The 417,607-nt window shown below is 63.5% G+C and carries 406 protein-coding genes, 1 tRNA gene, 1 other RNA gene, 2 pseudogenes, 2 CRISPR repeat arrays, 1 riboswitch and 1 other annotated feature (1 of these 414 only partly in view); of the genes and pseudogenes, 163 read left to right on the plus strand and 247 right to left on the minus strand.

Annotation, left to right across the window (positions count from 1 at the left end; all coding sequences use genetic code 11):
- On the minus strand, positions 1-555 hold the 5' portion of the coding sequence (locus KYK29_RS04545; RefSeq protein WP_254689646.1) for a phosphoserine transaminase. Its footprint begins 627 nt before the window's first position; only the first 555 of its 1,182 coding nucleotides appear in the window; the start codon lies at positions 553-555; the stop codon falls past the left edge of the window.
- Positions 556-760: 205 nt separating this feature from the next.
- Here KYK29_RS04545 and KYK29_RS04550 point away from each other — a divergent pair, with 205 nt between their 5' ends.
- On the plus strand, positions 761-1,111 hold the full coding sequence (locus KYK29_RS04550; RefSeq protein WP_254689647.1) for a hypothetical protein: 351 nt from the start codon (positions 761-763) through the stop codon (positions 1,109-1,111).
- A 30-nt stretch (positions 1,112-1,141) separates the two neighbouring features.
- Here KYK29_RS04550 and KYK29_RS04555 read toward each other — a convergent pair whose 3' ends face one another.
- The 16 genes from KYK29_RS04555 to ruvC all read right to left on the minus strand — a co-directional run bounded on the left by KYK29_RS04555 (position 1,142) and on the right by ruvC (position 17,504).
- Entirely contained in the window at positions 1,142-1,981 is an 840-nt protein-coding gene (locus KYK29_RS04555; RefSeq protein WP_254689648.1) for an outer membrane protein, read from the minus strand.
- Positions 1,982-2,280: 299 nt separating this feature from the next.
- Positions 2,281-3,111, minus strand: coding sequence for an outer membrane protein (locus KYK29_RS04560; protein WP_254689649.1), 831 nt, complete (start codon positions 3,109-3,111; stop codon positions 2,281-2,283).
- A 262-nt stretch (positions 3,112-3,373) separates the two neighbouring features.
- Entirely contained in the window at positions 3,374-4,726 is a 1,353-nt protein-coding gene (gene glmM, locus KYK29_RS04565; protein WP_254689650.1) for a phosphoglucosamine mutase, read from the minus strand.
- A 298-nt stretch (positions 4,727-5,024) separates the two neighbouring features.
- On the minus strand, positions 5,025-6,947 hold the full coding sequence (ftsH, locus tag KYK29_RS04570; protein WP_254689651.1) for an ATP-dependent zinc metalloprotease FtsH: 1,923 nt from the start codon (positions 6,945-6,947) through the stop codon (positions 5,025-5,027).
- Between the two features lie 176 nt (positions 6,948-7,123).
- Positions 7,124-8,401: a tRNA lysidine(34) synthetase TilS gene (gene tilS, locus KYK29_RS04575; protein ID WP_254689652.1), complete on the minus strand. Its 1,278-nt coding sequence runs from the start codon at positions 8,399-8,401 to the stop codon at positions 7,124-7,126.
- Positions 8,402-8,420: 19 nt separating this feature from the next.
- Complete coding sequence (gene ybgF, locus KYK29_RS04580) at positions 8,421-9,413, minus strand: tol-pal system protein YbgF (protein ID WP_254689653.1); 993 nt, start codon at positions 9,411-9,413, stop codon at positions 8,421-8,423.
- A gap of 150 nt (positions 9,414-9,563) precedes the next feature.
- Positions 9,564-10,097, minus strand: a complete 534-nt coding sequence (gene pal, locus KYK29_RS04585) for a peptidoglycan-associated lipoprotein Pal (RefSeq protein WP_254689654.1) — start codon at positions 10,095-10,097, stop codon at positions 9,564-9,566.
- Positions 10,098-10,314: 217 nt separating this feature from the next.
- A complete protein-coding gene (gene tolB / locus KYK29_RS04590) occupies positions 10,315-11,619 on the minus strand; it encodes a Tol-Pal system beta propeller repeat protein TolB (RefSeq protein WP_254689655.1) in 1,305 nt (434 codons plus the stop codon).
- A 21-nt stretch (positions 11,620-11,640) separates the two neighbouring features.
- Positions 11,641-12,705, minus strand: a complete 1,065-nt coding sequence (gene tolA, locus KYK29_RS04595) for a cell envelope integrity protein TolA (protein WP_254689656.1) — start codon at positions 12,703-12,705, stop codon at positions 11,641-11,643.
- Between the two features lie 9 nt (positions 12,706-12,714).
- Positions 12,715-13,164, minus strand: coding sequence for a protein TolR (gene tolR / locus KYK29_RS04600; RefSeq protein WP_254689657.1), 450 nt, complete (start codon positions 13,162-13,164; stop codon positions 12,715-12,717).
- Positions 13,165-13,195: 31 nt separating this feature from the next.
- Positions 13,196-13,912 carry a protein TolQ gene (tolQ, locus tag KYK29_RS04605; RefSeq protein ID WP_254689658.1) on the minus strand — a complete coding sequence of 239 codons (717 nt, stop codon included), beginning with the start codon at positions 13,910-13,912 and terminating at the stop codon, positions 13,196-13,198.
- Positions 13,913-14,233: 321 nt separating this feature from the next.
- Positions 14,234-14,689: a tol-pal system-associated acyl-CoA thioesterase gene (gene ybgC, locus KYK29_RS04610; RefSeq protein WP_254689659.1), complete on the minus strand. Its 456-nt coding sequence runs from the start codon at positions 14,687-14,689 to the stop codon at positions 14,234-14,236.
- Between the two features lie 32 nt (positions 14,690-14,721).
- Positions 14,722-15,219, minus strand: a complete 498-nt coding sequence (locus tag KYK29_RS04615; protein ID WP_254689660.1) for an NUDIX hydrolase — start codon at positions 15,217-15,219, stop codon at positions 14,722-14,724.
- The gene (gene ruvB / locus KYK29_RS04620; protein WP_254689661.1) at positions 15,212-16,252 is read right to left on the minus strand and encodes a Holliday junction branch migration DNA helicase RuvB; all 1,041 of its coding nucleotides are present in this window, start codon (positions 16,250-16,252) and stop codon (positions 15,212-15,214) included. Before ruvB ends, KYK29_RS04615 begins: the two co-directional genes overlap by 8 nt.
- 40 nt (positions 16,253-16,292) lie before the next feature.
- On the minus strand, positions 16,293-16,910 hold the full coding sequence (ruvA, locus tag KYK29_RS04625; RefSeq protein WP_254689662.1) for a Holliday junction branch migration protein RuvA: 618 nt from the start codon (positions 16,908-16,910) through the stop codon (positions 16,293-16,295).
- An 81-nt stretch (positions 16,911-16,991) separates the two neighbouring features.
- Entirely contained in the window at positions 16,992-17,504 is a 513-nt protein-coding gene (ruvC, locus tag KYK29_RS04630; protein WP_254689663.1) for a crossover junction endodeoxyribonuclease RuvC, read from the minus strand.
- A gap of 258 nt (positions 17,505-17,762) precedes the next feature.
- Here ruvC and KYK29_RS04635 point away from each other — a divergent pair, with 258 nt between their 5' ends.
- The gene (locus KYK29_RS04635) at positions 17,763-18,764 is read left to right on the plus strand and encodes an LLM class flavin-dependent oxidoreductase (RefSeq protein ID WP_254689664.1); all 1,002 of its coding nucleotides are present in this window, start codon (positions 17,763-17,765) and stop codon (positions 18,762-18,764) included.
- Between the two features lie 36 nt (positions 18,765-18,800).
- Here the strand turns inward: KYK29_RS04635 and KYK29_RS04640 are convergent, their stop codons facing one another.
- From KYK29_RS04640 to KYK29_RS04655, 4 genes are all read right to left on the minus strand, one after another.
- Positions 18,801-19,547 (minus strand): YebC/PmpR family DNA-binding transcriptional regulator, encoded by a 747-nt coding sequence (locus KYK29_RS04640; protein ID WP_254689665.1) that lies wholly within the window; start codon positions 19,545-19,547, stop codon positions 18,801-18,803.
- A 163-nt stretch (positions 19,548-19,710) separates the two neighbouring features.
- Entirely contained in the window at positions 19,711-20,535 is an 825-nt protein-coding gene (locus tag KYK29_RS04645) for a TIGR00282 family metallophosphoesterase (RefSeq protein WP_254689666.1), read from the minus strand.
- 9 nt (positions 20,536-20,544) lie between these two features.
- Entirely contained in the window at positions 20,545-21,129 is a 585-nt protein-coding gene (locus KYK29_RS04650) for a 5-formyltetrahydrofolate cyclo-ligase (RefSeq protein ID WP_254689667.1), read from the minus strand.
- A 108-nt stretch (positions 21,130-21,237) separates the two neighbouring features.
- Positions 21,238-22,224 (minus strand): sugar-binding transcriptional regulator, encoded by a 987-nt coding sequence (locus KYK29_RS04655; RefSeq protein ID WP_254689668.1) that lies wholly within the window; start codon positions 22,222-22,224, stop codon positions 21,238-21,240.
- 290 nt (positions 22,225-22,514) lie between these two features.
- On the opposite strand from KYK29_RS04655, the gene tal reads away from it, so the two are divergent.
- Positions 22,515-23,477 (plus strand): transaldolase, encoded by a 963-nt coding sequence (gene tal / locus KYK29_RS04660; RefSeq protein WP_254689669.1) that lies wholly within the window; start codon positions 22,515-22,517, stop codon positions 23,475-23,477.
- A gap of 102 nt (positions 23,478-23,579) precedes the next feature.
- Here tal and ssrS read toward each other — a convergent pair.
- The 3 genes from ssrS to KYK29_RS04675 all read right to left on the minus strand — a co-directional run bounded on the left by ssrS (position 23,580) and on the right by KYK29_RS04675 (position 24,608).
- A non-coding RNA gene (gene ssrS, locus KYK29_RS04665) (6S RNA) lies at positions 23,580-23,736 on the minus strand.
- 92 nt (positions 23,737-23,828) lie between these two features.
- The gene (locus KYK29_RS04670) at positions 23,829-24,200 is read right to left on the minus strand and encodes a cell division protein ZapA (protein ID WP_254689670.1); all 372 of its coding nucleotides are present in this window, start codon (positions 24,198-24,200) and stop codon (positions 23,829-23,831) included.
- A gap of 135 nt (positions 24,201-24,335) precedes the next feature.
- Positions 24,336-24,608: a DUF4164 domain-containing protein gene (locus KYK29_RS04675; protein ID WP_254689671.1), complete on the minus strand. Its 273-nt coding sequence runs from the start codon at positions 24,606-24,608 to the stop codon at positions 24,336-24,338.
- A 319-nt stretch (positions 24,609-24,927) separates the two neighbouring features.
- On the opposite strand from KYK29_RS04675, the gene tkt reads away from it, so the two are divergent.
- From tkt to KYK29_RS04690, 3 genes are all read left to right on the plus strand, one after another.
- Positions 24,928-26,910: a transketolase gene (gene tkt / locus KYK29_RS04680; protein ID WP_254689672.1), complete on the plus strand. Its 1,983-nt coding sequence runs from the start codon at positions 24,928-24,930 to the stop codon at positions 26,908-26,910.
- A 73-nt stretch (positions 26,911-26,983) separates the two neighbouring features.
- Positions 26,984-27,985, plus strand: coding sequence for a type I glyceraldehyde-3-phosphate dehydrogenase (gene gap / locus KYK29_RS04685; RefSeq protein ID WP_254689673.1), 1,002 nt, complete (start codon positions 26,984-26,986; stop codon positions 27,983-27,985).
- Positions 27,986-28,062: 77 nt separating this feature from the next.
- Positions 28,063-29,262: a phosphoglycerate kinase gene (locus tag KYK29_RS04690; protein WP_254689674.1), complete on the plus strand. Its 1,200-nt coding sequence runs from the start codon at positions 28,063-28,065 to the stop codon at positions 29,260-29,262.
- Between the two features lie 231 nt (positions 29,263-29,493).
- Here KYK29_RS04690 and KYK29_RS04695 read toward each other — a convergent pair whose 3' ends face one another.
- On the minus strand, positions 29,494-29,649 hold the full coding sequence (locus tag KYK29_RS04695; RefSeq protein WP_254689675.1) for a hypothetical protein: 156 nt from the start codon (positions 29,647-29,649) through the stop codon (positions 29,494-29,496).
- Positions 29,650-29,801: 152 nt separating this feature from the next.
- On the opposite strand from KYK29_RS04695, the gene KYK29_RS04700 reads away from it, so the two are divergent.
- From KYK29_RS04700 to rcdA, 3 genes are all read left to right on the plus strand, one after another.
- A complete protein-coding gene (locus tag KYK29_RS04700) occupies positions 29,802-31,079 on the plus strand; it encodes an MFS transporter (RefSeq protein WP_254689676.1) in 1,278 nt (425 codons plus the stop codon).
- Complete coding sequence (locus KYK29_RS04705) at positions 31,076-31,264, plus strand: DUF1192 domain-containing protein (protein WP_254689677.1); 189 nt, start codon at positions 31,076-31,078, stop codon at positions 31,262-31,264. Before KYK29_RS04700 ends, KYK29_RS04705 begins: the two co-directional genes overlap by 4 nt.
- Before the next feature lie 382 nt (positions 31,265-31,646).
- A complete protein-coding gene (gene rcdA, locus KYK29_RS04710) occupies positions 31,647-32,165 on the plus strand; it encodes a protease adaptor protein RcdA (protein WP_254689678.1) in 519 nt (172 codons plus the stop codon).
- 182 nt (positions 32,166-32,347) lie between these two features.
- On the opposite strand, the gene rpmE is transcribed toward rcdA, so the two are convergent.
- Entirely contained in the window at positions 32,348-32,569 is a 222-nt protein-coding gene (gene rpmE / locus KYK29_RS04715; RefSeq protein WP_119256699.1) for a 50S ribosomal protein L31, read from the minus strand.
- A 189-nt stretch (positions 32,570-32,758) separates the two neighbouring features.
- On the opposite strand from rpmE, the gene KYK29_RS04720 reads away from it, so the two are divergent.
- Positions 32,759-34,588, plus strand: a complete 1,830-nt coding sequence (locus tag KYK29_RS04720; RefSeq protein WP_254689679.1) for an ABC transporter transmembrane domain-containing protein — start codon at positions 32,759-32,761, stop codon at positions 34,586-34,588.
- 61 nt (positions 34,589-34,649) lie between these two features.
- On the opposite strand, the gene KYK29_RS04725 is transcribed toward KYK29_RS04720, so the two are convergent.
- From KYK29_RS04725 to KYK29_RS04745, 5 genes are all read right to left on the minus strand, one after another.
- On the minus strand, positions 34,650-35,681 hold the full coding sequence (locus tag KYK29_RS04725) for a peptidoglycan -binding protein (RefSeq protein ID WP_254689680.1): 1,032 nt from the start codon (positions 35,679-35,681) through the stop codon (positions 34,650-34,652).
- A 2-nt stretch (positions 35,682-35,683) separates the two neighbouring features.
- A complete protein-coding gene (locus tag KYK29_RS04730) occupies positions 35,684-36,739 on the minus strand; it encodes a flagellar motor protein MotA (RefSeq protein ID WP_254689681.1) in 1,056 nt (351 codons plus the stop codon).
- Between the two features lie 118 nt (positions 36,740-36,857).
- Positions 36,858-37,658 carry an inositol monophosphatase family protein gene (locus KYK29_RS04735; protein ID WP_254689682.1) on the minus strand — a complete coding sequence of 267 codons (801 nt, stop codon included), beginning with the start codon at positions 37,656-37,658 and terminating at the stop codon, positions 36,858-36,860.
- A 146-nt stretch (positions 37,659-37,804) separates the two neighbouring features.
- Positions 37,805-38,971 carry a tetratricopeptide repeat protein gene (locus KYK29_RS04740; RefSeq protein WP_437437231.1) on the minus strand — a complete coding sequence of 389 codons (1,167 nt, stop codon included), beginning with the start codon at positions 38,969-38,971 and terminating at the stop codon, positions 37,805-37,807.
- Positions 38,972-38,983: 12 nt separating this feature from the next.
- Entirely contained in the window at positions 38,984-39,637 is a 654-nt protein-coding gene (locus KYK29_RS04745; protein ID WP_254689684.1) for a thiamine phosphate synthase, read from the minus strand.
- Positions 39,638-39,744: 107 nt separating this feature from the next.
- Between KYK29_RS04745 and KYK29_RS04750 the strand changes: the two genes are divergently transcribed.
- On the plus strand, positions 39,745-40,515 hold the full coding sequence (locus KYK29_RS04750) for a sulfite exporter TauE/SafE family protein (RefSeq protein ID WP_254689685.1): 771 nt from the start codon (positions 39,745-39,747) through the stop codon (positions 40,513-40,515).
- 209 nt (positions 40,516-40,724) lie between these two features.
- On the opposite strand, the gene KYK29_RS04755 is transcribed toward KYK29_RS04750, so the two are convergent.
- Complete coding sequence (locus KYK29_RS04755) at positions 40,725-40,898, minus strand: YdcH family protein (RefSeq protein ID WP_254689686.1); 174 nt, start codon at positions 40,896-40,898, stop codon at positions 40,725-40,727.
- 216 nt (positions 40,899-41,114) lie between these two features.
- On the opposite strand from KYK29_RS04755, the gene KYK29_RS04760 reads away from it, so the two are divergent.
- From KYK29_RS04760 to KYK29_RS04780, 5 genes are all read left to right on the plus strand, one after another.
- Positions 41,115-41,318 carry a YdcH family protein gene (locus tag KYK29_RS04760; RefSeq protein ID WP_254689687.1) on the plus strand — a complete coding sequence of 68 codons (204 nt, stop codon included), beginning with the start codon at positions 41,115-41,117 and terminating at the stop codon, positions 41,316-41,318.
- A 51-nt stretch (positions 41,319-41,369) separates the two neighbouring features.
- The gene (purE, locus tag KYK29_RS04765; protein WP_254690083.1) at positions 41,370-41,837 is read left to right on the plus strand and encodes a 5-(carboxyamino)imidazole ribonucleotide mutase; all 468 of its coding nucleotides are present in this window, start codon (positions 41,370-41,372) and stop codon (positions 41,835-41,837) included.
- Positions 41,834-42,892 carry a 5-(carboxyamino)imidazole ribonucleotide synthase gene (locus KYK29_RS04770; protein ID WP_254689688.1) on the plus strand — a complete coding sequence of 353 codons (1,059 nt, stop codon included), beginning with the start codon at positions 41,834-41,836 and terminating at the stop codon, positions 42,890-42,892. Before purE ends, KYK29_RS04770 begins: the two co-directional genes overlap by 4 nt.
- Positions 42,893-43,072: 180 nt before the next feature.
- The gene (gene ykgO, locus KYK29_RS04775) at positions 43,073-43,198 is read left to right on the plus strand and encodes a type B 50S ribosomal protein L36 (RefSeq protein WP_025424787.1); all 126 of its coding nucleotides are present in this window, start codon (positions 43,073-43,075) and stop codon (positions 43,196-43,198) included.
- Between the two features lie 67 nt (positions 43,199-43,265).
- The gene (locus KYK29_RS04780; RefSeq protein ID WP_254689689.1) at positions 43,266-43,874 is read left to right on the plus strand and encodes a tetratricopeptide repeat protein; all 609 of its coding nucleotides are present in this window, start codon (positions 43,266-43,268) and stop codon (positions 43,872-43,874) included.
- Positions 43,875-43,937: 63 nt separating this feature from the next.
- Here KYK29_RS04780 and pyk read toward each other — a convergent pair whose 3' ends face one another.
- Positions 43,938-45,377: a pyruvate kinase gene (gene pyk, locus KYK29_RS04785; RefSeq protein ID WP_254689690.1), complete on the minus strand. Its 1,440-nt coding sequence runs from the start codon at positions 45,375-45,377 to the stop codon at positions 43,938-43,940.
- The gene (locus KYK29_RS04790; protein WP_254689691.1) at positions 45,377-45,805 is read right to left on the minus strand and encodes a DUF1036 domain-containing protein; all 429 of its coding nucleotides are present in this window, start codon (positions 45,803-45,805) and stop codon (positions 45,377-45,379) included. Before KYK29_RS04790 ends, pyk begins: the two co-directional genes overlap by 1 nt.
- 212 nt (positions 45,806-46,017) lie before the next feature.
- On the opposite strand from KYK29_RS04790, the gene KYK29_RS04795 reads away from it, so the two are divergent.
- From KYK29_RS04795 to KYK29_RS04805, 3 genes are all read left to right on the plus strand, one after another.
- Positions 46,018-46,806 (plus strand): N-formylglutamate amidohydrolase, encoded by a 789-nt coding sequence (locus KYK29_RS04795; RefSeq protein WP_254689692.1) that lies wholly within the window; start codon positions 46,018-46,020, stop codon positions 46,804-46,806.
- Between the two features lie 16 nt (positions 46,807-46,822).
- On the plus strand, positions 46,823-47,128 hold the full coding sequence (locus tag KYK29_RS04800; RefSeq protein ID WP_254689693.1) for a DUF1244 domain-containing protein: 306 nt from the start codon (positions 46,823-46,825) through the stop codon (positions 47,126-47,128).
- A gap of 205 nt (positions 47,129-47,333) precedes the next feature.
- Positions 47,334-47,603, plus strand: a complete 270-nt coding sequence (locus tag KYK29_RS04805; RefSeq protein ID WP_254689694.1) for a DUF2312 domain-containing protein — start codon at positions 47,334-47,336, stop codon at positions 47,601-47,603.
- A 158-nt stretch (positions 47,604-47,761) separates the two neighbouring features.
- Here the strand turns inward: KYK29_RS04805 and mepK are convergent, their stop codons facing one another.
- Together mepK and KYK29_RS04815 are read right to left on the minus strand one after the other, a co-directional pair.
- Positions 47,762-49,507 (minus strand): peptidoglycan L,D-endopeptidase MepK, encoded by a 1,746-nt coding sequence (gene mepK, locus KYK29_RS04810; RefSeq protein WP_254689695.1) that lies wholly within the window; start codon positions 49,505-49,507, stop codon positions 47,762-47,764.
- Positions 49,508-49,737: 230 nt separating this feature from the next.
- Entirely contained in the window at positions 49,738-51,288 is a 1,551-nt protein-coding gene (locus KYK29_RS04815; RefSeq protein ID WP_254689696.1) for a sigma-54-dependent transcriptional regulator, read from the minus strand.
- A gap of 174 nt (positions 51,289-51,462) precedes the next feature.
- Here KYK29_RS04815 and KYK29_RS04820 point away from each other — a divergent pair, with 174 nt between their 5' ends.
- The 8 genes from KYK29_RS04820 (at position 51,463) to KYK29_RS04855 (ending at position 59,240) form a co-directional block, all read left to right on the plus strand.
- Entirely contained in the window at positions 51,463-53,319 is a 1,857-nt protein-coding gene (locus tag KYK29_RS04820) for a M3 family oligoendopeptidase (protein WP_254689697.1), read from the plus strand.
- A 21-nt stretch (positions 53,320-53,340) separates the two neighbouring features.
- Positions 53,341-54,498, plus strand: a complete 1,158-nt coding sequence (locus KYK29_RS04825) for an aminodeoxychorismate synthase component I (protein ID WP_254689698.1) — start codon at positions 53,341-53,343, stop codon at positions 54,496-54,498.
- A complete protein-coding gene (locus tag KYK29_RS04830; protein WP_254689699.1) occupies positions 54,483-55,097 on the plus strand; it encodes an aminotransferase class IV family protein in 615 nt (204 codons plus the stop codon). Before KYK29_RS04825 ends, KYK29_RS04830 begins: the two co-directional genes overlap by 16 nt.
- On the plus strand, positions 55,094-55,993 hold the full coding sequence (locus tag KYK29_RS04835; RefSeq protein WP_254689700.1) for a heme-dependent oxidative N-demethylase family protein: 900 nt from the start codon (positions 55,094-55,096) through the stop codon (positions 55,991-55,993). The genes KYK29_RS04830 and KYK29_RS04835 overlap by 4 nt, the downstream gene beginning before the upstream one ends.
- A gap of 103 nt (positions 55,994-56,096) precedes the next feature.
- Positions 56,097-56,468, plus strand: a complete 372-nt coding sequence (gene omp10 / locus KYK29_RS04840; RefSeq protein ID WP_254689701.1) for an outer membrane lipoprotein Omp10 — start codon at positions 56,097-56,099, stop codon at positions 56,466-56,468.
- Positions 56,469-56,622: 154 nt separating this feature from the next.
- Positions 56,623-57,654, plus strand: coding sequence for a ferrochelatase (gene hemH, locus KYK29_RS04845; protein WP_254689702.1), 1,032 nt, complete (start codon positions 56,623-56,625; stop codon positions 57,652-57,654).
- Between the two features lie 92 nt (positions 57,655-57,746).
- Positions 57,747-58,778: an SPFH domain-containing protein gene (locus tag KYK29_RS04850; RefSeq protein ID WP_254689703.1), complete on the plus strand. Its 1,032-nt coding sequence runs from the start codon at positions 57,747-57,749 to the stop codon at positions 58,776-58,778.
- Between the two features lie 3 nt (positions 58,779-58,781).
- Positions 58,782-59,240, plus strand: coding sequence for an NfeD family protein (locus KYK29_RS04855; RefSeq protein ID WP_254689704.1), 459 nt, complete (start codon positions 58,782-58,784; stop codon positions 59,238-59,240).
- A 27-nt stretch (positions 59,241-59,267) separates the two neighbouring features.
- Here KYK29_RS04855 and KYK29_RS04860 read toward each other — a convergent pair whose 3' ends face one another.
- Complete coding sequence (locus tag KYK29_RS04860) at positions 59,268-60,263, minus strand: KpsF/GutQ family sugar-phosphate isomerase (protein ID WP_254689705.1); 996 nt, start codon at positions 60,261-60,263, stop codon at positions 59,268-59,270.
- A 157-nt stretch (positions 60,264-60,420) separates the two neighbouring features.
- On the opposite strand from KYK29_RS04860, the gene KYK29_RS04865 reads away from it, so the two are divergent.
- Positions 60,421-61,911, plus strand: coding sequence for an outer membrane beta-barrel protein (locus tag KYK29_RS04865; protein WP_254689706.1), 1,491 nt, complete (start codon positions 60,421-60,423; stop codon positions 61,909-61,911).
- Positions 61,912-61,946: 35 nt separating this feature from the next.
- Here the strand turns inward: KYK29_RS04865 and galU are convergent, their stop codons facing one another.
- A complete protein-coding gene (galU, locus tag KYK29_RS04870; protein WP_254689707.1) occupies positions 61,947-62,834 on the minus strand; it encodes a UTP--glucose-1-phosphate uridylyltransferase GalU in 888 nt (295 codons plus the stop codon).
- A gap of 204 nt (positions 62,835-63,038) precedes the next feature.
- On the opposite strand from galU, the gene KYK29_RS04875 reads away from it, so the two are divergent.
- Both KYK29_RS04875 and KYK29_RS04880 read left to right on the plus strand, forming a co-directional pair.
- A complete protein-coding gene (locus tag KYK29_RS04875) occupies positions 63,039-64,259 on the plus strand; it encodes a lytic murein transglycosylase (protein WP_254689708.1) in 1,221 nt (406 codons plus the stop codon).
- A 238-nt stretch (positions 64,260-64,497) separates the two neighbouring features.
- Positions 64,498-65,649, plus strand: a complete 1,152-nt coding sequence (locus KYK29_RS04880; RefSeq protein ID WP_254689709.1) for an SGNH/GDSL hydrolase family protein — start codon at positions 64,498-64,500, stop codon at positions 65,647-65,649.
- A gap of 27 nt (positions 65,650-65,676) precedes the next feature.
- On the opposite strand, the gene KYK29_RS04885 is transcribed toward KYK29_RS04880, so the two are convergent.
- On the minus strand, positions 65,677-67,134 hold the full coding sequence (locus KYK29_RS04885) for a glutamate synthase subunit beta (RefSeq protein WP_254689710.1): 1,458 nt from the start codon (positions 67,132-67,134) through the stop codon (positions 65,677-65,679).
- A gap of 98 nt (positions 67,135-67,232) precedes the next feature.
- A pseudogene (gene gltB / locus KYK29_RS04890) lies at positions 67,233-71,858 on the minus strand (glutamate synthase large subunit); the annotation flags it as partial.
- Between the two features lie 566 nt (positions 71,859-72,424).
- Here gltB and KYK29_RS04895 point away from each other — a divergent pair.
- Positions 72,425-73,471: a threonine aldolase family protein gene (locus KYK29_RS04895; RefSeq protein ID WP_254689712.1), complete on the plus strand. Its 1,047-nt coding sequence runs from the start codon at positions 72,425-72,427 to the stop codon at positions 73,469-73,471.
- A gap of 67 nt (positions 73,472-73,538) precedes the next feature.
- Here the strand turns inward: KYK29_RS04895 and KYK29_RS04900 are convergent, their stop codons facing one another.
- Positions 73,539-74,000 carry an Hsp20 family protein gene (locus KYK29_RS04900; protein WP_254689713.1) on the minus strand — a complete coding sequence of 154 codons (462 nt, stop codon included), beginning with the start codon at positions 73,998-74,000 and terminating at the stop codon, positions 73,539-73,541.
- Between the two features lie 659 nt (positions 74,001-74,659).
- Between KYK29_RS04900 and KYK29_RS04905 the strand changes: the two genes are divergently transcribed.
- The gene (locus KYK29_RS04905; protein WP_254689714.1) at positions 74,660-75,622 is read left to right on the plus strand and encodes an alpha/beta fold hydrolase; all 963 of its coding nucleotides are present in this window, start codon (positions 74,660-74,662) and stop codon (positions 75,620-75,622) included.
- 40 nt (positions 75,623-75,662) lie between these two features.
- On the opposite strand, the gene hisN is transcribed toward KYK29_RS04905, so the two are convergent.
- Both hisN and KYK29_RS04915 read right to left on the minus strand, forming a co-directional pair.
- A complete protein-coding gene (gene hisN / locus KYK29_RS04910) occupies positions 75,663-76,436 on the minus strand; it encodes a histidinol-phosphatase (protein ID WP_254689715.1) in 774 nt (257 codons plus the stop codon).
- Between the two features lie 99 nt (positions 76,437-76,535).
- Complete coding sequence (locus KYK29_RS04915) at positions 76,536-77,420, minus strand: N-formylglutamate amidohydrolase (protein WP_254689716.1); 885 nt, start codon at positions 77,418-77,420, stop codon at positions 76,536-76,538.
- A gap of 186 nt (positions 77,421-77,606) precedes the next feature.
- Between KYK29_RS04915 and cpdR1 the strand changes: the two genes are divergently transcribed.
- Entirely contained in the window at positions 77,607-77,969 is a 363-nt protein-coding gene (cpdR1, locus tag KYK29_RS04920; protein ID WP_254689717.1) for a response regulator CpdR1, read from the plus strand.
- A gap of 94 nt (positions 77,970-78,063) precedes the next feature.
- Positions 78,064-78,138, plus strand: a tRNA-Val gene (locus tag KYK29_RS04925).
- A gap of 24 nt (positions 78,139-78,162) precedes the next feature.
- Here KYK29_RS04925 and KYK29_RS04930 read toward each other — a convergent pair.
- The 5 genes from KYK29_RS04930 to KYK29_RS04945 form a co-directional block, all read right to left on the minus strand.
- A complete protein-coding gene (locus KYK29_RS04930; protein ID WP_254689718.1) occupies positions 78,163-79,449 on the minus strand; it encodes a site-specific integrase in 1,287 nt (428 codons plus the stop codon).
- 199 nt (positions 79,450-79,648) lie between these two features.
- Positions 79,649-79,903: a hypothetical protein gene (locus KYK29_RS04935; protein ID WP_254689719.1), complete on the minus strand. Its 255-nt coding sequence runs from the start codon at positions 79,901-79,903 to the stop codon at positions 79,649-79,651.
- The gene (locus KYK29_RS22450; protein ID WP_302795387.1) at positions 79,900-80,025 is read right to left on the minus strand and encodes a hypothetical protein; all 126 of its coding nucleotides are present in this window, start codon (positions 80,023-80,025) and stop codon (positions 79,900-79,902) included. Before KYK29_RS22450 ends, KYK29_RS04935 begins: the two co-directional genes overlap by 4 nt.
- Positions 80,026-80,214: 189 nt before the next feature.
- Positions 80,215-80,571: a hypothetical protein gene (locus tag KYK29_RS04940; protein ID WP_254689720.1), complete on the minus strand. Its 357-nt coding sequence runs from the start codon at positions 80,569-80,571 to the stop codon at positions 80,215-80,217.
- On the minus strand, positions 80,568-80,930 hold the full coding sequence (locus tag KYK29_RS04945) for a hypothetical protein (RefSeq protein ID WP_254689721.1): 363 nt from the start codon (positions 80,928-80,930) through the stop codon (positions 80,568-80,570). Before KYK29_RS04945 ends, KYK29_RS04940 begins: the two co-directional genes overlap by 4 nt.
- Positions 80,931-81,300: 370 nt before the next feature.
- Here KYK29_RS04945 and KYK29_RS04950 point away from each other — a divergent pair, with 370 nt between their 5' ends.
- Positions 81,301-81,537: a hypothetical protein gene (locus KYK29_RS04950; RefSeq protein WP_254689722.1), complete on the plus strand. Its 237-nt coding sequence runs from the start codon at positions 81,301-81,303 to the stop codon at positions 81,535-81,537.
- On the plus strand, positions 81,527-81,835 hold the full coding sequence (locus tag KYK29_RS04955) for a hypothetical protein (RefSeq protein WP_254689723.1): 309 nt from the start codon (positions 81,527-81,529) through the stop codon (positions 81,833-81,835). Before KYK29_RS04950 ends, KYK29_RS04955 begins: the two co-directional genes overlap by 11 nt.
- Before the next feature lie 112 nt (positions 81,836-81,947).
- Here the strand turns inward: KYK29_RS04955 and KYK29_RS04960 are convergent, their stop codons facing one another.
- The 3 genes from KYK29_RS04960 to KYK29_RS04970 all read right to left on the minus strand — a co-directional run bounded on the left by KYK29_RS04960 (position 81,948) and on the right by KYK29_RS04970 (position 84,684).
- Complete coding sequence (locus KYK29_RS04960) at positions 81,948-83,384, minus strand: ATP-dependent nuclease (RefSeq protein WP_254689724.1); 1,437 nt, start codon at positions 83,382-83,384, stop codon at positions 81,948-81,950.
- A gap of 141 nt (positions 83,385-83,525) precedes the next feature.
- The gene (locus tag KYK29_RS04965; protein WP_254689725.1) at positions 83,526-83,837 is read right to left on the minus strand and encodes a hypothetical protein; all 312 of its coding nucleotides are present in this window, start codon (positions 83,835-83,837) and stop codon (positions 83,526-83,528) included.
- 112 nt (positions 83,838-83,949) lie between these two features.
- Positions 83,950-84,684, minus strand: a complete 735-nt coding sequence (locus tag KYK29_RS04970; protein ID WP_254689726.1) for a LexA family protein — start codon at positions 84,682-84,684, stop codon at positions 83,950-83,952.
- Positions 84,685-84,999: 315 nt separating this feature from the next.
- On the opposite strand from KYK29_RS04970, the gene KYK29_RS04975 reads away from it, so the two are divergent.
- The 6 genes from KYK29_RS04975 to KYK29_RS05000 all read left to right on the plus strand — a co-directional run bounded on the left by KYK29_RS04975 (position 85,000) and on the right by KYK29_RS05000 (position 89,432).
- Complete coding sequence (locus tag KYK29_RS04975; RefSeq protein ID WP_254689727.1) at positions 85,000-85,185, plus strand: hypothetical protein; 186 nt, start codon at positions 85,000-85,002, stop codon at positions 85,183-85,185.
- Between the two features lie 229 nt (positions 85,186-85,414).
- A complete protein-coding gene (locus KYK29_RS04980; RefSeq protein ID WP_254689728.1) occupies positions 85,415-86,173 on the plus strand; it encodes a YdaU family protein in 759 nt (252 codons plus the stop codon).
- Between the two features lies 1 nt (position 86,174).
- On the plus strand, positions 86,175-87,914 hold the full coding sequence (locus tag KYK29_RS04985; protein ID WP_254689729.1) for a toprim domain-containing protein: 1,740 nt from the start codon (positions 86,175-86,177) through the stop codon (positions 87,912-87,914).
- The gene (locus KYK29_RS04990) at positions 87,911-88,171 is read left to right on the plus strand and encodes a hypothetical protein (RefSeq protein WP_254689730.1); all 261 of its coding nucleotides are present in this window, start codon (positions 87,911-87,913) and stop codon (positions 88,169-88,171) included. Before KYK29_RS04985 ends, KYK29_RS04990 begins: the two co-directional genes overlap by 4 nt.
- Positions 88,168-88,398, plus strand: coding sequence for a hypothetical protein (locus KYK29_RS04995; RefSeq protein WP_254689731.1), 231 nt, complete (start codon positions 88,168-88,170; stop codon positions 88,396-88,398). Before KYK29_RS04990 ends, KYK29_RS04995 begins: the two co-directional genes overlap by 4 nt.
- A complete protein-coding gene (locus KYK29_RS05000) occupies positions 88,395-89,432 on the plus strand; it encodes a DUF6551 family protein (RefSeq protein ID WP_254689732.1) in 1,038 nt (345 codons plus the stop codon). The genes KYK29_RS04995 and KYK29_RS05000 overlap by 4 nt, the downstream gene beginning before the upstream one ends.
- Positions 89,433-89,533: 101 nt before the next feature.
- Here KYK29_RS05000 and KYK29_RS05005 read toward each other — a convergent pair whose 3' ends face one another.
- Positions 89,534-89,836, minus strand: a complete 303-nt coding sequence (locus KYK29_RS05005; protein WP_254689733.1) for a DUF982 domain-containing protein — start codon at positions 89,834-89,836, stop codon at positions 89,534-89,536.
- 137 nt (positions 89,837-89,973) lie between these two features.
- On the opposite strand from KYK29_RS05005, the gene KYK29_RS05010 reads away from it, so the two are divergent.
- The 3 genes from KYK29_RS05010 to KYK29_RS05020 all read left to right on the plus strand — a co-directional run bounded on the left by KYK29_RS05010 (position 89,974) and on the right by KYK29_RS05020 (position 91,125).
- A complete protein-coding gene (locus KYK29_RS05010; protein WP_254689734.1) occupies positions 89,974-90,159 on the plus strand; it encodes a hypothetical protein in 186 nt (61 codons plus the stop codon).
- 136 nt (positions 90,160-90,295) lie between these two features.
- Positions 90,296-90,583, plus strand: coding sequence for a hypothetical protein (locus tag KYK29_RS05015; protein ID WP_254689735.1), 288 nt, complete (start codon positions 90,296-90,298; stop codon positions 90,581-90,583).
- The gene (locus KYK29_RS05020; protein ID WP_254689736.1) at positions 90,580-91,125 is read left to right on the plus strand and encodes a hypothetical protein; all 546 of its coding nucleotides are present in this window, start codon (positions 90,580-90,582) and stop codon (positions 91,123-91,125) included. Before KYK29_RS05015 ends, KYK29_RS05020 begins: the two co-directional genes overlap by 4 nt.
- 107 nt (positions 91,126-91,232) lie before the next feature.
- Here the strand turns inward: KYK29_RS05020 and KYK29_RS05025 are convergent, their stop codons facing one another.
- The gene (locus KYK29_RS05025) at positions 91,233-91,607 is read right to left on the minus strand and encodes a pyrimidine dimer DNA glycosylase/endonuclease V (RefSeq protein WP_254689737.1); all 375 of its coding nucleotides are present in this window, start codon (positions 91,605-91,607) and stop codon (positions 91,233-91,235) included.
- A 115-nt stretch (positions 91,608-91,722) separates the two neighbouring features.
- On the minus strand, positions 91,723-92,166 hold the full coding sequence (locus KYK29_RS05030; RefSeq protein WP_254689738.1) for a universal stress protein: 444 nt from the start codon (positions 92,164-92,166) through the stop codon (positions 91,723-91,725).
- Between the two features lie 307 nt (positions 92,167-92,473).
- Here KYK29_RS05030 and KYK29_RS05035 point away from each other — a divergent pair, with 307 nt between their 5' ends.
- The gene (locus tag KYK29_RS05035; protein WP_254689739.1) at positions 92,474-92,854 is read left to right on the plus strand and encodes an HNH endonuclease; all 381 of its coding nucleotides are present in this window, start codon (positions 92,474-92,476) and stop codon (positions 92,852-92,854) included.
- 5 nt (positions 92,855-92,859) lie between these two features.
- Entirely contained in the window at positions 92,860-93,030 is a 171-nt protein-coding gene (locus KYK29_RS05040) for a hypothetical protein (RefSeq protein WP_254689740.1), read from the plus strand.
- A gap of 157 nt (positions 93,031-93,187) precedes the next feature.
- Here KYK29_RS05040 and KYK29_RS05045 read toward each other — a convergent pair whose 3' ends face one another.
- A complete protein-coding gene (locus tag KYK29_RS05045; protein WP_254689741.1) occupies positions 93,188-93,475 on the minus strand; it encodes a hypothetical protein in 288 nt (95 codons plus the stop codon).
- Between the two features lie 501 nt (positions 93,476-93,976).
- Here KYK29_RS05045 and KYK29_RS05050 point away from each other — a divergent pair.
- The 13 genes from KYK29_RS05050 to KYK29_RS05110 all read left to right on the plus strand — a co-directional run bounded on the left by KYK29_RS05050 (position 93,977) and on the right by KYK29_RS05110 (position 103,199).
- Entirely contained in the window at positions 93,977-94,411 is a 435-nt protein-coding gene (locus tag KYK29_RS05050) for a P27 family phage terminase small subunit (protein ID WP_254689742.1), read from the plus strand.
- Positions 94,311-96,209 (plus strand): terminase large subunit, encoded by a 1,899-nt coding sequence (locus KYK29_RS05055; protein WP_254689743.1) that lies wholly within the window; start codon positions 94,311-94,313, stop codon positions 96,207-96,209. Before KYK29_RS05050 ends, KYK29_RS05055 begins: the two co-directional genes overlap by 101 nt.
- Positions 96,210-96,318: 109 nt before the next feature.
- Positions 96,319-97,482 (plus strand): phage portal protein, encoded by a 1,164-nt coding sequence (locus KYK29_RS05060; protein ID WP_254689744.1) that lies wholly within the window; start codon positions 96,319-96,321, stop codon positions 97,480-97,482.
- Positions 97,479-98,333 (plus strand): head maturation protease, ClpP-related, encoded by an 855-nt coding sequence (locus KYK29_RS05065; RefSeq protein WP_254689745.1) that lies wholly within the window; start codon positions 97,479-97,481, stop codon positions 98,331-98,333. The genes KYK29_RS05060 and KYK29_RS05065 overlap by 4 nt, the downstream gene beginning before the upstream one ends.
- Before the next feature lie 9 nt (positions 98,334-98,342).
- Positions 98,343-99,659: a phage major capsid protein gene (locus tag KYK29_RS05070; protein ID WP_254689746.1), complete on the plus strand. Its 1,317-nt coding sequence runs from the start codon at positions 98,343-98,345 to the stop codon at positions 99,657-99,659.
- Between the two features lie 54 nt (positions 99,660-99,713).
- Positions 99,714-100,046, plus strand: coding sequence for a hypothetical protein (locus KYK29_RS05075; protein ID WP_254689747.1), 333 nt, complete (start codon positions 99,714-99,716; stop codon positions 100,044-100,046).
- On the plus strand, positions 100,046-100,654 hold the full coding sequence (locus tag KYK29_RS05080; RefSeq protein ID WP_254689748.1) for a head-tail connector protein: 609 nt from the start codon (positions 100,046-100,048) through the stop codon (positions 100,652-100,654). Before KYK29_RS05075 ends, KYK29_RS05080 begins: the two co-directional genes overlap by 1 nt.
- Positions 100,655-100,656: 2 nt before the next feature.
- The gene (locus KYK29_RS05085; RefSeq protein ID WP_254689749.1) at positions 100,657-100,863 is read left to right on the plus strand and encodes a hypothetical protein; all 207 of its coding nucleotides are present in this window, start codon (positions 100,657-100,659) and stop codon (positions 100,861-100,863) included.
- Positions 100,847-101,212: a phage head completion protein gene (locus KYK29_RS05090; RefSeq protein WP_254689750.1), complete on the plus strand. Its 366-nt coding sequence runs from the start codon at positions 100,847-100,849 to the stop codon at positions 101,210-101,212. The genes KYK29_RS05085 and KYK29_RS05090 overlap by 17 nt, the downstream gene beginning before the upstream one ends.
- Positions 101,212-101,688, plus strand: a complete 477-nt coding sequence (locus KYK29_RS05095) for an HK97-gp10 family putative phage morphogenesis protein (protein WP_254689751.1) — start codon at positions 101,212-101,214, stop codon at positions 101,686-101,688. Before KYK29_RS05090 ends, KYK29_RS05095 begins: the two co-directional genes overlap by 1 nt.
- A complete protein-coding gene (locus KYK29_RS05100) occupies positions 101,685-102,113 on the plus strand; it encodes a DUF3168 domain-containing protein (protein ID WP_254689752.1) in 429 nt (142 codons plus the stop codon). The genes KYK29_RS05095 and KYK29_RS05100 overlap by 4 nt, the downstream gene beginning before the upstream one ends.
- 274 nt (positions 102,114-102,387) lie before the next feature.
- The gene (locus tag KYK29_RS05105; protein WP_254689753.1) at positions 102,388-102,840 is read left to right on the plus strand and encodes a phage tail tube protein; all 453 of its coding nucleotides are present in this window, start codon (positions 102,388-102,390) and stop codon (positions 102,838-102,840) included.
- A complete protein-coding gene (locus KYK29_RS05110) occupies positions 102,837-103,199 on the plus strand; it encodes a gene transfer agent family protein (RefSeq protein WP_254689754.1) in 363 nt (120 codons plus the stop codon). The genes KYK29_RS05105 and KYK29_RS05110 overlap by 4 nt, the downstream gene beginning before the upstream one ends.
- 208 nt (positions 103,200-103,407) lie before the next feature.
- Here the strand turns inward: KYK29_RS05110 and KYK29_RS05115 are convergent, their stop codons facing one another.
- Positions 103,408-103,674 (minus strand): hypothetical protein, encoded by a 267-nt coding sequence (locus tag KYK29_RS05115; RefSeq protein WP_254689755.1) that lies wholly within the window; start codon positions 103,672-103,674, stop codon positions 103,408-103,410.
- Positions 103,675-103,713: 39 nt separating this feature from the next.
- Between KYK29_RS05115 and KYK29_RS05120 the strand changes: the two genes are divergently transcribed.
- The 13 genes from KYK29_RS05120 to KYK29_RS05180 all read left to right on the plus strand — a co-directional run bounded on the left by KYK29_RS05120 (position 103,714) and on the right by KYK29_RS05180 (position 118,226).
- Positions 103,714-106,503: a tape measure protein gene (locus tag KYK29_RS05120; RefSeq protein WP_254689756.1), complete on the plus strand. Its 2,790-nt coding sequence runs from the start codon at positions 103,714-103,716 to the stop codon at positions 106,501-106,503.
- A complete protein-coding gene (locus KYK29_RS05125; protein WP_254689757.1) occupies positions 106,503-107,141 on the plus strand; it encodes a hypothetical protein in 639 nt (212 codons plus the stop codon). The genes KYK29_RS05120 and KYK29_RS05125 overlap by 1 nt, the downstream gene beginning before the upstream one ends.
- A 1-nt stretch (position 107,142) precedes the next feature.
- Positions 107,143-107,790 (plus strand): hypothetical protein, encoded by a 648-nt coding sequence (locus KYK29_RS05130; protein ID WP_254689758.1) that lies wholly within the window; start codon positions 107,143-107,145, stop codon positions 107,788-107,790.
- The gene (locus KYK29_RS05135; RefSeq protein WP_254689759.1) at positions 107,787-108,218 is read left to right on the plus strand and encodes a GNAT family N-acetyltransferase; all 432 of its coding nucleotides are present in this window, start codon (positions 107,787-107,789) and stop codon (positions 108,216-108,218) included. Before KYK29_RS05130 ends, KYK29_RS05135 begins: the two co-directional genes overlap by 4 nt.
- Before the next feature lie 12 nt (positions 108,219-108,230).
- Positions 108,231-113,237 carry a phage tail protein gene (locus KYK29_RS05140; RefSeq protein WP_254689760.1) on the plus strand — a complete coding sequence of 1,669 codons (5,007 nt, stop codon included), beginning with the start codon at positions 108,231-108,233 and terminating at the stop codon, positions 113,235-113,237.
- Positions 113,238-113,267: 30 nt separating this feature from the next.
- Positions 113,268-113,954, plus strand: a complete 687-nt coding sequence (locus tag KYK29_RS05145; protein ID WP_254689761.1) for a hypothetical protein — start codon at positions 113,268-113,270, stop codon at positions 113,952-113,954.
- A gap of 123 nt (positions 113,955-114,077) precedes the next feature.
- Entirely contained in the window at positions 114,078-114,914 is an 837-nt protein-coding gene (locus tag KYK29_RS05150) for a lysozyme family protein (protein WP_254689762.1), read from the plus strand.
- Positions 114,911-115,192 (plus strand): hypothetical protein, encoded by a 282-nt coding sequence (locus tag KYK29_RS05155; protein WP_254689763.1) that lies wholly within the window; start codon positions 114,911-114,913, stop codon positions 115,190-115,192. The genes KYK29_RS05150 and KYK29_RS05155 overlap by 4 nt, the downstream gene beginning before the upstream one ends.
- A gap of 93 nt (positions 115,193-115,285) precedes the next feature.
- A complete protein-coding gene (locus KYK29_RS05160) occupies positions 115,286-115,600 on the plus strand; it encodes a hypothetical protein (RefSeq protein WP_254689764.1) in 315 nt (104 codons plus the stop codon).
- A 187-nt stretch (positions 115,601-115,787) separates the two neighbouring features.
- Entirely contained in the window at positions 115,788-116,288 is a 501-nt protein-coding gene (locus tag KYK29_RS05165) for a Panacea domain-containing protein (protein ID WP_254689765.1), read from the plus strand.
- An 80-nt stretch (positions 116,289-116,368) separates the two neighbouring features.
- Positions 116,369-116,638, plus strand: a complete 270-nt coding sequence (locus KYK29_RS05170) for a hypothetical protein (protein WP_254689766.1) — start codon at positions 116,369-116,371, stop codon at positions 116,636-116,638.
- 292 nt (positions 116,639-116,930) lie between these two features.
- Positions 116,931-117,161, plus strand: coding sequence for a hypothetical protein (locus KYK29_RS05175; protein ID WP_254689767.1), 231 nt, complete (start codon positions 116,931-116,933; stop codon positions 117,159-117,161).
- Positions 117,162-118,034: 873 nt separating this feature from the next.
- Positions 118,035-118,226: a KGG domain-containing protein gene (locus KYK29_RS05180; RefSeq protein WP_254689768.1), complete on the plus strand. Its 192-nt coding sequence runs from the start codon at positions 118,035-118,037 to the stop codon at positions 118,224-118,226.
- A 482-nt stretch (positions 118,227-118,708) separates the two neighbouring features.
- On the opposite strand, the gene KYK29_RS05185 is transcribed toward KYK29_RS05180, so the two are convergent.
- The 7 genes and pseudogenes from KYK29_RS05185 to KYK29_RS05210 all read right to left on the minus strand — a co-directional run bounded on the left by KYK29_RS05185 (position 118,709) and on the right by KYK29_RS05210 (position 121,906).
- The gene (locus KYK29_RS05185) at positions 118,709-119,080 is read right to left on the minus strand and encodes a DUF6481 family protein (protein WP_254689769.1); all 372 of its coding nucleotides are present in this window, start codon (positions 119,078-119,080) and stop codon (positions 118,709-118,711) included.
- Positions 119,081-119,108: 28 nt separating this feature from the next.
- Positions 119,109-119,333 (minus strand): hypothetical protein, encoded by a 225-nt coding sequence (locus KYK29_RS05190; protein ID WP_254689770.1) that lies wholly within the window; start codon positions 119,331-119,333, stop codon positions 119,109-119,111.
- A gap of 136 nt (positions 119,334-119,469) precedes the next feature.
- On the minus strand, positions 119,470-119,679 hold the full coding sequence (locus KYK29_RS05195; RefSeq protein ID WP_045016315.1) for a cold-shock protein: 210 nt from the start codon (positions 119,677-119,679) through the stop codon (positions 119,470-119,472).
- 410 nt (positions 119,680-120,089) lie between these two features.
- A complete protein-coding gene (locus KYK29_RS05200; protein WP_254689771.1) occupies positions 120,090-121,289 on the minus strand; it encodes a tyrosine-type recombinase/integrase in 1,200 nt (399 codons plus the stop codon).
- A gap of 23 nt (positions 121,290-121,312) precedes the next feature.
- A pseudogene (locus tag KYK29_RS22535) lies at positions 121,313-121,522 on the minus strand (helix-turn-helix domain-containing protein); the annotation flags it as partial.
- Positions 121,515-121,754: a hypothetical protein gene (locus KYK29_RS05205; protein WP_254689772.1), complete on the minus strand. Its 240-nt coding sequence runs from the start codon at positions 121,752-121,754 to the stop codon at positions 121,515-121,517. The gene KYK29_RS05205 and the pseudogene KYK29_RS22535, both read right to left, overlap by 8 nt.
- Positions 121,754-121,906, minus strand: coding sequence for an Arc family DNA-binding protein (locus KYK29_RS05210; protein ID WP_254689773.1), 153 nt, complete (start codon positions 121,904-121,906; stop codon positions 121,754-121,756). The genes KYK29_RS05205 and KYK29_RS05210 overlap by 1 nt, the downstream gene beginning before the upstream one ends.
- A gap of 90 nt (positions 121,907-121,996) precedes the next feature.
- Here KYK29_RS05210 and KYK29_RS22540 point away from each other — a divergent pair, with 90 nt between their 5' ends.
- Positions 121,997-122,296: an Arc family DNA-binding protein gene (locus KYK29_RS22540; protein ID WP_367880966.1), complete on the plus strand. Its 300-nt coding sequence runs from the start codon at positions 121,997-121,999 to the stop codon at positions 122,294-122,296.
- 10 nt (positions 122,297-122,306) lie between these two features.
- Here KYK29_RS22540 and KYK29_RS05215 read toward each other — a convergent pair whose 3' ends face one another.
- The 24 genes from KYK29_RS05215 to KYK29_RS05330 all read right to left on the minus strand — a co-directional run bounded on the left by KYK29_RS05215 (position 122,307) and on the right by KYK29_RS05330 (position 140,545).
- Entirely contained in the window at positions 122,307-123,233 is a 927-nt protein-coding gene (locus KYK29_RS05215; protein ID WP_254689774.1) for a hypothetical protein, read from the minus strand.
- A gap of 77 nt (positions 123,234-123,310) precedes the next feature.
- Positions 123,311-126,958 carry a tape measure protein gene (locus KYK29_RS05220; RefSeq protein WP_254689775.1) on the minus strand — a complete coding sequence of 1,216 codons (3,648 nt, stop codon included), beginning with the start codon at positions 126,956-126,958 and terminating at the stop codon, positions 123,311-123,313.
- A gap of 9 nt (positions 126,959-126,967) precedes the next feature.
- On the minus strand, positions 126,968-128,566 hold the full coding sequence (locus KYK29_RS05225; protein ID WP_254690084.1) for a terminase large subunit: 1,599 nt from the start codon (positions 128,564-128,566) through the stop codon (positions 126,968-126,970).
- Positions 128,567-128,635: 69 nt separating this feature from the next.
- Positions 128,636-128,962, minus strand: a complete 327-nt coding sequence (locus tag KYK29_RS05230) for a phage head closure protein (protein ID WP_254689776.1) — start codon at positions 128,960-128,962, stop codon at positions 128,636-128,638.
- A complete protein-coding gene (locus KYK29_RS05235; RefSeq protein WP_254689777.1) occupies positions 128,959-129,369 on the minus strand; it encodes a DUF3168 domain-containing protein in 411 nt (136 codons plus the stop codon). The genes KYK29_RS05230 and KYK29_RS05235 overlap by 4 nt, the downstream gene beginning before the upstream one ends.
- Positions 129,366-129,770, minus strand: coding sequence for an HK97-gp10 family putative phage morphogenesis protein (locus tag KYK29_RS05240; protein ID WP_254689778.1), 405 nt, complete (start codon positions 129,768-129,770; stop codon positions 129,366-129,368). The genes KYK29_RS05235 and KYK29_RS05240 overlap by 4 nt, the downstream gene beginning before the upstream one ends.
- A gap of 2 nt (positions 129,771-129,772) precedes the next feature.
- The gene (locus KYK29_RS05245; RefSeq protein WP_254689779.1) at positions 129,773-130,075 is read right to left on the minus strand and encodes a head-tail connector protein; all 303 of its coding nucleotides are present in this window, start codon (positions 130,073-130,075) and stop codon (positions 129,773-129,775) included.
- On the minus strand, positions 130,072-130,737 hold the full coding sequence (locus tag KYK29_RS05250; RefSeq protein WP_254689780.1) for a hypothetical protein: 666 nt from the start codon (positions 130,735-130,737) through the stop codon (positions 130,072-130,074). The genes KYK29_RS05245 and KYK29_RS05250 overlap by 4 nt, the downstream gene beginning before the upstream one ends.
- The gene (locus KYK29_RS05255) at positions 130,734-131,297 is read right to left on the minus strand and encodes a hypothetical protein (RefSeq protein ID WP_254689781.1); all 564 of its coding nucleotides are present in this window, start codon (positions 131,295-131,297) and stop codon (positions 130,734-130,736) included. Before KYK29_RS05255 ends, KYK29_RS05250 begins: the two co-directional genes overlap by 4 nt.
- A complete protein-coding gene (locus tag KYK29_RS05260) occupies positions 131,294-131,632 on the minus strand; it encodes an HNH endonuclease signature motif containing protein (RefSeq protein ID WP_254689782.1) in 339 nt (112 codons plus the stop codon). The genes KYK29_RS05255 and KYK29_RS05260 overlap by 4 nt, the downstream gene beginning before the upstream one ends.
- On the minus strand, positions 131,632-131,850 hold the full coding sequence (locus tag KYK29_RS05265) for a helix-turn-helix domain-containing protein (protein ID WP_254689783.1): 219 nt from the start codon (positions 131,848-131,850) through the stop codon (positions 131,632-131,634). Before KYK29_RS05265 ends, KYK29_RS05260 begins: the two co-directional genes overlap by 1 nt.
- 1 nt (position 131,851) lies before the next feature.
- Positions 131,852-132,436 carry a hypothetical protein gene (locus tag KYK29_RS05270; RefSeq protein ID WP_254689784.1) on the minus strand — a complete coding sequence of 195 codons (585 nt, stop codon included), beginning with the start codon at positions 132,434-132,436 and terminating at the stop codon, positions 131,852-131,854.
- The gene (locus tag KYK29_RS05275) at positions 132,433-133,170 is read right to left on the minus strand and encodes an Ig domain-containing protein (RefSeq protein WP_254689785.1); all 738 of its coding nucleotides are present in this window, start codon (positions 133,168-133,170) and stop codon (positions 132,433-132,435) included. The genes KYK29_RS05270 and KYK29_RS05275 overlap by 4 nt, the downstream gene beginning before the upstream one ends.
- A 30-nt stretch (positions 133,171-133,200) precedes the next feature.
- On the minus strand, positions 133,201-133,587 hold the full coding sequence (locus tag KYK29_RS05280; protein ID WP_254689786.1) for a hypothetical protein: 387 nt from the start codon (positions 133,585-133,587) through the stop codon (positions 133,201-133,203).
- Positions 133,588-133,617: 30 nt separating this feature from the next.
- Positions 133,618-134,778 carry a phage major capsid protein gene (locus tag KYK29_RS05285; protein ID WP_254689787.1) on the minus strand — a complete coding sequence of 387 codons (1,161 nt, stop codon included), beginning with the start codon at positions 134,776-134,778 and terminating at the stop codon, positions 133,618-133,620.
- Entirely contained in the window at positions 134,775-135,308 is a 534-nt protein-coding gene (locus tag KYK29_RS05290; protein ID WP_254689788.1) for an HK97 family phage prohead protease, read from the minus strand. The genes KYK29_RS05285 and KYK29_RS05290 overlap by 4 nt, the downstream gene beginning before the upstream one ends.
- Positions 135,305-135,634 carry a gene transfer agent family protein gene (locus KYK29_RS05295; protein WP_254689789.1) on the minus strand — a complete coding sequence of 110 codons (330 nt, stop codon included), beginning with the start codon at positions 135,632-135,634 and terminating at the stop codon, positions 135,305-135,307. Before KYK29_RS05295 ends, KYK29_RS05290 begins: the two co-directional genes overlap by 4 nt.
- On the minus strand, positions 135,627-136,847 hold the full coding sequence (locus KYK29_RS05300) for a phage portal protein (protein ID WP_254689790.1): 1,221 nt from the start codon (positions 136,845-136,847) through the stop codon (positions 135,627-135,629). Before KYK29_RS05300 ends, KYK29_RS05295 begins: the two co-directional genes overlap by 8 nt.
- Positions 136,848-136,944: 97 nt before the next feature.
- On the minus strand, positions 136,945-137,871 hold the full coding sequence (locus KYK29_RS05305; RefSeq protein WP_254689791.1) for a hypothetical protein: 927 nt from the start codon (positions 137,869-137,871) through the stop codon (positions 136,945-136,947).
- Between the two features lie 356 nt (positions 137,872-138,227).
- A protein-coding gene (locus KYK29_RS05310) for an IS5 family transposase (RefSeq protein WP_254690085.1) occupies positions 138,228-138,991 on the minus strand; the annotation gives its coding sequence in 2 pieces (ribosomal slippage) (positions 138,228-138,658 and positions 138,658-138,991; 765 coding nt in all).
- 125 nt (positions 138,992-139,116) lie between these two features.
- Complete coding sequence (locus KYK29_RS05315) at positions 139,117-139,605, minus strand: M15 family metallopeptidase (protein WP_254689792.1); 489 nt, start codon at positions 139,603-139,605, stop codon at positions 139,117-139,119.
- A complete protein-coding gene (locus tag KYK29_RS05320) occupies positions 139,587-139,886 on the minus strand; it encodes a ParB N-terminal domain-containing protein (protein ID WP_254689793.1) in 300 nt (99 codons plus the stop codon). The genes KYK29_RS05315 and KYK29_RS05320 overlap by 19 nt, the downstream gene beginning before the upstream one ends.
- The gene (locus KYK29_RS05325) at positions 139,828-140,373 is read right to left on the minus strand and encodes a glycosyl hydrolase 108 family protein (RefSeq protein ID WP_254689794.1); all 546 of its coding nucleotides are present in this window, start codon (positions 140,371-140,373) and stop codon (positions 139,828-139,830) included. Before KYK29_RS05325 ends, KYK29_RS05320 begins: the two co-directional genes overlap by 59 nt.
- A gap of 16 nt (positions 140,374-140,389) precedes the next feature.
- Positions 140,390-140,545 carry a glycosyl hydrolase 108 family protein gene (locus KYK29_RS05330; protein WP_254689795.1) on the minus strand — a complete coding sequence of 52 codons (156 nt, stop codon included), beginning with the start codon at positions 140,543-140,545 and terminating at the stop codon, positions 140,390-140,392.
- Between the two features lie 159 nt (positions 140,546-140,704).
- Between KYK29_RS05330 and KYK29_RS05335 the strand changes: the two genes are divergently transcribed.
- From KYK29_RS05335 to KYK29_RS05345, 3 genes are all read left to right on the plus strand, one after another.
- Entirely contained in the window at positions 140,705-141,523 is an 819-nt protein-coding gene (locus KYK29_RS05335; RefSeq protein ID WP_254689796.1) for a class I SAM-dependent methyltransferase, read from the plus strand.
- Between the two features lie 713 nt (positions 141,524-142,236).
- The gene (locus KYK29_RS05340; RefSeq protein WP_254689797.1) at positions 142,237-143,088 is read left to right on the plus strand and encodes a tyrosine-type recombinase/integrase; all 852 of its coding nucleotides are present in this window, start codon (positions 142,237-142,239) and stop codon (positions 143,086-143,088) included.
- Positions 143,089-143,403: 315 nt separating this feature from the next.
- Entirely contained in the window at positions 143,404-143,616 is a 213-nt protein-coding gene (locus KYK29_RS05345) for a hypothetical protein (protein WP_254689798.1), read from the plus strand.
- Between the two features lie 216 nt (positions 143,617-143,832).
- On the opposite strand, the gene KYK29_RS05350 is transcribed toward KYK29_RS05345, so the two are convergent.
- From KYK29_RS05350 to KYK29_RS05380, 8 genes are all read right to left on the minus strand, one after another.
- On the minus strand, positions 143,833-144,297 hold the full coding sequence (locus KYK29_RS05350) for a hypothetical protein (protein ID WP_254689799.1): 465 nt from the start codon (positions 144,295-144,297) through the stop codon (positions 143,833-143,835).
- 235 nt (positions 144,298-144,532) lie between these two features.
- On the minus strand, positions 144,533-144,667 hold the full coding sequence (locus KYK29_RS22455) for a hypothetical protein (protein ID WP_302795389.1): 135 nt from the start codon (positions 144,665-144,667) through the stop codon (positions 144,533-144,535).
- 319 nt (positions 144,668-144,986) lie between these two features.
- Positions 144,987-145,214: a hypothetical protein gene (locus tag KYK29_RS05355; RefSeq protein WP_254689800.1), complete on the minus strand. Its 228-nt coding sequence runs from the start codon at positions 145,212-145,214 to the stop codon at positions 144,987-144,989.
- Between the two features lie 154 nt (positions 145,215-145,368).
- Entirely contained in the window at positions 145,369-146,553 is a 1,185-nt protein-coding gene (locus KYK29_RS05360) for a Gfo/Idh/MocA family protein (RefSeq protein ID WP_254689801.1), read from the minus strand.
- A gap of 122 nt (positions 146,554-146,675) precedes the next feature.
- Positions 146,676-147,728: a sugar phosphate isomerase/epimerase family protein gene (locus KYK29_RS05365; protein WP_254689802.1), complete on the minus strand. Its 1,053-nt coding sequence runs from the start codon at positions 147,726-147,728 to the stop codon at positions 146,676-146,678.
- A gap of 132 nt (positions 147,729-147,860) precedes the next feature.
- On the minus strand, positions 147,861-149,318 hold the full coding sequence (gene xylB, locus KYK29_RS05370; RefSeq protein ID WP_254689803.1) for a xylulokinase: 1,458 nt from the start codon (positions 149,316-149,318) through the stop codon (positions 147,861-147,863).
- Positions 149,319-149,505: 187 nt separating this feature from the next.
- Complete coding sequence (locus KYK29_RS05375) at positions 149,506-151,095, minus strand: DHA2 family efflux MFS transporter permease subunit (RefSeq protein WP_437437217.1); 1,590 nt, start codon at positions 151,093-151,095, stop codon at positions 149,506-149,508.
- A 28-nt stretch (positions 151,096-151,123) separates the two neighbouring features.
- A complete protein-coding gene (locus tag KYK29_RS05380; RefSeq protein ID WP_254689804.1) occupies positions 151,124-152,329 on the minus strand; it encodes an HlyD family secretion protein in 1,206 nt (401 codons plus the stop codon).
- Between the two features lie 154 nt (positions 152,330-152,483).
- Here KYK29_RS05380 and KYK29_RS05385 point away from each other — a divergent pair, with 154 nt between their 5' ends.
- The 5 genes from KYK29_RS05385 to lysS all read left to right on the plus strand — a co-directional run bounded on the left by KYK29_RS05385 (position 152,484) and on the right by lysS (position 159,236).
- Positions 152,484-153,188 carry a TetR/AcrR family transcriptional regulator gene (locus KYK29_RS05385; protein WP_254689805.1) on the plus strand — a complete coding sequence of 235 codons (705 nt, stop codon included), beginning with the start codon at positions 152,484-152,486 and terminating at the stop codon, positions 153,186-153,188.
- A 75-nt stretch (positions 153,189-153,263) separates the two neighbouring features.
- Positions 153,264-154,013, plus strand: coding sequence for a TerC family protein (locus KYK29_RS05390; protein WP_254689806.1), 750 nt, complete (start codon positions 153,264-153,266; stop codon positions 154,011-154,013).
- A gap of 299 nt (positions 154,014-154,312) precedes the next feature.
- Positions 154,313-156,085, plus strand: a complete 1,773-nt coding sequence (locus KYK29_RS05395; protein ID WP_254689807.1) for an SLC13 family permease — start codon at positions 154,313-154,315, stop codon at positions 156,083-156,085.
- 175 nt (positions 156,086-156,260) lie between these two features.
- Positions 156,261-157,730, plus strand: a complete 1,470-nt coding sequence (gltX, locus tag KYK29_RS05400) for a glutamate--tRNA ligase (RefSeq protein ID WP_254689808.1) — start codon at positions 156,261-156,263, stop codon at positions 157,728-157,730.
- A gap of 12 nt (positions 157,731-157,742) precedes the next feature.
- Positions 157,743-159,236, plus strand: a complete 1,494-nt coding sequence (lysS, locus tag KYK29_RS05405) for a lysine--tRNA ligase (protein ID WP_254689809.1) — start codon at positions 157,743-157,745, stop codon at positions 159,234-159,236.
- Positions 159,237-159,330: 94 nt separating this feature from the next.
- On the opposite strand, the gene KYK29_RS05410 is transcribed toward lysS, so the two are convergent.
- Positions 159,331-159,960, minus strand: a complete 630-nt coding sequence (locus tag KYK29_RS05410) for a hypothetical protein (RefSeq protein ID WP_254689810.1) — start codon at positions 159,958-159,960, stop codon at positions 159,331-159,333.
- Between the two features lie 256 nt (positions 159,961-160,216).
- On the opposite strand from KYK29_RS05410, the gene KYK29_RS05415 reads away from it, so the two are divergent.
- From KYK29_RS05415 to KYK29_RS05435, 5 genes are all read left to right on the plus strand, one after another.
- Complete coding sequence (locus KYK29_RS05415) at positions 160,217-161,065, plus strand: metal ABC transporter substrate-binding protein (protein ID WP_254690087.1); 849 nt, start codon at positions 160,217-160,219, stop codon at positions 161,063-161,065.
- Positions 161,062-161,931, plus strand: a complete 870-nt coding sequence (locus KYK29_RS05420; protein ID WP_254689811.1) for a manganese/iron ABC transporter ATP-binding protein — start codon at positions 161,062-161,064, stop codon at positions 161,929-161,931. The genes KYK29_RS05415 and KYK29_RS05420 overlap by 4 nt, the downstream gene beginning before the upstream one ends.
- Complete coding sequence (locus KYK29_RS05425) at positions 161,928-162,800, plus strand: metal ABC transporter permease (RefSeq protein ID WP_367880967.1); 873 nt, start codon at positions 161,928-161,930, stop codon at positions 162,798-162,800. The genes KYK29_RS05420 and KYK29_RS05425 overlap by 4 nt, the downstream gene beginning before the upstream one ends.
- Positions 162,797-163,639 (plus strand): metal ABC transporter permease, encoded by an 843-nt coding sequence (locus KYK29_RS05430; RefSeq protein WP_254689812.1) that lies wholly within the window; start codon positions 162,797-162,799, stop codon positions 163,637-163,639. The genes KYK29_RS05425 and KYK29_RS05430 overlap by 4 nt, the downstream gene beginning before the upstream one ends.
- 79 nt (positions 163,640-163,718) lie before the next feature.
- Positions 163,719-164,960, plus strand: a complete 1,242-nt coding sequence (locus KYK29_RS05435; RefSeq protein WP_254689813.1) for an NAD(P)/FAD-dependent oxidoreductase — start codon at positions 163,719-163,721, stop codon at positions 164,958-164,960.
- A 5-nt stretch (positions 164,961-164,965) separates the two neighbouring features.
- On the opposite strand, the gene ung is transcribed toward KYK29_RS05435, so the two are convergent.
- A complete protein-coding gene (gene ung, locus KYK29_RS05440) occupies positions 164,966-165,655 on the minus strand; it encodes a uracil-DNA glycosylase (protein WP_254689814.1) in 690 nt (229 codons plus the stop codon).
- Positions 165,656-165,821: 166 nt separating this feature from the next.
- On the minus strand, positions 165,822-166,988 hold the full coding sequence (locus KYK29_RS05445) for a dihydrodipicolinate synthase family protein (protein ID WP_254689815.1): 1,167 nt from the start codon (positions 166,986-166,988) through the stop codon (positions 165,822-165,824).
- A gap of 360 nt (positions 166,989-167,348) precedes the next feature.
- On the opposite strand from KYK29_RS05445, the gene KYK29_RS05450 reads away from it, so the two are divergent.
- The 5 genes from KYK29_RS05450 to KYK29_RS05470 are packed head-to-tail and all read left to right on the plus strand — an operon-like array spanning position 167,349 to position 173,288.
- Positions 167,349-168,395 carry a LacI family DNA-binding transcriptional regulator gene (locus KYK29_RS05450; RefSeq protein WP_254689816.1) on the plus strand — a complete coding sequence of 349 codons (1,047 nt, stop codon included), beginning with the start codon at positions 167,349-167,351 and terminating at the stop codon, positions 168,393-168,395.
- Complete coding sequence (locus KYK29_RS05455) at positions 168,392-169,393, plus strand: Gfo/Idh/MocA family protein (RefSeq protein ID WP_254689817.1); 1,002 nt, start codon at positions 168,392-168,394, stop codon at positions 169,391-169,393. The genes KYK29_RS05450 and KYK29_RS05455 overlap by 4 nt, the downstream gene beginning before the upstream one ends.
- 7 nt (positions 169,394-169,400) lie before the next feature.
- Positions 169,401-171,014, plus strand: coding sequence for an acyl CoA:acetate/3-ketoacid CoA transferase (locus KYK29_RS05460; protein WP_254689818.1), 1,614 nt, complete (start codon positions 169,401-169,403; stop codon positions 171,012-171,014).
- Positions 171,007-171,786 (plus strand): enoyl-CoA hydratase/isomerase family protein, encoded by a 780-nt coding sequence (locus tag KYK29_RS05465; RefSeq protein ID WP_254689819.1) that lies wholly within the window; start codon positions 171,007-171,009, stop codon positions 171,784-171,786. The genes KYK29_RS05460 and KYK29_RS05465 overlap by 8 nt, the downstream gene beginning before the upstream one ends.
- Positions 171,786-173,288, plus strand: coding sequence for an aldehyde dehydrogenase family protein (locus tag KYK29_RS05470; RefSeq protein WP_254689820.1), 1,503 nt, complete (start codon positions 171,786-171,788; stop codon positions 173,286-173,288). Before KYK29_RS05465 ends, KYK29_RS05470 begins: the two co-directional genes overlap by 1 nt.
- 20 nt (positions 173,289-173,308) lie before the next feature.
- Here the strand turns inward: KYK29_RS05470 and KYK29_RS05475 are convergent, their stop codons facing one another.
- The gene (locus KYK29_RS05475) at positions 173,309-174,364 is read right to left on the minus strand and encodes a LacI family transcriptional regulator (protein ID WP_437437218.1); all 1,056 of its coding nucleotides are present in this window, start codon (positions 174,362-174,364) and stop codon (positions 173,309-173,311) included.
- Between the two features lie 296 nt (positions 174,365-174,660).
- Between KYK29_RS05475 and KYK29_RS05480 the strand changes: the two genes are divergently transcribed.
- The 9 genes from KYK29_RS05480 to KYK29_RS05520 all read left to right on the plus strand — a co-directional run bounded on the left by KYK29_RS05480 (position 174,661) and on the right by KYK29_RS05520 (position 186,109).
- On the plus strand, positions 174,661-175,911 hold the full coding sequence (locus tag KYK29_RS05480; protein WP_254689822.1) for an ABC transporter substrate-binding protein: 1,251 nt from the start codon (positions 174,661-174,663) through the stop codon (positions 175,909-175,911).
- A gap of 153 nt (positions 175,912-176,064) precedes the next feature.
- The gene (locus tag KYK29_RS05485; protein ID WP_254689823.1) at positions 176,065-176,946 is read left to right on the plus strand and encodes a carbohydrate ABC transporter permease; all 882 of its coding nucleotides are present in this window, start codon (positions 176,065-176,067) and stop codon (positions 176,944-176,946) included.
- The gene (locus KYK29_RS05490) at positions 176,943-177,824 is read left to right on the plus strand and encodes a carbohydrate ABC transporter permease (RefSeq protein ID WP_254689824.1); all 882 of its coding nucleotides are present in this window, start codon (positions 176,943-176,945) and stop codon (positions 177,822-177,824) included. Before KYK29_RS05485 ends, KYK29_RS05490 begins: the two co-directional genes overlap by 4 nt.
- A 6-nt stretch (positions 177,825-177,830) precedes the next feature.
- On the plus strand, positions 177,831-178,976 hold the full coding sequence (locus KYK29_RS05495; protein ID WP_254689825.1) for an ABC transporter ATP-binding protein: 1,146 nt from the start codon (positions 177,831-177,833) through the stop codon (positions 178,974-178,976).
- 7 nt (positions 178,977-178,983) lie between these two features.
- The gene (locus KYK29_RS05500) at positions 178,984-180,492 is read left to right on the plus strand and encodes a GMC oxidoreductase (protein WP_254689826.1); all 1,509 of its coding nucleotides are present in this window, start codon (positions 178,984-178,986) and stop codon (positions 180,490-180,492) included.
- On the plus strand, positions 180,489-181,268 hold the full coding sequence (locus tag KYK29_RS05505; protein ID WP_254689827.1) for a 3-ketoacyl-ACP reductase: 780 nt from the start codon (positions 180,489-180,491) through the stop codon (positions 181,266-181,268). The genes KYK29_RS05500 and KYK29_RS05505 overlap by 4 nt, the downstream gene beginning before the upstream one ends.
- Before the next feature lie 36 nt (positions 181,269-181,304).
- Positions 181,305-182,960 (plus strand): GMC family oxidoreductase, encoded by a 1,656-nt coding sequence (locus KYK29_RS05510; RefSeq protein WP_254689828.1) that lies wholly within the window; start codon positions 181,305-181,307, stop codon positions 182,958-182,960.
- A gap of 9 nt (positions 182,961-182,969) precedes the next feature.
- Positions 182,970-183,296 carry a Dabb family protein gene (locus KYK29_RS05515; RefSeq protein WP_254689829.1) on the plus strand — a complete coding sequence of 109 codons (327 nt, stop codon included), beginning with the start codon at positions 182,970-182,972 and terminating at the stop codon, positions 183,294-183,296.
- Between the two features lie 131 nt (positions 183,297-183,427).
- Positions 183,428-186,109 (plus strand): bifunctional diguanylate cyclase/phosphodiesterase, encoded by a 2,682-nt coding sequence (locus KYK29_RS05520; protein WP_254689830.1) that lies wholly within the window; start codon positions 183,428-183,430, stop codon positions 186,107-186,109.
- Here the strand turns inward: KYK29_RS05520 and KYK29_RS05525 are convergent.
- Positions 186,087-187,229 (minus strand): gluconeogenesis factor YvcK family protein, encoded by a 1,143-nt coding sequence (locus KYK29_RS05525; RefSeq protein WP_254689831.1) that lies wholly within the window; start codon positions 187,227-187,229, stop codon positions 186,087-186,089. The genes KYK29_RS05520 and KYK29_RS05525 overlap by 23 nt on opposite strands.
- A 248-nt stretch (positions 187,230-187,477) precedes the next feature.
- On the opposite strand from KYK29_RS05525, the gene KYK29_RS05530 reads away from it, so the two are divergent.
- The 7 genes from KYK29_RS05530 to KYK29_RS05560 all read left to right on the plus strand — a co-directional run bounded on the left by KYK29_RS05530 (position 187,478) and on the right by KYK29_RS05560 (position 192,743).
- Positions 187,478-188,251: an amino acid ABC transporter substrate-binding protein gene (locus KYK29_RS05530; protein ID WP_254689832.1), complete on the plus strand. Its 774-nt coding sequence runs from the start codon at positions 187,478-187,480 to the stop codon at positions 188,249-188,251.
- A gap of 104 nt (positions 188,252-188,355) precedes the next feature.
- Positions 188,356-189,036, plus strand: coding sequence for an amino acid ABC transporter permease (locus tag KYK29_RS05535; RefSeq protein WP_254689833.1), 681 nt, complete (start codon positions 188,356-188,358; stop codon positions 189,034-189,036).
- On the plus strand, positions 189,033-189,830 hold the full coding sequence (locus KYK29_RS05540) for an amino acid ABC transporter ATP-binding protein (protein WP_254689834.1): 798 nt from the start codon (positions 189,033-189,035) through the stop codon (positions 189,828-189,830). The genes KYK29_RS05535 and KYK29_RS05540 overlap by 4 nt, the downstream gene beginning before the upstream one ends.
- A 105-nt stretch (positions 189,831-189,935) precedes the next feature.
- Complete coding sequence (locus KYK29_RS05545) at positions 189,936-190,385, plus strand: helix-turn-helix domain-containing protein (RefSeq protein ID WP_254689835.1); 450 nt, start codon at positions 189,936-189,938, stop codon at positions 190,383-190,385.
- 8 nt (positions 190,386-190,393) lie between these two features.
- Positions 190,394-192,208, plus strand: a complete 1,815-nt coding sequence (locus KYK29_RS05550; protein ID WP_254689836.1) for an AfsR/SARP family transcriptional regulator — start codon at positions 190,394-190,396, stop codon at positions 192,206-192,208.
- 30 nt (positions 192,209-192,238) lie between these two features.
- Positions 192,239-192,514, plus strand: a complete 276-nt coding sequence (locus tag KYK29_RS05555) for a hypothetical protein (protein ID WP_254689837.1) — start codon at positions 192,239-192,241, stop codon at positions 192,512-192,514.
- A 4-nt stretch (positions 192,515-192,518) separates the two neighbouring features.
- Positions 192,519-192,743: a hypothetical protein gene (locus KYK29_RS05560; protein WP_254689838.1), complete on the plus strand. Its 225-nt coding sequence runs from the start codon at positions 192,519-192,521 to the stop codon at positions 192,741-192,743.
- Positions 192,744-192,789: 46 nt separating this feature from the next.
- Here the strand turns inward: KYK29_RS05560 and KYK29_RS05565 are convergent, their stop codons facing one another.
- From KYK29_RS05565 to KYK29_RS05580, 4 genes are all read right to left on the minus strand, one after another.
- Positions 192,790-194,034, minus strand: coding sequence for an LVIVD repeat-containing protein (locus KYK29_RS05565; protein WP_254689839.1), 1,245 nt, complete (start codon positions 194,032-194,034; stop codon positions 192,790-192,792).
- A gap of 70 nt (positions 194,035-194,104) precedes the next feature.
- Positions 194,105-195,145, minus strand: coding sequence for a substrate-binding domain-containing protein (locus tag KYK29_RS05570; RefSeq protein WP_254689840.1), 1,041 nt, complete (start codon positions 195,143-195,145; stop codon positions 194,105-194,107).
- Positions 195,146-195,171: 26 nt separating this feature from the next.
- Complete coding sequence (locus KYK29_RS05575; protein WP_254690089.1) at positions 195,172-196,146, minus strand: ABC transporter permease; 975 nt, start codon at positions 196,144-196,146, stop codon at positions 195,172-195,174.
- A gap of 59 nt (positions 196,147-196,205) precedes the next feature.
- Positions 196,206-197,687, minus strand: a complete 1,482-nt coding sequence (locus KYK29_RS05580; RefSeq protein WP_254689841.1) for a sugar ABC transporter ATP-binding protein — start codon at positions 197,685-197,687, stop codon at positions 196,206-196,208.
- Between the two features lie 419 nt (positions 197,688-198,106).
- Here KYK29_RS05580 and KYK29_RS05585 point away from each other — a divergent pair, with 419 nt between their 5' ends.
- On the plus strand, positions 198,107-198,574 hold the full coding sequence (locus KYK29_RS05585) for an RrF2 family transcriptional regulator (protein ID WP_254689842.1): 468 nt from the start codon (positions 198,107-198,109) through the stop codon (positions 198,572-198,574).
- A gap of 126 nt (positions 198,575-198,700) precedes the next feature.
- On the opposite strand, the gene gdhA is transcribed toward KYK29_RS05585, so the two are convergent.
- Positions 198,701-200,056, minus strand: coding sequence for an NADP-specific glutamate dehydrogenase (gene gdhA / locus KYK29_RS05590; protein ID WP_254689843.1), 1,356 nt, complete (start codon positions 200,054-200,056; stop codon positions 198,701-198,703).
- An 85-nt stretch (positions 200,057-200,141) separates the two neighbouring features.
- Positions 200,142-201,293, minus strand: a complete 1,152-nt coding sequence (locus KYK29_RS05595; RefSeq protein WP_254689844.1) for an HPP family protein — start codon at positions 201,291-201,293, stop codon at positions 200,142-200,144.
- Between the two features lie 268 nt (positions 201,294-201,561).
- On the opposite strand from KYK29_RS05595, the gene KYK29_RS05600 reads away from it, so the two are divergent.
- On the plus strand, positions 201,562-202,005 hold the full coding sequence (locus KYK29_RS05600) for a pseudoazurin (protein ID WP_254689845.1): 444 nt from the start codon (positions 201,562-201,564) through the stop codon (positions 202,003-202,005).
- Between the two features lie 63 nt (positions 202,006-202,068).
- Here the strand turns inward: KYK29_RS05600 and KYK29_RS05605 are convergent, their stop codons facing one another.
- On the minus strand, positions 202,069-202,569 hold the full coding sequence (locus KYK29_RS05605) for a YciE/YciF ferroxidase family protein (protein ID WP_254689846.1): 501 nt from the start codon (positions 202,567-202,569) through the stop codon (positions 202,069-202,071).
- Positions 202,570-202,845: 276 nt separating this feature from the next.
- Here KYK29_RS05605 and glgX point away from each other — a divergent pair, with 276 nt between their 5' ends.
- Complete coding sequence (gene glgX, locus KYK29_RS05610) at positions 202,846-204,930, plus strand: glycogen debranching protein GlgX (RefSeq protein ID WP_254689847.1); 2,085 nt, start codon at positions 202,846-202,848, stop codon at positions 204,928-204,930.
- A gap of 19 nt (positions 204,931-204,949) precedes the next feature.
- On the opposite strand, the gene KYK29_RS05615 is transcribed toward glgX, so the two are convergent.
- From KYK29_RS05615 to KYK29_RS05645, 7 genes are all read right to left on the minus strand, one after another.
- Entirely contained in the window at positions 204,950-205,201 is a 252-nt protein-coding gene (locus tag KYK29_RS05615; protein ID WP_254689848.1) for a DUF2934 domain-containing protein, read from the minus strand.
- Between the two features lie 221 nt (positions 205,202-205,422).
- A complete protein-coding gene (locus KYK29_RS05620; protein WP_437437232.1) occupies positions 205,423-206,202 on the minus strand; it encodes an ABC transporter permease in 780 nt (259 codons plus the stop codon).
- Between the two features lie 6 nt (positions 206,203-206,208).
- On the minus strand, positions 206,209-207,387 hold the full coding sequence (locus tag KYK29_RS05625; RefSeq protein ID WP_254689850.1) for an ABC transporter permease: 1,179 nt from the start codon (positions 207,385-207,387) through the stop codon (positions 206,209-206,211).
- Positions 207,384-208,451 carry an ABC transporter ATP-binding protein gene (locus tag KYK29_RS05630; RefSeq protein ID WP_254689851.1) on the minus strand — a complete coding sequence of 356 codons (1,068 nt, stop codon included), beginning with the start codon at positions 208,449-208,451 and terminating at the stop codon, positions 207,384-207,386. The genes KYK29_RS05625 and KYK29_RS05630 overlap by 4 nt, the downstream gene beginning before the upstream one ends.
- Before the next feature lie 120 nt (positions 208,452-208,571).
- Entirely contained in the window at positions 208,572-209,621 is a 1,050-nt protein-coding gene (locus KYK29_RS05635; RefSeq protein ID WP_254689852.1) for an ABC transporter substrate-binding protein, read from the minus strand.
- 228 nt (positions 209,622-209,849) lie between these two features.
- Complete coding sequence (locus tag KYK29_RS05640) at positions 209,850-210,590, minus strand: SDR family NAD(P)-dependent oxidoreductase (RefSeq protein WP_254689853.1); 741 nt, start codon at positions 210,588-210,590, stop codon at positions 209,850-209,852.
- Positions 210,591-210,680: 90 nt separating this feature from the next.
- Positions 210,681-211,361: a GntR family transcriptional regulator gene (locus tag KYK29_RS05645; protein WP_254689854.1), complete on the minus strand. Its 681-nt coding sequence runs from the start codon at positions 211,359-211,361 to the stop codon at positions 210,681-210,683.
- A 159-nt stretch (positions 211,362-211,520) separates the two neighbouring features.
- Between KYK29_RS05645 and KYK29_RS05650 the strand changes: the two genes are divergently transcribed.
- Both KYK29_RS05650 and KYK29_RS05655 read left to right on the plus strand, forming a co-directional pair.
- On the plus strand, positions 211,521-212,570 hold the full coding sequence (locus tag KYK29_RS05650) for a phosphotransferase (RefSeq protein WP_254689855.1): 1,050 nt from the start codon (positions 211,521-211,523) through the stop codon (positions 212,568-212,570).
- Between the two features lie 3 nt (positions 212,571-212,573).
- A complete protein-coding gene (locus KYK29_RS05655; RefSeq protein ID WP_254689856.1) occupies positions 212,574-213,896 on the plus strand; it encodes an aspartate aminotransferase family protein in 1,323 nt (440 codons plus the stop codon).
- Between the two features lie 76 nt (positions 213,897-213,972).
- Here KYK29_RS05655 and KYK29_RS05660 read toward each other — a convergent pair whose 3' ends face one another.
- From KYK29_RS05660 to KYK29_RS05675, 4 genes are read right to left on the minus strand one after another with little or no spacing between them, the layout of a single operon-like run.
- Positions 213,973-214,437, minus strand: coding sequence for a pseudoazurin (locus tag KYK29_RS05660; RefSeq protein ID WP_254689857.1), 465 nt, complete (start codon positions 214,435-214,437; stop codon positions 213,973-213,975).
- The gene (locus tag KYK29_RS05665; protein ID WP_254689858.1) at positions 214,434-215,234 is read right to left on the minus strand and encodes an ABC transporter ATP-binding protein; all 801 of its coding nucleotides are present in this window, start codon (positions 215,232-215,234) and stop codon (positions 214,434-214,436) included. Before KYK29_RS05665 ends, KYK29_RS05660 begins: the two co-directional genes overlap by 4 nt.
- Positions 215,231-216,259 (minus strand): FecCD family ABC transporter permease, encoded by a 1,029-nt coding sequence (locus KYK29_RS05670; RefSeq protein ID WP_254689859.1) that lies wholly within the window; start codon positions 216,257-216,259, stop codon positions 215,231-215,233. Before KYK29_RS05670 ends, KYK29_RS05665 begins: the two co-directional genes overlap by 4 nt.
- Entirely contained in the window at positions 216,256-217,260 is a 1,005-nt protein-coding gene (locus KYK29_RS05675) for an ABC transporter substrate-binding protein (RefSeq protein WP_254690090.1), read from the minus strand. The genes KYK29_RS05670 and KYK29_RS05675 overlap by 4 nt, the downstream gene beginning before the upstream one ends.
- Positions 217,261-217,443: 183 nt before the next feature.
- Positions 217,444-217,681: riboswitch (cobalamin riboswitch) on the minus strand.
- Positions 217,682-217,848: 167 nt separating this feature from the next.
- On the opposite strand from KYK29_RS05675, the gene KYK29_RS05680 reads away from it, so the two are divergent.
- Together KYK29_RS05680 and KYK29_RS05685 are read left to right on the plus strand one after the other, a co-directional pair.
- Positions 217,849-218,754 carry a DnaJ C-terminal domain-containing protein gene (locus tag KYK29_RS05680; RefSeq protein ID WP_254689860.1) on the plus strand — a complete coding sequence of 302 codons (906 nt, stop codon included), beginning with the start codon at positions 217,849-217,851 and terminating at the stop codon, positions 218,752-218,754.
- 2 nt (positions 218,755-218,756) lie between these two features.
- Entirely contained in the window at positions 218,757-219,038 is a 282-nt protein-coding gene (locus KYK29_RS05685) for a chaperone modulator CbpM (protein ID WP_254689861.1), read from the plus strand.
- 47 nt (positions 219,039-219,085) lie between these two features.
- Here the strand turns inward: KYK29_RS05685 and KYK29_RS05690 are convergent, their stop codons facing one another.
- A complete protein-coding gene (locus KYK29_RS05690; RefSeq protein WP_254689862.1) occupies positions 219,086-219,598 on the minus strand; it encodes a thioredoxin domain-containing protein in 513 nt (170 codons plus the stop codon).
- A 119-nt stretch (positions 219,599-219,717) separates the two neighbouring features.
- Positions 219,718-221,316, minus strand: a complete 1,599-nt coding sequence (gene ctaD / locus KYK29_RS05695; RefSeq protein ID WP_254689863.1) for a cytochrome c oxidase subunit I — start codon at positions 221,314-221,316, stop codon at positions 219,718-219,720.
- 662 nt (positions 221,317-221,978) lie between these two features.
- Between ctaD and KYK29_RS05700 the strand changes: the two genes are divergently transcribed.
- The 3 genes from KYK29_RS05700 (at position 221,979) to KYK29_RS05710 (ending at position 223,732) form a co-directional block, all read left to right on the plus strand.
- Positions 221,979-222,845, plus strand: coding sequence for a sulfurtransferase (locus KYK29_RS05700; RefSeq protein WP_254689864.1), 867 nt, complete (start codon positions 221,979-221,981; stop codon positions 222,843-222,845).
- 140 nt (positions 222,846-222,985) lie between these two features.
- The gene (locus KYK29_RS05705) at positions 222,986-223,210 is read left to right on the plus strand and encodes a hypothetical protein (protein WP_254689865.1); all 225 of its coding nucleotides are present in this window, start codon (positions 222,986-222,988) and stop codon (positions 223,208-223,210) included.
- A gap of 42 nt (positions 223,211-223,252) precedes the next feature.
- On the plus strand, positions 223,253-223,732 hold the full coding sequence (locus KYK29_RS05710; protein ID WP_254690091.1) for an RrF2 family transcriptional regulator: 480 nt from the start codon (positions 223,253-223,255) through the stop codon (positions 223,730-223,732).
- Between the two features lie 19 nt (positions 223,733-223,751).
- On the opposite strand, the gene KYK29_RS05715 is transcribed toward KYK29_RS05710, so the two are convergent.
- The 4 genes from KYK29_RS05715 to KYK29_RS05730 all read right to left on the minus strand — a co-directional run bounded on the left by KYK29_RS05715 (position 223,752) and on the right by KYK29_RS05730 (position 226,314).
- Positions 223,752-224,051 (minus strand): metal-sulfur cluster assembly factor, encoded by a 300-nt coding sequence (locus tag KYK29_RS05715; RefSeq protein WP_254689866.1) that lies wholly within the window; start codon positions 224,049-224,051, stop codon positions 223,752-223,754.
- Positions 224,052-224,056: 5 nt separating this feature from the next.
- Positions 224,057-224,590 (minus strand): DUF2249 domain-containing protein, encoded by a 534-nt coding sequence (locus tag KYK29_RS05720; RefSeq protein WP_254689867.1) that lies wholly within the window; start codon positions 224,588-224,590, stop codon positions 224,057-224,059.
- A gap of 5 nt (positions 224,591-224,595) precedes the next feature.
- Positions 224,596-225,948 carry a hypothetical protein gene (locus tag KYK29_RS05725; RefSeq protein ID WP_254689868.1) on the minus strand — a complete coding sequence of 451 codons (1,353 nt, stop codon included), beginning with the start codon at positions 225,946-225,948 and terminating at the stop codon, positions 224,596-224,598.
- 90 nt (positions 225,949-226,038) lie between these two features.
- Entirely contained in the window at positions 226,039-226,314 is a 276-nt protein-coding gene (locus tag KYK29_RS05730; RefSeq protein ID WP_254689869.1) for a DUF2249 domain-containing protein, read from the minus strand.
- Positions 226,315-226,548: 234 nt separating this feature from the next.
- Here KYK29_RS05730 and nirK point away from each other — a divergent pair, with 234 nt between their 5' ends.
- From nirK to KYK29_RS05745, 3 genes are all read left to right on the plus strand, one after another.
- Positions 226,549-228,093: a copper-containing nitrite reductase gene (gene nirK / locus KYK29_RS05735; RefSeq protein WP_254689870.1), complete on the plus strand. Its 1,545-nt coding sequence runs from the start codon at positions 226,549-226,551 to the stop codon at positions 228,091-228,093.
- 150 nt (positions 228,094-228,243) lie between these two features.
- Complete coding sequence (locus tag KYK29_RS05740; RefSeq protein ID WP_254689871.1) at positions 228,244-229,641, plus strand: DUF2793 domain-containing protein; 1,398 nt, start codon at positions 228,244-228,246, stop codon at positions 229,639-229,641.
- 196 nt (positions 229,642-229,837) lie between these two features.
- Positions 229,838-231,349, plus strand: a complete 1,512-nt coding sequence (locus KYK29_RS05745) for a catalase (RefSeq protein WP_254689872.1) — start codon at positions 229,838-229,840, stop codon at positions 231,347-231,349.
- Between the two features lie 92 nt (positions 231,350-231,441).
- Here the strand turns inward: KYK29_RS05745 and KYK29_RS05750 are convergent, their stop codons facing one another.
- The 6 genes from KYK29_RS05750 to KYK29_RS05775 form a co-directional block, all read right to left on the minus strand.
- Positions 231,442-232,449: an ATP-binding cassette domain-containing protein gene (locus KYK29_RS05750; RefSeq protein ID WP_254689873.1), complete on the minus strand. Its 1,008-nt coding sequence runs from the start codon at positions 232,447-232,449 to the stop codon at positions 231,442-231,444.
- On the minus strand, positions 232,446-233,354 hold the full coding sequence (locus KYK29_RS05755; protein WP_254689874.1) for an ABC transporter ATP-binding protein: 909 nt from the start codon (positions 233,352-233,354) through the stop codon (positions 232,446-232,448). Before KYK29_RS05755 ends, KYK29_RS05750 begins: the two co-directional genes overlap by 4 nt.
- Positions 233,351-234,172, minus strand: a complete 822-nt coding sequence (locus KYK29_RS05760) for an ABC transporter permease (RefSeq protein WP_254689875.1) — start codon at positions 234,170-234,172, stop codon at positions 233,351-233,353. Before KYK29_RS05760 ends, KYK29_RS05755 begins: the two co-directional genes overlap by 4 nt.
- Positions 234,173-234,176: 4 nt before the next feature.
- Positions 234,177-235,112 (minus strand): ABC transporter permease, encoded by a 936-nt coding sequence (locus KYK29_RS05765; protein WP_254689876.1) that lies wholly within the window; start codon positions 235,110-235,112, stop codon positions 234,177-234,179.
- 97 nt (positions 235,113-235,209) lie between these two features.
- Positions 235,210-236,802: an ABC transporter substrate-binding protein gene (locus KYK29_RS05770; RefSeq protein WP_254689877.1), complete on the minus strand. Its 1,593-nt coding sequence runs from the start codon at positions 236,800-236,802 to the stop codon at positions 235,210-235,212.
- 57 nt (positions 236,803-236,859) lie between these two features.
- Positions 236,860-238,488, minus strand: coding sequence for an amidohydrolase (locus KYK29_RS05775; protein ID WP_254689878.1), 1,629 nt, complete (start codon positions 238,486-238,488; stop codon positions 236,860-236,862).
- Positions 238,489-238,794: 306 nt separating this feature from the next.
- Between KYK29_RS05775 and KYK29_RS05780 the strand changes: the two genes are divergently transcribed.
- Complete coding sequence (locus KYK29_RS05780) at positions 238,795-239,742, plus strand: LysR family transcriptional regulator (RefSeq protein WP_254689879.1); 948 nt, start codon at positions 238,795-238,797, stop codon at positions 239,740-239,742.
- 36 nt (positions 239,743-239,778) lie between these two features.
- On the opposite strand, the gene KYK29_RS05785 is transcribed toward KYK29_RS05780, so the two are convergent.
- The 5 genes from KYK29_RS05785 to ilvD form a co-directional block, all read right to left on the minus strand.
- A complete protein-coding gene (locus KYK29_RS05785) occupies positions 239,779-240,579 on the minus strand; it encodes a M55 family metallopeptidase (RefSeq protein WP_254689880.1) in 801 nt (266 codons plus the stop codon).
- A complete protein-coding gene (locus tag KYK29_RS05790) occupies positions 240,576-241,565 on the minus strand; it encodes a DmpA family aminopeptidase (RefSeq protein ID WP_254690092.1) in 990 nt (329 codons plus the stop codon). The genes KYK29_RS05785 and KYK29_RS05790 overlap by 4 nt, the downstream gene beginning before the upstream one ends.
- Before the next feature lie 65 nt (positions 241,566-241,630).
- Positions 241,631-242,494: a D-amino-acid transaminase gene (locus tag KYK29_RS05795; RefSeq protein ID WP_254689881.1), complete on the minus strand. Its 864-nt coding sequence runs from the start codon at positions 242,492-242,494 to the stop codon at positions 241,631-241,633.
- A 148-nt stretch (positions 242,495-242,642) separates the two neighbouring features.
- Positions 242,643-243,083 carry a CopD family copper resistance protein gene (locus KYK29_RS05800; protein WP_254689882.1) on the minus strand — a complete coding sequence of 147 codons (441 nt, stop codon included), beginning with the start codon at positions 243,081-243,083 and terminating at the stop codon, positions 242,643-242,645.
- A 99-nt stretch (positions 243,084-243,182) separates the two neighbouring features.
- Positions 243,183-244,856 (minus strand): dihydroxy-acid dehydratase, encoded by a 1,674-nt coding sequence (ilvD, locus tag KYK29_RS05805; RefSeq protein ID WP_254689883.1) that lies wholly within the window; start codon positions 244,854-244,856, stop codon positions 243,183-243,185.
- 227 nt (positions 244,857-245,083) lie between these two features.
- On the opposite strand from ilvD, the gene KYK29_RS05810 reads away from it, so the two are divergent.
- Entirely contained in the window at positions 245,084-245,293 is a 210-nt protein-coding gene (locus KYK29_RS05810; protein ID WP_254689884.1) for a TOBE domain-containing protein, read from the plus strand.
- A gap of 12 nt (positions 245,294-245,305) precedes the next feature.
- On the opposite strand, the gene KYK29_RS05815 is transcribed toward KYK29_RS05810, so the two are convergent.
- The 12 genes from KYK29_RS05815 to KYK29_RS05870 all read right to left on the minus strand — a co-directional run bounded on the left by KYK29_RS05815 (position 245,306) and on the right by KYK29_RS05870 (position 257,910).
- Positions 245,306-245,797, minus strand: coding sequence for a GAF domain-containing protein (locus tag KYK29_RS05815; protein WP_254689885.1), 492 nt, complete (start codon positions 245,795-245,797; stop codon positions 245,306-245,308).
- A gap of 85 nt (positions 245,798-245,882) precedes the next feature.
- A complete protein-coding gene (locus KYK29_RS05820; protein WP_254690093.1) occupies positions 245,883-246,377 on the minus strand; it encodes a DUF2478 domain-containing protein in 495 nt (164 codons plus the stop codon).
- Positions 246,378-246,460: 83 nt separating this feature from the next.
- Entirely contained in the window at positions 246,461-247,756 is a 1,296-nt protein-coding gene (locus KYK29_RS05825; protein ID WP_254689886.1) for a phosphotransferase, read from the minus strand.
- A gap of 204 nt (positions 247,757-247,960) precedes the next feature.
- Complete coding sequence (locus KYK29_RS05830) at positions 247,961-248,974, minus strand: zinc-dependent alcohol dehydrogenase (protein WP_254689887.1); 1,014 nt, start codon at positions 248,972-248,974, stop codon at positions 247,961-247,963.
- A 4-nt stretch (positions 248,975-248,978) separates the two neighbouring features.
- The gene (hisD, locus tag KYK29_RS05835; protein WP_254689888.1) at positions 248,979-250,307 is read right to left on the minus strand and encodes a histidinol dehydrogenase; all 1,329 of its coding nucleotides are present in this window, start codon (positions 250,305-250,307) and stop codon (positions 248,979-248,981) included.
- Positions 250,308-250,340: 33 nt separating this feature from the next.
- Positions 250,341-251,141, minus strand: a complete 801-nt coding sequence (locus tag KYK29_RS05840; RefSeq protein ID WP_254689889.1) for an ABC transporter permease — start codon at positions 251,139-251,141, stop codon at positions 250,341-250,343.
- Positions 251,138-252,082: an ABC transporter permease gene (locus KYK29_RS05845; protein WP_254689890.1), complete on the minus strand. Its 945-nt coding sequence runs from the start codon at positions 252,080-252,082 to the stop codon at positions 251,138-251,140. Before KYK29_RS05845 ends, KYK29_RS05840 begins: the two co-directional genes overlap by 4 nt.
- A 192-nt stretch (positions 252,083-252,274) precedes the next feature.
- Positions 252,275-253,390, minus strand: a complete 1,116-nt coding sequence (locus KYK29_RS05850; RefSeq protein WP_254689891.1) for an ABC transporter substrate-binding protein — start codon at positions 253,388-253,390, stop codon at positions 252,275-252,277.
- A 29-nt stretch (positions 253,391-253,419) separates the two neighbouring features.
- A complete protein-coding gene (locus KYK29_RS05855; protein WP_254689892.1) occupies positions 253,420-254,553 on the minus strand; it encodes an ABC transporter ATP-binding protein in 1,134 nt (377 codons plus the stop codon).
- Between the two features lie 235 nt (positions 254,554-254,788).
- The gene (locus KYK29_RS05860; RefSeq protein ID WP_254689893.1) at positions 254,789-255,559 is read right to left on the minus strand and encodes an SDR family NAD(P)-dependent oxidoreductase; all 771 of its coding nucleotides are present in this window, start codon (positions 255,557-255,559) and stop codon (positions 254,789-254,791) included.
- 208 nt (positions 255,560-255,767) lie between these two features.
- Positions 255,768-256,499: a histidine utilization transcriptional repressor HutC gene (gene hutC, locus KYK29_RS05865; protein WP_254689894.1), complete on the minus strand. Its 732-nt coding sequence runs from the start codon at positions 256,497-256,499 to the stop codon at positions 255,768-255,770.
- 58 nt (positions 256,500-256,557) lie between these two features.
- On the minus strand, positions 256,558-257,910 hold the full coding sequence (locus KYK29_RS05870; RefSeq protein WP_254689895.1) for a formimidoylglutamate deiminase: 1,353 nt from the start codon (positions 257,908-257,910) through the stop codon (positions 256,558-256,560).
- A gap of 121 nt (positions 257,911-258,031) precedes the next feature.
- Between KYK29_RS05870 and hutI the strand changes: the two genes are divergently transcribed.
- From hutI to hutU, 4 genes are read left to right on the plus strand one after another with little or no spacing between them, the layout of a single operon-like run.
- On the plus strand, positions 258,032-259,261 hold the full coding sequence (gene hutI / locus KYK29_RS05875; RefSeq protein WP_254689896.1) for an imidazolonepropionase: 1,230 nt from the start codon (positions 258,032-258,034) through the stop codon (positions 259,259-259,261).
- The gene (gene hutH / locus KYK29_RS05880; protein WP_254689897.1) at positions 259,258-260,793 is read left to right on the plus strand and encodes a histidine ammonia-lyase; all 1,536 of its coding nucleotides are present in this window, start codon (positions 259,258-259,260) and stop codon (positions 260,791-260,793) included. Before hutI ends, hutH begins: the two co-directional genes overlap by 4 nt.
- Before the next feature lies 1 nt (position 260,794).
- Positions 260,795-261,622 carry an N-formylglutamate deformylase gene (gene hutG, locus KYK29_RS05885; RefSeq protein WP_254689898.1) on the plus strand — a complete coding sequence of 276 codons (828 nt, stop codon included), beginning with the start codon at positions 260,795-260,797 and terminating at the stop codon, positions 261,620-261,622.
- Positions 261,619-263,295: a urocanate hydratase gene (hutU, locus tag KYK29_RS05890; RefSeq protein ID WP_254689899.1), complete on the plus strand. Its 1,677-nt coding sequence runs from the start codon at positions 261,619-261,621 to the stop codon at positions 263,293-263,295. The genes hutG and hutU overlap by 4 nt, the downstream gene beginning before the upstream one ends.
- 52 nt (positions 263,296-263,347) lie before the next feature.
- On the opposite strand, the gene KYK29_RS05895 is transcribed toward hutU, so the two are convergent.
- The 7 genes from KYK29_RS05895 to KYK29_RS05925 all read right to left on the minus strand — a co-directional run bounded on the left by KYK29_RS05895 (position 263,348) and on the right by KYK29_RS05925 (position 270,483).
- Positions 263,348-264,094, minus strand: coding sequence for an SDR family NAD(P)-dependent oxidoreductase (locus tag KYK29_RS05895; protein ID WP_254689900.1), 747 nt, complete (start codon positions 264,092-264,094; stop codon positions 263,348-263,350).
- Between the two features lie 33 nt (positions 264,095-264,127).
- Positions 264,128-265,030, minus strand: coding sequence for a carbohydrate ABC transporter permease (locus KYK29_RS05900; protein ID WP_254689901.1), 903 nt, complete (start codon positions 265,028-265,030; stop codon positions 264,128-264,130).
- A gap of 19 nt (positions 265,031-265,049) precedes the next feature.
- On the minus strand, positions 265,050-265,985 hold the full coding sequence (locus KYK29_RS05905; RefSeq protein ID WP_254689902.1) for a carbohydrate ABC transporter permease: 936 nt from the start codon (positions 265,983-265,985) through the stop codon (positions 265,050-265,052).
- A gap of 74 nt (positions 265,986-266,059) precedes the next feature.
- Positions 266,060-267,376 (minus strand): ABC transporter substrate-binding protein, encoded by a 1,317-nt coding sequence (locus tag KYK29_RS05910; protein ID WP_254689903.1) that lies wholly within the window; start codon positions 267,374-267,376, stop codon positions 266,060-266,062.
- A 143-nt stretch (positions 267,377-267,519) separates the two neighbouring features.
- Positions 267,520-268,587: an ABC transporter ATP-binding protein gene (locus KYK29_RS05915; protein WP_254689904.1), complete on the minus strand. Its 1,068-nt coding sequence runs from the start codon at positions 268,585-268,587 to the stop codon at positions 267,520-267,522.
- 94 nt (positions 268,588-268,681) lie between these two features.
- On the minus strand, positions 268,682-269,674 hold the full coding sequence (denD, locus tag KYK29_RS05920; RefSeq protein WP_254689905.1) for a D-erythronate dehydrogenase: 993 nt from the start codon (positions 269,672-269,674) through the stop codon (positions 268,682-268,684).
- A gap of 56 nt (positions 269,675-269,730) precedes the next feature.
- Complete coding sequence (locus tag KYK29_RS05925; RefSeq protein ID WP_254689906.1) at positions 269,731-270,483, minus strand: FadR/GntR family transcriptional regulator; 753 nt, start codon at positions 270,481-270,483, stop codon at positions 269,731-269,733.
- 219 nt (positions 270,484-270,702) lie between these two features.
- On the opposite strand from KYK29_RS05925, the gene pncB reads away from it, so the two are divergent.
- Both pncB and KYK29_RS05935 read left to right on the plus strand, forming a co-directional pair.
- A complete protein-coding gene (pncB, locus tag KYK29_RS05930) occupies positions 270,703-272,007 on the plus strand; it encodes a nicotinate phosphoribosyltransferase (RefSeq protein WP_254689907.1) in 1,305 nt (434 codons plus the stop codon).
- Between the two features lie 85 nt (positions 272,008-272,092).
- Positions 272,093-273,442: an amidase gene (locus KYK29_RS05935; RefSeq protein ID WP_254689908.1), complete on the plus strand. Its 1,350-nt coding sequence runs from the start codon at positions 272,093-272,095 to the stop codon at positions 273,440-273,442.
- 170 nt (positions 273,443-273,612) lie between these two features.
- On the opposite strand, the gene KYK29_RS05940 is transcribed toward KYK29_RS05935, so the two are convergent.
- Genes KYK29_RS05940 through KYK29_RS05950 form a run of 3 tightly spaced genes read right to left on the minus strand, consistent with a single transcriptional unit; the run spans position 273,613 to position 276,503 of the window.
- The gene (locus tag KYK29_RS05940) at positions 273,613-273,933 is read right to left on the minus strand and encodes an antibiotic biosynthesis monooxygenase (RefSeq protein ID WP_254689909.1); all 321 of its coding nucleotides are present in this window, start codon (positions 273,931-273,933) and stop codon (positions 273,613-273,615) included.
- Positions 273,934-273,987: 54 nt separating this feature from the next.
- Positions 273,988-275,550 carry an autoinducer-2 kinase gene (gene lsrK / locus KYK29_RS05945; protein WP_254689910.1) on the minus strand — a complete coding sequence of 521 codons (1,563 nt, stop codon included), beginning with the start codon at positions 275,548-275,550 and terminating at the stop codon, positions 273,988-273,990.
- A gap of 5 nt (positions 275,551-275,555) precedes the next feature.
- Positions 275,556-276,503, minus strand: a complete 948-nt coding sequence (locus KYK29_RS05950) for a sugar-binding transcriptional regulator (RefSeq protein WP_254689911.1) — start codon at positions 276,501-276,503, stop codon at positions 275,556-275,558.
- A gap of 239 nt (positions 276,504-276,742) precedes the next feature.
- On the opposite strand from KYK29_RS05950, the gene lsrA reads away from it, so the two are divergent.
- The 5 genes from lsrA to KYK29_RS05975 all read left to right on the plus strand — a co-directional run bounded on the left by lsrA (position 276,743) and on the right by KYK29_RS05975 (position 282,638).
- The gene (lsrA, locus tag KYK29_RS05955) at positions 276,743-278,245 is read left to right on the plus strand and encodes an autoinducer 2 ABC transporter ATP-binding protein LsrA (RefSeq protein WP_254689912.1); all 1,503 of its coding nucleotides are present in this window, start codon (positions 276,743-276,745) and stop codon (positions 278,243-278,245) included.
- Positions 278,238-279,269, plus strand: a complete 1,032-nt coding sequence (lsrC, locus tag KYK29_RS05960; protein WP_254689913.1) for an autoinducer 2 ABC transporter permease LsrC — start codon at positions 278,238-278,240, stop codon at positions 279,267-279,269. Before lsrA ends, lsrC begins: the two co-directional genes overlap by 8 nt.
- The gene (locus tag KYK29_RS05965) at positions 279,266-280,279 is read left to right on the plus strand and encodes an ABC transporter permease subunit (RefSeq protein ID WP_254689914.1); all 1,014 of its coding nucleotides are present in this window, start codon (positions 279,266-279,268) and stop codon (positions 280,277-280,279) included. Before lsrC ends, KYK29_RS05965 begins: the two co-directional genes overlap by 4 nt.
- A gap of 2 nt (positions 280,280-280,281) precedes the next feature.
- Positions 280,282-281,313 (plus strand): autoinducer 2 ABC transporter substrate-binding protein LsrB, encoded by a 1,032-nt coding sequence (lsrB, locus tag KYK29_RS05970; protein ID WP_254689915.1) that lies wholly within the window; start codon positions 280,282-280,284, stop codon positions 281,311-281,313.
- 71 nt (positions 281,314-281,384) lie between these two features.
- The gene (locus tag KYK29_RS05975) at positions 281,385-282,638 is read left to right on the plus strand and encodes a class II aldolase (RefSeq protein ID WP_254690094.1); all 1,254 of its coding nucleotides are present in this window, start codon (positions 281,385-281,387) and stop codon (positions 282,636-282,638) included.
- Between the two features lie 122 nt (positions 282,639-282,760).
- On the opposite strand, the gene KYK29_RS05980 is transcribed toward KYK29_RS05975, so the two are convergent.
- The 10 genes from KYK29_RS05980 to KYK29_RS06025 all read right to left on the minus strand — a co-directional run bounded on the left by KYK29_RS05980 (position 282,761) and on the right by KYK29_RS06025 (position 291,776).
- Positions 282,761-283,852 (minus strand): ABC transporter ATP-binding protein, encoded by a 1,092-nt coding sequence (locus tag KYK29_RS05980; protein ID WP_254689916.1) that lies wholly within the window; start codon positions 283,850-283,852, stop codon positions 282,761-282,763.
- On the minus strand, positions 283,849-284,649 hold the full coding sequence (locus KYK29_RS05985) for an ABC transporter permease (protein WP_254689917.1): 801 nt from the start codon (positions 284,647-284,649) through the stop codon (positions 283,849-283,851). Before KYK29_RS05985 ends, KYK29_RS05980 begins: the two co-directional genes overlap by 4 nt.
- Before the next feature lie 3 nt (positions 284,650-284,652).
- Entirely contained in the window at positions 284,653-285,507 is an 855-nt protein-coding gene (locus KYK29_RS05990; RefSeq protein WP_367880968.1) for an ABC transporter permease, read from the minus strand.
- A gap of 74 nt (positions 285,508-285,581) precedes the next feature.
- Positions 285,582-286,592 (minus strand): ABC transporter substrate-binding protein, encoded by a 1,011-nt coding sequence (locus tag KYK29_RS05995; protein WP_254689918.1) that lies wholly within the window; start codon positions 286,590-286,592, stop codon positions 285,582-285,584.
- Between the two features lie 39 nt (positions 286,593-286,631).
- Positions 286,632-286,961 (minus strand): NIPSNAP family protein, encoded by a 330-nt coding sequence (locus tag KYK29_RS06000; RefSeq protein ID WP_254689919.1) that lies wholly within the window; start codon positions 286,959-286,961, stop codon positions 286,632-286,634.
- Between the two features lie 5 nt (positions 286,962-286,966).
- Entirely contained in the window at positions 286,967-288,430 is a 1,464-nt protein-coding gene (locus KYK29_RS06005) for an aldehyde dehydrogenase (protein ID WP_254689920.1), read from the minus strand.
- Positions 288,431-288,437: 7 nt separating this feature from the next.
- Positions 288,438-289,475, minus strand: a complete 1,038-nt coding sequence (locus KYK29_RS06010) for an LLM class flavin-dependent oxidoreductase (protein WP_254689921.1) — start codon at positions 289,473-289,475, stop codon at positions 288,438-288,440.
- 4 nt (positions 289,476-289,479) lie between these two features.
- Entirely contained in the window at positions 289,480-290,403 is a 924-nt protein-coding gene (locus tag KYK29_RS06015; RefSeq protein ID WP_254689922.1) for a flavin reductase, read from the minus strand.
- Positions 290,393-291,199: an alpha/beta fold hydrolase gene (locus tag KYK29_RS06020; protein WP_254689923.1), complete on the minus strand. Its 807-nt coding sequence runs from the start codon at positions 291,197-291,199 to the stop codon at positions 290,393-290,395. The genes KYK29_RS06015 and KYK29_RS06020 overlap by 11 nt, the downstream gene beginning before the upstream one ends.
- Positions 291,174-291,776: an amino acid synthesis family protein gene (locus KYK29_RS06025; RefSeq protein WP_254689924.1), complete on the minus strand. Its 603-nt coding sequence runs from the start codon at positions 291,774-291,776 to the stop codon at positions 291,174-291,176. Before KYK29_RS06025 ends, KYK29_RS06020 begins: the two co-directional genes overlap by 26 nt.
- Positions 291,777-291,873: 97 nt before the next feature.
- On the opposite strand from KYK29_RS06025, the gene KYK29_RS06030 reads away from it, so the two are divergent.
- A complete protein-coding gene (locus tag KYK29_RS06030) occupies positions 291,874-292,563 on the plus strand; it encodes a GntR family transcriptional regulator (protein ID WP_254689925.1) in 690 nt (229 codons plus the stop codon).
- Positions 292,564-292,586: 23 nt separating this feature from the next.
- Here the strand turns inward: KYK29_RS06030 and KYK29_RS06035 are convergent, their stop codons facing one another.
- Complete coding sequence (locus tag KYK29_RS06035) at positions 292,587-293,804, minus strand: glycosyltransferase family 2 protein (RefSeq protein ID WP_254689926.1); 1,218 nt, start codon at positions 293,802-293,804, stop codon at positions 292,587-292,589.
- A 351-nt stretch (positions 293,805-294,155) separates the two neighbouring features.
- A complete protein-coding gene (locus KYK29_RS06040; protein WP_254689927.1) occupies positions 294,156-296,414 on the minus strand; it encodes a capsular polysaccharide export protein, LipB/KpsS family in 2,259 nt (752 codons plus the stop codon).
- Positions 296,415-297,104: 690 nt separating this feature from the next.
- Between KYK29_RS06040 and glf the strand changes: the two genes are divergently transcribed.
- Entirely contained in the window at positions 297,105-298,250 is a 1,146-nt protein-coding gene (glf, locus tag KYK29_RS06045; protein WP_254689928.1) for a UDP-galactopyranose mutase, read from the plus strand.
- Positions 298,251-298,299: 49 nt separating this feature from the next.
- Here glf and KYK29_RS06050 read toward each other — a convergent pair whose 3' ends face one another.
- The 11 genes from KYK29_RS06050 to KYK29_RS06100 form a co-directional block, all read right to left on the minus strand.
- Positions 298,300-298,632: a hypothetical protein gene (locus KYK29_RS06050; RefSeq protein ID WP_254689929.1), complete on the minus strand. Its 333-nt coding sequence runs from the start codon at positions 298,630-298,632 to the stop codon at positions 298,300-298,302.
- Positions 298,629-299,516 (minus strand): NAD(P)-dependent oxidoreductase, encoded by an 888-nt coding sequence (locus tag KYK29_RS06055; protein ID WP_254689930.1) that lies wholly within the window; start codon positions 299,514-299,516, stop codon positions 298,629-298,631. The genes KYK29_RS06050 and KYK29_RS06055 overlap by 4 nt, the downstream gene beginning before the upstream one ends.
- Positions 299,513-300,031: a gluconokinase gene (locus tag KYK29_RS06060; protein ID WP_254689931.1), complete on the minus strand. Its 519-nt coding sequence runs from the start codon at positions 300,029-300,031 to the stop codon at positions 299,513-299,515. Before KYK29_RS06060 ends, KYK29_RS06055 begins: the two co-directional genes overlap by 4 nt.
- Position 300,032: 1 nt before the next feature.
- A complete protein-coding gene (locus KYK29_RS06065) occupies positions 300,033-300,788 on the minus strand; it encodes an SDR family oxidoreductase (protein ID WP_254689932.1) in 756 nt (251 codons plus the stop codon).
- Between the two features lie 10 nt (positions 300,789-300,798).
- Positions 300,799-301,830: an L-idonate 5-dehydrogenase gene (locus tag KYK29_RS06070; RefSeq protein ID WP_254689933.1), complete on the minus strand. Its 1,032-nt coding sequence runs from the start codon at positions 301,828-301,830 to the stop codon at positions 300,799-300,801.
- Between the two features lie 9 nt (positions 301,831-301,839).
- The gene (locus tag KYK29_RS06075) at positions 301,840-302,790 is read right to left on the minus strand and encodes a 2-hydroxyacid dehydrogenase (protein WP_254689934.1); all 951 of its coding nucleotides are present in this window, start codon (positions 302,788-302,790) and stop codon (positions 301,840-301,842) included.
- 65 nt (positions 302,791-302,855) lie between these two features.
- The gene (locus KYK29_RS06080; protein WP_254689935.1) at positions 302,856-303,587 is read right to left on the minus strand and encodes an amino acid ABC transporter ATP-binding protein; all 732 of its coding nucleotides are present in this window, start codon (positions 303,585-303,587) and stop codon (positions 302,856-302,858) included.
- 52 nt (positions 303,588-303,639) lie between these two features.
- Positions 303,640-304,431 (minus strand): transporter substrate-binding domain-containing protein, encoded by a 792-nt coding sequence (locus KYK29_RS06085; RefSeq protein WP_254689936.1) that lies wholly within the window; start codon positions 304,429-304,431, stop codon positions 303,640-303,642.
- A gap of 80 nt (positions 304,432-304,511) precedes the next feature.
- A complete protein-coding gene (locus tag KYK29_RS06090) occupies positions 304,512-305,168 on the minus strand; it encodes an amino acid ABC transporter permease (protein WP_254689937.1) in 657 nt (218 codons plus the stop codon).
- 1 nt (position 305,169) lies between these two features.
- Entirely contained in the window at positions 305,170-305,856 is a 687-nt protein-coding gene (locus KYK29_RS06095; RefSeq protein ID WP_254689938.1) for an amino acid ABC transporter permease, read from the minus strand.
- Between the two features lie 42 nt (positions 305,857-305,898).
- A complete protein-coding gene (locus KYK29_RS06100; protein WP_254689939.1) occupies positions 305,899-306,531 on the minus strand; it encodes an HD domain-containing protein in 633 nt (210 codons plus the stop codon).
- A gap of 103 nt (positions 306,532-306,634) precedes the next feature.
- Between KYK29_RS06100 and KYK29_RS06105 the strand changes: the two genes are divergently transcribed.
- On the plus strand, positions 306,635-307,534 hold the full coding sequence (locus KYK29_RS06105; RefSeq protein WP_254689940.1) for a LysR family transcriptional regulator: 900 nt from the start codon (positions 306,635-306,637) through the stop codon (positions 307,532-307,534).
- A gap of 70 nt (positions 307,535-307,604) precedes the next feature.
- On the opposite strand, the gene KYK29_RS06110 is transcribed toward KYK29_RS06105, so the two are convergent.
- From KYK29_RS06110 to KYK29_RS06150, 9 genes are read right to left on the minus strand one after another with little or no spacing between them, the layout of a single operon-like run.
- Complete coding sequence (locus KYK29_RS06110) at positions 307,605-308,408, minus strand: amino acid ABC transporter ATP-binding protein (RefSeq protein WP_302795392.1); 804 nt, start codon at positions 308,406-308,408, stop codon at positions 307,605-307,607.
- 10 nt (positions 308,409-308,418) lie between these two features.
- Complete coding sequence (locus KYK29_RS06115; RefSeq protein ID WP_254689941.1) at positions 308,419-309,066, minus strand: amino acid ABC transporter permease; 648 nt, start codon at positions 309,064-309,066, stop codon at positions 308,419-308,421.
- Positions 309,066-309,725 carry an amino acid ABC transporter permease gene (locus KYK29_RS06120; protein ID WP_254689942.1) on the minus strand — a complete coding sequence of 220 codons (660 nt, stop codon included), beginning with the start codon at positions 309,723-309,725 and terminating at the stop codon, positions 309,066-309,068. Before KYK29_RS06120 ends, KYK29_RS06115 begins: the two co-directional genes overlap by 1 nt.
- A 38-nt stretch (positions 309,726-309,763) precedes the next feature.
- Positions 309,764-310,612, minus strand: coding sequence for a transporter substrate-binding domain-containing protein (locus KYK29_RS06125; protein WP_254689943.1), 849 nt, complete (start codon positions 310,610-310,612; stop codon positions 309,764-309,766).
- Between the two features lie 35 nt (positions 310,613-310,647).
- Complete coding sequence (locus KYK29_RS06130; protein ID WP_254689944.1) at positions 310,648-311,658, minus strand: glutamate cyclase domain-containing protein; 1,011 nt, start codon at positions 311,656-311,658, stop codon at positions 310,648-310,650.
- Positions 311,655-312,947, minus strand: a complete 1,293-nt coding sequence (locus KYK29_RS06135) for a PLP-dependent aminotransferase family protein (protein ID WP_254689945.1) — start codon at positions 312,945-312,947, stop codon at positions 311,655-311,657. Before KYK29_RS06135 ends, KYK29_RS06130 begins: the two co-directional genes overlap by 4 nt.
- Entirely contained in the window at positions 312,944-314,074 is a 1,131-nt protein-coding gene (locus tag KYK29_RS06140) for a glutamate cyclase domain-containing protein (RefSeq protein ID WP_254689946.1), read from the minus strand. Before KYK29_RS06140 ends, KYK29_RS06135 begins: the two co-directional genes overlap by 4 nt.
- Positions 314,075-314,115: 41 nt before the next feature.
- On the minus strand, positions 314,116-315,621 hold the full coding sequence (locus KYK29_RS06145; protein WP_254689947.1) for an aldehyde dehydrogenase family protein: 1,506 nt from the start codon (positions 315,619-315,621) through the stop codon (positions 314,116-314,118).
- A 27-nt stretch (positions 315,622-315,648) separates the two neighbouring features.
- Entirely contained in the window at positions 315,649-316,542 is an 894-nt protein-coding gene (locus KYK29_RS06150) for an NAD(P)-dependent oxidoreductase (RefSeq protein WP_254689948.1), read from the minus strand.
- Positions 316,543-316,743: 201 nt separating this feature from the next.
- On the opposite strand from KYK29_RS06150, the gene KYK29_RS06155 reads away from it, so the two are divergent.
- On the plus strand, positions 316,744-317,661 hold the full coding sequence (locus KYK29_RS06155) for a LysR family transcriptional regulator (protein ID WP_254689949.1): 918 nt from the start codon (positions 316,744-316,746) through the stop codon (positions 317,659-317,661).
- Between the two features lie 33 nt (positions 317,662-317,694).
- On the opposite strand, the gene doeB is transcribed toward KYK29_RS06155, so the two are convergent.
- From doeB to ehuR, 10 genes are all read right to left on the minus strand, one after another.
- A complete protein-coding gene (doeB, locus tag KYK29_RS06160) occupies positions 317,695-318,702 on the minus strand; it encodes a N(2)-acetyl-L-2,4-diaminobutanoate deacetylase DoeB (protein ID WP_254689950.1) in 1,008 nt (335 codons plus the stop codon).
- A gap of 3 nt (positions 318,703-318,705) precedes the next feature.
- Positions 318,706-319,887, minus strand: coding sequence for an ectoine hydrolase DoeA (gene doeA / locus KYK29_RS06165; protein WP_254689951.1), 1,182 nt, complete (start codon positions 319,885-319,887; stop codon positions 318,706-318,708).
- Between the two features lie 44 nt (positions 319,888-319,931).
- Positions 319,932-320,924, minus strand: a complete 993-nt coding sequence (gene eutC, locus KYK29_RS06170; RefSeq protein WP_254689952.1) for an ectoine utilization protein EutC — start codon at positions 320,922-320,924, stop codon at positions 319,932-319,934.
- A complete protein-coding gene (eutB, locus tag KYK29_RS06175) occupies positions 320,921-321,928 on the minus strand; it encodes a hydroxyectoine utilization dehydratase EutB (RefSeq protein WP_254689953.1) in 1,008 nt (335 codons plus the stop codon). Before eutB ends, eutC begins: the two co-directional genes overlap by 4 nt.
- Before the next feature lie 3 nt (positions 321,929-321,931).
- A complete protein-coding gene (eutA, locus tag KYK29_RS06180) occupies positions 321,932-322,708 on the minus strand; it encodes an ectoine utilization protein EutA (protein ID WP_254689954.1) in 777 nt (258 codons plus the stop codon).
- Positions 322,708-323,370 (minus strand): ectoine/hydroxyectoine ABC transporter permease subunit EhuD, encoded by a 663-nt coding sequence (gene ehuD / locus KYK29_RS06185; protein ID WP_254689955.1) that lies wholly within the window; start codon positions 323,368-323,370, stop codon positions 322,708-322,710. The genes eutA and ehuD overlap by 1 nt, the downstream gene beginning before the upstream one ends.
- Positions 323,371-323,372: 2 nt before the next feature.
- Entirely contained in the window at positions 323,373-324,032 is a 660-nt protein-coding gene (gene ehuC, locus KYK29_RS06190) for an ectoine/hydroxyectoine ABC transporter permease subunit EhuC (RefSeq protein WP_254689956.1), read from the minus strand.
- Positions 324,033-324,126: 94 nt separating this feature from the next.
- Positions 324,127-324,978: an ectoine/hydroxyectoine ABC transporter substrate-binding protein EhuB gene (gene ehuB / locus KYK29_RS06195; RefSeq protein ID WP_437437219.1), complete on the minus strand. Its 852-nt coding sequence runs from the start codon at positions 324,976-324,978 to the stop codon at positions 324,127-324,129.
- A 58-nt stretch (positions 324,979-325,036) separates the two neighbouring features.
- Positions 325,037-325,822 (minus strand): ectoine/hydroxyectoine ABC transporter ATP-binding protein EhuA, encoded by a 786-nt coding sequence (gene ehuA / locus KYK29_RS06200; RefSeq protein WP_254689957.1) that lies wholly within the window; start codon positions 325,820-325,822, stop codon positions 325,037-325,039.
- Between the two features lie 123 nt (positions 325,823-325,945).
- Entirely contained in the window at positions 325,946-327,331 is a 1,386-nt protein-coding gene (gene ehuR / locus KYK29_RS06205; protein ID WP_496543701.1) for a MocR-like ectoine utilization transcription factor EhuR, read from the minus strand.
- Between the two features lie 101 nt (positions 327,332-327,432).
- Here ehuR and KYK29_RS06210 point away from each other — a divergent pair, with 101 nt between their 5' ends.
- From KYK29_RS06210 to KYK29_RS06220, 3 genes are all read left to right on the plus strand, one after another.
- Positions 327,433-327,915 carry an Lrp/AsnC family transcriptional regulator gene (locus KYK29_RS06210; protein WP_254689958.1) on the plus strand — a complete coding sequence of 161 codons (483 nt, stop codon included), beginning with the start codon at positions 327,433-327,435 and terminating at the stop codon, positions 327,913-327,915.
- Between the two features lie 126 nt (positions 327,916-328,041).
- Positions 328,042-329,538 carry an NAD-dependent succinate-semialdehyde dehydrogenase gene (locus tag KYK29_RS06215; protein WP_254689959.1) on the plus strand — a complete coding sequence of 499 codons (1,497 nt, stop codon included), beginning with the start codon at positions 328,042-328,044 and terminating at the stop codon, positions 329,536-329,538.
- 30 nt (positions 329,539-329,568) lie between these two features.
- Positions 329,569-330,942: an aspartate aminotransferase family protein gene (locus tag KYK29_RS06220; protein WP_254689960.1), complete on the plus strand. Its 1,374-nt coding sequence runs from the start codon at positions 329,569-329,571 to the stop codon at positions 330,940-330,942.
- 101 nt (positions 330,943-331,043) lie between these two features.
- On the opposite strand, the gene KYK29_RS06225 is transcribed toward KYK29_RS06220, so the two are convergent.
- A complete protein-coding gene (locus KYK29_RS06225; protein WP_254689961.1) occupies positions 331,044-332,570 on the minus strand; it encodes a SulP family inorganic anion transporter in 1,527 nt (508 codons plus the stop codon).
- A 74-nt stretch (positions 332,571-332,644) separates the two neighbouring features.
- Positions 332,645-332,700: a sequence feature (sul1 is cis-regulatory element that is thought to sense ions involved in sulfur or methionine metabolism; They are found in Alphaproteobacteria), on the minus strand.
- A gap of 174 nt (positions 332,701-332,874) precedes the next feature.
- Between KYK29_RS06225 and KYK29_RS06230 the strand changes: the two genes are divergently transcribed.
- Positions 332,875-333,768 carry a helix-turn-helix domain-containing protein gene (locus KYK29_RS06230; RefSeq protein WP_254689962.1) on the plus strand — a complete coding sequence of 298 codons (894 nt, stop codon included), beginning with the start codon at positions 332,875-332,877 and terminating at the stop codon, positions 333,766-333,768.
- Positions 333,769-333,821: 53 nt separating this feature from the next.
- On the opposite strand, the gene KYK29_RS06235 is transcribed toward KYK29_RS06230, so the two are convergent.
- Positions 333,822-335,954: a TonB-dependent siderophore receptor gene (locus tag KYK29_RS06235; RefSeq protein WP_254689963.1), complete on the minus strand. Its 2,133-nt coding sequence runs from the start codon at positions 335,952-335,954 to the stop codon at positions 333,822-333,824.
- Positions 335,955-336,284: 330 nt separating this feature from the next.
- Between KYK29_RS06235 and KYK29_RS06240 the strand changes: the two genes are divergently transcribed.
- Genes KYK29_RS06240 through KYK29_RS06260 form a run of 5 tightly spaced genes read left to right on the plus strand, consistent with a single transcriptional unit; the run spans position 336,285 to position 341,269 of the window.
- A complete protein-coding gene (locus KYK29_RS06240) occupies positions 336,285-337,283 on the plus strand; it encodes an iron-siderophore ABC transporter substrate-binding protein (RefSeq protein WP_254689964.1) in 999 nt (332 codons plus the stop codon).
- Entirely contained in the window at positions 337,280-338,317 is a 1,038-nt protein-coding gene (locus tag KYK29_RS06245) for a FecCD family ABC transporter permease (protein WP_254689965.1), read from the plus strand. The genes KYK29_RS06240 and KYK29_RS06245 overlap by 4 nt, the downstream gene beginning before the upstream one ends.
- Complete coding sequence (locus tag KYK29_RS06250) at positions 338,314-339,354, plus strand: FecCD family ABC transporter permease (protein WP_254689966.1); 1,041 nt, start codon at positions 338,314-338,316, stop codon at positions 339,352-339,354. Before KYK29_RS06245 ends, KYK29_RS06250 begins: the two co-directional genes overlap by 4 nt.
- Entirely contained in the window at positions 339,351-340,196 is an 846-nt protein-coding gene (locus KYK29_RS06255; protein WP_254689967.1) for an ABC transporter ATP-binding protein, read from the plus strand. Before KYK29_RS06250 ends, KYK29_RS06255 begins: the two co-directional genes overlap by 4 nt.
- Complete coding sequence (locus KYK29_RS06260) at positions 340,193-341,269, plus strand: DUF2218 domain-containing protein (RefSeq protein WP_437437220.1); 1,077 nt, start codon at positions 340,193-340,195, stop codon at positions 341,267-341,269. Before KYK29_RS06255 ends, KYK29_RS06260 begins: the two co-directional genes overlap by 4 nt.
- A 44-nt stretch (positions 341,270-341,313) precedes the next feature.
- On the opposite strand, the gene KYK29_RS06265 is transcribed toward KYK29_RS06260, so the two are convergent.
- The 3 genes from KYK29_RS06265 to KYK29_RS06275 are packed head-to-tail and all read right to left on the minus strand — an operon-like array spanning position 341,314 to position 344,883.
- Positions 341,314-342,708, minus strand: a complete 1,395-nt coding sequence (locus KYK29_RS06265) for a c-type cytochrome (protein ID WP_254689968.1) — start codon at positions 342,706-342,708, stop codon at positions 341,314-341,316.
- Complete coding sequence (locus tag KYK29_RS06270; RefSeq protein WP_254689969.1) at positions 342,705-344,342, minus strand: GMC family oxidoreductase; 1,638 nt, start codon at positions 344,340-344,342, stop codon at positions 342,705-342,707. The genes KYK29_RS06265 and KYK29_RS06270 overlap by 4 nt, the downstream gene beginning before the upstream one ends.
- 10 nt (positions 344,343-344,352) lie before the next feature.
- Positions 344,353-344,883, minus strand: a complete 531-nt coding sequence (locus tag KYK29_RS06275; protein WP_254689970.1) for a sugar dehydrogenase complex small subunit — start codon at positions 344,881-344,883, stop codon at positions 344,353-344,355.
- Positions 344,884-345,185: 302 nt separating this feature from the next.
- Between KYK29_RS06275 and KYK29_RS06280 the strand changes: the two genes are divergently transcribed.
- The gene (locus KYK29_RS06280; RefSeq protein ID WP_254689971.1) at positions 345,186-346,211 is read left to right on the plus strand and encodes a D-alanyl-D-alanine carboxypeptidase family protein; all 1,026 of its coding nucleotides are present in this window, start codon (positions 345,186-345,188) and stop codon (positions 346,209-346,211) included.
- Positions 346,212-346,253: 42 nt separating this feature from the next.
- Here the strand turns inward: KYK29_RS06280 and KYK29_RS06285 are convergent, their stop codons facing one another.
- From KYK29_RS06285 to KYK29_RS06340, 12 genes are all read right to left on the minus strand, one after another.
- Positions 346,254-346,676, minus strand: a complete 423-nt coding sequence (locus tag KYK29_RS06285; RefSeq protein WP_254689972.1) for a GlcG/HbpS family heme-binding protein — start codon at positions 346,674-346,676, stop codon at positions 346,254-346,256.
- 124 nt (positions 346,677-346,800) lie between these two features.
- Positions 346,801-350,280: direct repeats of the CRISPR family, unit length 32 nt; unit sequence GTTTCGATCCACGCCTCCGTGTGGGAGGCGAC.
- Between the two features lie 216 nt (positions 350,281-350,496).
- Positions 350,497-350,787 (minus strand): CRISPR-associated endonuclease Cas2, encoded by a 291-nt coding sequence (cas2, locus tag KYK29_RS06290; RefSeq protein ID WP_254689973.1) that lies wholly within the window; start codon positions 350,785-350,787, stop codon positions 350,497-350,499.
- Between the two features lie 9 nt (positions 350,788-350,796).
- Positions 350,797-351,831, minus strand: coding sequence for a type I-C CRISPR-associated endonuclease Cas1c (gene cas1c / locus KYK29_RS06295; protein WP_254689974.1), 1,035 nt, complete (start codon positions 351,829-351,831; stop codon positions 350,797-350,799).
- Positions 351,828-352,499, minus strand: coding sequence for a CRISPR-associated protein Cas4 (gene cas4 / locus KYK29_RS06300; protein WP_254689975.1), 672 nt, complete (start codon positions 352,497-352,499; stop codon positions 351,828-351,830). Before cas4 ends, cas1c begins: the two co-directional genes overlap by 4 nt.
- 3 nt (positions 352,500-352,502) lie before the next feature.
- On the minus strand, positions 352,503-353,453 hold the full coding sequence (gene cas7c / locus KYK29_RS06305; protein WP_254689976.1) for a type I-C CRISPR-associated protein Cas7/Csd2: 951 nt from the start codon (positions 353,451-353,453) through the stop codon (positions 352,503-352,505).
- Entirely contained in the window at positions 353,450-355,198 is a 1,749-nt protein-coding gene (cas8c, locus tag KYK29_RS06310; RefSeq protein WP_254689977.1) for a type I-C CRISPR-associated protein Cas8c/Csd1, read from the minus strand. Before cas8c ends, cas7c begins: the two co-directional genes overlap by 4 nt.
- The gene (gene cas5c / locus KYK29_RS06315; RefSeq protein WP_254689978.1) at positions 355,195-355,863 is read right to left on the minus strand and encodes a type I-C CRISPR-associated protein Cas5c; all 669 of its coding nucleotides are present in this window, start codon (positions 355,861-355,863) and stop codon (positions 355,195-355,197) included. Before cas5c ends, cas8c begins: the two co-directional genes overlap by 4 nt.
- 368 nt (positions 355,864-356,231) lie before the next feature.
- Positions 356,232-358,472 (minus strand): CRISPR-associated helicase Cas3', encoded by a 2,241-nt coding sequence (gene cas3 / locus KYK29_RS06320; RefSeq protein WP_254689979.1) that lies wholly within the window; start codon positions 358,470-358,472, stop codon positions 356,232-356,234.
- Between the two features lie 87 nt (positions 358,473-358,559).
- Positions 358,560-359,447, minus strand: coding sequence for a branched-chain amino acid ABC transporter permease (locus KYK29_RS06325; RefSeq protein ID WP_367880969.1), 888 nt, complete (start codon positions 359,445-359,447; stop codon positions 358,560-358,562).
- A gap of 21 nt (positions 359,448-359,468) precedes the next feature.
- Positions 359,469-360,206, minus strand: coding sequence for an ABC transporter ATP-binding protein (locus tag KYK29_RS06330; RefSeq protein ID WP_254689980.1), 738 nt, complete (start codon positions 360,204-360,206; stop codon positions 359,469-359,471).
- An 89-nt stretch (positions 360,207-360,295) separates the two neighbouring features.
- The gene (locus KYK29_RS06335; RefSeq protein ID WP_254689981.1) at positions 360,296-361,450 is read right to left on the minus strand and encodes an ABC transporter substrate-binding protein; all 1,155 of its coding nucleotides are present in this window, start codon (positions 361,448-361,450) and stop codon (positions 360,296-360,298) included.
- 19 nt (positions 361,451-361,469) lie between these two features.
- Positions 361,470-363,344: a branched-chain amino acid ABC transporter ATP-binding protein/permease gene (locus tag KYK29_RS06340; protein WP_254689982.1), complete on the minus strand. Its 1,875-nt coding sequence runs from the start codon at positions 363,342-363,344 to the stop codon at positions 361,470-361,472.
- A gap of 167 nt (positions 363,345-363,511) precedes the next feature.
- Between KYK29_RS06340 and KYK29_RS06345 the strand changes: the two genes are divergently transcribed.
- From KYK29_RS06345 to KYK29_RS06360, 4 genes are read left to right on the plus strand one after another with little or no spacing between them, the layout of a single operon-like run.
- Complete coding sequence (locus KYK29_RS06345) at positions 363,512-364,393, plus strand: MurR/RpiR family transcriptional regulator (protein WP_254689983.1); 882 nt, start codon at positions 363,512-363,514, stop codon at positions 364,391-364,393.
- A 29-nt stretch (positions 364,394-364,422) separates the two neighbouring features.
- On the plus strand, positions 364,423-365,085 hold the full coding sequence (locus KYK29_RS06350) for a cysteine hydrolase family protein (RefSeq protein WP_254689984.1): 663 nt from the start codon (positions 364,423-364,425) through the stop codon (positions 365,083-365,085).
- Positions 365,086-365,108: 23 nt separating this feature from the next.
- Entirely contained in the window at positions 365,109-366,455 is a 1,347-nt protein-coding gene (locus KYK29_RS06355) for a glutamine synthetase family protein (RefSeq protein WP_254689985.1), read from the plus strand.
- A gap of 14 nt (positions 366,456-366,469) precedes the next feature.
- Positions 366,470-367,273 carry an N-formylglutamate amidohydrolase gene (locus tag KYK29_RS06360; protein ID WP_254689986.1) on the plus strand — a complete coding sequence of 268 codons (804 nt, stop codon included), beginning with the start codon at positions 366,470-366,472 and terminating at the stop codon, positions 367,271-367,273.
- A 74-nt stretch (positions 367,274-367,347) separates the two neighbouring features.
- Here the strand turns inward: KYK29_RS06360 and KYK29_RS06365 are convergent, their stop codons facing one another.
- Entirely contained in the window at positions 367,348-368,061 is a 714-nt protein-coding gene (locus tag KYK29_RS06365; RefSeq protein ID WP_254689987.1) for a hydroxypyruvate isomerase family protein, read from the minus strand.
- 418 nt (positions 368,062-368,479) lie between these two features.
- On the opposite strand from KYK29_RS06365, the gene KYK29_RS06370 reads away from it, so the two are divergent.
- From KYK29_RS06370 to KYK29_RS06390, 5 genes are all read left to right on the plus strand, one after another.
- A complete protein-coding gene (locus tag KYK29_RS06370; RefSeq protein ID WP_254689988.1) occupies positions 368,480-369,556 on the plus strand; it encodes an isocitrate/isopropylmalate dehydrogenase family protein in 1,077 nt (358 codons plus the stop codon).
- Positions 369,557-369,631: 75 nt separating this feature from the next.
- The gene (locus KYK29_RS06375) at positions 369,632-370,726 is read left to right on the plus strand and encodes an ABC transporter substrate-binding protein (RefSeq protein WP_254689989.1); all 1,095 of its coding nucleotides are present in this window, start codon (positions 369,632-369,634) and stop codon (positions 370,724-370,726) included.
- Positions 370,727-370,748: 22 nt separating this feature from the next.
- Positions 370,749-372,437 (plus strand): ABC transporter permease, encoded by a 1,689-nt coding sequence (locus tag KYK29_RS06380; protein WP_254689990.1) that lies wholly within the window; start codon positions 370,749-370,751, stop codon positions 372,435-372,437.
- Positions 372,430-373,500 carry an ABC transporter ATP-binding protein gene (locus KYK29_RS06385; RefSeq protein ID WP_254689991.1) on the plus strand — a complete coding sequence of 357 codons (1,071 nt, stop codon included), beginning with the start codon at positions 372,430-372,432 and terminating at the stop codon, positions 373,498-373,500. Before KYK29_RS06380 ends, KYK29_RS06385 begins: the two co-directional genes overlap by 8 nt.
- The gene (locus tag KYK29_RS06390) at positions 373,452-373,814 is read left to right on the plus strand and encodes a hypothetical protein (protein WP_254689992.1); all 363 of its coding nucleotides are present in this window, start codon (positions 373,452-373,454) and stop codon (positions 373,812-373,814) included. The genes KYK29_RS06385 and KYK29_RS06390 overlap by 49 nt, the downstream gene beginning before the upstream one ends.
- Here KYK29_RS06390 and KYK29_RS06395 read toward each other — a convergent pair.
- From KYK29_RS06395 to KYK29_RS06505, 23 genes are all read right to left on the minus strand, one after another.
- The gene (locus KYK29_RS06395; RefSeq protein ID WP_254689993.1) at positions 373,811-374,476 is read right to left on the minus strand and encodes a GntR family transcriptional regulator; all 666 of its coding nucleotides are present in this window, start codon (positions 374,474-374,476) and stop codon (positions 373,811-373,813) included. The two genes, KYK29_RS06390 and KYK29_RS06395, sit on opposite strands and share 4 nt — an antisense overlap.
- A 107-nt stretch (positions 374,477-374,583) precedes the next feature.
- Positions 374,584-376,136: direct repeats of the CRISPR family, unit length 36 nt; unit sequence GTTGCGGTTGGCCTGCGATTTCTGAACTGCTAGGCT.
- Between the two features lie 72 nt (positions 376,137-376,208).
- The gene (cas2, locus tag KYK29_RS06400) at positions 376,209-376,583 is read right to left on the minus strand and encodes a CRISPR-associated endonuclease Cas2 (RefSeq protein WP_254689994.1); all 375 of its coding nucleotides are present in this window, start codon (positions 376,581-376,583) and stop codon (positions 376,209-376,211) included.
- Entirely contained in the window at positions 376,580-377,506 is a 927-nt protein-coding gene (cas1, locus tag KYK29_RS06405) for a type II CRISPR-associated endonuclease Cas1 (protein WP_254689995.1), read from the minus strand. Before cas1 ends, cas2 (KYK29_RS06400) begins: the two co-directional genes overlap by 4 nt.
- Positions 377,507-377,559: 53 nt before the next feature.
- Entirely contained in the window at positions 377,560-380,913 is a 3,354-nt protein-coding gene (gene cas9 / locus KYK29_RS06410) for a type II CRISPR RNA-guided endonuclease Cas9 (protein WP_254689996.1), read from the minus strand.
- Positions 380,914-381,509: 596 nt separating this feature from the next.
- The gene (locus KYK29_RS06415; protein ID WP_254689997.1) at positions 381,510-381,974 is read right to left on the minus strand and encodes a riboflavin kinase; all 465 of its coding nucleotides are present in this window, start codon (positions 381,972-381,974) and stop codon (positions 381,510-381,512) included.
- Positions 381,975-381,994: 20 nt separating this feature from the next.
- Entirely contained in the window at positions 381,995-383,221 is a 1,227-nt protein-coding gene (gene ribB, locus KYK29_RS06420) for a 3,4-dihydroxy-2-butanone-4-phosphate synthase (protein WP_254689998.1), read from the minus strand.
- A gap of 218 nt (positions 383,222-383,439) precedes the next feature.
- Positions 383,440-384,318 (minus strand): LysR family transcriptional regulator, encoded by an 879-nt coding sequence (locus KYK29_RS06425; protein ID WP_254689999.1) that lies wholly within the window; start codon positions 384,316-384,318, stop codon positions 383,440-383,442.
- Positions 384,319-384,397: 79 nt separating this feature from the next.
- Positions 384,398-385,858 (minus strand): CoA-acylating methylmalonate-semialdehyde dehydrogenase, encoded by a 1,461-nt coding sequence (locus KYK29_RS06430; RefSeq protein ID WP_254690000.1) that lies wholly within the window; start codon positions 385,856-385,858, stop codon positions 384,398-384,400.
- A gap of 29 nt (positions 385,859-385,887) precedes the next feature.
- Positions 385,888-386,529 carry a class II aldolase/adducin family protein gene (locus KYK29_RS06435; RefSeq protein WP_254690001.1) on the minus strand — a complete coding sequence of 214 codons (642 nt, stop codon included), beginning with the start codon at positions 386,527-386,529 and terminating at the stop codon, positions 385,888-385,890.
- Entirely contained in the window at positions 386,529-387,815 is a 1,287-nt protein-coding gene (gene otnK, locus KYK29_RS06440) for a 3-oxo-tetronate kinase (protein WP_254690002.1), read from the minus strand. The genes KYK29_RS06435 and otnK overlap by 1 nt, the downstream gene beginning before the upstream one ends.
- Positions 387,816-387,829: 14 nt before the next feature.
- Positions 387,830-389,203 (minus strand): LLM class flavin-dependent oxidoreductase, encoded by a 1,374-nt coding sequence (locus KYK29_RS06445; RefSeq protein ID WP_254690003.1) that lies wholly within the window; start codon positions 389,201-389,203, stop codon positions 387,830-387,832.
- 102 nt (positions 389,204-389,305) lie between these two features.
- Positions 389,306-390,562 (minus strand): acyl-CoA dehydrogenase family protein, encoded by a 1,257-nt coding sequence (locus tag KYK29_RS06450; RefSeq protein WP_254690004.1) that lies wholly within the window; start codon positions 390,560-390,562, stop codon positions 389,306-389,308.
- Positions 390,563-391,006: 444 nt separating this feature from the next.
- A complete protein-coding gene (locus KYK29_RS06455) occupies positions 391,007-391,987 on the minus strand; it encodes an ABC transporter permease (RefSeq protein ID WP_254690005.1) in 981 nt (326 codons plus the stop codon).
- On the minus strand, positions 391,987-392,967 hold the full coding sequence (locus KYK29_RS06460; protein ID WP_254690006.1) for an ABC transporter permease: 981 nt from the start codon (positions 392,965-392,967) through the stop codon (positions 391,987-391,989). Before KYK29_RS06460 ends, KYK29_RS06455 begins: the two co-directional genes overlap by 1 nt.
- An 8-nt stretch (positions 392,968-392,975) precedes the next feature.
- Positions 392,976-394,490, minus strand: coding sequence for a sugar ABC transporter ATP-binding protein (locus KYK29_RS06465; protein WP_254690007.1), 1,515 nt, complete (start codon positions 394,488-394,490; stop codon positions 392,976-392,978).
- A gap of 55 nt (positions 394,491-394,545) precedes the next feature.
- Entirely contained in the window at positions 394,546-395,622 is a 1,077-nt protein-coding gene (locus KYK29_RS06470) for a sugar ABC transporter substrate-binding protein (RefSeq protein WP_254690008.1), read from the minus strand.
- A 307-nt stretch (positions 395,623-395,929) separates the two neighbouring features.
- The gene (locus KYK29_RS06475; RefSeq protein WP_254690009.1) at positions 395,930-396,940 is read right to left on the minus strand and encodes an ABC transporter permease; all 1,011 of its coding nucleotides are present in this window, start codon (positions 396,938-396,940) and stop codon (positions 395,930-395,932) included.
- An 18-nt stretch (positions 396,941-396,958) separates the two neighbouring features.
- The gene (locus tag KYK29_RS06480) at positions 396,959-398,434 is read right to left on the minus strand and encodes a sugar ABC transporter ATP-binding protein (protein ID WP_254690010.1); all 1,476 of its coding nucleotides are present in this window, start codon (positions 398,432-398,434) and stop codon (positions 396,959-396,961) included.
- 73 nt (positions 398,435-398,507) lie between these two features.
- Positions 398,508-399,407: a sugar ABC transporter substrate-binding protein gene (locus KYK29_RS06485; RefSeq protein ID WP_254690011.1), complete on the minus strand. Its 900-nt coding sequence runs from the start codon at positions 399,405-399,407 to the stop codon at positions 398,508-398,510.
- A gap of 178 nt (positions 399,408-399,585) precedes the next feature.
- Positions 399,586-400,644 (minus strand): YeiH family protein, encoded by a 1,059-nt coding sequence (locus KYK29_RS06490; protein ID WP_254690012.1) that lies wholly within the window; start codon positions 400,642-400,644, stop codon positions 399,586-399,588.
- Positions 400,645-400,799: 155 nt separating this feature from the next.
- Entirely contained in the window at positions 400,800-401,327 is a 528-nt protein-coding gene (rutF, locus tag KYK29_RS06495; RefSeq protein ID WP_254690013.1) for an NADH-dependent FMN reductase RutF, read from the minus strand.
- 610 nt (positions 401,328-401,937) lie between these two features.
- On the minus strand, positions 401,938-402,879 hold the full coding sequence (gene kce / locus KYK29_RS06500) for a 3,5-dioxohexanoate:acetyl-CoA acetone transferase (protein WP_254690014.1): 942 nt from the start codon (positions 402,877-402,879) through the stop codon (positions 401,938-401,940).
- A gap of 26 nt (positions 402,880-402,905) precedes the next feature.
- A complete protein-coding gene (locus tag KYK29_RS06505; protein WP_254690015.1) occupies positions 402,906-403,700 on the minus strand; it encodes an SDR family oxidoreductase in 795 nt (264 codons plus the stop codon).
- Between the two features lie 191 nt (positions 403,701-403,891).
- Here KYK29_RS06505 and KYK29_RS06510 point away from each other — a divergent pair, with 191 nt between their 5' ends.
- Positions 403,892-404,548, plus strand: coding sequence for a GntR family transcriptional regulator (locus KYK29_RS06510; protein WP_254690016.1), 657 nt, complete (start codon positions 403,892-403,894; stop codon positions 404,546-404,548).
- Here KYK29_RS06510 and KYK29_RS06515 read toward each other — a convergent pair whose 3' ends face one another.
- The 6 genes from KYK29_RS06515 to KYK29_RS06540 all read right to left on the minus strand — a co-directional run bounded on the left by KYK29_RS06515 (position 404,549) and on the right by KYK29_RS06540 (position 412,846).
- Positions 404,549-405,307 carry an SDR family NAD(P)-dependent oxidoreductase gene (locus KYK29_RS06515; RefSeq protein ID WP_254690017.1) on the minus strand — a complete coding sequence of 253 codons (759 nt, stop codon included), beginning with the start codon at positions 405,305-405,307 and terminating at the stop codon, positions 404,549-404,551.
- A 70-nt stretch (positions 405,308-405,377) separates the two neighbouring features.
- On the minus strand, positions 405,378-406,304 hold the full coding sequence (locus KYK29_RS06520; RefSeq protein WP_254690018.1) for an ABC transporter substrate-binding protein: 927 nt from the start codon (positions 406,302-406,304) through the stop codon (positions 405,378-405,380).
- 74 nt (positions 406,305-406,378) lie between these two features.
- Entirely contained in the window at positions 406,379-407,395 is a 1,017-nt protein-coding gene (locus KYK29_RS06525) for an ABC transporter permease subunit (RefSeq protein ID WP_254690019.1), read from the minus strand.
- A gap of 14 nt (positions 407,396-407,409) precedes the next feature.
- Positions 407,410-408,972, minus strand: a complete 1,563-nt coding sequence (locus tag KYK29_RS06530) for a sugar ABC transporter ATP-binding protein (protein WP_254690020.1) — start codon at positions 408,970-408,972, stop codon at positions 407,410-407,412.
- A 17-nt stretch (positions 408,973-408,989) separates the two neighbouring features.
- Positions 408,990-410,765, minus strand: coding sequence for a hydantoinase B/oxoprolinase family protein (locus KYK29_RS06535; protein WP_254690021.1), 1,776 nt, complete (start codon positions 410,763-410,765; stop codon positions 408,990-408,992).
- A gap of 17 nt (positions 410,766-410,782) precedes the next feature.
- Entirely contained in the window at positions 410,783-412,846 is a 2,064-nt protein-coding gene (locus tag KYK29_RS06540) for a hydantoinase/oxoprolinase family protein (RefSeq protein WP_254690022.1), read from the minus strand.
- 219 nt (positions 412,847-413,065) lie between these two features.
- Here KYK29_RS06540 and KYK29_RS06545 point away from each other — a divergent pair, with 219 nt between their 5' ends.
- A complete protein-coding gene (locus tag KYK29_RS06545) occupies positions 413,066-415,021 on the plus strand; it encodes an acetoacetate--CoA ligase (RefSeq protein WP_367880970.1) in 1,956 nt (651 codons plus the stop codon).
- Here KYK29_RS06545 and KYK29_RS06550 read toward each other — a convergent pair.
- On the minus strand, positions 415,018-415,623 hold the full coding sequence (locus KYK29_RS06550) for a hypothetical protein (RefSeq protein WP_254690024.1): 606 nt from the start codon (positions 415,621-415,623) through the stop codon (positions 415,018-415,020). The genes KYK29_RS06545 and KYK29_RS06550 overlap by 4 nt on opposite strands.
- 617 nt (positions 415,624-416,240) lie before the next feature.
- Here KYK29_RS06550 and KYK29_RS06555 point away from each other — a divergent pair.
- The 4 genes from KYK29_RS06555 to KYK29_RS06565 all read left to right on the plus strand — a co-directional run bounded on the left by KYK29_RS06555 (position 416,241) and on the right by KYK29_RS06565 (position 417,326).
- Positions 416,241-416,489: a recombinase family protein gene (locus KYK29_RS06555; RefSeq protein ID WP_254690025.1), complete on the plus strand. Its 249-nt coding sequence runs from the start codon at positions 416,241-416,243 to the stop codon at positions 416,487-416,489.
- The gene (locus KYK29_RS22460; RefSeq protein ID WP_302795394.1) at positions 416,486-416,614 is read left to right on the plus strand and encodes a hypothetical protein; all 129 of its coding nucleotides are present in this window, start codon (positions 416,486-416,488) and stop codon (positions 416,612-416,614) included. The genes KYK29_RS06555 and KYK29_RS22460 overlap by 4 nt, the downstream gene beginning before the upstream one ends.
- The gene (locus tag KYK29_RS06560) at positions 416,586-416,993 is read left to right on the plus strand and encodes a recombinase family protein (RefSeq protein WP_254690026.1); all 408 of its coding nucleotides are present in this window, start codon (positions 416,586-416,588) and stop codon (positions 416,991-416,993) included. Before KYK29_RS22460 ends, KYK29_RS06560 begins: the two co-directional genes overlap by 29 nt.
- Before the next feature lie 66 nt (positions 416,994-417,059).
- Entirely contained in the window at positions 417,060-417,326 is a 267-nt protein-coding gene (locus KYK29_RS06565) for a hypothetical protein (protein WP_254690027.1), read from the plus strand.
- Positions 417,327-417,607 lie beyond the last annotated feature (281 nt).

Below are 417,607 nucleotides of genomic sequence, written 5' to 3' on the forward strand. Positions count from 1 at the left end.
CTTGGAAAAATCGAGCGCCTGCGCGAAGGCCGCCGAGGTGGCGTCGCAGATCGTCAGACCCTGGCGGTCGGCCGGGATGAAATCGGCGTTCGCAACGCGCACGCCCGAGGTCGTGCCATTCCAGGTGAAGACGACGTCGCGGTCGAAGTCGATCGTGGAAAGGTCGGGAAGCAGGCCGTAATCGGCGACGATCTTGCGCGTATCGGGGAGCTTCAGCTCCTTGACGACGTCGGAGACCCAGCCCGAGCCGAAGCTTTCCCAGGCGACCATGTCGACGCCGCGCGGGCCGAGCAGCGACCAGAGCGCCATTTCGACGGCCCCGGTATCGGAAGCCGGAACGATGCCGATGCGGTAATCCGCCGGTACTTCCAGGACGTCGCGGGTAAGATCGATGGCCTCTTTCAGCTTCGCCTTGCCGATACTGGCGCGATGCGAACGGCCGAGCGGAGCATCGGCAAGCGCGTCCAGCGACCAGCCGGGACGCTTCGAGCAGGGGCCTGAAGAAAAATGGGTATTGTTCGGACGGACGTCCGGCGGGGTGACGGTCTTCGTCATGATGGCTATCCTTCCAGATAGAAAGCCCTTCGTTGGGGAAGGGTGTCCCGCCGCCGCGTATAAGGAAATGTCGCTCCCGCCGCAAGAGAAAAAAGCAAGCACGCGTCAAATCGCGCAGCTTTCATGCGCCACCGCGACATCGCGGCGGCCGGAATGGCGTTCCGGCAGGCTTGCCTTCGCCCCGCTGTCGGGCGAACCTCCGGCCATGTATGAGAAAACGTCAGACCGGCTGATCAGCCGTAAACGGTTCGCCCGGCGTCTTGCGAAACACGCGCTTTACGTCCTCGCCATCCTTGCCTGCTCGATTGCCGCGGGCGCCGTCGGCTTCATGATCTTCGAGGGCCATGGACCCGAGCAGGCGATCCTGCATGCCGCCTTCATCCTGAGCGGCTTCGGGCTGGTGCAGATGCCGGAAAGCGCCATCGGCAAGATGTTCGCGGGCCTCTTCGGGCTTTATGCCAACCTGTTCTTCCTCGCCGCCTTCAGCGTGATCTTCGCCCCCATCGTGCACCGGATCCTGCACAGGCTGCATCTGGACGAGGAGGCCGGCTCCTGAGGTCGGCCACGGATCCGGAGGGTTATCCGCCTACCAGGTGGTGACGCGGATACCGGCGCGGATCTCGTGTTTCTGAAAGCCGCTGTCATGACCCTTGGCGCCGCTTGCGCCCCAGCCGCGTTCGGTGGCGCCATAGCCGAACATCTTGCCGCCGTCGACATCGGTGAAGCGATAGCCGAGATCGAATTTGACCCGCTCCGTAATGTCGTAGGACGCGCCGGCCATCAGCGCATAGGTGAAGCGCCAGCTATCGTAGCCCGGCAGCGCGCCGGAGCCGTGGGAAGCGCCCGAGCAGGCGGCCGAACCGTCGATGCAATAGGCCGTCGACTTCAGGTTATTCCAGTCGAGACGCGTGACGCCGACGCCCGCCCCGACATAGGGCGTGAAGCCCATGACCGTCCCAAGGTCGAGATAGCCATTGGCCATGACGTTGAACGCGTTGTAGCCCGCCTTGTGATTGAAACCGCAGCCGGTGCCGACCGCCTCGGAGGCGGAGCAAGGAGCGGCGATATCGGAGCGGCCTTCAAGGCTGCCGTTGAAAAAATCCGTCGTCAGATCGGCACGGAACATGCTGTTGAACTGATAGCCCATGCCGACGCCGTAGGACATCGGCTCGGAGAAGCGCGCGCTGTCGAACCTTTCGCGCGAGAAGACCGTGCCGCCCGGTTCATAGACCGTATAGGCCGGCTTGCCGCCCTTCACCCAGCCGGCATAGCCGAGATCGCCGCGGATATACCATCCCTGCGCGGCCGAGGAACCGGAGACGTCGATCTCCGGAACGTTGATGATATCGAAATCCGCCGCCAGCGCTGCCGGAGCAGCCAGTCCTGCGGCAAGGGCGATCCCTGGCAATAAGGTCGAACGAAGCATGGTCTGGTTCCTTCAATCCAGCAGCGGATGGATCGGCATCCGCGGGCGGAACACAAGCCGCCGACCATCGGACACCACTCGTTAACCATAAATCTTAAGGCGTGAAGAAACGGTTAAACGGCGCGCGGGAGATCCCCGAACGCCAAAAGGCCGCCCGTTGCGGGGCGGCCCTCCATGAGAGCGGTTCCGGTCTTCACCGAATCGGCAGTATCGCTCCATCTCTTTGCTTTAGCCGCATTTCCGGATGCAAAACCGTTTCACACTTTTGCTGGAAATGCGCTGGAAGATCGCTTGTGGTCCTACTTGTAGACCGGCTGGCTGATCGGGATATCGGCCGGCGGGATATAGACCTGTTCCTCGCAGCCGCTGAAGGCATAGCGAAGGCCCGCACGCGCCTCATGGGTATAGAAGCCCTTGTCGTAACCCGGACCACCATTGGCCTTGAAGCCGAACATGTCGCCCTTGGTGATATGGCGGAAGCGATAGCCGACGTCGGCCTTCAGGTTGCAGGTCAGATCGACGGAGGCGCCGGCCATCAGCGCATAGGTGAAGCGCCAGCTCTTCTTGCCGCCGTGCCCGGTGGTGTAGCAACCGGGGTTGGTGGGATCGTCGCAGATCGTATTGTCCAGATTGTTCCATTTCACATAGGTGCCGCCGATACCGCCGCCGACATAGGGCGTGAAAATCCCGTAGGTGCCGATATCGACATAGGCGTTGGCCAGAAGGCTCAGCGCCGTCATGGAGGAACGGTCGCTCGAATGGCAGGCGACACCGCCGCAGAAGCCGGAGGTCGAGCCGCGGAACTTGGACTTGAACATGTAGTCGAGCGTGACGTCCGTGCGCAGATGATCGTCGATCTGGTAGCCGACGCCGCCGCCGATCGAAAAGCCGTTTCCGAGCTTGGCCGTATCGAAGTCATGCATGTTTTTGTTGCTACCCTGGAAGTAGCGGGCGCCGCGCATTTTATTGAGGGAAAATCCCGTGTCGCCACGCAGATACCAGCCGCCCGCCGGCGCCACCACCTGCTCGACCGGAGGAACCTCGATCACTTCCGGCTGATAGAAATCAGCCGCATAGCCGGACGAACCCGTCATCAGGACGGCTGCGGCGGCACTCAAAACTCTTTTCATCGCCTGTCTCCAAATAGGCTTGCCGCTTGGTGCCGATGTATCGGATGCCCAAGCCCCTAGATCGCCTAGGGACAATAAGCTGCAAAGGTTAAGGCGTAATTAACTACAAAGATTTACCGTATTTCTTAACGTATATTAGTAATTCCAGTCAAGAAAGTATAAAATACAAACGTCCGGCGAATATTCGCCGGACGTCCATGTTACTCATCGATCTTTACTGTATTCCGGTGGGCTTGCTGCTGCCTGCCAGCGCAAAAATGCTTCAGGCAGCGCTGCGCGCCGACGCGATGACGCCGACCAGTTCATCGACGATGCGCTCGACCTTGGCGCGGTCGTCGCCTTCCGCCATCACCCGGATCAGGGGTTCCGTGCCGGAGGGACGGATCAGCAGGCGGCCGCCGGCGGCAAGTTCGTTCTCCGCATCGGCGATCGCCTGATGCACCGCGGGATCCTCCAGCGGCTTGCCGGCCTTCACCCGCACGTTCTTGAGGATTTGCGGCACCGGATCGAAACGCTTGCAGACCTCGCTGACCGGACGGCCGCTCCGCTTGATGCAGGCGAGAACCTGTAGCGCGGCGACAAGCCCGTCGCCGGTCGTGCCGAAATCGGACAGCACGATATGGCCCGACTGCTCCCCGCCGACATTGTAGTCGTTCTGGCGCATATGCTCGACGACGTAACGGTCCCCGACCTTGGTGCGCTCGAGGCCCAGCCCCTTGTCCTTCAGGAAGCGCTCCAGCCCGAGATTGGACATCACCGTGGCGACGAGCCCGCCGCCACGCAGCAGCCCGTCGGCCGCCCAGCTCTCGGCGATGACCGCCATCAGCTGGTCGCCGTCGACGATCGTGCCGTTCTCGTCGACGATCTGGACCCGATCGGCGTCGCCGTCGAGCGCGATGCCGATATCGGCGCGCACTTCATGCACCTTGCGTTGCAGCGCCGCAGGGTGGGTCGAACCGCATTCGAGATTGATGTTGAGGCCGTCCGGCTGGTCGCCGATGGTCACGACATCGGCACCAAGCTCCCATAGCGCCGCCGGCGCCACCCGATAGGCGGCGCCGTTGGCACAGTCGATGGCGACCCGCAGGCCCTTCAGGGTGACGTCGCGCGGCAGCGTACGCTTGGCATGTTCGATATAACGGTCATGGACACCGTCGATGCGTTTGGCCCGGCCGATTTCCTCGGCGCGCACCAGTTGCGGCGCGATATCCGTGTCGAGCAGATCCTCGATTTCCGCTTCCAGCGTATCGGAAAGCTTGTAACCGTCCGGTCCGAACAGCTTGATGCCGTTGTCCTGGAACGGATTGTGCGAGGCGGAGATCATCACCCCGATATCCGCGCGCAGCGACCGGGTCAGCATGGCCACAGCCGGCGTCGGGATCGGGCCGAGGACGAAGGCGTCGATCCCGGCCGCCGTGAAACCGGCAACCATCGCATTCTCGAGCATATAGCCGGAAAGACGGGTATCCTTGCCGATCACCACACGGTGGCGATGCGCGCCGCGCCGGAAGATCGTGCCGACCGCGATGCCGACGCGCATGGCCAGATCCGGCGTCATGGGAAAGACATTCGATTGTCCCCGGATACCGTCCGTACCGAAATAACGACGTTTCATATCAACTCCTGAAGATCGCCGGCGGCGCTCGGGCGTTCCCCGCATTGCCCGAATGGCGGACGCCCTGTCGTTCCATATCCGCCGGACCGCCGGACCGCTGCGCATTCCTGCCTGGATCGCCAACGGCATCCAGCCGGTCTCGCACGGCCCGAGCGCGTGGATTTTTATGTCTTTGCCACAAAACCGGATGAAGAACATCCATATTGGCATCAGAATTCATTACAGACCGTTACCGAACGAAAACCGGCCGGAAGTCTTCTTCCGGCCGGTCCAGAATCGGGAAGGGAGAACGCGGGGCCTATTGCGGCTGGGGCTCCAGGCCTCCCTCGGGCTCGCCGCCCTTCTTGTGGCCGGCTTTCGGCACCGCCGAACCCCGCGGCGCCGGCGTGTCGTCGCCGAGATCGCGCGCAGGCTTCTCGCCGCGGATCAGCGCCTTGATCTCGTCGCCCGACAGGGTTTCATATTCAAGCAGGCCTTCGGCGAGCGCCACGAATTCGTGATGCTGGCCGGTGATGATCTGCTTGGCCTCGTTATAGGCGTCGTCGATCAGCCGGCGGATCTCGTTGTCGATCTTCTGGGCGGTCGCTTCCGAAACGTTCTTCTGCTGCGCCACGGAATGGCCGAGGAAAACCTCCTGCTGGTTCTCGCCATAGGCGACCTGTCCGAGCTGGTCGGAAAAGCCCCATTGGGTGACCATCGCGCGGGCGAGCTTGGTCGCCTGCTCGATATCGGAAGACGCCCCCGAGGTGATGTTCTCCTTGCCGAAGGTGACTTCCTCGGCAACCCGGCCCCCCATCATGATGGCGAGGCGCGAAACCATCCACTTGTAGCTCATCGAATAGCGGTCGCCTTCGGGAAGCTGCATGACCATGCCGAGCGCGCGGCCGCGCGGGATGATCGTCGCCTTGTGCAGCGGATCGGCCGCCGGCACGTTGAGCGCGACGATGGCGTGGCCAGCCTCGTGATAGGCCGTAAGCTTCTTTTCCGCCTCGGTCATGGCGGAGGAGCGACGCTCCGCGCCCATCATGATCTTGTCCTTGGCGTCCTCGAATTCCTGCATGGTGACGAGGCGCTTGTTGCGCCGCGCCGCCATCAGCGCCGACTCGTTGACGAGGTTCATGAGGTCGGCGCCGGAAAAACCGGGCGTGCCGCGCGCCAGGATCTTGAGATCGACGTTGGGCGCGAGCGGCACGTTGCGCACATGCACCTTCAGGATGCGCTCGCGGCCGACGATATCCGGGTTCGGCACCACGACCTGCCGGTCGAAACGACCGGGGCGCAGGAGCGCGGGGTCGAGAACGTCGGGGCGGTTGGTGGCGGCGATCAGGATAACGCCCTCGTTCGCCTCGAAGCCGTCCATCTCGACGAGAAGCTGGTTCAGCGTCTGCTCGCGTTCGTCGTTGCCGCCGCCAAGCCCGGCGCCGCGATGCCGGCCGACGGCGTCGATCTCGTCGATGAAGATGATGCAGGGTGCATTCTTCTTGGCCTGTTCGAACATGTCGCGCACACGGCTTGCGCCGACGCCGACGAACATTTCCACGAAGTCCGAACCGGAAATGGTGAAGAAGGGCACATTGGCCTCACCCGCGACGGAGCGCGCCAGCAGCGTCTTGCCGGTGCCGGGCGGGCCGACAAGCAGGACGCCGCGCGGAATGCGGCCGCCGAGGCGCTGGAACTTCTGCGGGTCGCGGAGGAATTCGACGATTTCCTCAAGATCCTGCTTGGCCTCGTCGACACCGGCGACATCGGCGAAGGTCACCCGGCCATGCGCTTCGGTCAGAAGCTTCGCCTTGGATTTGCCGAAACCCATCGCGCCGCGCGAGCCGCCCTGCATCTGGCGCATGAAGAACAGCCAGACGCCGAGAATCAGCAGCATCGGCAGAAGCGTGCCGATATAGCTGAGGAAGCCGGAGGAGCCATCGGTTTCCGGTCGCGCATTGACGATGACATTCTTCGATTCCAGGCGCGGCATCAGCGAGGTGTCGCCGTTCGGCGTATAGGTCTGGAAGGTCGCGCCCGTCTCGACGTAGCTGCCGACCACCTTGTTACCGGTGATCACCACTTCCTTGACCCTGTTCGAATCCACTTCCTTGAGGAACTGCGAATAGGGGATTTCCCGCGAGCCGGTCTGGGCCGGACTCGTCTGGAACATGCTGAAAAGCGCGATCAGCAGGAGGGCGATGATCGCCCAAAGGGCGAAATTTCGGAAGTTGGGATTCATCAGGTTTTCCGGGCACTTTCCCGGCCGGGGGCTCCCGGCCGCTTCTTTGCGTCTAACATAGGGGCGCTGCCGGGCCTTGCCAAGGCAAAGCGCAAGGAACTGGGGGCATTTCTCGCACTATCGCCGCAGCCAGCGGCAAAAATACGGTCGCCCGCCCGGGCCGTCGCCGAGCCGGCCTATTCATTGGGCGGAAGCGGAAAGGGATCGCAGCCGGCAAGCCGGGCGAGCACCTGGGCCAGCGGCAGGTCGAAGCCCGGCAGGAACCGCGCATAGGGCGCAACCAGCGGCGTAAGCGCCGGCCACCCCTCGGAGACCGGCGAACCGTCATCGAAACAGGCGAAGGGCGCGGCTTTGGCAGCGCGGCGCGCCGGACCCGAAAGCCTCGATCCGGCCGGGTCTCCCGGCATCACCACGAGCGGACGATCCCATCGGTTCGCGACGCGGAACCGCCCGTCCCAGACAGCCGTTTCGCCTGCCGGAACCTCGATTGCCGCAAGCCCGCGCCGCTCGCGATAAAGAAAAAGCCCGTCACGTCTCCGGTCGAAGACCACCCGCCCCGCCGTCAGCCGCGACAGGATGCCGCTTCCCACGAACGCCCTCAGCCTTTCGGCCGCCGCCCGTTCCACGGGATGCACCCGTCCGCCGGCGGTGGCCGCGAGCAACAGCAATCCGCGCCACACCGCCGGGTCGCCGATCGCCTCGTCGAGCATCGCCGGCTCCAGCCGGAACAGATGCGGCTGCGGCGCCTGCGCACACCTGTCGAGGAAAGCGGCGGCCCGCACGGACAAGGCAAGCCGGTCGGTCGCCTCCGGGGCCGCGCCACCGTCGCGCTCCATGCGAACCCGCACCCGCTCGAAACGCGGGTTGGCGTTGCTCGGGTCCTCCAGCCAGCCTTCGCCGGCAGACGCCAGGAAAGATCGTATCTCGGCGCGGCGGACACAAAGCAGCGGCCGCACCAGCCAGAAACGGCCGGACAGCAGGACCGCCCCGGCCATCCCGGACAGCCCGACGCCCTCGGACGCGCGCGTGGTGCGCATGGCGATCGTCTCGCGCTGGTCGTCGGCGGTATGTCCGGTCAGCACCGCGTCCGCACCGATCTCTGCCGCAGCGGCGCAAAGCAGGTCGTAGCGGGCCGCGCGGGCCGCCGCCTGCACGCCGGTTGCGGGCTTATCGCCGTCCCAGCGGCGGATGCTGTGCGCGATGCCGTGACGCGCGCATAACGCGCCGACCCAGCGAGCCTCCTCGGCCGATCCGGTGCGCAGCGCATGATCCACCGTGCAGGCGTGAAGGGAAAGACCGGGATGGCGGCCGCTCGAAAGACAGGACTTGAGCGCCAGCAGCAGTCCGAGGGAATCGCTTCCGCCGGAAACGGCGACAAGCAGCGTCGCGGGACGCGGAAAACTGGAAAGAAAGCGGGCAGCAACCTCGAGAAGGGTCTCGCCGGCGCGCCTCATCGCCGCAGATCCGGCACTTTCAGCAGGACAGCCGGCCCGTTTCGGCGGCCACCTTGTTCTTCACCGCCGTGGAGGCGTCGGGATACCGATTGTTGACCTCGCGCAGCGTCGCGCAAGCGGTCTCGCGGTTGTCGAGAGCGGCCAGCGACATGCCGAGCTTCAAGAGCATTTCCGGCGCCTTCTTCGACTTGCCATAGGTCTGATGGGCATTGAGGAAGGTCTTCGCCGCCTCATTGTAGTTGCCTTGCGAATATTGCGCCTCGCCGAGCCAGAAGCTGGCGTCCGACGCCTTGTCGCCGTTCGGGAAGATATCGAGATAATCGCGGAATTCGCGCTCGGCGACCTGATAATCGCCGGACAGGACATGCCCGTAGGCCGCCTGATAGAGATCTTCCGGCCTGTCGAGCGAGGCCGTCCCGGATTGTGCGCCGGCGTCCGCCCCGGAAACGGCATTGTCGCCGACGACATTGCCGCCAAGCGACGCGCTCTGGTTATGAAGGTCGGGGTTGATATCCGTGCCGATCGGCTGGCCGTTCTCGTCGAAGCGGATCGACCCCAGTTCCTGCGGCAAGGCTCCGCCGCTCGATCCAGCCTGGGCGCTGCCTCCGGCGGACGAATCCGCCGGAGGCTCGTTTGCGGCGATCTGCCGGTCCTGCGAACCGTCCCCGACCGGTTTGTCGAGAGCGCCGTGCTCGCCTTTTCCCTTGCCGTTTTCAATTTCCTGGAAACGGTATTCGTTGTCTTCCTGGGATTTGCGGATCACTTCCTGCATTTGCAGCAACTGAAAGCTCATCTCCTCGATACGGCCGTTGAGCGAGCGGATTTCCTCCTCAAGCTGGCCGACGCGCGGGTCCATGGCCTGGGCGAGCACAATGCCGCCCTTTGCTTTTCCGCCGCCCTGCGCCGGCGGGAAACCGGTTGTCATTCCCGACAGCGGCGAGGCGCTGATCGGCCCGACCATGGCTGCTACCGCTGCGAGACTGAAAACGCCTGCCGCGACAAGTTTCTTCATATGTCTTCGTCCTGTTGGTCCAAATTTGACGCCTGAGCGCTGCCGGAGAGTTCGCCAATTGTCTCCAGAAAGCAACGGAGTTCGGCCAAAGTATGATAAAAAAGAAATGGCGGCCGTCGGCCGCCATTTCCAGTTCGACATGCGGGCGGCCTACATGCCCGCGCCGCCCAGCACCGTGACGGCGCGCCGGTTCTGCGACCAGCAGGAGATGTCGTCGCAAACGGCGACCGGACGTTCCTTGCCGTAGGAGATCGTCTTCATGCGATTGGCCGGAACGCCGCGCGAGGCGAGATACTGCCGCGTCGAGGCCGCACGGCGCGCGCCAAGCGCCAGGTTGTATTCCCGCGTACCGCGTTCGTCGGCATGGCCTTCGATGGTGATCGCATAGTTCGGATAGCGTTGCAGCCACTGGGCCTGACGGTCGAGCGTGGCGGCCGCGTCGGCGCGAACCGACGTGGAGTCCGTATCGAAGAAGATGCGGTCGCCGACATTCACCGTGAAATCCTGCTGCGAGCCCGGCGTGGCGGCGCCGGCGCCGTTCAGGCCGAGTTCGCCGGCGCTGTTCGGCAGGTTTTTCTTGGAGGCACAGCCCGCCAGCGCCAGCGTCATGCAAAGGGCAAGCATCACCGGGTTGCGCGCGATGGTCTGGAGGCGGCCTGCGGCCGGAGTTTGAATGCGGCTCATAGGCCGGTCTCCTTGCGTCGTTTGCGTGTCATATCGGCTGAAGCACGGGCTTCAATCAGGGTTGCCAGACTGTAACCTGCGTCGGTTAATCGGCGTTCAACGCTTATGGTTAACAATTCATTGCCGGCCTCGCGCCAACCGCGCGCCGCGCCTCGCCGTTCCGCCTCATATGCAGGACTTTGCGGCGAGAACGCGGCGAAATTGCCATAAATGCGGCCTATTCGAGAAGCGGCGACCAGGCCGGGTCGGAGGCGAAGCCGTTCGTCTTGACCAGTTGCTCGTTGTAGCCCGTCAGGTCGATCGAATAAAGCTGCGGGCCTCCCGCACCCGCCGACTGGCGGAAGAACATCAGCACACGACCGTTCGGCGCCCAGGTCGGGCCCTCGTTATGGAAGCCGGTGGTCAGGATCCGCTCGCCGGAGCCGTCGGTGCGCATCACCCCGATGGAGAACTTTCCGCCGGACTGCTTGGTGAAGGCGATCAGGTCGCCGCGCGGCGACCAGACCGGCGTGGAATAGGACCCGTCGCCGAAGGAAATGCGGCGCTGGTTCGAGCCGTCGGCGCCCATCACGTAAAGCTGCTGGCGTCCGCCGCGGTCGCTTTCGAAGACGATCTGCGTTCCGTCCGGCGAATAGGACGGCGATGTGTCGATCGCCGCCGTCGAGGTCAGCCGCGTCGTCGTGCGCGAGCGCAGGTCCATCGTATAGATATTGGCGTTGCCTTCCTGCTGGAGGCTCATGATGACGCGCTGGCCGTCCGGCGAGAAGCGCGGCGAAAACGTCATTCCGGGAAAGTTTCCGACCACCTCGCGCTGTCCCGTCTCGAGCTGGAGCAGATAGACGCGCGGCTGGTTGCCCTCGAAGGACATATAGGTGATTTCCTGCCGGCTCGGCGAGAAGCGCGGCGTCAGCACCAGTTCGTTAGCATTGGTGAGCGCACGGGCGTTGGCGCCGTCCTGATCCATGATCGCGAGCTGGCGCTTGCGGTCGTTCTTGGGGCCGCTTTCGGCGACATAGACGATCCGGGTGTCGAAATAGCCCTTCTCGCCGGTCAGCCGCTCATAGATGGCATCGGCGATGATGTGGGCGACGCGCCGCCAGTTGTCCGGCTGCGTGAAGAACTGCTGGCCCGTGAGCTGCTGGCCGGCGAACGTGTCCCAGAGACGGAACTCCGCCCGCAGCCGGCCGTCGCCCTCCCGGGTGACGCGGCCGGTGACCAGCGCCTGGGCATTGATGACCTTCCAGTCATCGAAGCGCGGAGCCTGATCCGGATTGCTGATCTTCTCGATGAAGGCCTGCTTATTGACCGGCGCGAAGAGGCCGGAGCGCTTCAGATCGGCCGCGATGACGTCCGTGATGCGCTGGCCGAGGTCTCCTTCCGCCACAAAATCCGTGACGGCGATCGGCAGGGGCTCGACGTTGCCCTTGTTGATATTGATTTCCACAAGCGCCCGGGCCTGCGGCAGAAACGCCATCAGTCCCGCCAGAACGACCAGGAAACGGAGAAGTTTACGTCTCAACATATGTCTGGGCCTTCCTAGTTCTTACATCATATCGCTGGGGTCGAAGTTTACGACGACTTCGCGCCAGGCATCGTATTTTTCAGGCGGCAGCCCCCGGAAGGGGCGTGATTTCATGATGGCGCGCTTGGCGCCGCCGGCAAGCGCGCGGCGCGCCGATTCTGTTCCCCCGGTCGCCACCACGCTCGGTTCGCCGATGATGTCGCCGTTCTGATCGAGCTGCATCGTCACCTTGATGCGCACTTCGGCCGCGTCGGCAAGGCCGGGGATGATCGACCAGTTGTTCTGGATCTGGCCGCGCAGCGCGTCCATCTCGCTCATCGTAAGCTTGCTGCCGCCCGTCGTCTTCTTGCCGCCGAGCGCCGCCTCGTCGCGGGAGCGCTTGGCGCCGCCGCCCGATGCCTTTTCCTTGTTGAGAAGGGCAGCGATCTCGTCGGCGTTGAAGTCGCTCTCATTGAGCGAACTCGCCTTTTCCTGCTTCTTCTTTTCTTCCTTCTTGCGCTCCGGCGTCTTGGCGGTCTGGGCCTGGGCCTGCTCGACCTTCGGCCGCATGGCCGGAACCGGCACCTTGTCGGGAAGCGCTTCGGCCTCCGCCTCTTCCGGCGGCGCCTCTTCGGCGGGCGCCGCATCGGGCTTGGGATCCGGCGCGACGTCCTGCCGGGCCTCGGGAAGGGCGGCGACCTCCGTCGAAGGCTCGCTCGGCGGCTCTTCCTGCTTGACGTCCTCGACGGGCTTGGGGTCCGGGGTCTGGACGACCTTCTCGGCCTTTTCCGGCGCGGCCGCCGTCTCGATGTCGCGGGGGCGCTCTTCCGGCATCGGCAGGTTCTTCAGGTCGACGTCGCTGTCGCCGACATTCTCGGCGTTCTCGACCGGTGTCTCCTTGGCGGTCGGCACCGGCGCCGCCTTGTCCTTCACCGGCGCCTGCTTGTCGCCCTGCTGGATCTGGGTCAGTTCCTCGATGGAGACGATATCGACCGGCAGAGCCTCGACGTCGGCGACATCGAAGCTTTCGGGACTGCCGAGCGAAACCAGCGCCCAGGTGAGAACCAGGGCGTGAAGCGCGGCGGATGTGGCGAGGCTGGCCTTCATGACCTCAGGTCACCTGTCCGGTTTCTGCTCGGTGACGAGGCCGATATTGGTATAGCCGGCCGCCTGGATGCGCGACATCACGTCGGCGATGATGCCATAGGGCGCCGTGCCGTCGCCGCGCACGAAGATGCGTTCGGTATAGCCGGTGGTGGAGACCGCCTGGAGCTTGGCGGCGACCTCGTCGATCGGGATCGCGGTTTCCTGCAGATAGACCTCTCCGTCCGCCTTGACGGAAACGGTGATCGGCTGGGTATCGGCGTTGAGGGCGCTTGCCTGGGTCTTCGGCAGGTCGATCGGCACGCCGACGGTCATCAACGGCGCGGCCACCATGAAGATGATCAGCAGCACGAGCATCACGTCAACGAAAGGCGTGACGTTGATCTCGCTGATCGGCGCCTTCCGGCTGCCTCTGCGGCGGCGACCGCCGCCCTGGTTCTTCGCTCCGGCTGACATGCCCATGGCGTTTCTCCGTCTTGAGCCCGTCGGTTTTCTACTGCGCCGCAGCGCGCGGTTGCAGCTTCTCGTCGATCTGGCGCGACAGGATGGCCGAGAACTCGTCGGCAAAGCCTTCCATGCGCGCCGTCAGCTTTCCGGCGTCGGCAGAGAACTTGTTGTATGCAATAACCGCCGGAATTGCGGCAAGCAGGCCGATCGCCGTCGCCAGCAGCGCCTCGGCGATACCGGGAGCCACGACGGCAAGGCTCGTCTGCTTGGAGCCGGCGATCGCCTGGAAAGAGGTCATGATGCCGACCACCGTGCCGAACAGGCCGATGAAGGGCGCCGACGAACCGATGGTGGCAAGCGAGCCGAGCCGCGCCTCCAGCAGCTCCGATTCCCGCGCAAGCGTCACGTCCATCGCCCGGTCGATGCGCATTTGCAGGCCGATGGGCGCGCGCGCGCCGCGCTCGAAGCTCTTTTTCCATTCCCGCATCGCCGCCACGAAGATGGCGCTCATGCCCGAGGTTTGCCGGTCGGAGAGCGTTCGGTAAAGCTCCTCCAGCGACTGGCCGGACCAGAAGACCTGCTCGAAACTGTCGAGCTGGCGACGGGCCTTGCCGTAGCTCAGCGACTTGTCGACGACGATGGCCCAGGTCCATATGGAAGCGGCGATCAGCCCCAGCATGACCAGTTTCACGACGAATCCGGCCTGCATGAACAGACCCCAAAGGGTCACGCTGCCGACCGCTTCCAAACCCACTTGTTCCATAGACCGATGTCCCCGAATCCAAACACCCGGCCAGGCGCGCGGCCCGAACCGGGTTGACATTCCATCCGGGCGGTCTTCCTGGGAGGAGGAACCGCGCCGGTGCTCAGCAAACACGCTCCGCTCGCACGGTTTATGTCCCGCGCCCGCTTCGCATGCCCGTCAAGAATGTCCGGTTGATGCCGCCGGCGCCATGCCGGTCAAACGCTTACAGCCTGCCTTCTTGCCGTCAATTTTGGTTAAAGGATGACGTGCGCCGCACGGAATCCTCACACGACGAGTAAGACATCATTATGGTTAAGCAACCGTTACCGCTAAAACACGTCAGCCCGCGGCGGCGGCCAGAAACCTTTGCGCCAGCCCCTCGGGCAGCCGGCGCGGTCGCCCGGCGGCATTGACGACGGCGATGATCACCCGCGCGGCGATCAGGAGCTGGCCCTCACGGCGGATTTCCTGCGTGAGAACCATCTTCGCCCCGCCGGCCTTTTCCGTCATGGTCAGGACGGTCAGGATATCGTCCATGCGCGCCGGCACCCGGAAGTCGATCTCCATCCGGTGGACGACGAAGGCCATCCCTTCGCGGTCGCCGGCCACCGCGAGATTGCCCTGCTCCACGCCGAGCAGGCGCAGATAGTCCGTCCGCCCGCGCTCCATGAAATGCAGATAGCGGGCGTGATAGACGACGCCGGAAAAATCCGTGTCCTCATAATAGACCCGTTGCGTCAGCCGGTGACCCGTGTCGGTCAGTTCTCCGGCGATGGAATGCGGCGTTGCGTCCAAACCAGAACCTTTCCTGCCGTTTCAAACGGCCTTTATCCTTCGCGAACGATGACGTGCTCGCTCGACGCCGGCAGCCGCCCGATGCGTTCGCCGATGAATTGCGGCTTCAGCCGATGCTCGACGAGCGCTTCCGGCGTCGCCGGCAGCCAGCGGAACTCCACCTCCACCCCGTCCTCGACCCGGTGGACGATCTCGCTTTCATGGAACGGAAAGGGCTCCGCAAGGCCGATCAGGTAATAGAAGGCGAGTTCATGCGCCGCATAGCCGTCGTAGGCGAAAAAATTCTCGGCCGTCCACAACAGGCGCTCGATGCGCGCCTGCCGATGCAATTCTTCCTGGATCTCGCGCCGGATCGTTTCTTCCGAGCTTTCACCGATCTCCGCCCGCCCGCCGGGAAGCGCCCAGTAATCGTCTCCCACCGCGCGCTGGGCCAGGATATGCCCCCGGAAAAACAATAGCCCGGCCACGCGGAAGCTGAACAGCTGCGGCTTGCGATCGAGGCGGATCATGTGGCGCGCCGGCTCACTCATCCTCGAATCCCATGCGGAACTGTACGGTTTCGATATCCTTCGGCGGCATCAATCCCAGATGTTTCCAGGCGTTGGCCGTCAGCACGCGGCCGCGCGGCGTGCGCTGGATGAAGCCCTGCTGGATCATATAGGGCTCGATGATGTCCTCGATGGCGTCGCGCGGTTCCGAAAGCCCCGCTGCGATCGTCTCGATCCCCACCGGTCCGCCGCCGAAATTATGCGCGATCATCGACAGATAACGCCGGTCGAGCTGGTCGAGGCCCATGGTGTCGACGAGAAGCCGCGTCAGCGCCTCGTCGGCGAGCACCTGCGTCACCGCCTCGGCGCGCGCCACCTCCGCAAAATCGCGCACGCGGCGCAGGAGCCGGCCGGCGATACGCGGCGTGCCCCGGGCGCGCCGGGCGATCTCGCGCGCACCCTCGTCCGTCATGCCGAGGCCCATCAGCCGCGCGCCGCGCCGCACGATCGATTCCAGTTCCTCCACCGTGTAGAAATTGAGCCGCACCGGAATGCCGAACCGATCGCGCAGCGGCGTCGTCAGCAGGCCGAGACGGGTGGTCGCCGCCACGAGGGTGAATTTCGACAGATCGATCTTCACCGAGCGCGCAGCCGGCCCCTCGCCGATGATCAGGTCGAGCTGGAAGTCCTCCATCGCCGGATAGAGAATTTCCTCCACCGCGGGATTGAGACGGTGGATCTCGTCGATGAACAGCACGTCGCGCTCTTCCAGATTGGTCAGAAGCGCCGCCAGATCTCCCGCCTTGGCGATGACCGGACCGGAGGTCGAGCGGAAATTGACGCCGAGTTCCTTCGCCATGATCTGGGCGAGCGTCGTCTTGCCGAGGCCGGGCGGGCCGACGAAAAGCACATGGTCGAGCGCCTCGCCGCGGTTCTTCGCCGCCTCGATGAAGATCTTGAGGTTGGCGCGCGCCTCCTTCTGGCCGGTGAAATCGTCCAGCGTCTGGGGCCGCAGCGCGGTATCGATGTCCTCGCCGCGCTTTTCCGGCGACAGCAGTCTGTTCGGCTCGCTCATGCGCCCCTCATCCCATCGTCAGGCCGGGAAGGCAACTGTCTCACCGCGACAATTCCTTGAGGCCGAGACGGATCAGTCGGGCGCTGTCGGCTCCCTCTCCGCCGTTCTTGAGCGCGGCGGCGATGGCGTTGGCCGCCTGGTCGCGTGAATAACCGAGGTTGGTGAGCGCCGACACGGCGTCCGTGACCGGAGCCGAAGCGGCCCCCTCGCCGATCTCCTGTTTCAGGCCGATCGCGCCGGAAGCCTCCCCGGCGAAGGCCGGCGCCTTGTTGCGCAATTCCGTCAGGATGCGCACGGCGACCTTGGGCCCGACGCCGGGCGCCCGCGATACGGCCGTCTTGTCCTGAAGCGCGATGGCGTTTGCAAGCTCGCCCGGCGTCAGGGTCGACAGGACGCCGAGCGCCACCTTCGAGCCCACGCCCTGCACGCTTTGCAGCAGCCGGAACCATTCCCGCTCCAGCGCCGTCAGGAAGCCGAACAGCCGGAGCTGGTCCTCCCGCACATAGGTCTCGATGAACAGCACCGCCGCCTCGCCGGGCGAACCGAGCCTGGAAAGGGTGCGCGCCGGGCAAAAGGCGACATAGCCGACGCCGTGCACGTCGAGGATCACATGATCGTCGCCGATCTCGTCGATTGTGCCTTTGAGCTTGCCGATCATGGAAAGGTCCGTTCAGGGATATGTTTCGGGAAGGTGATGCGCAGCGCCCGGAGACGGGCGCGGTCGCAGCGACGCGAAAAATCAGCCGGCGAGCTTTGCCAGCCGGCCGGACAGGCCCTGTCTGTTATGGGCGTGGCAAATGGCGATGGCAAGCGCATCGGCGGCGTCACTGCCGACGAAGGTCGCCTTCGGCATCAGCACTTTCAGCATCATATGGATCTGCTTCTTGTCGCCGTGGCCGACCCCGATGACCGCCTTCTTGACGGCATTGGGCGCATATTCGGCGACGCGCAGTCCGGCGCGCGCCGGCACCAGCATGGCGATCCCTCGCGCCTGGCCGAGCTTCAGCGTGGCGGTGGCGTCCTTGTTGACGAAGGTCTGCTCGACCGCCGCCTCGTCCGGACCATAGTCATGAACCACGCCGGCAAGCCCGTCGTGAAGCTGGCAGAGGCGCGAGGCCAGATCCATGTCGCCATCCGACGTCACCGTGCCCGAGGCGACGAAGCGCAGGGAGTTGCCAAGCGTCTCGATAACGCCCCAGCCGGTGCGCCGAAGCCCCGGATCGATACCGATGATACGAATCACTTCCTGCATGCCGCAATCCTAGTTCCCTCCAGCGGACCCTGCCAGCGAAATGTGAACAAAACGAATACATCGGGCCAAAGCAATTCCAGGAAAAGTGCGAAGCGGCTTTCCGTCCGGAATTGCGGCGAAAACAAAAAGAGAGAGCGGTTCTACCGATTGAATGAAAGCCGGAACCGCTTGCCGCGGGAATTTCGCCGGTTCCGTTTGGTTTTCATGAAACTGAACCTACATGGGGCAACGATCAGATCTGCTTACAGCGAGGCCGCCATGGTGCCCTTCTCCATCCTCGACCTTTCCCCCATCATCGAAGGCGGCAGCGTCGCCCGCTCGCTGGCCGATTCGCGCCGGCTGGCGCAGGAGGCGGAAGCCGAGGGTTACCGCCGGTTCTGGCTCGCCGAGCATCACGGCATGGCCGGCATCGCCAGCGCCGCGACCTCGCTGGTCATCCAGCATGTGGCCGCCGGCACGAAGACGATCCGCGTCGGCGCGGGCGGTATCATGCTGCCCAACCATGCGCCGCTGGTCATCGCCGAACAGTTCGGCACGCTCGCCGCCCTCTTTCCCGATCGTATCGACCTCGGCCTCGGCCGCGCGCCGGGAACCGACATGCAGACGGCTCGGGCGCTGCGCCGCAACCTCGACGGCGGAGCCGAGCGCTTCCCGCAGGACGTGGTGGAACTGATGCAGTTCCTCGGCCCCCCGCATCCCGACCGGAAGGTCCTCGCCGTACCCGGCGCAAACAGCAACGTTCCCGTCTGGCTGCTCGGATCGAGCCACTATTCGGCGCATCTTGCGGGCATGCTGGGACTGCCCTTCGCCTTCGCCTCGCATTTCGCGCCGGACATGCTGCTGTCGGCGCTGGAGATCTACCGCGAACGCTTCGAACCGTCGCAATATCTCGACCGGCCCCATGTCATGGTCGGCGTCATGGGAACGGCTGCCGGGACGGACGCCGAGGCGGACCATCTTTTCACCTCGATGCAGCAATCCTTCGTTCAGCTTCGCCGCGGCACGCCGACCGCCTTCCCGCCGCCGGTCGACTCCATGGACGGCCGGTGGAGCGAGCAGGAGCGGCTGATGGTGGAGCACACACTGCAATATGCGGTGGTCGGCGGGCCGGAGACGATCCGGCGCAAGATCGCCGATTTCCTCTCGCTGACCGGCGCCGACGAACTGATCGTGTCGATGCCGGTTCACGACATCGAGGCGCGGCTGCGCTCGGTGCGGCTTTTCGCCGAAGCGCAGCGGATGCTTGCAGGCGCGGCCTGACCGGCAGCCGCAGCCTGACCGGAAAATCCGGAGCGATCAGGCGGAAAGCCTGGCCAGAACCTCGTCGGAGACCTCGAAGTTCGAATAGACGTTCTGCACGTCGTCATCGTCTTCGAGCGTATCGATGAGCTTCATCAGCGAGCGCGCCTTTTCCTCGTCGACCGGCACCGTGTTCTGCGGCTGCCAGATCGCCTTGACGGTCTCGGCCTCGCCGAGCTTGTCTTCCAGCCCCTTGGAAACCTCGCCGATATCCTCGAAGCCGCAGAGGATCGTATGACCGTCCTCATCCGTCGTCACGTCCTCGGCGCCGGCCTCGATGGCGGCTTCCATGACCGTGTCCGCATCGCCCGCCGAAAGCTTGTAGACGATCTCGCCGACCCGGTCGAAGGAGAAGGAGACCGATCCGGTCTCGCCAAGCGCGCCGCCGGCCTTGGAGAAGGTCGAGCGGACGGAGGAGGCGGTGCGGTTGCGATTGTCGGTCAGCGCCTCGACGATGACGGCGACGCCGCCCGGACCGTAGCCCTCGTAGCGGACTTCCTCGTAATTCTCCGCGTCGCCGCCGGCCGCCTTCTTGATCGCGCGCTCGATATTGTCCTTCGGCATCGACTGCGCCTTGGCGTTCTGGATCGCCAGACGCAGGCGCGGGTTCATCGCCGCATCGGGCATGCCCGACTTCGCCGCGACCGTGATCTCGCGGGCGAGCTTGGAGAACATTTTCGACCGCACGGCGTCCTGCCGGCCCTTACGGTGCATGATATTCTTGAACTGTGAATGGCCAGCCATGGCAACCCCGTATCGTTTGGCGGCCCCTGTTACGAGGCGCCGTTGTCGGTGGCGGGGCACCCGTCGCCTCCGGCGTCCGTCCCGTGCCCCGTTTTTTGGAATGCCGCCTTATAATTTCCTTGCCGCCCGCCGTCCAGCGGGCGAGCGAAGAAAGCCTGCGCCGTCAGGCCCAGAACGCCGGAACGGTTTCGGCAAGGCGCGGGCCGAGACGCAAGGGCGCGACCTTCTCGGCAAGCCCCGTCCGGTCGGAGATCTCCACGGCCATGCCGCAGATCGTCGCCGGCCCGTGCGCCGGTTCGAAACGGCCCTTCGGCATTTTCGAGATGAAGCGGTTGAGCGGCTCCTCCTTGTCCATGCCGAGCGAGGAATCGTAATCGCCGCACATGCCGGCATCCGACATATAGGCGGTGCCGCCATTGAGGATCTGGCAATCGGCGGTCGGGACATGCGTGTGGGTTCCGACCACCACGCTGGCGCGTCCGTCGACGAAATGCCCGAAGCATTGCTTCTCGCTCGTCGCCTCGGCATGGAAATCGAAGATCGCCGCATCCGCCTGTTCACCGAGCGGGCAAGAGGCGAGGATCGCCTCGCCGGCGGTGAAGGGATCGTCGAGTTCCGGATGCATGAAGACACGCCCCATGATGTTGGCCACCAGAACCCGCGCGCCGTTTTTCGCCATAAAGACATTCGCGCCGCGCCCCGGCGTGCCGGCGGGATAATTGGCGGGCCGCAGGAACCGGTCGTGGCGGCTGGCGAAGGTCACCGCCTCCTTCTGGTCCCAGACGTGGTTGCCGGTCGTTACCACATCCGCGCCGGCATTGATCGTTTCGTGGAAAATCTCTTCCGTGATGCCGAAGCCGCCGGCCGCGTTTTCCCCGTTGACGACCACGAAATCCAGCCTGAAGTCACCGATCAGCCCCGGCAGGCGCTCCCAGACGGCCGTCCGGCCGGTTTTGCCCACCATGTCGCCGAGAAAGAGAAATCGCATCGATCCGCCTTAGAATGCCTGTTGAAACATACGAAACCCGCTTTCGGTGAGGATGGCGTCGAGCGCCACGTCATGCGGTTCCGCGGGCACTGATGCCACTTCCTGGCAGTCGAACGCAACGCCAATCAGCTGCGGCCGCCGGCCCTTTTCGCGCAGACGCCCGATGGCGCGGTCGTAGTGGCCGGCACCATAGCCGATGCGGTGGCCCCTGGCATCAAAGGCCGAAAGCGGCACCAGCAGGATATCGGGATCGAGTTCCTCCGCTTCCGCTCCCGGCCCGATCGTGCCGAAACCGGCCTTCACCACCGGCGCGCCCGCAACCAGCTCGCGAAAGACAATCGTCTCGCGGTCCAGCACCACCGGCAGGCAAAGCCGCGCGCCGCGCGCGCGCAGCCGCGCCAGCAGGGGCCGCACGTCGGCCTCCGAGCGGATCGGCCAGAAACCGGAAACGACGCTGCCGGGCGAAAGCGCGATCGCCTCGCCGGCATGATCGGCCATCGCCAGGCTCGCCTCGATACGCACCTCCGGCGGCATTGCGTCGCGCCGCGCCAGGCGCTCGTTTCTGATCGCCGCCTTCCGTTCCCGTTCCGTCACGCCGGCCCTCCTGCCGCTTGCCGCCTTTTCCGGAATTGCTCTAGCAGCTAAGGCGGGCAGCCCGAAAGGGGACGGGCGGGCTTTTCCGCAGCCGCGGGCCGGCGGCGCTCAGGCCGCCGCCGTCGCTGCGTTCAGGCGTAACAGTTCCTGCGCCGCGCCTTCGTCGGTGATCAGCGTGTTGCAGCCGATACGGCGGATCGTCGCCCGCATGGCGGCGGCGCGATTGGCGCCGCCGGAAACCAGCACGATATGCTGCGTCTTGCTGATCGAATCGAGGTCGATCGACATGACCCGATCGCGGATCGGATGGTCGATCGTACGCCCTTCCGCATCGAGAAAATTGCACATCGTATCGCAGACGCAGCCGGCGGCGACGAGTTCGTCCAGCACCTCCTGCGGCAGGAACGTACGGGTCAGCGAGGTCATCTGCGGGCCGATGTCGCCGCAGCTCACCACCGCGATATCCATTTTCTCGGCAAGCTCGAAAAGCGTCCCGAGGCCGCAGCGCTCGATCAGGCTGCGCTTGGTGGCGGCCGAATCGACGATGAGCGGCGCGAGAAAAAGATAGCATTCCGCCCCGAGCTGGCTCGCCAGCCGCCAGGTATACTCGATAGGGTTGATATGATGCGCCTCGACCAGCCCCCCGAGAAGCGAGGCGACCTTCACGCCGGCCCGCCGCACCGGACGGAAGCTTGCGAGCGACGCCGTCAGCGTGCGCCCCCAGCCGACACCGACGATACTGTCGTCGGGGATCGCCTCCGACAGGAAGCGCCCGAGCGCGAGACCGACATTCTTGGCGTTTCCGTCCACCGTGTCCGCAGACGGAACCACGATCGCCTCGTCGATGCCGAAGGCGTTTTCCAGCCGCACCGCCAGTTCCACGCAGTCGCCGATGCCGCCGTCGATCCAGATCTGCACCTCGGCGCGCTTCAGGGCCTCGTCGAGCATGCGGATGATGGTGGTGCGGCTGACGCCGAGCCGTTCCGCCACATCCTTCTGGGTCAGGCCCTGGTTATAATAAAGCCACGCAGCCCGCAGCCGCAGCGTTGTCGTTTCCGAGTAGGCGGTATGCCTGTCGCGTCGAAGCCGTGCCACTTCGCCTCCCTTCCTGCTCGTCGCATCGCCATAAGGCGGCGGGGAAACCGGCGCAAAAGCGACATATGTCCACTCGCCTGATCAAAAGTGCTTGACTTTAACCTCGCTGCGGTTCGATAGTCCAGTCCTGCGAACCGGCGAACTTTCGCCGGCGACTGGTTATGACGGCCGGTGTGACGATCGACGAACAAACGGCGTCGGCCACGCCGGGCGCTCGTTGTGAAACATCAGGTAGGGCCGACATTCCGCCATGGAATTTGACCCGACTGCAATCATTCGGGATTTCGGATATGGCATCCAAGCTTGAACAACTCCGCGCAATGACGACCGTGGTGGCGGACACCGGCGACATCGAAGCCGTGCGCCGCCTGAAGCCGGTCGATTGCACCACCAATCCCACCATCGTGCTCAAGGCGCTGGCCATGCCCGCCTTCTCCGACGCCGTCGGCGAGGCGATTCGCTGGGGCCAGTCGCAGGGCGGCAATCACGAGGCGGTCGTCGCCGCGGTCGCCGATCGCCTGGCGATCTCCGTCGGCGCGGCGCTCTCCGAACTGGTGCCCGGCCGCGTGTCCACGGAAGTCGACGCCGATCTTTCCTTCGACATCGAAGCCTCGATCGAGAAGGCCCGCTCGCTCATCAAGGCCTATGAGGCGCGCGGCATCGGTCGCGAGCGCATCCTCATCAAGCTGGCCTCCACCTGGGAAGGCATCCGCGCGGCGGAAGTGCTCCAGAAGGAAGGCATCGACTGCAATCTGACGCTGCTTTTCAACCTGGCCCAGGCCGTCGCCTGCGCCGACGCCGGCGTGTTCCTGATCTCGCCCTTCGTCGGGCGCATCCTCGACTGGCACGTCAAGGCGACCGGCAAGACCTTCACGGCGGAAGAGGATCCGGGCGTGGTCTCGGTCCGTGGGATCTATGATTATTACAAGTCCAACGGCATCGGCACGATCGTCATGGGCGCATCCTTCCGCAACATCGGCGAGATCGAAGCGCTGGCCGGCTGCGACCGCCTGACGATCAGCCCGGCGCTGCTGGAGGAACTGGACGCGGCACAGGGCTCGCTGGAACGCAGGCTTTCGCCGGAAAAGGCCGGCAAGGTCGCGCCGATCCACATGGACGAGAAGACCTTCCGCTGGATGCTGAACGACGACGCCATGGCCACCGAAAAGCTCGCCGAAGGTCTGCGCGGCTTCGCCAAGGACCTCGGCAATCTGCGCACCATCATCGACAAGCAGATGCAGGCAGCCGCCTGAAGTCTCCGGCAATCGGTGAAATCGAAAGGGTCGTCCTTCGGGGCGGCCCTTTTTCATCTCCCGATGGGAAACCGGGAACAAGAAGGCGCCGAGAAAGGAAAAGCGCGGTCCACGCAACCGATGGCGTTTTACGATCCCGGGAACCTACAGAGTAGGTGGGCGCCGTATATCCGAACCCACGGGCCCGGATAGGGACAGCTCCCTAGAGATCGCGTACGGCCCCGGGGAAAGTGTTGCCTGTCGGGGAGCGCAGACCGCCTTAGCTATATAGGATGAAAGCGCCTTCTGCGCCAGTCTCCGGCGATCGATTTCCGCCAGTGTCCGGCGATCCATTTCCGCCCGTCCCGCCGCTCAGTTGACCGCCGGCTTGACGGAAAGCTTCGCGGCCATGCCCTGGATCTGGTTCGTCAGTTCGCCCAGCGCCAGCGCGATACTCTCTTCCTTCTTCGCCACGTCCGACATCGCCCCCTCGCGGCCGGCGCGCAGTTCCTCGACTTCGCTCTCGATGCGGCCGAGCCGTCGGGACGTCTCGTTCAGTTCGTCCATGACCATGATGCCCGCCATCACCGTGAGCCGCAGGTCACCAATCTCGCCGAACTGGCTCTTGAGATGCACGACATAGCGGTCGAACCCGGCGGCAAGCTCTTCCAGATGGGCCTCCTGCCCCTCCTCGCACGCCATGCGATAGGCCTTGCCGTCGATCGATACCGTTACCTGTGCCATGTCGCTACCTGTATCCGCCTGAGATTTTTGCCGCATTTCCGGACGCAAAACCGCGGCGCACTTTTGCTGGAAATGCTCTTTGTCCTAGCCGCATTTCCGGACGTAAAACCGCTGCGCACTTTTGCTGGAAATGCTCTAGCGGTCGAGCACCGCCCTGATGGTTTCCATGGCGGTGACGAGCCTGCGGGAGACCTCGCGGTTCACCTCCTCGAGGCGGTTCGCCCTAAACTCCGACTGGTCCAGTTCCTGCGCCAGCCGCGAGCGGTCGGCGTTCACGCGCCGGACCTCGCTCTCGACTTCGCCCTGATCGCGTTCGCGATCGAAACGCATGTCGAGCGCGTTGTCGAGACCGGCGAGCGCCTTTCGCAGTTCCTCGATCGCCGCCCTGACTGTGTCCCCGTTCGTCATGAAGCCTTCACCGGCATGCGCCAAAAATCGCGAATCGCCGTCGCCAACGCCGATCCGCCTTACCGCAAGAGTATTCAACTGCGGCCAGTACCGTCAACCGCATGGTTTCCCGCAGGAAAGCTGCGCTGTGGACGGCCGCCGCCGTCATCCGCCGCAAGGCGCGCCGCGCGCGCCCGAAGCCCGGCCCTGCGGCATCGCGGCCGGCCCCGGAGCGGCCGAATTCGTTGACTCCGACGAAGCACCTGCTATGTGTCAGCCGCTTCCCACCGATGCTCGGGAACGAGGTCGGCCCTGATACCTCGAAGGATACGGAACAGTCATGATCTCTCGCGAAAAACACGACCGGATGGCGAATGCGATTCGGTTCCTTTCCATGGATGCCGTGGAAAAGGCTAACTCCGGCCACCCCGGCCTGCCCATGGGCGCGGCGGATATCGCAACGGTCCTCTTCACCCGCTTTCTGTCGTTCGATCCGAAGAGCCCCGCATGGCCGAACCGCGACCGTTTCGTGCTGTCGGCCGGCCACGGCTCGATGCTCCTTTATTCGCTGCTCTATCTGACCGGCTATGAGGACATCACGATCGACGAAATCAAGAACTTCCGCCAGCTCGGCGCGAAGACCGCCGGTCATCCCGAATATGGTCATGCCGCCGGCATCGAGACGACCACCGGCCCGCTCGGCCAGGGCATCGCCAACGCCGTCGGCATGGCGATCGCCGAACGCAAGCTGCGCGACGAATTCGGCTCGGATCTCATCGAGCACTACACCTATACGCTGGTCGGAGACGGCTGCCTGATGGAAGGCATCAGTCAGGAAGCGATTTCGCTGGCCGGCCACCTGAAGCTCGACAAGCTCATCGTCTTCTGGGACGACAACAACATCTCCATCGACGGCCCGATCTCCATGGCCGATTCGACCGACCAGCACGCCCGCTTCCGCGCCTCCAACTGGCATACCATCGCCATCGACGGCCATGATCCCGACGCCATCGCCGCAGCGATCGAGGAAGCCCAGAAGTCCGACAAGCCGACGATGATCGCCTGCAAGACCACCATCGGTTTCGGCGCGCCGACCAAGTCCGGCACCGCCAAGGTCCACGGATCGCCGCTGGGCGCCGAGGAGATCGCCGCCACCCGCAAGGCGCTGAACTGGGATTCGGACCCCTTCTCCATCCCCTCCGACGTGCTCGACGCCTGGCGCCTTGCCGGCCTGCGTTCCGCCAAGGCCCACAAGGAATGGGAAGACCGGCTGAACAGCACGGACGCCGAGAAGAAGGCGCAATTCGTCCGCCGCTTCGCCGGTGAACTCGAAGGCGGCCTCGATACGGCGATCGCCGCCTACAAGAAGAAGCTCGCCGAAACGAAGCCGAACCCGGCCACCCGCAAGGCGTCGGAAGATGCGCTGGAAGTCATCAACGGCGTGCTCGCCGAGACGATCGGCGGCTCGGCCGACCTCACCGGCTCGAACAACACCAAGACCAGCCAGACCAGGTCCATCACCCCGACGGATTTCTCCGGCCGCTATATCCACTACGGCATCCGCGAGCACGGCATGGCGGCGGCGATGAACGGCATGGCGTTGCATGGCGGCCTCATCCCCTATTCCGGCGGCTTCCTGATCTTCTCGGACTATTGCCGCCCGTCGATCCGCCTGGCCTCCCTGATGGGCATTCGCGTCATCCATGTGCTGACGCATGACTCCATCGGCCTTGGCGAAGACGGCCCGACCCACCAGCCGGTCGAGCATATGGCCGCGCTGCGCGCCATCCCGAACCTGCTGGTCTTCCGCCCGGCCGACGCCACGGAAACGGTGGAATGCTGGCAGCTGGCGCTTGAAAGCCACAATCGCCCGTCGTGCCTGGCGCTGACGCGCCAGAACCTGACGCCGGCGCGCACCGAATACGAAGAGGAAAACCTCTGCGCGCGGGGCGCCTACGACCTGATTTCGGCGAGCGACGCCCAGGTGACGATCTTCGCCTCGGGTTCCGAGGTGGAAATCGCCGTTTCAGCCTGCCAGACGCTCACCGCCAGGGGCATCTCCACCCGGGTCGTCTCCGTTCCCTGCGTCGAGCTTTTCGCGGAGCAGCCGGCCGCCTATCAGGAAGCGGTCATCGGCAATTCGCCGGTCAAGATCGCCGTCGAGGCCGGCATCCGCCAGGGCTGGGACCATTTCATCGGCGCAGACGGCACCTTCATCGGCATGTCCTCGTTCGGCGCGTCCGGACCCTACAAGGAACTGTACAAGCATTTCGGCATCACGCCGGAAGCCGTGATCGCCGCTGCGGAAGCCAGGCTCTCCTGAGCGTCGGGGGCGCGGTCCGATCCGCGCCCACGCACCCCGGGTCCGCCGACAGATTTTAGATAGGAGAACCGAAATGACTGTGAAAGTTGCCATCAACGGCTTTGGCCGTATCGGCCGCAACGTCCTGCGCGCCATCATCGAATCCGGCCGCACCGATATCGAGGTCGTGGCGATCAACGACCTCGGCCCGGTCGAGACCAATGCCCACCTGATGCGCTACGATTCGGTACACGGCAAGTTTCCGGGCACCGTGACCGTTTCCGGCGACACGATCGACGTCGGCCGCGGCCCGATCCGCGTCACCGCGATCCGCGACCCGAAGGAACTGCCGTGGAGCGATGTCGATATCGCGCTCGAATGCACCGGCATCTTCACGACGAAGGAAAAGGCGGCGGCCCACCTCTCCAACGGCTCCAAGCGCGTCATCGTTTCGGCGCCCTGCGACGGCGCCGACAAGACGATCGTCTACGGCGTGAACCACGACACGCTGACGAGCGACGACCTTGTCATCTCGAACGCCTCCTGCACCACGAACTGCCTGGCGCCCGTCGCCTATGTCCTGCACAAGGCCTTCGGCATCGAGAAGGGCTACATGACGACGATCCACGCCTATACGGGCGACCAGCCGACGCTCGACACGATGCACAAGGACCTTTATCGCGCCCGCGCGGCGGCCCTGTCGATGATCCCCACCTCGACCGGCGCGGCCAAGGCCGTCGGCCTCGTGCTGCCGGAACTCAAGGGCAAGCTCGACGGCTCGTCGATCCGCGTGCCGACCCCGAACGTCTCGGTCGTCGACCTGAAGTTCGTACCGTCGCGCAACGTCACGGCCGAAGAAGTCAATGCGGCGGTGAAGGCCGCCGCCGACGGCGAGCTGAAGGGCATTCTCGACTATGTCACGGGCCCGCTCGTTTCGATCGACTTCAACCATGACGCCCATTCGTCCAACTTCGCCGCCGATCAGACGAAGGTCCTCGAAGGCAATCTCGTGCGCATCCTGTCCTGGTACGACAACGAGTGGGGCTTCTCCAACCGTATGTCCGACACGGCTGTCGCCATGGGCAAGCTGATCTGACGAGACGACACAAGGCACCCGGACCCCGGCGTCCGGGTGCCCTTCATGACTGACGACGAAATCCAGGAGCGGCGCCCATGACCTTCAAGACCCTCGACACCCTCACCGATCTCGCCGGCAAGCGCGTTCTCCTGCGCGTGGACCTCAATGTGCCGGTCAAGGACGGGAAGGTCACGGATACGACCCGTATCGAGCGCGTCGCGCCGACGATCCTCGAACTCTCCGGCAAGGGCGCCAGGGTCATCCTGCTCGCGCATTTCGGCCGGCCCAGGGGCGAGCCCGTTGCGGAGATGTCCCTGGAGCAGATCCTGCCGGCCGCAAGCGCGGTGCTCGGAAAGCCGGTCCGTTTCGCCGCCGACTGCATCGGCGACACGGCTGCCGCGGCCGTCGCCGGCATGGCGGACGGCGATATCCTGCTGCTGGAGAACACCCGTTTCCACAAGGGCGAAGAAAAGAACGCCGAGGACTTCACGGCGGCGCTCGCCGCCAATGGCGACATCTACGTCAACGATGCCTTTTCCGCCGCCCATCGCGCCCATGCCTCGACAGAGGGACTGGCCCGGCTGCTGCCCGCCTATGCCGGCCGCACCATGCAGGCCGAACTGGAGGCTCTTGAAAAGGGTCTCGGCAGCCCCGCCCGGCCGGTCGTCGCCATCGTCGGCGGCGCAAAGGTCTCAAGCAAGATCGACCTGCTCCTGAACCTCGTGAAGAAGGTCGACGCGCTGGTGATCGGCGGCGGGATGGCCAATACGTTCCTCGCCGCGCGCGGCGTCGATGTCGGCAAGTCGCTCTGCGAGCACGATCTTGCGGAGACGGCCAAGCAGATCATGATCGAGGCGGCGACCGCCACCTGCGCCATCGTGCTGCCGGAAGACGGCGTCGTCGCCCGGGAGTTCAAGGCGAATGCCGAAAACCAGGTCGTCGCGATAGACGCCATCCCCGCAGACGCGATGATGCTCGATGTCGGGCCGAAGTCGGTCGAGACCGTCAATGCCTGGATTTCCCGCGCAGCCACGCTCGTGTGGAACGGCCCGCTCGGCGCCTTCGAGATCGCCCCCTTCGACAAGGCGACGGTGGCCGCCGCCCGTCACGCCGCCGAATGCACGAAGGAAGGCAGGCTCCTCTCCGTCGCCGGCGGCGGCGACACCGTGGCGGCCCTCAACCATGCCGGCGTCGCCGACAGTTTCACCTATGTCTCGACGGCCGGCGGCGCCTTCCTCGAATGGATGGAAGGCAAGGCCCTGCCCGGCGTCGACGCCCTCAAGCGGCAGGCCTGAGCCTTCGGGCTTGCAAGAACGGACGGATCGTCTACACTTTGGCTCAACGTCAACAACAGAAAGGAAGGTGATCCGATGTCTAATGAGAATTTGGCTCCGGCTACGGACATGGGAGTGGTGAAGGAAGCGAGGCAGCCCTCGCTCTGAAACGCCTTCCGACGGGCCGCAAGGCCCGGGTCCCGATCGGACCAAGCTCATGGGGGCCGTGCATTGCACGGCCCTTTTGCTTTTTCACGACCGCAGCAGGACCGTCAGCGCCATCAACGCGAGCGCCGCCACCGCGATCTTCCAGAAATCGCCACGCCGCCGGAGACCGGGCAGCCCAAGCGGCCGGATGACATGCAGCGCCATCGCGACGATCAGAAGGGCGGGCAGGATTTTCGACATGACGGTTTCTCCTGCCCGTTCCTGTCACACCCCGGACATTTTTCCAAGCGATCAGCGCGGACATCGAAAAAGACGCACCCTTGCTTTTTTGCATCTGGCATTCGGCTGCCGGTAGGCTATTGCTTCGGGATCGGCGACGTTGCGGTAGAACCATGCGAACAAACCTTATTTCCGTCTTCGCTCTCCTGCTGGGCACGTTGTTCCTCTTTCTGGGCAACGGATTGCACGGCCTGCTGCTGCCGATGCGCGGCGCCTTCGAAGGCTATGAAACCACGATCCTCGGTTTTCTCGGCACGTCCTGGGCCTCGGGATTCGTGCTCGGCTGCCTGCTGGCGCCGGCCGTGGTCAAGCGCATCGGCCATGTGCGCGCCTTTTCCGGCTTCGCGTCGCTGATCGCCATCATCGCGCTTCTGACCGGCATCCTCGTCGATCCCTACTGGTGGGTGGTGCTGCGCGCCGTCACCGGCTTTTCCATCGCCGGCATCTCGATGATCATCGAGAGCTGGTTGAACGAACGGGCGACCAACGAAAGCCGCGGGGCGATCTTCTCCTTCTATATCGCCATCACCCTCGTCGGCACCGTCGGCGGCCAGATGACGGTGGCGCTCGGCGACGTGACGACGACCGTCCTCTTCATGGTCACCGGTATTCTCTACTGCCTCGCCATGCTGCCGACGACGCTTTCCACCGCCGCTTCGCCGCAGCCGCTGAAGCAGGTGCGGCTGGATATTCCCGCCCTGTTCAGAACCTCTCCCATCGCCTGCGTGGGCATCCTGCTGGTCGGTATCGCCAATGGCGCCTTCGGAACGCTCGGCGCGGTATTCGGCGCCAATGTCGGCCTTCCCGCCAGCACGATCGCGGTGATGATGAGCGTCGCCATCTTCGCGGGCGCGATCATGCAGCTTCCGGCCGGCCGCGTCTCCGACCGGATAGACCGCCGCATGGTGCTGGCCGCGCTCTCGGCGGTGGCCGCCTTTGCCGGAATTGCGCTCTTCGTCTTCCAGCCGGTTTCCGTCGTTCTGCTGCTCGCCCTGACCGCCATCTATGGCGCGGCCGCGAACTCGCTCTATCCGATCGCCGTATCGCATGCCAACGACTTCGCCAGCGCCGAGGACTTCGTGAAGGTCTCGGGCGGCCTGCTGCTGCTCTACGGCATCGGCACGATCATCGGGCCGACCATCGGCGGCCCCGTCATGTCCTCGATCAGCCCCTATGCGCTGTTCCTGGTGACGGGCCTCGCCCATGTCCTCATCAGCGCCTACGCCATCGTCCGCAGCCGGGTGCGCGCCGCCATGCCCGCGGAAATGCGCGACGCCTACACCACCATCAACCCCGGCACGATGACGACGCCGGAAAGCCTGCAACTTTCGCCGCGCGCGCTTGCGCCGTCGTCGGGCGGCGACGATCCGACGGGAGAAAAAACGCCATGAGCCTCAACGACGACGACCGCCCCGCCCGCAAGATGGCGCATGAGATCGGCAGCGATCTTTCGGACCTGTCGGTGGAGGAGCTTGCCGCCCGCATCGATCTTCTGCATCGGGAGATCACCAGGCTGGAAGAGGAAAAAGCGAGAAAGGGCGCCAGCCGGGCTTCGGCGGAAAACCTGTTCCGCTAAAGCATTTCCCGCCGAAGCGGGATCGTTTCGGCAGGAATATCACGCGGCCGGACGCAATCCGAATAAAGTTAACCGCCCGTTAAGCCTTAACTGCTATTAACAGTATATCCGGCTCCTGTCGGATTCAGACATTTTCACCGCTTGGCGAATGGGTCTGATTTTCTCCCTGTTTTACCTTGAGAGCCGCTTTTGCGGCTCTTTTTTTGCCTATCGCTCCGGGCGCCGAAAGAATTGTGGAGATTAACCCTTTCTTAAGAATACCCTTGCGCGAAGTGCGCTAAGGGATCATCTTTGGACTGACAGGCGGCAAGGTGGAACCAGCCCGTTTCCGGCACGCCATGCTGTCGTCCGTAGCGTTTTGCGTTTCAACAGGGATGAGATCATGTCCGAAAGAGGATTGAACACCGTCAGCTTCGCAGGCCATGTCGCGTCGTCGGCACAGTTCACTTCCCTCTATGCGGAAGGCATGGGTCTGGTAGAGGAAACGGCGAGCTACCTCGACGGCGTCGGCCGGCAGGCCTCGAAAGTCCTGCCCCGCATGGCCTCCGTGCTCTATGCGGCCGAATCGATGCGCCTCACCACCCGCCTGATGCAGATGGCCTCCTGGCTGCTCCTCCAGCGCGCCGTCAACAGCGGCGAAATGAGCCGCGACCAGGTTCTCTCCGAGAAGAGCAAGGTCCGTCTCGACAGCTTCAACGTCGATCGCACCGCGCCCGGCTGGAATGAGCTGCCGGAAGCCTTTCGCGACCTCATCGAGCGCTCGCTCCGGCTGCAGAACCGCGTTGCGCTGCTCGACCGCGAAATCTACCGGCCGCAGGAGATGCCGGCCTTCGAGGCGGATGGCCATAACAGCGTACAGGCCCAGATCAACCTGCTCCAGACCGCTTTCGGCGGCAACTGAGACAACCGGCCCGCGATGACCCGGACCCGGCTTCGGCCGGGTTTTTTTATTGTCTGCACGGCCGGCCAGTCCCGGCCATTCCTGTCGCTACATCCGGTCCGGATCGCCGGAAGAGCCGGCTTCGGACAACAAAAAACCCGGCCGAAGCCGGGTTTCTGAAATCTTTCCGCAGGAAGCAGGTCTTAGAGACCGAGGCCCTCGAAGCGCTTCTTGAACTTGGAAACGCGGCCGCCGCGGTCCATGAGCTGCTGATTGCCGCCCGTCCAGGCCGGATGGGACTTCGGGTCGATTTCAAGGTTCATCGTCGCGCCTTCCGAACCCCAGGTCGAGCGGGTTTCGTACTCGGTGCCATCGGTCATCACGACCTTGATCGTGTGGTACTCGGGATGGATATCAGCCTTCATGACAATCTTCCTGCCTGTTCCGGGTGGCCATTTGTCGCAACGCATTGCGGCAGCGGAGCCAAAGACGTAAGAAGCCGTGGTCGGCTGGACCTACGGCTTCCCAATTCGATGGCGAGCCTATACATGATGGCCATCCGGATAACAAGAGCCGAAAGTGAATTCATGCCGCAAGGCACTGGAAACGAGGGCATGGTGGCCGTAGACAGACAAACCGCCGCGACAGCGCGGACCGGACGCAAAACGATTCGCCCCCTTGGCAGGCTTCTGCCTTATCTCGCCCGCTACCGTCGGCTCGTCGCAGGCGCCGTGGTGGCGCTGGTGACGGCGGCGGTGACGACGCTGGCCCTGCCCGTCGCCGTGCGACGCATGATCGACCACGGCTTCAGCGGAGCCGACGCCAGCTTCATCAATACCTATTTCATGATGCTTTTCGCGCTCGCCGGCCTGCTCGCGCTGGCCAGCGCCACGCGCTACTATTTCGTCATCACCCTCGGCGAGCGCCTTGTCGCCGACGTGAGGCACGATGTCTTCGCCCATGTGACGACACTCTCGCCCGCGTTCTTCGACGTCAACCAGTCCGGCGAGATCGTGTCGCGGCTCACCGCCGACACCACCCAGATCAAGTCGGCGGTCGGCGCCACCGCCTCGGTGGCCCTGCGGAACCTCATTCTCTGCCTCGGCGCCATCGCCATGATGGTCTACACGAGCCCGAAGCTCTCCAGTCTCGTTCTCGCGGCCATTCCGCTGATCGTCTTCCCGCTCATCGCTTTCGGCCGCTCCGTACGCCGCCGTTCCCGGCAGGCGCAGGACACGCTTGCCGCGGCCACCGCCTATGCCAGCGAGGCGATCGGCGCCACCCGCACGCTTCAGGCCTTCAACGCCGAGGCCGCCGCCCGCGACCGCTTCTCCGCCGCCGTCGAGGACGCCTATGGCGCGGCGCGCGGGGCGATCCGCGCCCGCTCGTTTCTCACCGGCTTCGCCATCGCCATGATCTTCGGATCGGTCGTCGCCGTGCTCTGGTTCGGCGCCCGCGACGTGCTGTCGGGAACGCTTTCGGCCGGAACGCTCGGCCAGTTCCTGCTCTATGCCGTCTTCGCGGCCGGCAGCCTCGGCGCGCTTTCGGAAGTCTGGGGAGAGCTTTCCCAGGCGGCCGGTGCCGCCGAGCGGCTGACGGAACTGCTGGAGGAACCGGCGGTCATCACCGCACCGGCCACGCCCGTTGCCCTGCCCGTGCCGCCACAGGGGGCGCTCTCTTTCGAGGACGTGCATTTCTCCTATCCCGCCCGGCCGGGCTATCGCAGCGTCAACGGCCTGAGCTTCTCGGTCGCGCCCGGCGAGACGGTCGCCATCGTCGGCCCCTCCGGTGCCGGCAAGAGCACGATCCTGTCGCTGATGCTGCGTTTTTATGATCCCGAATCCGGCCGCATCACGCTGGACGGCATCGATCTTCGCGCCGCCGATCCCGGTGAATTGCGCCGGCGTATCGCCATGGTGCCGCAGGACGTGACGATCTTCGCCGCGACGATCCGCGACAATATCGCCTTCGGCATGCCGGATGCCGGCGAGGAGGCGATCCGCGCCGCCGCGCGCGCCGCCCAGGCCGAGGAATTCATCCTCCATATGGAAAAGGGTTACGACACGCCCGTCGGCGAAAGAGGCGTTACCCTTTCCGGCGGCCAGCGCCAGCGCATCGCCATTGCCCGCGCCATCTTGAAGGATGCGCCGATCCTGCTGCTCGACGAGGCCACCTCGGCACTCGACGCCGAAAGCGAGACTCTGGTGCAAAAGGCGCTGGAGGGCCAGATGGGCACCCGCACCACCATCGTCATCGCCCATCGTCTCGCCACCGTGCTCAAGGCCGACCGCATCCTCGTCATGGAAAGCGGGCGGGTGGTGGAGGAAGGCACACACCAGTCGCTGATCCGCCACGACGGTCTCTACGCCCGCCTCGCCCGCCTGCAATTCGACCATGGCGGCCAGGCTTTTCTCGACGAGAACCCGGCGCAGGCGACCGCCTGACGCCTCTTGGGGGCAATTGCCGGGAACCGGAGTGCGCCGGAAATGCTCCGTTTTTTTGTTTCTAACGCTCGGTGAGCTTCAGTTCGATCCGTCGGTTGGTCGCGCGCGCCGTGGCATCGTCGCCTTCGGCGATCGGCTGGAATTCGCCGAATCCGGCCGCAACCAGCCGGTTTGCCGGCACGCCGTTGGCGATCAGGAACTTCACCACCGCCGTCGCGCGGGCCGAGGACAGCTCCCAGTTGTCGCGATAGCGGCCGGTGCCGCTGAGCGGCACATTGTCCGTATGTCCGTCGACGCGCAGCACCCAGGTGATTTCCGGCGGGATCTCCCGCGCAAGGTCTATCAGCGCGGCGGCGAGCTTCTTCATCTCCGCCTGACCTGCCTCGTTCAGGTCGCTGCCGCCGGAGGGAAACAGCACTTCCGACTGGAACACGAAGCGGTCACCGACGATCCGGATATTCTCGCGGTCGGAAAGGATCTCACGCAATCGTCCGAAGAAATCCGAGCGATAGCGGTTGAGTTCCTGTACGCGCTGGGCAAGCGCCACATTGAGACGGCGGCCGAGATCGGCGATCTTCGTCTGCGACGCCTCGTCCTTCGCCTCGGAGGCCTGCAACGCCTCCTCAACCGCCGCGATCTGGCTGCGCAATGCGGCGATCTGCTGGTTGAGCAGCTCGATCTGGCTCATGGCGCGGGCGCTCACCTGCTTTTCCGTATCGAGTTCCCGCGTCAGCGTGCCGACGCGCGCATTGGCCTCGCCCGCCGCGCCGGTTCCCCGGTCGAGAAGCTGCTGGAGGCGCGAGCGCTCGTCTTCCGACTGGTCGAGCGACGCCTGAAGATTGGCCAGCGCATCCTCCAGATCCTGCTTGCCGCTCTTTTCCAGCGCCAGGAGCTGGGTCAGTTCGTTGATCTGGCTCGTCAGCCGGTTGAGCACGTCGTCCTTGCCGGAAATCTCGCGGCTGAGGAAGAACTGGGCCAGCACGAAAACCGTGAGCAGGAACATGATGGCGAGAAGCAGCGTCGAAAGCGCATCGACGAAGCCGGGCCAGTAATCGACGGTGCGCTGGCTGCGACGGTTGCGGGCGAGCGCCATCGCTATTCGCTCCCGGCCGGATCATGCGCCTTGCCGGTGGCCTTTTCCCCGCTGCGGGCGGCGAGACGGTCGAGGGTGCGCCGCAGCGCTCTCGCCTCCTCCTGCTGCACCTCGATCCAGTCGCGCAGCATCTGCTGCTCGTTGCGCATGTTCTTGACGAGACCCTGGATGCCTTCCGCAAGATTGGCCATGGCCGCCGTGGAGCGGCCGCCGTTCTCCTGCGCGAGCCTGGCGATCCGCTCCGCAAGCGCCTGAATGTCGGCGGTGGATGCGGACGGCGGAAGATCGGTGGCGCGCGTGTCGGAACCCACCTCGGTCACCGAGGACAGCCAGTTTTCCAGTTCGGTGTAGAAGCGGTTCTGCGCGCGGCCGGCCTGAAGATCGAGAAAACCGAGGATCAGCGAGCCGGCAAGGCCGAAAAGCGACGTCGAGAAGGCGGTTCCCATCCCCTCCAGCGGCGCGGAAAGCCCTTCCTTCAGGGCATTGAGAATATCGTTCGCCGTTCCCCCGCCTGCATCCAGCGACTGGATGACCGCGCTGATCGAACCGATGGTGCCGAGGAGGCCCCAGAAGGTTCCGAGAAGCCCCAGGAACACCAGAAGCCCGATGAGATAGCGGGTGGTGTCGCGCGACTCGTCGAGCCGCGTGGCGATCGAATCGAGGATCGAGCGCAGGGTCGCCGTCGACAGCGCCACCGCCGGGTGGCGGCCGATCAGCGCCCGCATCGGCGCAAGCAGCACCGGATCCCGTCCGACCTTTTCGGCGCTGCCCGCCGCGCGGAACGAATTGAACCAGCGCACCTCCGGCCTGAGGCTCAGAACCTGATTGAAGACCAGCAGGATGCCGATGAGCAGCACGCCGATAATGAGGCCGTTCAGTCCCGGATTGCTGTAGAAGGCGGATTGCGCCTGGCGGAACAGGATGGCGGCCACGAAACCGACGATGATGAGGAAGATCACCATCGTCCAGAAAAACGCCATCGGGCTTGAGAGTTTGTGGCTGTAACCGTCTCCGGTGTCGGCGGGGCTTCCCCGGCCTGGCAGCGCCAGTTTAGGCATGTAGTCGCATCTCCACGTCCGCGTCGGCCGGGAGACTAGAGGAAGATTGAGCCGAATTGAAGGGCTTGGCGGCAACAGCGGTGGCTGAAATCACACCGCCGGCAAGCCTCCGGAAATCTCAGCGCGCCGGCATCGGGCGATGCAGCACGTCCATCAGCGCCTTGTGGATCTGCTCGTTGCCGGCGACGATCGAACCGCTATCGAGCATGGCGCTGCGGCCATCCAGATCGGTGACGAAACCGCCAGCCTCGCGAATCAGCAGAATGCCCGCAGCCATGTCCCAGGACGAAAGATCGCGCTCCCAGAAACCGTCGAAACGACCGGCCGCCACATAGGCAAGATCGAGTGCGGCCGAACCGATCCGGCGCAGGCCCGCGACCTCTCCCATCACATGACGCAGTTCGATGAGGAACTTGCCATGGTTTCCACGGCCGAGATGCGGCATGCCGCAGCCGATGACAGTGTCCGACAGGGACCGTCGCGCCGCGACGCGCAGGCGGCGATCGTTGAGAAAGGCGCCACCGCCCCGTTCGGCGGTGAAAAGCTCGTCCGTCGCCGGATTGAGAACGACAGCGGCAACGATCTCGCCGTTGCGCTCCAGGGCCACGGAGACCGCGAAGGCGGGAATGCCGTGCAGGAAGTTCGTCGTTCCGTCGAGCGGGTCGACGATCCAGCGATGCGCCCCGTCGGTACCCTTGATTTCTTCCGATTCCTCGCCGAGAAACCCGTAGGTCGGGCGCGCCTTCAGCAGTTCCTCGCGCAACAGCCGCTCAGCCTTGCGATCGGCCTGGGAGACGTAGTCGCCGGGACCCTTCAGGGAGACCTGCAAATTCTGCACCTCGCCGAAGTCGCGGGAGAGCCCCTTGCCGGCCTTGAAGGCGGCCTGAACCATGACGTTGAGAAGAGCGGAGCGAGCCATGCGAGGATGTCCTTCGGGAATAACCGGCGCTTCGGGACGGCGGGTGCCGCCCGCATGAACATGCCGGAGCCGGATATTCGGCCTCAAAACCATAATTTCCGGGAAGTTTCAAGCCTTGCCCGCGTATCGGCCGCGCGGCCACCGCCTCACGAGGCGGAGCGATACCTGTTCGCCGCCGTGATCGCCGCCTTCTGCTCCTCATCCGTCAGGCCGAGATAGAAATCCTCGAGCATCGGATCGTTCAATCCGGCGCGGCGCGCCAGAACGAACCATTTCGCGGCCTCGACCGGGTCGGGCCGTGTACCGATGGCGTTGATATAAAGATGCGCGAGCTTGCTTTGCGCCACCACGTTGCCGCCGTCGGCCGCGCGTTTCATCCATTGGAACGCCGCCTCGAAATCCCGCTCGCCGCCGGTGCCGTTCACCAGCCAGATCGCAAGGTCGAGTTGCGCGGTATCGTAGCCGGCGCGGGCGGCGCGCGTCAGCCAGTCGCGGGCCGCCTTGCGCTTTTCCTCCGGAAGGCCGGAAACGTTCAGGTAGATCTGCGAGATCGCATATTGCGCATCGGCGATCCCCTGCTCCGCCGATTTCTCGTAATAGGGAAGCGCCTCGCGCAGGCCTTTATCGCCGGGTGTCCTGGCGACAAGAACCTGGGCATAGTTGAATTGCGCCGAACCGTTTCCGAGATCGGCCGCCTTCTTCATGAAATCGTCCGCCCTGGCGCGGTCTTCGGGCGACTTTCCCTTCTCCATCAGGATCAGCGCATATTTGAACATCGCCGCCGGGTCGCCGCCATTAGCCGCCTGCTCGTACCAGAAGGCCGCCTGCCCGCGATTGCGCCGCACCCCGAGACCCCGGTCGAGAATTTCCGCAACCAGTGTCTGGGCCGCCGGATCGCCGAGCTGGGCGCGCGGCAGGGCGAGATCCATCGCCGTCAGATAATGCCCCCGCTGGAACGCGCCATAGGCTTCGTCGACCTTGCCCTCGAAGGGTTTCTCCTCCGGCAGTTCCGGCAGGTCGGCGCCCATGCGGTCGAAGACGCCGAGGCCCGAGGACGGGCCTTCCACGGGTCTGTCACCCTTGATATCCGCACCGTCGACCGCATCGTCCGCGACCGTCTTCGAAGCCGCCGGCTTTTCCTCTTCCGTGTCCGTCTTCACAGGCGCGCTTCCGTCGCCTTCGACAGCCATTCCGGCGGGACCGCCGGACGGCGCGGGCACATCCTCGGCCAAAGCGCCTGCCGGACAGGCGATAAGCACCGCGCACAGCGCCACCGGCAGAAAACGGAAAACGTGCGGAACGGCGATCCTCATCATGCCGGCCTACTATCCCTCGAACCGTGGCGCTTTTTCGTCAAGCAGGGCGTTGACGGCGGCCACGACATGCGGCGCCTGCCCCGGATCGGCGAACACGGCCGACGCCAGCGCCACGAATTCCGCGCCCGTCGCGGCGACGTCGAGCGCCGATTGCGGATCGGTGCCGCCAAGCACGACGCAGGGGATTTCCACCATGGAAGCCCACCATTCGCCAAGCGCCAGGTTCTTCGGATGCGCCTCCGGCTTGATATCGCCGCCGATGCGGCCGAAGAACATGTAGTCCGGCCGCAGTTCTCCCAGTTCCAGCGCCTGATGGCGATCCCGGGCGTTACCGCCGCCGACGATGAGCCGCGGCGTGAACTTCTCCACCGCCTCGGCCATGTCCTCAAGACCGCCCGTGACATGGACACCATCGGCCTTGACGCGGCCGGCGACGCGCGTGTCGCCCGCCACGAGCGCCGCAGCCCCGGCATTCTGTATGAGCGGGACGAGCGCTTCCGCATGCTTCTGGAATGCGCCGTCGTCAAGCCCGTATTGCGGCAGGATCACCGATGCGACATCGCCGCCCTTCAGCGCGCCTTCGAGCAGCGCGACGCGCGCGGCGATTTCCTCGCCTTCGGGAAGAATGAGCATCAGGCGGCAGCGGTCGTCGACTTTGGACATGCGGGATTCCGGTTTCTGTGGGTGCGGCAAGCCGGGGCTCGCCATTCGAATGCAAAGCCGATAGACGGAAAGGCCCACCGGATCAATCGCCGAGCGCGCCTGCCCCCATGACCATCGACCCCTCGATCTATCTCGCCGCCATCCCCGCGGTTCTCCTCGTCGGTCTCACCAAAGGCGGCATGGGCGAAGCGCTCGCGCTGATGGGCGTCCCCATCCTTGCCATGAGCGTCCCGCCGGTGCAAGCCGCGGCGATCCTGCTGCCGATCCTCGTGGTGATGGACGGGGTCTCGCTTTGGATCTGGCGTCACCACAACAGCCGGCCGCTGCTGACGATCCTGCTGCCGGGCGCGATTGTCGGCGTCGCCGTCGGCTGGGCGACCTCGGCCTATGTGCCGCGCGACGCGCTGCGGCTGATCATCGGCCTCATCACGGTCCTCTTTGCGCTGCGCTACTACTACCACGGCTGGCGCGCGCGCCACGGCTATATCGCGCCGGCAAAGCCGCATCGGCTGGTGCCGGCGGCCTTCTTCGGCACGCTTTCCGGCTATGGCAGTTTCGTCGCCCATGCCGGCGGCGCGCCCTTCCAGGTCTACGCCCTGCCGCTGAAGCTGTCGCCGCGCGATTATACCGGCGCGGCGGTCCGCTTCTTCGCCATCCTGAATTTCGTGAAGCTCGGTCCCTATTTCGCGCTCGGCCAGCTCGATACGACCAATCTGACGATCTCCGCGACGCTCGTGCCGCTGGCCATCGCCGCCACGGCGCTCGGCGGCTTTCTCGTCAAGCGCATGCGGCCGGAGACCTTCTATCCGTTCATGTACACCATGGCGCTGTTCGCCGGCCTGAAGCTTTCCTATGACGGCCTTGCGGCCCTTCTCTGACGCGCCGGAGCCCGTGAAACCGCCTGATCGCATCGGCTTGACATATGCCCTGAATGAAACGTCCCGGCCTGCGCCTTCCGGCAGTTCGGGACGTTGGGTGTTTCCTGCCGCCTCTCGGGCGGTGTTCGGGAAGCGCCGTCTCTTCAATTTCCCCTGCGGAAACGGCGCTCCGCCAACCTTGTGTCACACTTCGGAAAGATCGTTCCGCGTCAGTGTCGTGAAACGCGGATCCTTTCGATTTCGTCCTTGACGCGCAGTTTACGCCGCTTGATATCGGCGATCATTTGATCATCGGAAGCCGGGCGGGTTATCGCCGTATGCAGCTCTTCTTCGAGTGCAACATGCTTCTTTTCGAGCGTGGCCAGACGAGCCTCAATTGCCATGTGACAGTTCCTTCCTTTTGTGTGCCGCCGGCCATTGACAGGCTGGAGGCCCCAGGTTGCAACCGGATGAGTGTGCCATGCTATTTTTCATTTGTCGAAGGCCAAAACATGGCGATGGATAACTTCCCGTTGCCCGGGTTTCTGTGGTAGGAGCAGCCTTCGGACGAAGGCGGACAGGCCGGCATGAGCCTGCCTCCGGCACGGGGAACAAAAAGCATGGCAGACCAGGATCAGGCGGAATTGCGGTTGAGCGTCGCGCGGCTGCGTCAGGAACACGAAGACTATGACGCCGCGATAAACGCCATGATCCAGACCGGATGCGAGGCCCTGCGCATCCAGCGCATGAAGAAAAAGAAACTGGTGCTGAAAGACAGGATTTCCAAGCTGGAAGACCAGATCATCCCGGACATCATCGCCTGAGGACGGACGAACGCCTTGAAGACAACAGAAACGCCCCCTGTGGCCATCATCATGGGAAGCCAGTCCGACTGGGAGACGATGAAGAACGCCGCCGATACGCTCGACACGCTCGGCGTGGATTACGAGGCGCGCATCATTTCGGCGCATCGCACCCCGGATCGCCTCTACAGCTTTGCGCGCGGCGCGCGCGCCGAGGGCTTCAAGGTGATCATCGCCGGTGCGGGCGGCGCCGCCCATCTTCCCGGCATGACGGCGGCGATGACCGCGCTCCCGGTCTTCGGCGTCCCCGTCCAGTCGCGGACCCTCTCCGGCAAGGACAGCCTGCTTTCCATCGTGCAGATGCCGGCCGGCATCCCGGTCGGAACGCTGGCCATCGGCAAGGCGGGCGCGATCAACGCCGCGCTGCTTGCCGTCGCCGTGCTGGCGCTCAACGACCCCGAACTGGCCCATCGGCTCGACGAATGGCGTGACGGCCAGACGAACGCCGTCGCCGAATATCCCGTAGACGGCCCTCTATGAGCGCGCGTACGATCGGTATCATCGGCGGCGGCCAGCTCGGCCGCATGCTGGCCATGGCCGCCGCCAGGCTCAACCATCGCACCATCATTCTCGAGCCGCAGGCCGATTGCCCGGCCTCGCAGGTGGCCAACGCCCAGATCGTCGCCGCCTATGACGATCCGCAGGCGCTGGCCGAGCTCGCCCGCCGGTGCGACGTCGTGACCTACGAGTTCGAGAACGTGCCGGTCGCAGCCGCACAGGCGCTGGCCGAAAGCGTACGGGTCTACCCGCCGCCGCGCGCGCTCGAAGTATCGCAGGACCGGCTGGTCGAAAAGCGCTTCATCCGCGACTGCGGCATCGCTACGGCCGATTTCGCCGCCGTGGACGACCAGACCGGCCTAGAGGCGGCGCTCGACCGTTTCGACGGCGTCGGCGTCCTCAAGACCCGGCGGCTCGGCTATGACGGCAAGGGCCAGCGCCTGTTCCGCTTGCCGACCGAAAGCCGCCACGGCGCCTTCGCAGCCCTTGGCGGCGTCCCGCTCATCCTGGAAAGCCTCGTGCCCTTCGAACGCGAGATCTCGATCATCGCCGCCCGCGACGGCGAGGGCACCATCGCCTGCTACGATCCCGCCGAGAACGTCCATCGCGACGGCATCCTGCATAGCTCCACCCTGCCCGCCGGCATCGGCGAGGCGACGGCGGACGAAGCCCGCAAGGCCGCCCGTGCGATCCTCGACCGGCTCGACTATGTCGGCGTCATCGGCGTGGAGTTCTTCGTCTTGCCGGGCGGCGGGCTGGTGGTCAACGAGATCGCCCCGCGCGTGCATAATTCCGGGCACTGGACGGAGGCGGCCTGCGTCGTTTCGCAGTTCGAGCAGCATATAAGGGCCGTCGCCGGCCACCCGCTCGGCGATCCGCGCCGCCACTCGGACTGTGTGATGCAGAATCTCGTCGGCGACGATATCGACGACGTTCCCGACTGGCTTTCCCGGCCGGGCGTGCTGGTCCATCTCTATGGCAAGACCGAGGCCCGGCCGGGCCGCAAGATGGGCCATATCACGCGGATTCTTGCCTGAAACCACAGTGGAATGGCTGGAAAACCGGCCTCCGGTGCGGAAATTGAACGGCCTGCGGTTGACACCGTAAAAGTGACGCGGTACATGCCAGCCAACTTGAAAGCGCGCCTGTCGAGGCGCGTTTTTGATTGAGGAAATCCGGCGCGCTCAAGTCGCCCTGCAATTACGCGGATCAGAAAAATGAAGATCAAGAATTCGCTCAAGTCGCTCAAGACCCGTCATCGCGAGAACCGTCTTGTCCGCCGCAAGGGCCGCATCTACATCATCAACAAGCAGAACCCCCGCTTCAAGGCTCGTCAGGGCTGAGTTGATGTCGCGGTCGCCCGTGGCGATCGGAAAATAATGATTTGAAGTGGCGCCGTGGCGGTTTATCATGACCGCCATGCGCTTTTTCATGCTTCCCTTCGTTCTTCTTTGCCTTGTTTCGATCTGGCCGGCTGCCGCCGCCGGAACCGATGGCCCGCATTCGGCTGTCGCCGCATCGGACACATCTACCTCCCCCGACGAGCGACTCACCCGGCTTTTCCACACGCTGAAGCGCGAGCGGGATCCCGATTCCGCGCGCGGCATCGCCGAGAACATCAGCCGCCAATGGCAGGAAACCGGCAGTCCGACCATCGACCTCCTCGTTCAATGGGCCGACAAGGCGATGGCGGAGGAAAGAAATGCCGCCGCGCTCGATTTCCTCGATGAGGCGGTCAGCTTGCGGCCGGACTATGTCGAAGGCTGGAACCGGCGCGCCACCCTCCATTACAAGATGGGCAATTTCCGCAAGTCCCTGTCGGACATCAACCGCGTCCTCGCCCTGGAGCCGCGCCACTTCGGGGCCATCGCCGGCATGGCGACGATCTTCACCGACAGCGGGCGTGACGAACTCGCGCTGCGCGCATGGGAACGCTTTCTCACGCTTTATCCCGCCGAACGCCGCGCACAGCGGGCCCTGGACGAACTTGCCGGCAAGCTTGCCGGACAGCGCACCTGAAAACGAAACGCCCGGCTGTCGTTTCGGGCGACAGCCGGGCGTTTCGAAGAGGCCAGACGGTTCTCAGACGCCGCTGACGCCGTCCGCGCCGATATAGGCGATACGCAGCATGTTGGTGGCGCCCGGCGTTCCAAGCGGCACACCCGCGGAGATGATGATGCGATCCCCCGGCTTGCCGAATTCCTCGGAAACGACGATACGGCAGGCGCGGTTCACCATGTCGTCGAGGTCGACGGCGTCACCGGTGACCACGCAATACAAGCCCCAGACGACCGAAAGCCGCCGCGCCGTCTCGATGACCGGTGACAGCGCGAGGACCGGCACCTCCGGCCGCTCGCGCGCCGCACGCAGGCCCGTGGTGCCGGAAGAGGTGTAACAGACGATGGCAGAAAGCTTCAGCGTCTCGGCGATCTGGCGGGCGGCGAGCGAGATCGCATCCGCGCCGGTCGCCTCCGGCGGCGTGCGCTGGGCGTACATGATGCCGTGGTAATGCGGATCGCGCTCGACCTGCCGGGCGATGGACGCCATGGTCGAGACCGCCTCGACGGGATAGTCGCCCGAGGCCGACTCGGCCGACAACATCACCGCATCGGCGCCCTCGAAGACCGCCGTGGCGACGTCCGACACTTCCGCGCGGGTCGGCACCGGCGCGGAAATCATCGATTCCAGCATCTGGGTGGCGACCACCACCGGTTTGCCGGCGCGGCGGCAGGCGCGAATGAGCTGCTTTTGCAAGCCGGGAACGGTTTCCAGCGGCATTTCCACGCCGAGGTCGCCGCGCGCCACCATCAGCGCATCGGAAAGCTCGATGATCTCGTCGATGCGCTCGATCGCCTGCGGCTTCTCGATCTTCGACATCAGGCCGACACGGCCACGGGCGATCTTGCGCACTTCCGCAAGATCCTCCGGGCGCTGGATGAACGACAGCGCCAGCCAGTCGACGCTACCGGTCGCCAGAACCGCATCGAGGTCGACCCGGTCCTTCTCCGTGAGCGCGCCGACGCCGAGAAGCGTGTCCGGCAGGCTCACGCCCTTGCGGTCGGAAATCTTCGTGCCGGAAACGACGGTACAGACGATTGATTTTCCATCGACCGATTCCGCACGCAGATGCAGCTTGCCGTCGTCGATCAGCAGGCGATCGCCGGCCTTCACCGATTCGAGGATCTCCGGATGGGGCAGGAAGACGCGCGTATTGTCGCCGGGCTCGTCGCGATTGTCGAGCGTGAAGGTTTGGCCGGGCTTCAGTTCCTCGGAACCGTTGGCGAATTTGCCGACGCGCAGCTTCGGCCCCTGAAGATCGGCGAGAATGCCGATCGGCCGGCCGCAGCGGGCTTCCACCGCCCGGATGCGGCTGATCAGCGTGCGCATCACGTCGTGGCTGGCGTGGCTCATGTTGATCCGGAACAGATCGGCCCCCGCCTCATGCAGCTTCTGGATCATCTCTTCCTCGAAGGAAGCGGGTCCGAGCGTTGCGAGGATTTTGACTTTTCTATTCCGTCTCATCAGTTCTGGCTTTCCTGGGTCCCTGGGGTATCGGAAAGCTGCACCATCCAGCTTCCCTGACGGCCCGTGTCGTATTCCTTGAAGCCCATGCGCTGGAAGCCACGGGCGAAGCAGTCCTGGACGCCGACGATCTTGAACTCGTTTTCGGCGACGCACATGTTGACGTCGCCGGTCCAGCGGCCGCCGCGGGCGGCGTCCTCGGCATAGAGATAATAGTAACGCGACTGGAGTTCGCCTTCGATCAGCGTGGCGCAGGTCGTTGCGGGAACCTGCCACCAGCCTTCGGTGACCCAGCCCTCCGCGGCGCGGTAACCGATGGCCACACCGACGAGGTTCTGCGTACCGTTGCAAACGCGGAAATCGGCCTTGGCCGTATCCGGGATCGATAGGGCGAGGAATCCCGCAAAAGCGAAGAGTCCAACCTTCATGAGGCTGCGGGTATTCCGGAGAAACGGACGATGGATCTTGGCTCTCACGGCTTCCGATGGAACTCCGTTGATTTGATAACGCGCTTTCTTGCGACGGCGAGGCCGGAATGTCAACGCAACTCTGGGCGAGCGCAGGGCAAGCATCGTCACATCTTGCAGCCCGATCCGCCCCGTGCGATCAATCCCGCGTGAAACCATATCCGGCGTTCCCCATGCATGACGAAGCCCCCTTTGAAATCATCGACGGCGACCCCGGCCTCGGCCTGGTGATCCTGGCCGATCACGCCACCAACCGCCTGCCGGCGCGTTACGGCAGCCTCGGATTGCCGGAAAGCGCCTTCCGCCGCCACATCGCCTATGACATCGGGGTGGAGGGCGTCGTGCGGGGCCTTGCCGCCCGGCTCGGCGCGCCGGCCGTGATGAGCCGCTTCTCCCGCCTGCTGATCGATCCCAACCGCGGCGAGGACGACCCGACCCTCATCATGCGCATTTCCGATGGCGCGATCGTTCCCGGCAACCATCCGCTGACGCCGGAAGACGCCCGCCACCGGCTCGAAGCCTTCCACCGCCCCTATCACGACGCCGTGGCCCGCACCATCGCGACGACGGCGGAGCGAACCGGCGGGGCGCCGCTGGTCATCTCCATGCATTCCTTCACGCCCGCCTGGAAGGGCGTGGGCCGTCCCTGGCATGTGACGGTGCTGTGGGACAGCGACCCGCGCGCCGTGCAGCCGCTCCTGACGCAGCTGCGGGCGCTGGAGAACGTCGAGGTCGGCGACAACGAGCCCTACGACGGGGCGCTGCGCGGCGACACGATGTTCCGCCACTGCATGGTCACGGGCATTCCGCATGCCTTGATCGAGATCCGCCAGGACCAGATCGGCGACGAAGCCGGCATTGCGGCATGGGTCGACCGGCTGGCGCCGATCCTTACACGGTTGAACGCCGACCCGGCGCTGCATATGTATCGGATATTCCCGTCCCGGACCGGGGCCTATTGACGTCGAAGGAGCCGTGATGACCGATTTGACCCGCGAACAGCAGACGGAGTTCGAGGCCGCCGCCTTTCGCCGCCTGATCGGCCATCTGCGCGAGCGCGGCGACGTACAGAACATCGACCTGATGAACCTTGCCGGCTTCTGCCGCAATTGCCTGTCGGACTGGTATCGCGAGGCCGCGAACGCGGCCGGCGCGCCGCTCGAAAAAGACGAGGCCCGCGAGATCGTCTACGGCATGCCCTATGCGGTCTGGCGCGAACGCCACCAGCAGGAGGCCAGCGACGAGCAGAAGGCCGCCTTCATCAAAAACCGGCCGAAGGAATAACCTCCCGCGTGGAAAATCCGGCCGCAGCGCACCATAGGCCTTGATCTTGCCGGAACTTCGCGGCAGACCACGGCGCAAGCCCCTTTCCCTTGTGGAAACAGGCCGGGCCGGAACCCCGATGCGCCCCGCATCAAGGGGTCTATCGCGATGAATTCAAAAGAACGGACGCGCCGACCCGGTGCTGTCCAGGAGAGGCAAGCAAGACATGGCTATCGACGCAGCAGAGTCCCAGGGTTCGGTTGAAAACGTGGCGGCAGCGGAACTGCGCCAGCTCATCGAGCGCATCGAGCGTCTCGAAGAGGAGAAGGCCTCGATCAGCGACGACATCAAGGACGTCTACGGCGAGGCGAAGGGACGCGGCTACGACACCAAGGCGATGCGGACCATCGTCCGGCTGCGCAAGAAGGACGCCAATGAGCGCCTCGAGGAAGAAAGCATCCTGCAAACCTATATGGCCGCCCTCGGCATGGAGTGACCGTATCGGGCACGGAAGCGGGCGGAACCGGCGACTGCGGCCCAAAGGCCGCTTCCGGCGACCCTGGGCCGACGCCTGTCTCCGGCGCTTTACTATCAACAAGACGAAAAACCCGCCGGATCGCTCCGGCGGGTTTTTCGTGTCGGATCCGTCCGGCTTCAGTTCGTCTCGAACTTGCGGACTTCCATGAAGTTGACAGCGGTGCCGCTGAAGCGGCCGGGATCGACATCCGCGCGTTCCTGCCGGAAGCCCGCCAGATAGACCGTCGTCGGAGCGGCGCGCATGCTGCTGCTCACGAAGCGCGGCGCCTCGACCGGCCGGGAGAGCGTGGCGAAGCGATCCTGGCTGAGCGCCAGACGCGACACCAGTTTCTGCGTCGGCTTCGGCTCGGTGCGGATCGCGCCGCGGCTGGCCGCATCGGCGTCCTTCTTCTTCGGCCGGCCACTTTTGCCGGAAGCATCCGCCCCCGCCCTGATCGCAAAGGCGCTAGACGCCTGATTGCCCGCGGTTTCGCCCATCAGGGCCGCCATTTCCATCGTGCCTTCGCCGGAAGACAGGTCGAGCGGATCGGCGAGAGCCACGAGACCCGGCCGCTCCATCGGCGTGGGCAGCGCAACCTCGACCTCGGCGGCGGCCATCAGCGCCGTCCGGCCCTGATCGATCTCCACCTGCGGCCGCAGGCCGGGGATCGGAACCTGCGCGAATTCCGCAGTGGCGGCATCATTGTCTTCCTCGACGGCCGCCGTCAGCACCGCACCGGGCTCGGCGTCGCCGGCCTGACCGCGAACACCGAGAAGTTCGGGCACCGGAACGGCATAGGCGTCGAGATCGGCGAATTCGCTCGCGGTCTCCTCCGCCCTCGGTGTGGCCGCATCGAGAGCGGCGACCGCGCTGCCGGTGGCCGGAGCGACGAGGGCAAGCTCGCTTGCGCCTTCCCCGGCCGGACGGGCCAGCGCCGGGCGCACGCCCGGAAGCGGCGCGGTGAAGGCGAGTTCGGTCTCCTGCGCGGCAGGTCTCTGGTCCGGTGCCGGCTTGGCGACATCACGCGCGGCGGGAGCGCTATTGCCGCCCGCCGCCGGATTGACGATGGCATCGGGTTCTTCATCCTCGTCGCCATTGTTGCCGAAGAGTGCGGCGAAAAGCGTCTTGCTCTTGCGCTTGGATGCGGCGGGCGACGCACCGCCGCCGGCCATCGCCACGGACGTGCCGGTAACGCGCTGCTTGTAATCGGCGACCGCCTGCTCGTAGCCCGGCAACGGCTTGCCGTCCGTCGGGATGTGCATGGTCTTTCCGTCGGGGAAAAGCCGGACCAGTTCCTGGCGGCTCATACGCGGCCAGGCGCGCACGCTGCCGACGTCGAGATGGACGAAGGGCGAGCCGGACGTCGGGTAGTAGCCGACGCCGCCGACCTGGAATTTCATCGCGGCGGCGCGCAGCGCCGAAAGCTTGACCCCCGGGATATAGAAGTCCATCGCCTTGCCGAGCATATGCTGGCTCGTCTTGGCGACGCCCTTGGAGCGGGAGCGCAGCATCGAATTGGTGGCCGGCGAGCGATAGGCGGAGACGACGTTGATATAGCCCGTCGCCCCGACCTTCTGGTAGACTTCCCAGACGAGATCGAACAGACGGGGGTCCATCTTCGTCGGCTCGTTGCGCCGCCAGTCGCGCAGCAGGCGGTTGAGTTGATCGAGCCCGCGCTGGTCATAGCGGCCGTTGCGCTTGTAGACGATCTCGGCCTGTTCCTTGGTATGGATGAAATGGATCTTGAGCGACCGGTTGCCCGTCTTCGCCTGCACGGTGGCGGGAATGGCGGCGGGAAGGATGAGACCGGCCGACAGCAGGGCCGTCATCAGCGCCTTGGGCAGCTTGCCGAATGCAGCCTTGCACACGCCGCTCAGGGTCATCCCCGGGAGCTTCATCGATGCGAACAATTTTGCCAAACCTATCCCCGTCCGACGGGCAACGAACGTCCGTTATCCCAAATGACCGCCAATTGCGGTGAGAGCATGGCAAATCGGCCACACTCAATCACCCGGCAAGTCTTATAGTGAACAATCCACTAACAGGGAATAAACGACAATCGCTAAATCGACGGGCGCGAAATCGACAGGCAGACGCGGCGAAGGGCCGCGTCCTATGCGGCATCCCGCAGCGGATCCTCCGGATCGATGTCGTAATCCTTGAGCTTGCGGTAAAGCGTTGAGCGGCCGATGCCGAGCTTGCGGGCGACCTGGCTCATCTGGCCGCGATAGAACTTCAGCGCGAAGCGGATTAACTCCTCCTCCACCTCCGCAAGCTTGCGCACATGGCCGCCGCGATCGACGCTGGCGATGACGTTTTCGAGGCCGGCGGGTTCGCCCGCGCCCGCTTCGTTCGCAAACCCATCCACGGGCGCGACACGCGGACCCGGCGTCTCGCCGGCGTCATCGCGCGAGAAGGTCGAAGCCGCCGACGGCGAAGCCTCCCAGGCGACGGCGCCCGTCTCCGACAGGCTGTAGCCGGGCACCTGGGCGGCGATCTGCGGAAAGTCGCTCGCCGCCAGTTCCCCGCCTTCCGAAAGCACGACGGCGCGGAAGATGGCGTTTTCCAGCTGGCGGATATTGCCCGGCCAGTCATAGGCCGTCAGAAGCGCCATGGCCCCGGCCGAAACCGTCAGCGGACGCGCCAGCTTCTGTTCCCCGGCAAAGCGTTGCACGAAGGCGCGCACGAGGACCGGAATGTCCTCCTTTCGCCGCCTGAGCGCCGGAATGGTGATGGGAAAGACGTTCAGGCGATAGTAAAGGTCCTCGCGGAACCGGCCCTCCCGCACCTCGCTGATGAGATCGCGGTTGGTCGCCGAGATGAGCCGCACGTCGACCTTCTGGGGGAAGCGTGCGCCGATGGTCTCGATTTCCCCCTGCTGGACGGCGCGCAGCAGCTTCACCTGCACCTCCAGCGGCAGGTCGCCGATCTCGTCGAGGAACAGCGTACCGCCGTCGGCTTCCATGAATTTTCCGATATGGCGCTCCGTCGCACCCGTAAAGGCGCCCTTCTCGTGACCGAACAGGATGCTTTCCACCAGATTGTGCGGGATCGCACCGCAATTGACGGTGACGAAGGGCTTGCCGGCACGCGCACTCGCCGCCTGTATGGCGCGGGCGACCATTTCCTTGCCGACGCCCGATTCCCCTTCCAGCACCACAGGAATATCCGACTGCGCGGCGCGACGCGAAAGGTCCAGCACACGCAGCATTTCGGAACTGGCCGAGACGAGATCATCGAAATGCACCGTCTCGCTGCGCTGGCGGCGACTGCCGCGCCCGCGCCCGTCACGCCGCTCCACCTTGAGCGCATTGCCGATCGCCACGCCGAGCCGCTCCGGCGACACCGGCTTCACCACGAAATCGAACGCTCCGGCACGCATCGCCATGACGACCGTCTCGATGCCGCCCTGTCCGGTCTGCACGACGACGGGAATGGTGATCTCGCGCTCGGCGATCGCCGAAAGAAAGCCCGAGCCGTTCATTTCCGGCATCATCAGGTCGAGCAGGATGACGTTGATCAGTCCGCCCTTGCGGTCCAGCATGTCGAGGCCGGCGCGGCCGTTCTCCGCCATATGGGCGACGTGACCGGCGCGCTCGATCATATTCTTGAGCAGCCTGCGCTGGACAGGATCGTCGTCGATGACAAGAATGTGAGCGGTCATTGCAACCTCCTTGCCTCACGGCATGCCTCATGCACACCCAAGGGACCTGAACTGCGGCAGATACTGGCAGGAAGGGTTGAACATGCCGTTTTGAGAAAGGCTTGCATTTTAACGACTGCCGACGCAAGCAAGGTGCCGGACGCCCGCAATGCCCGACAGGAAAGAGGAAGGCCGATGAACCGCATTTTCCCGATCTCCCGGATCCCCCGCACACCGGCGGAGGCCGCCGCCGCGACCACCGCCGGCCTCGGCGACCTGCCACGCTGGAACCTTTCCGATCTCTATCCCTCGCCCGCTTCGGCGGAATACCGCGATGACGTGGCGAAGGCGGAAGCCGATGCTCTCGCCTTCGAGGCGAAATGGAAGGGCAAACTCGATGCGGCGACGCAGAAGGACGGCAATGAAGGCATCGGCGCGGCCGTGCGGGATTTCGAGGCGCTGGAGGAACTGCTCGGCAGGATCATCTCCTATGCGGGGCTGACCTATTTCTCCGACACCACTGCTCCGGAAAACGGCAAATTCTACGGTGACGCCCAGTCGAAGCTCACCGACATCGGCGCGCATCTTCTGTTTTTCTCCCTTGAACTCAACAGGATAGAAGACGACCGCCTTGCCGCGGCCCTTGCCGGCGATCCGCTTGCCGCCCACTATCAGCCGTGGATAGAGGACCTGCGCAAGGAAAAGCCCTATCAGCTCGACGACCGGACGGAGCAACTCTTCCTCGAGAAGTCGATGACGGGAGCGGCGGCCTGGAATCGCCTCTTCGACGAGACCATGGCGTCACTGCGCTACAGGATCGACGGCGAGGACGTGGCGCTGGAAGTGGCCTTGAACCAGCTCCAGTCGCCGGAGGGCGCGGCGCGGCGCGAGGCGGCCCAAGCGCTTGCCGCCACCTTCAAGGCCAATATCCGCACCTTCACGCTGATCACCAACACGCTCGCCAAGGACAAGGAAATCTCCGATCGCTGGCGCGGCTTCAAGGACATCGCCGACAGCCGCCACCTGGCCAATCGCGTCGAGCCGGAGGTGGTGGCCGCGCTGGCCGCCGCCGTGCGCGAAGCCTATCCGCGCCTTTCCCATCGCTACTACGCGATGAAGGCGAAGTGGCTCGGAATGGAGCAGATGGACTATTGGGATCGCAATGCGCCCCTTCCCGAGACACCCGATGCGATCATCCCGTGGAGTGAGGCCCGCGATACCGTTCTTTCGGCCTATGACGCCTTCTCGCCGGAAATGGCCGACATCGCCCGCCGGTTCTTCGACCGCAACTGGATCGACGCGCCGGTGCGCGCCGGCAAGGCGCCGGGGGCCTTCGCGCATCCGACCGTGCCCTCCGTCCATCCCTATGTGCTCGTCAACTACATGGGCAAGCCGCGCGACGTGATGACGCTTGCCCACGAACTCGGCCACGGCGTGCATCAGGTGCTTGCCGGCCGCCAGGGCGCGCTGATGGCCTCGACGCCGCTGACGCTTGCCGAAACCGCTTCCGTCTTCGGCGAGATGCTGACCTTCCGCAGCCTGCTCGACCGGACGAAGAACAAGCGCGAGCGCAAGGCCATGCTCGCCCAGAAGGTCGAGGACATGATCAACACGGTGGTCCGCCAGATCGCCTTCTACGAATTCGAACGCAAGGTGCACGACGCCCGTCGGAACGGGGAGCTGACGAGTGACCAGATCGGCGAGCTGTGGCTTTCGGTGCAGGGCGAAAGCCTCGGTCCGGCGATCCGCATCTCCGAGGGTTACGAGACCTATTGGGCCTATATCCCGCATTTCATCCATTCGCCCTTCTACGTTTATGCCTATGCGTTCGGCGATTGCCTCGTGAACTCGCTCTATGCGGTCTACCGGCAGGCCGAAGACGGCTTCCAGGAGAAGTATTTCGACCTGCTGAGGGCCGGCGGCACCAAGCATCATTCCGAACTGCTGGCGCCCTTCGGGCTCGACGCGGGCGATCCGTCGTTCTGGAGCAAGGGACTGGCGATGATCGAAGGGCTGATCGACGAGCTGGAAGCGCTTGATAAAGCCGTTTGAACGAAGGCTCCGGGCGACCGCATGACAGACCGCCAACACTTTGTGCTTCTCCGCGATGATCGCGACGACCGCACCACGGTCTTCGCCGATCCGCTCGCACTCGTCACCGTGCATGATCGCGCCGGTTTCGAGCCGGCCTTCGCGCGCCTCCAGGAAGCCCATGCCCAGGGGCGCTGGATCGCCGGCTTCATGAGCTATGAGGCCGGCCATCTGTTCGAACCGAGGCTTGCGCCGCTTGCCCCGGAAAACCGCCCGACGCCGCTGATGAGTTTCGGCATTTTCGAAGCCCCGGCCGAAAATCACCCGCTCGCCGCCGCGTTGCGGCGCGTGGAGAACGAACCTTTCCTCACCGAGCCGAAGGCCGACTGGGATTTTGCGACCTATCGCGACCGCTTCGACCGGCTGCACCGGCATATCCGGCAGGGCGACTGTTACCAGGCCAATCTCACCATGCCGATCCGCGCGCGCTGGAGCGGGAATCCGCTTGCCGCCTTCTGGTCGCTGATCGAGCGCCAGCCGGTGCGCTACGGTGCTTTCGTCTCGCTCGACGGCCCCCTGCTGCTGTCCCGCTCGCCGGAGCTGTTCTTCAATATCGACCGGCACGGCTGGATCGAGACCCACCCGATGAAGGGCACCGCGGCGCGCGGGGCAAGCGCCGCACAGGATGCGGAAATCATCGCCGCCATGCGGGCCGACCCCAAGACGCAGGCGGAAAACCGGATGATCGTCGATCTCCTGCGCAACGACATTTCCCGTATAACGCAGGCCGGAACGCTCGACGTGCCGCAACTTTTCGACGTGGAAACCTATCCAACCGTGCACCAGATGGTCAGCCATGTGCGTGCGAAGCTCGTCCCGGGAACGTCGATCCGCGACATCTTCGCCGCCCTTTTCCCCTGCGGCTCGATCACCGGTGCGCCGAAGATGCGCGCCATGGAAATCCTGCACGATCTGGAGGATGGTCCGCGTGACGCCTATTGCGGTGCGATCGGCGTGATCGCGCCGGACGGCGTCATGCGCTTCAACGTCGCCATCCGCACGCTCTCGCTCTTTCCGGACGGTGAGGCGGTGTTCAACGTCGGCGGCGGCATCGTCTTCGATTCGAACGCCGAATCCGAATATGAGGAATGCCTGCTCAAGGCGCGTTTCGCGGTGGGGGACCAATGGATATCTCGCTGATCGAGACGCTGCGCTTCGAGCCCGGCCAGGGCTTCATCCGGCTGGAGCGCCACCTCGCCCGCCTTTCCGCTTCGGCGCAGGCGCTCGGCCTGCCGGGCGCGGACAAGGCCCGCGAAGCGTTGCGCGCGCCCGCCGACGCCCCCCTTTCCCGGGTCCGCCTCGAACTTTTCGCCGATGGCCGCATCGAGGTGCGGATGACCGCTTTCCAGCCGCTTGCGCCCGAGACCATATGGCGCCTGAAGGTGGCGCGCACCCGTCTCGATTCGGCCGATCCGCTGCTGCGCCACAAGACCTCTCGCCGCACCGCCTATACGGCGGCCCGCGCCGAGTTCCCCGCCACCGAGGCCGACGAGGTGCTGCTCCTCAACGAGCGCGGCGAGATCTGCGAAGGCACCATCACCTCGGTCTTCCTCGACGACGGCTCGGGCGTTCTGAAGACGCCGCCGCTCGCCAGCGGCCTTCTGGCCGGCGTCTTGCGCGCGGAACTGCTGGAAAGCGGCGGAGCGACGGAACAGGTCCTGCGGCCGGAGGATCTTTCCGGCCACGCCGTCCTCGTCGGCAATTCGCTGCGCGGACTGATCCGGGGCAGACTGTCATGAAGGCTCCCGTCCATACGCCCTATGACGGATCCGCCCGTCTCTTCACCATCGGCCTCGGCCCGCTCGACCCGGCGCACTGGATCGAGCCCGACGACGAACTGGAGCGCTATCTGGCGGAAAAGGACCGGCTGATCGCCACCTGCCGGGATCTCGTCTTCGTCGAGGAGCCCAGCACGCGCGATGCGCAACAGGAAGTCCTCGATCTCCTGACGGCCTATTTGCCGGCCTGTCATCCGGCCCGCTACAGCCGCACGGGCGAAGACCTCGTCGCGGGACGGCGGCGCGTGCCGCTTTGCGGCGGCGACGCGCCGCTCGTGACGGCCGGGTCGCTCGTTCAGGAGGATCTGGTGCTGATGCGCCGCAGCGACGCCGGCTGGCGTCTGGTCGCGGGCTATGTCGCCTTCCCCTCCTCCTGGTCGCTGCCGGAGAAATTCGGCCGCAGCATGGAGGAAATCCACCGGCCGGTGCCCGATTTCGCCGCCGGCACGCGCAACGCGGTGCTGATCAACCGCATGTTCGACAATCTGCGGGTCGAACAGCCGGTCTTCCGCTTCAACTGGTCGATCAATCCGGACGGCGATCTGCATTATCCCGTCTCGAAGGCGCATGGCGCCCTTCCCGGCGCAGACCGGATATCGCTTGCCGCCACCTATGCCCGGGTCGAGCGGCAGACCCTGCGCAAGCTGCCGGTTTCCGGCGACCTCCTCTTCACGATCCGCATCTATACGGATCCGCTTTCCGCCATCGCCCCGCTTCCCGACGCCGCCCGCATCGCCACCACCTTCGCCGATCAGCTCGAGGCGCTGACGCCGCCGCAGGCCGACTACAAGGGGCTGACCGACACACGCGCGGAACTCGTGGCGGCTTTGCGCAGGCTCGCCCTTTCAACGGGATAATGCCCGCACGACGACGACTGCGTCTTGCATTCGGGATGCCTTCACGGCATGTTTTTTGCCAATTGACTGGCGGCGCCGCGGTGTCGCGACCTGGAGATTTGATATGAAGCCGATCACCGTCCTGAGCCTGCTTGCCGCCGCCGCCGCACTTGCCTCCTGCCAGATGGGAGGCGCACCACGGAGCATGCCGGTGGTCCAGCAGCCCCAGCCGACCGGCGTGGAAGGGTCCTGGGCCGATCCGAACGGCATTATCTCGACCTTTTCCGGCGGCACCTTCACCACGCGCACGACCGATACCAATCAGCTTCTGGCCTCCGGCAATTACGTCAAGGTTAGCCCGACCCTGGTCGAGATCAACATGACCTCGCTCGTGCGCAACACCCAGTCCAAGGTCAATTGCGCCCTGGTCACCATCAACCAGCTCAATTGCACGACGGCGGAAAACGCCCAGTTCTCGCTTTCACGCCGGAGCTGAGATTCGCCCGGCAAGGACAATATGTCTCCCTTTTCCATGCCGGTCCGGGCTTTCCCGGACCGGCATTTCTTTTTAGAACCGAACAAAATGCGCGGCCCATGACCGCACAACCGGACGCCGGATCGCGCCCGCAGCCACAGGACCCGTACGCACCATGAACGACACCGCTTCCAGACCCACAGCCCACCCCCTCGTCCGACACGGCAAGGTCGGCGTGCTGCTCGTCAATCTCGGCACCCCCGACGGCACCGACTACACGTCGATGCGGCGTTACCTGAAGGAATTCCTCACCGACACCCGGGTGATCGAATGGCCGAAGATCGCCTGGTATCCGATCCTCTTCGGCATCGTTTTGAACACCCGTCCCGGCAAGGTCGGCAAGGCTTACGAATCGATCTGGAACAACGATCTGAACGAAAGCTTCCTGCGCACCTATACGCGCAACCAGTCGGAGAAGATGGCGGCCGCCCTTTCCGGCCATCCGCAGGTCGTCGTCGACTGGGCCATGCGCTACGGCCAGCCCTCCATCGCCTCGCGCCTCGCCCATCTCCAGAAGGAAGGCTGCGAACGCATCCTCGTCTTCCCGCTCTATCCGCAATATGCCGCCGCGACGACGGCGACCGTCAACGACAAGGCCTTCGAGACGCTGCTGAAGATGCGCTGGCAGCCGGCCCTGCGCACCGTGCCGCCCTATCACGACGATCCCGCCTATATCGAAGCGCTCGCCGTTTCGATCGAAAAGCATTTCGCCGGCCTCGACTGGGAGCCGGAACGGCTTTTGACCTCTTTCCATGGCATCCCGAAGAATTACTTCGAGAAGGGCGACCCCTATTATTGTCAGTGTCAGAAGACCGCGCGTCTGCTGCGCGAAAGGCTCGGCTGGCCCGAGGAACGCCTCGTCGTCACCTTCCAGTCCCGTTTCGGGCCGGAGGAATGGCTCCAGCCCTATACCGACAAGACCGTGGAGAAACTGGCGAAGGAGGGCCTGCGCCGCATCGCCGTCATCAATCCCGGCTTCGTATCCGACTGCCTGGAGACGCTCGAGGAAATCGCCGGCGAGGCGGGTGAGATCTTCCTCCATAACGGCGGCGAGAAATTCACCCATATTCCCTGTCTCAACGATTCCCCGGAAGGCATGGCGGTGCTGGAAACGGTCGTGCGCCGCGAGCTTGCCGGCTGGATCTGACGGCAACCGGCAAGGCTCCCGGCACAAAGAGACTGGCGCTTGCGCGCAGATGTCTTAAGAGTGGTGACACGCAGTTACGAGGAGAACACCCCATGCCGCTGGCCGGATTGGACATCGTCGTCATCGCCCTCGTGGTTCTCGTCATTCTGGTCCTCTTTTCGGGGATCAAGACGGTGCCGCAGGGCTACCAGTACACCGTCGAGCGCTTCGGGCGTTACACACGCACGCTGGAGCCGGGGCTCAATCTGATCCTTCCCTTCATCGATCGCATCGGCGCGAAGATGAACGTGATGGAGCAGGTGCTCGACATCCCGACGCAGGAAGTCATCACCCGCGACAACGCCAGCGTCTCGGCCGATGCCGTCGCCTTCTATCAGATCCTGAATTCCGCCCAGGCCGCCTATCAGGTGGCGCATCTGGAACACGCCATCATCAATCTCACCATGACCAACATCCGCTCGGTGATGGGCTCGATGGATCTCGACGATCTGCTGTCGAACCGCGACCGCATCAACGACCAGCTCCTGCGCGTGGTCGACGAGGCCGCCCATCCCTGGGGCGTCAAGATCACCCGCGTCGAGATCAAGGATATCGCACCGCCGAAGGATCTCATCGACGCCATGGCGCGGCAGATGAAGGCCGAGCGGGAGAAGCGCGCCGAAGTGCTGGAAGCCGAAGGCTCGCGCAACGCGCAGATCCTGCGCGCCGAAGGCGCAAAGCAATCCGCGATCCTGGAGGCCGAAGGCCAGCGGGAGGCCGCCTTCCGCGACGCCGAGGCGCGCGAACGGCTCGCGGAAGCCGAGGCGAAGGCCACCCACATGGTCTCCGAGGCCATCGCGGCGGGAAATATGCAGGCCATCAACTATTTCGTCGCGCAGAAATATACCGAGGCCATGGCCGCCATCGGCAAGGCTCCGAACACCAAGGTCGTTCTCATGCCGATGGAGGCCTCCTCGCTGATCGGCTCGCTCGGCGGCATCGGAGCGATCGCGCGGGAGGTCTTCGGCGGCGACGGCCCGCAAAACGCGCCGCCGGCGGGCGGGCGGCCCCGTTCGTCCACGCCCTCCACGTCCCCGACGCCGGCCTTCCGCAATCCCTTCGATACGCCGTCGCAGGGAGGATAGGCCATGGTTCAGCGTCTCGTCGCCGAACTCGGACCCTGGGCCTGGTGGGTCGCCGGCATCGTGCTGCTGATGCTCGAACTCTTGATGCCGGGCGTCTTTCTCGTCTGGATCGGCATTGCGGCGATCCTGACCGGCCTGCTGTCGCTGGCGCTCTGGGGCGAGGCCGTCTGGAGCTGGCAAGTGCAGTGGACCGTGTTCGCCGCGCTGTCGCTCGTGGCCGTCCTCATCGGCCGGCGCATCGTCAGCCGCCGCGGCCGCATCACCGACGAACCCCATCTCAACCAGCGCGGCCAGAGCCTTGTCGGCCGCACCGCGACCCTGGAGCAGCCGATCACCGAAGGGCGCGGCCGCATCCGACTGGACGATACGCTCTGGACCGTCCAGGGGCCTGACCTGCCGGTCGGCGCGCGCGTGCGCGTCACGGCCAGCAACGGCCGAGACCTGACGGTGGAAGCCGTCTGACCGGGCGTTGCCGCGGATTTTTCGGTCTCAGGCGACGCCGATACGCAGAAGGTCGTGGAAATGCACGATGCCGATGGGGCGAAAGCCCTCGTCGGTCACGATAAGCGCCGAAATATTGTGCTGGTTGAGCAGGCCGAGCGCGGCGGTCGCCAGCGTCGTCGGCTTCACCGTCTTGGGGTTTCGCGTCATCAGGTCGTCGACGGTGAGATCGGCGAGATTGCGCGAAAGATTGCGGGCGAGATCGCCGTCCGTGACGATACCGGCCAGCACGCCGGTGTCGTCCACCACGCCGACGCAGCCGTAGCGCTTCTGCGCCAGCATCATCACCGCTTCCGGCATGCCGGTTCCCAACGGCACGAGCGGCAGGAATTCGCCCTCATGCATGATGTCGCCGACATGCGTCAGGCTCGCGCCGAGCTTGCCGCCGGGATGGAAGGTCTTGAAGTCGGTGGCGGTGAAGCCCCGCGCCTCCAGGAGCGCCACCGCAAGCGAATCACCGATCGCCAGTTGCATGACCGTCGAGGTGGTGGGCGCCAGACCGTGCGGACAGGCTTCCTGTTCCTTCGGCAGAAGCAGGATGGTGTCGGCTTCACGCGCCAGCGTGGAGCGCGCGCCGGAGGTGATCGCGATCAGCGGAATGGAAAAGCGGCGGGAATAGGAGACGATGCCCTGCAATTCCGCAGTCTCGCCACTCCAGGACAGGGCCAGGATGACGTCGTCGCGGCCGATCATGCCGAGATCGCCATGATTGGCCTCCACCGGATGGACGAAAAAGGCCGGCGTGCCGGTCGAGGCGAGCGTGGCGGCGATCTTGGCGCCGACATGCCCCGATTTTCCGATGCCCGTGACCACGACACGGCCGCTGATGCGGCCGATCGCGGCGACCGCATCGCGGAATGCCTCATAGAGCGGCCCCCGAAGGGCCAGGGAAAGAGCGGCCAGACCGGCTTTTTCCGTTTCGACCGTGCGGATCGCCGAGGCGACCGCATTCTCGCTGTCGAGTGAATCCGATATCCTGATCATGGCGATTTCGTTAGCCTCTTTAAGCCGCCCTGTCCACGCAGGACGCCGTGCGAAATGCATATGCCGTCCGCCGCCCGTCTCACCCGCCGGCAACCAAGCATTAACCATACGGCTTTACATTCGCTTAGGACATTCGCGAGCGTTACAGGCTGCACCCATGGCGGAAGCTGGAAAAATCAACGGCGGCGCGGCATCGCCGCGTCTCAAGGGACCGCTGGCCGGGCTGTTGCTGGCCGGCATCGTCCTCGCCTGTCCGCCCGCCCATGGACAGGAACAGCAGAACGCCTTTTCTGCTCCCCTTGCAACCGGCACGGCCTCCTTCGCGGAGCCCGGTCCGGCGCTAGACGAGACGGACGACGGACAGGCCCCCCTCCCCGCCCCGCTTGATGGCGAAGACGCCCCGCCGGACGATCCCGCCCTCGTGGACGAGGACGCTTCCGCCCGGATCCTGCCGGACAGCCTGCGCGAGAACCTGCCGCAGACCCGCATCGACAGCGCGGTGCGCCGCGCGGCGGCCGACAGCGGCGAAGCGCCGGGCGTTCCCCTTGGCGCCTTCACCCTGCGGCCCTCCCTGTCCCAGGGCATCGGTACGGAGCGGACCAGCGACGGCGGCGGCTCGAGCAGCCGCACCTTTTCCCGCACCGGTTTCCGGGGTGTACTCACCTCCGACTGGTCGCGTCACCAACTCACCGTCGACGCCGATGGCGTCTACGAACGCAATCTCGGCGGCACCGGCGAGACCCAGCCGGAATTCCGCCTCGGCGCCGACCTTCGGCTCGATCTTTCGCACGATACGATCGCCAATATAACCGGCGGCTATCGCTTCAACCGCGAAAGCTCCACGGATCCGAACGCCGTCAGCGGCGCTTCGGCGCAATCGGGCGTACAGACGCTGACCGGCGGCGCCCGCGTCACCCGCGATTTCGGCCTTATTCGCGGCACCGCCGGTCTCGATCTGGAAAGGCAGATCTACGGTTCGGCCAAGCTCTCGGACGGCAGCCGCCTGTCGCTTGCCGACCGCAATCGCACGGAGGCGACCCTGACGGGCCGGATCGGCTATGAGCTTTCACCGGCGCTCATTCCCTATCTGGAAGCTTCGGCCGGCCGGTCCTTCTACGACCGCCGCGCCGATTCGCTCGGCTACGAACGCTCCGCCACGCTCCTCGGCGGCCGCGGCGGCGTGGAAATCGACCTTGGCGAGAAACTGCGCGGCGATCTCGGCATCGGCTACAAGCAGGCGCATTTTGAGGACCACCGGCTATCGGCCATCGAGACATTGGCGCTCGACGGCTCCCTCGCCTGGTCGCCGCAGCGCGGCACCGACCTGCGGCTCGGCTTCAGGACGGAAATCGAACCGTCGACGGCCGGCGGAGAAAGCGGCTATGTCGCCTATGAGACGAACGCCGAACTGACGCACCAGCTCAGGGACAATCTCGTCGCGACGCTCATGGGCGCCTATACCTTGCGGGACATGCCATCGGCGTCCGGTTCGGACCAGAACGTCTATCGGGTCGGCGCCGGCCTCGCCTGGGATCTCAATCGCTGGCTCGCCATGACCGGCGATGTCTCCTACGAGGTGACCACCCAGTCCGGTGCCGCGGATTCACGCATCACGCGCGCCGGCATCGGCCTCGTGCTGCGGCGCTGACCGCCGGCCTTTGCGGCCGGCGGCAGCCGGCTCCTTTACTTGAGGCCGGAAACGAGCGTTTTCAGCGGCCCCTCGACCGAAGGACGGATATCCTCGCGCGCCAGCGCAAAGGCGATATTGGCGAGGATGAAGCCGTCCTTCGCGCCGCAGTCATAGGTCTCGCCCCGGAAATGATAGGCGGCGAACGTCTGGCTTGCGGAAAGCTTGACCATCGCGTCGGTCAGCTGGATCTCGTTGCCCGCGCCGCGCTCCTGCGTGGCGAGGATGGGGAATATCTCCGGCTGGAGGATATAGCGGCCGTTGATGAAGAAGTTGGAAGGCGCGGTGCCGGGCGCCGGCTTCTCCACCATCTTCGTAATGGCGAAGCCCTCGCCGATCTTTTCGCCGACGCCCACGATGCCGTATTTATGCGCCTGGTCGGGCGCGCATTCCTCGACGGCGATCACATTGGCGCCGCTATGCTCGAACAGTTCGACCATACCCTTCAGGCAGCCCTTCTCGCCCTTCATGATCATGTCCGGCAGAAGCAGGGCGAAGGGTTCGTTGCCCACCAGCTCGCGCGCGCACCAGACCGCATGGCCAAGACCGAGCGGCTCCTGCTGGCGGGTGAAGCTGGTGCTGCCGGCCAGCGGCAGGATGCTTTCGAGCAGCGTCAGCTCGGCCGTCTTGTTGCGGGCGCGCAGGGTCTGCTCCAGTTCGACCTGGATATCGAAATAATCCTCGATCACCGCCTTGCTGCGGCCGGTGACGAAGATTAGATGCTCGATACCTGCCTCGAGCGCCTCGTCGACCACATATTGGATGACCGGCTTGTCGACGACGGTCAGCATTTCCTTCGGGACCGCCTTGGTCGCCGGAAGGAAGCGGGTTCCAAGCCCCGCCACGGGAAAGACAGCCTTACGAACCTTGCGGATCTGCGACATGATCACCTCTTTTTGAACAGTACCGCCCTCATGGCTATGGCGCGTTTGCGCCCAAATAGGGCCAGATTGCTATTTTTTTACGAAGGAAGACGCGACGGGGGTTTGATGGTAAAGAATTTGTTGACTTCGTTTTTATAAGTTTTGCGTTCAGCCGGTGGTTCCAGACCATCGACCCGAAATTTGAAAAAACGGACATGACAGCCGATGACACAGAATCTGAACACCATTCTGCGCCGATCTGCGCTCACTCTCCTTCTCTCGGCGGGCCTGCTGGGGTCAGCAACGGCCGCTCGCGCGGATTCGGGCTTCCAGAAGTGGATAGCCAACTTCTATGCAACCGCAGCGGAAAACGGAATCTCCAAGGCCACCTACCAGAAGGCGTTTTCGGGCGTCAAGACACCCGATCCGCTTGTGCTGGAAAAAGCGGCCTACCAGCCGGAATTCAAGCACAAGATCTGGGATTACCTCGATTCCCGCGTCAACCCCTACACCGTCCGCACCGGCCAGGAGATGGCGAAGAAGCATGCCCGCACGCTGGCGGCGATCGAGAAGCATTTCGGCGTCGACCGTCACATCCTGCTGGCCATCTGGTCGATGGAATCCAATTACGGAGCGGTGCTGGCCAAGGATGACCGGCTGCACTATGTCCCGCGCGCGCTCGCCACGCTCGCCTATGCCGACAAGAAACGCTCCAACTATGCGCGCAAGCAACTCGTGGCGGCGTTGAAAATCCTCCAGCGCGGCGATATTTCCGCATCCGAAATGTCCGGCTCCTGGGCCGGCGCGATGGGTCATACCCAGTTCATCCCGACAAGCTATCTGCTTTACGCCATCGACGCCGACGGCAATGGCGACCGCGATATCTGGCGATCCATTCCCGATGCGCTGGCCACCGCAGCAAACCTGCTGTCCAAGAACGGCTGGCAGACCGGCAAGACCTGGGGCTATGAGATCGTCGTGCCGCGCGGCGGCGAGAAATATTCCGGCCAGACGAAGACCCTCGCCCAATGGGCCAAGCTCGGCTTTCAGCGGCCGAGCGGCGCCGGCTTCAAATACGGCAACGACCGCGCCGAACTGAAGCTGCCCGCAAACGGCGGCCCGGGCTTCCTGATGACCCGGAACTTCTTCGTCATCAAGCGCTACAACGCCTCGGATTCCTATGCGATGGGCGTCGGCATGCTGGCCGACCAGCTCGCCGGCTACGGCGGCGTGAAGCAGCGCTGGCCGCGCCCCAGCGGCACGCTGGATATTACCGAGAAGTTCGAGCTTCAGACGCGCCTGAAGGAGCTCGGCTATTACGACGGCGAGGTGGACGGCAATTTCGGTTCCGGCTCACGGGCCGCCATCGAAGCCTTCCAGAACCGCATCGGGGTCGCCGCCGACGGTCAGCCGAGCCAGGAACTGCTGCGCACGCTGCGCCGCTAGCGCATTTCCGGCCGAAGCGGGATCGCTTCGGCGTCGGAAAATGCGGAAAAACAGTAAACCAGAGCAATCCCGGCGAAGCGGATTTCACCGGAATTGCTCTGGCGCGCGGTTCCGCTCATCGTCCGGCGGCCGCCGGTCTCTTCCTGCAGGCTTCCCCTTGCCGGCGGCATTTGCCATCATACCGCCATCGAACCCAATAGACTGGCGAGGGAAGGAAGCTGAAACAGGAATGCCGGCCATGACGATCCGCATTATCCGCGCAATCCTTGCCGTCGCCATGGCAGCGGGCGTTTTTCTGCCGGCTTCGGCCGTCTCCGCGCAGGAGCAGCCGCGGCGCAAGACGATCCTGGAACTGTTCTTCGGCACACCCGACCGCGCGGTGGTCGCGCCCAACCCGACCTACCGCGAAAAACCGCGCCAGCCGGTGAAACGCCAGCCGAAACGGGTAGAGACCGCCGCTCCGCCCGAGCCGCAGAAGCCGGAAGCCGTCGAGAAGCTTCCCGACGCAAAGAAGATCCTGGTCGTCGGAGACTTCATCGGCGCAAGCCTCGGCGAGGGCCTTGTCGCCGCCTTCGAGATGACGCCCGGTATCGTTATCGAACGGCGGGCCAACGGTTCTTCCGGCGTGGTGCGCGACGACTTCTACGACTGGCCGGCCGCTTTGCCGGCCATCATCCAGGAAACCGATCCGGCCGTTATCGTCGTCAGTCTCGGGGCGAACGACCGGCAGCAGATGACCATTTCGGGCGGGAGGGAACGATTCCGCTCCGAGGCCTGGACGAAGGAATACGAGGCCCGCGTCGCCCGGATCGCCGAACTTGCGCGAAATGGCGGGCGGCCCCTGCTGTGGGTCGGCATGCCGGCTTTCCAATCCTCCGCCATGACGGCGGACATGACGACATTCAACACGATCTACCGCGCCGCGACGGAAAAGGCCGGCGGCGAGTTCATCGATATCTGGGACGGTTTTGTCGATGAGGACGGCAAATTCATCACCTCGGGATCCGACATCAACGGCCAGCAGGTGCGGCTGCGCGGCTCGGACGGCATCAATCTCACCGGCGCCGGCAAGCGCAAGCTCGCCTTCTATGTCGAAAAGGAGATCCGCCGCCTGCTCGGCGACGCGGCTCTCAGCGGCGCAGAACGGCAGGAGGACCTGAAGGACCTTCCCGTCGCAGCACCCGCCGACGACGCAGACATCACCCAGACGCCGCCCATCGCCCTTTCCGATCCGGCGCTCGATGGCGGCGGCGCGCTTCTCGGCGGCGCGATCGTCGCCAGGGGCAGCGGCAAGAGCCTGCGCGAGAGGCTGGTGGAAGAAGGCGAAACCGCCGACGCGCCGCTCGGGCGCGTCGATGATTTCCGCCTGCCGGCCTCCGCAACGCCGTAAGTCCGTATCCGCCGGCTTCCATCCGCCTCAGCGCGGCAGCGTGGTGACCCCCATCAGCGCCTCGTCTATCGCGCGGGCCGCCTGCCGGCCCTCGCGGATCGCCCAGACGACGAGCGACTGGCCACGCCGCACGTCGCCGGCCGCCCAGAGCCTTTCAACAGAGGTCTTGTAGTCATTCTCGTTCGCGACGACGTTGGACGAGCCGCGGCTGTCCGTCCTGACCGCAAGCCGCGTGTCGAGGTCCTTCAGAACACCATCGGTGAACGGCCCCCGAAACCCGATGGCGATGAAGGCGAGATCCGCCTTGACGATGAACTCCGTACCGGCGACGGGCTTGCGGCGCTCGTCCACCTGGCAACATTTCACGCCCGTCAGCACGCCGTCCTCGTCACCGACGAATTCGAGCGTGGCGACCCGGAACTCGCGCACCGCGCCCTCCGCCTGCGAGGAGGAGGTGCGCATCTTCGTCGCCCAGAAGGGCCAGACGGCGAGCTTGTCCTCCTTTTCCGGCGGCTGCGGACGGATGTCGAGCTGGGTGACCTTGACCGCCCCCTGCCGGAACGCGGTGCCGACGCAGTCCGACGCCGTATCGCCGCCGCCGACGACCAGCACATGCTTGCCGCCGGCGAAAATGGGGAGCGACGGCCAGCCCGTGCTCTCGATGTTCTCCCGGCCGGAGCGGCGGTTCTGCTGCACCAGATAGGGCATGGCGTCATGGACACCGGCAAGGTCGACACCGGGGATACCGGCGTCGCGCGGGGTTTCCGAGCCGCCGCAGTACAACACGGCGTCATACCCGGCGAGCATTTCATCCATCGGCCTGTCGACACCGACATTGACGCCGCAATGGAAGGTGACGCCCTCGCCGCGCATCTGCTCCACACGGCGGTCGATGAAATTCTTCTCCATCTTGAAGTCCGGAATGCCGTAGCGCAGCAGGCCGCCGGGCTTCGTTTCGCGCTCGAAGACATGAACCTCGTGGCCGGCGCGCGCGAGTTGCTGGCCCGCCGCCATGCCGGCGGGGCCGGAACCGATGATCGCCACCTTCCGGCCGGTCTTCACCGTCGCCGGCTGCGGCACGATGAAGCCCATCTCATAGGCCTTGTCGGCAATCGCCTGCTCGACGGTCTTGATGGCGACCGGCGCATCCTCGAGGTTCAGCGTACAGGCTTCCTCGCAGGGCGCCGGGCAGACGCGGCCCGTGAATTCCGGAAAGTTGTTGGTGGAATGGAGATTACGGATCGCCTCCTCCCAATGGCCGCCATAGACGAGATCGTTCCAGTCGGGGATCTGGTTATGAACCGGACACCCGGTCGGCCCATGGCAATAGGGGATGCCGCAATCCATGCAGCGCGCCGCCTGCTTCTGCACTTCGGCGTCCGACATGGGAATGGTGAATTCACGAAAATGGCGGATGCGGTCGGATGCCGGCTGGTACTTCATCACCTGCCGGTCGATCTCGAGAAATCCTGTAACCTTGCCCATCGTATTGTCCTGATATCAAGCGTGTCGCAACAAGCGCCGTCGCGGCGCGTGGAAGGCCCCGGCGAGGCCGTAAGGCCCGCGTTTCACGGGCGCCAGGGCTACTCGGCCGCCTCCGCCACCTTCATCCGCTCCATGTCTTCCAGCGCCCGGCGATATTCGACCGGCATCACCTTGCGGAACTTCGGACGATAATCGGCCCAATGGTCGAGGATTTCCCGTGCTCGCGGCGAGCCCGTATAGTGCAGGTGATGCGAGACGAGCTGGTAAAGCCGCTCCTCGTCATGGCGCGTCATGTCGCCGGACACATCCACCATGCCCTTGTGCATGAGGTCGCCGCCATGATGATGCAGCCGCTCCAGCATGTCGTCTTCTTCAGGCACCGGCTGCAATTCGACCATCGCCATGTTGCAGCGCCGGGCGAAGTCGCCCTCCTCGTCCAGCACATAGGCGACGCCGCCCGACATTCCGGCCGCGAAGTTGCGGCCCGTCTGGCCGAGGACGACGACGACGCCGCCCGTCATATATTCGCAGCCGTGGTCGCCCACGCCCTCGACGACGGCGATCGCACCGGAATTGCGCACCGCGAAGCGCTCGCCCGCCACCCCGTTGAAATAGCACTCGCCGGCGACCGCGCCGTAGAGGACGGTATTGCCGACGATGATCGATTCATGCGGCAGGGTCCGGCTTTCGGCCGGCGGCCGAACGACGATGCGGCCGCCGGAAAGGCCCTTGCCGACATAATCGTTGCCCGCGCCCGTCAGGTCGAGCCGGATGCCCCGCGCCAGGAAAGCCCCCAGCGACTGGCCGGCCGTTCCGGTCAGCATCACATGGATGGTATCGTCCTTCAGGCCCTTGAAGCCGTAGCGCCTAGCGACCGCGCCGGACAGCATCGCCCCCACCGAACGGTCGACATTGCGGACATCCGCCGCGATGCTGACGGGCTTTCGCTCGTCCAGCGCCGGCCGGGCCTCCGCCAGAAGCTTCCGGTCGAGGATATCGTCGATCGGATGGTCCTGCCGCTTCGTCCAATAGGTCTCTTCCTTCGGGGCGTCGACCTTGTGGAAGATACGGCTGAAATCCAGACCGTTCGCCTTCCAGTGCGAGAGCATCCTGTCCTTCTCCAGCAGTTCCGAAGCGCCGATGATCTCGTCCAGCGAGCGCACGCCGAGCGCGGCGAGGATTTCCCGAACCTCTTCCGCAACGAAGAAGAAGTAGTTGACCACATGTTCCGGCGCGCCCTTGAAGCGCTTGCGCAACACGGGATCCTGGGTCGCGACCCCCACCGGGCAGGTGTTGAGGTGACACTTGCGCATCATGACGCATCCCGCCGCGATCAGCGGCGCGGTGGCGAAGCCGAACTCGTCGGCCCCGAGCAGCGCGCCGACGACGACGTCGCGCCCGGTCTTCAGGCCACCGTCCACCTGCAACGCCACGCGCGAGCGAAGGCCGTTGAGAACCAGCGTCTGATGCGCCTCCGCCAGACCGATTTCCCACGGGCTGCCGGCGTGCTTGAGCGAGGTGAGCGGGGAGGCCCCCGTGCCGCCGTCAAAGCCGGCGATCGTGATATGGTCGGCGCGCGCCTTGGCGACGCCGGCCGCGACCGTGCCGACCCCCACTTCCGAGACGAGCTTGACCGAGATGTCCGCTTCGGGATTGACGTTCTTCAGGTCGTAGATGAGCTGCGCCAGATCCTCGATGGAATAGATATCGTGATGCGGCGGCGGCGAGATCAGGCCGACGCCCGGCGTCGAATGCCGGGTCTTGGCGACCGTCGCATCGACCTTGTGGCCGGGCAGCTGCCCGCCCTCGCCGGGCTTTGCGCCCTGCGCCACCTTGATCTGCAACATATCCGCATTGACGAGATATTCGGTCGTGACGCCGAAACGGCCGGACGCGACCTGCTTGATGGCGGACCGTTCCGGATTGGCCGATCCGTCGGCGAGCGGCAGATAGCGGTCCGCCTCCTCGCCGCCCTCGCCCGTATTCGATTTTCCGCCGATCCGGTTCATGGCGACGGCAAGCGTGGTATGGGCCTCGCGGCTGATCGAGCCGAAGGACATGGCCCCGGTCGAAAAGCGCCTGACGATCTCGGACGCCGGCTCCACCTCGTCAAGCGGCACGGGCTTGCGCCCATCGTCCCTGATGGAAAAAAGGCCGCGGATCGTGTTCATGCGCAGCGCCGAGCCGTTCACCATGGCGGCGAATTCCCGATAACGGTCGCCGGCGTTGCCGCGCACCGCATGTTGCAGCGCCGCAACCGCGTCCGGCGTCCAGGAATGCGCCTCTCCCCGCATGCGGAAGGCATATTCGCCGCCGATGTCGAGCGTGCTGGCAAGCAGCGGGTCGCGCCCGAAGGCGGCCTGATGGCGGCCAAAGGTCTCGATGGCGATCTCGTCCAGGCCGACGCCCCCGATGGTCGTGGCGGTGCCGAAGAAATACTTGTCCACCAGTTCGGAGGAGAGGCCGACGGCGTCGAAGATCTGTGCGCCGCAATAGGACTGATAGGTGGAAATTCCCATCTTGGACATGACCTTGAGGATGCCCTTGCCGATCGCCTTGATGTAGCGGCTGACGACTTCCTCCGCGTCGACCTCCTTCGGAAATTCACCGCGCTTGTGCATGTCGGTGAGCGTGTCGAAGGCAAGATAGGGATTGACCGCCTCCGCGCCGTAACCGGCGAGCAGGCAGAAATGATGCACTTCGCGCGGCTCTCCGGTTTCGACCACGAGGCCGACCGAGGTCCTCAGCCCCTTGCGGATCAGGTGATGATGCACGGCAGCGGTGGCAAGCAGCGCGGGAAGCGCCACGCGGTCCGGCCCGATCTGCCGGTCGGAGAGCACGATGATGTTGTAGCCGCTCGTGACGGCCTGTTCGGCGCGCGCGCAAAGCCGGTCGAGGATTTCCGGCAGGCCCTCGGCGCCGCGCGTCACGTCATAGGTGAAATCCAGCGTCTTGGTGTCGAACAGATCCTCGACATGGCCGATGGAGCGGATCTTCTCCAGATCGCCGTTGGTGAGGATCGGCTGGCGCACCTCCATGCGCTTGGCCTTCGCCGCGCCGCCGTGGTCCAGGATATTGGGACGCGGCCCGATGATGGAGACCAGGCTCATGACCAGTTCCTCGCGGATCGGATCGATGGGCGGATTGGTCACCTGCGCGAAGTTCTGCTTGAAATAGGTATAGAGCAGCTTGGCCTTGTCGGACATCGCCGAGATCGGCGTATCCGTGCCCATGGAGCCGATGGCCTCCTGGCCCGTCGTCGCCATGGGCGACAGGATGAGCCTTGTGTCCTCCTGCGTATAGCCGAAGGCCTGCTGGCGGTCGCGCAGCGAGACGTCGCGGCGCAGCGCCCGCGGCTCCACCGGCTTCAGATCCTCCAGGATGATCTGCGTGCGGCTAAGCCATTCCCGATAGGGATGACGCGAGGCGAGCTGCGACTTCACGTCGTCGTCCGAGACGATACGGCCTTCCTCCATGTCGATCAGCAGCATCTTGCCGGGCTGGAGCCGCCACTTGCGCACGATGCTCTCCTCCGGCACCGGCAGCGTTCCCGCCTCCGAGGCGAGAATGACGCGATCGTCGTCGGTGACGAGATAGCGCGCCGGACGCAGGCCGTTGCGGTCGAGCGTCGCGCCGATCTGCCGGCCATCGGTGAAGGCGACCGCCGCCGGCCCGTCCCACGGCTCCATGAGGGCCGCGTGATATTCGTAGAACGCCTTGCGCTCCGGGCTCATCAGCTGGTTGCCGGCCCAGGCTTCCGGGATCAGCATCATCACGGCATGGGCAAGCGAATAGCCGCCGCGCACGAGGAATTCGAGCGCATTGTCGAAACAGGCGGTATCGGACTGGCCTTCGTAGGAAATCGGCCAGAGCTTGGAGATATCCGCGCCGAAAAGCGACGAGGAGACGGACGCCTGCCGCGCGGCCATCCAGTTGACGTTGCCGCGCAGCGTGTTGATCTCGCCGTTATGCGCCACCATGCGATAGGGATGGGCAAGCTTCCACGACGGAAACGTATTGGTGGAAAACCGCTGATGAACGAGCGCCACGGCCGATTCGAAGCGCGGATCGAGCAGGTCCTTGTAGTAGGCCCCTACCTGCCGGGCGAGGAACATGCCCTTGTAGACGATGGTCCTGGAGGACAGGGAGACCGGGTAGAAGTCGCTTTCCGCTCCGGCATATTCGTCATAGATGCGATTCGAGATCACCTTGCGGAGCGTGAAGAGCCTGCGCTCGAAAGCGTCGTTCGTCGCGGCATCATGGCCTGCGCCGATGAAAACCTGCACATGGCGCGGCTCCGTCGCGACAATGTCGGGGGCCTGCGAAAGGGAGGAGTTGTCGACCGGCACGTCGCGAAAGCCGAGGAGCGTCTGGCCCTCTTCGGCGACAACGTCGGCGATCGTCTTTTTGAAATGGCCTATCCGCTTCTCGTCCTGCGGCATGAAGATATGGCCGACGGCGTATTCGCCGGATTTCGGCAGGGTGACGCCCTGGCTTGCCATCTCCTCGCGGAAGAAGCGATCGGGGATCTGGACGAGAATGCCCGCGCCATCGCCCATCAGGGGATCGGCGCCCACCGCGCCGCGATGCGTCAGGTTCTCCAGCATGAAAAGACCGTCCTTGACGATCTGGTGTGATTTTCTGCCCTTGAGATGCGCCACGAACCCGACGCCGCAGGCGTCCCGCTCGTTTCGCGGATCGTAAAGTCCCTGTTTTTCCGGCAGGACCCGAAAGGCGCGCGCTTGAGGACGCGGCGCCCGGGCCTGCCCCAAATCATGTGCTTGAGTCTTCTCCACCATCGTCTTCCTCCTGGCGCCCACGATGCGGCCGGATCGCCCGTGCAATCCGCCGTCGCTGGCATGGTTGTCATATGGACCTGAACGATCGTGATCGAAGCGACGACCGGCCGGGCGGTTTCGTCGGGGACCGTGGCGAGCCGCCCTGTCTTTTGCCGGGGATACCCCGTGCGGCGCCATTATCGGCCTGCCCCGCCCGATGCGGAGCCGCCTGTTCGGTCACTGACCGGAATAGGACAGCATTACTGTCCTATTTCATGCGTTCTATGCCAGAAAGCGTTTTTGACCGCAAGGCCATCATGCCAAATTGTCCCATCGGCATGAAGAAAAATTGCCCCTTCCGCCGGAAGGAAGAAATAAAATTACATGATCACGACGAATTATTTCGTATCCTTGCAAAGCCGGCAGAAACCCGCGCCGTTATCGTCTCTCCGATTGATCGACGGTCGCGCTCGGTTAAGGTCTCGCAAAACAACCCCACAAAGGGAAAAAGCATGTTCTTCGCATCCGACAACTGGGCCGGCGCCCATCCCGATATCGCTCGCAGCCTCGTGGAGGCGGCCGACGGCTTCGCCCCGGCCTATGGCGCAAGCGACCTCGACCGGCGTGTCGAAAAAGCCTTCTGCGAGATCTTTGAACGCGATGTCGCCGTTTTCTTCGTCGGAAACGGGACGGCGGCGAATTCGCTTGCGCTTTCGAGCGTCAACCGCCCGGGCGGGCAGATTTTCTGTCATCGCGAGGCGCATGTGAACGTCGACGAATGCAATGCGCCGGAATTCTTCGCCACCGGCGCAAAGCTTTGCCCGGTCGACGGCCCCCACGGCAAGATGCCGGCTGCGGCGCTGGCTTCCGCGATCAGCCGCTTCCCACCCGATTTCATCCACGGCGGCCAGCCGATGGCGGTGACCATCACGCAGGCGACGGAAGCGGGAACCGTCTATTCGCTGGACGAGATTACGGCGCTATCGGAGGTGACCCGCAGCGCCGGCCTGCCGCTGCACATGGACGGCGCGCGCTTCGCCAACGCGCTCGTCCGCCTCGGCGCGACGCCGGCGGAGATGACCTGGAAGCGCGGGGTCGACATCCTGTCCTTCGGCGGCACGAAAAACGGCTGCTGGTGCGCCGAGGCGCTGGTGCTGTTTGACCCCTCGCAGGCCCGGCAGATGCGCTTCCTGCACAAGCGCAGCACCCAGCTGTTTTCCAAGTCACGCTTCATCGCCGCCCAGTTCGAGGCCTATCTGCGCGACGGCCTGTGGCTCGATCTTGCAGGACATGCCAATGCCATGGCCGCCCGGCTGGCCGGCGGAATTACCGCTTCCGCCGGCGCGCGGCTCGCCTGGGAGCCGGACACGAACGAGATTTTCGCCATCCTCCGCAACGACCGCATGGCCGCGCTCCAGCGCGAGGGCGCGACCTTCTACGACTGGCCGGCCAGCCCGGACCTGAAAGCCGGCATGGACGCCGACGAAACGCTGATCCGGCTGGTGACGAGCTTCGCCACCTCCGACGCCGAGGTCGGCGCCTTCCTCTCCGCACTTTGACACGAAAAGGGGCGACGCCCTGCGGCGCCGCCCCTCGTCAAGCCTTGAAGAATGGCAATCTGCCTGATTAGCCGTTCTGGGCCTCGATCTGCTTCGCCTCACGCTGGACGGCGGCAATTTCGATGCGGCGCGGCTTCATCGCTTCCGGGATTTCCCGCAGAAGATCGATGTGAAGCAGGCCGTTCTTGAGCGAGGCGGCGCGAACTTCCACATGATCGGCAAGCTGGAAGCGGCGCTCGAAGGCCCGCTTGGCGATGCCGCGATAGAGATATTGCGCATCCTCGCCGGCCTCGTCCTTCTTCTCGCCCTTGATGGTCAGCGCATGTTCGCGGGCTTCGATGGAAAGCTCGCTCTCGTCGAAACCGGCCACCGCCATGGTGATGCGATAGGTGTTTTCGCCGGTGCGCTCGATATTATAGGGCGGATAGCTCTGCGCCTGATCGGGCTGGCCGAGGCTGTCGAGCATGGTGAAGAGACGGTCGAAACCGACGGTGGAACGATAAAGGGGGGAGAAATCGACGTGACGCATGGTGTCCTCCTGTGAGCAACGTTTGCGATCTTCATGGGGTGCGGCATCCGATTTCAGAAAGATGCAGACCCGGTTCGATGGGCTCCGCCCCGCTATGGCGGCGAAAGCCCCGACGGACCCTTCCGGCGCCCGTGGCATTGAGATGGGAATGTGAACCACGGCATTCAAGGGTTATCGGCAAGGGTTACCGGCAAGGAGCCTGGCCGAGGGTCACAGGCGCAGGCGGCGCATCCCCATCGAGATGAACGGCAGATGAACGATCGCTTCGGCCAGCGTTCAGTTTCGCCCTGCTAGAACGGCATCATCGAAAGCGCGAGCCTTCGACGACCGGGGGTGTAAACGTCCCTTCCTCTCCGGTCGAATTACAGCCGGACGCATGATGGCCATCCCCGTGCCGCATGCATCCGGCTTTTTTCTTTGACGGCGCGGAAACGAGCGCCTATCCCTCGACAGCCTGCCGCGATCCTGCGGGTTCGCGGCCCGCGCCAAAGGTCTTCGTTGGTATGCGTTGTTACCGTGCCATCGCAAAACCGGTGCACATTCCTGCGTGACATGCGCTAGCATTGCGGAATGTGTGGGGCCGATGCCGCCGCTCCGGCCCCTCATCGATCCACCGCCGTCCCGGTTATGGACGCATTTTGTCAGGATTCGCCCGCCCCATGGAGCCCATCCTCTATCCCACCGCCGGAAACCCGCTTCCCGACGGTGCCACCGCCGGCTTCATGACCGCCCATGACGGCGTGAAGATCCGCTACGCCCTGTTTCGCAGCCCGCAGCCCGAAGCGAAGGGAACCGTCGTCCTCCTTCAGGGCCGCAACGAATCGATCGAGAAATATTTCGAGACGATCGGTGATCTCACCGCCCGCGGCCTCTGGGTCGCCACTTTCGACTGGCGCGGACAGGGCGGTTCGCAACGGCTTCTTTCCGAAGGCCGCTCCGGCCATGTCGGCCGCTTTACCGACTACGAGGCCGATCTTTCGCTGTTTCTCGAACAGGTGGTGCTGCCGGACGCTCGCCTGCCGTTCTTCATCGTCGCCCATTCGACCGGTGCGCTCATCGCCCTGTCGCAAGCGCCGCAGCTGGAAAACCGTATCGAGCGCATGGTGCTTGCCGCCCCCTTCGTGGCGCTCGCCGGCCAGTCGATGAGCCAGCGCAAGATCGCGCTCGCCGCCAGGCTCGCCCGCCTTGCCGGCCTTGGCAAACGCACCTTTCGTCGCGACGAGCCGCTGGTGGACTTTCCCCGCAATGTGGTGACATCGGACGCCCGCCGCTACGCCCGCAACGTCGGCATCCTGCTGGCCCATGCCGAACTCGGCATCGGCTGGCCGACCGCACGCTGGCTGGACGAGACGCTGCGGGCCATGGCCCGGGTGACGCGGCAGGACCACCTGACGCGCATCCGCATCCCGACGCTGCTGCTCTGCCCCACCGCCGACCCGATCGTGCCGCGCGAGGCCATCGGCGGGCTGGCGCGCATCTTCCGCGCCGGCCGGCTGGTGGAAATCGACGGCGCCCGGCACGAGCTGTTCCAGGAGGCCGATCGCTACCGGTCGCAGGCCATGGCCGCCGTCGAGGCGTTCATTCCCGGCAGCGACGCCGTCGAGGCCTCGCTCGGCGCCTGAGCGATCCCGCCGGGACAGAGGGCCTGAGGGCAGGCCGGCGTCAGCCTTTCAGCAGCGCCAGCGCCTGCTCATAGACCGCGCGGCTGCCGGCCGCGACGATATCGCCGCCCATTTCCGCTGGACCGCCGTCCCAGGTGGTGATGATGCCTCCCGCCTGCTCGATAACCGCGATGAGCCCGCCGACGTCATAGGGATTGAGCCCCGATTCGACGACCAGATCGACGTGTCCGGCAGCCAGCAGTGCATAGGCGTAGCAATCGCAGCCGTAGCGCGACATGCGAACCCTGTCCTGAACCGCTTCGAATCGCATTTTCGCATCGCCCTCGAAGAGATGCGGCGACGTGGTGAACAGGATCGCATCGGCGATATCCGCGCAGGCGCGCGTCGACAGCACGCGGGAGCCCTCCGGGCCCTGATAGGCGGAGGTCGCGCCATCGGCGAAATAACGCTCGCCGGTGAAAGGCTGGTCGACGAGCCCCATGACGGCCTTGCCGTTGCGGTAGAGACCGATCAGCGTGCCCCATAGCGGCACCCCGGAAATGAACGCCCGCGTGCCGTCGATCGGATCGATGACCCAGACGTATTCACGATCGAGACCGACCGAACCGTGCTCCTCGCCAAGAATGCCGTGCTCGGGAAACCGCGCCTCGATCAGACGCCGGATCGCCGTTTCCGCCGCACGGTCGCCCTCCGTGACCGGGTCGAAACCGCCCTGCTGCTTGTTGACGACATCGGCGCCGACGCGGAAGCGCGGCAGCGTTTCCTTCCCGGCGGCATCCGCGAGAAGGTCGAAAAAGGCGCGATCGGGAAGCATGCGAACTCTCTTCGAAGAAGAATGAAGGGGAAAGGATTCAGGAAGACGCCTGCATAAGGCATCCGGGACGAAAACGAAACCGCGCAGCGCGGCCCAAGCCTATTCCGCCGCGAGCGAACGGTCGGCGGCATATTCCTCCACGCAATCGGAAAAATCCTTCAGGAACGCGGAAATCGCCGCCTGGAGCACCGGGAAATCCGGTTTCCGGACCAGCGTCGTCTCGTCCACATAGAGACTGCGGTTGACCTCGATCTGAAGGGCGTGCAGCCCCTTGGCCGGCCGGCCGTAATGTTCGGTGATGAAGCCGCCGGCATAGGGTTTGTTGCGCACGACGCAAAAACCCATGTCCTCCAGAAGCCGCATGGCCGTCAGCGACAGCTCCGCCGAGGCACTGGTGCCGTAGCGATCGCCGATGATGAAATCGGGCCGCAAGCCGCTTCCCGACACACGGATGTTGCCGGGCATGGAATGGCAATCGATCAGCACCGCCAGGCCGAAGGCGACATGGGTGCGCACGAGCAGCTGGCGCAGGCAGGCATGATAGGGCTTGTAGACCGTTTCGATCCGCTCCAGCGCCTCTTCCACCGGAAGACGATGGCGATAGATCTCCATATTCTCGGCGACCACCCGCGGCACCGTGCCGAGCCCGCCGGCCACGCGCATCGAACCGATATTGGCATAGGACGGCAAGGATCCATCGAACATGCGCGGATCGAGTTCATAGGGCTCGCGGTTGACGTCCAGCCAGGCGCGCGGGAAATGGGCGACCAGCATCGGTGCGCCGAGCGCCGGGGCAACCGAAAAGAGTTCGTCGACGTAATGATCTTCGGAACGACGGATGGCCAGCCCGTCGAGCCTGGACCGCTCCAGGAAGGCGCCCGGGTAGCGCCGGCCGCTATGGGGCGAATTGAACACGAGGGGCACGCTCTGCCCGGCAGGCTCCAGGACTTCGAAGTCTCTGTTTTCGCTGGGGCCTTCCGTCATCTGCATCCTTCGGCGTCGCTTCTGCCCGTTTCCCGCGCATGTTGCCAGCGCCCTGCGGCCGTGTCCATACTGGCCGGCGTGCGGCGGGCTGTTGTCCCGCCACATTCACGCTATATTTACGCGAATACGCTTTCGTAGCGGAACAGCCCGCGAAGGCGACAATCATAACAACGGTTCCCGGATTCCATGACACCCAAGATTCTCCTCGCAGAAGACGACAACGACATGCGCCGCTTTCTGGTGAAAGCGCTGGAAAGGGCGGGCTACGACGTTCTGTCCTACGACAATGGCGCCAGCGCCTACGACAGGCTGCGCGAAGAACCCTTCTCGCTGCTGCTGACCGATATCGTCATGCCCGAGATGGACGGCATCGAACTTGCACGCCGCGCCACCGAACTCGACCCCGACCTGAAGGTCATGTTCATCACCGGCTTTGCCGCCGTCGCGCTCAATCCGGATTCCAAGGCGCCGAAGGATGCAAAGGTGCTGTCGAAGCCATTCCACCTGCGCGATCTTGTGGATGAAGTGAACAAGATGCTGGCCGCCTGAGGCGCGAAAAAGACCGCAAAATCAAAGGCGAAAAAAAGCTGACGATATCTATTGACGCTGCCGGAGGTTTTGTGGTCTATGCGCCTCATCGGATGGGCGTGTAGCTCAGCGGGAGAGCACTACGTTGACATCGTAGGGGTCACAGGTTCAATCCCTGTCACGCCCACCATCCGAACTCAAGAATATCAAATAGTTACGCGGCATCATTCCGACCGCCGACCACCTTCAAAACCGGCCTTGCACGTTTCTTGCACGCAAAAAGCGGCCGTTTCGTGTGCTTTTGCAGTTCCGCGATCACCTTTTCCGTCGCTTGCATGCAGTCCAGCAGGTAATCCGGGTCGAAGGCTTCGTAGGCGTTGGCCGTGCGCTTCTCGTCGTGACCGAGCCAAACGTCTCGCTGCTCCTTGTCAACGGGTGGCTTCTGTCGGCGAACCATCGTCGCCATGAAGTGCCGAATCGTTCCGGGCGTGAAGTTCGGCAGATCGCAATCCTTGGCGTGGCGCACGAATGTCCGCTTGATCGCGTTGATTGGCGCTCCATCCCACATCATCGGCGCGCCGCGATGCCGCTCTGGCGCATCGTCCAAGGCCGGTCCGCCATTATCGCCCATCCCCCTGCCCTGTTCCTTCCATAGATCGAGCCAGCCGGCGAGATTGTTCGTCAGCCGGATCTTCGGGCGGTACTTGATCGTTTGACGCCGGCCGGGCGGGTTGAGGTCGATCGTTCCGAACCTCCGGTTCACCGCCTCCTCGTTGTCGCGGAACTCCAGTACCGTGGACGGTCGCGCCCAGGTGTTGAGCGACAGGACGACGAAGCGGAAGAGGTTTTCCTTCCGAACGTCGATCGCGTCGATGAACTTACCGAACTCCTCATAGGTCGGCAGCCATTCGCGCGGGCGCGGAGGCGGAAGGTCCAGAAGCTCCGCGACGCGCTTGGCCTGCGTGACGACATCGGGGGCCATGTCGAGCAACTGGATCTCCTGATCGTTGCCAAGGCCATCCTTCACCACCACGAGGCGCTTGCCGAACCGGAACGCGGCCGACACCACCGACAGATTGCGAGCGATGGTGTTCGCCGAATGCTCGTGCTTGTCACGCGACCACGTCATAAACTCCCGCTGCCGGATCGGCCCGAACGCCGACACGGCCGCCGTGGGCAACATCTTTTCTTCAAGAAATTCCTTGATCAGAGTGATCGAACGAAACGCCTGATCGGCCGACGGCTTCTTGCTGACGTCGTGGTCGTAATAGTGATCAAGCGCGACCAGCAGCATCACGCGATCCGGCGAGCGCGACGTGTCCGACTTGGACGCGCCGGCCAGCGCAATCAGTCGCTCCTTCGCTTCGTCGAGTATTTTTGTGCCAAGCGATCGGCGACGCGTTGCGCGTCTTCCGTCGTCGTACCAGTAGGCATAGAGCGTTTCCGTGCCGTGGGCGCCGGCGATCCAGTACCCACCATATTCCCAGAGCCTTTTCGACATTGGCTTACTCCACGCGACTTGGAACCCAGATACTCGGCGAGGTCGCGAGGGTGATAGAGCACCACCCCCTTCTTCCCCTCCGTCCAGGCTATTTCCGCATTTTGTCGCGCCGCGCGCAACTCACGCGGGCTGAGAAGTAGCGGGTATCGTTTACAGGCATCGGCCTCGGTTATCAGTTGGTCGAAGGCGGCGAGCGGGTTCACGTCGTCACCCCCAGCGATTTCAGCTTGGTCAGCGCTTCCTGCGCCTGATGTTTCCACAGGTCTCGTTCGGCCGCGATCTGGCGCACCTGCCGCTCGGCAAATTCGGCACGCGCTTCCTCAGCGCGAAATTCTTCCCGTATCTTCTCGAGTTTCGCCTGTAGGTCGGCGATGTGTTGCTTGCGCGTTTGTTCCTTGCGCTGTTGGCGGATGGAGCCAGCCACCCGCTGGAGGCTCTTGAGGGTCTGGTTCATCTCCCAACTCCTTCCGTCGACGCGATCATCTGCATCGCATCGACAAGATCGTTGAAGTCATGGAATTCTTCCCGGACCGCGGCGATTTTCTGCTTTCGCAGCGCTTCATTCCGCGTGTTCATGCGCCGATACCTCCAAGGATCGTCTCGAAGGGCGGTTCGCGCTCATCGATGTCTTCGATATCGTCGTCCTCAAGGTCGAGGTCACCATCTGCAACATCCAGAAGGCAATCAGTCTCTCGATTTCGTCCTCGATAGCCTTGCGCGTCAGAGGTATGGGCCGGCCGCGCCAAGTGGGGAAGCCACTGGAGATCATCGGCCCGCCTCCCAGTTCGCAAAGGCTGTGGTGCCAGTTACATCGTCGGCAAGCAGAGGCCCGTCATCGATATGGACCTTTGCAACGCGGGCAGACTTGCGTTTCCCCGGATCGCCGACGGTGAGAACGAAATGGTGCTTGTGATCGATTTCGCTTCGCCACGAATGATCCGGGTGCATTTCGGCCATGACCTCGGCAAGAGCCTTCGCATGATAGCGGGCGCGTTCGTCTGGCGAGGCTTCGGCAAGGAAAGCGTCGATGCTTTGAATTTCCGGTTCGGCGGCAGAGACGCCGAACGCCGGGACAGATGTGGCGACGAGACCACCAAGAAACGTGCGGCGGGTCGTTTTCATTGTGCGACCTCCGATGCTTCCACAAGACGCTCACGGCGGATACGCGCATACTCGTGGTGCATGCTCGGGATTTCGCTGTCATCCAGAAGACGCTGCAATGTTTCCAGTGCGTCCCCCACGGTGCCGACGACATGTAGCATGTCATTTGCTTCGTCTTTGCTCATGCCGTGCCTGTTGCCGCACGCTCGCTCAATCGCGCCCTGAACGACGCGCAGGAAGGCCCGCGCCGCAAACAGGTCATCCGTTGGCATGATGCCGGCATAGGGGATCGGAAAGTTATCTTTGGTGTAGAGGGCTTCGTCGTTCGCAGAGGCTGCGGGCATAGCTCCGCCATCTGCCTGAATCGATGTGTTCGGCATTGTCGTATCCTCAGAAATGGAAAAGGTGAGGCGCGGCGCGTGGGGCGCCGTCAGCCGCTATTCTGCTGGCACGGTACGGAAACCCAAGTCACACCCGTCGTGACAATGTACCCACCGCCATCGGAAAGTTCAGTGCCGATGATAGCTGCTCGGGCAGATCGATCTCGTCGAACCGCAGCCGGGGTAGTGGTGGTGAAGGTCATTTAGTATCTCCCATCTGCCTTTCTCGTACTTTATGTACGCAAATTATCAACCGTTCGTCAAGTACGTTTTGTACGATCTTCATTTATTAACCGTTCGGTTGCGTCTCCAAGAATCGATTCGACTCTCATCGCGCGTTCTGCTCTTATGGAAACAAAAGGAGAACAAAATGGGCTTGGTGGTTCCAGCGGCGACAACGCCGTTCACGCTTTACCTGCGGTGCGACAACTGCATGAGAGAGAGCACGAGAGACATTAAGCTGCCGGTCGGGGAAGGCATCCCTCGCGATCCGGAGGAGTTAATCGAGAGCGCCTTTCTGGGCGATCTGAAATTCAACTGCCGGCCCTGCGGAAGCGTCATTGCGCAGCTCGTCGGCATAGAAGGAGGATATGTTCATGACCATTGAGAAAGAGGTTCTGGAATTCATCATCGTGCCGCCATACGCGCGCCGGTCGGAGATCTTCGCGGCGAAGGAGCGGATGGAGGCTTACCTGGGCAACCGGTTTCCCGGTCACAGCTTTAAGATCGCACGGCTTGGGCCAGTCGGCGACGATGACGACTTCTGTATCCTGCCAGTCATGAACTTCATTGATGCGGAGGGCGTATCACGCATGTGTACCCCGCCGAAGCCTTGGCTCATGGCGGATATCTCTGCCGCTTGCCGTGAATTCGACGCTGGCGGTCGCCGGTCATTTGCTGCGTGACGGAACGAAAAAGCCCGCCGGAAAGGCGGGCGGGGTTACCTCACCGGGCAACTGATGGCGCTACAGAGGCTGTAGGCAAAAAGACACCCCGCCGAAGCGGGGCGTCATAGATTTAGGGGGATAAGGCGTCTCTGACGGGAAGCGCGATTCCGTCTAGATCTGATTGGCTTGCACACTTCTCTGCCCATGCTGAGCAAAGGGCTTGCCACACGATGTTCCCGCCTACAGCCAGTTTGTCGCCCACCTCGTTCGGCCATTTGTGGTGGTCAATGCTAGACATTGCTTGGTTAAGGGCGTCGATTGTTTCAGATGCCGCGCGCCCTATTCGCTCCGGCACGCCAACCCATTGGATGTTGTGAAGTGCCTCGAAAACAACCCTTTCTGGGGCTTCATCTCCCGGCAGCAGAATGCAGCCTGCTGATGCTGATTGGTCCCCATCGAGGAAAACCAGCGAGGGTCGGGGGAAGCGGTTTTGGCTGGCCATCTGACCTAGGGCAACGCCTACAGACGCTGCACCAAAGGGGATTATTTTCGACCGAGAGAGCAGATCGCGATCAATTCTTGCAAGTGATTCTGCAATTAATATCTCTGCTCTGACATCTTCGACGTAGATATCGCATTCTGGATGCTGCTCTTCATCCATCCGCGTCATAGCGAAATCAGGGCTGACTCCTACAACCGCTGCCTTCCCGGCTGCGCCATCCATAAGATAAATTCTCGCCTCTGGTGGGAGCTCGTCCAAAACATATGGGGAGTGCGTCGACAGAATGATCTGCAGTTCTTGCTCTCGCGCTATCCGCGCGAGGTCTCGCATCAATCGCCGCTGAGCTCTGGGGTGAAGCGAAGTTTCAACCTCATCAATCAGCACAAGACCATATTTCGGATAATCTACGGCCAGAAGTTCTGCGGCCGCAATTTCTCCGGCCCCTTGGTGGAAGCCCGAATAGCGCGTACCAGAAATTTCTAGGACCGGTATCGGCTTGTCCTCGCCGGCATCTGTTGTGGATATGCCAGCTTTCACATACTTCTTGCCAACTATCTCCGTGAGGCGAGCTAGGCGCGGGATATCGAAGGCTGTGAAGACGCCTTCGGCCACACCCGACTTGAGCATTCTTGCGTAGCCCATTCTCGCCCCAACAGGCTGGATACGGCGCAAATCCACATACTCCACTGGTCGCTCAGGCCTCTCCGGGTTCCCGCGCCATCGGTTTGTCGGTTTGCGTACTGTGCCCGTTGCTGTGTTCTGCCCCTGCCGATACGAAAACCGGATTGTCGCTCCGGTTATCTTCTCAAAGGGCGTGTCAGGGAAGAAGTCAGAGGCGTAGCGATCCTTCGGAGCAGACCTGTAACTGGCCGCAGCAGCTTGAAGGACTGTGCTTTTCCCCGAGCCGTTTTCGCCTACGAGGGCAGTGATCGGAAACTGAAAGTCAATTCTCTGACCGGTCCAACCTCGTACTCCTGTGATTTCGACCCACTCCAAGCGTTTCGGCCAGGATGTCCCTGTCTGCCACTTGTTCAGCAATTTTCGCATTTCACTGGATAGCGCCATTTCCCCTCCATGCCGCCTCTAGGCGGCGCTCAACTAAGTTCAGCGCCGCTTGATCCCGACTTCACTCTCCTCGAAGCAACGCTTCCTTTTCCTCCATCAGCACCCGCAGCGTCTTGATTACACCGCTCACGCCTCCGGATCCTAAGTCTTGTCCAAGGTCTCGCCCTTAGCGTCTAGCAGAATTTTGAGCGTTCGTATCATATCGGCGGCTTCCAGCATCGCATGACCGACGAGAGCGTCAGGAACGCTTGCGATATCGAGGGTGATCGCCTCGATGCCGTCGAGCACGTCACCGCCTGTCCGATCTGGATCTGAGGCGGCCGCCTGCTCCCGCATGTCTCGCACGGTGATGACGGCCCTTTCGATAAGCCGGCGCTTTTCAAAGGGCGTCAGCTTTCCGATCTCGTTGGCGGCGCGATACAGTTCGGCAATGAAGTCGGTCGTGTGGCTCAACCGTGCGGCCCCTCAGCTTTCACCCTCTCCCATTCCTCCGGCGACAACGCTGCTTTCGACGTACACAGGGCGCGAGCGGCACGTTCGCAGGGAGGCTTGGGCTTGTTCATCTCTAGAATCCCGGCATCTCGTTCATAACCCGCCGCACCAGCGCGATTACCTGCACAGTCACGCCGTCGTCGGCGTCATGATCCTGCCGGATAACGATCGGCTTATGCTTCGGGTTCGTAGATCTCGGGTGAAATTCGGCGCGGTCGGGATAAAGCTCGATCTGCTTGACCGACCATTCGCGGAAATGGCCGCTGTCGCGCGTTCGCTCGACGACAACCACCATGCCAGATTTTAGCTCGACCAGGTGCTCCACGTCATCGTAGGCGAGGCACACCAATCGGTCTCCTTGCAGGATCGGCCGCGGCTTAAGGTCGTTCATGCTGTCGCCAGAGCAATCGAACAGCAGCTGGCGGGCGTTCGGGAATAGTTCGTCGCGGGGTAGGGCTACCTCAATCCGCTCTGACTGATCGAATTCGTCGACCTCACGGAACGTGCCTGCCTCTACGACGCCCGCCACCTTTGCGGCCGTCATGCCGACGCGTGAAAGTGATACTTCGTTAGGCACGGCTGCGCCAGTTTCGTCTGTCGTGTCGAAGAGGATCCACGCGGCCGCAACCCCGAACAGCTCACCATATTTTTCGGCCGCCTTCTTCGAGATCGCTCTATTTCCGTTCTCATGGCTTATCAGCGTGTTCCTGTTGATGTCGCGGGGGAAAGCCCGCGCCGCTTCGCTAGGGCTGTTGAACCCTGCTTTTGCGCGAGCTTGCTGAAGTCGAAATCGGGGCTCATTTTTCATTCGTACACTTTGCCTCCTTTTTATCGTACATGCCGAACGAATGTCACTTGCGCGATGCTCGTACAAGGGGTACGATGTCGGCATGGTTACCACTCCGTCAACGATTGCTGAACTCATCGGTCGATGGCCGACTGTCCGCGAATTTGCGTCCGATATCGAATGCGGCCTAGAGGCCGCGTTCCAAATGAAGAAACGTAACCGCATTGCCCCGCATCATTGGGCGCGTGTGATCTCTGCGGCTGAAGCACGTCGGATCGCTGGTATCAATTACGGGTGGCTGGTGGCGCGTTACGGCACTTCCAAGAGGCCGGTCGTATGAGCCGCCTCCTCTCCCCCACTGACAACGTCACCCGTGCTGCCATGTGGCTTGCCGGGCTTCCCCGCTGGTCTGACGGCCTTCGACGTGAACTTCAGGAGCGCTTCGGCCTCGACCGATACGAGGTCGCCGAGGCCGTCGAGAAGGCGCGCAAGATGCAGGTCTATCGGAGGGCGCACGGATGACGCCCCGATGCAGTCCCACGGAAGGAAGCGGCCTCGATGCAGTCCCACGGAAGGAAGCGCCTGGCCTTTCCGATTGCCGGCATTCAAGCGCCGACGCGCGGAACCGGGAGCGGGACGCCTTCGACGACTATCTCGACGCGATGCACGCGCTCCGGCGCTCTGGCGGGCTGCTGGAGGCGTATATCGCAAACGCCCTCTTTCACCGCTGGTTGGCGATGAGGAGGTAGCCGTGCCTCCTGAATATGTGCCGGATTACCGTCATTGCCTGCTGCCTTATGTGCAGTGGTTTCAGGATGATTTCCTGGGCGGCATCCGAGGAATGAAAGCTCTGGAAGTCGGAATCTACACCGTGCTGCTCAATGAAATGTACAATCGCGGAGTTGCCCTGGATCAGCCGGACGAGCGTCTGGCGCGGATGTGCGGGACCGACACGCGCACATTCCGAAAGGTCGTCGACATGTTGGTCGATGACGAAAAAATAGTCCGTTTGAACTGCGGATTGTGGAATGTGCGCTGCGAAAATGCGTTCAGCAACCGCGCAAAAATGCTGAAGCAACAATCTTTCGCGGGCAAGGCATCTGCGGAAAAGCGTAGGAAAAACAAGGAACCGGATCAACATCCGTTCAGCGAGCGTTCAACGGATGTTCAACCAATCTCAGAAGCTCAGATAGTAGTAAAAGAAGAACCTATCGGTTCTTCCAAAAAACGCGGTTTTCGATTGCCGGATGATTGGCAGCCGGATCGATCCTTCGGCGAGAACGAAGGCTTCACGGATCCGGAGATCGACCGGGAGGCGGACAGGTTTCGCGACCACTGGCGGCAGCAGCCCGGGCAGAAGGGCGTCAAGCTCGACTGGACAGCGGCGTGGCGAAACTGGATCCGCAAATCTGCCGACGACCGGAAGGCGCGAAAGAGCGGGACCGGTCGCGGTACACCTCGCGCCGACGACGAGCTGACGAACGACTTCCTGTTCGGCGGGAGGCGCTGACATGGCCGATGTCCAGAACGCCCTCAACGAGAACGGGATTCGTCTGCGGGATTATCGCCACGGCAGCCACAAGACGACGTGCCCGGCTTGCAGCAGCAACCGACGGAAGAAGAACGATCCCTGCCTCAGCGTGACGGTCGAGGCGGAAGGGCGCGCCGTCTGGCATTGCCACCACTGTGGCTTTTCGGGCGGCGCAGGCGGTGAGGGATATCGCCCTGCTCGGGAGCGCAGGGTTTACCGCAAACCCGAACGCCCGGCACGTCGCGACCGTCCGGAGACGTTGCTGACTTGGTTCGGCAAGCGCGGCATCTCGGCGGAAACCGTCCAGAACATGGGGATCTACAAGACCCGACAATGGTTTCCGCAAACGAAGCAGGAAGAGGATTGCATCGCGTTCCCCTACGAGTGGGACGGCGAACTGCGGAACGTGAAGTACCGCACGGCCGACAAGCACTTCCGCCAGGAGAAGGATCCCGAGCCGGTTTTCTTCAATGCGGATTCCATCGGTGCCGGCGAGGATTTGATCATCGCCGAGGGAGAGATCGATGTCATGTCGTTCGTCGAAGCCGGCTTCCATCATGTCGTGTCCCTGCCGAACGGGGCACCCTCCGGACTGGAAGAGAGCGAGAAGCGCTACGAGCCTTTCGGCACCCATTGGGAACTTATCACGAAGGTCAAGCGGGTTCTGATCGCAACCGACATGGACGAGCCGGGCGAGCGTTTGGCTCAGGAAATCGCCAAACGGGTTGGCCGTGACCGCTGCTATCGGGTCAAGATGCCGACCGGCATCAAGGATGGAAACGAATGCCTTGTGAAGCTCGGCGCCGACGATCTGCGCCGATCCGTCGAGTTCGCCGAGCCGTGGCCGATCGAAGGCTTGCACGATATCGATGACTTCTCGGCTGGCGTGATGGACCTCTATCACGGAAGAGGACCGCAACCGAGGTCGACCGGATGGCCAGAACTGGACAGGGCGTTCAAATACATTCCCGGCCAGTTTGTCGCCGTAACGGGTATTCCAAACCACGGAAAATCGCGAGTTCTTTCGCAGATCATCGTGCAGACGGCGCGGCTTCGTGACGAGCGATGGGCGATATTTTCTCCAGAGACCGGGCATGAAAACCAGATCGCAGACCTTTGCGAAATCTGGGCAGGAAATCCGTTCTACGACGGTCCGTCGTTGCGCATGTCTCCGGGCGATGTGCAAGACGCCATGCTGTGGCTTCGAGAGCGTGTATTCCTGATCGGTACGCTGGAGCATACCCCCTCCATTGACTGGCTTCTGGAGCGTGCGCGCGCCGCCGTCATCCGGTACGGCGTGACCAACATCGTGCTCGATCCGTACAATGAGATCGAAGCCTCGCGCCCTTCGACACTCACCGAAACCGAATTCGTGTCGCAGTTGATTTCCAAGTGCAAGCGGTTCGGAAAGCTCCATGACTGCACCGTCTGGATGGTTATCCATCCGCGCAAGCTTGGTCCGCCCGTCGACGGCCGGGAACCGGTGCCGCAACTCTATGACCTCGCGGGAAGCGCACACTGGCGCAACAAGGCGGACGCAGGGATCGTCGTCTACCGCGACTACCAGAAGGGCGTGACCTTCGTCATCTCGCAGAAGATCCGACGTCAACCGGTTTGCGGCATGGTCGGATCGATCCAGCTCCAGTTCGTTGGAGCTGACCGCCGCTTCGAGCAAATCCCAGGCAGTTATCAGCCCCTCGGAAGGGAGGAATATCTATGAGCAGAGACGCGCATGGTTTCGATGAAAACTACCTGCTCGAAGGCGAGCGGGAACTGTGGCGCAACAGCCAGTGGCGCGTCACCACAATCGCGCTTGAGGAGGTTCCAGGCGGCGGCGGTTACTGGATATCGACCGACAATGTTCATGATGAAATGTGGCCTGAGCATATGGCAATGAAGCAGTGGGTTGACCACGGCGCGTTCATGCAGGCCTTGGCAAAAGCGCGGGAGCTTTTCCCGCAGGCGGTGCCGGCATGATCGATCAAGATTACGTCACGTTCTGCAACTTCGCCTTCGACCTTCGCCAGTCGGCGGAAACCTTCTGCGCCACGCTCGCCGACGAAGAGGTCAAGCAACTCAATTTTCTCGTGCGGACCGAAATTTCGGCAGCGCCTCCCGGCAAGCCTGACGCTGCCTATCATTTCCTTGCCGCGATTCTTGCTGACGCCGTTCGCGAGCGCCAAACCGAAAGGGTGCCAGCATGACCGACCATGCCACCATCGCCGACCACGTCGTCGACGACCTGCGCCGCAGAGGAATGCCGACGAGCGACGAGGACCGCGCGTCGTTCATCGCCCTGATGATCGCCACGGAATTCCCGATGGCGGATGACGCGACGGTCAAGCTCGCCATCAAGACGGTGAACGATCAGATCCGAACCGGCGCTTTCCGCCCGGTCGAAAGTCTTCGCCCTATCGAGCCTATCAACATCACTGACCTCGACACGGATGAGCCCGTGACAGGCGAGCCCATATGCGAGCGGGTTGATCCGAAGGCACTCTTCGTTGATCCAGCCTATCAGCGTTCGGTCGGTGAGCGTGGCCTGCGTCAAATCAGGCGCATCGTTGAGGCGTTCTGCTGGACCAAGTTTAAGCCACCCATTTGTGCCTATGCCGAGCACGATGGCCAGACTGTCCTGAAGGTTCTGGACGGCCAGCACACAGCGATTGCTGCGGCGAGCCATCCCGACATCACCATGATCCCGGTGATGATCGTCGAGGCGGCAGAGACGGCAGCACAGGCTGCGGCCTTCGTTGGGCAGAACACCCAGCGCGTGGCTGTCACGCCCTTGCAGGTGTTCTTCGCCGAAGTCACAGCCGGCGATGACGACGCCCTCGACGTGCTGAAAACCTGCGAGCGCGCCGGCGTGACGATCATGCGATCGCCGCCAAGCCGGTCGGATTTCAAGCCTGCCGAGACGATTTCCATTTCGGCAATCAAGGCCCTCGTCGACAAGCGCGGCGTCATGAAGGCCCGCATGGTTTTGGAAGTTCTGGCCAAGGCCAACCTTGCGCCCATCGCCGCCGATCACATCAAGGCCGTCGAATACCTCATGACCGAGCCGGAGTTCTGCGACCAGTTCGAGCCGGAGGATCTGACGAAGGAAATCGAGACCAGCGGCAAGACTGCCGAGCATGAGGCCAAGGTGTTCAGCGTGGCGCAGAAGGTGCCAGTTTGGCGCGCGCTGGCCGTCCAGTGGTTCAGGAAGACCCGGAAGAAGCGAAAGGCAGCAGCATGAGCACTCATCCTCCAACTCCAGCATCAAAGTTCGTTCGTCGCGTCAGATTGATCCTGGAATAGAGAGGCCGCATGGGCAGCCTCTCCCAATTGTTTTTACCTTTATGCGGACACGCGCCCGCCACCAGAGGGAGACGTGACCATCCACGGCTGCACCGCCGGTTCCTTTACAAGGATGCCTTTCTTCTTCCCGTAGGCTCGGATTGCATCACGAGCGACCTGAAGTGGTTTATGCCCGTCGAAGGCCATGTAGCAGGTCTTCAAGGTAGCATCGTAAATGATATCGCGATCCTTTTCAGGCCGTTCCTCCAAGAAGTCGATGGCGTCTTCCAAGCACGTTATCTCTCGGATCAGTTCCTTGCGTTCCTTCAGATAGACGGGCCTATCAAATACCTTCGAGTTCATTTCTACCTCACTGAAAACGTTGGTGATCAACAAGGGTGGCGCCGGAATCGAGCGCCAACCGATGATTTATTTTCGAGACGTTCTCGATTCAAGATTAGGTGCTCCGTCTCCATCAGAAAATTTATCGAGGTGGCGGGATGAGCGATGAAATCGCAACCGCGGCGAAAGCCCTGCTAGACGCCATCACGTTCGACGACTGTGGCGCGATGATTGGCGGCAAGTTCGTTGGTGGCAACGGCGGCCTGATCTCCCGTGACACGATCAGGAGGGCAGACGAATTGCGCCAGGTGCTCCTGCGCCACGAATCGGAGGAAAGCCGATGAGGCGCTTTCGCTGGTGGCTTGGCCAGAATCTTTTTCATCTGTCTTGTCACGTCATGCCTCACGCCGAACGGACTGTCATGATGCGTCTGCTCAAGCTTGGGACCGACGCGATCCGCAAAGAGATCGAGGTAGACCAATGACCATCGCCGAGCGCAAAGCCCGAGAAGCCTACGACCGCGTCAATCCATGGCGGCCGATGAAGGACGCGAAGGCAGATGGCACGATCTGCGAACTGCTGTTCTCCGACATGGTGGGCAGCTTCGATACGGATCCGCGGCGATACTTCCTCGACGCATCCGGCAAGTGGTTCCGTATCGATCCGCCTGGGCCGATCTACAAAGCCCCCACCAGTTGGCGCGCAGCATGGGTCAAACTCACCCCTGAGCGCCGCACCCTCATCAAGCGAGAAGCAAGGTACAAATGAAGGAACGTAAATCCAAGCGTGTGAACGAACAGCGTCGTATCGCTCGCCTGATCCGGGCTGATGGCGGCAAGGACGGCGCGGTGCTGGCCAAGGTCCGCCTGAGGGTTTCCAGTCAGCGGAGCGCTCATCTGACCATCCGGTGCCGGCCGGGCTCCTTCGAATGGCGGTATGGTCGCGGGGAACCGTGCGCCCTGTTCTATGCCGGCAACCATTTCGCCATTCTTTGGGAGCGTGCCGGTGCTACGGTCGCGAGTTCGGCGGACTTCCTTCGTGGCACCAAGGCGGGTCACAGAACCGGTATATCGGACAGTCGTGTTGCCGCGATCGATGCGCTGCGCGGTCTGGTCGACGAAATCGGGCGGCTCTCCTTCGAGCGCCTGATGCTCTACTGCGTCCAAGGCGCAACATCGGATGAAATCGCTACACGGGAGCAGCAGGAGAAGCGCGCCATCGCCACGGTTCTTGCCAACGACCTGCGCCAGTGCGCCATCCATTTCAACTTTGTGAGCCGAAAGACTCATTTCGATCGCGAAACCATTTGACTTCGGTAACGAAACCCCCTATTGGATTGTCATCATCGCAAAGTTGCGTCCGAACCCGCCTCCGAAGGCGGGTTTTTCATTTCCATTCCGGTTGATTTCTAAGGGTGCTATTTAAGACGCTCCGCTATCCGGCTTCTATTGAGAGCAGTAGCGGCGGCTGATGGTATCCATTCCCCATGCCACTCGACAGGAATGCCAGTGAGCAGGGCCTCCGGATTTTTGAAGCTTGGCGAATAGCCGCGCTTTAGCATTTCGTCGATCAATTCTTTTTGGCGTTTAGCCAGGTACCCGAGGCGTGGATAGAAGAACCGAACATGTCCTTGGCCCAGGCGATATTCTGCCGGGTTACGGCTATCATCGGGTTTTTCTCCACGCTCTATTGCGGCACGGACCAGACCGAATATACGTGGAAGCTCGCGGTATTCAGCAATCAGGTGGGGTGTGGTGAGTTCGGCGGGCGGAACACAGTTGATACGCGTCAATTTAGCAAAGTCCTGATATTACGGGCGGTGAAACTTCAAACGCATAGCCTACTGCCTTCCCGATCCTTAACTGGAGAGTCGGGCTTAATCGTCCGGCTTCTCAGGTGTTTCTCTCTTACCGAACGACCAGAACGGGCACCGGACTGCTGGATACGACTTCCGCAGTCTGACTGCCGAGAAGAAGGCGGCTCACGCCTCGACGTCCATGGGACGCCATAACGATCAGATTGCATTCGGCCTGCCGTGCTGTCTCCAGAATGGCCGGCGCTGCCTTGTCGTTAGGAACATGGACCGTAGCGGCATCGATGCCCATCTTGTCGGCCCTCGACTTGATGGAGGAAAGCAACTCTTCGGCTTCCTTTTTTTGTTCCTCGCCGTATCTGGCGATGTCATTGGGCGTAATGACCCAGCCAGCCCGGCCAACAGGCGCGGGGAATGGCTCGGTAACCGTCACGATCGTGACCTTGCTATCGAGCGCCTTTGCCAGCGAAAGGCCGTGATCGACGCCTTTTTCCGCGAGTTCCGAGCCGTCGGTGGAGATCAGGATATGTGTGTACATGGCAAGCCTCGGGAACGAGTTAAGGGACGCTGAAGGAAGCACATCTGTTGCCGGGTAGAAAGAGACAGGTGCTCTCCTACCCGTGTGGCACAATGACGCCAATTCCGGCCGCTCTATCATGCTGGCGTCAGTGGCAATGCACCTGACCGGTGCTGTTATCCATGTGGCAGCATTGCCCGGGCGGTGAGCTTTTCCGGCATCCGCCGCCATGCGCGTAGGCAGATACCGACAGAGCCAAGGCCGCCAAGACGGCTACAATCGCAGATTTCATAACCCCCTCCTGTTTCCCATCTACAAGGTATCCAGCATGGCGCTTACCGGCAAGCAGCAGCGCCTGCATCGTCGCTCCACGGAGGCTCAGCAGTACCGCCGCCTCTACCGCGACAAGCGATGGTGCGGTCCGCACGGCATCCGACAACAGACGCTGGTCCGCGACCTCTACACCTGCCAGCGCTGCGACAGCCTGCTGGTTACCGGCGACCGTCATCATCCCCGCGCGGCGGTCGTCAATCACATCAAGCCTCACAAGGGCGACGAGAGCCTTTTCTTCGACCTGGAGAACACGGAAGCCGTCTGCAAGTCATGCCACGACACGCTCATCCAGAAGGAAGAAGCACGCGGCTACACCATCGGGTCGGACATCAACGGGCGGCCGGTGGACAAGAACCACCCATGGAATGCGAGGTAAGCAGCATGGCACGTAGCGAGATCGTCATCGACGGCAGAGAACTGATGGAGAGCATCCGTATAGGTGTCCGCATGCCTCGCCTGTTCGGCCTGCGCATGTGGATGGCAACCAAGCTGTTCATGCTCGCCGGCTGGATGAGCGGTGCGAACGTGGTGATCGAGGGAGCCGAGGAATGAGCGAGCAGGATCGTCACGTCCGAGATCAACGAGCGCCGGCACCGCGTCATCATCGACCGACACGAGTTGAAGCGCATCGTTGGTGAGACCATCGCTGTCCCGCTATTCTAGAGCCGGGTTTAACCGTGTGGCGCGCCTTGTACCGCTTCACGCGGTATCATTTGGTAGGACGGCGAGGTCCTTTAGGAGCGCCACCTTCATTGTCCCATGTGTCGATGCCAGCATTGCGATCACGGTGCAGTGAGGTCTTTGACAGCGGATAGGCCTCCGCACCGATGGTCGCAGCCTTGATAAGACGGATAATCCTCCGTGCCTCTTCGTTCTCTGGGCCCACACCTCCTGCAAGTTTCTCGGTTTCATAGTTGGCATTACTGAGAACTTGGTGGAGCAGTGTCTTTTTCAGCTTCGCCGTGGTCTTCGATGCTCTAAAGGTCAAGATCACCATATCCACTCCTGCATCAGGATGTAGAGGACCATGATAAAGCTGGCCCCGATGGCCATGTTGGATATCGTTGTGACGATCCGGTAGCGGTCGAAGAGGAAAGACATATCGTCCTCCTTTCGTTTGGGGCCAGGGTAGCTAGCCCTCAAACAGCAGCGCCCGTGTCGATGGCTACTGAAGAAACAACCTTGCGCGCCTCAATCGGGTTTAGCAAGGATTCAAATAAGGTCATTGCGAGGCTCTGTACTTCGATCGCGAGGTGGGGAGCATTCGTATGCGGACACGCCCTGCTCCTGCCGACGCTGCAATGGCCTCAAGAGCGACCGGGTGATGGCTGAACCGGGTTGGCGTGTTCGCACCTGCGAAGGCATCCATTTTGCGATGCAGGAGGGGGTGGTCAAAAGTCTGGAGGCGATCGATCTGGTGACCCGCGCCCCCCCTCCATTTTCACCGAGACCGATTTCAGAGCAAAAAGTTGGGGCCATCCCGAAGGGATGAGGTGTCATGAACGTGATTGAAGGCACCGGCAGCATTGTCGTCGAGCCGGACTGGCAGAGCCTGTTCAACGACGAACTGGAAATCCTCGCCGCCCAGGAGCATTGGCGCATCGTCACCACGGAGTTGAAGGACCGGCAGTTGCTGGCGGCGGCCAACGGCCATTCGATCCAGCGTCTGGTGTGCGCCTATCTGATGTTTGACCGTATGTATCGGGAAGTCGCTGAAAACGGCGTGGTGTCGAAGCCTCGGCGCGGCAACAGCAAAGCAATCGCGCGGGTGAGCCCGTATTTCACGGCGATGCGTGAGGCAGGATCGGACGCGGATCGGATCGAAGCCGAGCTTGGCATCGCGCCGCGTCGTCGTGGGTCTGTCCAGAAGGTCGAGCGCAAGCAGCGCCGGGAGCGCGCGAGTGACGGTTATCTCGGCAAGACCGGCGGCTGATGATCTGGCCACGCGATACGCCTGCGATGTGCTGGATGGAAAGGTTGTAGCAGGTGAATTTGTTCGGGCTTCCTGCCGGCGTCACTTGCGCGATCTGGATGATGGTGCTGCGCGTGGTCTTGTCTTCGACGTCGGCCGGGCCAAGCATCATTGCGGCTTCTTCCCGGCCGTGCTCACCGTCACAGAAGGTATCGCAGAGGGCAAGCCGTTCCATCTCCTGCCGTGGCATGGCTTCGTCGTGGCCTCGCTGTTCGGCTGGAAACGGTCAGATGGGCTGCGCCGGTTCCGCATGGCGTGGCTGGAAACGGGCAAGGGTCAGGCAAAGTCGCCGCTGATGGCCGGCATCGGGATCGACATGATGGGATATGCCGGCAAGGAGCGGTCTGAAGTCTACGCCATCGCCGGCGACAAGGATCAGGCGAACGTCCTGTTCAAGGATGCCGTCGCCATGTGCCGGGCGAACCTTCCGGATCGCGACGAGGATGAATTCGAGAGCCTGGAAAGCCGCGGCGATGTGGTTATCCGCGGAACCGGCGACAATGCCTGGCGGATCGAGCACCCGGCGACCAGTTCGAAATTCCAGTCGATGGCGTCGGTGGATTCGATCTCCGGCCCTCGGCCCTATGCGGTGCTGGCCGACGAGATCCACGAGTTCAAGACAGCCTACTCGCTGCAAATCTGGAAGGCAGCCATCGACAAGATGTCCGGCGATCCGCTGATGGTGCTCGGCACAAACACGCCGGCTATCAACCAGATCGTCGGAACCGAGTATTCGGAGTTGTTCCAGAAGGTCATCACGGGGCAGGCCGAGGACGATAGCCTGTTCGGCTTCATCGCTCGGGTCGATGAAAAAGACCGCGAAACGGTCTTCGATAACGAGGCGGTGTGGGCGAAGGCGCTGCCGGCGCTCGATGTCACCTATCCGATCGACAACGTCAGGAAGCGAGTGAACACGGCCAGGCTGATGCTGTCGGAGGCGCTGTCGACGAAGCGACTGTATTTCGGCATCCCGGTTGGCACGGAAGGCTTCTGGACAACACAGGAGGCGTGGGACAGTTGCCAGGGCGTGGTTGACGAAGCCGCGATGGTCGGGCTGCCCTGTTGGCTTGGGCTCGACCTGTCGAAGAAAAATGACCTGACTGCGCTGTCGGCATGCTGGCGCGGGGAGAAAGCCGGCAAGCAGCACCTGTTCGTCAAGACCTGGTACTTCACGACCAGGGCCGGCATCCATGATCGCAGCCGCGACGACAATGCGCCCTATGCCGACTGGGCCGAAAAGAAGCTGATCGAGGCGGTGCCGGGTGCCACGATCGATTACGAGTTCGTCGGCGCGAAGGTGAAGGCACTCAACGATAAGCACGATGTGCAGTTTCTCGCCTTCGACGCGGCCAAGATCGGCGACTTCATCGATGCGTGTAGTCGGATTGATTTTCCGACCTGGCGCTTCGAAGGTCCGGATGAGCCGGAAGGCAGCGGTCTGAAGCTGGTCAGCCACGGTCAGGGCACCCGTATCGTGTTCGTGGAGCGGGCGCTGTGCATGCCGAAGTCAATCGAGAAGCTGGAAGACGCGATCCTCGACGGCGCGATCACCATCGACGCCAGTCCGGTGACAACGATGTGCGCCTCCAACGCGATCATCACGGCCGATCCGATGAACAACCGGGCGTTCGACAAGCGCAGGTCTCGCGGCCGCATCGATGGCATGATCTCGATTTCCGAAGCGGTCGGTGCGGCGCATTCCGAGTTCGAGGAACAAGGCCCGTCGGTCTACGAAGAGCGCGGCATCCTGATGGTATAGGCGGGATAATTGGATGAGTTTTATCGATCGATTTTTCTCGCCTCCCGCGGGACGTTCGACCGTACGGCCGGCGGCGGCAGTGCCATTCGTTCCGTTGGTGTCGGCCTCGATGCCGGAGAACCATTTCACGGTCGACGGCGACCGGCTTGCCGACCTGATGCGCGCCGTCTCAATGACGGAGAGCGGGGCGAACGTTACCGTCACGACCGCACTGAAGAACACGACGGTGTTTCGCTGCGTGTCGCTGGTCTCCTACACCATCGGCATGCTGCCCTTGCACCTTTTCGAGGCTGGCGACGAGCGGCTGAAAGCGGAAAGCCATTCGCTGTACAAGCTGCTGACCAGGCAGCCGAACGACTGGCAGTCGGCATTCGACTTCAAGGCGCTGATGCAGATGCGAGCACTGGTCAATGGCGATGCCTTTGCGTTGGTTGTGCGCTCGATGGGGCGGCCGATCAGGCTGGTACCGCTGCCGAACGGCATGGTGACGATCAGGCAGAATGATGACTGGACGGTCGAATACCACTACCAGCCGGCAAAGGGGCCGAAGCAGATTTTCAAGGCTGAGGAAATCCTGCATCTGCGCGGCCTGTCCACCGACGGCCTGCGCGGCATGTCGCTGGTCAGGCAGGCGGCCGAGGCCATTGGCCTTGCGCTTCAGACCGAGAAGGCGGCAGCACGCCTGTTCCGCAACGGCATGCTCGTCGGCGGGGCGCTCAAGCACAAGGCGAAGCTTTCGCCCGAGGCCTATGAGCGGCTGAAGGCCAGCATGGCAGAACGCGAAAATGCCGACAATGCACACAAATGGCTGATCCTCGAAGAAGAAATGGACGCCACGCCGTTCAGCCAGACCGGCCGCGATAACCAGCATCTGGAAACCCGTCAGCATCAGATCGAGGAAATCGGCCGGGTGTTCGGCGTACCGCGCCCGCTGCTGATGGTGGATGATACCTCGTGGGGGTCCGGCATCGACGTGCTCGGCCAGTTCTTCGTCCGCTACGGTCTCGCTCCATGGTTCACCGCCTGGGAGCAGGCGATCCATCGCTCGGTGCTTCTCGATGCGGAGAAGGATCGTTTTTACGCCAAGTTCAATGAGGGCGCACTGTTACGCGGCTCGATGAAGGACCAGGCAGAATTCTTCGCCAAGGCGCTGGGTTCCGGCGGGCATCGGCCATGGATGGGCGTCGACGAGGTGCGCGCGCTTCAGGAGCTTGGAAAGGCCAAGCCGGGACAACTTCCCGCCGCACCGGGGCAACAGGAGGATGGGCAATGAGCCTTCGCCAGCTCCCTGAGATCAGGGCTTTTCAGCATACCGACCTGTTGCAGTTCGATCCGCCCGATGAGGCGATGGCCGAATTCAACGCCGATATCCGTGCCGCCAAGAATGAGGGCGACAACGTCATCTCGATCTATGGCCAGATCGGTCGCGATCCGTTCTCGGACGTCGACAACAGCGAGCGCCGGATTAGTGGTGCGCTGGCCTCGATCGGTCACCGCGATGTCGTGGTCAACGTCAATTCGCCCGGAGGTAATTTCCTGTCGGGTCTGGCGATCTACAACCTGCTGCGCGCTCATCCGGCGAAGGTGACGGTCAATGTGCTGGCAATGGCGGGTTCCGCAGCATCGGTGATCGCCATGGCGGGTGATGAGATCGCCATGGCGGACGGTTCCTTCATCATGGTCCACAAGGCCTCGGCCGTGGTCATGGGTAACGAGTATGACGCAAAGGATGCGGCCGAGCTGCTGGCTGAGGTCGATGGCGCGATGGCTGAAATCTATGCCGCGCGTGCCGGTGTCGAACAGCCGGAAGCCTCCGGATGGATGGACAAGGGGCGTGGCAAGGGTTCGATGTTCAACGCCAAAGCCGCCATCGAGCGCGGCCTTGCCGACCGCAAGCTGGCGGCAGGCGCGGCAAAGATCGCCGCCAATATCACCAAGCAACTTCCGCCAGAGCGTGTCGCGGAGCGTGCGTTCATGGCTCAGGGAATGTCGAGCGTCGAGGCCAAGAGCCTTGTCGCCTCGCTTAAGACCGGCGCGCGCGATGCCGCTGGAACCGTCACGCGCGATGCTGACGACCGTGTGCAGGCTGCCATGCGGCAGCTGCTTTCCACCATCCGCTCATAGGAGATCATCATGAGCAAGCATCTTAATCCGCGCCGGCTGCGCGGTACGGTCGCCATTCGTGCAAATGGTGACGATCTGGCTGGGCTGTTTGCCCAGCTGAACACCAGCTTTGCCGAATTCAAGGCCTCGATGGCCGAGAAGGACAAGGAGCATTCGAGGAGGTTCGACGATGTCGTGACGACCGAAAAGCTTGGCCGTATCGAGGCGTCGATTGCCGAGACGAACGCCGCCTATCAGTCCGAAATCGACAAGCTCAACGCCAGACTGGCCGGACTGTCGGTCAATGGCGGCGGCGACGACGACGGCCTGTCCGAAGCAGATCGCGAGTATCGGGCGACGTTCGACGACTGGTTTCGTACCGGCGACGGCGAAAGCCAGGTCAAGGCGGCAATGAAGGCCGGCGAGATCACTGCTTCCTATGAGGTCGGCGACGACTCCAAGGGCGGCTATACCGCGCCCGTCGAATGGGACCGGACCATCACGGATGCCCGGGTCGACATCTCGCCGATGCGCCGCTTCGCCTCCGTCCAGTCGGTCACCGGCCAGGGCTTCACCAAGCTCTACAACCAGCACGGCACAACATCCGCATGGGTTGGCGAAAAGACCGCACGGCCGCAGACCGACGGTTCGGTCCTGGCGACCTATGCATTCGCCTTTGGTGAAATCTACGCCATGCCGGCGGCGACCGAGCGCATCCTGGAGGACTCGGAAATCGACATGGCTTCCTGGCTTGCCGGCGAGGTCAATATCGAGTTCGCCTATCAGGAAGGTGCGGCCTTCATCAACGGCGACGGCGTGAATAAGCCGAAGGGCGTTCTGCGCTACGACGCGACGACGGAGGCGGCACTGCCGGCAGCGCAGCGTCATCCCCTCGGCCCGATTGCCGAGGTGCTGTCCGACGATGCCAATGGCCTCACACCGGATGGTTTGGTTGATCTGATCTACGATCTGCCGGAGGATCGCTCGCAGGGCGCGGCGCTGTTTGCCAACCGCAAGACTCATGCCGTCATCCGCAAGATGAAGGATGGACAGGGCAACTTCTTGTGGCAGCCGCCGTTCCAGGCGGGTCAGCCGGCGCAGGTCCTCGGACAGCCGATCAACGAGCTATCCGGTCTGCCTGACGTGGCGGCCGGCACCATCCCCGTCCTGTTCGGCAACATGGCACAGGCCTATCGCATCTTCGACCGGGTGGGCATGTCCGTGCTTCGCGACCCCTACACCAGCAAACCCTATGTGCTGTTCTATACCCGCAAGCGTGTCGGCGGCGGGCTCTGGAACCCGGAGTGGATGCGCTACCACCGCATCGGCGCGCCGGCGGCCCCGTAATGCACAGGCAGGCGGCTTCGGTCGCCTGCCACCCTTCCACCGGAGAATATGGCAATGAAGTTCACCAAACCGTTTCGCGGCGCCCGCCGCGGCGAAGCCTTCCCGACCGACTTCAAGATCGGCGACGACTGCCCGCCCGAGCTACTGGCAGCCGCAAGGGCAATCGGTGCTATCGAAGACGGTCCGACCGTGGCTGAATATGTCGCCGCCGGCTATCTGGCGAAGAACTATCCGCCGCAAGGCTACGCCTCGCGCAGCACGCCCGAGGAAAATGCGCAGGCGGTCGCCGCGCAGGAGGCGGAGGCCAAGGCAAAACTGGAGCAAAAGGCCAAGGACGCCTTGGGCAATAAGGCTGAGGGCGCTCCCAAGAACAAGGCGGCCGAGTAATGCATCGCCCCGTTCTCGTCACGCCGCCTGCAATTCTGCCGGTCACGCTGGAGGAAGCGCGGCGGTTCGTCATCGTCGAGGCCGAGGAAGACGGCCCCGTCCTTGAGGCCATGTTGGAAGCGGCAGCCGGGATGTTCGATGGTTGGAACGGGGTGCTTGGCCGCTGTCTGGTCGAGCAGGAATGGCGGCAGGATTTCGACCGCTTTGAGAGCTGCTTGCCGTTGCCTTTGCTGCCGGTCATGTCGATTTCCAGCGTCACCTATCTCGGCGAGGATGGCGGCACGGTCGAGGTCGATCCGGATCGCTATTCGTTGGTGACGGATGCCGGTGGTATTTCGTATGTCGTCTTTAGAGATATGTCGGTCGGTGGGCCGGTGAGCATCACCTACAAGGCTGGGTACGTCACCGCTCCCAAGGTGCCGGCCGATGGCGATACGCCCGCCATTCCAGCGCGCTCCACCGTTCCAGCGCCCATCAAGACGGCCATCTGCATGCTCGTCGCGCAGTGGTTCAACAGCCGCGAGGCAACCGTCACCGGCACCATTGCGACTGAATTGCCGCTGGCGGTGGATGCGCTGATCACCCCTTACAAGGTTCGGAGGCTCTGACAATGGCACGTGTCCGCTTCATCCACGACTTCGATTACAAGCCGACGCCCATGTCGACCATTGCCTACAAGGCCGGCATGGAACTGACAGTGAAGCGCGAATGTGTGGATAAGGCTGTCGCGCTCGGCAAGGCCGCTTTGGTCAGAATGCCGCGCAAGGCCATCAAGCCGATTGACGATACGGAGGTAGACGATGGCGGGCGCGGGTGATCTTCGCTACCGCGTTGCCTTCGACCGGCGCGACCGGGTGAAGGATGATGCCGGAAACCATCAGCGCCAGTTCGTCGAGCAGTTCCAACGCCGGGCCGCGTTCATCTATGCCGGCGGCGGGGAGGCCGTCATGGCAGCGAGGCTGGAAGGCCGCGGCGTCCTGAAGGTGCGGGTGCGATCGTGCTCATTGACGCGCACCATCACGCAGGACTGGCAGATGCGAGACGCCCGTTCCGGCGAGTTCGTGAATGATGTCTGGACCGGCACGACCTATGCCATCAGGGAGGTGGACGCCCTGACAGATCGGCAGTGGGTGTATCTGGTCGTGGAACGCGGAGTGGCGAGCTGATGGTCCGGGCAACCAAAATCCTCGGCCTGGCGAAGCTGCAACGAAAGCTGGATCGGCTCCCCGAAATTGCTAAGCAGCACATCACGGAAGCTTTGGAAAAGGCGGCCGACGAAATTGTGCGTATGGCCAAGAGCCTCGTCCCGGTACTGAAAACACCAGACGAGCGCCGCCGTGCTGGTGCGCTACGCGATAGTATCGGATGGACATGGGGTAAGGTTCCGAAGGGTGCCATGACGCTCGGCAAGGTGGCGGAGAGTGCCCTTGGCGGCGACCTTACCATCACCATCTATGCGGGCACCCGCGACAAGAGCAGCGGTGTCGACGACGCGTTCTATGCGCGATGGGTTGAGTTCGGAACACAGAAGATGCAGGCGCAGCCCTATTTCTTCCCAAGCTACCGGGCGAACAAGAAGCCGGCCGCGCGCCGCATCCGGGCCGGTGTGCGCAAAGCCGCGAAGGCGGCGGCATCGTCATGACCTCGCCCAGCCATGAATTGCAGGTCGCCATCGTAGCGCGGCTGGAGACTGATGCCGGTGTCTCGGCGCTGGTGGCCGGCCGCGTCTATGACGATGTGCCGCCGGAGAATGAGCGCATCGAAGATACCGGCGCGGCCTGGCCCTATGTGTCGATGGGGCCGAGCGACGAGTTGAGCGACGATGCCGACTGCATCGACGGATTCGAGATCAGCTTTCAAATCGATTGTTGGTCGCGAGCGGTTGGTTTTCCGGAGGTCAGAAAGGTTGCGGATGCAGTGCGCCGCGCCCTCCATGATGAGGACTTGCCGCTGGCGGAGAACGCCATGGTGTCCTTTCGTCACCGGATAACCCGCGTCATGCGCGATCCCGACGGCAAGACCAGTCATGCCGCCCTGAGCTTTACTGCGGTTGTGGAGCAGCCTTGAGTTTAACCAGCAGTGGCCGCGACTGTGAGCACGATGCTGGTTCCGATGTATATCCACACCGCGAGCGCAAGGGCGAAAAGACAGGTCCGGTTGATAAGGCCGGGGCTCAGCATCCAAGTGCTAACGCGCTGCGCAAATCTGAAAACGTCGTTTGGCATGCCTGAACGTATCACGTCGGCCATTGTCGCGCCACACGACCAAAACTCTAGCGACTTTTGGAATTTTCCTCCCCGTCATCCGGCGGGGCTTCCTACTGCCAACAATGGAGATACCCATGGCAAAGCCCAAAACCCTGCGCGGCGGGAAAGTCCGCGTGCTTCTTGGAGATGACGCCACACCAATCGAATATACTGCGCCGTGCGGCTTCACGTCGAAGTCGATCACGCTCACCAAGGGATTGGAGGAGGTCCAGATCCCCGATTGCGACAATCCCGATGCCGTCGATTGGCTCGGTCGCGATGCAGTCTCGTTGAGCATGGGCATCAACGGCGAAGGCCTGATGGCGCAGGAAAGTGTAGAGACCTGGCTGGATGCGTGGGAAAGCGTGGAAAGTGTGCCGGCGAAGGTCGAGTGGGAGTTTCCGGCCAAGACCATCACGTGGACTGGCTTCATGCATGTTGAAACCGTGCAGGCCGATGCACCGAACGGTCGCCGCGTCACGTCCAATATCAGCATGCAGAGTGATGGCGAGATGGTCCGTACCGTCACGCCGGAGGCCGGCGGATGAGCCGCGATGCCTCTGTCACGCTCGATTGGGCTGACGGGACCTATGTGTTCCGTCTGGCCTGGGCTGAACTGGAGATGCTTCAGGAGGCCGTCGATGCCGGCCCTTGGGTTGTTCTCCAGCGCCTCGTCGACAAGAGTTGCCGAGTAGGCGACATTTCGAATGTCATTCGCCTTGGGCTTATCGGCGGCGGGCTGGAGCCGGTGGCCGCACTCAAGCTGGTACGCTCCTACGTCGAGGCGCGCCCGCCAGCGGAAAGTCTCATTCACGCCTTTGCCGTCCTTAGCGCCGCATTGAACGGAGCGCCGGAGGAGCCGGTGGGGGAGCACGAGGCGGCAAATCAAGAGGCGGAGAACGCCTAGACGAATTGCCAAATGGCAAGGTCAGATTTGCCGCCATCTACGGGAATGGTGCCGCCATGGGGTTTATCCCGCAAGATGTCGGCCGCATGTCGGTGTGGAAGTACCTCGCTGCGCTCGACGGCTATATCGCCGCCAACAGCACCGACGAGGACAAGAGCCTTACCGAGAGCGAGAAGGACGAACTGGCAGAGTGGCTGGGGATTTGACGCTAGTTCACCTCTACGATCTCGCGACCAATCAGCAGAAGCACAGCTCCAGCGAGCGATGCTGTGGCCAGCGTCGTAAAATATACCGATGAAAACTCTGGAACGGCGAGCACACCGCTCAAGTCTTCCAGCCGCTGCTCAAAGGAGCTTCGGTTCGCGAAGCGGCTTAAAGCTCCGTGGTACTCCCATGCTGCCAGCGGCGTTGGTAGCACAAACATAGCCGCGCCCAGCCACCCCAGCTTCGTGAGCCTGTATCTCATGGTTTTCATGATCCCCTCCATAAAGTTTTAGCGCCAAGGTAATGAATCATGGCCACTGATCTAGAGAAATTGGTCGTTCAACTATCGGCTGACATTCGTGGTTTCGACAAGGAACTTGCGCGAATGAACGGCGTCTCGAACCGACAGTTCAACGCTATTGAACGCCGCGCGCGTCAGATGAACAAGAACCTTGACGGAATTTTTGCGCGATCCTTCAAGGGGCTGGTTGCGCCACTTGCTGGCGTCGGGGCCGTGCTGGGTACAGCGGAGCTTGCGAGGCTTGCAGATACCTGGTCGGACCTGAATAGCCGCGTCCGACTTGCCGCTGGCGGTGTTGAGCAGGGCAATGCCGTGATGGAGCGCGTCGGTGAAGTTGCGCGCCGAACCTATTCCAGTCTGGAGCAGACTGCGGAGGGCTACCTGGCCAATGCGACGACGTTGAAGGAGCTTGGCTACACCACCAGCCAGACTTTGGATTTCACGGAATCGCTGAATAATGCGCTGGTCGTTTCCGGCGCAAAGGGACAGCGCGCTGAAAGCGTCATGAATGCCCTATCGAAAGCCATGGCTCTTGGTAAGCTCTCGGGCGAAAATCTCAACACGGTGATCTCTCAGGGTGGACGCGTAGCGGAAGCCCTCGCGGAAGGTCTGGGCGTCGGGGTCAATCAGCTTCGGGCGCTCGGCACGGCCGGAAAGATAACTGGTCGTGACGTAGTGCAGGCGCTGTCATCGCAGATGGAGAAGCTGCGCAAGGAAGCTGCCGAAATGCCCGGCACAATTTCGGACGGCATCCAGCTCCTGCAAAACGCGATGCTTCAGTATGTTGGCAACGCCGATCAGGCGACTGGTGTCTCCCAGGAAATAGCCGAAGCGCTGGAGATGATGGCGGACAACTTCGACAAAACCGCAGACGTCGCACTGCAATTGGCTGCCGTTATCGCGGGTGCGCTTATCGGGCGATCGCTGACTGGAATGATAAAAACTCTAGGGTTGGCAGGAACGGCACTTGCGAATTTCACTCGCGCCTTGGTGGCTGCTCGCACTGTAGGCGGGCTTACTGCCGCCTTTGGTGGCCTTGGTGCGGCGGCAGGCCCTGTCGGCATGGTCATCGGTGGGGCGGTTGTTTCATCGCTTATCCTGTTCAGCAATACCACGGCTTCAGCAGGTGAAGGCGCAAAGCGTTTCGCCGACCGTCTTCGCGAATTGGAAAAAGCAGCGGAAGATGCCGGCGATCAGGTTGAAAATGCTGCGAACAGGTTCAGTGCGGAGAAACTGAACGCGTTGACAAACGAGGTGAAGGCGGCAGAGGTCGAGCTTATCAGTGCGAAGGAGGCCGTCGAGGCGCTCTTTGCATCCTTGTTCACCAACGCCGATCTCTCGATTGTTCCGGATGCTCAGATAGACGAGCTTCGCCAATTGAAGCGCAGCCTTGACGATGGAACGATTTCTGCGGAAGAGGCGAAGAATAGATTATTCGCTCTGGCGAACCTCAATCCCAACTTCCAAGCGCTGGCAAATACGTTTCAGCCAGTATTGGACAACCTGACTCGCGTGTCACAGGGGGCCCGTGACGCAGCGGCGGAGCTTGCAGCACTTAGCACGGGCAGGCTGCAAGGAGCCTATCAGCAATACGCGGACTCCCGTATTGCCGGGAATGCAATCGAAGCGGATCGCAATGCTTATGTCGACGAGGCGCTGCGCCGGGCGAAGCTTGGCAAGGATCAGTTGGCACTCGAAAACGAGATCGCCAGCGTCCGGCGTGCATCCCTTGCCGACGGTAAGAAGCTCACGGAAGATCAGATCAAGCGCATCGCTGATGCCAACCTTGCCGGCAACGCTTCCCGTACTGCCGAAGGAAAGAAGCCGAAGAAGGAGCGCGATGACGAATACGAGCGCCTGACGAAATCCATCCAGGAACGAACCGCAGCGATTATCGCCGAGACGGCAGCGCAGCGGACCATTGATCCGCTCATCGACGATTACGGCTTCACGCTCGCCCGAGCGCAGGCTGCGCAGGATCTGCTAACCGCAGCACAGAAGGCGGGCACGGCCGCGGGCAAGGAACTGAAGGACGTCCAGCAGCTTCTTGCCGGCGACTTCGAAAACCTGTCACCGGCCGCCCGCGAGCAGGCTCGGGCGATACTGGAAATGGCCAGCAGCTATGGCACGGCAATTGAGGCTTCCGAGCGCTTCGCCGAAAAGCAGGATGAAATCCGCCAGCGTGCCGAGGACGCGCTTTCGACGGCGAAGGACGTAACGCGTGGCGTGGTCGACGGCTTTATCGAGGGGGCCGACGCGGCTGACATCTTTGCCAACAGCCTCAAGAAAATCGGCAGTGCGCTGATCGACGATGTCCTGAACAACATCTTCAAGGTCAACAATGCCGTCGGCGGTGGCGGGTGGCTGTCGGGGATTTTCGGGTTGTTCGGGGGCGGGGGTTCGTTCCCTGCTGCTCCCACGGGTGGGTTGTATGCGAATGGCGGCTATACCGGCCCTGGCGGCAAGAACCAGCCGGCTGGCATCGTCCACAAGGGTGAAGTCGTCTTCTCGCAGGCGGACGTTGCCCGTATGGGCGGCGTGGCCGCCGTGGAGGCGCTGCGTCGTGGTTATGCGAACGGCGGTCCAGTTGGTATCCGCGCCCCGGTCATGCCGAGGATGCGGGCGGCGGCGGGCGATACCATCGTCGTGAACTTTCAGCCGACGATCAATGCGCCGAATGCAGACGCGGCCGGGTTGGCCGAGGTCAGGCACGATCTGGCGGTGATGAAGAAGGAGATGCCGGCGCGCGCCGTCGCGGCGATCCAGGACGCCAGGCGGCGGAATGTGAAGGGGCTGTAATGGCGGTCACCTATCCTTTTGACCTTCTCGACGGCTTCCCCGGCTGGTCGACGGAATTCGAGCCGCTGATGCGGCAGGAGCATTCACGGACGGCGGGCGGCGTCACCTATGTGAAGGACTTCGGTTCGCCGCTCTGGCGGGCAAGCTATGTGTCACGCTCGCTTACCCCCAACGATCTCGATGCATGGCGGGCGCGCCTCGATCTGATGGAGGGTGGGCTCCAGCAGTTTCGTGGCCGGCAACTCTCCCGCTGCTATCCGATCCGATATCCGCGCGGATCCTGGCCGACGAGCAACGGTTTTAACGGGGTCAATGCCAAGATCAATACGATCAACGGCAATCGCAAGGTCGTTACGGTTGGCGGGTTGGGCGGAGGCCTTGTGCTGCTGCCGGGAGATTTGCTGAAAATCCGCGACAACCTGCATCGTGTCGTGGCAGGGGGAGCGGCGACCGGCGCGGGTGTGCTGTCCGGACTGGAGGTGCGGCCTCATCTCTGGCCGGACACGGTCGTCAACGATCCGGTGTCGCTTGATCACCCTTACTGCCTGATGACGATTGTCTCCGGTTCGATCCGCTCCTCGGCGGATGCTGCGACCGGACGCGGTGTGATTTCCTTCGACGCGATCGAAAGTCGGTGACATGCGCACAATTTCCTCTGCCAATAACGCGGCGCTTGCCGCGCGCCTTCTGTTGCCTCGGGATTTCCTCTGGATCGTGGCGCGTGACCGTGACGACAACGGTCCGCAGGCGGTCGGCTTCTGGTCGGACGTGGGCAATGTCTCCGCCGACGTTCTCGATCCCGATACGGGGGCGATCGTCACGCGCACATGGTACGGCTCAGGAACGCTGATCGGGATCGACGCCATACCTCTGGTCGCCAATCTGGCGGTCCAGACAGTGACGATCGCCATGAACCAGATCGACGACCTCGTGCAGCAGGCCGTGCGGCTCTACGATTGTAAACAGGCGCGCGTGGAAATCTACCGTGGCCTTCTCAACCCGCTCAATCGCCAGATGGTTGCGCCTGCCTTCTGTCGCTTCGTCGGCTTCGTCGACGAGGTTGACATCACCACGCCGGCCGAAAACCAGACTGGATCCGTAACCCTCAAATGCGTGTCGCACACGCAGGAAATGACGCGCTCGAATCCCGATACGCGATCCGACGTCAGTCAACGCAACCGCGTTGCCGGTGACCGCTTCTATGCGGATGTCTCCACGGTCGGCGATCAGGAATTCTTCTGGGGCCGCGCCCGGGGCAAGATCGACGGAAAGAAGGCCAAGGCATGATCGTCCGTCCAGCGGAGAGCATTGACCGATCCGCCTGCATAGATCTGCTGCACGAAAGCCATGAGGCGGCCGGCTTCACCTGGCCGTTCCTGCCAGATCGAGCGGGACTGCTCTTCGATCTGCATTGCACCTCTCCGCTTGCCTGCTGCCTCGTCCTCGCTGCCGATACGGTTGGCGGGCTGCTGCTGGCATCCGTCTTCGATCATCCCTTCGGCGCGGGTTTCTGGGCCAAGGAAACAGTCTGGTATGTCACGCCGTCGGCGCGAGGGCGAGGCGCTATCCGGATGCTCGACGCCTATGAGGACTGGGCGAAAAACCGGGGCTGCGCTGTTATCGGTATGGCGTCGCTCGCCACGAACGACGTCTCCAGCCTCTACGCCCGCCGTGGTTACGCGCCGGCGGAAACGCACTTCATCAAACACATCTGAGGTCATCTCTCCATGGCTATATTCTCCGGCCTGTCGGCGATCGTCGGCGGGCTGCTCGGCGGTACGTTCCTGTCCGGAATTGGCGGGGCGATCCTCAAGATCGCTGTCGGTATCGGCATCAACCTACTGGCCGCCGCGATATCGGGTCAGGATGCGCCGAAGCCGCAGGAATTCGGCATACAGGGTTCCATCCGCGCGGGTGGCGACATCCCGCGATCCTTCCCGCTCGGCTGGACGGCAACGGCCGGTAGCCTGGTCTACGCCAACGAATGGGGTACGGAAGGCGGAACGCCGAACGCCTACTTCACGCAGGTCATCTCGATCTCCGATCTGCCCATCAACGGGCTGGTCGCGGTCTGGGTGAATGGTGTCAAGGTCACGCTCGATGGCACGGCCGATCCGGAGAAGGGGTCGCCGGTCCTTGAATATCGGGTGAACGGAAAGGATCACCTCTGGGTCAAGTTTCATGACGGCACCCAGACGGTGGCCGACAGCTTCCTGACGGACAGGGTTTCCACCACGGAGCGTCCTTACGGCGAGGATCGTATCGGCTATGGCGTGGCCTACGCCATCTGCACGGCGCGCATCAATGACCAGTTGTTCACCGGGTTTCCCGAGTATCGTTTCGAAGTCAACGGCGCGAAGCTTTACGATCCTTCGAAGGACAGCACCAAACCGGGCGGGTCCGGATCGCAGCGCGAGGGCAATCCTTCCACCTGGGGCGGCGACGGCGATCACCTTCCGGCTGTCCAGATCTACAATCTGCTGCGCGGCATCAGATATGACGGCGAGTGGTTCTACGGCCTGCAAGGCATGTCCGCCGCCCGACTGCCTGCGTCAAACTGGGTGTCGCGCATCAAATATTGCCGCGCCGTCGTCAACGGGTCACCACGCTACCGCAGCGGCGGCGAGATCCCGGTGTCGGCACGGATGGCGGACACGGTCCCAAATCTTTTGACCGCGTGTCAGGGGAGGCTTTCGGAGGCTGGCGGCACCTATACACTCCTGCTCGGCGCTAGTGACGCATCCGTCGCGACCATCACTGACGGCGATATCCTGTCGACCGAAGAGCAGTCCTTCTCGCCGTTCTTCGGCCTTGCCGAAACTATCAACGGGATTTCGGCGACTTATCCATCGCCGGCCGAAGGCTGGAACAAAAAGACCGCCCCGCCGCGCTATAACGCGCAGTTCGAGACGGAAGACGGCAATCGCCGCCTCATGGCGGATGTCTCGCTGGATTTCGTGCCGTACAAGGTTCAGGTGCAGCGGTTGACAAAGTCGGCGCTGGCCGAGGCGCGGCGTGCGCGACGGCATACGTTCACGCTGCCGCCGGCATTCTGGCCGCTGGAGCCGGGTGACTTCGTGACCCTGACCAGCGCACGAAACGGCTATAGCAACAAGAAATTCCGCGTCGACGGCGTGGTCGACAAGGAAAACCTCGATGTCATCGTCGATATAACCGAAGTCGATCCGAGTGATTACGACTGGAACCAATCGACAGACTATCGCGATGAGCCGGATGGGCGGCTGATCAAGAACCCACCGAAACCACAGACTATCGCCGACTGGTTCGCCAGTGCGGCGGCTATTGACGATTCGAGCGGCGCGGGACGGCGACCGGCCATTCGGCTTTCGTGGGATGGTGACGTTGATGACGTCGTAGCCGTACAGTTCCAGGTGCGGCACCAGGGGATCATAATTTACCGCGGCCGTTCCGACGATGTGCCTGCCGGATCGATCCTGATCAGTCAGGGCCTGCTGCCAGATGACGACTATCAGGTGCGCGGCCGCTACATCCCTGCGTCGCCCCGCGAAACGACGTGGGGAGGCTGGCTACCCGTCCATACGTTGGATTTGCGGCTCGGAACGAACGACATCCTCGACGAGGCGATCACGGAACTCAAGCTTGCCGACCGCGCGGTGTCGTCGCTTAAAATCCAGCTTGAGGCGATCACGAGCGATCTGGTCGACAATGAGGCGATCATCGCCAGCAAGCTTGCCGCCGGCGCGGTGACCATCGCTAAGTTTGCAACGGGCCTGCGCCCGGTCGAGATCCTGTCGGCGCTGCCCGCTGCCCCGCACATGGCTGGCCGGCAGGTCTATCTGACGACCGACGGCAAGCTCTATCGCAACACCGGCAGCGGCTGGACGGCGGCGACGGCGGCGGCCGACATCACCGGCACGCTGGCGAGTGCACAGATCGAGAGCCTCGCCGCCTCCCAGATTACCGGCCAGCTCACCAATAGTCAGATTGCCGATCTGGCGGCCGCCAAGCTCACCGGGCAGATCGTCGCCAGCCAGATCGCAGACAGCGCGGTGACCATCGGCAAGTTTGCCGCCGGCATCCGGCCGGTCGAAATCCTCTCCGCCTTGCCCGGAGCACCGCATACGGCGGGGCGGCAGGTCTATCTGACGGGCGACGGCAAGCTCTATCGCAACACCGGCAGCGGCTGGACGGCGGCGACGGCTGCGGCCGACATTACCGGCACGCTGGCGAGTGCACAGATCGAGAGCCTTACCGCCTCCAAGGTTACCGGTCAGCTCACCAATAGTCAGATTGCCGATCTGGCGGCCGCCAAGCTCACCGGGCAGATCGTCGCCAGCCAGATCGCAGACAGCGCGGTGACCATCGGCAAGTTTGCCGCCGGCATCCGGCCGGTCGAGATCCTGTCGGCGCTGCCGGCGAGCGGCAACGTCGAGGGCCGGCAGGTCTATCTGACGACGACCAAACGCACCTACACCTATCGCAACGGCGCGTTTGACGATGGCGTCGACGCCAGCCAGATCGTCGGCAAGCTGGTGGCAGGCCAGATCGCTGCGGCGGCTATCGGTGCAACCGAGATCGCTGCCGGTGCAGTGACCGCGTCCAAGCTCTTCGTCGGTGACTGGTCCAACCTGATTGTGGACTCCAGCTATACGGACCTCTCCGGGATTGCAGCCGGTGGGTCGACCCTGGGCACCTTGGCTGGCAATGCCGCCTGGGGCACCGACCGCCTGTTGCGCGTCACGGCCACGGCAAACTGGGGGCAGGCTATCTTCCCTGTGTTCCCGGTCGTGGCCGGAGAGCAACTCTATGGTGCCGTCAACACGCGATGTGTATCCGGCGACGGCATGCGCGCCCGGATGATGATCCAGTGGCAGGATCAAGATGGTGCGGGTATCGGCAACATCAACATCGGGACCAGCCAGTCCACCAGCGTCGTAGAGCTTGCGGGCTCCGTTACCGCTCCGCCGGGCGCGGCCTACGCGCGGCTACATCTTCAGGCGACGGATGCTGACGCCGGCGGAATCGTCTACTTCGGACGCCCGGTTGTAAGGCGCAAGGCGACTGGCGAGTTGATCGTCGACGGTGCGGTGACGGCCGACAAGCTTGCGGCGGCCAGCGTGACGACGAGCAAAGTCGCCGCCGGCGCGATAACCGCCAACGAGATCGCAGCTAACGCGGTCACCGCCGCCAAGGTGGCGGCCGGTGCGATCGAGGCAGCTGCGCTTGCCGCCGGCGCTGTCGTCGCCGACAAGATCGCGGCCGGGGCCGTCACCACCGCCAAGCTCGATGCGCTCGCCGTCACGGCCGACAAGCTGGCCGCCAATAGTGTCGTGGCCGGCAAGATCGCGGCGGCCGCCGTCTCGGCAACCGAGATCGCCGCCAGGGCCATCACCGCCTCCAAGCTCGCCGTGGGTGATTTCACCAATCTGATCGTTGACCCGGATTATGCGGATCTATCTGCGATCAGTGCCGGCGGCGGCACAGTGACCACCGCAGCGGCCGGAGACCCGGCATGGGGTACGGACCGGTTACTGTCCGTCGTGGCCACCAACGATTGGGGTCAGGCGCTTTTCCCTTCTTTCCCGGTAACCCCGGGCGAGCAAATCTATGGCAGCATCAAGGCGCGGTGTTATGCGCCAGCGGGGGCTCGCGCCCGGCTCGCAATACAGTGGTGGGATCGGACCGGTGCTGCGATAGCTTCTTCGGGGTTTGGCACGACCACGTCGACAAGCATTGTCACCCTCGCTGACACCGTTACCGCCCCGCCAGACGCGGCCTACGGCCGTATCCATCTACAGGCGACCGATGTCGTCGGGGCGGCTGCTTTGTTCGGGCGGCCGCTTGTAAGGCGCAAGGCGACCGGCGAGCTGATCGTCGACGGCGCGATCACGGCTGACAAGATCGCGGCGGCCAGCGTGACGACGAGCAAAGTCGCGGCGGGCGCGATCACGGCCAACGAGATCGCAGCCGGCGCGGTCACCGCCGTCAAGGTGGCGGCGGGTGCGATCGAGAGCGCCAAGATCGCAGCCGGCGCGGTCGTCGCCGACAAGATCGCGGCCGGGGCCGTCACCACGGCCAAGCTCGATGCGCTCGCCGTCACGGCCGACAAGATCGCAGCCAACAGTGTGGTGGCGGGCAAGATTGCCGCCGGGGCAGTGACGGCGACCGAACTCGGCGCGGGGTCCGTCACGGCCGTCAAGATCGCGGCGGGGGCGGTCACGGCCAACAAGATCAACGTCAATAATCTGGCGGCGATCAATGCGACGTTGGGTAACGTCGATATCTCAAGCGCTAACATCGGCACGCTTACCGTCGGCACCAGTAACATCGCCGAGGGCGCTGTCACCGACGTGCAGTCGTTTTACGACAACTCGTCCGTTTCGATCGCCGCCGGGAGCAATACACTCATCGCATCGGTCACAGTGACAACCGAAGCAAACCAGAAAGTCATCCTGGAATCCTTGTGCGATCTAACCCTCTTCTCAAATCCCGCCAATACGGCGTCTCTCGTTATCAGGAGGGCCGGCAACGATGTAGGTTTGGCGTATTCGATGAAGATGTGGGGGGTCATCACTCCCGCCCCGCCTGATTACGTGGATCCCTATCAATACGACAACGTGACCTTGCGGGCGGTGGATACTCCGCCAGCCGGGACGCACGTCTATCAGTTGAGGCTTATTCGCGGGGTCACCGGCACCCAGACCGGATCCGTCGACAGGCGCTGGCTCTCGGCGCTCGTCTGCAAGCGATAACGGTTTTTTCCAACCCGATAGGAGACCAGAATGTATCGCATCGACAGCATGTATGAGGCCATGATCGAGGGGCTTCTTGAAGCCCGGGCGGAGGGCAAGGCCAACCGCTGGATGGCAACCGTCGCTTGGTGGCTCGCCCGCCAGCAGATTCACGGCGCAACCGATTACTGGCGGCTCCTGGCGGCGCGACTGACCAATGAGCTGCCGCCGGCCGAGTTTGATCAGCTGGTGGCGCAGCTCAACAAGCAGGAGGATGACCTGCTCGCGACCGTCGGCGATGACTGGCCGGTTGTACCCGAGGGCCTGACAGACCTCATGGCCTCCTGGCAGCCAGCCCCGCCCGATCTGGAGGCTTGCAAGGCCGACGCGATCGCGCGGATCGACGCCTCGGCCGAGCACTATCGCCTGCGCTATCTGACCGCCGGCAGCGGGCAGGCCATGGCCTATCAGCAAAAGCTCGACGAGGCGCGGGCCTTCGTCGCCGACCCCGCGATCGATCCGGCCGAGGTGCCGCATATCTACGCCGAGGCGGCTGCCACCGACATGACGCCGGCCGACAAGGCGGCGGAGATCATCGCGACCTTCGAGGGCTGGCAACAGGTGTCGGCCGTCATCGAGGGCAAGCGCGCCGCCGCCAAGCTCGCGGTGCTGGCGGCGGAGACGCCGGAGGCGGCCAAGGTGGCCGCGAATGTGGATTGGGAAGGCGATACGGAATAAGGCGAAGCCCCGGCGACCTGCATCGTCCGGGGCTCCTGCGGCCAGCATCCAGGGTTATGGGGGGCGCTGGCCGCTCTCCATCATGACTGACCCCTGAAATTTATCAACATTGAGGATATGAACATGAACCGCACCATTCCCAATGGTGCGCGGATCCTGCTCGCCTTCATTCGCAAGACTGAGGTGGGCCGGGACGACCGCGCATCTTATGACGTCATCTACGGCCACAAGCAGGGCCGCCTGCCGAAGCGCCTCACGGCCATGACCTATGGCGATATCATTGATGCGCAGCGCCAGTGGTCGAAGAACCACGGGTCGAGTGCGGCCGGGGCCTACCAGTTCATGCGCGCGACACTCATCGATCTTGCGAAGGCGAATCCATCCATCGCCGGAACCGATCTGTTCACGCCGGAGCTTCAGGACCAACTCGGCTATCAGCTTCTCCTGCGCCGCGGTTATGATCTCTTCATGGACGGCAAGATCAGTCGTACAGAGTTCGGCAAGCGGCTGGCGCAGGAATGGGCGTCGTTCCCGGTACTGGCGTCCGTGAAGGGCGCTCATCGGCAGGTGCCACGCGGCTCGTCCTACTATATGGGCGACAAGCTCAACAAGGCGCTGGTAAGTCCGGAGAAGCTTGAAGCGGTTCTCGACCAGGTGAAGGCGTCGAGACAGCCTGCGCCGATCACACCGCCTCCACAGCCTATCGTCGTTGAAAAGCCAGTCGTGGCTGACCCCGGCGAACTCGGCACGCCGGCTGGCAAGAGCAAGACGGTCCGGACGTGGGCGCTGGCTGGCCTCGGATCGATCGTCACGGCCGTGGGCAATTTCATGGGCGGCCTCGACTGGCGCGTCCAGCTCTTCATAAGCGCAATGATCGTGGCCTTTGCCGTCTATGGCATCAAGCGGCGGTTTGATCTCGCAAAGGCCGTTCGGGACCTCAAGGCGGAGTTTTCGACATGATCGGCATCCTCGACGCCGCAAAGCTGGCCGGCGGCGCGCTTCTCGGAGCTGCCGCCGTCATGGCGTATGTCAGCCTCGTATCGCTCCCTGCGGCCCGCTCTGAAGGCAGGGCGCGCCTCATCGCGGAACAGGCCGCCCAATCTCAGCGTGAAGAACTCGAAAGGAAGGGCGATGACGCCAAAATCCAGCGCATGTCTGATTATGATCTCTGCATCGCTTATCTTGGCAGGGTGTCAGACTGTAACACCCTCCGGGTGCAGCCCGTTCACAGCGAATAATCTTTCTCCGGCCGGAACAGTTGCGTTGCTGCAAGCCGACCGCCCCGGTGCTGAGCGGGTGATTGCAAATGACCGCGCCGGAGAGCGCAAAGGATGCTGGAAATGACCCCATCGGAAGCCGACCCCGATCTTCGCAGCCGCATGGTGAGCGCAGAGCACACCATACAGAGCAACACGCAACGCATCACCGCCATCGAATCCTGGCAGCGGCAGCGTGACATCGATAGCGCGCGCCACGACGAGAAGTGGAATGCGATGGAGGCCCGGATCGACACGCGGTTCTCAGGGCTGGAAAGCTCGGTAGGCGACATCAAGAACGCGCTGTCTCGCATCAACTGGCTGATAATCGGTGGGATTATCGCCGGCATCGTCGCATTTCTGTTCACAGGCGGGTTCGCGATGGGGTGATGGGCGGCGCTAACAAGCTTCGCGGCGGTGTGGCATGCGCTGACGGGACGGCCGCCGCCGTGATCAATGCCCGCGCAAGGTAGGCTCGCCATCATGCGGCTATTCGTAGCTGGTTCCTTGACGTTTCAGGTAAAGAGCGCATATCTGCATTATGGATCGGTTTGCACGAGAGCAGGGAGGTTATAGCATGCCTATGCCCTACAAGCCTCTGGCGGTCGCGAATGAGTTCATCGTGATGGCCGGCCCCAGCGGCGTAAGCCACATGAAGCTTCAGAAGCTCGTATATTGTTCTTATGGCTGGTGGCTTGCTTACCACGACGAGCCGTTCATCAGTGAGCAGCCGCAGGTTTGGCAGCACGGGCCGGTGTTCAAAAGCCTGTACTTTGCCCTTAATCAATTCGGCTGGCGCCCAATAACCAGTGTCCAGAACGACAATTTCACTACCCCGCCACCCCGGGTCAACGATGCTGACCATGAGATTTGCAGTATGTTGGAATGGACGTGGGGCCGCTATGGCATGCGGAGCGCAGAATGGCTATCTGACCTCACGCATAAGCCCGGCAGTCCGTGGTATGACACTGCTGCGGAATTCGGTTTTCGCGTTCCCAAAAATACGCCAATCCCGGTCGATCGGATAACGGCTCACTATCGGGATTTGGTGCATGAGTACGGACTCGCCGACGCCTGATCCTGAGGTGGAATCGGGGGAGATCATCGCGATCAACCCCGATGAAACGTCCGCCCTTGCCGAGAGGGAGGAGACCTTCAGTGGGGCCGGAGCACCATGCAAAGGTGCTCAATAACGAGCAGTTCCAGCAGGACATGCAGGAGCGAAAGAAGTACGCGGAAGCAGCTTTTAGGCTCACTCACCTCTGGGTCTGGTTCCTGATCGGCTCTACGGCCGCCCAGATGGTCATGAGTATTTTTGATGTCGGACTGACCGAGAATATGTTCATCACACTGCTGACAACCACCACAATTAGCGTCCTCGGAGTGTGGGCGCTTGTCGGTAGCTATCTCTTCGGTAGGCGCGGGTAGGCCTCACTGCCGCCTTAACCGCTCCTTCACCATCGCAATCCATTGTGCCGGCGCGGCAGTGTTTGAGTACCGCGTCTCAGGTCAACAGCCCCGCTGCCGAAAGGTGGCAGGGCTGGAGGCGCGGCAGGGATGACGGACGAATCAGCCGGATTGCAGCGCGCATTATAGTTGCAATCTGCAATCAATCCACAGCCAAAATAATGTGACTGTTTCGCGGATTTATCAGGGTTGCAGCACAACTACGGCGCGATTAGGCTCTAAGTTGCGGATTATCAATTTTAGGGAGGGGAGTATGAGTTGCGAGAGTGTTCAGACTGCCGGTGAGAGCCTGAAATATGTTTCCGTCCTGTTGGGGCAGCTGCACCGAATAGCCAAGCAACACGACGTGGAGTTGGCGTACTTTATCGGCATGGCGGAGTTGCACGCCTCTGATCTTTGTAGCGGGCGTGTCGCGCCGCGGCCGCCGACCGACAGTGAAGATCCTTATTTGTCGGCCGATTTAGTGCGTGCGGCGGCAATCTGATTGGTTGTATCTGACATAGAGGGGGGCGGGGGCTCGTCGGCGGCGGCCTGATTGGCGAGCATCCGTCTGACCAGCTCCCGCCCTTCCTCGACCGTTTGTCCATCCCGCAGAGCCTTACGGACAGCGGCCATTGTCAGGCGGCGTTCTGCGATTTCTTTCGCGGTCAGCATCAGCAGCGCCCTCATGGCGTTTTGGGTACAACTCCAAACCTTACGTTGATTGCGTGCATTTGCAATCGCAATTCTCAGCTTAATTTCAATCAGCCGTTTTGAAAAAATTGTAATTCAGCGACCGTTGGACAGCGATACGGCGGCGCATTGCCATAGGGTCGCGCTCACAGCATTCGAAAAGTGGCTGCTGATCACGCTCGGATGGCCATTTGATCTGGACGGCCTCAAATGTGTTCTTTTTGCGAGCCGATGGACACGTGCGGAAAGCGGCGTATGGTGACCACTGGAACCGCTATTGGTAAGGGCGCAGTTCCTGAGAGCTTCATTGCTTCCGCCCCAAAAAAGGAGGGACAGCTATGAACGGGAGATCCGCGAAACGAGCTTTCCAGCCAGAAGAACTTGCGTCGTTGCAGGACGTTTTTAAGGAAATTACGGAACAACCATGGTTTCCAGACTCTCCGCAGGTCCGTGAGGATTTCGCAAAATATCTGGTGGAGACTTTTCCGGGTGATTCTTACGATCCTCATTTGCACCGATCAGTCGTCGAGATTTCGGCACGAAAGTTCTGCGCGCAGTGAGGACGGCGGCCCAATTCGGCGGTCCTTGGATCACGTTATATTTCAGGAAGGAACGACCCTCTCCCGTCATCGTTGGTTTGCTGCGAGGCGAATAGACGTCTTGCAGAAAACCCAGGAGAAGCATTATGCCGAACCAAGGCGGAACTCACGAACAGCATGTCAAGGCGGGCCAGCAGAGCCACAAGAATGACGACAAAACGCGTCAGGCTTCCGGCGACAAGAACCAGAACGAAAGCAGCCACCGCGGCGGCAAGGGCAACTTTGCCGAAGACCGCGAGCGGGCCTCCGAGGCCGGCCGCAAGGGTGGCCAGCACTGATCGCGTTACCTGCCCAATATCAAGAAGCCCGTCACCGTGTGGTGGCGGGCTTTTCGTATTTCGGGATATGCGTGGGACGAAGTCTGCGCCCCGAGCATTGGCTTAAATCTCACGAGGCTCCGGCTGACTTTGTGGGATGCCTTGGCGCTTCGGCGTAAGTCCTCTTCTCGGTGATCTCTTTCACTTCCGGCCTATCGCGCGACGGCTTGTTTGGCCGTGGAGGATTTCCTTTTGCGGCTTCAGGGTGCGTTCCGTCAGAAACGCTTCCTGGATGCGGATCTTCGACTTCGGGCGTCTGTGTCGCCTTTTCAGAACCTATCATCGCTTATCTCCTGTTTTGAGAAAAATGCGACGCTACGGCCTTGGTTCCATGCGTTACGATAGAATGCTGCCGACTGCCCAAAACTCAACGAGGCCGTTGGCCGAGCTGGAGGCGCGGCAGGGGTGAGCCGAAGCAAAAGGCCCCCGACCCTTGTTATCAATCACCTTCCAATTCTGGCCTTACGGTTGGCGTATCGTGCATCCCGCGCCGCCTTGCGGGCGGCTTCGTCTTCAATAACGCGGGATATCATACTTTGCTCGGCTTTCTGGCGCGCGTCGATTTCCGCTTGTACGGCGGCATCTGCGGCAGCTTGTCGTTCGGCTACCTCTTTTGCTTCTGCGAGTTTTACTCTTTCACGTTCGCGCCGCCGATCCTCCCTCGCAGCCGTTACGGCCGCTCGCTCGGCCAGTCGAGCCAACTTGTCAGGGTCAGTCGCCGAATTCGCTTTGCGGAAGGCGTTCAAGGCCGCAGTTTTCGCTTCTGTCGCCGCTGTCAAGCGTTTGGAAAGATCGTTATTTGTGGCGTACTTCAATTTTTTTCCTAACGATAATGGTAATAACTCAGGCCACGTTTGCCCGTCTAGCAAGGAGAGAGGCTATCGCTGCCTCACGGTCCCTTAGTTCTTTTGCAAGGCGAGCTTGACGAAGCCGGAGCGTCTTTTCCTCGCGGGCGAGAACGATAGAATCAAGTTCCTCACCAGCACTGTTGCGAGCAAAAAATTGTGATTGGGCATTGGCGAAAGCGATCTCCGCCTTCTGGCGAGATTTGCTGTGTGTCTGTGACATGGTTTTTTTCCGGATTGGATGCCGCATGGTGCCGCGGTAACAAAAAAGGCCAGGCAATCTGCCTGACCTTGCTGGTATCGTACTCTCGACAGTGCCAGTACATCCGTGGTCAACGGAGAGCGGATACCGGGATGAGTTAGGCGGCTTGCAGGTTGCAGGCCGACATCTTCCCCGATTTGTTGTCGCGCTCCAAGTCGAAGCCGATCTTCTGTCCTTCGACGAGTTCACGCATACCTGCGCGCTCGACGGCGGAAATGTGGACGAACGCGTCAGCGCCGCCATTGTCAGGCTGGATGAAGCCGAAGCCCTTGGTGGAGTTGAACCATTTAACTGTGCCAGTGGTCATAACGAACCCTTTCATAGCAATATTGAAGAACCGCAGCGCGAGAGCGCCACGGACGATAACGATTTTGAATGGAAAGGTTCGTTCAGGACGCGGTGTTAATCGCGTAACAATCAAAGCTTCATCAAGCAAATTCGACATCTCCTTATAGGCGTCGCTCCACCGAGCGTCAACCAATAGTTTATTTGCGCCCTACGGGGCGCCGGCAACTTTCTGCCGGCAAGATGGGTATTCCTCGCAATTTGACGGTTAGCCGCGGTAGCGCGAACATCTGTGAACGAAACAAGCCTGTCTGTTCCTCTTGCACGCAACTTGCACGTTGATCCGTTTACGTTCTGTACCCGTTCGTCAGACGTTCGCCCTTGATCTTCCACGGTTTTCCTAGGTTTCCTGCGGGTTTCAGCTTCTGCCCGTTACGTTGACATCGTAGGGGTCACAGGTTCAATCCCTGTCACGCCCACCATTCGGCCCCTTGATTTTGTTGATGAAACCGCTTCGGCGGTTTTTTCTGTTTCTGGCGACTGACACGCAACTGACACGCAAAGCCCTTTCGGCACGGGCAGTGACACGCCCAAGTCTGCGAAGTAGGCATCAATCGCTTCCCTGCCCTGCGACAGATAGTCGGGCGCATAGACCGCATAGGTTTCCGTGACACCCGCTCTACGATGGCCTAGAAGCCCCTCTACCTCCCATGCAGGGACGCCGCGCTTGCGAAGTTCCTTCGCCATCGTATGCCGAAGGCTGTAGGGATTGATTTCATCGTTAAGCCCAGCGGCCCGCACCACGGTCTTGAAGCCCTGATTGATGCTCTCAATTGGGTTTCCGTGCCAGTTCACGAAACGCTTCACGCCACGCTGCTGGACAAACGGAAGCAGCGTGTCCGTGATCGGCACGATTGGCCGATACTTCTTCGTCTGTTTTCTGCCCTTCGGGTTCAGGTTGATGCGAAGGTCGTCAAGGTCCACCTGTGCCGGGGCAAGGTCAAGGATAGCGTCCGGCCTTCCCAGCGTGTTCAGAGCGATGACGGTGTAGGCATACAGGTGCGGCCATCCCTGCACCTTGGTGAGGAACGTCTTCATTTCATCCTTGTTGAGGCGGTAAGGCTCCTTGGCATCGGACCTATCTGGTTCATCCATGATGAAGGGTGCGGACGTGATTTCCCCATGCTTCCACGCCATGCGGATTGCAGCACGCCCCACGGACATGGTGCGGCTCACGTAGCTGTTGCTGTAGCCCTTGGCTTTCAGCCACGCGATGAACTCCTTCTGTCGGGGAATGGTGAGGTCTGCGACGGTCGCCTCCCCCCAAAACTCGTTCCAATAGCCAAGGGCATATTGCGCCGCTTCGCTGGATGGGATGTTCTTCGCGTGGTTCTCCCAATACCGGACAAGGATCGTCGCCAACGGCATTTCAGCCGGAGTATGGTCCTTGAACGTCGCCTGCTTGGTGACGAACTCCGCTAGACGGATTTGGGCTTCTTGAAAGTCTTCTGTGCCAAGAGAACGGCGGATTGTTTGTCGGGAAGTGGCGTCGAACCAAGTGGCTTTCCATACAGGGGAGTTTTTGTGCTGGGAGAGGTAGTAGGCTCCGATTTGGAAACGGTCTTCTGACATGGCTTTGAACTCTTACTTGTTACGTAGGATTGAAGGTCTTCGAGGGTGTATTGGGCGCGGTTGCCAACCTTGGCGTGGCCGATCTCCCCGCGCTTCCTGATCCTCTGTAGGGTGAACACGGACACGCCTAGCCAATCGGCGGCTTTCTGTTCCGACATGCGGTCGGAAGCCGGTTTCGCTGGAACGCCCCGCATCATCTGAATGACGGCCTTCATGCCGCCCGTCTTAGGCATCCCTTTTCCCCTTCGGGATGAAGATACCGCCACGGGGGAAGCGGATCACGTTGCCGTCGCCACGGTCGGCAACACCATCCCCATAGCCTTCGCTGTAGGCTCTTGGGAGGTTGCCGGGGCGCATGGGAGAACCGTAGTAGCCTTCTTGATACCCCACGAAAAAAACACGGGTTTCGTCATTGCGGCCATCATAGTCGCGACCTAATGCTCGCATAAAAGGTTGCCACGCCATCACGCGGCCTCCTTCACGGCGGTGGCGAGGGCAGCTTTCAGGATTTGAAGAACCTCCCCGTTCAAAGTTCGATCATTGCGGGTTGCCTGTTCCGCCAGCTTCTCTTTGAGGTCGGACGGAACGCGGATGCTGAATGTAACTAGCTCGCGCATGGCTTCTCCTTGTTGGTCCACTATTGAACCAGTTTGGTTTTATCAGGTTCGTGAATTGAAGTCAAAACCACTTCGGTCTATGACCGGACCATGACCGAAGATGCGCAAATGAAGATCAGGCTCCCTCGCGTTTTGAAGGAGCGCATAGAAGCCGCCGCGACGGCAGCGAACAGGTCGTGGAATGGGGAGATAGTCCAACGGCTGGAGGCGAGCTTCCAAGGGCAGGTAACAGGCTTGCCCCCTACCCCTTTGCACCAACTGGAGGAAGAACTCGCGGACCTACAGGAGAAGTTCGGAAAGGTGATGTCCGAGCTTCAAGCCGTTAGGGGGCAGGTCGGGGAAATCGACACGCGGACGCAACATCTGCTGCCCGGTCGCAAGAAGGGTTAGCCGCGCAACGTCACTGTGACGTTTTGGCCGTTGAGCCAAGGCGCTCGCGCTTAAGCGCTGCGATACGCGCGCGAAAGTCGCTGGACAGGAACTCGAATGCTTCGTCATTGATGCGCTTGAACTCCGCATCAATGATGTCCCGCCCTTCCACAATCTGCGACATGCGAGGTTTTTCTAGGCGTGGCAGGGTCACTCCTAGCAAGGTTTCACAATCGCCAGACGTGTTGTTTCTGGCAATTTCAAAAAACTCATTGGTATTGAAATTCAGGCTTAGCTGATTGATGCGGCAACCTGTGACTTCATAGGGAACCGCGTCAATCTGATTGTTTTCCCAGCGAGTAATTCGGTAGCTCTCATTTGCGATCTGCCCGACGCTATAGGATTGCGTCCATGAGGTTTCGTCGGGCAACGTCAAGGCAATCTGCCGATAGTTACATCTGTTTGCTGCGCGCTCGCATTCGATAACTAAGTGGTTGATCGGATAGGCGATCCTTTCATCAAGGATTTTGGCTGTTCCCTTCACGGAAGCCCAACTTTCGGTGATTACGCCGCCGAAATCAAAAGGAAAAAAGCTGACATAAGTCATATTCCTACGGGATGCTCTGTAGCCAAGGGTGTGAATTTGGTGAACCGTAAGTTCGCCAGTAGCCTTCTCTCCAAGGTCTTCCTGAAACGCCTTCTTTGCCGCTTCGTAATCCGCTAAACCGTTATACATCAATGCATTTAGGTTTGCCTGCATGACAACATCGCCGGCTTCCGACACCGCCAGATTTGCAGCGCCGATATACATCATGGGAACGGAACTAGATCGGTCGCTTTCCGGCATGTCAACGATTTGACGCGGAAGATAGTCTCGATAGCGGGCGACTGCATCCTCTGCGGCATATGAGTATCCGCAACAAACTAACGCAAAAAAGAATGTAGCTGTCCGAACCATATTGCCCGCCTCCTAGGAAGACAGGGTTTCTCATATCGCGCCTCTGGTCAACTGCTATGAGATACGGTGCGAATGCATTACCCATTCCGCCCCGCCGCGTGCTGCATTTCCTGTGCCTGCTTGGCGAGGGCCTGCGACTTCGACATGCGAACTCCGTCGCGGGGCTGATTGGCCTTCAAGGTCTTGTCCACGGTGTCCGCGATCATCCCGGCAAGGGCGGCGTCCTGTTTCTGGTTCCCCGAACCTTGGACGTTGATGGCGAGGCTGGGGGCATAGGTGTTGGACAGGCTCCCGCCGACGAAGCCCCCGGATGCGAGGCCGATGGTCTTCCCGCTGTTGATCGCCTCCAGCGCGGCGCGGTGCTTCTTCGTGGCCTTGGCGTTCACCACGAACTCCCCGTCCGACAGCATGGCCGGGATGCTATCACTGGTCGCCGTTCCCGGTCCCCGGACGTGTCCGCCATCCGCGAAGCCGAGGAAGCCGCCAAGCATCCCCATGCCCTTCTGTGTCATCATCTGCCGTATCATCTGCATGAGGGCATCGGAGAACGCCCCCGTCGCGGCTGGAGCCTGCGCAAGCGGCCCCATGAGCGAAGACAGGTTCTGCCCGAGCCCGCCAAGGTTCGGCACAACCTGCGTTGCCGCCGTGCCGATGTTCTGGATTGGCATCTGCATGGACTGCGTGGCCTGCTGCGTTGCAGCCATCTGTTCGGCAAGGCGCTTCTGGGCTTCAAGCTGTTCCTGAACGGCCTTCTGCGCGGCCTCCTGTGCCTGCTGCGCGGCGATGGAGCCGGTTGTGTTCATGTCGAGACCGGGCGGCACGGTCTCCTTCGGAAGCTGAACCCCGAAGTCACCGGGGCGGAAGCGTTCAAGGTCCGCCGTGGTGCCGTGCTTGTGGCCCCCGAACCTTGGCCCCTGTAGCTTGTCGATCCATGCGAAGTTGTTCGGGGTCGAATATGCCCGGTTCGCATAGTTCAGGTGGTCGCCCACGCCGGAGGGTGTCCCCGCCGCGCGCTGGGGAAGGTATTCATCCACAAGGCGCGATGCCCTCGCATAGCGCGGATCGTTGACGGAAAGCTGATCAACCGAATTGCGCCCGTGCTTCCATGCCGGTGGCCCGTTCACGTCGCTGAACTGCTTGCGGGCGTTCACCACGTCCGTGATGCTGTTGCCCCAGCGGCCCGACGCCCTGCGGTTCAGGATGGTGTCGATGATGCCCTTGCCCTGCATGTCCCCTTGGCCCGGAACCCATTCCGTCATGAGGGTCTTTTTCAGGTCGGTGATTTCCTGCGGGGTGAGCGTGATGGACTTTGCGAAGCTGGTGGCCGCGTCCTGCATGGCGGGTTGCACGGCGTCCGCAATCGCGGGCTGAACCGTCTTAGCGATGGACGCGCCGTCAATGCCGAGCGTGCCGCGCAATCCAAGGTCAGGCGTCGTGATCGGGGGAAGTGCGGCCCGCTCCACATTGCCGAGGTGAGCCGAGAAGGTCTGTTCCGCGACCGTGGCCGGAGCCGACGCGGGGAGTGAAATTGATTTCACGGGCGACGCGGACGGGGCGAACGCCTTGGCCCATGTGGAGAAGATGTTGTTCCCCCGGCTCCCCCCGAATATCTGTTCCCACAAGGCGTCCATCGCCATGTCGAGGAGCTTTTCGGACAGGCGTTGCAGGGCGTTCAACAGGGCTTCGGCTGGCGACTTCGCGGCGATCAGGTCTTTTACGAACCCCTTGAAGGCGTCCTTGCTCGCGTCCTCCAGTTCCTGCGACCGTTGCGCGGCCTCCTGCTGCGACTTCGCCAGCTTCCGGGCTTCTTCCGCCGCGACGGAATAGTCGTCGGCAAGGGAGTTGATCTTGCTGCGAACGTCATCGGTGATTTCAACGCCCGCCTCCTGCGCAGCGTTCAGAAGCTCCTGAACCATACGGGCCTTTTCGATGACCCGTTGCTGTTCCTCATAGGTGCCGGTGGCGTTGCGGCGTGCTTCGGTTTCCGCCTGCAACATGGCGATGCGCTTCTGGACGCGGGCAATCTCCTTCTCGAATGCATTGCGGTCGGCGGCATCGGGGGTCGGGATGCGAGGATCGTCCCGCGTGTCTATGATGGTGTCGTCGGCGTCGGTGTTCTGGCCTGCCTCCCGCTGGCGAGCGCGTTCGTTCGCCCGTTCCCGCATATTGCCCAGCACTTCGCCCACACGATCCCGCGTCACCTTGCGCAGGGCCTCCAGATAGGCTTGACCCGCCGCTTCACCGGCCCCGGCATAGCCGTTGGCGATGCGGCCAAGCTGCACGTCCCCGATGGTGCCGAGCGTGACGCCGACATGCTCGCCCACGCCGTTGATGGCCTCCACGGCGGCGTTGACGCCCGCGATGACCGTGTTCAGCCCGCTTTCCACGCCCGCAATCAGGGCGTTGACGGCGTTCAGCACGGCCTCCGCGATGGCCTGCGGCAGCTTGGTGAAGGTGATGACGATGGTGTCGTAGACCAGCACGAACGCATTCATGATGGTGTTCGCGGCCTGCTTGGCGAAGTCGGCAAGATCGGCAACGCTGATCTCTGCCCCGCCGAGTGCGTCGGCAATTAGGTTCACGGCGGACACGAACACGTCGCGCACCGTGGCGGCGGCATCGGACGCGCCATCACGGATCATGTCCCATGCAGCGCCCGCATAGTCGTGGAGGTTCGCAAGCTCCCCCTGCACGGGCCGGATTTCGTCCCCGAAGGCGGCAAGGGCGAAGGTGGCCCCGCCGATGGCGGTTGCAAGCAGAAGCCAAGGGTTCGTCGCCACGGCGGCAACCTGCGCAATGGTGGCCCGTGCGAGGGCTGGCACATACTGCGCAAGCAGGACAGCGGCGGCAGCGGCAGCGCCCTTCGCCACGCTGTCTATATTGTCGGCCACGCCGATGATGCCGTCCGCGAAGGCGGCGGTGATGCCATGCGCTTCGTCCACCTTGCCCACATATTCGGTCATGCTGTTTTTCAGGATGACCATCGCGTCTGTGATGGTGGCGGGCATGCCGTCCGCTTCTTCCCGGAGCTTGCCAAGCTGCCCCGTGAGCGCCTTCACGATCACGTCGCCCGTGAGCTTGCCCTGTGCGCCCATCCTGCGCAGTTCGTTGACGGTGACGCCAAGGCCATCGGCAAGGGCCTGTGCGACACGCCCGCCCGTGGCGATGACGGTGTTCAGGTTCTCCCCGCGAAGCTGGCCCAGCGCCATGGCCTTCGCCAGCGCGTTCGTGACGCTTTCGGCCCGCTGGCCTTTGGCCCCGGAGACCACAAGGGCGTTGTTCAGGGCTTCGGTGTAGTCGAGTTGCGTTTGCGTGCTGTAGCCAAGGTCTTTCAGCGCCTGATTGTTGGCGATGAAGGCTTCGGTGGTGTTGCCGATGTCGGAATAGGTGCGGCGGGCGATGGTGGACAGGCGGGCCATGACAGCCGCGCCCTTCTCTTGGCTCCCCACGGCGACGTTGACGCGGGAGGAAAGATCGCTCCAGCTTTCGGCAAGCTGGCGAAGTTCATTCAGCCCGACGCCCGCGCCGATGGTGCCGAGCAATCGGTTGATGTTCGCCGTGGAGCTTCGCAAGGTGGTTTGAAGCCTGTCCGCCGACTGCTTGGCCCGCCGTTCGATCCGGTTGAACTGTGTGTCCGCCGTGCGGCTGGCACGCTGGAAATTGCGCTCGAAATCCCGGATGCGGGCTTCAAGAGCGACGACTAGCTGTTCCGTGTCACCGGCCATGATCCTACCTCACCAAACCAGAAGGCCATCGGCCCGTTCGTCGCTGTCATAGATTGAGCGGGTGTCTTCGCCCGTGGCGGCGCGGGCCACGGCCATGGCGGATGCCACCGCGCCGTCAATGCGGTCGCGGGACTTGCCCTTGTGGAAGGCTTTGTTGCCCGCCTTGTCCGTCTCGACTGCGATGTTGTCGAAGCACCATCTAAGGACCGGGTGGCCCCCGTGGATGAAGCGGCCCGCGATGATGGCCCGCTCCAGTTCTTTGATGGCTGGGGCCATCGTGACCCAGCCCTGTCGCATTTCCACGGCGGGGTAGCCGTCTTCCCGAAGCGTGTTCATCATGTTGCGGGCAAGGTGCGGGTCGAAGGCGATTTCCCGCACGTCGAAGCGTTCGCACAGGTCGCGAATGGTGTCTTCCACGACGCGGAAGTCCACGACATTGCCGGGGGTCGGTTCGATGAACCCTTCTTCGGCCCATAGGGGATACGGCACGCCGTCACGTTCGGCACGGCGGTGGAGATTGTCCCGAGGGCAAAAGAACCACGGATGAACGATGTAGCCGTCATCCTGATCGGGGTCGCGCCAGCATGCGACGATCACGGTCAAGTCGCTGTTACTGGACAGGTCCACCGCAAGCCAGCACGGTTCGTGTTCGAGGTCGGACAGGTCGAAGGGTTCGGCCCCCTGATCGTAAACCGCCATGTCCACGAACGGGTCGGACGAATGGTCCTGCCAGATGTTCAGATGGTAGCGTTGGAAGATGGAGCGTTCGGACGGCTTGTGTTCCGCCTCCCGCGCCATCTGGCGAAGCCCTTCAAGATCGGGATAGCCGTATGCGAGGCCGGGGTTGACCGCGTGCCACAGGGCTTCGTCCTTCCAATCGGCATCGCGCGGTGCCTCGAATAGGATTGGCAGCGTAGCCGGGTCTTCGATCTCGCCCCGCGCCACCTTGCGCGCATAGTCGATCACGTCGAAGGCGAGGTTTTCCTGTCCGGCTCCCGCCGTGGTGGTCACGACAGTGAGGGAGTTCGCCACCTTCGCCGCACCGGCACGCATCGCGCCCCATAGCTCGCGGGGGTCGCGTTTCAGCCATGCGTGGATTTCGTCCGCGATGATCAGGCTGGGGGTGCGGCCCTGCGCGGTCCCGGCATCGGACGCCAGTGCCTCATATTCGATGCCACCGGGGAACACGATCTTGGACACATAGTCCCTGATCTTCGCGCCGCGTGCTTCGTCCACGGTCTTCGCGCTGTTCCCGATGTTCGGGGCGAAGGCATAGTCCCCGTCGATCATGCCCGCGACTTCCTTGAAAACGCCCTTGGCCTGTTTCTTGTCCACCGCGACACTGACAAGCTGCGCACCGGGGCGGCGTTCCGGTCCCTTGGCGTGCAACAGGGTGATGGCCCCCGTGAGCGTGGTCTTGCGGTTGCCGCGCGGGACCAGAAGCACGGCGGTCTTCACGATGCGGGAGCCGTTCAGGTGCCGTGGTCCGTATATCTGGCGGATGATCTTTTCGGCCCACGGGTCCAGCGGAAACGCATGGTCCGGCGCGCTGGACAGCGGGTGCTTCAAGGACCGGATGAAGTCCACGGCCCGTTGCCCGTATCCCATCGGGTCCGGGATTTCCGGGAACGGGTTCGGCGCGGTCTTCTTCTTGCGGATGATCTTCAAGGCCACGGATCACACTCCCGCGCCTTGGGCCACACATCGAAGCTCCAGCCCCTCCCTGCGTCCAAGCTCCTTGATCTCCTTCACGTCGAAGGAGCGCCCGTCATGCGTCACGCGGTCGGCGGTGGTCACGCCGTCCAGATACCGGATGCGGAAGATGACGGCGGTTTCCGCGCTGATCCCGAAGGAGCGCATGAACTCCTCCACGGATGACTGAATGAGGTCGGCGCGCACGGTGGCGACGGTCGTCCAGCCCTCAATCGGGGTGCCGTATTCGTCCACGGTGGTGGTGACGCGCTGAATGACGATGGTCTTGGTGAGCTTCCCGGCGCGCATCATGCGATCTCCACAAGCCGGGCTTCCAAGGACAGGATGCCGTGAGAATGATGCCCGCCCGGATCGCGTAAGAACCGGCTGGAGGCGATGCGCAGGTCCACGACATGAAAGCCCGGAACGGAAAGGGGACCGTCCGACAGGGCGGCACGGATCGCGCCGACAACCTGCTTCGTCCCGACAAGCCCCGGCTCCTTCCGCCAGACATGCACGTCCGCGACGATCATGTGACGGTGGCGGGCAAGGCCATCGTCCGGCCCGGTCATGGCCTCCCCGATCACGATGGAGTTGTCCAAGGCGGGCGTGGCGTTCCTATCCACGATAGCAGACGCGGGGATGATGGACGTGACGGCGCTGGCGGCGACAAGGCGTGCGCGGATTGCGGCCTGTAGCGGAAGGGAGGGTTCGGTCATGTCGCCTCCCTCACGGCCTTGCGTGCCGCCCGCTTGATGCGGTTCGCGATGCGCGTCCGCGACAGGCGATAGGCAGGCCAGAAATACGGCTGCGCTGGAGCGTCCGCCGTGCCGTGCTCGACAAGGTGCGGATACCGAACGCCGTCATTGCCCGCCGTGACCAGCACTTGGTTTTCCGCCGCCACGCGGGAGCCTCCCGGCTGGGAATAGGGCGGCGTGCTGCTACCGGGCGGGGTGACGGCGATGCTGTCCGCCAGCGCCCCGGTGTCCTTCGGCGCAAGGTGCTTCATCCGTGCCGCCAGTTCCTCCCCCGACTTCAAGAGGGCGGGAACAACCGCCTGTTTGACGGCGGCGGGGATGGCGGCAAGGCGGCGGGCGAGTTTGCGGGATTGCGCGCTCATAGTCAGAAGACCCATTCGCGAAAGGGGTTCAGGAGGTCCACGACGCCGAACGGAACTTCGTCGGCGGTGATGCCAATCAGCACGGCCTCCCGCTGTTCATACCAATAGGCAACAAGCTGGCGGGTCGCTTCCCTGATCGGTTCGGGGGTGCCATCGGGAAAGGCTTCGGCATCGTCCAGCGCGGACCCAACGAATTTCCCGATCCACGCTTCCGCCGCCCCGATCTTCCCCGCGATCAGGTCATCATCGGCGTCCGTGGTGACATTCATGTGCGCCTTCGCGTCTTCGACGGTGATCACGCTCATGCCGATTTCCCTTCCAAATCTGTTTCGTGCCTCCCCCCGCCGGTCCCCATGGAACTGGGGAAAGTCTTGGATGCTCCCCCGGTCATGCTGGTAGTAGGCCGTGCGCGGATGTAGGCTTGTTCTTCGTTGATCGGAGACGTGATCAGATGGACTTCAGTTCGATTGAAAGTGTGCTTGGCCTTGCTTCGACGGCATTGGGTGCCACCGGGAAGGCTGTTTCCACAGTCGAAGCCGTCAAGAAGTTGCTCGCTGCCGACAAGAAGCCTGACAACAGCGAAGCTCAGACGCTTCTCAATACACTCGCGACCGAATTGACGGCTGCGAACATGATGAATGTTCAGCTTAGCGAAGCCCTCAAAGCCCTTAGCCGCGAGTGGAAACGGCAGGATGACTACGAGAGGGAGAAAGCCCGTTACGAGCTTTTCGAGACTGGTCAGCATGATGTGGTTTTCAGGCTGAGAGAAGATCAGGCGAACGGCCAGCCAATCCACTTCATTTGCCCGGTGTGCCTCAACTCCGACAGACTGATCAGCTACATATCCGGCGAAGGCGACTTCAAGACCTGCCAAAAGAACCGGGACCATTTGTTCAGGTTCAGCAGCAGCCAATACAATCGACCGACGCGAGCACGAACTGATTGGGCTGTCTGACCAGCGCGTCATGCCAAGAACTCCGCAAGATCGGGGCAAGCACGAAAGGTGGCTGCGATGCGGCGGATGACACGGCGGTTGTGCTTGAAGACGAAGCGTTCGTTCGGGCGCATCGGGGGTTCAGTGAGGGCGCGCTCTATGCTCCAGCCCCGATTGATCCGGTTGCGTAGGGTGGCATCCGTGATCCCCAGCCGCTGAGACCATCCCGCCACCGTGTCCGTCCTGCCCTTGAAGGTGAGAAGGACAAGGTTGTCCTTGAGCAGGTCCGTCATGTGCATGTCCTCGCCCTCAAGGACACGGTTGCCGCTGACACGGGTGCGGGTCTTGGTGACGCTCCATCCCGTGAGGGCGGCAATCTCCTTGATGGTCAGGCTACATCCCCGAAACTCGTATCGCTTGCGCTTCGGCCCCGGCGTCCGGCGCGGCATGTCGAGGGCAACGCCGTTTTCTAGGCGGCGCTGAATGGTCCGCACGCTCATGCCGGTGGCCGCTGCGATCTCCGCAACGCTGAACCACGTGCCCCTGAACAGGTGGCGGATTGGGGCCTTCTTGGTAGCGAAGGGAGGCATCATCGCCGTTCCTCCCGCTGCTTGCGGCTGGAGTGGCAGGGCGTGCATAGGGGTTGCCAGTTGGACCGTGACCAGAACAGGCGACGGTCGCCACGATGCGGCGTCTTGTGATCCACGACTTGCGAGGGTGCGCCGCACATGACGCAACGGGGATTGGCGGCAAGGAAGGCTTTGGCCTCCTTCTGCCATTTCGACGTGTAGCCCCGTTCCCGTGCGTTGGGGCGCTGCTGATCGAACCGGGCTTTCCGCTCCCGGTCCCGCTGAATGGAGTGCTGGCAACGTTCGCCCGGTGCGAGCACGCATCCGCATGAACGTATCGAGGGGGCGCGCATCGGCATCACGGGCGCTCCTTTCGAGGGACCACGCCAAGCACGTAGTCGAAGACGGCAAGGACGGTTTCCAGCCGGTCCATCGGAAGGGAGCCGTGGCCGTGGAGGAAGCGCGCGATGGCCTTCCGGTTGATGCCGGTGATGCGCCCAAGGCGGCGCATGGACACGCCGTGTTCAGCCATCAATTCGCGAAGGAGGTTGCGCCAGAAGTCGGAAGGACGTGCCATTTCACGCGGCCCTCCCTCGCTTGACGACAGTGGTGCCGAAGGAGCCGAATGCCACCTTGAACTTGTCGTCCAGCGGCATGTCGGACTGCTTGTCGATAGTGTCGTCCTTGCCCCCGAAGATGGAGCGCAGGAGGTCGAGCCTGCCCTTGTAGGCTTCCATGATCTCCGCTGGGGTCGCGTCCAGCGTCTCTGTCGGGGTCCAGCCGAGCCATCCCGTTCCGATGCGGTAAAGGCTGGCGAGGTATTCGGAGAATGGCGTGTCCCGCCGCTGCTTGACCGGCTTCACGTGGTCATTGGCCGGGGCGTCGTCGGGGTCGATCCCCGCCAGCGCCATCACATAGAGCAACAGGGGATTGGCGAGGCGAGCAACGCCGGTTTCAAGGATGCGCTGGGGGAGGTCCGACAGGTCAGTGTGGTCGCGGACGATCTCCACGGCGGCGGACAGGCTTCCGTCCATGATCTCCCGCGAAAGGCTGGAGAAGGAACCTTCCCGGCGCTCCAGCCTGATCGCAAAGCGAAGACAGGGGCGAAGCGTGATGGCCTCGCCCCCGATGCGGACGGTGATGTCGTCCGCCAGCTTCGTCATGCCGAAACCACGATGCTGTATTCGCCTTCGGCTTCACCTGAGCCGGTATAGGTCGCGGTGATGGTGAAGTTCGACGTGCCAGCGGCGGACGGCGTGCCGCTGATCGCGCCCGTTGCCGCATTCAGGGTCAGGCCAGCCGGAAGGGTGCCCGCCGTGACCGCATACGACACGGTGCCGATGCCGCCCGACGCGGTGACGGTGGCGGAATAGGCGTTGCCTTCGCTCGCCCCCGCCAGTGCGCCCGATGCCGGGGACATGGTGACGACAGGCGCGGCGGGAACCTCCAGAATGGCCCCGTCGATGCCAAGGCTGAACGTTGTCTTGGTGATCTCGTCTGCGGTCCCGAAGCTGTTGCGTGCCGACATGACCGGGGCGCGGAAATAGAACACGGTGTTCTCGCCCGTGGGGGTCGGCTTGTCGTTCAGGACAACCTTGAAGGAATAGGGCATCCAGTCTTCGACGGCGGCGCGGGTCTTGTTCTGGCCGGGGTCGGACGGGTCACGCCCCACGATCAGGGCGACGGTGCCGCTGTCGATGGACCCCTTGCGGCGGCGCACGTGACCATCGGCAAGCGACAGGAAGGTGACTTCCGTGCCTTCCGCGCCCCATTCCCCGAGGTCTTCGACTTCCTTGATTTCGGTCCAGTCCTCGCCCTCATATTCGTTCAGGAGGGCGATTGTGGCGTTCGGGTTGCCGATGAAGACCCGGCTCTTTGCAGTCGTTTGGATAGACATTGATCAGTGCCTTTCAGGATGGAGACGGGTTCAGGCGACAGGCCGGGACGCGGCGTGGCCGAGGATGGCGACGGCCCCGGCTGCGATGGACGTTCCACCCGCCTTGGTGAGGGCGAGACGGACGAACCGTTTGTGGCCCCGGTAGCCGAGCTTGTAGGTGCTGGCGGCTGCGAGGGTGGCCGGTGCGGTGCTGTCCACGTGCGAAGCGTCTGCGTCGGTGAAGTCACCGGACACGTCCGTGTCGCTTTCCTGAACCTTGGCCCCGAACTCGCCGTCGCCAGCGATGGCCCCGGTGTTCAGGATGAAGGCCACGCCGTTGAAGCCGAGCGTGTCGATTGCCGCACCGTTGGCGGCGGCGGACTGGACGGCGGGTGCAAGGGCTGCAACAGCGCCGATGTTGGATGCGAGGTCACGCATGGGAGTGGTCCTTTCGAGGTTCGGCGCTGGTTAGGAGGTCGCCATTTTCAGCTTGCGGAACTTGGCGGCCTGAATGACCCCGCCGCCGACGCGCCGCGTGGCGTGGATGCGCGTCATGCCGTTCGTGGCGAGCAGATACGGGTTGACCAGAATGGACAGGGCCACGCGGTCCACGATGCGGTAGCCGCTGAAATCGCCGTAGATGATCGGGAAGGCTCCCGACGCCACGTCCGCCATGTCCATCATTTCGACCACGGGACGGCCAAGCAGGGTTTCCGGCTGGCCTGCCTGATAGGACGGTTGCCACAGGTAGTTGCCCTGTCCGTCTTTCAGGCGGCGGACGGTCGCGAGCGTGGTTCCGTTCATCGCCCACGATCCCGCGTTCCGGTAGGGAGCCGGGAGGCTGTAAAGCAGGCCGATCAACGCATCCGCCGACAGGTTCGTGGCGTGGCCGTTCAGGAAGTGCGTGATGGCCGCATTGACCATGAACCCTTCCGGCTGCAACGCACCATCGCCGTTGACGAACGCCGCGCCTTCCTTCTGTCCGAAGTCTTCGGCAAGGGCCAACCGGACTTCCTGTTCGGCCTGTCCCGCGCTGTCCGCCAGAAGCTGGTTCGACACGTCCACGAACGTGTTGACTTCCTTCACGACGATTTCAGCCTGACCAAACCCCGGCTCGCTGGCCTCCTGTGCCTGCCCTTCGCCCTTCCACTTGGCGTTCGTGATGCTGGTCCGCTTCGGATAGATCACGGACGGTGCGCCCGTGCTGCGGATGCTGGCGACGGAACGAACCGGGCTGAACAGGGTCAGGTCGCGGATGAACTCCCCGGACATTTCGGCGGGTGCCAGATAGCCGCCCTGCGGATCGCTGGAGACGGTGAGGGCGCGAAGTTCGTCGGCGGGTGCGCGGTCGCCCATGCGCAGGTAGGTTCCGAACGCCCGCGTTTCGGCGGCGGGTTCGTTGCGCTGTTCCTGCTGAGTGCCCGGACGGTTCAGCCGCGTCTCGATACCGGCGATGCGGTCGGTGACGGTGCGCAGTTCGGTCGCCAGCCGTTCGTCAAGCTGGGTGCGGTGCTGTTCGGCGGCGCTGCGAAGTTCCTCCACTGCTGCCGTCGCGGCGGCAAGCGGATCGTCTTCACGGGTTTCAATCGGGAGCGCCGAACGGGTCTCGATCTTCTGGTGCTTGGTCATTTCAGGGTCTCCAATGAGCGCGTGGCCTTGCGGATGGCATTGACGAAAGCCACGGCGCTCGCGTGGCTGGGTTCTTGGTGGACGCGGACGCTGGTGACGCGGGAGCCGGGGACGGAAGGCATGGCGACGAAGGAGACTTCGACCAGTTCCGCCTTGGTGATGTGGCGGATGCCCTTGGCGCGGGGTTCGTCGGCAAGGCGGCGGAAGCCGATGCTGAGACCCGAAATGTCGCCCGCGATCAGCATGGCGCGGATTTCCCGTGCCCGCTGAACTTCCATGTTCAACCGTCCCCGGACTTTCAGCCCGTCGCCGTCCACGGACACGGCGCGGACGCTCCCGACCACTTCGTCCGTGCGGTGGTTCCACAACATGGGGAGACGGTCGCCCTCCCATGCGAAGGCGCGGCGGTCGAAGCTGGTCCGATAGCTGTCGATCACGTCGAAGCGGACGGCCACGCCCTCAATCGTCCCGTCTTCGGCGGGAGGCGAGAACCGGACTTCGCAATCCAGATGATCGTTCTGGCGGGTCATTCCACGCCCTCCTTCTGGACGTGGCCGAACATCACGGTTTCGATGACCGGCAAGGCGAGCGCGTATAGGTCCATGATCGGGAGCGGCGCGGCATAGACGGCGACAAGGGACGCGGCCACGGCAGGGCTTTCCCCGCCGCCGATCAGCCCCAGCCGCACGAGTTCAAGAAGCTCTTGGTGCTTGAACTCACCTGCGAACATGCGCCGCGACAGGCCACCGATGCCCGCGCCGGTCTTGCGTTCCAGTTCGGTGACAAGATCGGCGTTCAGGCGGAAGTCGCGTTCCGCGTCCCCAAAGAACTGGCGATGACTGGGGGCCTCACGCATCCGTGCCCCCTGCGGTCGTGTTCGGATTGATGAACTGGTCCCCGCCTGCATACGGGGGGCGGTTCTCCATCGCCCGGACTTCGTTCGGGTTCAGGACACGGGCGGCGATCAGCGTGGAATAGGCGGTGGCGCGGGCAGCAAGATCGGTGCGCAGAAGATCGTCCGTCAGGAACTCCGCATAGAAGGTTCCCCGGTCTTCCGGCGCGATCAGCTTCAACCGGACTTCGCCCTGCCAAGCCTTCAACCATCGGTCCAGCGTGAAGCGAAGGAAGGTCGCGCCCATTTCGGCGGCGTTGCCCCACGTCGCGCGGCCAAGCTCGAACACCATGTGCGGCGGCACGCGGAACACGCGGCAGATTTCGAGGATGGAATGCTGCCAAAGCTGTTGGAACTGCGCATCCACGCTGTTCAGGGTCAGGGCTTGGAACTCGCCACCCTCCTCCAGCACGGCGGTTCCGCCTGAGTTCTCCCCGGCATGCGCGGCCTGCCACGATGCCTTGATGCGCTTCGCCGTTTCCGCGCCAAGGCGCTGGGGGAACTTCAACAGGCCGGACGGACGGCCCCCGCGTCCGAACAGGCGGGCGGCGTGGCGCTCCATCGTGATCGCAAGGGCGATGGCCTCCTTGCACTCCATCACCGGGGACGCGCCCTTCACGCCGTCGATGGACGGGGCGGCGATATGGAGGATGTCCCGGCGATCAATCACGCGGTTCGTCGCGCCGTCGCTGAGCCGGTAGAGAGGTTCGGACGTGGTGCGGTCCAGTTCCACCGTGACGGCGGTCGGTGCCAGCCGGATCAGTTCGCGAGGCTGTCCGTCCTGTCGGTTGATGAAGCCATATCCGTTGCCGTGAAGGAGGGCGTCCCGCGTGACCTGTTCGCGGAACATCGCGGCTGGGGTCCATTCGTTCGCCTGATCATGCAGGAGGGCATAGGCGGGATGTTCCGGGGCGCGCTCCCGTGCATCGCCGTCGCGGCGGTAGACGTGGAGGGGAAGCCCGCCGATGGCCTCGCTGATCGCCCCCACGGCGGCGCGGACGGGCGTGGAGCGCATGGCGGTGGAGGGATTGACCGTGACGCCCGACAACGCCGGGGTCGCGCCGAACAGGTCCAGCAACCACGGCGCGGGGTCGGCAAGCGAACGGGTTTCGGCGGGAGTGAAATTGATTTCACTTCCTGCCTGTTCGGCCCTGCGCTGCTTGAAGAAATGGAACACTCGCCACGATCCCGGTGAATACGTGGCTATCCAATTTGCACATGTCGGAGGCTATGTCATCAAGCCCCCGCGTGCGTGGACCCCGCTGGGGTCCGGTCTATGTGTTCGCGTTCTCTTTCAGCCAAGCGTCGTTCTCGGCCATGGCGTTCTGGTATTCGGCTTCGTCCGCGTCCGTCCATTCCGTCGAGGTTTTCGACTTCCCGCCGAACTTGCCGTGCTTGCCCTTCGCTGCCAGTTCGTTTTCGGCATAGGACTTGTATTTGGCATGGGTGACGGCCTGCGCTTTCGGGGAGAACTTGAACCATTCGTCCCCCCACATTTTGGGATGCGAGGGATGAACCGTCTTCACGGCGTCGGGAATGACCGGGAACAGTTCTAGCAGCTTTGCCCGCTTCCCCGCCTTTGCAGCGGCGATCATCGCATCAACGTCATCATCGTCGGGCGGCGGGGCTATGGGGGCTTTCGGGACTGGTTTCTTAAAGATCAATTTCTTTTTCTTGACCTTCCCATCTTCCCCGGCACTTCCCTTCCCTCCCGTGGGTGCGTGCGCATGCGGGATTAGGTTGGTTGGTGAGGAAGGAGAGGAAGGGAAGGAAGTGATATGTGGCTCCCCGTTTGGTTGCCCCTTCGGTGGCTTCTTCGGGTTCGACTTGGGATGCCCCGTCTGGTTGGTTTTCGCCGGTCGATCATCCCCCAATTTGGCATGATCAGTCGGGCGCATTCCCATGAAGGTGAGCGCAAGACGGGTTGGTCGGATGAACGTCCGAGGCTTGAAGCCCTCCCATGAACCGGGTTGGCGCTCAATCAGCCCGTCCAGTTCCAAGCGGAAGAACTCCAGCTTCATCGCGTTTAGTGGCAGTCCGGATTTCTCCTGCCATTCAGTCTGTGAATAGGCCACCCACTTGCCGGGGAAGCCCCGAAGGGTGGCATTCCGCCCTCGCCACTCGAATATGACGGTATCCAGAAGGTGATAGGCGCGCCGATACTGAACCCGCCATGCGGCGAAGTCCTGCTTGTCGTTCAAAGGATAGGGATGCTTGGGGCGTTGGGTCATAGTTTAACAAGCTATTCAGAATGAGCGGCAAAGCAAATCGACACGCGGTGACACGCAACTGACACGCAACCCCGCGCAAAAACCTACAAAACCGTGGTTTCCGCTGGGGTCGCGTGCTAGAGTTTGCTATCGCCTAGCGTTGTTTTTCTTGTTTTGGGGTGGCGTTGACATCGTAGGGGGCACAGGTTCAATCCCTGTCACGCCCACCATCCGAAGCTCCAATAAAATTAAATCCCTGCGATCACGGGGCTTTTGTTTTGTAGGCCAGCCGACATACGGTTTGGGTAGCGCTTTACCCGCGTATTACACATACATTGAGGCTAGGGTCAGGACTCATTGATCCAGAAGATTACGGTTGCGGCGATGCATATTGCCGAGAAGAAGGTGTGAGCACATCTGTCGTATCGGGTTGCGATGCGACGCCAGTCCTTGAGCTTTGCGAACAGGTTCTCGACGCGATGGCGCTGGCGGTAGAGGGCCTTGTCGTAGGGGAAGGGTATCTTTCTGCTACGGCTTGAAGGGATGCAGGGCTCGATCCCTCTGTCGACCAACGCCTGGCGGAACCAGGCGCTGTCATATTCCCGGTCTGCAATCAGATGCGTCGCTGCGGGCAGGTCATCGAGGACCATGGCGGCACCCTTGTGATCACTGACCTGTCCGGCGCTGAGCTTGAGGATGATCGGCCGACCGGCCTGATCGCATACGGCGTGGAGCTTGGAGTTCAACCCGCCCTTGGTGCGCCCGATATGGCGGGGAACATCCCCTTTTTAAGCAGGCTCGCCGCGGTGCGGTGGGCCTTCAGGTGAGTGGCGTCGATCATGATCCGCTCCGGTCTGGGGCCGACCTGACTGAGCGCGACGAAGATCTTGTCAAACACACCCAATCGGCTCCAGCGCATGAAGCGGTTGTAGAGCGTCTTGTGCGGGCCATAGGCCTTGGGCGCATCCTTCCACTGCAAACCGTTGCGGATCACATAGACGATCCCGCTCACAACCCGCCGGTCATCGACCCGCGGTACGCCGTGTGCCAGCGGAAAGTGCGGCGACAACCGCGCCATCTGAGCTGGGCTCAACAAAAACAAATCACTTATCAGATCCTCCAGGCGAGAATCTGAATCACAAATCAATCCAGATTAATAGGTCCTGACCCTAGGTCGCCGAAGAGCGCACACCTGCGTTCCTGGTCTGCGGCCTCCTGTTCGGCCTGCGCTTGCTGCTATGCAGCGCGCACCTGCATGAAGTTCGCGACGGCGTTTCCGGCCGTCGGCGGGGCGAACTGAGACGCCTGTGCATTAGCCAGATAATCACCGAGCGTCGGGGCAACTCTGGACGTCTGGACCACATTCGCGAGGACGCCGCCAGTCGCGCCGGCGCGTCCGGCCACGATGGTAGAAGGCATTGCGCCAGGGACCGGCTGCGGCAGTTGCCTGTCGCGCAGGCCCAGCCACTCAAAGTGCATGGCATCCGGCCGTCGCCAATTCCCACCCCACTCCAGACCGTTCTTGGCCGCGAGCTCAGCGACGTTCGGCGGCAGGTCGGTGACGACCTTCGCGCCGCGTGAAAGCAGCGGGTTGTTCGCCGCGCCGATATCGATGGCCGTGCCGAATGCGTGCTGGCTCAACGAACTGCCGCCGCGGATGTTGCGGTAGTTGAAGCGGCCGCTCGACGTCGGGTTATAGCCGGCCGCTATAAGGTCGCCGAACACACCCTCAAATGCCTTGGCGGCGTCCCGGTGAACGCGCCACTTCTGGCCGTTCTTGGCGGTGACGTCGACGAGGTGCTGGCTCTGCCAGTCCGGCGCGGACGGATCGCCTTGACGCGCGGATCGTCGCCAGCCTCGCGCAGGATCGCGTTCATGTCGTCGAGACCGTCGGCCTGAACGAACCGGCCGCTGACCGGGTTGTCGTTCATCTCGTAGCCGCCACCCTCACGCTTGCGGAGCGTCTCGGCGGCCTTGTTGATGTGGGTGCGGATCAGCAGGTACACCGCCAGCGCGACGGCTCCTGCGACCAGCACCATCAGCGCCCACGCGCCGAGCTGGTCGAGATTTTCCTGTCCGACCGGGAGCACAGTCGAACTGCCGCTCGCTCCGCCGCCTGCGGCCTGCGGCCTGCCTGGCAGACTTGCTGTTGGCGGCCTTGGCTTCCTGGTTCAGGGCGTCCTTGACCTGCGCTGGCGTTGAGCTCGCCATCGCCCATGCGACGGCCTTCGCCTCGATGCCAGCAATCCGGCTCGCCCAGCCCTTGCCGAACGTCGCCCAGGTCTTCAGAGCCTGGTAGCTGGTTAGCCAGCGCGCGCAGAGCTTCTTGACGGTGTTGACGTTGGAGCCGCCGATCACCTTCAGAAGCTGCTTGGGGGCCGTCGCGGGGCCGGAATTGACGCCGTAATCGAAGGTCGCGAGATCGACGCCGGCCGCCAGCGTGTCGCCCCTGATGGGGGCCCGATAATCCGCGCGATAGATCTCCTCGACCATCGGCTGAGAGATGTTTTCAGGTCCTGCTTGGTCGCCTACGGCACCAGCGCCGGAACGTCGCCAGTGTGATGCCCTTCATGGTCGCGCCGCCGGGATCTTTCGGATGATCCGCCCAGCCACCTTCCCATTTCAGCGTCTCGTTCAAGCAAGCCACGAAATTCAATGCGGTCATGTCGCGCGCCTTGGTTTATTGGTCGTTATTTCATATACTTCATATGCCGAAGCAGCAACTAGAGCTCGTCTTTTCCACGCACTATCAACCCGGTCATGGCCGTTTGCTTTCGCAGTAGTTCAGGTTATGAGAGGGGGGAAATCAATTAGGAGGGACAGAATGCAAGAACTCAACAACGACAAGCTGTCTGAAGTCGTCCTGTCGAACCAAATCGCCGCATGGTTCTCGGGTATCCATCATGAGATAGATTTCTGGAACCGCTACATCGCCGACCGGGGCGGGAAATGGCGGAGTGAATTTGATGCTCGGCTCGACAGCAGGGCTGAAAACCCAGAATGGGTCATGAAGTTTCTGGGATTGTCTAACGCCGCGAATATGCGTGTCCTTGATGTTGGCTCCGGCCCACTTACTTCGCTATTTCCCAATTTTAGAGGCGCGCGCATGCGCGTAACGGCTGTTGATCCGCTCGCGCCACTATACAATGCGGCGCTCGACCGGAACGGAATAACGCCTGTTACTCGGACGGAACAAGGGTTCGCAGAAGATCTCACCGCCGTCTTCGATAGCGATACTTTCGATGCCGTACATTGCAGAAATGCGCTTGATCACTCATTCGACCCGATGCGTGGGATCTGGCAAATGCTTGGCGTGTTAAAGACCGGCTCCAACATTTTCCTTTCCCATTTCCGTAACGAAGCCGAAGAGGCAAATTACGCGGGATTCCACCAGTGGAATTTCGATGAAATTGACGGAAGGTTCGTCATATGGAACAGGCAAAATCGGATCGATGTCGCAAACGCTCTCAGTGAGCATGCTGATGTATTGGTCGGAGCCAACGCAGACGCATTGCAGGTTTCGATCCGCAAGAAACGCCCGATTGACTCGGCAAGTCCTCAGATTTATCGCCGCCGGGTCCAAGAACTTTTGGGCTCCTTCGTGATGGCGGCGGCTGGAGCTAAAGCGACAACCGTAGGATGATTTTCCACTCCTTACGGCACCACCTTTACAGTCCCTGTATCGTTCCAAAGATCGCCACTCGACAGGCCTGACGTTGATGTAGGAAGGCCAGAAAGGCGTATGTTCTGGGCGTAGATTTTGCGGACGCGCGACGTAGTAGTGCCAATGTCATAAGTGTTGTCTGCCCCGGATACATACAGGTCGTATTCCAACCCCACACCTGCGTAAGGGCGCGCCGCCGATACGGAGATACATGAGCCAATCGCCAGTAACGTTGCTCCCTGAAGGGCTTCTGTTGCGGGCCAACAGCGAGGCGACTTCGATTGCAGCGCCGCCATTCGGCGGGACGGCCATGCCTGAGAACTTCGCAGCCGATGAGAAGTCGCCAACGCCTGCCGGGGTCTCGACAGTCCCGCCAACACTCATGCGTGCAAATACCAGCGTGCCAGTAGAAATCACGACGTTGTAAGCGTTGCCGTTCCTAGCCACGGCCCTTTCTGTACCGGCAGGTACTAGCCCACGCGGCGGGCTCGCCTCGCCATCGATTTGGTGAAGTCTAGCAGAACGTTTCCAGCCCCGGCGAGACCGCACAAAATTTCCGCCCCACCTTCCCATTCGATATGCAGTCGTTTCCTGCGCTGCGGTCACAAACTCACCAGCGTCGTCCACCTTCGCGGCGGCCTCATCTCTGGCCGCATTCGCGAACATGCCGCGAAGCTCATCGACAAGGTAGCTTGTCACCGCCTCCGGCTGCTCATCGCGCAGCGCTTGCCGAAGTTCCCCAACAATCTGCCAAAACAGACAGAGCTCTTTTTCCTCGAAATGCGCCTTCACGAAACACCACCCATATACTTTGCGAGGCTCACCGGCTGGCCGCTCTCAAGTTCGGCAATGACCCGACGCATAAGCAGAAGCTGATACCGGCCAGCTCGATTGAACCTATTGACCTGCCGGCGGCCGGTGAAGTCCGCGACAGGTGGCTCCGCACCACTGAGATCCAGCAGTTGCTCAATGCCGCCGGAGAGTGCCGGCGTGGCCCTCGCCTGTCGCGCGTGAAGCGCTTCCTGTGGCTGGCGCTGGAGACGGCCGGTCACAAGTCGGCCATCCTCGAGCTGTCTTGGGATCGCGTCGACTTCGAAACGAACGTGATCGAGCTCAACGTACCGGGCCGCAAGCTCACCAAGAAGCGGCGCGCGGTCGTGCCGATCTCGAAGTCACTCCGGCCGATCCTGCTGCGCGCCTACGAAGAGCGACTCAACAAGAAGTCGCACGACGGTCTGGTGTGCAGCAACCTTGGGGCCATTTGGGCTCCGATCCAGCACGTCGTCATCAGGTCCGGGCTGCCCGGCAAGCGTGCCAAGGTTCCAGCTGGCACGAAGCCGAAGAGCACCGGGATCTCGCCGCACGTCCTGCGCCACACTGCGGCCACGCACATGGCCCGCCGCGGGGTGCCACTCTGGATCATCGCGAAGGTGCTCGGCAACACACTGGCGATGGTCGAGAAAGTCTACGCGAAGCACTGCCCGGACGACCTGCGCCAGGCCGTGGATCAGATTTCAGCCGGTGCGTTGGAGGCCGCCGAGTAGGGTAGCGCATGCAAACAGACGGGGTAGCGCTTGTCGGATTGGTAGTCATTTCCTGCCTACAAACGTAAGACACCGACCGCTGAACGCCGCAGAAATGCTCGATCTCTCGTGTCATACAAATCAGACAGAAGCATACAGTCTGTATTGACATCGTAGGGGTCACAGGTTCAATCCCTGTCACGCCCACCATCCGATCCAATCACTTGAAATCCATCGACGAAACGCCCGTCAGGTTCGATCGCGTTCGTGAATTCAGGCGGGCGAGGGAACGTTCTCTTCCTGGTCGCATTTGCTCCTCACAGGAGGACTTGCATCATGGCGAACCACCCGAAGAACACCCCTTCCGAAACTCCGGATTCCGACGTCGAGGATCCGCATCCGGGCAGCGTCTCGCAGCAGAGGCTTCCGGAAGCGGATAAATCGACGTATCATCGCCCGGATGGGGCGGGCGTGGAAGCCGAGACAAAGCGCAAGCAGGCGGAGAAACCGGCGCTCATGCCCGGTGGCGATCCTGCGGGCGCGGCCTGACGAACCGTTCCCTTCGTACAGGAGGAGTTGTCATGGATCGACCCGACAGTGGCCCGACGCTTATTCCGATGCTTGTCGCCGGCCTCGTCCTCATCGTCGCGGGCGGGGTCGTCGTGATGCTGGTCACCTGAGGCAACGTTTGAACGCGTCCCCGGTTGGAAACGCCGCCTGTCTTTCCGCCTCACCGGCGTTGGCAGGAGGATACCAGTCGTCGAATCAAGCGCCGACGCTGAAGCCGATACGCCAATCCGGAACGGAAAGCGCGCAGAGCATCAGCCACAGGACTACGAACAGCCAGGGCAGGACATTCAACTTGTCATAGTTCGGATCGGCCATCGGGACATTCTTCATCCACGGGCGAACGCTGCGGATATGGTGATCCAGAGCCCGGTAGTAACCGGTATAGGGGGAGTCCGGATCGCTGAGGAGATAGGTTCTCTTCAGATGCAGGACGCCGAAGATAAGCCGCCGGTTCATACGCCAGCAATAGAGGCTGACCAATATCGCCACCGCGCCGATGCAAAGCTGATAGGAAAGGCCTTTCCCGCCTTCCAGATCCGCCACAACGAAAAAAGCGGCGACGAAGATCGATTCCATGATCAGCATCGCATTTATCCGATGGTGCAGCAGAGCATCGGCATCCTTGTGAATTTCCCAGGCAAACACCTGCTCGGGCGGCATGAGGCTCTCCCTGACGATCTGTCCGGCCGATTGAAGAGCATTCTCGAACCGCTGTCCATGCGCGTTTGAGGGGGTTCCCCGACCCGCAGGGCGGGAACCTTCCCGAAACTTCACTGTCTCACGGAAATGGCGCACGACAGGAAACATTCGATCGGGGGAACGACCCGCCCGCCGGTTTTTCAATCGGCGTGGCGATATCTGTGCGAATCCCGCCGTCGGGCAGGACACAGGCCCGTCAGTCGAGCGGCATCTGGAAGGAACTGCTGGCTTCCGGACGGGCGTAGGTGGTGTTGTCGCCGGCGGTGGTCGTGCAGCCGGCAAGAGCGAGCACGACGAAGGCGACGGTGGTCAGGCCGGTGATGAGGCGCATGGTTCTCTCCTGTGAGATTTGCTTGCAACACATAGGACGGCGACGCCCGCGCGTCCACCGGAAGACACCGGCAACGAGCCACTGATTCGCCATATTCGGACACTTTTCCCCCGCCTGCCGCGCCGGCGGCGTCCCGCTTTTCCACAGGCCCGGAAATGACCGTCCCGTTCTGGCGCGTCGCGCCGGCCACGCGCGCCCGGCGGACCGGGAAGACTGCGAAAAACCGGCATCCGTCGGCAACCTTTCGTTAACCATGAGCCGTGCCGCAGCCTCGCCGACGATCGTTCCCGGCCCTAGACTCTCACCATCGACCCGGACGTCATGAAGGCGGCCGGGATGAGGAGGTGACATGATGTCGAAACACGACCCCCGCCGCCCTGCCGGCGATGATGGCCCGTTGCCGCGCGAGCGCCTGCTGCGCGCCATCGTCGATATCGATCGGCAACTGGCGGAATACCGACGGACGTCCAGCGCCGTCCCGCTTGATCTGCATCGGGCCAAACGCATCCTGAAAGCTGCGCTCCGGCGCTGCGGCCAGCCTTTCCACCCTCCCTTCGCGTCATGAGGGGATGTACGCGCGACCGGCCAACTCTCCTCCCACCGGTTGCGCGGAGGACCCGGCTGGCGACACGAGGCGCTGCCGGGTCCTCGAACTTCGCCAGCCCCCGCGTCGGGGAAGGGCCGGAACCTTTCGGACCGGATCAGACCTTGACCCAGGCTCCGTTCCTCTTCGAGGACTGCACGCAGGCCTCGACGAAGACCATGCCCTTGAGCCCGTCGTCCAGCGTCGGATAGACGACGGCCGGATCGGCCGGAACGCCGGCGCGGCGGGCGAAGATGGCGCGGGCCGCCTCGGCATAGATATTGGCGAAGCCTTCCAGATAGCCTTCCGGGTGACCGGCGGGAATGCGGCTCATGCGCATCGCGGCGGCGCCCGTTCCGACGCCGTTGCGCGTCAACAGGCGCTTCGGCTCGCCAAATGGCGTATACCAGAGATAGTTCGGATCGGCCTGGACCCAGTCGAGGCTCCCCTTGGCGCCATAGACACGCACGCGCAGGCCGTTTTCGTGGCCGGGAGCGATCTGGCTACACCAGAGCATGCCCTTCGCGCGAACGCCGTCCTTCTCCTTGAAGCGCAGCATGACATGCGCATTATCGTCTAGCCGGCGGCCGGCGACGAAGCTGTCGAGATCGGCGGCAAGCTCCACCAGTTCCAGCCCGGAAACGAAGCAGGCGAGATTATACGCATGGGTGCCGATATCGCCGGTCGACCCGCCCGCACCGGACTTTGCCGGATCGGTGCGCCAGGCCGCCTGCTTGTTGCCGCTCGCCTCGATATCCTCGGTCAGCCAATCCTGTGGATATTCCACCTGCACCATGCGGATGGGACCGAGTTCGCCCTTGAGCACCATGTCGCGGGCCTGCCGCACCATGGGATAGCCGGTGTAATTGTGGGTGAGCACGAAAAGGGCCTCGCTTTCGTCGGCGGCCTTCTTCAGCTTTCGGGCATCGGCAAGCGTCGAGGTCAGCGGCTTGTCGCAGATGACATGGATGCCGCGCTTCAGGAATTCCCGCGCGGCCTCGTAATGCAGATGGTTCGGCGTCACGATCGCCACCGCCTCGATACCGTTCTTCAACCGGGCTTCGCGGATCGCCATTTCCTTGAAGTTACGGTAGCTGCGCGTCGGATCCAGCCCCAGTTGGCGCGCTGATTCCAGCGCCTTTTCCGGCGAGGACGAAAGCGCGCCCGCCACCAGTTCATAATGATCGTCCAGACGCGCGGCATAGCGGTGGACCGCACCGATGAAGGCGCCAGATCCGCCGCCGACCATCCCGAGCCTGATACGCCGCTCGTGCGGCTGCGTTGCGCTTCCTTCGATTGCCATCGTCTTCTCCCTGGAATGTTGTCTTGAGCCTCCCGCCCGCCCCCGGCCCTTCCCCGGCGGGAAGGCGGACCGGTCCGGCCTCCTTGCCGGCGGCGGAAAGCGGGTCGGGCAGGCGCCCGGCGTCAAAGGCCAAGCATGCGCCGGTTGGCGGCCTCGTCCGTGCCGCTGTCGGCAAAATCGTCAAAAGCCTTGTCCGTCACGCGAATGATATGCGCCTTGACGAATTCCGCCCCCTCGCGCGCGCCGTCTTCCGGATGCTTCAGCGCGCACTCCCATTCGACCACGGCCCAGCCGGCGAAATCATTGGCCGCCATCCTGGAAAAGACCGCGCCGAAATCGACCTGCCCGTCACCGGGCGAGCGGAAGCGGCCGGCCCGGTTCACCCAGCTCTGGAAACCGCCGTAGACGCCCTGCCGGCCGGTCGGGTTGAATTCCGCATCCTTCACATGGAACATGCGGATACGGTCCCGGTAGATGTCGATATTGTCCAGATAGTCGAGGCATTGCAGCACATAGTGCGAGGGGTCGTAGAGCATGCAGGCGCGTGGGTGATTGCCGGTGCGCTCCAGGAACATCTCATAGCTGACGCCATCGTGCAGGTCTTCGCCCGGATGGATCTCGTAGCAGATATCGACGCCGCAATCTTCCGCATGGTCGAGGATCGGCCGCCAGCGGCGGGCCAGTTCGTCGAACGCGGTCTCGACGAGACCGGCCGGACGCTGCGGCCAGGGGTAGAGAAACGGCCAGGCGAGCGCGCCGGAAAAGGCCGCCATGGCGTCCAGCCCGAGATTTCGCGAAGCGCTCAGCGCCAGTTTGACCTGCTCCGTCGCCCATTGCTGGCGGGCCTTCGGATCGCCCCGCACCTCCGGCGCCGCAAAGCCGTCGAAGGCTTCGTCATAGGCAGGGTGCACGGCGACGAGTTGTCCCTGGAGATGGGCGGAAAGCTCGGTGATCTCGACGCCGTTTTCGCGTGCGCGGCCGGCGAACTCGTCGCAATAGGCTTTCGATTCGGCAGCCTTCCGCAAGTCGATGAGGCGCGCGTCCCATGTCGGCACCTGCACGCCCGCATAGCCGATATCGGCGGCCCATTTCGTGATCGAATCCCAGGAATTGAACGGCGCGGCGTCACCGGCGAACTGCGCCAGGAACAGACCCGGTCCCTTGATCGTCTTCATCTGCGGCTTACTCCCATCACAGGCCGCCGCCGTCGTTGCGATACATACGGCAGCGGCCGAACGCTATCGGGCTTTCCCGGACGGAGCAATGCGAAACCACCCCCGACGCGGAAAAAGCCCGGAGCGAACGCTTCAGGCCGTCGCGGCGCGGATCGCCGGATAGAGCCGGCGGAAGCGCCGGTAGGCCTCCTCGTAAGCCGCGGCAAGCGACGGCTCGGGATCGACGGTATCGGCCGTGGCGGGCGGCGTGCAGACGGCGAAGGGATCGGCTCCCGTCGCCGCCACGAGGCCGAGGCGGGCCGCGCCGAAGGCCGCGCCGAAATCGCCGTCGGCCGGCAGGTCGACGGGCAGGCCGAGCGCGGTGGCGATCGCCTTCAGCCAGTAGCGGGAGCGGGACCCCCCGCCGATGGCGGTGACGCGCGACAGGCTGGTCCCGGCCGCCTTCAGCGCCTCCAGACTGTCGCGGATCGAGAAGGCCACGCCTTCGAGAACCGCCTGGGTCAGCACGGCGCGCCCGCTTTCATGGCCGAGTCCCACGAATGCGCCGCGGATCGCCGCATCGTTATGCGGCGTGCGCTCGCCGGAAAGATAGGGCAGGAAGGTGACGCCGGACGGCGCATGCAGGCTTTCGCCGAGTTCCGCCGTCAAGGCCGCGGCGGTCGCCCCGGTGACGCGTGAATGCCAGTTGAGCGCGTCGCTGGCCGACAGGATGACGCCCATCTGGTGCCAGGTGTCCGGAAGCGCATGGCAGAAGGCGTGGACCGCGCTCGCCGGATTCGGCAGGTAGCGGGCATTGGCGGCAAAAAGCACGCCGGACGTCCCGAGCGAGACGAAGGCCGCGCCCTCGCGCACCGTCCCCATGCCACAGGCCGAAGCCGCATTGTCTCCGGCCCCGCCGGCAATCACGACATCCGCGGCAAGGCCCCATTTCGCAGCAAGCCCGGCGCGCAGCACGCCCGCCGGATCGGTGCCCTCCACCAGCCCCGGCATCTGCCGTTCGTCGAGATCCGTGGCGGCGAGAAGATCGGCCGACCACCGCCGGGCGCCGGTGTCGAGCCAGGCGGTGCCCGCCGAATCCGACATGTCCGACAGATGCTCGCCGGTAAGCCAGAGGCGCAGATAATCCTTCGGCAACAGCACGCGCCGCACGGCGGCGAAAATAGCAGGTTCGTTCGCGCGCACCCAGGCAAGCTTCGGCGCGGTGAAGCCCGGAAACACGATATTGCCGGTGATCGCCCGGAACCGCGGGTCGGCGTCGAGCGCGGCGGCTTCGAGATGGCTCCTCGTATCGTTCCACAGTATGCAGGGCCGAAGCACCCGGTCTTGCGCATCGACCAGCGTCGCGCCATGCATATGGCCGGAAAGGCCGATGCCGCGCACGGCAGCGAACGCCGGCCCATGGCTATCCCGCAGGCCGGCAATCGCCTCGTCCGTCGCGCGGATCCAGTCGGCCGGATCCTGCTCCGACCAGCCGGGATGCGGCCGCGCGATTTCGATGGCCCGGCTCGACGCCGAGCCGATCACCTGCTGATCGCCGTCGATCAGCATGGCCTTGACGCTCGAGGTGCCGAGATCGATCCCGAGATACATGGCGTTCACTCCTGTCTGTCCGTTTCAGGCCGTTCGCCCCCATGGGGCGCAAGGCTGACGCGCGCCCGTCCGGCAATGTCGTGAACCGTGGCGCGCCCTCCCCTTCTTCCGGGGTTAGCCATAGAAGAATTCCGGGTGTCCGCAAATCGGAAACTTTCGGGAAGCGTGAAAGCGGCGACGCCCGGCCTCAGTGCCCGCTGCCGCCCCCTGCATCCGGACGGGGCTTGCGGATCGCCAGAACGCAGATGATCAGCACCGTGAACAGGACCGTCAGCAGCAGGAAAATATCGATGAAGGACAGGACATAGGCTTGCTGGCGGACCATGCCGGACAGCTGCCTGATCGCAACCATCGCCCCGTCGAGGCCATAGGCGTCGTAATTGGCCGCCATGTCGTCCAGGCGCTCGACCGCGCCGGGATTGCCCCATTGCACATGTTCGGACAGGCGCAGGTAATGCTCCTGCGTGCGCTGGGTGAGCAGCGTGTTGATAACCGCCAGCCCGACCGCACCGCCGAGATTTCGGGTCAGGTTGAAGAGGCCGGAGGCGCTGCGGATACGATCGGGCGACAGCGTGCCGAGCGCCACATTGTTGATCGGCACCATGCAGATCATCAGCGAAACCCCGCGCAGGATCTGCGGCACCAGCAGTTCGTGGAAATCCCAGTCCGACGTGAGAAAGGTCATGCTCCACGTACCGAGCGCGAAACCGGCGAACCCCATGGCCATCATGACTCGCGGATCGAGCCGTGACGCCAGCGCGCCGGCAAGCGGCGCGGTGAAGAACATGGCAAGCCCCGAGATGAACAGGGTCTCGCCGATCATCAGGGAATCATAGCCGCGGATGTGGGCGAGATAGAGCGGATAGAGATAGGTCAGTCCGTAAAGCCCGATCCCCATGGCGAAGGAGAAGATCGAGCCGAAGGCGAAATTGCGGTTTGTGAAACTGCGCAGGTCCACGACGGGAAACGGCACCCGGAAGGCGCGCCAGAAAAAGACGGCCCCGCCGACCACCACGGCGAGCGTACCCCAGACGATATGCGCGTCGCTGAACCAGTCCTTGTTGTTGCCCTCTTCCAGAACATATTCCAGCGAGCCGAGGAAAACGGCCATGGCGGCAAGACCCCACCAGTCGAAGCGCTTCATCAGGCCGGGTTCCGGCTTGTCGAAATCGATCAGGTTCCAGGTCAGCACCGCCACGATGATGCCGGGGACGACGTTGACCAGAAACAGCCAGTGCCAGGAAAAGGCATGGCTGAGATAGCCGCCGACCGTCGGGCCGATGGTCGGCGCAAGCGTGGCCACGAGCCCGATCATCGGCGAGACGATATTACGCTTCGAAGGCGGGAAGATCGTGAAGGCGGCGGCAAAGACCGACGGGATCATGCCGCCGCCGATGAAACCCTGGATCGCCCGATAGACGATCATCTGATCGATATTGGTAGCGGTCGCCGCAAGCGCGCTCGCCATGGTGAAACCCGCCGCCGAAACGCTGAACAGCACCCGCGTCGACACGATGCGCGCCAGCGTTCCCGACAGCGGGATCATGATGACCTCGGCGATCAGATAGGATGTCTGGACCCAGGCGATTTCATCCGCGCCTGCCCCCAGACCCGCCTGGATTTCCGCAAGCGACGCCGAGACGATCTGGATATCGAGGATCGACATGAACATGCCGAAGACCATCGCCAGGAAAGCGACGACCCGCCGGACGGGCATCTTGTCGACCTGTGGCGGCGCGACCAGCGGCCGGCCTGTTCGTCGAGCGGTGGCGACCATCGCCGGCGCTCCCTGGCTGGAGGAAGGGTCAGTCGAGCGTTGCGGCGAAAGCCGCGCCGCCCGGCGCGGTCCGGCTGTCGACGTCGACGACGACGCTAAGGCCCGCACGCAGCTTTCCGGTTTCCAGCGCATCCTGCGGAATGGCGATCCGCACCGGGACCCGCTGGGTGACCTTGGTGAAATTGCCGGTGGCGTTTTCCGCCGGCAGCAGCGAAAACACGGAACCGGAGGCCGGAGCGATGGATGTGACCGTACCGACGACATCCTCGTCCTCATAGGCGTCGACATGCAGATGCACCTTCGAGCCCGGCACGAGATGGGCGATCTGCGTTTCCTTGAAATTCGCCTCGACGTAGAGCGCCTTCACCGGAACGAGCGCCGCCAGCCGCCGGCCGGCTGAAACGAGGTCGCCGACCTGCACCGAGATATTGCCGATAACGCCGTCATAAGGCGCCCTGAGCACGGTGAAGGACAGATCGCGAACGGCCTTGTCCCGTGCAAGTTCCAGCGTACGGATACCGCTTTCGGCTTCGGCGCGCTGCGCTTGCAGAACCGTGATATTCGCCGTCGCCACCTCGATGCTGGCGTCGGCGCCCGCAAGATTGGCTTTCGCCTGGTCGAGCGCCACGGTCGCGCTGTCGAGCGAGGCGGCGGTGCCGACCTCCTTGGCATTGAGATCCCTTGCCCGCCGGGCAGCGACTTCGGCTCCCTGGAGGGCGGCCTGAAACGCGGTCTTCTGGGCCATGGCCTGTGCGAGTCCCGCACGCGCCCCCGCGATCTGCGCGTCGATACGGTCGAGGGCAAGCGTCTGGGTGGCGATCTGCGCCTCGGCCTGCGCACGGGCAAGCCGGTAATCGCCATCCTCCAGCGTCACCAGCGGGTCGCCCGCCCTGACCGTCTGGTTGGCGATGACATCGACCCTGGCCACATAACCGGAAACCTTCGGGGAGATGGTGGCGATATCGCCCGCGATATAGGCGTCGTCCGTGGAAATCATGAAACGGCCGTCGGTCCACCACTGGTAGCCATACGCGCCGGCAATCGCCAGCAGGACGACGCCCGCCACCGGCAGTAGAAAACGACGGCGGCCCTTGTTCGCAACCTCCGGCACGGCTTCGGCAGCGGGCGCCGGCGCATCAATCTCGGCAGAGAACGGCGCGTCCTCGATTCCCGGCTCGAAATCTTCGTTGACGGGGCGGACCTTCGCCGAGCCGGTGCCATGGGAAGTCGACATGAGCGTGCGCCGTTCCAATAAAGTGAGGATAAGACTGAACCGTTCGGTTCGATTTGACTTAAGGCAGCCTCTCGCGCATATCAAGTAAAATCGAACCAACCGGTTCGAAAACCTTCGCCGGCTGCCCGGCAAACGGAATACGCGGGATGCATATATGACAGGAGGCGGACTTCCAGGCACCGCAGCGGGACGGCGCGCCGCCGGCGAGGACCCCGCCAAGCGGGCGCAAATTCTCGACGGCGCCAAGCGGGTCTTCATGGAGCGCGGCTACGAGGCCGCGAGCATGAATGACGTCACCCGCGCCGCCGGGGTCTCGAAAGGCACCATCTACGTCTACTTCGAGAACAAGGAGGACCTTTTCGGCTCGATGATCGAACGCGAGCGCCAGCGCCTCACCGAAAGGGTCGGCCATGCGCTGGACGGCGGGCGCCCGCTGGCCGAAACGCTCAGGGAATTCGGCATCCTCTTCGCCACCCATATCACGGCGGATGAAACCATCCGCGCCATGCGGATGGTGATTGCCGCCAACCACCGCCTTCCCGCCCTGTGTTCCCGCTTCTTCTCCACCACCCCGATCAATCCGGTGTCGGTGCTGCAACACTATCTGGATGCCCGGATGGCGGCCGGCACGCTCTTCTGCGACGACACGACCCGGGCGGCCAGGCAGTTCATCGACATGACGACCGTCGGCCTGTTCAAGCCGCGACTATTCGGGGCGATGGAGGCTCCGCCGGACACAGCCGAGATCGAACGCAACGTGGCCTCGGCGATCCGTGTCTTCCTCGCGGCCTATGCCGTCCGGCCGGAAAAGGCGCCGGCCGTGGCTTCCTGCGATAACGAATTCGTGAATACGCCGTAAGGCTGCCGCCTGCCGCTTGTCAGCAGACGGCACGAACATACATAGGCTCTCCATTGCCACGCAGAGGATAACCGTATGGACAGCCTTCTTGCCCTTGCGCAAGACCCCGCCGCCTGGATCGCGCTTGTCACGCTTGTCGTGATGGAAATCGTTCTCGGTATCGACAACCTGATCTTCATCTCCATCCTCACGAACAAGCTGCCGCCCGAACACCGGGTCAAGGCTCGCCGCATCGGCATCGGCCTTGCTCTTTTCATGCGGCTGGCGCTGCTCGGGACCATCGCCTGGATCATCAAGCTCACCACGCCGGTCTTCGAGATCTTCGGCCAGGGCTTTTCATGGAAGGACGTGATCCTGATCGCCGGCGGCCTTTTCCTCGTCTGGAAAGCCACCCGGGAGATCCATCATAATGTCGACCCCGCCGAGAAGGGCGAGGACTTCATCGCCAGTTCGGCAACCTCGACGCTTTCGGCCGCCATTGGCCAGATCCTGCTGCTCGACCTCGTGTTCTCCGTCGACAGCATCATCACCGCCGTGGGCATGACGCCCCATCTGCCGATCATGGTGATCGCCGTGGTTACGGCCGTGCTGGTGATGCTGGTCGCCGCAACCCCGCTTGCCGATTTCATCGAGAAGAATCCGACGATCGTCATGCTGGCGCTCGCCTTCCTGCTGATGATCGGCATGACGCTGATCGCCGAGGGCATGGGCGTCCATGTGCCCAAGGGCTATGTCTATGCCGCCATGGCCTTCTCCGCGCTGGTTGAGTTTCTCAATATGCTGTCGCGACGCGCCCGCCGGCGAAAGAGGATCGAGAATCCGTAAGCGCGGAAGGCCGGCGGCACAGGCCGCCGGCCTCTCGAAAACGGATGCAAGGACGGCCGGACGGGTCGGGAGCTCGACTGCCGTTTCGTTGGCCACGGGAGGAAACCGGAAAAACTCCCGTGTTCTCCATCCCCGTCCTGTCCGGTTGACACGGCACGGTCCTGCTTGACAAACCCGCCGTGACGGGGATTGTTCCGATTATCTGTCCGACGGATCACCCGCCGCGCCGTCATCCGGCGGGCGGGCCGGTCGGGGCGGAACCCCTCGACGAAGCAAACCCGCCGGGCAGGCCACCGACCATGACAATGCAGCAGATCCTCGCCTTCGCAGTCATTGCACTGATGATGGGGGCCTTCATCTGGGGACGATTCCGATACGATCTCGTGGCCTGCTGTTCGCTGCTGCTGGCGGTTGCCGTCGGCGTCGTACCCTTCGACAAGGCATTTTCCGGTTTCAGCGACGACATCGTGATCATCGTGGGAAGCGCGCTGATCGTCAGTGCCGCCGTCGCCCGCTCCGGCGTGGTCAACCTCGCCGTGAAGCGGTTTTTCCCCAACCTCACCTCGATGCATACGCAACTGGCGCTGCTGCTTGTCTCCGTCGCGGTCCTTTCGGCCTTCATCAAGAATATCGGCGCCCTCGCCATCATGATGCCACTCGCCTTCCAGTTCGCCCGCAAATCCGGCGCGCCGGTCTCGAAATTCCTGATGCCGATGGCCTTCGCGGCCCTGCTCGGCGGCCTCATGACCCAGATCGGCACCTCGCCCAATATCGTCGTGTCGCGCATGCGCCAGGAAATCGGCGGCGAGAGCTTCACGATGTTCGATTTCACCCCCGTCGGCGCGACACTGACGATCTGCGGCGTGCTGTTCATGCTGCTCTTCAACCGGATCGTGCCGGAGCGCCAGAACCGCAACGCGAGCGTCGAGGAATCGCTGGAAGCGGCGGCCTATTCGTCGGATGCGACGGTCGGCGAAAACTCTGCGGCGATCGGCAAGTCGCTGAACGATGTGCTCAGGCACGGCGACGGCGACGTGATCGCCACCGCCATCGTCCGCGGCCACGTCCATATCGCGCCGCTGCCCGACGTCCGGCTGGCGGCCGGCGATACGGTGCTGATGGAAGGCACGGCCGGCGCGCTGGACAGGGTGGTCTCGCTCGCCGGCCTCACCCTTACCGGCAATCCGATCCGCGCCAGCGGCGGCGAGGAAGGCGAGATCAGCGCCATCGAGGCCGTCGTCACCAAGGATTCCCGGCTCATCGATATTTCCGCACGCAGCATCGCGCTGTTTCATTCCTATGGCATCAACCTTCTGGCTGTCAGCCGGCAGGGCGAGCGCCTGCGTGAAAAGCTCTCGGCCGTGCGCCTGCGCCCCGGCGACGTGATCGTGCTCCAGGGCAACAATCGTGCGCTGCCGACGCTTCTGCCGGAACTCGGCCTGCTGCCGCTCGCCCAGCGCGAGATCCTGCTCGGCGCGCCACGCCGCGCGCTGATCCCGGTTCTCGTGCTTCTCGCCGCCATGGCGTCCACCGCTCTCGGCATCGTGCCGGTGGCGACCGGCTTCTTCGCCGCCGCCGTGGCGATGGTGGTGTTCCGCGCCGTACCGCGGCGGGAGATCTATACGGCGCTGGACGGGCCTATCCTCGTCATGCTTGCCGCGCTCATTCCGGTTTCCGACAGTCTGCGCACGACCGGCGCAAGCGAACTCATCGCCGCCTGGCTCGGGGATATCGCCGCCCATCTGCCGCCGTTCGGCGCACTCGGCCTGATCCTGCTGACCGCGATGGCGGTGACGCCCTTTCTCAACAACGCCGCGACCGTTCTCGTCATGGCCCCGATCGCCGCCAGTTTCGCAAGCACCCTCGGCTATCGGCCCGAAGCCTTCCTGATGGCCGTGGCGATCGGCGCGGGCTGCGACTTCCTCACCCCCGTCGGCCACCAGTGCAACACGCTGGTGATGGGTCCCGGCGGCTACAGGTTCGCGGATTATCCGCGCGTCGGACTGCCGCTTTCCCTGCTGATCGTCCTGGTGGCCGTGCCCGCCCTCCTCTGGGTCTGGCCGCTGCAATAGGCCACTCGACTTTCCCTTGACGCGCCGGGCCGAATGTGGTCTCAACCCTGCCCGACAGGGAACCCGTTCCGCCGCGTTTTTCTGCGGGAAACCGGGCTTTCCTCCTGATTTTCCCGCTCACGACGCCGGCTATCCTCGGCGCGGAGCTTGCAGACACGTCAAGACGGGCCACATCATGAACACTTCCGCAAACGCATCCGGCGTCCGCGTCCGCATTGCCCCCTCCCCGACAGGCGAACCGCATGTCGGCACCGCCTATATCGCGCTGTTCAACTACCTGTTCGCCAAAAAGCACGGCGGCGCCTTCATCCTGCGCATCGAGGATACGGACGCCACCCGCTCCACATCCGAATTCGAGCAGAAAGTGCTCGACGCGCTGAAATGGTGCGGACTGGAATGGTCGGAAGGCCCCGACGTCGGCGGCCCCTACGGCCCCTATCGCCAGTCCGAGCGCAAGGACATCTACCGCCCCTATGTCGACAGGATCGTCGAGGCCGGCCATGGCTTCAAGTGTTTCTGCACGCCCGAGCGGCTGGACAAGATGCGCGAAGCCCAGCGCGCCGCCGGCAAGCCGCCGAAATACGACGGTCTCTGCCTGCACCTTACGGCCGAAGAGGTGACGAAGCGCGTCGCGGCCGGCGAGCCGCATGTCGTACGCATGAAGATCCCGACCGAGGGCGCCTGCAAATTCGTCGACGGCGTCTACGGACCGGTCGAAATCCCGTGGGACGCCGTCGACATGCAGGTGCTGCTCAAGGCCGACGGCATGCCGACCTACCACATGGCGAACGTCGTCGACGACCACCTGATGAAGATCACCCATGTGGCGCGCGGCGAGGAATGGCTGGCCTCGGTGCCGAAGCACATCCTCATCTATCAGTATCTCGGCCTTGAGCCGCCGGTCTTCATGCATCTCTCGCTGATGCGCAACGCCGACAAGTCGAAGCTTTCCAAGCGCAAGAATCCCACGTCGATCTCCTATTATTCGGCGCTCGGCTATCTGCCGGAAGCGCTGATGAACTTCCTCGGCCTGTTCTTCATCCAGATCGCCGAGGGCGAGGAACTGCTGACCGTGGATCAGCTCGCGGAGAAATTCGATCCGGAGAACCTTTCCAAGGCCGGCGCGATCTTCGACATCCAGAAGCTCGACTGGCTGAACGGACGCTGGCTGCGCGAGCAGCTTTCCGAGGAAGATTTCACGCAACGCGTGCTCGAATGGGCGATGGAGAACGACCGCGTCCGCCAGGGCCTGAGGCTGTCGCAGTCGCGCATCTCCAAGCTCGGCGAACTGCCGGATCTCGCAGGCTTCCTGCTGAAGTCCGATCTTGGCCTGACGCCGGCCTCCTTCGCCAGGGTGAAATCCACGCCGGAAGAGATCCTTGAGGTCCTCAACCAGGTGCAGCCGGACCTCGAAAAGATGCCGGAATGGACGGTTGAAAGCATCGAGGCGGAGCTGCGCGCCAGCGCCGACAGGCTCGGCAAGAAGCTCAAGGTCGTCGTCGCGCCCCTCTTCGTCGCCGTCTCGGGCTCGTCGCGCTCGCTGCCGCTGTTCGACTCGATGGCGATCCTCGGCCGCTCCGTCGTGCGCCAGCGCCTGAAGGTGGCGGCGCAAGTGGTGGCCTCGATGGCCGGTAGCGGAAAGTAAGGAAAAAGAAGAATGAACGACAAGACCGAAACCGCGCTTTCCTCCGATCCAACGGAAGTCCGCCGCCAGAAGCTCGACCAGTTGCGCCAGACGATCGGCGACGTCTACCCGGCGCATTTCCACCGGACGATGACCAATGCCGAGCTTGCCGCGAAATATGAGGAGCTGGAGCTCGATACCGAAAGCGGCGACGTGGTGACGGTCGCCGGCCGGGTCTATTCCTCGCGCAATTCCGGCATGTTCATGGATATCCATGACGCCTCCGGCAAGATCCAGATCTTTTCGCACAAGGACACCACGCCGGAAGAGGCGCGCGCGCTCCTGCCGATGATCGACCTGGGCGACATCATCGGCGTGACCGGCGTCGTGCGCCGCACCAAGCGCGGCGAACTGACGATCAACGCGCAGGAGATCGTCATGCTGACGAAGACCCTGCTGCCGATGCCGGAGAAGTGGCATGGCGTGGCGGATGTCGAAATCCGCTACCGCAAGCGCCACCTCGACATCATGACCAACGAGGACTCCAAGCTCCGCTTCCGCCAGCGTTCGCAGATCGTCTCCGGCATCCGCCGCTTCATGGAAACCGACGGCTTCATGGAAGTCGAGACGCCGATGCTGCATTCCGTCTATGGCGGCGCGACGGCGGAACCCTTCAAGACGCACCACAACACGCTGAAGCTCGACATGTACCTGCGTATCGCGCCGGAACTCTACCTGAAGCGCACGCTGGTCTCGGGCCTGACCGACAAGGTGTTCGAGATCAACCGAAATTTCCGCAACGAAGGCGTCTCGACCCGGCACAATCCCGAATTCACGATGATGGAGTGCTACTGGGCCTATGCCGACTACGAGGACATCATGGACCTCGTGGAACGCCTCTTCGCCGAACTGGCGGTCAAGATCCATGGCTCGACCGAGTTCACCTATGGCGACAAGGAAATCTCCTTCAAGGGCCCCTTCCGGCGCGTGCCGATGCCCGACGCCGTGAAGGAAGCGACCGGCATCGACTTTCTCGCCATCAAGACCGACGAGGAGGCCCGCGCCGCCGCCAAGGCCGCCGGCTTTGAAGTCGAGAAGGACTGGACCTGGGGCGAATGCCTCGCCTTCCTCTTCGAGGAAAAGGTCGAGCCGACGCTGATCCAGCCGGCCCATGTCACGCATTTCCCGAAGGACATCTCGCCCTTCGCCAAGGAAGTGCCGGGCGAGCCGCGCCTCGTCGAGCGTTTCGAGACCTATTGCAACACCTGGGAGCTCGGAAACGCGTTTTCCGAACTGAACGACCCGGAAGAGCAGCGCGCCCGCATGGTCGAGCAGCTGGAGCAGGCGCACGCCCGCGGCGAGAAGGACAAGCAGCTCGACGACGAGTTCCTCGACGCCATCGACCAGGGCATGCCGCCCGCCGGCGGCCTCGGCATCGGCGTCGACCGCCTCATCATGCTGCTCACCAACGCCCCGTCGATCCGCGACGTCATCCTCTTCCCGGCCCGCCGCGCGAAGAACGATTGAGACGCCGGCGCAGGCAAGCGTCCTCCCCGGTGGGGGAGGGCCAGAGCATTTCCAGCAGAGGTGAAATCGCTTCGGCCGGCCCGGCGGCGGCCGGTCAATAGCCGTGCGCGGCGACGTCCAGCGAGGCTTCCGGGGACTGCTCCACGCTTACCGTCTCGCCTTGCGGATCGGCGCAGCCCGAGCGCTCGTCCATCGCCGTGACGATATCCCGGATCTCGACAAGGCTGAGTTCCTTGCGCTCGCCGTAGAATTCTCCGTTGACGCCCGGCTTGCCGGTGACATAGCGGGCGAGGAAAGGCGCGCTCATGCCGGGGATCTCGGCAGGATTACGGCTGAACAGCACTTCCGCGCCGATCGCCCGGCCGCGCATATCCGCGCGATTCAGGGGTCCGGCGGTATCGAGCAGGATGACCTGATAGAGATCGGCATTCTCCTCGTTCGACAGCGCGCCGACGACCCGCAACGCCGTCTTCACCCGCACCTCGCCGTCCTGCACGGCAGCGCGCACATATTTGCGAAGCCAGGTCTGATCCCCTTGCCTGATACGGACGGTGGCAACGGCGGTGCAGGCCGCGCCGGAAATATTTTCCTGTCCCGGCCCGAGGATCGCATCGCGACCGACCAGGATCGCCGCGGCGCCGGATGCGCCCGTCAGAACGATCACGCCGGCAAGAACCACCGTCAGCTTTCGCGACAGCCGTAATGAAATCGAAGGCAGCTTCACGGTTGCTTGTACTTCAAACTGAGACTCCTGGCCCACCCGGGGGCGCGAACCCCCGAACCTTAGCCGCCGGGCGTTTCGGAAGTTTTAAATGTGCATGGATTTTTTTACGCGTCATGTTGCGAATGATTTGCAATTGCGTTGACAGCCGCCGGAAGCTGTCTATATCTTATTGCAACTCACTCGCAAGAACGCATCAAGGATCCCCATGTATCGCCGCTCCCTCACCGCCCTGCTCGTAGCCCTTCCGCTGATCGCGATGACCTTGCCCGCACCGGCGCTTGCCGCCGACAAGCTCAAGGTGGTGACGACATTCACCATCATCGCCGATATCGCGGCCAATGTCGCAGGCGATGCGGCGGTGGTGGAATCGATCACCAAGCCCGGCGCCGAGATTCACAATTACCAGCCGACGCCGCGCGATATCCTGAAGGCCCAGGACGCCGGCGTCGTGCTGTGGAACGGCCTCAATCTGGAACTCTGGTTCGAAAAGTTCCTCGCCAACCTCGGCGACGTGCCGAATGTCACCGTCAGCGACGGCATCGTCCCGATGAGCATCGTGGAAGGCCCTTATGACGGAAAACCCAACCCGCACGCCTGGATGTCGCCGGAAAACGCGCTGATCTATGTCGACAACATCCGCAAGGCGCTGTCGGATGCCGACCCGGCCAATGCACAGACCTATGCCGCCAACGCCAAGGCCTATGGCGAGAAAATCGCAGCGCTCGGCACGCAGATGAGGGCGGAGATCGCGGCATTGCCGGAAAACAAGCGCTGGCTTGTCACCAGCGAGGGCGCCTTCAGCTATCTCGCCCGCGATTTCGGTCTCAAGGAACTGTTCCTGTGGCCGATCAACGCCGACCAGCAGGGCACGCCCAAGCAGGTCAAAGCCGTGATCGACGCCGTGCGTGAGCACGATATCCATGTCGTCTTCAGCGAAAGCACCATTTCCGCCAATCCTGCCCGTCAGGTCGCCGCGGAGACGGGGGCGGCCTATGGCGGCGTGCTCTACGTGGACTCGCTGAGCGAGCCGGACGGCCCCGTCCCAACCTATCTCGACCTCCTGCGCGTCACCAGCGAAACCATCGTGAAGGGACTTTCCCGATGAGAATGGGCAGCAGGCCCGAGCCGGTGGCGGGTATCGTCGCGCAGGACGTGACGGTCACCTACCGAAACGGCCACACGGCGCTGCGCAATGCCAGCTTTTCCGTGCCGAAGGGTACGATCACCGCCCTCGTCGGCGTCAATGGCTCGGGCAAGTCCACGCTCTTCAAGGCGATCATGGGCTTCGTGCCGGTGGCGAACGGCAAGGTGACGATCCTCGGCCTTTCCGTTCGCGAGGCGCTGCGGAGAAACCTCGTCGCCTATGTGCCGCAGGCCGAGGAAGTCGACTGGAGCTTCCCCGTTCTCGTCGAGGACGTGGTGATGATGGGCCGCTACGGCCGGATGAACTGGCTGCGCATCCCCCGCCGGCACGATCACGACATGGTGGAGGCCGCGCTGGAGCGGGTGAACATGGCCGCCTTCCGCAAGCGCCAGATCGGCGAACTCTCCGGCGGCCAGAGAAAGCGCGTCTTCCTGGCCCGGGCGCTGGCGCAGGAAGGTCAGGTGATCCTGCTCGACGAACCCTTCACCGGCGTCGACGTCACCACCGAGGAACAGATCGTCGAGCTTCTCGGCAAACTGCGCGAGGAAGGCCGGGTGATGCTGGTTTCCACCCACAATCTCGGCAGCGTCCCGGACTTTTGCGACCGCACCGTCTTCGTGAAAGGCACGGTCATCGCCTCCGGCCCGACGGCCGAAACCTTCACCGAAGCCAATCTGGAACGGGCCTTCGGCGGCGTGCTGCGCCATTTCGTGCTCGGCGGCCGCGATCTGCACGAAGACGAAGACCGCCGCGCGGTGAAGGTGATCACCGACGACGAACGTCCCTTCGTCATCTATGGCGAACGATCGACGGAGAAATCACCGTGATCGCCATCCTGACGGAACCCTTCGATTACGGCTACATGATCAACGCCATGTGGGTCAGCGCGCTGGTCGGCTGCATCTGCGGCTTCCTGTCCGCCTATCTGATGCTCAAGGGCTGGTCGCTGATCGGGGACGCCCTTTCCCATTCGATCGTGCCGGGCGTCGCCGGCGCCTATATGCTCGGCCTGCCCTTCGCCGCCGGCGCCTTTCTTTCCGGGGGCCTTGCGGCCGCCGCCATGCTATTCCTCAACCGGGCGACCCGGCTCAAGGAAGACGCGATCATCGGTATGATCTTCTCTTCGTTTTTCGGCCTCGGCCTGTTCATGGTTTCGATCTCGCCGACGGCGGTCAACATCCAGACCATCGTGCTCGGCAATATCCTCGCCATCACGCCGGAGGACATCGTGCAGCTTTCCATCATCGGGGCGGTGACGCTCGTCGTCCTGCTGCTCAAGTGGAAAGACCTGATGGTCACCTTCTTCGACCAGAGCCATGCCCGCTCCGTCGGCCTCAACGTCACGGGCCTGAAGATCCTCTTCTTCACCCTGCTCAGCGCCTCCACGGTCGCCGCCATGCAGACGGTCGGCGCGTTTCTCGTCGTCGCCATGGTGGTGACGCCGGGCGCGACGGCCTATCTTCTCACCGATCGTTTCCAGCGCCTTGTGATCATCGCCGCCGCCCTCGGCGCCAGCACGAGCCTTGTCGGCGCCTATCTGTCCTATTTTCTCGACGGCGCGACCGGCGGCATCATCGTCGTGCTACAGACGGCGATCTTCCTTTCGGCCTTTTTCTTCGCCCCGAAGCACGGGCTCCTCGCCACCCGGCGCAAGGGACGCCGCGCGCTTTCCGTCCCGGAGGCCGTCGAACCATGAACGACACGCTGGCGCTTGCGCTGATGCCCTTTCAGCTTGCCTTCATGCAGAACGCCTTCCTAGTGACGCTGACGATCGCCGTGCCGATGGCTCTGCTCTCCTGCTATCTCGTCTTGAAGGGCTGGTCGCTGATGGGCGATGCGGTCTCCCATGCGGTGCTGCCGGGTGTGGTGATCGCCTATATGATCGGCCTGCCGCTGGCGATCGGCGCCTTCGTCGCCGGTCTCGTCTGCGCGCTTGCCGCCGGCTACCTCAAGGACAACAGCCGGGTGAAGGAGGATACGGTCCTCGGCATCGTCTTTTCCGGCATGTTCGCCCTCGGCCTCGTGCTCTACGTGAAGATCGAAGCGGACGTCCATCTCGACCATATCCTCTTCGGCGACATGCTGGGCATCACCCTCGCCGATCTCGCCGGGACGGGGGGGATCGCCCTTTTGTCCGCGGCCTTCATCCTGTTCTTCCGCAAGGACCTGCTGGTGCAGGCCTTCGACCGCCGGCACGCCGCCGCAATCGGCCTGCCGGTCCGGCTGCTGCATTACGGACTTCTCGCCGTGATCTCGCTGGTGGTGGTCGGCGCGCTGAAGGCGGTGGGCATCATCCTCGCCGTCGCCATGCTGGTCGCGCCGGGAGCGATCGCCGCGCTTCTCACCCGGCGTTTCACCACGATGCTCGCCGTTGCGGTCGCCGTTGCGACCGGCGCCTCGTTCTGCGGCATCTATCTCGCCTTCTTCATCGACAGCGCTCCCGCGCCGACCATCGTGCTGCTGCTGGCGGGGCTCTTCACGCTCGCCTTCCTGCGGCAGGCGCTTCTGGCCCGCCGCATCGCCCGCTCCTCCTGACGAGCCGCCGGCGCTCGGTCGACATCGCTTTTCTTTCCGTCTATCGTCCGGCGCAATCGGAAACGGCACGGCTTTTCTCATGGCGAATACAGCGATCATCGGCGGCGGCATCATCGGCTGCGCCATTGCCCTCCACCTTCTGGAAAACGGCCACACGGTGACCGTCATCGAGCGTGACGCCGGCGGCCTTTCGGCCTCCGTCGGCAATGCCGGCATCCTCGCCGCACCGGAAATCGATCCGCTGGCGCGGCCCGAAATGCTGCTTTCCGCACCGAAGTGGCTGCTCGACCCGCTGGGCCCCCTGTCGCTACGCTGGCAAGACCTGCCGGCGCTCACCCCCTGGCTGCTGCGCTTCCTGCTGTCGATGCGCCCCGCCCGCACGGCCGCCGCGCGTTCCGCCCTGCTCTATCTGATGAAGACGGCGGAGGCCGACCACCTGAAGATGGGCGCCATGGCCGGCATCTCCGGTCACATCCGCAGAACCGGCGCGCTGACGATCTTCGACACCGCCGCCGCCCGCGACAAGGCGTTTTCCGGCGACGAGGCGAATGCGCGCCTGCTCGGCAACAATGTCGAAAAGCTCGACGTGACGGAAGCCCGCCGCCGCATTCCGGCGCTGAGGGGCGACTTCGCCGGAGCGATCTTCAACGACGGCTATCAGACCTTCGAATATCCCCTGACGCTATTGCGCCGGCTGCAAGGCGTCCTGCGCGAGCGCGCCACGCTCGTCGACGCCGCCGTCTCCTCGGTGGAACAGGCAAGAGACGGCATCGTCGTCGTCACGGAAGCCGGCAAGCGCCTTCCCTTCGACCGGATCGCCATCGCCTCCGGCATCTGGTCGCGCCGTTTCGTCGCCGATCTCGGGCTGAAAGTGCATCTGGAAACCGAGCGCGGCTACAACACCACCTTCGTCGACCCTGCCGTGACGCTGGAAATGCCGGTCTTTTTCGCCGAGCACGGCTTTGCCGCCACGCCCTTCGAAAAAGCGCTGCGCATCGGCGGCGCGGTGGAACTGGCGCGGCCGGAAGCGCCGGCCAATTATGCCCGCGCCGCCGCCATGCGCCGCAGGATGCGCCGCTATGTCCCCGACCTGCCGGAAGAAGGCGGAACGGAATGGATGGGCCGCCGGCCCTCCACGCCCGATTCCCTGCCGGTGATCGGCCTGCATCCGCGCGATCCGCGCATCGCCTTCGCCTTCGGCCACGGCCATCTCGGGCTGACGCTTGCGGCCACGACCGGCCGGCACGTCGCCCGCCTGCTCGACGGCGAAAACGACACGGCGCTCGCTCCCTTCTCGATCTCCCGCTTCGGCGCCGGATAATCCGGTCAGACCGGTTCGGCCGGCAACTGCCAGTCGATCGGCCTGCGGCCGTGCTCGACGAGAAAGGCATTGGCTTTGGAGAACGGCCGGGAGCCGAAGAAACCGTTGTGCGCCGAAAGCGGCGAGGGATGCGGCGAGCGCAGGACGAGGTGGCGGCTGCGATCGACGAAGGCGGCCTTCTTCTGTGCGTAAGCGCCCCACAGGATGAAGACGACGGGCTTTTCCTGCTCGTTCACGGCACGGATCACCGCATCGGTGAAGCGCTCCCAGCCCTGTCCCTGATGCGAGGCGGCACGGCCCATCTCCACCGTCAGAACGCTGTTGAGCAAGAGCACGCCCTGGCGCGCCCAATGTTCGAGAAAACCGTGACGGGCGGGCGGAATACCGAGATCCTGCTGCAATTCCTTGTAGATATTGACCAGCGACGGCGGGATGCGCACGCCCGGCTGAACGGAAAAACACAGGCCATGCGCCTGTCCCTCGCCATGATAGGGATCCTGCCCGAGGATGACGACGCGCACCTCGTCGAGCGGCGTCAGGTCCAGCGCCCGGAAATATTCCGCTCCCTTCGGAAAGATACGCCGGCCCGCCGCCTTCTGCTCCATCAGGAAGGTCTTGAGGGCGCCCATATGGGGACTGGAGAATTCCGCCGAAAGCGGCGCTTTCCAGCTTTCGCCGATCTTCACCTCCGCCATCGCCGTCTCCCTTTCCAAGCTGGAAGGCAATCTAGAGCGGGATAGGGAAAAGTGCAAAGCGGCTTTCCGCCCTTCCCGCTCTATCCCCTTGGAATCGATCGCGCTTGTGAAGTGGCGCGCAACGACGCCGGCACGCGCCTGCCTGCCCGGCCTTGCCGGGGAACCGTCAGGAAACGCCGCAAACGCGAAGGAAGCTTTTCATCCGTTCCGCCGCCAGGTCCGGCCTGTCGAGCACATCGGCGCGGTCGGCGAGGCGGAAGACATCCACGTAATGCAGGAGACCGCGCGCCGACTGCATGCCCGCCGGCATGGTGAAATGCGCCTGATGGCCGTTGAGCCAGGCCAGGAAGACGACGCCGGCCTTGTAATATTGCGTCGGCGCCTCGAAGATTTTTCGCGACAGGGGCACGGTCGGCGCGATGACGGAGCGGAACGTGGCGGCGTCACCGGCGGCGAGCGCCGCCAGAGCCCGCGAGGCCTGCGGTGCGACGGCATCGAAAATGCCGAGCAGCGCATGGCTGTACGCCTTGCCATCCCCCTCGATCAATTCCGCATAGTTGAAGTCGTCGCCGGTAAAGCAGAGAACGCCCTCGGGAAGCCGGCCGCGCAGCGCGACTTCCTTCCCGTTGTCGAGAAGCGAGATCTTTATGCCTTCGACCTTGTCGCGGTTCTCCGCGATGATCGAAAGCACCGTTTCGAGCGCCTGTTCGAAGGCCTCCGATCCCCAGTAGCCCTTCAGCTGCGGGTCGAACATGTCACCGAGCCAGTGCAGCACCACCTTGTCCTTCGTCTGGCGAAGGATATGGCCATAGACCTTGCGATAATCGTCCGGCGAGGCCCCGATACGGGCAAGCGCCCGGCTCGCCATCAGGACCGCCCGGCCGCCGTGCTTCTCCACGAAGCCGACCTGCTCTTCATAGGCCGCGATCACATCGTCGAGCGATCGGGCGTCGGCGGGCGACAGATGGTCGGTCCCCGCCCCGCAGGCCAGATCCGCGCCCGGAACGGTGCGCGCCTCGGCCAGCGAACGGCGGATCAGCTCCTGCGCGCCGGCCCAGTCGAGCCCCATGCCGCGCTGCGCCGTGTCCATCGCCTCGGCGATGCGAAAGCCGAGCGACCAGAGATGATGCCGAAACGCAAGCGTGCTCTCCCAGTCGATGGCCGGCGTCTCCCAGGGTTTCCGCTCGCGCAGCGGATCGGAGACGACATGAGCGGCGGCATAGGCAATGCGGTTGAAGACCGGCACAGCGGCCGGGCGCGCCGTGGGCACGCCGACGAGACGGTAGGCTTCAAGACCGCCATCGGCGCAAGGCAGGGAAAGGCTGATCGGCATGGTGTCCTCCCGAAGGTTTCCAGGGTCAATAATTTAGATCGTTCCAAATTTCAAGAGTGAATCCTGGGAAACCCCGCAAGGTGAGCGCGAAACAGAGAACACTGGACAGGACAGGATACCGCCTTCCCCTCTCCGCATTTCCCGCAGTCCAGCGGCATAAATCACGCAATTCAGGGAAATTCACGCCTTTCCATGAATCGGGACGAGCCGGTGCACGACAAGGGGAGGCGCGCACCGGATGACACGGACGCACGACGGCCCTAACGACAAAATCAACCGATACGCCCTTGACAAATTTGGAACGATCCAATTATCTGGCGCCAGAAGCGGGCGAGAGATACCCGCAAAGGGAGGAAGACCGTGAGCAGGAACCGCGTGACCGTCGTCGACATCGCCCGCGCCGCCGGCGTGTCGAAGTCGACCGTCTCGCTGGTCCTTCAGGCGAGCCCCCTCGTCAACGAAACGACCCGCGCCCGGGTCAATGCGACGATCCGCGAACTGGGCTACGTCTACAATCGCGGCGCGGCCAACCTGCGCCAGTCCGCCTCCTCGCGGATCATCGGCATCGTCGTCAACGACCTCACCAACTCCTTCTTCGCCGAGCTTGCCGTCGGCATGGACATGGTCATGCAGTCGGCGGGCTACGTGCAGTTCCTGTCCAATTCCGGCGAAAGCGTCGATCGGCAGCGCGAGGTCATCGCCTCGATGCGCGAGCACGGCATTTCCGGCCTCATCCTGTCGCCGGCCCGCGGCACGCAGGCCGCCGATCTCAAGCCGCTATCCGAAAGCGGCATCCCGGTGGTCGCGGTGGTGCGCAATGTCGTCGGCGCGAAGGTCTCGACGCTGTTTTCCGACAATCACACCGGCGCGATGGAGGCCGTGCACCATCTGATCGCGCTCGGCCACCGGCGTATCGCCTTCCTTGGCGGCACGCCGGACACCACGGTTTTCACCGAGCGCAGCCAGGGCTGGCGCGACGCCCTTGCGCAGGCCGGCCTCGACGCGCCGGAAGAACGGCTAATCGGCTCCAGCGCCTCGCGGGCCGGCGGCGCCGTCGCCATCGCGCAGGCGCTTGCCCTTGCCGAGCCGCCGACGGCCGCCCTGTGCTTCAATGACGCCGCCGCCTTCGGCGCCTGCGACGGCCTGCGCAGCAAGGGCCGCGAACCCGGCCGCGACTTCGCGGTGGTCGGTTTCGATGATGTCATCGAGGCCGAAACCGCCGTGCCGGCGCTGACGACCGTTTCGGTCGACCCGCAGGCCATGGGCCGGCGCGCGGCGCAGATGCTTTTGAAGCAGATCAATGCCGGCCGGGTGGAGCCCGAGGCCATTGTCAGCTCCGTGCGCCTTGTCGTGCGCGAGAGCTGCGGCGCCGGCCGGACCGGAGAGGAAAAGAGGGTATCGGCATGACGAAGTGGGGATTGATCGGCGCAAGCACGATCGCAAGGGAATGGGTGATCGGCGCAATCCGCGCGACCGGCGGCGAGGTCGTCTCCGTCATGAGCACCAGCCCGGAACGCGGAAGGACTTATGCGGCCGAACAGGGCATTGCCCGCGCGGTGACGGATCTCGACGCACTGGTGAACGATCCTGAAATCGACGCCGTCTATATCTCCACCACCAACGAATTGCATCGCGACCAGGCGCTTGCCGCCACGAAAGCCGGCAAGCATGTGCTCTGCGAAAAGCCGCTCGCCCTGTCGCTGGAGGACGCCCGCGCCATGGTGCGCGCCGCCGAGGAGGCGGGCGTGGTGCTTGCGACCAATCACCATCTGCGCAACGCCGCCACGCACCGGGCCATGCGCGAGGCGATCCGCGCCGGGCGCATCGGCACGCCGCTGTCGGCGCGGGTCTTTCACGCCGTCCATCTGCCGCCCCACCTTCAGGGATGGCGGCTCGACCGGCCGGAGGCCGGCGGCGGCGTCATCCTCGACATCACCGTCCACGACACCGACACGCTGCGCTTCGTGCTCGACGACGATCCGGTCGAGGCCGTGGCCTTCGCACAGGCCGGCGGCATGGCGAAAAGCGGGCTGGAAGACGCCGTCATGGGCGTGCTGCGCTTCAAATCCGGCCTGATCGCCCAGTTCCACGACGGCTTCACGACGAAATTCGCCGAGACCGGACTGGAGGTCCATGGCTCCGAGGGCTCGCTGTTCGGCCGCAACGTGATGACCCAACGCGCCGTCGGCACCGTCACGCTGCGCGACGCGGCCGGCGAGCACGATCTGCCGCTGGATCACGGCAACCTCTACGAAGCCGCTCTTTCCGCCTTCCATGCCGCCGTGGCGGGCAAGGGCCAGCCGTCCGCCACCGGCCGGGACGGCGTATGGTCGCTTGCCACCGGCCTTGCCGTCGTCACGGCGGCCCGGACGGGACGCGCGGTGAAGATCGAACCGGGACTTTGAAAGAACGATGAACAAGCACATTTCCCCAGAAGCGGCCGCCGCCCTCATCCCCGACGGGGCCGTCGTCTCGGTTTCCTCCTCCTCCGGCCTCGGCTGCCCCGACCGGGTGCTGGAGGCGATCGGCGCGCGCTTCGACGAGACCGGCCATCCGAAGAACCTGACGACCCTGCATCCCATCGCCGCCGGCGACATGAGCGGTATCAAAGGCGTCGACTTCATCGCGAAAAAAGGCCTACTCTCGAAGATCATCGCCGGTTCCTATCCCTCCGGCCCTTCCTCCGCCGAACCGCCGATGATCTGGCGGATGATCACCGGCAATGAGATCCCGGCCTACAACATCCCGTCCGGCATCCTCTTCGACATGCATCGCGAGGCCGCCGCCAAGCGTCCGGGCGTCATCACCAAGGTGGGTCTCGAGACCTTTGTCGATCCGGGCCGCGAGGGCTGCGCCATGAACGCCCTGGCGAGCGCCGAACCGGTAGTGGAAAAGATCACCTTCGCCGGCGAAAACTGGCTCTATTTCAAGGCCATCGCGCCTCAGGTCGCGATCATCCGTGCTACCACCGCCGACGAGCGCGGCAACCTCACCTATGAGCACGAAGGCGCCACGCTCGGCGGCCTCGACCAGGCGCTCGCCGCCCGCAACAACGGCGGCATCGTCATCGCACAGGTCAAGCGCATCGCCGAAGCCGGCTCCCTGAAGCCGCACGACGTGCGCGTACCCGGCACGCTGGTCGATTATATCGTGGTCGACCCGGACCAGAAGCAGACGACGCAGACGCTCTACGATCCCGCCATCTCCGGCGAGATCTTCCGCCCGCTCGACAGCTTCCGCATGCCGGAATTCAACATCCAGAAGGTCATCGCCCGCCGCGTGGCGCAGGAGCTTGTCGCCGGCAGCGCCGTCAACCTCGGCTTCGGCATTTCCGCCAATGTCCCGCGCATCCTGATGGAGGAAGGCCTGCACGGCGCCGTGACCTGGGTTATCGAGCAAGGCGCCGTCGGCGGCGTGCCGCTGCTCGACTTCGCCTTTGGCTGTGCCTCCAATGCCGACGCCTTCGTCCCCTCGCCCTACCAGTTCACCTACTTCCAGGGGGGAGGCTTCGACGCATCGCTGCTTTCCTTCCTCGAGATCGGCCGCGACGGCTCGGTGAATGTGTCGAAACTCTCCTTCCGGCCGCATGTGACGGCGGGATGCGGCGGCTTCGTCGACATCACCGCGCGGGCGAAGAAGCTCGTCTTCTCCGGCATGTTCAATGCCGGAGCGAAGCTTGACGTGGCGGAGGGCAAGCTGGTGATCGGGAAGGAAGGCAAGCTGAAGAAGCTGGTCGATGCGGTCGAGCATGTCACCTTCTCCGGCCCGCGCGGCGTCGCGCAGGGGCAGGACGTGACCTATGTCACCGAGCGTTGCGTGATGAAGCTGACAGCCGAAGGCATCGTCCTCACCGAGATCGCTCCCGGCGTCGACCTTGAGACCCATATCCTCGACCAGTCGGAATTCCCGCTGATCGTCGCGCCAGACCTGAAGCTCATGGATGCCGCCCTCTTCAGGCAAGCGCCCATCGGCCTCACCCTGCCGCAAAAGCCGCAGCGCACGCTGGAAGGAGCCGCCCATGGCTGAGCCACGCATCCGCATCGCGGTCGACAGTGCGGTCGCGACCATCACCATCGCCCGGCCGGAAAAGCTGAACGCTTTCGACATCGACATGCTGAAGGAGCTTTCGGCCGCCTGCGACGCCATCGAGGCCGATGGCGCCATCCGCGTGGCGATCCTTACCGGTAAGGGCAAGGCGTTTTCCGCCGGAGGCGACATCCGCGCCTGGGCCGGCATGGAGCCGAATGAATTCGGCCATGCCTGGGTGCGCTTCGGCCATCGTGTCTTCGAACGGCTGGCGACGCTGCGCATGCCGCTGATCGCCGCCATCAATGGTCATGCGCTGGGCGGCGGGCTGGAACTCGCCGCCGCCGCCGATATCCGCATCGCCGAAACGCAGGTGAAGATCGGCCTGCCGGAAGCCGGTCTCGGCATGGTGCCCGGCTGGTCCGGCACGCAGCGGCTGGTGAAGCGCTTCGGCGCGCAGGCCGTGCGGCGGATGCTGCTTGGCGGCGAAATATTGTCGCCGGACGAAGCCGTAAACCTCGGCATCGTCGATCTGGTCGTGGAAACGGATACGGCCGTCTCCGCGGCGCATGCCTATGCGGCGCGGATCGCCGCGCGCGGCCCTGCCGCCACCGAGGTCTCCAAGCTGATGATCGCCGTGGCGAACGGCGAGGACAACGGCGCGGCGGTCGAAGCCCTCGGCTCGATCCTCGTCGCCAAGACCGGAGACCTGAAGGAAGGCGTCGCCGCCTTCACGGGAAAAAGACCCGCCGATTTCAAGGGAGAATGGTAATGACCGCTCATGTGAAGCCCAAGGCCCTGACGGACTACAGAACGCGCGATTTCCGCATGCTGATCGACGGCGTCTGGACGGAAGGGACCGGCGTCATCGAGCGCGTCGCCCCCGGCCATGGCAGCGTGGTCAGCCGCTATCCGGCCGGCACGAAGGCCGACGCCGAACGCGCCATCGCCGCCGCGCGAAAAGCCTTCGACGATGGCGCCTGGCCGACCATGACGGGCGCCGAGCGCTCGAACGTCCTGCTGAAGGCCGCCGATCTGATCGCCGCCCGCACCGACGAACTCGCCTTCCTCGACGCCGTCGAGAGCGGCAAGCCGATCTCGCAGGCCAGGGGCGAGCTTGGCGGGGCCGTGGACATCTGGCGCTATGCCGCAGCTCTCGCCCGCGACCTGCACGGCGAGAGCTACAACACGCTCGGCCAAGGCACGCTCGGCGTGGTGCTGCGCGAGGCGATCGGCGTCGTCTCGATCATCACGCCGTGGAACTTCCCCTTCCTGATCGTCAGCCAGAAGCTGCCGTTTGCGCTTGCCGCGGGCTGCACGACGGTGGTCAAGCCCTCCGAACTAACGTCCGGCTCGACGCTCGTGCTCGGCGAAATCCTCATCGAGGCCGGCGTGCCCGCAGGTGTCGTCAACATTGTCACCGGCACCGGCCTGGAGGTCGGCGCGCCGATGACGACCCACCCCGGCGTCGACATGGTGTCCTTCACCGGCTCGACCGCCGTCGGTCGTCTCACCATGGCCAACGCCGCGCAGACCCTGAAGAAAGTTTCGCTCGAACTGGGTGGCAAGAACCCGCAGATCGTCTTCCCCGACGCCAATCTCGATGAATTCATCGATGCCGCCGTCTTCGGCGCCTGGTTCAACGCCGGCGAATGCTGCAACGCAGGATCGCGCCTGATCCTGCACAGGTCGATTGCCGGCGAGGTGACGGAGCGCATCGCCGATCTGTCGAAGAAGGTCCGGGTCGGCGATCCGCTCGATCCGCAAACACAGGTCGGCGCGATCATCACCCCGCAGCATCTGGAGAAGATCGGCGTCTATGTGGACAACGCGGCGAAAGCCGGTGCATCGGTGGCGCTCGGCGGCAAGGCGCTCGATCTCGGTCTCGGGCAGTTCATGGGGCCGACGATCCTCTCCGGCGTCACGCCGGACATGGCCGTCGCCCGCGAGGAGGTTTTCGGGCCGGTGCTGTCGGTGCTGACCTTCGAGACGACCGACGAGGCGACCCATATCGCCAACGCTATCGACTACGGCCTTTCGGCGGGTGTCTGGAGCCGCGATTTCGATACCTGCCTGACGATCGGCCGCAAGGTGCGCGCCGGCACGATCTGGATGAACACCTTCATGGACGGCGCGCCCGAACTGCCCTTCGGCGGCTATCGCCAGTCCGGCCTCGGCCGCGAACTCGGCCGCCATGCGGTGGAGGATTATACCGAGACGAAGACCCTCAACATGCATATGGGATCGCGCACCAACTGGTGGATGCCGCGATGAACCGCGATGCTCCCCTTGCGTCAGTTCGTGGGAAAGGCAAGCTGCGGGCTCTGGAGCAGGTGCAACCCCTCGGCCGGTTCGCCGCCGATGCGCTTGATGAGCAGCCGGCCCATGGCCTCGCCGGCCGCCGTCAGGTCTTCGTAGATCGTCTCGACCTTGGGCTGGATCTGGCTGAGCAGCCGCGAGGTCTGCTTGGCGACGATGTCGTATTGGCGACCGAGCGTCAGCCCGTTGTCGCTCATGCCGGTGATCGTGGCGAGAGCGGAAACCTCGCCGGGACAGGCGAAGCCGTCGGGCGCATCCGGCTCGGCGCTGCGCCGGCGCATGTAGTCGCGGATGACGTCGGCGGAACAGTCGAGGTCGAGTTCTTCGGGAATTTCATAGGCGACGCCCGCCTCTCGCACGGCCGTCATGAAACCGTGCAACATATGCTGGTGGAACGTGAGTCGCTTCGGCGGCGGAATCATCGTCACCTTCCGGCGTCCCTTGGCGATCAGCCGCTTCGTCGCCTCATAGGCGAAGGCGACATTGTCGTAGTCGACGAAGGCATGCGGGGTGGAAAATTCCGTGCGTCCGTGCGTCACGAAGGGGAAGCCGTTTTCAAGCAGCAGCCGCACGCGCGGGTCGAAAGGCGCCGTGCGCGAAAAGATCAGGCCGTCGGCCATGCCGTTGCGGATGATGTAGTTGACCGGATCGAGCTTGCCGTCCTCTGGAAAGGTCGGCGTGACGATGAGATGGTAGGGCGTGCCCTGGAGCGCACGGCCGAGACCATGAATGATCGACGTGCCGAAGCCGAGGATTTCCTCATGCGGGTCGAGCAGAACGGAAATGACATTGGTGCGCCCGGTCTTGAGGCGCTGGGCGGCGCGATCCGGCAGGTAGCCGATTTCCGCGGCCACCGCATGCACCCGCTGGCGGGTCGCTTCGGAAATCTGCGGCGCGTTGCCAAGCGCCCGCGAGACGGTGGTCACCGCAAGGCCGGTGAGTTCCGAGATGGTCCGCAGCGTGGGTTTGCCGGCGCGCGGGCCGGTTCGGACGGGTTCGTCGGACTTCACTATGCGGGACACCGGCGGCATTCTTCAATTTGGGTCAATCGGTCGACCGAACCATACAGAGGCCGCCCGCCCGCGGCAATCTTGCAGCTCATAAAATTTAAAACGTTTGCCATACCCGATGCGCAACCCGTAAAATCACCTGAAACCGCCATGTTTCCAGTATTTCGACCTGTACTGGACGGCGGATTGCCGCATCGCCGCTGCGGCTTGACTCTGCAAATTTACAACGTTTTAAATGACTCCGGGGCCACTCAGGGCACCTTATCGGCCGGCGGAAGAAATCTTCCGCCCGCAAACTTGCAAACGGGAGGAAAACGATGCGCAAGTTTCTGACGACGACCGCCATTGCGGCGGTGATGCTGGGCATGGGCGGCCTGTCCGCCAATGCCGAGGAAAATGTGGAGGTTCTGCACTGGTGGACGGCCGGCGGCGAAGCCGCGGCTCTGGATGTCCTGAAGAAGGATCTGGAATCCAAGGGCATCTCCTGGACCGACATGCCGGTCGCCGGCGGCGGCGGCACGGAAGCCATGACGGTGCTTCGCGCCCGCGTCACGGCCGGCAACGCCCCGACCGCCGTGCAGATGCTCGGCTTCGACATCCTCGACTGGGCGAAGGAGGGTGCCCTCGGCAATCTCGACGAAATCGCCGAGAAGGAAGGCTGGGACAAGGTGATCCCGACCGCGCTCCAGCAGTTCTCCAAATATGACGGCCACTGGATCGCCGCCCCGGTTAACGTGCATTCGACCAACTGGATGTGGATCAACAAGGCCGCTCTCGACAAGGCGGGCGGCAAGGAGCCGCAAAACTGGGACGAACTCGTCGCCCTCCTCGACAACTTCAAGGAGCAGGGCATCACCCCGGTCGCTCACGGCGGCCAGGCCTGGCAGGATGCGACGATCTTCGACGCCGTGGTTCTGTCGCTCGGCAACGACTTCTACAAGAAGGCTTTCATCGATCTCGATCCCGAGGCGCTCGGCAGCGACCAGATGAAGGAAGCCTTCGACCGCATGACGAAACTGCGCTCCTATGTGGACGACAACTTCTCCGGCCGCGACTGGAACCTCGCCTCCGCCATGGTGATCGAGGGCAAGGCCGGACTGCAATTCATGGGCGACTGGGCGAAGGGCGAATTCATCAAGGCCGAGCAGAAGCCCGGCGAGGACTTCGTCTGCATGCGCTTCCCCGGCACCCAGGGGTCCGTCACGTTCAACTCCGACCAGTTCGCCATGTTCAAGGTCGCCGAGGACAAGGTGCCGGCCCAGCTGGCGATGGCCTCCGCCATCGAGAGCCCGGTCTTCCAGTCCGCCTTCAACGTGGTCAAGGGTTCGGCGCCTGCCCGCACGGACGTGCCCGACACCGACTTCGACGACTGCGGCAAGAAGGCGATCAAGGATCTCGCCGAAGCCAACGCCAACGGCACGCTCTATGGCTCGATGGGCCATGGCCATGCCAATCCGGCCTCCGTCAAGAACGCGATCTACGACGTGGTGACGCGCCAGTTCAATGGCGATCTTTCCTCCGAGGAAGCGGTGACGGAACTGGTCGCAGCCGTCGAGGCGGCGCAATAGGGGCAAGCCCCTTCCCTACCCTCTCCCCGCAAGGGAGAGGGTATCCGAACCTCCCGGCAGACTCCTTCTCCCCTTTTGGGGAGAAGGAGGACGGCAGCCGGACGAGGGGGCCAAGGGCCGCCCTGCAACCCGATTTCAACGGTGGTAACGACCATGGATAGCCGAAGCCGGCTACAGGAGCTTCTGCCGAAGCTCGTGTTGGCGCCCAGTTTTCTTATCGTGCTCGTCTTCGTCTACGGCTTCATCGCCTATACGGGCTACCTGTCGGTAACCGACAGCAAGATGCTGCCTTCCTACAACTTCGTGGGTTTGAGCAACTATTCCAAGCTCTGGGCTCTGCCGCACTGGTGGCGGGCGATCACCAATCTGGGGATATTCGCCTCGCTCTATATCATCATCTGCTCCGTGCTGGGACTGGGGCTCGCCATCCTGCTCGACCAGAAGATCCGCGCCGAGGGCCTTCTCCGGCCGATCTATCTCTATCCGATGGCGCTTTCCTTCATCGTGACCGGCACCGCCTGGAAATGGTTCCTCGACCCCGGCATCGGGCTTGAGAACACCATGCATCTGTGGGGATGGGAGAGCTTCTCCTTCAACTGGATCAAGGATCGCCACTATGCGATCTACTGCGTGGTGATTGCCGCCGTCTGGCAGTCCTCCGGCTTCGTCATGGCGATGTTCCTCGCGGGCCTTCGCGGCGTCGACAACGAGATCATCAAGGCAGCCCAGATCGACGGCGCCTCGACGACGACCATCTATCGCCGCATCATCATTCCGCTGATGCGGCCGGTCTTCCTTTCCGCCTTCGTCGTGCTCGCCCATCTCGCCATCAAGGCCTACGACCTCGTCGTGGCGCTGACGGGCGGCGGACCGGGACAGGCGACCGAACTGCCGGCCACCTTCATGTATTCCTACACATTCACCCGCAACCAGATGGGCATCGGCGCATCCTCGGCGATCATCATGCTGGTCATGATCTTCTCGATCATCATCCCCTACCTCTATTCCGAAATCCGCGGAGGCAAAGGCCGATGAGCGCTCAAAGTCCCGACAACGTCATCTCGCACAACAGGCTGACGCGCGTGCTGATCTATACCGCGCTCATCGTCTTTGCGGTCTACTACATGCTGCCGCTCTACGTGATGCTGGTGAACTCGCTGAAACCGCTTGAGGAAATCCGCCAGGGCGGCATGCTGAACCTGCCGCGGCAATGGACGATCGAGCCCTGGCTTTCCGCCTGGTCGACGGCGCAGATCGGCGTGCAGCCGACCGGCCTGCGGCCCTTCTTCATCAACTCGATCCTGATGGTCGTGCCGGCCGTGGCGATTTCCACCGTCATCGGCGCGCTGAACGGCTATGTGCTGACCAAGTGGCAGTTCAGGGGGTCGAACGTCTTCTTCGGCCTGCTGCTGCTGTCCTGCTTCATCCCCTTCCAGATCGTGCTGATCCCGATGGCGCGCATTCTGGGAATGCTGGGGCTGGCCGGTTCGCTCTGGGGCCTGATCCTCGTGCACGTCGTTTACGGCATCGGCTTCACGACGCTTTATTTCCGCAACTATTATGAAAATTTCCCGACCGAACTGGTGCGGGCGGCGCAGATCGACGGCGCAAGCTTCTTTCAGATCTTTCTCCGCATCCTGCTGCCGTCTTCCGGGCCGATCATCGTCGTTTCGGTGATCTGGCAGTTCACCAACATCTGGAACGACTTCCTGTTCGGCGCTTCGTTCTCCGGCGCCTCGACGACGCCGATGACGGTGGCGCTCAACAACCTCGTTTCCTCTTCGACGGGCGTGAAGGAATACAACGTGCATTTCGCGGGCGCGATCCTCGCGGCGTTGCCCACCCTCATCGTCTACATCGTCTCCGGACGCTATTTCGTGCGCGGCCTGATGTCCGGCGCCGTGAAAGGATAACGCCCCATGTCTTCCACGCACATGTCTTCCACGCCCGCATCGTTCCTGAAGATCAGCAACCTGCGCAAATCCTACGGTTCGCTCGAAATCCTGAAGGATATCAATCTGGAGATCGAGGAAGGCGGCTTCCTCGTGCTCGTCGGCCCTTCCGGCTGCGGCAAGTCCACGCTGCTCAACACCATCGCCGGGCTGGAGCCGATCACCTCCGGCGAAATCGCCATCGACGAGCGTTCGGTCGCGGGCCTGCATCCGTCCAAGCGCGATATCGCCATGGTGTTCCAGTCCTATGCGCTCTATCCGAACATGACGGTCGCCGGCAACATCGCCTTCGGCATGGAAATCCGCGGCGTGCCGAAGGCCGAGCGCGAGAAGGCGATCAAACAGGTCGCCGACATGCTCCAGATCAGCCATCTGCTCGACCGCAAGCCCGGCCAGCTCTCCGGCGGCCAGCGCCAGCGCGTCGCCATGGGCCGGGCGCTGGTGCGCAATCCGAAGCTCTTCCTCTTCGACGAGCCTCTGTCGAACCTCGATGCGAAGCTGCGCGTCGACATGCGCACCGAGATCAAGCGCCTTCACCAGCGCATGGGTACGACCATCGTCTATGTGACGCACGACCAGATCGAGGCGATGACGCTGGCGACAAAGATCGCCGTGCTGAAGGATGGCGTGCTGCAACAGTTCGGCTCGCCCGCGGAAATCTACAACAACCCGGCCAATACATTCGTCGCCGACTTCATGGGCTCACCCGCCATGAACCTGCTGACGGGCACGGTCGAGGCAAACGGCTCCGGCCTTTCCGTCGCGCTCGACCGGCAGCACGAGGAGCCTCTGGTTCTCGGCATGCCGCACGCACCGGCGGGCCTTGCGAACTATCACGGCAAGAAAGTGATCTTCGGCATCCGTCCGGAGGCCCTGACCGATCCGGACAGCGCCGATCGCAACGCACGCACCGTCGCGGAAGGCGATTGCCTGATCGACGTGGTCGAGCCGGCCGGCGCCGATACGTTCGCCGTCATCCATCTCGGCGGCAAGGCGATCGTGGCGCGGCTGCGCGCCGATGCGGCCATCGCGGCAGGCCAGACGGCGCGTCTCGCCTTCAACCTCGACAAGGCGGTGTTCTTCGACCCCGCAAGCCAGTTGCGCATCGCCTGAGCACGCCATGAGCACGCAACCGGATATCGTCATCATCGGCTCGGGCATCGGCGGCGCCACGATGGCCGCCGCCCTTGCCCCGACGGGCGCCAGGATCGTCATCCTCGAAGCCGGCGACCACCTTGCCGACTGCCCGGAAAACCGGGATCAGCGCGCCATCTTCCAGCGCGGCCATTTTCGCCCGCGGGAAATGTGGTACGAGGCGGACGGGACGGCCTTCAACCCCGGCAACTACTACAATGTCGGCGGCAATTCGAAATTCTACGGCGCGGTTCTGGTGCGCTACCGCAAGGAGGATTTCGAGGAGATGCGCCACCGCGACGGCGTCTCGCCCGCATGGCCGTTCCCCTATGAAGAACTGGAGCCGTGGTATTCGGCGGCCGAAACGCTCTATAACGTGCGTGGCGCGCTCGGCGAGGACCCGACCGAACCGCATCATTCCGCCCCCTATCCCTTTCCACCGGTTCCGGACGAACCGGCCATCGCCAGCGTCCGGGCACGGATGAAAGCCGACGGGCTGCACCCCTATTCCCTGCCGCTCGGCGTCGACATCGACCGCTGGCTCGCCAGGGGCAAAACGCCCTGGGACGCGCATCCGAACTGCGACGACGGCAAGATGGACGCGGAAAGCGTCGGCATCGCCGCGGCGCTGAAGCATCCGAATGTCGAACTGCGCACCCGGTGCCGGGTCACGCGGCTCGCCACGGCACCGCACGGGCGCACCGTCTCGACCGTCCACTATGTCCGGGACGGCGAGGCGGCGAGTATCTCGCCGAAGATGGTGATCCTCTCGGCCGGCGCGGTGCAATCCGCCGTGCTGCTCCTGCGTTCGGCCTCGGAGGCCTTCCCGGCCGGCCTTGCCAATACCTCCGGCCAGGTCGGCCGCAATTTCATGAACCACAATTCAAGCGCGGTGATCGGCGTCTCGCCATTCTACCGCAATACGTCCGTCTATCAGAAGAGCTTCGGCTTCAACGACTACTATCTCTCCGACGGGAACGGCGGCCCACCACTCGGCAATGTGCAACTTCTCGGCCGCGTTTCGGGAAAGATCCTGAAAGCCAACATGCCCGCCGTGCCGGAATGGCTCCTCGATCAGGTAGCATCCCGCGCCATCGATTTCTACGCGATGAGCGAGGACCTGCCGCATCCGGAAAGCCGCATCATGGTCGACCGGGACCGGATCGTCCTGAAATGGACGCGCACCAACTGGCAGGCCCATCTCGACCTTGTCGCCAAACTCAAGGCCGCGCTGAGAAGGGCGGGATTCCCGCTCGTGCTCGCCCGCGCCTTCGACAAGCGGACACCTTCGCATCAGTGCGGCACCGTGCGCATCGGCAAGGATCCGGCAACCGCGCCGCTCGACATCTGGTGCCGCAGCCATGAGCACCCCAACCTCTTCGTGGTCGACGCCGCCTTTCTTCCGACCTCGGCGGCGGTCAACCCGGCGCTCACGGTCGCGGCCCAGGCGCTGCGCACCGCCGACCACATCAAGTCCAGGGATCTAGCCGCATGACGACCACACCACGCCCCGTCGCCATCGTCACCGGCGGCCGCCGCGGCATCGGCCTCGGCATCGCAAGAGCCCTTGCGGCGGAAGGCTTCGACATCGCCATCACCGGCATCGGCGACAGCGACGCGGCGACCGACGCCATGCTCGCCGAACTTGCCGTCCCGGGCGGCCGGGCGATCTATCTCAAGAGCGACCTTGCCGATCTTTCCCGCCACGCGACCGCCGTCGCGGAAATCGAAAACAGGCTCGGACCGATCGCCTGCCTCGTCAACAATGCCGGCGTCGCCTCCGTGGTGCGCGGCGATTTCCTCGATCTGCTGCCGGAAAATTTCGACGCGATCGTCGCGACCAACCTGCGCGGCACGGTGTTCTTCACGCAGGCCGTGCTGCGGGCGATGCTGCATGCAAAAGAGGCCACCGGCCCGCGCTCGATCATCAACATCACATCCGTATCGGCGACCCTTAGCTCCCCCGAACGGCTCGACTACTGCATGACCAAGGCCGGACTGGCCGCCTTCAGCCAGGGGATGGCCCTGCGTCTGGCGGAAACCGGCATTGCCGTCTTCGAGATCCGGCCCGGCATCATCCGTTCGGACATGACCGCCGGCGTCTCGGCAAAATACGATGCGCTGATCGAAGACGGCCTCGTGCCGATGAAGCGCTGGGGCGAACCGGACGATATCGGCGCGGCCGCCGCGGCCCTTGCCACCGGCCGCTTCGGCTTCGCCACCGGCTCGGTGATCAATCTCGACGGGGGATTGTCGATCGGGCGACTTTGAGCCGACGCACCCGCTTGGAAATCTTGAGGACAGGGCATGACCTACGACTACATCATCACCGGCGCCGGACCTGCCGGCTGCGTTCTCGCGAACCGGCTTTCGGAAGACCCGACCGTTCGCGTGCTGCTGCTCGAAGCCGGCGGCGGCGACTGGAACCCCCTTTTCCACATGCCGGCGGGTTTCGCCAAGATGACCAAGGGCGTGGCCAGCTGGGGCTGGGAGACCGTGCCGCAGAAACACATGAAAGGCCGTGTGCTGCGCTATACGCAGGCGAAGGTCATCGGCGGCGGGTCCTCGATCAACGCGCAGCTCTATACGCGCGGCAACGCCGCCGACTATGACCTGTGGGCGAGCGAAGACGGCTGCGAAGGCTGGAGCTACCGGGAAATCCTTCCCTATTTCAAACGCGCCGAGGACAACCAGCGCTTTGCCGACGACTATCATTCCTACGGCGGACCGCTCGGCGTCTCGATGCCGGTCTCGGCGCTGCCGATCTGCGACGCCTATATCCGTGCGGGCCAGGAACTCGGCATTCCCTATAACCACGATTTCAACGGCAACCGGCAGGCGGGCGTCGGCTTCTATCAGCTGACCCAGAAAAACCGCCGCCGTTCCTCCGCCTCGCTCGGCTATCTTTCCCCGGTCAGGGACCGCAAGAATCTCACCATCCGCACCGGCGCCCGCGTCGCCCGCATCCTGCTGGAAGGGTCGCGCGCAACCGGCGTCGAGGTGGTGGCGGGCGGCAGGCTCGAGACCATCCGGGCGGAGCGCGAGGTGCTGGTCTCCTCCGGCGCCATCGGCTCGCCGAAGCTGCTCCTGCAATCCGGCATCGGTCCGGCCGATCATCTGAAATCGGTCGGCGTCGAGGTCCGGCACGACCTGCCCGGCGTCGGTTCGAATCTACAGGATCATCTCGACCTTTTCGTCATTTCCGAATGCACCGGCGATCACACCTATGACGGCGTCGCCAAATGGCACCGCACGCTCTGGGCGGGCCTGCAATATGTGCTGTTCCGCTCCGGTCCCGTCGCCTCCTCGCTCTTCGAGACCGGCGGCTTCTGGTATGCCGACCCCGATGCCCGCTCGCCGGATATCCAGTTCCATCTCGGCCTCGGCTCCGGCATCGAGGCGGGCGTGGAAAAGCTGAAGAACGCCGGCGTGACGTTGAATTCGGCCTATCTGCATCCGCGCTCCCGCGGCACGGTGCGGCTCGCCGCAGCCGATCCCGCCGCAGCGCCGCTCATCGATCCGAACTATTGGGACGATCCGCACGATCGGAAAATGTCCATCGAGGGGCTGAAGATCGCCCGCGAGATCATGCAACAGGCCGCGCTGAAGCCGTTCGTCATGGCCGAGCGCCTGCCGGGACCGAAGGCGGTCACCGACGAGGACCTGTTCGACTACGGCTGCGCCAACGCCAAGACGGACCACCACCCGGTCGGCACCTGCAAGATGGGAACGGACGCGGACGCCGTCGTCGGTCTCGATCTGAAGGTGCACGGGATCGAGGGCCTGCGCGTCTGCGACAGCTCCGTCATGCCGCGCATTCCCTCTTGCAATACCAACGCACCGACCATCATGGTGGGCGAGAAGGGCGCGGACCTGATCCGCGGCGTGCCGCCGCTGCCGCCGCAGATCTTTCTCCATGAGCGCAACGACGCCCGTCCGCGCGCCCGCAACGATGTGAGATAGGACAGAGCCATGATCCGCCACTGCGTCTTCATCCGCTTCAAGCCGACCATTTCCTCCGCCTACAAGGCGGAGTTGTTCAACGAGATCGCCGCGCTGCAAAATCGGCTGCCGGGCATCGCCGCCGTCCATATCGGGGCCAACGTCAGCCCGGAAGCCGGCATGGACAAGGGGTTCGGCGAAGGTTTCATCGTCGATTTCACCGACAGTTTCGCCCGTGACGCCTATCTGGACGACCCCGCGCACCGGGCGACGGGCGCGCGGCTTGCCGCCGCCGCCGAAGGGGGCCTTGCCGGCATCCTCGTCTACGATCTGGAGATCGACGATCGTCCGGCATGACCGCCGGTCCGTCACGCGCATCCGGAAAGTCGATATTTCACCGTCAGCAAATATTAAGCAACGCGTGACACTGTCCTGCGACGAGCGCAACCAAAACGCGCCGGTCGGGGAACACGGACGAACGAGACGCAATGATGCGCCATGCCATGCGAAGAGCCGTCGACGGACTGGGATATTATCTTCCGGCGCTGGTCGTCGCCGTTGCCGTCTGCTTTGCCGTCGTGCTCGCCGATATGCAGAAACGCCAGCTTGAGGAAGAATACCTCCGCTCCTTCACCACGGAACAGCTCGGCCGGCTGCAATCCCGCCTTCAGGGCAATATTCTCGGCAATATCAAGCTCGTGCAGGGGCTGATCGCAACGCTTTCCGTCGAGCCGGACATAGCGCCGGAGCACTTCTCAGAATTGGCCCGCCGCATTTTTCGCGAAGACGCGCAGCTTCGCAATCTCGCCATCGCGCCGAATATGGTCGTCACCCTTGCCTATCCGCTGAAGGGAAACGAACGTTCGATCGGCCTCGACTACCGCAAGATCGAGGCGCAGCGGGCGGCCGCCCTTCTCGTCAAGGAGCGCGGCCAGCCGCTGGTCACGGGACCGGTGGAACTGGTGCAGGGCGGTCTTGGCGTCATCGCCCGCTATCCGCTCTACAAGAACGAGAAGGATCGCGAGACGTTCCGGGGCATTGCTTCGGCGGTCATCGATCTGGATGAACTGCTCACCGTCAGCGGTTTCGAGGACACGGACCTGCCGATCGCCGTTTCGCTCTCCGTCGGCGCGCACGACGGCCGCCCCGGCGGGGTTTTCTTCGAAACCGCGACACCGGTCGATAGCGCGCCCGTCGTCACCGCGATCAATCTCGGCCATGACCAGTGGACACTGTCGGCGTCTCCGCTCGGCGGCTGGAACCAGGTTTCCGGCCTCGGCCCCTTCCGGCTGGCGCTGGCCGCGCTCGGCTTCATCATCGTCATGCCGATGTTCTGGGTCGGCTATCTGATGAAGGATCGCCACCGCCATCTTCTCGCCCTCAAGGACCGTGAGGACCGTCTGGAAACCGTCTCCCAGCGGTTGCAGCTTGCACTCAACGCCTCTCGCGTCGGCGTCTTCGAATATGACGCCAAGACCGGGACGCTGTCCTGGGACCGGCGCATGCGCGAGCTTTACGGCGTTGCCCGGGAAAAACAGGTCTGTAGCTACGAGGACTGGCGCGCCGCGCTGCATCCCGACGATCTCGAAGCGGCGACCCAGCGGTTCGAGCAGGCGCTGGAGGACAAAACACCGTATATAACCGCGTTCCGCGTCCTGAGCGCCGACGGGCGCACCCGTCACATCCGCGCCCACGGCATCACCTATCGCACGCCCTCGGGCGGGAACCGGATGGTCGGCGCCAATTGGGACGTCACCGAGGATATCCAGCTACAGGCCGAACTGCTGAACGCCAAGCTCACCGCCGAAGCGCAGAACACGGCGCTGGAGGACGCCCGCCTCGTGCTCGAACACAATGCGCTGCACGACGCCCTCACACGCCTGCCCAACCGCCGCTTTCTCGACCAGGAACTGGCGCTTGCAAGCAATCGCGGCGGCGACGGCCCCCTCACCCTCCTGCATATCGATCTCGACCGCTTCAAGGACATCAACGATACGCTCGGCCATGCCGCCGGCGACGAGGTGCTGAAAAACGCCGCCGCCATCCTGCGTTCGCATGTGCCGCCGGAAGACTTTATCGCCCGCATCGGCGGCGACGAATTCGTCCTCCTGTCGCGGCGCGACCCCACCGTCACCGATTTTTCAGCGCTGGCGACCCGGATCGTGCGGGCGATCAACGAGCCCTTCACGGTCGCCGGCCACGATTGCCGCATCGGCGCGAGCGTCGGCGTCGCCACCCGCAACGATACCGGGGAAACCGCCGAACAGCTTCTGGTCAACGCCGATATCGCGCTCTACGAGGCTAAGCGCCGCGGCCGCAACTGCGTCGAGAGCTTCAACGACGAACTGCGCCTGCGGACCGTCGAGGCCAAGCGCCTCGGCGACGATATCCTGCGCGGCCTGGAGCGGCAGGAATTCGAGGCGTTCTTCCAGCCCCAGTTCGACGCCCGGACGCTGGAGATCGTCGGCGTCGAGGCGCTGGCGCGCTGGCGGCACCCCACCCGGGGGCTTATTTTCCCCGACGTCTTCCTGCCGGTCGCCGAAAATCTCAATGTCGTCTCCCGCATCGATGAGGCGATCCTCAATCAGGCGCTGCTCCAGGCGATGCGCTGGCGGGCGCAGGGGCTCGACATCCCGCGCGTCTCCGTCAATGTCTCCTGCCAGCGGCTTCGCGACGAAACGCTCACGGCCAAGCTGCGAGACATGAACATTCCGGCCGGATTGCTGACGTTCGAACTGCTGGAATCGATTTCCTTCGACAGCGCCGACGCCAGCCTGAAACAGGCGATCGAGGAGATCAAGGCGCTCGGCATCGATATCGAGATCGACGATTTCGGCACCGGCCACGCCTCCATCGTCAGCCTGCTGGAACTGTCGCCGAAACGGTTGAAGATCGACCGGCGGCTGATCCTGCCGCTTCTGGAATCCCAGGCCCAGCAGAGCCTCGTCAGTTCCATCCTCGATATCGGCCGCGTGCGCGGCATCGAGATCGTCGCCGAGGGCGTGGAGACGCTGGCCCATGCCGAACTGCTGCGCAGGCTCGGCTGTCACGCCCTCCAGGGCTACGCCTTCGCACGACCGATGCCGGCGGAGGAATTCCTCGTCTTCGCGCAGTCCCGGTCGTGGCTCGACGAGGCGACGCCTCGCTTCAGGGCCGCAGGAGCGACGTGAGCGCACGCGCGACCGCGACACCGTCATGCTGGCCGCGCTGCCACGGATCCTCGAACTCGCCGAGCAGCACTTCCGCCGCGAGCATGGCCGAAGCCTCCTCCAGGTCGCCTTCCTGAAGATAAGCGAAGGCGCCGACCGTCTTCTGGAACGGCAGCAGCTGGCGATTGACCAGAACATGGGTGAAGGGACGCGTATCCTCGCCGCCGTTGTCGCGCCAGGCAGCGCCTGCGACGGTCAGCATCCGCGCCGCGTCGAACCCCTGCGTTTCCCGGCATTGCAGGATATTGCCGATGAATATCCGGCGCGCGCGGCGATTGGCGGCAATCGCCGGCACGATGCCTTCAACGCAGAAATGCGCCAGCACGCTGGTGAAGAAGCTGCCGGGACCGAACACGAAGGCGTCGGCCTGCGCGAGGCTTTCCAGCACCGCCTCATTGGCGCTGACCGACGCGCCGCCGGGACCGGCAAGGGTGATCTCCCGGATGCCGGCGCTTCCCTCGCCGGCTTCGAGCGCCGTCACACGATGCTGGCCGGCAATCCGGCGGCCGTCGTTCAGAACCGCGGAAAGATCGATGCCGTTCATCGTCGAGGACGGCCAGACATGCCCCGCAATGTCGCAGAGCTTTCGGAAGACGAAGATCGCCGTATTGATCTCGCCGTTATGGGCAAGATGCGCCCCGGTCAGGATGAAATTGCCGATACTGCCGTTGCGAAAGTCGAAATCCGGGCCGATCGCCGCGCGGAACGTGCCGAGATAATTGAGGATCGCACCCCGCAGGCCGGGCTCCATGCGCTCCAGCAGGGGATGCCGCCCCTCCGCATAGAAGGCGAATTCGCTGCGCGCATCCTCGGTGGAACCGCTGGTCAGCCGGGCATTGCAGACTTTCACCACATCGCCCGCGCGTCCCTCGCCATAGGCCATGGTCATCAGCGCCTGGCGGATATCGCCGACCGAAAGCACGTTCAGGTTCTCGCGGATGATCCTGGAACTGCCGCCGCTGTCCCAGGCCGGCACCACCCGCGTCAGGCGAAGCGGCAGGCCGCATAGCGCGAGATTGAGCGAGCGGCAGGCGGTCCCGCCGGAAAAAAGGACGATATGCGGCATGGGGTCGTCTGCCATCAGGCTTCCTTGCGATTTGCGGCCGCACCCGTGCGGCCCGGCGAAAATGACATCGGCCGCCGGCGCGCGCAAGCATCCGGCCCGCCGCCGGCACCCGGGCCTGCGGACCGCTTTCGAAACGGGCCACTGCGGGCATGGAAAAAATATTTGCCTTTGGCGAATTTATTCGCAGTTTTCTACCCATCGTTTCCGATGGATTTCTGCAATCAATCGCCCATCGAACCCACCAGCCACGATTGGAGCTGACAATGAACTGGTTGAAGACCCTCGCTCTTGCCGCCGCGCTTCAGGCGACCGCACTCGCTCCGGCGCTGGCCGGCGAAAACCTCGCCGCCGTCACGCAGGCCGGCGTCCTGAAGATCGGCACCGAAGGCACCTACGCCCCCTTCACCTATCACGACACCAGCGGCAAGCTGGTCGGCTTCGACGTCGAAATCGGCGAGGCCATCGCCGGGCGTCTCGGCGTGAAGGCCGAGTTCCTCGAAGGCAAATGGGACGGCCTGATCGCCGGCCTCGACGCCAACCGCTACGACGCGGTCATCAATCAGGTCGGCATCACCGAGGAGCGCAAGAAGAAATACGATTTCTCCGAGCCCTATATCGCCTCCAAGGCGGCGCTGATCGTGCGCGAGGACGACGACAGCATCAAGGGCTTCGATGATCTCAAGGGCAAGAAGTCGGCGCAGTCGCTGACCAGCAATTTCGGCAGGCTCGCCGAACAGTCCGGCGCGGAGCTTGTCGGAACCGACGGTTTCGACCAGTCGATCCAGCTCGTGCTGACCGGCCGCGCCGACGCGACGATCAACGACAGCCTGTCCTTCCTCGACTTCAAGAAGCAAAAGCCCGACGCGAAGGTGAAGATCGTCGCCACCCAGGAAGGAGCCGACTATTCCGGCGTCATCATCCGCAAGGGCGAGCCCGAACTGCTTGAGGCGATCAACAAGGCGCTGGCCGAGATCAAGGCGGACGGCACCTATCTGGCGATTTCGGAAAAATATTTCGGACAGGACGTCTCGAAATAGGCCCGGACGACCGGTCGGCGGCTTCGCACCCGCCGTTTCCTCATTCATACTGATGCAAGACGGCCGGGGATCGCCCCGGCCTCTCCATATCCGGAGGATCCCCCGTGCCGCCCTGGCTTCAACTGATGACGGACTCGCTCGTCCCGCTTTTGTGGGCGGCCCTTTCCTTCACCATTCCGCTCACGCTGCTGTCCTTCACCTTCGGACTGGCGCTGGGACTGGTGACCGCAATCCTGCGCCTGTTCGCCCCTGCCCCCTTCGCCGTGGTCGCGCGGTTCTATGTCTGGGTCATCCGCGGCACGCCGCTGCTGGTGCAGCTCTTCGTCATCTTCTACGGCCTGCCGAGCCTTGGCATCCTGCTCGACGCCTTCCCGGCCGCCCTCATCGGCTTCACCCTCAACGTCGGGGCCTATACGTCGGAGATCATTCGCGCCGTCATCTCCTCGGTGCCGCGCGGCCAGTGGGAAGCCGCCTATTCGATCGGCATGAGCTGGTCGCAGGCGATGCGCCGCACCATCCTGCCCCAGGCCGCCCGCGTCGCCGTGCCGCCCCTGTCCAACACCTTCATCTCGCTGGTCAAGGACACGTCGCTTGCCGCCGCCATCACCGTTCCGGAACTCTTCCAGACGGCGCAGCGCATCGTCGCCACCACCTATGAGCCGCTGATCCTCTATATCGAGGCGGCGCTGATCTATCTGGCGCTGAGTTCCGTGCTGTCGGCCCTCCAGGTGCGGCTGGAGCGCCGTTTCGCCCGCTACGGCGGTTTCCTGGAGGCACGGTCATGATCGAGCTTCGTCATATCGAGAAACGCTTCGGCGACAACCCGGTGCTGCGGGATATCAGCCTGACGATGAGCGAGGGGACGGTGACCGCGCTGGTCGGCCCGTCCGGCGGCGGCAAATCGACGCTGCTGCGCTGCGTCAACCTGCTGGAAATCCCCACCGCCGGCACGATCCGCATCGGCGACGAAAAGCTGGAATTTTCCCCCGGCCGCAAGGTCGGCTGGCAGGCCGTGCAGAAACTGCGTCGCCAGACGGGCATGGTCTTCCAGAATTTCCAGCTGTTTCCGCACCAGACCGCCATCGCCAATGTCATGGAAAGCCTCGTCACCGTCCTGCGCTGGCCGGCCGACAAGGCGCGCGCCCGGGCGCTGGAACTGCTCGACAAGGTCGGCATGGCGCATAAGGCGGACGCCTGGCCCGCCACCCTTTCCGGCGGCCAGCAGCAGCGCGTGGCGATCGCCCGCGCGCTTGCCCCTTCGCCGCGGGTGCTCCTGTGCGACGAGCCCACCTCGGCGCTCGATCCCGAACTCGCCGAGGAGGTCGTCGAGGTGCTGACGCGGCTCGCTCGCGAAGGCACGACGATGATCATGGCCTCGCACGACCTGCGCCTCGCTTCGCGTATCGCCGACGCGGTGGTCTTCCTGGAAGGCGGCGTCATCGTCGAGCAAGGCAGCCCGCACGATATTTTCACCGCGCCCCGCAAGGAGCGCACGAAGCGCTTCGTCGCCTCCCTCGGCATCCCGCAGGCCCAGGCTCCGCAAGCCGCTTCACCGGACGACGACACGCGGAAAACGTGAATTCCTTTTCCGTGACAGTTGAAACGACGAGGCGTTTCGCGCAGAGTCATCGGCGCATGACGGGTCGCCGCGTCAGCGGAACGCCGTCCAGAGGAGTATTGTGTCATGACCAAGAAAACACCGAACCCGATCGACGTGTTCGTGGGTTCCCGCGTGCGCCTGCGCCGATTGATGATCGGCATGAGCCAGGAAGCACTCGCGGATCGACTCGGTGTCACCTTCCAGCAAGTGCAGAAATACGAGAAGGGCACCAATCGCATCAGCGCAAGCCGTCTCCAGGCCATCGCGGACGTCTTCCGCGTGCCGCCGGGGTTCTTCTTCCAGGAGGACGATTCGGTTTCCGCAGGGGCTCAGCTTGCCGGCCAGCCAGGCGATATCTCGTCCTTCGTCGCCTCCAAGGAAGGGCTCGATCTCAACCGCGCCTTCCTCAAGATCGGAGATGAGAAGGTGCGCAAGTCGATCATCTCGCTCGCCACGGCGCTTTCCAACGCCGCAACCGGCGATCAGCCGGGCGAGCGCGGCGAAGCCGGCGACAAGCCGGAATTGCGGATCTGATCAACCCGATGCCCGCGCGCCTGCAAACGCTGGGGCAGCTGCGCCTTCTCGATGAAGGCGGCCTTGACATCGTCTATCCCGAAAAGGCGCTGCTGATCCTTTGCTTTCTGCGTGCGCGTCGGCAGGAGCAGGCCACGCGTAGCGATATCGCGCTCCTTCTGTGGGACGACGCCCATCCTGCCGCCGCCTTCACCAACCTGCGGCAGACCCTCCGGCGGGTGGCGAAGCGCCAGCGCGCGCTTGGCCGCACCTATCTCGCCTTCGACGATACGACGGTGATGCTCGGTCCCGACCCGGTGGAATGCGATATCGACGCCATGGGCGAGGAGGCGGATCCCGTCCTGCTCGCCCGCCTCCTGACTGACGATTTCCTGCGCTCCGTACGCCCCGGTTCGCAAGCGCTGGCAAGCTGGATCGCCACCCAGCGCGAGGGACACCGGGGCCTGCTGCGACGGGCGGCACTCCGGCTTGCCGAACGCGACGATCCGGGCGATCGCACCGCCCTGTCCTCGGCCACCCTCCGGCTTCTCGAAAACAATCCGGCCGACGAGGAAATCCGCACGCTTTTGACCGGCTACGCCGCGCCGCGCGGTCCCGTGGCCGCCCTGCCGCAAACGCGGCCGGTCATCGTTCCCGCAGGCGAGGCCGAACTTGCCGCCGCCCGCAGCAGGCAGCCGCGTATCGTGTTGCTGCCGCCGGTCACCTCGCACGCGACCCGCGGCATAGGCCGCTTCGCGGAAGCGCTGATCGAGGATGTGACGATCGGCCTGTGCAGCATGCGCTCGATCTCCCTCATTGCACCGCATACCGCCACCCAGATCTCACGCCAGGTCGACAAGGCCGCGACCTATTCGCGCCACCGGATCAGCTATATTCTCGAAACGAGACTGCACGATGAAGGCGACGGCTACACGCTTTTCGCCCAGTTGATCTTCTTCGGCGACGACGAGATCATCTGGGCCGATCGCTTTCCCCTGCGCTCCGACACCTTGCTTCATGCCCGCGAGGCCATTGCCCGCCGCATCGCCGCCGCCATCGCCGATGGGATCGAGCGCAACGAAACCGCACGCGGCGACTACGAACGCGATTGCGAGGCCTATCGCGCCTTCCTGTCCGGCCAGAGCCTGCTCGGCAACCTCGACCTGCGCCATGTGCGGCGCGCACGCAAGAGCTTTCGCGAGGCGCTCGTCACCAGCAGCGATTATGCACCGGCGCTCGGCGGCCTTGCGCGCAGCTATTTTCTCGAATGGCTGGTGACCGCGCGCGGCGACGGGGAACTGCTGCGGCAGGCAGAGGACTATGCCGAGGCGGCGGTCAAGGCGGACGAGACCCTGCCTTCCGCCTATCGTGAGCTGGGCGTCGTCAAGCTCTACGCCCGGCAATTCGACGAAAGCGAGGCCTATCTCAACCATGCCGAACAATTGAGCCCCCACTATGCCAATGTCATCGCAAGCCATGCCGATACGCTGGTGCAGGCCTCGCGTCCCGAAGCCGGCTTGCTGAAGATCGAGCGGGCGATCGACCTGAACCCGATGCCGCCGGACGAGTATTTCTGGACGGCGGCCGGCGCCTGCTACTCGCTCGGCGACTATCAGGGCGCGCTCGCCTTTATCGCCCGCATGAAGGACAAGACACCGGCCGACCGCATCTCCGCAGCGGCCCTCGCCATGCTGGGCGAAACCCGCAAGGCCCGCCTGTTCATCCGCCGCATCTATGAGGTCCATCCCGATTTCGATCTCGATAGCTGGATGGCGATCGTGCCCATCAAGGAAGAATGGCAAAGGCAGCACTATTATGCCGGCCTCAGGAAGGCCGGCCTCTGATCGTTCCAGGCAGGGAAAAAGCGGTCTCCCATGGCGAAGATCGTCGTTCTGGATCTTGAAGAGCAGGATGGCCACTGGATCGCCGATCTCGACGCCGGCACGGTGACGGCGGTCGAGCCGCCCGCAAGCGGCGATCTGGCCGCCGCCAACGGCTTGCGCAAGGCCGGCGCGAGGCATTCGGACAACTCCGGGCCTAGCGGCGGCAGCGGTTTCCCATTCCACGTGTGTCACGCCGATATCACGCGCAAAAATCGTCCATCGGGGCTATACTCTCCCTCTTATCGAGGGAGACATGGGGGGTGTTAGGGCAATGCACGGAAAAACCTGCGATACCGAAGACCGCGATACCGAACTGATGGCGCTCGCCCGTCTGGTGGCCTATGCGCTGGAATCGTCCCGATCGCTCGACGCCGAAGTCGTTGAGGTTTGCCTGGAGAAGGCGCTGGAGGCGGTTCTCGACCAGATCGACGACACGTCGCGCACAACGCTGACAACGGGCGACATCATTCTGATCAACCGCTCCGCGCTTTGCTGAAGCCGCCTCCGGCGGCCGTTACATCCCCGGACAACCGGGGACGATCTCAGCCGCCGTATTCGATGATCTCGAGCCCGGCGTTGTAGTCCGTCGCGTAGATCAGGCCGCGCGCATCGACGAAAACGTCTGCGGACTGGATGACCTGTGGGCGGCCGGGCCGCTTGTCGGTCATGCGGCGCGGAGCGGCGGGCACCAACGCGCCTGTCTCGACCGGCCGGTAGGGGTCGGAGATATCGAAGGCGCGGATGCCCGCATTCTGCCAGGTGGCGAAGATCAGCGTGTCGGAGACGAAGCTTCCCGGCCGGTTCTCATGCAGGTTATGCGGACCGAAGTGGCCGGCCTTCTTCGCGTAGTCGATTTCATTCGGGATCGGAAAGGTCGAGATGCTGATCGGGTTCGACGGTTCGCGGATATCGAACACCCAGGTGTGCTTGCGTCCGTCCTCCTCGTTGTCGAGCACCGCCTCGTCGGCGACGACGAGAAGGCCGCGCCCGACAAGCGGCAGCGGCGAATGCGTGCCGCCGCCGTAGGGCGGGCACCAGTTATGATGCCTGATCAGCTTCGGCGCGGCGTGATCCGTAATGTCGAGCAGCGTCAGCCCGCCATCGCGCCAGCAGGCATAGGCGGTATCGCCCGCGACGAGCGCATGATGCAGCGCATGACGCCGGCCGGCCGGCGCGGCGGGGCTTTCGCCTGCCGCCTTGTTCATGCCGGGCAGCCACCAGCGCCCGACGAGTTCCGGCCGGGCCGGATCGGCCATGTCGATGGTGACGAAAATATAATCGGTGAAGCCGTCGAGCAGCGCCGACGCATAGGCATAACGCCCGCCGACATACCAGAGCCGGTGAAAGCCGACGCCGTCCACATCGAGCTGGCCGATCTTCCGCGGCCGGTCGGGCGTGGAAATATCATAGACCGTCATGCCGGCCGTCCAGGCGCGCTTCTTCCGTGCGCCCTCCACACTCTCGCCGACGGATTTCGTGTAATAGGTCTTCTCGTCAGCGAAGGTCTCGACGTCGGCGAAGAGGTCGAGCGCGTTGATCACCAGCAACAGGTCGTCATGGGTCTGGAGATGGATGTTCCAGGTATTGGCCGGCGCCGGCACATAGGTCACCTCGCCCGGGTTCCTCGGGTCGCGCAGGTCGACGATGGAAAACCCCTGCGACCAGGGGTGCGCCACATAGGCGAAGCCGCGATGCACCATGAGTTGAAGACCGTCGCCGCGCCCGCCGATATCGGAATGGCCGATCAGCTTCATGTTCCGGGCAAAATCGGGTGTCGGCAGGGTCATGGCGCAATCCTTCTGTCATGAGGAAACGGAACGCCGCCGGCGCGACGTTCCGGTTGCTGAAAATCGGGGCTCAGTTGAGCGCCGGGATCCAGTCGGCGGTGGCCGCATCGCTCTTCAGGAAAGCCGGGAACTTCTGCTGTAGTTCCTCGATGGTCGATATCCCGTTGTCCACGAGATCGTCACGGGTGACGAGCGTCGGCTGGAGCAGGACGGAGCGGCCGGGAAACTGGCCGGCGATGGCCAGCGAAACGGCGCGGACCGAGACTTCGCCGACGACGGCGGCATTGGTGGCGGCGGTCGCCACCCAAGCGCTGTCAGGCTCGGCCATGAGCTGGATGTCGGCGGTCGAGATATCGACGCCGTAGATCTTGACGTTGGAAGACGTGCCGAGTTCGTCGATGGCAAGCTTGACGCCCTTGGCGAATTCGTCCCACGGCGTGAAGATGACGGAAATATCCGGATTGGCGCGCAGGATCGCCTTCGTCTGGTCGGCGACGGAAGCCGGAACGGTATCATTGACCACGCCCCAGACGGCCTTTTCCGTGAGATCATGCGACTTCACGAAATCCTGCCAGACGGCGTAGCGACGGTCGAGCGGCGCAAAACCCGCGACATAGACCGCACCGCCAACGAAGCCTTCGCCCTTGTCCTTGACCGCCTGTTCAAGCACGAGGCGGGCCATGTCGGCGTCCGACTGCTCGATCTGCGGGATCTGCGGATTGTCGAGGTCCACGTCATAGGCGACGACCTTGATGCCGGCGTCGAGCGCCTTCTGCGCCACGTCCTTCAGCACTTCCGGCCGGCCGTTGTTGATGATGATACCGTCGACGCCGAGATTGATCGCCTGTTCGACGAGGCTGCGCTGGGTGTCGTTGTCGTTGCGCGCCTGGGAAACGGTGAGCGTCACGCCCAGTGCATCGGCCTGTCGCTTCACGCCCGCCTCGAAGGCCTGCAACCAGTCGCCCGCCCCGAGGAAGCTCACGACAGCGATATCGACGTCGCCCTTGTCGAAGGGCGCCGGCGCGCCTTCCAGCCCCGCCGCCCCCGCCTGACCTGTCAGAAGCAGCGCACCGGCAAAGGCGCCGGTCAGCGATTTCACAAATCCGTTCATGGGTATCTCCTTGGTTTTCCAAAAGGTCAGGATCGGCCCCGGGCGACGCCATAGGTCAGCGCCAGAGCCCCGACGAGCACGGCGCCCTTGACGAAGTCCTGAGCGTAATAGGGCGCATTCAGCATGGTGAGGCCGTTCAGCAGAACGCCGACGAAGACCGCGCCGACGATGGTGCCGAAGACATTCGGCCGGCGCAGCCCCAGCACGGCAAAGCCGATCAGCGCCGCCGCGACGGAATCCATCAGCAGCGACGAGCCGGAAGACACGTCGCCACGCCCAACACGGGCCGCCACCACGATGCCGCCGAGCGCTGCCAGCGTACCGGAAATGACATAGGCGAGCGTCTTCAGCCGATCCGTTCGGCCACCGGCAAGCCGCGTCGCAAGCTCGTTGCCGCCGGTCGCAAAAAGCAGTCGCCCGATGCGCGTGCGTTCCGTCAGCACGAAAAGCACCACCGCGACCACCGCCATGACCACCACCGGCAGCGGCACCACCCCGAACAGGCTCGACCGGCCGATCAGCAGGAACAGCGGATCGTATTTGCCGGTCGCCGTCGAACCGTCGGGAAGGATCAGCCCCGGCGAGATCGAGCGCCCCGCGGTCGGAATAAGCTGGAGGCCGGTCAGCAGGAACATCATGGATAGGGTGGCGAGCAGGTCCGGCACCTTGAGCCGGACGATCAGGAAGGCGTTGGCGAAACCGATCAGGGCCCCGAGCAGGAGCACCAGTATCACCGTGGAGAAAGCCCCAAGCCCCCAGACGATCATGAAATAGCTCGCAGCCATGACGCTGGAGGCGGCCACCGCGCCGATCGACAGATCGAAGCCGCCGACGGAGAGCGTGACGGTGACGCCCGCACCGAGGATGGCGACCACCGAAACGGCCTGGAGGATGCTCATCAGATTGTTGATGTTGATGAAGGCGGGCTGGGCGACGCTGAAGCCGACCACCATCGCGAAGAGCAGGATGAAGACGGCGCCGGCGCGCAGGAATTCGCGCATGGCCTCGCCGGAAGCGGCTGCCGCCTCCCTGTTTTCCGGGCGTTCGTTCTTTGCCGGTGTCATGACGGATTTTCCTCAAGCGCGTGGGCGCGGGCGATGGGCCGGGCCGCGCGCAGACTGTGATGATCCATGACGAGCACGCGGTCCGCGACCTCGATCGCCTCCTCCGGATCGGACGTGGCGATCAGCGTCGCGCGGTCGGCGTGGCTGCGGATGGCGGTGATGATATCGTGGCGCGCGCCGACGTCGACCCCCTGGAAGGGTTCGTCGAGAAGCAGAAGCTTGCCGGGCTCCGCCTCCCATCGGGCCAGCACCACCTTCTGCTGGTTGCCGCCCGAAAGCGTCCAGACCGAGGCCAGCGGGCCGCCGGCGCGGATGCCGAGCCGGTCGATCGCCGTCTCCGCCCTTGCCCGCTCCCGCCCCGTCGCAAGAAACCCGGAAGGATACCAGCGCTTCAGATGCGGCAGGGCGATGGTGGCGGCGATGGATTCGCCCGGCCAGCCGGCCGGCATCAGCGAGGAACGGTGACGGTCTTCCCCCGCCATCGAGACGCCCGCCTCGATGGCCGCGCGCGGCGTGGCGGGCGCATAGGGCTGGCCGGCAAGCCGCATTCGTCCCGCGGCCAGCCGGCCGCTGCCGAAGATCGCCGAAAGAAGCCGGCTCTTGCCCGCCCCGAGAACACCCGTCACGGCGACGACCTCGCCGCGCCGCAGCGTCAGGTCGAAAGGCGCGCTTGCCGCAAGAAGCCGCGCATCCTGCATCTCGAATATCGCCTCGCCCTCGCCGGCGCGCGCGTCGGGCCGGGCGGAGGAAAGCGGTCGTCCGATCATCGTCTCGATGGCCGCATCGAAATCCACCGGCTGAGCGAAAGTCTGCACGACACGGCCGCCACGCAACACCGCGACCCGGTCGGCGAGCGCCGCAAGATCGGCGGTGCGGTGGGAAATGTAGAGAATGGCGATGCCCCGCCGCTTGAGATCCAGCAAGGCCGCATAAAGCCGCTGCGATTCACTTGCCGAAAGGCTCGCCGTCGGCTCGTCCAGGATCAGCAGTTCCGCCTTGTTGGCGAGCGCGCGGGCAATGGCCACAAGCTGTCGGTCGGCGGCCGCCAGATCGGCAAAATCTCGATGGACCGGCAGGTCGAAACCTGCCTCCCGCAGTATCGCCTCCGCCTCGCGCCGCACATGGCGACGCGAAACGAAGAAGGGCTGGCGCGGATCGACGAAGCGGTTGAGCATCAGCGCATCGGCCACCGTCAGGCCGGGAATGCCGACAAGATCCGTCGACTGATGCACCGTCACCACGCCGGCCGCCGTCGCAGCCGCCGGATCGGCCGGCGCAAAGGGGCGGCCCTTGAAGGTCACCCGCCCGGAATCGGCGGCCAGCACGCCCGAAAGGATTTTGACGAAGGTGGACTTTCCCGCGCCGTTGGCGCCCATCAGCGCGACAATCTCGCCCGCCTCGATGGCGAGAGAGAGATCGACGAGCGCGCGGGTCGAGCCGAACGACCGCGACAGGGATTGAGCGTCAAGAAGCGGCATCGCGACCCGTCCGGTTTCAGGAAAGCCGAATTGGCAGGCGTCGGGACGAAAAGGCAAGCATGGCCATTGCCCGCACCCGCTCAGGAAAGGAAAAATATTCCATCAACGGCCCCCTTTCCTCCGCAAACGGCGTCCGCCCGCCCGCCTGACCCGAAGATCCCCGCTCCGATGCATGAAAGCTGCCCGAAAAGTCACCGGGGCGCTGGAAAACGACGCTTATTTCCTTGCGAAGCAACTGACAAGTAAATTATAGTATTTTTATATGATTTCAGCGCTTTGATGCCTGGGCCGAACCGGAATCCTCCCTTCCCGGGGAGCATGCAGGACGATATCCCCGAACGGGCGGAATGCGTTAGGCGCGGGAAGCACTCCCGGCCACAACTGGGCTATCGCCTGCGGGCGGATGAAAGCGAAATGACATGCTCACCAAGAAGGGGAAATACGGGCTGAAAGCGCTGGTGGATCTGGCGCAGCTGGAGCCAGGCGAAACCGCATTCGTAAGCGAGATCGCGCTGCGCAACAATATTCCCAAGAAGTTTCTCGACGCGATCCTGCTCGACCTGCGCAATGCCGGCATGCTGCGCTCCAAGAAGGGGCCGGGCGGCGGCTATGCGCTGTCGCATCCGGCTTCGGAAATCCGCATCGGCCGCGCCATCCGGGTGCTGGACGGGCCGCTCGCCCCCATCCGCTGCGCCAGCCGCACGGCCTATGAGGCCTGCGAGGATTGCGCCGATCCCGAAAGCTGCCAGGTCCGCCGGGCGATGAGCGACGTTCGCGACGCCATCGCCGCCATCCTCGACACGATGACGCTGGAGCAGTTCGTCGCCGCGCCGGGCGCGAACGCGCTGATCGACGAGGAAGACGAGCCGGCCAAGCGCTTCGGCTGACCGCCGTCGCCACGGACGCGGCCGGGTCGATCTCCGCGCGGCGGGATAATCACGAACAGACCGCATCCATAGAAAAGAGCCCGGCAAGCCGATATCCGCCGGGCTCCTGCGTCCTGCCTGCCTGGCTCAGATGACGCCCTGGGCGCGCATCGCCTCGGCCACCTGAATGAAGCCGGCGATATTGGCCCCGAGCACGTAGTTGCCGTGCGAGCCATATTCGTCTGCCGTCGTGGCGCAGCGGTCGTGGATGCTCTGCATGATGTGGGCCAGGCGCTCGCGGGTCTGCTCGAAGGTCCAGCTGTCGCGGCTCGCATTCTGCTGCATCTCGAGCGCGGACGTCGCCACGCCGCCGGCGTTGGCCGCCTTGCCGGGGCCGAACAGGACGCCGGCGTCGATGAAGGCCCGAACGGCTTCCGGCGTGCTCGGCATGTTCGCGCCTTCGGCCACGGCGATCGTGCCGTTCTTGATCAGCTTGCCTGCATCCTTGGCCGAAAGCTCGTTCTGCGTGGCGCACGGCAGGGCGACGTCGCAGGGGACGTCCCAGATGGAACCCTTGCCCGACGGGATGAAATGCGTGCCCTTGTTCTTGACACGGACATATTCGGAAATGCGCTGGCGGCGGACTTCCTTGAGCTGTTTGACGAGATCGAGGTCGATGCCGTCCTCGTCGTGGATATAGCCGCTGCTGTCGGAGCAGGCGATGACCTTGGCTCCGGACTGGATGGCCTTTTCCATCGCATAGATGGCGACGTTGCCCGAACCGGAAACCGTGACGCGGCGGCCTTCGAAACCCATACCCTTGGTTTCCAGCATCGCCTTGGTGAAATAGACCACCCCGTAGCCGGTCGCCTCGCGCCGGACCAGCGAGCCGCCGTAGCTCAGCCCCTTTCCGGTGAACACGCCCGCCTCGAAACGGTTGGTCAGGCGCTTGTACTGGCCGAACATCCATCCGATCTCCCGCCCGCTGACGCCGATATCACCGGCCGGAACGTCGGTATATTCACCGAGATGGCGGTGCAGTTCCGTCATGAAGGACTGGCAGAAACGCATGATCTCGCCTTCCGAACGGCCCTTCGGGTCGAAGTCGGAGCCGCCCTTGCCGCCGCCGATCGGCAGGCCGGTCAGCGCATTCTTGAAGATCTGCTCGAAACCGAGGAATTTGATGATGCCGAGGTTGACGGACGGATGGAAACGCAAGCCGCCCTTGTAGGGGCCGAGCGCCGAGTTGAACTGCACCCGGAAGCCGCGGTTGATATGCACCTGCCCCTGATCGTCGATCCACGGAACGCGGAAGATGATCTGCCGTTCCGGCTCGCAAATGCGCTCGATCAGCGCATCGGTCAGATAGTCCGCATGTTTGGAGACGACGAGACCAAGGCTTTCCAGAACCTCACGCACCGCCTGGTGGAACTCCGGTTCGGCCGGATTTCGCTGGAGAACCTTCATGAAGATGGGTTCCAGCTTTTCGTCGATTGATGCCATGGAAAGACTCCTTTCGTCTTGTGGGTGCAGCACAGGGCGACCGGGCGCTGCAAAATGCCTGGATGGCCGGGCGGCGGCCATTCCGTTAAATGCCTTGCCCGCTGCCGAGCATGTGATTGCCGCCACGCATTTGCGCCAGCGACCGGGCGAGCGTCCCGAGCAGATCGGTCTGCGAAATGATGCCCACGACCCTGTCGTCGCCGTCGAGCACCACCATCGCGTGGGTCCGTCCATCGGTCAGCCGCGGCAGGAGGCCGATCGCCGGGTCGCCGGGCTGCGCCGTCGCAGCCGGCGACAGCGGTAGCCGGTCGGGATCCCTTCCCAGCGCGAGTTCACGCAGGCCGACCGTCCCGATCAGCCGCTCCTCGTCATCGAGAACCGGCAGCATGCGGATATCGTGCTCCAGAAGCAGCGCCCGCGCCTCTTGCGGCGTCGTATCCAGCCGCGCCGTCACCACATCGCGCGACATGATGTCGGAGCAGAGAAGTTCGCCCTTCTGGCGCAGGAGCGCCTGCATCTCGACTTCGCGCAACAGCGCATGAATGTCGTCGCGGCTGATGTCGAGCGTCTCATTGAGCCGCATCAGCGCCGTATCGATATCCTGCGGGAGAAATCCCGCCCGCATGGCCGGCGGCGGATCGGCGGTCTTGTGCGGATTGACGGGCGCCGGAACCGGCCGATGCGGATACTGCCGGCCCGAAAGCCGGTGAAACAACATGCCGATCAGCACAAGCAGCACGGAATTTACGGCCACCGGCACGATCGGAAACCAGAAGCCGGCCCGCGCCACCGCGACGCCGCCGATCACCGCCGTCAAAGCCGAGGCGCCGCCGGGCGGATGAAGCGAACGGGTCAGCGACATGGCGAGGATCGCCAGCGAAACGGCAAGACCGATGGCGAGCGCCGGCTCGGCGACCAGCCACGCCACGCTGACGCCGACCAGCGCCGAGATCGTATTGCCGCCGACGATCGACCAGGGCTGGGCAAGCGGGCTCGCCGGCACCGCAAAAAGCAGGACCGCCGAGGCACCCATCGGCGCGACGATGAGCGGCAGATAGGGATCGTTGCCGAGCAGAAATCCGCAGACAAGGCCGGTGACGCTGATGCCCGCCAATGCCCCGATGCACCCGATCAGCCGCTCCTTGAAGGTCGCCCCTGCCAGAATCGGAGAAAAAAGCCTGAATTTCTTCAGGCCGCGCGCGTGTTGACCATCCGGAGATTGGGAGGATGCTGCCATTCAGACGACAAAACCGGGAAAAATACGATGAGGGGGCCTTATGTGCGCATTACTTGCGCAATGCAAGAGCGCGATGGCTGCCGGTTCCCCTCATTACGGGCAAGACTGCCCAAATTTTTTCCGCAGCGCCCGCATGGAAAGGGTGCGCGCGATTGCCGCGCCCGGCATGATAGCTTTTTTGATCTTTATCAAAGAGGATGAACCGCCTGCGGATTTATGTCTGCTGTATTCGGTCCATTGCGGGACCGATGGAAAAAGGAGAATGACAATGCATGGCGTTCTGGCAAAAATCATCGGCGCGGCAGCCCTTTTCACGGTCATGACCGCCCCGGCCTTCGCCGCGGAATACGAAGTGCATATGCTCAACAAGGGAGAGGCCGGCGCGATGGTGTTCGAGCCCGCCTTCCTCCAGGTGGCTCCCGGCGACACCGTGACGTTCATCCCGACCGACAAGGGCCATGACGTCGAGACCATCAAGAACCTGATCCCCGAGGGCGCCACGCCCTTCAAGAGCAAGATGAACGAGACCTTCAAGGCGACATTCGACGTCGAGGGCGCCTACGCCATCAAATGCACGCCGCATTTCGGCATGGGCATGGTAGGGCTGGTCGTCGTTGGCGATGCGCCGACCAACCTCGATGCCATCAAAACCACGAAGATGCCGAAAAAGGCCCGCGAGCGTATGGACGCGGCGATCGCCGCCATCCAGTAACGTTCCCGAAGGAACCTGTCGAAAACGGCGGCAGCGGCCGCACCGCCGCCGTTCCATTGGCCGTCAGGCGGCTTTCTTCTGCGCCGCCGCGTTAACCGCGCCCTCGGCAAGTTTCGTCAAGGCCTCGTCTGTGCCGGCTTCCTGCTTCAGCGTCTCATCGAGCAGCTTGGCGGCTTCGGCATGGCCCAATCGCTCGGCCCAGGCCTTCAGGGTGCCGTAGCGGGCGATCTCATAATGCTCCACCGCCTGCGCGGAGGAGATGAGCCCGGCATCAAGGGCCTTCGTACCCTTGAATTCATCCATGATTTCCTCGCCTTCCGCCAGAATACCCTGGATCGCCTCACAGGTCTTGCCCTGGGCGCGCTTGCCGATCAGCTCGAAAACCTGCTGCAAGCGCTCGATCTGCCCCTCGGTTTCGTCCCTGTGCTTCTCGAAGGCCTTTTTCAGGTCCGCCGACTGCGCGGCCCGCGCCATCTTCGGAAGCGCCTTCACCACCTGCCGCTCGGCAAAATAAATGTCTTTCAGCGTGTCGTAGAATAGATCGTTGAGCGATTTCTCGGTCATGTCCTCGTTCTCCATTCCTTGCGAAATCCGGCCTCGTTACCGGACGAATCCAAACCCTCATCAAAGCCGGATGTTCCGGGACACGGCAGCGATGGCGAAAAAATCGCGGCCGCGGGCTGCGGACCCGGCACGCCGGAACCATTTGTCCGATCCCCGCGTTCCGCAAGCGATCCCCATGCCGGACGATCTTCGAAAAACGGCGGGGTCCATGGCATCGGGGACTGGCGTCATCGCCGCACAAGGGGCCGCATAAGGGGCCGCACAAGGGGGCATTTCATGGGCTATTCCTTCACGGAACTCGATTTCCTCAAGCCGGAACTCGGGGCGGAATTCACCGGCGAAGGGACGCATTTCGCCGTCTTTTCCGCCCATGCCGAACAGGTCGACCTTTGCCTTTTCAGCAACGACGGCAAGGAGGAGACAGCCCGGTTGCCCCTGCCCAAGCGGGAGGGCGACATCTGGTCCGGCTATATCGCGGGCCTTGAACCGGGCACGCTCTACGGCTATCGCGCCCATGGACCTTACGAGCCGGAAAAGGGGCATCGGTTCAATCCCAACAAGCTGCTGCTCGATCCCTATGCCAAGCAGGTCGCCGGCGAACTTTCGTGGAACGACGCGCTTTACGGCTATCGCATCGGCGACGAGGCGGCCGACCTTTCCTTCGATGAGCGCGACAGCGCCCCCTTCACGGTGAAGGGCGTGGTGCAGGACCCGGATTTCGACTGGTCGGGCGATGCCGCGATCCGTCGGCCATGGACGGAAACAATCATTTACGAGGCCCATGTACGCGGCATGACGATGTGCCACCCCGGCGTTCCGGAAGAATTGCGCGGGACATTCCTCGGCATGGCGAGCGACCCGATCCTCGAGCATCTCACCAGTCTCGGCATCTCCGCCGTCGAGTTGCTGCCCGTCCAGTATTTTCCCGACGACCGTTATCTGATCGAGAAGAACCTGCGCAATTACTGGGGATACCAGTCCCTCGGCTTCTTCGCACCGCAGCCGCGCTACCTGTCAGGCAATGGCATCACCGAGTTTAAGACCCTGGTGAAGCGCTTCCATGCCGCCGGCATCGAGGTGATCATGGACGTGGTGTACAATCACACGGCGGAAGGCTCCGAACAGGGGCCGACGCTCAGCTTCCGCGGGCTCGACAACCTCAGCTACTATCGCCTGTCGCCGGAAGACCCGCGCCATGCCTACGACACGACGGGCACCGGCAATACGCTCAATATCGCGCATCCGATGGTGTTGCGCATGGTTCTCGACAGCCTGCGTTACTGGGTCGGGGTCATGCATGTGGACGGCTTCCGCTTCGACCTTGCCAGCACGCTCGGCCGCACCCGCCATATCGAATTCGACCGCGAGGGCACCTTCTTCGATGCGATCCGGCAGGATCCGATCCTGTCCGGCGTCAAGCTGATCGCCGAACCCTGGGATGTCGGCGACGGCGGCTATCAGGTCGGCGGCTTCCCCTATCCCTTCCGGGAATGGAACGACAAATACCGCGACGACATACGCCGCTTCTGGAAGGGCGACGGCGGCCTCCTGCCCGCTCTTGCCGAGCGGCTGGCGGGATCAGCGCGTCAGTTCAATCACTCCGACCGTGGCGCGACCTCCTCCGTCAACCTGCTCAGCGCCCATGACGGCTTCACCCTCATGGACACCGTCTCCTACAGCGACAAGCACAACGAGAAGAACGGCGAGGAAAATCGTGACGGCCATTCGGACAACCATTCCGACAATATGGGCGTCGAGGGGCGCACCGACGAGGACGGCATCCTTTCCGCACGGGCGCGGCGACGTCGCAACATGATGGCGACGCTGCTCTTGAGCCAGGGCGTCCCGATGATCCTCGGCGGCGACGAACTCGGCAACAGCCAGGACGGCAACAACAACACCTATTGCCAGGATAACGAAATCGGCTGGACCGACTGGACCGGCCTCGACGATCCGTTTCTCGCCTTCTGCCAGGAGGCCGTGGCCTTCCGCAAAACCCATCCGGCCGTCCGTCAGGAGCGGTTCCTCACCGGCGAGCCGGGCGAGGACGGCACCGTCGACATCGGCTGGTTCAGGCCCGACGGCACGCCGATGGAAGACGCCGCCTGGGCGGATGACGCCCTGCGCGCAGTCGGCCTTTTCCTGCACAAGCCCGAAAATGGCGGCGCTGGAGACCGGCTTTTCCTCGCCTTCAACGCCGGCGGCGACTGCGGCTTCACGCTTCCGGCGGTCAACGGCGTCGGCAGCTGGACACGCGTTCTGGACACCGGCGCGCAAACAGGGGCTTTCCTCGCCCATCCCGCAGAAAACCCGGCGACCGTCTTTGCGGCGAGCATCGCCGTTTTCGCACCCGCCGATTGATCCGCGTCCTTAGCGATCGTCAGGCGGATCGGAAAGGTCCGTCCCGCCGCGCCCGGCCGCGCAGGGCGTCGACGACGGCCCGTGTGGCGGCGTCGGCCTCCGCCGGTGACCGGTCTCCTTCCGGCCGCCCCGGAAGGGCGACCCGTTCCAGCTCCGCCCACTCGCGTTCGGCGCGCTGCCAATGCTCCCGGTCGAAGCCATGCCTCCGGCCGGCGGCTTCCCAGAGGCCATAGGCGCGCCTGCTGATCCATGCTTCACGCTCGACCGTCATGATCCTGTCCCTTCGAAATCCCGATGGCGACCGACGGCCGGCCGTGGGAATCCCGCATCCGTTTCACGGGTCTTCTTCTCGTCTATCGCGGATACGGAAGATCGGCGCCGACCGCCGAACAGACTACGCCGATACGTCGGCCGGCTCCCTTCGCGGTCTCCTTGCGCTTGTCGAGGAAAACGCGGGAAGGCCCGATCGGTTCCCGAAAAGTCACTCGCAGGTCATCGCCGCCTGGCCAGCACCGAGCGGAACAGGATGACCGCGAAACCGGCGAGTAGTGTCACCGTGATGAACAGAAAGGCCGCGGCAGCGATGGCCGGGCTGATGTTTTCCCGGATGCTGGAGAACATCTGCCGCGCCAGCGTTCGCTGGTTGGGTCCGGCGACGAAGAGCGTCAGCACCACCTCGTCGAGCGACGTGGCGAAAGCAAGCACCGCGCCGGACAATACGCCCGGCAGCGCGAGCGGCAGCGTCACACGGCGGAAGACCGTGACCGGAGGGGCTCCAAGGCTTTGCGCGGCAAGCTCCACCCGGCGATCGATACCGGCCAGCGCGCCGCTCACGCTCACCACCACGAAAGGCACGGCGACGACCGTATGGGCGACGATGACCCCGGCATAGCTGTTGATCAGGCCGACGCGAGCGAGCAGAACCTGCATGCCGACGCCGAGCACCACGGCCGGCACGACCATCGGCAGGAGAAACATCGTTCGAAAGAAGCCGCGAAAGCGCAGCAGCCGGTTGCGCAGCCCGAGCGCGGCGGCGGTCCCCAGAACGGTGGCGAGGATCGTCGCCCCCGATCCGATGATCAGGCTGTTGATGATCGCCCGCCGCCAGGCGTCGGCGGTGAAAAGCTCCGTGAACCAGCGCATCGACCAGGAAGGCATCGGATAAGTGAGGATCACGCTCGACGTGAAGGCAAGCGGCAGGATGGCGATCAGCGGCACCACCAGGAACAGGATCGCCAGCAACGCGAAAACCAGTTTGGAAAGCCTCAGCACCATCGCTTAGCTCCTTCCCGGCTCTTCGGCGGAAAGCCGCGCGTAGACGCTGTAGAGAAGGAGCGTGGCGACGAGCAGCACGACACCGAGCGCACCGGCCATCCCCCAGTTCGCCGAGCCGATGGCGTAGAAGGCGATGATCGAGCTGATCATCTGGTCACCCGGCCCGCCGATCAGCGCCGGCGTGATATAGTAGCCGATGGCCGAGATGAAGACGAGCAGGCTGCCGGAGGCGACGCCCCTCAGGCTGAGCGGCAGCAGCACGCGCAGGAAGGCCCTGAACGGGTGGGCGCCAAGCGATGCCGCGGCCGGCATCAGGTTCCCCGGAATGGTGATCAGCGTGCTGTAGATCGGCAACACCATGAAGGGCAGCAGCACATGGGTCATGGCGATGATGACGCCGGTGCGGTTGAAGATGAGCGGCACCGGCCCGTCCGTCAGCCGCAGCCATTGCAGGAGATCGTTGATGAGTCCCTGCTCCTGAAGCAGGATGAACCAGGCGGCCGTGCGCACCAGAAGCGACGTCCACAACGGCAGCAGCACCGCCGCCAGCATCAGATCGCGCTTCCAGCCGCCAAGCGAGGCTGCGATCATCGCATAGGGATAGCCGATGCAGATGCAGGCCAGGGTCACCAGCGCCGAGATCCAGAAGGTCCGCACCAGAATGACCCGGTTGACCGACTCGTCGGGCGGAAGATGCTCGATTGCGCCCTGGGCATCGCGCCCGAGATCGACCGCCGCAAGAAGGTTGCGATCGGTGAGCGGCGACAGGGCGTTGGCGATGGCGAGCCAGAATTCCGGTTTTTGCCAGCGCTTGTCGATGGAGACGAGGTCCGCCGGCGGATCGTCCGTATCGGCAAGTGCGGTGGTGGTCTTCGACATCAGCGTGCGGAAGCCGGACTGGGCGCTGTTGAGGCGGCGCACCATGTCGCCGAGCGCCTGTGCGTCGTCGACGGCCCTCAGATCCTCCATCAGCGCGGCCTGCATCGCCGGGCTGGGCGGCGACAGGCGATCCCATGCCGCCAGCACATCGGCGCTGTGCGGCAGAAGACGCAGCACCGCGGTATCGGAAACCGATTGCGACACCATGCTGAAGAGCGGCCAGACGAAGAAGGCGACGAGGAAGGCGAAGAGCGGCGCCAGCAGCAGCAGCGACCGTCCGGTTCGCGTCGGGGAGCCGCTCATGGACGGATGATCCGGCAATCGCCCGAGGAGAAGGCCGCATAGACCTTCGTGCCCGGGGGAAATTCGCGTGAGCGCCGGTCCAGCTTGGCGACCAGCGGATGGACGGCGTTCTGCAATTGCACGCGTAGATGATCGCCCTGATAGACGGAATCGGCGACCTCCGTTTCGAGACAATTGCGCTGCTCCGCCGGCGTCTCGGCAAGCTGGATGCGCTCCGGCCTGATGGAGAGATGGACAGGGCCGCCGGGCGCAAGGTCGCCCGTCACCGCCGAGACGATGCGCAGGCCGGACGCCAGCCGCACCGTGGCTTCCTGCCCCTCCACTGCTTCCACGACACCTTCCACCAGGTTGGTCTCGCCGATGAATTCGGCGACGAAGCGGGTCCCCGGCTCGTCATAGACCTGCCGGGGCGTGCCGATCTGCTCGATCCTGCCCTTGTTGAAGACCGCGACCCGGTCGGACATGGTGAGCGCTTCCGACTGGTCGTGCGTGACGAAGACGATGGTCAGGCCGAGACGGCGATGCAGGTCGCGGATATCGAGTTGCATCTGCTCACGCAACTGCTTGTCGAGGGCGCCGAGGGGCTCGTCCATCAGCACGACGCGCGGCTCGAACACCAGCGCACGGGCAAGCGCCACACGCTGCTGCTGGCCGCCGGAGAGCTGGGAGGGCCGCCGGTCGGCCAGCGCCGAAAGCTGAACCATATCGAGAGCACGGCGGACCCGCTCGGCGGTGTCCGCCCTGGCGACGCCGCGCATCTGCAAGGGAAAGGCGATATTCTCGCCGACGGTCATATGGGGAAACAGCGCATAGCTCTGGAACACCACCCCCATGTCGCGCCTGTGTGTCGGCACGTCGTTGACCGCGCTGCCGTCGACGAGGATCGCGCCGGACGTCGGGCTCTCGAAGCCGGCGAGCATCATCAGCAATGTCGTCTTGCCGGATCCGGACGGCCCGAGCAGGCTGACGAATTCCCCTTTTGCGATGGAAAGATCGAGGTTTTCCACCACGCAGAGCGCGCCGAAAAATTTCGTGATGCGGTCGAACCGGATGAACTCTGCCACGCAAAGCTCCTTCGTTGACAGGCCGGCGGAAAGGTCGCAAGGGCCCCGCTCCTGCCTTCACGGCGGAAGAGGATGCCGGCGGACGAACGAGAAAGCCTCGTCCGTCGCCGGCATCTCGGTTTACTGGGCGAGCCAGGCGTTGAAGCGTTGCGTCAGCGCCTCGGTGTTATCGATCCAGAAATCCGTATCCAGCGATATCGCCTCCGGCAGGTTGGCGGGATCGGTCGGCAGATCCTTGGCCAACTCCGGCGGAACCATCGCCGCCGCTTCCTTGACCGGCAGGCCGTAAGCCACATATTCCGGCAGCTTCGCCTGATGCTCCGGCTGGCTTGCGAAAGCGATGAAGTCCGCGCCGGCCTCCTTGTTTTCGGCATCCTTCAGGATCACCCAGCTATCGACCGCGTAGATGCTGCCCGGCCAGACGACCTTGAGGTTGCGCCCCTCGCTGCGGTTGATGCCGGTGATGCGTCCATTGTAGGCCGAGGCCATGGCGACTTCGCCGGAAGCAAGGAACTGCAACGGCTGGGCGCCGGATTCCCACCAGACGATATTCGGCTTCAGTTCATCGAGTTTCTTGAAGGCGCGCTCGACACCGTCGTCACTGGCCAGGACGTCATAGACCTCGTCCGTCGAGACCCCGTCGGCCATCAGCGCGAATTCAAGCGTATATTTCGGGCCCTTGCGCAGGGAACGCTTGCCCGGGAACTTTTCGATATTCCAGAAGTCCGCCCATGAAGCCGGACCTTCCTCCATCTTGTCACCGTCATAGGCGATGGCCGTCGACCAGACGATGGTGCCGACGCCGCATTCGCTGACGGCGGAAGGCATGAACCTGTCCTTGTCGAGCTTGTCCCAGTCGATCTTCTCGAAAAGACCGTCCGCACAGCCGAGCGCCAGTTCCTCCGCCTCGACCTGGACGACGTCCCAGTTGGGCGCGCCGGCCTTCACCTTGGCCTGTAGAACGCCGATGCCGCCGTCCCAGGCTTCGTCGAGCAACGGCTTGCCGGACTTGGCGAGATAGGGTTCGAAATAGATCTTGCGTTGCGCATCCTGATAGCTGCCGCCCCAGGAGACGACGGTCAGGTCGCGCGCAAGCGACGGGACCGCAAGCCCCGCCGCGAGCGCCACGACGGCGGTGGCCAGCAGGCCCGATTTCAACGATTTCTGCATAGGCATTCCCCCCTTTAGAGATATTTTGCAGGCCGGCTTTCATGCCGGCCCGATCCATTTGCGACCGCTCCTCCAGCGGTCGCTCACTCCATCGCCTTGGAACGGAAGACCTTGCTTCCGGCTGGCTGGTCGCCCATTCTTGCGGGACGGCCTTGACTGGAATGATGCATCATAAAAACGTCCGGTCAACGGGATTTTTCAAATTCCGGGTCTTGCCGCTTGCGCGGTTCAGACATGCTGGCCGCCGTTGATGTGGATTTCCGCCCCGTTGATGTAGGATGACTGTTCCGTGCACAGGAAATGAATGGTCTCGGCGACTTCACGCGGCTCGCCCAACCGGCCCATCGGGACTTCCGCCGCCACCAGTTCGTCTGTTCCGGGAGACAGGATGGAGGTCTGGATCTCGCCCGGCGCGATGGCGTTGGCCCTCACCCCGTGTTTTCCGAACTCATGCGCCATCTCCCGCGTCAGCGCCGAAAGCCCCGCCTTGGAGGCGGCATAGGCGACGCCCGCGAAAGGATGCACGCGCGAGCCGGCAATCGAGGTGACATTGACGATCGAGCCCTTCGCCGCCTTGAGTTCCGGCAGGAGCGCCCGCGCGATCAGCGCCGTGGAGATGAGATTGACGTTCAGAACCTGCGTCCAGACGTCGGCGGTGGTCGCGCCCACCCCGAGCCGCTCCCGGTCCGGCCCCTTGGGCGAAATGCCGGCATTGTTGACCAGCGCATGGAGCCGGCCGTGCGGCAGGCGCTCGCGCACCGTCGCGGCGAGACGGTCGATCTGCGCAAGATCGGAAAGATTGGCCTGGATATGGCTTTCGCGCGCCGACGGCCAGGCGCATTCCTCCGAAAACGGCTGGCGCGACACCGTGAGGATACGCCAGCCTTTCGCCTGGAAGTGCTTGACGGTCGCATGGCCGATCCCCCGACTCGCGCCCGTCAGCAGCATGTAACGGCGTTCTTCTGTCATGCGAGCCTCTCGTCCGATGCTTGATACATCGTAATTATCCGAAGCTGAAATGCAAGCCGCTTCAAAAGCCGGCGTCGAAGATTGTCGCAGTCACCCCCGGGCGGACCTTGGTTCCCGGCTACGCTCCACCTTTTCCAGGATCGGCTTGCCGCCGAGCAGGATGTCATCGACGATCGCCATCGAGGCCGCCGCCGGATCGTGCCGCTTCAGCGCCTCGACCACCGGATAATGATGATCGATCATCGCCCGGCCGCCCCCGAGATAGGAGTCGGCGATAAGCGGGCCCATTTGCAGCCAGAGCCGGCGCAGGATGTTGTTGAGCACCGGCAGACCGGCAATCTTCGGCAGCATGAAATGGAAAGCCTGATTGAGTTCCGTGCCCTTCAGCCGGTCTCCAGCGGCGATTGCGGCCTCGTTTTCCCGGAGAATGGTCTCCAGAGCCTCGATATCCGCCCGCGTCGCCTCCTGGGCGGCCGTCTCGGCCGCCAGCCCCTCCAGCCGCACGCGGATGGCGCGGATTTCCCGGTAGCGGCTCTCGCTCATCGCCGGAATGCGGATGTCGCGCGGCGAACGGAAGATGATCGCTTCGTCATTGGCAAGCTTCAGGATGGCGTCGCGGATCGGCGTGACGCTGGTGCCGAACTGCTCCGCGAGTTCGCGGATCTTCAATCGGTCGTGCGGCTGGAAACGTCCCTGCATGAGTGCGTCGCACAGCGCCCCATAAACGGCGCTGCTGAGGCTTTCATGATCCAGAGTGGGAAATTCAGGCATGGAACGGGCTCAAAAAATCGGCTAACAACATACTTGATGCATCTTTTTTTGCGCGCTTTCAAGTAAAGCCGGCGGCAAATGGCATCGCATGGCGCCTGAAAGGGAAATCGGCCGGGAGGACACCGCGCGAGCGGGCCGATCCGGGAAGACGGAGCAGGAATGAGCGAGGATACCGCCACCCGGAAGACAGCGGACGCAATGTCCGCATCCTGGAGCGAAACGACACTGGATGACGCCCTGGCCGCCGTCGCGAAGTTTTACGGCCTTGCGGGCGAACTGAATCGCCTGTCCAGCGAGCGCGACGAGACTTTCCTGCTTTCCGCCGCGAACGGCAGCGCCTTCACCCTGAAAATCGCCAATCCGGCGGAAGATCCGGCCGCACTCGATTTTCAGGACGGCGCGCTGCTGCATCTGGAGCAGGCGGCCCCCGCCGTTCCCGTACCCCGGCTCGTGCGCACGCTCGATGGCGCCACAAGCCGGACGTTGGACACGATGGACGGACCGCGCATCATGCGCCTCCTCACGTTCCTGGAAGGCGAGATGCAATATCGCACCCCGGCCGACCCGGCGCAAAGCCGCAATATCGGCGGCGCGCTCGCGGCGCTGGGGCTGGGTCTTGCGGGCTATGCCGGGCGTCCCCCTTCGGGCAAGCTGATGTGGGACATCTCGCACACGCTCGATCTTGCCGCCTTCCTCGAATATGTCGCCCCCGGGCGGCGCGGACGGGTGGAAGCCGTGCTGGAGGAATACGCCCGGGCACTGCCGCTGATCGGCGCTCTGGAACGCCGGCAGATCATCCATAACGATTTCAACCCGCACAATATCCTCATGTCGCCGCAAGCGACGACGGAGGTGGTCGGCATCATCGACTTCGGCGACATGGTTCATGCACCGCTCGTCAACGATGTCGCGGTCGGGCTTTCCTACCATCTGGCGACGCCCGACTGGGCCGCGCGGGCCGGCGGCTTTCTCGAAGGCTTTCTCGCCGGGCGGGCTCTGCTGCCGCTCGAACTGGAGCTTCTGCCGTTGCTCACCCGCGCCCGGCTCGCCATGTCGGTGATCATCGCGGAATGGCGCTCCGCCCGTTTCCCCGGGAACCGCAGCTATATCATGCGCAATCACGTCGCCGCCTGGACCGGCTTGCAACATATTGCCGACCTTACTCCCGCCGGGCTGCAACAGCTCGCGCACAACCCCGCAGAGGCTTGAACCATGTCGATGGTGAACGCATTCACGAATGAGGATTTCGAACAGCTCGACGCCACGGAAAAGGCGCTGATCGCGCGCCGCGAGAAGGTGCTCGGCCCCGCCTACCGGCTCTTTTACGAAAAGCCGCTGCATCTCGTGCGCGGCGAAGGCGTCTGGCTCTACGACGCCGCCGGCGAGCGCTATCTCGACGCCTACAACAATGTCGCCTCGCTCGGCCATTGCCACCCTCGCGTGGTGGCGGCGATCACCGGGCAGACGGCGGTGCTCAATACCCACACCCGTTACCTTCACGAAGGCATCGTCGACTATGCGGAAGCGCTGACGTCGACGTTCCCGGCCCCGCTCAGCCAGGCGATGTTCACCTGCACCGGCAGCGAGGCCAACGATCTGGCGCTGCGCATCGCGCGGCATGTGACGGGCGGCACCGGCATCATCTCCACCCGTCTCGCCTACCATGGGGTAACCGGCGCGGTTGCGGAATTCTCGCCCTCCCTCGGCGAGGCCGTGCCGCTCGGGGCGCATGTGCGAACCGTCGCAGCCCCGGACAGCTACCGCTTTCCCGCCAGTGAGATGATGGAGAAATTCGGCCGTGACGTGCGTCGGGCGATCGCCGACCTGAAACGGCACGGCATCAAGCCCGCCATGCTGATCGTCGACACGATCTTCTCCAGCGACGGCATCTTCGCCGGCCCCAAAGGCTTCCTGCAACCGGCCGTCGATGCCATCCACGAAGCCGGCGGCCTGTTCGTCGCCGATGAGGTGCAACCCGGTTTCGGCCGAACGGGCGAGACGATGTGGGGCTTCGAGCGCCACGGCGTGTCCCCCGACATGGTGACGATCGGCAAGCCGATGGGCAACGGCTATCCGATGGCCGGCATCGTCGTGCAGCCGGAAATCATCGCGGAATTCGGCGCGAAGACGCGCTACTTCAACACCTTCGGCGGCAATCCCGTCGCCGCGGCGGCCGGAAAGGCCGTGCTCGATGCGATCCGCGAGGAGGGCCTGCGCGAGAACGCGCTTGCCGTCGGAAACCACATGATGGACAGCCTGCGGACGCTTGCCGACCGCCATCCCGCCATCGGCGACATTCGCGGTTCGGGCCTGTTCGTCGGCGTCGAGATCGTCGCCGACCGCGGGGAAAAGCGTCCGGACGCAGCCCTCACTGCCCGCATCGTCAACGGGCTGCGCGAGCGCCGGGTGCTGATCAGCGCCTCCGGCCCGTTCGCCAACGTCCTGAAGATCCGCCCGCCCCTCGTCTTTTCCCGCGAGAACGTCGACACGCTCGTTACCGCGCTCGATGACGTATTGACCCGGGGAAAAGGCTGACCGGCCCTTCCTCATGCGCTATCGCAAGGGACGCCCGCGCCATCTCGTCAGCGATTGCGCGGGCGACACGGCGGACCTATTCGGAGGCGGAAACGGCCTGGTGCAGATCCGCCCGCTCCAGGATCTCCACAAAGCGCTTGTGCGCACGCGGCGGCATGTCCGCTTCGAGAAAATCGTCCGGCAGGGCCGCGTCGCCGACACGCACCACCATGACCATTCCCATCCCGAAATGCGGCGAGCACTTGATCCCGTAGAAGCCCGGCTGATCGAAGGTGACCTCGATCTCCTCGTCGATCTTCCCCTTGAAGCTTTCGGCGCCATCCGGCGTCATCTCCGGAATGGAAGCCGCGTTATGGCTGCGGCTGCCGACCTTGAACCGCAGCGTATCGCCCGGCCGCAGCGTCACGAAGTCCGGCTCGAACACCATGCTGCCGTGCTCGCCGCGATTGAGCATCCTCACTTCGATCGTCCCGGCGATTGCCGGAAACATGGTGGAAAGGAGGAAAAAGGATGCGATGAAAAACGATCTCAAGACCATCATGCCGGCTCCCGGATAGTAAAACGGCGCGCCGTCGTCGACGGCCGCGCATAGCGGATGAAACAGGACCCGTCCGCCTCGATCTCCACCCGGGCGTCGACCCGGAAGATGTCGGCGAGCAGATGGTCGGTCAGGATTTCGGGCGGGCGGCCAAGCGCGGCCAGCCGTCCCTCATGAAGAACCGCGACGCGGTCGCAAAACAGCGCGGCATGGTTGAGGTCGTGCAGGGCGGCGACGACAGTAAGGTTGCGGGAGCGCACGAGATCGAGAATGCCGACCTGATGCTCGATATCGAGATGGTTGGTGGGTTCGTCGAGGATCAGCAGGCGCGGCTCCTGCGCCAGCGCCCGCGCGATATGGATCCGCTGGCGCTCGCCGCCCGAAAGGGTCTGCCACGGCCGGTCGGCGAAGGCCCGCATGTCGACATCGTCCAATGCGCGATCGATAATGGCTTCGTCCTCGGCCGACCACGGGGAAAGCGCGCTCAGATGCGGCGTCCGCCCAAGCTCCACCGCCTGGCGCACATTGAGCCTTTCGCCGGTCTCCGCCTGCTGCTCGACGAAGGCGACCTTCCGGGCGACATCGCGCCGTGGCAGCCGCGCGATATCGCGGCCCTCCAGAAGCACGCTGCCTGTGACGGGCCGGCGCAGGCCGGCGATCATCGACAGCAGGCTCGTCTTGCCGGAACCATTCGGGCCGACGATACCGAGAAATTCACCGGGCATGATCTCCAGCGAGACATCGTCGACGATCGTCCGGCGGCCGGCCTTCCAGCCAAGATTGCGCGCTGCCAGTTTCATCGCGTCACCGGCCTTCGGATGAGGATCAGCGCGAAAGCGGGCGCCCCGACAAGCGCCGTCATCACACCGATCGGCAGGACCTGGCCGGGGATGACGGTGCGCGACAGGATATCCGCGCCGATCATGAAAGCCGCACCTGCGAGCGCCGCTGCCGGCAGCAGCACGCCGTGACGAACGCCGACGATCAACCGGGCGGCATGCGGAACGACGAGACCGACGAAGCCGATCGAGCCGACGATGCTCACCATGGTGGCGGTCATGAGCGCGGTGACCGCGATCATCGTCGCATAGACGCGACGAACGGGCACGCCGAGCGAAGCCGCCGATTGCGGGCCGAAGGCGAAGGCGTCGAGCGAGCGCGCATAGAGCCAGCAGATCGCAAGCCCCCCGAGCGCCACCGGCAGCGCCAGAAAGACATCCGGCCAGCGCACGCCGGAAAGGTTGCCCAGCAGCCAGAACATGATGCCGCGCGCCTGATCGGCGGTCGCCGATTTCGTCACGACGAAGGACGTGAGCGCATTGAACAGTTGCGACCCGGCAATCCCCGCAAGGATGATGGCGACAGGGCCGCGCCCGGATCGCAAGGCCAGCAGCGCCACCAGACCGAAGGCGACCAGCGCGCCTGCGAACGCGCCTGCCGACAGCGAGAAAAAGCCGCCGCCGAAACCGAGGATCGCCACCGCGACGGCGCCGCTCGACGCCCCGGCGGATATGCCGAGGATATAGGGATCGGCAAGCGCGTTGCGCAGCAGCGATTGCAGCACCACCCCGCAAACCGCAAGCGACGCACCGCAGGCGGCCGCCACCAGCGCCCGGGCGATGCGATAGTTCCAGACGATGCCCGCGTCGATGGGATCGAGGTCATGGCCGGCATCCCACAGCCGGTTCGCCACGGTCTTGACAACCGTGGCGAGCGGGATCGCGGTCTCGCCGATCGCCGCACCGGACGCCAGCGCGACGAACAGCACCGCCAGCGCTGTCACGCCGCCGGCGACGACCCGCAGCAACGCAGGCGAAAACCTCACTTCGCCAGGCCGGAGGATGCCAGCGCATCGGCCAGCACCTCGATGCCGTCGATCGTCCTGATCGTCGGATTCATCGCCTGTGCATCCATGACCACGATCCGCTTCTGCGTCACCGCCGGCATCAGGCCTGTCACCGGATCGCTGTCGAGGAACTCCAGCTTCACGGCGATATCATCGGCCGGAAAACGGCGACGGTCCATCTTGCCGGCCACGATAACGGTCGGATCGGCACGGGCGATCGTTTCCCAGCCGACGGTCGGCCATTCTTCCTCGCTCTCGATAACGTTGCGCAAGCCGAGCGTGGACATGATATAGCCCGGCGCGCCGCTCTGTCCGGCGACATAGGGATCGATGTCGAGTTCGGCGCTGGAGAACCAGAAGACCGCCGAGACATCGCCCTTGAGGCCGGCGATCTTCCGGCGGGCGGCCTCCTCGCGCGCCTTGAGATCGGCGATGAGCGCATCGCCCTGCGCCTTGACGTTGAAGATGCGGGCGAGATCGTCGATCTCCTGATAGATCAGGTCGGTCGAGAATTTCGCCGTCCGCAGGCCGTCGCCGCCCCCGGAATTGTCCTTGCCCACGCAATCGGCGGGCGACGTATAGACCGGAATGCCGAGTTCCAGGAACTGCTCCGGGGTGGCGACCACGCCTTCCGGGCCGATCTGCCACTGGAACTGGGTCGCCACCATGTCGGGCCGGGTCGCCACCACGCTCTCGAAGCTCGGATCGTTGTCGGCAAGGCGGGGCACGTTCTCGTTGACCGCCTCATATCCCGGCAGAACGGGACCGATCCACAGCGCCGTACCGACCACCTTCTCGGCAAGTCCGAGCAGATAGAGTATCTCCGTGGAACTCTGTCCGACGGCGACGACACGCTTGGGCGCCTCGGCGAAGGTCACGTCCTGGCCGCAATTCTTCAGTGTCAGCGGATATTCGGTCTGGTCGGCGAAAGCATGGCCGGCGCCGAGGGCGAGAAAGGTGGCGGCAAGAAGGGCACGGATGGACAAGGCGGGATCCTTTCGGAAGACAGAGCGTGGCACGGCGGCGGGCAAAGGCACGTCACGCGCAAAGACCGGGATATCGGAAGAACCGCAGCGCGGAATGCGGCGGAAAATCCGGCTTTCGGGCGAATCAGCAGGGGATCGGCGTCATGGTCATCCTTTCCGAGCTTCCCCGCTCGCAATGGTGCGTTTCGCTTGACGGCAGGTCTCCTGGCTCGCGGATAGGAAGCTTCTCATCTGCCTTCCCATGCGGGCGCGCCCGCACAGTGGCATGACGCCCGAAAGCGCCACGAGGATGATCGGCATCCGCTTACAGTTGCGGGGGCAGCCACGGGTTCGGTCCCATTCGGGTCGCTCTCACCGTGTTCCCTTTTAATCCCGGCGATCTCTATCGCCCGGAACCGTCATCTCAAGCTCTACGTATGGAAGCGGTGCGGCGTCAAGGCCCCCCGGCGGCCTGCCGTCTTTCCTCCCCGGTTTCCGGCCGGCGGCGGGCGAGACGGAAACCGGGGAGGAAAGACGGCCGGTTGCCGGACGCCGGGTTGCTTCCCATATTGTCGGCAGACCCAGTATTGTCCGGAGTTTGACGTGAAAAACCCCTATGATGTGCTCGGCGTGTCGCCCGCTGCGTCCCAGGCCGAGATCCAGAGCGCCTATCGCAAGCTCGCCAAGAAGCTGCATCCCGATCTCAACCCCGGCGACAAGACCGCCGAGGACAAGTTCAAGGACGTGTCCGCCGCCTACGACCTGCTCGGCGACGAGGACAAGCGCCGCAAATTCGACGCCGGCGACATCGATGCGGCCGGAGCGGAACGGCCGCGCCAGCACTTCTACCGGGACTATGCCGGGGCGGACACCGGTCACGTCTACAACGACCCCTCCGGCTTTGCGGATTTCATGGAGACGGACGACATCATCGCGGACCTGCTGCGGCGCAGCCAGCAGGCGCATGCGAACCGTCGCGGCCAGGACATGCGCTACCGCCTGGCGATCAGCCTGGCCGAATCGATCGCCGGGGCGAGCAAGCGCATCACCCTGCCGGACGGCGGTACGCTGGATGTGAAGATCCCGGCCGGCATGGTCAGCGGGCAGACCCTGCGCCTCAAGGGCAAGGGCGCCCCCGGCGGCAGGGGCGGGAAAGGCGGCGCCGGGGACGCGCTGATCGAGATCGAGGTGCTGCCCGATCCCCGCTTCGCGCAGGACGGGGACGATCTGACACTGGAGCTGCCGGTCTCCCTCAACGAGGCCGTGCTCGGCGGGCGCGTGCGGGTTCCAACGCCGGTGGGGGCCGTCACGATGACCGTGCCGAAAGGCTCGAATAGCGGCACGACGCTGCGCCTCAAGGGCAAGGGCGCACCCCGCCGCAACGGCGGCTTCGGCGACCAGTTCGTCAGGCTGAAGGTCGTTCTGCCGAGCCCGCCGGACCCCGAACTGGAAGCGTTCGTCTCCACCTGGGAAAAGGGCAAGGCGTTCAACCCGCGCAAGGATGGCTGACCATGACGATGAACGAACGGGAATTTCTCAAGTCCGCCGGTTTGCAGGTTCAGGTGCTGGAGTTCTGGATCACCCGGGAATGGCTTGTTCCGCAACCCGAGCCGGACGGCAGGCGCTTCACCGACATGGATCTGGCGCGCGTCCGCCTGATCCGTGAATTGCAGTCGGAACTCGGCGCGAATGACGCCGGCGTCGACGTCATCCTGCATCTCATGGACCAGCTTCACGGGATGCGTCAGGTGCTCGCGCAACTGCGCCAGGAATTGCAGAAACCGTCCCCCTGACGCGGCGTCGGAGCGTTTCCGGCCGCAAAGAGGACATCTGCTTATCCTTACCCGCCGGCAGCCTCCGGCGCGGAGGATCGCGGGGCCTGCGTGGCAAGGGCCATGGCGAGGCGCGCGCCGAGCACCAGATCCTCTTCGACCCCGAAGGCCTCATGCAGAAGCATTCCGTCCCGCCCGATAATCGCCGAGGACGGCGTGCCGCGAAAACCGTATCGCCGCATGGTGACGGGGCTATCGGATTGGCCATCGGCCAGATCGACGCCGACCGGCGAGGTCAGCCGGTATTCGTGGAGGAATGCCCTGAGCGTGACCGGCGTCATCGCCCGATGATGCTCGAAGACGGTGTGAAGTCCGACGATCTGGAGATCCGTGGCGGCGAAGGCGCGCTCGACGCGCAGAACCTGCGGGATGGCGTGCGACACGCAGCCGGGACACAGAAGCTGGAAACTGTGCAGGAAGACCACCCGCCCCCGCAACCCCTTCAAAGTGAGGGGAGCCGGCGTGTTGAACCATTCGCTGACCGCCAGTTCCGGGGCCTCGAGATGGCCGGGCCGCTCCATGCTGCTTCCCTTTCGCTGCCCATGACCCCGGTGCTTTTACCGGCCGGTGCGTTACGATCATCCTGCACCATCAACCGCAGCGGGCCAACCGCACCCGGTGCGGATTTTCAGCCCCTCTCTCAGCGGATCAGCGGCAGGGTTTCGAACTGGTGGAACGGCACCGGCGACGGCAGCGTCCATTCCAGCGTCGTGGCCCCTTCTCCCCAGGGATTGTCCGCCGCCTTGCGCTTGCGGACGAAGGCCTCGATCACCGCGACGAAGAAGACGGCAAGACCGGCGGCCGAGATATAGGACCCGACGGAAGAAACCAGATTCCAGCCGGCAAAGGCGTCCGGATAGTCGGCATAGCGGCGCGGCATGCCGGCAAGCCCGAGGAAGTGCTGCGGGAAGAAGACCAGGTTGACCCCGATGAAGGTCAGCCAGAAGTGCAGCTTGCCCAGCGTCTCGCTCATCATGTAGCCGCTCATCTTCGGGAACCAGTAGTACCAGGCCGCGAAGATGGCGAAGGCGGCGCCGAGCGACAGGACATAATGGAAGTGCGCGACGACATAATAGGTGTCGTGCAGGACCCGGTCGATGCCGGGATTGGCGAGAACGACGCCGGTGACGCCGCCGATGGTGAAGAGCAGCACGAAGCCCGTCGCCCAGAGCATCGGCGTGGTGAAGCGGATCGAGCCGCCCCACATCGTCGCGATCCACGAGAACACCTTGATGCCCGTCGGAACTGCGATGACCATCGAGGCGAAGGCGAAATAACGCTGCGAATCCAGCGACAGGCCGACCGTGAACATGTGATGCGCCCAGACGACGAAGCCGATGGCCGAGATCGCCACCATGGCGTAGGCCATGCCGAGATAGCCGAAGATCGGCTTTCGCGCGAAGGTCGAGATCACATGGCTGACGATGCCGAAGGCCGGCAGGATCATGATATAGACTTCCGGATGGCCGAAGAACCAGAACAGATGCTGGTAGAGGATCGGATCGCCACCGCCCGCCGGCTGGAAGAAGGTGGTGCCGAAGTTGCGGTCGGTCAGAAGCATGGTGATGGCCCCGGCCAGAACCGGCAGCGAGATCAGCAGCATGAAGGCGGTGACCAGCAGCGACCAGGCAAACAGCGGCATCTTGTGCATGGTCATGCCGGGCGCGCGCATGTTGAAGATCGTGGTGATGAAGTTGATCGCCCCGAGGATCGACGAGGCACCCGACAGATGGATCGCCAGGATGACGAAATCGACGGCCGGGCCGGGCTGGCCTTCCGCCGACGAATAGGGCGGATAGAGCGTCCAGCCGCCGCCGTGGCCGTTGACCGCCGCCGCACCGGGCACGAACAGCGACACCACGAAAAGCAAAAGCGAGGCCACCAGCAGCCAGAAGGAGATGTTGTTGAGGCGCGGGAAGGCCATGTCCGGCGCGCCGATCATGATCGGGATGAACCAGTTGCCGAAGCCGCCGATCAGCGCCGGCATGATGACGAAGAAAATCATCACCAGCCCATGCGCGCTGACGACGACGTTATAGACCCCGGGATCGGAGAAGAATTGCAGGCCCGGTTCCTGCAACTCCATGCGCAGCGCCACCGAAAGGCCCGTGCCGAGGATACCCGAGAGCATGGACAGCATCAGATAGAGGGTGCCGATATCCTTGTGATTGGTGGAAAGCAGCCAGCGGGCGACGAAGCCCGGCCGGTGATCCGCTTCGATGACTGTGTCTTGCGACATCGCTTGCGCCTTTCCCTTGCGGCAGGACGGCGGGGCCGGGGGCGAAAGCGTCCGGCCTTGGAGACCCGCCCCGGTGCTGTCCTGCAACCGGTCCGCACGATCTGGCCTGATGGATGCCGCGGGACCGGATATAAACGTCGGGCTTCGGCCCCCGACACGGCCAAGGCGTTGTTGCGGTTCGTCAATTCCGTGGACCGGCGCGCTCCGCAGCGGTTGGAAAGAGTGTGGAGCAGGCCGAAAGCAGTTGGCAAACGGAATTAAATGCCACTTGACCGCAAGAAAATTGCACTCAACCGGGATATCATCAGGGCTCCGCTCCCGTCCCCGGAAAAGCCCGACACCGGCTTGCCGAAAAAAATAGCAAACGGCCGAGGGGAATGTTGTCCCAGGAATTTCCTTTGCCGCAAAACGTCCGCCACGCCGCGCGCTGCTATCGTGGAACAGGCATCTCAACTCGCAATGGCTGCAATTCTTTTGCATTGAAGACGCAATATCATTCGTTTGTCTGCGCTGCGACGCATGGTCGATAGTCCCGCTCGACCCGTGGAAAACACCGGAATTCCAGCGTCTGGCAAGCAAGCGCCGCCGCCATCGAAACGATGGCGCGGGGGCCGCCTCGGCTGATCCCGGACGGACTATCTGCAAGGAAAGGATTGAAAGCCATGACGAAAGCAGCAACCGATTCCCTCGTGACGGTGGACTGGCTGAAGGACCATCTCGATGATCCCAAGGTGCGGGTCTTCGAAGTCAGCGTCGACACCGGCGTCTATGAGAAGGGCCATATCCCCGGCGCCGTCGACCTCAACTGGCACACCGATCTCGTCGACACCGTGAACCGCGACATCGCCTCACGCGAGAAATTGCAGGAGCAGCTTCGCCGCGCCGGCGTCGACAAGGATACGACGGTCATCATCTACGGCGATCACAACAACTGGTTCGCCGCCTGGGGCGTCTGGGTTCTCGACGTCTACGGCTTCGGCGAACGCGCCAAACTGCTCGACGGCGGCCGCAAGCTCTGGGAAGCGCGCGGCCTGCCGCAGACGGCCGAAGTCCCGACCTATGCCGCCACGACGCTGGAACTGCCCGAGCGCGACGACAGTCTTCGCGCCCGCCTCGTCAATACGCTCGATTTCGCGGAAGGCCGGGTCGACGGCAAGCTCGTCGACATCCGCTCGCCCGACGAATACCTCGGCAAGATCTTCGCCCCCGAAGGCGTCAAGGAACTGTCGATCCGGGCCGGGCACATTCCGGGCGCGGAAAACGTGCCGTGGGCGACCATCGTCAACGACGACGGCACCTATAAACCCGTTGAGGAGATCCGCCGCATCTATGCCGAAAAAGGTATCGACGGATCGAGCCCGGTCATCACCTATTGCCGTATCGGCGAACGGTCGAGCCATACGTGGTTCGCCCTGAAACGCCTCCTTGGCTACGACGCCCGCAACTATGACGGCTCCTGGACCGAATATGGCAATGCCGTCGGCGTCCCGGTGGTCAACCGGAGCGGCACCGTCTGGCTCGGCAAATAGGCAAGGCCGCACAGGCAATCCTTCCGCCCTCGCGGCCATTGTCGCGAGGGCGGCTTCGTTTTTATCGTCCCCAAAGATATATTGAAAATATATCTTTTATCGGATAAGAAGGACGCATGAGAAGACAGGCGGGACCAGCCATGACGTCAGCGACCCATGAGCGGCTCTACATCTCCACGAACGGGCTCCTGCGCCCCATCGGTCCGGATGACACGGCCCTGCGCGCAGCGCTGGAGGCGCGCGCCGCAAAAGCCTATGACCGCTGTCATTCCGACGACAGTTTCGCCGATCTGAAACGCCGCGCACGCTTTTCCAAGGAGGATCAGGGTCTTCTCAAGGACTGGCTGGCGGCAGTCGAGGCATAGGCGGCGAATGTCACCGTCCCGCCGGCTGAACAGGGAGGCATGATGCACCTGACCACTCTCAGCGACTATGCGCTGCGTGTATTATTCTATGCGGCGGCCGCGAAGGATCGGCTGGTGACGGTGGAGGAGACCGCCCGCGTCTACCGCATCTCCCGCAGCCATCTGATGAAGGTCGTCAATATCCTGACCAGAGCGGGCTATCTGAAAGGCGTGCGCGGACGGGCGGGCGGCTTCACGCTGGCGAAATCCCCCGGCGAGGTCAATCTCGGTGCGGTCTTGCGCGCCACCGAGCCGGATTTCGGACTGGTCGAATGTTTCACCGCCGGCAATCGCTGCGCCATAACCGGCTGCTGCAAGCTGCCCATGGTGCTGAACGACGCCCTCAACGCCTTCGTCGCCACTTTCGACCGCTATACGCTTGCCGATATCCTGCTTTCCGAACGGGATTTCCTCGCACCGCCGCCGAAGCCGGGAAGGGTTCGCGGGCCGCTGCTGCCGGAAAGCCGGCCGGCCGGGCGTTGAGGCCACGCGCCCGGTCCGCTCACTCCGCCTGCGCCATCATGTCCGGCGTCCACGGCGGCTCGTAGGTCAGCCGCACTTCGGCATATTCGACGCCGGGCACATCCCAGACACAGGTCGACACCGCATCCTTGAGATAGTCGCTCGCCGGGCAACCGCGTGTGGTCGTGGTCATGGCGACCCGGGCGATGCCGCCGTCCTCGACATCGATGGCATAGATGAGGCCGAGATCGACGATATTCCCACCGATCTCCGGATCGATGATCACCCGCAGCGCCTCGCGGATCGCCGCAGCAAGGCTCGCCTTTTCCTCCTCGTCCATCGCACCTACCCCTTTGCCCGGCCGGCGCGCACGAGGATGCGATAGGTCGCACCCGCCTCGTCGAAATTGCCGACCCACTGAAGGCCGCGCGCGACCAGTTCGGGAAAGAGGAACAGCGGCTCGCGCGAAAGCAGCGCGAAAAGGACCTCTCCCGGCCCCAGTCTTTCGGCTGCGGCGAGGATACGGACCATGGGCTCGGGGGGATCCAGATCGGTCAGGTCGAGATGCAGGCCGGGGTCGGGCCAGGCTTCCGGACTATCCGCGTCGTAGGAGATCTCGACCGGAGACTCGGCACCCTGCGGCGTGAAGAGCACCTCCCAGTCCCCATCACCGATCTCGCGGGATACATGATCAAATCCACGATTGGCGAGGAATTGCAGCAGCGGCACCGGATGGAACGTCGCGAGAAGGCGCAGCCCCTGCCCCGGTTCGAGCGCCTGCACGGCCGCCATAATCGCCTGGAACGGCTCGCCGCCGCTTTTGAGGATCGGCCGTACGTCAAGCTCCCTCGGCGGAGTCTGGGTGGAAACATCGGGCATGGTTCTCATCTCCTTGAAGCGGACGGGGGGCAGAACAGATGCGGCCGCACGAAACCGGCCGGCGCGCGCGTCGCCGCCGGAACCGCCGACAGCCGGCGTGCGCGGACGAATTCCCGCATCAGCACCAGCGTCGCGACCGTTTGCAACAGGACCATCGCACGAAAGAACGCGGCATGCCCCCAGAAAAGCGCCAGCGTTGCCGCCGCGACCGCACCGTAATAAAGCACGAACCAGACGGCGGCCTGTCGTTCGTCGACAAGGTCCTGCACGCGCGGCACCGGGCCGCGTCCGAGCACCGGACCATAGGCCTCCAGCCAGGTCAGGAAAGCGACGATCTTATAGAGCTGGGCAAGGCCGAGCCCCGTCAGCCAGCCGAAGACGAAAAGATAGGTGATCGCCGCCACCCCCTCGCCGGTCCTGACGATAGGGATATTGACGAAAACGATGGACAACAGCAGAGCCGCGAAGGCGGGAAAGCTCGCGCGGATATTGAGTTCCGCCTGCCTGCGCCGGCGCGCCCGGTAGATCTGCCGCACGTCGCCGCTGTAAAGCACGCCTGCGGCAAGCGTCAGCAGCAGCGCCGCGACGAACAGAACGTCCTTGCCGGGAACCGCAAGGAGAACCGTCGCAACGGCGGCCACGACGAGGCCGATCGCTAGGCTGACCACCCACCAGACGGCCCGGCTCGTCGGCCGCTCCGTCTCCGGCGACAGCAAGAACATGGAAAGCAGGCGGTAACTGACGCCCGCCGCCGTTACGCTCAGCCAGCCGCCGAGACCGAGCACGGCATGCAGCTCCACCCCGCCGGCCACCAGACGGGCGAGAAACGGGTTCCCGCTCACCCCCGAAAGGACGAGCGTGAAGGCTGCGCCAAGCAGGATCGCGCCGAGCAATGCCACAACGCCTGTGGCGACGAAACAGGCGGGCAAGGGCAAGGGCCGGGCGGCAAAAAGCGTGGCCGCAAGAATGATCGCGACAAAGCCGAAGCCGAGACCGAGGAATGCGCCTCCCAGCGGCATGAAGAAGAGCGGCAGGTCGGTCGCCCCCGACAAGGCCACGAATCCGGCGATGAGAAAACCGAGCCCCGCAAGCAGGAGCGCCAGCGCCGGCGCGGCGAGCGGGGCTGCGGAAAGCGGACGGGCGACCAGCACCGGCACGAATTGCAGGAGTGCGCCGGCCATCAGCAGGCTGAGCCAGCCGATTGCCAGCACATGCACGAGAACGAGCGTTTCCGGCGCGGCGATATCGGCGGCGGGATAGCCGTAGCCCGCCACCATCAGGCCCTGCCCGGCAAGGAGCATGAGACAGGCGGCGGCGAAATAGGCCATGGTCCAGCGGGAAAGTGTCGCACCTTGCATATCGTTTCACCTTCGCCGCAAAGCGGCCCTGTCCTCATGACCGTTGAAATCCTGCAAAGCATGCGCGGCCGGAAGGCCGGCAATATCGCCTCAATGTCCGCCGCAGCCGCATTCGCCGTCTTCGTGCCGCAGCCGGCCGATTTCCACGCGCCAGACGTCCGGCCCCTGATCGAGATAATCCCAGCCGAAACTGCCGGGGAAATTCATCTCCAGCTGAAGGCGCAACGGACGGGGATCATGATCGCTGGTGATCAGCATCGAAGATCCCGGCGCAAGCGCCCCCAGCATGCCGAAAATGCGCTGATGCCGTTCGTGCGGCGGAATCGTACGGACATCGATGGCGGGCTTGCTCTGTTCCTCGGGCATGATCGGGTTTCCTTGTGACCGCAACGATCCTGTCCCGGAGGGATGCGGCCCGACCGACCGGAACCCGTGCATACTAGCCGCCTTCGATCGGCGGCGACTTTGTTCGCGCGCAAACAGATCGCGGAAAATCCGATGTAAGAGAAATTCGAACACGATCCCGTGTGCACGCAGCCGCCGGCTGTGTATCGTGCGTGATGTCCAGATCAACCGGCAAGGCGTGAAAGGAAGAAGGCAATGAACTGCAAAAGAACAACCATCCCGACGGCCGATCCGGAAAGCGGATCGCAAACGGTCCGGGCGACGACCAAGGCGCGTCAACGCCCGCCGACGCGGTTTCTGGCGGCGATCCTCGGCCTCTTCGCCTGCCTGTTTCTCTCCCCGGCAATCGCCCAGACGCACGATCATGGAGCGGCGGACGAAACACCGGCGATGGAAGCGCCGGCGCCAGCCGCCGGCCGCGAGGCGGCATCGAGCCCCGCCGTCAGCCACCAGAGCGCCACGGTCTTCACATTCAGGACCGGTATCGCGACCGGACGCATGGTCTATATCGGCGTCGGCGGCGATATAGACGGCCAGGTCAACCCGACCCTCATGGTCCATGAGGGAGAGCTGGTGCAGATCAACCTCATCAATGGCGAGGGCGCCGAACACGACGTGGTGATCGACCAATATGCCGCACGCTCATCGATCGTCATCGGCAAGAACGCATCCTCCACCTTCTCCTTCGTCGCCAACAAGGTCGGCGAATTCGCTTACTTCTGCTCGATCGCCGGGCACCGCGCGGCCGGGATGGAAGGCCTGATCCAGGTGATGCCCGGTCCCCGCGAGACGATGGACATGGACGTCGCCGACATCGTGCGCGATCCCGCCGATCTTCCCGGCCCCATCGGGCAGCGCCAGCCGCAAACCGTGCGCATCGATATGGAGACGATCGAACTGGAGGGCCGGCTCGACGACGGAACGACCTATGTCTACTGGACCTTCGACCGCAAGGTTCCGGGTCCCTTCATCCGCGTACGCGTCGGCGACATGGTCGAGGTCCACCTCAAGAACGCCGCCGACAGCGTCATGATGCATTCGGTCGATTTCCACGCGGCGACCGGCCCCGGCGGCGGCGCCGACTTCACGCAGATCGCCCCTGGCGAAGAAGCTGTGGTGAGTTTCAGGGCGCTGAAGCCGGGCATCTACGTCTACCATTGCGCCACGCCGAGCGTTACCCACCACATCACCAGCGGCATGTACGGGCTGATCCTGGTCGAGCCGGAAGGCGGCCTGCCGCAGGTCGACCGAGAATTCTACGTCATGCAGGGCGAGCTCTATACCGTCGAACCGTTCGGCACCAAGGGCGAGATGGAGATGGATTACGACAAGCTGCTGTCCGAAAATCCGGAATATTTCCTCTTCAACGGATCCGTCGGCGCGCTCACCAAGTCACATCCGCTCTATGCCAATGCCGGTGAGACGGTGCGCATCTATTTCGGCGTCGGCGGGCCGAACTTCACCTCGTCCTTCCATGTGATCGGCGAAATCTTCGATCATGCCTATGCGATGGGCTCGGTGACCTCGCCGCCGCTGACCAACGTGCAGACCGTCACCGTTCCACCGGGCGGCGCGACGATCGTCGACTTCAAGATCGACCGGGGCGGCCATTATGTCCTCGTCGACCACGCCCTCTCGCGCGCTGAACGCGGCCTTGCCGGCTACCTGATCGTCGATGGCCCGGAAAACGACGGCATCATGCATAGCGGCCCGGTCGAAAACGACGGGCAGCAGAACTAGGACCCGCCGCGGATCGATCCGCAGCCATCGCCCCGCCGGCCGCCGGCGGGGTTTGCCGTCACCGGCGGAACGGCCGGCCGTAAAAGCCCGACCGGTTTTCCCCGCATTCTCCCCCGGCCTTATGCTTCTGATACCAACAGGAGCCACGCCATGTCCGCGACCGAAAACCTCTCGCTTCCCTATATCCTTCCTGCCCAAGCGCAAAAACACGTCACCCATAACGAGGCGTTGCGGGCGCTCGACGCGCTCGTGCATCTGGCGGTAATCGATACGACGCTTGTCGCCCCGCCCGCTTTGCCGCAGGCGGGAGACCGCTATATCGTTCCCGTCGACGCCACGGACGCATGGACGGATCGCGCAGGCGATATCGCCGCCTGGCAGGAAGGGGCATGGAGTTTCTATTCGCCGCAGGCGGGCTGGATCGCCTGTTCGGGGACGAGCCTCGATCTTCTGGTTTTCGACGGGGCCGGATGGCGCCCGGCGACGACAGACGCCGTTCTGCCCGCCCGCCTCGGCATCAACGCCACCGCCGACGCTCCCAACCGGCTGGCGCTTTCCGGCGAAGCATCGCTCTTTTCCCATGAGGGCGCCGGCCACCAGCTCAAGATCAACAAGGCGGACGCCGGCGACACCGCATCCCTCCTGTTCCAGACCGGCTGGTCGGGGCGCGCCGAATTCGGCCTTGCCGGCGACGACAATTTCCATGTCAAGGTCAGCGCCGACGGCGATGCCTTCACCGAGGCGCTGGTCATCGACCGCACGACGGGCAAGGCAGCCTTTCCCGCCGGCGTCAGCGGCATGCGCGAGCAGCTCCTCGCCAACCGCACCTATCATGTCAGCCCAACGGGCTCCAACAGCAACAGCGGCCTTTCGGCGGGCGCCCCTTTCGCGACCTTGCAAAAGGCGGTCGACGAGGCGGCGAAGCTCGATTGCTCCATTTACGATGTCACCATCCGGCTTGCCGGCGGCAACTATCCCGGCGCCACGATTTCCCGTCCGCTGTTCGGCGGCGGGCTGCTGTCGATCATCGGCAATACAGCCTCGCCTTCCACTGTCATCATCAACAGTCCGCTCGCCGTGTCTTCCGCGCGGATCTCCGTCAGGGGGCTCAAGATGCAGATGCTCGCCGACTGGCAGAACGCCTTTCGTGTCGGCGTGGGGGGAGATCTTTCCATCGGCCTAATCGACTTCGGATGGTGCGGCGCCAACGCCTCCCATATCCACGCGCAGTCGGGAGGATTGGTGACCGTGGAGGACGATTACATCATCTCCGCCGGCGCCCAGCGCCACATCAACCTGATCGGCCTGGCGCAGTTTACGGCCACCAATCGCACGACGACGCTGAGCGGCGTTCCCGCTTTCACGCATTTCGCTTCCGTGATCACCAATTCCTGCCTGTCCCTCTGGGGTCACAGCTTTATTGGCGCTGCAACCGGAGGGCGATACACGGTCACCACCAACGGCACCGTCAACACCTATGGCAAACCGGCCGATTTCCTTCCCGGCTCGGCGGCCGGCAGCCTATCGTCCGGCGGCGTCTATGCCTGAACGGAGGCAGCGGCGACAATCTGTGGCTGCCGTCCATGAAGGCGGTCGCCACGGCGCGCCGATCGCCGGGCCGGCCGATACCGCAACAGGCGCCGGTCGCCCCGTTCCTTGGGCTTGAACGAAGGAATCTTTCGCCGTAACCTTGCCGGAAACCCGCTTGGACGGCGTATCTCGCCGCTTACAGAAGGAACACCTTATGTCCGATCAGGAAAAACACGCTCGTGGTGGCCAGGCCGTCGAGTCCACCACCGGTTCCGGCGCACCCGCGCCGAGCGACCGCAATTCGCTGACCATCGGCCCTGACGGCCCGATCGTGCTGCACGACGTGCATTTCCTGGAGCAGATGGCCCATTTCAACCGCGAGAAGGTTCCGGAGCGCCAGCCGCACGCCAAGGGCGCCGGCGCGTTCGGGGTATTCGAGACCAGCGAGGACGTCTCGGCCTACACCAGTGCGGCACTGTTCCAGAAGGGCGCCTCGACCGAAATGCTGGCGCGCTTTTCCACCGTCGCCGGCGAGATGGGCAGCCCCGACACCTGGCGCGACGTGCGCGGCTTCTCGCTCAAATTCTACACGGACGAAGGCAACTACGACCTCGTCGGCAACAACACGCCGATCTTCTTCGTGCGCGACCCGATGAAGTTCCCGCATTTCATCCGCAGCCAGAAGCGGCTTCCCGATTCCGGCCTGCGCGACAACCACATGCAATGGGACTTCTGGACCAACAATCCCGAGAGCGCGCATCAGGTGACCTATCTGATGGGCGAGCGCGGCCTGCCGCGCAGCTGGCGGAATATGAACGGCTACGGCTCGCACACCTATATGTGGATCAACGCCAAGGGCGAGAAGTTCTGGGTGAAGTACCACTTCCACACGCAACAGGGCATGGCGTTCTTCACCAATGAGGAAGCGGCGACCATGGCCGGCTCCGACGCGGATTTCCACCGCCGCGACCTGTTCGACGCCATCGCCCGCGGCGATTGTCCGAGCTGGATCCTTTCCGTGCAGATCATGCCCTATGAGGACGCCAAGACCTACCGGATCAATCCCTTCGACCTGACCAAGACCTGGCCGCATGCCGACTATCCGCTGGTCAAGGTCGGCAAGATGACGCTCAACCGCAATCCGGAGAATTTCTTCGCCCAGATCGAGCAGGCCGCCTTCTCGCCGGGCAACACCGTCCCCGGCATCGGCCTGTCGCCCGACAAGATGCTGCTCGGCCGCGCCTTCGCCTATGCCGACGCGCAGCGCAACCGTATCGGCACCAACTTCCACCAGTTGCCGGTGAATCAGCCCAAGGTGCCGGTGAACACCTACATGTTCGACGGCCAGATGACCTATCATCACAGCGGCAATGCGCCGGTCTACGCTCCGAACAGCGGCGGACGCAAATGGGCGGACGAGACCGGGGCGATGCCGGAAAGCTGGGAAACCGATGGCGACATGGTGCGCAGCGCCTATACGCTGCGCAGCGACGATGACGATTTCGGCCAGCCCAGCATCCTCGTGCGCGAGGTGTTCAACGACGCGCAGCGCACGGCGCTGGTGGAGACCGTCGCCGGCAGCCTGCTCGGCGGCGTTCGCGAACCGGTACTGGGCCGCGCCATCGACTACTGGAAGAGCGTCGATGCCGACGTCGGTCGCCGTATCGAGGAAAAGGTTCAACAGCACGCCGGCAGGAAGCCGGCCGAGGGCATGGGTCAGGCCTGACCCACCGCCTGGATTGTCGAACGAAGGGACGCAGGGTCTCCCCCTGCGTCCCTTCATCGTTTCCGGATTGCCCGGGAACACCGGCGAATGGATTACGGCACGTCAGCCGATCGCGCCGAAAGCGCCAGCCGCACCCGATGCTCCGGCGCGATCTCGACGAGTTCGGACGGCGCAGGCGGCACGAAGACATCCGGCGCGACACGGCCGTCGGACACGAAATCACGCCCCCGCGGCGAGGGCACGCCGGCGAAGCGTTCCGCCCCGGCCCGCCGCCCCATGGCGACTTCCGGATCGGGAATGGCGGCGATCAGCCGGCGCGTATAGGGGTGGGCCGGCGTCTCGAATATCTGCCGCCAGCCGCCCTCCTCCACGATCTGGCCGAAAAACATCACGCAGACCCGGTCGCTCATGTGCTCCACCACACTGAGGTCGTGGCTGATCATGACATAGGAGAGCCCGCGTTTTTCCTGAAGATCGAGGAGAAGATTGATGATCTGGGCGCGGATCGACACATCGAGCGCCGAGACCGGCTCATCGAGCACGACGATCTCCGGTTCGAGGATCAGCGCACGGGCAATGCCGATACGCTGGCGCTGGCCGCCCGAGAATTCATGCGGGTAGCGAACGGCCTGTTCGGGGGTCAGGCCGACATCGGCCAGCATCGCCTCGATCCGGTCGGAAATCTCCGATGCGGCCGTGATCCCGTGCAGGCGAAGCGGAGCGGCGAGCGAAGCCCGGACGGACTGGCGCGGATTGAGCGAGGCATAGGGATCCTGAAACACCATCTGCACCGCCTTGGCGCGCTGCATCCGGCCGGGCGCGCCCGGTCCCGACAGCATCCGGCCGCGATAGCGGATCGTGCCGTCCGTCGGCTCCTGCAAACCGAGGATCGCAAGCGCCGTCGTGGATTTGCCGCAGCCCGATTCACCGACGATCGACAGGCATTCACCCTTGGCGAGCGCGAAGCTGACGCCGTTGACGGCATGCAGCATGCGCCGTCCCGCCCCGAGCAGGCCGCCGCCGGAAATGGGAAAGCGGACATGCAGGTCGTCCACCTGCAACAGGGGTCCATCCGCAGGCGTCGCCGTCGAGATCGTCATGGGCGCTCCTCCTGCCCGTCGCGCGGCGCGATGAATCGCGTCTCGGTCAACGCCGAGCGATCGGCGATGATGCTGTCGATATCGACGAGACGCTGGCGGCCGTGCAGGCTGCGGCTGCCGAGGCGGGGAAGCGCTCCCAGCAGACCGCGTGTGTATTCGTGGCGGGGATTGCTGAACAGCGCCCGCGTCTCGTTTTCCTCCACCAGGCAACCGGCATACATCACGCCCACCCGCTGGCAGATGCTGGCGATCACCCCGAGATCGTGGCTGATGAACAGGACGGCGGTGCCGCGTTCGGCGCAGAGGTCCTTGATCAGGCGCAGCACCTCGGCCTGAACCGTCACATCCAGCGCCGTGGTCGGCTCGTCGGCGATCAGCAGGTCGGGATTACAGGCAAGCGCCATGGCGATCATCACCCGCTGGCGCATCCCCCCCGACATCTGGTGCGGATAGTTCCGCGCCCGCCGGTCGGGATTGGGAACGCGCACGCTCTCCAGCGCCTTGACCGCAAGCTCCCGCGCCTCCGCCCAGCTTTTATCCTGATGCAGCACGAACATCTCCGCGATCTGCCGCCCGACGGTCGAAAGCGGATTGAGAGCGGTCATCGGCTCCTGGAAGATCATGGCGATGCGATTGCCGCGCAGGCGGCGCATCTCCCGTTTCGGCAGCGTAAGGAGATTGCGGCCCTTGAACCGGATCTCGCCACCGGCCGCCCTCAGCGGCTTCTTGAGCAGGCCCATCACGCCAAGCGACGTCACCGATTTTCCGGACCCCGACTCGCCGACGAGACCATAGGCTTCCCCCGGCATGATGCGAAACGAGACGTCCCTGATGATCGGATGCGCATAGCGTCCGAACAGGGCGTCCACCTTCAGGCCATCGACATCGAGCAGCGGTTGCGTCATCGGGTGCGCGTCCTCATATGCGGATCGAGACTGTCGCGCAGGCCGTCACCCAGAAGGTTGAACCCGAGCACGGACAGGAAGATGGCGATACCGGGGAAGAACGCCACCCAGGGCGCGATCTGGATGAGCTGGCGCGCATCCGTCAGCATCGAGCCCCAGCTCGGAAACGGCGGCTGGATGCCGAGGCCGAGGAAGGAGAGCGCCGCTTCCGACAACACCGCCGACCCCATGCCGAGCGTCGCCATGACGAGGATCGGCCCCATCATGTTGGGCAGAATTTGCGTGAACATGATGCGCAGGTCCCCGTAACCGAGCGTCTGCGCCGCCTGGACATAGCCCTGCGACTTCAGCGACAGCGTCGATGAACGGGCGATGCGGCAGGTCCAGCTCCAGTTGGTAAGACCGAGCGCGATCAGAAGCGACGCCAGACCGGGACCCAGCACCGCCATCACGGCAAGCGCGAAGATCAGCGACGGAATGGCGAGCATGACGTTGGTGAAACCGTTCACGAGATCGTCCCACCAGCCGCCCCAATAGCCGGCGGTCATGCCGAGCGTAACGCCGATGATCGAGTTGATCACCTGCGAGACGATACCGACCGTCAGCGAGATCTGTGCGCCATAGAGGATGCGGCTGTAGACGTCCCGCCCCTGCCCGTCGGTGCCGAACCAGAAAGTGCCGTCCGGCGGCATCTCGAAATTCATCAGATCGGCGTCGAGCACCGGATCAAAAGGCGCGATCCATGGCGCAAGAACGCCGGCGAGGATGACGAGGGCCGTCAGGAACGCACCGAGCAGGAAATTGAAGCCGAAACGCATTGCCTCACTCCTGCTTGATGCGCGGATCGATCGCGGCATAGATCAGATCGACGGCGGTGTTGATGACAAGAAACCACAGCACGATGATGAGGATCGTGCCCTGCACGACGGGAATATCGCGGATCGCCACGCTGTCCACCAGAAGCGAGCCGATGCCGGGCCAGGCGAAGAGCTTCTCGATGACCACCGCCTGCCCGATCAGCGATCCGAATTGCAGGCCGACCGTCGTGACGATCAGCACGAGCGCGTTGCGCGCCACATGCCAGCGCACCACCTTCATCTCGCTCATGCCCTTGGAATGGGCGGTGCGGATGAATTCGGCATTGAGCACATCGAGAACGCCCGCGCGCGTGGTGCGCGCGAGAAGCGCGAGCGGCGTCACCCCGAGGGTCACGGCGGGCAGGATGAGATTGCGGAACGACCCGTCGCCATAGCCGAAGCTCGGCAACCAGTTGAGTTGCAGCGCGAAGAGATACATCAGCAGCAGGCCGAGCCAGAATTGCGGCAGCGAAAGCCCCGAAACCGCGCCCACCATCGTCACGGTGTCGAGCACCGATCCGGGGCGCAGGGCCGCCAGGAAACCAAGCGGTACGCCGATGACCAGGGCGAAGACCATGGCCGCGATCGCCAGTTGCAGCGAGGCCCACATGCGGTCGTTGATGAGATCGATCACCGGCTGGCGCGTGCGAAAGCTCGTGCCCAGGTCGAAGCGGGCAAGATCGGAAACATAGGCGACGAAGCGCTCGATCACCGGCTTGTCGAGGCCGAATTCCTCGTTCAGGCGGGCGATCAGCTGCGGGTCGGCGGCCCGCCGGCCATCGGCAAAAAGGCTTGCCGCGAAGCTGCCGGGGACGACGGAGAAGATGACGAAGATCAAAAGCGCCACGACGATGACCGTGGGAATGATCTGGAAGATCCGGCGCAGGGTGAAGCGAAGCATGGGCGCGGTTCCGTTTTATTCGCCCGGAACGGGCGCGACAGTCGTTTCGGGGCCGGCGGCGGCAGGGTTCTCCCGCCGCCGGCATGAACGCTCAAGCCTATTTGCGTGAAGCGGGCGCCGTATCGTCGATCCAGATCTCCTCGTAAGGCTGGACCGCCAGTTCGTTCGCATTGGGCACCAGCCCGTGAATCCACGGCTGATAGGCCATGACGGCCTTGTTGTAGTTGAAGAACCACACCGGCGCCTCGTCCTGCACGATATTGTTGGCCTGGCGCAGGAGATCGTTCTGCGCGGCCGGATCGCGCTCCTGCTGCGCCGCCTCGTAGAGCTTGTCGAATTCGGCGTTGGCGAAGCTCGTATAGTTGCAGGCCGACTGCGCCGTCTTCGAATAATAGCAGCGCAGCGCATTGAGCGGATCGGGACCGGACAGGTTCGACCAGATGAAGGCCTGGAAGTTGTTGGTCGTCACCGCCTCGCCGAGCGCCGAGCTTTCGACCGGCTTCGGCTTCACGGTGATGCCGACCTTCTGCAACATGGGCAGAATGGCCTCGACGATCGGCACGCCCCAGCTCTCGTTCGGGCTGGCGGTCACCTCGAATTCGAAACCGTCGGCGTAACCCGCCTCGGCAAGCAGCGCCTTGGCCTTGTCCGGATCGAAATCGTAAGGCGCCTTGTCCTTGTCGAAGGCGGGCGAGGAGATCGGCAGCCAGCCGGCTGCCGGATAGGCCTTGTTCTTGACGAGGCGTTCGATGATCAGCGGCGCATTGATCGCATGGTTGATCGCCTGGCGCACCCGCTTGTCCTTGAAGGGCTCATAGGCGGGATTGAAACCGATATTGCGGGTATAGACCTCGGCCACCTCCAGCAGTTGATCCTTCAGCGCCTCTTCGCCCTGATAGGCCTGATACTGGGTGGGACCGAGGACCGAAACGTCGATTTCTTTGTTACGGAACGCCACGTCGCGCGCGGCATCCTCGGCCATCAGCACGATATTCACCCGATCCAGATAGGGCTTGCCCTCTTCGTAATATTTGTCGAACTTCTCGACCACGACCTGCGAGCCCGGCACATGCTCCTTGAAGACGAAGGCGCCGAGACCGACCGGGTCCTTACCGAAAACCGACTCGTCCTCGACGTTCGACGGATAGATGACCGTCGTGTTCTGCATCAGCGGAAAGCCGGGGTTGATCGGCCCCGTATAGGTGATCTCCAGCGTATGGTCGTCGATTTTCCGGAGGCCGGAAATCTCCTCCGCCGTGCCGGCGATATAGTCGTCCGCGCCCTTGATGACCGCGATGAAGCTCGCGCCCGGAAAGGCGTTCTTGGGACTGGCGATCCGCTTGTAGCTGTAGATGATGTCGTCGGCCGTCAGCGGCTTGCCGTTGTGGAAGACGGCATTCTCGCGCAGGTGATAGGTATAGACCGTCCCGTCCTCGGATACGTCTTGCGCGGTCGCCAGTTCCAGTACCGGCTTGTTGCCGATCGAATCCCAGCTGTAGAGCCCCCGGTGAATGGCCTGGGTGATGAACTCCTCCTGCGTATTGGGGCTCGCCTGGACGTCCAGCGTGGCGAAGCTCGATCCATAAGGCGCGGTGAAGACCAGCGTTCCGCCGTGGCGTTCGCCCTCGGCAAGCGCCACGCTGGCCACGCCGAGGCTGAGCATCGCGGCGAATGTCAATCGTTTCAGCATTCCGTTCTCCCCTTTTTACCGTTTCCGGCTTCGTTTCGATTGGTCGTTCCGGCCGCGTCAGCCTCGCGCGTCATGGACGACGCGGCCGGCGAGCAGGGTCAGCAGGCAGCGCGTGCCCGACAGGACGGTTTCCGGCGGCGCTGTCAGAAGATCGTTGTCGAACACGGCGATATCGGCCCACTGGCCGGGCGCAAGCCGCCCCTTCACCATTTCGGCCTTCTGCGAGAAGGCCCCGTTTTCGGTATAGGCTTGCAGCGCCTCCTCCCGGCTCAGCGTCTCGGCGTCGCCCATCGGCGTGCCCTTGCCGGTGCGGCGGGTGATCATCGCATGAAGGTTCGGGAAGGGATCCGGCGAGCAGACCGGCGAATCCGATCCGGTCGAGGGCTTGAGCCCCATGCGCGTCCATGTGCCGATCGGATAGGACTGCATGGCCCGTTCCTCGCCGAGCACGGAAATATAGCTGTCGCCGAAATCGTGGATGAAGGCCATCTGCGGGGCCGGCAGAATGCCCGCAGCCTTCATGCGCGCGTTCTGTTGCGGGGTCGCATAGCCGCAATGCTCGACGCGATGGCGGCGGTCGGGATCGGGATTGGCCGCAAGCGCCTTCTCATAGGCGGTCACCAATTGTTCGATCGCCCCGTCGCCGATGGCGTGGCAGACCATCTGATACCCCCGGTCGTGGCAGGCCTTGACGATCGCCTCGACCTCGGCGTCCGGCAGCATCTGCACGCCGAGGTTGTCCGGCTCACCCTCATAGGGCTTGCTCATCCAGGCCGTGCGCCCGCCCGCCGAGCCGTCGAGGAAGACCTTGACGCCGCCGATCCGCAGCATGTCGTCACCGACGCCCGAAACGAGCCCCGCACGCCAGCAATCCTCGACGATGGACGCGCCCGGATCGCCGAGCAGGGTCAGCCAGACCCGCACGGGCAGGCGTCCGGCGAGCTTCGCCACCTGATAGGCCCGGATCTCCGCAAAGCCCGCGATATGCCCGACCGCCGCATCCATGCAACTCGTGATGCCGAAGGAGAGCAGGTGCCGTCCCGCCCGTTCGATACCCTCGACGAGATCCTCGACCGTCGCCTCCGGCATCGCCGCCTTGACGAGGTTCTGGGCGTTCTCGGCCAGAAAGCCGTTCAGCCGGCCGGCCGTGACGCCGATCAAGCCGCCGTCCGGCACCGGCGTCGCCTCGGTGATGCCGGCAAGTTCCAATGCGCGCGAATTGGCGATGGAGACATGGCCGCAGGCGCGCGTCAGCAGCACCGGGTGGTCCGGCGCCACGCGGTCGAGATCCTCGCGCGTCGGGTGCCGGCCGGTATCGAGCTTGACCTGATCGTAGCCGCGGGCGCGGACCCAGCCGCCCTTCGGAGTCGTCGCCGCGCGGTCTGAAATCCGCTTCATGAGCGCCGCAAGCGTCGGCGCGGCCGCCGGGGTGGCATCGACCCAGCCCATCATCATGCCGGTCGAGATCAGATGCAGGTGATTGTCGATGAGGCCCGGGCTTGCGAAACGGCCCTCCAGATCGATGACCTCGGTACGCAGCCCCTTGAGTTCCAGCATGTCGGCATCGCGGCCGGTGGCGAGAACCTTGCCCTGCCATATCGCAAGCGCTTCGCTCACGCCCTCCTGCCGGCCACACCAGATGCGGCCGTTATGCAGGATAAGATCGGCCTCGACCCTGACTGCCATTCCCCGCCCCTTCCTCGGCCCTTGCGGGCTCCTGCCATACCGGCGCGCCGGCTTACGGGGAGAACGGCGCCGCGCCTTCGCGCCGCGCGACAGGACCTGTACGGCTCATCCTTATCTTGCAGCATGTCCGGTTTCGCCTCCACGAGACCAGGCACGCCGTCCTCCCGCCTCACCGTGGAAGCTTGCGAGGAGCTTGGCCAATTCGCTTTTGGCAAAATCCCATGCGAATTCTGCATATCTATTTCAAATGAAACACTTATGATCCTTTCAGCAGGGCAGGCGCGTCAGCGGAAGAGGAACGGCGGCATGGAAATCAAGTGGCTCGAGGATTTCGTCACGCTCGCCGACACATCGAGTTTCTCGCGCGCGGCCGAATTGCGCAACGTGACCCAGCCGGCCTTCAGCCGCCGGATCAAGCAGCTCGAAAGCTGGCTCGGGGCGACCCTCATCAGCCGCGCCACCATGCCGGCCGAACTGACGGCGGCGGGGCGGAGTTTCCTGCCGGTCGCCCAGGAGGCGATCCGCACCTTCTATGCGGCGCGCGAGGCGCTGCGGCCCTCATATGAGCCGGGCCTCATCCGCTTTGCCGCCCTGCACACGCTGACCGTCACCTTCTTTCCGCAATGGCTGAAGAGGCTCGAGAATACGGGCGGTTCCTTCAGCACGTCGCTGATCCCCGACCGTGGCGGCATAGAGGCGAACCTCGATGCGCTCGTCGGCGACGAGGCGGATTTCTTCCTCACCTACGCCCATGCCGAAGTGCCGTTCCATCTCGACCGGGGGCAGTTCGCTTCCCTGACCATTGCCCATGACCGGCTGATCCCGCTGGTGGCGGAACGGGTGACGGTCGCCGGCAACCCGCAGCCGGGGCTCAACCTTCTCGACCGCGCCATCGCGCAGCCGCGGCTTGCCATTCCCTATCTCAGCTATGGCTTCAATTCGTTCTTCGGCGTCGCGCTGTCACGCCTCCTACTGCGCCGCCCGCCCTTCCGCCGCCGCACCACGCATGAGAACACGATCAGCGCCGGGCTGATGAACATGGCCGTGACCGGCGCCGGCGTCTGCTGGCTGCCGGAAAGCCTGGCCCGCGACGAACTGGAGGCAGGCCGTCTCGTGCCCGCCTCGGCGGACGGAGGGTGGAACCTCGATCTGGAAATCCGCCTCTACCGCCACGCCGGCGGCCGCAGCCGCAAGGTCGAGGACCTGTGGCGTATCGCAAGGCAATCGCTGGAGCCGGCCGCCGGCCTTTCATGACGCCGGCTATCGGCGTTGCAAAAGGAGAGGCCGGCGTTACACCTTCAGGAAGAGGAGCGCTCGCAGGATCTCTGCGAAATCGGCGCTCTCGAAGGCGACCGCCCGTGGACCGTGCGCCGTTGCGCCGGGATACCATCCGGCCCGATAGGCATCGGTCGGATTGTTGAACTCGATCACCACCTCGTAACGTTCCGCCCGTTCGGGAAGGGCCCGCGTGAAATCGCCGGCCAGCGCCGCCGCGACACCTTCGCGGATCAGCCGGCGCGACCAGGCCGGCGCAAGCGAGGTCGAGGCGCGACCCTTGCCGTCGAGTGTCTCGACGGCCGCAAGCCCCGGAACCAGCCTGCGGGCTTCCGCGCAGATGCCGGCGTCACCGGCGAGGAACACCGACGGCACGCCGTAGCCCGCGGCGCAAAGCGCGTTGATCGTGAACTCCGAGGCGACCTCACCGTTCAAAAGCAGCCGCGATATGCGCAGGTTGGACGTATGGGCGAGCGGATTGGCCTCGCTGCCCGCCTTCGAATGATAGCCCGTATAGATCGCCGCGGCGAAACCGGCGTCGATGCCGAACATCATCTCGTCGGGATGACCGGACCAGCCCCGGACGATCCGGACATAATCCGGCAACCGGTCGAGGAGGAGGTTACGGCCGCTGTCGTGGGCATCCTTGATCACCACTTCGGTTGCTCCGGCGGCAAGGGCGCCCTCGCAGGCGGCGACCACCTCCCCGGTCATCAGCGCGCGGAATTCGGCCCAGTCCGCATGGCCGTGCTCGGCCTCGTCCCAATGGGCGATGCCGGCCGTGCCTTCGATATCGGCGGAAATGAAGACTTTCATGGCAGCGGGTTCTCCTTCAGCCAGTCGGCGAGAGCAGGATAGAGGCGACCGTTGCGCGCCGGCATGGCAGGCGCCGCGCAGAGCGCGTTCAGCACCGCCTCCTGCACGGTTTCCGCGGCAGCGCGAAAGGCCATGTCGATGAACCCGTCGGAAAGCCGGGCCTGCTGAAAGACCGCTGTCGCCGGCGCATGCTCGACCGGATCGGCAGTGGTGAAGCACAGGCAGATATCGCCGCTGCCATTGCCCCAGAAGGCCCCGAGCCGGGCAAGCCCGGCCCCGCCGCGCCTTGCGACGCGCTGCAACTGCCGGTCGCCGAGCGGAAGGTCCGTCGCCATCACCACGATGACCGAGCCCCGTTCGGGACTGGCGTCGGCACGCGGATCCGGCCGCCGGCCATCGGGAAGGACGAGATCGCCAGCACCGCCGAAATTGGCCAGCACCAGCGTGCCGAGCGTAAAATCATGTCCTTCCACGCGCATCCGCCGCGAGGCCGTTCCGATGCCGGCCTTGAAGCCGAAGGCCGTCATGCCGGATCCGGCGCCGACCGCCCCCTGCTCCACCGGCCCCGGCCGGGCGGCGTCGATCGCCGCGTCGGCGTCCGCCGCCGTCACCGCCATCGCCTGGATATCGTTGATCGCGCCGTCATTGCATTCGCAGACCAGCGGATTGACGGTGGAGGTCTTCCGCCCGATCGCCGGATTGGCGGCGATGGCCCGGCGGATCAGCGCATCCGTGCAGGCCGCCACGCCGAAGGTATTGGTCAGCAGGATCGGCGTTTCGATGGTGCCGAGTTCCGCCACCTGCATCAGGCCGGCCGATTTGCCGAAGCCGTTGATGATCTCGACGGCGGCGCGCGGTTTCAGCCGGAAGAGATCGCCCGGATGCGGCACCACCGCCGTCACCCCGGTAACGATGCCGTCGCCGCTGAGCGAACGATGACCGACCGCCACGCCCGGCACGTCGGTCACGGCGTTTTCCGGCCCCATCGCCAGCCGGCCTGGCGGGATGAGCCCAAGGTCACGCGCCGTCCTCCTCTTTTCCACCGGCTCCGTCACCGCATGTCCCCCGCCGCAAGGCCCGCCGCCTCCAGATAGAGCGCCAGAAGATGCCGGGTCAGGGGGCCGGGCCGGCCGTCGCCGATCACCCGGTCGCCGATCCGGACGACCGGCGACACCGGGTTGGAGGCGGACGTCTGGAACGCCTCCGCCGCCGCCTGCGCCTCCTCGGGTGTGAAGGCCCGTTCCTCGATCACGATCCCATGCGCCGCGCCAAGCCGCGCCAGCGCGCGCTGGGTGCATCCCGGCAGCGTCGCCTGCGACGGCGGGCGGGTCAGGATCCGTCCGTCGGCGGTGACGATATGCGCCGTTGCGGAAGCGCCTTCCGTCACCAGACCGTCCTCGACCAGCCAGACGTCGTCGAAGCCTTGCGCCCGCGCCGCCTGTTTCGCCATCACCTGCCCGAGCAGCATCGTGGTCTTGATGTCGCGGCGGCGCCAGCGCGGATCCGCGACGAGCCCCACCGAAATACCCTCGCGCTGCGCCTTCGTGCCCGTCAGCACCCTGGCCTGGGTGAAGCCGATGAGCGTCGACCGCATCCCGACGGGATAGAGGAAATCGCGGTCTGCCTCGCCCCGCGAGACCTGAAGATAGATCAAACCGTCGGTCAGGCCGTTACGAGCGAGAAGCACGGACTGGACGGTCTCGATCTCGCGCCGGGAAAGCGGCATCGGAATATCCAGCGCCCCCAGCGAGCGTTCGAGGCGGGCAAGGTGCAGATCGTTGTCGATCAGTTGCCCCCCGATCACCGCCGTCACCTCGTAGACGGCGTCTCCAAACAGGAAGCCGCGATCGAACAGGCTGATGCGCGCCTGCTTCTCGGGGACGAAACTCCCGTGCACATAGACGATCCTGTCCATCGGTTCCTCGCAAGCGTGTTTTCCTGGCGCGGAACATTGCTGCGGCTTGCGGCGGCTGACCAATTCAATTTGGGCAAAGGGTCATGCAAAAATCGCCTGACTCCTTATTTTACAAAGGCTTGGGCGGCAGACAGCGCGGGCGGGCGAGCTACCAGGTGATGAAGAACATGGCCTTCGCGAGGAAGACGATCAGCACCACATGGCCGAAGACGCTGAAATGGATGAGGCGGGAATGCCGCAGCCGCAATCGGCCACGGGCGGCCAATGTGACGGCGGTAACGAAATGCGCCAGCACGCTCAGCGCCAGAAGGATCTTGAGCGACAGGAGCGTGGCGAAGCTGGAGGAGAAGGGCTGCGCGAGATCGCCGCGATATTGCCAGGCCATGGCGATGCCGGCCCCATAGAGAACGGCGATCGCGAAGGGCATCAGCCGGCGTGCGCGACGGCCGATCGCCGCTTCCACCGGGCGCATGGCCTCCCGCCCGACCGGCCCGCGCACGGCTTCGAGAAACAGAACCTCGAAGAAGACGGTTCCGACGAACAGGATGGCCGCGAAAAGATGCAGCGTGACGAGAACGAAATGGCTCATGGGGAACCCCGCGCCGTGGAAACTCCACCTGTCCGTCGCCGGCCGGTGACCGCCCCCACGGCGAGAGACGGTCCCACCGCGTGGCGGCGGATTTTCACCCTATCCGGTGATGGCGCCTTCATCGGCGGGACGCGCCAGCGCCGCGAACTTGGCCAGCACGCCGCGCGTATAGCGCGGCGGCGGCGGCTCCCAGGCCGCGCGGCGACGGGCGATCTCCGCCGCGTCCACCTCAAGCTGCAACAGCAGCCGGTGCGCATCGATGGTGACGGTGTCGCCTTCCTCGACGAGGGCGATCGTGCCGCCGACATAGGCCTCCGGCGCGACATGGCCGACGACCATGCCCCAGGTGCCGCCGGAAAAGCGCCCGTCGGTGATGAGGCCGACGCTTTCGCCGAGGCCGCGACCAACGAGCGCCGAGGTCGGCGCCAGCATCTCCGGCATGCCCGGCCCGCCCCTTGGCCCGAGATAACGCAGCACCACCACGTCGCCGGGCCGGATACGGTCGGCAAGGATCGCCTCCATGGCGCTCTCCTCGTCGTCGAAGACCCGGGCCGGCCCGCTGATCACCGGGCTCTTCAGGCCGCTGATCTTGGCGACCGCGCCTTTTTCGGCGAGATTGCCCTTGAGGATGGCGAGATGGCCCTCGCGATAGATCGGTCGTGACATCGGCATGATGACATCCTGGTCGGCACGCGGCTCGGCCGGCACATCGGCCAGTTCCTCGCCGAGCGTGCGGCCGGTGATGGTCAGGCAATCGCCGTGGATCAGCCCCGCCGTCAGCAGGATCTTCAGCACCTGCGGCACGCCGCCGGCGGCATGCAGGTCGACCGCCATGTATCGTCCCGAAGGTTTCAGGTCGCACAGCACCGGCACCTTGCGGCGCATGCGTTCGAAGTCGTCAAGCGTCCAGTCGATTTCTGCCGCATGCGCGATGGCGAGATAATGAAGCACCGCGTTGGTCGAGCCGCCGAGCGCCATGATCAGCGCCACCGCGTTTTCGATCGACTTGCGGGTGATGATGTCGCTCGGGCGGATATTCCGCTTCACCGCCTCGACGAGCACACGGCCGGACTCCGCGGCGCTGTCGCGTTTTTCCTGATCCGGGTTCGCCATCGTCGAGGAATAGAGAAGCGACATGCCGAGCGCCTCGAAGGAGGAACTCATGGTGTTGGCGGTATACATGCCGCCGCAGGAACCGGTCGAGGGACAGGCGTTCTGCTCGATGCCCGTGAAATCCTCTTCGCTCATGGTGCCGGCCATGAAAGCGCCGACCGCCTCGAAAGCCGAGACGATGGACAGGTCCTCTCCCTTCCAGCGGCCCGGGCGGATGGTTCCGCCATAGACGTAGATCGCCGGGGCGTTGGCGCGCAGGATGCCGATCATGCCGCCGGGCATGTTCTTGTCGCAGCCGCCGATCACCAGAACGCCGTCCATCCATTGGCCCTGAACGGAAACCTCGACGCAATCGGCGATAACCTCGCGCGAGACGAGGGAATATTTCATGCCCTCCGTACCCATCGACATGCCGTCCGAGATGGTCGGCGTGCCGAAGACCTGCGGATTGGCGCCGGCCGCCTTGATGGCGTCGACGGCCGCATCGGCCAGTGGCTGGAGACCGGCATTGCAGGGCGTGATGGTGGAATGACCGTTGGCTATGCCGATCATCGGCTTGTCGAAGTCGGCTTTCTCATAGCCAAGCGCATAATACATGGCCCGGTTGGGCGACCGGGCTATTCCCTGGGTGATATGCTTTGAACGTTCGTTGAAGGGCATGGAAAACCTCGACTGCGGGCGGGGGCCGATCGGCCAGCCCTTCAAGACTACCCCCCGGACGGAAAAACACAAAGAGATTTGCCGCCTGCCGAGCCTCTTCCGACGGACGGGAACCACCTTCGAAAAGCGAGACACTTTTGCACGAACGCGAGGGAGGAAGGCCGTGGCCGATCGACGGCCCGCCGTGCTATGGAGAAGGGGCGACCCATAGTGTTCAGGAGCAACGCATGAAAATCAGCGCACGCAATCGCCTCGAGGGCAAGATTGTCGAAGTGACGAAAGGTGCCACCACCGCTCATGTCCGTATCGAAGTGGCGAACGGCGCGGTTGTCACGGCATCGATCACCAATGAGGCCGTCGACGAATTGGGACTGGCGGTCGGCGGACAGGCCTATGCCGTGGTCAAGGCGTCGGACGTCATGGTCGCGGTCGACTGACCGGTTGCCCGCTCACAAATCGCTTGCCGCGACATAGAGTGTGGCAAGCGCCTCCAGCCCCGCCTGATCCCCGGCGGTGAAGCGTCCTTGCGTCGGACTGTCGAGATCGAGCACGCCGAGAGCCGTGCCGTCGCGAAGAAGCGGCACCACCAGTTCCGAGCGCGAGGCCGCATCGCAGGCGATATGTCCCGTGAAGGCGTGGACGTCGGGCACCAGCAGGCTCCGCCGGCTGGCCACGGCATTGCCGCACACGCCCTTGCCGACCGGGATGCGCACGCAGGCGACCCTGCCCTGAAACGGTCCGAGCACCAGTTCGCCAGGGGATTTCAGGAAATAGAACCCCGCCCAGTTGATGTCGTCGAGCGCCTCGTAAATCAGGGCGGAAAGATTGGCGGCATTGGCGATGGCGTCCCGTTCGCCGGCAAGCAGGCCCTCGGCCTGAGCGAGAAGTTCGCGGTAGAAGCCGGGCTTGTCCACGGCCGCGATTTTTCGGATATCGTGCATTTGCAGGTCCTCGGAAGAACTGTCGTCAGGACGAGCGATAGACCCGTCGGCGGCTTCCGGCAAGAACGCGATCGCAACCGGCCCGTCACGATGCCTGCGCGGAGCCTCCGCCGGCGACGGCCCACCATTGCCTGATCGAGCCTTCGGCCGGCTGCAACCATTCCGCGTCCGGCGCAAAGCCCCGCCACGCCGCCGCATGCTTCGGGGAAACCGTCGTCAGCAGCGGCCTGCCTGCCGCCAGCGCGCGCTCGAAGGCCGGCCACAGCCCCTGTCGCATCGCTTCCAGCTTGCCGAACTTGCTGAGAATGACGACATCGGCCGTGGCGATGAGGGGAAGCACCTCGGCGCAGGCCGCCTCCACGCCACGACTGTCGAGATGGCAGCTCGTCCCCGCCGGAACCGCATCGAGCTGGATCGAAAACCGCTTTCCCGAGCCGATGACGCAAAGGAACCCCGCCGCACAGACGGCATCGCCATCCTCCTCGGCAAGCACGCCGGCGACTTTCACGCCCGCCATGCGCCAGGCCGTCGCCGCACGGGATAGCAACGCCTGGGAATCCGAGCCTTCACGATTGGCGATACGCCTATGGTTCTCTGTCGATCCATGATAACCGGCCTATAGCACGAAATGATCGGCCCGTCCCATCGAACCGGCTTGCGGGTTCAAACGGCCCGGCCGGGATCGATCGCATCGAAGAACTCCGTCAGGAAATCGGTTCCGGCAAGCGGCTCGCTGCCCGCCATGACCGCCATGGAAAAGCCCATGAGCGAGGAAGCGGCATTATGGGTCGTGACATCGGCGCGCAAATTCATGACCAGCGTCGGGCAGAGGAACAGCCCCAGCCGGACGACGCGCCGCCAGTCGACCGGCAACAGCGCCTGCCGGTCGAGTTCCTTCAGCAGCGGACGCCACATCTCCTCGGCCTTGACCTGGAGAAGGTCCCGCCGCACGGCGGTCGGCGACCACGAACTGGTGACCTCCAGCACACCGTCGCGCACCTGAGCCGTCGCATCGTAACGGTCGGCGGCGATGACCGGATCATAAAGCCAGAACGGATGCGCCAGAACATTGTGGAACGTCGTCTTCACTTCGGCGAGAAGCGTCGGAACATGCTCGCCGGCGAACGCCGGATCGAAGAAGGACAACGCCGCCCGGTCGCCGCCGTCGCTGAACCAGACATTCGCATTATGGGCGTCGCCATGGGCCGTGACGCCGCCGGCATCGGCCAGTCGCGCCGGTGCCAGCCGTTCATATGCCGCATCGAACAGGTCACCGACGCTGTCGCGATATTCGATGCCATTGATGCGGAAGCGCAGGCGGGAGAATTCCGGCCAGTCGAGCGTCACGCCGGGAAAGGCGAACGTTCGATCGACATAGAAGCTGCCGAACCGCCCACCGGGATAGGTCCCGTTTGCGGGATCGACCAGACGTTCGAAAAACAGGCGATGCACGGGTTCCGCCGCCACTTCGCCGGCCGTCACCGGATGCAGCGTCCGCAGATAGACCGCCAGAACCGCCCGGTTGAGGTCCCGCTCGGCGGCGACGGCCTTCGCCCGCAAGGCGGCGTCGTCTTCCATGTCGAGCACCCGCAGCACATCGGAAAAGCGCGGATCGCGACGCCGGCGATAGACGAGGATCTGCTCGCCGGGAAGGGCCGACATCAAAACCGGCTGATCGACGGGCAGGCCCGCCTTCGCGAGGATATCGGCGCGATAATATTCGCCGCTCATCGCCTCCTCGCCCTCCTCCTGATGGAACTTGAAGAAGAATTCGCCATCGGCCGTATCGAAGAAGCCGTTGAGGGAATTGAGGCTGTACTGATCGTGGTTGATCTTCAGATCGCTTGCCTCGATCCGGAAAAGGTCCCGCAGCAGGTCCTTCAGAAGCCGTTCGGCGCTTCCGTCGCCATTTTTTGAACGTCGCCGGATCTCGGCGGTCCGGCTGGATACGACTGTCATGCTGTTCTCCCGAAACCGGAAAGAGGTTGTCTGCGCCTTGGCGGTTCCGGTTTTCACAAGAACCGGCAGAACCGCTCACTCTCTTTGTCCTAGCCGCATTTCCGGGCGCAAAACCGCTTCACACTTTTGCTGGAAATGCTTCAGTTCTTTGTTCTAGCCGCATTTCCGGACGCAAAACCGTTTCACACTTTTGCTGGAAATGCTCTATCCGCTAAATTCGACGATCGACTTGAGTTTGGCGGATTCTCCCCTGAGCAGGCGATCATAGGTTGCCGGAACGTCGTCCAGGCTGGCGATCGGCTCGCACAATTGCTCCAGCGCCGGCGACAGTTCGGGCAGGAGCGAGACCGCCTCCGCAAGCTCGTCGGTGAACGCATGGCAGCCGAGCAGGCCGGTCTCGCGCTCCACGAGAAGGTTGGGATCGAGGTCGAGGCGGCCATGGCTGATGCCGACCAGCGCGAGAAAGCCGCCGCCCGCCAGAAGGTTCAGCGCCGCCTCGATGGCCTGGACGCTGCCGGTCGCATCGATGGCGAACCGCAGGCGTCGCCCGGACAAGGCGGCCTCGACGGCACCGCCCGTCAGATTCACCGGCGCTCCCCCCGTCACCGTCCCGATCAGGTGCAGCCGCTCCTTGTTGAGGTCGGCAAGCAAGAGGGGGCCGTCGTGCATGCGGGAAAGGGCGAGCGCACAGAGCCCTCCGATGGTTCCGCAACCGACGATCAGCACCGGCTCTCCGCGGGGAAGCGCCAGACGGCGCACCGCATGCAAGGCGACGGCCAGCGGCTCGGCCATGGCCGCGACACGCGCGCCGACGGAAGGCGAATGGCGAAGGAGCAGCCGCGCCGGAAGCTGGACCTCTTCGGCAAAACCGCCATCGCAAACCTCGCCGACGAAGCCGAGTTTTTCACAGATGTTCGCCCGTCCGCTCGTGCAGGCCGGGCAGGCGCCGCAGCAGACGCGGGAATCGACAGCGACGGTGTCGCCGACATGGAGGCCGGAGACATCGTCCCCGACAGCGACGATCGTGCCGCAGAATTCATGGCCGGCAACCGACGGGCGCCGGGTGATCCACTGGCCGGTCCGATAGTTGTGCAGGTCCGAGCCGCAGATCCCCGCCGCCCGCACCTTCAGGTTCACGAACCCCGGCGGCGGCGCGGACGGAGGATCCACATCCTCCACCCTCAGGTCCAGCGGATCGTATAATCTGACCGCGCGCATCGGCTCAGCCCTTTTTCCCGAGGTATTGCTCGCGAACCGGCGAAACGGCGTGAGCGTGAGAGGAAAATCCCTCGTAGACCGCCAGCCTGTGCGCATGGGCCGCGAACTGCGGATAGGCCGACTTCGTGACATAACCGATGGAACTGCGCTTCACGAAGTCGGTGACCGACAGCGGCCCATAGGTGCGCGCCCAGCGGCTGGTGGGAAGAACGGCGTTCGGCCCCAGCGCGAAATTGGCGATGCTGACCGGCGTATGCGGCCCCATCAGGATTTCCGCCGCCTCGGTGATATGGCCGAGATGGGCGAAAGGATCCTCCGACAGGATTTCCAGATGCTCCGGCGCATAGGCATTGACGAAGGCGTAGCTTTCCTCGATCGACCCCGTGAGAACGATGCCGCCGCACGGGCCTGACAGAACCGCCGAGGAAAAGGCGACGCGCTGCTCGCTCATCCGGGCCCAGTGCTCCGGCAGCGCCGCCAGCGCTTCCTCGGCGACCCGCCGGCTGTGCGTCACCAGATAGGCCGAGGAATCCGGGCCATGCTCGGCCTCGATCAGGAGGTCGAGCGCGGCGAGCCCGCCGTGGACGGTGTCATCGGCGAAGATGACCGCTTCGGAGGGGCCGGCGGGCAGGCCCGTATCGATGATGCCGGCCAGTTCGCGCTTGGCCGCGACGACCCACGGGCTGCCCGGACCGACGATCTTCAGGGCCTGCCCGATCGTTTCGGTTCCATAGGCGACGGCGGCGACCGCCTGCGCGCCGCCGACCTTGTAGACCGTCTCCACACCGGCAAGCCGGGCGGCCACCAGGGTGGCGGCATCGACGGAGCCGTCGGGAGCAGGCGGCGTGACGATGGCGAGATTGGGCACGCCCGCCACCACGGCGGGAACGGAGGTCATCATCGTCACCGAGGGAAAGGAGCCCTTGCCGCGCGGGACATAGAGGGCCACCGAGGAAATCGGCGTGAACCGGTCTCCTGCAAACGCCCCGGGGCGGATTTCCTTCAGCCACATGGCTTCCGGCTTCTGTTCCTCATGAAAGCTGCGGATGTTGGCGATGCTGAACTCGATGGCCTCAACGACCTCGCGCTCCACCTTTCCGAAGGCCTCGTCGAACTCCGCCGGGGTGACCTTGAGGTTCTTTTCGGTGACATCCGCCTTGTCGAGATCGCGGCCGAAACGCGCGACAGCCGCGTCGCCTTCGGTCCTCACCGCCTCGATGATCGGCCGGACCTTCTCGATGAAGCCGGAAATATCGGTTTCCGAACGCCGCAGGAGCGCCGCTTTTTCCGCTGCGCTCAACGTGCTGTATTCATGGAAGGAGACATGGGTCATTTTCTTATCCCTCGGTGGTTCCGACGCCCGGCGTCACTTTGATTTCAGGAAGATGTCGAGCCCGACAAGCCGGTCCAGAAGCGCGATCACGATTCCCGCGCTGACGATGAAGACGACCGAAACGGCGGCCAGATCGGGGGTGATGATCGACCGGATGTTGTTGTAGATCTGGACCGGCAGCGTGACGTTTCGCGCGTCGACCAGCAGCATGCTCACCAGGAATTCGTTGAGCGCGAGAATGAACATCAGCAGGGAGCCGGTAATGACCCCCGGCATCACCGCCGGCAGCGTCACATAGAGGAACGTCTGAAGCGGCGGGGCGCCGCAATTGGCGGCGGCCAGTTCCAGGTCGGGGTTGAGGTTGCTGGCGCTGGCCGTCACCGCCCAGATCATGAACGGAATGTTGATGACGCTGCACGCCACGCCGACCGGCCAGAGCTGTCCGGCCAGTCCCATCTCCCCGAAGAACAGCATCATGCCGATACCCTGGCTGATCAGCGGGATGGTGAACGGCAGAAGCAGGTAGATCTGGATCGAGTTGGCGAACCGGATCTTGTATTTCGTCAGGGCGATCGCTGCCAGCGTTCCGACCGGGATCGAGATCGCCGTGCAGATCGTCGCCACATAGAGGGAGCGCAGGAAGGCCTGCCGCAGCCCCGCCGCGCCGAAGATGGTGCCGTACCATTTCAGGGAAAGACCTTCCGGCGGGAACGTGATGATGTTTCCAGCCGTGAAGGAGGCGCCCAGAACGACGATGGTCGGCGCCGACAGGATGACGATCGAGGCGATGACGAATGTCCAGATGATGATCGACTTCGAGCGGCTGCCGGTCATTTGCGCGCTCCCTTGATCGCCAGCGATCCGGTTCCAAACAGCCGGAATATGATGCCGACCAGAATGGAACCGGCGATGACCAGCAGGATGGAAAGCGCCGATCCCAGCCCCTGGTCGGACGTGCGGAAGAACTGGTCGTAGATGACGTTCGACATGAAGTCCTGCGACCCGCCGCCGAGCATCGCCGGAATGGCGAAATTGGTGAGCGACAGCGTCATGACCACCAGCCCGCCGGCGACGAGGCCGGGCCTGGCGAGCGGCAGCACCACATGGCGGAAGGTCCTGATCCAGTTGGCGCCGAGCGAATTCGCCGCCGCCTCGAGCTCCTCGGGTATCGCCGTCAGGGCCGGGGCGATCATCAGCACCGCGAAGGGAAGCATATATTGCACGAGGCCGAATATGACGGCCGAATAATTGTAGAGCAGCCGCACGGACGACAGGCCGAAAAGGCCGAGGAACTCGTTCACCAGTCCCTGGTTGCCCAGGATGATCAGCCAGCCGTAGGCGCGCACCACCTCGCCGATGAAGAACGGGAAGAACAGGGCGACGAGCAGGAATTTCCGCAGAGCGGGACTTTGCGTGCGCACCATCAGATAGGCGTAGGGCACCGCCACGACGAGCGTTATCGCCGTCACGATGAAGGAGGCGATGAAGCTTCTGGTGGCCACCGACTGGAAGAAATTCTCCGTCAGCGCCCGGCGATAATTGTCCAGCGTGTAGAAGTCGGACATCAGGAAGGTGTTGGTGTCGAGCACCCGGAAGCTGGAATCGAGCATCTCGACGAGACCGGCGATGAGGATCGCGACGAGCAGGACGACCGGCACCAGCATCGCATGGGGCAACCCCTTCGTGAACCGCCGGGGCCAGGCTGTCTCGACAACGCGTTCAAGAACATCCAGCACTCTCCAGTGCCACGGGTAGGCGGAACGGGGCGGTTTCATCTGGCATTCCTTCGTCGTTGATCCGCGCACGCCCCCAAATCCCGTCGGCGGACGCTGCATCCATGCGTTTCGGGGCGCCGCCGGGACGAAAAAGTCCCTTCCGCCGGTCAGGACGTCCGGCGGCGCTTGCCCGATCGCTCAGGCCCCGTCGTCGGCATCCCGCGGCCCGGCGACGGGCCGCGGGAATGCAGGTCATCCTTGCATGATTTCCTTGAATTTCGAGAACCAGACGCTCTCGTTTTCCACCTGCACCTTGGAGGAGATCCGGATCAGATGCTTGAAATCCTCCTCCGTGGTCGGATAGGCCGGATCGTTCACCAGATCCTCGGGCGGGGTCAGGCCCGGCACCACGCCCGGCAATCCGAGACCGTCGAGCCAGACCTGCTGGGCCTGCTTGGTCAGGGCATGGTTGATATATTGCTTGGCCCAGTAGAGTTCGTTCTCCGGCAGGCCCTTCGGAATCCACAGGCCGTCGGTATCGAATTTCGCGCCTTCCTCGGGCACCACCCAGTCAAGCTCGATGCCGTTCTTCTTGGCTTCGCGAACGTTGGTCGAGATGGTGCAGGCCGCATCGATCTCGCCCTTCTGGAACCAGGTGGTGAAATCCGGGTCCTCGCCGAGCAGCGGCTGCTGCTGCTTGACCTTCGCGATGAAGTCCCAGGCCGGCTGCATGTTGCCCGGAATATCCTCGAGCGTGCCGCCGCCGGCGACCTGCGCGGGGAAATGGAAGCCGATGCCGTCGTTGTAAAGGGCGATGCGGCCCTTCAGCTTCGGATCGAGCAGGTCCTTCCAGGACGTCGGCGGGCCGTCCGGGAAGGCCGACGGGCGATAGGCCAGCACATAGACATAGCCGTAGGTATTGACGATCGGATAGCCGTCGAGACCGACCGGCTTGGCAAGATCGGTCGTGTCCTTGAGGTTCGGCAGATCCGAAAGATCCTCGGTCACGCCGCGCAGCGCCGACTTCGTGGCGTTGGTGGTGGTGTCCCAGTTGACATGGATGGGCGGCATGCGATTTTGCGCGACGGCCGCCCAGATCTTCGGCTGAATCTCGTTGTCCTCGGTCAGATCGTGACGGATGGCGATGCCGGTCAACTCGGTGAAGCTGTCGGAGACGCCCGCCTTGAGGCTGTCGACCCAGCTGCCGCCCCAGGCGCGGACAATGATCTCGGCCGGCTTTTCCGGCTCCTGCGCGAAGGCGCGCGCGGCGCCCAGCGGAGACAGGGCGACCGTCGCCCCGGCGGCGGCGATCGATCCCAGCACCGAACGGCGTCGAAGCGGAATGGAGAGAAATTTCTCGTCTGACATTGTGTTCTCCTCTCTTGAGCAATCATTCTCTAAAAGACATGCATATCTTTCGAATTCCAGCCAAGCTGAATGCGCGCACCCGGCTGGAATTGCGTATGAGCGGCGGGATCGTGATCGAAAACCCGAAGCGATGCTTCGGCAAGCTGCGGCACCGTGATCTCGTAGACGATCCTTTCGCCTTCGAAGATCGTGTCGGCGATGACCCCTTCGACGACGATTTCAAACCTGTCCGGCGTTTCACCGCCCGTCACGATACGGATCTGCTCGGCCCGGATCGCGGCCGAACACTGCGCCCCCTCCGCCAGTTGCGGCGCCGAGCCGCCGGCGATCCCGCGCAAATCCTTGCCGCCGCTGCGGAACGCCACGACCCCGCCGTCGACGCCCGTCACGATACCATGCACGAAATTGGTGACGCCGATAAAATTGGCGACGAAGGCGTTTTCCGGCTTCCGGTAGGCGAGGATCGGCTGGGCTTTCTGCTGGATCACCCCGTCGTTCATCACGATGACCTCATCCGACACCACCAGAGCCTCGCGCTGGTCGTGCGTCACATTGATGGTGGTGACCCCGAGTTCCTTCTGGATACGGCGGAATTCGAGCTGCATTTCCTCCCGCAACTTCACATCCAGAGCGGCGAGCGGTTCGTCGAGCAGAAGAAGGTCCGGTTCGAAGACCAGGGCTCTCGCGATGGCGACGCGCTGTTGCTGCCCGCCCGAAAGCGCGTCGATCCGCCGGCCGCCGTATCCGCCGAGCTTCACCAGATCGAGATAGCGCTCCACCTGGTCGGCGATCGTCCGGGCGTCGCGCCGGCGCATCTTGAGCGGGAAGGCGATATTCTGGGCGGCGGTCATATGCGGAAAGAGCGCCAGCCTCTGGAACACCATGCCGATGGCCCGGCGATGGGCGGGAACGGCGTTCACCGGCTCTCCATTGATGAAGATTTCGCCGGTCGTCGGCTCTCCGAACCCGGCGATGAGACGCAGCAAAGTGGTCTTGCCCGACCCCGAAGGCCCCAGAATCGTCAGGAACTTTCCCTTCGGAAGATCGAAGGACGCATCTTTGACGGCATCGAAATCACCGTATCGCATCCCGACGTTGCGCACCGAAACGGCGATGGTCGGATCGGCGTCTGCGGGCTCGCGATCAACGGACGAAAGAGTCATCAAGATCCCCCTGGCCTTTCATTTCCCGGAACATCCGGTCCCGGTTCGCGCCCGGCCGACGCCCCCATCCACCGGCGTCAATACAGTTATGATGTATAGACATATACATGTCGAAGCGTCACTCTTTCTTGGGCATTTGCCGCAGGTGCGCAAGTATCGCGCAAGTGCAAAACGCCCGCCTCAGGCAATATCCACCATCTATATGCGCCGCCATCGCCCATTCCCCTTCCATCGATCAGATCGAAGCGAGAAAGCCGCCGTCGACGGGAATGCAGTGGCCGGTGACATAGGCCGAGGCATCGCTGCACAGGAACACCACTGCGCCGCCGATATCGTCCTCGCGCCCGAACCGCCCTTGCGGGATCCTGTCGAGCATGCGGGACTGCCAGCCGGCATCCTCGTAGAAACCCTCCGTCATCGCCGTGCGGAAATATCCGGGCGCAATCGCATTGACGCGGATGCCTGACGGCGCCCATTCAGCGGCAAGCGCCCGCGTCATCCCGAGCAGGCCGGATTTCGAGGATGTGTAGGCGACTGCGGTCGGGATGCCGACGAAGGACGAGAGCGAGCACAGATTGACGATGCTGCCGCCGGCTTTTTGCCGGGCCATGTCGCGCGCAACCGCCTGCGACCAGAAGAACGCCCCCTTCAGATTGGTGTCGACGATAGAGTCCCAAAGCGCCTCATCGACATCCGTCGACGGGGCCACATGCTCGAAGCCCGCATTATTGACGAGGATGTCGATTTTTCCGCATTTTTCCGAAAAAGCGTCGATCGTCGGCGCGATGGAGGCGTGGTCGCGAACGTCCTGAGCGGCGGCAAAGCAGGGCCGGCCCGCACGCTCGACCTTCTCCCGGGTTTCCTCAAGCGCCGACAGCGATCTGGCCGTCACGCAGACCTGCGCGCCCGCCTGGGCGAGCGCCTGCGCGATGGCCTGTCCGAGCCCGCGACTTGCGCCCGTAACAATCGCCGTCTTCCCGTCGAGACTAAAGACAGATGCACTCATCCCGGTCCTCCAACCCTCTGTCCTGCGACCAGTCAAACACCTTTCCACATTCATGTCTATACATATTTACCACATTAATAAGTATAGACATGAATACGCGGACGGTGATTTTGACCTGTGACCCGCGCGAAGGACGGAAGCCCTCCATGACGGATCGACCGCTGCCTATCAGAGACGCGCCGACCCGTATACCGCCTTATGACGCCGCTCACGCGGACGATGCCGGCGTGAACCTTGCGACGATGGCGTGCTTTTCCGCCGGATAGGTGAAACGGGCGAAGGTGACGGCTCCCTGGTCGTCCCAGGTGCGGCGCTGCACCACCAGACAGGGCGCCTGCTCGACGACATCGAGATGATCGGCAAGCTCCCGATCGGCCGCGACCGCATAGATCTTATGTTCGGCCGTGCTCCAGGGCACCTGCATCCGCAGCCACTGGCCGGGAGCCATGGCATGAAAATCCGCCTCCGCCGCCGTGGGGACGACGTCCAGATTGACGAGGCGATATTCGTAGCAGAACGGCGTGTCTCCGGCATGATGGACGCAGGCGATTTCCAGGATGTTCGCCTTCTTGCTGAGACCGAAGGACGCCAGATCCTCCGCCGTCGACGTCCGCACCGACTGCGCCAGCACGACGAAGCGGTAATCCCGCTTGAGGGACCGGACCTCCGCCTCGATATCGTGAATTTCGAGGATCGCGGACTGGACCTGCGGCTGGGCGACGAAGCTGCCGGACTTCTTGCGCCGCTCGATCAGGCCGGCGCTTGCCAGCCGGGTCAGGACCTTGTTCACGGTCATGCGGGACACATTGTAGGATTTCGCCAGTTCCACCTCGAAGGGAAGCCGGAAGCCCGGCGGCCACTCTCCCGATACGATGTTCTTCTCGATATCGCCGAGAATTTTCTGATGGAGTGTCGACCGGGCCGACGTCTTGGATGTCATCTTCTGGTCCATGCGCTTGGCGCGGGAGACCGAATCTCCTCCGCACCGGATGGTCGTATCATGAAATTCGCTGACGCAAAGCGTGCATGCTGGCCGCAAAATGCGTGAAGATCCGCTCACGATCAACATGGCGCCCGTTGCGGACGCGCATTTGCCCGCGCACCCATACGGCATCGACACCCACGCCGCCACCGAAAATCCACTGGTCCAGAATGGCTTCGACGGGAAGATAGGGAACGGCGGACACATCAAGCGCGACGAAATCCGCATCCCGCCCGACGGCGAGATGCCCGCCGCCGCCGACCGACCGCGCGCCGCCCCGCACCGCCTCGTCGAACAGGCGATCCCCGGTCGAGCGGCCGGGATGCGCGATGACATTGCGCGAGCGGGTGGCAAGCCTCTGGGCATATTCCAGCTGGCGCAGTTCCTGCGCGGCCGAGATCAGGACGTTGGAATCGGACCCGATGCCGAAATTGCCGCCGGATTCGAGGAAAAGCGAAGCGGGAAAGATACCGTCCCCGAGATTGGCTTCCGTGATGGGGCAAAGCCCGGCGACCACGCCGCATCGCGCCATTCCGGCCGTTTCGGTCTCGCTCATGTGGGTCGCGTGGATAAATGTCCAGCCGGCGTCGACGGGCGCGTTGTCCAGCAGCCACTGAACCGGCCGCGCGCCCGACCAGGCAAGGCAATCCTCGACCTCAAGGACCTGTTCGGCCACATGGATATGCACCGGCCCGCCCTTCGCCAGCGGCACGATCTCGGCCAGTTCGGAGGGCGTCACGGCCCTGAGGCTATGCGGCGCGACCCCGAGCCGACCGCCGGGCAGGCCCGCCACCAGCGTCTCGCAACGCTCCATCAGCCTTGCAAAATCATCGCGTGAATTGATGAACCGCCGCTGCCCCTCGCCGGGAGCCGCACCGCCGAAAGTGGAATGCGCATAGAAGACCGGAAGCAGCGTCAGCGAAATGCCGGCCGTCTGCGAGGCGGCGGCGATGCGTTCGGCCATTTCGGCGAGATTGTCGTAGGGCGCCCCGTTTCTGTCGTGATGCAGGTAATGGAACTCCCCCACCCGGGTGAAGCCCGCCTCCAGCATCTCCATATAGAGCTGCGCGGCGACGGCCTCGATCTGCGGCGGATCGAAATTGAGCCCGAAGTCATACATGACCTTTCGCCAGCTCCAGAAATTGTCGTGCGCCGGCCCGCGAACCTCGGCGAGCCCGGCCATCGCCCGCTGAAAGGCATGGCTGTGCAGATTATCGAGCCCGGGAACGACGATTTCGTGCCGCTCGTCTCCCGGACCGGGCGCAACGCCGCTGTCGATCGCGCAGATGCGCTCTCCGTCCAGGGTGATGCGGACCCCTTCGGCCCAGCCGGCTTCCAGAAGGGCCGCCCTTGCATAAACGCTCGTCAAATCCGCCTCCCATGCCCCAGCGCCCGCATACCGGGCCGATCGAAGTTTCCTGTTGCCAACCACAGTATATGTATATACATGTTTTACGGGAAGAAAAGAAAAAACGGGGAGGAACGCACCGATGTCTTCGCTTTCGCGGACCATTTTCCGCAACGCCCGGATCGCCACCCTTGCGACGGAAAAATCCGGGCTGGGCGTCGTCGAGGACGGGGCCATCGTGGTGAGCGGCGGAAAGATCGACTATGCCGGACCGCAGGCCGCCCTGACGGCGGTGATCGAAGCGGATGCAGACGTCGTCGACCTCGAAGGCCGCTGGGTGACGCCCGGGCTGATCGACTGCCACACGCACATCGTCCATGGCGGAAACCGCGCACGCGAATTCGAGATGCGCCTCGAAGGTGCGACCTATGAGGAGATCGCGCGGGCGGGCGGCGGCATCGTTTCCTCGGTCACGGCGACGAATGCGCTTTCCGTCGAGGGCCTGATGGAAACCGCCCTGCCCCGTCTCGACACGCTGCTTGCCGAAGGCGTCACGACGCTCGAGGTGAAGTCCGGCTACGGTCTTTCCATCGAAGGCGAACTGAACATGCTGCGGGCGGCGCGGCGGCTCGAAAAGGTCCGGCCGGTCCGCATCGTCACCTCCTATCTGGCGGCCCATTCGACGCCTGTCGAATACAAGGGGCGCAACGCCGATTACCTCGCCGACGTCGTCGTTCCGGGGCTGCGCCGCGCCCATGCGGAAGGGCTGGTCGATGCCGTCGACGGATTTTGCGAGAAGATCGCCTTTTCCACCGGCGAGATCGCCCGGGTCTTCGAGGCCGCGCACGATCTCGGCCTGCCCGTCAAGCTTCACGCCGAGCAGCTGTCGAACCTCGGCGGCGCAAAGCTTGCCGCCGCCCATGGCGCACTCTCGGCCGATCACCTGGAATATCTCGATACGGAGGGCGTTGCCGCCATGGCCGCGGCCGGCACGGTCGCCATCATCCTGCCCGGCGCGTTCTACGCCCTCGGCGAGACACGCAAGCCGCCTGTCGCGTCCCTCCGCGCGGCCGGCGTCCCTATTGCAGTCGCCACGGACTGCAATCCCGGCACCTCGCCGCTCACCTCGCTGCTGCTGGCGATGAACATGGGCGCGACCCTGTTCGGGCTTACCGTCGAGGAATGTATCGCCGGCGCGACACGGGAAGGCGCCCGCGCGCTCGGCCTTCTCGGACAGGCCGGCACGATCGAGGAAGGCAAGTCCGCCGACCTTGCGGTCTGGGATGTCGGCAGCCTCGCGGAACTCGTCTATCGCATCGGCTTCAATCCGCTCCACGCCTGCTACTTCAAAGGACAAAGGATCGCCCCATGACCGTCACCCTTGTTCCCGGCCGCGTTACGCTCTCGCAGCTGATGTCCGTTTATTGGAACGGTGAGGCGGCAATCCTCGACCGGGCGGCGGACGCCGATATCGCGCGGGCCGCTGCCCGGATCGCCGAGATCGCCGGGGGCGATGCCCCGGTCTACGGCATCAACACCGGCTTCGGCAAACTCGCCTCGATCCGCATCGACGGCGCGGACGTGGCCACCCTGCAACGCAACCTGATCCTCTCCCATTGCTGCGGTGTGGGAGAGCCGCTACCGGAAAATATCGTACGTCTGATGATGGCGCTGAAGCTGATCTCCCTTGGCCGGGGCGCCTCCGGGGTGCGGACGGAACTCGTGCGACTGATCGAGGCCATGCTCGAAAGAGGCGTCACGCCGGTCGTTCCCGCGAAGGGCTCCGTCGGCGCGTCGGGCGACCTTGCGCCGCTGGCCCATTTCGCCGCCGTCATGATGGGCGAGGGCGAGGCGTTTCACGCCGGCAAACGGCTTGCCGGGCGCGCGGCGCTGGAACAGGCGGGGCTTTCCCCGATCGTGCTGGCCGCCAAGGAGGGGCTCGCGCTGATCAACGGCACCCAGACCTCGACCGCGCTGGCCCTTGCCGGGCTGTTCCGGGCGCATCGCGCCGCGCAGGCGGCCCTCGTCACGGGCGCGCTTTCCACCGATGCGGCCATGGGCTCTTCCGCCCCTTTCCATGCCGATATCCACGCGTTGCGCGGCCACAGGGGCCAGATCGATGCCGGTGCGGCGCTGCGCAAGCTGCTGGACGGCTCGGAAATCCGCGTCAGCCATATCGAAGGCGACGAGCGGGTGCAGGATCCCTATTGCATCCGCTGCCAGCCGCAGGTCGACGGCGCCTGCCTCGATCTCCTGCGCACCGTCGCCCGCACGCTGGAAATCGAGGCTAATGCGGTCACCGACAATCCGCTGGTGCTGTCCGACGGCTCGGTGGTCTCCGGCGGCAATTTCCACGCCGAGCCGGTCGCCTTCGCCGCCGATCAGATCGCGCTGGCGATCTGCGAGATCGGGGCGATCGCCCAGCGCCGCATCGCGCTTCTGGTCGATCCGGCGCTCTCCTACGGCCTGCCGGCCTTCCTGTCGAAGCGGCCGGGGCTGAACTCTGGCCTGATGATCGCCGAGGTGACCTCCGCCGCGCTGATGTCGGAAAACAAGCAGATGGCCCATCCGGCCTCCGTCGATTCGACGCCGACCTCAGCCAATCAGGAAGATCACGTCTCCATGGCCTGCCATGGCGCGCGCCGGCTGCTGCCGATGACCGAAAACCTCTTCACGATCCTCGGCATCGAGGCGCTCTGCGCGGTGCAGGGGGTGGAGCTGCGCGCACCGCTTGAAACCGGCCCGGAACTGCGCAGCGCCGCCGCCGTCCTGCGCAAGGTGGTGCCGACGCTGGAGGACGACCGCTACATGGCGGGCGACCTTGCCGCCGCCGCAGGCCTCATCGCCGACGGCACGCTCGCCGGTGCGGTGTCCGACGGCATTTTGCCCGCACTGGAGACCTGAGATGCGCGTCTTCGAAGTCCATCGGGGCGCATCGCCCGTCATTCTGGCGTTTCCGCACGGCGGAACCGATATTCCCCCGGACATCTGGGAACGGCTCGACGACAACGGCCGGCAGCGCGCGGATACCGACTGGCATATCCACCGGCTCTATGACGGCCTGCTTGAAGACGCCACCACCGTCCAGGCGACATTCCACCGCTACGTCATCGACGCGAACCGGGATCCGGCCGGCACAAGCCTCTATCCCGGACAGAACACCACCGGCCTCGTCCCCGAGACGGATTTCGACGGCAGGGCGATCTGGAAGGAGGGACAACGTCCCGATGCGGCCGACATCGCGTTCCGGCTGGAGCGGTTCCATGCGCCCTATCATGCCGCGCTTCTGGCCGAAATCGAGCGCGTGAAGGCGATCCACGGCGTGGCCATCCTCTATGACTGCCATTCGATCCGCTCGCATATTCCCTTCCTGTTCGACGGCAGGCTGCCGGATTTCAGCATCGGCACCGACAGCGGCCGGACATGCGATCCGGCCATCGAAGAGGCGACCATGGCCGCCGCCGCAACGGCCGAAGGTTACGACAGCGTGCTGAACGGCCGCTTCAAGGGAGGCTGGACCACACGCCACTACGCCAATCCGCAACACGGCGTGCACGCCATCCAGATGGAGCTTGCGCAATCGACCCATCTTGAAAGCGAGGCCCCGCCGTTTGCCTACGACCCGGCAAGGGCGGACCGGCTCCGTCGTCATCTCGGGGAAATCCTGAGGCGGCTGGAACGCCTCGCCTCGACGCTGAACCGCAACGATCGTGCAAAGGGGGATCGCTCATGACAGCCAATCCACGCCACAACAGTCGCGAAATCCGCGCGCCGCGCGGCGACAGGCTCAATGCGAAAAGCTGGATGACCGAGGCGCCGCTTCGCATGCTCATGAACAACCTCGATCCGGACGTGGCCGAAAACCCGCACGAACTGGTCGTCTATGGCGGCATCGGGCGGGCGGCGCGATCCTGGGCCGACTTCGACGCCATCGTCGCGACGCTGAAGGATCTGGAGGAGGACGAAACGCTTCTCGTGCAGTCCGGCAAGCCGGTCGGCGTGTTCCGCACGCATCGGGACGCGCCGCGCGTCCTGATCGCCAATTCGAACCTGGTGCCGCACTGGGCCACCTGGGAGCATTTCAACGAACTCGACCGCAAGGGGCTCGCCATGTACGGCCAGATGACGGCCGGCTCGTGGATCTATATCGGCTCGCAAGGCATCGTGCAGGGTACCTATGAAACCTTCGTCGAGGCTGGCCGCCAGCATTATGGCGGCGATCTCACGGGCAAATGGGTGCTGACGGCCGGGCTTGGCGGCATGGGCGGCGCCCAGCCGCTGGCCGCCGCCATGGCCGGCGCATGCTGCCTCGCGGTCGAATGCAATCCCCAATCGATCGATTTCCGCCTGCGCACGCGTTATCTCGACGCCCGGGCGGAAACGCTGGACGAGGCGCTGGAACTGATCGGCAGATGGACCGCCGCCGGCGAGGCGAAATCGGTCGGCCTTCTCGGCAACGCCGCCGAAATCCTGCCGGAGATGGTGCGCCGCGGCATTCGCCCCGACATGGTGACCGACCAGACCTCGGCGCACGACCCCATCAACGGCTACCTGCCGAAGGGCTGGACCATGGCGGAATGGAAGGAGAAGCGCGAAAGCGACCCGAAGACGGTCGAGAAGGAAGCCCGCGCCTCGATGCGGAAACATGTCGAGGCGATGATCGCCTTCAAGGACAAGGGCATCCCGACCTTCGACTACGGCAACAATATCCGCCAGGTCGCCAGGGAGGAGGGACTGGAAAACGCCTTTTCCTTCCCCGGTTTCGTGCCCGCCTATATCCGCCCGCTCTTCTGCCGCGGCATCGGCCCCTTCCGCTGGGCCGCGCTCTCCGGCGACCCGGAGGATATCTACAAGACCGACGCCCGGGTGAAGGAACTCCTGCCCGACAACAAGCACCTGCACAACTGGCTGGACATGGCGCGCGAGCGCATCGCCTTCCAGGGGCTTCCCGCGCGCATCTGCTGGGTGGGGCTCGGCGATCGCCACCGCCTCGGCCTCGCCTTCAACGAAATGGTGCGCAAGGGGGAACTGAAAGCGCCGGTGGTCATCGGCCGTGACCATCTCGATTCCGGCTCCGTCGCCTCGCCGAACCGCGAGACGGAGGCGATGCGGGACGGTTCCGACGCGGTATCGGACTGGCCGCTGCTCAACGCCCTGCTCAATACCGCCTCCGGCGCGACCTGGGTTTCGCTCCACCACGGCGGCGGGGTGGGCATGGGCTTCTCCCAGCACGCAGGCGTCGTCATCTGCTGCGACGGCTCCGAGGCGGCGGACACCCGCATCGCCCGCGTCTTGTGGAACGATCCGGCGACCGGCGTCATGCGCCACGCCGACGCCGGCTATGAGACGGCGCTCGATTGCGCCCGAGAAAAGGACCTGCGCCTGCCGGCGATCCTCGGAAACTGAGGCGCCGGCCGGTCGCAGACGGGATGGGACGGGCACCCGGCCCGTCCGTCCATCAATAGGTCGCGCGCCCCCCGGACAGGTCGAAGACCGCCGCCGTCGTGAAGCTGTTTTCCTTCGAGACGAGCCAGGCGACCATGGCCGCCGCCTCTTCCACGTCGAGAAAACGGCCGCGCGGGATGCGGCTGCGCATATAGTCGATGAATTCCGGCGTGAGCTGTTCGAGGATGCGGGTTTCGGCCGTTGCCGGGGTGATGCAATTGACGGCGATGTCGTGGCCTGCCAGTTCCTTGCCGAGCGACTTTGTCAGCCCAATCACCCCGGCCTTGGAGGCCGAATAGGCGGCGGCGTTGGGATTGCCCTCCTTGCCGGCGATCGAGGCGATATTGACGATCCGCCCGTAGCCCCGCGCCTTCATGCCCGGAACCACCGCACGGCAGACGTGGAAAGTCCCGTTGAGGTTGATATCGACGATGGTCTTCCACATGCCGACGTCATAGCTGTCGAGCGGCGCGGCCGGGCCGGCGATACCGGCGGAGTTGATGGCGATCGTCACCGGACCGGCCGAGGCCTCGCTCGACCGATGGGCGGCGGCGACCGCCTCCCAGTCCGTGACGTCGACGGCGACGGCATGCGCCGCCGGACCGAGTTCCGCCGCCGCCCGCTCGGCAAGCGCTCCGTCGCGATCCCAAAGGGTGACGACCGCGCCCGAGGCAAGCAGCCGTCGCGCCATGGCGAAGCCGAGCCCCTGCGCGCTGCCGGTGATGACCGCGTGCTGTCCCTGAAGATCGATAGTGTTCATGAAAGCCTTCCTTTTGCGACTACCGGCCGGGGCCTATTCCTTCACAGCGCCGGTCATCGACGAGACGTAATAGTCGACGAAGAAGGAATAGAGAATGACCACCGGCAGCGAACCGAACAATGCTCCCGCCATCAGCGATCCCCATTCGAAGACGTCGCCGCGCACCAGTTCCGTCAGCACGCCAACGGGAATGGTCTTGTTTTCAGAGGACTGGATGAAGGTGAGCGCGTAGATGAATTCGTTCCACGACAGGGTGAAGGCGAAGATGCCGGCCGAAATCAGTCCGGGCACCGACAACGGCAGGATGATGCGCACCAGGATCTGCCAGCGGTTCGCTCCGTCGACCAGCGCGCTTTCCTCCAGTTCGAAGGGGATCGACCGAAAATAGCCCATCAGCAGCCAGGTGCAGAAGGGAATGAGGAACGTCGGATAGGTAAAGATCAGCGCCAGCCGTGAATCGTAGATACCGAAGCGGAAGACGATCACCGCAAGCGGGATGAACAGGATCGACGGCGGCACGAGATAGGCGAGAAAGATCAGCAGGCCGACCGGCCGCGAACCCGTGAAACGGACCCGTTCGATGGCGTAGGCGCCGAAGACCGAGGCGGCAAGCGACAGCACCGTCGAGCAGACGGCCACCAGCATCGTGTTCCACAGCCAGCCGGGATAGGACGTCTCGAACAGCAGATACCGGATGTGATCCAGCGTCGGCTTGACGACCCAGAAGGGGCTGTAATTGCGGTAGTCGGTCAGCTGCGCATTGGGCTTCACCGAGGTGATCGCCATCCAGTAGAACGGAAACAGCAGCACGAAGACGAAGACCGCCAGCGGCAGGTAGACAAGCGCGACGCGGCGCGGCAGCCGGTGCAGGTAGCTCATGCCTTCCGCGTCGTCGGTCAGGACCTCTGCGGGATTGCGGGATGCATTGGTGGTCATGATCGTTTTTCTCCCGGTGTCAGTCCTGGCCGCCCTGCTGCCATTTGCGCCGTTGCAGGCCGAAGAAGCTGAACATGATGGCGGCGAGCAGGAAGGGAATCATCGCGACGGCGATCGCCGCGCCCTCGCCGAGCTGGCCGCCGGGAATGCCGCGCTGGAAGGACAGCGTCGCCATCAGATGGGTGGCATTGACCGGCCCGCCCCGCGTCAGCACATAGATGAGCTGGAAATCGGTGAAGGTGAAAAGGACCGAAAACGTCATGACCACGGCGATGATCGGCGTCAGCATCGGCAGGGTGACATAGCGGAAGCGCTGCCAGCTCGTCGCCCCGTCGAGCGAGGCCGCCTCCTGGAGGGAGGCCGGGATGGTCTGCAACCCGGCAAGCAGCGAGATCGCCACGAAGGGAATGCCGCGCCAGACGTTGGCGGCGATCACCGAGGCGCGCGCATTGTTCGGATCGCCGAGAAAGTTGATCGGACCGTCGATGAGGCCAAGCTCCATCAGCGTCCAGGAGACGATCGAGAACTGGCTGTCATAGATCCACCAGAAGGCGAGCGCCGACAGCACGGTCGGCACCACCCAGGGCAGAAGCACGATCGCCCGGAACAGCGATTTGAACGGCAGCTTTTCGTTGAGCAGCAGCGCCAGCCAGAGCCCGAGCGCGAATTTCGCTACCGAGGCGACCGACGTGTAGAGCAGCGTGTTGAACACCGACAGCCAGAACACGCTGTCGTCGGCGAGGAAACGATAGTTTTCCAGCCCGATGAAGACGCCGTCGCGGCCGATGCGGGTATCGGTGAAACCGAGCCACACGCCAAGGCCGAGCGGATAGGTCAGGAAGCAGACGAGAAAGACCGCCGCCGGCAACATGAACAGGAAGCCGAGCATATTGTTGTTCTGCATCAGCGCGGCAAAGGCGGATTTCGGCCTCTCTTCGGAAGAAAGCGTGGTCATGGACGGCTCCGGTTGGCCTGTTGCGGCGAAGGCGGCGGCCGGCCCTCCAGCCGGCCGCCGCCGCTTCGTCGTGGTCAGACGCGATAGTAGCGGTTGGCGCGGCGCTCGGCCTCGGCCGCCGCCTCCTCCGGCGTCGACTGCCCGCTGACGGCGGAGGCGAACATGTCGACGAGCACATAGTCCGCCATCACCCCCGCCGAGGCGTAGCCGAGCGGACCGGCGTAACCGTTCGGCCGCAGGGTCTCGGAGGCGCGGGCGTAGGGCGCATGGATCGGATCCGCGGTCCAGACCGGATTTGCGGCGAAGGCCTTCAGCGGCTGGCAGCAATAGGCGCTGGAGCCCTCGATCCAGGCGTTCATCTGCTCGGCCTCCATCATGAACTTGATGTAGGCCTTGGCGGCTTCCGGATACTTCGTGTGGTTGAACAGCAGCAGCGAACTGGTCTGGTGCAGTTCCACGCTCTGGCCGATCGGTCCGACCGGGAAGTTGGTCGTGCGGATGTCGGCGGCCAGTTCGGCGGTCGCCGGGTCGTTCTTGGCCGCGTAGTAGAGCGAGACGCCGTTTGCCGTCAGCGACACCTGACCGGCCATGAAGGCGCGGTTGTTGTTGATGTCGAGCCAGCTCTCCGTGCCCGGAATGAAGGTGTCGTAGAGCGCCTTGGCATAATTGATGGCGGCGATCGTCTCCGGGCTGTTGATGACCACCTGGCCGCCTTCGTCGACCATTTTTCCGCCATGGCTCCACAGCAGCCAGTGGGCGTAGTTGTTGCCGTCGCCGACGGCCTTGCCGTGCGGGAAACCGGCTGGCGTGCCCTTGGCCTTCAGCGCCTTGCACAATTCGAGGAAACCCTCGGTATCCTGCGGGAATTCCTCGAAACCGGCCGCCTTCATGTGGCTGTCGCGATAGCAGATGGCGTTGCCGATCGCCGTCAGCGGCATGGCGATGAACTGGTCGCCGCGCGATGCATATCCCTTCAGGCCATCATACCAGCCGCCATATTTATCACCGAGATAATTGGCGAGCTCGGTCAGGTCCACCAGCTTGTCGGGATATTGATGCGCATCGTCGAACCAGCACATCACCATGTCCGGGCCGGAGCCGACATTGGCCGCGACTGCGGCTTTCGGCCGGATATCCTCCCAGCTTTCCTTGTCGATACGAACCTCGACACCGGTCGCCTCGGTGAATTTTGCGCTATTGGCGAGCCAGGCGTCCTCGTCGCCCTTGACGAAGGGGGTCCAGCGCAGGAGCCTCAGGCTGGCACCGGCCTCCGGCGTATAGCTCGGCTCGGCCGCCTGCGCGAAGCCGGGGCGGATCGCGAAGGGCGCAAGCCCGGCAAGGCCCGCCGCGGCGGCGGATGCTGCGAGAAAGTCACGTCTTCTGAACGTCATTTCCACTCCTCCTTTGGTCGCGGGATCTCGCGCCAAACCTCCTTCCCCCGCGTGGAAGGATGCGCTGTTGCAGCGGCGCCCGGGTTCGGCCGGGCCATCGGGCGGCGACGGCGGAACTCCTCCTTCCGCAGGGCCGCCGGCGATCAGTCGGTAAGACGCCTCCCCGTCTCCACGTCGAACAGGTGGATATGCCCGGCGTCGATGGCCAGACGGATGGTCTCGCCGGGTCGGGCGGCAACCCGTTCGCGGAAGATGCAGGTCACATCCGTTCCGCCCAGCTTGACGATCAACTGTGTCTCGTAGCCCGTCGGCTCGGTGACGGCGACGGTCGCCGGCAACCCTTGACCGTCAAGCGAGATGAATTCCGGACGCAGGCCGTAAATCAATTCCCGCCCGAGGGCCGCCGCCGGCGCTTTCGCCACCGGCAACCGCGTGCCGTCCGCAGCGACAAAGGCCTTCGGGTCGTCCGGATCGAGCCGGCCCCTGATCATGTTCATCGCCGGCGAGCCGATGAACCCGGCGACGAACAGGTTGTTCGGCGTATCGTAGAGATCGAGCGGCGCGCCGATCTGCTCCACGATGCCGTCGTGCATGACGACGATCTTGTCGGCCATGGTCATCGCCTCGATCTGGTCGTGGGTGACATAGACCGTCGTCGTCTTCAGGCGCTGGTGAAGCTCCTTGATCTCGGCCCGCATGGCGACGCGCAGCTTGGCGTCGAGGTTGGAGAGCGGCTCGTCGAACAGGAACACCTGCGGATCGCGCACGATGGCGCGTCCCATGGCGACGCGCTGGCGCTGTCCGCCCGAAAGCTGCCGCGGGTAACGGTCGAGCAGCGCGCCAAGGCCGAGGATCTCCGCCGCCGCCTTCACCCGCCGGTCGATCTCGCCGCGGTCCGTCCTCGCCAGCATCAGGGAGAAGGCCATATTGTCGGCGACCGTCATATGCGGATAAAGCGCATAGTTCTGGAACACCATGGCGATGTCGCGCTCCTTGGGGGGCAGCGCGTTCACCACCCGGCCGTCGATGCGGATCTGCCCGGCGGTGATGTTCTCCAACCCCGCCAGCATGCGCAGCAAGGTCGATTTACCGCACCCCGACGGCCCGACGAGGATGACGAACTCGCCGTCCTCGATCTCGATGTCCACCCCCTTGATAACCGGAAAGGTGCCGAAGGACTTTCTCACATCGACGAAGTCAACGCCTGCCATACATGCCTCCTCCCAGGCTTCTGTTTCTTCTTTTCCGCCGGTTGCAACGCCCGCGAACGGCCCTCCTCAAAGCCGCTGTCGCCGGCGATCCCGTTCACCCCGGCCCGATCCGGCCTCCGCATTCATCCTCGATATGGATGCGGATGATCTCGTCGAAACTCGTTTCCGCAACAAACCCCAGCTCACGCGCCCGCCGCGCGTCGAAATCGGTGGCCCAGCCGGCGACGATCCGGCGGATCAGCGGGTCGGGCTCGCGGCGGATCAGCGCCACGGCCTTCGGTCCGGCGATGCGGCCGAGCGCCTCGATTTCCTCGCCGACGAGGGCGGAAAGGCCCGGCATGGTCAGGTTGCGGCGCGGCCCGATGCGCGCGGTGTCCATGCGCGCGGCATGAACGAAAAAACCGACCGCCGAGCGTGGGCTGGCGAACCAGTGCCGCACGGCCTCGTCCACGGGCAACACGGCCTCCTGCCCCGCCAGCGGCTCGCGCAGGATATTGGAGAAGAAACCCGATGCGGCCTTGTTCGGCTTGCCGGGGCGGATGCAGATGGTCGGGAGGCGGATTCCGACGCCATCCAGAAATCCCTTGCGCGTATAGTCGGCCAGCAGAAGCTCCGAGATCGCTTTCTGCGTGCCATAGCTCGTCAGCGGCGTCGTCATGAACTCGTCGCCGATCCGCTCGGGGAACGGCTCTCCGAAAACCGCGATGGACGAGGCGAAAATGAAACGCGGCCGGTAGGGCTCCCTCATGCCTTCCTTGCGGATCGCCTCGAACAGCAGGCGTATGCCGTCGAGATTCACGCGGTAGCCGAGTTCGAAATCCGCTTCCGCCTCGCCCGAGACGATGGCCGCGAGATGAAAGATGACGTCCGGCCGCCGGGCCGCCAGTTGGCCGGCAGCATCTTCGTGCGAAAGATCGAGCGCCAGGGCGGAGGCGATCGGGGCAAGGGCCTCGGGCGTCGGCGGGGCGATCACGTCGACCAGCGTCAGCCGCCCGACATCATATCCGAGCGCGGCGGGATCCTCCGCGATCTTGCCTACCAGCTTGCGGCCGATCATTCCGGCCGCTCCGATCACCATGACATGCATCAGCGGCAAACCTCCTTCGTTATGCCATCCCGGCCCTGCCGGTCCTTCGTCAACGCTCACGCCCGCGCGGGCGCGTCCTGCCGCGCCAGCAGCTCCTTCGTCGTTTCGTAGATCCGCGACAGATGCTTGTCGAAGGCGGCCACCACCGCCACCCGGTCGCGCCTCTTCAGGCCCTCGACGATTTCGACATGGTCGCGATAGCTCGCGGCGATCGCCCCCGGCTGCGACATGGCGGAGCGGCGGAAATCCATCATGTAGGTGTAGAGATCCGTGACGAAATCCGAAAGCAGCGGATTCCGGCAGGCCCGGTAGATCGCGACATGAAACTCCCGGTCGCAAATCAGGAACCGCATGGAATCGTTGACGGCAAGCCGATGCGCCTCCAGCAGGTCGTCGAGCTTGCCGAGCGTTGCCGCGTCGATCCGCTCGGCGGCGTCGCCGACGATGCTGAGTTCGATCAGCCGCCGCGCCGCATGCACGGATTCCAGATCATAGCTGTCGATGGCGCTGGACGAGGCGATCGTCACCGTCATGTCGCCGAGATCGACATTGTTGACACGCGTCCGGCTGCCCTGCGCCACCTCCAGGATACCGCGGGCAGCAAGCTGCTGGATCGCGCCGCGCACCGTCTCCCGGCTTACGTGCATGACATTGGCCAATTCACGCTCGCCCGGCAGTTCGTCACCGGCCCTCAGCATGTTGGTGGCGATCAGCACGACGATCTTCTCGGCGATCAGGTCGCGGGCCGTACGACGGTCGAGCGACTTGCCCACCTTCGGCATCTCCGCCAGCACCGGACGTTCATCCATCGCCACCTGCCTCCACTGATCTACTGGTTGGTCCACCAGATCAGTTGTGAACAGACCCGCAAAATCACGGCCCGTCAAGGCGCCTTCGTCACCGCATCGCACCAAAAGTTCAGGTATCCGTTGTGCAGCGCAAGGCTCCATCAGGCCAGCCACCGCCGGACGGTGGTTCCATTCATTCCGTCGGCCGCTATTATCCCCACCAGAAACCGGAGCTTCGAAATGGCCGTCACCGACATCGCAACGCGCGCCTACGATCATAATTTCCGGCTGGACCCGATCGTTCGCAGCCTGCTCGACACCGATTTCTACAAGCTGCTGATGTTGCAGATGATCCGCCAGCTCCATCCCGAGGTGCAGGCGACGTTCGCCCTCATAAACCGGACGAGAACGGTGCGGCTCGCCGATCTCATCGACGAGGGCGAATTGCGGGCGCAGCTCGACCATGCGCGAAAGATCCGCTTCACCAGAAAGGAACTGATCTGGCTTGCGGGCAACAGCTTCTATGGCAACACGCGCATGTTCAGCCCCGACTTCATCGCCTGGCTGGCAGCATTCCGCTTGCCGGACTACGACCTACGCAAGGTCGACGGACAATACGAGCTGCGCTTCGAAGGGCCATGGACCCAGACGACGATGTGGGAGATCCCGGCGCTGGCGATCATCAACGAGTTGAAATCTCGGGCCGCCCTGCGTGACCAGGGCCGTTTTGCGCTCGACGTGCTTTACGCCCGCGCCAAGGCCCGGCTGTGGGAAAAGGTGGAGCGTCTCCGGCAGCTCCCGGATCTCGTCATCTCGGATTTCGGGACGCGGCGGCGACACGGCTTCCTGTGGCAGCGCTGGTGTGTCGAAGCGCTGAAGGAGGGTCTCGGCGAGCGGTTCATCGGCACGTCCAACGTGCTGCTCGCCATGGACGCGGATCTGGAGGCGATCGGCACCAATGCGCACGAATTGCCGATGGTCGCCGCCGCGCTGGCCGAAGACGAGGCAGCGCTCGCCCGTGCGCCCTACCGTGTATTGGACGAATGGCGGCGGCATTATCACGGCAATCTGCTGATCGCGCTGCCCGACGCTTTCGGCACCGCCGCCTTCCTCGCCGGCGCGCCCGACTGGCTCGCGGACTGGACCGGCTTCCGCCCGGACAGCGCGCCGCCCATCGAGGGCGGCGAACAGATCATCCGCTGGTGGAAGGACAAGGGCCGCGACCCGCGTGAGAAACTGCTAATCTTCTCCGACGGCATGGATATCGACACGATCGAGGAAACCTATCGCCATTTCCACGGCCGCGTGCGGATGAGTTTCGGATGGGGAACCAATCTCACCAACGACTTCCGGGGCTGCGCCCCCGATGGCGGAACCGCGCTGGAGCCGATCTCCCTCGTCTGCAAGGTGGTCAGCGCCAATGGCCGGCCCGCCGTGAAACTTTCCGACAATCCCGCAAAGGCGACCGGCGATCCGGCGGAGATCGAACGATACCGGCGCATCTTCGGCACAGAAAGCCGGAATGCCCGGCCCGTGGAAGTCTGATACAGATCGCCCGCAGGGCTGCATGCCGCCGGAAATCCACTATTCTGGCCCGGCCTGATTCGGCAGGCCGGGGACTGGAGAAAAAATGCGCGCGACACTGAACGAACTTGCAGCGGATCTCGCCACGGGCAGGACGACCGCCTCTCAACTGGTCGAGACCTCGCTGGCGCGCATCGCCGACGACGCGGGCGAAGGCGCCCGTGCCTTCGTCAAGGTCCATGCGGAAAAGGCCCGCGTTGCGGCGGGGGCGGCCGATGCGTTGCGCCGGGCGGGCCTCGCCCCCTCCCGCTTCGCCGGAATCCCGATTGCCGTGAAGGACCTCTTCGATCTCGCCGGAGAGCCGACGTCCGCCGGATCCGTGGTGCTGGCGGACGCAGCGCCGGCCCCGGCCGATGCCGTCGCCATCGCCCGGCTGAAGGCCGCCGGCTTCATCATCGTCGGCCGCAACAACATGACCGAATTCGCCTTTTCCGGCCTCGGCATCAACCCGCATTACGGCACGCCCGCCAATCCCCACGACCGGGCGGCCCGCCGCATCCCGGGGGGCTCTTCTTCCGGCGCCGCCGTCTGCGTGACGGACGGCATGGCGGCCGCGGCGATCGGCTCGGACACCGGCGGCTCCTGCCGCATTCCGGCGGCTCTTTGCGGCATCGTCGGCTACAAGCCGACGGCAGGCGCCGTGCCGCTTGGCGGCACGCTGCCGCTCTCCTTCACGCTCGACTCCATCGGCCCGCTGGCGGCAAGCGTCGACTGCTGCGCCAGCCTGCATGCGATCATGAGCGGCTCCCCAACCGGGGAAAGCGAGGCCGCAAGGTCCGTCCGGGGCCTGCGCATCGCGGTGCCGCAATCGGTGGTCTTCGACGGCATCGAGCCCCATGTGGCCGCAACCTTCGAGGCAGCCTTGAAACAGCTGGCGGACGCCGGCGCCCATGTCGACGAGATCCCGCTCACCGAGTTCGAAATGGCCGGCCGTATCAACGCCAAGGGCGGCTTCGCGGCGCCGGAAGCGCTGTCCTGGCACCGCACCCTGCTTGAACAGCAGCCGGAGCGCTACGACCAGCGCGTGCGCGCCCGCATCCAGCGCGCCCGGGAGCAAAGCGCCGCCGACTATATCGACATGCTGCATATGCGGCGCGCCTATATCGAGGCGGTCAACCGCGTCATCTCTCCTTATGACGCCCTCGCCATGCCGACCGTGCCGATGATCGCCCCGACCATCGCCTCGCTGGAAAACGACACCGATCTCTTCGTGAAGACCAACCTGACATTGCTGCGCAACCCGTCGCTCATCAACCTGATGGACGGCTGCTCGATCTCCCTGCCGATCCAGCGCGACGGCGAAGCCCCTGTGGGCCTGATGCTTTCGGCGGCCGGCGGCCGCGACGCGGCGCTCTTCGCCAATGCCCGGGCCGTCGAAGCCGCCTTGCGGCGATAGGATCACGGTCTCCGCCGAGGCCAGGAACCAGCCCGGTCTCGGCATAATCCTTCCGGGAGAACGCTACGCCAGCCTCTCCCGCGGGCTTCCCGGCCCGATGTGGCCGGGCGCGGTCGAAATCCTCGCCCGTACCGCCGTCGCCGGCAGCGACCGACGCCCCGGCCTCCGGCCTATTCGCCAGCCTGGCCGGCCTTCAGGAAATCCGCCATCTCGACATTGTAGAAGGTCTTGGTGCGGGGGCCATCGAGAATGGGATCGATGCGGCGCACGCATTCCTGATAATGGGCGGTCTTGCGATGCTCGTCCAGCGCCTCGGGCGACGAGAAGACTTCATAGACCAGGAAGCTGTGATCGTTATCGGGATTGCGCAGCACATCGAAGCGCAGATTGCCCGGCTCCTTGCGCGTTCCTTCATAATTAATCCGGAAGGCTTCGAGAAATTCGGCCGCATGACCCGGCTTGACGTTGATGCTGACCATCTGGATGAGCATAGCATAATCCCTGCGTTGTTGATGATTGCGCAGATGCGCCTTGAATGAAGAAGATCACAGGCCCGGCGCCTTCCACATGGGGGTGGTGACACCCTCGTCGACGAGCTGGCGCTGCAAGGCGTAGGCCCGCGCCCACCGCTCGCCGGCCTCGTCGTAAATGGCCTTATGGCTGAAATCGGGCTCGAAGCTCCGGTCCCAGCGCACCCAGCTTGCCGCCGTCTCGACGAAGTCGCGCCTAAGCCCGACGCCGATCGCCGCGGCGGCCGCGCAGCCGAGCGCCGTCGCCTCCTTGACCACCGGCGTCACCACCGGCAGGCCCGTGGCGCTGGCGAGGATCTGCGACCAATGCGCCGATTTCGACGCCCCGGCGGCAAAGACGATCTTGTCGGGCCGCTTGCCCGAAAGCCGGAAGATCGCCTCCAGATTGCGGGCGGCGACGATGGCCGCGTTTTCCTGCAAGGCCCGGAAGATCACCGCCTTTCCCGATTTCTCGGGGTCGATGGAAAGGTTGAGCAGCGACGGCGCGGCGTGATACCAGTTGCCGTAGTGCATCACATCGGAAAACACCGGGATGACGCCGTGAGCGCCGACGGGAACGGCGGCGGCCTTTTCCTCCAGCAACTGGTAGGCGTCGCCGCCGGAGCCGGCGGCGAGCATCTCCTCCGCGCCGAAACTGTCCCTGAACCAGCGCATGACGAGGCCGACGAAGAAGCTGATCGCCTCGGCCTGGTTGAGGCCGGTCACCACATGCGGGTTGATGCGCAGGTCCATCGACGGGTCGAAGACCGATGGCCCGACATTCACCACCTGCTGCCAGAAGGTGCCGCCGAGCACGGCGCAATCGCCCTCGTTGACGACGCCGATCGCCGCCGCCCCGATCTGGCAGTCGCCGCCGCCCATGACGACCGGGGTCCCGGCGGCAAGGCCGGTTTCCTCCGCCGCCTGCGCCGTGACGCGGCCGATCACCGTGCCCGGCTCGACGCTTGGCGGAAAGATATCGTCGCGCATGCCGGCCTTGCGCATGGCTTCCGGCAGCCAGTCGCGGCGCGTCAGGCTGTAAAGTCCGGTCGTGCCCGCATTGGACGGGTCGCTGGCGATCACGCCGGAAAGGCGCGCCAGCACCCAGTCGGACAGCATGCCGATCCTGTCGATCCGCTCGTAGACCTCCGGCATGTTCCGCTTCAGCCAGAAGAGACGCGGCAGCGCCCCGAGCGCGAACGTCTGCCCGGTTTCGGCGTAAAGCTCCCGTTCGAGGCCCGGGAAATCACGCTTGAGGTCGCACACCTCGCTATTGGCGCGGCTGTCCACATTGGCGCAGGCCCAGATCTCGCGGCCGTCGCGGTCATAGGCGACGAAAGCCTCGCGCATGCTGGTGGCGCTGACCGCCCGGATATCTCCCGCCGACAGGCCGGCCTGCGCGATCGCCTTGCGGACGGCGCGTGAAAGCAGCGCCCAGTTGCCTTCCACATCGAAATCCATGGAGCCGGGAAAGCGCGGGTCGGCCTTGTGCCACCATTCCTGCTGGGCGCTGGCGATCTGGTTGCCGTTCTCGTCGAAGATCACCGCCCGGCCGCTGCCGGTGCCCGCGTCGACCGCCAGTAGATAGGATGTCGTCATGTCTCTCAGTCCTTGATCTCGAGGAGGCCGGCGGCCGTGGTTTCGTCGGTGATCAGGATACCGACGAATTTCCCGCGCAGCGCCGCATGGATGGTCTGGACCTTGTGAAGACCGCCGGCGGCGGCCACGACTTTCTCGGCGCGGGAGAGCGCCGCCAGTTTCACGCCGATCACCCGGTCGTGCAGCGGCAGCTCCAGCGCGGCGCCGCGCTCGTTGTAGAACTGGCAGAGAATGTCGCCGACGGCGCCCTTGCGCCGGAGCGGCTCGACGTCATCGGGGCTGATATAGCCGGCGCGGACCACCGTCGAGGCCGGGGAAAGCTCGCCGATGCCGACAAGCTGGTAGGTCGCGTTGAGCGCCATGTCGAGCAGGTTCGCGACGGCCGGTTCGGACGACAGGTTGCGCGCGACATCGGGGTCGCGCACGACGAGCGGGGCCGGCACCAGATGCACGCTGCTGCCCCAATTGGCCGTGCGCATGCCGTCGACATAGGTGCCGACGCCGCCGGTGAGACTGACGAGGCCGATATTGCGCTCGTTGGCGAGATGGCCGAGCCGCTGGATCGTGTTGCTGACCGTCGCGCCCCAGCCGACCGCCAGCAGATCGTCCGGCTGAAGCCGCTGCATCAGGAATTGCGCGGCGGCCTGTCCGAGCCGGTCGCTCGGATCCTGATCGGGAAGCTGCGGCACGACATAGGCCTCAAGCAGCCCGTAGCGCTCCTTGATCCGGCGCTCGAGCGCCAGGCAACCCTGATAGCGCGAATTGATGCGCACCTGGATGATGCCCGAACGACGGCCGCTTTCCAGCAGCCGCGAGACCTTGATCCGCGACATGTTAAGCTTTTCGCCGATCTCGTTCTGCGTCAGGCCGTCATTGTAATAGTACCAGGCGATGCGGGTCAGGATCTCCTCGTCCGCGTCGGCGTAGCTCCATTCCCCGTTTTCCGACGCCATTGATGCGGCTCCCTCCGTCGATATCTGATCATTTGAATAGCAAATAAACTTTTGATCCGTCAACGGCGAGGCGTTCGGAAAAAATCTTCCTCCCGCCAAATACTTGATTCCCACCATGAATTCAAGAAAATAGCGAGATATGCCGGAACTCCTCGCGATCTCGACCCGCTGAACATATTGACGTCGATTTAGACCTGTGTTCACATGATAGTCACGAAATACATATGAACAGGTGAGGAATGACTGGGAGCCCGGCGACCGGGAGGGTTGCGAAGCTGACCGACATCTGGAAGTCCTACGGCCCGGTTCCGGTGCTGAAGGGCGTTTCGCTCGCCTTGCAGGCCGGAGAGGTGCATGCGCTGCTCGGCGGCAACGGCGCGGGCAAGTCCAGCCTCATGAAGATCATGTCCGGCATCATTCCCGCCAATTCCGGCGCCATCGAAATCGACGGCAGCCCCCTCACCCACGCATCGCCAGCACTTGCCCAGCAGCTCGGCCTCTATCTCGTGCCGCAGGAAGCCCATATCCTGCCCAACCAGAGCGTTCTGGAAAACATCTGCCTCGGCCTGTCGCCTTCGCCGCGCAGCCTGCGCCCGCGGATCGAGCGGCTGGTGACGGAACTGGCCGTGTCGCTCGACCTCGATGCGCAGGCCGCGGCCCTCGAAATCGCCGAACGGCAGATCGTCGAGATCCTGCGCGGACTCGTGCGCGACGCCCGCGTCCTCATTCTCGACGAGCCCACCTCCGCCCTCACTCCCTTCGAAACCGCCGCCCTTTTCCAGCGCATTCGCAAAATGCAGGCCCAGGGCGTCGGCATATTCTTCATCTCGCACAAGCTGCGCGAGATCCGCGAGATCTGCGATACCATCAGCGTGTTGCGCGACGGCGTGATCGTGCTTTCCGGCCTGCTCGGCGATTTCAGCGACACGGAGATCATCGACGCGATGAGCCGCGTGCAGATTTCCGGACAGGCGGAACGCGAAAGCGCGGATCGAACGGTGTCGCGGATCGGCCGGCCCCGCCTCAGTGTGCGCGGCCTGAGCGGCGAAGGTTTCCGCGACATCAGCCTGGAAGTGCGGGCCGGCGAAATTCTCGGCCTAGCCGGCGTCGTCGGCGCAGGCCGCACGGAATTCGCCGAAACATTGTTCGGGCTGCGCCGCCAGTCGGCAGGTTCGGTCTTTCTGGAAGACGCCGAGCTTTCCGACCGCTCGCCGCGCAAATGCATCAACCGGGGTCTCGTCTATCTCCCGGAGGATCGCCAGCAGCATGGCCTCTTCCTCGAGGCGCCGCTTTACTGGAACGTTTCGTCCTATCTCGTGCACAAGCTGCCCTTCTTCCTGAAACCGGGCGCGGAGCGCAAGGTGTTCGACGGTTTCCGCGAAAGCATGGGCATCAAGTGCACCGGCGCGGGGCAGCAGGCGCGCGGTCTTTCCGGCGGCAACCAGCAGAAGGTGCTGCTCGCCAAGTGCCTCTCGGCCCGCCCCCGGGTGCTGATCCTCGACGAGCCGACGCGTGGCGTCGACGTGGCGGCGCGCAACGACATCTACGAACTGATCCGCACGCTTGCCGCCGAAGGGGTTGCCATCGTCCTCATCTCGTCGGACTTCGATGAAATCGAGCAGCTTGCCGACCGGGTGCAGGTCATGGCGTTCGGACAATCCGGCGGGGAATTGACGGACGATATCTCCATCGACGCCATCGCAAGGCTCTCCTTCGGCGCATCGGAGGCCCGTCATGCTTGACCTCTTCGCGCGCAACCGCGTGATCACGCTGCTTCTGGTGCTGGCGCTCGCCTATAGCGCCATCGGTGCGGTCGCTCCGGGTTATCTGTCGGGCGCCACGGCCGCGTCCGTCCTGTCGAGCAGCCTCGTGCTGATGCTGATCTCGCTCGGCACGATGATCGTCATCCTGACACGCAATATCGACGTATCGAGCGGCTCGGTGCTGGGCCTCAGCGCCGCCGTTCTCGGCCTGTCGCTGAACGCCGGCGTCAGCCTGCCGCTCGCCATCGTCTTCTGCCTGGCCACTGGGGCGGCCGCCGGCGCCTTCAACGGGCTGATCGTCGCCTATCTCGGAATTCCTTCCATCGTCGCCACGCTCGGCACCCTCGGTCTTTACCGCGGCATCATGCTGGTGCTCACCGGCGGGCGCTGGATCGAGGATCTGCCCCAGGGACTGAAAGCGCTGGCCGGCAACCTCGGCTTCGGCTTCTCCGCGCTGACGATCGTGGTGCTGGCGCTTGTGGCGCTTGCCTGGATCGTGCTGCGCAGGACGCGCTTCGGCCGCTACTTCTATGCCGTCGGCGACAATCGCGCCGCCGCGCACCACCTCGGGGTTCCCGTCCGCCTCGTGCAATTCACCGCCTTCGTCGCCACCGGCGTCTGCGCGGCACTCGCCGGTCTCGTCTTCGCAGCGCAGATCGGCTTCATTCCGAACCAGGCCGGCAACGGCGTCGAACTGAAGGCCATCGCCGTCAACGTTCTCGGCGGCGTCAGCCTGCTCGGCGGCACGGGCTCGGTCGCCGGCGTCTTCGCCGCGGTCATCTTCATCACCTCGATCGACAGCGCATTGGTCTTCCTGAAGATCCCGGCCTATTGGAACGACTTCATCGCCGGCGCGATCCTGCTTTCCGTGCTGCTGCTCGACGGCCGCATCCGCCAGATCGTCGACCGCCGCATCCGCGCCCGCCGCTACGCCGTGCATGAACGCACGCCCGCCCGCGACAGCCAGGCGACACCGGCCCGCACCGTGGAGGCAAGCCGATGAAAAAGCTGATCTTCCGCTGGGAAACCGCGCTTCTTGCGATGCTCGTCGCCGAACTTCTCATCTTCGGCCTGCTCAATCCGCGCTTTCTCAATCCCGCGAACCTGATCTACGGCACCTCGGATTTCGTGCAGATCGGCATCGTCGCGCTGCCGCTGACCCTCGTCATCATCGCCGGCGGCATCGACGTCTCCTTCGCCTCGGTGATCGGCCTTGCGGCCATCGTCTTCGGCGTCGCCACCTTCTACGGCGTGCCGCTGCCGCTTTCGATTGCCCTTGCGCTCGTCGCCGGCGCCTGCTGCGGTCTCCTGAACGCCGCCGTCATCCACCTGTCGAAGATCCAGCCGCTCGTCGTCACGCTCGGCAGCCTCTATCTCTTCCAGGGCGCAGCGACGGTCGCTTCCGGCCTCGTCGGCGCGGGCGGCTACGAGGGCATCGGCAACTTTCCCGCCGCCTTCAATGCGTTCGGCTATGCCGAATTCCTCGGTTTGCCCGCTTCGCTGGCGCTGTTCCTCGCACTCGCCCTCATGCTGATCGTGCTGTTGCATTTCACCCGCTTCGGCCGGGCCGTCTTCCTGTCCGGCCAGTCGGAAAGCGCCGCGCGCTTTGCGGGCATCCCCGTCGCGCGGGTGCAGACGGTCACCTATGTCATCACCGGCCTTGCCGCCGCCGTCGCCGGTCTCGTCATGTCCGCCTATTTCGGCTCGGCGCGCGTCGATCTCGGCTCGGCGACGCTGCTGCCGGCGGTGACCGCCGCCGTGCTCGGCGGGGCCTCCATCTATGGCGGCCAGGGCTCGATCCTCGGCACGCTCATCGCCACCTTCGTCATCGGCTACCTGCAACAGGGCCTCCAGGCCGTGGGTGTCCCAAGCCAGATTTCCAGCGCGCTTTCGGGCGGTCTGCTGGTCATAGCGGTCGCATTGCGTCACGCAAGCGCCCTGCTCGCCGACTTCATCGCCGTCGCCCGGCAAAAGAGAGAGAACCGGGCGGCCGTCACCCCAGGAGGAGTATGAGAATGATCAAGACCATCATGAAATCCGGCGTCGTCGTCGCGGCGATGCTTGCGGGCACCATGCTCGCCTCGGGCGCGGCGCGGGCGGAAAACCAGATCGCCTTCATTCCCAAGCTGGTGGGCGTCGGCTTCTTCACCTCCGGCGGTGCCGGCGCGACGAAGGCCGGCGAAGAGATCGGTGCGAAGGTCACCTATGACGGGCCGACCGAGCCGAGCGTTTCCGCCCAGGTGCAATTCATCAACAATTTCGTCAACCAGGGCTATAACGCCATCGTCGTCTCTTCCGTCTCGCCGGACGGCCTGTGCCCGGCGTTGAAGCGCGCCATGGAACGCGACGTGCTGGTGATGACCTGGGACAGCGACGTCAACCCGGATTGCCGCAGCTACTACATCAACCAGGGCACGCCCGAGCAGCTCGGCGGCCTTCTCGTCGACATGGCGGCCGAAGGCGTCACCAAGGAGAAGGCCAAGGTCGCCTTCTTCTATTCCAGCCCGACCGTGACCGACCAGAACGCCTGGGCGGAAGCGGCCAAGGCGAAGATCGCCAAGGAACATCCGGGCTGGGAGATCGTAACCACCCAATACGGCTATAACGACGCGCAGAAGTCGCTCCAGACGGCCGAAAGCATCCTCCAGACCTATCCCGATCTCGACGCCATCATCGCGCCCGACGCCAACGCCCTTCCCGCCGCCGCCCAGGCTGCGGAAAATCTCAAGCGCGCCGAAGGCGTGACCATCGTCGGCTTCTCCACCCCGAACGTCATGCGCCCCTATATCGAGCGCGGCACCATCCAGCGCTTCGGCCTCTGGGATGTGACGCAGCAGGGCAAGATCTCCATCTACGTCGCCGATCACGTTCTGAAGAACGGCCCGATGAACGTCGGCGACACGCTGGAAATCCCGGGTGTCGGCACGGTCGAGGTTTCGGCCAACAGCGTCCAGGGCTACGATTACGAAGCCGATGGCAACGGCATCATCCTGTTGCCGGAACGCACCGTCTTCACCAAGGAGAATATCGACAACTTCGACTTCTAATCACTGACGACCGAACGGCGGGCGGCTTCGGCCGTCCGCCGCAGTTTTTTCCAAGACAGGGATGCATGCCGATGAAAAGCCGCTGGAACGACGACGACGCAAGACAATACGTGGAGACCGCGCGCGCCGCCGGCCAGAGCGAGGCCCTCGGCCTGCGCATCTATACATCGCGCATCATCGGCGGCGATCCCGATCTCGTGCTGCACGGGGGCGGCAACACCTCGGTCAAGGTGACAGGGCCACAGGGCGAAGCCCTGATGCACATCAAGGGCAGCGGCTGGGATCTCGACACCATCGAGGCGCCGGGTCTGCCGCCTGTGCGGCTGGCGCCGCTTCTGGAGGCCCGCAACGGCCCGAAGCTCTCGGATCCGGCCATGGTGGCGCTGCTGCGCGCAAGCCTCATCGAGCAGGATGCGCCCAATCCCTCCGTCGAGGCGCTGCTGCATGCGTTCCTTCCCTTCGCCTTCGTCGACCACACGCATGCGACAGCGATCCTGGCGCTCGCCGACCAGCCGGACATGCGCGAGACCGTGAAGCGCATCTATGGCGACCGGCTCGCCTATGTGCCCTATGTGATGCCGGGCTTCGATCTGTCCATCGAGGCCGACCGCGTCTATCGCGACAACCCCGGTTGCCAGGGGCTCTGGCTCGAAAACCACGGCCTCTTCACCTTCGCCGAGGATGCGCGCGCCTCCTACGAGCTGATGATCGAATTCGTCACCATGGCGGAAGAGGAACTGGCGCGCGCCGGCGTCACGCTCACCGGCCCGCAGGCGAGCGACGGCGAGAAGGACGACGCGCTGGCCGCCCGTCTCGAAAAGGCGCTGACGCGCGACGGCTCGCCTTTTACGCGGGGCGTCGCGCTCGACTATCGCTCCACCCCGGCGATCCGCCGCCATGCCGCAAAGCCCGAGGTCGAGGCGATCGGGTTGCGCGGCACCGTCACACCGGACCACGTCATCCGCATCAAGCCCTGGCCGATGGTCATCAAGGCCGATGCCGGCGACGAAGCGATCGCCCGCGCCCTTGAGGACTATGCCGCACGCTACCGCACCTATTTCGAGCGCAACGCCGCCCGCGCAAGCGAACCCAAGACGATGCTCGACGTCTATCCGCGGCTGGTTCTCGTGCGCGGCAAGGGCATTTTCGCCATTGGCGCAAACGCCGGGGCGGCGAAGATCGGCGGCGATCTCTGCGAGCAGGCGACCCGGGCGATCAACGCGGCGGAAGATTACGGCACCTATACGCCGATCGGCGAGGCGGATCTCTTCGACATGGAATACTGGTCGCTGGAGCAGGCCAAGCTGAAGGTCGCGGCCGGCTGACGCATTTCCAGCCGGAGCGGTCTCGCTTCGGCTGGAAACTGTACGCAGCGATTTCGCGTCCGGAATTTCGCAAAAACAAAGAGATAGAGCGTTTTCGCAATTCGGGGAAAAGCGGAAATGCCCTATGCAGCCGGCGGCTCCAGGAAGGCATGGGTGTCGGCGGCGTTGAAGCGCAGGGACACCCGTTCGCCCGGGGTCAGGCCCGCAAGGGCCGCATGCCCGAACGGGATGCGCACCGAGACCGGCGCGACATCGTTCATTCCGACCAGCACATGGACATTGTTGCCGAGGAAGGTGACGTCGTAAACCTCGCCCGCCAGGGCGCCTTCTCCCTCTCCGCGTTGCAGATCGATACGCTCCGGCCGCAGCAGCAGCGCCGCCCTGCCGCCGGGCGAAGCCGCCCCGTGCAGCGGCACGCCGTCGATCATCGCGCCGCCCGGCAGAACCAGCCGCGCCTGCCGGCCATCGGTCGAAACGATGCTCGTTTCGATAAAGTTGCTGTCGCCGATGAACTCGGCCACGAAGCGCGTCGCGGGCGCGGCATAGAGTTCCGGCCCGGTTCCGATCTGATCGATCTCGCCCTGGCTGAAGACGGCGATGCGGTCGGACAGCCGCAGCGCCTCCTCCTGATCGTGGGTCACATAGAGGATGGTCACGCCGGTTTCCTGATGGATGCGGCGGATTTCGAACTGGATCTCCTCACGCAGCTTCTTGTCGAGCGCCGACAGCGGCTCGTCCATCAGCAGAACGGGCGGATTGTAGACGAGCGCGCGGGCAAGCGCCACGCGCTGCTGCTGGCCGCCCGACATATTGGCCGGCTTGCGGTCCTCGAACCCTTCGAGCCGGACCAGCTTGAGCGCGGCGCGGACCCTTTCGGCGATTTCGGCCTGCGGGCGGCGGCGGATGCGCAGCGGAAAAGCCACATTCTCTCCGACGGTGAGATGGGGAAACAGCGTGTAGCGCTGGAAGACCATACCGATATTGCGCCTGTGCGACGGCGTCGCCAGCAGGCTGCGGCCGTCGAGAAAAATGTCGCCGCCGCTTGGATCCTGAAAGCCCGCCAGAATGTAGAGCGTGGTCGATTTCCCTGATCCCGAAGGGCCGAGAAAGGTCATGAACTCGCCCTGCGCGATATCCATGGTCACATCCCTGACAGCCGTGAACGAACCGAACGTCTTGCGGATGCCGCGAATGTTGAGAAAGGGTTCGCTCATGTCTTTGGTCCCTTGCGGACAAGCGCCGCCAGTATCATCAGAAGAATGGTGAAGGCGATCAGCAGCGTGGAAGCGGCGGCGATCACCGGCGTCAGATCCTGCCTGAGCGTCGTCCAGATCTTCACCGGCAGGGTCTGCAATGTCGGGCTCGCCATGAAGATCGCCAGGACGACCTCGTCCCAGGAGGCGAGAAAGGAGAAGACCGCGGCGGCGAAGATGCCGTGGCTGATCGCCGGCACCGTCACCCGCAGGCGCGCCTCCCAGGGGCTCGCCCCGCACAGGATCGCCGCGTCCTCTATCGACTTGTCGAACCCTTCGAGCGCATTGCCGATCGAGATGATCGAGAACGGCAATGCAATCAGCAGGTGGGCGACAACGAAGGCGAAGGTCGTGCCGGCAAGGCCGAGCTTCAGGAAGAGCGCATAGAGCGCCACGGCGAGCACCACCACCGGCAGGATCATCGGCGTCAGGAACAGTGCGCGCAACGCGTCCCGCCCCGGGAACCGTCCCCGGTTCAGGCCGAGCGCGGTCAGGAAGCCGATGACGACCGAAAGCACGGTGACGATCGCGGCGATCTTCAGGCTGGTCAGCGCCGCATAGAACCAGCGCGGATCGGCAAAGAGATCGTGATACCATCGGAAGGTCCACGACGGCGGCGGAAAGATCAGCCATTGCGACGAGCCGAAGGAGAGCGCGGCGATGAAGACGATCGGCAGGATCAGGAACAGGCAGACGGCGACCGTAATCCCGATGAGAACGCCGCGCAGCGCGCCAAGCTTGTCGAAATCGAGCAGCATGGCCTACCTCGCCGCATTGGGGTTGAAATAGCGCAGCTGCACCGCATAGAGCGCAAGCGTGACGACGAGCAGCACCAGCGCCGCAGCTCCCCCCATGCCCCAGTTGACCAGCGACTGCACGAATTGCGCCACGAGTTCGGCCAGCATCATGTTGGAGGTGCCGCCCAGCAGCGCCGGCGTCACGAAATAGCCGAGCGACATGACGAAGACCATCAGCGCGCCGGCCGCCACGCCGGGCAGCGAGAGCGGCAGGAGCACCCGGAGGAAACATTGCAGCCGGCCGGCGCCACAGAGTGCGGCCGCGCGCAGGATGCCGGGATCGATTGCCCGGATGACGCCCATCAACGGCAGGATGACGAAGGGCAGCATGATATAGGTCATGCCGATGGTGACGCCGACGAGATTGTTGACCAGCGGCAGCGGCGCGTCGATCAGGCCGAGACCCATCAGCGTCTTGTTGATCACGCCCGTGCGCTGGAGAAGCACCATCCAGGCGTAGGTTCGGGCGAGAAGATTGGTCCACATCGACAGGATGATGATGGCGAGGACCAGCCGCGACCATTTTTCCGGCATGATGGCAAGCAACCAGGCGACCGGATAACCGATGGAGACGGACAGGATCGTGACGACGGCGGCCACGATGAACGTGTTGAGGAAGATCCTGAGATAGGTGGTGGAGCCGAGCAGGGTCGCATAGTTCTGCAAGCCCGGCTCCGGCTCCAGCACGCTGCGCAGCAGGAGCATCAGAACGGGGATGATGAAGAAGATCACGACAAGCAGCAGGGCGGGCACGAGATAGCCGAGGCTGCCGTCCCTTTTCCCGTTGCCTGTCGCGCCGGCTGTCGCCCAAAGAGCCATGGTCGTCCATCCATTCGATCAGGAAGACGGACCGGCGTTTCCCGCCGGTCCGCAAGCGTTCTCCACCCGCAGCTTTATTCGGCCTGCCAGGCGTACCAGCGGGTTCCGATCTCGTCGCGGTGCTCCGCCCAATAGGACATGTCGGCGTTCACCTGCGTTTCGGCCTGCATGTCGGGAAGCGTCTTGCGCAATTCGGCGTCCATCAGCGCGCTGGCCTCGAGATTGATCGGCGCATAGCCGGTCTCGGTGGCGAATTGCGCCTGGGCCGGGCCGCTGGTGGCCGCCGCGATGAACTTCATCGCCGCTTCCTTGTTCTTCGCGCCCTTGGGCACGACGAGGGAATCGGCCGCCGTGATATTGTTGGTCCAGGACGTCTCGACCGAAACGCCGGTTTCGGCAAGCGCCGTCAGGCGACCGTTCCAGAACGACCCAAAGGGAGCTTCGGCCGACGCGAGAAGCTGCTGCGACTGGGCGCCGCTGTCCCACCAGATGATATCGGCCTTGATCGTGTCGAGCTTCTTGAAGGCGCGGTCGAGGTCGAGCGGGTAGAGCTGGTCGGCCGGCACGCCGTCGGCAAGCAGCGCAGCTTCCACGACGCCCGGCGCCGACCACTTGTAGAAGGTGCGCTTGCCGGGGAATTTCGCGGTATCGAACAGATCGGCCCAGGTCTTTGGGCATTCGGCGACCGCATCCGTGTTGCAGCCGATCACGAAGGAATAATAGAAGCTGCCGACGGAATAATCGGTCACAAAGCGCGGATCGAGCTTCGACCTGTCGATGACCGAGAAGTCGAGCTTCTCGAGCAGGCCCGCATTTCCGGCCTGAACGGCATAGTCGCCCTCCACGTCGACGACGTCCCAGGTCACATTGCCGGATTCGACCATGGCCTTGATCTTGCCGTAGTCGGTCGGTCCGTCCTGGGTGACCTTGATGCCGCTGCTTGTCGTGAAACTCTCCGCCCAATAGGTCTTCTGGGCGTCCTGCGTCGTGCCGCCCCAGCTGGTGAACACCATCTCCTGTGCGGCAGCGCTTCCGGCGAAGCCGACCGTTGCGGCGAGAAATGCGATTGCGACCCTGTTTTTCATGTTCCCGTTCTCCTTGGTTCTGGTTGTCGTTCGATTGGTTCAGGCCGGCGCGCCGCCGCCAATGGGCGAGAACGCCGCCGGCGTCATGATCTTGTTCTCCGCGGTGACGATGAGATCGCGGATCTTCGGCAGGAAAGCCTGCCATTCGGGGTCGGCGGCAAGGCGCGCGCGCCGCGCCTGCCTGTCGTCCAGCCCCGTAAAGCCCCAGATATGGACGATCTCGTTGACCGGCCCGATCTCCGAGGAAAAATAGCCGACGAGATTGCCGAGATGGCGCTTCTGGATGGCGATCCCCTCCTCGCCCACCGCCTTGAGATATTCGGGAATGCCGCCGTTCTTCAGCCGGTAGGTGCGGATTTCGTAATACATGGCCATCACCGCATGATGAAAGGATCGGGGATCGGATCGTCGGAGGTCCGGAGCCAGATGGTCTTGGTCCTCGTATAGTCGAGCGCGGCGGCAAGCCCGCCCTCGCGGCCCTGGCCGGACTGGCCGTAGCCGCCGAAAGGCGCGATCGGCGAGACGGCACGATAGGTGTTGACCCAGACGATGCCGGCCCGGATGCGCCTGATCATGCGGTGGGCGCGGGCAAGGTTGGACGTGAAGACGCCGGACGCAAGCCCGTAAGGCGTGCCGTTGGCGAGGCCGACGGCCTCGTCCTCGGTCTTGAAGGACAGCACCGACAGCACCGGCCCGAAGAGTTCGGTCTCCGCCGAAGGCGCGGCGACGTCATCGCAATCGAGGATGGTCGGCAGATAATAGAAGCCCTCGCCCTGTCCGTTTCGACCGCCGGTCACCAGCCGCGCGCCGGCCGCAAGCGAAGCGGCCACCACGCTTTCGATATGATCGCGCTGGCGGCGGGTGCAAAGCGGGCCGACTTCGCTCGACATGTCGAGCGGCGCGCCGATGCGGATCGCCTCCGCTTTCGTCTTCAGCAGTTGAAGGAAACGATCCTTGACGGAAGCCTCGACGATAAGGCGCGAACCCGCCACGCAGCTCTGGCCCGTCGCAGCGAAGATGCCGGCGACCTGCGCATTGGCCGCGCTTTCGAGATCGGCGTCGGCAAAGACCACGAAGGGGGACTTGCCGCCGAGTTCCAGCGAGGTGGTGGCGAGGTTTTCCGCCGAATTGCGCACCACCTGCGCGGCGGTGGAGGGACCGCCGGTGAAGGCGATATGGTCGACGCCCGGATGACGCGTCAACGCGCTGCCGCAGGTCGGGCCGAAACCGGTGACGATGTTGAACACCCCCGCCGGGAAGCCCGCATCATGCACGAGGCGGGCAAATTCGAGCAGCGGCGCCGGCCCGTCTTCCGAGGCCTTGACGACGAGCGTGCAGCCGGCAGCGAGCGCCGGCCCGATCTTGACGGCGGCGAGAAAGAGCTGGCTGTTCCAGGGAACGATCGCCGCGACCACGCCGACCGGCTCCCGGCGCGTCCAGACGTCCATGTCCGCCTTGTCGATGGCAAGCGTCGCGCCCTCGATCTTGTCGGCAAGGCCGGCATAATAGCGATAGTAATCGGCCACATAGGCGATCTGCGCCGAGGTTTCCCGGATGATCTTGCCGGTGTCGCGGGTCTCCAGTTCGGCAAGGCGCTGGGCGTTGGCCTGCACCAGATCGGCAAGCCTGTAGAGCAGTTTTCCGCGCGCCGTCGCGGTCATGGCCGGCCATTCCCCGGCCCACAGGGCATGCTGCGCGGCTTTCACGGCGCGGTCGACATCGCCCTCGCGCGCTTCCGGCATCGAGGCCCACGTCTTGCCGGTGGCGGGATCGAGCGAATCGAAGCGGGCCGTCCCGTCCTCGAATACGCCGTCTATATATTGCTGGAACATCTGCATGGCCGCCTCACCGGAACGCCGGCATGACATCGGCGATGAAGCGCTCGAGCGAAGCCTTCTTGCGCTCGAAGCTCATGCCGGTGTCGATCCAGAAGGAATATTCGTCATAGCCGAGGTCCTCGTAGACCTTCAGGCGCTGAATGACGTCGCCTGCCGTGCCGATCGGCATGTTTTCACGCATCTTCTGCGGCGCGAGATTGGGATTGGCGGCAAGCTCTTCCTCCGAAAGGCGCTCGATGAGGCCCTGTTCGATCGGCCGCTCGTTTTTGAACCAGGCGAAGAAGTAATTGTAATAGGTGCTGATCTCCTTCGCCGCCCTTTCGATATCGGCCGCGTCGGAGCCGACATAGGTGTGCTGGAGCAGCATGATCTTCGGCCGCGGCATGTCCGGGGCCTTCTTGCAGGCCGCCTCGAAACGCTCCATCAGGCTGGCGATTTCCGCCTCGCCGTTGGCAAGCGGCGTGCACTGCACGTTGCAGCCGTTGGCGACGGCGAATTCATGGCTGTTCGGATCGCGTGCTGCGACCCAGATCGGCGGATGCGGCTGCTGCACGGGCTTCGGCGCGGAGGTCGTCTTCGGAAACGTCCAGAACTCGCCGTCATGGGCGTAATCCCCTTCCCAGAGGCCCTTCACGGCGGGGATCAGCTCGCGCATCCGCTGGCCCGCGCCCCAGGCGTCGAGGCCCGGCAGCAGGCGTTCGTATTCGAAGCTGTAGGCGCCGCGCGCGACGCCGACGTCGAGGCGCCCGCCGGCGATGATGTCGGTCATCGCCGCCTCGCCCGCCAGCTTGATCGGATGCCAGAACGGCGCGATCACCGTGCCGGTCCCGAGCCGCACGTTGCGGGTGCGGCGGGCGAGATCGGCGATACTGACGAAAGGATTGGGGGCAATGGTGAAATCCATCGCATGGTGCTCGCCGGTCCAGATCGCATGCATGCCGCCCCGGTCGGCGATCTCGCACAGCGCGATGAACTCGTCATAGAGCTGCTGATGGTTCTGGCTGGCATCCAGCCGCTCCATATGGACAAACAGCGAGAATTTCATGGATTCACCCTTTGACGGCCACAGCGTGGACGCGACCCTTTTCCTGATTGCCGAAATAGATGCCGAAGTTGCCGAACGGGCTTTCCGCGCCGTAGCGCCGAACGATATCGCGCACGGCGGAATCGGGTATCGCCGCAAGCGGCGGCGACTGGATCGGGAAGAATGCCCCGTTCTTCAGCGGCCCCTCCCCCAGTTCGGCGCGATAGACGACATGCTGCCGGCCGGTCGCGGTATCCTCATAGACGGAATAGAGGAGCCCGGTCTGGACGGCCAGCCCCGTCTCTTCCGCCACATAGCGTTCGAGCGCCTCGAGGCCGTCGCTTTCATCTTTCTCGACGAAAGGCAGCGTCCAGCCACCCATGCCGTCCTCGACGAGGAGGATCTCCCCGTTGCGCACCGCTACGGCCCCGAGCAGCAGGCCGCCGTCGACGGAGGCAAGCAGGCTCTTGTCGGCGAGCGTGGGGGTGAAATAGCCGCCGCGGGCATAGCCGAGCCCTGTCTTGCCGCTGTTGTCGAAACCCTCGACACGGCCAATCAGGATGACATGATCGCCGGCATCCACCACATCGTGCGTCGAGCAATCGAACCAGGCCGCGACATCGGCGAAAACCGGCGCGCCATTCGGCCCCTTGCGCCAGTCGACGGTCGCGAAGCGATCCTCCACCGGACGGGCGAACGTATTGGAAACGCCCTTCTGGTCTTCTGACAGTATGTTGACACCGAAACCCCTGGCGCCTGTCAGCACCGCGTAATTGCGCGAGGTCTTGGCGAGGCAGACGAGGAGAAGCGGGGGATCGAGCGAGACGCTCGTAAAGCTGTTGGCGGTAAAGCCGATGGGATCGCCTTCGTCGTTGACCGTCGTGACCACGGTCACGCCCGTCAGGAAGGCGCCGAAGGCATCACGCAGGGTTCTGGGGTCAAATTTCATTCTCCACCTCCCAATGAAGCCAGTCGACGAGCGCCCGGTTCACCGCCTCGGGCGCGGTGAGATTCACCATATGGCGATGCCCCTCGATCACGACGGCGCGGCCATGCGGGGCGGCGGCGGCCATTTCCCTCGCCATTCCGGCCGTCGAGTTCAGATCGCCGGCGCCGGTGAGGAACAGCGCCGGAAATGCCACGTTCGGCCAGCAATGGGAATAGAGCGAATCCCCGGTCGCAAAGGCCTGATAGGCGGCCGCATAGCCCGCCGGATCGACGGCATTCAGCAAGTCGCGCGTCAGAGAATGGGCCTCGCTTGTCCGCTCGTCGGGAGAAAACCAGCGCAGGAGCGGAGCCTCCCGGTCGAAGACGCCCGAAGCGATTTCCCTCGCCCGCGCCTCCACGGCCTTGCGCGCGGCCGCGCTGCGGCGATGGACGCCGTTGAGCAGGGCCACCCGCTTCACCCGTTCGGGCGCGGTCGCCGCAATGCCGGTCGCGATCAGCGCGCCCATCGAATGGCCGACGACACTGACAGGCCCCGTCCCAAGAGCGTCGAGAGTCCGGTCGAACCATTCGACGAAATGCGCAAGCTGCGGCGGCGCACCAAGCGGGGCCGACTGGCCGTGCCCGGGAAGATCGACGGCAATGACCCGAAAATCCTCCGCGAGCCGGTCGATCTGCGGAGCCCACGCCTCGATCCGCATCCCCACCCCGTGAACGAGGACGACGGTCTCGCCCCGCCGGCCCCGGTCGAGATAGGCCGCACCCGACGATGTCCTAGACCGCGGCAGGGTTTGCAACATCGTGACCCAGCTCCTGAAGGTCCTGGTAACGGTCGCCGATACGATGATGCGGCCGGCCGCCGATCGAAGCACCGAGCGCGACGACGATCTCGTCGGCGGCCGGCGCATCGGGGATGGCGCACTGGATCGTCAGGTAATGCGAACGGCGTCCTTCGTCGTTCTTGTCCATCAGCGGGATCATGACCGGGGCATTCGCCGGGCCGCGCGTGTTGCAGAAGGCGAGATAGGATTTGGCGCCCACCGCCGAGCGGTAGTGGTTTCCGAAACGCAGCGTATGGATCAGCGCCGAGGCATGTTCGATCTCGCCATCGAGCCCGACGACCGCCGACTTGCCATAGGCCTCCACGACCTCGCCGGAGCCGGCCGTATCGATGATCATCTTCGTCAGCAACTCACCGAGAACGGGGGCCAGCTCGTTGATGCCCGGCTTCAGATCCTCCACGAAGCCGCGGCCCGCCCAGGGATTCCTGACGACGGCCATGGCGGCGATCAGCTTCAGCGGCACAGGCGCAGCCCGGCCGCCTTCGATCAGCGTCGTCTCTACGTGCAAAAGGGTCTTGCGAATGGTCGGCGCCACGGGAAACTCCTGTCAATTCATCTAGTCGTATGTTGGTATACCATACGACAGCGTGTCAAGAGCTTGTGCCCGGGATTTTTTGCGGCTACACCAAGCCATGAGCAAGAACGCTGCAAATCTGGCCGCCCTTCGAATCAACAATCCGCCAGCCACCCTGCGGGAGATCGCGCTCGACCGGATGCGGCGCGCAATCATCAGCGGCCTGTTCGAGCCCGGCGAACGCCTCGTCGAGCGCACGCTTTGCGACCAGCTCGGCGTTTCGCGCTCGGTGATCCGCGAGGTCATCCGCCATCTGGAGGCGGAAGGGCTTGTGGAAATGCTTGCAAAACAGGGGCCGATCGTGGCGCGGCTCGACTGGAACGACGCCCGCCAGATCTACGATATCCGCGCCGCACTCGAATCGAGGGCAGTCGCCGACTGCGCGCGCCTGGCCGACGCGCAGGTGAAGACGCGGCTGAAAAAGGCGCTGGACGACCTCGACCGCACCTCGCGGCAGAATTCCCCTCCGGGCATCCTGGACGCCACCACCGAGTTCTATCGGATCATCTTCGAGGCCAGCGGCCACAATATCGCCTGGGATATCGTCAGCCGGCTGAACAGCCGTATCTCACGGCTGCGCGTGATGACGCTCTCGACAGCCAGCCGCACGGTTTCCGGCCCTGCCCAGATCCGGGAGATTTTCGCCTTCATCGACAAGAACGATCCGGAAGCGGCAGCCGCCGCCTGCCGCCAGCATGTCACGGCCGCGGCAAGGATCGCCGAAACCCTTCTGGGACCGACGGAATAGAAAGAGCCGTCCGGAAAGCCCCGTCAGACGAACTGGGCCACATAATCCCGGATATCGAACACCCCGTCCTTCTGCCGCAGATGAGGCGGGAATTCCGGATCCATGCGCAGGTAGGCGTTGGGCTCTGCTGCAGACTGCTGGTCCGGGCTCGCCTGCGTCAATCTGGAACGCACGTCGGCCGGCAGCAGCTTCAATGTATCCCCGCCGATGATCGGATCGAGGATGATGGGAGCGGTCGAGAATTCGAAGGCATCACGCGCAGCACTCACGATACCGGCCAGCTTGCAGATATTGTCATACATCTGCTCGGGCAGCGGGGGAGTGCCGTAAAGCGACATGCGATGATACATGACATAGGCCTCGGCCCAGTTATGCGCGTCGATATGCAGACGCAGGGCCACGCCCTGGCGGACCAGCATGAACCGGTTTATCTTCTCCTGGAGCAGGCCGCGATTGTCGGAGAGAGGATCTTGTTTCCGCATCGTTTTTGACGCCAGATATTCCAGGCCGCCACGATATTTATCCCACTCGAACATGCATTCGTGATTTCCCTGCTGCAAGCGGGGATCATCCGATGCCGCCGTGACTCGCGCAAATGGCTCCGCCAGGAACAGCATGTCCGCCTGCTCGAGCGCCCGCCCCGTATAGAAGAAAGCCCAGAAAATGAACGGCGTGGCCTTCGAAATGGACCGGCTCAGGACGTCCCGGCGGATAATCATGAATTCCGGAAAGACGTGGGAGTCGAAAATCATATCCAGAAGAGACCGGAAATTCCCGCGCTCATGCCGGATCGCACCGCCCGGGACCTTGTAGAACGGCCCGGCGTTGCGGCTTACCCCGCCCCGCTCGTCGACCAGCATCCAGGGCGCCTGCACCACGCCGAGCGCCGGATCCTCCTCCATGATCCGGACGTATTCGATCACCTTTTCCGGGATCAGCAGATCGTCGTCTCCCAGAAACGTCGCATATTTGCCCCGCGCCCGCCGCATGGCGAAGGCATAGTTACTCACAAAGCCGGAATTCTTCACGCGCCGGAAGGCGCTTATTTCAGGGTTTTCCGAAATCTCTTCCAGATATTGCGCCGTTCCGTCCGTCGAGCAGTCGTCGACGATCACGATCTCGAAGGGGATGCCGATCGTCCGAAAGGCTTCCAGGTGAAACTCGACATTTCGCTGAAGCAGGAATTGCCTGTTGTATGTCGGCACGCAAATGGACAGGAGGGGGGATTGTAGCAGCTGCATCAGTGTCTCCGGAAGACTTCGGACGAAAGGGTCCTCGCTCAGATGGCATTATCGGTTCATTGGCTTTCGCGGAACTGGAGAGGAAGGCGCGCATACCACCACCCGGCCACCGGCGGCAGGAACGAGCATTCCGGACCGGCGCCCAGCCTGCAACAGTTTTGCCCGGATCCGAATGCCGAAAACGCTTGCGATAAGACTGGATGAGCGCGTTTTACGGAGCGTAAAGCCACCCGCAATGCTGCGCCTCAAGATTGTCTATCGGCGGAAGTCATTTTCCGGCCTGTAATATATTCAATCCGGTCTTCTGGAGGCAACTCCAGAAAGATTCCAAAAATCCCAAAACTACACATATCAAGCGCCTCGTTTCACACTGAAACGATCACCATTTAGGTTGAGGATTGAGAGCCTGCTATGATCGTCAACCACCTCTGCAAGATCAATCATTTTCCTATTGTTCCAACTAAGGCAGGCTAGATCATCGTTGATTTTGACCCAGGAAGCCTGTTGCTGTCCTTGGACTAAAACGCGAAAATTTTCGTCCAAGGTAACGCTCTGTCCGGTGTCCGTTATCCAGGTTCCGACAAAGTTTTCCATCCTCGAAAAGAAAGAGGCGGCTCCTGGAAGATTAGTAATGACACACACAATCTGATCCGGCCTGCCCCGTCTTGGTATAATCGCCGCTAACTCGTAACGTTGACTAATCGTCTTGAAAAGAGCAAGCCACTGACCAGGATGCAGAACCGCGCAATGACTATGACCGTCATCATAACACGCGATTACATGGTAATTTATCTGCGCACTGTGATGCAGTTTATGTATGATATTCGGCAAATCCTGCGGCTTGAAATGCTCCAACACGTCAGCGGAACAACATATATCACCTTCATATATCTCATCGGTCAAAGCGTTCGTTTGCACAAACTCGACCTTACTTGGCAACTCATCGAGAAGCGGTGACCTGGCCCAATCCAACCCAATTATACGCTCGACAGACGACGAGGCGATTTTATGCAAAAATTTCCCATTCCCGCACCCAAGCTCTACAATCGTCTTCGGATTGGCCGACATGATGATATCACTGTGATCAACAAGCCAATTGTTGGTTTGGTATCCCTCATCGTTGTCATGTAACATCTGATAGTCTGAGGCAGTGATATTCCGATGGCGGACCGAACTATCTAATCCCGAGGCATAGCCGGAGCGCAATAGCTCAGAGTCGATAGCGTCTCGCAGTGAACCATTCTCATGTAAATTAATCGCCAGCGCGGCATAAGCAGAGTAGGCTTCGTTCGTGATCCGTTTTATGGCCTTATTATTAATTTGATTCTCAAGGCTGGAGTGCTGTAGCATCAAGGCAAACTCGACCGCACGTGCATTCTCATCGCGTTGCCGTTGCGACGGGCGGTCCATCTCTGAATGTGCGGAACTTAACTTCACTGCTTCTTCGGCAATCTCTCGTAATTTTGCAATCTCCGCCTGCATCTGCATGTTGGCGCTACGCAGCTGTTCAATCTGACCGTATGCAGCAAAAAGTGCACTGTTACTATCTTCTGGGAGAGGGCCCTCGCTCGCGGTTAGATTCGATAGAGCTTCATTTACCCGACGATCGACAGATTGCTGATCATATATAGAGAAACAGCATTCATCGAGATAATATGCCAGGAATTTTTTTCTTTGCTCATCGGAGATCGAGGACTGATCCGTGAATGCTTTCTCAATATCCTCTACATCGTGGAGCCATGTGGTAACACTTTCATACTCACTGGACGCAAAGCTAAAAATAGGCTTCCCGTACAGCAGAGCTTCCAAGCCAACTCCAGAATTACCAATCAGGACTGCCTGGCACGATTCCAGGTGGAGATGAACTGACGCGGAAGATACCTGGACATTTCTGTATCGGTTCACGACCTCGGCAAGCGCACGCGTTACTAATTCGTTACGGCACAATGGATGGCGCTTGACGACGAGTGCAACATCCGATTGGTCAGCCAATTCTGCGGCCTTGTCCAAAACCACCAATGGCTGAATTCGGTTAAACTCGCTGACCGGATCATCAAGCAGTTGGAGAGGAAAATACACGTAAGGTTTATCTGATCGAAACGGCTCATCGGATTGACGATACTTTGATAAATTTCCTCTGCGGAGATTTTCTTTTAGCGATGAGACGAATTTTTCTGCAGCAATAATATTCTTGCTTGCTATACGATTTCGGTGGGTTTCTGGCGAGCGGGATAATGAACTCCAACCAGAGTAGCCGCTAGCATCAAAAGAATAAAATCCTGCTATCGAAGTCTCCTTTATTCTCCAAACATTCTCAACGTTCCCGATAGAATGAAAAGAGAAGGTCGCACCGCCTTTTGGAGCACTTCGAGGCGCGCGATATGAACCCCATGTCACGATCGATAGCTTCACATCTGTAGGCAATTTCGCAAGCGCGACGCTCAGCACTGTAAACATCTGCCGATGACGATCACCATCCAGCGGATTGCGAAACCATGCTTCAGGAACTTCCAAGCTCACAGGTAAACGCTTGGTGGAAATAGCCTGACTTCCTGCGTTCATAGATTGCCCATCTGTTTGGCTTGTAGAGTTCTGGAAATGATCGCGCATTGAGAGGATACCTCGAGGACCTTGACCCACTAATCGCAATCCAGGCTGGTGCCAAGCTGGATTTATTCTCGTCTTCAGCCAAAGAATGAAACCTTGAATTAGCTCCCGAAAGACCGGGACATGCTCCAGCACTTAGCAAAGATTGAGGAGCAGTTTCAGTATTATGACGAGCATCAACGACAGGGGAGGATTTAAAATATATAAATTATATCAACATCTTGAGAGATATCTCATGAGCATAACGTTGATGTAAAGAGTGCGATAAGCTCCCATTCCCGATCCGTAACATCGCTTGCATATCGACACGGCGCACGGACATACTTCCATCGGGTAATTTCAGCCTGACCATCATGGTCTCCATCGAAACTTTGAAAATCTGAAGGAAACACAATTGGCTGAAATCACGCAGTCCTTTTTGAGGTTGCCTCCTACCCACCTGCCGTCCCGCGAACTGAAGCTGAATACGTTTCTCGCCGCATCCTGCAGCGGCCTTTCACATATCGGAATGCGAGAGAACAGCTCGAAATCATGACAACAGGCCAGGAAGCATAACCTGAACGTCGAACTTGTTGAGGTCGAATGACTAAAGGAAAAGTCCTGAATAAGAAGATCTGGAGCAGGCCGCATGCGCTCGACGACCGGCACGCCCCGGCAGCCTCCCACAAAATCCCGGCATAAAAGGCATGACCCATGCGAGAATTTGACATCATCGTCGTCGGAGCCGGCTTCTTCGGCGCCACCATTGCCGAACGCGTCGCCAATAGCCTCGGCAAACGCGTTTTGCTTCTGGACCGGCGTCCGCACATCGGCGGCAACGCCTATAGCGAGGACAATCGCGAGACCGGGATCGAGGTCCACAAATACGGCGCCCATCTGTTTCACACGCCCAACAAGGCTGTCTGGGACTATCTGAACGGCTTCACGGCGTTCACAAGCTATCAGCATCGGGTATTCTCCACCCATAAGGGGCAGGTCTATGCCATGCCGATCAATCTGGGCACGATCTGCCAGTTCTTCGGCCACCGCATGAGCCCGGACGAAGCCCGCGCCCTCGTCGCGAAACAGGCGTCGGAAGTCAGTGGCAGGGTTCCAGAAAATCTGGAGGAAAAAGCCATCTCCCTGATCGGGCGGCCGCTTTATGAAGCGTTCATCCGGGGGTACACGGCCAAGCAATGGCAAACCGATCCGCGTGAATTGCCGGAATCGATCATCACGAGACTGCCGGTCCGTTACGATTTCAACAGCCGCTATTTCAACGACCCGTATGAGGGACTTCCCGTCGATGGCTATACCGCCATTTTCCACAGGATGCTGGCCAACCCGCTGATCGAGGTTCGGCTGGGCGTCGATTACTTCGACATCCGCGCCGATATTCCCGCGGGAAAACCCGTGGTCTACACGGGGCCTATCGACCGGTACTTCGGTTACAGGGCCGGTGAATTGAAATGGCGCACGATCGATTTCGAGGAAGAGGTTCTTCCCGTCGGTGATTTTCAGGGAACCGCCGTGATGAACTATGCCGATGAGGACATTCCCTACACCCGCATTCTCGAGTTCCGTCATTTCAATCCGGAAAGACGATACCAGACGGAAAAGACGGTGGTCGTGAAGGAATATTCCCGGGCCGCCGGACGTTCCGACGAACCGTATTATCCCGTCGATACCGCCGAGGATAAGAAAACCTATCGCCTGTACAAGGAACTGGCGGCTGGCGAGAAGGACACCATTTTCGGCGGCCGGCTCGGATCATACCGCTATCTCGACATGCATCAGGCCATTGGCGCCGCGCTGAAGTCGTTCGAGGCGGATGTCAGGCCGTCCCTGATCGGCGCGTGAACCGATACCCTGGGGCCATCGTCTTCCGCCCGCCCGCCTTCATCGCTGCTCAAAGTGCATATTCGTTGGCGAGTGTTATGTGGTGGTGGATGCGGCCTTCGAAGAATTGCGCAAGGACGGCGTCGGTCGCTGCGCGTGCGCGCGCACGCGCCGGGCTTGCCAGCGCCTCTTCCACGGCCGCAAGACTTGGATAGTTGACGGCAAGGATCATCGGATATTCCGGCGCGCCGTCGTCCCTGGCTTCGGCAAACGAGACGCGCACATCGGTGGCATGCGGAAACTGCTTCCATTCCGGCAGGATGCGTTCGATGACGGCCTTGCGGAAGGCCTCCGTCCGGCCATCCTTCACCTTGCCCTCGAACAGGGCGAAACGCGTGATCATTCGAAGTTCTCCTTTTTCGGTCCGCGGAAGAATTCCATCAGCGCCGCCTGGTCCTCGCCGCCGAGGCCCGAGGCGGTCAGCATGCGATGGATTTCGGCGCAAAGGGCGGTGAGCGGCATGGCGGTATGGGTGCGCCGCGCCAGATCCTGCGCGCCGGCAAGGTCTTTCACCATGTTGTCGATACGGCCGGTACGGCGATAATCCTTCGCCGCGAAGCGGGGCATGTATTCCTGCAGGATGGCGCTGTCGGCGCGCCCGCCCTTCAGCGCCTGCGGGATTTTCGCCGCATCGACGCCGGCGTCGAGCGCCAGTTGCGTCGCCTCGGCGACCGCGAGGAAGCCGAGGCCGCACAGCACCTGATTGATCAGCTTGGTCGTCTGGCCCGCGCCGACCGGCCCCATATGCGTATAATTGGCGGCGACATGCCGGAGAACCGCATGGGCGTCCGCCACATCCCGGGCCTCGCCTCCTGCCATCAGCGCGAGTTCGCCGGCAAGCGCCTTGGGCGCGCCGCCCGAAAGCGGGCTGTCGACCCAGCGCAATCCCTTCCCGGCCGCCTCCGCCGCCAGTTCCTTCGTCATGTCCGGATCGATCGAGGACATGTCGATGATCAGCGTTCCGCGCCTTGCTCCCGCCGCCACGCCCTCCGGTCCGAAAACCGCGCGACGGACGATCGCCGGCGAATTGAGACTGAGAACGACATAGTCGCTGACGGCGGCCGCTTCGGCGGCCGTCGGGGCGGCCGTGGCGCCCCGTCGCACCAGCTCGTTCACCTTCCCCTCGTCGAGGTCGAAAACGGCCAGGCGATTGCCGGTCTCCACCAGCCGGCGGCCGATGGCCCCGCCCATGGCCCCTGCGCCGATCAGCGCCACGCTGTTCGTCATGGTCGGGTCTCCTTCAGTTTCGCGGCAATCGTGTCCACGAGCGTTTCAAGCGGCCTGTCGATATCGACGGTGATCGCATCTTCATCATCCTCGGGCGGTTCGAGCGCTTCGAACTGGCTGTCGAGAAGGCTCGCCGGCATGAAATGGCCGGCGCGCGCGCCCATGCGGGCGGCGATCAGCGCCCGGCTGCCGGCAAGATGGACGAAGGTGACGGGCGCGCCGGCTTCCTCGCGGATACGATCGCGGTAGCGGCGCTTCAGCGCCGAGCAGCCGAAGATAAGGATACCGTCCGCTTTAGCGAACCTTTGGCCGATCAGGGTGAGCCAGGGCCAGCGATCATCGTCCGTCAGCGGCTCGCCGCGGCTCATTCTGGCGATGTTCTCCGGCGGATGCAGATCGTCGCCGTCGAGATAGACGGCGTCGATGCGGGCCGCGAGCGCCGCGCCGACGGCGGACTTGCCGCTGCCGGCGACACCCATCAGGACGATGCGGCTCGGGACGGTCGGCTGCGCCATCTCAGAGCGAGGCCGTTATGCCGCCATCGACATAGAGCACATGCCCGTTGACGAAGGCGGACGCATCGGAGGAAAGGAAGATGCAGGCGCCGACCAGTTCCTCCACCTTGCCCCAGCGGCCGGCCGGGGTGCGCTTTTCCAGCCAGTCGGAAAAGGCCGGATCGGCGACGAGGGCGGCGTTCAGCGGCGTGTCGAAATAGCCGGGCGCAATCGCGTTGCATTGCAGGCCGTATCGGGCCCAGTCGGTGGCCATGCCCTTGGTGAGGTTGCCGACGGCGCCTTTGGTCGCGGTATAGGGGGCGATCCCCGGACGGGCGAGCGCGGTCTGGACGCTCGCGATATTGATGATCTTGCCCGCGCCGCGCCCGATCATGTGGCGGGCGACGGCCTGGCCGACATTGAAGACCGTCGCGATATTGGTCTTCAGCAGGCGCTCGAAAGCATCGGCCGGAAAATCCTCCAGCGGCGCGCGGTGCTGCATGCCGGCATTGTTGACGAGGATGTCGATGGCGCCGACCTCTGCCTCGAAAGCATCGACCGCCCTGCGCGCCGCCTCGTGGTCGGTGGCGTCGAAGGCGAGCGTGTGCTTCGCGCCGAGGTCCTTCGCGGCGGCCGCCAGCCTGGTCTCGTCGCGGCCGTTGAGGATGATCCCGGCCCCGGCGGCGGCAAGCCCCCTGGCGAGCGCATGGCCGATCCCCTGCGAAGAGCCGGTGACAAGGGCCCGCTTGCCCGTCAGGTCGAAAAGTTGCGTGCTCATGAGCGTGTCCTCAGGAAAATGCGATCTGCGTCTTCATCGACCGGCTCTTGTCCGAAGCGATCTCGAAGGCCGTCCGGGCATCGGCAAGCGGCAGCGTATGGGTGATCAGCGGCTTGACGTCGATCAGCCCGCCCTGCATCAGGCGGACGGCGGTGGCGAATTCCTCATGGAAGCGGAAGGAGCCGCGAAGCTCCAGTTCCCTGGCGGTGATCATCATCATCGGCAGGGCCATCTCGCTGCCGAGCCCGAGCTGCACGACGACGCCACGCGGCCTGAGCGCCTGAAGGCCGGCCACGAGCGCGGGCTCAGCACCCGAGCATTCGTAGAGCACGTCGAAGCTTCCCTTGTCCCGGCCATAAGGGACAAGGCCGTCCGGATCGTCGCCAAGATCAATCGTGCGATCCGCGCCGGCCGTGCGGGCAAAGCCGAGCGCCCGTTGCGACAGGTCGGCGGCGACGATCTCGACGGCGCCCGCTCTCCTGGCGGAAAGGATCGACAGCACGCCGATCGGGCCGCAGCCGGTGACGAGGACGCGCTTGCCCAGCATCTCGCCGGCCCGGCGCGTGGCGTGCAACGTCACGGCGAGCGGCTCGGCCATCGCCGCTTCGCCCGCCGAAAGGCCGTCGGCCTTCACGCATTGGCTGGCCTTCACCACCAGCCGCTCGCGGAATGCGCCCTGGATATGCGGAAACGGCATGGCCGAGCCGTAAAAGCGCATGTCGGTGCAATGGTTCGCCAGCCCCTTGAGGCAATAGTCGCAGGCCCCGCACGGCCGCGAGGGCGAGACGGCGACGAGATCGCCGACCGCAAGGCCCGGGACGCCTTCGCCGAGCGCCGCGACATGGCCGGAGACCTCATGGCCGAGGATCATCGGTTCCCTGAGCCGCACCGTGCCGAAACCGCCGTGATTGTAATAATGCAGATCCGAACCGCAGATGCCGCCGGCGGCAAGGCGGATTTCCACCTCGCCGTGGCCGGGCGCCTTCACGGCGCTGTCTTCGACCCGCAGGTCCCTGGCCGCATGGATGACGATCGCTTTCATCGGGTCTCCTCACAAAACCGGCGTGGGCAGCGGCCGGCCCGCGAAATGGGCCGACAGGTTGTCGAAGACGAGCTGGCCCATCGCCTTTCGGGTCTCCACCGTTCCGGACGCATGGTGCGGTTGCAAAAGCACATTGTCGAGAGCCCCGAAGCGCGGATCGAGGTTCGGCTCGCCTTCAAAGACGTCTAGCGCCGCCGCGCCGAGCGCCCCGCTTTCCAGCGCGTCCAGAAGGGCCGTCTCGTCGATGTTGGAAGCGCGCGAGACATTGATCAGCATGCCCTGCGGCCCGAGCGCCTCGATGACCCTGCGGCCGACGATATGGCGCGTCTCGGCGGAAGCGGCGAGCGTGACGAAGAGGAAATCGGAACGTTCGGCAAGCGCGACCGGATCGGCGACGAAGCGCCAGCTTTCCGCTGCCTTCTCCTTCGGCGAACGGCTGCTATAGGCGATCTCCATGTCGAAGCCCGCAAGGCGCCGCGCCACCTCGAAGCCGATGCCGCCGAGGCCGAGAATGCCGGCGCGCTTGCCGTGCACCTGCGAGGTGAGGCGGAAAGCGCCCCTTCGCGCCCAGTCGCCGCTGCGCGCCCAGCGCTCCGCACCGATCACGCCGCGCGCCTGCGCCAGCATCATGGCGACGGCGAGATCGGCGACATCCTTCGTCAGCACATCCGGCGTATTGGTGACGCGGATACCGCGTTCGCGCGCCGCGGCGAGGTCCACCGCGTCATAGCCGACACCGTAGACCGAGATGATCTCCAGCTTCGGCAGCGCCGAAATCAGCGCCCGGTCCGCTCCCAGTTCCCCGCGCGTCGCAATCGCCCGGATCTCGGCGCCATGCCCGGCCAGGAACGCCGCCCGGTCCGAAGCCTCGAAATAACGATGGACCCGGAAATGCGCATCCAGACGCGCCTCGTCCCAGTCAGGATACGCCCCAACCTGCAACAGCTCGATCTGCGTCAAAAGAATTCCTCCGGACTTGACGTTTCTATGAAAGTTGGAAGGCAGGGGTTGCTCCACCCCGACGCTCAGCCCACTTCCGAGCGCAGGAAGGCTTGCAGTTCCGGCGTTTTCGGCGCGGAGAAGAACTCCGCCGACGGCCCTTCCTCATGGATGACGCCGTCCTTCATGAAGATCGTCCGGTTGGCGACGCGCCGCGCAAATCCCATTTCATGGGTCACGAGCAGCATCGTCATGCCGTCGCGGGCCAGGCTCTCGATGACGGCGAGCACCTCGCCCGTCAGCTCCGGATCGAGCGCCGAGGTCACCTCGTCGAACAGCAGCACCTGCGGCTGCATGGCGAGCGAACGGGCGATGGCGACGCGCTGCTGCTGGCCGCCGGACAGCATGTCCGGATAGGCGTCGAAGCGATCGCCGAGCCCGACAAGCGACAGGCAGCGCTGGGCCTCGTCGCGGGCGGCCTTTCGGGAAAGACCCTTCACCTGAACGGGGGCCAGCATGATGTTTTCGCCGGCCGTCAGATGGGGAAAGAGATTGTAGCTCTGGAAGACGATGCCGACATCGCGCCGGAGTTTCCGCAATTCGGCCGGCTTGCTGGACATGCGGTGTCCGGCCACCTCGATTTCTCCGGCATCAATGGTTTCAAGGCCGTTCAGGCAGCGCAGAAAGGTGCTCTTGCCGGAACCGCTGCGGCCGATCAGGGCGACCACCTCTCCGCCTTCGACCGTGAGCGACACGCCCTTCAGCACCTGGAGAGCGCCGAAGCTCTTGTGGATGTTCTTTGCGACGACAACGGACATTTCGGACCTCTTTATGATGGGGCGCCCTGCGGGCGCCCCTCGACACTGTCGATCAGAACGACGGCAGTTCCGGGATGGGCGTCTTCATCCACTTCTCGTAGATCTCACCCAGTTCGCCGCTCTGCTTGTGGACGAAGAGCACGGTGTTGAGCCAATGCAGCAGGTCCGGCTCGTTGCGCCGCAGGCCAACGCCGTAGAAGCTTTCGAGATAGGTCAGCTTCTCCTCGAAACCCCTGTCGGGGTAGCGTTCCTGCAACTGCGCGGCGATATAGTTCACCGTGCCGATCGCATCGACCTGACCGGAGACGAGCGCATTGAGCGTCGTGCTGTCGTCATCGAAGCGGACGAGTTCCATGCCTTCGACATTCGCGGCCGACAGGATCTTTTCATGCGCCGTGCCGCGCGGCACGCCGACACGCTTGCCGGCGAGATCCTCCAGGCTTTTGACCTCGGTGCCGGCCGGCGCGATGATGATCGACTTGTGGCCGCCATAGGGGTTGGAGAAGGCGACCGAAAGCGCCCGCTCGGTGTAGATACCGAAGCTCGCCACGACGAAGTCGACCTTGCCCGTCTGCAACGACGGCACGCGGCTCTGGCCGGTGACGGGCACCAGTTCGAGTTCGACGCCGAGATCCTTGGCCAGCAGCTTGGCGACATCGACATCGAGCCCGTCGGGCTGCATCTGCTCGTTGGTGATGCCGAAGGGCGGCACCGACAGATCGACGCCGATCATCACCTTCTTGCGGGCGATGATGTCGTCGAGGGACGAGGCCGACGCGCTAGCGGCGCCGACGGTGATGGCAAGAAGCCCGACGAGGGGCAGGAGAAGGGATTTCAGGCGCATGGTCTATCCTCTCAGTTAGGAGTTCCGGTTTGTTTGAACGGCCTTCTGCGTGCCGTTCGGTGATGGGATTCTCGCAGCGATCATGTTCGCGCACCCCCGCGGGCCGTGCGCCGCTCGAGCCAGAGGCTCAGTTGCGTCAGCGGGAAGCAGACGGCGAAATAGAGGGCGGCCACGCTCAGGAAAGCCTTCAGCGGTTCGAATGTGGCGTTGCTGACGAGCTGGCCGGCGCGGGTGATCTCGATGAAGCCGATGATCGAGGCGAGCGACGTCTGCTTGATGATCTGCACCAGGAAGCCGACGGTCGACGGCAGGGCGAGGCGGATCGCCTGCGGCGCGATGACGAAGCGCAACGTCTTGTAGGGCGTCAGCGCCAGCGCATCGGCGCTCTCCCATTGCGCCTTCGGAATGGCCCTGAGCGCGCTTTCCCAGATGGCGCCGAGGAAGGCGCTGGAATTGATGGTGAGCGCGACGGCGGCCGCCGTCAACGCCGCGATCTCGAGGCCGACGAGCGAAGGCGCATAGTAGCAGAGGAACAGCAGCACGAGCAGCGGCAGCCCCTGGATCACCTGCATATAGAACGTGGTGACAGCACGCAGGACCCTGCTGCGGGCGATGCGCAGGAGCGCCAGAACGATCCCCATGATGCCGCCGCCGATGAAGGCGATGACGGTCAGCGTCAGCGTCCAGCGCAGCGCATAGACGATGAACAGGAATTCGGGGGAGCCGAACGTGCGCATCTCATACTCTCCCGAGCAGGCGGCGGCGGGACCGCGTGAAGATCATGAGGCCGGCCATGTTGAGCACGGCGCGGAAGATGAAATTCAAGAGGACATAGACCACCGCGATGATCAGATAGACTTCCATGGTGCGGAAGGTTTCGGAACTGGCGATCATCGCCGCGCCCGTGAGGTCCTCGACGCCGATGGCCGAGACGAGACTGGTCGACAGCATCAGGAGCACGCATTGCGAGACGACCGGCGTGAACACTTTCTCCAGCGCCGGCGGCAGGATGACGAAACGCAGCGTCTGGAAATAGGTGAGGCCGAGGCTTTCGGCCGCTTCCACCTGGCTGCGATGCGTCGCCTGGATGCCGCCGCGCACGATCTCCGCGACATAGCCGCCATTGTTGAGGACAAGGGCGATGAACACCGAGGTCAGCGGTGAAAGCCGGATGCCGATATTGGGCAGCCCGAAGAAGATCACGAAGATCTGCACCAGAAGCGGCGTGTTGCGCATCGTCTCGACATATATGCGCACGGCGAGCCGCGGCAGAACGAAGGACGACGTCGACACGGTGGCGCAGACGATACCGAGAGCGATACCCCCGAAAATACCGACGAAAGACAGGCCGAGCGTCAGCCACAATCCGCTGACGAATTGCTGCAGGTAGTTCAGCAATGGGCCGAACTGGAATGTGTATTCCATCTCTAACCTCGGCTCCTTCCTTCAGACTGCGGTTACGGCTTCCTATTGCTGGCCAAGCGGGCGTACGCGCAAGTTCGGACCGGCAAACCCGATCGTATCCGGGTGGCAGAGATCGAGCGCTGCGGCAACATGCCACCAGGCATGATCCGCCTGGCGGATGATGTAGCATTCCGTGCTGTGGCCGATATGCGCCCCTTCCAGCGAATGTCCCATGCAGATATGGCCGATCTCCTCCGGCAGGCCGACCGAAAGGCAGACATGGGTGCCATAGGCCGAATGGCGGAAGGACGGCTCGCCATAGCGATCGCCCCGCTCGCGCCAGCGCTTCAGATTGACCGGATCGAACTCCCAGGTCTTGCCGATATCGTGGCAGAGGCCGCCGGCCAGAATGATGTCGCGATCGACCTTCGCATCCGGATTGGTTTTCTTGAATTCGTCGTGGATCGCAAGGGCAAGATGCGTGACGCCGCGCAGATGGGCGTCCTGCATGCCCTGCTTCAGCGCGAACACGCCGGGGCTGCCCTCGCCGGGAATATCCGTGACACGGTCGAAAGAGGAGCGCTCCAGCGCGAACACCCAGGCGTCCACCACCTTTTCCCGCAATTCGTCGGACTGGATCTCGGCGATCTCCGGAAGGTCTTCGAGAATGTGTTCGCGCGAAATGGTCTTGTACATGGGTCACCGCGTTCCTGAAAATTGATAGGCGGAACCTACGCGACCTTGATATCAAAATCTAATCAGGATAATTGTCGCTATCGATAGAAAAATTCTATTCATCATGGCCTTCAGCTTTTCCGCGCTCGAATCCTTCTATTGGGTGTCCCAGCTGCTCAGCTTCAATGCGGCAGCCGACCGGCTGCACGTCAGCCAGCCCACCGTTTCCTACCGGATCCGCGAGCTGGAGGAACAGCTCGGCGTGTCGCTGTTCGTGCGCCAGAAGCGCCAGCTCGTTCTGACGAGCGAAGGCGAGGCGCTCAAGCATTATGCGGAATCGATGATCGCCATCGCGCGGGACATCGAATCCAACATCAAGACCCGCAACACCCGCCTGCCGACGCTCCGGGTGGGCGTGATCGACAGTTTCGCCGACGTGTGCCTTCCGGCCCTTCTCGACGAACTCGACAATCGCTTTGCCGGCACGCGCATCGCAGCGATGGTGGACACCAGCCATAAGCTCGCCAGCCAGCTGTCGGAGGGATTGCTCGATATCGCGGTCCTGTCGACGCCCCCGCCCCACGACAATGTCGCGCTGGAGCTTCTGGGACGCCAGAGCGTCGACTGGGTCGCCAGCCGCAAGCTCCGGCTTCCGTCGGGAACCATCTCCGACGCCGAGCTGCTCGGCCAGCGCATCTTCGCGACGCCGGCGCCCTCCAACCTGCATTCGCTGACGACCGGCTTCCTCGCCACCTCGACCGGCGCCGGTCTGCGCCTCAACGTCTGCAACAGCCTGGGCACGATCCTCAATCTGGTGCAGTCGGGCACCGGTATCGGCATCCTGCCGACGCGACTGGTGCAGGAACAGCTTCGACAGGGAACAATACAGACCCTGAAGACCCGGATGGTCCTACCGTTGCAGGAAGTTTTCATCGGCACGAACAAGGGGGTGATCGTGCGCGCCCTGCCGCAGGTCGTCGAAATGGTGCGCAAGGTCAGCGCGAGCGTCGCCTATTGCGATTAGGCGATATTGGCGATCCGTGCGATCTTCACGCCGCGCACAAGCGCGTGCGTGCCGTTCGACATGGCGGCGTTCAGCCGTCCTCGGAGAGATGGCGCGACAGGAACCCGCGGAAGCGATCCGTCTTCGGGTTGGCCATGATGTCGGCCGGCGGCCCCGCCTCGACGACGACGCCGCCATCCATGAAGATGACACGATCGGCGACGCTGCGCGCAAAGCCCATTTCATGGGTGACGACGATCATCGTCATGCCCTCTTCGGCCAGTTCGCGCATGACCTTCAGCACTTCGCCGACAAGCTCGGGATCGAGCGCCGACGTCACCTCGTCGAAAAGCATGACCGAGGGTTCCATGGCAAGCGCCCGGGCGATGGCGACACGCTGCTGCTGCCCGCCGGACAAGCGCCCCGGATAGGCATCGGCCTTGTGGTCCATTCCGACCTTTCCGAGCAGCCGCATGGCGAGGTCGCGCGCCTTCGCGGCATTCATGCCCTTCACCTTGACCGGCCCCATCATCACGTTTTGAAGGACAGTGCGATGCGGAAAGAGATTGTAGCTCTGGAACACCATGCCGACATGCTCGCGCAGGCGGGCATTTTCCAGCTCGCTGACCGGCTTGCGGACACCGCCCGTCGTCTTGTAGCCGACCGGACGCCCGTTGACCGTGATCGCGCCCTGTTCGAAGGTTTCCAGGAAATTCACGCAGCGCAGCATCGTCGACTTGCCCGAACCGCTCGGGCCGAGAACGACGACGACCTCGCCGCGCTTGACGGAAATATCGATGCCCTTGAGGACTTCGATCGCACCGAAGGATTTGCGGAGACCGTTGATCGCGACAATTTCTTCACCGCGAGAGGCAAGGTCGGCAGCCGGGTTCATGAGGGGCTCCTTAATGATCGAAGGCCAGGCGCTTTTCCAGCGCGCGCGCCGCAAGCGAAAGCGGATAGCAGATGACGAAGTAGATAATCATGACGCCGAGGAAGATCTGGAACGCCGCCAGCGTGCGCTCCACCACTTCACGGGCGGCGAAGGACAGTTCCCAGGCTCCGACGATGGAGGCATAGGAGGTCTGCTTGATCGCCATGAGCGAGATATTGAGCACCGGCGCAATCAGGAGCCGCATGGCCTGCGGCAGGATGATTTCCCGCATCATCATGCCCTTGCGCATTCCAAGGCTTTTGGCCGCCTCCAGCTGTCCGGCGGGAACGGCCGCGATCGCCCCGCGCGTCGCCTCCGCGACGAAAGCGGCGACATAGACGATCATGGAAACGGCCACCGCCGTATAGGCGTCCAGCCTAAGGCCCATGGCGGGGAATGAGTAGAACCCCAGAAACATCACGACCAGCACGGGAATGCCGCGAAACACGAAAATATAGGCGGTGACGGCCGCGCGCAGGGCTTTTCCGCCGACCGCCGCCAGAACGCCGACGCCGACGCCGAGAATCGTACCGAAAACGACCACGATCGCCGACAGGACGATGGTGTAGACGGCGCCTTGCAGGAGATAGGGCAGGCTCGATTGAAGGACGGGAAACATCAGCCATACCTCCGGGCTGCGCGAACCTCGACGACACGAAGGGCAAGGCCGAGCACGGTTGTGAGCACGAGATAGAACATCGCAACGGCGATGAACGCCTCGAAGGACGCGCCCGAACGCTCGATCGTCACCTTGCCGGTCAACGTCAGGTCCATCACGCCGATGGCCGAAACCAGCGATGTATCCTTGACGAGGACGATCAGCTGGTTGCCGAGCGCCGGCAGCACCCTGATGAAGGCCTGCGGCAGGATGACGAGACGGATGACCGCGGACCGCCGCAGGCCGATCGCGCTGCCGGCTTCCCACTGCCGCTGACTGAGCGACTGGATGCCGGAACGCAGGATCTCCGAGAGGAAGGCCCCGTGCTGAAGCGCGATCGCAATCACGCCGCAGACGATGCTGCTCCAGAAGATACCAAGCAGCGGCAGGCCGAAATAAAGCAGATACATCTGCACCAGCAGCGGGGAGTTCCGCATGATCTCGACATAACCGTCAACCAGGCGCGTCAGCCATTTCCAGCGCGCAAGGCGGGGAATGATCAGGACCAGGGCCCAGATCATGGCGGTGGGGGCGGCAAGAGCCGCCACCCAGGTCGTTATGAGGAAACCATCGGCGAATGCCGGCAAATATCTCGTGAAGAAAACAATGAAGGCTTCCAATGGAGTTCCCCTTCCCTAACGAACCCGCAGAGGGCTGGTCACTTCTGCGGCTGATTGAGATACCACTTGGTATTCAGCGGCTTAGTCCCGAACCACTTCTCGTAGATCCTGCTGTAGTCGGCAAAGAGATATCCGCCCGTCATCTCGTCGACGACCAGGTCGAGATACCGCCACAGGCGGAAGTCGCCCGGCTTCATGAAGAGACCGGTATTGACGACATCCGTCAGACGTTCCTCGATCACCCGCATATCGGGGTTCTGCTTGACGTACCAGGCGGCGACCGGGCCATCCAGCTGCGCGCCGGTGGCGCGGCCGAGCTTCACGGCGTTGAACTGCGCCGCAATCCCGTCGAAGGTCGCGATCTGCGCCTCCGGGAACAGGCGCTTGGCGCGCTCCTCCTGGGTCGGGGTGGTCAGGTTGGCGATGGTGACATCGGCCTTGTTGAAGTCGGCGAGCGTCTGGAACGGAGAATCGTTGCGCACGACCATGACCACGCCGCCGTCGATATAGCTGCGCGTGAAGGCGACCTGCTGGGCGCGATCGGCATAGATGGTGGTCGTCTGCGCGCCGAAGTCGACCGTGCCGTTCTGTGCGTTGGGCCAGCGCTGGGCGGCGCTCTGGCGAACGAATTCGACCTTGGTCTCGTCGCCGAAGGTCGCCTTTGCAACCAGCCTGGCGATATCGATGTCGAAGCCGACCAGCTCGCTGTTTTCATCGATGAAGCCGAACGGCGGCGATTCGCTCGAAACTCCGACGATCAGCTTGCCGCGCGACAGGATTTCATCGAGACGCGAGGCTTCCTGGGCATGTCCAGCTCCGGCTGCGCCGACTGCGAAAAGTGCGGCGGCAACGAGGGCGCGCCCCCTGGAAAGAAGTATGCTCTTCATTTTTCATTCCCCTTTTGGTGGATGTGGACCGCGCGTCAGCGCAGCGTTGGCCTGACGATGCCCTCGATGATCTCGGACACCGCAAGATGCGTGGATAACGGGATGCCATCGACATTCGCGTCGATCACGCCGTCGACGGAATTGATCAGGCCGATCTCGACGCCCCGCTTCAAAAGCCTCTCTTCCATCTCCGGCGCATGGACCAGCCGGGCATCCTTGAGACGGGCAGCAAGCGCTGCGACGATCGCATAGCAGCCCCAGTTCGAAACCGCCGCCGTGACGAGGACGTCGGCTCCCGTCGTGGCGCCGATACCGGCGCCGCCCTCCGGCCGGGCGTCGCCGAAACGGACATGGGATCGCACGGCTTGCGCCACCGCCCCCATGCCGATCTCATTGCCCCCGTCGCCGACCGCCACCGTGGGCAGGCCGCGCCTGATGGCTTCGTCGAACACATGGTCGATACGCGCCCGCTCCATGCCATAATCGACGCCGCGCATGCTGCAATAAATGCCGTCGGCATTGCGCCCGACGCGCTCGGTCGAAAAAAGCAGGCTCGGCTTCAGTTCGTCCAGGATACGGGCGGCTTCGGCCGCCGCATCCTGATCCTTCGTGGTGAACGGCAGCATGGACACCACCGCGAGACTTTTGTCACGCGCGGCGGTCTTTCCGTCTGCGACCGGCACGACCGTGACGCCGGCCGCCGTCAGGAGCTTGCCGATCGGCTCGATCAGCGTCGCTTCCGCAAGGACGACGCAAAGCGCCCGGCGCGACAGGCTGATCGCACGAACGACGGCAGCCAGTCCGGCAGGACCGTCGTTCTCGCCGATCTCCGGCGAAATCCAGGCCCGGGAGACCGAACCCGTCGTCACCAGCACGACATCCTCGTGCTTCAGCGCCATGAGCCGGTCGGCGGCAGCCCCCACCGGCGACGCGCCGAGCAACTGCCGGGAAGCGGCGTAAAGATGTTCGACGCCGCGACCGCCGAGATCCAGATTGACAAGCCGGTCGAGACGCTCGTCGATGGCCGAAAAGCCCGAAGCGGTCATGCGAAATCTCCCAGGATCAGCGTCCTCATGGCCTTTTCATCGGTGATGACGGCGGCAACCTTGCGAAGGCAGTCGTCCACGGCGTCCACGACGGCGCTCACGCCACCGACGCTCGCAAGGGCGTCGAGCGTCGGCTTCAGGCGCAGCGAGACCCGTGCACCCGGCTGGCCATGCGTATTGACGGTCAGGATGCCGTGTTCCGCCAGCAGCAGCATGCCGAGCGCCGCGGTCGCCTCGCAAGGCACGATCGTGATCCTGTCCGCCGTGACGGACGCACGTTCGAGAATGGCGGCAAGCACCGCGTTCTCGTCGACCATCGGCCCGAGATCGCTGCGAACGACGAGGCCCGCTCCCATTTTCTCCTCGAGGGCGGCGGCAAGCTCCTGTCCGGCGGCGGCCTCCTGCACCAGATGATGGGGATCGAACTTCTGAAGCGAGCGAAGCGCGCCGGCTGCGATGGGAGCGCGGGCTTCCATGCCGTATTCCGCCGCCTTGGCCGCTGCGGCCATGACGAAAGCCGGACGGCCGACCAGCACGCCGGCGCGCGGCCCCGAAAGCCCGGCCTTGTCGCAATTGGTGATCGCCAGGTCCGCGCCCAGCGCGAGAGCCTTCCGCCCGCCATGCAGAACCGGACGAAGACGGGCGCCATAGGCTTCGTCGAGAAGGACGATCGCGCCGGCCTTGTGCGCCGCCTCGACCACGGCGACGGCAAGCATGTCGTCAAGCCGCGCCAGAGCGCTGGTGACCGTCGTGACGATCACCAGACCGCAGTCCCCGATGTGTCTGCGCCAGTCGCCGTCGGAGGCCACTTCCCTCAGTTCGGTTCTGGCAAGCGCGCATCCCCGGACCACCGATGCATGCGACCGGTCACTGGCCGGCACGACGGAAAGGACCGGTTTCTGCGCGGCCAGAGCGGCGATCGCCGCCACGATCCCGGCGCTCGTTCTGTTGAACACGGCGCAGCCGTCGTCATTGCGGCCGCCAAGATGCTCGATGGCGACCTTGCGCAGTTCCTCGGCGTAAAGACCGGGGCCGACCCACTCCTCGCAATTCGTCGCGATATCGTCCGGCCGCACCGGAAAGTCCCGCTGGTTGCCGGTGAAGACCCCGATCGAGCGCGGCCCGAGCTGGCGGACGCGTGTTGCGGCGACGGCCTGCCCGTGGCGCAGCCGCCGGGCCTCCTCGATGCTGGACCGGATGATCGCGCCGCGGGCGAAGCCGACGACGGGATCGATCGCGTTGCCGAAGGCATCCCGTGAGATTTCGGTTTCCGGCATGGATATGTTCATTGGTGACAGCCTCCCGTGGCCTGCGCATCGTCGAGCATCGTGAAAATCGGCAGTTCGCCCTCGCCGGATACGGTGACGGCCTCGCCGATCCCGGATCTGGAGTTGGCGGCGATCGCGATGCTGCGCATCAGTTCCGCGACACCCGCATGCCCGCGCCAGTCGATACCGTCGACGGCAAGGGCCGGACGCGCGGTCGCCCCGTCGAGGGCGCCGGCGGCGATACAGGCGACGATGAAGGCATGCTCCCGATCTCCGCTATGGGCCAGTCTTTCGTCGTCAAGCGCGATGGCGAGCGCGCCGCAGATCGCATAGGCCCCCCAATTGGAGACGGACGCACTGACGAGAACATCCGTTTCGGTCACCGTGACAATGCCCGTTTCATCCGGCTGCGAGCGGCCGCCGCGCGGCAGGAGGCCGGCAACGGCGTCCCGGATCTTGCCGAAACCGATTTCGTTTCCACCGTCCCCGACGCCGATCGTCAGGATATTGCGCTTCCTTGCCTCGTCCGCCAGACGATAGATGTCTGCGACGGTGCCCGGCGGGCGGCGATCGCCGCGAACGCCATGATAATGTCCTGCCTCGTTCGGACCGTCGCGCTCGATGAAGATCACCGCCGAGGGGTTTTTCCGGCTGAGGATATCGATGGCCGCCGCCCGGCCTTCCTCGCCGCCCTTCGGAAAGACGGTCGTCGAAATGGAACCCTGCGCCTTTGAATCCGGTGACTGGGCGACATCCTCGACGACGCGAACGCAGGCCTCGACGGCGGGCATATGCTCTTCCTGCGCGACGAGCGACACTTTCGCTTCGAAACCGAGCGCCAGACTGCGGGCCAGCGCCACCGCGCCGGGCGGGCCGTCGGTCTCTCCGAACGGCAGCTTCGGCAGAACGCCCGCCCCGGTCGCGATAATCACGTCGGAGCCGGGGCGGATGGCGGCCAGCAGTTTTCGCGCCGCCAGTGTCGAGGACGGTTCGCCCTGGGCTTCACGGCAGGCCAGATAGGTCGGCACGACGATGCCGGCGGGAAGGCCGCCCGCAAGCGGACGAACCTCCAGCGTCATCAGTCTGTCGAAACGCTCGCCGAAGATGCGCAGGCGATCGATATCGACGGTCGTCAACTCATTCTTCATGGAAAGCGTCCTGGACATCGCCATGGTTCCCGACCGTCGCTTCAGAGGTTGACCGTGACGCTCTTACGCGCCGTATAAGCTTCCAGAGCGCCTTCGATGGAATATTCCGAGCCGATGCCGCTCTGCTTGATACCACCGTAGGACATGCCGGGAATCTGTCCCCCGGCGCGGTTGATCTGGAGCCAGCCGGCATCGATGCGGCCGGCCGCATTGAGCGCCGTGGTCACATCGTGGCTGAAGATATAGGCTGCAAGACCATAGTGGGTGTCATTGGCCCAGGCGATGACCTCCTCCTCGTCCGTCCACGGAATGGCGACGAGGACCGGGCCGAAGACTTCTTCCCGCACGATCCGCCAGTCGTTGGCGAGGCCCTTGAGAATGGTCGGCTTCGGGAAGAAGCCGGCGTTCTCGCCCGCCGCCGGCGGAACCTCGCCGATCACCACTTCGGCCCCCGCGTCGACCGCCTCGCGAAGGAACGCCTGAACGGCGCTGTAGCGCTCCTCGTTGATGATCGCACCGATATCGGTTTCCTCATCGAGCGCGTCGCCGATCTTCATCCCGGCGAGCCTGGCGGTGACGCTCTTCAGGACCGGCTCGAACACGTCCTTATGGATATAAAGGCGGGACCCGGCGGTGCAGGACTGCCCCTGACGGGCAAAACGCATCGCCGCGATAATATTGGCCGCAAGGCCCTCGATCCGCCCGTCGGTCGCCGCGTCCGGATAGACGATGACCGGGCTCTTGCCGCCAAGCTCCAGCGTGGCGCGGGCGATACGGTCGGCGGCGGCATGCGCCACCAGCTTGCCGACCTCGACCGAGCCGGTGAACGAGATTTTCGCAACGTCCGGATGGGCCGAAAGGGCGGCACCGGCGACTTCGCCGACACCGGTCACGAGATTGAAGACCCCCTTCGGAAAGAGGTCGGCCGCAAGTTCGGCAATCCGGATCACGGCAAGCGGCGCATCTTCGGCCGGCTTGAGGACCAGCGTATTGCCGGTGCCGAGCGCCATGCCGATCTTGACGGCGGCAAGCACCAGCGGCGAGTTCCACGGGATGATCGCGGCAACGACGCCGAGCGGTTCGCGCGTCGTATAGCTGAACAGCCCCGGGCCGAGCGGAAGCGTCTCGCCCTTCTGTTCGGCAACCGTTCCGCCATAGTAGCGAAGCACTTCGATGGCGCTCATCACCTCGGGGCGGCTCTGCGTGCGCAAGGCGTTTCCGGTTTCGGCGGCAAGGACGCGGGCAATCTCCTCGCAATGGGCGGCGATGCGATCGGCAAGCTGCGTCAACAGCGCGCCGCGCGAACGGGACGCCATGCGCCGCCAGGAGGGAAACGCCGCCCTGGCGGCGGCGACGGCCGCATCGACGTCCTGCTTTCCGGCGGCTCCGATCGTCGTGATCGTGCTGCGCCGGCAGGGATTGATGACGTCAAGCGTGGCGCCGGCGGCAGGCTCCACCCAGGCCCCGTCGATAAGCTGGCCGGAGAGGCCTTTGGTCGGGAGCGTGATTTCCGCCGTGTCGTTTGCGGCTTTTGCGGTCTGGGACATGGTCTATCCTGCTTGAAATACGTGTGATCAGGCGCTCGCGGGAAGGCGCAATTCCACCTTCAGGAGGTTTTCGAAGACTTCCGAAACGCTGGTGGAATCCTTGGCGCCGAGGCCCTCGGCGCGCGCCATGTTGTAGATCTGGCGGACCATCTGGCCGAGCGGCATGGGATAGGCCGAAAACTCCTCCAGGCAGAGCGAGATGTCCTTGTGCATCAGATCGAGGGCGAAATTTGCCGGCCGCTCTTCCGTGAAGAGGGTCTTGGGGAGATAGTCGAGCATCTTGCTGCCGGCGAGACCGCCCGACAGGACGTCCGTCAGGATGGAGAGGTTCGCGCCGGACTTGACGCTTGCCGCCAGCACTTCACCAAGCGCGACCGTATTGATCGCCGTGAGAAGATTGTGGGCAAGCTTGGTAAGCTGGCCGGTGCCGACCGGGCCGCAATGAACGATACGGCCGGCGATCGGCCCGAGGACCGGCCTTGCGGCTTCGAGAACCTCCGGACGGGCGCCGGCCATCACCAGAAGCGTGCCGGCTCCAGCGCCCGCGACGCCGCCGCTGACCGGCGCATCCATGAAGTGAACGCCCCGGGCCTCGCAGAGGCTGGCGACAGCCCGCGTCGTCGATGCATCGACCGTGCTGAAATCGATGACCGTGGCGCCCGCGGCGACCGTCCGCAGGATACCGTTCTCGCCGGTAATCGCTTCCCGCAGCGAGGCCGGGCTCGGAAGGCTGCTGAGAACGAACATCGCCGGGGCAGCCGCCGCGCCCGCCGAAGCTTCCACGATGGCGCCCTTTTCGGAAAGAGCCGCCGTGGCTGCCGTGTCAGGATCGAAAACATGGACGACATGACCCGCATCGAGAAGGCGAAGCGCCATTCTCGACCCCATGCGACCGACACCAATGAATGCAACCGTCGTCATCCTGCACCTTTCCTGTGCTGCGCCAAAAGGTCTTCTTCAAGGAGGCAAGAACGAAGAACGGCGATGACGCGGCACAGGCTTCCAAGCCTGTCGTTCTCCAAGTTCGCTCCCCCCTTTTTTCCATTGAGCGCAGAAAACGGGTGAAAGAAAAGACGACGCTTGATAACAGTGCATGTAAGAAAAAATTACGGGTTAACGCTCATGCTCAATCTGTCGCGATTGCAACTCCTTCACGAGCTTTCCGTGCTCGGCACGATATCGGCCGTCGCACGATCGCTGGAACTGACGAGACCGGCCGTGTCCCAGCAGCTCTCCCTGCTCGAAAAGGAAGTCGGCTTCGTCCTGTTCGAGCGTTCGGGGCGGGGCGTGCGCTGGACATCGGCGGGCGAGCGCCTGCTTGCCGGTATCGGCGGCATCCTCCAGGCGGTCAACGAGGTGGAGGCGGACCTTGCGCGCACCGCCCAGACGGTCTCCGGCGAATTGCGGATCGCCGCCTTCGGCTCTGCCGCCGCGACCATCATTCCGCAGGCGATGACGCGGCTTGCAAAACAGCATCCCCAGCTGGAGATCTTTTTCAACGAGATGGAGCCGGGCGACGGCCTCAAGGCGACCGCCGCGAAACAGGTCGACATCGCGATCGTCGACGATCTCACCGGCACGGAAAACGTCGCGCTCCAGCTCGATTTCGAGCCGCTTTACATCGACCCGTTCAAGGCCGTGGTATCGGCCGATCACCGCCTGGCGAGCACCGGGCGGCGGTCGGTGGAGCTATGGGAGCTTGCACAGGAAACATGGGCGCTCAACCAATCGGCCGTGGGCTATCAGACGTTCATCGTCCATGCCTGCCACGCGGAGGGCTATTCGCCGAAGATCATGTCGAGCTGCCGCAACATCGCAGCCACGCTGGAGTTCGTGCGGACGGGAAGCTACGTCACGGTTCTTCCGGGCCTTGCCACGCACAACATACAGGTCGATCCCGATTTCCGCTGTCTGGACCTGCGTCCCCTCACCCAGCGGCGATTGTTCACGGCCTTTGCAAAAGGCAGCAAGGCCCGCCCGGTGATCGGCTCGGCGCTGGAGGCGTTTCAGCAGGCCTGCTCGCTGTTCGTAAACCGTTGACGATCGCTTTTCCGGCGCAAACGGAAACCGCCGTCACCCCACGATCGCCGCCAGCACGCTGACGCAGTCGCCGGGCTTGACGAGGCCTGGGAAATGACGGGCGGCAAGGACGCCATCCATCTTCGCCGTCACCTCCAGCGGCGCGACGCCGGTGCGCCCGACGGGATAGATACGGGCGACCACATCGCCGTTTTCCACCGTATCGCCGAGATCGTAGAGCGGTTCGATCAGGCCGCCGTCTTCGGCAAAGGAGAAGCAGTCGCCGTCCGGCATGTCGAGCCAGGTCGTTTCCGTAGAGACGACGGCACCCTTCAGGATGCCCGCCGCCTTCAGCATGTTCGCAACACCGGTCCGGGCGATACCGGCGGTCTTCGCCGTCGCCGTGCCGCCGCCGCCAAGCTCGGTGGTGATGAAGACCTTGCCCATCTCCTCGGCCGCCGTGTCGTACATGCCGACCGCGTCGATCTCCAGCATCTTCATCGACCAGGGAGCCCCGAAAGCGCCGACGAGTTCGAAGGCTCTGGCCTCCAGCACCTTGTCGGGCAGGATATGGGCGGCGCAGAAGGGCAGGAAATCGAGCGTCTTGCCGCCCGAATGGAAATCGAGAACGACATCGGCAAGCGGCAGCAGCACGCGCTGGAAATAGTCGGCGATCTTCTGCGTGACCGTTCCGTCCGGCGCGCCGGGAAAGCTGCGGTTCATGTTGCCCCGGTCGATCGGCGAGGTGCGCGTGCCGGCAAGGAACGCCGGATAGTTCATCGCCGGCACAATGATGATGCGGCCCGAGACATCCTCCGCCTTCACTGTACGGGCGAGATCGAAGAGCGCGATCGGCCCTTCGTATTCGTCGCCGTGATTGCCGCCGGTGAGAAGGGCCGTCGGCCCCTCGCCGTTTTTCACGACCGTCACGGGGATCGTCACCGATCCCCAGGCGGAATCGTCCCGGCTATAGGGCAGGCGCAGGAAACCGTGCTGCACGCCTGCGGCCGAAAAATCGACCGTGGAGCTGATCGGCGAGGGACGCAGGGGACGATCCAGCATGGCTCAATCCTTCACGAGCAGCTTGCGCGGCACATCGGCCAGGCATTCGACCCCGGTTTCGGTGATCAGGATGCTTTCCGTCGTCTCGAAGCCCATGTCTTCCAGCCACAAGCCGGTCATGAAATGGAAGGTCATGCCCGGCTTCAGTTCCGTCCTGTCGCCGGGCCGCAGGCTCATCGTGCGCTCGCCCCAGTCCGGCGGATAGGAGACGCCGATCGGATAGCCGGTGCGATTGTCCTTCACGATGCCGTATTTCTTCAGCACGCGGAAAAAGGCATTGGCGATATCCTCGCAGGTATTGCCGGGTTTGGCGACCGCAAGCCCCGCCTCCATGCCTTCGAGCGTCGCCTTTTCCGCATCGATGAAGGCCTGCGTCGGCTTGCCGAGGAAGACGGTGCGCGACAGCGGCACATGATAGCGATGGTAGCAGCCGGCGATCTCGAAGAACGTGCCCTCGCCGGATTTCATCGGCCGGTCGTCCCACGTCAGATGCGGCGCGGAGGCTTCGACACCCGACGGCAGCAGCGGCACGATCGCCGGATAATCGCCGCCGATGCCTTCGACGCCGCGCGTGCCGGCATCGTAGATCTCGGCGACAAGATCGCATTTGCGCATGCCCACTTCGATCTTGTCGAAGATCCGCTGATGCATCGCCTCCACGATGCGCGCGGCGTTGCGCATATATTTGATCTCCGTCTCGCTCTTCACCGCACGCTGCCAGTTGACGAGCGCGGTGGCGTCGACGAAGCGGGCATTCGGCAGATGCTTCGTCAGCGAGGCGAAGGCGGCGGCCGAAAACCAGTAATTGTCCATCTCGACGCCGATCGTCAGCGTGTCGAGACCACGCTCGGAAATCCTGGCCGACAGATAGTCCATCGGATGACGTTCGGTGGACTGTACGTAATGGTCCGGATAGCCGATGATATTGTCATGCTTCAGATAGGCGGTGAATTTCGCGCCATTGGCGTCCTGGCCGCGGCCGTACCAGATCGGCTCGCCCGTCGGCGGCACGACAACGCATTGATGCACATAAAACGACCAGCCGTCATAGCCGGTCAGCCAGTTCATGTTCGACGGATCGCTTACGATCAGCACGTCGATCCCCCTGGCCTCCATGGCGCGCCTCGTCTTTTCGAGACGCGCCGCATATTCCGCGAGAGAGAACTTCAGGTTCGCTTGTTTCATCGGTCTTTCCTCATTTCCACCTGCCTGCCGGCATCGGTCTGGTCTCAACTCTCGAAGGTCGTGCCGGCGCCGGCCGCCGCCGCGCGAGCGCAGGCAAGGGTCGCGATGGCCGTGTCCTGAATGCCCGTGCCGGTAAGGTCCGCCACGGTGATCTCATCGGGGCCGGTGCGGCCCGGCGTCCTGCCGGCGACGATCTCGCCAAGTTCGCGATAGCCAGCGCTTGCCGTCGCAAGGCCGGCTTCGATGGCATGGTGCAGTTCACCCAGGCGGCGCGTTTGCGTCAGGCTGTCGGCGACATAAAGATCGGCGGCGGCGATAACGGCGGGCTCGATCTCGTTCTTGTGCTCCGCATCCGAACCCATGGCGGTGACATGCTGGCCCGGCTGGAGCCAGTCGGCTTTCAGGACCGGCGTTTCGGAGGGTGTGGTGGTCACGATGACATCCGCGCCGTCGACCGCGGCCCAGCCGCAGGCCTCAGCCCGGATCGGAAAGCCGAGCGCCGCCGTCAGTTCCGACGCCGCCGCCGCGGCCCTGGCCGTATCACGCGCCCAGATGCGGGCTTCGCGAATCGGGCGGACGAGCGTCAGGGCCTCAAGTTGCAGCTTCGCCTGCATGCCGGCGCCGAAGATGGCGGCGACCCCGGCGTCCGGACGGCAAAGGTGCCTTGCCGCGACGGCGCCGGCGGCGGCCGTGCGCACATCCGTCAGATAGCCGTTGTCGAGAAGCACCGCCTGCACGAGGCCGGTCCTGGTCGAAAACAGCACCATGAGGCCATTGGTGCTCGGCAGGCCGATCTTCGGATTGTCGAAGAAACCGGGACTGATCTTGATCGCGAAGCCGTCGAGGCCGGGCACATAGGCGGTCTTCACGTCGACCTCGCCGCGATGCTCGGGAATGTCGAGCCGCAGGATCGGCGGCATGGCGACAGCTTTCGTGGCCAGCGCGTGAAACGCCTCTTCCACGCAGGCGATCGCTTCGAGATCGAGGGGAACGATACGCCGCAGTTCCGCTTCGGTGAGGATCTTCATCGCCGTCATGCCGCCTGCTCCCCGAACAGATCGGCCGCGCCGTTGATGACCCGCCGATGCAGTTCCATGTCGATGTTGCGCCCGGAAAGCACCACCGCCACGGGGCCGTCCAGTATGCCGAGGCGGCCCGAAAGCAGCGCCGCCATGCCAACGGCGCCCGCCCCTTCGATCACCTCGCGCTCCTCGCGATAGGCGTGGCGGATGCCGGCGGCGATCTCGGCCTCGGTCAGCAGGATCACCTCGTCGAGCAGGTCGCGGCACATGCGGAAGGTCACGCCGTTGTCGAGGCCGATGCCGCCGCCGAGCGAATCGGCAAGGCTTGCGACCTCCTCGACCTGCACCGGTCTGCCGGCATCGAGGCTCGCCTTCATGGCGGCCCCGCGATCCATGGTGAGGCCGATCACGCGGGTCTTCGCGGACAGTCCTTTCACCGCCGCTGCCACGCCCGCGGCAAGTCCGCCGCCGGAAAGCGGCACGAGCACGGTCGCCACGTCCGGCATGGCCGCGACGATCTCGATGCCAAGCGTGCCCTGTCCGGCCACGACGGACGGATCGTCGAAAGGCGGCACCATGACGAGACCTTCCCCGGCGACCAGCCGGTCCACCTCGGCCTGCGCCTCATCCTGCGAGCGGCCGACGATGCGGACCCGGGCGCCGAGACGCCGGATCTCCCGAACCTTGTTTTCCGGCACCAGCGTCGACATGCAGATCGTCGCGGTCACGCCTTCGGCGCTTGCCGCATGAGAAAGCGCGCGGCCGTGATTGCCGGTCGACGCGGCGACGACGCCCCTTGTACGCTGTTCGGCCGAAAGCGAGAGCACCGCATTGGTCGCACCGCGCAGCTTGAAGCTGCCGGTCACCTGATGATGTTCGAGCTTCAGGCCGACCGGAACGCCGCAACGCTCCGACAGCGACGCCGACAGGGCGAAAGGCGTCGGCAGGATGCGCCCTTCGATGCGCCGCGTCGCCTGTTCGATATCCGCCAATGTCACGGGAAGCGGTTCGTCCGTCATGACCTAGCGCTCCCGAAAGGCAAGCGTCATGAGCCGGCCCAGTTCGGGCCGGGCGGCGGCGTCGCCGCAAAGCCGCAGGCAGGCCCAGGCAGTCGCAAGGTTGCTGGAGACCACGGGCTTGCCGATGGCGGCCTCAATCCCGGCCACGACGCCGGCGGCCCGCACGGCGGTGCAGGAGATGAACAGCGCGTCGCAGTCCGGCGCGGTCGCCTCCTTTGCGAAAGCGACGATCTCGTCCGGGGTAATCCTCGCCATCTCGCGATCGTCGGTCAGTCCGAGGCAGGTGAACCGCGCGATATCGAAACCGAGCGCCAGGAAATAATCCGCCATGGGCCGGCTGGTCTCGATCGAATAGGGCGTCAGGATCGAGATCCGCTTCGCGCCGAGCGCGTTCAGGCCGCGGACGGCGGCAGCGGTCGGGGTCACCACGGCGGCCTCCGGCTTGGCGGCCCTGATCGCCGCCTCCACCTCGGCGTCGCCGATCACGACGGAAGCGGAGGTGCAGGAATACATGACCACATCGAGCGGTTCGTCCGGGAGAATGAGCGCCGCGCCGGCCGTCAGCGACGGCTGCATGGCGCGAAGGTTTTCCGGCGTGACCGGATTGGCATAGGGAATACGCGTCGCATAGACGCCGATCCGGTCGCTCGCCACCATGCGCTGGAAATCGATCTCCGTCGTGTGGTCGGTCGCCAGGATGATCAGGCCGACACGCCGGGCCAGCGGACGGTCATCGAGTTGCGGCGCGCGCGAGGCGAGCGTCAGGTCGGGCATGCGCATCAGTGTTCCTCCACCCGGGCGTAACGCTCTTCCAGCCAGCGAAGAAAGACGACGGAGATCAGGCTCATCACCAGGAAGAAGACGCCGACCAGCGTCATCGGCTCGATATAGCGGTAGCTGCTGTTGGCGACGCTTTTCGCCTGATTCATCAGTTCCAGCACGGTGATGGCCGACAGCAACGGCGTTTCCTTGAACATGGCGATCAGATAGTTGGCGAGCGCCGGGATCATCGGCGGGATGGCCTGCGGCAGGATCACGTGGATCCAGGTCTGGCGGGCGCTGAGGTTCGTCGCCTTCGCCGCCTCCCACTGGCCGCGCGGCACGTTCTCGATACCGGAACGATAGACCTCGGCGGCATAGGTCCCGTAATGCACGCCGAGCCCGATGATGCCGGCCAGCAGCGCCGGCAGGCGGATACCGATATCCGGCAGGACGAAGAAGATGAAATAGAGCTGAACGAGCAGCGGCGTGCCGCGGATGAACTCGACGGTAAAGCCGACGGCACGCGCAATCGGCCTTGGCGCCGTCATGCGGAGGATGGCGAAGACGAGGCCGACGACGGCGGCAACGGCAGCGCCGAAAAGGGTGGCGATGAGCGTGATCTTCAGCCCCTCGATGAGGGTCGGCATGATCTCCCAGACGAAATTCCAGTCCCATTCCATCGTCAGGTCCTCACGCCATCGAGACCGCGCGTCACCCGGCGTTCCAGCCAGCGCATTGCCCCGGAAATCGCCAGCGCCATCAGGAAGTAGAGCACGAGGATCGTCGCGAAGGGTATCAGCGTGCTGCCCGTCTGGGCGCGCACCACCTGGGCCTGGAAGGTCATGTCGGAAAGCGAGATCAGCGACACGATGGCCGTTGCTTTCAGAAGTTCGATCGCATTGTTGCCGAAGGTCGGCAGCATCAGGGGAAGCGCCTGCGGCAGGATGACGTGGCGCATCGCCTGGGCGCGCGTCAGATTGAGCGCGATACAGGCTTCGCGCTGTTCGCGGCCGATCGCGCGGACCGCGCCCCGCACGACTTCCGCCCCATAGGCCCCGACATTCAGGCCGAGGGCGAGAACGCCGGCCTGAAGCGGCGACAGCGTCAGGCCGGCGAAGGGCAGGACGAAATAGACCCAGAAGAGCTGGACGAAGATCGAGGTGCCGCGGAAGAACTCGATATAGGCCGTAGCCGCAGCCCGCACCGCCATATAGCGGCTGACGCGGCCGAGCCCGGCGGCAAACGCCACGACGACCGCAAGCGCCGACCCCATGAGGGTAAGCTGCACGGTGACAAGCGCGCCTTGCAGGATCAGCCCAATGTAGCCGGACCAGTCGGTCATCGTCTTTCCGTTTCGTTTCTGAAGAAAACAGGCCCTTTAGCACCGCGCCCCTCGCCTGCCGCAGGCAAGGGTGCGCGGTGCCGATCGAGGTCGCCTATTGGGCGGCGCAGAGCTTTTCCCGGGTGGTCGACATGGCGGCCGCGCTGGAGAAGCCGTAGGGCTCGATGAGTTTCGCGAACTCACCCGATTCCTTCAGCTTGGCAAGCTCGACATCGAAGGCGTCGCGGAGAGCTTCATTGCCTTTCTTGAAGGCGGCGCCGTCGCAATAGACGGGTGCGCCTTCGACAGGAGCGACCACCTCGATGCTCGGGTCGTTCGCCTTGCTCACGAGATCGTTGATCGACAGCACCGGCAGCGAATAGACGTCGATGCGGCCGTCCTGCAACATCTTCAGGCCGCTCTGGCCGTCCGGCACGACGATGACCCGGTCGCGCGGCACGCCGGCTTCGAGCGCCAGCTTTTCTTCCGTGCCGCCGCCCGGCGCACCGATCCGGGCATCCGGATTGTCAGCGACATCCTTGTAGCTCTTGAGACCGAGCGGATTGCCCTGCTTCAGCGCGAAAGCCTCGGCGTCGCAGAGGATCGGTTCGGAATAGGCGACCGCGGCGCAACGCTCCGGCTTCATGAAGAGGCCGGCGGTAATGACGTCATGACGGCCGGCCTGCAAACCCGGGATCATCGCGCCATATTCGGAAATCGACGCGACGATATCCTCGACGCCGAGGCGCTTGAAGACCTCGCGAGCGACGTCCGGGGCCGCGCCCGAAACCTTGCCATCGGCGGCGACCGCCGTGAACGGCGGCTCGTTGGCGATCGCCACGCGGGCGAACCCTTGCGCCTTCAGTTCCTCAAGCTTGCCGTCATCGGCCGAAGCCGGGGCTGCGGCCACGAACGCCGCCAGCGCGCCGGCGCCGGCCGCCATGGCCATGAAATGTCTGATCTTCACTGTTCCGATCTCCTCTGGTGGTTTCTGGTTGGGGCAATTTCCAGGCGGCATACGCCACTCAGACGCGATGCCCTGCCGCGATGATCTTGCGCAGGAAGGTCTGCGTTCGTTCCTGCTTGGGATGGCTGAATATTTCGTCCGGCCGGCCTTCCTCGACGATCTTCCCGCGATCGAAGAACAGCACGCGATCGGCGAAATCATGGGCGAAGCCCATCTCATGGGTGACGAGCAGCATCGTCATGTCGGTCTCGGCGGCAAGCTTGCGCATGACGTTCAGCACCTCCTCGACCAGTTCCGGATCGAGCGCGGAGGTCACTTCGTCGAAAAGCATGATCCTCGGCGAAAGCGCGAGCGCACGGGCGATGGCGACGCGCTGCTTCTGCCCGCCGGACAATTGCGCGGGCATGTTGCCGGCCTTGTCGGCAAGGCCGACCATGTCGAGAAGCTCCATGGCGCGTTTTTGCGCGGCGGCCTTCGCCACCCCCTGCGTGAGCATGGGTGCAAGTGTGACATTGTCGAGAACGCATTTATGCGGAAAGAGATTGAAGTGCTGGAAGACCATGCCGATCTTCTCGCGCATCTTCTGAAGGTGCCGCTCGTCGGCGTCGATGAGGCCGCCGTTCCTCGGCATATGGTAGAGTTGCTGGCCATCCACCTCGATATGGCCGCCGCTGATCGTCTCCAGCGTCATCAGGATGCGCAGGATCGTCGTCTTGCCCGATCCGGACGGGCCGATCAGCGCAAGCTTCTCACCGGGCATCACCTCCATCGACAATCCGTCGAGCACGGTCAGCATACCGTAGCGTTTCGTGATGTTGTCGACGCGGATGATTGGTGCAGCCATGCATGCCTCTCCTGCTGGGGACAACCGATGGCCTAACGATGCGCGCCGATTTAAATCATGTCAATTACAATAATAATATCATGACAATTATTGTTTTCCCGGCCCATTTGCCTCACGCACCGCTCAAATGGCGAGCAACAGCGGCTCGGGTCCGCCGCTGGCGAGCGAGGCGAGGATGCCAAGGCCGCTGCGCAATTCCTGCTCGCTCGTGGAGCCGACCGATATGCGAACGGCGGGACGCCAGATCTGGTCCGAGGTGCGGAAGGATGATCCGGGCGCGATCGCCACGCCGCGAAGGCGGGCCTGCGAGACGAACCCTTCTTCCGTATGGCCCTCCGGCAGCGGCAGCCAGACATGCAGGCTTTGCGGATGGGAATGATAGGGCAATCCGGCGAAGCATTCGCTGGCTATGGCGTGCCGCGTGGCCAGCGCGCGGCGCTGCCAGAGCACCAGTTCCATGGCCGTACCGTCGCTGACCCAGCGCGTCGCGATTTCCGCGATGGACGGCGTCGCCATCCAGTTGGAAACCAGATGCCGGTTGGCGACGGCGGCGACATAGCGATCCGGCGCCGCAAGATAGCCGATCCGCAGGCCGGGCACGGTGATCTTGGTGAAGCTGGTGACATAAAGCGTGCGCTCGGGCGCATAGGCCGCAAGCGGCGGCGCCCTGTTTTCCACCAGCGGCCCGAGAATGTCGTTCTCGATGATAGCGATGTCATGCCGCCGGGCGACCTCCGCGAGCGCCTGCCGGCGGTCGGCGCCCATCAGCCGGGCCGTCGGGTTGATCACCGAGGGCTGGAGAAAAACGGCGCGAATCACGCCTTTCCGGCATGCTTCGTCCAGCGCTTCCGGGATCATGCCTTCATCATCGATCGGCAAACCCTCCAGATTCAGCCCGAGATAGGTGGAAAGCGGAACCAGCGTATGATGGCTGATCGCCTCCGTCGCGACGGTCGAACCGGGTGGGGCAACGCTCATCAGCGCCACCGTCATGCCGGAAGTCGCGCCGTTGGTGAGGCTGATGTTGAGCGGCGAGATTTCGAGGCCGCAGCGCGACAGCCATTCCGCCGCGACGATACGATGACGTGGAAAGACCATATTCGGCCGGAAGGACAGTGCGGAACTCGATGGCAGGTTTTCCGCAAGCCAGCCGAAGGCCTCGCGCATGCGCTCCAGATGCAGCTGCTCGCAGACGGGCTTGAGAATGGACAGGTCGACGAGTTCGCCGAGGCGCTCGGGAAGGTAGGGCGGCTCCGGCTCCCGGGACCGCGCCTGCACGAAGGATCCCCGGCCGATCTCTCCGGAAATGAGGCCGCGGCGGATCAGTTCGTCATAGGCGCGGCTGACGGTCTGTACGGACAGTTCCAGATCGTCGGCGAGCTTGCGGTGGGGCTGAAGTCGAGTGCCCTGCGGAAGCTGCCCCTCCTGAATGGCGCGCGCGATCTGTTCGGCAAGAGAGAGATATGCCGGCCGTCGCAACTGGGATCTGTCGGGTCGCCAATTTGTCATGATTTCAACACTGCTCAAATCCAGTTCAATTGACAATGTCAAAATGTCTTTCCATTGTCGTTATCCCGACTTTGACACGATCCCGCCCGGAGGGCGCGCGCATGAAACTCGACGCCATCGACCTGCGCATCCTGGAGGCCGTCCAGGAGAACGGGCGCATCACCAAGCTGGCGCTGGCGGAAAAGGCAGGCCTTTCCCCCACCCCGTGCTGGCTGCGGCTGCGCAAGCTGGAAAAAGCGGGCATCATCACCGGGTATCACGCCCGGGTCGCGGTGCGGCGGATCGCGCCTGTCGCAAGCGTCATGATGGAGGTGACGCTCGCCAACCATCGCCAGGCCGATTTCGACCGCTTCGAGCGCGCCATCGCGGCAACGCCGGAAATCGTGTCCTGCTGGTCGGTCGGCGGCGGCGTCGATTATATCCTCAGGATCATGACGGCCGATATCGACGCCTATCAGCGCCTCGTCGACAGCCTGCTCGACCGCGAACTCGGCATTGACCGCTACTTCACCTATATCGTCACCAAGACGGTGAAGGAGGAAACCGTTCTGCCGCTGGCGGCACTTCTGCCCGCTCCCGAATGAGGCTTGCCTGGAGATATTGTCCTTGGCGGCCTGCCTCTTTAGCCAGAATCTCTACGATCCGGCCCGGCACTGGACAATCTGTCACCGCGCTTCTGGCAGACTCCCGCCACAGCCAGGGAGACCGCCATGACCGCCATATTCGCCCGGACCGTTTTCCACGACGCGCTCGCCCGTCTCGCCGATCCCCACCTGCGGCGCGAACTCTCCTACGTCGGCGGCCGCTGGGTGGCCGGCCGCGACGGCGAAAGCTTCGAAGTGACGGACCCGGCCTCGGCGGCAACGCTCGCCTGGGTCGCATCCCTTGACGGCGAACAGACGACCGAGGCCGTTTCCGCCGCCGAAAAGGCGTTCCCCTCGTGGCGGGACATGCTGCCGCAACAGCGCGCCGACATCCTGCGCAAGTGGCACGAGCTGGTGCTGGAGGCGCGCGAGGACCTTGCGCTGCTGATGACCCTGGAGCAGGGCAAGCCGCTTGCGGAATCCCGTGGCGAGATCGATTATGCCGCCGCCTTCATCGAGTGGTACGCGGAGGAAGGAAAGCGCCTCAATGCGGAAAGCGTCACCAGCCACCTGCCGGACGCCGAGATGATCGTTCGCCGGGAGGCGCTGGGCGTCGTCGGCATCGTGACGCCCTGGAATTTCCCCTGCGCCATGATCACCCGCAAGGCCGCGGCCGCGCTGGCCGCCGGCTGCACGGTCGTCGCCCACCCTTCCAGCCAGACGCCGCTCTCCGCGCTCGCTCTTGTCGAGCTCGGTGAGCGGGCCGGTCTTCCGGCCGGCGTCTTCAATGTCGTCACGGGCGATGCCGCCACCATCGTCGGCCGGATGAGCGCCGACGCCCGCGTGCGGGCCATGAGCTTCACCGGCTCCACCGGGATCGGCAGGCTCATCGCCGGCCAATGCGCGCCGACCATGAAGCGCCTCGTCATGGAGCTGGGCGGCCATGCGCCGCTGATCGTCTTCGCCGACGCCGATATCGACAAGGCCGCCGATATCGCGATCGCCGCCAAATTCGCGACCTCGGGGCAGGATTGCCTTGCCGCCAACCGCATCTATGTCGAGCGCCCGGCGCTTGCCGCCTTCACCGCCGCCTTCAGGGCGCGCATCGAGGCGCTGAAGGTCGCCGCCGGGCTTGATGCCGGCGCGCAGATCGGACCGCTGATGCATGAGCGCGCCATCGCCAAGGTGGAAGAGCAGGTGGCCGATGCGCTGGCGCACGGCGCCACCGTGCTCACCGGCGGCAAGCGCCACGAAGCCGGCCCGCTGTTCTTCGAACCGACGCTGCTGACCGGCGTTTCGGACGAAGCCCTCATCATGCGCGAGGAAACCTTCGGTCCGGTGGCTGCGGTCAGCGCTTTCGACAGCGAGGCGGAAGCGATCGCGCGGGCCAACGAGACCGAATACGGCCTTGTCGCCTATGTCGTCACGGAAAATGGCGCGCGGCAGATGCGCCTTGCCCGGGCGCTCGAATACGGCATGGTCGCCGTCAACCGGGCGAAGATCACCGGCAGTCCCGTCCCCTTCGGCGGCTGGAAGCAATCCGGCCTCGGCCGCGAAGGCGCGCGCCACGGCATGGAGGCCTTCACCGAACTCAAATATCTCTGCATCGACACGGCCGCCTGAGCCGCCCGGAATAGAACGAAAGGAAAGACCATGACCGACAAGCGCAACGAACTCACCGCCTGGGACCGGGACCACTTCTTCCATCCCTCCACCCATATGGGCATGCATGCCCGCGGTGAAACCCCGACCCGGGTTATCGAAGGCGGCGAAGGCGTCTACATCACCGACACCAACGGCCGGAAAAGCCTCGATGCCTTCGCCGGCCTTTATTGCGTGAACGTCGGTTACGGCCGCCAGAAGATCGCCGACGCCATTGCGGCGCAGGCGAAGAGCCTCGCCTATTACCACGCCTATGTCGGCCACGGCACGGAAGCCTCGATCACCCTGTCCAAGATGATCATCGACCGCGCGCCCGAAGGCATGAGCCGGGTCTATTTCGGTCTGTCCGGTTCCGACGCCAATGAAACCAACATCAAGCTGATCTGGTACTACAACAACATCCTCGGCCGGCCGGAAAAGAAGAAGATCATTTCGCGCTGGCGCGGCTATCATGGCTCCGGCGTCATGACCGGCTCGCTGACCGGCCTCCACGCCTTCCACAATGCGTTCGACCTTCCACGCACGCCGGTCCTGCACACCGAGGCGCCCTATTATTACCGCCGTCCGGACCGTTCGATGAACGAGGAACAGTTCTCGCAATATTGCGCCGACAAGCTGGAGGAAATGATCCTTGCCGAAGGCCCGGACACCGTCGCCGCCTTCATCGGCGAACCGATCCTCGGCACCGGCGGTCTCGTCCCGCCGCCGAAGGGCTACTGGCAGAAGATCCAGGCCGTGCTCGACAAATACGATATCCTGCTTGTCGCCGACGAGGTCGTTACCGGCTTCGGCCGCCTCGGCACGATGTTCGGCTCCGATCACTACGGCATGAAGCCGGCGCTCATCACCATCGCCAAGGGCCTGACCTCGGCCTATGCGCCGCTTTCCGGTACCATCGTCTCCGACAAGGTCTGGCAGGTTCTGGTCAAGGGCTCGGACGAGCTCGGCGCCATCGGCCACGGCTGGACCTATTCGTCGCATCCGATCTGCGCCGCTGCCGGCGTGGCCAACCTCGAACTCATCGATGAGCTCGGGCTTGTGGAGAACGCCGGCTCGACGGGGGCCTATTTCCGCGCCGAACTGGCGAAGGCCGTCGGCGACCACCCGAATGTCGGCGAGGTGCGCGGCGATGGCCTCATGGCCGCAATCGAATTTGTCGAGGACAGGGACGACCGGGTCTTCTTCGATCCTTCGCGGAAAATCGGCCCGCAGGTTTCCGCCGCTCTTCTGGAACACGGCGTCATCGGCCGCGCCATGCCGCAAGGCGATATCCTCGGCTTCGCTCCGCCCCTTTGCCTGACGAAGGACGAGGCGGACATCGTGGTGAAGGCCGCAGCCGACGCGGTGAAATCCGTCTTCGGCTGATCCCGCCGGAAGCGGACGGGGCAGCGATCCGGGCTGCCCCCTCCGTAAAATCATATCGTCATCCGACGCAAGGCGACCTCGCTTCGGCGTCGGATAATGCTCTAACCTTGCGCCGGCGCACGCTTGGCGGCACGCGGCGCTACAGCCTGTCCGAGCACCTTCTCCATGGCATCGGGACGGTCATGCATGGCGAGCTTGTCCATGATGGTGGCGCTCGCTTCATTCAGGCCGACGACCTCGACGCCGACGCCGGCCTTGCGGAACTTGAGCACGGCCTTGTCGATGGCGTTGACGCCGGTGAGGTCCCATATATGGGCGCGGCCGACATCGATGGTGACGGCATCCAGCGGTTCGGTGAAATCGAAGGCGTCGAGGAAATCCTCGGCGGAAGCGAAGAAGACCTGGCCTTCGATCCGATAGTTCCGATGCCGGCCATCCTGCGAAAGCGTCGAGGTGACGCGAAAGATCTGCGCCACTTTCCAGGCGAAGAAGATCCCCGAAAGCAGGACGCCGATTCCAACGCCGAGCGCCAGGTTATGCGTCACGACGACCGTGCTGACCGTGGCCAGCATAACGAGGCTGGACCGACGCGGATGATGGCGCAGGTCGTTCAGGGACGACCAGCTGAAGGTGCCGACCGACACCATGATCATGATGGCGACCAGCGCCGGCATCGCGATGAAGCCGACCAGATCGCCCAGAACGATCAGCAGGAACAGCAAGAAGGCGCCTGCGGTGAGGGTCGAAAGGCGGGTTCGGCCACCTGATTTCACGTTGATCACCGACTGGCCGATCATGGCGCAACCCGCCATGCCGCCGAACAGGCCGCTGGCGATATTGGCGATGCCCTGGCCGATGCTCTCGCGGTTCTTGTCGCTGCGGGTGTCGGTCATCTGATCGACGATCGAGGCGGTCAGAAGGCTCTCGAGCAGGCCCACGGCAGCGACGGCCGTGGAGGTGGGCAGGACGATCCACAGGGTTTCCAGATTGAGCGGCACGTCGGGAAACAGCAGCACCGGCAGGGCGTCGGGCAATTCGCCGAGATTGGCCACGGTCCGGATGTCGATATCCAGTGCGAGCGCGATGCCGGTCACGACGAGAATGCAGACCAGCGGCGAGGGCACCGCCCTCGTCAGTCGCGGAAAGAGGTAGATGATGGCGAGGCCGACGGCGATCAGCAGATAGGTCTCCCAGGTCACGCCGATCAGTTCGGGCAGCTGCGCCATGAAGATGAGAATGGCGAGCGCATTGACGAAGCCTGTCATCACCGAGCGCGAGACGAAACGCATCACATAGCCGATGCGCAGCCAGCCGGCGACGATCTGGATGACGCCGGCGACGATGGTCGCGGCAAGCAGGTACTGGAGCCCGTGCTCGCGCACCAGCGTACCGAACAATACGGCGGTGGCGGCGGTGGCGGCCGAGATCATGGCGGGGCGGCCGCCGGCAAAAGAGATGACGATGGCGATAACCACCGAGGCATAGAGTCCGACGCGCGGATCGACGCCCGCGATGATGGAAAAGCCGATGGCTTCCGGGATCAAGGCAAGGGCGACGACGATGCCGGCAAGCACATCGGCACGGATATTGGAAAACCAGTTGCGGCGAATCTTCTCGGTCGAAAACATGAACATCACGATGAAAGACAGCTATCGCTCGGTTCGCGCAGCGCGTCAGGCGCCGGCAGGACGAGCATTGTCTGGAGTGTCCGGCGGATCGGCGGCCGGAAGAGCCACCCGGAATTTCACCGGGTCCGGGATGATTAGGAATGCCTCATTGCCATAACGTTCACGCCCTGACAAGCAAAGAGCAGCCTCCCCCTGCCGGCAGCGGGAATTCCAGCCGGCGCGCCGTCCGGAGCGGCAGCTTGCGAAGAAGAGCAAACATGATAAAGTTACTCAACATAGGCACGCAGGATTCGTGGCTTCCAGATTGAGCTTTTTTCACTCCATGGTTTGGCATGCCGAGGGCATTCAGGTCGTAGCGCCGGTAAAATGGCGCGTGCTTGACGGCCTGGTGGGCGTGTTCTGGCAGGCCGAAAGCCAGGCCGGCGCCAGCGGCTATTTCTTGTCCCATGATCCGCGGATCATGGTCTTTTTTCAGGACGTGTCCTCGAATATCAGCATCTCCAATCGGGGAGAAGCCACCGGTGCCGGCAGCCGTCCGATGACACGCGCAATCTATATACCGGCCGGTGTGCCGCTGTGGACCCGCACGATAGCGCAGCATCGCTTTTCCCATCTCAATCTGCATATGCACAAGGACCGGATGCTGCGGCTCCTTTCCCCGGCGATCGGCCGGTCGAGCGCCGTGGCGACACTGAAGCGGCCGGTGGAAATACAGGACACCGCCGCCGTCGAATCGCTGGCCCGCCTGATGGTCGACGAGGTCGTGAGCCCGTCGAAACATGCGGTTTTCGCAGAGAATATCGCCGGCAGCATCATAACGGGTCTTCTCGATATTTCCGAGAGCGCCGAGGTCCCTGCCTATGGCCGGCTCACCCAGGCGCAGATGAACAAACTGGTCGCCCGCCTCAACGCATCGGGCAACGGCCGGATAACCGTCGCCGAAATGGCCGCGACGGTCGGTCTCTCCGAAAGCTGGTTCGCCACGGTCTTCCGGCAGACGACAGGCAAGACACCGCTTCAGTGGCTGCTTGGACGGAGGATCGAACTGGCGCAGAACCTGATGATCGAGGGGGATATGAGCCTTGTCGAGATCGCCGCGCAACTGGGATTTTCCGACCAGGCGCATCTGACGAAGGTGTTCCGTCAGATCATCGGCGAAACGCCCGCCGCCTGGCGGCGGATGCAAACGCTTTCCTGAGACGATTGCCGGACGCTCCCTGCCCGCGACCGGCGCGGGCAGGGAATTCGGCATCACCAGGTCTGGCGCAGGCTCGCGAAGATCGCGCGCCCCGGATTGTAGTAATAGGCGCCGCCGTCGTCATTGGCGATGTGCTTCTCGTTGAAGAGGTTGCTGACGTTCACCTGGAAGGTCGTATTCTCCTGGATCTTGTAGGTGAAGGCGGCATCGAAGACGATGGCCGGATCCGACTTGCGGGTATTGGCGTTGTCGAAATAATACGAACCCGTATAGCGGGCGCCGAGCCCGAAGGTCATGTCGCCGCGCTTGCCTTCGCCTTCCAGCGTATAGGTTCCCCACAGCGCCGCCATATGCTCGGGCACCTGCGCAAAGCTGTTGCCGTCGAACGCGCCGCCTTTCTCGACGATCTTGGAATCGATGTAGGAATAGGCGCCGATCAGGTTGATATTGTTCGGCAGTTCGACCTTAGCTTCCAGATCGAGGCCGCGATGGCGGATCTTGTCCACCGTCGCAGGCAGATAAACCGGGGCCTCATAGGTCGTGATGTTCTCCATCGTCAGATCGTAGACCGACGCGGTGAACAGGGCGGGGAATGCATCCGGCCGATACTTGATCCCGATTTCATATTGTTCGCCCTTCGTGGGCTCGGTTCCGGTGCCCGGCGGCGCGACGGATTCGGCATAGCTCGTATAGACCGCAAGCTCCTCGGTGATCTTGTAGGACAGGCCGAAACGTTTCGTCATTTCGCTGTAGTCGCCAGAAGCCGTCGAGCCTGCAAGCCGGTTCGTTTCACGCAGATCGAGCCAGTCGTTGCGCAGGCCGACGCTCGCCGTCAGCGTGTCGAAGAAGGTCAGATCCTGTTGCAGATAGATCGCCTTGGTCTTCTGGTCGTTCTCCACGCTGCTATAAGGCGAAAGCGCTGCGGGCCTTCCCCAATAGACCGGGTTGCGGAAGTCGATGGCGGGAGCCGCGACGTAATAGCTGTCGCTTTCCGAGTTGAACCGGTTGTATTCGGCACCGAAAAGTGTGCGGCTTTCCACATTGTCGAAATGCGTCTCGTAAAGCAGATGCGCATCGACGATGAATTGCTCGCTGGACTTGTCATTGCCGAAATAGGAGCGGTCGACCCTCGTGTCGGCGGGATCGTCGGCGCCCAGCGCATCCCAGATATAGGCGTAACCGAAACCGCTGCCGGACTTGCTGTGTCGGGCGCTGGAGTTGAATGTCAGGCCGTTGCCGAAATCGTGGTCGAACAGGACGCTATAGGTGTTCCTGTTCGTCGTGTCGTAGTTGAAGTCCGGCTCGCCGAAGAAGCGGTCGCGGTCGAAATCCGTGCCCCTCGGATGACCGCCGCTGCTCGGCGTTCCGTCCCTGCCCAGGTGATCGAAGACGAACGACAGGCTGGTCGCGTCGGTGGGACGCCAGGTCAGCCCGCCCATGATGAAATTCTCGTCGTCCCGGGAATAGTCGTATTCGGCGTCCGACCGCTGGAACTTGCCGGTCAGGCGATAGGAAAGCGTGCCGTCCTCCGTCAGGCTGTCGCCGAAATCGAAACCCGTTTCCTTATGCGCGAAGGAACCGCCCGTGGCATAGACCTCGCCGAAACGCTCGCTCTTCGGCAGCTTTGTCACATAGTTCACGGAGCCGCCGGGATCGGAGACCCCGAAGCCCGTGGAATTGGCGCCCTTGAGCACTTCGATGCGTTCGAAGGCATAGGGCTCCTCCCGGACCCCGCTCCAGGTCCTGCCGACGACCAGCCCGTCGCGGTAGGTGAAGGGGGTGAAGCCGCGAATCTTGAAATAATCGTATCGGTCATCCGAACCATAATAATCCGTGACGACACCCGCCGTATATTGCACGACCTGCTCGATGCTCTCCGCGCCGCGCTCCTGAATTTCCCGGGAGGTGATGACGGAGATGGAAGCGGGCGCTGCGAGGATATCCGCGGGCATCTTGCCGGCCGCCGTCGTCGTGGTCGCAACGATCGTCTTCGAATCATCATCGCCGTTGCCGCCGGCGCCCTGACCGTCGACGGTGATGGCTTCGAGAACGGTCGGGGTCGTGGCCTCTTGCGCCCGTAAAGACACAGGCGCGAAGGCGACGAGCGCGGTGCATCCCAGAAGCGCCGCATTCCGGTAGCGGATCAGGGGCGAAGCGGCTTTTCTGCCTGCTGTTACGATATCCATTTGAAGTTCCAGATGTTGACGTTTCAATCGATGGCAATCGGCCGGGCGCATCGGCCCGGCTCAAAAAGGCTTGCGGCGATAACGTTTGCGGCAGCGTCCTGACGCCCGGCCCGCCGAAGATCCCCCTCGGGCAGGCCAGAGACAATCCGATATCCCCTTGCGGCCTTTTAACTTGAGTACGATCCTCCGGTATTGTAGTTTTTCCGGCTTTTGTAGGAAACCCCGGAAACTTCATCCCTCCGGCGGATGGCGCCGGCCACGGGGCTTGACCTTGCCGGATGAACCTGAAACTGGAACTCAACTTAAAAACCCTTACGGAAGGCTTGGCAGATGTTGCGCTTCCTCCGCCTTTTCCCCTCGGTCGCCGCGACCATCCTGATACTGACCGCCACCGGCGGCGCCCATGCCGGCGAAGGCGTCTCCTATCCGATCAGCATCCCCCACGCCTTCGGTACGACCGTCATCGAGCGCAAGCCCGAACGGGTGGCGACCGTCGCCTGGGCGAACCATGAGGTCCCGCTGGCGCTTGGCATCGTGCCGGTGGGCTTTGCCGCGGCCAATTTCGGCGACGACGACGCGGACGGCCTCCTGCCGTGGGTGGCCGAGAGGCTCGCGGAACTCGGAGCCGGCACGCCGGTTCTCTTCGACGAGGGCGACGGCATCGATTTCGAGGCGGTCGCCGCCACCGAACCGGATGTGATTCTGGCGGCCTATTCCGGCCTCAGCCAGTCCGATTACGATACATTGAGCCAGATCGCTCCGGTCGTCGCCTATTCGGAAGCCGCCTGGGCCACCGACTGGCGCGAGATGATCCGCCTGAACAGCAGTGGCCTCGGCATGGCCGCCGAAGGCGAAGCCCTGATCCGGGACATCGAGGCCGATATTGCGAAAGCGGTCGCCGGCCATCCCGGGCTGCAAGGCAAGACGGCGATGTTCATCACGCATCTCGACGCGACCGACCTGAGCATCGTCAATTTCTATACCGCCAACGACACGCGGGTGAAGTTCTTCACCGATCTGGGGCTGGCGATGCCGAGGAGCGTCAGGGAAGCGACGGCGCCGGGCAAATATTCCGGCTCCATCAGCGCTGAAAAAATCGACGCCTTCGACGATGTCGACATCGTCGTGACCTATGGCGGCCAGATCCTGATCGATGCGATGGAGGCCAGTCCGCTGATGTCCCGGATGCCGGCGGTCCGTCACGATTCCGTCGTCGTGCTCGGGGCCAATCCGGTCGGCACGGCGGCAAATCCGACGCCGCTCTCCATATCCTGGGTGCTTGAGGACTACGTCGCCCTGCTCGCGAAGGCCGCCGGAAAATCCGAATGACGGGCGACGGCATGGCGACATCTCCCGGCATGGCGGTTGCCGCGCGCCCGGCGCGGACCCTCTGGCTGGGCGTGCTTTTCGCCGCGCTCGCCATGCTTTGCGCGGCATCGGTCGCCATCGGCACGCGCGACGTCGCCCTTGCCGATATCCTGGCGGCGCTCAACGGCCACAGGGACAGCATCGGTCAGGCGGCGGTAACCGCACGCATTCCGCGCACCGTCCTTGCGATGCTGGCCGGCGCGGCGCTCGGGCTTGCCGGAGCGACCTTGCAAGGGGTGACCCGCAATCCGCTGGCCGACCCGGGACTTCTCGGCATCAACATGGGCGCGATGCTCGCGGTGGTGATCGGCGTGGCCTGGTTCAACATGGCCTCCCCCTACGCCTATATATGGACGGCCATCTTCGGCGCGGGCGCGGCGGCGGTCTTCGTCTATTCCATCAGCTCGCGAGGACGCGGGAAACCGACGCCCCTGAAGCTGGCGCTCGCCGGCGCCGCCACCTCCGTCGCCTTCGCTTCGCTCGTCATCGCCATCGTCCTTCCGCGAAACGACATCGCCGGCGGGATCAGAGCCTGGCAGATCGGCACGGTGGGGGGAGCCACCTTCGACCGCATCGTGCATGTCCTGCCGTTTCTGGCCGTGGGGCTGGTCATCAGCCTGCTGTCGGCCCGCAAGCTCAATTCGCTGGCCCTCGGCGACGAACTGGCCGCCGGTCTTGGTGAACACGTGGCAATGGCGCGCGCCACGACGGCCCTCGGATCGGTCATCCTGTGCGGCGCGACCACCGCCGTCTGCGGACCGATCGGCTTTCTCGGGCTGGGCGTGCCGCATCTGTGCCGTCTCCTGGTCGGCGTCGATCATCGCTGGCTGCTGCCCGTTTCGGCGCTGACCGGCGCCTGCCTGCTGATCGCCGCCGATATCGTCGGCCGCATCATCGCCCGTCCCGCCGAACTCGGCGTGGGGGTCATCACGGCATTCGTCGGCGCGCCGGTGTTCATCTGGATCGTCAGACGGCAGAGGATCCGCGAACTGTGACGACGCTTTCCCCCATCCTCGCGGTCATCGCCGGCAACCGGACCCGTCGCGCACGCCGGCATGGCCTCGTCATCGCACTCCTTCTGTGCCTGCTCGTCGGCATGTTCGCCCTGACGCTCGTGCTGGGACAGACCTTCACGCCCCCGGGCGATATCGTGCGCACGATCATGGGAGACGACGTTCGGGGCGTTGCCTTCACCGTCGGGCAGTTGCGGCTGCCGCGCGCCGTCCTCGCCGTGCTTGCCGGCTTGAGCTTCGGTCTCGGCGGGGTCGCGTTCCAGATCATGCTGCGCAATCCGCTGGCAAGCCCCGACATCATCGGCATCAGCATCGGAGCGAGCGCCGCAGCGGTCTTCGCCATCGTCGTCCTGTCCCTGAAAGGGGCGATCGTGTCGGTCTTCGCGGTCGTCGCCGGACTGGGCGTCGCCCTCCTCGTCTACATGCTCTCGTTTCGCAACGGCGTCGCCGGCATGCGGCTGATCCTCATCGGCATCGGCGTTTCGGCCATGCTGGAAAGCTTCATCGTCTACAGCCTGTCGCGCGCGCCCTCCTGGACCTTGCAGGAAGCCATGCGCTGGCTGACCGGCAGCATCAATGGCGCCCAGCTCGGGCCGTCGATACCGCTTCTCCTGTCGCTTGTCGTCTTCGGCGGGCTGATGCTGAGCCGCAGCCGCGACCTCGAAGCGTTGCGTCTCGGCGACGACACCGCAGCCGCGCTGGGCGTCCGGGTCGGCAGGACGCGGGTTCTGATCATCATCGCGGCCGTCGGCATGATCGCCAGCGCGACGGCGATTTCCGGCCCGATCGCCTTCGTCGCCTTCCTGTCCGGCCCGATCGCCGCACGCATCGTCGGCAACAGCGGCTCGCTGCTGATCCCCGCAGCGCTGGTCGGCGCCGCGCTGGTGCTGGTCGGCGATTATTTCGGACAGTTCCTGCTGCCGAGTCGCTATCCCGTCGGGGTTGTGACAGGCGTTCTCGGCGCGCCCTACCTCATTTTCCTGATCATGCGCGCCGAGCGCTCCGGAGGCTCGCTATGACCGCCCACCGCCTCACCGCCAGCGGACTTACGGCCGGCTACGGCGAGACCGCGATCCTGAAGGGGCTCGATTTCCCGGTCCCGCCGGGCGGGGTGACGGCCATCGTCGGCGCCAATGCCTGCGGCAAGTCCACGCTGCTGCGGGCCATGTCGCGGCTGCTTGCGCCGAAACAGGGCCATGTGCTGCTGGACGGGAAATCGATCCACCGGATCCCCACCCGGCAACTGGCGCGGACCCTCGGCCTTCTCCCGCAGTCGCCCATCGCGCCCGACGGCATCGCCGTCGCGGATCTCGTCAGTCGCGGACGCCATCCGCATCAAGGCATGTTTTCGCGCTGGACACGGCAGGACGACGAAGCCGTCGCCAGCGCGCTCGAAGCGACCCATACGGCGGATCTGGCGGAGCGTCCCATCGACGAACTTTCCGGCGGGCAGCGCCAGAGGGTCTGGATCGCCATGGCGCTCGCCCAGCAGACCGATATCTTGCTTCTCGACGAGCCCACGACCTTCCTCGACATCAGCCATCAGGTCGAAGTGCTGGATCTTCTGACGGATCTCAATCGGACGCGGAAAACGACCATCGTCATGGTCCTGCACGACCTCAATCTGGCTGCGCGCTACGCCGATCATCTCGCCGCGATGGCGAACGGCCGCGTGCACGTTTCGGGTACGCCGGAAGACGTGCTGACGGAAGAGAACATCCGCGACGTCTTCGGCCTTGAAAGCCGCATCATAACCGACCCGACCTCCGGCCGCCCCATCATGCTGCCGATCGGCCGGCACCGCATGGCGGCGGATGCCGGTCCTTCCATCAAGGCTTTCCCGAAGGAGAACCGCTCGTGACCGCAACCCGTGAATTCAAGCTTTCCGGCACCGCCCTGCCGATGGATGTCAACGGCATGCTCAACGAGATCTGCGAGCATTTCGTCGAACATGCCGAAGTCGACCGCAGCGGGGACCGGATGATCCTGAGGAGCGATATCGGCACCGCCGGCATTCATGCGGAAGCCGACAGGCTACGGATCGAATTGAGCTGCCCGAGCCGCGAAGCGCTGCAACTGACGCGGACCATGCTGGCCGAACACCTGTTCTATTTCGCCGGCGAGGAACCGTTCGAACTGACCTGGACCGACCCTCCGCCGGTAGCCGCGCTGGCCAATCTGCACGAGGCGACCGTCGTTTCGGCCGAGGACGTGACGCCGCACATGCGGCGGATAAAATTCGCCTGCGCCGACGTTTCCCCCTTTATCGGCGGCGACATGCATGTCCGCCTTCTCGTGCCGCCGAAGGGCCGGACGCCGGTGTGGCCCGGTCTTCGCGAAGACGGCCGCATCGCCTGGCCGCAGGGAGAAGACGAACTTCTCGTGCGCGTCTACACGATCCGCGCGGTCGATGCGCAGCGCCGTGAAGTCTGGATCGATTTCCTGCAACATCCGGCCCCCGGCAAGAAAACGCCGGGCGCGGATTTCGCCCGCGATGCGCAACCGGGCGAACGGGTGGCATTCATAGGGCCGGGCGGCGGCGACCTGCCGGCATCGACGTCGATCTTCCTTGCAGGCGACGAGACCGCCCTGCCCGCGATTGCCCGTATCGCCGCCGAGGCTGCTCCGGACGTCCGTATCGAAGCTATCATCGAGGTCGGGTCGCCGGCGGAGGAACAGCCGCTGCCCACGAAGGCGACACTCCGCGTCCGCTGGCTTCACCGTGCCGATTATCCGGCAGGAGCAACCGGCGTCCTTGCCGAGGAGATAAAGCGCGCAATCGCCTCCCTCGATGGCGGAACCTACATCTGGGTGGCCTGCGAGAAGACGGACATCCGCGACATCCGGGCGTTCCTGAAAACCCGGCATCACGACCGCAGGCGGATGTATGTGGCGTGGTATTGGGAACGCGATCCGCACGGCACCGCCCTTTGAGCATGGATACCGGCTCCCGCATGCCGGGAGCCGGCCGTTCCGTGCTAAACCGTGATGCTTTTCGTCTTCCGCCGGCGCAAAGCCAGAATGATGAGGCCCAGGAGAACGATCGCCGCGACGACGCCGACGGCCAGCGCCGTCCGGGCGAGCGTCACCAGATCGGACGTCGCCGAACCACCGTTGCGCAAGGCGGCGACCTGGCTTTGCGTGACCTGTGCGGCCGGGTTGCCGAAATGCTGGACGAGGTAGGAGCCGAGCGTCGCGATCTGCGTATCCGAAAGTTCCCGGGCAAAGCCCGGCATCAGCACCTCCGGCTGCCGGCGCAACCCATCGAGGATGACCATCACCAGATTGTTGGTGTTTTCCCGCCCGAGCGCCGTGTTGTGCACGAGCGACGGCAGGCCGCCCATGAAACTGCCCTGCCCCTGCGCCTGATGACAGGTCGCGCAATAGGCGTCGTAAAGTTGCGGCCCGGTCATGGCCTCGGGATCCTCCGGCAGCCCGACGCCGCGGATGCTCGCCAGTTCATCGGACGGGCTTCCCCAGGCGAAGACCGGCTGGCTATCGGCCTTGTCGCGAACGGCCGCCACGGTCTTGAGATAGACCGCCATGGCCTTCAGGTCCGCATCCGTCAGGAAACGAAGACTGTGATCGATCGCCTCCGCCATCGGACCGGCCGCCTGGCTTTTCGCTGTGTGGCCGTCACGCATATAGGCCACCAGCTCCTCGACGCTCCAGCCGCCGATGCCGCTGTTGGCGTCGGAGGTGATATTGGGCGCATGCCAGGGACCGACATCGCCGCCGGCCATCTCGCTTGAGGTATTTTCCGCCATGAACAGATTGCGCGGCGTATGACAGGTGCCGCAATGCGCCGCGCCGCGCACCAGATAGGCGCCCCGGTTCCATTCATCGTCCTGCGACGGATCCGGCACAAACGGGCCCTTGTCGAGAAACAGCAGGTTCCACGCCGCCATGGACAGGCGGATATTGAAGGGGAACGGCAGTTCGGTCTTCGCCGGGCTGGTCTCGACCGGCGTCACCTCGTTCATGAAATAGGCATAAAGCGCAGCGACGTCCTCATCGCTCAACTGCGCATAGGCGGTATAGGGCATCGCCGGATAAAGATGCTTGCCGTCGGCGCGCACGCCCCGGCGCAACGCGGCGTCGAACTGCTCCAGCGTGTAATTGCCGATGCCGTTTTCCTTCGACGGCGTAATGTTGGTGGCGATGATCGGGCCGACCGGCGTGGCGAGCGGCAGGCCGCCCGCCATCGCAGCCCCGCCCGGCGCGGTGTGACAGGCGACGCAGTCGGAGGCCGTCGCGAGATATTTGCCGCGGGCGATCTGATCGTCGTCGGCGCCGAAAGCAGGGCTGGCGACGGCCGGAACGATCGACAGCAGAAGCGCTGCGGCAAGATGACCAAACGGAACGCGGTTCATGCTCTTGCCTCCCCGGTAGCGGCACCCCTTGCGGCCGCCCCGTCCTGACCCAGGATATGGGCGACCGAGCGCAAGGCGACCGCCAGCCCGTTTTCCGTCGAGTTGCAGGTCGAGGATGTCGGCAGCACGGCCGTTCCGGCGAGGAACAGGTTCTCGTGGTCATGGGCGCGGCCCCACTGGTCGCAGACCGAGGTTTTGGGATCGTTGCCCATGCTGAGCGTGCCGCAGATGTGCTGGTTGTTGGCGAACTCCCCTTCCTTGCTGAAGCGCAGGTTCGTGCCGCCCATCAGCTCGGCGATGCGCCGGAAGTCCTGCTGCGACCGCTCATGGCCTTTTCGCGTGTAGTCGTCGATGGAATAATGAGCCTGAGGCTTCGGAATACCCATCGAATCCGTCTCGGAACTGAGCGTGATCCGGCGTTCGGGATCGGGCAGCACTTCCAGTACGTTCTTCACATTCATCTCGCGCGCCGCGCTGTACCGCAGCCGCTTCTCCAGCTCGCTGCCGTAGACGCCGGCGGCGATCAGGCTGCGCGTGGCGCCGTCGACGCGCGAGATATTGGTGAAGTCGAGCCGGTAGGGCGAATGTTCGGAGCGGAAGGCCCCGTCACGCATCGTATTGATCGAACTCGGGCTTTGCGGCCCGCGCCCCAGCCACACGTCCTCGTCGGCGTCGAAGGTCAGCGAGGTGCTCGGGTGATCCATCAGGTTGCGGCCGACCATGTCGGAACTATTGGCAAGCCCGCCCGGAAATTTATCGCTCTTCGACAGCAACAGCAGCCGCGGGCTTTCGATACCGTTTGCAGCGACGATGAAGGTCTTGCCGGTAACGCGATGTGAGGCCTTGTCGGGATCGTAATAGAGCGCGGCGGCGATACGGCCCTGCTCGTCGTGTTCGAGCATGTAGACATTGGCGTTGGGGATGAGCTGCGCCCCGGCCGCCTCGGCGGCATCCGCCGAAAGCCCACCGTGATACTGGGCGTCGATGGGACAGATCGGCTGACAGGAATTGTTGCCGCAACAGGCCGGCCGGCCGTCATAGACGCGGCTGTTGCGCGCCGTCGTGTTGCTCACCACCGGGTAGTCGGAGGCAAGCCGCTCGCGCAGGCGGCGCATGGCGTAGGGCTCGGCGACGGGCTCCATCGGGAACGGCTGGCTGCGCGGCGAACCGGTATTGTCGGCGCCGGAAACCCCCATGAGTTCCTCGGCCTCCTGGTAGAACGGCTCCAGGTCGTCATAGCCGAAGGGCCAGTCGACGCCGACGTCGTAAAGGCTTTTGATCCGGAAATCGTTGGGCACATTGCGCCAGGCGTGCGCCGCCCAATGCCAGGTCGTGCCGCCCACCTGTCGGATATATTCGGCGGCATAGGGATAGGGGCCGGCCTGCACGATATGATGGTTCGGCTCGGGCTGGTAGATCGGATGCGGCGCCCATTCGACGGAAGGATAGGGCGACATCCAGTCGCTGCGGCGCGTAGAATTGCGGAAACGCGCCACCAGTTCAGCCCGCGTGACGCGTGGACCTGCTTCCAGGATGATCACCGATGCGCCGGCGAGCGCGAGCTTGCGCGCCACCAGCGACCCGATGATCCCCGATCCGACGACGACGAAATCCGCTGACAGGGTGTCGGCCATGATAATTCCTTCAGGTGGGTTTTCTGGTCCAGCTGCCGTAGGCGCCATAGGCATAGGTCGGCGGCCTCAGCACATCGGAGACAGCCTCGGCGTTCAAGGCCGTCTCGAAGGCCAGACATCGGGCCTTTGCGCCATCACCGACGATGCCCATGTACCAGGCGGTCACGATTCGCCAGGGCACGAGCTTGAGCGGCGACTGCTCGTCGTCCAGAATCTGCTGTAGCTGCATGGGATCGATCCTGCGGCTCTCGATCAGCTCGAGCAACGCCTTGGCGGCGGCTGGAAATTCCGGATCGTCGGCGGAAAGCGCCGCATAGAGGCGACCGGCATGCGCCGCATCCAGCGACTGGCGCCCGACCAGAATGGCGGAAACCGCCAGAAAGGCGCCATGATCGGCATCCGTCGCTTCCTGGGCCATTGCCCAGGGCACGAGCGACGCCGTATAGGCCGAGACAAGCCCGAACAGCAGCAGCCGGCGGTTGGCATCCGGTCGATCGGCCGCATCGGCTCCGCGGGAAAAAAGCGTCAGGTCCGTCTTCATTGCATCCCCACTCGCGATAGCCGTAAAGTCACCTTCCGCATAATGAGACCCAAGGCCGCCCGACTGTAAAGGGATTATCTTGAGGATAATCAAAAATGCCGCTCACAGCCGGGTCCGGTGCGCCATCGGCAGGCTGGCCGGGATCAGCTATATTGCGGCCCATCGCGGTCTGCCGGTTGCCCGGCAATCCGTCGCGGGGCATGCTCCTGCTTCCGCGGGGCGCCATATCATTGGAACGTTCTTCCTTCTGGAGACCAGTAATGACCAAACACACGATGATCGGACGGACATGGAAAGGAGCAATGTTTGCCGCATCCTTTTTCATGGGAACGTCAACAGGCCTGGCGGAAACGGCAACGCCTGTGCTCGTCGTGGACGCCGACAGCCGTCAGGTTCTCTATCAGGAGGATGCCGGCGTCTCCTGGTATCCGGCCTCGACGACCAAGCTCATGACGGCCTTCGTCGTCTTCGAGGCCCTGCGATCCGGTGAGGTGACCCTGACGACGCCGGTCGTCATGACGCGGAACGCGATGAAACAGGCGTTTCTGGAATCCGGCCTGACCGTCGGGCGAACGATGACGGTCGAGGATGCGCTCTTCGCCACGATCACCGCATCGGCCAATGACGTCGCCGTCGCCCTGGCCGAGGCGGTGGCGTCCGACGAAACCTCCTTCGTCCGGCGCATGAACGAAGCCGCCGCCCGGCTCGGGCTTACGGGTACGCATTTTTCCAATCCGAACGGGCTGTTTGACCGGGACACCTATACGACGGCACGCGATCTTGCCCTCCTCGGCATGGAGGTGGACCGGGCATTCCCCGAATATCGCCGTTTCTTCCTGGCGTCCGCAGTCACCATCGACGGCAAGGAGATCAAATCCAACAATCTGCTGCTGACCCGCTTCAACGGCACGATCGGCATGAAAACCGGCTTCCTCTGCGCTTCCGGACGCAATTTTGTCGGACTGGCCACGCGAAATGGAAAGCGCGTGGTGGTCGTCATCCTCGGGGCGACCACGGAACGCGAGCGCAACGAACGGTCGGCGCAATATCTGACGCAAGCCTTCGAGGGGCGCCTGCCGTCCGATGCCGGGCTTGTCGACGACCTACAAAACCGGACGGACGTCGCGCCGCAGGATATGCGCATCCGGCTCTGCACCGACCAGAGCGCCGCTTATGAGGCCGAAAGAAACGCGCTTTATCCGATGGGTCTGCCGGGCCACGCATCCTATTTGCAGGATCGTATTCCGGAAAAGACCCATGCGATCACGACCTGGATCAGCGACAACCTGACGGATGTTCCGGTTCCCACGCCCCGCCCTCAGGGCTGAGCGGCGGGGCATGCTGATCTTCGTGGAAAGCCGGTCAGGCCGTCATCGCGAGGCGAGATAACGGTCCACGCCGGCCTGTGCGCACTCATGATCCTGCGCCGGCGTACCGGAGCTGATCCCGATCGCGCCGACCACCTCGTCGTCGACGACGACCGGAATCCCGCCGGCCACCACCATCAGGCGGCCGCCGATGGCCGAGTTGATGCCGAAGGCGGGCTGCCCGGGCTGGCTGACGACGCCATAGCTTTCCGTCGTCCGCTTGGCTCCGGCAGCGGTATAGGCCTTGTCCTGGGCGATGATCGTACTCGTGAGCTTGCCGCCGTCCATCCGTTCGAATGCGATCAGTTGCCCTGACTCATCGGTGACGGCGATGCACATCGGCACCCCGATTTCCTCAGCCCTGGAACGCGCCCCGGCGATCAGTTCGCGGGCGTCCGCAAGGCTCAGTCTCTTGATCGTCAGCATAAAATCCTCCCCGTTCGTTCAGTCGGCAAGCGCTCTGGCCGCCCTGCAAGCAAATACGATGCCCGGAGCGATGGTTATGCCGGCTCCCAGATAAAGTCCACGCATCAGCGATAACCTACACGCAGTTTCGATCCACACCTCCGTGTGGGAGGCGACTTGCTGCTGGCGTCATCTCCGACGACAACCTGGCAGTTTCGATCCACGCCTCCGTGTGGAAGGCGACGCATGCCGACAGCAAGCCGATCGTCCAGGTGGCGGTTTCGATCCACGCCTCCATGTGGGAGGCGACCGGATCGACGGGGAAGGGCTGTCCACCAGACATGCTTCGATCCACGCCTCCGTGTGGGAGGCGACTCCGCAAAGCCATCCGCGATGGACAAACGGTCGAGGTTTCGATCCACGCCTCCGTGTGGGGAGGCGACCGGCCGGCCATATAGGCGGTGCGGATGTTCGTCTCGTTTCGATCCACGCCTCCGTGCGGGAGGCGACCACCGCGCCCCTCTGCCGATCAGACGGGGGAGGAGGTTTCGATCCACGCCTCCGTGCGGGAGGCGACACGCGTTGTCCCAGGCTTCTGGACCGCTGGCATGGTTTCGATCCACGCCTCCGTGCGGGAGGCGACCGTATCGAGGATTTCTCCGGTTCCGCGCAGCCGCATGTTTCGATCCACGCCTCCGTGTGGGAGGCGACGTGTGTGCGCGCCTCGGCCAGCTGGGCGATAATGGGGTTTCGATCCACGCCTCCGTGTGGGAGGCGACCGGGCGGCCGAAGCAGGGGCCACCGTCGCAGAGCTTGTTTCGATCCACGCCTCCGTGCGGGAGGCGACAGGGCGCATGTCCGGCATTCTCGACCACATGCTTGTTTCGATCCACGCCTCCGTGTGGGAGGCGACCCATCCAGGCCGATGCCGGCAGACGGTGGGCCGAGTTTCGATCCACGCCTCCGTGTGGGAGGCGACAGGCTGACCGTGATCCCGTCCGCCTGCAATTCCGCGTTTCAATCCACGCCTCCGTGTGGGAGGCGACCGGGATGGCGGCTTCACCGGCTGCGTTTCAATCCACGCCTCCGTGTGGGAGGCGACCGGCTTCTTCTTACTCATAGCGAAACTCCGCTTTGGTTTCGATCCACGCCTCCGTGCGGGAGGCGACCCAAGAGGGACATCTGCGGCAAGCCTCATCGTCGTTTCGATCCACGCCTCCGTGCGGGAGGCGACGATGCCCCGGGAGAGATCGAGATCGTCGACAACAAGTTTCGATCCACGCCTCCGTGTGGGAGGCGACCGCCCGGAGGTCGCGCACCGCTTTGGCAAGATCGTTTCGATCCACGCCTCCGTGTGGGAGGCGACATGCGCTAACGCCCGCTGGCGGCCTTGTATGGCGGTTTCGATCCACGCCTCCGTGTGGGAGGCGACTTGTCGGCGTCCTCCAGGCCAAAACGCTCGATGAAGTTTCGATCCACGCCTCCGTGTGGGAGGCGACAGGACGTCCTTCGCGGCCTCATCGAGGTCGCGATGTTTCGATCCACGCCTCCGTGTGGGAGGCGACTTGTCGGCGTCTTCCAGGCCAAAACGCTCGATGAAGTTTCGATCCACGCCTCCGTGTGGGAGGCGACCTATACCATTGTGGGCGCTCTGCAGTGTGGTGATGTTTCGATCCACGCCTCCGTGTGGGAGGCGACAGGCAGGCATCCGCAAGATCAAGCTGATCCGGGAGTTTCGATCCACGCCTCCGTGTGGGAGGCGACCATCGCCTCGGTCGATGGCGACGGGCGTATCCTGCGGGTTTCGATCCACGCCTCCGTGTGGGAGGCGACTGCCCCATCTTCCTTCGGGGTTTCCACGTCGATGTTTCGATCCACGCCTCCGTGTGGGAGGCGACGTTCGACACGCGGACCATTTGAGAAATAGGTTCGCTGTTTCGATCCACGCCTCCGTGTGGGAGGCGACCGAGCCGTCCCCTCGTTGTGCCACAAACGAGTGAGTTTCGATCCACGCCTCCGTGTGGGAGGCGACTTTAGACGATCGACCACTGATCACCAATAACCGGCGGTTTCGATCCACGCCTCCGTGTGGGAGGCGACCCGAGGTCATGATCGCTCAATTCATGATGGATGTTTCGATCCACGCCTCCGTGTGGGAGGCGACCCTTCGTCAGAGGCTTTCCGGTCTCTCCGACGATGTTTCGATCCACGCCTCCGTGTGGGAGGCGACATTTGGCTGGGTCTCGGGAAACGACGTCGCGCTGGTTTCGATCCACGCCTCCGTGTGGGAGGCGACGGTCACGCCGGGGACTTATGACGACGATGGCGCGGTTTCGATCCACGCCTCCGTGTGGGAGGCGACATCTGGACGGTCTGGCAGGGCGATCGCGGCTCGATGTTTCGATCCACGCCTCCGTGTGGGAGGCGACAGCCATTCCTCGCAATCATTGGAATAGAACGATATGTTTCGATCCACGCCTCCGTGTGGGAGGCGACTCGTTCTGGCCGGCATCGCGTAGCAGACGGCCGAGGTTTCGATCCACGCCTCCGTGTGGGAGGCGACCTTCGTGCTCAACCCCGATGACTTTCGCCGGCTTGTTTCGATCCACGCCTCCGTGTGGGAGGCGACAGGGCGCATGTCCGGCATTCTCGACCACACGCTTGTTTCGATCCACGCCTCCGTGTGGGAGGCGACATCCGGGCATCTACGAGGCCGCCAAGGCATCGATCGTTTCGATCCACGCCTCCGTGTGGGAGGCGACATGCAAATCACCAGGCCGAGAGTCGCGCCGATTATGTTTCGATCCACGCCTCCGTGTGGGAGGCGACAGTCCAGGCCGTCGAGATACGGTCGGATTCGAGCGCGTTTCGATCCACGCCTCCGTGTGGGAGGCGACCTTTGCCGGCGGTGCGAGCCTGTTCGTCAAGCAGGGTTTCGATCCACGCCTCCGTGTGGGAGGCGACATTTCGCGTTACGGCACCTTCTGGCGACTTCTGCGGTTTCGATCCACGCCTCCGTGTGGGAGGCGACCGAGGATGGCCGCTTTGAAATCCTCTCCGCTCTGGTTTCGATCCACGCCTCCGTGTGGGAGGCGACCAAAATCGGAACGGCGTCCAGTCATTGACCGGAACGGTTTCGATCCACGCCTCCGTGTGGGAGGCGACCCATGTTTGCACGCTTCATTCTCGATGATCAGGGTTTCGATCCACGCCTCCGTGTGGGAGGCGACGGTAACGGCAAGCCCCTCTACCACGCCCGGGCGGTTTCGATCCACGCCTCCGTGTGGGAGGCGACCATCGACCGAAGCGAATTGCGGCTTCAGCTGCTTGTTTCGATCCACGCCTCCGTGTGGGAGGCGACTTTGCCGGCGGTGCGAGCCTGTTCGTCAAGCAGGGTTTCGATCCACGCCTCCGTGTGGGAGGCGACTAAAGTAATAGACGTGTCGCCTGTCCCATCCGCCTGTTTCGATCCACGCCTCCGTGTGGGAGGCGACCCGACCAGCCTGACGCATCTCCGGTTCGGGTCGTTTCGATCCACGCCTCCGTGTGGGAGGCGACTTTCGTTTCCCGGTTACAGACGGTTCGCACGTTCCGTTTCGATCCACGCCTCCGTGTGGGAGGCGACTGGCCCATGTATAAAACACGGATTTTGCTGGTGGAAAAGGTTGCCGGGCGCGCACGGTGACGGATGTCGGCACGATCGGGGGGCGGGGCTGCCGGCGCGTTGGAATTCGTTCACGATTTCAAAGATCTACGTCTGGTGCGAACCATACGTGTTTTCACGGCACGCTCCAGGTTCGCACCCGGCCGGCCGGAGACCGTTATCGAAACGAAATGCGTCTCAAACGATCAGGGCGCCGTTCAGGTCGGCGGCGGGCTTGGCCCCCACATGTTCTATACGTTTCTGCCAGTTCGCGCCGAGATAATAATAGCGCAGGCTATCGACGTCCGGACGGATAATTCCTTCCAGGCGCGCCTTGAGCTTCGTCCATTGCGCGGGATCCACCTCGATCTCGAAAACGGAGAACTGGACGCGCTGACCATAGTCACGACAGGCCTTCGCGACGGCCCGCAGGCGTGCAGCACCATTGCCCTCGCTCGTGCGCACATCATAGGTCACAAGAACGAGCATGGACTTCCCTCACTTCCAGAACCAGGGCGGATAGGCATCAAGATCGCCGCGCAGATGGCGCGCCAACATCTGCGCCTGAAGATAGGGAACGAGGCCGAGCGGCGCCCTTTCCTCCAGAAACGGGTGAATGCGCTCCTCCCGCTTGCGCTCCTGCCAGGCGGTGAGGACGGCCTTGCGCGCATCCTCCTGCATGAGGACGGCACCGCCATCGCGCACTTCGAAATCCCTGGCGCGCAATTGCCGGCGGTTGATAAGGGAAAGCGCCAGCCGATCGGCCAGCACAGGGCGCATCTCCTCCATGAGATCGAGCGCCAGACTGGGCCGGCCGGGTCTATCCCGGTGCAGAAAGCCCGCCGCCGGATCCAGACCGACACTTTCCAGCGCGGACCGACAGTCATGGGTCAGCAATGTATAGAGAAACGATAAAAGCGCGTTCACCGGGTCCAGCGGTGGACGCCGGGAGCGTCCCCGCCAGCGCATTTCCGGATCGGGCGAGCGGATCAGATGATCGAAGACGGAGAAATAGAGATTGGCGGCCTCGCCCTCCGAACCCCGCATCCTGTCCAATGTATCATCGACACGCTCCACCCGCCGCAGGATATGGGCGAGACGATCCGTGACGACGCCGATGGCATCGCGATCGGCGTCGTCATAGGCGTCGCGGTAATCCCGAAGCGAACGCATCAGCACCGCGCGCTGGTTGGCCACCTTGCCGATGACGATGGACCGCACCACCTCTTCCGGTGCGTCACAGATGCGATACTGCGCACGCCGCAGAAGGATATTGCCGCTGACGGGGCCTTCCAGCCGGGCCTGGAAGCGGCCGTTGCGATCCAGAAAGGTCAGCGTAATGCCGGCACCCGCAAGCGCCGCCATCAACGGCGGCGAAACGAAGACGGCCCCGAAGACGACGACGGCCGACAGCATGTGCAGGGGAACCCGGCTGCGCTCCACGCCCTCCACTTCGGCGACAAGGTTTTCACCGTCCTTGCGCAGCGCGGCTCCTTCCGTCGTCACGTAAATCGTGTTGAGCATCTTCTTCATGGCGCGGCCTCCGCCGCAAGCGTCCGCTCCACCATGCGCGCCCGCCACGCCTGCACCGGGCGCGCCACGATGTCGGGCCGGCAAAGCTCCAGAAGCGAGCAGGCCCGGCAGCGCTCCCGCTTCACGGTCGGCGGCGGCGTCCTGCCGGAGGCAAGAACCGCCGCCAGTTCGCCGACGACGTCCTCCGTCTGCCGGCGCAACGCGGCGTCGAAGGGCACGGCGAGACGACGCTTCGTCTCGGCATAGAAGAGCGCCCCTTCAGGCACGGGCCGCCCCGTCATCTCCTCCAGGCAGAGCGCCTGCGCGCAAAGCTGCACCTCGTCGGCCCGGTGAAGCTTCGGCTTGCCGCGCTTGTATTCGATGGGAAAGGTGGTCTCCCCCTCGTCGCCCGGCAGGAACTCCACGACATCCGCGACACCCGAAAGGTTGAGGCGGCGCGATGCGAGCGGTAGGGACATGACGCGCCGAAGCCCCCTCGCCCTTCGCGATCCCCCTTTGTCGGCGACCGCGTGCAGAACGTTGCCCTCCGCCGTGAACCGGTTGTCGGCCCAGAGCCGCTCGATATGGATCAGCGCCGCCTGACGCAGGCAATAGACGGCATGCTGGAGGGCGGAGAGCGGAATGGGCTCTCCGGCTCCCTGACCATCATTGCCGTCCCCCGTCGCCATGGTTCAAAGCAACTCCAGGATCTCCACGCCTGCGGGCAGATCGTCACGATCGATGGCGACGATATAGTCCGAAAACGCGCGGGCGGGCGGCAGGTTGTCCAGCCGCTGGTCGATGACGTGAAACGCGCCACCGACATTGCGGCCGATACGGATGCGGTCGAACAGGGCATGCGCGGGCGCGTTGCCGAGCGCATTGTCATGCTTGAATGCCACCAGCTTGCGCGTCGCCATTTCGCCACGCGCAGCGGAACGGTCGTGCTCGAACATGGTTTTCAACGCCTCGAACAGAAGCGAGAGATCATTCTCCGAAAAGCCCGTGCGCTCGGCAAATTTGGCGGAAATGAAGCCATGCGCAACGTAGAGCCCATAGGGAACGATATGCTTGCGCCCCATGGTGCGGTTGTCGGTGCGCTCGCTGGAATCGTCGCCCTCGGCTTTCTGCTTCTTTTCCGCCTCGTTGGTGGCGGCCATGCGGGTGATGGAAATTTCAAGCGGCAGGATCGGCTCGACGGAACGGGCGAAGGTCAATTGCACCGGCCCCTTCACCTGACCGGCATTGACGCCCGTCGACATGACCGCGCCGAACGTGCGCACATCGAAGAAATTGTCGCACATGAAGGCGGTCACGGCCTTTGCCTCGGCATCGTCCTTCGGGTTCAGCCTGGGGTCCCTGTCGACCTTCGGATCGTCCTTGCGGATGGCGCGATAGGCCTGTCGGTGCTTGTCGTTGAGGATCGCGCCTTCCTCGACATAGATGTGGAACCCGTCCGCGCCGTGGCGGGCGAGATCGACATAGTTGCGGATCTTGCGCTTGAGGCTGACATCCGTCACCAGCCCCCTGTTCGTCTCCGGGTCCAGCCGCGGCAGGTTGCCCGCATCCGGATCGCCATTGGGGTTGCCGTTGACGACTTCGAAGATCAGCGCGAAATCATAGCGGTTGGCAATCGTGGTCATGGGTCAGTCTCCCCGGAAACAGCGGCTTCAGCCGGCTTTTTGAAGAATTCGTTGCGTTGATGATAATAGCCGAGACCGAAAAGCGCCTGATCCTCGGCGGGAAGCGACGCGGGAAAAGGATCGGCGCCGGGGCTCATGAGTTCCATGATCGCGCCGACATGCTTTTCCAGCACCACTTTGTATCCCGGCTTCTGCTTGCCGACCTTCGACAGGTGATTGGCAGAACCGCTTTCGAGCAGGTGAAAGACCTTTCGCGGCTGCGCGGATGCCGAACCGTAGAACTTGTCCTTGATCGTGGCATTGACCTTCGTGCCGAGCGCGGCGGTCTGGATATGCTCGTAAACGGCAAACAGCCGCCCGAGAAGGTATCCCTTGTTCTTATTCACCGGATCGAGCGCCACGGGTGCCTCCTTGCTTTTGAAATTGCGAATGAGCAACGCTTTCAGAATGCCGGCGCGCAGGGCGTTGATATCGCCATCAGCCCGGATGCGCGTCAGCACGGACGCCATCAGCGTCATCGGGTAACGGGTGCCCGACAGGATCGAGCGCATCCACTCCCCGGCGAGATTGGGCGTGACGTTCTCGCTCTTGCCGAGGACGGCGGTCTCCCGAAGATAACGCCAGAGCGGCGGAAAGGGATCGCGCGGCGGCGGCTCGATCCGCATGTCGGAGGCAAATTGCTGATAATGCCGCGTCAGTTCGCCGAAACTGCCGGAATAGAAGAAACGTACGGAGAGCCGGGCGGCATTGGGCGCAAGCCCCAGCACGTAGAATTGCACCGTCCCCAGATCGGGCTCCACCTCTTCCAGCGGAATACCCTTGCGGATCTGCTCCAGCCGCTCGCGAATACGTTTTGTCTCGATCTTCTCTTCTTCGACGGTATCAAAGAAGACAGGAAACATCGCCTCCGCATCCTCTGCCGCTCCGGTCTGCGACGCATCCGCCCAGAACACCGTCGACGCATCGCCGATCTGGATGCGATGGCCGCTGTCTCTTTCCAGAAAACGGTTGAGCGCCGTCGTATAGGCGAAGGCGGCAGCTTCGGAGACAGGCGCATTATCGCCCTGTTCGTGGCCATAGGAGGTAAAGGCGTCGAGATTGAAGGAGACGAGCGCCGCACCGGAGGACTGCGCTCCCCAGACACCCTTGATCGATGGATGGAGACGCGCCACAGGCGCTTTCTCCCCTGTAATCAGGCAAACAGAAACCGCGCTATCATTTTTTGCAGACACTCGGGGCCAAATTGATCTAGCCGCATCTCTCTCATGCACAAACCTTTGTAATCTCTCGCTTTCGAGCGCGAAGATAATGTTTTGATCTCTTATATCGTTCGGCCAGATTGCAGGATCGAACTGTGTAGGGGTCCACGCATCAAGAAAACGTCGAACCGCCACCAAGCCCGCATCATCTGTATCTTTCAATGTCGCCAGATGAAGCTCGCGGAATGCTGCATGACGCAACGTGCAGTCTTTGCTTTCATCTGCGCTAACACCGAGGACATAAGCTGAATTATCCCACAAGAAAAATGCGCGTGGAGTAGTTCCCGGACGCTTGAAAGACGCTGGTACAGGCAGAAGCTTCACTTTCTTTTTCTTGCCGTCAACAATGCGCAAGTCGATAATGTGCGCAACGGTTCCATCATCATTCAGCGAGATGACGAAACTGATCTTCTCCGAAGAGTAGCCGAACGGCGGAGCATTCGGCAGCCGGTCATAGGCCTTTGCCAGCGCGGAAAGGATCGTCATCGCCGGACCTCCGGGGAATGGGGCGGCGGGACCTTCACCACGCCGTTGTCCAGTGCGGCGCGGAAAAACAGCGAGGGTCGCCCGACCGTGGCATGATCGATATCGAACAGCATGAAACCGAGATCGCGGCTTTCGGCGATCGCCGGCGGCAGCGCCGCCCCGGGGGGAAGCAGTTCGAAATGCGCCGCAAACTCCCGCGTGCCGAGGCAGGGCTGGTGAAAGCACTGGCCCCGCGCCGCGCGGCGATTGAAGGTATCGAGATGCTTGCCCTCGTTGTCGTCTGGGCCGGCCTTCTTCGTTAGTTCGAAATGCGCCTCGATGACATAGGCCGGCTTCACCAGCACGGTCGCCGCACGCTGCTGGCGATCCTCGTCGACCAGAAGGTTCAGACCCTCCAGATCACCGCGCTTCATCGCCGACTTTATCTTGCCCGCCGGCGCCTTGTGCCCGACCTCATTGCGCCGGATCGACTGGAAACGGATGGGCTCCAGCACATGGATCGCGTCGATCACCCAGCGAATGGCCGGTTTCCAGTGGATCGCCTCCAGCAGGCCGCGCGCGGCGGAGGGCGTCATCACATCATAGGAAACACGCTCGACCTTCATCTCCGGCCGCGTAAAACAGGCGTAGTCGCCCCAGACTTTCAGGCGAATTCCGTAGGTCATTGATAGGCCCGCTCCCAAATCCCATTCAGGTAAGATCACAACTATTGTTTCGATCCACGCCTCCGCGAGGGAGGCGACCGATCCTCGCTGAAAGGCAATCTTTCTGCGTTAAATCCCCACGTCATCATGAGCAGGGTGGACGGTGAGCGGGCCCTGGAAATCAATATAGTCGTCAATGATCTTTCCCAACAATTTTATACCGCCCCACGCTGGCACCTTCACAAAAAGGCGCAGGACAAACCACCCCGCGATAAAACACAGCCCGATTCACTCGATGGAAGGCCCGGAAGAGGGAAAGCGCATGGCAGCTCCTACGTTGCCTATCAGGCAGGACAGGTAGAAATTTTGCACGTTCAGTAGATTTGAGTTCACAGGACATAACTTTCCGCACCGAGATAATCGGCATCCTCCCAAAGCAGTCCGACATCCGAATGATAAAGGCTGGCGGTTTGCAGAACCGCGAACTGGTCTCCCCTCCATTGCGGCGCGACAAACGCCACATGGCCATTCCTGATCAGCAGGTCCCGCGCCTTCGGCGGCACCTGCACCACCGAGGATTGCAGTTTCCGCGCCAGTAATCCAGACGGGACCTTCTCCACCGTCAGTTGATCAACAACTTCCTTCGCATCCTCGTCGAGCGCCACGATCACCGGCGCGAGCCCGCTTTCGATCATGCGGAAATCCTGCCCCACCGTGCGGTAGTCGAAATGACAGCCCGTGCGATTGCTGAGCGTGAAGCGATCGAGGATTTTCTTGCCGTCCATGCCCTCGCCCATGCGCCAGTAGACTTCGCCGAAATAGTCCTCGATGGCGGCAAGCGATGTCAGGTCGGCGTGCTTGCCGATGATCCGCCCCATATCGCCGATCAGCCCGCCGATTTCGGCGGGAGGCCGGTAATCCGGCGGTTTGAAGACGGTGACGATGCTGCTTTCACGCTCGCGCCTACCCTCCCTGTTCACTCTGCCGGCAGCCTGAACGATCTGATCCAGCCCCGCTTCCGCCCGCCAGGCGACCGGAAAATCGACATCGACGCCGGCCTCGATCAGGCTTGTGGCGATCAGGCGGCAGGGTCGCCCGTCCTTCAGGCGATCCCGCACATCCGCCAGTATTCGCCGCCGGTGCGCCGCATATTGCCGTGTCGTCAGGTGGACAAGCCCTTCAAGCCCGGCCTCACCCGCCTCCCGGTAGAGGTCCAGCGCGTGACGGCGGCTGTTGACGATGACCAGCGCCTGATCGTGGCCGGCAAGCGCATCCAGCAATGCCGCATTGTTCATCTCGCCCGCATGGACGACGTGCGTGCGCGCCAGTTTCGCCGCCAGCCCCAGCGGATCGGGGGCCAACTCCTGTCCCGCCAGCGGCAGGCCACCCGGCAGTTCCGGGCGTTTGCCGAGCGCCGGCTGCGTGGCGGTACACAGAACGATGGTGCAGCCATAGTTGCGCGCCAGTTCCTCCAGCGCCCGCATGATCGGCGTCAGCAAGGTTTTGGGCAGGGTCTGCGCCTCATCCAGAATGATGATGGAGCCGGCGATATTATGCAGTTTGCGCGCCCGCGATGGGCGGGCCGTGAACAGGCTTTCGAAAAGCTGTACGGTCGTCGTCACGACCACCGGCGCCGCCCAGTCCTCCATGGCCAGTTTCAGCTTGTCCTTGCGCTCGCGCCGCCTCGCGTCGAACTTTTCCTCCTCTATGGAAGAATGGTGTTCCAGAACATGATCGTCCCCCAGCACCGCACGGAAAATCGCCGCCGTCTGGTCGATGATGCTGGTGAAGGGGATCGCATAGATGATCCGGCGATGCCCGTGCCGGCGGGCATGGTCCAGCGCGAAGCCGAGGGAGGCCAGCGTCTTGCCGCCGCCGGTCGGCACCGTCAAGGTAAAGAGACCCGGCTCCCGCTCGGCACCGGCCCGTACATGGGCCAGCACATCGCGTCGCAACCGGTTCAATTCTCCATCCAGCCCGGAGAAGGTGGCCATATGGGCATCGAAGCGCGCGATGAAGTCATCGATCACGGTGGACAGTGCCGGCCAGTCGCGATCCGCCGTCTTCTCGCCGAGCGCCTCGTAAAACCGTTCCGTATCCGAAAAATCCGCGTCCACCAGCGCGGAGAAAAGCATGCGCCCCATGAAGGCCCACGCGAAGGCGTGACCGGCCCGATCGGCGGGAAAGCGCCGCACCATGTCGGGCACGAGAGCGGAAATCTCGGCCTTCAACTCGTCCTTCCAGGCTGCATCGACGGCCTGCGGCCGCTTCATGCGGTGGTCGAAGGTTCCGGGCCCGTCCAGCCGGTCGGGCAGGCCCGCATGGTGCCCGAGAATGCAATAGGCGATGAGCTGGGCCATGGCGGCATCGCCCGGCTTCGCCAGATCGCACACGACCTGCGCCCCCGCCGTGGAGTGATCGACGGGCTCCGCCGCGCCCTCCAGACGCCGCTGAAAGGGCGGGTTGTATTTGCCGAGATCGTGAAAAAGCCCCGTCACGGCGGCGGCTCTCTCAAGGCCGAAGATCCCCGCCCTGTCGGCCGCCCGCCCCGCAACGGCGAACAGGTGCTCCTTGAGGGTTTGCCAGTCGGATTTATCCGGCGCTCGACCGGAATGTGCATAATACCCCATTGATTCCCCCCATGCGTGCAGGATGCACGATAGGAAGCAGCCCGGCAACGGCATCAGAAGGCGGCAGATCCTCGGGTCATGCCTTTTTCAAAGCTTGACGATATTCTTTCGGGCAAGCAGGCCTTGCGGGGCAAAGAGCAGGACTGCGATAACCAGCAGGATGGCAAAGGCATCGCGATAGCTGAGCAGGCTTTCCGGCAGATAGGCTTGCAGGAACACTTCGATGAAGCCGAGAAGGAAGCCGCCCGCCACCGCTCCCGACAGACTGCCGAGACCGCCGATGATTGCGGCGATGAAGGCCTTCAGCACCGGCAGAAAACCCATGAGCGGATCGACGCTGCCGCGCTGGGCGACCCAGAGGATACCGGCGACGCCGGCAAGCAGCCCCGAGATCGCGAAGGCCGTTGCGACGACGGCGTTGGCGCGGATGCCCATCAGGCGCACGATTGCGAAATCTTCCGAGGCCGCGCGCATGGCGCGGCCGAGAACGGTGGTGCGAAGGAAAAGATTGAGGCCGACCAGCATGATGACCGTGACGAGAATGGAAATCGCCTGGATGACGCCGATATGCAGGCTGCCGATCTCGATCGTGCCGGAAAGGCTCATCGGCATGGGCACGGGCTGGGGCCGCGCCGAAATGAAATTCTGGAAGAGCACGCGCAGGATGGCGCTGACCGCAAAGCTGGTCAGCAGCAGCGTCGTGCCGCTCGCCCCGCGCACGGGCCGGAAGGCCGTCCGTTCCATCAGCAGCACCAGCACGATCCCGGCTGCCAGCGCGACAACGACGGCAAGCCCGAAGGGGAGGCCGAAGAGGAGTGCGAAGCAGAGGCCGTAACCGGCTGCCGTCATCAGTTCTCCATGGGCAAAATTGATAAGCCCCATGATCGAGAAGACGACGGCAAGGCCGAGCGCCAGCAGTGCATAGGTGCCGCCGAGGCTGAGCGCATTGACCAGCTGTTGCAGGAACATGTCCATGAATGGTCTCCTTCTTGCCGGTCACATGCCGAGATAGGCATCCTGGATTTCGGTGGAATTGCGCAACTCGGCAGCCGTGCCGGACAGGACGATGCGGCCGTTCGCCATGACATAGCCGGCGTCGGCGATCTCCAGCGACAGGGCGACGTTCTGCTCGACCAGCAGGATCGTCAGGCCGCGCTCACGCAGGCCCGCAATGAGTTCGAAGATCTGGTCGACGATCTGGGGTGCGAGGCCGAGCGACGGCTCGTCGAGCAGGAGAAGTTCGGGCGAGGACATCATCGAGCGGGCGATGGCCAGCATCTGCTGCTCGCCGCCGGAAAGCGAACCCGCCTTCTGGCGCAGCCGCTCCTTGAGGATCGGAAAGCGCGAGAGCATGTCCTCGCGCACCGTAGCGATCTCTCCCCGGCCCTTATGCATGGCTCCACCGAGGAGAAGATGCTCGTCGACGGTGAGCGTGGGGAAAATACGGCGGCCTTCCGGCGTCAGCGTCATGCCCATGCGCACGATCATTTCGGGCGGCAACGCCGAAATGTCCCTGCCCGCGAAGGTCACCCGGCCCGCCCTTTTGGCGACAAGGCCGACCAGTGCATTGAGCGTCGAACTCTTGCCCGCGCCATTCGCGCCGAGCAGGGTGACGATCTCGCCGCGCCGCACCTGGAAATCGACGCCCTTCAGCGCCTCGACGGGTCCGTAGGCGACCTTGAGGCCACCGACCTCGAGCAAGGGGGTCCGGTCGTGGTTGTCGTCATGCGTCATCAGTTCAATCCCCGCCGCGGCGCCCCGGCCGCGGCCACACAGCATGAAGGAACGCCCTGCGACACGCGCCGGAGAGCGTTCCTTGCAGATCACGGCGCCGGCACATCCTCGGCCGCCGGGGCGCCCTGGCTGACCAGCGCGCGGTCGCCGCCCTCGATGCGCACCAGCGAGACGGAGCGCAGCGGCATGCCCTGGGTGCCCGCATAGCTGATCTTGCCGGTAACGCCTTCGACGTTTTCCAGCGAGGCGATGGCATCGCGGATCGCCGTCGGCTCGACGCTGTCGGCCTTGGTGACGGCCGCCTCGATCACTTTGCCGAGATCATAGCCGTTGGCGATGTAGACGGTATCGGGATCCTCGCCGAATTTCGCCTTATACGTCTCGTTGAACGCGGCGAGCGGGCTGCCTTCGACGGCAAAGCCTGCCGTGGTAAAGACCACGCCGTCGACGACGGGGCCGAGACCGAAGGTGGTCGGAGAATCGATGCCGTCGCTGCCGAGGATCGGCGTCTCCACGCCGGCGCCGCGCAACTGGCGGACGAAGGCCGGGAAATCGGGCTCGTAGGCGGCCGTCATGATGACGTCGGGCGCCGGGTTCAGCGCCTTGATCTTGGTGACTTCGGCGCTGAAATCCTGCTGGCCCATGCTGTAGGTGCCCTCGCCGAGGACCTCGCCGCCCTTGCCCTTGAAACTGGCAACGAAATATTCCGGCAGCTTCAGGGTATAGGCCGTGTCCGGCGACTTCAGCACATAGGCCGTCTTGAAACCCTTCTCCTGGGCATAGTTCGCCAGAACGGCTGCCTGCACGTTATCCGCCGGGTAGTTGCCGAACATGTAGTCGCCGACGGCAAGCGGCATGGTCGGCGTCGTGGCGCAGAAGGAGAAGGTCGGGATCTGGGCGGCCTGCGTGATCTGGCCGGCGGCGATCGACGGGTCGGCGTCGCAGGGCGTGATCATGATCTTGACGCCCTCGTCAACCAGTTCCTGCGCGACGAGCGCGGTCTGGGCGGCATCCGACCGGGTATCCTTGGCGATCAGCCTGATCGGGAATTTTCCGGCAATGCCGCCGGCCGCGTTGATTTCATCGACCGCCATCTGGAAGCCCCTCAGCGAGGGCTGGTCGTAGGGCGCAAGCCCGCCGGTCTGCGCGGTCGCAAGCCCGACCACAACGTCTTCGGCAAGCGCGGGAAACGAAAGTGCGCCAACCGCGGTGGACAGGAAAAGAACCTTCAGTGTCGTTTTCATTCTTGTACTCCTCTGGTGGTTATGCGGGCTTGCCGGCGGCATGCGGATCGAAATCCGGCGCGGCGGCAGCGATAGCCGGCGACCTGCGCGACAGGGGTGAGCGGCGCCGGCCGATATAGGCTTCGATCACGGCCGGGTTCGCCTGGATGTCGGCGGGTGTGCCGATGGCGATCTGCTGGCCCTTGTTCAGCACCACGACGATATCGCAAAGCCGCATGATGAGCTTCAGGTCGTGCTCCACCACCAGCAGCCCGAGACGATGCTTCCGGCGGATGCGGTCGAGCACGGCCATCAGTTCCTGCGTTTCGGTCGGGTTCATACCGGCCGCCGGCTCGTCAAGCAGCAGGTAACGCGGCTTGAGCGCCAGCGCGCGGGCGATCTCGAGACGCCGCTGTGCGCCATAGGAGAGCGTGCCGGCAAGCTGGTCGGCCAGATCGGCCAGTCCAACCTCGATCAGCGCCTCGCGGGCCAGGTCCACCGGATCGCGATCCTTCGCGACCGCGCTTGCGGCGACCATGACGTTTTCCAGCACGGTGAGGTTCCTGAAGAGGCGGATATTCTGGAAGGTGCGGGCAAGCCCGGCAACCGGCACCCGGTGGACCGGAAGCGAGGCGACGTCCGTCCCGTCGATGGTCACCCGGCCCGTCGACGGCGGCACGACGCCCGAAACGCTGTTGATGAGGGTCGACTTGCCGGCGCCATTCGGACCGATCAGGCCGGTGACGAGGCCGGGACGAATATCGAAATCGGCATTCTCCAGTGCGACAAGACCGGAAAAGCGCTTTCCGACCTTCTCGACGCGCAACATGCCGGCCCCGGAAACCGGCGCTGCCGACGGCTGTGCCGCCGCGGGCCGCGCGCCGCCGGCGGCAAGCCGCTTCAGGAACGGGATCTGTTCATCGATCTCGCGCACGCCCAGAAGACCGTCCTGCAAGCGATACATGACGAGCAGGATGGCAAGACCGATGCCGATGTCGGTAAGGCCGAAGACCGTCGGAAGCGAGAAGAGACCGAGATCGACCCCTCCTTCCAGCTTCCGCAGCAGTTCCACGATCACCATGATCGCCGCCGTGCCGACGACCGCCCCGGAGACGGTGGTGATGCCGCCGAGGATCAGCATGGCAAGCAGCATGAAGGTGAGGTTGAAGTAGAAATCCTTCGGCGAGAAGGCGCCGATGAAATGCGCGAAAAGCACGCCGGCCGCGCCGGACAGGACCGCTCCGAGCACCCAGGCGTAAAAGCGGTGGAGCCGCACATTGACGCCGACCGCCGTGGAGGCGATCTCATCCTCGCGCGAAGCACGCAGCTTCATGCCCGCCACGCTGTCGCGATAGATGCGGGCGACGGCGACGGCGAGGATCGCAAACGGCAAGGTGACCCAGAGGTTCGCCGCGCGCGGAATACCGAAGAAGGTCTGGCTGCCGCGCGTGAAATCGCTGGATGCGACCAGCACGACATGCACGATGACGAGGAACCCCAGGGTGCAGATCGCGGCGGAGGAGCCGCCGAGCCTTGCCAGCGGCACGCCGATGGCCACCGCCACCACCGCCACCACCACGAGCGCCACCAGCATCGCCGGAAGCAGCGACGCGCCCCACCCCATCAACCATTCCGGCAGATGTGGCAGGGCCGTCTTCTGCACGATGGGATTGATGGTCAGAAGCCCGGAGGCATAGGCGCCGATCGCCATGAAGCCGACGTTGCCGAAGGAGATGATTCCGGAGTTGCCGCTGTAGACGCCGATGCCGATGACGGCGATGACATTGATCAGGAACAGCGTCACCAGCCGCTCGCCCGCCCCCGGGAAAAGGCCGGCCGCGACAAGGGCCGCAGCCGCCAGAGGCAGTGCCGTCGCAATGATACCGACGACGGTCCCCCGCCTTATGCGCCCCATCAGCATTCTCCCGATTTGCGATCCGTTTTCCGGACCCGTTCCCGCAACAAACGTTAATCGAGAAAACGCATATGTCAATCTTGTTTCATTTTTTATCGTCTGCTAGCAATAATGTAACAAAATTAAAATTGCGCCACGACGCCGGTCACGAGGGGGGAAGGCAGATAATGGCCATTCGGGATCGCCTGACGGACGGGGAGGTCGCCTTCACGAGGGCGGAATTGAAGATCGTGCGCCAGCTCCTGTCGAATTATCCGGCCGCCGGCCTCAATACGGTGGCGCACCTTGCCACCGCCGCCGGCGTCAGCAACCCGACGGTCGTGCGTTTTGCAAACAAGCTCGGCTATGAAGGCTATCCGGAGTTCCAGGCTGCGCTGCTCGGTGAAGTCCAGGAGCGCATGAGTTCGCCACTCTCGATGCTCGACACGCGCAAGCCCTCTCTCGAGCAGGAGAACTTCTATCAATACTTCCTGCGCGCCAGCATCCATGCACTCGAATCCTCCATGCAGATGCTGCCGCCCGACGATTTCGAGGCAGCCATCGACGCCGCGGCGGACCTCGGCTTGCGCGTCCATTGTCTCGGCGGCCGCTTCAGCGGCTTTCTGGCCGGGCTTCTATGGGCGCATATGAAGCAGTTACGTGCCGAAACCCGCTGGATTAACGGCGCACAGGCCGACCAGGTCGACCAGCTCGTCGATCTCGGCAAGCGCGACGTACTCTTCGTTTATGACTACCGGCGCTACCAGATCGATACCATCCGCTTCGCCCGGCAGGCGGCACGACAGGGCGCCAGGATCGTGCTCTTCACCGATCGCTGGGTCTCGCCGATCGCCGAATTCGCCTCCGTCACACTGATGGCGCCGGTCGATACGGTTTCCCCCTATGACACGATGGTGCCCGCCATTGCGCAGACGGAAGCGCTGATCGCCGGCCTTACGGCCCGCCTCGCCAGCCGGTCGCGCAGCCGCATCGAGCGCATGGAAGAGCTGCGCCGGAGCTATGGCATCACGGAAGACGCCTACCCCACGCCGGTCGACGGCACCGCGTGAACCGATACCCGTTTTGAAGAGGACAGGACATGACTGCGATTGAAGTGCAATACGGCAAGGATCTGCTCAGGCGCGACAGCCCCTACGAAGCCGGCATGACGGCCCTGCTCTATGTCGACATGCAGCGCATCTGGTGCGAGCCAGACCTCGATCCGACCCATCCCCAGGATGCCAACAGCTACTATCACCGCCGCCTGCGTGACACGGTCGTTCCGAACCAGGTGCGCATTCTGGAAGCGGGCCGCAAGGCCGGCTGCGATGTGCTGCACACGATCATCGAGAGCCTGACGCTGGACGGCCGGGACCGCTCGCTCGATCACAAGCTTTCCGACATGCATGTGCCGAAGGGGTCGCCGGAGGGTCAGGTGATCGACGCCCTTTCGCCCATCGACAACGAGATCGTGCTGCCGAAGACCTCGTCCGGCGTTTTCAACTCGACCAACATCGACTACGTGCTGCGCAACCTCAACACGCGCTATCTGATCATCGCCGGCGTCATCACGGACCAGTGCGTCGACATGGCCGTGCGCGATGCCGCCGACCGGGGCTATCTGGTGACCGTGGTGGACGACGCCTGCGCCACCTACAGCCAGGAACGCCACGAAGCGGCCTTGCGCGCCTATTCCGGCTATTGCTGGATCACCGACACCGATACCGTTGTCCGCCGCCTGGAAGGGCTCGCACGGGCCTGACCGTTGCAGAAAGAGAAGACACCATGAACGACAGCAGCAACGGCCGGGCGCGGGGCGCCCTGACGGAACTGGCCACCTTCGTCACAACGGACATCGCCGGCGTCACCCGCGGCCGCAGCTTCGCCGCACAGGACATCGAGGACTATTTTCGCAAGGGCGTGGGCTGGGTTCCGGCAAACCTCGCGCTGACGCCGTTCGACGTCATCGCCGACCCGAACCCCTGGGGCTCGGCGGGCGATCTGCGCCTCATGGCGGACCCCGCCAGCAAGGCGCGCGTCACCTGCTTGCCGGACGTCACGCCGCTGCATTTCTACCATTGCGACATTACCGACCTGAAGGGCGAGCCATGGGAATGCTGCGTGCGCAGCTTCCTCAAGGCGACGCTTGCCGATTTCAAGACGGAAACCGGTCTCGGGGTCGTCGGGGCGGTGGAACAGGAATTCCAGGTGCTCGGCGCCGACTGGCCCGCCGCCCCCTCGTTCGGCCTGCGCGCCCAGCGCCGGACCGAACCTTTCGGACCGCTCCTGATGACCGCGCTGAAGGAAGCCGGCGCCGAACCGGAAATGTTCCTGCCGGAATACGGCAAGGATCAGTTCGAGATTACCTGCCGCCCGGCCCCGGCGCTTGTCGCTGCCGACCGCGGCGCAACGATCCGCGCCGTCACCAAAGAAGTCGCCGCCCTCTTCGGCTGGAATGCCAGTTTCGCGCCGAAGACCGACCCGGATGGGGTCGGCAACGGCGTCCACCTGCATATCAGCTTCACGGATGCCGACGGCCATCCCGCGACCTTCGACGCCTCGCGCCCCGGCCGGCTTTCCGCTATCGCCGGCTCCTTCGCCGCCGGCGTGATCCGGCACCTGCCGGCGCTCGTCGCCTTCACCGCACCGTCCGTCCTTTCCTACATGCGCCTGGTGCCGCACCACTGGAGCGCGGCCTATACCTGCCTTGGCGAAAAGAACCGCGAAGCGACACTGCGCATCTGCCCGACGCTGGACCTGCCCGGCAGCGACCCGGCCCGGCAGTTCAACATGGAGTATCGCGCCGCCGACGCCTGCGCGAGCCCGCATCTGTCGCTCGCCGTCGTTCTGCGCGCCGGGCTGGAAGGCATTCGGGCCGGGCTTGAGCCGCCGCCACTGATCAACGCCGACCCTTCCGACTTCTCTCCCGAAGAGCAGGAGAAGCTCGGCATCCGCCGTCTCCCCGCAAGCCTTGCCGAAGCGCTCGACACACTGGCCGCCGACCCGGTGGTGACCGGCTGGTTCACGAAGGATTTCCTCGACTGCTACTTCGCCATGAAGCGCAAGGAGATCGAAATCGTCGACGGGCTTTCGCCCGAAGGCCTCTGCTCGCGCTACGCGACCGTCTATTGAGCGGTGAACGGATCATGACATCGACCAAGGTCACCACACGGCACGATGCTGGCCGGCCGCTGCTCGCCATCGACGAGCCGCCGCCCTACGCCGTGATCAATCCGGACGGGGCATCGCCCTATCTGCTGCTTTGCGAGCATGCGTCCAACCGCATTCCGCGGGCGCTCGGCGATCTCGGCCTGCCCGAGGCCGAACGCCAACGTCATATCGCCTGGGACATCGGCGTCAGCGCGCTGTCCCAGCACCTCAGCCGTACGCTCGACGCACCGCTGTTTATGACCAACTATTCCCGCCTCGTCATCGATTGCAACCGGCCGCTGGACGTGCCGTCTGCAATCCCCGAAGTGAGCGAGACGACGGAAATCCCCGGCAATATCGGCTTGACGGAAGCCGAAAGGCGGCAGCGCATCGACATGCTGTTCACCCCCTACGTCGAGGCTGTCCGGCGACGGATCGACCGGCTACAGGGGGAAGGAAAGCACCCGATCATCATCGGCGTCCACTCCTTCACGCCGGTCTATTTCGGCAAGCGGAGACCGTGGCATGCCGGCGTCCTTTACGGCAGGGCGGCGGCTTTCGGCCGGACACTGATCCGCGAACTCGAGGCCGATGCCGCCCTCACCATCGGCGACAACGAGCCCTATACCATCCATCCCGACGAAGATTATACCGTCCCCGTCCATGCGGATGACCGCGGCCTGCCGGGCGCCCTGATCGAGGTGCGGCACGATCTGATCGACACGCTTGCCGGCGTTCACGAATGGGGCGAGCGCCTCACGCGCTGCCTTGCCGGCGCGCTGAAGGAGCAATCGGGGTAACGCAAACGATCTGCCGCCCCGGCGGCCTGTAGAAACCGCGTTTCTTTCCGCTGATGCCCTGAATCCGAGGGGCGTCACAGCCATGAGGCGAGGAAATCGACGCTTTCGGCCGTCGACGTCGAAGGCACGTATTCAAAGCCGATGGCGCCGGAAAACCCGGCCTCTTCCAACGCCTGAAGAATCGTATCGAAGTCGATCCCGCCAGTTCCGGGCTCATGGCGGCCGGGAAAGTCAGCGATATGGACATGGCCGATACGATGTGCATTCGCCGGAATCCAGTCTGGAAGGGCGACATCCGTAACCGCCGCGTGAAACGTATCAATGAGGAGCGCAACGCTTTCGGCACCGAAAAAGTCCTGGACTTCAACGGCCTTGTCGAGCGTGGACATGTAGTATCCGGGGACTGCGGCGCTGCTGATCGCTTCGATCAGCACCTTCATGCCGGCGCTTGCCGTCCGCTCGACCGCGTAACCGATGTTTTCCAGATAAACGTCACGAATCCGGGCGGAATCGGAATCGGTCGGCACGCCCGCCATCGGGTGTACGAAGGGTGAGCCGACAATCGCCGCATATTCCAGTGCCCTGTCGAACCCTGCGCGAAATTCGGCCTGTCGGCCCGGCAGTGACGCCAGCCCCTTTTCACCCTTGCTGGCATCCCCGATGCCACCGGCAAGCTGGGCGAAGGTCAATCCGAGCCCGTCGAGGATGCTGCGCATTGCCGTGGCGTCCATGGCGAATGGTTGCGGATGTTCAACGGCGGTAAAGCCGGAAGCCGCCGCCGCATCCATGCGCTCTGCAAGCGGCAACTCGGTAAAGAGATAGCCGAGATGTGCAGAGAAACGATTTTGCGTCATAGTTGGAATTTCCCCTTCCTGTTGCCCATGTTACCAGCCGGCCCAACCGGAAGCCACGCTCGAAAAGCGAGCGGGAAAGCCCGAGGATCCGGTCACGGCGATTGGCGAGGTCTTGTCTTTGTTTCATCGTCTTCCCTTGGCCGGGCGGTGCCGCACGGACAAGCGCCATTCTCGGTGAACGTCGTGCCATCGCTTCGGTCTTGAGGCCCCTGCCCGTGCGCCGATCGGGTCATGGTCCGCCTTCCTGTGGATTTCCGCATCTCTTCATCGCGAAACCCCTGTGCCGATTTGCTCTTGACATATTGAGCATACGGCATGGTATACGATCAAGTATAAATTAAAGGGGTCCTCTATGAGAATTGCAGTTTTGCCTGGCGATGACATTGGCCCGGAGATCACGGAAGCCGCGCTCACCGTCCTTCAGGAAGCAGACAGGCGCTTTGACCTCGGCCTCCAGTTCGATGTCCACGAAGTGGGTATGGCAAGCCATCGCCGTATCGGCACCACGCTTCCGGACAGCGCCTTGAAGGCCTGCTCCGATGCGGACGCGGTTCTCCTCGGACCCGGGGGAATGACCGACTATCCGCCGGTATCCGACGGCGGCATCAATATTCCGGGGACCATCCGCAAGAAAATGGATTTATACGCGAACCTGCGTCCGGCGCGGGCAAGGCAAGGACTTGAACGCGCCCGCCCGGGGCTCGACTGCATTCTCGCCCGGGAAAACACCGAAGGGTTCTATGCTGACCGGAACATGTTCACGGGCAGCGGCGAGTTCATGCCGACCCCGGACATCGCGCTCGCCGTGCGCAAGATCACCCGGCAGGCTTCGCGTCGCATCGCAACGAAGGCGTTCGAACTGGCGCAGAGCCGCCGCAAGCATGTCACCATTGTCGGCAAACGTCATGTCCTTCAGGTCAGCGACGGCCTCTTCGTGGAGGAAGCCGAAGCCGTGGCCCGCGACTATCCCGACGTTGCGGTCCGCGAAGTCGATATCGACGCCATGGTCGCCGATATCTACACGAACCCCGGCCGCTTCGACGTGATCCTGATCACGAACATGTTCGGCGACATCCTTTCCAACCTGGCCGTCGCTTTGTCTGGGGGCCTCGGCCTTGCTGCCGCGCTCAACGTCGGCGACGATCGAGCCGCCGCCAATGCCGGCCACGGCTCCGCTCCGGACATCGCCGGCAGGGGGATCGCAAATCCAAGCGGCTTCATCCTGTCGTCCGCCATGCTTCTCGATTGGTGGGGCGGCCGCCGGAACAGCGAAAAATTCCGGCTTGCCGCCAAGGCGATCGAGGCCTCTCTCGACCAGTTGCTTACGGCAGGACAGCGCACGGGTGACCTTGGCGGCCAGCTCGGCACGCAGGCTTTCGCCAGGGCGGTCGCGGAGAATCTCTGCGAACCGCGCGCGGTGGCCCGCTGATCCCGGTTCGGAAGCGACGGTTCCACGATCAGGACGCTTCAGACTTTTTCAACCAGCATCACGGGAGGAGACCAGATGCAAACCTTGAAAATCACAACCTGCGCAGCGGCATTCCAGGCCATGACCCTTGCGGCCTTGCCGGCCCATGCCCAGCAAGCGCCGGAAGGTTATCCGGCTGACTATGTCGATCTCGTCACCGCAGCCGTCGGCGAAGGGGAGGTCAACGTCTATTCTCCGACCGATTCCGAACAGGCCGAGGGCCTGATCAGGGGCTTCGAGACGGCATTTCCCGGTATTACGGTGAAATGGAACGATGTTGCCAGCGGTGCGGTCTACAATCGCGTGGTCAGCGAAGCGGCCGCAGGCCAGGTTGGTTCCGACGTCGTCTGGTCGAATGGCCTCGACCTGCAACTCCAGCTCGTCGAAGAGGGCTTTGCCGAGCCTTATAAATCGGTCGAGACCGCACATATCCCCGATTGGGCGCAATATAAGGATACGGCCTATTCGACGACCGTCGAGCCCATCGTCTTCATGTACAACAATACGGTGTTCCAGGAGGCCGTTCCGAAAAATCGCAAGGAACTCACCGAACTCATGGACACCAAGGCAAGCGAGCTGAATGGCAAGTTTGCCACCTTCGATCCCGAAAAATCCGCATCGGCCTATGTCGTGATGGAGAACGACGTCAAGAACGACGCAGGCTTTACAACACTTGTCGATGCATTCGGAAAGGCCAGGGGCAAGGTATACGCAAGCTCGGGCCAGCTGCGCGAGAAGGTTCTGTCGGGCGAGCATCCCTTCGCCTTCAACATCAACGGCGCATATGCCAAGGGCTGGGCGGAAAAAAGCAGCAATCTGACCGTCGTCTATCCGGAAGACTACACCATCGCCGCTTCGCGAACGGCCTTCATCAGCAAGAATGCGCCGAATCCGAACGCCGCCAAGCTGTTCCTCGACTACATGCTCTCGAAGTCTGGCCAGGAAGCCGTTGCCGACGCCGGTCTGCCATCGGTTCGAAGCGACGTCTCGACCGATAATTGGGACAGTGTAAACAAGGAAGCCGGCGGCAAACTGGTGCCCATCGAGCTGGACGCCGCACTCCTTGAAGGCCTTCAGCCGGCCAAGCGCGGCGAATTCTTCCGAAACTGGAAGAAGGCGCTGAACCAGTAAGGTAAAAAAGGAACCCGTAGAGATGGCTAAAACGACCGCCGACGCTACGGGATTCCGCTTGTCTGCCCTGGCAGCGCTCGGAATTCTCGTACTGTCTCCCGTCCTTCTGATCCTTTATCAGAGCTTTTTGTCCGGACCGTTCTTTTCACCGCTGAGCACGCTCGGGCTTGACGCCTATGTCTACATCTTCAGCGATCCGGACTTCTACCGCGCCTTGGGAACGACCGTGCTTTTCGCGCTGGGAACCATTGCTATCTGCATGCCTCTGGGAGCAGTGCTGGCATTCCTCGTAACGCGCACCGACCTTGCCGGTCGAAAGTGGCTCGAAGCGGTGGTTCTCGTGCCGATGTTCCTTTCGGCGATCGTCCTCGGATTCGGCTATACGGTCGCCGTCGGGCCCACCGGCGTCGTCACCCTGGCGTTTGAGAAAATCTTCGGGCCTGCGCCCTGGAACATCTATGGCCTGTCGAGCCTGATCCTGATCTCGGGCCTGACCCATGTCCCGCATGTCTATCTCTATTCTTCTGCGGCCATGCGCAACCTTCCCGGCGATCTGGAGGAGGCCGCTAGGACGTCCGGCGCCGGCGTATGGACCGTGGCGAGACATGTGACCTGGCCACTGATCATGCCGGCCCTGGTGTTCAGCATCGGTCTCAATGTGATGCTCGCATTCGAAGCATTCGGCCTGCCCCTGGTGCTCGGCGATCCGGCGGGCGTCCTCGTGCTCACCACCTATATCTACAAGCTCACGACCATTCTCGGCGTTCCGTCCTATCAGCTGATGGCGGTCGTCGCGGTGGTTCTCCTCGCCATTATCTTTCCGCTGGTGTTCATTCAGCGAAAGCTGCTGAGCCGCTCTCGCCGGTTTGCAGCCATCGGCGGCAAGGGCGCGCGCGTGACGCGCATCCGGCTCGGCAAATCCGGCCAGCTCATCGCGTGGCTCGGCATCGGGGCCTGGCTCACGATCTCGATCGTCTTTCCGATCGGCGGTATCGCGATCCGCGCATTCGTCGATAGCTGGGGAGCGGGCGTAAACCTTCTCGACCACCTGACGCTGAACAATTTCGAACAGCTTTTCAGCATTGGCGCCCTTCAGCGCGGCATCACCAACACGTTGCTCCTCGCCGTCATCGGCGGCGCCCTGGCTGTGGGAGCCTATCTGATCATCGCCCTTGCGGGACATCGATGGAGCGGCGCGGGGCATACGGCCCTTGACTACATGGTCCTGATGCCGCGCGCGCTGCCGGGCCTCATCATCGGCCTGGCGTTCTTCTGGATATTCCTGTTCGTTCCGTTCCTTCAGCCGCTTCGCCTGACGCTGTTCAGCCTGCTCGTCGCCTATATCATCGTCGGCCTGTCCTATGGCCTTCGACTTATCCAGGCCACACTTCTTCAGGTGGCTCCCGAACTGGAGGAAAGCGCGCGGTCCGCAGGCGCCACGATCGGCCAGACCTGGGCGCGGATCGTGATCCCGATCATTCGCCCCGGCCTTCTCGGCGCCTGGACGATGATCATGATCATCTTCCTGAGAGAATACGCCACCGGCGTCTACCTGATGACCAATGGGACGGAGGTCATCGGTTCGCTCATCGTTTCGCTGATGGCCAGCGGATCGCTCGACACCATCGCGGCACTCGCCCTGATCAGCGTCGTCATGACGACAGGCGGACTGGTGCTGGCAAATCGCCTGGGAGGAAAAATCCATGAGTGACCTGATCGTCGACGACATTCACATGCATCTCGGTGCGCTGCATGTGCTCCAGGGCACGTCGTTCACGGCAAAGCGCGGAGAGGTCGTCGCGCTGCTCGGAGCGTCCGGCAGCGGCAAGACCACCCTGCTTCGTACGGTCGCCGGGCTCGAGGTTCCAGGCAAGGGGCGTATCCAGATTGCGGGAACACCGGTCTTCGACCATTCCAGGAGCATCCTTCTTCCGCCGGAAAAGCGTAACATCGGCCTCGTCTTCCAGTCATACGCCCTGTGGCCGCACCGGACAGTCGCGGAAAACGTCGCTTTCGGCCTTGCGATCCGTGGCGCCGGCAAGGCTGAAACGGCAAAGCGCGTTCAGGCGATGCTTGAAAAACTCGGCCTGGGCCACCTGGCCGAACGCTATCCCTTCCAGCTGTCCGGCGGCCAGCAGCAGCGGGTCGCAATCTGCCGCGCCCTTGTCTACGAGCCGAAGGTCATCCTGCTCGACGAACCCCTGTCGAACCTGGATGCGAAGCTGCGCGAAGAGGCCCGCTACTGGATCAGAACGCTCATCCTGGAACTCGAACTATGTGCCGTCATGGTCACGCACGATCAGGATGAGGCGCTCGCGATGGCTGACAACGTTCTGTTGTTGAAGAATGGCGCTATCGTGCAAAGCGGCTCGCCGCTCGATATCTACAGCAATCCGAAGAGCCGCTATACGGCGGAATTCCTTGGCAACAACAACTGCATCGACGGCGAATTGAGCATGGCGGGCGGCAAGCCGACCGTTCTCGGCCCCTCATGGTCGATCTCCGGGGTACTGCCGGAAGGGCCGACGGTTGCCAATGGCAACGCCGTCTCGGCGATCGTGCGGGTCGAGCAGACCGCCATTCACAATGAGCCGGGCCCCAATCGCATTCCTGTGAACCTCGATGCCAGTATTTATCTGGGCAATCACTGGGAGTATCGGCTGAGCGGACTTGGCGTCACGTTGAAAGCGCAAGGTTCCGTCCGGCGAGAACCGGGAAATGTCTGGTGCGAACTTCCAGCCGAGAGCGTCTGGATATTCCCGAAGGCGTCGTGATTTCGTTTCATCAGGCCCGGCCGGCGTTCCCCGGCCGGCCCGATATCGTTCGTCTCCCCGACGAATGTCGGGCATCCGGATGTTCAACGATCCGGGTAACCGGATGTTCGACGATCCGGGTAACCGGATGGACCGGTAATACGAAGGCCGCCCGTGATGCGCACAACGCGGTGATGTCGCGCAAAATTTTTGCGACGAGGCTTGAGGGGATAAGGAAAAATATGAAGCGGCTTTCCGCCCGCATCCCGCTCTATCCTTCCGGAATCGATCGCGACGAATTCGGGCCGGTTCGATTTGAACGCGTCGCCGTCTAGAAAATGCCAGGCTCCAGCCGCTCGATGATCTCATCGATTTCCTTCGCGCTCCGCCGGCGCTGCTGATAGTGGATCGATCGCGCCTTTTCGATGTCGTTGTCCAACAGAGCTTCGACCAGGGCGGCATGGGCTTCGGTGGATCGGACGGGCGTCGGGCGAAACGTTCGGGTGATCGTCCGCACACGCCACATCTGTTCCAGCAATTGACTTGCACTTTTCCTCAACACCTCATTTCCGCTTAGCGTGAGGAGCGCACTATGAAAATCGGCATCGGCCTCCGACCATAGCTTCAAGTCGTCGATACCATTGGCCGTTCTCATTTTCTCAACGGCGTCGACGAGCGGTTGGATATCCGCGCGCGAACATCGCTCGAGAATCAAATCGATCGAAAGCAGTTCGAGGCCCAGCAAGACCTCTTGCACGTCCCAGAGTTCCCGGCGAGAAATCAGGGGGACACGGAAACCCTGGCGTGGCATCACTTCCAGAAGCTTTTCCTCGGAAAGACGCTGCAACGCCACCCGGATCGGGGTGCGGCTCATCCCCAGCCGCTTCTCGACGTCGCCGATGGAAATGGAAACGCCCGGCCGATAACTTCCGGCGAGAATGTCACGCTTCAGGGTCGAATAGGCGATGTCATAGTTGGTTTGATTTTCGGAAGTCATCGGTCGTCCAGATCGGAAATCTATTTATACAAAGCCGTATACATAAATTGACGCAAAAAGTCCATGCCGGCGAGATCTGTTCCCATGAGCACGTGAACGCATCGCGCAATGCAGTTGGCCTGCGATTTCTGAACTGCTAGGCTCGGGGTGCATCTCGTCAAGCTGTCATCGTGGTTGCGGTTGGCCTGCGATTTCTGAACTGCTAGGCTGTTGCCGGTGTTGAGGTTCGCGCCGATGCCGTTGCGGTTGGCCTGCGATTTCTGAACTGCTAGGCTTCGCCTCTTTCGCTTCGTCCATGTCGGCCTGTTGCGGTTGGCCTGCGATTTCTGAACTGCTAGGCTTGTAGCTGGACGCTCAAGGTACATGACGAGTTGCGGTTGGCCTGCGATTTCTGAACTGCTAGGCTGAGCAATCGTACATGCAGCTAATATAGTCCGTTGCGGTTGGCCTGCGATTTCTGAACTGCTAGGCTAGGTACATGACGAGCAATCGTACATGCAGCTGTTGCGGTTGGCCTGCGATTTCTGAACTGCTAGGCTACACATCTTCCCCTCGAGCGATGCGACATAGTTGCGGTTGGCCTGCGATTTCTGAACTGCTAGGCTGCGGAGGCACGAGGCGATGAACATGCAGCAGTTGCGGTTGGCCTGCGATTTCTGAACTGCTAGGCTGGCAAAGCTGCGCGGCAGGAGGGTTGCGCCGTTGCGGTTGGCCTGCGATTTCTGAACTGCTAGGCTCCTCGACAACCGCCTTCGTCTGCGCTGCGCGTTGCGGTTGGCCTGCGATTTCTGAACTGCTAGGCTCTCGGCCATATCGAAGATGCTGGCCGGCTCGTTGCGGTTGGCCTGCGATTTCTGAACTGCTAGGCTGACGCTCAAGGTACATGACGAGCAATCGTAGTTGCGGTTGGCCTGCGATTTCTGAACTGCTAGGCTGTCCATTCGGACCTCCAGGTGTAGCTGGACGTTGCGGTTGGCCTGCGATTTCTGAACTGCTAGGCTAGTACCGCAGAGTTTTGCCAGAATGCCTTGGTTGCGGTTGGCCTGCGATTTCTGAACTGCTAGGCTGATCTTGTTGCAGTGCCACCGCGCCCCTCTGGTTGCGGTTGGCCTGCGATTTCTGAACTGCTAGGCTGTCTGCGATAAACGATATAGCTCCAGATCTGTTGCGGTTGGCCTGCGATTTCTGAACTGCTAGGCTGCAGGGCAACCATGATGGCTTCCATTTCCTGTTGCGGTTGGCCTGCGATTTCTGAACTGCTAGGCTCTAGTGTAACGCATCACCGTCTCCTGACAGTTGCGGTTGGCCTGCGATTTCTGAACTGCTAGGCTGGAAACCGTTTGTGATGAATGGTGGATTGCGTTGCGGTTGGCCTGCGATTTCTGAACTGCTAGGCTGCAGGGCAACCATGATGGCTTCCATTTCCTGTTGCGGTTGGCCTGCGATTTCTGAACTGCTAGGCTCTAGTGTAACGCATCACCGTCTCCTGACAGTTGCGGTTGGCCTGCGATTTCTGAACTGCTAGGCTGATCCACACAGCATTGTTCGCCTTCACCTGGTTGCGGTTGGCCTGCGATTTCTGAACTGCTAGGCTGGCCCGCCGCCTTGGTCGACGCGAGTGGTTGTTGCGGTTGGCCTGCGATTTCTGAACTGCTAGGCTCGATATTGTCCCAAACCCCTGTTTCGACAGTGGTTTTGGGGCTTTATCACGCCATGAAATGATCCGTGGACACTAGAAAAGTGCAATCTGTTCGGGATTTTTCTTTCGGGTGCGGCGGCTTTGATCGCTGAATCGGACGATATTTTCATATTGCCTATCCGTAAATTGAAAGATGAAAACATCGCCCCGCTCCGGGAGATGGGATCCGATGCGCCGCGTGTAGGTTTCAAACTGTTCCTGCCCGTTCACCAATCGAAGGTAATTCGAAAGCTGGCTCATCTCAAAGCCCTGATCAAGCAGGAACTGGCGAAATTTCGTCGCTTCGGCGCGATGCCTTTTGGTATCCACCGGCAGATCGAACGTAACGAGCATCCACATCATCCGATAAGCGGACATGTAGGACGGTTTCGTCCGCTCTCCCCGTTGTTCCGTATGGAGCGTTGTCATGGCGTCCCGCCCGGCCGGGCAAGGCCGGATAACGTCAGCGGGTCAAGTGGCGAAGGCAGCTCCAGGCCCTCGTCCTCCTTGTCGAAACGCGCCGCCAGTTGCTGTGCAAGCCGCGTGGCATGCACGTGCAGCGGGCTCATACCGTGCGGTGCCGGCAGATCCAGCGCCGTCAATGTCACCAGTGCGGTCTTTGCTTCGGGCGAAACCTCCCGCGACCCGTCCTGCACGAGATTGTAGACGGCCCTGTCGATGATCGGCCGATAGGGCTCCATCAGGTCGTCCGCCAGGGCAAAGGCATTGGCGCGGTTGCAGTGATGGAGCCCGATCGAGGGATGCAGGCCGGCGACACAGATGGCCCGGCTGACGGTCGCACGCAGCACCGTATAGCCGTAGTTCAAGAGCGCATTGGCGCCTTCGCCGTCCTGATCGCGCCGGAAATCCGGTCCCATGAACGCTTGCCAGTAACGCCGCGCGGCTTGCGCTTCCACATTGTCCGGATCGCCGGAGCGGACCTTGCGGGCGAGCCTGTCGAAAGCGCCGGCCTCCGCCCCGACCGATGCCAGCACCGCGCCCTGCATGCGGATCTTCGCGACCACGATATCCCGCCAGATGCGCTTGGCCAAAGGCCGCGACGCGTCCACCTGGGCGTTCAGCCGCCTGCCCTGCAGATGATTGCCCTGCAACGGCCAGACACAGGCCACCGGCGCATGGTTCGCCGCGCACAACACAACCGGCACTGCCCGCTCCGAGAGACGGACGAAGACCGTATTCGACCATGTCAGCCCATGCGCATGGGCGATAACGCCGCCGATATCATCAAGCGCTACGCGGCCCATCTCCTCCCGGTCCTTCGACACGGTAAGGAAGCCACGATGAACGGCCACATGCAGGCCGTCAGAGGAAAGATCAACCACACGCTGCATAATGAGAGACTAACTCAATCATGCCCTTTCGTCCGGCAAACCTTAATCCTTGGTTAACCGCCCTGCTTCTCCCACCAGGGGCCGGGATCGAACACCTGCCCGATCTCATCGATGCGGACCTGCCGCGGCCTGTATTCTTTCAGCGGGTTGGGTCTCGGGCGAAGCGGCTTGTAGGTTTTCTCCTTCTCCCGTTTGTCGAGATTGCCCGCCTCGTTGTGCGCATCGAGGTACAGTTGCTTGTTGCGCTGGTCGAACTTGCGGACGATGGCGATGATGCGCTTCCCGCTACCGGGGTCGTCATAGGCGACCATATCCCCCTTCTTGAGGCTCATGATCTTGCGGGCGTTGTGGTTTTCGAGCCGCATGCGGGGCACGAAACCGGGCCGGTGCGCATCGAAGGTCGTCACCACCTCGGCATCCCATTTGCCGTCCGCCAGTTCCCAGACATCGAAGCGATCGTTGCCGCCCGGCAGATAACCCTTCCTGTGCCGCCCGCCGCCATGGGTGATCCAGACGGGATTGGCCGCCTCGGCGATGCGGACGTGGCGGATGCCCTTGAATTTCGCGTCGCCCCTGACGAAATCCAGCACCGCCTGTTCGAACGCCTTGCCCTCCAGCCCGCGTGTCGCCTCGTAAAGCCGGTCCCTCAGCTCCGAATGGCCGTGCGCGTTGGTCCTGATCTTCATGATATCGGCGCGGCTGCGGATATCGGTGATGGCGATGCGGCGCACGACGATATCGTTGCCGACGGCGTCCTTTTCGCCGGTGTATCCGTAGGCGGTATCATTGTGCAACTTGCCCGCCGTCTGCCCGCGACCCTTTGCATCGCCTTCGCGGCTCACCGTGCCGTGATCCGGCTTGTGGCTGACGACGATGGCGCTGACCGCCGCACGGACATCCTCGCGGAAGCTCGCCCATGGCGGATCGATCCGCTCGACGACACGCTCGGCCCCGCGCTCCTCAGCCGCCGCGGACGCCGTCGCCAGACGCTGGATGAGCGCACGCGAGGTACAGGCGATGACGATGGCGTCGATGGCGTGGTGGCGATGGTCCAGCCGGTTCTTCGGCTTGGCCATGTCACCGCCGATGAGATTATGGCCATGCAGCAATTCGTTGAGGCTCCACTGGCGGCGCAGCATCTCGGTCATCCGCCCGGGCAAGGCGCGAATGCGTGCGTGCTTCCTATATTGTCCGTCGAGCCCGGCCTCAGTACGCCATCGGGTTTTGTCTTCGAGTTTTTCTTCACGAACCGGGTAAAGATGGGCGAGGTAGGTCAGCGCCAGTCGGGAAATATACTGCATGTCGGTCAATTGCCGGGCGAGAAAACCTTCCTCCTCGCCAAAGCGCGCCATGGCATCCTCGCCAAATCGCCATTGCTTGTTCTTCGGCAGCGTCGTGACGCGCGCCAGGATCGCGTCATAGCGGCTGCGCCATTGTGGCACGCTCGACGGAGGCCGGTTCTTCTTCTCGCGGTTGCAGGACGTGCAGCACAGGATCCGGTTCGCCTTGCTGTCGTCCAGCGTCTTCGAATAGGGCAGGATGTGATCGATATCCGTCTCGCCGTTGAAGAGCATGTGGCCGGCTATGGCCTTGCCGCAATAGATGCAGACACGGTTTTCCGGCTTCTGGTTCAGGTCTTCCCACAATTCCAGCCGGAGGCGGTTGTAACCGGTGTCCAACTGCCGGAAGGTCTCGGTCAGCTTTTTGCCCCGTTCGATCGCCGCTCTCGTATTCCGCCCGATCCGGCGATTGACCTCGTCGCGCTCCCGGTCGTTCATCTTCAGTTCGCGGCCAACCTCGATGGCGATCCGGTCCGGCTTGCCGTATGTCCGGATCAGCGCGTTGACCACACGGCGCAACTGGTTGAGCGCGATATGGACGGTCGGATTGGTGATGCGACCCATGGAATCGTCATAGGGATCGTCGGGCTCGCCCGTTCCCGGAGGAATATGGCGCGCCAGAACCTCCTGATATTTCGGCAGTTGATCCACACCCTTGCGGTTCGGATCGGCTTCGGAATTGGTGCGGCCGTAAACCCGCTTCGCCGCTTCCGCCTCGGTGATGACGAAACCGCCTTCACCCACGTCGTTTTCCAGCGCGTCGATGAGCGCGGTCAGCGCGGATCGGCCCAGCCTGCCGAAACCGTCCGGCACCGGTGTGTCGGCCACCGCCCGGGCATGGGCCTCATCCAGCCCCGCCTCCGTTTTCAGCCAGTTCATGAGGGTGTTGTAGTCAGGTTCGGTGCGCAGTTTTTCAGTGATGGACGCCTGCGCCTCCACCGGTAGTTCCGCCCAGCGGTTGCCGAAGCATTCCGGGCGCGACATGCGGAAATGGATCACATCGCCTTCGAGATCGCTGCGATTGTCGGCCTCCTTGTTGAAGCGCACCTCCCGCCCGAGCTTCAGCGTGCTCCGCAACTTCGAGAAGGGCACCTTGCCCTGCTTGTTGAGGCTCGTCCGCAGTTGCAGCGCCAGTGTATTGCGCTCTTCCGGCGTCAGCTTGATGTGCTTCTGGTCCTCCCCGACGATCTCCAGTTCGTTGAGCTCCTTGAGCAGCCGGAACTTCTGGAACAGCGGATGCGCCTTCGGCAATCGCTCCTCCAGCGGGTTGTAGGAGCATTTCCCCGGCTTCACCGGCCGCAGCGGGCGCTGGTGGAAGACCACCGCGCGCAATTCCCCGATTGCCGCGTCGGTGAGCAGCTCGGGATGAAAAAGCGTCTGGCGGGCCATGATCCGGTCGAATTCGCGCTCAAGCGCGCCACGCGAAGGATAGAAGGCATAGCCCTCCCCGTCAGGTGCGATACGGGCACGAACCGGCAGGCCTTGCAGCCGGCGCATGTGCAGCCATTCGCCGATGGTCCGCGCGCCCGCCTCCGCCATCTTTTCATCGAGCGCGCGCATCCCCTCGGAAATCACGCCCTGTTCGGGGTCGTTGCTGTCGGCCTTGCGATTGCTCTTGAATCCGCGGCGCTGATTGAGATGGAATATCGCGCGGCCGATCTCATGGGGCGACAGCGCCTCGTCCAGCGCGCGTGCGCGCAAGGCATAGACGGAGGACGAGAGGTCGCCCGCCTTGCCGTCCCCATGGTTCTTCACCAGTTCCGCGCGAGCCCCCTCAGCCGCGGGCATCAGCCCGAGATCGACCAGAAGGTCGACAAGACGCTGCCGCCGCTTCAGATAGCGATCCCGCCGGCGCCTTGACCCACGCGCCTGACGCCGTGCCACCGCCAGGGAAGCCTTCGACTGCGGATCACGCCCGGCCATTTCCGATTGCGAGAAGATGCGCACGCCGCTGGCAACGATACGGCCTTCATCGCTTTCACCCGGTTCACCGCGTGTTTCGATGATCGCCCAGCCGAGTGAGTTCGTGCCGAGATCGAGTCCAAGCGTCGTAATCCGTCCAGCCATAGCCACCTCCCCGTGAATACTTGCAGCATTGACAATCAAGGCGAGTTAGGCAACATACCTATCGTTCAGAAATCGCAGTCCAGCCGTTTAAACAAGCTGAGATATGCACCAGATAAGGCGTCCGCTTCGGCGGACGCTTTTTTTTGTAGCGACATACAAGCCCCATACTTCAGGATTGTCCGCAGAACGTCCGAAAGCTCATGAAGTCATATGATGACATGACATCTACGTCGCGAAGCCATACCCGCCACCCGCATCAGAACATACTCGACTGCATATCGGCTTGGCGTCGTCGCCTGAGGGTCACGCCCGGCAGCAACGGTCTACGCAGTCTGATCAAGTGCGGAGCAAGCCGATACGCTGCATGTCGTGAAAACAGTCCAAGTTTTTGTCTGCATCCCCACCGGCTCAGTTCTGAGCGGAAATCAACACGGCCGCGAAACAGGCGCTTGCCGCGCATCTGGAGGAAAGCCTCAGCCGCTACCGTGCTCTGCTGACCGAACCGCCAACCCTGAAATGAACGCCCGGCCTTGCCGACCGGACCGATATCGGCACAGCAGTCGACAATCGACGTCGTATTCCGGAATATCGCCATACTATAGAGACAGGTCAAAAGGCATCATCGATGCCGTGCCCGACAAGACGCTTTTGGCCATCACCGCATCACGCTCGATTTGCGCACGCAGTTCCGCCAGGCTGCCAAACTTCAATTCCGGGCGAATGAGATGGCAAAACGTGACTTCGCAGACCTGGCCGTAGAGATCGCCGCAGAAATCGAACAGATGCGTTTCCAGGAGCATCTTTCCGTCCGCCTCGACCGTTGGCCGTACGCCAAGCGAAGCGACACCCGCGAACCGCCGACCGGACGCATCCGTGAACCATACGGCATAGACGCCTGACGGCACAGGCGGATGCTCCGGAACCGCCATATTCGCGGTGGGATATCCAAGTTGCCGGCCGATCCGCGCGCCCTTCACGACCACGCCCCGGAAAACCGCATCCACGGACGATGGTTCGGGAAATGCGGGCGGCGCTGGCGAAATCCGGGCAGGCCGCTTCATCGAGACAGGTTCCATGGGCTTCATGCCGTGATGCGATCGACCAGATCGGCAATGTTGACGGAGCCTCCGTAGCGCTCGGCTTTCGCCTTGAAATAGGCGATGTTGGACGCATTGGACGCGATCATCGATCCCTGGCGGGAAACCACCTCGATACCGCATTGTTCCAGGGTCGCAACCTTTCCGGGGTTGTCGGTAATGAGGTCGATGCTGTCGAAGCCGAGGTCCTTCAATATATCCGCCGCGGCCGTGTAGCTTCTCGTATCGTCGGGGAGATCGAGCGCCCTGTTGGCGGCGAACGTATCGAAGCCCTTGCTCTGAAGGGCGTATGCACGGATCTTGTCGGCAAGCCCGATCCCGCGCCCCTCCTGGCCGCGCATGTAGATCAGGCAGCCGTGTCCGCGATCGGCGATGGCGTCGATCGCCTCCTGCAACTGTTCGCCGCAATCGCAACGCAACGAGCCGAAGGCTTCCCCCGTCAGGCATTCGGAATGCACGCGAACCAGCGGGCGGCAATCCCGGCTGGAACGCATGACAAGCGCGACATGATCCGCATCGTTTCTCCTGTCTCTGTATACGATGGCATCGAAGAGGCCCTGACGAAGCGGCATGCTACAGGCGGCCACCTTTTCAACGTCCTTTTCCAGACGCCGGCGATACGCGATCAGATCCTTTATCGTGACGATCAGCAGGTCATGGCACCGCGAGAACTCCAGCAGTTGCGGCAGGCGCGACATGGTGCCGTCATCATTGGCGATTTCACAGATGACGCCGCTGGCGTTCAATCCGGCCAGACGCGCCAGATCGGCGGAAGCCTCCGTATGCCCGGGACGGGCCAGGACGCCGCCCGGATTTGCAATCAACGGAAAGACGTGACCGGGCCGGGCGAAATCGTCCGGGCGCGAGGACGGGTCAAACAACGCCTTGACCGTCAAGGCGCGATCCTGCGCGGAAATCCCCGTGGTCGCACCCTGCTTGATATCGATGGAGACCGTGAAAGCGGTACGGAGCGACTCGGTATTTTCGGCGACCATGAGAGGTATTCGCAATTCGCGCGCCCGTTCGGCGTCGATCGAGACACAGACCAGCCCGCGGGCATTGCGCATCATGAACGCAATGGCTTCCGGGGTGACGAGATCGCTGGCGATGACGAGGTCACCCTCGTTCTCCCGATCCTCATCGTCCACGACCACGACCATCCGGCCGGCCCTGATTGCCTCGATCGCTGCCTCAATCGTTGCGAACGCCATGGATAACCTCCTTCAGAAACCCGACCGTCTCGTCCCGGTCCGCATCACCGCCGGACTGCCGGAACAACAGGAGTTTGTCGGGGGAGGCATTTAAAGTCCAATACAAGGTATCGAACGTTACAATCGCGGGCAAAGATGATGCCGCCTGCCGACCGCGCAGCGGCTTGCTCCCGTCACCCCTGCCGGCTGCACGTTCGAGAACAAGAACAGGCGCAGGTTCAGCGACCGCGAATGATCTTCAAGAGAGCGTCTTCGGCTCCGCTCTTGTAACGCTCGGCGTGACGAATATAGGTGAACGCCCGTTCCGGCAGCGACGAGGGCACGTGTACGAGCAGACCGGCCTCGATGGAGGGAGCCGCAACCGAAGCGGAAATCGCCGATGCCCCCATCCCCGCCTCCACCGCTCCCCGAACGCCTTCGTTCGTCGGAAGATCGAAGGAGATATGGAGTTTCTCGAAGACGCCCGCACTACGCGCGGCATTCTCGAAGATCGACCGGGTTCCGGATCCCACTTCACGCATGACCCAGGGACTTTCCGGCCATTGACTCGGCGATATGGATTTCGCCTCCGCCCATGGATGATCGAGACCCACCACGATCACCAGCTGGTCACGGGCGATCGCCTCGACGATCAGCGAGCTGTCGTCAACGTTTCCCTCCACGAACCCGAAGTCCACGGCGCCGTCATGGATCGCCCTGACAACTTCCGTCGTGTTGCCGACGGAGAGCCTGACATCGATCTCCGGAAAGGCATTGTGGAAATCAACCAGATATCGCGGCAGCCAGTAGCTGGCGATCGTCTGGCTGGCGAAAACGTTGAGGCTGCCCTTCTTGAGGCCGCTCAGTTCGGCCAATACAAGTTCGGCGGCTTCGGCGCGCGCCAGAACGGCCCTGGCTTCCTCAAGAAAGATCCGTCCCGCCTCGGTCAGCGTGATACCGCGGCCGACGCGATGGAAGAGCTTGGTATTGTGCCGCTCCTCAAGCGCGGCAATCGCCGTGCTCACGGCGGATTGCGCCATGTTCAGCGCTTCCGACGCCCTGGTTACATGACAGCGTTCCGCGACAGCGATGAAGATGCGTAGCTGTTCGAATGTCATGTGGTTGGCCATTCCCTTTTATAATCAGCGGGCAGAACGAGGTCGAGCCCTGCCCGCCAAACGTGGTCGTCGCCGTCGCTTACGACCACCTGGATGTCAGCACCTGACGACGCGTGTAGAAATTGACGCCGTCCGGCCCGTTCGCAGCCAGATCGCCGAAGATCGAGCCGCGGTTGCCTCCGAAAGAATAGTAGGCGACCGGCGACGGAACCGGCACGTTGACACCCGGCATGCCGCACAGGATCTCGCGTTCGAACAGCTGGGCCGACTTGCCGGACGAGGTGAACAGAACCGCGCCGTTGCCGAGATCGTGGGAATTGCTGAGGCGTATGGCATCCTCCAGCGTTTCGACCTGCATGACCGCCAGGACCGGGCCGAAGATTTCCTCGCGATAGATGCGCATCTCGGTGGTGACGCCCTCGAAGATGACCGGGCCGATGAAATAGCCTTTGCCATCCTTGCCGGCATCCGGATCGCGGCAGTCGAGAACCAGCTTTGCCCCCTCGCTTTCGCCGGAGGAGATCGCGGCAAGGATTTTCTCGAACTGCTCGCGCGTGGTGACCGGCGGGACTTCGCAACCCGCATCGGCGCCCGGCGCGACCTTCATCGCCGCGGCCCCTTCGCGAAGAGCCGGCATCAGCATGTCGTGCGCCTCACCCACCGTTATGACGACCGCGATCGCCATGCAGCGCTGGCCCGCGGAATTGAAGGCGCCGTTCAGGATCGCCGAAACAGTGCTCCGGATATCCGCGTCCGGCATGACGATTGCGTGATTCTTCGCGCCTCCAAGGGCCTGCACTCGCTTTCCGGCGGACGTCCCCGCTTCATAGACCGCCCTGGCGACAGCGCTCGACCCAACGAAGGAGACTGCCTTGACGTCCGGATGCGTGACCAGTGCGTGCGCCACTTCGCGACCGCCGTGCACGACGTTGAGCACACCGTCCGGCACACCGGCCTTGGTCAGCAGTTCGGCAAGGAAATTCGCCGCGCTCGGCGTCTTTTCGGACGGCTTCAATATGAAGGTGTTTCCGCAGGCGATCGCGACCGGGAACATCCACATCGGAATCATCGCCGGGTAGTTGAACGGCGTGATGCCGACGCAGACGCCGAGCGGACGCCGTGAGGACCGGGTGGAAACGCCCGTCGCGACGTGATCCGAATTTTCACCCTTGAGCAGTTGCGGCGCTCCCATGGCGAACTCGACGACTTCCAGACCGCGCTGGATCGAGCCGAGGGCGTCGACGACAGGCTTGCCGTGCTCGCGCGTGATGAGTTCGGCGAGTTCCTGCTTGTTGGCCTCGACCAACTCCCTGAACTTCATCAGATACCGCGCCCGCTGGGCCGGCGCGGTATCGCGCCAGCGCGGAAATGCGTCGCTGGCCGCCTGAACGGCGGCGTCCACCGTTGCAAGATCGGCATGGGAAAGCGAACCGACTTCAAGGCCGCTTGCGGGATCGATAATCGACGACGTCTGGCTGCTGGTGCCTTGCTTTCCGGCAACCAACGACGTGACCCCGGATGCTGGGAGGTGCTTGTTCATCCTAAAATGCTCCTTGGTGAAAAGCGTCGTTAACGCGCGCCGTAGCTCTTGTAGCGCTCGACGGCGGTCTGCATTTCCTCGGGGGTGAGGTATTGAATCTGCCCAGCCTGAAGAGCCGCGATGTACTGGCGGCAGAGAACTTCAAGGCGCAATGCCGTGGCCATGGCCTTGTCGATCGTCCGGCCGTGGCAGATCATTCCGTGATTGCCGAGCAGGCAGGCGGTACGATCGACAAGGGCATTTGCCGCAGCGATGCCGAGCGCGGGAGAACCGAACGTCACATACGGCGTGCATGGCACGTCATATCCACCGAACGATGCGACCATATAATGGAAGGACGGAAGCGGCCTGCGTGTCGCGGCAACGGCCACGCAGTGATCGGAATGGGTGTGGACAATGGCGTTCGCCTCGGGGCAGCGCTCGTAGATCGACGTATGCATCGACCATTCGCTCGACGGCTTTGCCTGCCCTTCGACAGGTTTTCCATCCTGAACCAGAACGAAAGAATCCGGGCGGATCGTCTCCGCGGAGCAGCCCGCGGGAGAAATGAGCATGCCGCCGTCGACACGCACGCTGATGTTGCCGGCAGCGAGAAAGATCAGGCCGAGCCGGTCCAGTTCGATGTAGACCCGGCAGAGATCGTCGCGCAATTGTTCGTGCTGATCGCCCATCAAAACGTTCCTGCTTCCATTGCTGCCAGACGCTCGTTGAAAACGTCCACGCCGCCGAGTTTCCCGGATTTCAGGCAAAGCCCGATCGGCTTGCCGATATCCCCGATCGCCAGAGGGATGTTGCCGTTGATCTGCGCTCCGGCCTGGAGTTTCCGGATACCGAGTGCGCCGATCACCGCACCCGATGTCTCGCCGCCGGCCACGACGAGCCGCGACACTCCACGCTGCGTCAGTCCCACGGCCACAGTTCCAAGGACATTCTCGACAATCGCTGCGGACTCCATACGGCCGAACCTGGCTTGCACCTTCGACACCTGATCGGGAGACGCGGACATCGCAATCGCCAGCGGGCGTGAGCCGATCCGGCCTTCCGCCCAGGCTAGACTTTGCTCGGCGATCTGCGACGCGCATTCCGGGCCGAGAAGATCGAGGAACAGCACCTCGCCGCCGCCGTCGCGAAACACCTCGAGCTGCCGGAGCGTCTGAGGCGAGCAACTGCCCGCAAGGATCGCCCCCGGTCCCGCGACCGGCGGAAGAGGCGCCGGCGAAAGATCGCCGGATATCAGCCCGCGCTCCCGCCAGAGCGCCGGGTAGTAGCCCGCGATGGTGTTGTTTCCGGTCATCACCCTGTCGTCGACCGTCAGATCGGCAAGGCTGGCCATGTCCTCTTCGCAGATGGCATCCGCGATGATGTATCTCTTCCCCGCGCGCAGCATCTCTTGCAGATGGGCGCGCATGGCGTCCTTCCCTTCGGCGACGACGTGTCTGGGCAAAAGTCCGACCCTCACGCCGGTTTGCGGCGTCAGGACCTTCACCAGGTCGGATTCCGTCATCGGCGTCAGCGGATCGAACCGCCTTGGCGATTCCGAGAGAAGCTGCCCTTCGAAGAAGAGGTGCCCATTATAGACGCTGCGGTGACGAGCCGGGTTCGCGGGGATGAAGAACACATGGTCCGCACCCGTAAAATCCGAAAGAACGTCCGTGCAGCAGCCGATATTGCCGGCCGGCGTTGAGTCGAACGTCCCGCAATACTTGAAGAAGAACTGCCGGGGCGATCTTTGCGCCAGCCATCTGGTCGTCTCCAACATCTGCGCCGTGGCTTCTTCCGGAGGCGCGACACGCGATTTGAGCGCCACGACGGCAACGGGCGCGTCCGGATCGGGCGCGCCATCCGGAACGCCGACCCGAACGTCCACCTTGATGCCCGATGCGACCATCAGGCTCGCAAGGTCCATCGCCCCCGTCAGGTCGTCGCCGATCGCGCCGAAAAGCAAGTTCTCTGTCATCACCCGCTCTCGTCTTACGCCTCTTGACCCCGAAAGGCCCCGCGGTAGCGGGCGGCCGGATGGCGATCGTTGAGGACCGGGCCGCGACCCGGAAACAGCTTTTCGCGAAGCGTGCCGGATGCGTATTCCGTCTGCACGAGGCCACGCTTCTGAAGGACCGGGGTGACATGCTCGACGAAATCCTGAAACGAATTCGGCATCAGCTGGTACATCACATTGATGCCGTCGACGCCGGCCTCCTGCCAGGCTGTCAGCTTGTCGGCGATCTGTTCCGGCGTTCCCACCACGCGCGTGCTATGGGCGTGAAGGCGGCCGATATCGCGGACGGTGCTGCGCTTGCCTCCGCTTCCCTGCTGCAGCGCCTTGAGATGACCCTGCACGCCTTCCGCCTTCATGTCGTCGATCGCCTGGTCCGGGTCGAGCATGCCGAGATCGATGCCCATGTCGCGACCGACATGCGCGAGGAGACCTTCCTCGCTCAGCCACTGGTCGAGTTCCTCCGACTTGCGGCTTGCCTCCGCCTCGGTGCTTCCGACCACGAACGAAAGGCCCTGGACGAACTGGATGTCGTCGGCCCGGCGGCCCGCCGCCTCGGCGGCGGCGCGCATTTCCGTGATCACCTTGCGCGCGCCTTCGGGATTGATGCTGAGAAGGAACGTGCCTTCCGCATTGCTGGCGGCGAATGCCCGCCCCGCACTCGAGGTTCCTGCCTGATAGAGGATGGGAATGCGCTGCGGCGACGGCGACGAAAGCTGCGGGCCGGCAACCTTGTAACGATTGCCGACGTGGTTGATACGGTGAACCTTGGAAGGATCGGCGTAAACGCCCGTCTCCTTGTCGTCCAGAATGGCCCCTTCGTCCCAGGAGCCTTCCCAGAGCTTGTAGAGGACATCGAGATATTCCTCGGCCCAGGCATAGCGCTCGTCATGCCGCACGATCTTGTCGAAGCCGAAATTCCGGGCGGCGTTGTTGCTGATGCCGGTAACGATGTTCCAGCCGATCCGGCCGCGGCTCAGATGATCGAGCGTCGCGACACGCTTGGCAAAATTGAACGGATGCTCCTGCATCATCGAACTCGTGAAGACGAGGCCGAGGTTTTCGGTCGCGCCCACGAGAGCCGAACACAAGGCACCCGAGTCGTTGATCGGAATCTGGATCGCCTCCTTGACGAACAGGTCGGGGCTTCCCTTGTAGATGCCGTCCATGCCGGTCACGTCAGCGACAAAGAGGCAGTCGAACTTTCCGCGCTCCAGAAGGCCGGCCAGGTTCTTCCACATATCGATATTGGTGAATTCGGACTGCCTGGCGTCCGGGTGACGCCACAAGCCGTGATAAATGTGCGAAACCGCGTTGTTTACAAATGCGTTGAAGACGAGGCGCTTCGCCATTTCCGGCATTCCTTCCATTAGATATAGCATCGTCATCAGGCGGCAATGGCTCGATCGCCACCTGTGATTTTCGGACAGGTTCTTCCCAGTTCGTGGATAATGTCAGACCGCGCCGACGACCCACTGGAATGGCGGAGCGGTGCCATTGACCGCGTAATCGCCGATGATGCGCTGCTTGTAGACCCGCGGGTTGTGGCACGCGATGGTGCGCACGTTGCGCCAGTGACGATCGAGACCGACATCCTTCTTGGTGCTGGACGCGCCGAGCGTGTCGAACGCCTTGGTGGCCGCATCGAGGACCAGATCGATGACCACCGTCTGGGCCTGAGCCGTCTCCAGTTCCACAATCGAGAAAGCGCGTTCAGCCGCTTCCTGATCGCCGGAGGCCGCCAGGTCGGCAGCGCGTTGCAGGCTTCTGGCCACCTGCATGACGGTCGCGCCGGCGGCATAGGCCGCACCGCGCATCTGGCCCACGAGCTGGAGGATTTGCGGATCGTTCGACGAGCGGCTGCCTGCGCCGTGGGAATAAACGCGGGTTCTGGCGGCGACCAGTCGCGCGGTGTCGCCGGTCACGGCGCGTCCCACGCCTGCGATCGTTGCAAGATGGTAGAGCTGGAAGAAGGCGGTCGCATAGCCAAACCGGCTGGACAAGGGACGAACCTCCATGGCGTCGACCCTGACGTTTGTGAAGTGGGCCGAACCGCTTGCGGTGAGCGTCTGACCGAAACCGTCCCAGTCGTCGATGATTTCGACGCCTTCCTCATGGCGGGCGACCATGGCGATCACCGGCTCGCCATCGTCGTTGTCGGCCGAAACCTCGACCCAATCAGCGTAGAGCGATCCGGTCGTGTAATATTTGGAGCCGTCCACGCGCAGGACGTCACCGGTGCCCGTGAGACGTGTCGCCAGCGACTGCTGCATGGCTTTCGGGCCGATCTCGGCCATGGCGTTGCCGACGGTCTGCTTGTTGCCGACCTTGGTCAGCCAGCGCTCCGCGAACGGGGTCGGGCCGAAGTTGAGAAGGTCTTCGACAAAAGCGAAATGGCCACGCAACGCCTGGGCGATATTGGAGTCGGCTTCGCCCAGCTCGATCAGAAGGGCGAAGAACTCGGGGAGCGACGCATTGAAGCCGAAATAGTCCGTCGGCACGCGCAATGCGCCAAAGCCGGTGGCCTTGAGTTCGGCAATGGCGTCTACGGGGAGGCCACGGTTCAGATCACGCTCGATCGCGCCTTCCCGGATTTTCGCAAGCACAGGCCGGAAGTTCTCGGCCAGGGCCTCGTAGCGGGCTGTCGGCTCCGTACCCCATGCAAGGTTCGCGGGAAGTGCCAGTGGTTCGTCTACTTTAGAATTGAGCATATCGGCTACCAGACCAGGTTAGTTGAAATTGCAGCAAGAGCGTTGTCGAAGCTCGGCTGAGCCACGGCATTTACGGGTGGAGGATGCTTGCCAACGGCATTTCATTTCTGACCCCCATTCGGCGTCGCATCGGGACAAGGGGTCCCGACCGCTCCTCCAAGCGACCGATGACGCCAAGATCGCTGAAGGGTGCCGGCTTGTCCAACAACGGGTGCAGAACGTATCAATCACTCAGGGAGATGAATGCGGCTGGAAGGGGCCGCATCGCCGCTCGCAACAGCCTGATACCACTCGATTTTCCCGATTCCACGCTTGGCGTCATATCTGGATCGCTGTGCTATCCGGAGCGGACCGACGGCAATAGGACAAGCGCGGAAACCTGCGTTCCCGCGCTTGCAAAATACATTCTTCCCGGCTTGAAAATGCCAGCCGCCAGCCGGGCGTTCAATGCACCGGCAAAGCCGGTGCGTCATGCCGTGATTTCAATTGCCGCACGGATAATTGCGCCACGATGACGACGATGAGCAGCGATCCGACCGCAAGGTTCTGCATCCAGAACGGCGCGCCGAGACCCGAAACGCCACCGACAAGGAAGCGCAAGGTCAACAGGCCCACGAATATGCCTGTCACGGTGCCCCTGCCGCCTTCGAGCGCGATCCCCCCGATCAGGCAGGCGGTCACCGCCGACAACAAAAGCGTGTCGAAACCCAGCGGCGTCGCACTTCCGAGCTTGACGCACGAGATCGCACCGGCAAGGCCTGCCAGCGCACCGGATATCGCGAAGGCCACGACCATTGCACGCTTTATGGAGACGCCAGCAGCGCGGGCCTCGGTCCGCCCCCCGCCGATGGCCAGGACTTCCTTGCCCCAAACGGTGTAGCGAAGAAACGCAGCCACCAGAACGAACGCGCCGATCATGACCAGACTGGGGATCGAGAAGATTCCCAGAACGCTGGCAGACAGGAAATCGGTCTCTTCAAGCCGCTGTACCGGAATGTTGACCGTGTTCTCCCCACTCATGAAGAGCGCCAGCCCGCGCAGGCCGATAAGGCTTCCAATGGTGAAGACCAGCGAATTGATGCCCGTTATCGCGATGACGAGCCCTTGTGCCGCTCCGAAGACACCCGCGATGACGACGCCGAGGACGATGGCTGTCACCATTCCAACCTCTGCCCCATTTATGAAGTTCAGCGTGACGACACCGATCAATGCCGCAAGAGACCCCACGGAAAGGTCGAATTCGGCTGCCAGCATCGTTACGCCGATCCCAAGCCCGGTCAGCCCGATCACCACCGCTCCATCGAGCAAGGCGGCAACACCCCTGACCGAATAATACGACGGTATGAACAGGGCGAAACCGACGTAGACGAGGATCATCAATCCGGTACGGAACATGACGTCCATGAAGATTTCTCTGCGGCTCATCAGCGTTTCCCCTGCAAGTAGTGGTAGCCGAGCGTCGAGGCGACGACCAAGGCTCCGATGACCATCATTCGCTGGCCGCTCGTGAAGGCATGCAGGAGCATGTAATTCTGGAGCAGCGCGATGAACACGGCTCCAAACGCAGCCTGCAACGGTGATCCGCGGCCACCCTGGAGCGCTATCCCGCCCACGAGGATCGCGGCGACGACATCGATATTGAGACCCGGAAACATCGTGGCGGTCGCACGACTGAACTGGGCAGCGCCCGATATGCCCACCAGCGCGCAGCATAGACCGAACACGCTCATCGCGACAATAACGACCAGGGTCCGGTTGAGCCCCGTGGCCTGGGCGGTGTTCTTGTTCGCGCCCATCAGCAATATCTTTCGTCCGTATCGTGTTTTCTTCAGGACAACCCAGCCGATGAGGGCGAGAATGACGAAGGCCCAGCTCTGCATCGGAATTCCGAGGGGTCTGCCGGTTCCGAGCCATTCGGCCGCATTGGAGCCAAGCAGCATCTGCTTGTTTCCGCTTACGACCGATGCGAGGCCCTGAAACAACGCTCCGAATGCGAGGCTGGTGATGATCGGGTCGGCGCCGCGGGAAATCACGACACCCTGGATCGATCCGAAGACCACGGCGGCAACAAGCGTGATCATGACGCTGGAGACGACATCGAAGCCCGCTCCCATGAAATACGCGAAGATGCAGGCGGCCAGGACCGCCAGTTCCTCGGCGCTCAAGGCGAAGAGGTTACCGGAAATCGTGATATAGGACATGCCGACGGCGACGATCCCGGTGATCGACGCGGCGCGCACGATCACGAGCAGATTGTCGAGCGTCAGGAAGCCGGGCGTCGTCAGGCCGCCGAACAGAAGAAGTGCGAGGATGCCGATGCCAACGAAGGCCAGGCTAAGCTTCCTTCGCCGGGCGAATGTATTGCCATCGCCGGCATCGATGGGGGCGAGGTTCTGTATGAGCAATCGCGATATCATGCGGCGACCCCTGGAGAGTTGGTTTCCGGGTGCGTGACGTCGCGCATCAGCGCCGGCAGGTCGATCGCCTCCGCCTCGCACTGTCTCACAATCTTTCCCCGGAAGAAGGTGACAACCGTATCCGACAGACCAAGCACCTCCTGGTTGTCGGAGGAGCACATGATGACTGCGAGCCCCTTTTCGGTGAGAACGCGCAGGTGGCGGTAGATTTCGGCGCGCGCACCGACATCGACGCCTCGGGTAGGTTCCTCGACGAGAAGGATCGAGGGGCTGATCCCGATCCATTTTCCCAGGGCGACTTTCTGCTGATTGCCACCCGACAGGTTGCCCGCCAGACTCTGTAGCCGGTCGATCCTGATATTGAATTGCTGCGCGAGTTGCTCGGCCGTCGCCTTTTCCCGGGCGGCGCTGATGACGCCGCCGGGCGAAATCCTGTTCAGGTTCGTCGACGTCAGATTCTCGACGAGGTTGCGGCCCGCGAAGATCCCGTCCTTCTTGCGGTCGTCCGAGCAGTAAGCAATGCCCAGTTCGATGGCGGCGCCGGGATCCCGGTGGTTCACGGTCTTCCCGTCCATTGCGATCGATCCATCCAGCACGGGATTGAGCCCCGCGATCGCACGAATGACGGCGTTCGCGCCGCAGCCGAGCTGACCCGCAAAGCCAAGGATCTCCCCGCGCTTCACTTCCATGTTCACTGGCGATTCCATTCCCGCAACGCGCAGGTTCCTCAGGCTGAGGATCGGCTTGCCGAGTTCCGTTGCCCGCGGCGGGAACATCTCGTTCAGGCGGCGTCCCAGCATGCTCGTGATAAGCTGCTCGATATCGAGTGTGGCCACCTCCACCGGATCGAAACTACTGCCGTTTCGGAAGATCGTCACGCGGTCGGCGATTTCGAAAACTTCCCCGAGCCGGTGCGTGACGTAGATGACGGACCGCCCTTCGCTCGCCAATTTCTTGACGACGCCGAGCACTTTTTCGATCTCCACGTCGGACAAGGCCGCGGTCGGCTCGTCGAGGATGAGGATTTTCGCGTTGCGCGACAGCATCCTGGCGATTTCGACGAGTTGCTGTTTCGCGACCGACAGGCCTCCCGCAAACGACGACGGGTCGACGTCGCCCAGTCCGACGAGCTCCAGATACGGCTTCACCTTCGCGGCAAGACGCCTGTCCGTCCAGAACGGACCGTGGACGTGTCCGCCAAGGCAAATGTTCTCGGCGACGGTCAGCGACGGAACGATACTCAATTCCTGCGACACATAGGCTATCCCGGCTTCGAGCGAATGCTGCGGCGATCGCAGCTTGACGCTCCTGCCTCCGATCTCGATCGAGCCGCTGTCCGGTTGCGCCAGTCCGGCGATAAGTTTGACGAGCGTGCTTTTGCCGGCGCCATTCTCGCCAAGCAGCGCCATGACCTCGCCTTCGCGCAGGTTGAAATCGACACCCTTGAGCGCCACCAGCGACCCATAGGACTTCTTGACGGAAGTCATGCGTAACAAATCGGACCTGTGCAAGATTCCCTCCCTGCAAGCCGCTCCCGCCTGTTGCGAGAGCGGCGTTCTCGTTATTTTAGTAGTTGCAGAGTTCGTCCATCGTCCAGCCCCACAGCCTGAAGCCTTCGACGGCCTCCTTCGAGTTGCCGACCGGCGGGCTGGGGATGAAGTTGTAACGCGAGATGTCGCCCTCGTCCGAAGGCGGCGCATCGGGCGTCGCTTCGGCATAGACCTTGCCGTCCTTGACGACGCCGGTCTTGAGATACCTGTGGAGCGTCTGCATCGTATACCAGCCCTCGAGATAGGCGCCCTGCACTTCGGTGCCGATGACATGACCCGACGTGAGGTCGGACGTGTCGCCGTGGCATGTGCCGCCGATTACAAGCACGTCCTTGCCCGGAGTCTTGCCGACTTCGGTCAGCGCCTGCACGATGCCGGACGCCAGGCTGTCGTTCTGCGTATAGACCCAGGTCACATCGTCCTTGACCGGCGGAATGATCTGCGAGCCAACCTTGTAGCCATCCTGCGAGGTAAAGCCCGCCGGCTGTTCCTGAAGCACCTCGAGCTTGCCGTCGACCGTCTCGCGAAACGATTTCGCGCGATCGGCGCCGGCTGAGAAGCCCGCCGGGAACGTCACGATCAGGCCCTTGTCACATTTCACCGTCGAGCTTTCGTCACAGGCCTTCAGCAGCATTTCGGCGGCAGTCTTTGCATTGGCGAAATCGTCGATCCCGGCATAGGCGGTCCATAGAGACTCCGTTCCTTCCAGCGGATACTGATTGGCGAAGATAACCGGCTTGCCCGTCCGTGAGAGCGAGCGCAGCGAATTCGTGCCGGCCGCGTTGATGAAGGGCCACCAGATATAGCCGGCCGTATCCGCGCCGGCGGCCAGTTCCTGCTGAACGGCAGCGTCCTGCTCGGACTGATCGCGCGTCGTTTCGATGAAGCTGGCTTCATATCCCAGGTCAGCAGCCTTCTTCTTGAGCCCGGACTGCCATGCCGCGATGTAGTTGTCGGTGCTCGGCGGAGAGAAGACGACAACGCGGCCATCTGCATAGGCAAGCGCCGGGGCAGCGAGCGCGACACCTGCCGCCAGAGCTGCGGACATCACGCGGTGACGAAATTTCTTCGTGCTGTTTGCTGTAGTGGCCATCCTGTTCCTCCCGAGTGGCTCTCTTCAACTTCTGAAATCTGATCGTTCCGGCACATGCCTGCCCTGAAAGGCAATCCACGCATGCGCAACGCGACCGTCCGGACCAAAGCGGCATTCGATGCGAGCTTCCTCCCGAAACCTCCAGATGCGGTTTGACCGCGCTGGGGAAGATCGTCCGTCTGGCCTCCGGGGTCCAATAATCAGTTGAGAACAATCCGATCTGCTGAAGAGATGACAGCCGCGCCACAAACACCTCGGGGGCCGGCGTCGCCGCCGGCCCCCGAGCTTACTGGGAGAAAGCCCCGGCTCACTCACCCGGCATCGGCTTCAGGACCGCAGCCTTGCTTTCCGTCTCATGAACCACACGCCCGCGGCTGACCTCGTTCATCCTGAGATTGTACTGGTCCAGCGCGACCGCGAAGAACAACACGGCACCCTTGATCACGAGCTGATAATATTCCTGCACATTGAGGAGCGTCATGCCGTTCGAAAGGACGCCGATCAGCAGCACTCCGAAGATCACGCCGGTAAAACGGCCTTCTCCACCCGCAATACTGATGCCGCCGAGAACCACCGCGGTAATAACGTCCATCTCGAAGCCTGTCGCGGTGTTCGGCTGTCCGGTGTTAAGGCGGGAGAGCAGGATGATCCCCGCGACCGCACTGAAAAACCCGGCGATGACGTAACTGATAATCAGGTAGCGGCCGACAGGTACGCCGGAAAGACGCGCCGCCTCCTGATTGCCACCGATAGCGTAGAGATAACGTCCGTACTTCGTGTGATTGAGCAGAATCCATCCGATCGCCATCATGACGACCATGATGATCACAGGGACGGGGACAATACCCACCATGCCTCGGCCGATGACGGCAAAACCGGACGGGAATCCGAAGATTGGCAGGCCGCCGGTCAGAATGAAGCAGACGCCGCGTGCTGCGGTCAGCATAGCAAGAGTGGCAATCAGCGGGGGAATACGAAGCGCGGTGACTGCCAAACCGTTCACGAGGCCAACGGCAACACCCGTGAGCAGACCGAGCACGATTGAGGGGATGATCCCGATATCGAGATAGGTCATGCCCAGCGCCGCAACGACGCCAGTTAGCGCCAGCGTCGATCCGACGGATAAATCGATACCGCCGGTCAGGATGACCAGCGTCATGCCGACGGCGGCAATCCCGAGCATGGCGACCTGCCTCAGGATATTGGTCAGGTTCTGCTGCGTCAGGAACGCTTCAGACATCGTCGAAAAATAGACGACCAGAAGCAGAAGGATGAGAGCCATCCCGAAACGGGAGGCCACCGAACGAAATGATGACATATGCAATCTCCATTCTTCCTAGCTTGCGGCCAGTTCCATGACTTGATCTTGGGTTGCAGGCGTGGCGAGTTCGCCGACGATGCGTCCGCGGCTCATGACGAGGATCCGGTCCGCCATGCCGAGCAGTTCGGGCATGTCGGACGAGATCATCAGGATGGAAATCCCCTGCCGGGTGAGCTCCCGCATGAGTTCGTAGATCTCATGCTTGGCGCCTACGTCGATACCACGCGTTGGCTCATCGAAAATCAGTATTTTCGCGTTCGTTTCCAGCCATTTGGCCAGAACGACCTTCTGCTGGTTGCCGCCACTCAGCACCTTGACGCGCTGCTCCATCTTCGGCGTCTTGATACGCAACTGCTCAATGTATTTCGACACGACGGAACGCTCGCGCGTTTCGTGCACCAGCCGGAAACGAAGAAACCGGTTCATGGATGCAAGCGTGACGTTTTCTTTGACGGACATATTCAGAAGCAGGCCCTGCTGCTTGCGATCTTCCGGGATAAGCCCGATACCCTGGCGGATCGCATCCAATGGCGAGGCGATCGCACATCCCACGCCATCGATGGCGATCGCGCCGCTTCGCACCTGATCGGCGCCGAAGATCGCCCTGACGAGTTCGGTTCTGCCGGCGCCGACCAATCCGCCGATCCCGAGGATCTCACCCTCGAACAGATGAAAACTGATGTCGTCGACGTCGTCGCTGCTCAGATTGCAGACTTCCAGCACCTTCCGTCGGGTCGCATGCTTGCCGTCCGGATATGTCTCGTTGAGCGCGCGGCCGACCATTGCGGAAACGAGGCTCTTGCGGTCTGTCAGGCGTGTCGGCGTCGTCATGACGAAGCGGCCGTCGCGAATGACGGTAATCCGGTCGGTCAGGGCGAAGATTTCCTCGAGGCGATGCGAGATGTAGATGATGGAGATACCCTTGGCCTTCAGCCGCGCGATCAGCGCAAACAGCGTATCGGCCTCACGCCCCGAGAGGGGAGCCGTCGGCTCGTCCATGACGAGGAGCTTGACGTTTCTCGATACGGCCTTGGCGATCTCGACCATCTGCTGGTAAGCCACCGTCAGTTCGCGTACAGGCATACGCGGATCGAGGTCGATCCCGAGGCTTCGGAGCAATTCGCCTGTCTTCGCCACCATTTGGCGCGATTTCAGGAAAGGCCCGAAGGTCTCTTCCTGGCCCAGCGCGATATTCTCGGCGATGCTGAGATAGCCGACGAGATTGAACTCCTGGTAGATCACGCCGATGCCGAGTTTCAAGGCATGGCGCGGGTCGAGATACGGAAAGCTTTCCCCATCATAGGCGATCGTCCCGACATCCGGCTTGATTGCGCCCGCCAGCACCTTGATGAGAGTGGACTTGCCGGCCCCATTCTCGCCCATCAGGCCATGGACCTCGCCTCTTTCGACAACGAGATCGACAGCGGTCAAGGCGGCCACGCCGGGGTAGCTTTTCGAAATTCCCCGCATTTCGAGGATCGGTTTGGTCATCGGCCTGGTCCCTGCGAACTGTGATTGCAGATAGGTGGACGCCCGGCATGCCATCATGCCGGGCGCAGCGATCCTACTGTTTGCGATAGACCTTCACCGGCACCACTTGCTTGTACTCGACCTCCTCGCCCTTGATGAGTTTCAGGGCAAGATCGACATCAAGCTTTCCGTTTTCGTAGGGAACGTTGTCGACGCTTGCGCGAAAGGCGGTACCGGCTTCGATCCGGTCCTTGGCTTCGGCGGTCGCATCGACGCCTCCGATGAAGAACGTGTCGGAACTCCGGTCGGCCGACTCGACCGCGGCAAGCGCCCCCAGCGCACTGGAATCATTGTGGCCGACGATGACATTCAGATCGGGATTGGCCTGTAGCACGCTTTCCGTCACTTGCATGCCTTCCTGGGTGTTCAACGCGGGCTGATCGGCCACGATCCTGGCGTTGGGCGCCTTTTCCGCAATGCCTTCCTTCATGCCTTCCTTGCGGGCGATGACCTGCGGATTACGATCGTTGTTGAGGATCAGGACTTCGGCTTCCCCGCCGAGCTTCTCCTTGATCCAGTTCCCGGCTTCCACACCGATGGTATAGCCCATGTCACGCTCATCGGCCGAAACCCAGATATCGGCGACCGGCAGTTCCATGGATTGCGCGACGATCTTGATGCCGCGCGCCCGTGCTTCCGTCAGCGCCGCACGCGTCGCTTCCGGATTGAGCGCGGCAATGATGATCGCGTTGCAGTTCAGCGCAGTGAAATTCTCAAGAGCCTCAAGCTGTTTTGAGACTTCGGCATAGGGATCGTTGACGACGAGTTCAGCGCCATTGGCTTCAGCCTGTTCCTTCGCACCCCTGACGAGATCGACCCAGTATGGATTGGTCTGGTCCCAGGTGCTGATGCAGATTTTCGTGTCGGCCGCATGTGCAGCCGCAGCCGAAAAAATGGACGCGACAAGGCATACGCCCCCAAGTAGACGATTCATGATTTCCTCCCGTTTGAAGCGTGGTTCCCGCCAGCATAAGCCGCCCCTCAAGTCCGGTTCTTCAGAACGCCAACAGAAATCACGGGGGAGAGTGTGTGTGGCTTCTATCCGGCGATCAATCTGCGTTTGGTGATTGAACCAATCGGACGAACCGAACAGTGCATGCACCCAAGGGACCTCAACCGATCGCGAACAGATGGATCAGGAAGAGGCTGATGGCCGTGAGGAACAGCAGAGACAGGCCCACCGCCGCCGTGAGCCGCGGCCCAGCCTTGGCGACGGAACGAAAATCGACGCCGAGGCCGAGCGCCGCCATGGAGATCGTGGTGAGAACCTTTGCCACCTCGTTGGTCGGGCCGATGAAGGATTGCGGTATCAGGTCGGCGGATCGCGCGATCGCCATCAGGACGAAGCCGATGATGAACCAGGGAACGCATTGGCTGATAACCGCCAGGCGCGATCTCTTCTTCATTCCGTGCCGCTCCCAGAGAAGTTCCTCCGGACTGGCGCAGAACGCACCACGGCTTGTCAAAAGTGACAGGACGATGGTCACCGGACCGAGCATCAGAACGCGTACGAGCTTGACAACGGTTCCGATCTGGTTGGCGAGAAGATTCACCGGCATCGTCGCCGCCAGCACCTGTGGAACAGCATAGACGGTGAGGCCGACGAGAACACCGTATTGCGTGAAGGTGAGATTGAGAAGCGGGATGATCAGCGGCAGCAGCAGGACGATCAGAACGCCGAAGACGGCCGTGAAGGCAATGGAGGATGCGACCTCCCTGCCCTCCGCGCCGACGACCGGAGCAACGGCGGCGATCGCCGAATTGCCGCAGATCGAATTGCCGCATGCCACCAGTATCGACATCCGCTTCGACAGGCCGAGCAAGCGTGAGCACGCATAGCTGAACACGATCGTCAGCATGACGACCAGCACGATTCCAAGAAGGGTCTGCGGGCCGAGCGCCATCACCGTGCCGAAACTCAGCGCCGCGCCGAGCAGGACGACAGCGACTTCGAGTAGGAATTTGCCGCTGAACCGGATTCCGGATTCCCACCTGTCGCCCGGAGCCCAGGCCGTACGGACGATCACGCCGAGGATGATCGCGATGACCAGGGCTTCGAGATAGACGTGATCGAGGTAAAATTCTTCCAAGGCCTGCAGGAAATAGGCAATGCCCGATATTCCCGCGCATAGGAACAGTCCCGGGGCAAAGCGCAACAGCTTCACGTTCATTTCGCCCCCTAGCAGGTCCCTATCAGGCAATGACAACACGCTTCCGCAGATTGCGCTGCGAAATCCGGATCGCTACTCATGCGGAATGATGGCCCCGCCATCGCTGTGTCCGGCGCCTGGACCGTCGATCGAAATTCATACGGCCGCGCGGCCGCTCAGATGTGGCGGTATTTCCGGTCGAAATACATCAGCGCATGGGCCTCGTCGTGAAGGGAGATGGCAAGCACCGTGCAGAAGATGATGCTATGCGTTCCGACGTCCGTAACGTCATCCATCCGGCAATCGAAGGAGACCGCCGCGTCCTCCAGGACAGGCGCACCGGAAACCAGCGTCGTCCAGGTGGCGGTCGCAAACCGCTCTTCCATCGAAGTCTTGCCGCCGAAAAGCTGCGAAAGCGCCTCATGCCCCGGACGCAGCGAATTGACGCAGAGCGCACGGTTCTTCGCGAAAGCCGGATAAACCGACGCGGATCGGTTCAGACACACCAGCAGCGTCGGCGGACTGTCGGTCACGCTACAGACGGCGGACGCGGTGAAGCCTGCCTTGCCGGCAGGTCCATCACTTGTGATCACGTTGACGGCAGCGCCGAGCCGCGACATCCCGTTGCGGAATTCCTGCTTCTCGACAGCCCCCGTCGGCGGAACAAGCCTCGCCTCCTTGCTTTCGATCAACATCGCTTGCATCCTCCCATATGATGTTTCCGCCGAACGGCGCTCTCTGCCGCACGCGGCGGGCAGGACCATTCGAGGTGATGCGCGGATGATCGCAAAAGGCGGCCCGTTGATCCAATGCAGACTAACGAACGGTTCATTCGCCAGAGGTGATCGATGGCGTCCGGATGAGATCGATGCCGGCCGCGATCCCCGGCGGCCTGTTGGCGGCACTCCTTCACCGTCACCTTGATCTTCGGATCAATCGGAAGCTTCGAGAAATGCTCCCTTCTGAGAGCGGCGTTTCCGGCACATTCCCGGCTGGATCGACGACAACCGAGTTGGCCTTGATCTGCGATTGGAAATTCAACGGCGTGACGAGCAGTTCGTCCCGGAATCGGTTCTCCGTCGTGTCGAATTCCAGCAGCGGCTCTCGAGGAAACAGCCCACCGGGAATGGGGGGCAGTTCAAGTATCGAGCGCGTCAATGATCGTCGATGAAAGTCATGTTTTCCCTGCTGGTGAGAGACCGCAGGAACTCCGAAGGGGTAAAATCGCCGACCTGCCGTAAGCAGCACAGGGATGACGCCGAAATGACCTTCGCCGTCATCACCGAAATCGCCCGCCGGAAGGGTTGGGAGGCCTCAGGCCGCCTGGAACCTGACGGCGTCACGGCCCTTGAGCTTGAGGATTTCGCGCGCCTGGTCCGGCGTCGCGACGCTGAGGCCGAGGCCCTCGATGATCTGCGCCACCTTGCGGACCTGCTCGGCATTCGACCTGGCAAGCACGCCCTTCTCGATCCACAGACTGTCTTCCAGCCCGACGCGCGCATGCCCGCCCATGGAGATGGAGTGGGCCGCGATGCGGAACTGGCTGGCGCCCGCGCCCAGAACCGACCATTCGAAATCGCTGCCGAAGAGACGGTCGGCCGTGCGCTTCATGTGGGCCACGTCTTCTGGATGCGTGCCGATACCGCCCAGAAGACCGAAGACGGACTGGATGAAGAACGGTGGCTTCAGCAGGCCACGATCGGCGAAATGCGCGAGATTGTAGAGATGGGCGATATCATAGCACTCGAATTCGAAGCGGGTGCCATGCTCGTAGCAAGCCTGGAGTACATATTCGATATCGGCGAAGCTGTTGCGGAACACGAGATCACGCGTGCTTTCCAGATGCTTCGGTTCCCATTCATGCTGGAACGTCTTGTATTTGTTGAGAAGCGGATAGAGGCCGAAATTGATCGAGCCCATATTGAGCGAGGCGAGCTCCGGCGCAAATGAGACGGCCGGGCGAACACGCTCTTCCACTTTCATGAACGGGCTTCCGCCGGTGGTGAGATTGACCACTGCATCCGTGCCGGACGCCACGGACGGCAGAAGCCGCGCGAAGCCTTCAGGGCTCTGGTCCGGCCGGCCGTCCTCGCGGTTACGGGCATGGATATGCAGGATAGCGGCGCCGGCTTCGGCGGCGGCAAGCGCTTCGGCGATGATCGCCTCCGGCGTCACCGGCAGATATGGCGACATGCTGGGCGTATGAATGGCGCCGGTCAGGGCACAGGTGATGATGACGGGACGACCCTTGGACATTGCTGCGATCCGTCTTGACTGAGTGATCAGAGAGTTTCGACGTTGCCGTCGACACCGATGAGCTGGCCGGAGATGTTGCGCCCGGCCTTGGAGAGCAGAAACGCCGTCGTCGTCGCGACATCCTCGGGATCGACCATGCGGCGCAGGGAAATGTTCTGGAGATAGCGGTCGCGCATCTCTTCCACCGGCACGCCAACCTGCGCTGCGCGCGACGAGATCACGTTCTCCATGCGCGGGCCGGCGACGATGCCGGGCAGAAGCGCATTGACGCGAATTTTGGAGGATCCGAGTTCCTTGGCAAGGCTGAGCGTGAAACCGACCACACCGAACTTCGCCGCCGAATAGGGCGTGCGATAGGCATAGCCGTGCCGGCCGGCGGATGATGACATGTTGACGATAGCGCCGCCGCCCGCCGCCTTGAGCAGGGGCACCGCGGCACGCGTACACAGGAACTGACCCGTCAGGCAGATGTCGAGCGTCCGGCGCCATTCCACCGGATCGATCTCGTCCACTCCGCCGGTCGGGCCGGCAATACCGGCATTGTTCACGAGGGCATCCAGACCGCCGAGCTTTTCGCCGGCCGCCTCGAACAGGCGGGCGACGTCATCCTCGTTCGACACATCCGCCTTCATCACCACAGCATCGGGAAAGGCCGTACGGAACGCATCGAGCGCGGCATCTGACACATCACACACCGCAAGGCGGCAACCGTGGCCCACCAGTTCGCGCGCGATAGCGAGGCCGATACCGCCCGCGCCGGCGGTGATCAATACGCGCTGACCGGCAAGGCCGAGCGTCAAGGATGAAGCCTGGCCTTCCATCAGCAACAAGCCCCCGGAGCGAAGACGGGCAAATGTGTCATGGGACGTTCCTCCAATTCGAGCGGTCGTTTGTTGTATGATTTGATCATAGATCAAAAATCAATCTATCTTCAAGTGTGAAAGTTTTTGCGTTATGAAGGCTTCGGGACGCACCACGAGCGCAGCCATTCGAAAGGCCGCAGGGGGAATTCATGAGTTCATTACCAATCACGCCAATCGCCCACGCCACGATGCACGAGCACGTCTACAAGCGGCTCTGCGACCTCCTTCTCGAGGGCAGCATCGCGCCGGGGCAGATGGTCACCATCAACGGACTGGCGGAATCCTTCGGCGTGAGCGCCATGCCCATCCGCGAGGCATTGAAGCGACTGACGGCCGCCAATGCCCTCACCGTCGTCTCGGGCCGCACGATCGGCGTGCCGAACCTGGATGCCGACCGGATTCGCGACCTGCGCCGCGTGCGGCTTCTTCTCGAGCCGGCGGCCACGCGCTGGGCGGCGGAGCGTATCGACGACTCGTTTCTCGCCGACCTCAACGAAGCGCTGTCGGAACTGGAAAAGGCAGCCGCCGACATGGACCGCGCCCGTTACGTGCGCAGCAACCACCGCTTCCACTTCACCATCTACCGCCACGCGAAGTCCGAAACGGCGCTCAGCGCCATCGAGATGTTGTGGCTGCGCGTCGGTCCCTCGTTCCACCTGCTGCGCAAGGAAAACCAGTACCGCTACTCGAACATGATGCACCAGGCGGCATTCGACGCCTTCAAGAAGGGTGATGCGGACGCCGCGGCAAAGGCCATCCAGAGCGACATCGAAGACGGCATGGACAGCCTGCTGGCACTCCTCTGATCAGCCGTTGGACGAGTAGCCGCCATCGACGGGAAGTGCGACGCCGGTGATGAAATCCGCCGCTGGCGAGCACAGGAAGAGGGCTGCGCCGGCAAGATCATCCGGGCGTCCCCAACGGCCGGCCGGCGTTCTCGCAAGCACACGCTCGTGCAGACCGGGGATCTGGACCTTCGCGCCGGCCGTCAGGTCCGTGTCGATCCAGCCGGGCAGGAGCGCGTTCACCTGAATGCCATCCTTCGCCCAGGCCTGCGCCAGCGACTTCGTCAGCTGCACGACGCCGCCTTTCGCCGCCGCATAGGGCGCGGACATGGCCGAACCGAACAGCGACAGCATGGACCCCACATTGAGGATTTTGCCGCCGTTGCGGGTCATCACGGGGTAGGCCTGCTGCGACACGAGAAAGGCCGTGGTGAGATTGATGGAAATCAGCGCGTTCCACTCGGCAAGCGAATAGTCCTGCGGGAGCTTGCGATCATTGGTGCCGACATTGTTGATGACGATGTCGAGCCTGCCATGGCGCGACACCACCTGCTCCACCATGGCAGCGACCTGATGCTCATCGGTCGTGTCCGCAACCACGGCCAGAGCCGGCGCGCCGTCTTTCAATGAAAGCAGCACCGATGCCTCTGCATTCTTGCGCGCATCTCGCCCGCCGATCGCCACGATCGCGCCTGCGCCATGCAGCGCCTTCGCCATGGCAAGCCCGATGCCACCATTGCCGCCTGTGACCAGCGCCACCTTGTTGGACAGATCGAACATTCATGCCTCCCTGGAAGAAAGACCGGGCGGCAATCCGCCCGGCACATGTTATGGACGTTTAAGCGTCGGATCAGCGACCGGTCCAGCCCGCATAGTCGTTGACGTTTTCGCGCGTCACCAGCTTGGGTTCGACGAGCGTCAGCTTGTTTTCCGGCGCCTTGTCGTTGATGAGATCATAGCCGAGCTTCACGGCAAGCTGCGCCATGCCATAGGGATCCTGGCTCGCGGACGCCTGGACGAGCGTGTCGGACTTCAGCGCCTCGACGATATCCGGCGCACCATCGACGGACGTGATGATGATGCCGTCACGGCCGAGCTGCTTGGCGGCGAGATCGCTGCCCAGTGCCTGCGGATCGCAGCAGGCGAAGACGCCATCAATCGTCGGGAAGCGGGTCAGGTCGCTCAGCATCACAGCCATGCCGCCTTCGCGCGAGCTCTTGCCGTCCTGGTTATCCGCCAGCACGTTGATGCCGCTGTTGGCCGCGAATACCTCCTTGCAGCCCTTCACCCGATCGATGACGGCCGAGTTTTGCGGGCCGTTCTGGATGACGACGTCACCCTTGCCCTCGAGCTGATCGACGATGAACTGGCAGGCGATGGCGCCGGCCTTGACGTTATCAGTCGTGACGATGATGTCGGCATTGGCCACACCCGTATCGACGGCGAGGACCTTGATGCCGGCAGCCTGTGCGCGGGCGACGGCCGGTTCGATGGCGACCGGGTCGCCGGGCGTGATCACGATCAACTCGACACCGGCGGCGATGAAGTTGTCGATCTGCTCGAACTGCTTGTTGAGGTCCAGCTCGAAGCCGAGCGTGGTGGCGCGGACATTCGGGTTGATCGCCTTGGCCGCATCTTCGGCACCCTTGGCAAGGGCGACGTAATACGGATTGCCGAGCGAGCCGACCGAGATGCCGATACCGTTGAGGTCTTTGGCCTGGAGCGGCATGCTGCTCATGGCGAGAAGCGCCAGAGCCGGGAGGATACGAAACTGCATGTGAATTCCCCTTTTGTTTGCAGTAGATGATCCCTGCGGAGCAGGATTTTCGGCCCCCGGAAGGGCGGAAACGGTTACTGGCGCAGCTTGTCCAGAATGACGGCGCCGATGATGACGAAGCCCTTGATGATGTACTGCCAGACATCGCTGACACCGAGCAGCACGAGCCCGTTGGTGAGCACGGCGATGATCAGCGCGCCGATCAGCGTGCCCCAGATCGAGCCGACACCGCCGATGAAGCGCGTGCCACCGAGAATGACCGCCGCGATGGCATCGAGTTCGTAGGACTGGCCGAGTTGCAGACCGTTCGCCGCATAGAGGCGCGAGGCCGACATCACGCCGCCAAGGCCGGCGAGCAGGCCCGAAATCCCGTATGTGAAGAGAATGATCTGCCAGACGCGGATGCCGCTCATGCGGGCCGCCTTCGGATTGCCGCCGACCGCGTAGATCCGCACGCCGAGCACCGTGAAGCGCAGCACCAGCCAGGATGCGACGACGACGGCAAGTGCGATGACCACCATCCATGGAATGCCCATGAAGGTACCGTTGCCGATGACGGCAAAAGGCAAATCGCGGTTGAAGACCGTCTGGTCGTTGCCGAGCAGGCGCGCGAGACCACGCACCGCCGTCAGAGCACCGAGGGTGACGATAAACGGTTGAAGGTTGAACACCGAAATCAGCGTGCCGTTGGCAAGGCCGAGGAGAAGGCCCACGCCAAGCGCCAGCGTGACGGTCCCAAAGGCGCCGAAACCCGGATCGAGCGAGGTGAGCACGCCCACCATGGCAGCAGCCGCCAACACCGAGCCGACCGACAGGTCGATGCCGCCCGTAATGATAACGAAGGTCATGCCCGCAGCCAGCACGATGTTGATCGACGCCTGCTGCGCGACGATGGCCACGTTCTGGACGGAAAGGACACGTCCCGCACCCCAGGCCGAGGCAAAATCGCCGGTCAGCAGATAGCCGCTCATCAGTTGGAAGGCGATGGCCAGGATGATCAGGATCGGCAGCATGCCCACCGCGCGCACGAAGGAGCTGACACGCTGCTGCTGAACGGCCGGTGGAGGAAGAGACTGGGTTTGGCTTTGCATGATATCTGGCCCTTCTAGGCTCTTGCTGTGATGGCGTCCGACCCCGTGGCAATGCCGATGATCGCTTCCTGCGATATCGCCACGCCGGAACCGCCGCCCACTTCACCGGCGATCCGCCCCTCCCGCATCACGAGGATGCGATCGGAAAGACCGATGAGTTCCGGCAGTTCGCTCGAGATCACGAGCACCGCGGCCCCCTCGGCCGCGAGATTGTTGATGATCTTGTAGATTTCCGATTTGGCACCGACATCGACACCGCGTGTCGGCTCGTCGAGCAGGATGACCCTCGGCTTGCGCTGGAGCAGGCGCGCCAGCAGGACCTTCTGCTGGTTGCCGCCCGAAAGCGTTCCGACGATCGTCTCAGGCCCGCGTACGCGAATATTCATCGCAGCAATCGCCTGGGCGCTGCGCTTCGTCCCCGCCGAAGCGTTGAGCACTGTCGCTCCCGTGGCATCGTCGGCGATGACGTTGAGATTGATGTTGCTGTGCACCGACATGTCGAGCAGCAGCCCCAGTCCCTTCCGGTCCTCCGTCAGATAGGCGATGCCGGCGTCGATCGCATCGACCGGTCCCTTCAGACACAGCGGCTTTCCACTGAGCGTGACCGTGCCGGTTTGCGGACGGTCAGCACCGTAAATGAGGCGGGCGAGTTCCGTCCGGCCGGCGCCGACAAGGCCGGCAAGACCGAGGATTTCGCCGGCGCGGATTTCCAGGCTGCAAGGCCCAAGCCAGCCACCGTCGCCCACACCGTCGACGGAAAGAACGACCGGCGCGTCGTCCCGCACCACCCGCTCGCTCCCCTCTTTCGTATAGAAGGTCGAGAGATCGCGACCCACCATCATCGCGACCAGCTTCTCGGCCGTGACGTCGGCGCGGTCGAGCTCGCCGATGAACGCGCCATCGCGCAGCACCGAAACGCGATCGGCAAGCTCGTAGATCTCGTTCATGCGGTGGCTGATATAGATGACCGCACGGCCCTCGGCGCGCAGCTCACGGACAATGGCAAAGAGCCGGTCCGTCTCACGCAGCGAAAGCGATGTCGTCGGCTCGTCCATGACGATCACGCGGGCATCGGCCATCAAGGCACGGGCGATCTCCACCATCTGCTGCTCGGCGACCGACAACGTGCCCACCTTGCGATCCCGTGCCCAGGCAAGACCGAGACGCTCCAGAACGGGCTCACATCGTGCGCGCATCCTAGCCCGCGACCGGAAGCCGAGGCAGGCGGATTCGTTGCCCAACGTCATGTTCTCCATGACGGTGATGTTATCGGCAAGCGCCAGCTCCTGATGGATGATGGCGATGCCCAGACGACGCGCATCGATGGGACTACGGATGGGCTTTACAGCGCCATCGACCAGGATTTCCGCGCCGGCGTCTGCGGATAACATCCCGCAGAGAATGCTGGTAAGTGTCGATTTTCCGGCACCATTCTCGCCCATCAGGGCGTGAACCTCGCCTGCGTGGACGGCGATGCGCACCTCACGCAACGCCCGGTGCGCACCGAACGTCTTGCTGATGTTGCGCATCTCGAGAAGGACCGGCGTTTCGCTCGCCGCTGTCGTTCGGCTGCTCATGGCCTTTCCTCCCGCTTTCAGGCGAGGAGCGCGCGGCGCGCGTTATCCGTTGCCGTGCGGTCGACCCCGCCATCCTCGCCAAGAATGACGCCGAACAGTTCCGCCGCCTTTTCGCGGGAGAAATACCCTTCGCGGACATCGCCAACGACAAGCGCTTCATCCCGTTCCGCCGGCTGGCCGTAGCCGCCACCGCCGGAGGAGATGGAGATGATGCGCTCCTTCGCCGATAGAGCGACGCCCGTGCAGGCAGGTTGAGCCTCGAGGCTGCCGTCTTCCATACGCTTCAAGGCTCCGGTCGGCGCGCCGGACAGGCCGCCCACGGCACCCTGCGCGGCGTTGATCATGCCATCGGCATTGTAGAAGACCTTGAGGCTCGCGCCTTCCGCCGGTCCGAACTCGACACGGACGGAGGGCGCCCCGCGGAACTTGCCGGCCCCCGCCGTGTCGGTGAGAATGCGGCGCTCCCAGACCGTGATGGGATAGCTCAGTTCGTCCACTTCCACGCAATCGTGGCGGCAGAGACCGGCGTTGCCGACATGGATAAGCGTCAACCAGCCATCCTGGTGCGGTGTCGCAGGGCCACCCGTGATGCCGAGATGCACCTGATTGACATAAACAGTGTTGTCACGCCGCGGGTCGCGCCCGGAAATGACGCCGCCGGCCGGCGGAAAGATCGGTCCGCCCTCGGCCATGCCGAAGCCCGGCGATATCTGCGCGATCGCGACCTGAACGGGGCTCGCGACGCGGTCCGCAAGATTGGTCGTCGCCACCGAGCAGCTGAACGGATGCCGCGGAATGCCGACGACGCAATTTTCCCGCAGGTGAACCGTCAGGCGGCGGAAGGAACCGGCATTGGCCGGGATCGTGTGATCGCCGAGCGCATTGAAAATGCCGACCAGCGCCGCGCTGCGCGAGGTGCCTTCCGTGAGATTGAGACCGCAGGGCAGGCAATCGGGATTATCACGCAGGTCAACCTCGATACGACCGGCTACAGCATCCACCGTGACCTTGACGTCGACCGGGATGCCGTCCGGCGCGCCGGGGAACGGATCATGCATCGAGGAAACGATCGCGGTTCCGCTGTTCAGGCGACCGATGGCCGCCGTGATCCGGCGCTCGGAGTAATCGAACCAGTCCTCGACATGCTGGGCGAGCTTTTCCCAACCCACTTCCTTGCCGAGATTGAGCAATTCATGCTCGCCGATACGCACGGCGCCCAGCGAGGCGAGGTAATCGCCCCACCAGATATCCGGTACGCGAATGCGCGCCTGGCACATGCGGATGACATCGCCGATGTCCTTATAGTCGCTCTGGATCTGCACGGCCGGAAAGATGAGCGCACCTTCCTGATAGACGTCCTCGGCGTCGCCGATATAGGTGGTCGGCTTGGAGTTGCCACAGTCGGCCTGGTGCGCCTTGGCGAGAACGGTGTAGCGATGGATACCCTCATCATCGATAACCGGCACGACGAGGCAATGGTCGGCGGCATGCGAATTGCCGTGATAGGGCGAATTGTGCAGGAAAGCGTCGCCGCGCTTCAGCACGGGATGCATCTCGCTGACATAGCGGGCAATCTCGTCAGGCCCGGCCATCACATGGGCGGGCAGGCTGACCGCCCCCGCGATGAGACGGCAGTCAGCCGTCAGAACCACACAGGAAAAGTCGTGGCCGCTGTTGAGAACGCCCGAACGGGCGGTGCGGAACAGGGTATTGGCCATCTTGCGGGCAATCGCGTCGATGCGGCTTGCAAGGATCGCCATCTGGACGCCGGATTGGCTGTCGGTCTTTGTCATCGTCAAATTCTCCGACTTCACAATTGCACCACCAGGCCGCCGCCCGCGCTACGCTGCGCGGTCGCACCCGGATCGATCACCACGGTCGTCACGGCCGATTCCACGATGGCGGGGCCGGCAAGCGCCTCGCCCGGCGTCATCTCGTCGAAACGACGCACGTCCACCTCGGTCCAGCCCTTGCCGGCGAGATAGATCGGCCGACGCAGGTCGTGCTCGGCCGTCTCCACGACGATCGGCTGATGTTCGGCCTCGTTTTGCAACTTGCAGCGCACATAGGCGCGCCAGGCGATGATCTCGATACCCGACTGGTCGTCGGAGATCTGGAAGAGCGTGCGGTGTTCGGCATGGAAAGCCTGCACGAGTTGCGCAAGCGCCTCGGCCTTCGAAAGGTCTTCATCCGGCACGGCGATCTCGATTTCCCAGACCTGCTTGGGATACCGGGCCTCGACGGCGATCTCGATCGACGTGGAAACGGCGCCCTGGCCATAGGTATCGATGAAGGTCTGGCACCGGCCCTTGAGTTCGGCGATCACATCGGCCGCAGCCACGGCATCGAAACCGGCGCTCGACATGTAGCGGATCATGGTGAACTCGCCATAGAGGTCCGACATCAGCGCGCCGACCGCGCTCAGCGTGGCGCCGGTCTCCGGCACCAGCACCGAGCGGCAGCCCAGCCGCTGACCGACGGCGACGGCGTTGAGCCCGCCAGCTCCGCCGCCACCGATGAGGGCTGCGGATGACGCATCCACGCCCTGGTTGACCGAAATCTCCTCGATCGCGCCGACCATCTTTTCCGTGGTCAGCGCCATGACGGCCAGCGCCGCCTCCTCGACACTGACGCCGAGCTTGCTGGCGACGTTCACATCCAGGGCCTTGCGGGCGTTTTCCAGGTCGAGCACCATCTTGCCGCCGAGGAAGAACCGGGGATCGAGATAACCGAGAATGACCGCGCAGTCCGTCACCGTCGGCAAGCTGCCACCTCGGCCGTAGCTAACGGGACCCGGCGTCGAGCCAGCACTCTGCGGGCCGACATGCAGCAACCCGCCCTCGTCGACCCAGGCGATCGAACCGCCCCCGGCGCCGACGCTCGTCACGTCCACGGACGGGAAGCCGGTCATATGCCCCTGGAACGGCTGGCCGATCCACGTTTCCTTCGTGCGCGGAATGCGACCGTTGCGAACGATGGAAACGTCATAGCTCGTGCCGCCGGTATCCGCGACGATGGCGATCTGGCTTTTCGCGTCGCGCTTCGCATAGAAGCGGCCGGCAACCGGCGCCATGGCAGGTCCGGAATTCAGCGCGTGGATCGGCGAGCCGACGACCGCGTCGGCATCCATCACTCCGCCCTGCGAGGTCACCATCAGAAGGCGCCCCTTGAAACCGGCGCCGGTTAGGCGGGATTTCAGGTTACCAAGATAGGTCTGCATTGTCGGCTTCAGCGACGCATCCATGCAGGCCGCTGATGCGCGGCGATATTCGCGCAGCGTCGGGTTCAGCTCGTGCGACAGGGTATAGGGAACGCCCGGCAGAACCTCCTCAATCAGTTGGCCGATGCGCTGCTCGTGCGCACCATTGGAAATGGACCACATGAGGCAGACACCGATCGCCTCGGCACCGATCGACTTGGCCTTGGCAAGTGCATCGCACACCGACGCCTCGTTGAGCGCCTCGATGATCGCGCCATCTGGTCCGATACGCTCGTCGATCTCGAAGGTCTGCGCGCGCGGAATATAGGGAGAGGGATAGGGAACGGAGTAGTTGAATGGATCCGAGCGCCCGCCCTCGCGGATCACGAGCACATCCGGATGGCCCTTCGTCGTCAGGAAGACCGTCTTTGCCACGTTGCCCGTCAGCACCGCATTGAGCGAACGGGTGGTCGCATGCATGAAGCTGTGGACGCGGGCAAGCAGATCGGCCCGGTCCTGTCCGAAATGCTCGGCGGCAAGCGTGATGGCGTTGAGAATGCCTTCGCCCGGATCATGCGGCGTCGTAAGGCTCTTGAAAATTCTGATCTCATGATCTGTAGCGACAGCGAGGTCGGTGAAGGTTCCGCCCGTATCGCACGACATACGAATGCCCATTGGCAACAGTTCCCACTTTTCTTTGCATCCGGGCCCTGGAAGGTTCCGATTGACTTTTGATCAATGATCATATTGTTCTCGCTGTTGAGCGCCGCTGTCAAGACCGTTTTCGAATGTTCGGTTCAAAGACCGCCGGCAGCGGGTCCATGACGCCAGGGAACGGCGCGTGAACCCGTCGAGCGAGACGCCGGTTTTTCAGAGTAAAACAGGAGGGATGCAGTGCCAGAAGGACTTTTGTGGGTACCGGATGCGGACCGGATCGCAGCATCGAATCTTTACCGGCTGATGAAAAGCGCATCGGCTGTCGCCGGCAGGCCACTCACCTCCTATGCCGCCCTTCATGCCTGGTCGGTCGAAGAGCCCGGCCCGTTCTGGTCGCTCGTCTGGGATTTCGCGGATGTGATCGGCAACAAGGGGTCCTGTCCGCTCGACAATCCGGGACCAATGCAGGAGGCACGGTTCTTCCCGGAGGCCGCACTAAACTTCGCCGAAAACCTGCTGCGCAAACGCGGCCAGGAGGATGCGCTCGTGTTCTGGGGCGAGGACAAGGTGAAGCGGCGCCTCTCCTGGGACGAACTCCACGCATTGGTCTCGCGCCTCCAGCAAGCCTTGAAGGCACATGGTGTCGGGCCTGGCGACCGTGTCGCAGCCATGCTGCCCAACATGCCCGAAACGATCGCCGCCATGCTGGCCACGGCTTCCATCGGCGCCGTATGGTCCTCCTGCTCGCCGGATTTCGGAGAACAGGGCGTCCTCGATCGCTTCGGCCAGATCGAGGCGAAGGTTCTGTTCGCCGTCGACGGCTACTGGTATGGCGGAAAGAAGATCGATGTCCGCGACAAGGTTGCCGCGATTGCCGAGCGCCTGCCCGATCTCAAGACCACGCTCATCGTCAATTATCTCGGCACCGCGAACGAGGCCGCCAGTAGGGTCAGGAACGGAATTACTCTCGCCAATGCGCTGGCCACGTTCGACGCGCAGGACGTGACATTCGAACGGCTGCCCTTCGCCCACCCGCTGTGCATCCTGTTTTCATCAGGAACGACGGGCATTCCCAAATGCATCGTGCATTCGGCCGGCGGCACCCTGCTGCAGCATGTGAAGGAGCATCGTTTCCACGCGGATCTGCAGGACGGCGACCGGCTTTTCTACTTCACCACCTGCGGCTGGATGATGTGGAACTGGCTGGTGTCCGGTCTTGCATCCAACGCGACGCTGCTGCTCTACGATGGTTCGCCCTTTGCACCGGACGGCAATATCCTCTTCGACTATGCCGATGCCGAATGGATGACCTACTTCGGAACCTCAGCGAAATTCATCGATACGCTACGCAAATCCGGCTTGCGCCCAGTCGAAAGCCATGACCTCTCGACGGTGAGGACCGTCTCTTCGACCGGCTCGCCGCTCACGTCGGAGGGCTTCCGTTTCGTCTATGAAGGCATCAAGCCGGACGTGCATTTCGCATCGATTTCCGGTGGGACCGATATCGTGTCCTGCTTTGTGCTCGGCGTTCCGACGGAACCGGTCTGGGCCGGCGAAATCCAGGGACCGGGTCTCGGCATGGCGGTCGATGTCTGGGATGACGAAGGCAAGCCCATTCGTCAGGAAAAGGGCGAACTCGTCTGCACGAAGCCCTTTCCGGCCATGCCCGTGATGTTCTGGAATGATGCAGACGGCGCAAAGTATCGCGCCGCCTATTTCGAGCGTTTCGACAACGTCTGGTGTCATGGCGATTTCGCGGAATGGACAGAGCACGACGGCCTGATCATTCATGGCCGCTCGGACACGACGCTCAATCCCGGCGGCGTGCGCATCGGTACCGCCGAGATCTACAACCAGGTCGAGCAAATGCCGGAAATCCAGGAGGCCCTCTGCATCGGGCAGGATTTCGACGGCGATGTGCGGGTGGTCCTCTTCGTGCGCATGGCGGGCTCGAGCGTGCTCGACGACACTCTTGCCGAAGCCATAAGGCGGAAGATCCGATTCGGCGCCAGCCCCCGGCACGTGCCGGCAAAGATCATCGCAGTCGCCGATATCCCGCGCACGAAATCGGGCAAGATCACCGAGCTTGCCGTTCGCGACATCGTGCATGGCCGGCCGGTCAGGAACAGGGAGGCCCTTGCCAATCCAGAAGCGCTCGACCTCTACAAGGGGTTGCCTGAATTGCGAGTCTAGCTGCTCCTGCCGAAAGTTCGGAATCGCGATGGCATCATCCAGGCACCTCTTTCCACCGGCACCAGACGCACACTTTGCCGGCCAAGGCCAGGTACGTTGGCGGCCTCCATCACGCGGTCGATAAAAGCCTCGCCCTGACCGGAGCCGGGCTTGAAGCCAAATGTCGCACACAGGCCAAGGATCATGTTGTCGAGCCGCACCCCCCGGGCCTCGACCAGGTGGTTGCGGGTCGTGATGACGCTGCATACGCCATGCGCGGTAACATGCACCTCCTTGTAGAACCCGGTCCTGGCCAACTGGGCCGGACCGGCTGCGTCATGAGGATCGGTCTTGTTCGCCTTCAATGCTTTCAGGCTCTGATGCGCCTGCCGTGCATCGATGCAGACGACGGGAATACCCAGAGCAGCCCATGGCAGATTGCCGGCGACATACGGCCGGTTTCGATCATCGCACGTTCGACGCCGCCAGCTTGGTGCAATGTATGGGCGATCATGGCGGGAACGCTCTCGACCCTTCATCGAGGCGATCTTCCTACCAGTTTCGTCGACAATGCAGACCTGCGTGGTTTCCATCGACAGGTCCAGTCCGGCATAATGTTCCATGGCTGCTTCCTTCCTTCAGCTTTCGACAGCCAGACGTGTGAGCCCTCTTTCAGCTCCGAGGGAAGCGGTCACAAATTACACGATGACTCATTGAGCAAAGCCAGAAGATGACGGCGGCCGCGATGCAGATGGCCGAGAAGAAGGTACCCTGCAAGACGGGCATGATGCACTTGGGTTAGCTTCTCTATACGACTGACATCGAAGCGGCGCGATGGGGGACGGCGCGCTATGACGGAGGTCGCTAGAATGCCCGCGATTTCGCATTCACATCTGCCGGATTCCGGCCCGGTCTTTGACCGACGTGGAATAGTCCGCCTGAGAGCAAGGATCAAATTGTGGCAAAGCGGAAAGGGACAACGGCAAGCAATGTGCGAGTGGTTTTCATGCCGTCCGACACCATGCCGACCTACGATCCGTCGAAGCCCGATTCGCGCCTCCGGGAATTCGTCCGAATGCTCGCCCCGGCAGGCTGCCCGCCAATTCGTTGAAGCCGAACAGGAGCGCGCCGTCCGCAAACGCCTCCGCAAATAGGGAGACTGTCTCATGAAAGCCGCGCTCTACGCCCGTTACTCTTCCGACAATCAGCGCGACGCATCCATTGAGGACCAGCTTCGCATTTGCCGTACCGCGCCGAGTGTGAGGGCTGGACTGTCGTTGACAGCCATACCGACCGGGCGATTTCCGGCTCGTCGCTGCTGCGGCCCGGTGTCCAGGAATTGATAGCCGATGGATTGAAGCGTCGTTTCGACGTGACCCTGACGGAATCGCTCGACCGTCTTTCCCGCGATAAGGAAGACATTGCCGGGCTGTACAAGCGGATGCACTTCGCCGGCGTCAGCATCTCACGCTCTCGGAAGGCGAAGTGAGCGAGCTGCATATCGGCCTCAAAGGCATGATGGGCGCGCTTTACATCAAAGACCTTGCCGACAAGACACTGCGCGGCCTGCGCGGCCGGATAGAGGTTGGCAAGTCGGGCGGCAGGCTTTGCTGATGTGGTGCGCCAGTTCGATCAGGCCGGAGAAGCCAGCCGCGGCGAGCGCACGATCAACGAGGCCGAAGCCAATATCGTACGCCGCATCTTCATGGACTATCCCGAAGGGAAGTCGTCTCGCGCCATCGCCATAACGCTGAACAGCGAAGGCGCGCCAGGGCCGCAAGGCAGCGAATGGGGACCGTCCACCATTCACGGCAATCCGAAGCGGGGAACCGGCATTCTCGACAACGAACTTTATATCGGCAAGCTGGTCTGGAACCGGCTGCGCTATATCAAAGACCCGGATAGGGGCAAGCGCGTCTCTCGCCCGAACTCGGAAAGCGAATGGGTTATCCAGGACGTTCCAGATCTGCGCATCGTCGATCAGTACATCTGAGACGCCGTGAGGGAACGGCAACAGAAACTCGCACATAATCCCTCGAAGGAGACTTCCGAGAACTTCATGTGCGATAGACGCCGGCCGAAGCATCTCTTCACCGGCCTCATCAAATGCGACTGCTGCGGTGACGGCCTCGACAAGCATTTGATGGAACCGGAATTGTTCAAGGATTTCTGCGAGAAATTCACGCGGGAAGTGAACAGAGCCCGCATGGATGCAAGGGTATCCATTGAGGTGGCCGGGGCAGAGATAAAGAAGAGCGATCGTGAACTTGAGAAGATCCTCGACCTTTATCTCAAGAACGCAATGACAGTGGGCATGGTGAAGTAACGCGGCGCGAAGCTAAAGGTGAAGAACTGGTTATCGTACTGCGCGGCGACCTGGCCGCAATCCTGATGTTTGCATCGGGCAAGCAGATCTCTGAATTCCTCAAGGAAGTAGAAGCGCTTGAGGCGTTGTTGGGAGGAAATGGGCGTAGTTTGGGGCGTAGAAACGCAAAAACCCCTGCACATGGAAATGCAGGGGTTTCGCAATTATCGTTGGTTGCGGGGGCAGGATTTGAACCTGCGGCCTTCAGGTTATGAGCCTGACGAGCTACCGGGCTGCTCCAC

The sequence above is a fragment of the Shinella daejeonensis genome (genome assembly GCF_024281235.1).
Lineage (GTDB): Bacteria > Pseudomonadota > Alphaproteobacteria > Rhizobiales > Rhizobiaceae > Shinella > Shinella daejeonensis.

Bases quoted from the DNA above. Each gene is read 5' to 3' on its own strand.
- KYK29_RS04550 (WP_254689647.1), top strand. From the start codon at position 761: ATGTATGAGAAAACGTCAGACCGGCTGATCAGCCGTAAACGGTTCGCC.
- KYK29_RS04555 (WP_254689648.1), bottom strand. From the start codon at position 1,981: ATGCTTCGTTCGACCTTATTGCCAGGGATCGCCCTTGCCGCAGGACTG.
- KYK29_RS04560 (WP_254689649.1), bottom strand. From the start codon at position 3,111: ATGAAAAGAGTTTTGAGTGCCGCCGCAGCCGTCCTGATGACGGGTTCG.
- glmM (WP_254689650.1), bottom strand. From the start codon at position 4,726: ATGAAACGTCGTTATTTCGGTACGGACGGTATCCGGGGACAATCGAAT.
- ftsH (WP_254689651.1), bottom strand. From the start codon at position 6,947: ATGAATCCCAACTTCCGAAATTTCGCCCTTTGGGCGATCATCGCCCTC.
- tilS (WP_254689652.1), bottom strand. From the start codon at position 8,401: ATGAGGCGCGCCGGCGAGACCCTTCTCGAGGTTGCTGCCCGCTTTCTT.
- ybgF (WP_254689653.1), bottom strand. From the start codon at position 9,413: ATGAAGAAACTTGTCGCGGCAGGCGTTTTCAGTCTCGCAGCGGTAGCA.
- pal (WP_254689654.1), bottom strand. From the start codon at position 10,097: ATGAGCCGCATTCAAACTCCGGCCGCAGGCCGCCTCCAGACCATCGCG.
- tolB (WP_254689655.1), bottom strand. From the start codon at position 11,619: ATGTTGAGACGTAAACTTCTCCGTTTCCTGGTCGTTCTGGCGGGACTG.
- tolA (WP_254689656.1), bottom strand. From the start codon at position 12,705: ATGAAGGCCAGCCTCGCCACATCCGCCGCGCTTCACGCCCTGGTTCTC.
- tolR (WP_254689657.1), bottom strand. From the start codon at position 13,164: ATGGGCATGTCAGCCGGAGCGAAGAACCAGGGCGGCGGTCGCCGCCGC.
- tolQ (WP_254689658.1), bottom strand. From the start codon at position 13,912: ATGGAACAAGTGGGTTTGGAAGCGGTCGGCAGCGTGACCCTTTGGGGT.
- KYK29_RS04615 (WP_254689660.1), bottom strand. From the start codon at position 15,219: ATGAGTGAGCCGGCGCGCCACATGATCCGCCTCGATCGCAAGCCGCAG.
- ruvB (WP_254689661.1), bottom strand. From the start codon at position 16,252: ATGAGCGAGCCGAACAGACTGCTGTCGCCGGAAAAGCGCGGCGAGGAC.
- ruvA (WP_254689662.1), bottom strand. From the start codon at position 16,910: ATGATCGGCAAGCTCAAAGGCACAATCGACGAGATCGGCGACGATCAT.
- ruvC (WP_254689663.1), bottom strand. From the start codon at position 17,504: ATGCAGGAAGTGATTCGTATCATCGGTATCGATCCGGGGCTTCGGCGC.
- KYK29_RS04635 (WP_254689664.1), top strand. From the start codon at position 17,763: ATGGTGCCCTTCTCCATCCTCGACCTTTCCCCCATCATCGAAGGCGGC.
- KYK29_RS04640 (WP_254689665.1), bottom strand. From the start codon at position 19,547: ATGGCTGGCCATTCACAGTTCAAGAATATCATGCACCGTAAGGGCCGG.
- KYK29_RS04645 (WP_254689666.1), bottom strand. From the start codon at position 20,535: ATGCGATTTCTCTTTCTCGGCGACATGGTGGGCAAAACCGGCCGGACG.
- tal (WP_254689669.1), top strand. From the start codon at position 22,515: ATGGCATCCAAGCTTGAACAACTCCGCGCAATGACGACCGTGGTGGCG.
- KYK29_RS04670 (WP_254689670.1), bottom strand. From the start codon at position 24,200: ATGGCACAGGTAACGGTATCGATCGACGGCAAGGCCTATCGCATGGCG.
- KYK29_RS04675 (WP_254689671.1), bottom strand. From the start codon at position 24,608: ATGACGAACGGGGACACAGTCAGGGCGGCGATCGAGGAACTGCGAAAG.
- tkt (WP_254689672.1), top strand. From the start codon at position 24,928: ATGATCTCTCGCGAAAAACACGACCGGATGGCGAATGCGATTCGGTTC.
- gap (WP_254689673.1), top strand. From the start codon at position 26,984: ATGACTGTGAAAGTTGCCATCAACGGCTTTGGCCGTATCGGCCGCAAC.
- KYK29_RS04690 (WP_254689674.1), top strand. From the start codon at position 28,063: ATGACCTTCAAGACCCTCGACACCCTCACCGATCTCGCCGGCAAGCGC.
- KYK29_RS04695 (WP_254689675.1), bottom strand. From the start codon at position 29,649: ATGTCGAAAATCCTGCCCGCCCTTCTGATCGTCGCGATGGCGCTGCAT.
- KYK29_RS04700 (WP_254689676.1), top strand. From the start codon at position 29,802: ATGCGAACAAACCTTATTTCCGTCTTCGCTCTCCTGCTGGGCACGTTG.
- KYK29_RS04705 (WP_254689677.1), top strand. From the start codon at position 31,076: ATGAGCCTCAACGACGACGACCGCCCCGCCCGCAAGATGGCGCATGAG.
- rcdA (WP_254689678.1), top strand. From the start codon at position 31,647: ATGTCCGAAAGAGGATTGAACACCGTCAGCTTCGCAGGCCATGTCGCG.
- rpmE (WP_119256699.1), bottom strand. From the start codon at position 32,569: ATGAAGGCTGATATCCATCCCGAGTACCACACGATCAAGGTCGTGATG.
- KYK29_RS04720 (WP_254689679.1), top strand. From the start codon at position 32,759: ATGGTGGCCGTAGACAGACAAACCGCCGCGACAGCGCGGACCGGACGC.
- KYK29_RS04725 (WP_254689680.1), bottom strand. From the start codon at position 35,681: ATGGCGCTCGCCCGCAACCGTCGCAGCCAGCGCACCGTCGATTACTGG.
- KYK29_RS04730 (WP_254689681.1), bottom strand. From the start codon at position 36,739: ATGCCTAAACTGGCGCTGCCAGGCCGGGGAAGCCCCGCCGACACCGGA.
- KYK29_RS04735 (WP_254689682.1), bottom strand. From the start codon at position 37,658: ATGGCTCGCTCCGCTCTTCTCAACGTCATGGTTCAGGCCGCCTTCAAG.
- KYK29_RS04740 (WP_437437231.1), bottom strand. From the start codon at position 38,971: ATGAGGATCGCCGTTCCGCACGTTTTCCGTTTTCTGCCGGTGGCGCTG.
- KYK29_RS04745 (WP_254689684.1), bottom strand. From the start codon at position 39,637: ATGTCCAAAGTCGACGACCGCTGCCGCCTGATGCTCATTCTTCCCGAA.
- KYK29_RS04750 (WP_254689685.1), top strand. From the start codon at position 39,745: ATGACCATCGACCCCTCGATCTATCTCGCCGCCATCCCCGCGGTTCTC.
- KYK29_RS04755 (WP_254689686.1), bottom strand. From the start codon at position 40,898: ATGGCAATTGAGGCTCGTCTGGCCACGCTCGAAAAGAAGCATGTTGCA.
- KYK29_RS04760 (WP_254689687.1), top strand. From the start codon at position 41,115: ATGGCAGACCAGGATCAGGCGGAATTGCGGTTGAGCGTCGCGCGGCTG.
- purE (WP_254690083.1), top strand. From the start codon at position 41,370: ATGGGAAGCCAGTCCGACTGGGAGACGATGAAGAACGCCGCCGATACG.
- KYK29_RS04770 (WP_254689688.1), top strand. From the start codon at position 41,834: ATGAGCGCGCGTACGATCGGTATCATCGGCGGCGGCCAGCTCGGCCGC.
- ykgO (WP_025424787.1), top strand. From the start codon at position 43,073: ATGAAGATCAAGAATTCGCTCAAGTCGCTCAAGACCCGTCATCGCGAG.
- KYK29_RS04780 (WP_254689689.1), top strand. From the start codon at position 43,266: ATGACCGCCATGCGCTTTTTCATGCTTCCCTTCGTTCTTCTTTGCCTT.
- pyk (WP_254689690.1), bottom strand. From the start codon at position 45,377: ATGAGACGGAATAGAAAAGTCAAAATCCTCGCAACGCTCGGACCCGCT.
- KYK29_RS04790 (WP_254689691.1), bottom strand. From the start codon at position 45,805: ATGAAGGTTGGACTCTTCGCTTTTGCGGGATTCCTCGCCCTATCGATC.
- KYK29_RS04795 (WP_254689692.1), top strand. From the start codon at position 46,018: ATGCATGACGAAGCCCCCTTTGAAATCATCGACGGCGACCCCGGCCTC.
- KYK29_RS04800 (WP_254689693.1), top strand. From the start codon at position 46,823: ATGACCGATTTGACCCGCGAACAGCAGACGGAGTTCGAGGCCGCCGCC.
- KYK29_RS04805 (WP_254689694.1), top strand. From the start codon at position 47,334: ATGGCTATCGACGCAGCAGAGTCCCAGGGTTCGGTTGAAAACGTGGCG.
- mepK (WP_254689695.1), bottom strand. From the start codon at position 49,507: ATGACCCTGAGCGGCGTGTGCAAGGCTGCATTCGGCAAGCTGCCCAAG.
- KYK29_RS04815 (WP_254689696.1), bottom strand. From the start codon at position 51,288: ATGACCGCTCACATTCTTGTCATCGACGACGATCCTGTCCAGCGCAGG.
- KYK29_RS04820 (WP_254689697.1), top strand. From the start codon at position 51,463: ATGAACCGCATTTTCCCGATCTCCCGGATCCCCCGCACACCGGCGGAG.
- KYK29_RS04825 (WP_254689698.1), top strand. From the start codon at position 53,341: ATGACAGACCGCCAACACTTTGTGCTTCTCCGCGATGATCGCGACGAC.
- KYK29_RS04830 (WP_254689699.1), top strand. From the start codon at position 54,483: ATGGATATCTCGCTGATCGAGACGCTGCGCTTCGAGCCCGGCCAGGGC.
- KYK29_RS04835 (WP_254689700.1), top strand. From the start codon at position 55,094: ATGAAGGCTCCCGTCCATACGCCCTATGACGGATCCGCCCGTCTCTTC.
- omp10 (WP_254689701.1), top strand. From the start codon at position 56,097: ATGAAGCCGATCACCGTCCTGAGCCTGCTTGCCGCCGCCGCCGCACTT.
- hemH (WP_254689702.1), top strand. From the start codon at position 56,623: ATGAACGACACCGCTTCCAGACCCACAGCCCACCCCCTCGTCCGACAC.
- KYK29_RS04850 (WP_254689703.1), top strand. From the start codon at position 57,747: ATGCCGCTGGCCGGATTGGACATCGTCGTCATCGCCCTCGTGGTTCTC.
- KYK29_RS04855 (WP_254689704.1), top strand. From the start codon at position 58,782: ATGGTTCAGCGTCTCGTCGCCGAACTCGGACCCTGGGCCTGGTGGGTC.
- KYK29_RS04860 (WP_254689705.1), bottom strand. From the start codon at position 60,263: ATGATCAGGATATCGGATTCACTCGACAGCGAGAATGCGGTCGCCTCG.
- KYK29_RS04865 (WP_254689706.1), top strand. From the start codon at position 60,421: ATGGCGGAAGCTGGAAAAATCAACGGCGGCGCGGCATCGCCGCGTCTC.
- galU (WP_254689707.1), bottom strand. From the start codon at position 62,834: ATGTCGCAGATCCGCAAGGTTCGTAAGGCTGTCTTTCCCGTGGCGGGG.
- KYK29_RS04875 (WP_254689708.1), top strand. From the start codon at position 63,039: ATGACACAGAATCTGAACACCATTCTGCGCCGATCTGCGCTCACTCTC.
- KYK29_RS04880 (WP_254689709.1), top strand. From the start codon at position 64,498: ATGACGATCCGCATTATCCGCGCAATCCTTGCCGTCGCCATGGCAGCG.
- KYK29_RS04885 (WP_254689710.1), bottom strand. From the start codon at position 67,134: ATGGGCAAGGTTACAGGATTTCTCGAGATCGACCGGCAGGTGATGAAG.
- KYK29_RS04895 (WP_254689712.1), top strand. From the start codon at position 72,425: ATGTTCTTCGCATCCGACAACTGGGCCGGCGCCCATCCCGATATCGCT.
- KYK29_RS04900 (WP_254689713.1), bottom strand. From the start codon at position 74,000: ATGCGTCACGTCGATTTCTCCCCCCTTTATCGTTCCACCGTCGGTTTC.
- KYK29_RS04905 (WP_254689714.1), top strand. From the start codon at position 74,660: ATGGAGCCCATCCTCTATCCCACCGCCGGAAACCCGCTTCCCGACGGT.
- hisN (WP_254689715.1), bottom strand. From the start codon at position 76,436: ATGCTTCCCGATCGCGCCTTTTTCGACCTTCTCGCGGATGCCGCCGGG.
- KYK29_RS04915 (WP_254689716.1), bottom strand. From the start codon at position 77,420: ATGACGGAAGGCCCCAGCGAAAACAGAGACTTCGAAGTCCTGGAGCCT.
- cpdR1 (WP_254689717.1), top strand. From the start codon at position 77,607: ATGACACCCAAGATTCTCCTCGCAGAAGACGACAACGACATGCGCCGC.
- KYK29_RS04930 (WP_254689718.1), bottom strand. From the start codon at position 79,449: ATGTCGAAAAGGCTCTGGGAATATGGTGGGTACTGGATCGCCGGCGCC.
- KYK29_RS04935 (WP_254689719.1), bottom strand. From the start codon at position 79,903: ATGAACCAGACCCTCAAGAGCCTCCAGCGGGTGGCTGGCTCCATCCGC.
- KYK29_RS22450 (WP_302795387.1), bottom strand. From the start codon at position 80,025: ATGAACACGCGGAATGAAGCGCTGCGAAAGCAGAAAATCGCCGCGGTC.
- KYK29_RS04940 (WP_254689720.1), bottom strand. From the start codon at position 80,571: ATGAAAACGACCCGCCGCACGTTTCTTGGTGGTCTCGTCGCCACATCT.
- KYK29_RS04945 (WP_254689721.1), bottom strand. From the start codon at position 80,930: ATGCCGAACACATCGATTCAGGCAGATGGCGGAGCTATGCCCGCAGCC.
- KYK29_RS04950 (WP_254689722.1), top strand. From the start codon at position 81,301: ATGGGCTTGGTGGTTCCAGCGGCGACAACGCCGTTCACGCTTTACCTG.
- KYK29_RS04955 (WP_254689723.1), top strand. From the start codon at position 81,527: ATGACCATTGAGAAAGAGGTTCTGGAATTCATCATCGTGCCGCCATAC.
- KYK29_RS04960 (WP_254689724.1), bottom strand. From the start codon at position 83,384: ATGGCGCTATCCAGTGAAATGCGAAAATTGCTGAACAAGTGGCAGACA.
- KYK29_RS04970 (WP_254689726.1), bottom strand. From the start codon at position 84,684: ATGAAAAATGAGCCCCGATTTCGACTTCAGCAAGCTCGCGCAAAAGCA.
- KYK29_RS04975 (WP_254689727.1), top strand. From the start codon at position 85,000: ATGAGCCGCCTCCTCTCCCCCACTGACAACGTCACCCGTGCTGCCATG.
- KYK29_RS04985 (WP_254689729.1), top strand. From the start codon at position 86,175: ATGGCCGATGTCCAGAACGCCCTCAACGAGAACGGGATTCGTCTGCGG.
- KYK29_RS04990 (WP_254689730.1), top strand. From the start codon at position 87,911: ATGAGCAGAGACGCGCATGGTTTCGATGAAAACTACCTGCTCGAAGGC.
- KYK29_RS04995 (WP_254689731.1), top strand. From the start codon at position 88,168: ATGATCGATCAAGATTACGTCACGTTCTGCAACTTCGCCTTCGACCTT.
- KYK29_RS05000 (WP_254689732.1), top strand. From the start codon at position 88,395: ATGACCGACCATGCCACCATCGCCGACCACGTCGTCGACGACCTGCGC.
- KYK29_RS05005 (WP_254689733.1), bottom strand. From the start codon at position 89,836: ATGAACTCGAAGGTATTTGATAGGCCCGTCTATCTGAAGGAACGCAAG.
- KYK29_RS05010 (WP_254689734.1), top strand. From the start codon at position 89,974: ATGAGCGATGAAATCGCAACCGCGGCGAAAGCCCTGCTAGACGCCATC.
- KYK29_RS05015 (WP_254689735.1), top strand. From the start codon at position 90,296: ATGACCATCGCCGAGCGCAAAGCCCGAGAAGCCTACGACCGCGTCAAT.
- KYK29_RS05020 (WP_254689736.1), top strand. From the start codon at position 90,580: ATGAAGGAACGTAAATCCAAGCGTGTGAACGAACAGCGTCGTATCGCT.
- KYK29_RS05030 (WP_254689738.1), bottom strand. From the start codon at position 92,166: ATGTACACACATATCCTGATCTCCACCGACGGCTCGGAACTCGCGGAA.
- KYK29_RS05035 (WP_254689739.1), top strand. From the start codon at position 92,474: ATGGCGCTTACCGGCAAGCAGCAGCGCCTGCATCGTCGCTCCACGGAG.
- KYK29_RS05040 (WP_254689740.1), top strand. From the start codon at position 92,860: ATGGCACGTAGCGAGATCGTCATCGACGGCAGAGAACTGATGGAGAGC.
- KYK29_RS05045 (WP_254689741.1), bottom strand. From the start codon at position 93,475: ATGGTGATCTTGACCTTTAGAGCATCGAAGACCACGGCGAAGCTGAAA.
- KYK29_RS05050 (WP_254689742.1), top strand. From the start codon at position 93,977: ATGAACGTGATTGAAGGCACCGGCAGCATTGTCGTCGAGCCGGACTGG.
- KYK29_RS05060 (WP_254689744.1), top strand. From the start codon at position 96,319: ATGCCGGAGAACCATTTCACGGTCGACGGCGACCGGCTTGCCGACCTG.
- KYK29_RS05065 (WP_254689745.1), top strand. From the start codon at position 97,479: ATGAGCCTTCGCCAGCTCCCTGAGATCAGGGCTTTTCAGCATACCGAC.
- KYK29_RS05070 (WP_254689746.1), top strand. From the start codon at position 98,343: ATGAGCAAGCATCTTAATCCGCGCCGGCTGCGCGGTACGGTCGCCATT.
- KYK29_RS05075 (WP_254689747.1), top strand. From the start codon at position 99,714: ATGAAGTTCACCAAACCGTTTCGCGGCGCCCGCCGCGGCGAAGCCTTC.
- KYK29_RS05080 (WP_254689748.1), top strand. From the start codon at position 100,046: ATGCATCGCCCCGTTCTCGTCACGCCGCCTGCAATTCTGCCGGTCACG.
- KYK29_RS05085 (WP_254689749.1), top strand. From the start codon at position 100,657: ATGGCACGTGTCCGCTTCATCCACGACTTCGATTACAAGCCGACGCCC.
- KYK29_RS05090 (WP_254689750.1), top strand. From the start codon at position 100,847: ATGGCGGGCGCGGGTGATCTTCGCTACCGCGTTGCCTTCGACCGGCGC.
- KYK29_RS05095 (WP_254689751.1), top strand. From the start codon at position 101,212: ATGGTCCGGGCAACCAAAATCCTCGGCCTGGCGAAGCTGCAACGAAAG.
- KYK29_RS05100 (WP_254689752.1), top strand. From the start codon at position 101,685: ATGACCTCGCCCAGCCATGAATTGCAGGTCGCCATCGTAGCGCGGCTG.
- KYK29_RS05105 (WP_254689753.1), top strand. From the start codon at position 102,388: ATGGCAAAGCCCAAAACCCTGCGCGGCGGGAAAGTCCGCGTGCTTCTT.
- KYK29_RS05110 (WP_254689754.1), top strand. From the start codon at position 102,837: ATGAGCCGCGATGCCTCTGTCACGCTCGATTGGGCTGACGGGACCTAT.
- KYK29_RS05115 (WP_254689755.1), bottom strand. From the start codon at position 103,674: ATGAAAACCATGAGATACAGGCTCACGAAGCTGGGGTGGCTGGGCGCG.
- KYK29_RS05120 (WP_254689756.1), top strand. From the start codon at position 103,714: ATGGCCACTGATCTAGAGAAATTGGTCGTTCAACTATCGGCTGACATT.
- KYK29_RS05125 (WP_254689757.1), top strand. From the start codon at position 106,503: ATGGCGGTCACCTATCCTTTTGACCTTCTCGACGGCTTCCCCGGCTGG.
- KYK29_RS05130 (WP_254689758.1), top strand. From the start codon at position 107,143: ATGCGCACAATTTCCTCTGCCAATAACGCGGCGCTTGCCGCGCGCCTT.
- KYK29_RS05135 (WP_254689759.1), top strand. From the start codon at position 107,787: ATGATCGTCCGTCCAGCGGAGAGCATTGACCGATCCGCCTGCATAGAT.
- KYK29_RS05140 (WP_254689760.1), top strand. From the start codon at position 108,231: ATGGCTATATTCTCCGGCCTGTCGGCGATCGTCGGCGGGCTGCTCGGC.
- KYK29_RS05145 (WP_254689761.1), top strand. From the start codon at position 113,268: ATGTATCGCATCGACAGCATGTATGAGGCCATGATCGAGGGGCTTCTT.
- KYK29_RS05150 (WP_254689762.1), top strand. From the start codon at position 114,078: ATGAACCGCACCATTCCCAATGGTGCGCGGATCCTGCTCGCCTTCATT.
- KYK29_RS05155 (WP_254689763.1), top strand. From the start codon at position 114,911: ATGATCGGCATCCTCGACGCCGCAAAGCTGGCCGGCGGCGCGCTTCTC.
- KYK29_RS05160 (WP_254689764.1), top strand. From the start codon at position 115,286: ATGCTGGAAATGACCCCATCGGAAGCCGACCCCGATCTTCGCAGCCGC.
- KYK29_RS05165 (WP_254689765.1), top strand. From the start codon at position 115,788: ATGCCTATGCCCTACAAGCCTCTGGCGGTCGCGAATGAGTTCATCGTG.
- KYK29_RS05175 (WP_254689767.1), top strand. From the start codon at position 116,931: ATGAGTTGCGAGAGTGTTCAGACTGCCGGTGAGAGCCTGAAATATGTT.
- KYK29_RS05180 (WP_254689768.1), top strand. From the start codon at position 118,035: ATGCCGAACCAAGGCGGAACTCACGAACAGCATGTCAAGGCGGGCCAG.
- KYK29_RS05190 (WP_254689770.1), bottom strand. From the start codon at position 119,333: ATGTCACAGACACACAGCAAATCTCGCCAGAAGGCGGAGATCGCTTTC.
- KYK29_RS05195 (WP_045016315.1), bottom strand. From the start codon at position 119,679: ATGACCACTGGCACAGTTAAATGGTTCAACTCCACCAAGGGCTTCGGC.
- KYK29_RS05200 (WP_254689771.1), bottom strand. From the start codon at position 121,289: ATGTCAGAAGACCGTTTCCAAATCGGAGCCTACTACCTCTCCCAGCAC.
- KYK29_RS05205 (WP_254689772.1), bottom strand. From the start codon at position 121,754: ATGGCGTGGCAACCTTTTATGCGAGCATTAGGTCGCGACTATGATGGC.
- KYK29_RS05210 (WP_254689773.1), bottom strand. From the start codon at position 121,906: ATGCGCGAGCTAGTTACATTCAGCATCCGCGTTCCGTCCGACCTCAAA.
- KYK29_RS22540 (WP_367880966.1), top strand. From the start codon at position 121,997: ATGACCGAAGATGCGCAAATGAAGATCAGGCTCCCTCGCGTTTTGAAG.
- KYK29_RS05215 (WP_254689774.1), bottom strand. From the start codon at position 123,233: ATGGTTCGGACAGCTACATTCTTTTTTGCGTTAGTTTGTTGCGGATAC.
- KYK29_RS05220 (WP_254689775.1), bottom strand. From the start codon at position 126,958: ATGGCCGGTGACACGGAACAGCTAGTCGTCGCTCTTGAAGCCCGCATC.
- KYK29_RS05225 (WP_254690084.1), bottom strand. From the start codon at position 128,566: ATGGGATACGGGCAACGGGCCGTGGACTTCATCCGGTCCTTGAAGCAC.
- KYK29_RS05230 (WP_254689776.1), bottom strand. From the start codon at position 128,962: ATGATGCGCGCCGGGAAGCTCACCAAGACCATCGTCATTCAGCGCGTC.
- KYK29_RS05235 (WP_254689777.1), bottom strand. From the start codon at position 129,369: ATGACCGAACCCTCCCTTCCGCTACAGGCCGCAATCCGCGCACGCCTT.
- KYK29_RS05240 (WP_254689778.1), bottom strand. From the start codon at position 129,770: ATGAGCGCGCAATCCCGCAAACTCGCCCGCCGCCTTGCCGCCATCCCC.
- KYK29_RS05245 (WP_254689779.1), bottom strand. From the start codon at position 130,075: ATGAGCGTGATCACCGTCGAAGACGCGAAGGCGCACATGAATGTCACC.
- KYK29_RS05250 (WP_254689780.1), bottom strand. From the start codon at position 130,737: ATGACGCGCTGGTCAGACAGCCCAATCAGTTCGTGCTCGCGTCGGTCG.
- KYK29_RS05255 (WP_254689781.1), bottom strand. From the start codon at position 131,297: ATGATGCCTCCCTTCGCTACCAAGAAGGCCCCAATCCGCCACCTGTTC.
- KYK29_RS05260 (WP_254689782.1), bottom strand. From the start codon at position 131,632: ATGCCGATGCGCGCCCCCTCGATACGTTCATGCGGATGCGTGCTCGCA.
- KYK29_RS05265 (WP_254689783.1), bottom strand. From the start codon at position 131,850: ATGGCACGTCCTTCCGACTTCTGGCGCAACCTCCTTCGCGAATTGATG.
- KYK29_RS05270 (WP_254689784.1), bottom strand. From the start codon at position 132,436: ATGACGAAGCTGGCGGACGACATCACCGTCCGCATCGGGGGCGAGGCC.
- KYK29_RS05275 (WP_254689785.1), bottom strand. From the start codon at position 133,170: ATGTCTATCCAAACGACTGCAAAGAGCCGGGTCTTCATCGGCAACCCG.
- KYK29_RS05280 (WP_254689786.1), bottom strand. From the start codon at position 133,587: ATGCGTGACCTCGCATCCAACATCGGCGCTGTTGCAGCCCTTGCACCC.
- KYK29_RS05285 (WP_254689787.1), bottom strand. From the start codon at position 134,778: ATGACCAAGCACCAGAAGATCGAGACCCGTTCGGCGCTCCCGATTGAA.
- KYK29_RS05290 (WP_254689788.1), bottom strand. From the start codon at position 135,308: ATGACCCGCCAGAACGATCATCTGGATTGCGAAGTCCGGTTCTCGCCT.
- KYK29_RS05295 (WP_254689789.1), bottom strand. From the start codon at position 135,634: ATGCGTGAGGCCCCCAGTCATCGCCAGTTCTTTGGGGACGCGGAACGC.
- KYK29_RS05325 (WP_254689794.1), bottom strand. From the start codon at position 140,373: ATGGTCGAGGAGATCTATCGCGCGGATTATCGGGCCCCCATCAGGGGC.
- KYK29_RS05330 (WP_254689795.1), bottom strand. From the start codon at position 140,545: ATGACCGCATTGAATTTCGTGGCTTGCTTGAACGAGACGCTGAAATGG.
- KYK29_RS05335 (WP_254689796.1), top strand. From the start codon at position 140,705: ATGCAAGAACTCAACAACGACAAGCTGTCTGAAGTCGTCCTGTCGAAC.
- KYK29_RS05345 (WP_254689798.1), top strand. From the start codon at position 143,404: ATGGCGAACCACCCGAAGAACACCCCTTCCGAAACTCCGGATTCCGAC.
- KYK29_RS05350 (WP_254689799.1), bottom strand. From the start codon at position 144,297: ATGCCGCCCGAGCAGGTGTTTGCCTGGGAAATTCACAAGGATGCCGAT.
- KYK29_RS22455 (WP_302795389.1), bottom strand. From the start codon at position 144,667: ATGCGCCTCATCACCGGCCTGACCACCGTCGCCTTCGTCGTGCTCGCT.
- KYK29_RS05360 (WP_254689801.1), bottom strand. From the start codon at position 146,553: ATGGCAATCGAAGGAAGCGCAACGCAGCCGCACGAGCGGCGTATCAGG.
- KYK29_RS05365 (WP_254689802.1), bottom strand. From the start codon at position 147,728: ATGAAGACGATCAAGGGACCGGGTCTGTTCCTGGCGCAGTTCGCCGGT.
- xylB (WP_254689803.1), bottom strand. From the start codon at position 149,318: ATGTATCTCGGGATCGATCTCGGCACCTCGAGCGTCAAGGCCATGCTG.
- KYK29_RS05375 (WP_437437217.1), bottom strand. From the start codon at position 151,095: ATGGTCGCCACCGCTCGACGAACAGGCCGGCCGCTGGTCGCGCCGCCA.
- KYK29_RS05380 (WP_254689804.1), bottom strand. From the start codon at position 152,329: ATGTCGACTTCCCATGGCACCGGCTCGGCGAAGGTCCGCCCCGTCAAC.
- KYK29_RS05385 (WP_254689805.1), top strand. From the start codon at position 152,484: ATGACAGGAGGCGGACTTCCAGGCACCGCAGCGGGACGGCGCGCCGCC.
- KYK29_RS05390 (WP_254689806.1), top strand. From the start codon at position 153,264: ATGGACAGCCTTCTTGCCCTTGCGCAAGACCCCGCCGCCTGGATCGCG.
- KYK29_RS05395 (WP_254689807.1), top strand. From the start codon at position 154,313: ATGACAATGCAGCAGATCCTCGCCTTCGCAGTCATTGCACTGATGATG.
- gltX (WP_254689808.1), top strand. From the start codon at position 156,261: ATGAACACTTCCGCAAACGCATCCGGCGTCCGCGTCCGCATTGCCCCC.
- lysS (WP_254689809.1), top strand. From the start codon at position 157,743: ATGAACGACAAGACCGAAACCGCGCTTTCCTCCGATCCAACGGAAGTC.
- KYK29_RS05415 (WP_254690087.1), top strand. From the start codon at position 160,217: ATGACCTTGCCCGCACCGGCGCTTGCCGCCGACAAGCTCAAGGTGGTG.
- KYK29_RS05420 (WP_254689811.1), top strand. From the start codon at position 161,062: ATGAGAATGGGCAGCAGGCCCGAGCCGGTGGCGGGTATCGTCGCGCAG.
- KYK29_RS05430 (WP_254689812.1), top strand. From the start codon at position 162,797: ATGAACGACACGCTGGCGCTTGCGCTGATGCCCTTTCAGCTTGCCTTC.
- KYK29_RS05435 (WP_254689813.1), top strand. From the start codon at position 163,719: ATGGCGAATACAGCGATCATCGGCGGCGGCATCATCGGCTGCGCCATT.
- ung (WP_254689814.1), bottom strand. From the start codon at position 165,655: ATGGCGGAGGTGAAGATCGGCGAAAGCTGGAAAGCGCCGCTTTCGGCG.
- KYK29_RS05445 (WP_254689815.1), bottom strand. From the start codon at position 166,988: ATGCCGATCAGCCTTTCCCTGCCTTGCGCCGATGGCGGTCTTGAAGCC.
- KYK29_RS05455 (WP_254689817.1), top strand. From the start codon at position 168,392: ATGACGAAGTGGGGATTGATCGGCGCAAGCACGATCGCAAGGGAATGG.
- KYK29_RS05460 (WP_254689818.1), top strand. From the start codon at position 169,401: ATGAACAAGCACATTTCCCCAGAAGCGGCCGCCGCCCTCATCCCCGAC.
- KYK29_RS05465 (WP_254689819.1), top strand. From the start codon at position 171,007: ATGGCTGAGCCACGCATCCGCATCGCGGTCGACAGTGCGGTCGCGACC.
- KYK29_RS05470 (WP_254689820.1), top strand. From the start codon at position 171,786: ATGACCGCTCATGTGAAGCCCAAGGCCCTGACGGACTACAGAACGCGC.
- KYK29_RS05475 (WP_437437218.1), bottom strand. From the start codon at position 174,364: ATGCCGCCGGTGTCCCGCATAGTGAAGTCCGACGAACCCGTCCGAACC.
- KYK29_RS05480 (WP_254689822.1), top strand. From the start codon at position 174,661: ATGCGCAAGTTTCTGACGACGACCGCCATTGCGGCGGTGATGCTGGGC.
- KYK29_RS05485 (WP_254689823.1), top strand. From the start codon at position 176,065: ATGGATAGCCGAAGCCGGCTACAGGAGCTTCTGCCGAAGCTCGTGTTG.
- KYK29_RS05490 (WP_254689824.1), top strand. From the start codon at position 176,943: ATGAGCGCTCAAAGTCCCGACAACGTCATCTCGCACAACAGGCTGACG.
- KYK29_RS05495 (WP_254689825.1), top strand. From the start codon at position 177,831: ATGTCTTCCACGCACATGTCTTCCACGCCCGCATCGTTCCTGAAGATC.
- KYK29_RS05500 (WP_254689826.1), top strand. From the start codon at position 178,984: ATGAGCACGCAACCGGATATCGTCATCATCGGCTCGGGCATCGGCGGC.
- KYK29_RS05505 (WP_254689827.1), top strand. From the start codon at position 180,489: ATGACGACCACACCACGCCCCGTCGCCATCGTCACCGGCGGCCGCCGC.
- KYK29_RS05510 (WP_254689828.1), top strand. From the start codon at position 181,305: ATGACCTACGACTACATCATCACCGGCGCCGGACCTGCCGGCTGCGTT.
- KYK29_RS05515 (WP_254689829.1), top strand. From the start codon at position 182,970: ATGATCCGCCACTGCGTCTTCATCCGCTTCAAGCCGACCATTTCCTCC.
- KYK29_RS05520 (WP_254689830.1), top strand. From the start codon at position 183,428: ATGATGCGCCATGCCATGCGAAGAGCCGTCGACGGACTGGGATATTAT.
- KYK29_RS05525 (WP_254689831.1), bottom strand. From the start codon at position 187,229: ATGGCAGACGACCCCATGCCGCATATCGTCCTTTTTTCCGGCGGGACC.
- KYK29_RS05530 (WP_254689832.1), top strand. From the start codon at position 187,478: ATGAACTGGTTGAAGACCCTCGCTCTTGCCGCCGCGCTTCAGGCGACC.
- KYK29_RS05540 (WP_254689834.1), top strand. From the start codon at position 189,033: ATGATCGAGCTTCGTCATATCGAGAAACGCTTCGGCGACAACCCGGTG.
- KYK29_RS05545 (WP_254689835.1), top strand. From the start codon at position 189,936: ATGACCAAGAAAACACCGAACCCGATCGACGTGTTCGTGGGTTCCCGC.
- KYK29_RS05550 (WP_254689836.1), top strand. From the start codon at position 190,394: ATGCCCGCGCGCCTGCAAACGCTGGGGCAGCTGCGCCTTCTCGATGAA.
- KYK29_RS05555 (WP_254689837.1), top strand. From the start codon at position 192,239: ATGGCGAAGATCGTCGTTCTGGATCTTGAAGAGCAGGATGGCCACTGG.
- KYK29_RS05560 (WP_254689838.1), top strand. From the start codon at position 192,519: ATGCACGGAAAAACCTGCGATACCGAAGACCGCGATACCGAACTGATG.
- KYK29_RS05565 (WP_254689839.1), bottom strand. From the start codon at position 194,034: ATGACCCTGCCGACACCCGATTTTGCCCGGAACATGAAGCTGATCGGC.
- KYK29_RS05570 (WP_254689840.1), bottom strand. From the start codon at position 195,145: ATGAACGGATTTGTGAAATCGCTGACCGGCGCCTTTGCCGGTGCGCTG.
- KYK29_RS05575 (WP_254690089.1), bottom strand. From the start codon at position 196,146: ATGCGCGAATTCCTGCGCGCCGGCGCCGTCTTCATCCTGCTCTTCGCG.
- KYK29_RS05580 (WP_254689841.1), bottom strand. From the start codon at position 197,687: ATGCCGCTTCTTGACGCTCAATCCCTGTCGCGGTCGTTCGGCTCGACC.
- KYK29_RS05585 (WP_254689842.1), top strand. From the start codon at position 198,107: ATGCTCACCAAGAAGGGGAAATACGGGCTGAAAGCGCTGGTGGATCTG.
- gdhA (WP_254689843.1), bottom strand. From the start codon at position 200,056: ATGGCATCAATCGACGAAAAGCTGGAACCCATCTTCATGAAGGTTCTC.
- KYK29_RS05595 (WP_254689844.1), bottom strand. From the start codon at position 201,293: ATGGCAGCATCCTCCCAATCTCCGGATGGTCAACACGCGCGCGGCCTG.
- KYK29_RS05600 (WP_254689845.1), top strand. From the start codon at position 201,562: ATGCATGGCGTTCTGGCAAAAATCATCGGCGCGGCAGCCCTTTTCACG.
- KYK29_RS05605 (WP_254689846.1), bottom strand. From the start codon at position 202,569: ATGACCGAGAAATCGCTCAACGATCTATTCTACGACACGCTGAAAGAC.
- glgX (WP_254689847.1), top strand. From the start codon at position 202,846: ATGGGCTATTCCTTCACGGAACTCGATTTCCTCAAGCCGGAACTCGGG.
- KYK29_RS05615 (WP_254689848.1), bottom strand. From the start codon at position 205,201: ATGACGGTCGAGCGTGAAGCATGGATCAGCAGGCGCGCCTATGGCCTC.
- KYK29_RS05625 (WP_254689850.1), bottom strand. From the start codon at position 207,387: ATGAGCGGCTCCCCGACGCGAACCGGACGGTCGCTGCTGCTGCTGGCG.
- KYK29_RS05635 (WP_254689852.1), bottom strand. From the start codon at position 209,621: ATGCAGAAATCGTTGAAATCGGGCCTGCTGGCCACCGCCGTCGTGGCG.
- KYK29_RS05640 (WP_254689853.1), bottom strand. From the start codon at position 210,590: ATGACAGAAGAACGCCGTTACATGCTGCTGACGGGCGCGAGTCGGGGG.
- KYK29_RS05645 (WP_254689854.1), bottom strand. From the start codon at position 211,361: ATGCCTGAATTTCCCACTCTGGATCATGAAAGCCTCAGCAGCGCCGTT.
- KYK29_RS05650 (WP_254689855.1), top strand. From the start codon at position 211,521: ATGAGCGAGGATACCGCCACCCGGAAGACAGCGGACGCAATGTCCGCA.
- KYK29_RS05655 (WP_254689856.1), top strand. From the start codon at position 212,574: ATGTCGATGGTGAACGCATTCACGAATGAGGATTTCGAACAGCTCGAC.
- KYK29_RS05660 (WP_254689857.1), bottom strand. From the start codon at position 214,437: ATGATGGTCTTGAGATCGTTTTTCATCGCATCCTTTTTCCTCCTTTCC.
- KYK29_RS05665 (WP_254689858.1), bottom strand. From the start codon at position 215,234: ATGAAACTGGCAGCGCGCAATCTTGGCTGGAAGGCCGGCCGCCGGACG.
- KYK29_RS05685 (WP_254689861.1), top strand. From the start codon at position 218,757: ATGACGATGAACGAACGGGAATTTCTCAAGTCCGCCGGTTTGCAGGTT.
- KYK29_RS05690 (WP_254689862.1), bottom strand. From the start codon at position 219,598: ATGGAGCGGCCCGGCCATCTCGAGGCCCCGGAACTGGCGGTCAGCGAA.
- ctaD (WP_254689863.1), bottom strand. From the start codon at position 221,316: ATGTCGCAAGACACAGTCATCGAAGCGGATCACCGGCCGGGCTTCGTC.
- KYK29_RS05700 (WP_254689864.1), top strand. From the start codon at position 221,979: ATGACGAAAGCAGCAACCGATTCCCTCGTGACGGTGGACTGGCTGAAG.
- KYK29_RS05705 (WP_254689865.1), top strand. From the start codon at position 222,986: ATGACGTCAGCGACCCATGAGCGGCTCTACATCTCCACGAACGGGCTC.
- KYK29_RS05710 (WP_254690091.1), top strand. From the start codon at position 223,253: ATGCACCTGACCACTCTCAGCGACTATGCGCTGCGTGTATTATTCTAT.
- KYK29_RS05715 (WP_254689866.1), bottom strand. From the start codon at position 224,051: ATGGACGAGGAGGAAAAGGCGAGCCTTGCTGCGGCGATCCGCGAGGCG.
- KYK29_RS05720 (WP_254689867.1), bottom strand. From the start codon at position 224,590: ATGCCCGATGTTTCCACCCAGACTCCGCCGAGGGAGCTTGACGTACGG.
- KYK29_RS05725 (WP_254689868.1), bottom strand. From the start codon at position 225,948: ATGCAAGGTGCGACACTTTCCCGCTGGACCATGGCCTATTTCGCCGCC.
- KYK29_RS05730 (WP_254689869.1), bottom strand. From the start codon at position 226,314: ATGCCCGAGGAACAGAGCAAGCCCGCCATCGATGTCCGTACGATTCCG.
- nirK (WP_254689870.1), top strand. From the start codon at position 226,549: ATGAACTGCAAAAGAACAACCATCCCGACGGCCGATCCGGAAAGCGGA.
- KYK29_RS05740 (WP_254689871.1), top strand. From the start codon at position 228,244: ATGTCCGCGACCGAAAACCTCTCGCTTCCCTATATCCTTCCTGCCCAA.
- KYK29_RS05745 (WP_254689872.1), top strand. From the start codon at position 229,838: ATGTCCGATCAGGAAAAACACGCTCGTGGTGGCCAGGCCGTCGAGTCC.
- KYK29_RS05750 (WP_254689873.1), bottom strand. From the start codon at position 232,449: ATGACGATCTCGACGGCGACGCCTGCGGATGGACCCCTGTTGCAGGTG.
- KYK29_RS05755 (WP_254689874.1), bottom strand. From the start codon at position 233,354: ATGACGCAACCGCTGCTCGATGTCGATGGCCTGAAGGTGGACGCCCTG.
- KYK29_RS05760 (WP_254689875.1), bottom strand. From the start codon at position 234,172: ATGCGTTTCGGCTTCAATTTCCTGCTCGGTGCGTTCCTGACGGCCCTC.
- KYK29_RS05765 (WP_254689876.1), bottom strand. From the start codon at position 235,112: ATGCTTCGCTTCACCCTGCGCCGGATCTTCCAGATCATTCCCACGGTC.
- KYK29_RS05770 (WP_254689877.1), bottom strand. From the start codon at position 236,802: ATGCTGAAACGATTGACATTCGCCGCGATGCTCAGCCTCGGCGTGGCC.
- KYK29_RS05775 (WP_254689878.1), bottom strand. From the start codon at position 238,488: ATGGCAGTCAGGGTCGAGGCCGATCTTATCCTGCATAACGGCCGCATC.
- KYK29_RS05780 (WP_254689879.1), top strand. From the start codon at position 238,795: ATGGAAATCAAGTGGCTCGAGGATTTCGTCACGCTCGCCGACACATCG.
- KYK29_RS05785 (WP_254689880.1), bottom strand. From the start codon at position 240,579: ATGAAAGTCTTCATTTCCGCCGATATCGAAGGCACGGCCGGCATCGCC.
- KYK29_RS05790 (WP_254690092.1), bottom strand. From the start codon at position 241,565: ATGGGGCCGGAAAACGCCGTGACCGACGTGCCGGGCGTGGCGGTCGGT.
- KYK29_RS05795 (WP_254689881.1), bottom strand. From the start codon at position 242,494: ATGGACAGGATCGTCTATGTGCACGGGAGTTTCGTCCCCGAGAAGCAG.
- KYK29_RS05800 (WP_254689882.1), bottom strand. From the start codon at position 243,083: ATGAGCCATTTCGTTCTCGTCACGCTGCATCTTTTCGCGGCCATCCTG.
- ilvD (WP_254689883.1), bottom strand. From the start codon at position 244,856: ATGCCCTTCAACGAACGTTCAAAGCATATCACCCAGGGAATAGCCCGG.
- KYK29_RS05810 (WP_254689884.1), top strand. From the start codon at position 245,084: ATGAAAATCAGCGCACGCAATCGCCTCGAGGGCAAGATTGTCGAAGTG.
- KYK29_RS05815 (WP_254689885.1), bottom strand. From the start codon at position 245,797: ATGCACGATATCCGAAAAATCGCGGCCGTGGACAAGCCCGGCTTCTAC.
- KYK29_RS05825 (WP_254689886.1), bottom strand. From the start codon at position 247,756: ATGACAGTCGTATCCAGCCGGACCGCCGAGATCCGGCGACGTTCAAAA.
- KYK29_RS05830 (WP_254689887.1), bottom strand. From the start codon at position 248,974: ATGCGCGCGGTCAGATTATACGATCCGCTGGACCTGAGGGTGGAGGAT.
- hisD (WP_254689888.1), bottom strand. From the start codon at position 250,307: ATGACCCATGTCTCCTTCCATGAATACAGCACGTTGAGCGCAGCGGAA.
- KYK29_RS05840 (WP_254689889.1), bottom strand. From the start codon at position 251,141: ATGACCGGCAGCCGCTCGAAGTCGATCATCATCTGGACATTCGTCATC.
- KYK29_RS05845 (WP_254689890.1), bottom strand. From the start codon at position 252,082: ATGAAACCGCCCCGTTCCGCCTACCCGTGGCACTGGAGAGTGCTGGAT.
- KYK29_RS05850 (WP_254689891.1), bottom strand. From the start codon at position 253,390: ATGTCAGACGAGAAATTTCTCTCCATTCCGCTTCGACGCCGTTCGGTG.
- KYK29_RS05855 (WP_254689892.1), bottom strand. From the start codon at position 254,553: ATGACTCTTTCGTCCGTTGATCGCGAGCCCGCAGACGCCGATCCGACC.
- KYK29_RS05860 (WP_254689893.1), bottom strand. From the start codon at position 255,559: ATGAGTGCATCTGTCTTTAGTCTCGACGGGAAGACGGCGATTGTTACG.
- hutC (WP_254689894.1), bottom strand. From the start codon at position 256,499: ATGACATCCAAGACGTCGGCCCGGTCGACACTCCATCAGAAAATTCTC.
- hutI (WP_254689896.1), top strand. From the start codon at position 258,032: ATGTCTTCGCTTTCGCGGACCATTTTCCGCAACGCCCGGATCGCCACC.
- hutH (WP_254689897.1), top strand. From the start codon at position 259,258: ATGACCGTCACCCTTGTTCCCGGCCGCGTTACGCTCTCGCAGCTGATG.
- hutG (WP_254689898.1), top strand. From the start codon at position 260,795: ATGCGCGTCTTCGAAGTCCATCGGGGCGCATCGCCCGTCATTCTGGCG.
- hutU (WP_254689899.1), top strand. From the start codon at position 261,619: ATGACAGCCAATCCACGCCACAACAGTCGCGAAATCCGCGCGCCGCGC.
- KYK29_RS05895 (WP_254689900.1), bottom strand. From the start codon at position 264,094: ATGAACACTATCGATCTTCAGGGACAGCACGCGGTCATCACCGGCAGC.
- KYK29_RS05900 (WP_254689901.1), bottom strand. From the start codon at position 265,030: ATGACCACCAATGCATCCCGCAATCCCGCAGAGGTCCTGACCGACGAC.
- KYK29_RS05905 (WP_254689902.1), bottom strand. From the start codon at position 265,985: ATGACCACGCTTTCTTCCGAAGAGAGGCCGAAATCCGCCTTTGCCGCG.
- KYK29_RS05910 (WP_254689903.1), bottom strand. From the start codon at position 267,376: ATGACGTTCAGAAGACGTGACTTTCTCGCAGCATCCGCCGCCGCGGCG.
- KYK29_RS05915 (WP_254689904.1), bottom strand. From the start codon at position 268,587: ATGGCAGGCGTTGACTTCGTCGATGTGAGAAAGTCCTTCGGCACCTTT.
- denD (WP_254689905.1), bottom strand. From the start codon at position 269,674: ATGCATGTCATGGTGATCGGAGCGGCCGGAATGATCGGCCGCAAGCTG.
- KYK29_RS05925 (WP_254689906.1), bottom strand. From the start codon at position 270,483: ATGGATGAACGTCCGGTGCTGGCGGAGATGCCGAAGGTGGGCAAGTCG.
- pncB (WP_254689907.1), top strand. From the start codon at position 270,703: ATGGCCGTCACCGACATCGCAACGCGCGCCTACGATCATAATTTCCGG.
- KYK29_RS05935 (WP_254689908.1), top strand. From the start codon at position 272,093: ATGCGCGCGACACTGAACGAACTTGCAGCGGATCTCGCCACGGGCAGG.
- KYK29_RS05940 (WP_254689909.1), bottom strand. From the start codon at position 273,933: ATGCTCATCCAGATGGTCAGCATCAACGTCAAGCCGGGTCATGCGGCC.
- lsrK (WP_254689910.1), bottom strand. From the start codon at position 275,550: ATGACGACATCCTATCTACTGGCGGTCGACGCGGGCACCGGCAGCGGC.
- KYK29_RS05950 (WP_254689911.1), bottom strand. From the start codon at position 276,503: ATGGCGTCGGAAAACGGGGAATGGAGCTACGCCGACGCGGACGAGGAG.
- lsrA (WP_254689912.1), top strand. From the start codon at position 276,743: ATGACTGGGAGCCCGGCGACCGGGAGGGTTGCGAAGCTGACCGACATC.
- lsrC (WP_254689913.1), top strand. From the start codon at position 278,238: ATGCTTGACCTCTTCGCGCGCAACCGCGTGATCACGCTGCTTCTGGTG.
- KYK29_RS05965 (WP_254689914.1), top strand. From the start codon at position 279,266: ATGAAAAAGCTGATCTTCCGCTGGGAAACCGCGCTTCTTGCGATGCTC.
- lsrB (WP_254689915.1), top strand. From the start codon at position 280,282: ATGATCAAGACCATCATGAAATCCGGCGTCGTCGTCGCGGCGATGCTT.
- KYK29_RS05975 (WP_254690094.1), top strand. From the start codon at position 281,385: ATGAAAAGCCGCTGGAACGACGACGACGCAAGACAATACGTGGAGACC.
- KYK29_RS05980 (WP_254689916.1), bottom strand. From the start codon at position 283,852: ATGAGCGAACCCTTTCTCAACATTCGCGGCATCCGCAAGACGTTCGGT.
- KYK29_RS05985 (WP_254689917.1), bottom strand. From the start codon at position 284,649: ATGCTGCTCGATTTCGACAAGCTTGGCGCGCTGCGCGGCGTTCTCATC.
- KYK29_RS05990 (WP_367880968.1), bottom strand. From the start codon at position 285,507: ATGGCTCTTTGGGCGACAGCCGGCGCGACAGGCAACGGGAAAAGGGAC.
- KYK29_RS05995 (WP_254689918.1), bottom strand. From the start codon at position 286,592: ATGAAAAACAGGGTCGCAATCGCATTTCTCGCCGCAACGGTCGGCTTC.
- KYK29_RS06000 (WP_254689919.1), bottom strand. From the start codon at position 286,961: ATGTATTACGAAATCCGCACCTACCGGCTGAAGAACGGCGGCATTCCC.
- KYK29_RS06005 (WP_254689920.1), bottom strand. From the start codon at position 288,430: ATGCAGATGTTCCAGCAATATATAGACGGCGTATTCGAGGACGGGACG.
- KYK29_RS06010 (WP_254689921.1), bottom strand. From the start codon at position 289,475: ATGAAATTCTCGCTGTTTGTCCATATGGAGCGGCTGGATGCCAGCCAG.
- KYK29_RS06015 (WP_254689922.1), bottom strand. From the start codon at position 290,403: ATGAAATTTGACCCCAGAACCCTGCGTGATGCCTTCGGCGCCTTCCTG.
- KYK29_RS06020 (WP_254689923.1), bottom strand. From the start codon at position 291,199: ATGTTGCAAACCCTGCCGCGGTCTAGGACATCGTCGGGTGCGGCCTAT.
- KYK29_RS06030 (WP_254689925.1), top strand. From the start codon at position 291,874: ATGAGCAAGAACGCTGCAAATCTGGCCGCCCTTCGAATCAACAATCCG.
- KYK29_RS06035 (WP_254689926.1), bottom strand. From the start codon at position 293,804: ATGCAGCTGCTACAATCCCCCCTCCTGTCCATTTGCGTGCCGACATAC.
- KYK29_RS06040 (WP_254689927.1), bottom strand. From the start codon at position 296,414: ATGCGCGATCATTTCCAGAACTCTACAAGCCAAACAGATGGGCAATCT.
- glf (WP_254689928.1), top strand. From the start codon at position 297,105: ATGCGAGAATTTGACATCATCGTCGTCGGAGCCGGCTTCTTCGGCGCC.
- KYK29_RS06050 (WP_254689929.1), bottom strand. From the start codon at position 298,632: ATGATCACGCGTTTCGCCCTGTTCGAGGGCAAGGTGAAGGATGGCCGG.
- KYK29_RS06055 (WP_254689930.1), bottom strand. From the start codon at position 299,516: ATGACGAACAGCGTGGCGCTGATCGGCGCAGGGGCCATGGGCGGGGCC.
- KYK29_RS06060 (WP_254689931.1), bottom strand. From the start codon at position 300,031: ATGGCGCAGCCGACCGTCCCGAGCCGCATCGTCCTGATGGGTGTCGCC.
- KYK29_RS06065 (WP_254689932.1), bottom strand. From the start codon at position 300,788: ATGAGCACGCAACTTTTCGACCTGACGGGCAAGCGGGCCCTTGTCACC.
- KYK29_RS06070 (WP_254689933.1), bottom strand. From the start codon at position 301,830: ATGAAAGCGATCGTCATCCATGCGGCCAGGGACCTGCGGGTCGAAGAC.
- KYK29_RS06080 (WP_254689935.1), bottom strand. From the start codon at position 303,587: ATGTCCGTTGTCGTCGCAAAGAACATCCACAAGAGCTTCGGCGCTCTC.
- KYK29_RS06085 (WP_254689936.1), bottom strand. From the start codon at position 304,431: ATGCGCCTGAAATCCCTTCTCCTGCCCCTCGTCGGGCTTCTTGCCATC.
- KYK29_RS06090 (WP_254689937.1), bottom strand. From the start codon at position 305,168: ATGCGCACGTTCGGCTCCCCCGAATTCCTGTTCATCGTCTATGCGCTG.
- KYK29_RS06095 (WP_254689938.1), bottom strand. From the start codon at position 305,856: ATGGAATACACATTCCAGTTCGGCCCATTGCTGAACTACCTGCAGCAA.
- KYK29_RS06100 (WP_254689939.1), bottom strand. From the start codon at position 306,531: ATGTACAAGACCATTTCGCGCGAACACATTCTCGAAGACCTTCCGGAG.
- KYK29_RS06105 (WP_254689940.1), top strand. From the start codon at position 306,635: ATGGCCTTCAGCTTTTCCGCGCTCGAATCCTTCTATTGGGTGTCCCAG.
- KYK29_RS06110 (WP_302795392.1), bottom strand. From the start codon at position 308,408: ATGAACCCGGCTGCCGACCTTGCCTCTCGCGGTGAAGAAATTGTCGCG.
- KYK29_RS06115 (WP_254689941.1), bottom strand. From the start codon at position 309,066: ATGTTTCCCGTCCTTCAATCGAGCCTGCCCTATCTCCTGCAAGGCGCC.
- KYK29_RS06125 (WP_254689943.1), bottom strand. From the start codon at position 310,612: ATGAAGAGCATACTTCTTTCCAGGGGGCGCGCCCTCGTTGCCGCCGCA.
- KYK29_RS06130 (WP_254689944.1), bottom strand. From the start codon at position 311,658: ATGACCGCTTCGGGCTTTTCGGCCATCGACGAGCGTCTCGACCGGCTT.
- KYK29_RS06135 (WP_254689945.1), bottom strand. From the start codon at position 312,947: ATGAACATATCCATGCCGGAAACCGAAATCTCACGGGATGCCTTCGGC.
- KYK29_RS06140 (WP_254689946.1), bottom strand. From the start codon at position 314,074: ATGAAGAATGAGTTGACGACCGTCGATATCGATCGCCTGCGCATCTTC.
- KYK29_RS06145 (WP_254689947.1), bottom strand. From the start codon at position 315,621: ATGTCCCAGACCGCAAAAGCCGCAAACGACACGGCGGAAATCACGCTC.
- KYK29_RS06150 (WP_254689948.1), bottom strand. From the start codon at position 316,542: ATGACGACGGTTGCATTCATTGGTGTCGGTCGCATGGGGTCGAGAATG.
- KYK29_RS06155 (WP_254689949.1), top strand. From the start codon at position 316,744: ATGCTCAATCTGTCGCGATTGCAACTCCTTCACGAGCTTTCCGTGCTC.
- doeB (WP_254689950.1), bottom strand. From the start codon at position 318,702: ATGCTGGATCGTCCCCTGCGTCCCTCGCCGATCAGCTCCACGGTCGAT.
- doeA (WP_254689951.1), bottom strand. From the start codon at position 319,887: ATGAAACAAGCGAACCTGAAGTTCTCTCTCGCGGAATATGCGGCGCGT.
- eutC (WP_254689952.1), bottom strand. From the start codon at position 320,924: ATGACGGCGATGAAGATCCTCACCGAAGCGGAACTGCGGCGTATCGTT.
- eutB (WP_254689953.1), bottom strand. From the start codon at position 321,928: ATGACGGACGAACCGCTTCCCGTGACATTGGCGGATATCGAACAGGCG.
- eutA (WP_254689954.1), bottom strand. From the start codon at position 322,708: ATGCGCATGCCCGACCTGACGCTCGCCTCGCGCGCGCCGCAACTCGAT.
- ehuD (WP_254689955.1), bottom strand. From the start codon at position 323,370: ATGGAATGGGACTGGAATTTCGTCTGGGAGATCATGCCGACCCTCATC.
- ehuC (WP_254689956.1), bottom strand. From the start codon at position 324,032: ATGACCGACTGGTCCGGCTACATTGGGCTGATCCTGCAAGGCGCGCTT.
- ehuA (WP_254689957.1), bottom strand. From the start codon at position 325,822: ATGGCTGCACCAATCATCCGCGTCGACAACATCACGAAACGCTACGGT.
- ehuR (WP_496543701.1), bottom strand. From the start codon at position 327,331: ATGACAAATTGGCGACCCGACAGATCCCAGTTGCGACGGCCGGCATAT.
- KYK29_RS06210 (WP_254689958.1), top strand. From the start codon at position 327,433: ATGAAACTCGACGCCATCGACCTGCGCATCCTGGAGGCCGTCCAGGAG.
- KYK29_RS06215 (WP_254689959.1), top strand. From the start codon at position 328,042: ATGACCGCCATATTCGCCCGGACCGTTTTCCACGACGCGCTCGCCCGT.
- KYK29_RS06220 (WP_254689960.1), top strand. From the start codon at position 329,569: ATGACCGACAAGCGCAACGAACTCACCGCCTGGGACCGGGACCACTTC.
- KYK29_RS06225 (WP_254689961.1), bottom strand. From the start codon at position 332,570: ATGTTTTCGACCGAGAAGATTCGCCGCAACTGGTTTTCCAATATCCGT.
- KYK29_RS06235 (WP_254689963.1), bottom strand. From the start codon at position 335,954: ATGGATATCGTAACAGCAGGCAGAAAAGCCGCTTCGCCCCTGATCCGC.
- KYK29_RS06240 (WP_254689964.1), top strand. From the start codon at position 336,285: ATGTTGCGCTTCCTCCGCCTTTTCCCCTCGGTCGCCGCGACCATCCTG.
- KYK29_RS06245 (WP_254689965.1), top strand. From the start codon at position 337,280: ATGACGGGCGACGGCATGGCGACATCTCCCGGCATGGCGGTTGCCGCG.
- KYK29_RS06255 (WP_254689967.1), top strand. From the start codon at position 339,351: ATGACCGCCCACCGCCTCACCGCCAGCGGACTTACGGCCGGCTACGGC.
- KYK29_RS06265 (WP_254689968.1), bottom strand. From the start codon at position 342,708: ATGAACCGCGTTCCGTTTGGTCATCTTGCCGCAGCGCTTCTGCTGTCG.
- KYK29_RS06270 (WP_254689969.1), bottom strand. From the start codon at position 344,342: ATGGCCGACACCCTGTCAGCGGATTTCGTCGTCGTCGGATCGGGGATC.
- KYK29_RS06275 (WP_254689970.1), bottom strand. From the start codon at position 344,883: ATGAAGACGGACCTGACGCTTTTTTCCCGCGGAGCCGATGCGGCCGAT.
- KYK29_RS06280 (WP_254689971.1), top strand. From the start codon at position 345,186: ATGTTTGCCGCATCCTTTTTCATGGGAACGTCAACAGGCCTGGCGGAA.
- KYK29_RS06285 (WP_254689972.1), bottom strand. From the start codon at position 346,676: ATGCTGACGATCAAGAGACTGAGCCTTGCGGACGCCCGCGAACTGATC.
- cas2 (WP_254689973.1), bottom strand. From the start codon at position 350,787: ATGCTCGTTCTTGTGACCTATGATGTGCGCACGAGCGAGGGCAATGGT.
- cas1c (WP_254689974.1), bottom strand. From the start codon at position 351,831: ATGAAGAAGATGCTCAACACGATTTACGTGACGACGGAAGGAGCCGCG.
- cas4 (WP_254689975.1), bottom strand. From the start codon at position 352,499: ATGGCGACGGGGGACGGCAATGATGGTCAGGGAGCCGGAGAGCCCATT.
- cas7c (WP_254689976.1), bottom strand. From the start codon at position 353,453: ATGACCACGATTGCCAACCGCTATGATTTCGCGCTGATCTTCGAAGTC.
- cas8c (WP_254689977.1), bottom strand. From the start codon at position 355,198: ATGACGATCCTTTCCGCGCTGGCAAAGGCCTATGACCGGCTGCCGAAT.
- cas5c (WP_254689978.1), bottom strand. From the start codon at position 355,863: ATGACCTACGGAATTCGCCTGAAAGTCTGGGGCGACTACGCCTGTTTT.
- cas3 (WP_254689979.1), bottom strand. From the start codon at position 358,472: ATGGGGTATTATGCACATTCCGGTCGAGCGCCGGATAAATCCGACTGG.
- KYK29_RS06325 (WP_367880969.1), bottom strand. From the start codon at position 359,447: ATGGACATGTTCCTGCAACAGCTGGTCAATGCGCTCAGCCTCGGCGGC.
- KYK29_RS06330 (WP_254689980.1), bottom strand. From the start codon at position 360,206: ATGACGCATGACGACAACCACGACCGGACCCCCTTGCTCGAGGTCGGT.
- KYK29_RS06335 (WP_254689981.1), bottom strand. From the start codon at position 361,450: ATGAAAACGACACTGAAGGTTCTTTTCCTGTCCACCGCGGTTGGCGCA.
- KYK29_RS06340 (WP_254689982.1), bottom strand. From the start codon at position 363,344: ATGGGGCGCATAAGGCGGGGGACCGTCGTCGGTATCATTGCGACGGCA.
- KYK29_RS06345 (WP_254689983.1), top strand. From the start codon at position 363,512: ATGGCCATTCGGGATCGCCTGACGGACGGGGAGGTCGCCTTCACGAGG.
- KYK29_RS06350 (WP_254689984.1), top strand. From the start codon at position 364,423: ATGACTGCGATTGAAGTGCAATACGGCAAGGATCTGCTCAGGCGCGAC.
- KYK29_RS06355 (WP_254689985.1), top strand. From the start codon at position 365,109: ATGAACGACAGCAGCAACGGCCGGGCGCGGGGCGCCCTGACGGAACTG.
- KYK29_RS06360 (WP_254689986.1), top strand. From the start codon at position 366,470: ATGACATCGACCAAGGTCACCACACGGCACGATGCTGGCCGGCCGCTG.
- KYK29_RS06365 (WP_254689987.1), bottom strand. From the start codon at position 368,061: ATGGATGCGGCGGCGGCTTCCGGCTTTACCGCCGTTGAACATCCGCAA.
- KYK29_RS06370 (WP_254689988.1), top strand. From the start codon at position 368,480: ATGAGAATTGCAGTTTTGCCTGGCGATGACATTGGCCCGGAGATCACG.
- KYK29_RS06375 (WP_254689989.1), top strand. From the start codon at position 369,632: ATGCAAACCTTGAAAATCACAACCTGCGCAGCGGCATTCCAGGCCATG.
- KYK29_RS06380 (WP_254689990.1), top strand. From the start codon at position 370,749: ATGGCTAAAACGACCGCCGACGCTACGGGATTCCGCTTGTCTGCCCTG.
- KYK29_RS06385 (WP_254689991.1), top strand. From the start codon at position 372,430: ATGAGTGACCTGATCGTCGACGACATTCACATGCATCTCGGTGCGCTG.
- KYK29_RS06395 (WP_254689993.1), bottom strand. From the start codon at position 374,476: ATGACTTCCGAAAATCAAACCAACTATGACATCGCCTATTCGACCCTG.
- cas2 (WP_254689994.1), bottom strand. From the start codon at position 376,583: ATGACAACGCTCCATACGGAACAACGGGGAGAGCGGACGAAACCGTCC.
- cas1 (WP_254689995.1), bottom strand. From the start codon at position 377,506: ATGCAGCGTGTGGTTGATCTTTCCTCTGACGGCCTGCATGTGGCCGTT.
- cas9 (WP_254689996.1), bottom strand. From the start codon at position 380,913: ATGGCTGGACGGATTACGACGCTTGGACTCGATCTCGGCACGAACTCA.
- KYK29_RS06415 (WP_254689997.1), bottom strand. From the start codon at position 381,974: ATGAAGCGGCCTGCCCGGATTTCGCCAGCGCCGCCCGCATTTCCCGAA.
- ribB (WP_254689998.1), bottom strand. From the start codon at position 383,221: ATGGCGTTCGCAACGATTGAGGCAGCGATCGAGGCAATCAGGGCCGGC.
- KYK29_RS06425 (WP_254689999.1), bottom strand. From the start codon at position 384,318: ATGACATTCGAACAGCTACGCATCTTCATCGCTGTCGCGGAACGCTGT.
- KYK29_RS06430 (WP_254690000.1), bottom strand. From the start codon at position 385,858: ATGAACAAGCACCTCCCAGCATCCGGGGTCACGTCGTTGGTTGCCGGA.
- KYK29_RS06435 (WP_254690001.1), bottom strand. From the start codon at position 386,529: ATGGGCGATCAGCACGAACAATTGCGCGACGATCTCTGCCGGGTCTAC.
- otnK (WP_254690002.1), bottom strand. From the start codon at position 387,815: ATGACAGAGAACTTGCTTTTCGGCGCGATCGGCGACGACCTGACGGGG.
- KYK29_RS06445 (WP_254690003.1), bottom strand. From the start codon at position 389,203: ATGGCGAAGCGCCTCGTCTTCAACGCATTTGTAAACAACGCGGTTTCG.
- KYK29_RS06450 (WP_254690004.1), bottom strand. From the start codon at position 390,562: ATGCTCAATTCTAAAGTAGACGAACCACTGGCACTTCCCGCGAACCTT.
- KYK29_RS06455 (WP_254690005.1), bottom strand. From the start codon at position 391,987: ATGAGCCGCAGAGAAATCTTCATGGACGTCATGTTCCGTACCGGATTG.
- KYK29_RS06470 (WP_254690008.1), bottom strand. From the start codon at position 395,622: ATGGCCACTACAGCAAACAGCACGAAGAAATTTCGTCACCGCGTGATG.
- KYK29_RS06475 (WP_254690009.1), bottom strand. From the start codon at position 396,940: ATGTCATCATTTCGTTCGGTGGCCTCCCGTTTCGGGATGGCTCTCATC.
- KYK29_RS06480 (WP_254690010.1), bottom strand. From the start codon at position 398,434: ATGACCAAACCGATCCTCGAAATGCGGGGAATTTCGAAAAGCTACCCC.
- KYK29_RS06485 (WP_254690011.1), bottom strand. From the start codon at position 399,407: ATGAATCGTCTACTTGGGGGCGTATGCCTTGTCGCGTCCATTTTTTCG.
- KYK29_RS06490 (WP_254690012.1), bottom strand. From the start codon at position 400,644: ATGAACGTGAAGCTGTTGCGCTTTGCCCCGGGACTGTTCCTATGCGCG.
- rutF (WP_254690013.1), bottom strand. From the start codon at position 401,327: ATGCAAGCGATGTTGATCGAAAGCAAGGAGGCGAGGCTTGTTCCGCCG.
- kce (WP_254690014.1), bottom strand. From the start codon at position 402,879: ATGTCCAAGGGTCGTCCCGTCATCATCACCTGTGCCCTGACCGGCGCC.
- KYK29_RS06505 (WP_254690015.1), bottom strand. From the start codon at position 403,700: ATGGAAGGCCAGGCTTCATCCTTGACGCTCGGCCTTGCCGGTCAGCGC.
- KYK29_RS06510 (WP_254690016.1), top strand. From the start codon at position 403,892: ATGAGTTCATTACCAATCACGCCAATCGCCCACGCCACGATGCACGAG.
- KYK29_RS06515 (WP_254690017.1), bottom strand. From the start codon at position 405,307: ATGTTCGATCTGTCCAACAAGGTGGCGCTGGTCACAGGCGGCAATGGT.
- KYK29_RS06520 (WP_254690018.1), bottom strand. From the start codon at position 406,304: ATGCAGTTTCGTATCCTCCCGGCTCTGGCGCTTCTCGCCATGAGCAGC.
- KYK29_RS06525 (WP_254690019.1), bottom strand. From the start codon at position 407,395: ATGCAAAGCCAAACCCAGTCTCTTCCTCCACCGGCCGTTCAGCAGCAG.
- KYK29_RS06530 (WP_254690020.1), bottom strand. From the start codon at position 408,972: ATGAGCAGCCGAACGACAGCGGCGAGCGAAACGCCGGTCCTTCTCGAG.
- KYK29_RS06535 (WP_254690021.1), bottom strand. From the start codon at position 410,765: ATGACAAAGACCGACAGCCAATCCGGCGTCCAGATGGCGATCCTTGCA.
- KYK29_RS06540 (WP_254690022.1), bottom strand. From the start codon at position 412,846: ATGGGCATTCGTATGTCGTGCGATACGGGCGGAACCTTCACCGACCTC.
- KYK29_RS06550 (WP_254690024.1), bottom strand. From the start codon at position 415,623: ATGGAACATTATGCCGGACTGGACCTGTCGATGGAAACCACGCAGGTC.
- KYK29_RS06565 (WP_254690027.1), top strand. From the start codon at position 417,060: ATGTGCGATAGACGCCGGCCGAAGCATCTCTTCACCGGCCTCATCAAA.